Here is a 461373-nt window from a genome sequence, read left to right as displayed (position 1 = left end):
AATAAAAAATAAAAAGATTAATAAAAGGCAAAAAGAGTAAAAGCAAAGAAAGAAGCAAAAAAGCGATGAATTTGACAAAAATTTTAAGCAAATCTTTCATCACTAAAAAATTTGAAACTTCATTTTCAATTATATACCCATAATGTTTAGCGTTGATTTCTTTGACTATAAAAGGTGTTAAGAAAGATACGATAAAAATGGCAAAAAATACCGAAGCAAATACTGTAACAAAACCTGCCAGTAAAAAACTTAAGGCATGGATGATAAATTGCACGATGCTTAAAGCATAAAACCAAGCCAAAAAAGAGTCAGGTTTTACACTAAAAAATGTATTAAAATAATCAAGCAGAATTGAAAAGGCAAAATAACTCAAAACAGTGAAAATGACAAGGCTAACCAGCAACGGTAAAAGTGAGAATTTTAAAAATCTTGCGCTCAATAAATCTCTCAAAGATAGCATTAAAATTTGTATCATTTAACGCCCTTATAAGCAAGTTCAAGTTTTTCATAAATAAGGTCAAATTTAAGTTCGTTTTCTAAAATTTGATTTAAAATTTCATTGTCTTCAACTCCATTCCAAATTTTTTTATAAGTACCTTCTTTGTAGCCGTGATCTTGACGGAATTTATTTAAAACATTTTTTCCTATATAAATTTTATAAAGCTGATGCAAATTCAAACCACACTTCATCGCTAAAATAAAATACGCTGATAAAAGCTCGCCTAAATCAAATCCAAAACCGCTGCATTTATGGATAATAAGCTCAATATCATTTAAAATCCCATAAGTATCACTTTCGCTTGGCTTGCTTTTTTCTTTACAAAAGTCGTTAAAAAGGCTGACTGAGGCAAGATCTTGTGCGATTAAATTTTTGTCTGTGATGTGTTTTGCCTTGTATTCTTCAAGTAAGAGACTTAAGATAAAATGCCAAATATCGACAATTTCTATACAAACATTATCCCAATTTGTAGGTGCGCTGATATTTTTCCAATGTTTCCAAGCAAAAGATTCGATGAGTTCTGCACATTCCATATAAATACAACGACGAAAACTGATCAATTTACCTTCTTTAGTATAGCCATCTTCCCAGCCCACGCCATTGGTTTCATCATTTAATTTTTGCTGAAGGGTAAGCATATTTTCTAGAATTTGAATATTTGTCATTTTTTAGCCTTTGAAGTCTTTTATCAAAAATTATACTTAAAGAGTTATAAAAACTCTTTAAATTAGGCATAAAGATTTAAGGAATTTGAATTTTTATCCTCGTTTTGTTGCTCCATTTGTTTTTCAAGCTGTTTTTTCATTTGCTCTAAAATTTCTTCGATCAATTTTTTGCTATCTTCTAACATAGAGGTATTTGCGTTTGTATCAGGACTTTGGTTTTCTTTAATGAGATTATTAAGTTTATTGGTGAAGTTATTCATAATGGCATTTTTATGATTTTCATCTTTTGGAGTTGGTAAAACATCTGCCATTTGCATTGCTGAAGTGATAAGTTCTTTAGGGTTTAATTCCCCAACCTTAGAATTTGCAAGGAATTCTTGCATCAAAGGCTTGATCTCTTCCATAGCGTTTTTAATTTCATCAAGTTCATTTTGCGTAAGTTTAGAACCTTCAAAGCTAAAGCTAAAACCGTATTGTCTTTTTAAATTTAGGGTTTTGCCTTCTTCGTTGTTATTATAATTAATACTTTGATTATCATACATTGCAAGGCTTAGATGCTTGCCACTTTTTGTGGTATAGTCCATTGAAAAATTTTGATTTTTACTGATATCAACTTGCATAAAAACTCCTTGAAATTTATCATTTTTTGCAAATCGACATTTTTTTATTTTTCTTAAATTTATAAGAGTATAATTTTATCTATGGACGAAAGAATTAAAAAATTTATCGCCTCTTGTAAGCTTTTAAGCTGGGCTATGAGAGATGAAAAAGGTGTTTATATCGCTAATGCTTTTTATGCTTTTGATGAAAGAAATTTGGCTTTAATTATCGCTTCACATGAAGATACAAAGCATATAAAACTGGCTTTTAAAGAGTCAAAAGTTGCGGTAAATATCGCCAAAGAAAGTACAATAGCTTTTTTGCAAGGCGTGCAAATCAAAGCAAATTTTTGTAAAGCCAATGAAATGCAAATTCAAATTTATTATAAAAAATTTCCTTTTGCAAAGCTTTTGGGTGGCACGACATTTGCTTTAGAAATTGAATATGTAAAATTCACAGATAATAGCCTAATGCTTACAAAAAAACTTGAATTTTACCAAGATTTTGTTAAAAAAAATGAGTTATGATTTTAGTTTTAATTTAAACTATAAATTATGGAAGTTGAATGTTTAATGTAATTTATGCACTTTTTTTTAGAGAGCTAAAAACTAGATTTGGCAATAATAGACATTTGGGATATTTTTGGGTTGTGGGCGAGCCTATGAGTGTTGTATTGACAATCACAGCTATCGTAACCGTAATAAGAGAATATCATCATCAAGTAATGCCACAAGGAATTTCTATTTTTATGTTTTTGGTTGTGGGAATTGTGCCTTATTTTATGTTTAGAAGTATTGTTACTCAGCTTATGAATGGTATTGGTGCGAATTTATCTTTATTTGCTTATAAACCTGTAAAGCCTATACATGTATTTATTTCTAGAACTTGTTTGGAATTTTGTATTTATTTTGTGATTTTTGTTTGTGTGTTGTTTTTAGCAGGTTGGTTTTTTAAGATCGATGTTTTTCCAAGACATTTTTTAGATGTGATGTTTTCTTTGTTTTTGCTTATTTGTTCAGGCTTTGTTTTGGGTATGAGTTTTGCAATGATAGCTTTTTTTTTCGAGCCTTTAAAAACACTTTTGAATTATTTTAGTATAGTGTTTTATTGGGGTTCTGGGGTGATTTTCCCCACTTGGCTTATGCCAAGACCCTTGCTTGATGTGTTTTATTATAATCCCTTGCTTCATGTTATGGAGCTATTAAGATATAATTTTTTTGATAATTATCCCTTGCAAGATGAATATAGCTATATTTATCCTATGTATTGCATTACTATATTGCTTTTTATATCTTTAGTGGCGTATTATCACAATAGACAAGCATTAACGGCGGCTAGAAAATCATGATTAAAATTTTAAATTTAAGTAAATCTTATCCGCTATTTAATGGTTCTAGGCATTATGTTTTTAAGGATTTTACTTTTGAATTTCCTGAAAATTGTAGTATTGGCTTAATGGGCGGCAATGGTGCAGGAAAATCAACTCTTATGAAACTTTTAAGCGGTGCTGAACTTCCTGATAAAGGAAAAATTATTACCAACAAAAAACTCTCTTGGCCTTTGGGTTTAAGCGGAGCTTTTCAAGGTTCTTTGAGTGCTAGAGACAATGTAAAATTTGTAGCTAGGGTTTATGGTTATAAGGGCGAGGCTATTAAGGAGAAAGTGGAATTTGTGCAAGATTTTGCTGAGCTTGGTAAATTTTTTGATGAACCTATGAAAAATTATTCTTCAGGAATGAGTGCTAGGATAGCTTTTGGTTTAAGTATGGCTTTTGATTTTGATTATTATCTAATTGATGAAGCAGGAGCAGTCGGCGATCCAAAATTTAGGGCAAAAAGTGTTAAACTTTATAAAGAGAGATTAAGTCGTTCAAAGGTGATTATGGTTTCGCACAATGTGGCCGAAATTAAAGAATGGTGTGATAAAATTATTTTCATGAAAGATGGAAAAGCAACGGTATATGATGATGTCGATGAGGGTATAGCCGTATATCAAGGAAAGAGTAAATGAAAAATAAGTTAAAGAAACTAAACGCATTGCTTTCATTTAAAACAGTTTGGTATGTTATGATTTTAGTGTGTTTGTATTATTTATTTATTGCTGCAGATCGCTATGTAACCACACTTAGCTTGGGTGTAAGATCAACCAGTGGGAATAATCTTCAAACCAGTGGACTCATTTCTTTGCTTTCTAGTACTTCAAGCACTAATGAAGATATTAAATATCTTCAAGCTTATATTGGCTCGATTGATATGTTAAAAATTTTAGATAAAAAAATCAAATTACGACAACTTTACCAAGAACAAAAAATCGATCTTCCTTTTAGAATTTATGACTCTAGTTCTTTGGAAAGTTTTTTAAAATATTATCAAAGCAGGGTTAAAATCAAAGTCGATGATAAAACAGGACTTTTAATCGTTGATGTAGAGGGCTTTACTCCAGAATCTTCTTATTTAATAGCAAAAACTATTATGGAAGAAAGCGAAAAATTCATCAATGAAATTTCTCACAAAGCTGCAAGGGATCAAATGGCTTTTGCGGAAAAAGAACTCAATAATTTTAAAGAAAGATTGCAAAAAGTAAAAGCGGATTTGATTAAATTCCAAAACAAATACGGTGTTTTTGATCCGCTTAAGCAAGCTGAAGCCAAGGCGACATTGGCGACTCAAATTGAAAGCTCTATAGCACAAAAGGAAGCTGAGCTTTCTACAATGTTGAGTTATATGAATGAAAAAGCTCCACAAATCGTAGGTCTTAAAGCTGAAATTTCAGCACTTAAAAAACAACTCGAAAAGGAAAGTGCTAAAATTTCTTCTTCAAATGCCTCTAAAAAGCTTAATAATCTTGCTGCGCAGTATCAAGATTTAATGACTGAAGCTGAATTTGCACAAAATGCTTATACAACAGCTTTGCAAACCTATGAAACTACTAGGATAGAGGCAATGAGAAAGATTAAACAGCTTGTAATTGTGCAAAGTCCTACTAAGCCAGAGAGTGCAGCTTATCCTAATAAATTGTATAATATAGCGACTATTTTTATGATTTTAGTTTTAATTATTGCTATTGCAAGGCTTGCAAAAACCATTATAGAGGAGCATAAATATTAATGAAAAAAGTTATAATTTCACTTATATTTTTAAATCTTTTCGTTAAAGCGGTGGATATTTCACAAATTTCAGCAGTGCAAAGCCAATTATCTATGCAAGATAATAACCTTAGTGCAAATTCTATAACTTTGCCTGATCAAAATATTAGCTCTTCTTTAAAGCCTATTGCACCTGTTTTTGGCGCGCATTTATTCAATGGAAATTTCAAGCAATTTACTCAGCATGTTTATAATCCTGAGTATAAAATTACTGTTGGAGATCAAATCAGCCTTAAAATTTGGGGTGCCGTAGAATTCACTCAAATTCTTATTGTAGATTCGCAAGGTAATATTTTCATACCGCGTGTTGGAGCTATTAAAGTGCTTGGTGTGGCAAATAAAGATTTATTATCGGTTATCCAAACAGGAGTGAGGCAAATTTATAAAAATAATGTTTTTGTTTATGCAGACTTAAATATTTATCAAAATGTCTCCGTTTTTGTAACAGGGAATGTCAATCAGCCAGGGCTTTATCAAGGACTTAGCTCAGATTCTATTATCCAATACATCGACAAAGCAGCGGGTATAAATTTAGATTATGGAAGTTTTAGAGATATTCAAATTTTAAGAGACAATAAAATCATCGAAAGTATTGATTTGTATGAATTTTTACTTCAAGGTAAAATGAACCTTTTCCCTTTTAGAATGGGCGATGTGATTTTAGTTGGCGATGTAAAAAAATATGCTTTTGCTAATGGAGATGTGCAAAGACCGTTTAGATTTGAAATTGCAGATGATGTTAAAACTTTGCAGGATTTAGCAAAAATTTCAGGTGCAAAACCTATTGTTACTAATGCTGTTGTGAGAAGTTATGGTGAAGATCATAAGTTGCATGTGAATTTTTACAGCAAAAAAGATTTTAATACAATTCTTATTAAAACCGGCGATGAGGTGGAATTCAGACCTGATTATGTAGCCGAAAAAATCAGCATTAATATAGAAGGTGAGCATAATGGCTTACATACTTTTGTGGTAAAAAAAGGTACAACTTTAAAAGATGTAGCGGAAATGATTAATCCTAATGAGCAGTCTGATTTAAATTCACTTCAAGTTTTTAGAAGAAGTGTTGCTAGAACCCAAAAAGAACTTATAGCTGCACAGCTTAAAGAACTTGAAACCTTGGCACTTACTAGCTCTTCAGTCAATGCTGAGCAAGCTAGCATTAGAGCACAACAAGCCAAGACTATACTAGAATTTATTGAAAGGGCTAAAAAGGTTGAGCCAAAAGGGCAAATTGTTATTGATAATACTAAAGCTTATGATTCTATTGTTTTAGAAGAAGGCGATGTGATTAATGTCCCTAGCAAAAATAATCTTGTGATAGTTCAAGGCGAGGTCTCGTTACCAGGAGCTTTTGTATTTATGGATAAAGAAAAAATGAGATATTATATTGATTTAGCTGGTGGATATAGTGATAGAGCAGATACTTCAAGGGTGTTATTAATAAGATCAAACGGAAAGGCAGAAAAATACAGTGCTGGATGGGGAGGCGGAAGTGCAACAATGAAACCAGGGGATTCTATCTTGGTTTTACCAAAAGTGGATAGCCAGAATTTACAAGTCTTTAGCATGCTGACTCAAATTCTTTATCAAATTGCCATTGCAACAAATGTTGTGTTGAATTTATAATGAAAACTAGGATAACGAAATGAAAATTGATGCTTTAAAAATCGCCAAAGAAGTTTTTGAAACCGAAGCAAAATCCATACAAGATTTAGCTTCAAATTTAGATGAAAATTTCAGCAAAAGTGTAGAGCTTATTTTAAATTCCAAAGGGCGCCTTGTTATTACTGGTATGGGAAAATCAGGACACATTGGTGCAAAGATAGCTGCAACTTTAGCAAGTACAGGAACACCTAGTTTTTTTATGCATCCCGGAGAAGCTTTGCATGGAGATCTTGGAATGCTTACTCCAGAGGATGTTGTTATTGCTATTTCAAATTCAGGTGAAACTGAAGAGGTTTTAAAGATCATTCCGGCTATAAAACGCCGCCAAATCAAACTTATCGTAATGGCAGGTAATAAAAAATCTACTTTGGCCAAACAGGCTGATTATTTTTTAGACATTTTTGTGAAAAAAGAAGCTTGCCCTTTGCAGCTTGCACCTATGTCTTCGACTACAGCTACTTTAGTGATGGGCGATGCTTTGGCCGCTGCTTTGATGAAAGCAAGAAATTTCAAGCCTGATGATTTTGCACTTTTTCATCCAGGTGGAAGTTTGGGTAGGAAGCTTTTAACTAAAGTTAAAGATTTGATGGTCTCCAAAAAACTTCCTATTGTTAAGCCTGAAACTTGTTTTAATGATCTTGTAGATGTTATGACTAGTGGAAAATTAGGACTTTGTATAGTGCTTGAAAATGAAAAATTAGTAGGCATTATAACAGATGGGGATTTGCGTCGTGCTTTAAAAGCGAGCGATAAACCAAGATTTGATTTTAAAGCTAAGGAAATCATGAGCAAAGATCCGAAAGTCGTTGATGCTGATGCTATGGCAAGCGAGGCAGAAGAAATCATGTTAAAGCATAAAATCAAAGAAATTGTTGTAGGTAAAGATGGAAAAGTTGTAGGTATCATCCAACTTTATGCGATAGGAAATATTTAGTGGTTAAGTTATTTTAAAATTTTTATATACCTTAAAAATTTTTGAAAACAGCGTGAGATTTTAGAATGAAATTTTAATTTTAAAGCATATAACTTATTGGTTTGGAGTTTTTGCTTTTCTTTTTCTAGTATATTAATTAAGACAAGTGGGTGGCAATATTCTAGTGTTTTTGGATGGATATAGCGAGGATAGAGAATATAAGTTGCAACGATGAGTTCTTCTAATGTACGAATTTTAGTGCGTCTAGGACAGGCTTGTTTATCTATGGTAAGTCCCCAACCTGCATAAAAAGGCAAACCATAAGTTATTACCTTTTTGCCATAAATTAAGGCTTCAAAACCGCTTAGCGAGGTGAGTGTATGTACTTCATCTACCGCTTCTATGCAAGAAGCTAGACTAATATCAGTAGCAAGTGCATCGCAAAACTCTTTTGCAATAGGGGTAGGGATATTACCCACGCGATTACCACTTAGCACATCAGGGTGGGGCTTATAGAGGATAAAGGCATTTTTATTTTCTTTTCTTACAAGCTTTAAGAGACTAAGATTAGTTGCTCCTTTGGCTCCATAGCGTACTGATGCATCATCTTCTACTTGTCCTATTACTAATATTTTAGTTTTATTTTTAGGGAGATTTAGGATTTTGTGGTTTGTTGTGTTGTATTTTGAGATTTTGGTTTTTAGGATTTTTTCTTTTAGGATTTTTGCTTCATCAAGTTCTTTTTGGCTAAATTTATGATTGTTTAAAATCTCTTCTAAATTGCTGCTTTGAGTAGGATCAAAATAGATTCCCTTTGTATCAAAGCTTTGTGAATAGGGGCGTGTGAGATCAGAGCCCAAAGAAATGGAACGGATAAAGCCATCTTCAACTCTTGTAAGCTTTAAATGATGCTTTGTAGCATATTCTTCAATCTCTTTAAATTCCTTTCTCCCCCAAATAAAAATTTCACTTTGTAAATCTAGCCCTTTTTTGAAAGCTAATTTTAAGGGTGTAGAAAAAATGGGATTGATAAATTTAAGATTTTCTTTTTTATATTCTTTTAAAAAAGGAGGGATAAAACTATGCTTCCACCTAGAAAATCCAAAAAAGAAGGCTTTATTATTGTTTTTCAGGACTAGGTGTTTATAAGCAATGATGGTTTCTAGTGTGTCTAAAATATCACTTTTTCTTTGGTAAATGGGATTATAATAGGTACTATAAAGAATATAGCTTGCCGCAAAAACTTCTTCTAATGTACGAATTTTAGTGCGTCTAGGACAGGCTTGTTTATCTATGGTAAGTCCCCAACCTGCATAAAAAGGAATCCCAAAACATATACATTCACAGCCTACAAGCAAGGCTTCAAAGCCCATTTGAGAAGTTTTAGTATAGACTTTTTTAAAATGTTTTAGAAGAGAGATAGGGTTAAAGTCTTCTGTAATGAGTTTTATTTGTTTTGGAAGATTTTGTGGATTTACATCTGAAGTTTTTTTGCCACTTAGCACATCAGGGTGGATTTTAAGGTAGATTTCTCTATCTTTGTTTTCATCGATAACACAATTTATCAAATCTTTTGTGCTAAATTTATCTCCAAGTCCATATTTTAGACTTAAATCTCCGCTAGTTTGTGAGATGATTAGAACTTTTTCTTTGGAGCTAGTAAAGTAGGTGGGAGGGACATTTGGGGTGTGATTGTATTTTGAGATATTGTGGGTGATGATGAGCTCTATTGCCTTTTTGGCAGTTTCTAAAAGAGCAGGATTTTTTTTAAAATCATAGTGGTTTAAAATCTCTTCTAATGCACTAGGAGCAGTGGCATCATAATAGATGCCAAGATTATCACTTACAAGTGAAAAACTAGGAGAATTTTCTACTCCAAGTCCTAAAGAACGGATAAAGCCATCTTCTAACAAAATAAAATCTTTTTTGAAAATTTTAGCAAGAAATTTCGCAAACTTTCCTGTTTTTTTATAACCCCAACCTTTAAATTGTCGGTGTGTAAAAATTTGCCAAATATTATAAACATAATAATTTAATTGTTTCATTAAACTGTAATTTTCCTTGGAGGTTTTAATTTTTATGTTATTATATTATATTATATTTTTTCAATAAGTTATGTATTGCATAATATGATTTTAAATAAAATTATAAAAGTTTATCTAGCTAAGGTTACAAGTAATGTTTTTTTTACGAATTGTATATTATTATTATCGTAGAATTGTTAGAAAAGTTTCTAATATTGATGTTTTAACAAGGGATAAATGGATTTTCCTAGACAATTTTTTTAATAAATATTCTGATTTAAATGATAATTTGTGTTTATTTGAATATGCTTTGAAAAAAAAAGAAAATGCTTATTATGTTGTTTGTAGGGAACATTATTTGTATGAAGAATTGAAAAGGAGATATCCAAATAGAATAATAGTTTGCAACAATAGATATCTTTCTTTGAATTTTTTATGGCATTTGATGGGTGCAAAATATATCTTTGATTCTTATCAAATACTGGTTGCTAAGTTTAGATTGGGTGGTATTCTTTGTAATTCTAAAATTCACTATATTTATACTCAACATGGTATTAATTTTTTTAAAAAATACTTTTTGGAAAATACAGATAGTTTATCTGATGAAAATTTTAACGCAATTATTTTTTCAAATTTGCATGAAAAAGCTTATTTTGAAGCAATTTATAATTATCCTAAGGATAGGCAACTATTGCTTGGTTTAGCAAGATGGGATAAAGTTTTACCAATTGAACAATGTGAAAAGAAGATAGTTTTAGTGTATTTTACTTTTAGGAGATATTTGATACAAGATTGTAGAACTATAGAATATAAATTATTTAAAGCATGGTATTATTTATTAAATGATAGTGTTTTGCTAAATTATCTAAAAAAAAATGATATTGAAATTTATTTTGCCTTACACCATGAAATAGAGAAGAAAAACTATGGGCAGTTTGATATTTTAAAACCTATTAATCAAAGTAAATTGAGCGAAGTTAAAAATAAAGCAAGTTTGCTAATTACAGATTATTCTAGCATGGCCTTTGATTTTATGGTTAAAGATAAACCAGTTGTATTTTATAGGGTAGATCAAGATGAATTATGTTTAGATGAAGAGAGTAGAAGAAATTCTGAATGTGCTGAAAAATTAAATGAACAAATTTATAATATTTTTTATAACAAAAAGGATGTAATTGATAAATGTATATATTATTTTAACAATAATTTTACATTAGAGGAAGAATTTAAAGAAAAAAATAGCAATTTTTTCGCTTATAAAGAGAATTTTAGAGAAAATATCTATAATGCTGTTAAATCATTAAAGAAAAATAATTTATTTGCAAAAATTATTACACCCATTAATGTGATACTTCCTATTGCAACAACAAAAGATATTAGATGTATAGGTTTATCTAAAAGGGAAGAACATGGAAGGTGGAGTTTAGGGGATGAGGTTTCTTTTTATTTGAATTTTAAGGATTATAGAAGGGTTCTGATTGATTTTAAAGTTCATAGTATTATGGATTTGGATGCAACTATTTATCTAGATTCAAAGAAGATTTTATCATGCAATGTTTTTAAGAATGTTAGTCAAAATAAAATATCATTTGAAGTTAGTAGAAAAAAGATAGCACAGCAAAAAGGTTGTGTTATGATAAAATTTATTATACATTTTCCTATAAGTCCTAAGATGTTAAAATTAAATCAAGATTCAAGAATGTTAGGAATATTTTTTCATTCTATAAGTATACAAGAAGTAAAAAAAGGTTAGAAATGTTTATTATATATGATTTTACCCGTTTAGATCAAAGAAGAAATTTGCTTACACCTTCTGGTGTGGATAGAGTTGATTTATATTATATACTGTTTTTATTAAAAACCTATAGCAAGATTATTTTCGTTCGAGGATATGGTGGTTATTTAAAGACTTATTCTACGCAAAATGCTTTAGATGTATTGAAAAAAATAGCAAAAAATTGGGCTGAAATTGATGATATTTTTTACAATATTGATAGGAATGATTTTATCAATGTAAAAATGGATGTAGAAAAATTTTTAAAAGATGACATAGATTATACCTATTTTAATCTTACTCATAGTCTTTTAATAGGAAGATATACTATAGCTAAATTTGCCATAAAAGATAATATCAAAATGATTTATTTTTGTCACGATATAATTCCTATTTTATATCCAGAGTATACTGCAGATGGGAAAATTGCTTTTGAGCAGCATAGTTGTGTGATGAAATTAATGCTTTGGAGTGCGGATTTGATTTTTACTACTTCTCAAGCAGTAAAACAAGATGTTTTGAATTATTCAAAAGAAATAGGTGTTAATCCTCCAAAAGTTATCGCAAAAGAAATAGGAGCAGAAGAAAATTTTCTTAAGGCAAGATGGAGTAAACAAGATTATCATAAGCATTTTATTTATGTTGGCACTTTTGAGCCAAGAAAAAATCATATATTATTGTTTTTAGCGTGGAAAAAATTATATTCTATTTTACAAGAACACACACCTATACTTTACATTATAGGAAGAAAAGGGTGGTTGATTGACTGGCTTGATAGATATTTTGAAGTTGAACCTAATGTTTCAAGATTTGTAAAAAGGTTGGAAAATATCCAAGATTCACAATTAGAGAAATTAATGCTTGAATCATATGCTACATTAAATCCATCATATACTGAAGGTTGGGGTATGCCTGTAGCTGAATCTGTATCTATGGGTATACCAACTATATGTTCTGATATACCAGCTTATCATGAGAGTTCTCAAGAATGTGCTATATTTTTATCTCCATTTAATGTAGATATTTGGGTTGATACAATTTTGGATGTTTTAAATGATAGGGCGATTTTTCCTGATTATGCTTATAAAATTCCTACTTGGAAAAACTACTTTATTGAGGTAAATGAGATTTTAAATGAGGATATTATCCTAAGAGACAAAAAACAATATATGCAACATTTTTATGACAACTTAGAAGATTTTCATTTTGCAGCACATAAAATACAATCTAATCAAAAAGTTAAAAAAAGTATAAAAGATAAAATAAAATTGAAGCTATTAAAATCAAAATTTTATTTTATTAGAATGCTTGCTAGATTTATTTGAAAAAAGGGTAGTTAGTATGAAAACAAAATTGATAGCAATATGTGGAATTCCTATTTTTAAGAAGGTGATTTATGCTAAATTAAAAAGATATTATCTATTAGGTATCCCTTTTTTCAAAATTGAACTCTTTAATAAAAGTAAAAAATATTCCTTGTTTGGATTGTCACTTTTAAAAATACATTATAGTGATAAAATTATAGATTTGTTTATAAACGAGCCAAAAAGCAATAATGAATTTGAGGGTATATTGCAGCGACTATTTAAACATGATATAGTAAAAGAAAGTGATATATCTTTTTTAAACATGGAAAAAAGTATAAATAAAGAAAAAAGTGCTGTTTTTGGTGTTTTACCACCAGAAAAAACAGGGATAGCTATTTTTAATCACAATGCTTTTGTTGGTTGTGAGTGTTTCGATATATTTTCCGATATTCGTGATTTAAGTATTGCTAAAGGATTATCTAAAAATGTTTTTGACTTAAAAACTTTTATAAAATTTGATGCAAGTTATTTGTATAAAAAATTTATCTATATTTTAGGAAATTCTAGTCATAATAATCCGTATTTACATATGGCAAAAAGTGGTATTAATAAGCAAAAATCTTGGTTATATATTCATGAGGCTAATTTGAATAATTTGCTATTTTCTCATTGCAATGGTAACTTTTTAATTATGAAAAAATATTTGATTGAGCATTATCCAGAGTTTAGTTCAGAGCTTATCAAGTTAAAAAATTTTCAAGAATTTAGAATTTGGAATGAAGAATTAAAAATTTATAGTTTAAGAGTTATAGTTCGACTAACAAGTATTTTCAATTTCATAGTAAATAATAGTTTGTGTAAGAATTTGATTTTAAAAGAGTTAAAAGATTATAAAGTTAATATTATTGAAGCTTTCTTACCGTTGCCTAAAATTACAAATATTAGCAATTTTTATAAAAAAAATGGTGAGTTTTATATCGGAACTTTTGGTGTTCCTCATGAAATAAAATTTTCTTTAGAAATAGCTCAAGCAATAGAGTACCTTAATGAATATAAAAATATGAATACAAAGTTACTAGTTGTTGGTTATGGGGCTAGTAATTTTTTTAAAAAACATGATTTTAATAAATCTTATTTAGAAATTTATGAAAATGTAAGTGATATCCAGTTTTATAACCTGATCAATCAAGTAGATTTGGTAGTTCAATTAAGAAAAAAACCTCACGGGGAGAGTTCTGGTCCAGTAATGAGTGCTTTGACCTTAGATAAAAAAATAATTATAAGTAAAGATTTCTTAGACAAAAAGATAGAAAAAGAAGTATATATTATTGATAATTTTGAGCTTGATTATAAAAAAATTGCAGAAAAAATACTTGAATGTATAACTGAAAAGAGCATACCAAACTACAAGGAAATTCAAGAGTTATATACATATCAAAATCTTGCAAAATTATTGGATGAATTATGATTAATTATAAAAATAAACTTCATTTAATAATTTTTAAAAAGATATTTTCTAGTAGCTTTTTAGAAAGAAAAGCTATTGTTTTTACAGATATGTTTTATGATGAAAACTGTGAATTAATAGATAATTTTTTATTGTTTAAGTATATGTATGAGCAAGGATATGATGTATATTATTTGATGAATAAAAAACATATTAAATATAAACAAGTAAAGCAAATTTATAAAAAAAATATTATAGGGTGTGTTCCAAATAAAACTTCTTGGAGATTATTAGTTGTAATAGCAAAAGTAAAGGTTTGGGTTGATTCGTGTCAGTTGTTGTTTTTATCAAAATTATATTCTCTTATAGATAAGAGCAAAGTATGTTGTATTCAGGCTCAACATGGAGTAAACTATTTTAAAGAAGGATATAGATTTCATTTATCTGAATTTATTTATGATAAAGTGATTGTGAGTAATGATATAGAAAAGTCAATTTATTGTAAAAATTATTCTTATTGTGAAGATAATTTCATTAAGGCTGGGTTACCAAGATGGACATTGTTAGAAAACCATCAAGAAGAAAATTCAATTTTAATTTACTTTACATATAGACAATATATTAGTCTAATAAAGGATAATTTTAAATCTTCTAGTTATTATAAAAAAATAAAGGATTTTTTAAATAATGAAAAATTGAACAAAATTTGTAGTCAATATAAGACAAAAATTTATTTTGCTATGCATCATGAAATTACAAGATTATTTGGAGAAGATTGTTTTAAAACCGAAAATTCTAATATAATTTTTATAGGTGAGCAAGATATAGGAAAAATAAAAAATAAAGCTTCAATGTTAATTACAGATTTTTCATCTATGTGTTTTGATTTTATGTATATAAATAAACCTGTTGTTTTTTATAACATAGCAAAAGATGATATATTAATGCAAAAAATTCAAGAAGAAAGAGATGTCTATAATCGCTTAGAGGAAAAATATAAATTACTAAGTCATGTCTATATTTTAGAAGATGAAGTTTTGGAACAAATAGAGTATTATTTAGATAAAAAGTTCTTGTTAAGAACAGATGAAGAGAAAAGAAATAAAAAATTTTTTTATTCTTGTAATGTTTTAGAAGAAAGCATAAAAGGCATATTGGAAGAAAAAAGAGAAACGAATATTTTTTTTAATAATTTACATAATCCTTTGAAAAAAAACTGCTATTACACTTTTTTTGAAGATAAAGATTTTAAATTTTATGGATTTTATGCTGATGAGAATCAAAAAGGAAGGTGGACTGCGACCAAAGATTCAATTATATCTTTTACGACCCCATATAGCGACAAAAACATTTTTTTAAATATATCATGTAAAGCTTTTTTATGCAAAAAAAGACCACAAGTTAAAATAGAACTATTTCTTAATGATTGCCAATTAATTGAAAAAAAACTTTGTTTGACTTCTAATAAAATAAATCAATATTTTGCAATTGATAAGCAACTATATGGGAAAACGGTTTTTCTTAAATTTAAAGTAGAAAATACAGCTCAACCAATATTTTATAGTAAGTCTTTTGATGTAAGGCCATTAGGTGTATTTTTAGAAGGTTTATGTTTATATGAATTATAATAAGGATGGATATGAAAAAAAATGATAAAATTTATATAGCTGGTCATAGAGGGTTGGTTGGTTCTGCTATTTTGAGAAAATTAAAAGATAATGGCTATGAGAATTTAATTTACAAAACACATTCTGAATTAGATCTAACTGATCAAAATGCTGTTAAGATTTTTTTTGAAAAAGAAAAGCCGAATTTTGTTTTTTTATGCGCGGCTAGACTTGGTGGCATAGAAGCACATAAGCAATTTAGGGCTGAATTTATTTATGATAATTTACAAATTCAAAATAATGTAATTCATCAATCATATATAAATAATGTAAAAAAACTTTTATTTATCAGCAGTACGAGTGTCTATCCAGAACATGCTTCGTTACCCATAAAAGAAGAATATTTATTAAGTGGAAAGTTGCAATATCTGCATGAACCTTATGCTATAGCTAAAATAGCTGGTATGAAGATGTGCGAGGCTTACTCAGAAAGATATGGAGTTGATTTTATTTCTGTTTGTCCTACTACTTTATATGGCCCAAATGATAATTTTGATATGTTAAGTGCCAATGTAGTTTCAGCATTAATGAGAAGAATATTTTTAACTAAGTTATTGCAAGATAAACGCTATGAAGATATAATGAAAGATTTACAGGTGGATAATGATGAGCAAATGAAGCAAAGGCTAGAGATTTTCGGAATAAAAGAGAATAGGGTGGAAATTTGGGGTAGTGGGAAGCCAAAAAGAGAATTTCTATTTAGTGAAGATTTAGCAGAAGCTTGCATATATATAATGGAAAATACAAGCTTTAAAGAGTTGTGTGATTTAGATAAACAAAATACCCATATTAATATTGCTCCTTATAACAATACCTCTATTAAAGAGTTGGCTGAACTTTTGCAAGAGATTATAGAATTTAAAGGTGAATTATATTATAATTCATTAAAACCTGATGGAACTTATGAGAAGTTAACTTCTAGTGAGAAAATAAAACTATTGGGTTGGCAGTATAGAGGAAATTTAAAAGAGAAACTAATTGCAACATTTCAATGGTATAAAACAAGCAAAGGAATAAAATGAAAAAAATAGCATTAATCACAGGTTTTACTGGACAAGTTGGCTCGCAAATGGCGGATTTTCTATTAGAAAATACTGATTATGAAGTTATTGGCATGATGCGTTGGCAAGAAAGTATGGAAAATATCTATCATTTAAATGATAGAATTAATAAAAAAGATAGAATTAGCATTTTTTATGCGGATTTAAATGATTATTCTAGTATTCAAAAGCTTTTTGAAAGCAAACGCCCTGATGTGATTTTTCATTTAGCGGCACAATCTTACCCAAAAACTTCTTTTGATATACCAATAGAAACTTTACAAACTAATATCATAGGCACGGCAAATATCTTAGAAAACATTAGATTATTAAAAGTCAAAGATAATTATGATCCAGTGGTGCATGTGTGCTCATCTAGTGAAGTTTATGGGCGTGCAAAAGTAGGTATAAAGCTAAACGAAGATACACAATTTCATGGAGCAAGTCCTTATAGTATAAGTAAAATTGGCACAGATTATTTAGGAAGATTTTATGGTGAGGCTTATGGTATCAAAACCTATGTTACTAGAATGGGAACGCATAGTGGCCCAAGACGAAGTGATGTATTTTTTGAAAGCACAGTTGCAAAACAAATCGCACTCATTGAAGCTGGACTTCAAGAGCCTATTATAAAAGTGGGAAATTTATCAAGTGTAAGAACCTTTCAAGATTGTCGTGACGCTATAAGAGCTTATTATCTACTTTCACTTGAAAGTGAAAAAGGCAATGTGCCTTGTGGGGAAGCTTTTAACATAGCAGGAGAAGAGGCCTTTAAACTTCCTGAGGTTATCGATATACTTTTGAGTTTTTCTACAAGAAAAGATATCAAAGTAGAACAAGACGAAGAAAGACTTCGTCCTATTGATGCAGATTATCAAATGTTTGATAACACAAAAATCAAAAGTTTTATCAATTGGAAGCCTGAAATTCCAGCTAGAAAGATGTTTGAAGATTTATTAAATCATTGGAGGGATGAGATCAAAAAAGGCAACATCCCACTAAATAGGTGAAATCATGAAAATAATTCGTTCTCAAACTCCACTTCGTCTTGGTTTAGCAGGTGGAGGGACTGATATTAATCTGTATTGTGATAAATACACAGGCTATGTGCTAAATGCCACAATTTCACTTTATATTCATTGTACTTTAATAGAAAGAAATGATAACAAAATCATTTTTGATTCTCCAGATACTGGAGGTTTTGCTAAATATGAAAGCAAAGAGCATTTAGAAAATGATGGAAAATTAGATATTTTTAAGAGTATTTATAATCGCATTGTAAGAGATTTTACAAAAAAGCCTTTAAGTTTTTCTTTGCATACCTATTCTGATGTGCCAAGTGGTAGTGGTTTAGGTGGTAGTTCAACTTTGGTTGTAGGGGTTATAAAAGCTTTTGTTGAATGGCTTAATTTACCTTTAGGCGAGTATGAAATCGCTAAACTTGCTTATGAAATAGAACGCGAAGATATGGGCATAGTAGGTGGTGCGCAAGATCAGTATGCTGCCACCTTTGGTGGTTTTAATTTTATGGAATTTTATGATCAAAAAAGAGTGGTTGTTAATCCTTTACGTATAAAAAATTGGATAGCAAGTGAATTAGAATCGCGTATTGTGCTTTATTTTACCAATATCACAAGAGAAGCAAAAGATATAGAAGAACATAAAAAAGGAAAACTTGGAGGTGGTAAATCCTTAGAAGCTATGCATGCAATAAAGCAAGATGCAATTGATATGAAAGAGGCTTTATTTAGAGCTAGATTTGATACTTTAGCAGCTATTTTAAATAAATCTTGGCAATCTAAAAAGATTATTTCTGAAATTGTAAGCAATGATGAGCTTGAAAGAATTTATCACTTGGCCATGGAAAATGGAGCTTATAGCGGAAAAACTAGTGGTGCTGGAGCAGGTGGATTTATGTTTTTCATGATAGATCCAACCAAAAAATACAACTTAATCAAGGCCTTAAATAAAGAGCAAGGCTATGTGCAAGATTTTTCATTTACTAAAGAAGGGGCAAAATCATGGAGAATTTAAATTTATATATCAAAGAACACTTTAAAGATAGCATCAGTGTAAAGGAACAAATTTTAAATGATGATAATTTAGTAGAGCTTATCAAAAAAGCTTCACTAGAAGTCATAAAAGCTTATAAAAATGGTAACAAAACTTTACTAGCAGGAAACGGCGGAAGTGCGGCTGATGCACAACATATCGCAGGAGAATTTGTAAGTAGGTTTTATTTTGATAGACCAGGAATTGCTAGTATTGCTTTAAGCACAGACACTAGCATACTTACAGCTATTGGAAATGATTATGGTTATGAAAATTTATTTTCTAGACAAGTGCAAGCACAAGGCGTTAAAGGTGATATTTTTATAGGAATTTCTACGAGCGGAAATAGTAAAAATATCATTAAGGCCTTAGAAGTTTGCAAAGAAAAAGGAATTTTTAGCATAGGTTTTAGTGGAGCTAGTGGTGGGGCTATGAGTGAGCTTTGCGATATTTGCATCAAAGTACCTAGTTCTTGCACTCCTAGAATCCAAGAATCTCATATTGTTATTGGACATATTATTTGTGCTATTGTTGAAGAAGAACTCTTTGGAAAAGGTTTTTCTTGCAAGCTATAGTTTTATGTGGCGGGTTAGGAACAAGGCTTAAAAGTGTGATTAGCGATGTTCCAAAACCTATGGCACCGATAAATGGCAAACCTTTTTTGGAATTTATCTTTGAATATCTTAAAAAACAAGATATAAAGGAAGTAATTTTGGCAGTGTCTTATAAATATGAAATTATACAGGCACATTTTAAAGACGAGTTTTTAGGCATTAAAATAAAATACAGCATAGAAAAAGAGCCTTTAGGAACTGGTGGAGCGATTAAACAAGCCTTAAATTTGGTAGAAAAAGAGACTTTTGTGTTAAATGGCGATACTTTTTTTGATATTGATTTAAAAGAACTTAGCTTAAAGACAAGCAAAATTTGCCTTGCTTTAAAAACTATGAAAGATTTTGATAGATATGGAGCAGTGGAACTTGACAATAATAATTTTATTAAATCTTTTAAAGAAAAGGAATTTATAAAGCAAGGTTTAATCAATGGTGGAATTTATCTTTTAACTAAAGATATTTTCGATGGGTTTAATTTAGAAGCTAAGTTTTCTTTTGAAGATTTTTTGCAAGAAAATTTTAAAGCTTTAAAGGCTAGAGCTGAAATTTTTGAAGATTATTTTATAGATATTGGTGTGCCTGAGGATTATAAGGAATTTTGTGGATGATTTTTCTACATCGCCAAAATAATTTAGAGCAAGTTATTGAAAATTATGGTATAGAAATTGACTTAAGGTTTAATAAAGAATTGACATTAAACCATGATATGTTGATACATAATAAATGTTATCCATTGTTAAAAGATAAGACGCAATTTATGCAAAATATTCCTATTATTTGCAATATAAAAGAATCAGGATTAGAAGAAAAAGTTATAGAATTGCTTGGCGATAGGTTTGATTATTATTTTTTAGACTCTCAAATTCCGGATATTTTAAGATTATCAAAAGATGGGTATCTGGGCAAATTTATTATTAGAATTTCAGATATTGAGTCTTATAACGAGAAGCTTATGACGATTAGTAAGCCTAAATATGTTTGGGTAGATTATTCGCAATTTGATAAATTTGATATTCAGGATTATAAAGAATTTATTCATGGTATTAAACCAAGATTAAAAAAAGTAAAACCCATATTAGTTTCTCCAGAATTATATGATTTATCATATATTGAACTTATAAAGTATATTCAAAGTATTTTGCCAAAAGGATTTTCAGTATGCACCAAAAAACCCGAGTTATGGAGTGAGTATGTTTAATCTTAAAAAATTGACCAAACAATATAAATTAATTATGGTGGATATTGATAATACTCTGTTTAATTACACATACGCTCATAATAATGCTCTAAAAGCAACCATGCAAGCATTTGATTTTTCTTTAGAAGAATATAATCTTGCAAAAATGGAAATTGAAAAAAGAAATTTATCAGCAAATCACCATAAAAAAGAATTATATTTTAAGATTATTTGTGAAAACAAGGGCATTCATTTTTCAAATGCAAAAGAAATGTTTAAAATATACACGAGCACTTTTTTAAAAAATATCAAAGTGGATAAAACTATGTTTAATTTTTTACTTTGTGTAAAACAAATGAATAAAAAAATCATAGCTATTACAAATTTTTATTTCATAGAACAAATTAACAAGTTAGTTTGTGCAAATCTCATAGATATGATTGATTATATGGTTTGTTCTGAAGAATTTGAAATTGAAAAACCAAATAAAGCTTTGATAAATAGAGCTTTAGAATTATTCAAAGAGCCAATCAAGGAAGAAGAAATTGTAATGATTGGCGATTCTACTGCTGATGATTTTCTAGGGGGGGGGTATAGGATAAATTACTATCCTTATAATTGCTCTAAATTACTAATTTCTATTTCTGGAAAAAGTGGCAGCGGAAAAACTACTCTAAGTAGCGCTATTAATGAGATCTATGAAAGTTTTATTATTAGTACAGATGGCTATCATAAATATGAAAGAAATTCTAAAATGTGGGATCGTGTCACTCACTATAATCCAGAAGCTAATAATCTTATTCAATTGGCTATGGATATTAAACATATATATCAAGATATTGGAAATTCATTTTGTATACCATTGTATGATCATAAAAGTGGCACTATAATAAAATCTGATGAAATTAAAAATAAAGATCTAGATGTTGTGATTATAGAAGGGTTACACACATTATATCAAGAAGTAATTGGTGATTTTGTGAAAATAAAGATATATATTGATTCAGATGAAGCAGATAGGCAAAAAATACATCGGGATAGCAAAGAAAGAAATTATGATTATGATAAGATTATTAAAACTATACAAAAAAGAGAAAATGACTACAAAAAATATCTTGAAAAGCAAAAAGATAATGCAAATTTTGTAATTTCGGTTAAAAATGGCTATTTTACAATACAATTAGATGAGATTTTGCAAAACGATTATCTGCAAAAACAATATATTGGTAAATATGAGGATTTAATCAAAACTGTAAAAAATATTTTTATATCAATTTTAAAAAATCGTTGGGTAGGTAATCATGATAAATAGCACAAAAGAACTTGATCGATGCATTAATGAATATCAAAAGCTTTGTAAGATTTTTGGAAATATTTTAGATGCTCCATTTAAGGGTGGAAATATCTCTGTTAAAAGTGAGCATTATTTGGTAATTAAATCATCTGGTGAGGATTTAAAAAAAGAACATAAAGTTTCTATTTTTAAAGATAAAATTAATTCTTTTACTTATTATCAAGAGCAATATTATACAGATATAACAAAGCCGTCTATGGAAATTAAAATGCATACAGTCTTTAAGAATAAATATGTAGCACATTATCATCCGGTTTATATCCTGCCTTATCTTTGTGCAAAAAATTATAGATTTAATGACCATGATTTTATTGATTTTGTTTTACCAGGAGATGATTTATGGAAGACATTAAATGAAAATTATATTTATAAAGAAAAAGGTGTGGTGATGTTAAAAAACCACGGTGTTATTATCTATGCAGAAGAAATTCAAGATGTATTTAACCTATATATTAATTTAAAAGAATATTTTTGTGAGCAAAATAATTCTATATACACTCCAGATGATGCTATTGATACCACTAATGCCGAATTATGGTTATTTAGAAATACTATCGAAAATATAGCAAGAAATAAAAACCTAGATTTAGTCACTTTAAAGCAAAATGAAATTTGCAAACTATTAAATTTGCCTGATGAAAAATATAGAAGAAAAATTATGGAAAGTGAGAATAAAAAATGAATATTATAATACCAGCGACTGGAATAGGAAAAAGATTTAAGGAAGCGGGTTATAAAGAATTAAAACCTTTCATCAAAGTTATGGAAAATAAAGTCATTTTGGATTATGTAATTGAATGTTTTGATGTGCAAAATGATACTTTTTATTTTATTGCACAAGAAAGCGAAAAAAGCAAATTTGAAGATTTCGTTCAAACAAGAAATATAAACGCAAAAGTTATTATCTACAAAGGTGAAAAACTAGGACCTGCTGGAAGTTTGTATGGAGTAATGTCACAACTTCAAAATATATTAGACGAAGAAGTTATTATTAGCTATTGTGATTTTGGACAAAAATGGAATTATAAAGACTTTTTAAATTTTACACAAGAAAATCAAGACGCACAAGGAATAATTCCTTGTTATACGGGCTATCATCCGCATTTAATACCTTTAGAAAATGTATATGCAGCGTGTAAAGTTTATAAAAACACTTATAAGGTATATGAAGTTATAGAAAAATATAATTCTAAAAATAAATTTGAAGAATATTATTCTTCAGGGATTTATTATTTTAGAAGTTTGAAATTAGCCACAGAGGCGATTAAAAAACAAATGGATGTTAAAGATATGATTTCTGGAGAGTATTATATTTCAGCGACCAATAATTACCTAGAAAATGTTTTATGCTACCCTTTTATAGAAAAATTCTACCAATTTGGCACCCCAAAAGATTTTGAATATGTAAAAAACAAATTAAATTCGCAAGATGTTAATAATGAAAAAATAAAAATTCAAAACACTATTATATTGTCAGCTGGGCGAGGTGAAAGATTTTTAAATCTAAATTTTAATCAACCAAAGCCATTTTTACCGCTTAAAAATTCAAGTATTATAGAAAATATAATTGAAACTTTAAGAAATATTGAAACTAGTATCGTATGTGTCGGCGCAAAAGATCATGAAAAATATTGGGAAAACATTAATCAAGAAGTAAGATTTGTTAAACCAAATAAAATCGGTGCAGCATATTCTTATAAAGAATCTTGTAAAGATTTAAAAGGTGATGTTTTAATTCTTCCTTGTGATTTAATTGCCAAACATATCAATGATGCTTTTATAAAATTACGAGAAAAATATGAAATTATTATATTTACAACACCAGCTTCTAAATATAATATTAACAATCCGCATTATTTTACTTGGATAGAAGGAAAAAATAATGAAATACAAAACATTTTCATTAAAAATAGAGACAATAATGCTGATTTGGTGATGATAGGTAGTTTTTATTTTAAAGAAAATTCTCTATTGTTAGAATATATAGATAAGATATTTAAGGAAGATATAAAAACCAATGGTGAATTTTATATTGACAATGTATTTGAACTATTAATTAAATCGTATAAAATAGGCTATATAGTTGTTGATAATTATTTTTCTTTTGGAACTCCAGAAGAATATTTTGAGAATAAATATTGGTTTAGGAAGGTGGATAATGAATAAAAACTTAGAATATAAAATACAGTTGGCTTTGCAGAATTGGGATTTTAATATTTTAGAGCATTATTATGAAATAGCATTTGAAAATAACGATAAGACTAGTATGGACTATATTGTTTATTTGTATGCAACGGGACAGTTAAAGAAGATTGCAAGATTAATGAATATATATGAGAGTAAACCAAATTGGTGGATAGATACAAAAATTAATATTTCTTATGATAATTTTGTGAAAATATTAGAAAAAAATGAAATTGCTTTATTGGATGTTTCTTTGGACTGTTATGTATGTTTTCAGTTAAATAGTGCTATATATACTGAAACATTAGATATTGATTTATTGTGTAAAAAATTTCTTTGGGAATATAGAAATAAAATAAGTAGATTATCAAAAAAATACTATGTTTCAAAAATTATAGATTTGGCTTTATCTGGAGAAAAAATAAGCCAATTTAAAATTTTTAATAATGAGAATCAAATAAAAGATTATTTATTTTTTGCAAATTTGTCAACTGTATTGTTAAATGATTTTGGTCAAGATTATGGTAGTAGGATTTACTATAAAAAACATAATGATATTTTAAAATCATTTTTATTTGAAGATGAAAATATACAAACAGCTAATAGAATTGCCCTTTGTATTTCTGGAGCATCTAGAGGCGATTGGTTAAGCGGTTTACAAGATGTCATAAAAACTTTTTCTCGATCATTTAAGGTTGATTGTTTTGTATTTACTTGGGAAGAGGTAATAGAATGGCCAGCATTATGTGGGGGTGGGCACTGGGTCAAAAGATTATTGGAGCCAGTTTTTGATAAAATAGCTGATGAAGAAATTAGAAAAGATGTTCTATTTAAAAAGTTTTTCCCAAATACTAGTCGAGTTTTAAATAGAGAGTTCTATGCACAAAGTAAAGTTATGGATGTGCAGTTGGGTAGCATAAAAGAAATTAAGTCTTATGCTATAGAAAAACAAAATGATTTTGAAGATAAATATGGAAAAGTTACAAATAATTCTAAATTAAATTATGGTGTTTGTAGAGCTTTTGAATTAATGGAGGAATATGAAAAGAGAAATGATTTTAAATATGATTTTGTTATTAGGCTTAGACCGGATGCAAAATATGTTTCAGAGTTAAGCTTAGATAAATTAAATAATGTAAAAAATAATGAATTGGCTTTAAAGGTTTTTGAATATCAAAATGGTACTCCAAAAGATTTTGTTGTGTATGGCAGAAGAAATACGATGGAAATATATTCTAAAATATGGAATTATGCCTTTTTGAATAAACATTTTGATTTTTTTCAACAAACTCCCAAAGTATTACACAATCATCATGTTGCAAGAAATTGGATTTTGCTAAACAATTTTGAAATTATTCAAACTTATATAGAGGAGAAGTTGACTGGAGAAGCTTTGGTTTCTAATGGCTATATTATGCCTAATATATCACAAGAGTTATATTTGGATTTATTGGCGCTTCAAGGTAAAATTGATGATAAAAAGCTTAATAGGTTTAAATATTTTTTTCAAGAGGTTATAAAAAGGTATTGTAAAGATGAAAATCGAGATAAAAATTATTTTAGAGCCACACAAAGAATCAAAAACCAACTTTCTTATAAACTAGGACAAGCTATGATAAGTAATTCTAAATCTTTACTAGGATGTATAAGAATGCCCTATGTATTATCTTATATAAAAGAAACTCATCAAAAAGAACAAGAACTCTATAAACAAAGTATAACTCAAAACCCAAATCTAAAACTACCTCCACTAGAATCCTATGAAGATTATCAAGAAGCAATAAAAATCAAAAATCATCTAACCTACAAACTAGGAGAAGCACTCATAAAAGCAAATAATATGCGGGGACTGAGGCGAATATTTGCATACATCGGCTTCTTCAAAGAAGTATGTAGGTTGAAGCAAGAATATAGAGAAAAGAAGAAAAATAAATAATGTATTTTTGCTTAAGAGGATACACTTTTATAAAAATACAATTATCTAAGCATCGGTAAATTTTTGTATAATTGTTCTTAGACAAAATAGGAGCAAGATCATGTAAAATTTATAAAATTATATTAAAAATTAATTTCAAGATTCTATTGAAGAATTAAAATCCTAAATGATAACAAAATTTGCTTCGCTTTAAAATTATGAGATACTTTGATAGATATGGAACGGTAGAGCTTGATAATAATAGATTATCAAATCCTTTAAAGAAAAGGAATTTTGCAAAATAAGGCTTTGTTAATGGTGGAATTTATCTTTTAGTTAAAATATTTTTAAAGGTTTTTCGCTAGAATCTAAGTTGTCTTTTGAAAGTTTGTCACAAGAAAATTTTAAAGCTTTAAAGGTTAGAGCTGAAATTTTTGAAGATTATTTTATAGATATTGGAATTCCGCATGATTATCAAGTTTTTGAAGGGAAAAGATGCGTAAATTAGTTGAGGGTATATATAAAAACTTATTGAGAATAAAATTTTTCACTCTTATTTATTTTGCAGTTTTTATTTTGGCATTGTACGATTTGGATAAAAATCGTATTATAACCTTATCTAGTCTTTTTTGGCTATTGTAACGGTTCAATTGAGTGTTATAAGGCAAAAAGATGATGAAAATAGTAAAAGGATTCAGAATATTTTCGAATTGATTTCAAAGTGGGATGATCCACATTTTTTGATTGCTAGAGATAAAACAAGAGAGATTAAGGAAAAATTAAAATACAAAAAGGGTTATGATGAGCAAGAAATAATTAGCGAAATTAAATATAATCAAGATTTAAAAAGATCTGTTATTTTGGTTCTTAATTATTTTCAAACGATAGAATTTATGATTAAAAATAATATGGTGGCAACTTATGAGATTAAATTTCATTTGGGTGGTGTTATTGTAGAGATACTTGAAAGATTTAAATTTATATTCAAGCAGAATTCTCTGACGATAAAAAAGCTTAGAAAATCTTGAAAAGATATTACCCGAAAATTAGTTATTTAGATATTTTTAAATTAAAAACATTAAGAGATTATGAAATTTTACACAAGCTCAAAAAACTTAAAATAAATACTCAAAATTTTTATAACATAAATCTATATTATGCCTTTAAAAATATAAAACAAGAAGATATTTTTATGGGTTGGAAACAAAAATCATGTTTAAAAGCTATAGAGTTAGCTAAAAAGTATAATATACAATTTTTGCTTTTAGAAGATGGCTTTTTGCGTTCTTTAAATTTGGGTGTGGAAAATAGTCCAAGTTTTTCTATTACCAAAGATAATGTGGGAATTTACTATGATGCCACGACTCCATCTAAGCTTGAAAATATTTTGAATACTTATGAGTTTAGCCATGAAGAATTAGAGCAAGCAAAAAAAGCTATAGAGCTTATAAAAAAAGAAAAACTTAGTAAGTATAATAATAACCTTCGTGTGCCAAAAGAGCTTTTTAGCACCAAAGAAGAACGCATTTTGGTTATCACACAAGTGGCAAATGATGCCTCGTTGAAATTCGGTTTAGCTGATAGTTTTTCAACCCAAGATATCATAAATGATGCCATTAAAGAAAATCCAAATGCTAAGATATATATCAAAATTCATCCCGAGATGTATTAAGCGGTAAAAAACAAAGTGATTTTGATGTAAAAGATTTGCCAAAAGAATGTGTAATTTTAAAAGAAAACTATAATCCTATTGAGCTTTTGAGTTATTTTAAAAAGGTTTATACCAAAACTTCTGGTATGGGCTTTGAAGCTTTGCTTATGAATTGCGAGTGTGTTTGTTATGGTATGCCTTTTTATGCGGGTTGGGGGCTTACACAAGATAAATATAAATGCGAGAGAAGAAGTAGAAAATTAAGCCTTGAAGAGCTTGTAGTTGGAGCTTTGATCCTTTATCCAAGGTATATTAACCCAAGAAGCAAAGATTTATGTGAAATTGAACTAAGTTTAGAAATGATGCTAAAAATGCAGCGAGATTATTTCACAAAGTGGCATATAAAAATGGTAAGTGATTGTAAAACTTTTATCATTAGAAAAATCAGAAGAATGATAGAATTTATACTTAAAATTCAGTGAAGATTAAAACAATTTTATGAAAATATTTTTTAAACAAATTTGCTAGGCAATTTGCATTAAAACGCATTTTTTAAGCAAAAGACAAGTGTTTTAGCGCCTAAAATTTAATCAAATAAAAGGCTTATATATGAAAGATCGTTATTTATATATCCTGCTTATCATCGCTATGTTTTTATGGGGATCTTCTTGGCCCACTTCTAAAATTTTAACAACTTATACAAGTCCTGCTGTGATTACTTTTTGGCGTTTTTTATTTGTATTTTTGGGTTCTTTTTCAATGCTTTATTTTTTAAAAATACCACTTAAAATTCCTTTACAAATTTTTAAATGGGTGTTTTGCGCAGGTATTTTAAACGGACTTTATACTTTTGTTTTTTTCATTGCTTTAAGATATGGAGAAGCCGGAAAAGGTGGTGTTTTAGTAACTACGATGATCCCTATTTTTTCTTATATATTTTTTATGTTAAGTATTGTTTTAAGAAAAAATGAAAAATTAATCCAAAGAGTAGGAAAAAGTGAAATTTTAGGACTTATTTTAGGTCTTGCTTCTGGGTTTTGTTTATTAAATCTTGGCTCACTTGATGAAATTTTTGGCAAATTCAATATACTCTTTTTACTTTGTGCTTTGATTTGGGCAAGTATTACGCTTTTCACACACAAGGCAAAAGGTGCACATCCTTTAACGATTAATCTTTATATTAATTTAATTTCTACTTTAATGTTTTCATGGGTTTTATTTTTAGATGAGCCGTTTAAGGTTTTGACAAGTGATGTAAAATTTTGGGTTAATATGTTTGTTGTAGTGGTATTATCTACAATTATTGGCACGAGTATTTATTATTATGCTATACATAGACTTGGCGGAGTAAAGGCAAATTCTTTTGTTTTAATTACCCCTGCAAGTGCGTTAATCTGCAGTTTTTTCATCTTAGATGAAGTACCTACGGTGCTTACTTTGATAGGTTGTATTTTAGCGATTTTTGCTATATATTTTATTAATATTCATAGCAAGAAAAAATCTTAAGATTTTAAAGACGAATTTAAAATATCGCTTATAAACATATGCCCTGGTGCGTGAGTGATTACAAAAGGTAATTTTGCTTTCATTATCACATTTTGCGGCGTTACTCCACAAGCCCAAAATACAGGAATTTCTCCTTCTTTTATGATAGGATCGTCGCCAAAATCCGCTTTTAAAATATCATTTATACCGATTTCTTTAGCATTATCAATTTGCACAGGAGCTCCATGAACTAAAGGATAATTAGCGGTAATTTCACTGGCTTTTTTAGCATCATTAGGAGTAAAAGGACGCATAGAAACAACCATTTCTCCACTAAAAACTCCAGCACTTTTACAAGCAATATTGGTTTTATACATTGGCACATTGCGTTTGTGGCTTATGTGTCTTATTTCTAAACCATTTTCAAGCAAGGCTTCTTCAAAAGAAAAACTACAACCCAGTAAAAAGCCTACCAAATCATCACTATAATACTCGCTTACATCATAAGCTTCTTTAGTTTTTACTCCATTTTCATAAATGAAATATTTTGGAATATCTGTGTAAATATTTGCATTTTTAGCAATTTTTTGAGTGAATTTGCCATGCACTATCTCTAAAAGCGGGCATGGTTTTGGATTAAGCATACAAAAAGTTTCAAAATCTTTAGCATATTCTTTAGGCAAAATGACTAAATTTGCTTGTGCATAGCCTAAGGCCATACCTGAAGTTTGATCTTTTATTTCACCTTTTGCGATTTTTTCTCTTAGCTCTTTTGGGCTCATTTTTACTCCTTAAAATAAATTTTCAAAGTCAAGATTGATTTTTTTATCTAGACTTTTAAAATTTTCTTCCCTTTGTATATAAAGTTTTGTAGCCTCTTGCATACTGATACTTTGAAATTTAAAACTCGTACCTAATTTTGCTTGTGCAAGCAAGGGCAAATCATTTTCTATAACAGAAGCTATTTTTGTATAGCCTCCAGTGCTTTGTCTTCCTGCCATTAAAATGATAGGCAAGCCGCTTTTTGGTACTTGGATACTCCCAAAAACTGCAGGATCTGAAATGATATCTGCTGAGTCTATATGTTCTATTATGGTATCAGCTTCTGCATAAATTGCCATTCTATCGCTTTTTAAACCAATTTTATAAGTGGTATTTAAAAAGGTATTTAAGCCATTTTGTGTAAAAGTATCATCATTTGTGCCTAAAATCACGCGTATTATAGGCTCTTTGTCAAATTCAAAAATAGGATTTTCGCATTCTCTTTTTTCTAAATTAAAAGGGATAAAATTATTATTTAGTTCTAAGACATCATCTTTTTGTAAGGCTCTTCCATCAAAGATTCCTACGCCCATTTTTACATCACTTGATTTTGAATTTAAAAAACTTTTTATTTTAAAACCACCTGCTACACATAAATATCCGCGAAAACCTATTTTTGCTAAACCAAGTTCTAACAAATCTCCTTTTTTTGCTTTATAAACCTTGCAAGTTTGAATTTTTTCATTGTTAAGTTTAGCGTCAAATTCGGCTCCACTTAATGCAAAATAGCTTTCATTTAAAAATTCATATTTTCCACCTTTTAAGCAAAGTTCAAGTCCTGCTTCATCTTGTTTATTTCCAAGTAAAATATTAGCAGTTCTTAAAGAAAGCTCATCCATTGCACCACTTCTTGCTATGCCAAATTTGGCGTAATTTTTGCGTCCAAAGTCTTGTATGGTTGAATTTATAGAAGCTTCAATGATTTTTATACTCATAAATTTCCTTTTGATAGACTTTTTTTACAACTTGTTCTTTAATATCGTAAAATTCATCTTTTGAAATGGCTTTAAATTTTAAAAACATCCCTGCTTGTAAAAGAGTGGGATTTTCTTCATCATCTTTATTAAAAAATTCCAAAGGAGTTCTAGCGATGATTTGCCAACCACCTGGACTTGATATAGGATAAACTCCGGTTTGTTTATCGGCAATGCCTACACTTCCTGCTTCGATTTTAGTTCTAGGACTTGAGAGTCTTGGAGTAAAAAGTCTTTTATCAAGTCCCCCAAGATAAGGAAAACCCGCCATAAAACCTAACATAAAAACAAGGTAATAAGGCTTTGTGTGAAGATGTATGAGTTCTTCTTTTGAAAGATTATTGTGTTTGCATACAAATTCTAAATCAAGTCCAAATTCTTCATCATAACAAAGTGGAATTTCAATACAAAGATTTGCTTTTTGATCGGATATTTTTATATCTTTTTTTATGCTTTCTAAAAAATTAAGCAAAGTATTTAAAGAAAGTATGCAAGGATTAAAATAAATGAGCAAACTGGCGTAAGCACTTACAAGCTCATTAATGCCATAAATTTCATTTGCATCTATACTTTTTTGAATTCTAGCTTCTGTGCTTAAAACCAAAGCATTGATTTTTGGTGAAATTTCTTGTTCAAAACGCAAAAGCACCGCTTTGCTTCCGCTAAAATGCACACTAAACATTTCATACCAACTTTATCATAGAAGTGATAGATAAATAAGACATTAGAATTACTATTAAAAGTCCAAAAATACTCATCCATTTAGGATGTTTATAATCTCCAACTATGCTTTTTTTGTGTGCTGCAATAATCATTACAAGTAAAGTAATGGGCAAAATCCAGCCATTGATTGTACCAACGATGATTAGTATGCTTGTAGGGGATTTTCCAAGCGTATAAAAAACCAAAGTTGAAACAATAATAAAAAAGATAACCACAAAGCGATTGTATTTTTCTATTAATGGGTGAAAAGATCGTATAAAGGATACAGAAGTGTAAGCAGCCCCAATTACCGATGAAATAGCAGCAAAAAATAATACTATACCAAAGACTTTTAAGCCCACATCACCTAAAACATGGTAAAATACAGAACCAGCAGGGTCTTCTTTATCTAATACAAAACCAGAACTAACGACCCCTAAAACCGCTAAAAATAAAATCACGCGCATAATTCCTGTAATAACCACTCCACTAATTGCAGCTCTATTAATATGATTTAAATTTTCTTTACCGCAAAGTTTTGCATCTATGAGTCTATGTGCTCCTGAAAACACTATGTATCCACCAACCGTTCCGCCTACCAAGGTTACTATAGAAATTACATCAATTTGTGCAGGCATGAATGTTCTAAAAAGTGCTTCGCTAATAGGAGGTTTTGAAGCAAAAGCCACATAAGCAGTAAGTATAATCATCACAAAACCCGCTAAAACAATAAATTTATCCATCAATTCCCCAGCTTTTTTAGAGATAAAAATTCCGATAGCAAATATTGCACTAATTACCGCAGCATCTTGGGGACTAATGTTAAAAATTATACTTAATCCAAGTCCAGCTCCTGCTATATTTCCCATATTAAAGAAAAAACCACCTAGAGCCACTAAAGAAGCAACAAAATAACCTAAATTTGGCAAAACCATATTTGCAACTTCAGTTCCCCTTTTTCCACTTATTCCTATAATGCGCCAAACATTAAGTTGTGCTCCTATATCTAAAATAATAGAAACAAGTATCACAAAACCAAAACTTGCAAGCAAACTTCCTGTAAAAGTTGCAGTTTGAGTTAAAAATCCAGGGCCTATGGCAGAAGTTGCCATCAAAAAAGCAGCGCCTAAAAGTGCCGTTTTATTTACCATTTTCATCCTTTTTTTAAAATTTTCAATTTATAAATTCACTTAAAGCTTTCATTTGAATTTGTTCTTTTTCTAAATTCTCTTTGATTTTTTTAACAAATTCTAACGCTTTTATGCCATCTCCATGCACACAAATGCTATCTGCTTTTAAGTCTATTTCTTTGCCATTTATGCTTGTAACTTTACTTTCTTTTATTATTTTTATCACGCGTTTTATCGCTAAATCTTCATCTGTGATTACCGCACCTTCAAGCTTTCTTGAAACTAAAGTTCCATCATCATTATAAGCGCGATCTGCAAAAACTTCATTAGCGTATTTTAGACCTTTTTTCTTTGCAACTTCTTCCATAGCAGAATTACTAAGTCCTAAGAAAATGATACTTTCATCAAAGCTAGCCACCGCTTCGCAAAGTGCTAGAGCCAAATTTTCATCTATTGCAGCCATATTATAAAGTGCTCCATGGGCTTTAAAATGTTGTATTTTCATACCTTTTGCTTTAGCAAAACCAAATAAAGCACCTAGTTGATACAAAGCATAATTTTTAGCTTCTTCAAAGCTTAATTGCATATTTCGTCTTCCAAAACCCAAAAGATCGGGATAAGACGGATGTGCTCCTATACAAACACTATTTTGCTTGGCTAAATTTAAAGTTTTATCCATCACGCAAGGATCGCCTGCATGAAAACCACAGGCTACATTTGCAGAACTTACAAATTTTAAAATTTCTTCATCCATACCCATTTTGTAGGCACCAAAACTTTCTCCTAAATCACTATTTAAATCTACTTTGAACATTATTTTGCCTTATTTTTGATAAATCTTTATTCTATTGTATCTTTTTTTATTAGAGAAGAAATGATATTTGTTTAAATAAAAATATATGAAAATTATTACAGATTGTAACGAGTATTAAGATGAAATAATGTATTATAAAAAATATTTTGAGGAATGAAAAAATGCAAGAAAATACCAAAAAACATATATAAAATATAAAAATATCGGCTCTAAGTAGCATAGGAATAGCTTTTATAGCAGGAATTTTAGCTTTATTCGCTATAACACTAAAGAGTATTGATTTATCTTTTATTAAATTTGATTTTGAAGATCTTATGAAAATAACTGCGTTTTTAAATTTGCTTTCTTTAGGGTGTTTTTTGATTGCGATTTATGGAGTTAAGAAATATTCTAGTGCTAGAAATTTGTTTGTGAATATTTTTATTATCTTTTTTTGTCAATATTGTATCATCCATAGGGCTTTTTTTAAATCTTAATTTCATGGAAAATCATTATTTTTTTAGATCAGAAAAAATTTAGCTAATGCTTTGCTTTTATTAACTTATTTCTATACTTTTATGTATATCATTTTTTTAGCTCTTAAAAATTTTTATTATGAATTAGTGAGAGTGACTAAGCAAAAGTATTTTATCAATGCCTTTTGGTGTTTGTTTATAGGAATTTTATTTACACCCATTATGATAGGCATAGTGTTGCTTATTATTAGTATGATTTTTTATGTTGTAGCTTGGGTGGAATTACAAGAATTATCCAGCGAAATTCCTCAAACTTTAAAATCATATCAAACTTATAAAGGTAATTTAAATCTTGTAAAAACGCTTTTTATGGGTGCGGGAATTTTGACTTTGATATTATATTTAGGAAGCTTTCTTTTGGAATTTTATTTTAAAGATGAAAGTTTTTCTAATATGTATTCTACTATCCAGATTTTAGTGATGACTATTTCGTTGATTTTGGGTTTATAGCTACGATTTTATTTTGCAAGAATACAAAAAAATGGATTTTAACTTTGTATTTTGTGTTAGGACTTTTTTCTATTTATGCGGTTTTTATTTTCGTTTTAATTATGGATTTATTTTCCTTGCATTTTTTGTATTTATCGGTGATGATTTTAGTATTCTTAGGGGTATTATGGCTCCTATAAAATGCATTTTTGTTGTTTTATTTTTATTAAAACTAAGCAAGATAACTCATATTGATCTTTTTAAAATAGTCTCTTTATCTTTTATTGCATCCACATTACCTGAAATTTTTAATATCATTTATTTTTTTGAATTTGATTTTAAATTATATTCTGAAAACATCTTAGCTTTTATGTTTTATGCCGATATACTTTTTATCATCTTTTTCATCGTCGCTGTATTTAAAATGAAAAAAGATAAAATGAGTTTTTAAGCAAGGAATTCCTTGCTTAAATTTGGTATTTATTTAAATTACTAGTGATAAATTCTTTTAAAGCACTTTCAAGTTCAGGTCTTTTTATCGTAATGCTTTGCGTGATTTTACCTTGAAATTCGCATTCTAGTATATAAGTAAGAATTGATTTTGAATACACATAAAATACAAGATTTTCAACGAAAGCAAGATGAAATTTGATCTTTTTGCTAAAATCAATATCGATAATAAGCTCTTGTTTTTCTAATTTGATTTGGGAAATTCTTTTAGCTAAGGCAATCTTTTCAAAATACTGAAACACTTCTCCGCCACTTTGTGGAACTTCTAAAAATTCTACAAAACCTTTCTCATAAGCACTTCCACCTAAATTTAACCATTTTTGATAATACACATTCCAAGAAGGCCAAGCAAGGGCGCAAAGTTTGTTATTCCAAAAACGATTATTTTGTCCCCAAGCATGTAAAATCGAAGCATCTTTACTTTTTATCCAAGAAATATTGCCATAATAATTATCATCTAATTCATAAATTTTTAAGCCTTTTTCCAGTAAATATAAAGAAAACAAAAATTGATCACTAAGTTTTGCTTCATCAAAATAATTCTCATTTGTAGCAATAAATTGATAAATAAAATCATAAAATTCGCAAGGATTTTTAAGATTATCACTAAAAACTAATACCTGTTGAGTAATTTTTAATGTCTTTAAATTTTACAGGAGTGAGCTTGCCCCCCCCCCATACTCATCGTAGCAGAGCCTTTAAAACAAGCAATCTCATAACCTTTACTTTTAACCTCCTTTAACTCATTAATGCCTTTAAGCAAAAGCATATCAAAGTCAAGATAAATAATGCACTCGCATTCTTTTAAAAAATTCAAAGCTTCAAATCTTGCAAAAGCCATATGTGTGTAGCGTTTTAGTGCAGAGCTTTGTATATCTAGTTTAAAATCGGCATTGAAATTTTTGATTTTTGCTTCAAAATCATCTATCGTAAAATCCATAAATTTAATATTTGGCACAAGTTTTTGCATAACTAATTTATCATTTTGGCTAAAACCATCGTTGATAATATAAAATATCGTTTGTGAAATATCCATTTTATCTTTGATATTTATAAGCAAAGTTCCTATGGTAAAAGCACTATCTTTAGTAGCAGCAAGTAAAATTCCGAATTTGTATTTCATAAAGTTTTCCTTAAAATTAATTTTATAGGCTTCATAAAAGGTTTTTTGCTATCCATTATGAAATCTTTTGGGCTAGTGATGAATTTTCTAAAAAGTCTGTAAAATCTAAAATGCGAAAATTTAGATTGTGCAACAAGGATTAAAGTATTATCTTTTAAACTTCCTTTTAATTTTTTCTCTTTAATTTCATAAATATAAGGCTTATAAACAAGAGAATTTAGCTTATAATTTTGCTTTTTTACACTATTAAAATCAAGCAATTTCCTACCAAAAAGCACTAAAGAATAAAATTCTATCCTAAAAACCCTAGTATAAATACGCCCATTTTCTTCACTTTTTTTGTAATAACTTTTCCCAAAGCTGTAAAATTCATATCTTAAATAATGTATAAATCTCAAGGCTTTTTCTTCATCAAAATTAAATTTCCCTTGCGATATGCTTAAAATATGTTCTAAAAGCTCTTTTTCATTTTTTGCTTGCAAGTTAAGATTTTCAAATTGATAAAAGGCATTTGCACAAACTATACAAGGTTTTTTAGCCAAAATCGCATAAACCCCAACGCCAGAATTTAAAGTCAAAACCGCATCGCAAAGCTCTAAAAGATCATTTAAATTTGTGTTATCTGGGGCAAAAACTAAATTATTATAAGCTTTTTTATCCACGCTAAGACTTAAAGGATGTTTTTTTACCACAAAAACAATATTTTCTAAAAATAATTTTGTCGCAAGTTCATTTAAAATATCTAAAAAATTTTCATACAAAAAGGGTTCGTAGGTAAAATTTTTAAGCACAGAATCGCCTTTAACTTGCAAAGGCACAAAGAAAATCTTTTTATGTCTTAAACCTAATTTTCGCCTTAGCTCATCGCTTCCTTTACTTGCTCCTTGCTCTTCTAAAAATTTGTCTCCCTTTAAAACTTCTTCTATGTAGGCAAGCGTTTTAGCAATTTGTTCTTCATTTAAAGCTTTGTTCCAATTTTTTTCATCATAAGAGCTAGAATCGTAGTTAAAGCCCTTATCATCAAAAAACCAAGAATCAGGCAAAGCACCTCTATCATAGACAATAAAAGGTAAATTTTTCTCTCTTGCAAATTTAAAAATTTCAAGTCTTTTTTCATCGGCGTGAGAATTACCAAATAAAATATGTGTAATGTTGTATTTATTAAGATATTCTAAAAAATTTTGAGCATTAAATACTCCATTTTCATCAAAGAAATAATATTCTTTTACATGAAACATTTTATTAAGATAAGGCATGATTGCTCGCAAACTATTATGCATATTTGAATTTTGTGAAAAAAATGTTATTAAATTTTTATCTTTAAATTCATTTTCTACTAAAGCATCGGGACCATCAAAAATATTTTTGTAAGTTTTTAATCTTTGATAAAATTTTTGATGATTAGAATCTCTATTATTAAAATATCCATTTTGATTGGGTTCAATGTGCCAAAGATGATAAAGATAAACTCCATGTAGCATTGCTTCTTGTGCTGCTAGAGAAAACCAAGCTCTAAAACCTTTAAACTCATCAAAATCCCAGTTTTTAGCAAAATAACTTAAATTGTTTGGTAAAGCTTCAAATTCAGCACAATTTCTTAAAAGCCTAGTTAGAAAATCAAAATCTTCACTTCCCCAACCTTTAAAATCTTTATCATAACCACCAAGCTCTAAAAATTTAAAGCGATTAAGAATGATAGAAGAAGAGCCTTTCATAAAGAATTTAATAAATTCTCGTTTTCCACTAATGAGATCATTTTGAAAAAATATATCTTTATTGTAAAAATTTTGATTTAAATAAATTTCAGTGCCAAATTCATTTAAAAACACACAGGGTAAAACCAAAAAAGCATTAGGATTTTTATCTATTTCTTTTATATTTATTAACTCTAAAATATTTTCTAAATTTTTTTCGCTTATCACATAATCAACATCTAAAGGCATTACCACATCGCTTTTTGCATTAATAATGCCTAAATTTCTGCATTGTCCTTGCGAAAAATTTGAGATTTGAGTTTCATCTTTAAAATAACGATGCCCTTTGCTTTCAATCAAATTTTTAAGCTCTGGGTGCTCTAGTGATGAAAAGCCTTCTACGAAAATATATTCCACTAAATCATCACTTTTATATTCATTTGCTTTGTTTATCACTCTTTCTTTGATATAAGGTCGTTCTTTGCTTGTGCCAAAAGGGATGATGATAGATAGTTTTGCCAAATTTGACTCCTAATTTTTATTGAAAAACGATAAAATTATAGATAATCGATACTTAAATTATACTTTTACAATAATAAACTAACTTAGAATTACAGATAAACTATAAATTAAAAGTAGAAAAATGAAAGTTGTCGATAGAATTAATGAAATTTTAAAAGAAAAAAATATCAGCAAAAAAGAACTAGCCAATCGCTTGATAAATTTAGGAATGAGAGCAAACAAAACAGGCGAAATTCCCACGCTTTCAAGCATTTATGCGTATTTAAATGGAAATATAGACATAAAAGCAGATATGATACCTTTTATTGCCGATGCTTTAGGGGTTTTTGAGCAAGAACTTTTTAGTGATAAAAAAGAAGAAAATTTTAAAATTATCCATAAACTTTATAGAAATAAAACTTCCAATCAAAACTATAGTAATCTTTTAGAACTTCTTGAATTTCTTTCGCCAAAGAATTTAGAAATTTTAGAAGAAATTTTGCTTCAAAATAAAGCAAAAAGCTTAGAAATTAGCTCTTTGCTTAGAAAAAATCTTTAATCTTTTCTCGTTTTTGCATCAACAATAAATAAAGGTTTATCAAGAAGTTTAAATTCACTTATGAAATTTAAAGTTTTATCGCTTGTTACCCATTTGATAAATTTGCTAGCTTCTGTGTAATTTACATTTTTACAATGTTTTGGATTTGTAGCGATTATGGAGTAAAAATTTTTAAGACTATCATCACCCTCATTTACAACTACTAAATTTGGATTGCCTTTTTCATTGGCTTCGTATTTGATATAAGTGCCACGATCAGTCAAAATCACACCTTTTTTTTCTTCAGCAATTTTAATACTTGCTAACATTCCCTGTCCGCTTTGTTGATACCAGCTCTCTTTTTCAGGCACACCGCCAAGGTTTTTCCAAAGGCTTTTTTCTTTATTGTCAGTGCCTGATTTATCGCCTCTTGAGATAAAAGTAAGTTTTTCATTTTTGATAAGCTCTAAGCTTTCTTTTAAATTTTTACCTTTAAATTTAGGTGCTAAAGATTTATCCGCGATGATGATAAAATCATTATACATCACAGGCGTTCTATCCACGCCAAAACCTTTATCCATAAATTCTTTTTCAGCCTTTGGAGAATGTACAAAAAGTACATCAGCATTGCAATCTTCGCCCATTTTTAAAGCCGCACCCGTTCCTACTGCAACCCATTTTAAGGTATTGCCACTTTCTTTTTCATAAAGCGGTTTTAAGGCATCTAAAAGCCCCGTGTTATCTGTACTTGTTGTAGTTGCCATTTTAAGTTCTGCTGCACTTGCACTTAGGGCTAAAGCAAGAGCTAGAGAGATAAATTTTTTCATATTGACCTTTCAAAATAAAATTAAACCTTTATTTTAACATAATGTGCTAGAATAACGCATTAAATTTTAGGGGTAAATTTGACTTATTTGATCGAAGCATTAAAACAAGCGTTAAATTTGATAATAGGTGGCGATGAAAGCGTTTATTCTGCTATACAAACAACGGTTTTAAGTTCTAGTATTTCCATAGTTTTAGCCCTGCTTGTGGGTTTTCCTTTGGGTTTTATTTTGGGATTTTTTGAATTTAAATCAAAACGCTTTTTAAAGCTTTTGGTTGATACAAGCCTTTCTTTTCCTACGGTTGCGGTGGGACTTATTTTATATGTTTTGATTTCAAGTCGTGGAATTTTTGGGGATTTTCATTTGCTTTTTACAATTAAAGCTTTGATTTTAGGACAATTTGTTTTAGCTTTGCCTATCATCATCGCCCTTTTTTCGTCTTTGATTGAAAATATGGATAAAACGCATCTTTTACTTATCAAATCTTTTCATCTAAGCAAACTGCGTTTTATTTTGACCATCATTTATGAGCTAAGATTTGAGCTTGTCAGCGTAATTGCTCTAGCTTATGGTAGGATTGTTGCTGAAGTGGGAGTTGCGATGATAATAGGTGGAAATATCAAGTATCACACACGCACGATCACAACGGCCATTTCGCTTGAAACAAATAAAGGCGAATTTGCAACAGGTATTGCCTTGGGGCTTGTTTTAATTATGATAGCTTTTTGTTTGAATTTTCTTATACATACTTTAAAGAAAGCCCCAAAATGATAGAAATTAACAATTTGCAATTTGCCTATAATGACAAGAAAATTCTTAGTATTGAAAAACTAGAAATTGCAAGTGATAAAATCAGTATCTTAATGGGTGAAAATGGAAGTGGTAAAAGCACATTTTTGCGTATTTTATCCTTTTTAGAAGGAAAATTTGATATTAGTTATTGGGGTAAAAAAAACTTAAATTTAGAAGAAAAAAGACAAATTCGTTTGCACTTAGCCCAGCCAATTTTGCTAAATCGCAGCGTGAAAGAAAATTTCATTTTTGCTTTAAAAACATATAAAATCAAAAATACAAAAGAACGCATAGAAGAGGCTTTGGAGTATTTTAAACTTGAAAAAAATTTACTCAAGAAAAACAAAAATGAACTCTCATCAGGACAAATTCAAAAAATTTCTTTAGCACTTGATTTTGCTTTAAGGGCAAAATTTTATCTCTTAGATGAACCGAGTGCGTTTTTGGATAAAGAAAGTATTGTTTTGCTTAAAAATGCGATAATAAAGATGAAAAAAGAGCATAAAAGTGGCTTTTTAATCGCAAGTCATGATAAAATTTTTTTAGACACTTTGGCGGATTTTAAATTTTATTTGCATAGCGGAAATATCTTAGAATTTGAAAATACTAATGTTTTTGCTCTTGAAAATTCTCAAATTGATTTTGGCGATATTTTAAATTTTTATCCTTTTGATGAAGGTAAAATAGCGATTAATCCTTATGAAATTCATCTAAATAACAAGCAGTCATTTGTTATAAATAAAGCAAAAATTATAGCCATAAGAAATAAAAAAAATAATGTTTTTATAAGGGTTTTGGCAAATGAGAAAATCCTGGAATTTGCCTTAGATAAAGGGGAGTATTTGAAGAAAAATTTAAAAATTGATGATATAATTTGCCTTAGTTTTAATAAAAATGCAATCAAATATTTAAATTAAGGACAAATGAATGCTTCAAACTTGTATTTTCCCAGCAGCGGGCTATGGGACAAGATTTTTACCTGCGACAAAAACTTTACCAAAAGAAATGCTACCTATACTCACAAAACCTTTAATCCACTATGGAGTAGATGAGGCTTTAGAAGCAGGTATGGAAACTATGGGTTTTATTACAGGACGGGGAAAAAGGGCTTTGGAAGATTATTTTGATATTTCTTATGAATTAGAGCATCAAATTTCAGGTTCTAAAAAAGAATACCTTTTAAGTGAGATTAGAACTCTTATCAATCGTTGCAAATTTACTTTTACCCGACAAAACGAGATGAAAGGGCTTGGTGATGCGGTTTTGAAGGCTAAGGTTTTAACCGGCGATGAAGCTTTTGGTGTTATTTTAGCCGATGACTTGTGCGTGAATGAAGAAGGTGTAAATGTCATGGCTCAAATGGTAAAAATTTACGAAAAATACCGCTGTACCATCGTTGCAGTAATGGAAGTTCCTAAGGAACAAATTTCAAGTTATGGGGTAATTGCTGGAAATTTTGTAGAAGATAATTTAATCATGGTAAATTCTATGGTTGAAAAGCCAAATCCAGAAGATGCACCAAGTAATCTTGCTATCATAGGAAGATACATTTTAACCCCTGATATTTACGGCATTTTAGAACATACTAAAGCGGGTAAAAATGGAGAAATTCAACTTACCGATGCCTTGCTTTCTCAAGCAACTGATGGCATGGTTTTAGCGTATAAATTTCAAGGTAAAAGATTTGATTGTGGAAGCGTAGAAGGTTTTGTGGAAGCGACAAATTATTTTTATGGAAAAAGCAAATGTTAAAAAATTCTTTATTTTTTAAATCCCAAAATTTGCAAGCCATTAGCGCTTATGCAAGTCGCATTAATGATGAGGTGCAAAGTGGGGAGATTGGCTATTATCATCTTGTGGATACAAGCTTAAATTTGATTGATGAATGTAAAGAATTTGCAAAAAAATTAAGCCATATAAAAAATATTATTTTGGTAGGCATGGGCGGATCAAGTTGTGGGGTAAAGGCTTTAAAAGAGATGCTATTTGATGAGAAAGAAAACGATGTAGAGCTTTTTATCATCGATAATACCTCAGCCCACAGCCTAAGCAATGTGCTTGGTAAAATCAATCCTAAAGAGAGTTTATTTATCATAGCAAGTAAATCAGGCACTACGATAGAAGTGGTTTCGCTTTTTAAGCTTATCGTGCATTATTTTGATTTCAAAAATGAAGATTTAAAACAATCTTTTGTTTTTATCACCGATGAGCTTTCAAAACTTGATGAGCTTGGCAGAAATTTGGGCGTAAAAACCTTTTTTATCCCTTCAAATGTAGGCGGAAGATTTAGTGTGCTATCAGCCATAGGCATCATTCCTTTAACGCTTTGTGGTTATAATACAAGGGCACTTTTAGAAGGTGCAAAAGCTTGCTATATAGATTTTTTTGAACATAAAAAAGATGAGATTTTGCAAAAAGCTTATCATTATTGCACTCATAAAAGTGCGCATATTAATGTTTTATTTAGCTATAGTGATGCTTTTAAGGGTTTTAATGAATGGTATGTGCAATTAATTGCTGAGTCTTTAGGCAAAAAGAAGGGTTATAAAAGAGTGGGCTTAACTCCTGTTGCATTAATTGGCGCTAGAGATCAGCACAGTTTTTTACAGCTTATCATGGATGGACCTAAGGATAAAACAGTTACTTTCATCAAAATTTTAGATAGCCAAAAGTCCCCTATCATCCCAGATATCAGTTTTGAACCGTTAAAATCTTGTGATTTTACAAATAAAGTAAATTTACACGATCTTTTAAATGCTCAATGCGATGCGACTATACACGCTTTAATTGCTGAAAATTTAAGCGTGGATTTAATCGAGCTTGAAAATCTTGATGCGTGGCATGCGGGGTATTTGATGTATTATTACGAGCTTTTCACTTCAGCTTGTGGGGTAATGCTTGGTATTAATACCTACGATCAACCAGGTGTTGAGGTAGGTAAGCTTATATTAAAAAATATGCTTAGCCGTTAAATGCTAAGCTAGCTTGTGAATTTGTAGCATTTTGTTCTAAACTTGTAGAACTTGTTTGTGCGAAGTAAAAAGCCACTGCGATATTAATTACCATAGCGATAAGCAAAAGTGGCATGGTGCGTTTTATGATATCCATAGGATTTACTTTTGCAAAACCTGCCAAAGCTAAAATTCCACCCGAAATCGGACTTGCAGCACGCCCTAAACAAGAAGCAATTTCTATAGGTAAAACAAAGCTTATAGGTGCAACTCCAAGCTTTGTAGCAATATCAGGTGCTAATTTACCAAAAGCATTAAAAGCAGCTATTCCACTACCCATAATTACACTTGCAAAATACACCAAAAAGCTTAAAATCACAATGCAAGCAAGCACTGCCACCCATGCAAAAGAACTATCATTTCCGAAATTTTTCATTGCTTCTACTAAAACACCGATACCACCTAGTGATTCTATGCCTTTAGCAAAAACACTTGCGGCGATTAATATGCTTACCACGCTTACGAAAATTTCAGCCATGCCCTTTAAAATCACAACCACATCTTCACCAAGTTTTTTAGCATCTTTATGTCTTATAAATTCAATGATAAAAACTATAGTAATGCTGATAAAATTCGCACTTACAACATCAAGTTTTATGCCTAAAAAATAAGTTACAAATAAAAATACAACAGGAAGCCATGGAAAGAAAATATAAATCGTAGGGCATTTTGGATCAATGATTTCTGGAATATCCACATCATCATTTAAAACACCTTTTTCTTTGTCTTTTTTATCTATCCAAGCAAAATAAAAAGGAATTAAAATTGCAATAGCTACTACATAAAAAATCACACTATAAAATTGATAATTTAAAAAAAGTCCCACGACATTATCACTTTGTCCCACCATATTTGCCATAGTTATAGAATTTGCATCTTTTGGCCCATAATCAAGCGCGATGAGTGAAAGCACACAAACAGCTGTGATAGGACGAATTTTTAAAGAAATTAAAACAGGATATATACAAGCTAAAAGCAAAAGCAAAAGTCCTGTATAACTTGAAATAACGATTTTTAAAGCCATACCCACAACAAAAGTTCCGCTTAAAATCAAATATTTATTTTTAATTTTTCCTAGTGGTTTGTTAGCCAAAAATGCAAGTTTTGCTGAAGCGTTAATGTGTTTCATATAAGCTGCAAAACCTGCCACACTCATAATGATAAGCCCTGTACCACTAAGCTGCTCTTTAAAAGTAGCTACTATAAAAGCATAACTATCTAACAATACACTTAAAATGCTTGTATGCTCTCTACTAGGAGCCTTTGGTATAGGCACATTTAAAACATAAAAAGCAAAAATAAGCAAAATAAGCCCTGAAAATAAAAATACAAAAATAGGATTGTATTTTTTAAGCACATAATAAGCCACGGCTACAACCGCTAAAAGCGTGGAAAAGATCATAAAAATTGGCATAGTTTTTCCTTTATTTAAAATAGGTTTATTATAGCGTAAAATTTGAATTTTATAATAGCAAAAATTCTTTGAAATTTTTTATATAGAATTTAGTCACTTGCTTTAAAGATGGATTGTTGTATGCGTGAAATTTTTTAAACTTGATGCAAAATCTCCTCTAAAATAATCGTAGCATATGAGCCTTTTTGTAGGAAAAATTCCATACAAAAATGGGCTTTTTCTTTATCATATCGCCATTTAAGTTCTTCTAAATATCCCCACATAAAACGCCTAGAACCTTGCATTTTAGATTTAAATTCTAAAGCATCTTTAAAGATTTCATTTTCTAAATTTAAAGCTAAACCTTGAGTCGTTTCATAAGCTTTATTTCCGATTAAAAGTCCCATGGCACTGATATCTCTTTGATTAAAACGCAATACCTCACTTTCTAAATCTTCGCACAAAAAGCATTTTCCAAAAGGATAGTGTCCCAAAACTTCACCTTTTAAAAGCTTAAAAAACTGCTTTTGATTTTTAATTTGCTTTGCTTCTTCTTTACTGATTTTATAAATTTGAATGAGTTCTGCCACGCTAAAATCTTTTGCAAAATGTGATAATTCCACTCTTTTACTTAAATATCTGTTAAAAAGCTCGCTTTGAAAAGCCGAAATTAAAAATTCTTTCATCTTGACATTTTTCATTTTCTTGCCACGCAAAATTTCAAGCCCTTCTTTGTAATTGTCCCCAAATTTTCCAAAACGCTGATAGCCAAAATAATTCGCAAAGCCTTGCTTGTCTAAATTCATCAAAGCTTGTTCGAGTTTTAAGGCATCACTTGGTAAAACTTTTTTTAAGCGGATGAAAAAAGAATTTCCTTTTAAATGCCCGATTCTTAGCTTATTTTCATGAGTAAAAGTTTCTAAAATTTTAAGCTTAGGATGCGAAAAATTTGTAAGTTCATTTTCAAATTTCTTAGGCATAGAGATATACTGAAAAGTACTTCCTTGCTTGTCTTTAAGCCCCGCATAACCAAAATCACGCATCTTAACCCCACATATTTGGCTTAAAATTCGTAAAGCTTCACTCGTGCTTAAATCTTTTTTGTTAATGTGTAAAATTAAGTGCTCGCCTTTGCCGCTAAATTCATACAAAGACCTTTCGCGTACCACAAAATCATCGCTATTTTTGCTAAAATACGCATTAATAGGACTGTGTTTTAAAGTGTATAAGGGTTTAAAAATGGTGTTCTCTTCCGCTAAATTCATATTTTCCTTTCACTGCTTTACCAAAAATATTTAATTTTACACGATGCTTTTTGGCAATTTGTTCTATAATTTTGCGATTTTTTTCATCAAAACCAAATAAAATTTCATATTCTTCACCGCTATAAAGTATGTAATTATCAAGCTTTCTAAACCATAAAATACCGCATTTATTTTGTGCTAAAAGCCTTGATAAATCTTTACTTAGACCATCTGAAATATCCATAGCGCAACTTATAAAAGGCGCAAGTTCATAAAAAAATTCCGCTCTTAATTTTGGCTTTATAAAACGATGATTTGAACTTAAAATCCCGCCATTTTGCAAAATTTCAAGTCCTTTTAAACTTTGCCCTAATTCTCCCGTGTAAGCTAGCAAATGTCCTTTTTTTAAGCCTTTTCTAAAAACCGCATTTTTTTCTATTTTAGAAATGATGGTGATGCTAATATCTATTTTATCGTTACTTATTGTATCACCACCTATGATTTTTATGTCAAATTTTTTAGCAGTTTTTAAAAAGCCTTTCTGTAAAGCTTTGATTTCATCAAAACTTAAATTTTTAGGCAAAGCAAGTCCTAAAAGTGCGTATTTTGGTCTCGCATTCATCACAATGGCATCTGAAATATTAACAAGCATAGCCTTTGTAGCAATTTGTTCTAAATTTAACCATTTTCTTTTAAAATGCACATTTTCACAAAATAAATCTTTGCTAAAACACCAATTATCGATAATCGCACCATCATCACCATTTTTTTCATTTAAAAAGGCTTTAATTACAAAATCTTCTTTATTCATGGGAAAAATTTTATAAAATTTCCTTTTAAATCTTACTTTTATAGTTTAAAAAAATTTTATATAATTGAAAGAAAAATTCACTTAGGATTTCTTATGAAAAGCTTACAATTACGCCTTTTTAGATTTGATCAAAGCAAGGATTATGAGAGTTATTATAAGCCTTATGTTTATGATGATTATGAAAAATTTAATACACTTTATGATCTATTTTTAGGGGTGCAAGAGGACGATATTTATTTTGATTTTGAGAAAAATCAAAATGCTTATATTTTTGTTAACAAAACTCCAATGCAACTTTGTGCTTCTTTAAAATATATTGTCCAAAAATTTGGCTTAGAACTTGTTTTAGAGCCTTTAAGCACCAAAAGAGCCAAAAAGGATTTTATTTTTGACAAAAGCGATTTTTTGGCTAAATTCGATCATGTAGCTTCTTTGGTAAGTTCTGAAGATAAGCGTTTGTATGAGAATTTGGAGCATTTTTATTATACGAGTGAGATTTTGGCCTTTCATCCTGAATATATGGGTGATGCTTTGTTTTATTTTGTGTTTGAAATGATAGAAAAATATCCAGATAAGAAAATGAAATTTTTAAAAATTATTTCTGATACAGAAAAAGGAATTTTTTATCATATCAAAGGCGATGATATTCAGCTTGAAAGTGCTATTTTAAGTCTTCAAGAAGAAATTTTAAAACTAAATATGTTTGATGAAAAATTATTAAATCCTGATAAGAAAATAAAACACAAAGAAAATAATTGTCAAAAAAAAGAATTTGAAAATATAAAGCATTATTTTGAAAATTTTAATATAGGATGCTATGGTTTTAAGCCTTGTGAAGGCTTAAAAACTCAGCTTTTGGCTAAATTTATCGATTTTGAAAATGCAGACAAAAATAGTGGCTATGAGCTTTTAAATTTAGATAGCGAACTAGCTTATAAAATGGCTGCAAATATTGTTTTGGATGCTTATGATAGCGGATGTGATTTTTTGGTTGTCGATAAAGTGAAAGATTTTTATATGTTTGATACTTGTGCAAAAAAATTAATGCAAGTCAGCGGAAGGAATTTTGAGGATTTTTATATTTTAAATCGTATGGAATTTTTAGGTCTTATACAAGGTATTCAAAATCCAAGCTTAAAAGAGCATTGTCTAAAAGTGAGTTTGGTATGAAAATTTGCATAGAGTGTAAAGATGTATTGACGGAAAGAACCTTGCAATTATTTTTAAAAGAATATTTGGTGATGAAAAAGGATTGTGACTTTATCATCACAGATACTAAGTTAAATTCTTCTATACCGCAATTTATCGTTAATAGTGACTCTTCTTTGCTCCAAAGTCCTTTCAGCAAAAAAGAGCTCATTGCAACTTTAGAGCAGTTTTACAGTGGGTTTTGTTACACAGCTGATAAAATTTATGAGAAAAAAAAGAAGGTTTTAGAAAAAAAAATTGATGAATTAAGCAAACAAATGTATCAAGAATGCGTAGAAGAAGTTGGAAAAATTGCCCTTAAATTCCGCGACAAACTTTTAAAAGCTTTGCAAGATGAGTAATGATTTTAAAAGCGTAAAAGATTTTTTGGCTAAATTTGATAAAAAAGAAGAGAAAAAAAAATCTCAAAAAAATCAAAAAAACACAAAAGATCTAAAACTTTTTTCGTTCATAGAGAGTGGTAAATTTAAAGGCAAAAAACTTCGCTTACCTAGCCTTGAAACTACTAGAAGTACAAAAAGTATTGTCAAAGCTTGTGTTTTTAATGTTTTAAGAACAAATTTAAGGGATAAAATTTTCATTGAAGCTTTTGGTGGCAGCGCTTTGATGGCAGCAGAAGCTTTGAGTAATAATGCTTTAAAAGCTTATGCTATAGAATTTGATAAAAAAGCTTATGAGATCGCTGCGCAAAATGCTAAGATAATTGATGAAAATTTAATCGTTTTGCATGGGGATACTTTTAAAATTTTACCCACATTTGTTGAAAAAATCGAGCAAGAATTTGTGCTTTACTTTGATCCGCCTTTTAGTATCCGTGAGGGTTTTTGTGATATTTATGAAAGAGTTTATGCTTTAATTGAAAATTTAAACACAACGCACCTTGTTCAATTTATTATCGAGCATCATTCTTATATAACAACTCCACAAAATCTTTGTAATTTTACCCGAGTTAAGCTAAAGAAATTTGGCGCGACGAGTTTAAGTTTTTACGAAAAATTAGATAAAACTTTTTAAAAAGTTTGTTTCGCTTTGCTTAATAGAAGCCTTTTTTTGTTATAATTTCAAGTTTTGTAAATTAAATTTAGCTAGGAATACTCATGCCAAAAAGAACTGATATAAAAAATATTTTACTTATAGGAAGTGGGCCTATTGTGATAGGTCAAGCTTGTGAATTTGATTACTCTGGCACTCAGGCGGCTAAGACTTTGAAAGAATTAGGTTATCGTGTTGTACTTATAAACTCAAACCCAGCGACCATTATGACGGATCCTGAATTTGCTGATGCAACTTACATAGAGCCAATAACAAAAGAAAGTATTTTAAGTATCATCAAAAAAGAAAAAATCGATGCTATTTTACCGACTATGGGCGGACAAGTGGCTTTAAATGTGGCTATGGAAGTCTATGAAAGCGGACTTTTGGGTGATGTGAAATTTTTAGGAGCCAATCCAGAAGCCATTAAAAAAGGTGAAGATCGCCAAGTCTTTAAAGAGTGTATGAAAAAAATCGGTATGGATTTGCCAAAATCCATGTATGCGTATGATTATGACGAAGCTTTAAAAGCTACGCAAGAGATCGGTTTTCCTTTGATGATCCGAGCTTCTTATACCTTAGGTGGTGCTGGAAGTGGCGTGGTTTATAATATGGACGAGTTTAAAGAACTAGCAAATACAGCCTTAGCCCTTTCTCCAATACACGAAATTCTCATTGAAGAGAGTTTGTTAGGGTGGAAAGAATATGAAATGGAAGTCATACGCGATAAAAATGATAATTGTATCATCGTGTGTAGTATAGAAAATCTTGATCCTATGGGCGTGCATACAGGAGATAGTATCACAGTTGCGCCCGCGCTTACTTTAACAGATAAAGAGTATCAAGTCATGCGTAATGCTTCTTTTGCTATTTTGCGTGAAATTGGCGTTGATACTGGTGGAAGTAATGTGCAATTTGCTATAAATCCTAGCAATGGTAGAATGATAGTTATAGAAATGAATCCAAGAGTTTCAAGATCAAGTGCTCTAGCTTCTAAGGCAACAGGTTATCCTATAGCCAAAGTTGCTACGCTTTTGGCAGTGGGTTTTAGCTTAGATGAGATTAAAAATGATATTACGGCAACTCCTGCTAGTTTTGAGCCAGTGATTGATTATATTGTTACGAAAATTCCAAGATTTACTTTTGAAAAATTCCCAAGTGCAAATACAACTTTAGGTACGGCGATGAAAAGTGTGGGCGAAGTGATGGCGATTGGTCGCACTTTTAAAGAAAGCATACAAAAGGCACTTTGTTCTTTAGAGAGAAATTTGAGCGGTTTTGATAGGGTAAAATTTGAAGATAAAAACGATCTTATCTTTAAAATTCGCAATGCCAATGAAAAGCGTTTATTATATATCGCGCAAGCTTTTAGAGAAGGTTTTAGTGTTGATGAATTGCATGAGTTTTGTAAAATTGATCCTTGGTTTTTAACGCAAATTAAAGAAATTGTTGATTTTGAAGAACAAATTGATATGGATATTTTAAATAATAAAACTCTTTTAAGAAAAGCAAAAACTATGGGGTATTCTGATAAAATGATTGCTTTGCTTGTAAATTTAAAGGACAATTTAGAATTAAGTCAAAACGATATTTATTATGCAAGAATGAAGCAAAAAATTATCCCAGAATACAGCGAAGTTGATACTTGTGCGGGTGAATTTGAAGCTTTAACCCCTTATCTTTACTCAAGCATAAATGTTAGTGAACTTACTCAAAGCAAAAATGAAGCAAGAGATAAAAAAGAGAAAAAAGTGATGATTATAGGTGGTGGACCAAACCGTATAGGACAGGGAATTGAATTTGACTATGCTTGTGTGCATGCTTCTTTTGCATTAAAAGATATGGGTATAAAAACCATTATGTATAATTGTAATCCTGAAACCGTTTCAACCGATTATGATACGAGTGATATTCTGTATTTTGAACCTATTGATTTTGAGCATTTGCGTGGGGTGATTGAACGCGAAAAGCCTGATGGGCTTATAGTGCATTTTGGCGGACAAACACCGCTTAAATTTGCTAAACGTCTTAGTGCTTTTGGTGCTAAGATTATAGGCACAAGTGCTAGAGTGATTGATATGGCAGAAGATAGAAAGAAATTTGCTGAATTTATCACAAGACTTGGTATTAATCAACCTAAAAATTCTACCGCTACAAGCGTAGAAGAAGCCGTTTTAAAAGCTAGTGAAATTGGCTATCCTGTACTTGTAAGACCAAGCTATGTTTTGGGTGGGCGTGCAATGCGTGTTGTAAGCGATGAGGTTGAGCTTAGACTTTATATGCAAGAAGCGGTTGATGTAAGTGATAAAAGTCCTGTTTTAATCGATCAGTATTTAGATAATGCAACTGAAATTGATGTTGATGCTATAAGTGATGGAAAAGATGTTTATGTGGCTGGGATTATGGAGCATATTGAAGAAGCTGGGATTCACTCAGGCGATAGTGCATGTTCATTGCCACCTTGTAATATCGATGAAAAAATGCAAGAGCAAATTGTGCAAAAAACCGCAGATATTGCTTTAAATTTAGGCGTTGTAGGACTTTTAAATATACAATTTGCCATTTATGAAAACGAACTTTATATGATAGAGGTTAATCCTAGAGCAAGTCGCACCGTGCCTTTTGTAAGTAAAGCTACGGGAGTACCTTTAGCAAAAGTTGCAACGCGTGTGATGTGGCAAGGAAATTTAAAAGAAGCTTTGAAATTTTACGATGCTTTTAGCGTGGTAAATTTTGATGGCAAAATTTTGCGTCCTAAATCTTCAAAATATATTAGCGTTAAAGAAGCGGTATTTCCTTTTGCAAAGCTTAGCGGAAGTGATTTAGAGCTAGGGCCTGAAATGCGTTCAACTGGCGAAGTAATGGGGATAAGCAAAGATTTTGCTAATTCTTTTGCAAAAAGTCAAGTTTCATCTTTTAATCATTTGCCAGAAAATGGCGTGGTTTTTATTTCTTTAAAAGAAAAAGATAAAAAATATGCTAAAAAGTTAGCAAGCGAGTATTCAAAGCTGGGTTTTAAACTTATGGCTACAAGCGGAACTTGCAAAGAAATTTTAGAAAATGGTTTTGAGTGTGAGCTTGTGCATAAAATTTCAGAAGGGCGTCCAAATGTTGAAGATAGATTAAAAAATGGGGAAATTCAGCTAGTGATTAATACAAGTGATAGTCATAGTTTTGCGGGGGATACGAAAAAAATCCGTGAAAATATTATCCGTTTTAAAATCCCTTATTTTACAAATTTACGCTCAGCCTTTGCGGGAGCAAAATCAATCAAAGCAATACAAAGCAAAAGCTATCTAGAAGTGAAAAGCTTGCAGGAGTATTTAAAGGCTTGATTTATCTAGCACAAACCGATACTACAGCGGGATTTTTGAGTAAAGATTTAAAAGAACTTAATGCTTTAAAGGGCAGGGCTAAAGATCAGCCTTGTCTAATCACTTCTGCGAAATTTAGTGAGTTAAAGAATTTAGCAAGAGTCCCAAGTGGGTTTAAAAATTTAGTGCGTCGTGCCAAAAAAACGACTTTTATTTATCCAAATACAAAAGCCATTCGCATAGTAAAAGAATGTGCTCATGCGAAATTTTTAGAAGAAAATGGCTATTTTTACTCATCTTCTGCTAACAAACATGGACAAAAATTTGATGAAATTTGGGCTAGAAGTGTAGCCAATGTGGTGCTTGATGAGGTTTTTTTTGAAAATACTCCATCAAAAATTATAAAACTAAATCGTGGAAAATTAAAAAAAATTCGGTAGTTTTTTATAATTTAAATAATCACAAAAGAAAGCTTTAAAAAGTGGTGTTAAAACAAATTAAAATTTTACAAGAAAATTTACTCCTTTGGTATGAGAAAAACGGACGCAAAAATTTGCCTTGGCGGAATTTAGAGAGTGAAAATTGCGATGAAAGATTAAAGGATATTAGTAGAGCTTATGGGGTTTATATCAGTGAAATTATGCTTCAGCAAACGCAAGTAAAATCTGTTTTGCAAAAGTTTTATTTCCCTTTTTTACAAAAATTTCCTACTTTGCAAAGTTTGGCTGATTGTGATGAAGATGAGCTTTTAAAGGCTTGGCAAGGCCTTGGATATTATAGCCGTGCTAGAAATTTGAAACAAGCGGCTTTGGAATGTGTGAGTAAATTTAATAGTAAACTTCCTAGACAGGTTAGAGATTTAAAAAGTCTTAGCGGTATAGGAGCTTATACTGCAGGGGCGATTGCTTGTTTTGGTTATGATGAAAAAGTGTCTTTTGTTGATGGCAATATCTCGCGTGTGCTCTCACGCCTTTTTGCTTTAAAAAATCCCAGTATGAATGAACTTGAAATCAAAGCTAAAAAACTTTTAAATTTAAATGATGCGTTTAATCACAATCAAGCTTTATTGGATCTTGGAGCTTTGGTTTGTTTACCAAAAAGTGCAAAATGTGGAATTTGTCCAATGTATGACTTTTGTAAAGGTAAATATGAGCCGCAGCTTTATGGAAAAAAGAAAAAAATCATTTATGAAAATCTAAATTTAAAGCTTTTTTTGCTTGAATTTAAACACAAATTTGGTGTGCAAAAAAGTCAAGATAAACTCTATAAAGGAATGTATAATTTTCCTTTTTTCAAAGAAGAGGAAATCGTTTTTGAAAATGCAAAATTCTTAGGCGAATTTAAACACAGCTACACTAAATATAAATTAAATATAAAAATCTATCATCAAATTTTAAAAGATGAAGATAGAAATTATGAATTTAAAAGTTTAGAAGAATTGGAAAGCACCGCACTTTCGGCACTTTCTTTAAAGGCTTTGAAATCAGTTAAGCTCTGATTTTTTAGGCAAACATAAAGTCGCTATAAACATAAATAAAATAAGCACAGCGATATAGACAAAAAAGCCTTTTTCTATCCCTGCATTTTTAAATTGTAAAGCTACCCATGGTGCTGAACCGCCAAAAATTGCATTAGATATTGCATAGCCCAAGCCAGTACCCAAAGCCCTTACATGTTCAGGAAATAGTTTGGCTTTAAAAATTCCTGCAACTGAAGTGTAAAAACTTAAAATGGCAAATAAAACTACAACCAAGATGAAAATTAAAAATGCTGAACTTTGCGCATAAGTATCAATAAACATAAAAATAGGATAAATTCCAAAGAAAGCTAAGATGGTAAAAATGATCAAAGATTGTTTATGTCCTATTTTATCGCCTAAAAGACCAAAAAGAGGTTGAATGATCATTAAAATAAACAAAGCACCTAAGAAAAGATTATTTGTTATCACTTTATCCATACCTGCATTCTCTATGAAGGTTTTAGTATAAGTTGTGATAGTATAAAAGGCCAAAGATCCACCAGCAGTAATGCCAAGAACAAGTAAAAAAGGTTTTAAGGAAGTTCTAAATAAAGCTTTAAAAGTCCCACGATCTTCGTGTTTGTGAATTTGTGTGGCACTTTCATTCATAATTTTTCGCACAAAAAGTGAGCCAAGAGCTAAAACACCACCAATTACAAAGAGAATTCTCCAAGCATATTCTTTCATTTCATCAACGCTAAAAAATAAAAACATAATGCTAATGCTAGCCACTGCTAAAAGTTGTCCGCCAATGAGAGTTACATATTGAAAAGAAGAATAAAATCCTCTTTTGCCTTCTGTAGCAAGTTCTGAGAGATAAGTGGCTGCTATGCCGTATTCTCCACCTACGCTAAGTCCTTGTATGAGTCTTGCAAGTAAAAGTAAAATAATGGCAAAATCCCCCACTATATCTTTACTTGGCAAGGCAGCAATCATAAAAGATCCCAAAGCCATTAAAATCACTGAAATTACCATAGATTTTTTACGGCCCACTTTATCAGCCAAAGAACCAAAAAGCCAAGAACCTATAGGACGCATAAAAAATCCAGCAGCAAAAACTCCAAAAGCGTTGATTTGCTGAATCAAAGGATTATCAGAAGTTGAAAAAGTGTGAGCGAAATAAGTCGCACTAAAAGCATAAATGTAAAAATCAAACCATTCTACTAAATTTCCGCTACTTGCGGCGATGATTGAGCGGATTTTTTGTGATCTGGTGAGTGTTTGCGTGTTTGAGTGTGTCATTTTTCTCCTTTAGTTTTTGATAAAAATTTCAGTATATAGCATTAATTTTCATTTTAATGGGATTAAAAATATTTTCAGATGATTTTTATCTTTAATGTTACAAAATTTAACTTTATTGACTAAAATTTTACAGCCAATAAACTAGGAAAATTTATAAATGAAATTTAAAAAAATTTATGTGGAATTAAGTGATATTTGCGGATTAAAATGCAATTTTTGTCCTTCTAAAAAAGGTGAGCGCGGGATAATGGGTGTGGAAAATTTCGCCAAACTTGCAGCACAAATTTGTGAAAAAAGTGAAATTTTCACCTTTCATCTTTTGGGCGATCCTTTGCTTTTGGGTGATTTGGAAGAGTATTTAAAAATCGCTAAAAATTACAAAATGAAACTAGAAATTACTACAAGTGGCTTTTATCTTAGTCCTAAAAATCGTAAATTGTTGCTAAAATACGACAATATTTGCCAAATAAACATTTCCTTAATGGCATTTTTAAGTCAAAGCAAACTTTCTTTAGAAGAGTATTTTAAGCCAATTATAGATCTTTGCAATGAGCATTTAGGGCAAAAAATCCTTTCTTTTATCAATCTTAGACTTTGGAATTTAAATGAAAATTTCAAAGCTCCAAATGAGAATTTGCAAATTTATGATTTTTTAGAGCAAAATTTTCAAAGCAAAATTAATCAAAACTTAAGTAAAAATCGCCTTGCAAGGCATATCATTTTAAATCAAAATAAACTTTTTAAATGGCCTAGTTTAAAGGATAGGGCGCAATTTTTAGAAGGAAAATGTCACGCCTTAAAAGAACAAATTGGGATTTTAAGCAATGGCACTCTCGTGCCTTGTTGTTTGGATACAAAAGGCGATATTAATTTGGGAAATATTTTTGAAAATTCTTTTGACGAGCTTTTAAAAGGTGCAAGAATAAATTCTATAAAAGAGGCTTTTTATCATAATAAACGCATAGAAGAACTTTGTAAAAGATGCAAATTTCACAAAACAAGATTAATGCCAAATTAATTTTTGGCAAAATCTTTGCGTTTAATCTAAGCCATAAACAGCAACCGAAAAAGTGCACTAAAACATAGGAAGATTTAATGAGATTCTTCACATTCACTCAGAATGATGGAATAATGCGTCATTCTAAATCTTTAGAAAATAGCGTGTCATCCTAAGTGAAACGAAGGATCTCTCTAGTTTTTTAAAATTAAACTTAAATTTAATTAAGATTAAAAATATTTTAGAAAATTTTTAGATTTAAAAAAATAAAAATATAAGTAAAATTTTAAAAATTTTTAGCTAAATTCAGCTTTTTATTTCTATAAAGGTACAAAATGAAAAACTTAATCATAGTAGAGTCCCCAGCAAAAGCCAAAACTATAGGGAATTTTTTAGGAAAAGATTATGAGGTCATTGCTTCAAAAGGACATATAAGAGATTTACCAAAATCAAGTTTTGGGATAAAAATAGACAATGATGAATTTGTACCAGAATATAGAATCACAAGTGATCATAGCACTTTAGTAAAAGAGCTTAAAGAAAAGGCTAAAAAAGCAGATCAAATCTATCTTGCAACCGATGAGGATAGAGAAGGAGAAGCTATAGCTTATCATATCGCAAAAGCTATAGGAAAAGATGAAAATACCTTACCTCGCATCGTTTTTCATGAAATCACAAAAAGTGCTATTGAAAATGCTTTAAAAAACCCAAGAAAACTTGATATGCACTCTGTCAATGCCCAGCAGACTAGGCGTTTGCTAGATCGCATTGTGGGTTATAAATTAAGCCCCTTGCTTGGACAAAAAATTCAAAAAGGTTTAAGCGCAGGAAGGGTGCAAAGTGCTGCTTTAAAAATCATCGTAGATCGTGAAAAAGAAATTAAAGCCTTTGTTCCATTAGAATATTTTAGTATTGATATGATTTTCAAGCAAGATTTAGAAGCAGAACTTGTGGAATTTGAAAAAGCAAAAATCGAAAAACTAACCATTACAAACAAAGATCGTGCTAAGCTTGTTTATGAAGCATGTAAAAATGAAAATTACACCATAAGTGATATAGAAAGCAAAGAAAGAAAAATTACCCCACCACCGCCTTTTATGACTTCTACTTTACAACAAAGCGCGAGCAATCGTTTGGGGTTTAATCCTAAAAAAACTATGATGATAGCGCAAAAACTTTATGAAGGAGTAAATACTCACGAGGGTATAATGGGCGTTATTACCTATATGAGAACAGATAGTTTAAATTTAGCCAAAGAAGCAGTTGAAAATGCAAGGGTGTTTATAAAAGAAAATTTTGGAAAAGAATATTTGCCAAGCAAAGCCAATGTTTATGCCACAAAGACAAAAGGTGCACAAGAAGCGCACGAAGCCATTCGTCCTACAAATTTAAGTTTTACTCCGCAAATTGCGGCTAAATTTTTAGATAAAGATGAGTTAAAACTTTATAGTTTAATTTATAATCGTTTCCTAGCTTGTCAAATGAATCCTGCTATTTCGCAAACTCAAAATGTCTTTGTAAATAACGATAAGGCTGTATTTAAGATAAGCGGTAGAAAAATCCTTTTTGATGGATATTATAAGGTTTATGGCGATATGGATAAGGATAAAATTTTGCCAAATTTTAAAATCGGTGAGAATTTAAAAATACAAAATTTAGAAATAAACTCTCATTTTACAGAACCACCTTCAAGGTATTCTGAAGCTGGACTTGTAAAAAAGCTCGAAAGTTTAGGAATAGGGCGTCCATCAACTTATGCACCGACGATTTCTATCCTTACGAGTCGTGATTATGTGAAAATTGATAAAAAACAACTCATTCCTAGTGAAGTTGCTTTTACGGTTACTGAAGTACTTGAAAAAAATTTCAGCGATATAGTCGATAGTAAATTCACTTCAAATTTAGAAAATACTTTAGATGAAATTGCCGAAGATAAAGCAGATTGGCAAGAAACTTTAAAAGAATTTTACTATCCTTTTATGAGAAAAATTGAAGAAGGAAAAACAAAAATCGCAAGTTTAAAAACGGTGACAAAATTGGGCGAAACTTGCCCTGATTGTGGTGGTGAGCTTGCCATTAGAAAAGGCAGATATGGCGAGTTTATAGCGTGTTTGAATTTTCCAAAATGTAAATATTCAAGGAATTTAAAAAGCGAAAATAAAAGCGAAGAGGCGCCAAAAGCCAAAGCAAATGGCATAGGTATTACTTGCCCAAGCTGCAAAGAAGGCGAGATAGTAGAGCGTTTTTCTAAACGCGGTAAATTTTATGGTTGCAGTGTTTATCCAAAATGTAATTTTATAAGCAAGTACAAACCAAGTGATGAAAAATGCGAAGAATGTGGTGAAAATTTAGTGATAAAAGAACTCAAAAAAGGCACATTTTTAGAATGTTTAAAATGCAAGATTAAAAAAGAAATAAAGGATTAAAATGCAAATAATGCTTTGTGCTATTTCAAACATAGCCAGTGGAAATTGTTCGGAGGATTGTAAATACTGCACTCAAAGTGCCTATGTAAAAACACCTATACAAAAATATCGCCAAAAAGAAATTTCACAAATCGTTTTAGAAGCTAAAATGGCGAAAAAAAACGAAGCTTTAGGCTTTTGTTTAGTTACCGCAGGACTTGGGCTTGATGATGAGAAATTAGAATATGTTTGCAAGGCCGCAAAGGCAGTGCAAAAAGAAGTGTCAAATTTGCTTTTAATTGCTTGTAATGGAATGGCGAATGTGGAACAGCTTAAGGAGCTTAAAAAAGCGGGGATTTTTTCTTATAATCACAACCTTGAAACTTCAAAAGAATATTTTGAAAAAATTTGCACCACTCATACTTGGGAAAGCAGATTTCAAACCAATTTAAATGCCAAAGAAGCAGGGCTTATGCTTTGTTGTGGTGGAATTTATGGCATGGGAGAAAGTGAAGAAGATAGGATAAGTTTTAGAAAATCTTTACAAGAATTACAGCCCTTTTCAACCCCTGTGAATTTTTTCATCGCTAATGAGAATTTAAAACTACAAGTGTCAAAATTAAGTGCCGATGAAGCTTTAAAAATTGTGCGTGATACTAAAGAAGCTTTGCCAAATTCTGTTGTTATGGTAGCAGGTGGGCGTGAATTTGTTTTAAAAGAAAGACAATATGAGATTTTTAACGCAGGAGCAGGAGCTATTGTGATAGGGGATTATCTTACCACTAAGGGTGAAGAGCCAAGTAAGGATTTAATAAAATTGAAAGAAATGGGATTTACTTTTGCATCCGAGTGCCATTGATCCACAAGGCTTAATTGATTTAAAAAATTTAATTGTAATTGCAATTTGCTTATTGCTTTCGCCTTATATGGCAAAGTTTTTTCGTTTGCCTATCTCTGCAATGGAAATTATTTTAGGTGCAGTAGTAGCTTATTTTGGTTTTATTAGTACGAGCGAGAATTTTAAACTTTTAGCAAATGTAGGCTTTTACTATCTGATGTTTATAGCTGGAATGGAAGTGAATTTGCGTCTTTTGTTTAATATGCCAAAGGATTTACTTAAAAAGAGTTTTTATTATATTACTTTATTGTATTTAATTTCTTTGGTTTTGGTTTTTAGTATAGAAAAATTATCTTATATTTTTATCATTATCATTCCTGTGATGAGCGTTGGACTTTTATCGGTTTTGTTTAAGGAATTTGGTAAGGATTGTTATTGGCTTAAAATTTCAATGCTGGTTGCAACTTTGGCTGAAGTAATAAGCATTATATTGCTTACGATTATGGGGGCTTTGCTTAGAAATTCATCGGTATTTGAACTAGGCCAAAGTATTTTTTATTTAACTTTATTTTTAAGTCTTTGTTTGCTAGTTTTTAAACTTCTTGGGGTGCTTTTTTGGTGGTATCCACAACTAAAAATCGTTTTAATGCCATGGGAAGATAAGAATGAAAAAGATATAAGATTTTGTATGGCTATTTTTATTTTAATTATCGCAGCTATGGTGGTTGCAAAATTAGAAATTGCTTTGGGAGCCTTTATTGCTGGATCATTTATCGCAACATTTTTTGACCATAAAAAGGATTTGGAGCATAAACTTTCGAGTTTTGGTTATGGTTTTTTAATCCCTATATTTTTTATTTATATAGGTTCCACTTTTAATGTAAAAATACTAAGCGATTATACTGTGGTTTTAAATGCCGTGATTTTACTCTTTGTAATGATGGCTTTAAGGATTGTAAGCGCTGGAGTGTTTGTTAAAAGTATAGGATTGAAAAATACTGTTTTATTTGGTTTAAGTCATTCTATGCCTTTAACTTTACTAATTGCAACAGCTACCTTATCTTACAATGTAAAACTGATTTCTGAAAATCTTTACTCAGCTTTGATTTTAACAGCATTACTTGAAGCTGTTGTGGTGATGAGTTTGATTAAATTTATTTCAAATTATAAAAAAGTAGTGAGTGAAAATTAAGTTACTTTTTTACTCATAAATCAAACACACTTTTTGAAAAAAATATGCCATTTTGTAAAAAAAAGATGTTTTTTGTTAGAATGTTTTTTGAGTGTAAAAATTAAGGAGAAAAAATGTCAAATTCAGTAACTTTAACAGACAATAGAAATGGCAAGAGTTTCGAGTTTCCAATTTATGATGCAACAATTGGTCCAAGTGTTATTGACATGTCAAGCCTTTATAAACAAACAGGAATGTTTTCTTATGATGAGGGTTTAACTTCAACTGCAACTTGTAAGTCAGATATTACTTATATAGATGGCGAAAATGGGACTTTAATGCACCGTGGTTATCCTATAGAGTGGCTTGCTGAAAATAAGCTTTTCTTGGATGTGGTGCATCTTTTGCTTTATAAAGAACTTCCAAGTAGTCAGAGGCTAGAGTCTTTTAGGTATGAGCTTAAAAAGCGATCTTTTATCCACGAAGGTATGCATAAACTTTTTGATGCTTTCCCTGATAATGCACATCCTATGGCAGTTTTACAAGCCGCGGTAGCTTCACTTTCAACCTTTTATCCTGATCATTTAAATATGGATGTAAGAGAAGAATACATGGAAATGGCAGCAAGAATTGTAGCAAAAATTCCAACCATTGCAGCAACTGCTTATCGTTATAAGCACGGTTTTCCTATGGCGTATCCAAATTTAGATCGTGGTTTTACTGAAAATTTCTTGTATATGCTAAGAACTTATCCATACGATCATGTAGAGCTTAAGCCTATCGAGGTAAAGGCACTTGATACAGTATTTATGCTTCATGCTGATCATGAGCAAAATGCTTCAACTTCAACTGTGCGTGCGGTGGGTTCAACTCATGCGCATCCTTATTCTTGTATTTCTTCGGCTATTGGTGCACTTTGGGGACATGCGCATGGGGGAGCTAATGAGGGCGTGATTAGAATGCTTGAGCAAATTGGTACAGTGGATAGAGTTGATGAATTTATCAAAAAAGCAAAAGATAAAAATGATCCTTTCCGTTTAATGGGCTTTGGACACCGTGTTTATAAGAATTTTGATCCACGCGCAAAAGTGCTTAAAAAACTTCGTGATCAGCTCATTGATGAGATTGGTATTGATACAAATTTAATCAAAGTGGCTTCAAGAATAGAAGAAATTGCTTTGAGTGATGATTATTTTGTGCAAAGAAATTTATATCCAAATGTTGATTTCCATAGTGGTTTAATCTTAAAAGCTTTAGGAATTCCAAATGAAATGTTTGCGGTACTTTTTGTGATTGGCCGTACTCCAGGATGGATCGCACAATGGATAGAGCTTAAAGAGCAAGAGACTTTAAAAATTGTTCGTCCAAGACAGCTTTACACAGGTGAAGTAAAAAAAATGTAATTTAAATTTGCAGGTTTTGCCTGCAAATTATTCACTACGATCTTTTTTAGCAATAAAAATCTTTTTAATGCTCTTTTTATTAGCTTGTAGATAAAATACATTTATTTTGTTTTAAGAGGGGTTTTATGAATTTAGATTATTTACTTGAACTTGCTTTAAAAGCAAGCAATGAAGCCTCTAAAGCCATTTTAAAAGAAAAAGAAAATTTAAAAATTTGGCAAAAAGAAGACGGAAGTCCTATCAGTTCAGCAGATATTATTTCTAATGAAATTTTAAGTGATGCACTTCAAACAAGCGATATTGCTATTTTATCTGAAGAGTGTATTCCAAGCATAGAAGAGCGCAAAAATTTTCAAACTTTTTGGCTCATTGATCCTCTTGATGGCACGAGTGGATTTTTAAAAAATTCTAACGAGTATTGTATTTTAATTGCTTTGATTGATAAAATGCGTCCGGTTTTAGCTTTAATTCAAAGTCCTACAACTATGGATATATACTACGCGCATTGTCATACTAAAGTGTATAAAAATAGCGCAGTTTTGCAAAAAAATCTTGAAATTTTCGAGCAAAATAAAAATACAGCCCTTTTAAGCATTTATCATCGTAAAAAATGTGAGCAAGAATTTATTAACAAACATTATCTTAAGCCTTTAAGTATTAGTTCGGGACTTAAATTTTGTGCTCTTTTGGAAGGCAAGGCTGGGGTTTATAAACGCAATAAGGGTCTTAGTATTTGGGATATAGCAGCGGGGGATTTTTTGATTAACAAAAATGAAGGCATTATGTGCGATTTTAATGGCAAAATGCTAACATACAATGCTTTAAATTTACAATCTCAATCTTTTATCGCACTTAGTCAAAAAGAATATTTGCAAGAATTTATTGATGGAAATTTTTGAAAGGCAAAAATGAAATTTTTCTTGTTTTCTTTAATGTTGCCCATTTTTTTTCAAAATGTTTATGCCAATGATTTTACGCAAAAAAAATTGATAAAAATTTATAGAGAAAATTATGAAATTATTGAACTTAAGGATCAAATTAATGATGAATTAAATAAGCAAATTTGGGATACTAAATTTGAAAATAATCAAGAATTTATTGTTTGGTTACGCGGTAAAAAATTTGTTATTTTGACAACATTTACTCCTTATTATGGATTTGTTTTGAAAGACTTTAAAAAAAGTGCTTATCATTTTTCTAAGGACTTAGTTGAAAGCGTAATCACACAACTTGATGCAAAAAAACATAAAGATTTTCAATATTCTTTGCTTTATGATGCAAGATGGTTTATGAAAAATCAAAAACAAAGCATTAAAAATTTTATAAAACAAGCTGATTACATTATTGTGATTAATTTAGATGATTTTTATATAGAAATTACAAATTATATGCTTTTTGATATAAAAACCGTTAAAACAAAGCTTAATTATAGTATTATAGATGCAAAAAATCAAAAAATAAAGCAAAATAGAAACTTAGGCATAGATTTTAAAATAGGCGAAAGTAGTCAAGAAAAAGATTATCAAAAGACTTTGGAGCTTTTATCAAAGACCATTAGCGAGGAAATTCTTACTCATTCAGATAAAATACTTAAATGATGATAACTTCGTTTTCTAGTTCAATGCCAAATTCTTCAAATACCTTTTTTCTTGCAAGCCCTATAAGGAAAATCGCGTCTTCAAAACTTGCATTTTTTTTGTTGATTAAAAAATTTGCGTGTTTATCACTTAGCATTGCATCTCCTCTACTAAAGCCTTTAAGTCCTACAGCTTCTATAAGTCTTCCTGCAAAATCTCCTTTAGGATTTTTAAAGATAGATCCAAAACTTGCTCCGCTTGGTTGATTACTCCTTGCATTTTTTAAATTCTCATCTTTTGTTTTATCAAAGCCAAAATCAAGCTTAAATTCAGCCCAAAAAAAAGGCATATTTAAAGGACAAAAGCGATAATCAAAACCGATGTTTTCGCGTAAAATTTCACCCTTTGGGGTAGCAATTTTGACTAAATTTTGACTGATACATTCCCCTTTAAGTCCCGCATTCATTTTTAAAAGTCCACCAAGTGTGCCAGGAATTTTGCTAAGATATTCAAAACCACGAAGATTTTTTTCTTTTGCAAAGCGGTATATTTTATTAGATTTTGTTTTGCAACCTATGCGAATATGGATAAAATCTTTGTTTTGATCCAAAATTTCAATAAAATCAAAATTTTCGCCCAAAATGGCTAAATTTTTAGGCTTAGGACTTATAAGTAAATTATTTGCCCCGCCGATTAAAAAACCATCAAAATCACTGATTTTTTCTAAAATTTGCACTTCAAATTTATCGCCTATGTGAACGGAGGAATATTTCTTAAAATCAATAATCATTTGATAAAAGTCGGAATTTGGTTAAAAATATTGGTAGTAAAATCAATCATAGTTGTCGTCATCCAAGGCATTAAAAAAATTATTACAATTACAACTAAAATGATTTTTGGCACAAAAGAAAGAGTCATTTCATTGATTTGCGTTGTAGCTTGAAAAATACTAATAATAAGCCCAGCAATAAGCCCAGCTAAAAGCATAGGTAAAGAAAGCATTAAAGTTACTTTAAAGGTTTGTACGCCAAGAGCCACAAGAGTACTTTCCATGAATTTCCTTTAAGAATTTCTAAATTTTTCATATTCGCTAGGGATTAAATAATCTTTTGCGTGTATGATTTTATCATAAAATTTATAATCATATCCAAGTTTAAAAAGCATATCAACTGCCTTAAGTTGCGTTTCATTCATACAAATTGAGTTTTTATTCGCGTATAAATTTAAATAAGTCTCTAATTTTTCTTCATTAACGCGGATTAAATTCCTTTCCATAAGCATTGGGGCTAGAATGTGGCGATTAGAATCTGCTATTTTTACGGCATTTGTAAGATCTCGTTCTATTTTTATTGCATCACTTATTGGCAAAGAGCGACGCAAGGCCATTCCGCCTAAAGGCAAAGGTAAGCTCTCTTTTGCAAATTCCAACCAAATATCCCAAAGTTCAGCTTCCACGCAAAGCGTGTTATCAAATTCTAAAATGCTTTCATGGATTAAAACCCCCGCATCAACTTCGCCGCTTAAAACTGCATTTTCAATCTCTAAGAAATTTTTATAGACTATTTTAGCTTCAGGATATTTCATACGAAAAATTAAAGCATTTGTAGTATTTGCACCACTTAAAGCAACTTTGAAATTTCTTTTTAAATGAGTGTCCTTTTTCTTTATGAGTTTTGGTCCATAGCCTTCTCCAAAGCTTACCGCAGTACGCAAAAGAGCGTATTCAGAAGTGATTAAAGGATAAAGCGCAAATGAAATCGCTGTAACATCAAATTCATTTTTCAAAGCCAGATCATTTAAGGTTTGTATATCTAAAGCTGTGTTTTTGTAAGTAAAATCATTTCCTATCCAGCCAAATTGGATAGCCATATACATAAAAATATCATCAGCGTCTGGAGAATGCGCGATTGTGATTGTTTTTTTCATTTATTTTCCCAATTTTAATGAAATAATTTTTTTATTCTAACGAAATAAATTATTATTTAATTTTATTTTGTTAGAATTCTAGCTAAAAATTTGTAATTTTTAAGGAAAATAATGGATGATAATAAAAAGAAGTCTTTAGATGCAGCATTAAAGTCGCTCGATAAAGCTTTTGGTAAAGGTACGATTTTAAGGCTTGGAGATAAGGAAGTAGAGCAGATTGATAGTATAGCCACAGGCTCAGTTGGACTTGATCTCGCACTTGGAATTGGTGGAATTCCAAAGGGAAGAATTATTGAAATTTATGGTCCTGAAAGTTCAGGTAAAACGACTTTAACCTTGCATATTATCGCAGAGTGTCAAAAAGCAGGTGGTGTTTGCGCGTTTATTGACGCAGAGCACGCACTAGATGTGAAATATGCTAAAAATTTAGGGGTGGATACAGATAATCTTTATATCTCTCAACCTGATTTTGGCGAGCAAGCTTTAGAAATTGTCGAAACCATAGCAAGAAGTGGTGCGATAGATTTGATCGTAGTTGATAGTGTGGCGGCTCTTACCCCAAAAGCTGAAATTGAAGGTGATATGGGTGATCAACATGTAGGACTTCAAGCAAGATTAATGTCTCAGGCTTTAAGAAAACTAACAGGAATTGTCCATAAAATGAATACAACTGTGATTTTCATCAATCAAATTCGTATGAAAATTGGTGCTATGGGTTATGGCACTCCAGAAACTACTACAGGTGGAAATGCACTTAAATTCTACGCTTCGGTGCGTTTAGATGTGAGAAAAGTAGCAACTTTAAAGCAAAATGAAGAGCCTATTGGGAATCGTGTTAAAGTGAAGGTGGTGAAAAACAAGGTAGCACCTCCATTTAGACAGGCTGAATTTGATGTGATGTTCGGTGAGGGACTTAGTCGCGAGGGTGAGCTCATTGATTATGGTGTAAAACTTGATATTGTAGATAAAAGTGGCGCTTGGTTTTCTTATAAAGACAAAAAATTGGGTCAAGGTAGAGAAAATTCAAAAGCTTTCTTGAAAGAAAATCCGCAAATTGCAGATGAAATTACTAAGGCCATCCAAAATTCTATGGGTATAGAAGGTATGATTAGCGGTGGCGAAGATGATGAAGAAGGAGAGCAAGATTAATGTTAGTGATTGAAGATGTAAGAGCTTATGAGGTGCTTGATAGCAGAGGAAATCCAACCGTAAAAGCAGAAGTTACACTAAGTGATGGAAGTATGGGTGCAGCGATCGTGCCAAGCGGTGCGAGTACAGGATCTAAAGAAGCTTTAGAGCTTCGTGATAATGATGAAAGATTTGGCGGAAAAGGTGTTTTAAAAGCTGTTTCTAATGTAAATGAGACCATAGCTGATGAAATTTTAGGACTTGATGCTTTTAATCAAACCCAGCTTGATGATACTTTACGTGAACTTGATGGGACAAATAATTACTCAAATTTAGGCGCTAATGCAACTTTAGGTGTATCTATGGCAACAGCAAGAGCAGCAGCAAATGCTTTAGGAATGCCTTTATATCGCTATTTAGGTGGTGCCAATGCAAGTATTTTACCTGTGCCAATGTGTAATATCATCAATGGCGGTGCACACGCAAGTAATAATATAGACTTTCAAGAATTTATGATCATGCCTTTTGGTTTTACTAGTTTTAAAGAGGCTTTGCGTTCGGTTTGTGAAATTTATGCTATTTTGAAGAAAGAATTGGCTAATGGTGGGCATTCTACTGCTTTGGGTGATGAAGGTGGGTTTGCTCCAAATTTGGCAAATAATACAGAGCCGATTGATCTTTTGATGACTTGTATTAAAAAAGCAGGTTATGAAAATCGTGTCAAAATTGCACTTGATGTAGCAAGTACTGAATTTTTTAAAGATGGAAAATATCATCTAGAGAATAAAACTTTTTCCAGTGAAGATTTAATTGCTCGTTATGAAGAACTTTGTGCTAAATATCCAATTTGTAGCATTGAAGATGGTTTGGCTGAAAATGATTTTGAAGGTTGGATCAAACTTACGGAAAAATTAGGTAAAAAAATTCAGCTTGTGGGCGATGATTTGTTTGTAACTAATGAGGATATTTTAAGAGAAGGTATCATTAAAAAAATGGCGAATGCAGTGCTTATTAAGCCAAATCAAATAGGAACCATTACGCAAACAATGAGAACTGTTCGCTTAGCACAAAGACACAATTATAAATGTGTGATGAGTCATAGAAGTGGCGAAAGCGAAGATGCTTTTATAGCAGATTTTGCAGTGGCTTTAAATACAGGACAAATTAAAACAGGAGCTTTAGCAAGAGGCGAAAGAACAGCTAAATATAATCGCTTATTGGAAATTGAACTTGAAAATGATGAGTATTTGGGAGAAAAACTCTGAGCGACTTACTCAAGGAGTATGATGAAAGCACCAAAAGAAATAGTCTTAAAAGTTCTATAATAAAGACTTCTCTTTTGGCATTTATAGTTATTATCGGAGCGATTTATTTTGGTAATATGCTTTTTGGGCAGTCATCTTTAGAAACCATGCTTACTTTGCAAGCAGCTAAAAAAGAATTTGATAAGAGAATTCTATATTTAAAAAAACAAAATTCGGCTGCACAGAAAGATTATTTTGAATTAAAAGGACTATATCCAGATGAGAAACATAAATAAACTAGTATTTTTGTTAAGTATTTGCTTTATTGTATTGCAGGCAAGAGATAATCCATTTATGCTTGAGGATAATAATACATCTATGGTTTCTTTACCAAGTTTTCAAAAGGAAGATGTAAAATTTAACTCAGATGCAAGAATCTTAAAAAATATTACAATTACTTATATTGCTTTAGATGGGACAGAAGAGAAAATAAGTCTAGATATTAATAAAAGTATAGATTGGCATAATACTTATACTTTTACTAAAACTAAAACCTTGACACCTACTCCGGTTCTTGATGTTTCAGTAACCATACCAGAACAATCTAAAGTTAAGGCTAATTTAGAGAAAAATTCTTCAGTTAATATAGAAGTGCCAAGTGACACTAAAGAAATTTATGATTTTATTGCTTTTAGTTCTTATAAAAATAAAATTAAATTCAACACCAAAGATGATATGATTACTCATTTTTCTATAGGTAATCCAAGTAAAATTGTGCTTGATTTTAAAAGAGATAATATTTTGCTTCCGACAAAAACTTTTAAATTAAATAATACAAGTTTCATTCATAAAATTACTTTTGGATCTCATAAAGATTATTATCGTATAGTGCTTTATTTGGATGGAAAATATAAATATGAAATTCAAAAAGATGCGATAGGTTATACGCTAAATTTCTTATAAAATGAGAATTGTTTTTTTATTTTGTATTCTTGTAAAATTTTTATTTGCAGATATTTTACTTTTAAATGTTTATAAGGAAGAAGATTTTAAAAACAAAGATTTTACAAAATACCTAATGAGTGAAAAACTCGATGGGATTCGTGGAATTTGGGATGGCAAAGTTTTAAAAACAAGGCAAAATTATGTGATTAAAGTGCCTGAATTTTTTATGAAAGATTTTCCTGATTTCGCACTTGATGGGGAATTGTGGATTAAAAGATCTGATTTTGATAGTATTTCAGCTTTAGTGCGTAAAGATGATATAAAAAATTCACTTTGGCATAGCGTGACTTATAATGTTTTTGATGTACCTAATGCTTGCGAGGATTTTAAAATTAAAAATTGCACCTTGCAAAATCGTTTAAAAATTTTAGAAGATTATTTAGAAAAAAATTCAAATTCCCATATTAAAATCATCACTCAAATTCCTATAAAAAATAAAGAACATTTGGAGGAGTATTATAATAAAGTACTTTTACAAGGTGGTGAGGGTTTGGTGATTAGATTAAATGATGCGCCTTATGAAAAATTTAGAACAGCTAATGCTTTAAAAATGAAACCCTATGAAGATGCAGAGTGTCAAATTATCGCTTATACTAAAGGAAAAGGAAAGTATGAAAATGCTGTTGGTGCTATAGTTTGCGAAGCGAATTTAAAGCAAGGAAAAACAGTGTTTAAAATAGGCAGCGGCTTAAAGGATGATTTTCGTTTTAATCCGCCACCCATCGGAACAATCATCACTTATAAATTTAGTTCTTATACCAAAAAGGGTTTGCCAAGGTTTCCTGTATTTTTACGCATTAGAGAATAAATTCTTAAAAAATTTCATACAAAGACAAAGGAAAAATCCACAACAAGCAATGCCAATGATACTTGGTCCGCTAGAAAGATTAAAACTCACGCTAAAAATTAAACCTAAAACGCAAAAGATCATACTTAAAAAAACACTTAAAATAATCAAACTTCCAAGTCTTTTCGTAAAATGCTCAGCGATAAAGCAAGGTATACTAAGCAAAGCAATAACAAGTATGAGTCCTACAACGCGTATGCTAATGACTATACAAAAAGCTATCATGGCAATTAAAATATAATAAAACAAAGTGGTATTTACCCCACGAAGTTTGGCAAATTCGATATCAAAGCTTAAAACTTCAAATTGCCTGAAAAAAGCTAAAATGATTAAGATAAAAATCATATCCACAAAAGCCATTAAATAAAGATCTTCATTGGAAACTGTGAGAATATTTCCAAATAAATATGCCATTAAATCAGTATTATAACCAGGACTTAAGTCAATCAAAATAAGACCAAATGCCATTCCAAAAGCCCATATAACAGCGATAATACTATCGCTTCTGTTTTGATAATGTCTTGTAAGAAAAGCAACCAAAAAGGCTAAAATTAAAGTAAAAATCCCTGTGCTTAGTAAAACACTCAAGCCAAAATAAAGTGCTATTCCAATACCTCCAAAAGCCCCATGCGTGATGCCTCCAGCCATTGAAAACAAGCGATTTATCATAACAAAAGAACCTATGATCCCACAAGCTATACTAACTAAAATGGCAGCAATGATAGCATTTTGAAAGAAATTATGCTGTAAAATTTCAAACATTTTCTGCCTTTTTTATTTTGAAATTTTTAAAATGAAATTGATCGTGCTGAGTAAAATTATTTTCACAAAGACAAGAATTTAAACTTAATTCAACATCGCAAAAATGCTGATGATGCTCATAAAGATGGGTTAAAAATTCCGATTTTGCTTTATCTTGAATATGATTGTGTAAAGTAAGTTCTTGATTTAAATAAGCGATTTTATTTGCATAAGCTAAAATAATATTGATATCATGACAAATACAAATGATACCAACACCTTGTTTGTGCAAACTTTTTAAAAGCTCGAAAATCCCCACCGCACTTTTGCTATCTACGCTCGCTGTGGGTTCATCAAGGATTAAGAGTTTGCATTCGCCAACCAAGGCTCTTGCTATAAAAACTCTTTGCCTTTGTCCCCCGCTTAATTCATTAATTTTTTTATTCCAAAAATCTTGCATTTGAACCTTTTGTAAGCTTTGCATAGCGATTTTTTTATCTTCTTTAGTATAAAAACCGAAAATTTTTTTATTTACACGTCCCATCATAACGACTTCTAAAACCCTTGCTGGAAAATTTTCATTTGCTAGAGTATTTTGTGGAACATAGCCAATTTGCGAAGAATATAAAGTGTTATCAATACCATTTTTGCTTTTTAAAATACCAAGTATAAGCTTTATCAGTGTAGATTTTCCACCCCCATTAGGTCCAATGATAGCTAGAAAATCTTTATTATCATAGCTAAGATTGATATTTTTTAAAACGGGAGTTTTATCGTAGCTATAGCTTAGATTTGTGATTTTAAAAAATTCCAAATTTTTCTCCTATTTTAAACTATTTTCAAGCGCATTAACACTTTTTAAAAGCTCATTTTGCCAATCTTTTGAAAGGTGATTGATTTGCACTACATTGGCATTTAATTCTTTGGCTAATAAAGCAGAGGCATTTTGTGCAAATCCTGCTTGGACAAAGATGACTTTGATATTCTTTTCTTTTGCGATTTGAATTAAATTCATCAAAGCTTTGGGTTTAGGTTCTTTTCCATCTACTTCAACAGGAATTTGCGTTAAATTATAGCGTTTAGCAAAATACGACCAGCTAGGATGATAAACGATGAAATTATTGTGCTTGATGTCCTGAAGTTTTGTCTTAATTGTCTCATTAATTGAATCAAGCTCTTTTTCAAAAAGAGTCAAATTTTCTTCATACATTTTTTTATTTTGTGGAAATTGCTCTATTAAAGCTTTTGCTATCGTTTTGGCTTGAGATTTTACTAAAATGGGATCAAGCCAAGTGTGAGGATCTTTAGAGTGAAGCTCATGCCCTTCATGAGCATGAGAGTGCTTTTTTTCTATAAGAGGGATATTATCATTTAGGTTAATGATTTTAGTTTGTTTGAATAAACTTTGAAATTTATTAAGCATAGGTCTTTCAAATTCTAAGCCTATGGTAAAGTAAATTTTACTTTTTTCAAGGGTTAATAAGCTTTGTGGTTTTGGTTCAAAGGTGTGTTCATCGGCATTATCAGGAAGTAAGGTGTGAATTTCTACGCTTGTTCCTGCGATTTTTTGTACAAAATATTCTAATGGCAGTATGGAAACACTGATAATGGGTTTGGCAAAAATATAAGTGGTAAAAAAACATAGAAGTATAAATTTTTTCATTAAATTTTCCTAATCAAATGAAATCAAAAGACAAATTATAATTAATGCAACTTAGTTGCAACTTAAAAACACAGTTGCATTAATATCAAAATTTATGAGCTTAATTTTTCATTTTGTGGTAAAATTACTCATTCTTGATTTTTCAAAGGTAAGTTTATGGATGTTAGAGCTTTGCTTAAACAACAAGATATTACTGTTACGGAATTGCGTTTGCAGATGCTAGAAATTTTATCTTGTGCTAATGAGCCTTTAAGTTTTGATCATTTTAAACTCGATGCTAATAAAACGACTTTTTATCGCAATATGGAGCTTTTTGAAAAAAGCGGCATTGTCATTAAAACAGAGCTTAATCGTAAGAGTTTTTATGAGCTTGCCAAGTGTGCCAAAGCACATTTTATTTGTGATGTTTGCCATAAGATGAGTGATGTTAAGATGCCAAAAATTAAAGGAAAAATCAAAAGTGTATTGATAAAAGGAATTTGCGAAAATTGTGAGGATTAAATGAATTTATGGGATAAAAAAGCCAAAAACTATGCAAGATATAATGAATTATTAAACGATATACAAAAGCAAAGTTTTAAAGAAATATCAAATTTAAATATTGATTTTAAAGATAAAAATATTATTGATATTGGTTGTGGCACTGGGGTTTGGACCTTGCATTTAGCTAAAAGTGCTAAAGAAATCATTGCGCTTGATAATGCAAATGCTATGCTAGAAATTTTAAAAGAAGATGCTAAAAATTTAGCCCTAAAAAACATAAAATACGAAAATTTAAGTTTTACGCAGTGGGCGGATAAAAACAAAGATACTAAATTTGATATAGCTTTTTTAAGTATGTCTCCTGCCTTGCAAAATGAAAAAGATTATAAATTTTTTAAAGATTTGGCAAAAGTAAAAATTTATCTTGGTTGGGCTGATTATAGAAAAAGTGATTTTTTAGATCCTATTTTTAAACATTTTAATACCGAATTTAAAGGCTTTTATAAGCAGGATTTAGAAAACTTTTTACTAGAAAATGATGTGAAATTTCATAAATTTGTTTTTGATGAAACACGCATAGTAGAAAGAAAAAAAGATGAAGCCATAGAAAATGCTTTGTGGCATTTGGATATGAATGGTATTAAAGCGAGCAAGCAAGACTTAGAAGCTTTTGTGAAAGACGATATTAAAGAAATAATAAAATCTAAGATAAAATTAATTATTTGCTGATAGATATTTTATGAAATTTAATGTTTCTGATTTTTTAAAATATGTAGGAGAAGAATTAGTCTTAAAATTTAATAGTGCTTCAAATCATAGTCATCCTCATGCAATAGGAAGGGCAAGAGAATGTGGTGTTATAGAAAAACTAGAAGCATTATTACCTTCAGGTGTTGGCGTTGGTAGTGGTTTTGTTATAGATCTTTATGGTGGAGTATCAAAACAAAGTGATATTGTTATTTATGAGAAGAATTTTGCAAGTAGATTTATACCAAATAATGTTGAAGATTATGCGTATTATTCTTGTGAAAATGTATTAGCAGTTGGTGAAGTTAAATCAAATGCCAACTCTAATGATATCAAAGATTCTATAGAAAAATTAAAACTTGTGAAGCAAATACAAAGAGAAAAACCAAAAGAAAAAGGTGTATATAGAAATTTTTTCTCATCGGTTTGTTCTCAGGATATTGATAGTCAAAGTTTTGATCCTGTTACTAAAGATATAGATCATATTTTTACTTTTTTTAATAGCCAAAACTCTTCCATCGATAGAAATAATTCATAAAAATTTAAAAGATGTATGCGGAAATGAAAAACATTTATATCCAAATTGTTTTATTTCTATAGAAGGCAAATCATTGTATTTTGCAAGTAATGAAGGAATTAGGATTAGTGCTATAAATTCTAAGTGTATTTGCGAAGGTAATTTTGAAAATCCCTTTGCGTATTTTATAAATCATTTGACTACTTTTATTCAATGTGCAAGAACTACAAGGTTAAATAATTATAAATATCTTGACTATAGAGAAAATATTCCTATTAATAAACAGATAGAAATCTAGCAAATTATGCTAGATTGATTTTTGAAATTTCATCTTGAATTTTTAAAGTCTCATCTAAAGTTTGTATGATCAAGGTAAAATGCTTATGATCTATGTCTTCTTCCTTGTGGCTTTTTAAGTATTTATCTAGCACAGCATAACCACCTATTTTAAACTCATAAATTTCAGGACTTACTTTGTTAAAATACAAGCTTTCGTTTATAAAAAGTTCTTTTGTGTCTTTGTTGTATTTTACTTTTTGTATTTTGAAATTTTTATTTTTGACGCTTTTAAACAAAGCTTCACCCGCGTTTGAATTTAACTCATCATCTTTTAATAAATGCAAATTTAAAAGCTTTAAGCCTAGTTTGCTTAAATTTTTAAAAGTTTTTTTATTTTCTACAAAAGGAATTTTTGGAAAATCAATTTTTAAAAAATCAAGGTATTTTTCTCTATAAATTTTATGAAAAAGCACAGCATAGATATAGCCTAGTATATCTTCAGGTGAGAATTTTTCTTTGTAAAGATCATCTATGAAAGTTCTAAAGCTTTCTTTGAAATTTTCTATTTTTGAAGTGAAATTTTCTTCATTAAAATTTGGATTTTCTTTTTTTAGGAATTTTTTACTTCTAACTGTAGGGTAAAGATAAAGTGGATAAATATAACTACCACTACCCACTAAATGTAAATCTATGATTTTATCACTAATGAAAATATTGCTAATATTATTTAATTTTGTTCCTCTGTCACAAATTAATCCTATATTTTCATTTTCTAAAAAATGTTCAAAAATATCATAAACAGGACGAGCTATAAGTCCGCAATTTTTACCGGTATAGCAAGTATATTTAAAATCAAAAGGACGATAATTAACTTTATATATAGAATTTTCAAATTTTATGTTTTCAATATCTTTTATAGCCCATTCAAGTTTCCAGCCACCGCTATCTTCCCCAATATCATAAATTTTATACAACTCATTTTTAGTTTTTGTATTAAAATCTTTGAGAAGTTGTATTAAATTTTCTTTTTTATTATGAAAAACTATATTATCTCTTTTTGAGCAAATTCCTACACCTGAAAGCATAAACATATCTTTTACACTTATGCCTTTGTTGTATTCTTCTAATAAATCATTATTTTGTGGCAAGAAAAGATAAAAAGGCTCATTGTTTTTAATCAAAGTCCATTTTATAGAATTTAAGTCATTCTCATATAAAAATTCGTATTTATCTTTTCTTTTGCCGTATAAATCATGATAATAAATCTTTGTATTTTTAGCTTTTGAATTTTGTTTTATAAAGATATTTATACTCACACCTTGCATGATATCAAAGACATTATCATCTTTGCTTCCATCAGGTGCTTTTTCTTTTTTTCTAGTATCTCCGTGTAAATTTAGTATGTAGATTTTATCAAAGCTTTGCATTAAAGAATATCTCATACCTCTAAAGGTAGGGTTATCCAAAAAGCTATTATTTGAGATAAAAGCAAAAATTCCACTTTCTTGAGAGTCGATTTTACTTTGTGCAAAGCGTATGAATTTTACATAATCATCTAAAAGCCATTTTGGATTTTTTTCGTTTTCTAGTTTGTGTTTTTCATATATGGCTTTAAAAGTGCTTATATTTTGTTTAGATTTTTCTTTAAAATACAAATTTATCCATTCTTTTTGCTCTTTGCTAAGATTTGCTTTGCTTGGTTCTAAACCATAGCTTATTTTGATCTCATCTTCATATAAGCCTTTGTTGCTACTTGCTCCACTATAGGGTGGATTGCCTGTGATGATTAGAATTTGTTCTTCTTTTATTTTTTGTGCTTTTTGAGTATAGAGTGTTTGTTAGTGCTATTTTGAGACTTTCATTATCATTTAACGGGGAATTAAATTCTTCTTTGAAACTTTGAGAAAGTTTTAAGTGCGCTATAGTATAAGGTGCTATTAAAAATTCAAAACCGCAAAATTTATCTATCAAAGCTTTTGGATTATAATTAACGCTATTTTTATTTATAGGTTCTAAGGCTTTTCTAAAAGCTTCAAGTAAAAAGGTGCCAGTGCCAGTGGCAAAATCAAGCAAGGTTATATTTTTATCTAAAGCTTCACTTAGTCCTTTTTTATGATTAAAATCTTGCTTTAAGACTTCACCAATAGCATTGATGATGAAAATTACTACAGGTGCAGGAGTATAATACACTCCCCTTACTTCTCTAAGCTTTGGATCATAGCTTGCTAAAAATGTTTCATAAAAATGCAAATAAGGATCTTTGTGGGTAGATAAAATAGTAGGACGATTAAATAAGTCTTTCTCGCCTGTTTTGTTTAATTCTTTAATAATACTTGTAATGTCTATGTGATTTATAATGCTTATGATTTCTTCTAAAAGCCATTTTATACTTTCTAAATTTTCAAAACTATCATCTAAAAATCCACTCATGGAGCGGATTAATGGAAATGATTTTGGTATGAATTTTTTAGCATTGTTTAGATCTATTTCTTTTGCGGTATCGTTATTTAATTTGGCTAAGAATAAGCTATAAGTTAGAGTTTGTGCAAAAGAATCACAAAATTCTTCATAGCTTAACTCTTTATAAAGTGTTTCTTTGAAAGTATTAAATAAACTTATCAATGCTTCATTTTCAATTGATAATAAAAGCTCATCTTTTAAAATTCTTGTTCTTAGACTTAGATGGTTTGCAAAATCTAGGGCTGAATTTATGGGATTTGGGATTTTAGAAAAAAAGATTGCAAAAAGTTCATTTAGTTCTTTTGTTTTTGTTTCTAGTAAAGATTGATTTTTAACAATGCTTTTGATCTCATCAAGAGAGCAAATTTTTACTTCTTTACAAATGATAATCTCGTTTTTCTCACTTAAGCTTAATAATACAAATCTTAAATAATCAGTAAGAATGATATTTGGGCTTAATTTTGTGTATTTTAAAATTTGATCACTTTTTATGATGTTATCAAGATTTGCATTTACTCTTTTATTTTCTATGTAGCCTAGTGTGAGAAAATCTTTTGTAATTAAAAAATCCGGAGCACCTCTACCTTCTTTATCATTGTTTGGTTCTTGTTTGATAGAGATTTTATTTTGCTTGTCTTGATTTTCTTTTATAGCTTGTAATAAATTTTGCAAAGCTGTTCTATGTGTGTGTTCTTTATCGTTGATAGAAATATCTTTTATGTTTTCTAGATAAGCTTTTAGCATTAATTTCCTTTTAATTTGCGACTTTGAAATTTAAAGTTTTTCCTGCCATAAATGGCACCACATCGCCGTATTTTTGCGCTACTTGCCATTCTTGTTTTTCTAAAGTGATGATTTTATCTTTTTCAAATTTAAGATTATGAATTTTACAAGCATTATCTGAAATAAATTTTTGTAAATTTGCTTCATTTGAGTGTTTTTCAAAAAGTTCAGCCAATACAGGTAAAATCACGGGTGCACTAAATACACCAGCCGCACATCCACAGCATTCTTTAGTGTGTAATGGATGAGGTGCGCTATCGCTTCCAAACATAGCCTTTTCATAGCCACTAAAGGCAAGCTCACACAAAGCATCTTTATCTTCATAGCGTTTTGCAATAGGCTTGCAAAATAAATGCGGATCCATCTTGCCACCCACTACATCATCAAGCGTTATCATTAAATGGTGCAAAGTGATAGTTGCGTATAAATTTTCATAATCTTTTAACAAGTCACACAAAACCTTAGTAGTAATATGCTCCATTACAATTTTTAATTTTGGAAAGTTTTTAGCTAATTTTTCATATATTTTAGCAAAATTTGCTTCTCTATCCATTACAAAATCATTTGTTTCTCCATGCACAAGCAAAGGTATGTTTAATTCACTCATAGTATTTAGTGTAGGTTTTAACTTTTCTATATCAAAACTTGAAATTCCATTATCTGAGTTGGTAGTAATACCTGCAGGATAAAGCTTAATGCCAAAAATTTCATCCTTAGCACTTTGAAGAAATTTTTCATCATAGTTTTTAAAAAAAAGTGTCATTAAGGGAGTGAAATTTTCATCCCCACAAGCTTTTACTATACGCATTTTATAAGCTTTTAAACCTTCTAAATCACAAATTGGCGGGACTAAATTTGGCATAATCACGCCTGCACGAAAATCCTTTGCACTAAGAGGTGCAACAAGTTCAAGCATACTCTCATCTCTTAAATGTAAGTGCATATCTAGTGGGTTTTTAAGTGTCATTTTTTCTCCTAAATTGATAGCAAATTTTATCCTATAAAACTAAAATAAAAGCTATAAAAAAGGCTTAAAAATGATGAAAAATTCATTTTATACTATTTAATTTTTCTTCCAATTCTTTTTGATTTATCAAGCAAATATCATATTTTATAACTAAATTTTTTGAGTTTTTATAAATATCTACAATGCCTAGATTTTTACTAAATTCACTAAAATTTAAAGGTGTTTCTAAAGGCAGATAAAGGTTTTTAAATTCAAAAGGGTTTTTTAAATAAAACAAAGCCACTAGCCAAATCACAGCTAAAATCACTAAAATCACAGCTAAAATATTTAATTTATCAAGGTGTAAAAACGCTCCACCCACAATGCCACCCACAAAACTTCCAGCATACCCAAAAGCATTAAAAAGCCCTAATGCAGCTCCTTTTTCATGTACTTTGCAAAATTTAGAAGCACAGCTTTGCATGATAGGTTCATGCAGATTAAAACCTATAAAAAAGATCACAACAGCAATGATGAAAAAACTAATGGAATTTGCAAACACAAAAAGAAGGTAAGAGAGTATGAAAAATCCTATACCTAAAAGTAAAATTTGTTTTGCCAAGCCTCTTTTTTCTCCAAGACTTCCAGCAAAACCCATAGCTAAAAATCCTGCTATCATTGAAGCAGTATAAACAATCCAAAGTTTGTTTTCATCAAAACCTAAATGTTTAACTAAAATAATGGGAATGCTCAAAAACGCGATACTCATAAGCATTTTTTGCATAAAATTTGTAAAATTCATTAAGGCTAAATTTTTTTGTTTAATGAGATGAAAGAAAGGTGTTTTGCTATTTTCATGGGTGATTTTATGCTCTTTTGGAATGACTGTAAAAAGTAAGATGATGCATAAAAGTGATAAAGCTACACTTAAATCAAAAAGACTAGATAGCCCCCATTTAGCACTCATTAAAGGAGAAATCACCATAGAAGCTGCAAAAGAAAGTCCTATAAAAGATCCCATTATTGCCATGGCCTTGCCACGATTTTCTTCGGTAATGAAATCGCTTATCATGGCCGTAGCCACTGCTCCGATAGCTCCTGCACCTTGAAGCATTCTGCCTATTAGCATAGTATAAATATCATCTGCATATGAGCAGATTAAAGAGCCGATTATAAAAATGATTAGTCCTATTAACATGGCTTTTTTGCGTCCAATTTTATCACTTAAAACTCCAAAAGGCATTTGTAAAGCCATTTGAGTTAAGGCATAAACACCCACTAAAAGTCCTACTAAAAATTCATTTGCGTTTTTTAGTTCAAGTGCATAAAGACTAAGTACAGGTAAAACGATAAAAAGCCCAAAAAATCTTGTTCCAACGATAAAAGATAGAGGTAAAACATTATTTAGCATTATTGCAATTTCCTAAAAAATTAAAATCAAAAATAGGATAATTTTACTATGAAATGCTTTAATACATTATTAAGCTTTAAAGGGTTTTTGTGTAAGATTTTTGAAAAAATTTATCAATAAGGAAAGAAATGAGCCAAAATGATAATTCTTTAGAATTTAACACGGATTTTTTTGACCTTGTGGCGGTTTTCACATATGATAAGATCGATTTTAATTTACTTTTTCCCTATAAGTTTCAAATTAATGCTTTATCTAAGGAAAAAATAAATAGACTACTTTTACTTGATTTTAAAACTCCACTTAAGGCTTTTGTGTGGGGCATTGTCCCTGCGTTTTTATTTTTTGGACTTAGTTTGGACCGTTTTTATAAAGGAGATAAGATTTTAGGTGTTGTGAAATTTTTGCTTTGGTTTTGTAGCACTCCTTTGCTTATTGTATGTGGTTTTTTGGCTTGAATTTAGAAATTAACCACGATTTTGCTGGCTTTTATATGATAACTTTATCTTTGCTTTTTGTTTGGAATTTAGTCGATTTTTTCTTGGTTTGGCAAGGTATTAAAAAAGATAATTTAAAAAAATTAGTGAATTTTTTGGAGCAAAATTAAAAATATTTTATGTTTTTTATTTCTTTAAAAGAGTGAAAAAAGTATGATACTCATTTTAATAAAGGAGTAAATATGGTTAGTTTTCAAAATTTATTATTGATTCTTCAAGGTAAAGTTGAAGTTGTATCTTTGATGCCTTATAAAGATAAAATTGAAGCTTTGAGTGATGAAAAAATAACCCAAATTCAGTTTTTAAATTTTAAAAATCCTATTATAGGGCTTCTTCTTGGACTTATCCCTGCTTGGATTTTATGCGGACTTAGTTTGGATCGTTTGTATAAAGGCGATATTTTTCTTGGCATTATGAAAATTGTTTTTTGGATTTTATCTTTTGTGTGGATATTTATAGCTATTGCGATAAAGATTGCCGCATTTGACGAACTTGATTATTCGGATGATATACAAGCGGTGATGACTCTTTTTGTAGCTTTTTTAGGTTTTTTTGTTTTATTTATTTGGAATTTGGTCGATTTTTTCTTGGTTTGGCAAGGTATTAAAAAAGATAATTTAAAAAAAATAGTGAATTTTTTGGAGCAAGATGAAAATTTTATTAGCAACGAGCAATAAACATAAAGTCCTCGAAATAAAAGAGCTTTTAAAAGAATTTGAAGTTTATGCTTTTGATGAAATTTTAAAGCCTTTTGAGATAGAAGAGTATGGCACAAGTTTTAAGCAAAATGCTCTTATAAAAGCAAGAGCGGTTTTTGATGCTTTAAATGAAAGACAAAAAAATGAATTTTTTGTTTTAAGTGATGATAGCGGAATTTGTGTTGATATTTTGGGCGGTAAGCCAGGGATTTATTCTGCTAGATTTAGTGGCAAGGGAGATGATAAAAGCAACCGCGATGAGCTAGTAAAACAAATGAAAGAAAAGGGCTATAAAGAAAGTAAGGCTCATTATATGGCTGCCATTGCTATGGTTGCTTTTGCGGGTGAATTTAGTGTGCATGGCAGTATGCATGGGCGCGTGATTGATGAGGAAAGAGGTGAAAATGGCTTTGGCTATGATAGTCTTTTTATCCCAAAGGGTTTTGATAAAACCTTAGCCGAGCTTAGCAATGATGAAAAAAATCAAATTTCTCATCGTTTTAAAGCCTTACAAAATGCAAAATTTATTCTAAAAAATATCAAAAAAGTTTATAACGAAAAGTGATAAGTAAGCTTGGCAATAAGATTAAAGAGCTTAAAAGCAAAAGCATCATAATAAAAAGTGTTAATAGCCCAAAGTAAATGGTTGGGATAAAATTACTACTTACCATCACACTAAAACCAAGCACTATACTAAAACTTGTGTAATAAAGCGCTGAGCCTATGGAATAATGCGTTTTAAGTATGGCGTTTTCTAGATTATTGTGCCTTAATTCTTTTTTGAAGCGATAAATATAATGAATGGTATCATCAACTCCTATGCCTATACAAATGGCAGCTATGGTAATACTCATAATATCTAAAGGTAAATTAGCAAGTCCCATTAAAGCAAAAATAACGCCCAAAGCAATGATATTGCTAAAAATTGCAATCACAGAAAGCTTAAGACTTCTAAAAATCAAAACAAAAAGCACAAAAATAGCCAAAATCACAAAAGAAAGAGTGTTAAATTGCGATTTAAAAAGACTTTGAAGCATATTATTGTAAAGTAACATAATGCCTGTTATATGCACACTAACTTCGTCTTTAGCCAGTAAAATATTAAGCTCGTTTTCAAGCTCTTTAAGAAAAATTGCTCTTTGAAGCAAAGGATGAGAATCCATAATGCGTAAGCTAAAACGCAATTCATTATGCGTGATATTCACAAAAGGAGACAATAAATCTTGCTTGAAGCGATCGGGTAAATTTTCATTTAAAAAGGCTAGAGCAAAATCGTCTAAATCTTGGTTGTTATTAATGCTTTTACCTAAACTCAAAAGACTATTTAAGCTAAGAACAGAGCCTATAAATTCTTTATTTTCTAAAAATTCATGTACTTTTTTTGCGATACGCGTTTTGTGAGAATTAAACCAGTAGGTATTTTGCTGAGCTAAGAAAGCAAACTCGTTTTCAAAACTATCAAATTCATTTCCTGTGATATTTTGATCTTGATCTTTAAATTTAATGATGATATCCAAAGGCAGAGTTCCACCTAAATTTTTATCAATCACAAGTAAGCCTTCTTTAATTTCACTACCATCTTTAAAATAATTCACAAAAGAATTTTCCACTCTAAGTTGCAAAATACCATAAAGCGATAAGATAAAAATTAAAGCACTAATGATATAAATGGTTTTTCTGTGATGAAAACACGTATGAGTGCAAAATTGAAGTAAGTGTAGTTTGAAATTATTTTTTGGATACGCAATAGGTTTTAAAAGCATAAATAAACTAGCAAAAAAGACAAAAGATAAAACTAAACTCACGCTAATACCTAAACTCATCATAATGCCAAGTTTTATAATGGGTTCAATGCCTGAAAACATTAAACTTAAAAAACCAATAATGGTTGTTAATATAGCATAAAAACTAGGCTTTGATTTAGCGAGCAAGCTTGCTAAGATCAGTCTTTGAATTTTAGAATGTGAAAATTTATGGGTCAGTTGGGTAAAATGAGAAATCAAGTGTATAACCACAGAAAGAGTGATGATAAGCATTAAGGCAACATAATTTGATGAAATAACCGTAATCTTAAAATTCATTAAAGCAAACAATCCACTCACGCTAAATAAAGAAATAAAACACACAAACAAAGGAAAAATCACAAGACGCAATTTCTTAAAAAAGCCCCACAAAGCTAAAGCTAAAAGTGGGGCTAGGCTCGCTCCATAAACAAGCAAATCATTTTTAATATAAGTAATCATATCATCAGCTATCATGCTGACTCCGCCAAGATAGAGTTCATCTTGACTTTTTTTGTATTTTTCTTGTATGAGTTTAATATCGTTTAAAATTTGTTTTGTAATGGCGTTTTGTTTTTCTTGGTGTTTGTTAAGGGCAAGACGGTAGTGATTTTTTTCACTTTCACTTAAAGCCTTATCTCTTAAATCAATGAGTTCTAAATATTTTGCATCTGCTTTTAAATAGATGATTAAGGCTGTGGTTTTGGCATCTTTTGAAATGATATTGTTTTTGTAAAAAGGACTGTTTAAAAACTCTTCTTTAGCTTTTGTGAGATTAATGTCTTTATTTTGTATGGTAGGAATGTTTTTTAAAAGTTCTTTAAGATCTTGTGTACTTGAGCTTTGAAGCAAAGGGGCATTTATCATACTAAAGACGCGCTCAACGCCCTTTACTTGCTCTAATTCTTGATGAAGTTGCGTGAGTTTATCAAGATTTTCTTTGCTAAAAAGTTTTTCATCTTTTGGCTTAAAAGAAAGCATGAGAAAATTATCACTTTTATAATGCTTAGAAAATTCTCTAAAAATTTTTAAGTCTTTATCATCTTCTAGTAAAAGACTTTCTGCGCTTGCATCCACTTCAAGCTTAAAAGCAAAAGAGCTTAAAATAATACATATAAGCAAAGTGCCAAAAAATACGCTTTTTGGGTAGGTGATTAAAAATTTAAAAAATTTGACTAACATTTATTAAATTTTTATATTTTCTAATTTTGTAATCAAAGTTTCAAGCTTTTCATTTTTCAAATGATCTTCAAATTGCGATCTATAAGTTTGCACAATGCTAACACCCAAAACATCAACATCATAAATCAGCCAATCGTTTTGGTTGTTATAAAATTTAAAAATCACAAATTTTTCTTCCCCATCTATCATCATAGAGGTGCTTAAAAAATATCTTTTTTCATTTTTTTGTTCGCCTTTTTTGACTTTAAGAATTTGATCTTTATAAAGTGTGAGTTTGCTTGTAAAGCTATTTTTTAAACTTGTTTCAAAGGCTTTCTCATATTTTTCTTGTTCGTTTTTATCTAATTTTTCATAAAATTTTCCAAGACTCAATCTTGCCATAAGCTTATAATCAAAAATTTCATCAAATAAAGCAAAAATATCTTTTGCAACTAAAGTTTTATCACCTTTGCTTTGACTTAAAATTTGCAAACTTTTATCAATATTAGTTTGCATAGTAGTTGAAATATTTTCAAGTTTTAAAGCAAAGCATGTTAAATTTAAAATGAGTAATAATGCAAAAATTTTCATTTACTAAACCTTTCTTTATTGACTAAGTTTTATGCGTCTTTGCTCATAAGCATCGCGCAAAAATGGATATAAATTTGGAGTATTATGATAAATTTCATCGATTTCATCTGTTCTAAAAGAGAGTTCATTGCCAAAGCCATATGCACTTACTCCAACGCTTAACCAAGTAGGATCAATATAAGCTGTCGGCACCAAAAACCAATCAGCGCTTAAAGCTAAAGTATCTCTTAAATTGCTAGGTCCAAGCACAGGTAAAACGATATGAAAACCATTTCCAACTCCCCAGTGTGCTAAAACACTTCCTATATCAGCAGGATGTTTTTGTATCCCTGTTTTACTTGCCGCATCAATAAAACCAAAAAATCCAAAAACGGTATTAACGCTAAATCTTTTAATTTCTTCCCCAGCATTAGCCAATTTAAACTGCAAGACATTGCCTATAAATCTTAAAGGAAAGATTAAATTATCAAAGAAATTTCTCGTTCCCACTCGCACAAATTCAGGAGTAATGGCATTATAGCCTTTTAAAATAGGCCTAAAACTATAATCATACAAAGTCACATTAAAACTTGTCATTGCTTTGTTATATCCTGATAGTGGATCGTTGACTTGATATTTTTGATATTCTTGTTCAAATTCATCTAAATTTACATTGGCTTGTGCTAAAGTTAAATTAAAAAGCATTAAAAAAATAATTTTTTTAAACATTAAATTTCTCCAAAGCAAAACTTTAATTATACTCAAAATTTACAGATTGTATCAATAAATTTTTATACTTATTTTGTAAAGTATATTTAAGATTTGATTAAAATATATTTGCTTACAATTTATGCAAATTTAAAACTAAGGATAAATATGGAAAAAAAGAAAATTCCTATGTTGTTGCTATGTCTTTTGATTGTAGCAATTTTTTATTTCACTCCAGCTCCTATGGGTTTAGAGGAAAATTCTTGGCACTTTTTAGGGCTTTTTATTGCTGTAATTATGGCAGTAATTTTACAAGTAATGCCTTTGGGCGCAGTGTGTTTAATCGCCATTGCCATTGTTGCAATTACTGGCATTACCACTCCGCAAAGCTCCATTAGGGAAACGCAGATTAAAACCTTGCAAACTATAGTCATGCAAGATCAGTCAAATTCGCATAAAGCGGCTATGGACAAGGCTATACAGGAAGTAAGTTTGGCGGCTTTAGTGGAGGCAAACACACAAAAAGGTTTAAAAGCAGAAGTTGAGGCCATTACTTCATCATCTTTGCATAAAGATTTACAGATTACGGAGCTTTCTAAACTTTACACCAAAAAAACCTCTGCAACGCAAAATAAGAAACTTCTTGCAGAAAGTAAAATCAAAGCTTTAAATGAGTTGGCGCTTAAAATAATGCCTCAAAAACAAATCGATGAAAAAGTAAATAATGCCATCTCAAAACTCAAGTCAAAAACAGGCATTAAAGATGCGTTAAGCGGTTTTTCAAATTCACTCATTTGGCTCATTGTTGTTTCTATTATCGTTGCGCGTGGTGTGATTAAAACGGGGCTTGGCGAAAGGCTTGCTTATTATTTTATTAGTATTTTTGGTAAGAAAACTTTAGGAATTGCTTATTCTATTGTATTTAGTGAAACAGTTTTAGCCCCAGTCACTCCTTCAAACACTGCAAGAGCTGGAGCTATCATAAATCCTATCGTCCAAGCTATTAGTCGTTCGTTTAAATCCACTCCTGAAGATGGAACTCAAGGTAAAATTGGTACTTATCTTTCTTTGGTGAATTTTCAAGCTAATCCTATCTCTTCTACGATGTTTATCACAGCAACTGCGCCAAATCCTTTAGTCGTTGATTTAGTCGCTCAAGCAACGAATATGGATATACATTTAAGCTGGGCGCAATGGGCTTTAGGTATGTTTTTACCGGGTATTGCTGCTATGCTTGTTATGCCTTTGGTGATTTATTTCCTTGCTCCACCAGAAATCAAATCCACTCCAAATGCTTCTGAATTTGCAAAAGGAAAATTAAAAGAACTTGGCTCAATGAAACGCTCCGAAAAGATAATGCTTGGCGTATTTTTGCTTTTACTTGCTTTATGGGCTGGAGCTTTGGGCTTGTTGTTTGGAATTTCTCTTGATGCCACAACGGTAGCTTTATTTGGGCTTTCTTTAGTGCTTTTAAGTGGGGTTTTAACCTTTGGAGAAGTTTTAGCTGAAAAGGCAGCTTGGAATACTTTAATTTGGTTCTCAGCGCTTGTAATGATGGCAACCATGCTTGGAAAACTCGGCGTAACGCAGTTTTTAGCAGAGCAATTAGGAATTCTAGCGTCCATTATGGGCTTAGGTGAAATTTCTATTATGTTTTTCTTAGCCATTGCCTTTTTGTATGCACATTATTTCTTTGCCTCAACTACAGCGCACATTTCAGCGATGTTTTTTGTGTTTTATAGTGCAGGGCTTGCTTTAGGAGCGCCGCCACTTCTTTATGCTTTTATCATGATTACTGCAGGTAATGTTATGATGGCTTTAACACACTATGCTACAGGAACAGCTCCAGTAATTTTTGGGACAAATTATGTGAGTCTTAAAAAATGGTGGGGCGTTGGTTTTGTCATTTCTGTTGTGGATATGATAGTGATGATAAGTGTTGGACTTCTTTGGTGGAAAGTTTTAGGGTTTTATTAAAATTCTGACAAATTATAAAAATTACATATAAATTCCATCAAAATATATTATGCCATATCAAAATACTTAAAAAAGGATGAGATATGGCAAGTATTTTATTACAACTTAGAGTCGATAGCGAGTTAAAAAAGCAAGCTGATGAGCTTTTTAATGATTTGGGACTTGATATACAACAGTCATTAGAATGTTTTCAAGGCGCATTGATTTAAAGCACTGTTTTGGTTTATTATAGTGATGAGAATTGTATTTATATTGTGGGTTGTAGGACACATTATAAAGACAAATGATTGATATATTCCAAATAAAACCAAATTTAAACAATCACTGACGCACTCTTGCAAAAAAATGTATTTTCTATCATTATGAATAATAATACATCTTCTATTATCCTAAGGAAGCAAATTTATCATCACAAAAGAGTGAGATAACTTCGTCATCTTGATGGAATGAAGCGACTGAAGGATCTCTATAATAAAGAAGTTGTATTTTATTAAAGAGAAAACAAGTGTTTTAATAAAGATTCTTCGCATTCATTCAGAATAATGACGGTTGGGGTGAAATGACTAAAAAATAGAGATGTTTCGCTGGGCTCAACATGACGGAGTAATAGTTTAATATAGTGAAAAAATAATTCAGCATAGCAAAAAGCAAATTGAAGCTTGAGTGATTTGGAGTTTATTTGAACTTTTTTTAAAAATAACTTAGGATTAAAATTAAAACAACTATAACAAATATTGATTTTACAACAAAAGAAGTGATTGTACCTAGCAAAGAGTCTAGTTTGGAAATGTCGCCACTAGATCTATAATGCCTAGAGCTTTGAAAAAAATCACTATCAATTATGGAAGTTAAATCAATCCCATGAACAAAGCTAAGAAAAGAAAATAATAAAATTAATTTTTGCATTTGTTTCCTTGATGAAAAGTTACAAAGCTGAAATAATAGCTGAAATAATGCCAAGAATTATCATAATCCCAAAAAATACTTTAAGAATTTCGCCGACACTATCTCTATGTTCGTAAATTAAACCTATTATACCAAGAGCGACGATAATACCAATAATTACAGCCCAAATTTCCCAAAATTTTACCAGCAAAATGATAAAAACCATAATTAAAATTATGCTAAGTAAGCCGATAATATGCATTTTAACTCTTTATTTAGTGTATGTTTGAAAGAAGATTATTTATAGTGTATAAAAAAAAAGATTAATAACAAGATGAATGCAATAACAAATGATAATGAACGCAGAGTTTCATCTTTGATTTTGGATAATAACTTGTACACTACAAATGCAATCAATGCAGTAAATATAAAACTTGGCATTAAATATACAAGAAGTTCTAAAAATCCCATAAAATTAGCTATGCAAGCTAGAGCAACAAGCAATATAAAACTCAGTATAATTTTTTTCATTGTTTTTCCTTTTTTAATAATTTAAATTTAGTTTAATATCCCATTATTCTTAATTGATTTGCTACATTTTCTAATTCCATACGTAGATTTGTGTAGCATTGTTCCAAATTCTCTTGAGCTCGCATAGCGCGATTATATGTATACTCGTCTTGCTCCCACTCAAATTGTCTTAGTGCCATTTCATATTCACTTTGTTCAAAACTGCAATCTCCATTAAAGCCAAAGCTAAAATTTGTCAAAACTAACAACAATAACAAAGTTTTTTTCATTTTTATTCCTTTCTAAATTCAACTTCACCTTTAAAAACTATCATCAAGTTTTCTTGTGTGTCTCTTGTTAAAAACTCATCTACCTTTTCTTTGTTTGTTAAAGAGCAAGTAAATCTAAAATTATTTTGTTTTCCATCTTTTTCGTTAAACAAAACGACTTTAAGTTTGCCATTACTTTCTGAATATTTTGGTTTATTTGTATTATTAGTATCAAAAATCCTTTTTCTACCATGACCAAAAATCGCATTTCCACAAATGATCTTCTTTATCATAATCTCCCTTTCTAAAAATTTATCCTATAGGATATATTAAAAAAAATTATATCTTTGTAAAGTTTAAATTTAAATTAATCCTATAGGATAAAAAATTGAAAGAGAATTTTAGTAATTCCAGCGAAGAAGAAATTTTAAATTTTCACAAAGATATTTCAAGTAAAATTCGAGAAATCAGAGAGAAAAAAGGTATTTCACAGCTTGATTTGGCTTTAGATATTGGTATAAAATCAGTGGCTTTTTATTCAAACTGCGAAAATAACCGCTACGGAAAGCATTTTAATTTAGAGCATTTATACAAAATTTGCAAAAGCTTAAAAATTCAAGTCAAGGATTTGTTTTGAATTTACTCAGTTTTACCAAGCAAATTCAAGTAAGAAAATTTAATAAAATAAATGCAATTTCAAGTTAAATTTAAATTACAAACTCACTCTATAAAGCCACTTGCTATAACTTTATCATCATCATAAAATACCGCCATTTGCCCGCTAGCAAGTCCATAAACGCTTTCTTTTAAAGTGATTTTCGCGCTTTTATCTTCATTTATTATCACTTTACAAGGTGTGGATTTTGAGCGGTAGCGGATTTTTACTTCACATTCAAGTTCTTTTGCATCAATGAAAAGATTGATATTTTTTAGGTTGAATTCGTTGATTTTCAACTCTTCTTTGGTGCCAACGATGATTTGATTTTGCTCAGGATTGATTTTTAAAACAAAATGTGGCTCATGAGCCCCACGCACTTCAAATCCACGCCTTTTGCCTATGGTATAGTGCATATAGCCCTCGTGTTTTCCTACGACTTTACCACTACTATCTAGCACATCGCCTGGGATTTTTGTGTCCATAAATTGATCTAAAACTTGCACATAAGTATCTTCAACAAAGCAAATTTCAGAACTTTCCTTTTGAGTTGCAAAAGATTTTAAAATTTCTATAGTTGAAGCAAATTTCTTTACCTCTTCTTTTTTCATTTCACCAAGTGGAAAAATAAGATATTTTAAAGCTTCTTTGTCTGCACTAGCTAAAAAATAGCTTTGATCTTTGCTTTCATCTACTGCGGTTTTTATTAGATTATTTTCAAGTCTTGCGTAATGTCCTGTGGCAAGTTTTTCACAGCCTAAATTTTTAGCAAATTCTAAAAGTTTTCCAAGCTTGATAAAGCGATTACACAAAGCACAAGGATTAGGTGTTTTGCCTTCTTTATAAGTATCTACAAAAGGCATATAAACTTTATTTTTAAAATCTTCTTGCAAATCCAAAATATGATAAGGAATTTGCAAAAAATTGGCAACTTTTTCTACTTTTTTGATATTTTCTTCGTGATAATTTGGCTTACCATGAAGTTTCATATAACAACCTATAACTTCATGTCCTGCATTTTTAAGTTTATAAGCGGTGACCGTGCTATCAACCCCACCACTCATAGCGACTAAAATTTTCATTAAAGTTCCTTTAAAGTATTAATTACGAAATTAACATCGTCAGTAATTTTATACTTTAACTCATCCCCTTTAGAAATGACTTCAAGTTCAAGTAAGGAATTTCTGACAAACTCATCAAAGCCTTGCCAAAATTCACTCCCAAACAAGATAATAGGAACATTTTTTTTGAATTCAAGTTGTTTTAGTGTGAGAATTTCACACAATTCATCAAGTGTTCCAAAGCCGCCTGGGAAAACCACAAAAGCTAGACTCTTTTCAATAAGAGCCATTTTGCGTATGGCTAAGCTCTCAAAAGTGATGTTGTATTCTACAAAATCGTTTAATTTTTGCTCATGAGGCAATAAAATATTAAGTCCCACAGAAGCGATAAAATCTGTGTTCTTTTTTTCTACCAAAGCACCTTCATTAGCTGCACGCATAATGCCTCCACCCCCACCACTAATGACGCAAAAATTATTTTGGACGCATAAACTGGCTAAATTTTTGGCTTGTTGATAGTAAAAATTATCCTCTTTTAATCTTGCAGAACCAAAAAATGTAACTGCTTTGTTAAAACTAGGTATTTGACAAAATTGCTCTAAATCTTTGAGTATTTGCGTATTCATTTATCACCTTTGCAAAAATAACTGCGTATTTTAGCTAAAAATTCATAATAAGTTCTTTATTTATCATAAATAAAAATATAAAAATTATTTATTGCTTAAAATTTAAGTTTTTTTCGTGCTTTGAATTTTTAGGCTTTAATGTCTAAACCTTGTTTATTTAACATTTCTAAGATTTCTAAAATATCCATTCCGTTTTCTTATTGGACTTTTAAAAAATTTTCCCAAAAATTTGTTTTTACTTCATCTTTGTAAGTTTTGCTTTTACTTTCTGCTTGTATAGATTTGAAAGTTTTTGTTTCTTGTTCCTTTTGGGTATTGTATTGTTCTTGTACGGTTTGTATTTGCCCGATATCTTTTCTGTTTTGTTCGGCAATTTCACCAAATCTAGCGTCGTGTTTGGCTTGAAGTTCTAGCCATTTTTGTTTAAATTCTTCTATACTCATACTTGTATGATAAATTTTTTACATATTCTTTTTGCAAATCTTCATCTATCCAATGCACCGAAGCTTTATTCTTACTTTTAAAATCTTCAAGCGATTTGAAATCTTCCCCGCTTAACTCACCCTTTAGAATTTGATCTTGTATAGAGCCTTTAGTGATAGGAATTTCTTTTGTAAGTTCATCATAATATTCTTTGTAAGATTTTAGAAGTTCATCTAAATTTGCAACATTTGACTTGCTTTTATCGTTTGGAGTTTGAGCGGTATTTTTATTTATAAATTATTTGTAGTTATACCAAAAATAACTAAGTTCGAGTAAGAATTTCTTATTTGCATTTTCTGCCTTTTTAACTTTTATGCTAAATCGGCAGAAATGATTTTTATCTTAATTGTTCCAATCTTTCTTTTTTGGAGCCAATTTCAGTGATTTGCACTCCAAAATTTCCATCTACAATGACTACTTCTCCATAAGCAATTCTCTTATCTCCGATTAAAATTTCAAGTGGATCATTAGCGAGTTGATTTAACTCCACAACCGAGCCTATATCCATGGTTAAAACATCTTTTAAAAGCATTTTTTTATTGCCTATTCTTACGCGTATAGGAAGTCTTACATCCATGATTAAGTTGATATTTCTTAATTCATCAGCTATATTAACGCTTGAATTTTCTTCATCATGGTGCATTTTGTGTTCAATAAAGTCTTGCTCAAAACTTGCTTTTTTATCAAGCAAGCTATAAATTCTTTTATCTAAAATTAAAGCAAGAGTCTCTTTAAGTTCTCCTATTTCTATATCAAAAAAATAAAGTTTATAAAAAGGTTTTAAATCTAAATTTTCGGATACAAAGTCAAATTTATCAAGTTCAAAATCAAGTTTTGGTATGTCTTTTTGTGCTCCTAAAGTCGTAGAGAAAGCCGAAATGATATTTAAAATCGCCTCTTTAGCAGCATCCATTTCATCGGCATTTAATTGATCGTTTTTAGAGATTTCTTCCTCTCCCATCATCCATTCGCCAATAGCACTCATTAATACCGCACTAGCTAAAATTCCTATCTCTCCACCACTACTTACTTCAAAAGTAGCACGCACTAAAGGGAGTTTTACGGTGTCTTGGTTGGTAACATCGTATTCTTGATATTCGCTAAAATTTGGTTTTTTCCCTGTTAAACCTTCTATGGTGTTGGAGCATTCTGCTGTGAAAATTTTTAAAAATTCATTAATCATCGTTTTCTTCCTCTTCTAAGTCTTCTTTATCATCATAGACGCTAGCTTTTGCTTTTCTTTCTTCTTCGTATTTTTCCAAAATTTCTTTAATCTCATCTTTATCGGTGCGTATGAGTTCTATAATTTTAATGGATTTTCTGAAGCGATGCAAGCCAATTTGTGCTAAAAAGACATCTTTTTTATCAATGCTTACAATAGCCTTATCATCAGCTTCTCGATCAAGACGCAAGATATCACCTTGCTTAAGATCTAAAAATTCACTTACGCTAATGAGGGTTTTTCCTAAAATAGCTTCATATACCACTTCAGCACGACCAATTAGAGTTTTAAGCTCTTTATTACGCGATTTTTTAGCCGAAGTTTCACCCATCATAATATCACGATTTGCCAAGCGACTCAAAATACTTTCTAAATGCACCACAGGATAGCAAATATTGACCATACCGCTTGAATTTCCTATGATAATTTCCATTACCACCATAATAACGATTTCATTTTGTGATACGATTTGAACGACATTTGGACTTGATTCTTTTGCTTCAATGCTTGGATAAATTTCAGTTACCGTTGCCCAACTTTCTTTTAATCTTTGCATTACAATACGCAAAATAGAATCCAAAAGATTGATTTCAATATCCGTAAGTTCCCTTAAAGCCTCATAGCCTTCCCCTTGTCCACCTAAAAGTCTATCTATCATAGGAAAGGCGATGCTTGGATTAATCTCTAAAACACAATTTCCATCTAAGGGTTTGATTGAAAAAACATTAAAGCTCGTTGGACTTGGTAGAGACATTAAAAATTCACCATAAGTCATTTGATCAACGGAGTGAAGTTTGATTTCAACAATACTTCTCATCATAGATGAAATTTGAGATGCCAAATTTCTAGCAAGTTTATCATGAATACCTTTAATGGATCTAAGTTGTTCCTTTGAAACTCTATTAGGGCGTTTGAAGTCATATACAACGATATTGCGTTCGTCTTTCTCTTCTTTTGAGCTTGCACTAATGGTTGAATCTGTGCTATCATCAACCACTTCAAGTAAAGCATCAATTTCTTCTTGAGAGAGTATTTCAGCCATTATACGAGCCTTTCTCTGATTTTTTTCAGTAATTTTTTATGAATTTGTGAAATGCGACTTTCGCTGATATCTAAAATTTCGCTGATTTCTTTTAAATTTAATTCTTCATAATAATAAAGCTGAATGATTAATTGATCGCGTTCTTTGAGATTTTCTAAAACAGCATTGATTTTTTCTATCAACTCCTCTTTTTCGATGCGTTCAATTGTGCGATCTTCATTAAAGCATTCTAGCTGTTCATCTAAGGGCAAAACAAGGCTTATCGCATGTGCGGCTCTTGCCTCTTTGATTTTATCTATTTCAAGGTTAAGTTTTTTAGCCAAATATTCATCATCAGGCTCTTTTTCATGCTCTTGATAATATTCATCAATTAAATTATTGATATCCTTGATGATTTTGCGGTTATTTCTACTCATCACATCAAGACTTCTTAGATAATCAAGCATAGCTCCATTCACGCGTTTTTTTACAAAACCCCAAAAATTGTCATTTTGCTCTTTATCATAGCGACGAGAGAGTTTTATCATCTCTTCTACACCTATGCTAATAAGATCGTTGGTATCTATACTTGAAGGCAAACGCTCTTTAAGTCTATATGCCATAGCACGCAAAGCAGGCATATAGGTTAAAACAAGCTCATCTTGCTCTTTTTTTAAGGCTTGTGCATAAGCTTTAGGCGGCTCTTTTAGCATTTTTGCGTCTTTCTTTTATATCGTTTTTCTTTAGTTCTTCTCGTTCTTCGTTAAGTTTTTCTAAAAGATAGTCCATTTTTTTCTCACGCATGGCAAGATCATTGATGATGGCATCGCTTACTTCTTCGTATTGTAATTTATTAAAGACTTTTCCGCTAATTTTATATACATCAATGAAGTTCATAATGGCAATATGAATAATCACATAAAAAATAAAAGTAATCAAAGCTGTAAATAAAACTATATCAAAAGCACTTTCTATACTTATGATACTAAAAGATAAACCGATAAAAAAACCACAGACTGTAAAAAAAGCTACATAATTTTCTGGTTTCATAACAAATCCTTCAAAGCTATGCTAAAATCTTTCAATAATTCTTTTAAAGAAAGTCGAAAAACTTCTACTTGGTTTATCTTCAAGCACTTTTTGTTCCAACCTGTATAAAAGCTTAGAAGCTATTGATTTTAACTCGTCTGCTGATAGGGTATTTTCGTCGCTAAAAAGTGTTCTTTTTTTAATGCTTAAACTTACATCTTTGCTTGCAGCTAAATATCCTAAAAATTCGAGTTTTAAATCATGTTTAATGTTGATATCTGCTACTTTTTTAATATTTTCAAAAACCTTTAGAGCTTCGTTTTCATTTTTGACAATATTTAACACCATCAATAAATTTGGTTTTGTTTTTGAAGTGGTTTTAATGGTTGCATAAGCATCGGTAATTGCGGCAGGATCGGGCACGGTTACTACAATAACCTCATCAGCCATTTCTAAAAAATTCCCTATATTTCCGCCAATACCCGCACCTGTATCAATGATTAAAAAATCCAAATCATCTAAAATGCTTGCTTGATTTAAAAATCTTTCATAAATATTTTTATCATTGTATTTTAAAATTTCATCTCCACTTTCACCTGGTATGAGCCACAAATTTTGTTTCACCTCTATTAAAATATCCTCTAAAGAGCATTCGCCTCTTAAAACATGCAATAAATTTTTATTGATACGCACATTTAAAATTACATCCAAATTCGCCAAACCAATATCTGCATCAAATAAAGCAACTTTATAGCCATTATTTGCTAATACATTGCCTAAATTGGCACTTAAAGTGCTTTTTCCTACTCCACCTTTACCACTAGTAATAGCAATAAAATGCGTACCTTTAGTGTTTTTATTTTTGTTTTCACTCATTAAATTTTGTAATTTATTGGCTTGATTATTCATCATCTCTTCCTTTTGCAAAACCTTCTAAAACGCAATGCACTAAAAAATCACTGCTTGCAACTTGTATGTCATCAGGCACTTCTTGACCTATAGAGAAAAAACTCATTGGAATATTTGTTTCATAAATGAGTGAAAAAATATTACCAAAAACTTTTGTTTCATCAAATTTTGTGACAATAAGAGTGTCGATATTTAAAAAAGAGAAATTTTTATAAATTTCTAATAAATCTTCATATTTGGTATTAGCCGAAATAACTAAATTTACATCAATTTGCGAGTTAGAATGGGATAAAAATTCTTTGGTTTTTGCAAGTTTTGATTCATCATATTGGGAATTTCCTATGGTATCAACTAAAATAACCTCGCAATTACTTAAGCTTTTAATAGCCTCATCTAAGTCTTTTGGTTCTATGCTATCAATGATTGGTAGTTTCATCATTTTTGCGTATTGAAAAAGTTGTTCTACAGCGCCGATTCTATAAGTATCAAGAGTGATAATTCCTGTTTTGTATCGTTTATTACCATAAGCATAGCGAAAAGCGAGTTTGGCTAGAGTTGTGGTTTTTCCAACTCCTGTTGGACCTACCAACATCATAATTTTTTGTTTTTTAATATCGCTTTCAACGCGACAAGGAAGCATATTGCGTAAAAGAGAATAAAAATACCTTTGCACAGCTTCTTTGTTTGTTTTCATTGTCGCTGGCATATTTTCCACTGTAGCCTTCATAATTGCTTCTAGATGCTCTTCTTGCATATGGCTTTTTTTAGCTTGTTTGTAAATACTTGCAAATTCGGGTGGAATGATGAGATTTTTTCTCATTTCGGCTTTATTGTCCCACATCATATCAACAAGCAAATTCATTTTATCATTAAGTTTGTTAATTTGTTTTTCAAAATTTTCAATTTTTTTATCATATTGTTTTGGACTTTGAATTTGACTCGGATCGATATTGGTTACTTTGCTGATTTCAGAACTTACTTCAGAAAGTCTTTCCTTGAAATCATTTAAACTGTTAAGTTCTTGATCTTGTATTTTTTTTGTTTTAGAACTTATTTTATTTTTGGCATTATTAGAAAAATCAAGTATAACATCTTCATTGGGTTTATCTAGGGATAATTCTTCTTCACTAGGAAAATTTTTGACAGGCTTTTGAGTTTTTTTAGGTAAAGTTTTTCCTAATAGATTTTAAATGCTCTTCGTAATCGGCTTCTTCAATGGCGACCATTACCTCATAAATTCCTTTTTGAGTTAAGGTTTTTGCACGAATTTGTTTATTGGTGATGATTAAGGCCTTATCGCCAAATTCTTGTTTAACTTTGGGAATGATCTCATCAGTGCTTTCAACTGTAAAAGTATGAATAAGTTGTCCCATAAATATCCTTTCTATAATAAGCCCAAAGGTAAAATAACACTAAGCCTATCATTTACTCCAGGGTGTGGCACCTGACAATAAGCATCTTGTTTGACTTTTTGCGAAAAATACAAAAGATCAAGATCAAGAGTTCTTGGAGCATTTTTAAAACTTCTTTTTCTTTTAAATTTTAACTCATAATGCAGTAAAATTTTTAAAAGCATTCTTGCATGTAAATTTGTTTTTATTATCATTACTGCATTGGTAAAGTCTTTTTGTAATTTATAGCCAAAAGCTTCATTGATAAGCAAAGGCGAGGTTGCTAAAATTTTTATTCTTTTATCGTCCATTAAAAGCCTAAAAAAATTTCTAAAACGCTTTTTTTCATCAAAAATATTTGCCCCAAGCCCTATAATAGCATAATATTTTGCTACATATTGAGAACGGGATAAAAAAGGATAAAAGCGTATTTTATGTAAAGCTTTTGCACCTTTGAGTTTTAACATTTAGTTTTGTTATCCTTGTGTAGCAGCTTGCATTTGCTGTTGTTGGGCTAAGGCTGCTGCTTTAAGATTATTAACTTGTTCGCAAACTTGAATCACGCCCATTAAAGCCAAATGATAACCAAAAGGTCCAAAGCCAACTATAGATCCAGCACAAACTGGTGCGATAAGACTTTTTTGTCTGAATTCTTCTCTGCGATAAATATTAGTAATATGTACTTCGATTGTAGGTAAATTAACTGCAGCAATAGCATCACGGATTGCAACTGAAGTATGAGTATAACCACCAGCATTGATGATGATACCATCAACTGTTCCCATACATTCTTGAATTTTATCTATGATTTCACCTTCAAAATTGCTTTGAAAAAATTCAAGTTCTACTTTATTTTGTGAAGCTGCTAATTCCATTTGCTTATGAATATCTTCCATTTTCATAAAACCGTAAAGATTGGTTTCTCTATAACCTAACATATTAAGATTTGGACCTTGGATTACCATAATTTTCATTGTTAAACCTTCATTAATAAAATTTAAGTTTTAATTATAACATCATAAATCTAAATTTTTGCTACAATTTTCATTATTAAATTAAGGGCGATTTGATGTTTATTATTAAGGCAAAACGCATGCTTTTGTGTGATGAAGAATTTGGTATTTTAAAAGATAGGGCTTTTGTTTTTAAAGATGAAATTATAGAATTGGGTGAATTTGAAAATTTAAAACAAAAATATCCTCAAGCAAAATGGATTAAAACTCCTGAAAATTCTTTGATTTTGCCCGCATTTATCAATACCCACACGCATTTAGAATTCAGTGCAAATTCAACCACTTTGCATTTTGGTGAATTTCTTGTGTGGCTTAAAAGTGTGATAAAGTCGCGCAGTGTTTTAAGTGAACAGGCTAAAAACGATCTTATCGATACTGTTTTGAAAAAAATGCAAAAAAGCGGCACGGGTACAATAGGTGAAATTTCAAGCTTTGGAAGTGATTTAAGTGCTTGTATTAAGGCAAGTAAAAATGGTATGAGAGTGGTATTTTTTAATGAAATTTTAGGTACAAATGAAGCACAAATTGAAGAAAAAAAAGTTGAATTTTTAAAGCGTTTTGAAAAAGCTATGCAGGTAAAAAGTGAATTTTTCATCCCTGCAATTTCGGTGCATTCTCCTTATTCTACACATCCTAAACTTGCCAATTTTGCTTTAAATTTAGCCAAAAAAAATGATTTACTTGTAAGCACACATTTTTTAGAAAGTAAGGCTGAAAATGCTTGGCTTAGAAAAGGCATAGGGGGATTTAAAAAATGGCTTGGAAAATTTACACCTAACGCTACTCCTTTGTATAATATAGAAGAATTCATAAATTTATTTAAAGGAGTTCGGACACTTTTTACTCATTGTGTGTATTTAAAAGAATGGCAAAAATTAGATCAAAATTTACACTCCATTACACATTGTGCTTTTTCAAACTATCTTTTGAGTCAAAAAAGTTTAAATATCAAAACCCTTTTAAACAAGCCTATAAATGTCCATTTGGGTACTGATGGTTTAAGTTCTAATATTTCTTTGTCAATGCTGGATGAAATGCGTGCAAATTTACTCATTCATAAAGAAATTCCTGCCTTAAAATTTGCTAAAAAGCTTTTGCAGATGGCAACGCTTTATCCAGCTAAGGCTTTAAATTTAAATACAGGAGAGCTTAAAGTGGGTAAAAGTGCTGATTTTAGCGTGTTTGAACTGGACGAATGTGAAGATTCGCAGTTGGCTTTGCAATTTATTTTGAATGCCAAAGAGCTTAATAAATTATTTATGAAAGGAAAAGAATGCAAATTATAAAATCTTTTTTTGGGGCTATAGGTGCTGGGATAAAATTTATCAACAGCTATTTTAAAACTTTTGTTTTTCTTTTGGTGGTGATTTGGATTTTAATGCCAAGTGGTAATGGAACTTCATCGTATGCGAATTTAGAACGCATAGATTTAAAGGGTGAAATTTTTGATAGCTCTAGTGTACTTGAAAAAATCAATTTGGCAAAAAATAATAAAAATATCAAAGGAGTGCTTTTTGTAATTGATTCTCCTGGTGGGGCTTTTGCACCGAGTATGGAGCTTGCTTTGGCGATTAAGGATTTAAAAGCCAAAAAGCCTGTAATTGCTTATGCAAGTGGAACTATGGCGAGTGGAAGTTATTTAGCTGGTGTGGGTGCAAATAAAATTTTGGCAAATCCTGCAAGCTTTATCGGCTCCATCGGTGTGATTATGCAAGGAGCTGATATTAGCGAATTAACGCAAAAATTAGGCATCAAAGAACAAACTATTAAAGCGGGTACTTACAAACAAGCAGGTACTTTTACAAGAGCTTGGAGTGAACAAGAAAAAGAGTATTTGCAAAATCTCATCAATCAAAGCTATGCGTTGTTTACTAATTTTGTGGCTAAAGAAAGAAATTTAGATATAAATACAAAGGATAAATGGGCAGATGCAAAAGTATTTTTGTCTTTGGAGGCAAAAGGATTAGGACTTATTGATGAACTTAGTAATTACGAAAACGCTAAAAATGAGCTTGAAAAGCTTTCTGGTGTACAAATTCCTATCTGGAAAGAAGAAGATAAAATTGATAAATTTTTAGAAAAGTTAAGTGAACAAAGTGTGAGTTTTTTGAGTGAAGTATTTACCCAGAGTTTAATCCGTTTAAATTCATCAAATTCTTTTAAATGATTAAAGGCACCTTAAAGTGCCTTTATTTTATAGATAGCCTGCAGCTAAAGCTAAGAAATATCCAGCAATACAAGAAGTGATAACACCTATAAGCCCTGGTAAAATGAAACTATGATTGATTACAAATTTACCAATGCGAGTAGTGCCTGAGCGGTCAAATTGAATGGTTGCTAAGTCACTTGGGTAAGTTGGTAAAATATAATAACCATAGCAAGCTGCTGCGAATGCCACTATGATTCCAGGTTCAACGCCAATTCCTAGAGCTAAAGGCACAAAAGCTGCGATAGCTGCTGCTTGAGAATTTACAAATTTTGAAATAAGTAAAAGCATAATTGCATAAGTCCAAGGGTGCTCTTTTACTATATCTCCAAGTGCTGCTTTCATCATAGGAGTATGCACTGCAAACATAGTATCTGCCATCCATGAAATTCCAAATACTGCAACAAGTGCTATCATACCAGATTTAAAAATTTCATTTTTTGCAATTTTACTTGCATCAACTTTCGTGAAGATAATAAGTGCCGCTCCAGCTAAAAGCATAAACATTTGGATGGTTGCTACCATATTCATTGGTTTAGTTACGCCTTTTGAATTAGTAAATTCAGGTCTAAGTTCTGGAAAAGCTCCTAAGATCGCAACAATAGCAATAGCTCCCAAGAAAATCCACATAGCAACCCATTCTATCATAGGTAATTTTGCGCCTAGTAGGGTTTTTGATTCCCCATAAACATAATTTTTAAATTCAGGATTTTTAAGTTTTTCTTGAAATTCTGCATCTTTATCCAAGTCTTTCCCTCTAAACCAAGAAAAAATTCCTATACATAAAACCCCAATTAAAGTAGAAGGTATAGTAATAGCAAGTAAATCCACATAACCATCAAAACCCGCTAAAGGATTTTTGTTAATTTCGGGATTTAACAAAAGTGCAGTTAAAGACACAACTGCCACTGAAACAGGTGAAGCGATAATTCCCATTTGAGATGATATAGAAGATGCAGCCATAGGGCGTTCCGGACGAATTCCATTTTTAATTGCAATATCATAAATAATTGGCATCATAGTATAAACTACATGTCCTGTTCCACAAAGTATAGTTAAAAAGCAAGTTACAAAAGGAGCGAGTATGGTTAAGAATTTAGGATTTTTTCTTAATACTCTTTCTGCAATTTGCAACATTACATCTAAGCCACCACTTGCTTGTAAAGTCGCACTTGCAACAACTACGGCTAAAATGGTAAGCATTACATCAATCGAAGGTTTTCCTGGTTCAACTGAAAAACCAAAACTAAGGACTAAAAGTCCGATTCCGCCTAATAAACCAAGAGCGATTCCGCCTTTTTTTGCACCATAAAAAAGACAAATTAGCACGATAATTAACTGAATGGCAAATTGCGTGCCTTCACTAAGATTTGTTAAAAAATCCATAGTTTTCCTTTCAAAATAAGATTTCTGGTAATTTTATCTAAAAAATTAAGCTTTGTAGAAATAAAAATTAACTTTTTGTAGCAAATTTAAATAAAAATTTAAAATTTATGACATATATTGACTAATTATTAATTTTTTATCGATGAGTTAAAACTATAAATTTTTTAGCTTATTAATCTCATCTCTTAAAGCGGTTGCTTTTTCAAATTCAAGTGCCTTAGCAGCTTCAAGCATTTGTTTGCGAAGTTCTTTTATGATCTTAGCCCTTTCGCTTGCTGGCATTTTTTCTAGCTTTTTACCTTTGCGATAGAATTCTGCTAAATCTTCTTCATTTTTCAAGCTTTCTTCAATATGGCGTTTGACTGAAGTTGGTGTGATATTATACTTTTTATTATAAGCTTCTTGAAGTTTTCGGCGTTCATTTGTGGTATCCATAGCTTCTTGCATGGACTTTGTGATTTTTTTGCAAAAAAGTAAAACCTTACCATTTACATTTCTAGCAGCCCTTCCCATGGTTTGGATTAAACTTGTAGTGCTTCTTAAAAAGCCTTCTTTATCTGCGTCCATTATGGCAATTAACGAAACTTCAGGCAAATCAAGCCCTTCTCTAAGTAAATTTATACCTATTAGCATATCAAAATTGCCACTTCTTAAGCCCCTTATAATCTCATTGCGTTCGATTGCATCAATATCTGAATGCATATATTTTACTTTAATGCCAAGTTCTAAATAATATCTTGTAAGTTCTTCTGCTAATTTTTTAGTCAGCACGGTAACCAAAACGCGTTCGTTTCTTTCTATGACTTTTTTAGCTTCATCAAATAAAATTTCAACTTGATTATCGCTATCTTTAAGTTCTATCAAAGGATCAAGCAAGCCTGTTGGCCGCATAATCTGATGAAACACATTTTCTTTACTAAGTTCAAGTTCTAGCGGGGCAGGGGTGGCTGAAACAAAAAGAAATTGACAATCTTTATGGATAAATTCATCAAACATCAAAGGACGATTATCGAGGGCTGATGGAAGACGAAAACCATAATCAACCAAAGTTTGCTTTCTGCTTCTATCTCCTGCAAACATACCGCGAAATTGTGGCAGGGAAACATGGCTTTCATCAACAATTACAAGAAATTTCCTATCTTTAATTGCAAAATAATCAAAAAGTGTATAAGGCGTATCACCCTCATTTAAACCCGTCAAATGCCTTGCATAATTTTCCACGCCTTTGCACATTCCTGTGCTTGTAAGCATTTCAAGATCAAATTCCACGCGTTGTTTTAGGCGTTGGTATTCTACGAGTTTGTTTTCATACTCAAAATAGGCTAATCTTTCGTTTAATTCTTCTTTTATATCTTTTATGGCTTGTTTTAACCTTGTTTCTCCAACGCTAAATTGGCTTGTAGGATATAAAATAAAGCGTTTTAAATCCTTGCCTTTTTTATTTTCTAAGACATTATAATGATACATGGCATCTAATTCATCGCCAAAAAATTCAAGCCTAACCACTTCATCTTCATAATAAGCAGGATATATATCTATAGTATCGCCCTGTACGCGAAAATCTGCACGATCGAAAAAATTATCATTTCTTTTATAGCCCATATCCACAAGTTTTTTTAAAAGTTCTTTTTGTGAAATTTGCATACCTAATTCAAAAATTAAAACCATTCCTATATATTCATTTGGATTTCCAAGTCCATAATTTGCTGAAACACTAGCGATACAAACTACATCTTCATAGCTTAAAAGCGAAGCGGTTGCACTAAGTCTTAATCTTTCTAAATCTTCATTTGTAGAGCTATCTTTTTCTATAAAAACATCAGTGCGTGGTATATAAGCTTCTGGTTGATAATAATCATAATAAGAAATAAAATATTCCACATGATTTTTAGAAAAAAAACCTTTAAATTCACTATAAAGTTGTGCGCAAAGACTTTTGTTGTGACTCATGATAAGGGTTGGCATATTAAGTTCTTTGATCACATTTGCCATGGTAAAAGTTTTTCCACTTCCTGTAACGCCTAGCAAAGTTTGGTATTTGTTGCCTTTTTTTATACTTTTAACTATGCCTTTGATGGCCTCTTTTTGATCAGGGCTTGGTTTAAATTCACTGGTGAGTTCGAGCATTATTTTAACTTTAATTTTATAATTTTTAAAAAGTATTTATTATACAAAAAATTACTTTGAAAAAAATAATATTAAAATAAAACTTAAAATTAAAGGTTTTTTGCTACAATTATAAAATTGTTTGTATTTATTAAAAATTTTTAAAACAAAGGCTAAATCCAATGTATGATGAAAAAATTATCAACACTATGACAGATAGAGTAAATGAACTTTTAGCAAAGTATAACGAAGTTTGTGAAGCAAATGAAAATTTAAGAAATGAACTTGTTAGTGTTAAAGCACAAAGTGAAGCTAAAAGCAATCAAATCATGCGTTTAGAAGAAGAACTTAAGAATAAAAACATCGAAAGTGAAGATATTGTTAAGAAAATTGAGGCTGTTCTTGGAAAATGAGCGAAAAACAAGTCATTATCAATGTATCCGCTAAAGACTTTATTGTAAAATGCAGTGAAGAATTTGCACATTATTTAGAAAATGACATAGCTTTAATATCAAATGGAACCCAAAGGATGGAGCTAAAAACCCTTGTTGATGCTTTTGTAAAAAAAAGTTATGATAGCTATATTTTAGAAAAAGATCTTAAAAAGCTTATTAAAACCATCAATGAGGAAGTTTCTTTTGATAAGCCGGTTAAATAATGGGCTTTAGAAAAGCTTTTTCTATACTTGAACTGATTTTTGTTATTGCGATTATTGCTATCTTGGTTAGTATCAGTATTCCTTATTTTTCTAATTCCAAACAAGAAGCGAAAATTACAAAATTAAAAGCCGATTTTACCACTTTGCAAAGTGCTTTGGTTTTTTACAAAAACCAGAATTTTTTACGATCAAATTCTCAAAATTTATCCGTTTTAGATGAGGCTAAGATAGGGCTTGAAAAAGAGCCTTTATTTTTTTGCACGCAAAGTCAAATTAGTGTTTGCAATGATGGGGCAAATTGTTGTCAAGGTTCTTTATTGTCTAATGCTATTTATTCCAATAAGCAAGCATGGATGAAAACAGGTTTTAATGCCTATCGTTACTATATTACTCCAAAATTTTTCTTTGATTTTATATATGATTTTGAGTCTGGTGAGTTAAAATGTATAGGACAAAGATGTAAAGAATTATTATGAGGTATTACGAGCTTGCTATTAAAGGATTTTATCTTGATATTTTAACTTATGAAAGTACTGAATTTATCAAGCCTTTAACAGAGGTGATTGTTGATTTAGGAGTAAAAAAAAATCTCAAAGCCATTGTATTAAGAGAGTGTTTAAAGCCTAATTTCAAAACAAAAGAGATTAAGGAAATTACGCCCAATTCTTTAAGTTTGTTTCAAAAAGAATTGGCTGATTTTATTTCTTATTATTATACTTGTAAATTTGCTTTTATCCTTAGCTTTTTTGAAACCTCTAAGCCTTATGAATGTAAAAAAATGACTGATTTGGAGGGTCCAAATTTAAGTTTTAATCAAAATAAAGCGCTTGATTTTGCTAAGGAAAATCTTACTTCTTTACTTTTTGCTGACACGGGCAGTGGAAAAACTGAAATTTATATTTCTTTAATCAAAGAATATTTAGAAAAAGGACAGCAAGTTTTGCTTTTAATGCCCGAAATTTCACTCACTCCACAAATGCAAAAACGCTTGGAAAAGTATTTTAAAGATAAATTTTTTCTTTGGCATTCTAAAATTTCAAAGAAAAAAAAAGAAGAATGCTTAAGGCACTTTTGTGAAGGTGAAATTTTACTAGTAGCTGGTGCTAGGTCAGCGCTTTTTTTACCCTTTAGAAATTTAGGACTTATTGTGGTAGATGAAGAACATGATAATTCCTATAAAGCTTCAAATAAGCCTTATTTTAATGCTAGGGATTTAGCACTTTTTCTAGGACAAAAATTAAATATCAAAGTCGTTTTAGGCTCTGCAACCCCTTCAGTTACGAGTTTTTATAAGCAAAAATATTTCAGACTCAAAGGTACTTTTTTTGAAAGTAAAAAAGAATATATTTTTGATGAGAGCGATGAAATTTTAAGTCAAAAATTACTTTTGGAGCTTAGAACAAGCTTAAGAGAAAAAAAACAAATTATTATTTTCTTGCCAAGTCGTGCAAATTTTCGCCAAATTTTGTGTAAAGATTGTGGTGATGCTATAAAATGCCCTTTTTGTTCCATTGCTTTGAGTATGCATAAAAGCAAAAACATACTTAAATGCCATTATTGTAATTTTATCCAAGAAATACCCTTTTCTTGCCCTAAATGCAAAGGCGAAGTTTTAGAGGCTAGGAAAATGGGCACTGCAGAGCTTAAAGAAAGGCTAGAAGGCATTTTTATAGATGCAAAAATTGCTAAATTTGATAGTGATGAGATTACAAGTGAAAAGAAATTAAATGCCATTTTAAAAGATTTTAACGATGAAAAAATCGATATTTTAGTAGGTACTTCCATGCTTGCAAAAGGACATGATTATCATAGTGTGGATTTAAGTGTGATTTTAGGGCTTGATGAGTACTTGTTTCGCCCAAATTTTAGAGCCAGTGAAGAAACTTTGGCTTTAGCGATGCAAGTAGCAGGTAGGGCAGGGCGAAAAGGCGAAGCAAGAGTGCTTTTGCAAACTAAAAATAAGCCTTTTTTTGAAAAATACATACAAAATTACGATGAATTTTTGAAAGATGAACTTGAAATTCGAAAAAATTTATATCCACCTTTTAAAAGACTTATGCGAATTGTGATTGAAGATAAAGAGCAAAAAACTGCCCTTAAAACTTGTGAAAAATTAGTTTTTGAAATAGGTAAAATTAAGCAAGTTGAATTGATTGGCTATGGGGCTTGTGGTATAGAGATTATTAATAATAAATTTAGATTTTATATACTTTTAAGAAGTAATACTTATACTCATCTTGTTAAAATTGCAAATTATGCTTTGGAATTTAAAAATGTGAGTTGCGATATTGATCCTATTGATTTCTCGTAATCCATGATGAAAATTAAGCAAAAAAGAGTTAAAATCTTTTAAATTTTTAAATAAAGAAGTTTAAAAAATGGAATATAAAAGATTTAAAACAAGACAGATTAAAGTAGGTGATGTTTTAATAGGTGGTGATGCACCTATTTCAGTGCAATCTATGCTTTTTACAAAGACAAGGGATATTGAAGGCTCATTAGAGCAACTTAACCGCCTTTATTTTGCGGGGGCAAATATCGTGCGTTTGGCGTGTCTTGATATGACAGATGCAAGGGCTTTAAGAGAAATTAAAGCAAAAAGCCCTTTGCCTTTGATTGTAGATATACATTTTAATCACAATTTAGCTGTATTTTGTGCCGAATTTATCGATGGAGTGCGTATCAATCCTGGTAATATAGGCTCAAAAGAAAATATTAAAGAAGTCGTAAAAGCGTGTAAAGAGCGAGGTATCCCTATACGCATAGGTGTAAATCATGGTTCCATAGAAAAACAATTTAGTGATAAATTTGGCTATGGTGTTGATGCGATGCTTGAAAGTGCGATGTATAATATCAAGCTTTTGGAGGATTTGGACTTTTTTGATATAAAAATTTCCATGAAAACTTCTGATACGCAAAAAACCATAGAAGCTTATGAAAGACTTAGACCACTTTGTGATTATCCTTTTCATTTAGGAGTTACTGAAGCTGGGACAAAGTTTCATAGCACGATAAAAAGCTCCATTGCTTTAGGAAATTTGCTTCTTAAAGGCATAGGTGATACGATGAGAGTTTCGATGACTGGAGAACTTGAAGAAGAGATTAAAGTCGCAAGGGCGATTTTGCAAGATAGTGGAGTGCAGAAAAGTGGTGTAAATATCATCTCTTGTCCTACTTGTGGAAGAATTCAAAGCGATTTAATCAGTGCTATTAAAATAGTAGAAGAAAAAACTAAACATATAAAAGAACCTTTAAATATCAGCGTTATGGGTTGTGTGGTGAATGCTTTAGGAGAGGCTAAAGGTGCTGATGTGGCTATCGCCTTTGGAAAAAATCAAGGGCTTGTGATAAGGCACGGCGAAGTGGTAGCAAAACTTAAAGAAAACGAACTTGTGGATAGATTTTTAGCTGAAGTTGAAGATGAGGTTAAGAGTAGAACTGAAAAATAAAGTTATGTGGAGAGAAAACTCTCCACACGCAAGATAATCAAACTTTTATGTCTTGCAAAATTTCAAAAAGAAAATCTTTTGCTTTATTGTTTAGTCTTTGATTTTCTTCTGGTGTCATATTTGAAGAAGGAACATTAAAATTATTATTTAATGCGGAAATATCCTTATTGATCTCCACTGCAATTTCATTTGGATTATTTGCTTTAAGTCTTTCTTGCTGAACTCTTTTCATTTTTCCAAAAATATTATCTAAAGAACCGCTTTGCTGATAAGCTTCAACCAATGAAGCGGTGAAAGAAGCACACACTAACCTAAAATGAACATCAGGATCTACTTTCCCATTTGCATAATCTTCCCAAGACTGTTCTTCAATATCTTCATAAGTTAATATTTTATCATCTTCTTTTACATTTTCGGTTTTTTTAACACTTTGATCCGCAGAAAAGTTTTTCTGCGGATAGTAAGCATTATTGTAGTTTGAACTAATTTGCATATTAACTCCTTTTAAACTTTTATGTCTTGCAATAATCCACTTAGATAGTCAATAGCTTGATTTTTCCTAGCTTGAAAATGCGCCTCACTTTCAGCTTGTCCCATATAATATCCTTTTTGGATAGAATTAGATTTTAGAATATCAATCATATCTTTGATACTCTTTTTTTGCTCAATAACGCTAGATTTAGCCAATTTATCATTATAATCTTTAATGCGAACATCTCCATTTTTTCTAAAATTTATAATAGACTGACTTTTCCAAACAAACCCAACTGTATTTAAATATTCTTCTGTGGATAATTCTTTCTCCGCTTTATCTAAAGCATTATCAAGAACACTTTTTGTTTCAGCATTTTTATCCACACGAGAATTATTTTGTGCGTAAAAAGTGCTATAAGAATTACCTATTATTCTCATATTTCTACCTAATCTGAATACTTGTGCTCATTGAATTGCCAGGTGCATTAATAGAACGAGAAGTAAATTCAAAATTTCCACTAGAATTAGCAGGTTTAGAAATATCCCAAATATCATACCAACCATCAATAATGTTATCGCCAGTATAATCCATTCCTTCTGAACTTAATTGCACCGCTTGATTTCCAGCAAATGAAGCCTTATCGTAACTTCCACCGCCATATCCCAATACAAGAGTATGAACCACAAATGGATCACCACCGTGATCATTATTAGTAATTGTTTGTCCCTCTTTTAGCTCTTCTCTTCCACCTTGTTGAGATATTACACCTAAAACTGCAACATAATAAACAGGAGGAGCAGGAGCTCTCATTGCCTTATTGTTTTTATTAGCCTCATAAGCTTTTTTCATTGCTTCCAAAGATTTATCAAATTCCCCACTAAGATATTTTTGTTTATTTGGAGAATTTGGCTCTAAATAAATATTAACACCATTGCGAGTAATTTTTTCTTTCCCCTCTATTGACGCATTATCACTAGCATTAGCAATGCCACAACTTAAAACACTAGCAAGTGCAACACTGATTAAATGTTTAACCATACTTACCCCTTTATAAAAAATTTATTTACACTATGATTATAAGCAATAGTTATTCCGAATTAGAATATTTTAAATAATTGCAAAATAAAATCATAGTTTTGTTAAATAAGAGAAATTTATATAAAAATGCTATTGTTTGGGTGTTTTATCTGCCATTTGGTAAATAAAAGCAAAAATTTCAGCTACGGCTTTGTACATATTTGAAGGTATTTCATCGCCAAGATCAAGTTTGCTAAGTATTTCAACCAAATCCTCATCTTCTTTAATTGGCACTCCGTGCTCTTTGGCTAAAGAGATGATTTTTGCAGCACTTTCACCTTTGCCACTTGCTAAAATTTTTGGAGCATTATTTTGTTTTTGGTTATATCCTAGAGCAACGGCTTTTTTTATTTTATTAAAATTTTTTGCCATTTTTAAGCCTTTTTATCAATGCCTATGTCAAGATCGTAATCTTTTAATTTTTGATTCTTAAATTCTGTGCGAATAATGTCTCCAACAAAAAAATGAGAACCAAGTAAACCTATTTTGCTGATACTTCGTTTAAGTTCATGAGCGTTTTGATAAATTATTTTTCTAAACTCTGTATTTTCTACCATAATATTAATATCGATATATTTGTCATTATTTAAAGCTACCAATACATCAAGTTCGCCAAGTTTTGCAAATTCGAGTTTAATTTGGGCAAAAAATTTATCTTTTTTACCTCGTTTAAAAATAATCTTAGAGTCGTTTAAATCCTCCCAAAAAAAGGGCAAGAAAGTATTGATAGAATTGTTGGCTAAAGATAATAATTGATTAATTTCAATTTGAGCTAATAAACGATTAGCTTGATTTAACACTGCATCATTCTCAAGATTTTTTGCTAAATTAGATACCTGAAATAAGGTTGATTTAATATCATTTTGAATTTCATCTGAAATTTCTGCATTATTTCTTATCGTGACTTTACTTAAATCTTTAATGGATAATTCAAGCTTATTATCAATATTTTTAATATCATTTAAATTTATTTTTGCATTTCTTGCATCATTATCTAAAATTTTTAAACCTTCATTGATTTTTCTACTTAAAGCAGACAAATCTTTGTTAAGCTTTTCAAGCTCTCCCATAGAATTTTTTTCATCATTGAAAATTAAATTTTTAATTGAAATTTTAGCATTTGTTGAATTTTGATTTTGAAAATTTGCATTTTCTTTTACAATACCATCTTTGTTTTTACTTTCAAAAAAAGTAGAGTTGCTTTGTGTTGCTTTTTCTGGATTTGGTGTGGATGGATTTTTAATTTCATTTTCTTTTTTTAGAAGTTCTTGTGAAATTTTTTCTGAATTTTCTTTCTTTGAATTTAAAGTTTGATTTTCTTTTTTTAAATCAAGCTTTGTTGCATCTTGTGTTTTTTCATTTATTTTTGTGTCAGAATTTTCTAAATCAAGTTGTTTTTCATCTTCTGGTATTTCATTTTTTTGAGAATTTTCATTATTTCTTTTCTCTTCTTTCAAAATTCCATTTTGTGTTTTATTGCTTTCATTTTCGAGTATTTTTGTGTCAGATGAATTCGAAAGGACTTTTGATTCTTCTTTTAGATTTTCTTGCTTGATGAAATTTGCATCTTGTAAAATTGTGTTTTTGTTGTGTGTATTTTGAATAGGATTTTTTGCATCACTTGGTTTTTCTTGATGAGGTGTAGAAGCATAAGAGTTTTGCGCGTTATCTTGTTTATGATTTAGGATATTTTTTAGTGTGTCTTTTAGGTGTTTGAAATTTTGACTGATTTCTTTAATGATTTTTGTATCACTTAAAATTAAATTTTGTGGTTTATTGAGTTCTTTGTATAAAGTATTTTCGTGTTTTTTTAATTCATTTAAAATTTTATTTCCTAGCAGGTGAATTTTTTTATTTGCCAAACTAGGATTTTTAGTTAGGTATTTTTTAAAATTTTCTATTTTTCCACTTAGGCTTAGTAGGGTTTGAAAGGAGCTATTTTTTAAAATATTAAGATTTTGTTCTTTATTGGTTTGAAGTATAGTTTTTAAATTTTTAAAAGAAGAAGTAAGATCTTGATTTTTACTTGCAAGTTCTGCGATCTGGGAAGCGATTTGATTACTACTTAGTGTTTTAATAGTGTTTAAAAGAGAATGAAAGCTTTTGGGAAAATTTTCTGTATTTAGGGCATTTTTAAGTTTTGCTTCAAAAAATACTCCTGAATTTTTAAACAACAGCTCTACATCGTTTTTTTGTATTTGATTGATAGGTTTTGAAATTTGATTAAGCTTTTCTAGTAAAGGTTTAAAATGTTCGTCTTTTGCAAGTTCTATACTTAAGGATTTAAGTTCTTTGCTAAAATTAGGTGCAAAGTTGAGATTTGGAGCTTGTTTTAAAATATTTGAATCAGGATTTTTATGTGCTTTTAATTGATCTAGAAGTTTATTGATGAGGTTTTGAAGTTTAAGTTGAGTATTATCAATGAGGTTTGGGTTTTGAATGTTGGGTTTGTCAATGAGGGTATTAAGCCCTAAATTTTTTTTGAGTTCATTTGATAAAAGATTATTGGAAGTTTGGGTTTTAGTTTTTTTAGCATCGTTTTTAATATCTTCTTTTTTGTTGTTAAGATTTTGATTTGGATTAAGTAAATTTGTATTAATCATTGTTTAAAATAGCCATACTTCCAGGCTCGCTTTTATAGCGTTTTTTGATAATATTTGGCTTATTGATTGTAAATAAAATTAAAAATCCTAAGCATACAAGATAAAACCAAATAAAACCATTAGAGCTAAAAAATTGCATTAAAGCACCAAGTATTAATGGAGCAAATAAAGAGCCAATGGAGTAACAAAACAAAACTCCTCTTCCAAGCTCAATTGTCTTGCTTTTGTCTTCTAGCATATCATTGGCTCTTGCTAAAGCTAGAGCGTAAAGGCAAAAAACTCCTATGCCTAAAAGGAAAGATAAAATACACTGAAAGATTAAATTTAAATTGAAAAGTAAAAAGACAAGCATGGTTAAAAAACCTATACTTGCACAAATCATAATGGCAAATTTGCGACCTAATTTATCAGAAATTGTGCCAATTAGAATTTGGGCAAAAAAACCGCCCAGCATTGCACAGAATATAAAATAAGCCACAGCTTGGGTATTTAGATTTTGCGAAAGTATGAAGAGCGAAGACATAGAAAAAAAGCCATTAATGCACATTCCCGCGATAAAGCTTGTTACGAGTGCTAGTGGAGCGATATTAAAAATTTTTGGGAAAGAAATTTTATTGGCTTTAGGTAAGGTAGGCTCTTTGATGCGAATAAGATTTAAAGGTATAGAGGAGAACATAATCAAAGCCGCACTTAGAATAAAAATCGTTGTTTTGTCAAGATCAAAAGCAATGAGTAAAATTCCTATGCCAAAAGAAAGATAAAAGACTATCTCATAAAATCCTAACACCCTTGAACGAATGGAATTTTTAGCTTTTTCATTGAGCCATGATTCTATAGTCATCAATAAAGCATAATAACAAGCCCCTAAGAAGAATCTTAGCAAGGCCCATAGGTAAAGATTGTTGCTAATGATATGTAAGATTATTGAAATGGAAAAAATCGCAGCAAATATTCCAAATGCCCTGATGTGACCTACTTTAGAAATGATTTTATGAGCACTCATGGTACTAAACATAGCACCAAGAAAAAAGCAAGAATTTATAAGACCTATAGCAAAATCGCTGATATTTAAATTTTTTAATATTACCCCAATTGAGCTTACAATAAGGGCATTTCCGGCAAATAAAAAAGACATTCCGGCAAAAAGTGCCGTCATTGATTTAATAGTTCTTTTTGGACTCATACTTTAAATAGATCATAAATATAAACACCGCTAAAGGCACTATGCAAATTCCTGCGATGAATTCAAAAATGGCTAGGTATTGATGGTTTTGCAAAATCAAAAATCCCAGCACCAAAAATCCGTATCCAAGTAATTTTAAGCCTGAAAAAAATATTAAAGAATTTTTCAATGCCAAAGTTAAACTAGGTTTAAAATCGTCATTAAACTCTTTAAATTTTACAAATTTAAAATCTTTTTGAATTTTTTTTATAAAAATGTTTAATGGTTTGGTTTTAAAATTATATTTTAACGATTTTTTTAAAATATTTTTTTTATAAGTCATAAAAGAAGTAAAAATAATTAATAATGTAGCAAAAAAGGAAAATTCGTAGCTCAAAAATCCATAAGGTGTTAATCCTCTAAAAATAAAAATGGTAAGTAAAATAAAAAAATTTAAAAGCAATGCGATAGAAAAAAAAACTTTCACACTAACACTCTTTTAATATACGGGCTTAACTTGGAAAGAATTTCATAATCTATAGTGTGAAAAAATTCTGCCCAAATTTTAGCATCTTCAAAAACACAAATTTCATCTCCACAATCCTTACAAGAAAAGCTATCCATCGACATTTTGCCTAAAATTTTTTCTTTATTAGCTAAAAATAAATCCCCTTTTCCATCATAGCGAAATAAGCCATCGGCGTAGCCTAAATCATAAGTGGCAATTTTTATATCCTTTGTTGCTATAAATGCACCTCCATATCCTACGCTTTGTCCAGTTTTTAAAATTCTTGAACTTAAACGATTGGCATATAAAGATAAAACTTTTTGTAAATTTTGACTGAATTCTCCATAGCCAAATTGCACCAAACCCACTCTACATAATTCATCATCGTCAAGTTTTTCGCAACGAAAAAGAGCTGAGGAGTTGTGAGAATGGAAAATGAGTTTTTTTGGGCTGATTTTGTATAATTTTTTCTTAGCACTTTGAAAATTCTGTTTTTGTATAAAATAATTAGCGTCAATTTCATCAGAAGCGTAAAAATGAGTAAAAGCTCCTTGGATGTCAAGATATTCATTGGCTTTTAAAAAAACTTGTTCTAGATCTTGTAAAGCTATGCCGTTTCGGTGCATATTTGTATCAATCACCAAATGAATCTTTGTCTTTTTTTTGAAATTTTGTATCAAAGAAGCATCGTTTAAGGCATAGATGAAATTTTCATTCTCTTTGCCATGCGGTAAATGGGATAAAATGAGAATATTGTCAAATAAATTCTTTAGTTCTAGAGCTTCTCTTTCGTTTTTGACTGCTACAAAATTTACTCCAAGCTGTTTGGCAATAGGAGCAAGCAAGCTAACTCCATGCCCATAAGCATTATTTTTTAAAACACAGATGATTTTTTCAAAGCCACCTGCTTTTTGAGCGATTTGTTTAAGATTGTGCTCATAAGCACTTTTTTTTAGTCTGATGAGAGACATTATTGTTCTGCAAGAATTTTCATTTGCCCTTTTTCATTTAATTTTACATAAAGCAATTTATCGCCTTTAAATTGATAATTTGTTGTGTAATAATCTTCATAAAAGGTTATTCTGAAAATTTTTTCATCTTTGATATTTGGATAAGGACTGATGCTAATATTTGAAAATTTAATGCTTTTTTCTTCTTTTCTTGAAAAAATTGTTGTTTTCATTTCAGCAAATTTTTCAAATTTCATTTTATCAAATCTTCTAAAATCTTTTTCATCGTAAAATTCAAGATAAGTTTTAATATCGCTTTGAGTCCAGCTTTTTTTCCAAGCAAATAAAGAGCTTAGCAAGCTCGCAATTTCATCAGCATTAGTTGTAACCTTATTTTTTTCTTCGGTAAGCGCAAATACCTTTTGATCTTGGATGATTTTAGAAAAGTCTTCCAAAAGATTATTATATAAAGCGATACAGCCTTCGGTTTTTAAATCATCCAACCTTGTTCCATCCAGTGGATAACCGTGTATCCATATCCCTCCGCCTGTTTTTCCTTGAAGTTTATCTAATAAATTTGGATAGGTTGTCGCAAATGCAAAAGGTCCATAATAAGGATCTCCGGGATAAAATTTCTTGCCAAGTTCATAAAATCCTATAGGAGTTTTTAAATCCCCTTCGATTTCTTTATCACCCATAAGTCCGGTTAAAACACCTTTTTGATCAAATTTTTGTGTGACTTTTCCATTATCATAAAAAAATACTTTAAAGGTTTTTTCGCTTTTATTAGTAACCACTATAGCAACATTTTGGTCATAATATCCCAAGCTTACATTTTTATCCCCAATTTCTTTAAGCCAAAAATCTTTTTGTGTAAGTTCTTTTTCTATGGTTTCTCCAACAGCTTCCAAGCCTTGATTAAGATAAATTTGGACCAAATCAGATGCCTTAAGAAAGCCCAATGAGATTAAAAAAATCACTAAAAATCTAAACAATTTTTATCCTTTTATTAGCTTTATTTATAAAAACGAAATTATAATATTTTTTTCTTAAAAATAGAGTATTAAAATTTATAATATTTCGTTATAATCGAAAAATTATGGTTAATACATTTTATATAAAGGAAAGATAATGTTAAAAAAATATTTATTTTTAGGTTTATTTGGTGTCAATTTTGTTTTTGGTGCTAATTATGAAGTGTCAAATGCTTTTGTAAGAGAGAATCTTCCCAATTCTACAACTACAGCTGCATTTTTTACCATTAAAAATAACACAAATGAAGATATTAAAATCGTAAAAGCTACAAGTAATTTAAGCGATGTTGCTGAACTTCATACGCATAAACACGAGCAAGGTAAAATGATGATGGTGCAAATTCCTGAGATCTTAGTAAAGGCAAATTCAAGCACTGAGCTTAAACCAGGGGGTTTACATATTATGATTTTAAATTTAAAAGAAAATGTTACTAAAGATAAAAAAGCTGAACTTGTTTTGTATTTTGATAATAATCAAAGTTTGAAAGTTGATGATATAGAAATTAAAAACATTAAAATGCAATGAAAAAAATATTTTTTTTGCTTCTATTTTTAATAGGGGCTATTTTTTTGGCTTATTATTTAAATTTAAATACAAATAATACCCAAAAAAGGGAATTAATCACTGATTTAACCCCTTTAACTTGTGATTTAAATCACCAAGATTGTCATTTTGCTTTTGGAGATAAAAAAGTTTTTGTAGCTTTAAATCCTAAACCTTTAGCTTCTTTGCAAGATTTAGAATTAAGGCTTGAAAATTTAGGCGATTATACCAATTTAAAAGCTGTTGTTTATGGGTTAAATATGTATATGGGAGATATAAATCCTGTTTTTGTGAAAACTTCGAGTGATTCTTATAAAGCAAAAGTAGTTTTAAGCTCTTGTGCAATTGATGTGATGCGTTACAGAGTTGAATTTTTTGATGGAAATCAAAAGCTTGATTTTTATTTTGATTTTGATGTGAGAAGATGATGAAAAATTTAAGATATATTTTTGTTTTTGGAATTATTATTTCGACTTTTGTAGCGAGTTATTTATATTTTAAAAACACTCGTTTTGATTTTGAATTACAAAGCGAAAAAGGTTTGGTTGGTTTGAAAGATTTTAGAGGGGAAAAATTAATTATATATTTTGGTTATACCTCTTGTCCTGATGTTTGTCCTAGCACTTTAGCCTTAATTTCAAAAGCCTTAGAGCAAATTCCAAATTCCAAAGTAATGGTGCTTTTTATTTCTTTAGATCCTTTGCGCGATAAGGATATCAAAAAAACAAATGAATGGTTAAGGTATTTTTATCCCAATGCTCATGCTTTAATTGCTAAAGATGAAGAAGAAATTGCAAAAATAGCAAAAAATTATGGTGTGGTGTATCAAAAAGTAGAATTAAAAGGTTCTTTCATGAAATACTCTATTGCACATAGTAGCGATTTATTCTTGTTTGATGAAAAGGGAGAAATTTTTAAGGTGTTAAAAGACTTAAGTTATGAAAATTTTTACAAAGAACTTAAGTCTTTTTTGACAAAAACTTAAAGAGCAAACAAATCAGTTGAAAGGTATCTTTCTGCTGTATCATTTAGCATTGTAACTATGGTTTTATCTGGGAATTTTTGCGCAATTAAAGAAGCGGCAAATACATTTGCTCCACTTGAAATTCCTACCATTAAACCATTGTTTTTAGCTAAATCTTTTGCTGTTTGAAGAGCGTCTTCATTGCTAACGCATATGATTTCATCTATAATTTCTTTATTTAAAATTGCCGGTATAAAATTAGCACCTATGCCTTGAATTTTATGAGGGGCAGCATTTCCTTGACTAAGAAGAGGGGAGGCTTGCGGCTCAACGGCAATGATCTTTGCATTGTTGTTTTTTTCCTTTAAAACTTCGCCCACGCCGCTAATAGTTCCGCCTGTACCAAAACCCGCGACAAAAATATCCACCTTGCCATCAAGTGCATCTAAAATTTCTAAAGCTGTCGTATTTTTATGGGCGTTTTTATTGGATAAATTCTCAAACTGCGATGGAACGAAAGAATTAGGCGTTTCTTTTGCAAGCTCTAAAGCTTTGTTATACGCGCCCTTCATTCCTTCGCTAGCAGGAGTTAAAACCAAATTCGCGCCAAAATACGCGATCATTTTGCGTCTTTCTAGGCTCATTGATTCTGGCATCACGATGCTGATTTTTAGTCCTAGACTCGCACAAATCATAGCTAAAGAAATTCCTGTGTTTCCACTTGTTGCTTCAATGATATGTGAATTTGAGCTAATTCTGCCGCTTTTTAAAGCATCATTAATCATCGCGAAAGCCGCACGATCTTTGATAGAGTGACTCGGATTTAAAAATTCACACTTTGCATAAATATTTGCTCCGTAATTTTTAAGAGCAACTATAGGAGTGTTGCCGATAAATTCGGTAATGTTTTCATAAGTTTTCACATTGAATCCTTTATGTTAAATTTGTGTGGATTTTGATTTTATAAGAAAAGGGTAAATTTGTACGAATGGTTTAAGTGAAGAATAGAAATAAAGGCTAGTTGGTAACACTAGCCTAAAAATTATTTTTTCTTTTTGCTTTTAGCAACAGCTTCTTTAAGATTTTTGCCTACTTTAAATTTAGCAACTTTAGTTGCTGGCACATTGATAGTTTTACCGTTGCTTGGAACTCTTGCAGTTCTTGCAGCTCTTTCAGCTGTAGTGAATGTGCCAAAACCAATAAAGCTAATGCTATCGCCTTTTGACAATAATTCAGTAATTGTAGAAATTACCGCATCTGTTGCTGCAGTAGCATCTTTTTTTGTTAGCCCAGCATTTTGAGCAACTTTTGAAATAAAATCTGCTTTAGTCATAAAAGCTCCTTTTTTAATATTAAAGTTCTTAATTTTAGCACATTTTATAATACTTGGCAAGCTTTTTTACATAAATTATTAAATTTTTATAAAATTTTATTCAAATCTTTATCTTATTTTCTATATTTTTTAATCTCATCACTATCATCAATAATATTTGCAAATTGTTCATATAGCTTATAATAATATAATACAAATTCTTTGCATATTGCATTTTTAGGCAAAAAAACTTCATTTTCTAAAATACAAAATTCATTTAAAAATTCCTTTGCATCAAGTTTTAAACTGTAGTGTTTTGCAAGTTTAAGATAAGTGTTTATTGCTTCTTCTTTGAAATTTTCATAAGCGATGGAATTAAAATTAATTTGTAATTTATTATTTTCAAAGCTAAGCACCTTGCTTTGAAATAAAATATGCAAATGGATTAAACCTTCGGTATAGTAAGGTTTTACTTCTTCTACTTTTTGCCAAGCAATCAAACCTATAGCTCTTTTAATGAGTTCATGGAAAACTGGCATTTTCAGTTCTTCTTTTTCGTGCAAGAAAAAATTCACAAGCCCACCCATAGTGGCTTTAAATTCTTCTATGTTTTTAAAATACCCACTTTCATTCATTATTTTTTCGGTATTTTCATCGATAAAAAACATATGTCCAAATTCGTGACCTATGGTTGAAATTTCATAAACTTTTTTCCATAAAGTTTCATTAAAAAATAAAATTTCTCTTCCATAGTCTAAAAATTCTTTTTCAAAAATCATGCTAGAAAGCTTCATGAAAGGTTTGGTTTTTGCATTTTCATATACGAAATTTAAAAATGCAAAGATTTTTTTGCCCGCTTTTTGACTGACAAATTCATCATTTGGAACTACTTGTGCAGAAAATAAGCCATTTAATTCAGCACCATAAAATATCATCGGCGAGCAAATATAAAGTTGTGTTTTGTTGAAGTTTTCGCAAACACTGTCGTATAATTTTTGATTTTTAATACCAAGTTTGTGATAAATTTGATCAAAACTTTCCTTGATTTCTTGATTAAAAACTGCTGCATTAAAATCAGAAGCATCTTCGACTCTAATGTCCCATTCCAAAGCCACTGCATGAGTGTAGCTATCTTCGTAATATTCTAAAGGATGACCAATTTGCAAAGGCGATTTTACTTGCATCCATGCAAGTTCTGCATTTTGCCAAGCTTGTATTACTTTATCGTTGTTTTCTTCGCAAAAAGCGAGTTTGAGCTTTTCAAGATAATCAATATAAGCTTTTTCTTCGGTATTAGAAGCTAGACTTTGAAGTTTATTTAAGGTGCGATCAAAAGCATTTCTTAGTTCTTTTGTGTGCTCTTTAAATGCAAGTGCGTAAGGTAAAAATTGCCATGTTTGATTGTTTTTAAAAATCACGCCATAACTTCGCTCACAAATATCATTGTTACGATCTTTTTGATAAAGCTTATTGTCTTTTAAGAATTTTAACGCTTCGTCTAAATTTTCAAAATGAGAACTTAAAAATTCATTGTTTTCTTCTATGATTTTTTGTTGCCATTCTTCTTGCATGGAATTTAGGACTTTTCCTATAGAGTGAATTCCTTCAATAAGGCAAACATAAAAAACATTTAAGATTTTTGCATCTTTGATTTCTTCGATTAATTTTTCGTGCTCATTTTCATAAAATTTTTTCACTTCATTATAAATTTGTGCTTTGATTTTGGAGATTTGATGTTTGTCAAAATGATTTTGTTCTAGTTCTTGGATCAAATTTTCCTCTTTAAGATCTACAAAACGACGTACCATAGCCAATATAGATGAATTTTTCACTTCAAGTTTTATGTTTTTTAGAAGTTTTTCAAAATATTCTTTCTGTTTTTGAAGTTCTTCGTTCAGTTTGTTTTTATCAAGAATATCATAGATTTTATTGATGTTGTTTTTTCTTCTTTGAGTGATTTGCATTAATTTTTTAAAATTATTCATACTTTTTTACTCCTTTATTGTTAAAAATTAATTATAATTCATTTTTTCAAATAAAGGAGTAATATCGATGAAAAATATGGGTGAACCAAAATTAAAAATTGTGGCTATGCCAAGTGATACAAATCCAGCGGGAAATATTTTTGGTGGATGGATTATGTCTCAAATTGACCTTGCTGGAGGCATTGCAGCAAGAGAATTATCTCCAGAGCGTGTTGTGACTATTTCTATGGATAGAGTAGTATTTAAAGAACCTGTTTTTGTAGGTGATATCATTTCTTGCTATGCCAAGATTGTAAAAGTAGGCACGACTTCAATAGCTGTTGATGTAGAAGTTGCTGTACAAAGAGTAGATGAAATGGGTTCAACGCTATGTTTGCATGTAACTTCTGCAAGTGTTACTTATGTGAGTGTTGATAGATGCGGTAAGAAAAAAGCAATTAGCGAAGAACTTAAAAAACTACATGGCTTTGCATGAGTGTGAGATAAAACCTTTATCCTTTAAGCCATTAACAGCATTTTTTGAAGCCACCGCTATTATATTTTTTTTCTAAATATTCTTTAAAAAATTCCCCGCGACTTTTTACAACTTCGTTGGGGTGATGTTTTTTCATATGTTCTAAATATTTATCGTAGCTTGCTAAACCTATTAAGGGATGAAAAAACCTTTCGGATTTTTCATACCATTGTTTTAATCTTTTAATCATGGCATTCTCGTTGATTGAATTTCTACATAAGGATTTTCACGCAAAGGAATGCGTATAATTTTAAAGCAAATTCCTATACAAGATAAAATTACAAGCAAGGTTGCAATCATAAAAAATACGCAAAGTATCGCATTGACTATATTAGAAATTTTAGCTTGTTTTGCAAGTGAAAGATCTTTTTGCAATTGTGAAATTTGTGTTTCATCTTTGGTATTGTTAATTTGTTCTGTAAGTTTTTGAATTTTTTGATCTTGAATATAAACACTTGCAACATGACTTACAGCATTGGCAATTTTATCCCCTTCTTTGTAAGGCATAATTTTGGCAATTCCACCATAAAGTGTTGCGATTAAAACAAAAATTGCTGGAACTAGCGTAACCCAAGTATATTTTGCTTTCCCCATTTTTACAAGTATAGTTGTTGCAAGTAAAAGTGCCATTCCTGCAAGCATTTGATTGCTCACTCCAAAAAGCGGCCAAAGTGAATAAATACCGCCTTTTTCATCAATAGCACCTTGATAAAGAAAATATCCCCATCCAGCTACACTCAAAGCTGTGGCAAAAATTCCGGCAAAATAATTATTAAGATTTCCCAAAGGTTTATATACATTGCCCAAAATATCTTGCGCCATAAAACGACAAGCCCTTGTTCCAGCATCCACGGCAGTTAAAATAAACAAAGCTTCAAATAATATAGCAAAATGATACCAAAAACCCATCATATTAATATCAAGGAATAACTCATGTAAAATCAAAGCAACGCCAATGGCAAAAGTTGGCGCACCACCCGTTCTTGAAAGTATGGTTTTTTCGCCTATATTTGTTGTTAAGTTTGTAATATCTTCAGGGCTAATGCTAAAACCCCAGCTTGAAATTGTCGTTGCTACGCCTACAACATCACTTCCTATAGTAGCTTCAGGAGAATTTATGGCAAAATAAAGTCCTGGTTCTAAAATACAAGCACAAATTAAAGCCATAATGGCAACCGCACTTTCCATAAGCATAGAGCCATATCCTATAGCCAGAGTGTGAGTTTCATTTTCTACCATTTTTGGAGTAGTTCCACTAGAAATTAAGGCATGAAAACCACTAATAGCACCGCAAGCAATGGTGATAAATAAGAAAGGAAAAATTGATCCTGCAAAAACAGGACCACTGCCATCCAAATATTGAGAGTTGATTTTTGGCATTTGTAAATCAGGAGCAACGATAATAATAGCTAAAGCCATAATTGCAATAACGCCGATTTTAAGAAAAGTAGATAAATAATCTCTTGGGGCAAGTAAAAACCAAACTGGTAAAATCGCAGCAATAAAGCCATAAGCTATCATAATAAGTGCTAAATTTGGAGCACTAAGCGTAAAAATTTGACTCCAGTAAGGATCTGCAGCAATTTGAGCTCCATAATGAATGGCTAAAATTAAAAGCACAAAGCCGATGATTGAAGCTTCTCCAACTTTTCCAGGTCTTAAATATCTCATATAAATTCCCATAAAAACAGCGATTGGTATAGTCATGCTGATAGTAAAAAGCCCCCAAGGTGAATGTGCTAATGCTTTTACAACCACCATTGCTAAAATTGCGATAATGATTAACATAATTCCAAAAATTGCTATCATAGCAACAGCGCCCGTAAAACTTCCCATTTCATCTTTAATCATTTCGCCTAAAGATTTTCCATTACGGCGCATAGAGATAAAAAGAACAACAAAATCATGCACAGCACCTGCTAAAACCCCGCCAATTAAAATCCAAAGCATGGAAGGCAAATATCCCATTTGTGCTGCCAAAATCGGACCTACTAAAGGACCAGCGCCCGCAATGGCAGCAAAATGATGGCCAAATAATACAATTTTATTCGTAGGAACAAAATCACAACCATCATCATTGATGATAGCAGGTGTGGCTCTTTTTTTATTTAATTCTAAAACCTTATAGGCTATGAAATGACCATAAAATCTATATCCTATCATATATATACATAAAGCTGCGATGATAAGGTAAATTGCAGATATGCTTTCTCCATTTTGTAAGGATAAGATACCAAAGCAACATGCACCTACAATGGCTACAAAAAACCATAATATTTTATTTGTAATACTCATTAGCAAACCTTTTACTCAAAATACAAAATGTATCAAAAGTGTAACATACTCTTTAATTTTAATGCTTAATCCTTGCACTTTTCGCAGAAAGAATGTGTCAAAAAAATTACAAAATGAAACATATTTGTATTGATTTTTATGTTATTAATATAACAAAAATTCACATTTTGTTTTTTGTGGAATTTATGCTTAATTTAATAAAGCATTTAAGTTTAACTAAGATAAAATTACCCTTTTGAAATTTTAAAATTTGGAAGTTTATATTATGGAATTTTGGGATTTATCTTATGCTTTAATTGGTATTGTTTCTGGAATCACTTCAGGGCTTTTTGGTATAGGTGGAGGCATGATTATCGTGCCTTTTATGTTAAGTCTTGGTATGAGCTCGCATCATGCAGTTGGGATATCGGTAATTCAGATGATTTTAGCTTCTGTTTTTGGTTCTTATATTAATTATAAAAAAAAGAATTTAAATTTAAAAGACGGCATTGTGATAGGACTTGGTGGGCTTTTGGGGGCTGGTTTTAGCGGTTTTGTCTTGAGTTATCTTTCTGATGTTGAATTAACTGCAATATTTTTATGTGTGAGTTTTGTATTTTTTCTTAAATATGCTTTTGGAGTTAAAAATATTACTCATCATACAAAAAGATCGGTTTTAGCGAAAAATGTGATTTTATTTATAGCAGGGGCTTTTACAGGTGTTTTTGCTATTTCTTTAGGTATTGGTGGCGGACTTTTAATTGCACCAATTTTAGCTTATTTTTTGGGTTATGATAGCAAAAAAGTTGTTCCTATTTCTTTATTTTTTGTGATTTTTGCTTCAATATCTGGAATGTTTTCTTTTGTAGGATCTGGTGTGATTGATGAGGAAGTAATTTATAAAGGAATTTTAGTGGGTTTTGCATCCATGGTGGGAGTTTTTATCGGTATAAAAATTATTGAAAATATGAAAATCACCTCTCATTATAAAATTTTACTTTGTGTGTATGCCTTATCTATTGTGGTGACTGCATTTTCTTTGCTAAGAAAATTAGAAATTGTATCTTTTTAGTTTGACTATGAAATTATGAAATAAGTTAAAAATAATCACTAAAGTATGGATTTATGTTAAAATTATAAATTTTAAATTTAAGTAGGAAAATTTTATGAATGATAGTATAAAAATCATCGGTGCAAGAGAAAATAATCTTAAAAATATTAATCTTGAAATTCCAAAAAACAAACTCATCGTTTTTACAGGGTTAAGTGGTAGTGGAAAATCAACCCTTGCTTTTGGCACACTTTATGCCGAAGGACAACGCCGTTATATAGAAAGCTTAAGTGCTTATGCAAGACAATTTTTAGACAAAGTAGGCAAACCTGATGTTGATAAAATCGAAGGCTTAACTCCTGCTATTGCTATTGATCAAAAAACCACTTCTAAAAACCCACGCTCAACCGTGGGAACGATCACTGAAATTTATGATTATTTAAGACTTTTATACGCTAGGATAGGCATCCAGCACTGCCACCAATGCGGACAAAAAATTTCATCTATGAGTGCGAGTGATATTGTAGGAGAAATTTTAAAATTCCCAAAAGGTGCTAAAATCATCATTTACGCTCCTTTGGTGCGTGAAAAAAAAGGAACTTACGCGGATTTGCTTGAAAATTTGCGAAACAAAGGCTATGTAAGAGCACAAATTGATGGAGTTTTGGTAAGACTTGATGAAGATATAGAACTGGCAAAAACCAAAAAACACACCATAAAATTAGTTATTGATCGCCTTGAAATTAGCGAAGATTTACTTTCGCGTCTTGCAAGTGATATAGAAAAAGGTTTAGAAGAAAGCTTTGGTGAGATCGAGATAGAAGTTTTAAATCCCGATGAAGTAGGGCTTAATAAGCATTATCATTTTAGTGAACACTGCGCTTGTTTTGATTGTAAAATTTCTTTTGTACCACTTGAGCCTTTGAGTTTTTCTTTTAATTCTCCAAAAGGAGCTTGTGAGGCTTGTGATGGACTTGGAATTCGCTACACACTGGATATGAAAAAAATCATCGATGAAAGCCTAAGTCTTGAAAATGGTGCGGTTAAAATAATGTATGGTTTTAACAAAAGCTATTATTATAAGTTTTTAATCGCCTTTTGTGAACAAAATGAAATTCCTATCAAGTTGCCATTTATGGAGCTTAGTGAAGAACAAAAACGCCTTGTATTATACGGAAATGCAAAAACTATTGACTTTTTTTGGAAAAGAAATCGCCTAAAACGCACTTTTGAAGGTGTGGTAAAAATGGCTTATGAAATGCTAAAAGATGAAAAAGATTTAGCAGAATATATGAGTGAAAAAATTTGCAAAGATTGTGGCGGTCATCGCTTAAGACCTGAAAGTTTGGCAGTAAAAGTAGCTTCAAAAGGGCTTGGTGAAATTTTAGATATGAGTATAGAAGATAGCACCGCTTTTTTTGCTAATGAAAAGAATTTTGCATATTTAGGTGAACAAGAAAAAATGATTTCAAAACCTATTTTAAAAGAGATTAATGAAAGACTTTTCTTTTTATATGATGTGGGGCTTGGATATTTATCTTTAGGGCGCGATGCAAGGACGATTAGTGGAGGCGAGGCACAAAGAATTCGTATTGCTTCGCAAATTGGCAGTGGTTTAAGTGGGGTTATGTATGTATTAGATGAGCCTAGCATTGGACTTCATGAAAGAGATACTGCAAAACTCATTAAAACTTTAAGAAATTTACAACAAAAGGGCAATACTTTAATCGTCGTAGAACACGATAAAATGACCATAGAAGAAGCTGATTTTATCGTAGATATTGGGCCAAAAGCAGGGAAATTTGGTGGCGAAGTGGTATTTGCTGGAACTTACAAAGAGCTCTTAAAAAGCAAAAGCGAAACCGCACTTTATATGAGCGGTAAAAAGCAAATTTCGCAACTTAAAAATAGAGAACAAAAGGAGTGGCTAGAGCTTAAAAATGTGAGTATTAACAATATCAAAGATTTAAGTGTTTCTTTTCCTTTACAAAATTTAGTTGCAATTACTGGGGTTTCAGGCTCTGGAAAAAGCTCTTTGATACTTCAAACCTTACTTCCTTTTGCACAAGAAGAATTAAACCGTGCTAAAAAAGTAAAAAAATTAGGTGGAGTAGAAATTCTTGGACTTGAAAAGCTTGATAAAGTAATTTATCTTGATCAAAGCCCAATCGGCAGAACGCCTAGATCAAATCCTGCTACTTATACGGGTGCTATGGATGAAATTCGTAATCTTTTTGCTGCTACAAAAGAAGCTAAAATGCGTGGCTATAAAGCCGGACGATTTTCTTTTAATGTAAAAGGGGGAAGATGTGAAAAATGTAGTGGCGATGGAGAGATTAAAATAGAAATGCATTTTCTGCCTGATGTAATGGTTGTTTGTGATACTTGTGGGGGCAAACGCTATAATGACGCGACTTTAGAGATAAAATATAAAGGAAAAAATATTAGCGAAATTTTAAATATGAGCGTTTTAGAAGCGAGTGAATTTTTTACTGCTGTGCCAAAAATCAAGCAAAAATTAGATACTTTGGTAAAAGTGGGACTTGATTATCTCACTTTAGGACAAAATGCAACGACTTTAAGCGGTGGCGAAGCACAAAGAATAAAACTTGCAAAAGAATTAAGTCGCAGCGATACAGGAAAAACGCTTTATATACTTGATGAGCCAACAACTGGGCTTCATTTTGAAGATGTAAATAAACTCATTTTGGTTTTACAACACTTAGTTGATCTTAAAAATTCCGTTTTTGTGATAGAGCATAATTTAGATGTGATTAAAAACGCAGACTTTATCATCGATATGGGGCCAGAAGGCGGGGTAAAAGGTGGCAAAATAATAAGCACAGGAAGCGTGGAAAAAGTAGCAAAAGAACATAAGAAAACGAAATCTTACACAGGATATTATTTGGATTTAGAGCTCAAAAAGAGTTAAAATGACACAGGCACAAAAAATAGCATTTTTTCAAGATTAAAAGATTAAGTGTTTATATATTTTTTTGTGCTTTATATAATTTTTATTACTTTTTTTTCTTATGAAGGGGTGACAAGTTCATATGAATCTGGGAACGAAATTCTTTATATTGGCGGTATATTTTTATGCTTTTTTTCTTGTATTTATATCATTCTTGCTTTTATTTTTATGGTGGCAAGAATTCATTTTTTATTTTCTTCTAATAAGATTTTAATTTATTTTTTACCCGTTATTATAAGCCTTGGCTCATCTTTTTTTATTTTGGAAAATGAAATTTTATTTTTAGGGCTTTTAGCTTTATTTTTCGTTTTTTATTTTTTATTTTCACTCACTTTTGCTTTGCTTTTTAAAGAAGTGAAAATGTCTTTTTTCTTTACATTTTTTTTGTGTGTTTTTGGCATTTTTATCTTTTATATTTTTTGATAAATTAAGTCTTTTATTCCTTTTTATCGCTTTGCATTTTTTGAGTTTTGCTTATGCTTTTGAAAGGTATAAAATTTTAAAAAAATTACAAAATCTTAATTTTAAATTATAATGTTTTTAAAATTTAAAGCACATTTTTTTGATTGATTTTTTAATGATATAATTTAAAATTTGTTATTTAAATATGTTTTATTTTTTAATAATTTTTGAAAGGGAAAAATGATTAAAAAATTACAAATACAAAGTATTAAATTTTTTAAAGAAATACTAGATTTTATTACTTTTAAACCTTTAAAACCCTTAAGTTGCTTAGAATTTTTGATTTTTTTAATTTTTACTTGTTTGTTGGCGATTATTTTTGTGATTTTTACACTTATAACTCCGGCATCTCTTTTTTTTGTTGCTATTTTATTTTTAGGACTTTTTGTCATAAGGCTTTGTATGCAAAGACTTTTAGATCTCGATTTGAAATTTATCAATCCTTGGGTGTTTGTAATTTTTATTTTTATAAGTATTTTGCTTTTAGGTTTTGTTGATCTTAATGCTGATTTTTTACAAAAATATCATTTGATTTTTATTTTTCTTAAAGGTTTGATTATCCTTTGTTTTATTTTATTTTGCTGTTTTGTTTATCTTTTTTTCGCTACGGATAAAAATTTTAATATCTTTAAAAGCCCTAAAGAAAAATATCCTTTTGCCTTTGCCTTTTTGTTTATAATGGGCACTTTGCTTATTGCTTTAAATTCATATGACTTGCAAAAAGATATTTCTTGGGGTTTAGAAGGCACTCTTAAAGCCTATCATTTTGAATTTTTCATAGGACTTGCAGCATTGGGTTTGGCTGGAATTTTAAGTAGTAATTTTTTGAGTAAATTTTTTAGCATGTTGGCTTTGATTGGAATTTTTATTTTGGCGCTAAGTTATTATGCGTTGTTTGGGGCTAATTTATATAATACGGATGAAATTAATTATGTTCTTATGCTTTTTATTTTTGCCTTTGTTTTTCGCGAGCAGGGTGTGTTTTCTGTATTGATTATTGCGTTGTGGCTTTTAAATTTTCAATTATTTATGAATTCTTTCATCTTTTTGCTCTTTTGTATGCTTTATCTTTCTAGTTTTGTAACTTTAGATAAAAAAACTTGGTATGTATCTGTATTTTGGGCTTTTGGTATAGGACTTTTGTCTGAAATGTTCTTAACGCATTTTCAAAATTTGGACTTTGTATATGCACATCATGAATTTAAATTATTTTGGCTTTTTTTCTTCTTAACTTTAATTTTAGCAACTTTAAATGCTTATTTTCTTCGTTTTCGAAGTCAACTTATGCTGGTATTAGCTTTGTTGTATGGAATTTTTTGTGTAGTGTTTTTTAAGATAGAAGCTTTAAGAATTATATTGGGTGAAATTTTTTTATATTTTTTTCCTTTAGCACAACCTCAAACTGTAACGATCTTTTTTGGTAAAGAAAATTTAATCCTTTTTGCTTTATTTTTTTCTTTAAATTACAGTAATGTTAAATTTAAAACCCTGCTTTGCGTATTGTTTTTTGCCTATATGTGTTTTTCGCAAATTTATCTTTTTGAAGGTGTGCAAAATACTGGCATATCTTTAGTTTGGATTATTTTTATATTTTTTACATTTTTGCTTTCGGTGTTATTACTTAAATTTAAACCTTTAATGGCTTTTATGATTATATTTTATGCCTTTTTGCAATTTTTTGATTATTTTGAATATAAAATAAGTCTAAGCATAACATTAATTTTGACTTTATTTGTGTTTATTGGAGGTCTAAAGAATTTAAAAAAAACTTATGATAAATATCATGTTTTCAAGGGTGCAAAATGTCAAATTTAAACTTTTATGAAATGCTTAAAATTCAAAGACAAAATGATTTTAAAAGTGCTAAAATAGCCGCTTGGGTAGTTTTTGCAAGTTTTTTATTTTGCGTTTGTTTTCAGTTTTTACCCATTATTCTTGATTTTGCCTATGATTTAAAATTGTTGAATTTTGATTCTATCACTAATATTTTAGCTATGGTTTTTAATGCAATTTTTTTAATTTCTTATTTGATTGTGATTTTAAAGCTTTATTTTGCAAGTGAAAGTAAAGTTTTTTTGATCAGTTTTTTTATAGCTGCATTTACTCAATTTATCGCTTTATTAAGCTTAATTTATCTTATTATTAGTCCTTATCCCGTTGATAAGATATTGCGTATTTCTTTATATGGCTTTTCCTTTTTATGTCTTGTGGTAGCCATTTTTTGCACTTTTATATTTTTTAAAATGCTAAAAACCTTATGTGAAAATAAGATTTATTTTACAGCGTGTTTTGTTTTTAAAAGTGTGATTTTGATAATTATTTATATATTTATGTTTGTTTTAATTTATAGTGAGCCTTCTTTTGCTTTAATCATTGCTGGATTTATGGTTTTTTTCTTTGCAGGTTTGTTATTTGCTATTTATTATGCACTATTTGCTTTCGCACTTAGTAAAAACAAAGATATCAAATTCGAACCAAATTTAAGGCTTTTATCCAATGAAAAAGAAAATATTTAATTTCGGTATTTTATTTGCTATTTTTCTAAGTTTAAGCCAAAGTGCCTTGGTTTATGTTTTTAATCATTATTTAATTATTGATTTTAGCGCTTATGAAATACCATCGCAAAGCCTAAATTTAACCAATCAAAATCTTTATCATTTAAAGCATAATTTGCGTCTTTTGCATTCTATTTTAGTTTTTTTGTTAGCTATTGCATTTTTATTCATACATTTATTTTTCTTTTATATTTTTAGAAAAGAAAAATTTATTTTTTATTCCTTTTTTTGTTTTATGCTTTTTATAATCAGTGTTATTGCTTGTTTGTATCTTAAATATATAGGGCAAGAGGAAAGTATTTTTTGGTATTGTATGGCATTTTTTAGTTTTATTATTTATTTGATTTATCTTTTATTTTTGGATAAATTTTTCAAAAGTCATCTTTTTAAAATCTTTTTTGTTTTTGTTTTTTTATGTGGAGTTTTAACAGAGCTTAAATTTATGCTTATGGATTTTATCATGCCTTTTGTTTTGCCTACTTATTTTTTAATTTTATTTATTTTAATGCGTAAAAAAGAGTTTTAATGTTTGATTTCTTATACAATGATATCAGTTATTTGGGGCTTTTTATAGTGTGTTTTCTTTCAAGTACGCTTTTACCCCTTGCAAGCGAAGCCTTTGTTGCGGGTTTTGTAAAGCTTGATTTTAATGTGAATTTGGTTTTATTTGTAGCGACTTTGGGCAATGCTTTAGGGAGTTTAAGCACTTATGCTTTGGCCTATTTGGGTAAAGAAAAAATTTTAGAAAAGTATTTTTCTAAGTCTTTAAAGAAGCTTGATAAATTCAATGCGAATTTCACTAAATTTGGAAGTATTTATGCTTTTTTAACCTTTTTACCTTTAATAGGCGATATTTTTGCCTTAGGGCTTGGCTTTGCCAAGTATCCTATTTTTAAGAGTGCTTTTTTTATATTTTTGGGAAAATTAAGTCGTTATATAGTGATTATTTTTTTGACTAATATATGAAGCTAACTTCATAGGCAGACTAGCCACGACTATAATCATAGAAGATGGTTTATACATGGGTTAAATTAAGAAAGGATAAAAATGAGTGAAACTTATAAAATTTATACACCCAATGGATTAACATTAGATGTGGAAAAAGATACCAATAAAATACTATTTAAAGAAAATATTAAACCCACAGGCGATTATACCCAAGAATATTCCAAAGCGGTTTTTAAATCTTATCATATTATGAAAAACTCCCCCTACAAAGACTATAAACCCAAGTATCTAGATCCTAACTTTTATACAGGAGAGAGATCCACTCTTTTAGAATTTAAAGATTGGCAAAGCATATATTTAAAAGATCCTATAAAAGGAGCTATAGCTCCTTGGACTAAAGCAGAAAAAGCTTATTATAAATCTTTAAAAACTAAAAGAGAAAGATATAAATATTTAATTATAAGAAGTGGACTTAGAAGTACTGTTATAGATATACCTTATGATGCATATTGTAATGTAGATGAAAAAGGAAAATTAATCAATGAAGAATATGCTTATATTTATGATGAAGTAAGGGCTCATCGTGGAACATTAAAATCTTATTCTTTTTTTAATGAATGGGAATTGTCTGCTTTACTTTTAGGAAATATAAAGCTAGTCCCACAGCTGCTGTAGGATTTAAAGCAAGACAACAACAAGCTTTATTTTTACAAGCTCAACTTGGAGATAAAAATGCTTTTAAAAGTTTAGGTTTGGCAGTATTGTGTTCTAATTCTTTTCTTACAGGGCAACATTGGAATAAGCTTAGAGCAAAAATGATTTACGATTTACACGATCATCATTATGAGAGTTTATTAGATGAATTTGGTATGCTACCTTTTATAGATGAGATTATGGGAGTAGATTGGGTGATTGATTTAAATAAATATGATTTTGCCTATGATGAAGAAGGCAGAATCATTTGGGCTTTATATAATGATATTGAAAAAGGTAAATTAAAAGATCCAAGAGATGTAGATTCTACTCCTGAAAGTAGAAATGAATTTGATGATGCTATGGATAGATACGAAAATGGAATGGTAACTAGATTTGATGTAGATACTCCAAATGAATGGAGTGAACAACAAGCTGCTTTGGATAGAGATACCCTAGTATTAAGTGCCAAACTCGCAGCCCTCACTCCTCCTCAAGGCTATCCCAATGCCCCTTATTATTTTACACCTGAAAGACTAGAATGGATTTATAAAAGAGGATATTTAGATAAACTCCTTGATCCAAGAATCCCTGCTATTTATAGATATAATTTCCCAAGGGAACTTAGAGCTAAAATTCTAAAATTTGGTGAAGATATGGGTATTAGAGATGAAATGTAGCAAATCATAGGGTGATTTGTTACAAATTCGCTTTTATTCCTTAGCAATCATTAAAACTTTGCTTGTATTTATGGATTGTAAAAGTTTATAGTCGTTATAATTTATTTTTAAAATTTTTCAAAATTAAAGGAGTTAAATGGAAGATAAAGTTGCTTTAATGGATTCCATAATGACAGCATTTTCAAACTTTATTTCAAGCGCTAGTGATGTTTTATATACTTATATTTTAGTATTTGTATTGATAGCTTGCGGTTTGTATTTTACTTTTAGAACAGGATTTATTCAGCTTAAGTTTTTGCCTCAAGCTTTTATGATTTTGAGAGAAAAGAGTCAAAAAGAGCACATTTCACCTTTTGCCGCTTTGATGATTTCTACTGCCTCAAGAGTGGGTATAGGGAATATTGTTGGTGTAGCACTTGCTATTAGCACAGGAGGCGCAGGGGCGCTTTTTTGGATGTGGATTGTGGCGATATTTGGTGGAGCAAGTGCGTTTGTGGAAAGTACCTTGGCACAAGTTTATAAAAGAAGAGAGGGTGAGCATAACTATAAGGGTGGACCGGCTTATTATATTCATAGTGCATTAAAATCAAAAGCGTTTGGGGTTATATTTGCATTATCTTTGATTTTGTGTTTTACTTATGGTTTTAACGGTTTGCAATCTTACACTCTTACTTCAGCATTTGAATTTTATGTAGGCAAAGAGGCTTTTAATGAAGGTTATATTACGACTTTTGTTGGACTTATTTTAGCTCTTTTAACGGCAGTATTTTTCTTTAGTGGAGGAAAATTGACCGCTTTTATTTCTAAGCTTATTGTGCCTATTATGGCGTTTGGTTATTTGTTGGTAGCCATTGTTGTGATTGCGACAAATCTTGAAGCTCTGCCTAGAATTTTTACAGAAATAGCACAAAAAGCTTTTGACTTTGAAGCTATTTTCGGCGGTTTTGCAGGAAGCGCCATTGTAATAGGTATTAAAAGAGGATTATTTTCCAATGAAGCAGGTATGGGTTCAGCACCTAATGCTGCAGCTGCAGCTCACACAAGCCATCCAGCAAAACAAGGAATGGTGCAAACTCTATCAGTTTTTATCGATACACTCATCATTTGTTCAGCAACTGCTTTTATGGTACTTTGTTCGCAAGAAAATTTAGAGGGACTTCAGGGTATGCCACTAATACAAAAGGTAATGTATGGACATTTTGGAGAATTTGGCTTGCATTTCGTGAGTATTGCAGTTGTGCTTTTTGCTTTTACTTCTCTAATCGGAAATTATTTTTATTCAGAGATGAATTTTAAATTCATAACAGAAAGCAAAAAGGCTTTATATATTTTTCGTTTAAGTGCAGTGGTTATGATATTTATCGGTTCTCAGCTTAATTTGGAACTTGCGTGGAATTTTGCAGATGTGGTTATGGGGATTATGGCTCTTACTAATATCGTGGCGATTTTACTTTTGGGAAATATTGCTATTAAAGTGTTAAAAGATTATGAAAAGCAAAGAAAAGAAGGTAAAAATCCTATATTTAAAGCAAGTGATGTAGGAATTTTTGATACTGAGTGTTGGAAATAATGATTTAAGATCTCGTTTGAGATCTTTCCTAAAATTTTTTAATAAGGAAAATAAAATGCAAAAAATATTAAGAATTGATTTGGAAAAAAGAAAAGCTCTGCAAGATCTAAAAAATTTAGTTTTGTTAGGTTTTGGTAGCACAATGCTTTTAAATTTAAATAAAGAAAGCTTCTTAAGCAAGACAGAAAATTTAAGTGAAGGCAATATCTATCAAAAATATTTCACCATGCCTTTAAATGCTTTTTATGTTCCGGATAATCTTTTGCATTTGCTTGAAATTCCAAGACAGAATAATGAAAATTTTTATATTAATATACTTATCAATAGTGACACAAAATATCAAAATCCTTTAATGCAATACGCAATTGATAGAAAAAAAGAAGAAAATGTGGTTTATTCTTTAGAAAACAAAAAAATGATTAATACAACTTTTGATTCTTTAAATGCATTAAAAAACGCTTTGGCAAAAGAAAAAATTTATTTTAATTTTTTAGATTTAAATAGCAAGAATAGTCTTTTAAATTTTTATCAAATTTTATTACAAGATGAGAATTTAAAATGGTATTTTTATCTTAAGGATAATAAATTTTATATAGATGAAAAAGCGAGCAGTGCATTTAGAATGAATGGGGATTATTTGAGTTTAGAGCTTTATTTGAGGCTTTTAAATGAATTTAAATCTCTCAATAAATTTGAATTAATAAATATTTTAGAATCTCTAAGTGGGCATAATCTTAAATCTTTATATATGCCAAGAGAAAACGAACAAAATTATGCTTTAAGTAATGTAATAATGAATTTAAGAGTTAAATAGCTTAAATTTTAATATCCCAATAAAACTCGACCCATTCTTTTGCTTCTTTGATTTTAAAATCAGGTTGCAAAAGAGCACTTTTTTTATAAAAAATAGTAACAATTTTTAACTCAATATGTGGAAATTTTTCAAGCAAAACCCTTTTAATTTCCACTAAACTTTCTCCACTATCGACAATATCATCAATGAGCAAGATTTTTTTATATTGGCTAAGATCAGGGATATTAAAAATTTCAATAGTATCAAGCTTTTTTGTATCATCATAGTGGATGGAATTTAGAGCAAAAAGCTTGCGTGTGTTTAAAGCAACTGCTAAGGAGTGTCCTAAACTCATTCCACCTCTTGCTATGGCTAAAAGCACATCAGGATCAAAATCTTTTTTAATTTCCCTAGCTAAAGTTTTTACATCTTCTTTAAATTCATTATAAGAATAAAAAATCATTTTTCGTCCTTTCATTGTAAAGCAATGAGTAAAAAATTTCCCAAAGAGATTAAGCTCAAAACAATGATACCAAGATTGATTTTATCCCATTCTTGCTTAAAAATTCGCACACATAAATAAGAAAGAAAACCAAAAGCAAAACCTGTAGTGATTGAATAAGTAAAAGGCATCATAATGATGGTAAAAAAGCTAGCTACCGCAATAGCATTATCTTTAAAATCGATATTTTTTACTTCCATAAACATTAAAATTCCAACCATTACAAGCACTGGATAAATCGCATTTGCAGGAATGGCTTTAAAAAGTGGCAGTAAAAAAAGCGTAAAAGCAAAGCAAATAGCTACGACTAAAGCGGTAAGTCCGGTTCTGCCGCCACTTTCAACTCCTGTGGTGCTTTCAACAAAAGCAGTAACCGTTGAAGTACCAGTTAATGCACCCAAAGCCGAGCTTGTAGCATCTGCCATTAAGGTTTTGCCTAGTTTTTTCTCTCCATTTGTAGGATCATCAAAGATTTTACCTCTTTCGCCCACGCCCGTAATTGTGCCTATGCTATCAAAAAGCTGAGTGATGAAAAAAGTTAGGATAATAGGTATCATTGTGATATCTAAAGCACTTTTGATATCAAGCTGTAAAAAAATCACACCCAAGCCATTTTCTGCACTGAAATTTGGCAAAGAGATGAGCTTATCAGGAAAACTTGCATTATCAATCTCAAAAGTCCAAGCAATAATAGAACTTATCAAAACACCTAAAATAAACGCTCCGCGTAATTTTATAGCCCAAAAAAAGATGATTAAAATTAAGCTAAAAATTCCAAAAAGCACATGAGAACTTTTAAAATTTCCTATACTGACTAAAGTGTCTTTATTTGGTGCGATAATACCCATTTGACTTAAGCCCAAAAAGGCTATAAAGCAACCAATTCCCGCACAAATTGCTAAACGTAAATCTTTAGGGATATTGCGAATCACCCAAAGGCGAAAATGCGTAAAAGAAAGAAGAAGAAAAATCATACTTGAAATAAAAACCGCGCCTAAAGCACTTTGCCAAGCGATTTTTTGTCCTATGCAAACACTAAAGGTAAAATAAGCATTTAAACCCATTCCAACACTCATAGCTACTGGAGTATTGGCAAAAAAAGCATTAAAGGCACTTGCAATAATTGTAATTAAAGCGGTTGCGGTAATTAGTGCTTCTATAGGCATTCCTGTGTTGCTAACTATGCTTGAATTTACAGGAATGATATAAACCATAGCTAAAAAGGTTGTAAGTCCTGCGATGATTTCGGTGCGAAGATTGGTATTATTTTCTTTGAGTTTGAAAAAGTCCATTTTGTACCTTTTTTAGTAGATTTTCAACTCATTATAAAGACTGTCGCGCTCTACTGGGATTAAATTTGCAGTTTTTATCATATCAATGAAAGTTTTTAGGCTTGTGCCTTTAGCGGATTTTGCTCCACCAGCACTTTGTATGCTTTCTTTTTCTATGGTTCCATCTAAGTCATTGGCCCCAAATTCTTGTGCAACCATAGCTAAATTTAAAGTCATTGTCGCCCAATAAGCTTTGATATTTCTGATATTATCAAGTACTAAGCGAGAAATAGCAATGGTTTTTAGAATTTCTTCGCTATCTATAATTTTATCTGTTTGTATAAAGCTATTATCTCTTTGCCAAACTAAAGGAATGAAAGCATTAAAACCGTTTGTTTCATCTTGTAAAGAGCGAAGTCTTAATAAATGATCGATTCTGTGATGTCTTTCCTCAATATGTCCAAAAAGCATAGTAGCATTGCTTTGTCTACCTTTTTGGTGCCAAAGTTTGTGAATTTTTAGCCAATTTTCACTGCTGACTTTTCCATGGCAAATTTTCTTCCTGATTTCTTCATCAAAAATTTCAGCTCCACCACCAGGCATGGAATCTACTCCGTATTCTAGCATTTTTTCTATTACTTCTTCATAGCTCATTGCAAAACGACGATGTAAAAAGTCTATTTCTGCTGCGGTCATAGCTTTTACATGAATTTGTGGATATTTTTCTTTAATCATTTTAAAAATTTCTAAATACCACTGCCAACTTGTGTCTTTATTATGCGCTGAAACGATATGTACTTCTTTTGTACCGCGTGTGATGGTTTCATCAACGATTTTCATAATCTCTTCATGGCTCATCATATAAGGATTTGGATTTTTGCGGTGTGCAGAAAAAGCACAAAATTTACAAGTATCTGCACAAATATTTGTAGGATTGATATGGCGATTGATATTAAAATAGACTTTTTTTCCGTGAAGTTTTGTGCGTTTTTTTTGTGCAAATTTAGCTAAAGTAAAAAGATCTAAATCCCACAAAGCATTTGCTTCATCTTGATTTAATCTTTCTTCATTTTCTAGTTTTTGGAATAAATTTTTCATTGATTTCACTTTGAGTTGAATTTTTTAAACACACATTATAATTTTTGCTTACTGAAAAAGAGTTTATAGAAAAAGCCAAAATAAAAGATAATTTTGTTAAGATGTTTTAAAAATATTGGGTTAATGAAAAATGAAAAAAGACATAGAAAAAGTTAAATTAAAACTTAATGAATACTTTGAGCATAATTCTAAATATTTCACAAGGCAAGGTGCGTTTAGTTTGCATCATTCCAAGCAAATTGATGGTTTTATTAAGAAAATTTTTGAAATTGTGCTCCAAGATTGTTTTGAGGACTTTTTTCCTTCTATAGAAAATATCCCTTTTTGTATGATTGCGACAAGACAATATGCTAGGCATCAACTTTGTGCTTATGAAAGTGTTGATTTGCTTTTTGTTTATAAGGATATTAAAGCTTATGATATTAAGCCTATGATTAAAAATTTAATCGCTTTTTTAAATGATGTAAGACTTCCAATCAATTATCAAATTTGCGAACTTAATGGCTTAAGTAGCATTGCTAAAAATGAACTCAAACAAAAAATTTTACAACACAGATTTCTTTGCGGCTCTAAAAGACTTTTTAAAATAGCCAAACAAAAATTTGAAGAGGTTTTTAAAGAATACGAAGAAGAATTTGCAGAGTTTTTGTTTGCCAAATTTGAAAAAGACAATATACCTTTTATCAAACAAGAATTTGATATCAAAAAAGATTTTGGAGGGCTTTTAGAGTATGGAAATTTAGATCTTTTGCTTACTCTTTTTAAACATTCTTCTAAAAATTATGCTTTGGAATTTATAAGCGAAAAAGAATTAAGCGAATTAAGACTCGCGAGTGATTTTTTATTATCCTTGCAATCTGCGATGAACATTAATGCACAAAAAGATGTTAGTGTTTTAAGTTTAAATGACTTAAATGATATTTCACGACTTTTGCATAAAAAAGATAAAAAATACATTGATGCTAAAACCTCTCTTTTACAAAAAGCAATGCAAAGTATGCACACAACGGGAATTTATGTATATTATTTGCTTGCTTGTATGCAAAGAGATAAAAATTTTTACCAACGCTTTTTAGATAATGGAAGTTTGGTTTTTTATGAAGATAAAATTTATACAACAAAAAATTTTATTAAATTAAAAGATGCATTGAGAAATTTAAATTCTTTAGAAGATAAAGAATTGGAGTTTGATATCAGCGTGGTTTTTGCTTTAAAAAGATTAAAATTTAGCAAAATGGACTTAGAGCAGTCTTTTTTGGATTTTAGATCAATTTTTTATAGAAAGCACAGTTTTGGCATTTTAAAGCTTTTGCTTGATAGTGCTTTGCTTTATGATTTGTTTAAGCCTTTTATGATGATGCGTTTTATTTTAAATGATGAAGGTGTTTATAGTGTTGATGAGCAAGCTTTTTTGGCCTTGTATGAATTTGAAAAATTGCAAGATAATGAAATTTTGCAAAGTTTAAGTGCCGATGAAAAAATGATCTTAAAAATTGTGATTTTAATGAGCGCGCTAAGAGAAGAAAATGAAATTTCTTTAGGGAATATTTATAGGGCGTATTGTGCGAAATTAGAACTTAGCAACGAAATTTTAGAATTTGGTTTGAAGTTTTTAAAAAACTATAATGCCATGAAAGACATCATCGAAAAAGAAGATATTTATAATCCCATCATCGTTTGCACCTTGCTTTCAAAAATTGAAAATTTAAAAAATCTCGATCTGCTTGCCTTGTTGACCTTAAATGCTGCTAAGGCAAGTAATTGTGCGAGCCATTTTTTCATTAAAAGTTTAGATAAATTGGTTCTTAATGCAAAAACCGCATTTGAAGATGAGAATTTAATTGATGAAACCTCAAGGCGAGTAAAAAAAGAGCAAACCCTTAAAAGAAGTAAGATTTTTATGGATTTAAGTCCTAATATGCAAGATAAAATTGCGCATATAAAATCTAATTTATTTTTTATTAAAAATTCTTTTGAGGATATCGTTAAAATTGCCTTAATTGCCAATGAAAATTCAAGTAAATTTTGGTTTAATAATGAGAAAAATCTTATTTTTGAAATGACAGCAAATAAGGGTTTAAATTTAGAAAAGATTTTATCGGCTTTGGCAAATTTAAATTTGGTATTTATGAGTTTTTTTGAGCTTTTTGATGAAAAAATTTATTTAAAATTTGAATATAATAACATTATAAGCGATGAACAAAAGCAAAATTTGGCTTTTTTATTGGAAGCAAATTTGCATAAGAACGATAAAAATAAAGCCCTTGCAAAGCCAATCATTAAAAAAGAAGAGTTAAAATTTGATCTTGAGTATTCAAAAACCTATGCAAAATTAAGCATTAATGCTAAGGATCAGCAAGGCTTAATGGCGTATGTGATGAATGTTTTTAATGAATTTAAGCTCGATTTAAGTGCGGCAAAAATTCAAACTATTAGACAAAGAACGCGCAATATTTATATTTTTAGAAAGGATTCTAATCTAATAGAACAAAGGCAAAATATTTTAAAATCTTTAATAAGCGAGTAAAAAATGTGTGGAATAGTAGGATATATAGGAAAAAACGAAAAAAAACAAACCATTTTAAATGGACTTAAAGAGCTTGAATATCGTGGTTATGATAGCGCGGGATTAGCTGTGATGAAAGATGGAGATTTAAGTTTTTTTAAGGCAGTAGGAAAGCTTGAAAATTTGGCAAACAAATGTGCAAATTTCACAAGCGAAGGTTATGGTTTTGCTATAGGGCACACTAGATGGGCAACCCATGGAAAACCAACAGAAATTAACGCGCATCCGCATTTGGGCGAGTATTCTTGCGTGATTCATAATGGCATTATAGAAAATTATAAAGAGATTAAAGATAAATTAGAAAGTAAAGGCATTGGTTTTTTAAGTCAAACAGATACTGAAGTGATAGTTAGGCTTTTTGAATTTTACGCAGCGCAAATGGAAGTTTTCAAAGCTTGGGAAAATACCATTAAAGAACTTCGTGGAGCTTTTGCTACGCTTTTAATCACAAAAAAAGAGCCAAATCGTGTATTTTTTGCTAAAAATGCAGCCCCTTTAATCATAGGAAAAAATAGTCAAAATGAAGTTTATTTTTCTAGTGGCGATGCGCCTTTAATAGGACTTTGCGAAGAAGTGATTTATCTTGAAGATTTGAGTTTTGGATACGCTAATGAAAACGAGCTTATTATTTATGAAAATGATCAATTAAAACAAAATATTTTTACAAAACTTTCAGGTGATAAGGCTTATGCAAAAAAAGATGGTTTTCGCTTTTTTATGGAAAAAGAAATTTACGAGCAAAGTCGCGTGATGAGTGAAGTTTTAATGGGTAGAATTCAAGGCGAAGAAGTGATTTTTGATGAGCTTGAAAATGAAAATTTAAACAATGTGGATGAGATCACGCTTTGTGCTTGTGGGACAAGTTATCATGCGGCTATGGCAAGTGCTTATTTATTTGAAAGAATTGCAAAAGTTAAGGCTAAAGTAGAAATTGCTAGCGAATTTCGTTATCGAGAAGCCATTGTAAAGCCAAATTCTTTATTTATTGTAATTTCTCAAAGTGGCGAAACAGCTGATACTTTAGAGGCTTTAAAAATCGCAAAAGAACAGGGTGCAAAAACTTTTGCTATTTGTAATGTGGATAATTCTAATATCGTTCGTTTGGCGCACTTAAGTCTTTTAACGCGTGCAGGTATTGAAAAAGGTGTGGCATCAACTAAGGCTTTTGCAACACAGGTTTTAACCCTTTGGATGTTAGCCATTTTTATGGCACAAAAAAGGAATTTAAATGTTGTAAGTGAAATCAAAGCCCTTTTGCATACGCCAAATTGCGTGATTGTGAAACAAAATTTACATGAAAAAATTCATCGTTTATCCAAGCGTTATTTAGATGGACACGGCTTTTTCTTTATAGGAAGAGATGTTTTTTATCCTTTGGCTTTAGAGGGGGCTTTAAAACTTAAGGAATTATCTTACTTACATGCTGAAGGCTATCCGGCTGGAGAAATGAAGCATGGACCTATTGCTTTGGCTGATTCTAAGCTTTATACTATAGCTTTAATGCCAAAAAATATGCTTTATGAAAAAACCAAGTCAAATGTCGAAGAACTTATCGCAAGGGATTCTACTGTGCTTAGCATTTCGCCTTTGGAATTTGATTTGAGTGATGATTTTATCAAAACAAATGAGCAAAGCCACTATATGTGTGAATTTTTTGAAATGATGGTGATCACCCAACTTTTGGCTATGGAAATTTCCATAAGACTTGGCAATGATGTGGATATGCCAAGAAATTTAGCCAAAAGCGTAACGGTTGAATGATTTTCGTGCAGTTTTAGTTGCAAACTGCACAGCTTCTTTTAAATTTTAAATCAATTTTAATTTCTAAGCTAAATTTATGTTATTTTTTGTTTAAATACAAGGATATTTTTAGAAAGGTAAAGATATGGAATACAGAATCGAACACGACACTATGGGTGAGATCAAAGTCCCAAACGACAAGTATTGGGGAGCACAAACTGAGAGAAGTTTTGAAAATTTCAAAATTGGTTGTGAAAAAATGCCTAAGGTTTTAATTTATGCTTTTGCAAATCTCAAAAAATCTCTAGCTTTGGTAAATAACAAGCTTGGCAAACTTGATGATACTAAGAAAAACGCTATTGTGCAAGCTTGCGATGAGATAATCGCGGGTAAATTTGATGATAATTTCCCACTTGCGATTTGGCAAACAGGTTCGGGTACACAAAGTAATATGAATATGAATGAAGTGATTGCAAATCGTGCTACTGAAATTATGGGCGGGGATTTTCGTAAAGAAAAATTAGTGCATCCAAACGATCATGTAAATATGTCTCAAAGCTCAAACGATACTTTCCCAACTGCTATGAGCATAGTTGCGGTAGAGCAAGTAGAGAAAAAACTTATCCCAGCACTTGATGAATTAATCGCTACTTTTGAAAAAAAGGTAAAAGAATTCGAAGGCATTATAAAAATCGGTCGCACGCATTTACAAGATGCAACTCCGCTTACTTTAGCGCAAGAATTTAGCGGATATTTATCTATGCTTTTGCACTCAAAAGAGCAAATCATCGCTTCACTGCCAACTTTAAGAGAATTAGCGATTGGTGGGACAGCAGTAGGAACAGGACTTAATGCACATCCAGAATTAAGCGAGAAAGTAAGTGAAGAGCTTAGTAAACTTATTGGTACAAAATTTGTCTCAAGTCCAAATAAATTCCACGCTTTAACAAGTCATGATGCGATCAATTTTACCCATGGGGCAATGAAAGGCTTGGCTGCAAATTTAATGAAAATAGCAAATGATATCAGATGGCTTGCTTCAGGTCCTAGATGTGGTCTTGGTGAGCTTATTATCCCAGAAAATGAGCCAGGAAGTTCTATTATGCCAGGTAAGGTAAATCCTACTCAATGTGAAGCGATTACTATGGTTGCGGTGCAAGTAATGGGAAATGATGCAGCTATTGGCTTTGCTGCGAGTCAAGGAAATTTCGAGCTTAATGTATTTAAGCCAGTAATTATTTATAATTTCTTGCAAAGTCTTGATTTACTTGCTGATTCTATGCATTCATTTAATATCCATTGTGCCATAGGAATTGAACCAAACCGCGAAAAAATCGATCATAATTTGCACAATTCCTTAATGTTAGTAACTGCATTAAATCCGCATATTGGTTATGAAAATGCAGCAAAAGTAGCTAAAAATGCACATAAAAAAGGCATTTCATTAAAAGAAAGTGCTATGGAATTAGGACTTGTTAGTGAAGAAGACTTTAATAAATTCGTTGATCCTACTAAAATGATAGGTCCAAAAGCTTAATTTTTAATTTATTCTGCCAATCTAGCATAATAATACTAGAAAGGCAGGCAATGATAATTCGAGCTTTTAACAATCCTTTTGTAAATTTTAATATTAATATCAAAAAAGAAAATAACTCTTCTTTAAATTTAAATACTCCAAATACAAAATCATCTAATGTTGCAAATGATACTCAAACCTTGTTAGTGATAAACCGCAAGCAGTAAGCAAAATACTAGGCTATGGCGTAGATAAAGATGGTTTTTTTACAAGTGATTTTAATGAAGTTGCAGGATTACCTAAAGATTATAAGATTATCCTAAAAGTGTAGAAAGTTTTGTGAAATTTCAAGAGAGTGAAGAGCAGTTTTTGGCTATGTATAGCAAAATTGATATAGCACAAACATTTAAAATACTTATAAAGTTTTTTCACAACTTGTTCCACAAAATTCAAATTCTAGCTTTTCTGCACAAGATTTAGCAAATATCCCTTATGCTTTTACTGTGGATAAAAATTTAAATATAAACAAAACCTATACTTTTGAAGAATACAGCAAAAATTTTCTCACGATTAATCATAAAGGTAGTTTGACCTTTAATACTATGAAAAATCTTGGAATTGGCATCGGTGTTAAACTTATGCCGATTGATGCTGGTAGTATTTTTTATAATGATAGTGTCGCTTTTATTGATAAAAATGTGTATAAAAATTTAGATGGTAGTGTAGATAAAGGCGGAGTTTTAATGGCTTTTGTTAATAATACAAATTTTTTCAACCTCGTATGGAACTTTTTTAGTAAAAGGTGAAACGAATTTACTTGGAAAACTCATAAATATAGACGGAAATACAAATGAGGCAAAATTAAAAGAATTTCACAATTTTATAAATGCTAATAAAATTCAAATTGCTTTTAAAAGTGGTTCGGGAGATGATATTTGGGATATTATTAGTGAAAAACTATCAATGAAACTTTTTATAAAAAGAAGTCAAGATATAGGAAATAGTACTTTGACTATACAAGCTATGAATTTAGATAAAGAATATCAAGAAATGATTAACTCTAATATGAGTTTAGAAGAATTTAAAACTAAATATCTTGATTTTAAACAAAGGCACGATGAATTTGTAAAATCACTAAAAGAAGCAGAAAAGGCAAAAGGTATAGATTATGATAAATATCCTACTGGAAAGCCTAATGATGATACAAAAGCAATTGAAGAAGCACAAAAAAAGAGAAAACCTATACAAGCGCAAAGTTCAAGCGAAACTTACAAAGATGATAATAAAATGAATGAGCTTTTAAAAAAGCTACTAGAAACTAAATTTGGCACAAGCGATGAGCTAGAAATTCTTTTTGGCGAAAATTTTAAAAGTAAATTTGGCGATGATGACGCAGGGGAATTTAATAAAATTCTTTCTTTAAATTCTGTACCAAAAAGCATAGATATTAAGGCTTAAATTGTTTTTATAATGATTTGGATATTTTCTTTATGTAAGATTTAGCCTATACAATTTAAAAACAACTAAAATATTTTTAGGTTTCCATTGCTCTTGGTAAGAATAACAATATTTCATTCCTATTTTTTGCATGATTTTCCCGCTGCTTGGATTATTTTCATCGTGTGTTGCTGTGATGTAGGGAATATTTTCGTTTTTTAAAAATTTTAAAAGCATTTGGCTTGCTTGTGTGGCAATGCCTTGATTCCAAAATTTTTCACAGAGTGCGTAGCCAAGTTCATAGCCATCATTTGTATCTATATTGATATAACCTATAGGATAATTATCGCTTTTTAAGCAAATGGCAAAAAAATATTTTTGATTTTTTATTTTTTGTTTGTAAAATCTTTTTGCTTCAGTTATATTTTTTAAGGCAAACCATGGTAAAAAGGTATTTACTTTTTCATCTTTTAGCAAAAAATACAAAGCTTTTATATCATTTTCATTAAAATATCTAAGTATCAATCTTTCATTTTCTAGTTTAAAATCTATTTTTTCTTTCAATCAAAGTCCTAGCTTTGCGAATTTTGCTGATAGGTTTTGGCTATGAAACTTTTAAATTCTTGTTCATTATTTTCTGTGTTATTTTTGGAATTTGTAGAGTCTTTGGAGTTTTCTTTGTCTTTTGTTTCTTCTGTTTTTTCCTTATCTTTTTGTGCTTCCTCAGCCTTTATTTTCATAGCTTCAGCTCTTGCTTCAAATTCCATTTTAACAGCATTTGCAGCGACTTTATAATCTTGTGGACTAGGATCGGCTGGTGCCATTGCGGCGGCTATGATTTGACGTGCGTTGGCTATGGTTTCTTCGGGTGTCCTTCCTTTTTGCATTTTTATAGGCACTTCGCCCGCTACAGCATACATTTGATTATCAGGACCTCTGGTGTATGTAAAACTTGCAGCACCTGCTAAGCCTCCACCTGCAGCTTGGTGTGCTGCTTCGTGGGCTTTTACATTTCTATCAATGCTTTGAAGTTCGCGAAGTTGTTGTAGTTGCTTTGCATCAAGCTCAACTCCATTTACATTTTGGGTTTGTTTGTTTTCTTTATTTTCTTTTTCATCGGTATTAGAAATTGAAGAATTTTGGGTTAGGGAATTTGAATTTTTTATTTCTTTAGAAGAGTTTTTAGAATAATCATAAAAATTACTATTAGCATTAATTTGCATTTTACCCTCCTAAAAATTTTTATTTTTATTCTACTTATTTTGACTAAAGAATGGATAAATTTTGTAAAATATTTAAAAATATTTTCAAGGAAAAAAATGTTTTACGAAAATGATTTAATTTATATGGAAAAAGAAGAGTCGCAAGTGCCTTGGATTAAGATTTTTACTAAAGAAATTTATAAAGAATTTAGTGATTGTCCTAGTAATTTGCAAAAAGAGCTTTTTGATAAAATTTTACTTTGCGAAAAGGCTATGATAGAGTTTTATAAACCTGAAAAAATTAATATAGCTTCTTTTGCAAACTATGTTCCAAGAGTGCATTTTCATATTATGGCACGTTTTAGAGATGATGCGTTTTTTCCTGAGTGTATGTGGGGAAAGCAACAAAGAGAAGTTAAGGATTTAAAATTGCCAAGTTTTGATGATTTTGTTTCTTTTTTGAAAATGAAAATTGATTAATTTAAGAATTATTTTCATTATTATGTTTTTGTTATTTTTTGTTTGTTAAATTTACACTTTCAATTAAAATTTTATAAGGAGAAAAGATGAAAAAAATTCTTTTAAGTTCGCTTGTAGCGGTTTCTTTGCTTAGTTCTGGATTATTGGCTAAAGAATACACTTTAGACAAAACCCACACTGATGTTGGCTTTAAAATTAAACATTTGCAAATTAGCAATGTAAAAGGAAATTTTAAAGATTATGATGCTGTGATTGATTATGATCCTGCGACAAGTGAATTTAAAAAACTTGAAGCAACTATTAAAGTAGCATCTGTTGATACGGATAATAAAACAAGGGATAATCACCTCCAGCAAAATGATTTTTTCAAAGCAAAGCAATATCCTGATATGACTTTTGTGATGAAAAAATATGAAAAAACAAGCAATGATGAAGGTAAAATGAGCGGAACTTTAACCATAGCTGGTGTTTCAAAAGATATAGTTTTAGATACTGAAATCGGTGGCGTAGCTAAAGGTCCAAATGGCAAAGAAAAGGTAGGATTTTCTTTAAGTGGAGAAATCAAAAGATCAGATTTTAAATTCTCTCCAAGTACTCCAACTTTAACTTTAGGCGATGAAATCAAGCTTACTATCGAAGTTGAAGCTAATGAAAAATGATCAAAGCTCCTTTTTTGGAGCTTAATTTTCTTTCAAACTTTCTTCTAAAGACTTTTCGTATTTTGTTACACTAATGTGAATGTTAAAATTTTCACTTTTACTCAGGCTAGAATTTAAAAGCGTGTTTTTGATTTTTTCTAATTTTTCTGAGTCTTTTTCATTTTTTAAGATGCAAATAAATTGATTTTGATGAAAAAAAACTTTTGTTTTTAGTGAGGTTTGGATAAATTTAGCCATTTTTTTCAAAAAAGATGAGGATAAATTTTCAAAATGCAAAATACCTAAAAACATCCCTTCTTTACCCAAACAAAAGCGTTTTAGTGCTTTGTAATTTTTTAGTCCCACGCTAGAATCATAAAAGGCATTTTTATAAGTTTTAAAGCCAAGATAAAATACAAAAATCAAAGATGAAAATTCAAAATACGAAGCTTGTAAGCTTGGAATAAATAAAAATTGAATGTAAGAAGCGATAAAAGCGGCGAGCAAATACCATTCTTTTGTTCTTAAATTTAAAAATAACAAAAATAAAATTTCAGCCAAAAAACATAAAAAACTAATGGTGCTAATAGGATGAAAAATTCCAAGTTCAAAGCTACTTAAAGAGCCATTAAAAACTGTGCTTTTGCTTAGAAAAAATGACAAAAATAAAGTAAAAAGTAAAATGAAAATTTTATTTAAATTGATTTTATCGAAAACTAAAATTCCATTTTGAGTGATGATAAAGAGTAAAAATACAAAAGGCAAAAACAAAGAAACAAACAAATGTGCTTGATAAATACAACTATAAAGATAAACGAGTCTAAAGCTTAGCAAAGCTAGAGCGAGAAAGAAAATTTTTGTATTTTTAAGGTAAAAAGATAAAAAAAGAGCCAAAATTTCAAACACAAAACTAAAAACACTTAAAGATTGCAAAAAAAACATTAAATAAGCCTTTGATAAAGTTATGGTAGAAATTTTATAGAAAAAAGCTTAAAAATGGTTTTATTTGAATTTATTAATTTCGTCTTGTATATTTTGTTTTATTTTAAGCAGTTCTTCATAATTTTGCCTACTATTTTCTAAAAGTTCGTCAAATTTAAAGCCAAGCATAACGATGCGGTATAAATTAGGTTTGTATTTTCTCCAATTATACAAAGTGCTAACATCAATATCTAATTCATATGCCATATCGCGTTTGCTCTTTTTTGCCATTTTTTACCTTAAAAATTTAGCTTTTGGTTGAGATTTTACATTAAAAATTCTTTATTAAAAACACTTGAAATATTCAATTTTTTATTTTAAAAACCTTTAATATTTCAATATTAATTAAGTTATAGTGTGGAATAATCTTATTTTTAAATTTCTATATTTAAGGAGAATTAATGGAAGGTGTAAGTGGCGGTTCTATTTTTGTAACAATGCTACTATTTGTATTGTATATGTTACCCGCTATCATAGGCTTAAGTAGAAAACATTCTAATTGGTTGATAATTTCTTTATTGAATTTATTTTTTGGCTGGACTCTTATTGTGTGGATTGTATGCTTAATATGGTCTTTTACTGGAAGTTTCAAACAAACTATTATTGTTAAAGAAAAAGATGAAAAATAAGGAGAAAAAATGAAAAAATTTTTAAGTGCTTGTAGTTTAATTGCGATTTTATTAAGTGGTTGCGGAAGTGATTTTCCTGGACAACCAAGCGATGTGGTTAGAGTTCAACAAAACAAATATTCAACAACTGGAAATTTGAAGGAAGAAATTCCTTACAATAAAGAGTCAAGGATACATGGAGTAAAAAGAACTTTTTACGATAATGGTCAGCTAAAAACTGAAGAGAATTATAAAAATGGAAAAAAAGATGGTGTGAGTAGAGAATATTCTAAAAATGGGCAACTTATCGCAGAAGCTAATTTTAAAGACAACCATTATTATGGTGATCTGATAGTATATTACGACAATGGAAATATAAGATTTAAGGGGAAAAAGATTAATGATGATGATTTTGAAGGTAACTATAAAGAATATTCCATAAATGGCACTTTAATTGCTGAATATAATTTTGATAATAAGGGTAAAATGGATGGAGTGCAAAAAGAATACAATGAAGATGGTTCATTAGAGACTGAAGAAAATTATAAAAATGGAATTAAAAATGGAATTTTTAGATACTATAAAAATGGTGAAATTATTAAAGAAGAAGAGTTTAAAAATGGTATTTTGGTTTCAAAACCTAAAAGTTAAAGGAGTAAATATGTTAAAAAAAGTAATTTTGTTTTTATTTATGGGATTTATATGTCTTCAAGCTAATCCATTGGAACAATGTAATAATCATGAAGTTATTTCAAATCTTAAAGAAAAAATTCCTAGTGAAATTTTTAAAAATATGTATGAATTATCAGGATTTAAGGCTCAAGGGATTGATTATGAATCTTATGAAAAAAGCATGAAAGAAATGGCTAAACATTATGGAAAAATAAATTACACTGATATGATTGAAATTAACTCCATTTCAAATTTTGATCTTAATTCCGATTCTTGCATGGCTATGGTAAATGCTACTTTAAAAGGAGAAAATAGGAAAGGTCTTTGGAGTGTTGCTTATAAAGTTTCTAGTGCAAATAAAACAGAAATTTCAGATCTAGCTTATGTTAATGGAGATTTTGAATAAGGCTTATAAAATTAAGCAATGAGAAATCATTGCTTAATTAAATTTTTACTACTAAATTAATTTCAAGTCTTTTTTGCTACAATACCTTAAAAAATTTAAGGAAAATTATGGTTGAAGTTAAAAACCTTACTATGCGTTTTGCAAATCAGCTTTTATTTGAAAATGTAAATTTAAAGCTTGTTCGTGGTCAAAGATACGGACTAATTGGCGCTAATGGTGCGGGAAAATCTACTTTTTTAAAAATTCTTTCAGGTGAGTTAGAGTCAAGTAGTGGAGAAGTTGTATTTGATGAGGGTTTAAAAATTGCAGTTTTGGGCCAAGATCAATTCGCTTTTGAAAACTACACCATTAAAGATGCGGTAATGTGTGCGAACAAGCGATTATACGATGCTTTGAAAGAAAAAGAAAAGCTTTATATGAGCGAAGAATTTACTGATGAAATCAACGAGCGCTTAGGCGAACTTGAAATGATAACGGCTGAAGAAGATCCAAATTACGACTGTGAAACGCGTTGCGAGAAAATTTTAAGCTCTTTAAAAATCAAAGATTTTAATGCTTTAATGAGTACCTTACAAAGTGCGGATAAATTTAAAGTTTTACTCGCACAAGTTTTGTTTTTAGGTGCTGATGTGCTTTTTTTAGATGAGCCTACAAATAACCTTGATTTAGAAGCGATTTCTTGGCTTGAAAACGAGCTTTTAAGACATGAGGGAACTTTGGTTGTCATTTCTCACGATAGGCATTTTTTAAACAAAATTTGCACAAGAATTTTAGATGTGGATTTTAAACAAATTCGTGATTTTGCTGGAAATTACGATGATTGGTATATGGCTTCGACACTTTTGGCAAAACAAGCCGAGCTTAAACGCGATAAAACCTTAAAAGAAAGAGAAGAATTAGAAAATTTCATCCGCCGTTTTAGCGCTAATGCTTCTAAGGCAAAGCAAGCTACAAGCCGCGCAAAAGCTTTGGAAAAATTAGAGCTTGAAGAGATTAAAATTTCAAGCCGTAGAGATCCGAGTATTGTTTTTAGGACAAATCGCGAGATAGGCAATGAAGTTCTAGAACTTAAAGGCATTAGTAAAGCTTATGATAAAGAATTGTTTTCAAATTTGGAATTAAAAATCGAAAAAAACGACAAAATCGCCCTAATCGGCGCTAATGGTGTGGGTAAATCAAGCTTAGCTAAGATTATAGCAAGTGCTATTGCTCCAGATAGCGGAGTGTTACATTTAGGAGCAACCATAGAGCTTGGATATTTTCCTCAAGATACGAGTAATTTAATATGTGAAAATTTGAAACTTTATGAATGGCTTATGAGTGAAAAATTCAAAGACTTAGACGAAATACGAAAGTGTTTAGGTAGAATGCTTTTTAGTGGTAGTGATCAAGAAAAAATGGCAGCGAGTTTAAGCGGGGGAGAAAAACATCGTTTGATGTTGTCTAAACTTATGCTGGAACGCCCAAATTTTCTGCTTTTAGATGAGCCTGATAATCATCTAGATCTTGAAAGCATTATCGCACTTGGCGAGGCTTTGTATAATTTTAAAGGTGTAGTACTTTGCATCAGCCATGATAGAGAGCTAGTTTCTGCCTTTGCTAATCGTATTTGGCATTTAGAAAATGGAAAACTCACGGATTTTCGTGGGACTTATCAAGAATTTTTAGGAGAAAATGATGGCTAAATTTAGGGTTCAATACAGTGCAGGCTTTGGGCATTTTACTCAAAATCACAAGGGTTTTGGGCCAACTATTTATATAGAAGAAATTGTTGAATTTGACAATGGAAAAGATTATTTTGACTATATGGATTTTTATAAGGCTTATTCAAAGGAAGATGATACTTATTTTCACATTAGTTTTTTAGAAGATAGGCCTTTGAGTGATAAAGAGATTACTATTCGTAACGAATACCGCAAGCTTAGGGATATTAAATGTAAGCATGCAAAAGAAGAATTTATCCGCAATAACGAACTTGATATGGAGCATTTATCTACCAACGGAGACTAATGCAAAACTAAACTTTTCGGAATGAAATTTGCTTGTTTTTTGAGCATATTTTGAAAAGGAGAGATTTATGCAAGTAACTTACAAAACCATCAGCTCTTATGAATATGATGTGCAAAGTGGGATTTTTAAGAAGGTGGATAAGGAAGTGGAAGATGCTTCTGGTTCTAAACAAAGTTTTATGGATATGGTTTTAGCAAATCAAGAAAATGAAAACGATGTTTTCAAAGAAAGTTTTGTTAGTAGCAATCAAAATTCCTTTAACACAGATAGTGCGTATGCAAGTAAAGCTAATCTTTACGCATATAAATTCAAACAAGATCAAGGCATTCAAAGTGAAGAAGCTAATGCTCAAACTTCAAGTAAGCAGCCATCCGTGCTAAATAGCATTTTGAATGCTTTGTGAGTTTCCCTCCTTTTTGGAGGGTTTTAGTTTAAAATTAGTTTAAAAATTGCAAATTTAGAGGCGAAAAATTTTTACAAAAATCTTGCAGTTTTTTCTTTTCTTCTTCGTTTAGGCTGATATTTAAAATGATTTTATCTTCTTTAAATTCCTTATAAAATTCAAAAGAATTTTTGTTTAAAAAATGTTCTATTTTTCCTAAATTTGCAAAATCCACACAAATTTTTTGCTCACTTTTAAATTCAAAAGTAATTAAATTGGCACAGCTTATAGCAGCATTTGCTGCGTCGCTATAAGCTCTTACAAGTCCGCCTGTGCCAAGTTTTATCCCACCAAAATATCGCACTGTGACTATAGCCACATTAACTAAATCATATCCTCTTAAAACATTTAAAGTCGGCATTCCTGAAGTGCCTTTTGGCTCTCCATCATCACTTTTATCTTCTATGATTTGATTTAAGTCATTCAAAGCGCGGTAAGCATAGACAAAATGCACGGCTTTTGGGTGTTCTTGTTTGAGATTTGTGATTAAAATTTTAAATTCTTTAAAAGGACAAAGGAAGGATAAAAAAGTAGATTTTTTAATTTCGATTTGTGTTTTGTAAATTTTATCAACACTTTGCATTTTTGCCTTTTTGGATATAATTTTCAAAATTATACAAGGTTTTATATGCTAAAACAAATTTTTTCTTATTTTAAAAAACAAAATTATGTTTTTATAGAAGCAAATTCTTTTCAAAAATTTTGTGTATTTGGTGTTTGATACTTGCTTTGATTGCTGGTATAACTTCTATTAATAAATTTCATTGGCAAGATGAAGAAATTCAGGCAAAAATGTTAGCGTATATAAAAAAATTAGGACAAAAAGATGAGTTGAGATATGAAAAATTGCTTCAAAACATGAGCCAAGCAGATGAAAAAGATTTGCTTGAAGGCAAATACAATAGTAAATTTTTAACTTTAAAAGATTAAATAGAGATTATTGCGCATTTTATTGTTGAAATTTGTGGTATTTTTATTTTAGTCTTTATACTTTTTAATACCATTTATTGGCGAAATTTTTTATTTTTATTGATGGTTAATGTTGTCTTTTTCATTCTCATCATTCCTTTTAAAATGTGGCATAATACTAATATTTATTTTTTCTTGTTGTATTTTTGTTTATCTTTGTTGATTTTAAGAATGTTTAAAAATTTCTTGGCATTTTTTAATACTTTGGCTTTTTGTGTTATTTGGCTTGTGCTTTTTAATGTCCATATTAGTTGATATTTTAAGCTTAATTTTGTAAAATCCTTGCTATGGAAAAAATCAAATATTATAAATTTATTATCATTTTACTTAGTCTTGATTTGTTGGCTTTGCTTTATGGAATTTCAACACTTAGCATTAGTTTTGATGAGGCGAAAATTTATTTTTATGAACATTCTTTACTTTCTTATCTTGCACATTTTGGGACTTTTATTTTTGGACAAAATGACTTTGGTTTGCGACTTCCTTTTTTATTTTTTCATGTTTTAAGTTGCATTTTGCTTTATCTTTTGGCCAAAAAATACACCAAAACCGACTTAGATGCTTTTTTATCTTTATTGGTTTTTATTTTATTACCCGGAACAGTTGCTAGTGCTTTATTGGTTAATGAAGCTTCTATTGTGATTTTTTTAAGTTTGGCCATACTTTATTGTTATGAATATAATAAAAAAACCCTTTGTTATATTCTTTTAATTTTGGCTTTATTTATGGATAAATCCTTTAGTATTTTGTTTTTAACTTTTTTCTTTTTCGCTCTTTATAAGAAAGAGCGGACTTTTTTCATTGTAAATTTGGTATTATTTGGTTTATCAATGAGTTTTTACGGTTTTGATACGGGCGGAAAACCTAAGGGATATTTTTTGGATACTTTGGGAATTTTTGCAGCTTGTTTTTCTCCTCTTGTTTTTATTTATTTTTTCTATGTGATTTATAGATCTTTGTTTAAGGGCGAAAAAAGCTTACTTTGGTTTTTAATGAGTGTGACTTTTGTTTTTTGTTCTTTATTATCAATGAGACAGAAGTTATATTTAGAAGATTTTTTACCCTTTTGTGTAATTTGCACGCCTTTACTCATCAAAACTTTAATGGCAAGTTATAGAGTGCGTTTGCCAAAATTCAGACTAAAGTATAAAGTTTTTATAGAATGCAGTATGATTTTTTTACTGTTTTGTTATTTGATTATCATTTTTAATCCTTTGCTTTATTATGTCATAAAGTCTAAAAATTCACATTTTGCAAATAATTATCATGAAGCCAAAGAGCTTGCGCAAAAATTAAAAGAAAAAGGGATTTTTCAAATTTCTACAAATGAAGAATTAGGACTTCGTCTAAAATTTTATGGGATTGAAAAAGGGGCAAAATTTGCTTTAAAGCAAAGCGGTAAAAAAAATACAAATTCTAAAGATCAAATCACCATACAACTTGGAAAATTCACTCAAATTTATAAAATTCAAAGTTTATAATTAATGAAACAAGCTTTTAGTGTATTAGAATTTGTTTTTGTTATGGTGATCGTGGGTTTTATTTTAGCTATAGCAAAATTTTTTTACACCAAAGATGATTTGTTAATGGGTGCAAATGCGATATTAAACGATATTCGTTATACAAGAACTTTGGCTTTAATACAAGAAAGCTTTAGAATTCCTAATACTTCATTAAGTGTTGCAAAAGATGAGTGGTTTAAGAGTCGTTGGCAAATTTATTTCATTCGTTCTAAAAGTGCTACAAATAATGAGCAAACTTATACGATTTTTCTTGATAAAAATGGTGATGGAAATGCCAATATTGGCAAGATAAATGAGAATATAGATAGAGAAATTGGCGTTGATATTTTAAATTCTAAAAAATTAATGAACTCAGGTCAGAGTGGGGTAATTAGCAAGGATGATGAAAGGGCAAGTAAGAGATTTAACATAGAGCAAAGCTATGGTATTGAAAGGGTTGAATTTAAAGGATCTTGCACTGGAAGTACTCGGATAATTTTTGATGAATTTGGAAGGCTTTATTCGCCTTTGCGTAGTGCTAAACGCGCTTATGATAAGACTCTTGCTTTAAAAAGCGATAATTGCATCATTAAACTAAGTAATAAAGCTCAAAAAAGTGTTTGCATAGTGATAGAAAACGCAAGTGGTTATGCTTATATTCCTAAATTTCAAAACACAAACACACAGTTGGTATTGTTAAAAAACAAGCAACAAGCTTGTTCTAAATTATGATTATTCATTAAAATGAAAATTAAATTCTTTTGTGCCATCTACTGAATTTGTAACATCTTCAAAACCTTCTTTAAGCATAATTTGAGATAGCTTATTTCCATCGTTTCCTCTGTAGCAATGAGTAACGATAGGTTTTTTACCATTTTGACTTGCTTTTTTAATATGATCTAAAATTTCAGGCGTCATTTTTGCCTCAGGGACATTGATGGCATTTTTAAAATGAGCTTTGACATAATCTTCTTTTAATCTTGCATCCAAAATGATTACCTCTCCTTTATCTGCTAATGCTTGCAGATCTTTGCCTTTAATATTTTTTTGTTTATATAAGGTATAGTTATATGTGTTAAGATCAGGTGCGACAATGATTTTTTTCTTGATATTTGCTTGGGTTAGAATGTTTGCTGCATTTTTAATATCTTTTATCTCATTGCTAATTAAGATTATATTTTCCTCTCTTGTTGTATTTAAAAAATCAAAATTTTGATTTAAAGAATTTAAAGGGATGTTAATTGCATGTTTTAAATGTCCTTTTTTATATTCTGTTATATCGCGTAAGTCAACAACAAGATAGTTTTCTTTTTCTTCTATACTTTCTTGTAAGCGATTAAGTTCTTCGCCCATTATGCTACCACTAATTTGAGAAAAGCCTAATTCTAAAAATATCAATAGACCTAAAATCACTTTTTTCATTATTAAAACTCCTTAAATTGAAAATTCCAAGCAAAATTTATCAAACAAAACTTTTAATCACTCTTTAAAATTTTATTTCAACTATAAATGCGCAAAAAATAATGTAAAATCAAAATAAAATGTTACCGAAAGTTACCATTCCCCCCCCCTGTATTTTTGGATGAAAGTGCTTCATTTCAAAGTGCTTTTTAAGTTTAAAATTAATAAACTTCAAATTAATTTTTTGTAATTAAAATATTTAAAATTAAAGGTTTGTTAATGAAAAAGAAATCGATAAAAAAGACTTGTTTGATATCTGCTATCACGGCAAGTATTTTAAGTCCTATTTATGCTTTTGAAATTGATGTAACAAGAGTAAATTCATCTGCTCAAGTAATGATGTCACAGGGGGGGGGGATGGAGCACTCATAATCCGCAAGATAATAACATAACCACAACAAATCCTTGCACGATAAATGATTGTATTTTAGATACAAGTAATATTACAGATGGAAAAATAGAGAATATTAATCTTACATACGAAGGAAATGGTGGAAGTATTGCTATTAATACTGACATTGTAGCTAAAATTGATGCTTATCATTATTATTTACAAGATTATAATTCTTTGCTTTGGAATAAAGGGAATTTATCAAAGATTATAGTAAGCAAAGGTGTTACCTATGAACATATTGCGGGTGATGGTAACGCAAATCCTTATACTATAGTAAATGGCACAAAAGAAGGTGGTGATGATAGTGTTAATAAAGCAGTTATTGATTTGATTCAAAATGATGGAACTATAAAATTAAGCTCTCATACTTTTTTAAAAAATCATGATGATGGTGTAATAAATTCATTTGTCAATAATGGAAAAATAGAGCATATAAGCAATGGTCATTCATATGCTTTAGATAATGATGGTGAAATTAAGGAGATAATAAACAATGGCGAAATTATTTATTCTAACAGTTTCAGTAGTGTTTCAATGATTCAAAACCAATATGGTCATATTGGTAAAATAATTAACAATGGCACACTTCAGACGGATGCACCTTTTACAAATTTTGGCAATATTGATTTTATTATCAATAATGGCACAATCAATGCTACGGGCACAAGCAATGAACTTGGATTTTTTTCTACTTTTATAAATGTATCCGGTGAGCCAATTGATAATTTTTTTAATAGCAAAGAAGGAAAGATTAATCTTAAAAATATGAATTTTATTTCATATTCTGGAAAGATGGAATCTTTCGTTAATGAAGGCCAAATTGATATAGATTACTCAGAAATCACATCAATTAATAACGGTTCTTCAACGGCTATATCTTTTAGTGGTGCAAAAGAATTTTACAATAATGGTTCTATTAATGTAGTGACATCTAAAAATATAGATAATGAATTTGGTGTTATTAATATTGATAGCATTGCCACATTTACTAATGATATTAACGGCATCATCTCCATCGACAAAGGTATAGCAGTGTATGCTAGCGACATCACCACCTTCACTAACTCAGGCATTATCTCTACAAATGAAGGCGAAGCAGTAAAAATAAAAAACATTGATACCTTCACCAACACAGGCACCATTAAATCAGACAATGGCTATGCAATCACTGTTGCAGCTGGAGCAAACATTGATAATCAAGGAGTATTGCAAGGCAGTATTGTGGCTTTACACTTACACGGTGATGGATCTTCAAGCACTACACCTTTTACAACAGAATTTAGCAACACAGGAGAATTAAAATTCAGTGCAGATAAAAATACAGGAGAAGGAGCTCATTTAGGTATAGCAAGTTATGGTACCCTAAATGTCAATAAATATAAACTAAGTATCACTCAAAGTGCTGAAGATTTTAATAATGCAAATAACAATAACTATAACATAGATAATAATAAATTAAATGATTTAGATAATACAGATAAACAATCTCACATCATAGTCCTAGGTCCTGATGCTGCAGGCGGACACCCTGATGCAGGCTGGAGTAGCATTAATTTTAAAGAAGGCAGTGTGTTTTTAGATATGGACTCCATGATTAAACAAGAAAGTTCTTTTAGACTTAATACTGTATATGATAGTAATTCTTTAGTCTTAGCCAATCAAAAAGATAACACCACAAATAACTTTGGAAAACTAGAAGCCGTAGGCGGAGAAGTGAATAATGGCAAAGGAATAGGCAGTGTGGATTTTATCTATCTTGATAATAATATCTATAAAGCAGAATATATCAAAGGAGATAATACAGCAAGCGCAGACTTAGAAAGTGATTATAATGCTAAATTTAAAATCACAGCCGATACTTTAAATTCTAAAAGCTATGTTGCAGCTCAAGCTAGCACCTTAAGTCATATCAGAAGAAATTATATGATAGCTAATGTCATAGATGAAGAGATAAAGAATTTCAATCAAGATTATAAAAGTTTCATAAAAACTTATTATGTAGATGATAATTATGATTTAGCAAATAACAATGGCTCTTTAAAGGGTGATGGCTATGGTTTAATCCTTGGTTTAAATAAAAGAATAACAGAAGATAAAATCCTAGGTTTTTATATGGGTTATGAAGATTTGTCTTTGGATAATACAATGAATCGCTTAAATATAAAAGATAAAGCCTTTTATGGTGGAGTGAATTATTATTTATCTTTAATGCAAGGAGAAGATGGAGATTTGTTTGCTAAAACACAAGCAAGACTTTCTTATACAGATTCAAAAATGCAAAGAACTTTAATCAGCTCGCAAGATAATAGCAATTATGACACTTTAAGCTATGGTGTGGCTTTTAGTTTAGGTTATGAGAAAAAAATTAATAATTTTATCCTTACTCCAAAAATGAGTTTAGCTTATGATAGATTAAATATTGATTCTTTCACCCTAGGTAATGAAAGGTATTCTAAAAACAATATCAATCTTTATACACTATCTCCTGCTCTTGAAGCCAGATATGACTTTAATGATAAAATGTATATTGCTGCAAATTTAGGAGTCAATATTAATTTAGATGATACTTATAATTCTGATTTTATGATTGAAAACATAAGATATAGCGATAGCTATGTTTTAGATGATTTTTATTATTTTAACAAGATTGATTTGGGTCTTAGACTTAGCAATAATACCGATATAGCTTTAGGCTATAATGGCATTTATTCAAATAGACTCACCTCTCATTCTGCTATGTTTAATATGAGATGGTGGTTTTAAATAGAAAAATGATAAAACACTCCTTATTTTAAGGAGTGTTTGTAATTCATTTGTGTTTAATGCTTAAATGGTTTTATGGGAAAATATTGTTTTTACTCCACTAAAATTGGATTTTATTTTCAAATATCTTTTTATAATCTTTCTTGCTTTTGCTTTTGAATTTTTCGCTTCAATCTACTGTTTTTCATCATTATTTTCTTTTTTTTAAATAATCAACCTTCTTCAAATCATTGTTTGCATTTTTTTAAATTTTCTTCATTTCAATTTCCATCTTTCAAAAATTCAAATCATTTCTTTATTTAAAACCCTTCCAAATTCTTATTTTATTTTTATATATTTTAATAATAATTTAAGCAAAACTAGCTATACTTTCATTTCCTTTTCTAAAAAAGGACCTAAACAAAGTAATTAAAAGCCTTTTTACTTTTATTTATGTTGAGTTTTTGTATTGTTCTTTAAAATTAATATTGTTGTTTCAAATCTTATAGTCAATCTTTGAAATCTAAATAAGTGATCGATTGAGCCAGAAAGATTTATTTTAAATCTTAATCAATTATAAAACTTTTTCTTTGAAGAAAAAGATTAAACTATCTATAAGAGCGATAAGGTTTATCTCTTTAATAATAATCTAATATCTATTTATTAGGTTTGGCAGGGTAAGCCTTTAGCTTGCTTCTTAGTTAAGGCTTTGCCTTAACGCTAAAGAATGTTTATTATGGAGAGTTTGATCCTGGCTCAGAGTGAACGCTGGCGGCGTGCCTAATACATGCAAGTCGAACGATGAAGCTTTTAGCTTGCTAGAAGTGGATTAGTGGCGCACGGGTGAGTAAGGTATAGTTAATCTGCCCTACACAAGAGGACAACAGTTGGAAACGACTGCTAATACTCTATACTCCTGCTTAACACAAGTTGAGTAGGGAAAGTTTTTTCGGTGTAGGATGAGACTATATAGTATCAGCTAGTTGGTGAGGTAATGGCTCACCAAGGCTATGACGCTTAACTGGTCTGAGAGGATGATCAGTCACACTGGAACTGAGACACGGTCCAGACTCCTACGGGAGGCAGCAGTAGGGAATATTGCGCAATGGGCGAAAGCCTGACGCAGCAACGCCGCGTGGAGGATGACACTTTTCGGAGCGTAAACTCCTTTTCTTAGGGAAGAATTCTGACGGTACCTAAGGAATAAGCACCGGCTAACTCCGTGCCAGCAGCCGCGGTAATACGGAGGGTGCAAGCGTTACTCGGAATCACTGGGCGTAAAGGGCGCGTAGGCGGATTATCAAGTCTCTTGTGAAATCTAATGGCTTAACCATTAAACTGCTTGGGAAACTGATAGTCTAGAGTGAGGGAGAGGCAGATGGAATTGGTGGTGTAGGGGTAAAATCCGTAGATATCACCAAGAATACCCATTGCGAAGGCGATCTGCTGGAACTCAACTGACGCTAAGGCGCGAAAGCGTGGGGAGCAAACAGGATTAGATACCCTGGTAGTCCACGCCCTAAACGATGTACACTAGTTGTTGGGGTGCTAGTCATCTCAGTAATGCAGCTAACGCATTAAGTGTACCGCCTGGGGAGTACGGTCGCAAGATTAAAACTCAAAGGAATAGACGGGGACCCGCACAAGCGGTGGAGCATGTGGTTTAATTCGAAGATACGCGAAGAACCTTACCTGGGCTTGATATCCTAAGAACCTTATAGAGATATGAGGGTGCTAGCTTGCTAGAACTTAGAGACAGGTGCTGCACGGCTGTCGTCAGCTCGTGTCGTGAGATGTTGGGTTAAGTCCCGCAACGAGCGCAACCCACGTATTTAGTTGCTAACGGTTCGGCCGAGCACTCTAAATAGACTGCCTTCGTAAGGAGGAGGAAGGTGTGGACGACGTCAAGTCATCATGGCCCTTATGCCCAGGGCGACACACGTGCTACAATGGCATATACAATGAGACGCAATACCGCGAGGTGGAGCAAATCTATAAAATATGTCCCAGTTCGGATTGTTCTCTGCAACTCGAGAGCATGAAGCCGGAATCGCTAGTAATCGTAGATCAGCCATGCTACGGTGAATACGTTCCCGGGTCTTGTACTCACCGCCCGTCACACCATGGGAGTTGATTTCACTCGAAGCCGGAATACTAAACTAGTTACCGTCCACAGTGGAATCAGCGACTGGGGTGAAGTCGTAACAAGGTAACCGTAGGAGAACCTGCGGTTGGATCACCTCCTTTCTAGAGTACAAAGTAATAAGTCTCACAACTATTACTTCAATATAGACTCAATCATCCTTGTTTAGATTTCAAAGATTGATGAAAAAGCTAATTGTTTATGGGGAATTAGCTCAGCTGGGAGAGCGCCTGCTTTGCACGCAGGAGGTCAGCGGTTCGATCCCGCTATTCTCCACCATAAAAGGGCCTATAGCTCAGCTGGTTAGAGTGCACCCCTGATAAGGGTGAGGTCACAAGTTCAAGTCTTGTTAGGCCCACCATAGTAATCAATCTTAGAAGAATGAATAAGATTTGAAGTAAAGCTTTAAAATCTAAAGTAAGTATATGATTTATTTTATATACTTCCTTTAGGTTTTAAGCCTAAAAGTTCTTTATAATTATTATTGTTAAGAGTCACAAGCAAGTTTTAATAAAAACAATTTTACAGGACTTGTTAAAGGATGAAACTCAACTATCTTTTCTTTAGTAATAAAACTAGAGACAAGTTTCAAACTCACAGCTTATTTAGATATTAATTATATTAGTATTTATAAGTGTTTGAATGCTTTCCGTCTTAAGATAGCAAAGTCTTATCATAAAAACTTTAACAAGGAAGTGATGCGTTTTAGAATCAATAAAAAGGTAAAAAAGGTAAGCTACTAAGAGCGAATGGTGGATGCCTTGACTGGTAAAGGCGATGAAGGACGTACTAGACTGCGATAAGCTACGGGGAGCTGTCAAGAAGCTTTGATCCGTAGATTTCCGAATGGGGCAACCCAATGTATAGAGATATACATTACCTAATAAGGAGCGAACGAGGGGAATTGAAACATCTTAGTACCCTCAGGAAAAGAAATCAATAGAGATTGCGTCAGTAGCGGCGAGCGAAAGCGCAAGAGGGCAAACCCAGTGCTTGCACTGGGGGTTGTAGGACTGCAATGTGCAAGAGGTGAGTTTAGCAGAACATTCTGGAAAGTATAGCCATAGAGGGTGATAGTCCCGTATGCGAAAAACAAACCTTAGCTAGCAGTATCCTGAGTAGGGCGGGACACGAGAAATCCTGTCTGAAGCTGGGTCGACCACGATCCAACCCTAAATACTAATACCAGATCGATAGTGCACAAGTACCGTGAGGGAAAGGTGAAAAGAACTGAGGTGATCAGAGTGAAATAGAACCTGAAACCATTTGCTTACAATCATTCAGAGCCCTATGTAGCAATACAGGGTGATGGACTGCCTTTTGCATAATGAGCCTGCGAGTTGTGGTGTCTGGCGAGGTTAAGCACACGCGAAGCCGTAGCGAAAGCGAGTCTGAATAGGGCGCTTAGTCAGATGCTGCAGACCCGAAACGAAGTGATCTATCCATGAGCAAGTTGAAGCTAGTGTAAGAACTAGTGGAGGACTGAACCCATAGGCGTTGAAAAGCCCCGGGATGACTTGTGGATAGGGGTGAAAGGCCAATCAAACTTCGTGATAGCTGGTTCTCTCCGAAATATATTTAGGTATAGCGTTGTGTCGTAATATAAGGGGGTAGAGCACTGAATGGGCTAGGGCATACACCAATGTACCAAACCCTATCAAACTCCGAATACCTTATATGTAATCACAGCAGTCAGGCGGCGAGTGATAAAATCCGTCGTCAAGAGGGAAACAACCCAGACTACCAGCTAAGGTCCCTAAATCTTACTTAAGTGGAAAACGATGTGAAGTTACTTAAACAACCAGGAGGTTGGCTTAGAAGCAGCCATCCTTTAAAGAAAGCGTAATAGCTCACTGGTCTAGTGATTTTGCGCGGAAAATATAACGGGGCTAAAGTAAGTACCGAAGCTGTAGGCTTGACTTTGTCAAGCGGTAGGAGAGCGTTCTATTTGCGTCGAAGGTATACCGGTAAGGAGTGCTGGAGCGAATAGAAGTGAGCATGCAGGCATGAGTAGCGATAATTAATGTGAGAATCATTAACGCCGTAAACCCAAGGTTTCCTACGCGATGCTCGTCATCGTAGGGTTAGTCGGGTCCTAAGTCGAGTCCGAAAGGGGTAGACGATGGCAAATTGGTTAATATTCCAATACCAACATTAGTGTGCGATGGAAGGACGCTTAGGGCTAAGCATTGCTAGCGGATGGAAGTGCTAGTCGAAAGTTGTAGGTGCTTATACAGGAAAATCCGTGTAAGAATACACCGAGAACCTATAGGCTTTTTGAAGTCTTCGGATGGATAAGAGTAATGCTGATGCCGTCGAGCCAAGAAAAGTTTCTAAGTTTAGCTAATGTTGCCCGTACCGTAAACCGACACAGGTGGGTGGGATGAGTATTCTAAGGCGCGTGGAAGAACTCTCTTTAAGGAACTCTGCAAAATAGCACCGTATCTTCGGTATAAGGTGTGGTTCGCTTCGTATTAGGATTTACTCCGAAAGCGAAGAAACTTACAACAAAGAGTCCCTCCCGACTGTTTACCAAAAACACAGCACTCTGCTAACTCGTAAGAGGATGTATAGGGTGTGACGCCTGCCCGGTGCTCGAAGGTTAATTGATGGGGTTAGCATTAGCGAAGCTCTTGATCGAAGCCCGAGTAAACGGCGGCCGTAACTATAACGGTCCTAAGGTAGCGAAATTCCTTGTCGGTTAAATACCGACCTGCATGAATGGCGTAACGAGATGGGAGCTGTCTCAAAGAGGGATCCAGTGAAATTGTAGTGGAGGTGAAAATTCCTCCTACCCGCGGCAAGACGGAAAGACCCCGTGGACCTTTACTACAGCTTGACACTGCTATCTGGATAAGAATGTGCAGGATAGGTGGGAGGCTTTGAGTATATGACGCCAGTTGTATATGAGCCATTGTTGAGATACCACTCTTTCTTATTTGGGTAGCTAACCAGCTTGAGTTATCCTCAAGTGGGACAATGTCTGGTGGGTAGTTTGACTGGGGCGGTCGCCTCCCAAATAATAACGGAGGCTTACAAAGGTTGGCTCAGAACGGTTGGAAATCGTTCGTAGAGTATAAAGGTATAAGCCAGCTTAACTGCAAGACATACAAGTCAAGCAGAGACGAAAGTCGGTCTTAGTGATCCGGTGGTTCTGTGTGGAAGGGCCATCGCTCAAAGGATAAAAGGTACCCCGGGGATAACAGGCTGATCTCCCCCAAGAGCTCACATCGACGGGGAGGTTTGGCACCTCGATGTCGGCTCATCGCATCCTGGGGCTGGAGCAGGTCCCAAGGGTATGGCTGTTCGCCATTTAAAGCGGTACGCGAGCTGGGTTCAGAACGTCGTGAGACAGTTCGGTCCCTATCTGCCGTGGGCGTAAGAAGATTGAAGAGATTTGACCCTAGTACGAGAGGACCGGGTTGAACAAACCACTGGTGTAGCTGTTGTTCTGCCAAGAGCATCGCAGCGTAGCTAAGTTTGGAAAGGATAAACGCTGAAAGCATCTAAGCGTGAAGCCAACTCTAAGATGAATCTTCTCTAAGCTCTCTAGAAGACTACTAGTTTGATAGGCTGGGTGTGTAATGGATGAAAGTCCTTTAGCTGACCAGTACTAATAGAGCGTTTGGCTTATCTTTAATAAAGCATCACTTCCTTGTTAAGGTTTTTAGTAAAGCTTTGAATAACAATAATCATTCAAAGTGATATGGAAATCTTGCAAGTAGGGTTTATATTAGAACTTGCTCTTAACATTGTTTTTTAAGTATTCTAAGACTAAAGGCTTATCGAGAAGAAAGATAAGATTTAAAAAGTAAAAGAAGAAAGAATAAACAAGATAAATAAAAAAATAAAAGCTTTATTCTTAAGTTAAATCCTTCAAAGAATATTTAAATAACAATGTCCGTGATTATACAGATGTGGAAACGCCTTGCTCCATCCCGAACCAAGAAGCTAAGCACATCGTGGGTGATGATACTACGCCTTACTGGCAGGGGGAAAGTAGCTCATTGCGGACTTGTTAATTCTTGTATAATTTATTTTATACTTCAAAGCTTCTTTTTTATCTGATTTATGTTATATCTTTATACTTATTATAGTTTTATTTAGTTTTTAACCAGTATATTTCTTTATGACTTGTAATATTTTAAACTTCTAATAATATTTTTCAAAACTTATTTTTATTTTATTATTCTTGAGCTTATTTTTTTAAATTTGTTTTTAGCTGCTTTTATTTTATAGTTTATTATTTATGCTGATTATTGTTTAATTAATGGTTTTTTATTATTGGTTATGAGATGCAATAGGTGTTGGCATACCTTTGGATTAGAAAGAGTTATTTTAGTATGATGCAATTGTTTGGATTTTAAAATTAAACAAATGGGGTTAAATTTTAGCATGGGTGTTTTTATTTTATTATCCTTAATGAATAATTCTTATTTGTTTGTTTGGGTTTTTAATTATTTAATTGTTGATTTAATTTTATATCTTTTATATCTTTTATTTTTATAGATTTATTGTTTAGATTATTTTTATTTATTAGAATGATTATTGTTTTTAGGTTTGTTGATTGTAGCATTTTAGATTTATTTGTAACATTGCTTTATTTTTGGGTTTAATGTAGTCTTTAAAATCACTTATTACTTATACTCGTTTATTTTTTTATCAATCAATTACAAAACAATATTTCTTGGTTTTTAGTGTTGTTTGTTTTTAGGTTTATTGGGTGTAAAAAATTTTAGAAAGATTAAATATTTTTTATGATGTTTAAAGTGTTTGGAAGATATGAAGTGAGTTTTTAATAAATTATATTGCAAAATGCTACATTATTAAAATAAAAATGATTAATAAAAATCACCAAAGTCATTATCTTTTGCTTTATTTACTTTCATCTTTTTAAGTGCTTGTTTTTTTTAAAGGAAAAGAAACCAGTGAGTTAGAAAACCTTGCAAGTAATTATGGTAGAATTTATTCTTTGATAAGGCAATAAGAGAAGAGATATTGAAAAAAGAAAAGAGAAGAATTTCATAGTAAATATTTGCGTAGCGAAATCAAAGTAGGAAATGAAACTTATTTTGTGGATTTTACCTACTTAAAAAACAAATTCCCTCAAGTCCTTTCCAATGGTTGTAAATATTATCGTGATGAGTGCATAAATAGCTATAAAATAGGCTAGAAGTTAATTTTAACTTCAAAGATAAACCTAAATTTGCATATTATGAAGATCAATTTAAAGTATATATGAGTGAAGAAACTTATAAAAAATTAAGACCTTATTTAGGTATGACAACTTATTATGTATGTAAAGGTAAAAATATCCTATAGTTTTTATATCATGATAGATTATAAAGTAAAAAATTATGGATTGTTTAGAGATGAAGGAAGAGAATTTAGCTTTACAAATACAAGCTATAGTTCTGCTGCCGACGGATCTTTTCATTGTTTTATTAATGGCAAATTTGTAAAAAGTGATGAAGAGTATAAAGGGGAAAGGTATTAATGAATGCTAAAGAACTTATCACTCAAATCAAAGACTATACTGATATATCCGATGTTAGCACATTTAATTGATGAGAATTTAATTCTTTCATAAAGGAGTAAATTTGCAAATTCCTATTTATTCTAAATTAAAAACAAAGCTAGAAAGTAAAGGAATAGACAATATATCAAGTGGGCAAATTGCTTGGTTTGTATGTAGTTTGATTCTTACTTTTACAATTTTTCTTATTTTCTATTTTAAAGCAATTATTGAAGATGGTGATAATTTATTTTTGACAATATTTAATTTGATTCACCCAAATGTCCTTATTCTCATCATATACTTTTGCATTCCTTTTAATCTATTATATATTTACAATGCTATTCCTTTGGTTTTGTCTAGTGTAATTATGTTTTTAATAGTTATGTATTCTAGTATAGATTTTTTTATTATTAATTGTTGTGGAGTAGGCATATTGTTTTTGTTGGCTATTTTTAAAAGAAAGCTTATGTTTAGCGTTTTATTATTTATAATGGGTTATATTTGTTCATATCTCTTGCTTCATGCAATTGGAACTTATCATTAGGATTTTATAAATGAAACATTATGTAACGATTTATATTGATAAATTATTTTTAATATAAACAACTGAGTACTTATTTTGATTTCACCCACGCCTTTTTAAGACTTACCAAAGGCAAAAGTCCTGATGAGTTAGATACGATGAAATTTGAAAGAGATGTAAAATATTGGGATTACAATCTTGGTAAATTGGTAACTTTTAGAAAAGAAGAACATAAATAGTATGACACAACGACAACCAATGAATTCAATGATGGTTTTTGGGGTTTTGGATCTGGAATAAATTCTATTAATGTTGCAACCAATAAGATATTAAAAAATAATCAATATATAGCAAGGGAATATCTATGAATAATAAATTTATTTTGTTAAATTTATATTAGATTGTTTTATATGTTTTGGTATTGTGATAATCTCTCCATTTATATATTTTATTTTAATAAAAGGTGAAGAATTTAGGTGGCTTTTAGCTCCAATGCAGTGGTTTTTTAATGTTGATATTCATACTATTAACGATATATCAGAATTTATTGTTGTTTTTTGTTTGTTAATTATTATTATAGTATTTATAATTAATATTTTTTATAAAATACATAGGATAAGTTTGAGTTTAATATTTATGGTTTGCTATGTTGCGTTTGTATATTATTTTTTAGCCATATGAGATAAAATGATTTTTTATTATAAAAATTTAAAGCTATAGATTAGAAACAAAAGAGCTATTAATTACATATAAGCTATGAAATTTATTCAAAATAAATTATTAATATATAATTTAATCATCAAATTTTAAAATTAAACAAAACAATAAAAACACAAATAAAATTTGCATGATATGGTTTTTTGGATTTGATAAATTTAAGAGAACTTATCAAAGCAAAGATATATACCAAAAGACCTTAGTTTGCAAATCTTTTGGTATAAGTAAATATTTATTAAAAAATAATGGTTTTATTTTTATAAATGAAAATTCTATCATCAAACACCAGATCTAAAGCTTTAGAAAGCACATTTTTTTCTACATTCCTACCCGCTTGTTGCATACTTTGCCAAGTGTCTTCGTGATTTACAGGGATAACCGCTTGGGTAATGATAGGACCTTCGTCCAGATTATTATTTACAAAATGAGCTGTGGCGCCTATGATTTTAACTCCTCTCTCATAGGCTTGCTTGTAGGGATTTGCACCTATAAATGCAGGCAAGAAAGAATGATGAATATTAATGATTCTTCCTTCAAAATGTTTAACAAAATCGGGCGATAAAATTCTCATATATTTTGCTAGCACAATATAATCAAAATCGTAATTTTGCAAACATTGCAAGATTAAATTTTCATGTTCCTTGCGTTCAAGATTACTTGCTTCAATGCTATGATAGGCAATATTAAATTTATCAACCAAACTTTTTAAAGTATCGTAGTTTGCAATGACGGCTTTTACATTGGCATTTAATTCGCCACTATAATCTCTAATGAGTAAGTCTCCCAAACAATGCGCTTCTTTTGTTGCAAAAATCACAATATCTTTTTTTCTTTTCGTGTTTAATTCCACAAAAGCACCTTTTGGTAGCATTGCTTCAAGAGTACCAATAAATGCTTTTTCGTCAAATTCTCCTTCCAAAACAGAACGGAAGAAAAAACGATCTTCGCCTACAAATTCATCGTTTTTGATGATATTGATATGATATTTAAAAATAACATCAGAAATTCGGTAAATCAAGCCTTTTTCATCATTGCAGGAAATTTTTAATATATAATTTTTCATTTTTCTTCCTTATTTAAATAGTTTTGAATTTGTTCTTTTTTTAGCTCTTTAATTTTAATTGCCAAATCATTTCCTTTTAAACTTTGTTTTGTCAATAAATCAGAATTGATTTGGATTTTGAATTTTTGATCATAAATTTTAAGTCTTTTTGCTTGTTCTATTCTTAAATTGCTCCATAAACCAAGCCAATTCTTCAAAGGCATTTCAAGTGCAATTTCCATCATTTCAAAATCATCAATTTCATCTTGAAAATAAGCTTGCATTGAGCTTCTTAGCAGGTTTTTTTTGAGTTTTGTTTTTAGAAAAAATTCCCTTTGATCTATTTGAAAAAAATTCAGATAAAGATATAAAAATAAAGCTTCATCGTTGATTTTTTCTTGTGCTTTTTTAAGTAAATTTTGAAATTCATCATTTATAAAATGAAAACCAAAAATTTTTTCATCTAAATTTAATTTTTGCAAATATTCATACCCCAAATTTAAATGTTTTGTTTTGAAAAATTTATAAAGCTCTGTATTGATTCTATCAAGACTTAAATCACTTATATCCATTTTTTGCATCAGTTTGAGGCTTTCATCTGCGATGCGAAAATCAAATCTTGAAGCAAAAACGATTGCGCGCAAAATTCTTAAACTATCTTCTTGAAAGCTTTCATCATCAATATGGCGTATGATTTTATGATTTAAATCATAAATTCCATCATAAAAGTCTAAAAATTCATTATTAAATAAATTAATCATACAAGCATTGATGGTAAAATCTCTTCTTTTTGCAGCAATTTTTTCATCATGGCAAAGTTTTACTTCAAATCCCCTATGTCCTAGTGTTGTTTTAGATTCTGTGCGTGCGAGTGCTAAATCATAATTTTTATATTTATACACAAAAAAGCTTTTGCCAAATCCTTGAGCGCAAAGTTTTTGCATAATTTTTTCAAATTTTAAAGGCTCGATATCATAAATTTCTATATCATAATCATGAATATCAAGCCCTAAGAGTAAGTCTCTTACACTTCCACCCACCAAATAAGCTCTTTTTGTATAGGGCTTTAGAAAATCAGCGATAAAGGCTAATTCTATATTATTTTTTAAGTCTATCTTCGATATTTGCAAGCAAAAACTCTAAAAAATGAATGGTTAAATTAAGTCTGGATTCTAAATCTTGTTTTTGAGTATTATTTAGTCCTTCAAATAAGACTAAAATTCTTTCTCTAATATTTTTTAAAAACAATTCATCTGTGCTTAAAACTTCCTTCAAAGAAGTATCTTCAAAATGCTCATGGACACTAAAGCTTTCTTTTTCCACTTCTTCTTGTGTTAAAATTTCATCATTTCTTTCAATATTTATTTCTTCTTTTGAAATTTCGATATTTTGTGCTTGTTCTAGCTGAGCTTGTTTAAATTGTTCTTCTAATTGAATATTAACTTCATCAATTGTTTTTTTTGCTAAATCTTCTAAATTCATATTTTTATTAACCACCTTTTAAATTCATTGATTTCTTTTTCACTTTTCATATGGATAAAAAAGTCAAGCATTTGAGAGTTAAGCTCTTCATGGTAAGATTTAATACCACTAAGTCTTCTTACTGCATTTATGGCGTTTTGGTTATTAGGATCGTTTTTGAGTATGTTTTTATAAATTTCTAAAGCTTCATCTTTAAGCCCTTGTGCTTCATAAATTGATGCTTCAGTAATGGTATTTTTCATTTTTTTTCCTAAAAATTTTTTATAATTTTAACAAAAAGCAATTTAAGTTTATCTTTATTATAGTTCAAATAACAAGCTAAGTCCTAAAATCGCAACACATAAAGCACTAAATTTATTTAATTTTTTGATATGTTCGTTTAGAATTTTTCTTAAAAAACTTCCACCTGCAGCATAAAGACTTAAAACGATGAATTCTATCATTAAAATAATAAGAGTTAAAAGGAATAAATCGGAATAAGATTTTAAAAATGGAGGAAGCAAAGAAAGCATAAAGATCCATGCTTTTGGATTAGAAACTGCAGTGAAGAAGCCTTGTGAGATAAGAGTAAATTTTTCTTTTTGCGTGATTGTAATTTCTTTAAGACTTAAATTTGTCCGTAGCAAAATGAAGGCAATATAAAAAAGATAAAGGGCTGCTAAAATCTTAAATATTTTAAAAGCAAAATCGTATGTAAAACAAAATGTGCCCCAAAGCCACAAATTAACACCACAATACCAAGACCTACAAGTTCTCCCAACATCATCCATAAGGTTTTTTTATAACCAAGACTAACTCCCAAAGAAAAGGCTAAACTCATACATAATCCTGGCAAAAGAGAGACTGAAGCAAAGGTTAGAATAAATAAAAAATAATCCATTTTATAATATCCTTAAGATGAATATATAAAAAATCGTGCCTAAAACTATGCTAATAAGCGCATTTTTAAATTTAAAATGAAGTAAAAATACAAAAATGCAAGCCAAAATCATATTCATTCCATAAGGACTTTGGGTAAAATCAACCTCATAAAAAGTATAGAAAAATAAAACAATGATGATAATTAAAGGCATATTTTTTTGGATGAAATCAAGCCTATGGTTTGAGTTTTGATTTTTGAAAATCAAATACGCCAAAACCCTTGTCAAATAAGTCCCCAAAAACGCTGCAAAAATCAATAATAAAGTCGCGCTAAACATATTTTTTCCCAAAATAAAGCAAGCTTAAAGCGCAGGCTATACAAAAGATTAACATATAAGACTTATCTATAAAAAATAAGGCAAATAAAGATATGAAAGTTGAAAACAATAAAATTTTAATATTTGGATTTTGTTTAAAAAGCTCATAGCTTAAAACTATAAAAAGCGCATTAAGGCTAAATTCAACCCCAGAATAGTCTATTTTAATGCTTTTTTGAAAATAAAACCCAAGCACAGAACCCAAAATCCAATAAAAATGATTTAAAGCGCAAATGTTAAAAATTTTAAAAGATTTTTCTCTTGTATTTAAATTTTCGAGATTTTTTTTAAAGCCACTAATGAGTGCAAAACTTTCATCTGTTAATGCAAACATAATGTAGTGTTTTAAAAAATTTAGCTTTTTAAAATCATCAAGCAAGGATAGAGTATAGAAAAAATGACGGAAATTGAGTAAAAAGGAGACAAAAAATACTTCTAAAAATCCAGCTCCTGCACTTACAAGTCCCACTAAAACAAATTGTCCAGCTCCTGCATAAACTATCACAGAACTAAGCAGGGTTTCTAAAAAAGTAAAATTATTACTAGCAGCTAAAATTCCAAAAGTAGCTCCTAAGGGTATGTAACCCATCAAAACGGGCAGGGTAAGGGTAAAAATATTATTTTTGTGCATTATTATTTTTTAAAATTTGATTTAAATAAGGCGTTTGGTTTATATCGATGCGTCGTTCTTGGTGTTGGTTTTGTTGTTGATGAGTTTTGATTTTGACATTTTCATCGTTAAAGTATAAATAATCAATTCCAAAAAGTAAAATGATAACAATAAGAAAAAAGATTAAAAAAACCATAACAAGTCCTTAAAATAAGTCCAAAATTATATCAAATTTCATAGCTTTTTAACCAAAAAAGTTACATAAAAGCTAGATTGTTGTATTATATTTTTTATTTAAATGAAAAATTTAGGAGTAAAAATGCAAATACGCGTGTATTACGAAGATACTGATGCGGGTGGAGTGGTTTATCATAGTAATTATTTGAAATTTTGCGAGAGAGCTAGAAGTGAAATATTTTTTTCCAAAAATGTGGATATATTTGACGCATCAAAGGGTCATTTTTTACTTGTTAAAGCAAATTGTAATTTTTTAAAACCTGCAAAATTAGGTGATATTTTAGAAATAAAAACAAAACTTTTAGAGCTTAAAAAGGCTTCGCTTGTGATAAGTCAAGAGATTTTTAGAAAAGAGGAAAAATTATTTAGTGCAGATTTTGTTTTGGCTTTCATTAAAAATTCAAAACCTGTCGCAATGGATGAAAAATTAAAGGAAGAATTTAAGCTTTTACTTGCTTAAATTCTTTTGAAAAAAATTAATTTTGATACACACTAACCATCTTTTTACTTGCCACAGAACTTAAACCCACTGCGATAGCAAAGGCGTCCGCATTTCTAACTTCTAGTGTGCCTTGAGTAAAAATTCTCTTTGCAAGTGCTGTTTTATCGGTTGGCACTTCTGATATTTTTGTTGGGATATAAAGTCCGTGTTTCATAAATGAAAAATCCCCAGCGATTAAGCAGTCTGCCAAGTTATTTTCTTTGCTTAGCATTCTATGTAAATGAAAATTTACCACTCCAAAATCTGTCTCAATGCTTGTAATGTGCGATGTTACTCTTTTTTCATTGCCTAGAATTCTTGTAGCGATTCTATTAATTGCTGCTTTTAAATCAGCCCCTACAAATACATCTTTAGCTGTTACGCCCTTATCCCAAATGCTTTGTAAAATTTGATTAAGCTTATCTTCTGTGAGTTCGGTCGCATTACCAGTCCAGTCACCGTTTTCATCAAAGGCTAAAACATTACCCCTTCTTCCATCACTAAAGCTTTTTGCATCTTTTGCGATATAGTAAAACATTCCAGCCATTTCACCTTCAACGCTTTCATTGGCTTGCACATATTCTTTAAAGACTGAAACCTTAGTGTCGCTATCTCTTCCCAAACCAAATAAAGCATACTCAATATCAAGCTTATGTTCTTTAGCTTTTTTACCCATTTGATAAGCCATTTCATTACCACCGTATTGTCTAGCCTTAAGTAATGAATCAGACACCATAGCTTCTGTTTTAAAAATTTGTGTTGCATTGGAAGTTTTTTGCACGGTATTTTTAGTTACTTCAGTTAAACCTGTGATTTCAAGGTTTTTATTTTGTTTTGGTTTTGCCAAAGTATCAGTAAGCTAAGAATGCAAAAGCGGGTTAGTTACGCTCGAAGTGCCAATCTTGGAAAGAATAGGCGTCTCATCAGGTCCTACTTGAATAATCGTTTCATAAACACTAGATCTAAGCTTTACATTTTTAGTCATAGGTGCGGTAAAGCCACTTGAAGTTAATGCCATTTTTGCTCCTTAAAATTAATTTTTAAGGATTTTATAAAAATTTTTTGGACAAAACTAGGGAATTTGTCCAAATTTGAAAAAAATTGAGTTTTTATTATGAGTTTTTCATCGTCATTCTGAGCAAAGCGAAGAATTTTTATTTAATAGACTGTAATTTTAAAAATTGGATTTTAAATTAAGTTAGATATAATTTCAGTGGGTAGAGTGCCAAAGGCGGCTACCTTTGGCATTTAATCACACCCAAAAAGGAGGTGATGAAAGATGTCACAAATCTTATCTTAATAGTTATTATACTACTTTGTATTTTAACTGTCAATGCCTATTAAGGTGATAAGTTAAAGCAAAGTCTCCTTAGCAATAAGGGGATTAAGATTTCCCTTTGGCTTAATTGTAGCATACCGCCTATTTTGCTAATATTATATTGGTTTGCGAATTTATTGTATGACAAGCCTTTAATATTGATAATTTCTTTGTATTATTTATTAAAAGCTTAAGTCATTTTTAATATTTAATTTTGTTGCAAAATTTAAATCTATTTAAATTCTTTAAATTCTTCAAACGAATATCCCAGTCCTCTCATAAATTTAATATCATAGATTAATTGAGAATCTTGCATTTTTTCATCAAAAATTCTCTCAGAATCTTGACTTATAAATGAAGTATAAAAATAGTCAAGTCCTACGCTTGTAGCATAAGCAACCCAGTTATAATTAATATCTTGTCCAAAAATAGAATTAATATAAGCTAAACCTTGATCTTCATTAAAAATTGAATTGGCGATAATAAAGTTTTTTCTATCGTTGGTTTGGGTGATGCTTAAGAAAGTAGGATTGTAGTTAATTTGTGTTGATAAAAGAATATATGGAGAAATTTCATTGACACGCAATTGCGAACTTATAAGCGCGGTTTTGACTAAAGGCGTATTAAGAAAAATTGAAGCGTTGTTTAAATCTCCATTGGATTGGAATAATTGTTTAAAATCTAATTTAGCGCCATCAATTTTATAAAAACGAATAGGATTTTGAATTTGGGTGCTGATTTTTTCATTTAAGTGATTTGAAAGTGCTGAATTATCAGAAAAAACTGCAATATTATCATTGCTTAATTTTAACAAAGCCGCAATTTGCGCATCATAGTCAATGCTGCCAAAATAAATATTTGGATGAGAAATTTGGGTATTGTTTTTATGGACGGTTGGAATGAAAACCTTGATATTTTTAAGATGAGAATTTAAATAATTTACACCTTTTAAAGTGAATCCAGCAATGGCGTATTGGTAATTTTGGCTTTCGATTTCATCGAGCGCATTTTGGATATTTGCTTCCTCTTCGGTTCCTATGCGAAAAACTTTGACTTTAATTTGTGCTCTTTGTTTTAAAAGATAAGAAATACTTGCATTAATAATAGTGTTTGAATAGCTTTTAATGGTTTTTTCAGGCACAATAATAGCAAGCTTGATTAAGGCTTGTTTTTGTAAAATTTTATCAAAATCAGTAATAGAATTTAAAAGTTTTATATAAATATTATTAAGTAAATTATCTGCATTTTGTTGATTGAATTCACTTAAAAAGCTAAGATAAAGTTTTGATTCTAAGAGATCAAATAAACAACCACTGTCGCAATTTTGAGTGGAAAGTTTAGGATAAAAGTCTTTTGCGGGTTCTATTGGAGAGAGTTTTTGATTTTGCGCAAAAAGCAAATTTAAACTTAATAATAATAAAATTATTTTTTTCATAATATTCCTTTCAATTTGTGTAAATCTTGGATAAATACAGCTTCAGAACTAGGATTTTTAACAAGATAGTCCATATCAAAATTTGGCATAAATAAGCTATTATTAAAAGCAAAAATTTCTCCTCTTAATTTCGTAAAATTTTCAAAACCAAAATGGCAAAATGTGTCTTTGCCTAAACACAATACAATTTTTGGTGCAACAAGTGCAAATTCATTAAACCAATACGGTATGCAAGTTTGGAGCGAACTTGTATCTTTATAGGCATTAAAACATTTAAAAATATAAGACATATAAAAATCTTTACGATCTAAATTTAAGTATTTTTTCAGCAAATATTTCAGTTTTTCTCCCCATTTTGAGTCTAAAAGCTCCCCGCTTTCATTTTCGTTTTTGTCTGCAAAATCACTCACTATCATTAAAGCTTTATGTTGAATGTGTTTTTCTATCATTGCGTGTTTTTTTTGTTTAGACAAATGACAAAGTTTGCATTGTAATACTTGATGATACAAGGTTTTTTGATCATTTGTTAAGGTTTGATTGTAAATATCTTGTTCAATAAATTCATAACCAAAAGCTCTTAAATAGTATAAATCTTTAATTTTATTCATTATTTGCTTAAATTATTTAAAATTTCTCCATCAAGTCTATAAGTTCTCCACTCGTGCATATGTTTTGCTTTGAGAGAAGTATAAAAATCAATGCCAATTTGATTGTCATTTAAACACACCCATTCTAGTCTTTTTAAGTTCTTTTCTTTGCAAATTTGTGCTAAATATTTAAAAACAGCCTTTCCAAAACCTTTACCCCTAAAATCCGGTTTAATGTAAATATCTTCAAGATACATTCCACCAAGCCCTAAAAAAGATGAAAAGGTAAAATAATACATTGCATAACCTATCATTTGCCCTTGAAATTCCAAAACTAAAGCTTTGGCATAGTTGTTTGTAAAAAAGGATTCTTCAAGTTCTTTTTCACTGCATTTTACTTCATCTAACATATTTTCATGTATGGCAAGTTCCTTAAGCAAAATGAGAATATTTTTTAAATCTTCTTTTTGTGCTTCTCTGATTCTAAAAGAGTTCATATGTTGATCCTTAAAAGGTTTTAAGTTTATAAATTTAGCAAAATAATCTAAAAATTACTCTTAATTAAAAGCAATTTTAAGTAATATTGAGATAAAATTCAGACTTTATTTTTACAATTTTAAGGAAATAGTGATGAAAAGAACATATCAACCACATAACACTCCAAGAAAACGCACTCATGGATTTCGTGTTCGCATGAAAAGTAAAAACGGTCGTAAAGTGATTAATGCAAGAAGAGCAAAAGGAAGAAAAAGACTAGCAGTGTGAGTAAATTTTTAAAAATCAACACTGAAAGAGAATTTTCTTCTATCTACAAAGAAGGAAAAAGATGGCATTGCGAGGGTGCTATTATTTTTTATTTTCAAGATATAGAAAATAAAATGGCAGTTGTCGCAAGTAAAAAGGTTGGAAAAGCGGTTGTTAGAAATAAATCTAAAAGATGGTTAAGGATGGCTTTTTTAAATTTGTCGCAGAATTTAGAAAAGGGAAAATATATTATCGTAGCCAAAAATGAGATTACACAGCTCTCTTTTTTTCAACTTGAAAAAAATTTAAAATGGGGTTTTAAAAAATTAGGATGTTTAAAAGTATTTGCATGAATATGGTTTTATTTTATCAGAATTTTTTAAGTCCACTAAAACCACGAAGTTGTAGATATTATCCAACTTGTTCTGAGTATGCTTTGTGGCAACTTAATAAAAATAGTCTCATTCAAGCATCATGTTTGATTATTGTGAGAATTTTAAAATGCAACCCTTTTTTTAAAGGCGGATTTGATTATCCTCGCATTCATAAAGATTTTACTATAGCCAATGCTTGCTTTCAACCTTTATTTTTAGCTCAAACAAGACTTAAATTTATTTATATTCCTTGTGATTATAAACATTTTTATCTTATTAAGATTATATTTTAAGGAAAAATTATTATGAATAACAACAACAATAACAATCCTACTCAACAAAAACGCATTTTACTTGCTGTTATTTTGTCTTTTTTGTTTTTTATCGTCTATGATTATTTTTTTATTCCTAAAAATCATATCACAGAACAAAATATTACCACTGTGCAAAATGCAAGTACTACCACGCAAGCAGCGCCGCAAACTCAAGTTACTCAAAGTGATTTAAAGCCTTCAAATACTCAAAATGTAAATAAAAACGATATTATTACAACCGTTAAAAGTAGTCATTTTGAAGCACACATTGATCGCATAGGTCGTATTGTGGCTTTTTATCTTAAAGATGAAAAGTATAAAGATGAAAATAATCAATCGTTAAATTTAATCTCAACTCAGTTTTCCCCTTTGCCTTTAGAACTTCGTTTTTCGGATCAAATTTTAAATAAACAAGCTTTTGAAAACAGTTATAAGGCTGATACTGCTATGCTTGATGTGAATTCTTCAAAAGGAGCAGTATTAAATTTAACTCAAAAATTAAATGATTTAATCGTGTATAAAAAAATCACTTTTTACCCACAAGGGAATTACGACATTGAAGTAAAATTAAGTAAAAATGCTAATTATTTTATAAGTCCAGGCTATAGACCAAATATAGCTGTAGATAGCTATACTGTACATGGAGCCTTGGTACTTGATAGTGAAGAAACTTTGCATACTCTTGAAGATGGCGATGTGGAAAAAGATGAGGTTTTCAATAAGGTTTTAATGACTTCGGCTTTTGATAGATATTATGCAACCTTTTTTTATAATTTTAACCAGCCTTTGCAAGTTACGATTTCTAAAGATCAAAATGATAATCCTATCGTTTTTGCCTTTTCAAATAACGAATTTAAGGCAGGTGGATATATAGGTGCCAAAGAGCACACCATTTTAAGGATGATTGATGAGCGTCTTGAAGCGGTTGTGGAGTATGGCTGGTTTACTTTTATTGCTAAACCTATGTTTGAATTTTTAAATTTTTTGCATAATTATATTGGAAATTGGGGTTGGGCTATTGTAATAATGACTTTGATTGTGCGTTTGATTTTATTCCCACTTACTTATAAATCAATGATTTCTATGAATAAGCTTAAAGATTTAGCACCGAAAATGAAAGAAATTAGAGAGCGTTACAAAGGCGATCCTCAAAAAATGAATATGCATATGATGGAGCTTTATAAAAAGCATGGTGCAAATCCTATGAGCGGATGTCTGCCTATACTTTTACAAATTCCAATTTTCTTTGCAATTTATCGCGTTTTACTTAATGCTATTGAGCTTAAAGCTGCGCCTTGGGCGTTTTGGATACATGATTTATCGGTAATGGATCCTTATTTTATCTTACCTATTTTTATGGGTGCAACAATGTTTGTGCAACAGCTTATCACGCCAATGACTATTCAAGATCCTATGCAGGCTAAGATTATGAAATTTTTACCGGTAATTTTTACTTTCTTCTTTATCACTTTCCCAGCAGGTCTCACGCTTTATTGGTGTGTTAATAATATTTGTTCTCTCATTCAACAATGGGTGATCAATAAAATGTTTGCCAAAGAGCATCATAAAAAACATACGGAGCAAGCAAAATGACTATAGAGGCTAAAGATTTACAAAGTGCGATAACTCAGGCATCCATTCAACTTCAATGCTCAGTAATGGATATAGAATACACTGTTATTCAATATCCAAAGCAAGGTTTTTTAGGTTTTTTTCGAAAAAATGCCATTATAGAAGCACGCAGTGTTAAAAAGGTAAAACCAAAAGTAGAAAAAAAAGATTATAAAATTAAAACCGAGGAAAAAATAAGTAAGAAAAAAGATAGTGTAGAAAAGTTAAGAAATTTTACACAGGAAAAAAACAGCCATGAAGAGGTAAAAAAAGATTTTCTAGCTCAAGAAGAACACAAAGAGCAAGAGTCATTAAAAATCAAAAAGGAAAAATATGTAGTCAAAAGCGATGCAATTTTTGATTCCTTTCATAAAGAGAGCGAAGAAAAAAACACTGATCGTTTGGATGAAATAAAAATACAAGTAAAAACTTTAATTGATTCTTTAGGTTTTGATATTGAACTTGTTGAATTCCGTATGTATGATGATAATAATATTTTAATTAAGCTTGATGGCAAGGATTCTGCGTTGTTAATCGGCAAGGGAGCGTGTAGATATAAGGCTTTATCTTATCTTTTGCATAGTTGGATTAATTCAAAATATAATTTATTTATTAGACTTGAAATTTCTCATTTTTTAGAAAATCAAACTCAAGTAGTACAGCAATATTTACAAGGCGTGATAGAAAAAATCGAAAGCACGGGTAGGGCACAAACAAAGCCTTTAGATGGCGTTTTAGTGAAAATTGCTTTAGAGCTTTTAAGGGAGCGCTTTCCGCACAAGTATGTTGGAATCAGACAGTGTGAAGGCGATCAAAAAATTATCATAGTAAATGATTTTATAAAATAAAATGAATGATACCATCGTCGCGTTAGCAACAGCTCATGGGCTTGGTGCGATTTCTATTATTAGAATCAGTGGAACACAAGCTTATGAGAGTGCTTTAAAATTCCTTAAACAACCCATATTAAAACCACGATATGCACATTTTTGCAAGCTTTATGATAGAAATGATGAATTTATTGATGAAGCAATTGTGATTTATTTTAAAGCTCCTTTTAGTTTTACAGGCGAAGATGTTGTGGAATTTCAAATTCACGGAGGTACTGCATTAGCTCAGGTGGTGCTTGAAGAATTTTTAAACTTAGGTTTAAGGCTCGCAAAAGGTGGAGAATTTAGTAAAAGGGCTTGCTTAAATGGCAAAATGAATGTTTTAAAAGCTTTAAATATTCAAGATTTAATTCTTGCAAAATCAAGTCAAGGCGCAAAAATCATTGCTAGAAATTTAGAAGGAAAATTAGGAGTATTTTTAGATCAAATTCGTATGGATTTGGTTAAAACTTTAGCTTATGTTGAAACGAGTATTGATTATGCTGATGATGATTTGCCGCCAAATTTATTAGAACAAATTCAAAATATGTGCTTAAAAAATTCTAAACTTTTAGAAGATATAGTTGCCATTTCAAGATCCAAAAAAGGATTGATAGATGGTTTTAAAATAGTAATTTTAGGCAAGCCAAATGCCGGAAAAAGTTCTATTTTAAATGCCTTATTAAATTATGATAGGGCTATTGTTTCAGATATTGCGGGCACAACAAGAGATCGTATCGAAGAAAATTTAAAAATCGGTACGCATTTAGTTAAAATTATTGATACTGCGGGCATAAGACAAAGTGAAGATAGCATAGAACAAATAGGCGTGCAATTAAGCTTTAAGGCCATTGAAGATGCTGATATTATTTTAGCGATTTTTGATGCTTCAAGACCTAAAGATTTGGAAGATGAAGAGATTTTAAAGCTTTTGCAAAATTGTGACAAAAAAATCTTTTGGATTTTAAATAAAATGGATTTGCCGTGTCAATTCAACGAAGAAAATTTGAATTTTTTAAACTTAAGTGCTAAAAATGATATTACTTTGCTTGAAAATGCCCTGATAAATTATTTAGATCATCAACAAACATACGATTTGATTGCGACTAATCTTACCCTTATTCAATCTTGCGAAAATGCTAGCAAGGCAATTTTAAGAGCAAAAGATTTATTAAATGAAAATTCCTTAGAACTTTTTGCGTTTGAATTTAATTTAGCTATTGATGAGCTTGCAAAATTTACCAAAGATTTCAATCGAAGTGAAATTTTAGATGAAATGTTTGGTAATTTTTGCTTAGGAAAATGAAAGGTAGAAAAATGGATAAAGAAACGATTAAGGCACATAAAATCAGCGATGATGAATATGCTGAAATTTTAAATATTTTAGGTAGAGAGCCAAATTTACTCGAGCTTGGTGTGATTTCTGCGATGTGGAGCGAGCATTGTTCTTATAAATCAAGTAAAAAATACCTTAATGGCTTTCCAACCAAAGCTTCTTGGGTGATACAAGGTCCAGGAGAAAATGCGGGTGTGATTGATATTGGTAAAGGAATGGCAGCAGTTTTTAAAGTAGAAAGTCACAATCACCCTAGCTTTATCGAGCCTTTTGCGGGTGCTGCTACAGGTGTGGGTGGAATTTTGCGTGATGTTTTTACCATGGGTGCAAGAGTGGTTGCAGGAATGAATTCTTTAAAATTTGGTAATATCCACGATGAAAAATGTGGCAAACATCAAAAATACCTTGTCAAAGGCGTTGTGAGTGGAATTTCTCATTATGGAAATTGTATGGGAGTGCCTACGATTGGAGGAGAATGTGCCTTTGATGAATGCTTTAATGGAAATATTCTAGTCAATGCCTTTGCTTTAGGAATTTGCAAAAGTGAAGATATTTTTTATGCTAAGGCTGAAGGTATAGGAAATCCTGTGATTTATGTGGGTTCAAAAACCGGTAGAGATGGACTTGGTGGAGCTGTGATGGCGAGCGATAGCTTTACAGAAGAAAGTAAGTCTTTGCGTCCAACCGTGCAAATTGGTGATCCTTTCAGCGAAAAGCTTTTAATGGAAGCTTGTTTGGAGCTTTTTAAAACAGATTATATCGTTGGAATTCAAGATATGGGTGCAGCTGGTCTTACTTCAAGTTCTTTTGAAATGGCAGGAAGAAGTGGTAGTGGAATGAAGCTTTTCTTGGATAAAACGCCGATGAGAGAAGAAGGAATGACTCCTTATGAATTAATGCTTAGCGAGTCTCAAGAAAGAATGCTAATTTGTGCTAAAAAAGGCTGCGAAGATAAAGTTATAGAAATCTTTAAAAAATGGGATTTAGACGCTGTGGTAATGGGCGAAGTTACCAATACGGGTAAAATGGAGCTTTTTTGGAATGATGAGCTTGTAGGGCTTATCCCAATAGAACCTTTAAGCGAAAAAGCACCGATTTTAGATCGTCCAACTTCTAAACCAAAATACCTAGATGAAATTAAAAATTATAAATTTGAACTTAAAATGTCTCAACAAGAGCTTTTTGAAAAAATCTTGCAAAATGAAAATGCTAGCGATAAAAATTTTATTTATGATCAGTTTGATTCTAGCGTGCAAACTAATACCATAAAAGCCGATGGAGCTTTGGGTGCAAGCGTGATACGCGTTAAAGAAAATGGTGCAAGCGTAGCAATGGCGATAGAATGCAATTCGCGTTTAAATTATATCAATCCAAAAATTGGTGCTAGCATGACAGTAGCAAGTGCAGGTAGAAAAGTAGCTTGCACAGGTGCAAAACCTTTAGCAATAAGTGATTGTTTGAATTATGGCAATCCGCAAAATCCTGAAGTCATGTGGCAGTTTGCACAGGGTTGCGAAGGTATAAAAGAAGCTTGCAAAGAGTTAAACACTCCAGTTGTAAGCGGAAATGTTTCACTTTATAATGAAAGCGATGGAGTAAGTATTTATCCAAGTCCAACCATAGTTTGCGTGGGTTTGAACGAAGATGCAAGTAAAACTTTGCCAAGTGCTTTTAGTCAAGAAAATATCAGTATTTTTGTTTTGGGTGAAAGCAAAGGGGAATTTGGAGCCTCTTTGGCGGCAAAAATTCAAGATGGCAAAGTAGAAGGAATGCTTTGTGAGTTAGACTATGAAGCAGAAATTAAGCTATGGAATTTACTCATAGAAGCTAATAAACAAAATTTACTTCATTGTGCTAATAGTGTTGGTATAGGTGGTATTGCTTTAACTTTGGCTAAAATGGCGGCTAGATCAAGCGTGGGAATTGAAGCAAAGATGAGTTCAAAACATAATGATATCATTTTTGATGAAAGTCCAAGTCGTGCCATAGTTGGGGTTTTAGATGAAGAAAAATTTTTAGAACTTGCGCAAAATTTTGATGTCAAAGTACAAAAAATCGGTCAAAGTGTGAGTGAAGCTAAGTTTGTTTTAGATGAAATTGGACTAGGAAGCAAAGAGCTAAAAGCTAAGTATTTTAATTCTTTTAAAGAAATGATGGAATAATGATTTATATTTTATTAATCATCGCTATTTTAGCGTTTTATTGGTATTACAAAACTTGGGGAAAACAAGATTTTTTAAACTCAGCTACGCGTGGAGCTAAAGGCTTTGCAAGGGGTTTTGCAAAGGGCGTTATGGAAGAAAGAATAGATGAGTTTAAAAGGCGTATGAATTACTATGTCATCGCACTTTTAGCAAAAATCGCAAAAAGCGATGGCAGAGTAAGCGAAGATGAAGCTGAAATGATCAGTCAAATTTTAGATGCAAATGCCAAAGATGAAAGAGAAAGGGCGTTTTTAAAAGCAAGTTTTAATGAGCATAAAGATAATTTAAGCGATGCTTTTTATGTGGCAAAGGATTTTTTAAAAGAAGTTCCTTTGCCAAAAAACGAGCGTTTTAATGTTTTGCGTGTGCTTGTGTTTATGGCATTAATCGATGCAGATTTTAATAACAAAAAAAGAGAGATTTTAGAACAAATCGCAAAGGCTTTTGATATAGCAAAAAGCGAGCTTGATAATTTTATCGCCAGTCTTTCAAATTTAAAAAGCGGACAAAAAGAGTTAAGTCTTGATGAAGCCTATAGCGTTTTAGAGCTTTCAAGTAATGCAGATTTAAACGCGGTAAAAAAACAATACAGAGCCTTAGCTAAAAAATACCATCCTGATATTTTAAACGCAAATAATGTGAGCGAAGAAGAATTAAAAAAAGGTGTAGAAAAATTTCAAAAAATTAACGAAGCTTATGAAAAAATCAAAAAGCATTTAGAAAAATAAGAGTAAAAATGAAAAAGATAATTTTATTTTTGTTTGTTTTTTAGGAATTTTAAGAGCAGAGCAAGAATGGAAAGCGATAAAGAATGTTTTGATTTAGGGCTTTGGTATTATGAAAAAAAATAAATTTCGAAAGGGCAATGAAATAATGTCTAAGCTTTGCAAAGCTAATGTTTATAAAGCTTGTCGTAATGTAAGTATTTCTTATGAAAATGGATTTGGCGTAAAGCAAGATTATTTTAAAGCAAAAGAACTTTACGAAAAAGCTTGTAAAGGCAATGATTATGTTGCTTGTTTTAATTTAGGTATTATTTATAAATATGGACAAGGTATAAAACAAGATTATCAAAAAACCAATGAATTTTACAAAAAAGCTTGCGATGGTGGTCATAACACTGCTTGTTTTTATTACAATGCACAAGAAGTAAAATAAGATTTACTCACAGCTAAAAATTATTTTTCTAAAGCTTGTGATTTGGGAGAACAAATAGCTTGTGATAATTATTATGATTTAAATGAAGGTAAATTTTAAGAGAAAGGAAAAAATGAGAGCATTATTAAGCGTTAGCGATAAAGAAGGCATAGTAGAATTTGGAAAAGAACTTGAAAATTTAGGCTTTGAGCTACTTTCAACGGGTGGAACTTTTAAGCTTTTAAAGGAAAATGGAGTAAAGGTTGTAGAAGTTAGCGAATTTACAAAAAGTCCTGAGCTTTTTGAAGGGCGTGTAAAAACCTTGCACCCAAAAATTCACGGCGGAATTTTACATAAAAGAAGTGATGAAAATCATATTAAACAAGCAAAAGAGAATGAAATTTTAGGCATTGATTTGGTTTGTGTAAATTTATATCCATTTAAAAAAACCACTATAATGAGCAATGATTTTGATGAGATTATCGAAAACATCGACATTGGTGGACCTGCGATGATAAGAAGTGCGGCGAAAAATTACAAAGATGTTATGGTGCTTTGCGATCCGCTTGATTATGAAAAAACTATCAATGCTTTAAAAAACAATCAAAATGATGAAAAATTTCGCCTAAATTTGATGATAAAAGCTTACGAGCATACAGCAAATTATGATAGCTATATCGCAAATTATATGAATGAAAGGTTTAATGGGGGATTTGGAGCAAGTAAATTCATCGTAGGGCAAAAGGTTTTTGATACAAAATACGGCGAAAATCCTCATCAAAAAGGAGCTTTATATGAATTTGATGCCTTTTTTAGCGTGAATTTTAAAGCCCTAAAAGGCGAAGCAAGCTTTAATAATCTAACTGATATTAACTCCGCGCTGAATTTAGCCAGTAGTTTTGAAAAAGCTCCCGCGGTAGCTATAGTAAAGCATGGAAATCCTTGCGGTTTTGCTATAAAAGAAAATTTGGTACAAAGCTATATACACGCGTTAAAATGTGATAGTGTGAGTGCTTATGGGGGTGTGGTGGCGATCAATGGCACGCTGGATAAGACCTTGGCTGAGAAAATCAATGAAATTTATGTAGAAGTTATCATTGCTGCAAATGTTACAGATGAGGCCTTAGCGGTATTTGAAAACAAAAAACGCATTAAAATTTTTACACAATTTAGCCCTTATTTAATCAGAAGTTTTGACAAATATGATTTTAAGCACATTGATGGAGGCTTTGTTTATCAAAATAGCGATGAAGTAAGTGAAAATGAGCTTAAAAATGCAAAACTTATGAGTCAAAGAAAGGCAAGTGAAGGTGAACTAAAAGATCTTGAAATTGCGATGAAAATTGCTGCATTTACCAAATCAAACAATGTAGTTTATGTAAAAAATGGCGCAATGGTGGCCATTGGAATGGGTATGACAAGCAGAATTGATGCCGCAAAAGCAGCTATTGCCAAAGCTAAAGAAATGGGGCTTGATTTAGAGGGTTGTGTTTTGGCAAGTGAAGCTTTTTTTCCATTTAGAGATAGCATAGACGAAGCAAGTAAAGTGGGTGTTAAAGCCATAGTAGAGCCAGGTGGAAGCATAAGGGATGATGAAGTGATAAAAGCTGCCGATGAATACGGAGTGGCACTTTATTTTACAGGTGTAAGACACTTTTTGCATTAAATTTACAAATTTTTAAACAATCTAAAGGGCTAATTTATTACCATCTAAGCCCTTTTTTCATCATTTTAATTCATCTCCGCGCATCTTGTAAACTCCAACTCTGTAATGTTGAATACAGCGAAATATCTTGCCATTCTGAACGAATGTGAAGAATTTTACAACCCAACTAAAACTACAAGCCTGTTTTCCAAACCTTAAGCGAAGAATCTCTATATTGTAACTATTTTCTTAAATAGAGATCCTTCATCGCAAGGATTCAGGATGAGCAGATAAAGAACCTTTGTTTCACTTGGGATAACAAAATGTTGGTTTAAAGATAACGAAAGGTAAATTCGGGATGACAAGCACTCATCATTCTAAGCAATCTTTTCGTCATGTTGAGCATAGCGAAATATCTCTATCCTTCCCTAAAAAATACTATCTTTAAAACATTTCTATAAAAAATTTCTAAAAAAATATAAATATTTATTTAATTTACTAAAAAGGTTAAAAATACTGTGGCATAATCTTAAATATTTTAAATTCAAGGAGAATGAATGAAAAAAATTTCCATTTTAGCTTTAGGACTTTTGATGAGTGCTTGTGTTAAAAATGCCAGTCTTAGTATTATTGAAATTGAAAATAAAACCTTAAGTTTTGTTTCCATAGAAACCAATGGTAAACTTTATACTCCAAAAGAGGGTGGTGAAATACCGAGCATTACCTTTGAAAGAGATAGATTCTTCGGTTTTGCGGGTTGCAATCGCTTTTTTGGTGGTTTGGGTAATTTAGGTGATGAAGGTATTGAATTTAAAGGTGCTGCTGCGACTAAAATGATGTGTGAGCCTGAATCAATGAAATTTGAAGATAAAATATTAACAAGCCTTACAGGCATCTTTAAAATCAGTAAAAATGGCGATAATGGTTACACGCTCACAAAAGATGACATCGTCATTCGCTTAAAATGATTTTAAACGCTCCATTTTGGAGTGTTTTTTGCGTTTTATTTATAATTATTTTATTTGTTTTTAAATTATTTTTCAATATATCAAATCATTCTCTCCTCGCAACTTATACTTTAAAGCACTTTCGGTGTATTCTTTTATCTTAAATTTCTCATATTTAACTTGCCTATATACTGTCATCTTGAGTGAAATAAAGGATTTTTATTTAAGAAAATAGTTACGATATAGAGATTCTTCATGTTACTCAGAATGACAAGTTTTCAAATAGGGTTTTGCTTTATTTAGTATTCACTTTCTAGAATTTTGTCTTAATTCACTTTTCATTTATTGTCAAGAATTTTTACTAAAGTGAGTATTTTAGTAACGAAATAATTAAAATTATAATAAATATAAATTATATAATTTGAATGTATTTTAAATAAAAAATTTCTAAATAAAATGATATTTATTATTATCTATAATTGTAAATATTTTATATCAAAAACAACTATTTTTCCATAAATAAAGTATAAATTTTTACAATTTTTTTTATCAAATTTATATAATATTTATCAAAAAAATTAAGATAAAATATAGTAAATAATAATATTTATTTTTTAAAATTAATTAGAATAATAAGTAAATATAAAATACAAAAACACTATCAAATTACTATAATATAGTGATTTTTAGAGTTCAAACTCTAATACTTATTGTTTAAATATAATTTAATATTAAATTTATTAAAATCAATTATAAAAATCTGCAAATTTTAAAAAGTAAATAAAAATTATCAAAGGTTGAAATATGGCAAAGAAAATGAGTTTAAGAAAGCACTTGGTTTTGAGCTTTGTGGCAAGCTCTATGCTTTATAATCAAGCGATTGCTTTACCTCAAGGGGGAAATTTCGTTCAAGGTGGTGGAAGCATCACTAGTGGCGGTGGAAATATGAATATCCACGGCAATGGTAACAATGGTAACCATGTCATCAACTGGGGTGGTGGTTTTAACATTGGCAAAGATGAAAGCGTTAATTTTAGTGGACAAGGACACCACAAATTCTTAAATCTTGACTATAGCAAAAACGCATCTCAGATTTATGGTCAATTAAACGGAAATGGTCATGATATTTTCTTAGTTAATCCAAACGGAACAATTATTGGCAACGGTGCAGTGATTAATACGGGGAAATTTGGTATTTCAACTGGAGCGATGAATGAAGCACAAATCAAAGAATTTGCAACAAGTGGTAAATTCTCTCCGGTTTTTTCTCCGGCTCAAAAAGGCACTATCACTATACAAGGTGATGCGATTTTAAATGTTAGTAACCTTCAGCTTGTGGGCAATAAAATCGTACTTAAAGACGGTATTAACATCAATCTTAAGGATAATAACGGTCAGTTAGGTAGTTTTGACGCACAAGCTCAATCCATCGAACTTTTAGGCGGAACTATCAGTGCAAATACTATAAATCTTAACACCACACCAAAGGATCAAGCAGTTACCGGCGAGATTAAAATTGGCAACATCCAAATCAACGATCTTACAAAAATGGATCTAAGCACTAAAATCCTTTATTTTAATAATGCAAATTTAGATTTACAAAATGCTGAATTAAATGCAAATGCTGAGCAAATTAATCTTGATGAAGCCACACTTAATGCAAAAACTATAAATTTCAATGCCACAAATAAAATCAAATCACTAGGATCAACCCTAAGTGCCACCGATATGACTTTACAAGGCACTAATGCCCTAGAATTTTCAAACTCAAATTTCAATGCCACAAATCTTGCCCTTTTACAAAGCAATTATATCAACCTTGATGACACCAGCTTCACAGCTTCAAATTTAAAACTACAAGCAAATGGCGATAAATCTCTTATCGATACCACAAATTCTAAGCTCACAGCAAATTCAAATTTAGATATAGATGGTGATCAGATTAAATTCAGCCAAGGTTCGACACTGACAAGCAAAGGCGAAGTAAACATCAAAGCAAATGATCAAATCGCCTTTGAAGATAGCGAGCTTGACATTACAAAGCTAGATATCGAAGCGACAAATCATATTTTATTCAAAAACTCAAGTATTAATAAAAACGAAGCTCAAAATAAAGGCGAATTAAGCCTTAAGAGCGAAAACGGCACGGTAAGCATTCAAGATAGCGACTTCACTCTTGACAGCTTTACTCTTAATGCTAATCAAGCAGAGTTTAAAAACAGCAATCAAACTCAAAACACTATCAAAGCCAACACTCTTGATTTTGATCTTAAAGATAAAATCATTGCACAAAATTACAATTTCAATGTCTCAAATTTAGATTGGAATGCAGGCAATTACATTCATTTAAACGGTTCAAAATTTGATCTTGGCACAAATGCAATTTTTGCTTCAAATCAAACTAAGATCGAAAATACCACTTTTAATGGAAATGATGCAACAACACTTGAATTTAAAGGATCAAACACAAATTCCATCATCGAAGTGGATGGCGGTAATACAAATATAAATGAAAATATAAACAGTGTTAAATTTAACGCAAATCGCATTAATATCAAAAATGGTAATATTAACGCCGCTTCAAATTTAGAGCTCATCAGTGATTATCTAGACATTACAGGCGGAAAATTAAAATCAAATGACACCCTAAAACTTGAAGGAAAAAATTATCTAGGCGTTACAAACTCAACCATCAACGCTAAAACCTTAACTTTATTGACTCAAAATTTAATTGAGTTAAAATCAGGTGCAAATTTAAACGCAACAAATATTGAATTTAAAAATAGCGAAAACACAACAAAAAATACCCAAGTCAATATCGAAAATGGCGCAACTATCACAGCCGATCAAGGTACACTTAAAATCTTACTTGACCGTATCAATGTTAAAGGCGGCACACTTAGTGCGAAAGATTTAAATTTAGAAGGTAAGCAAATCGCTATTACCGGCGGAGAATTAAAAGGCACGACTATCACTTTAAAAGGCGATGAGCTAATCAGCATTGATGGTGATACTGTAAAAATTGGAACTGATAGTACAACGGACTTAAATTTAGAAAGTGGAAATTTAATAGAAGTTAAAAAAGGCGCACTTACAGCCAGTAAAATTTCTATGAAGGCGGTTGATAACGATCCAAACGATGGTAAAAACCGCGGAACTATTGATTTGCTTGGTGGCACTATCACTGCTAAGACTAGCGATATAATTTTAATAGGTAGAGATATTAATTTTGGCGGTGCAAATATAAGTGCAAGCGGTAAAATCGACGCAGATGCGAGTAATTTAATCAGCGTAAGTGGTAGTGGAAGCATCACAGGTAATATTGATTTAAATGCAGAAAAAGAAATCAAAATTAATGGTAATCTAGGCGATGAAAACTCAAATATTACTCTAAATACACAAGGACAATTCAATGTCATAGGCGGAACGCTTAAAGCTAAAGATTTTGGTGTGAATGCTGGGGCTATTGATTTTAAAAACGCGAATTTAAAGGCTGGAAGCATTAAATTTGAAGCTCAAAATAAAATTTTAATTTCAGGAGATAGCACAAAAATTGAAGGCTCAAGCCTTATCTTAAATAGTGCAAATTTGATTGACATTTCAGGCGGTAGTTTAATCAGTTCTGGCACGATTAAATTCAATGATAATTTTGACAAAGACACAATCCAAGAGATTAAAATCAGCGGTGGCACGATAAAGGCAACTGGCGATTTAAGTGCAAATGCCGATGGTATTCACATTAGTGGGGGTGATATTGATGGGGCAAACATTAGTTTTAAAGCAAGTAATGATATTTCTATCAGTGGCAGCACGACTATTGATGCAGCAAATATCACTCTTGAAGGACTTGGTGCAAATGGTGGCATAAAAATCGACGCAGGTACCATCACAGCTACAGCTATGCTTAAACTCTTAGCAAATAACCGCATTACCATAGAGGGTGGAATCCTAAGTGGAAAAAGCGTTGATATCGCAGCAAATGGCAATGTAGAAAATGATATCCTAAAAGGCGGCCTTGTAGAGCTTAAAGGTGGAACAATTAAAGCAACTGGCAATGGTAAAGATGATATTTTCAGCATCAAAGGTAACGACATCGCCCTAAGTGGTAGCACCCTAGATGCAGCAAAAGATTTAAATCTTGAAGCCAAAAATTTACTTAATATCACAGGCGGCACGCTAAAAGTAGAAAATGGCAAGCTTATTTTAAACGGCGATAAAGAGGTTAAAATCAGCGGTGCAACTTTTACCACTTCAAAAGATAATACCACTTTAGAAGTAAAAAGCAGTGGCAAAGTTACTTATAATCAAACAAATGGCATGCTAAAAATAAATGATTTTACTATCACAAGTGGCGAAATTGATATCCAAGGTGGAACTATCGATGCAAAAGGTAATGTGAAATTCACTGCAAAAACCAATATCACTTTTAAAAACGCAACTCTAACCACACAAGGCGGTATCACATTTAAGGCTGATAAAGGCATTATTGTAGGACAAAAAGATTCTTCTAGAACAACACTTACAGCTAATGGTATCAGTTTTGAATCCAAAAACATACAAATTCAAACAGCAACTCTTAATGCCGGTACTGGCGATTTAAAACTCAAGGCAACAGAGCTTAAAGAGGGTGAAAAATACAAAGAAGGCGGTATCATCGAAATTTCAGATGCTAGTGAGCTAAGCGGTAACAACATTGACATACAAGGTTATGATGTAAAAATACAAGGCACAAATACCAAACTAACAGCAATACAAGATTTAAGCCTTAGTGCAAATAATATTCTTGAACTCAAAGACAGTAAAAACATTAGTGCTAAAAATGCCACTTTAAAAGCCATTGCTAAACTTTATATCGAAGGCGCAACCCTTAGTATGCAAGGAAATTTAAGCCTACTTAGTGCAAATTTGATTGATTTAAATAATGCGAATTTAAGTGCAACTGGCAATGTATCTTTTGCAAAGATTGATCCAGATTCAGGTTTGATTAATGGCAAAGAAGAAAATCAAAAACTTGGCGTCGTGGCAACCATAAGAGGCAATACTAATATCACTACAAACGGCGATAATGGCAATATCAGTTTTGCAGTTGATAAAGTCGATATTCAAAACGGAACACTCACAGCAAGCGGAGCATTTATATCAAATGGCGTGCAGTTTTATATGAGCGGTGGTGAAATTCTTGCTAGCGGTGCAGTGGATATAAGTGCGAATAATCATATTAATTTAACAGGCGGTTCCATCACAGGTAAAACATTAGACTTTTTGGGTAGTAATGTTATTGATATTAGCAATATGAAATTAACAGCTACAGGTGGTGGCATTAATATCACGGGTTTAAATAAAGTTAATATTAGTGGAGATAATAATTATTTTACAACTAAAAAAGGTGGAGATGAAGGGGCGAATACAGATATTGATATCATAGCGCCGGATTTAAAAATTGATGATCCACACACCGACATAGATGGCGATGGACAATTGAATATTGGCGGAAGCGAAAGTCTTGTTTATAATAAGCTTGATGGATCTAATCATATAGGAAATAAAGATATTAATCTAATCGGAACAAATTATTTGGGTATTTTTAACTCAACGATTCAAGGTTTAAATGTTAATTTCATCTCGAATAATTTCATTGAAGTGCAAAATTCAACCATTAGTTCTATAAATGGTGGAAACATTAGCTTTAAGGCTACAAACGGTGAGCATGATACAAAAATCAGCATAGTAAATTCAAATATCACTTCAGCTGGAAACATTAGTTTTGAAACAACTTACTTAATTATCAAAGGAAAAGTAAATTTAGGCGATGGTGTTGCAGGAAGCGGAAATGATACAATTATTAATGCAAGTGGCGATATTATTACTTCGGGTGTAAAAGAAATTTTCATCGAAAATGCAAATTTAAGCGCCGGTGGCAAAATAGGGCTTGATGGCTCTATGCTTTTAAGAATCACTGATTCTATCTTAAATGCAAATTCTTTGGTTTTAAGTTCAGCAAATTGGATCGATATTGCAGGTGGAAAATTCACAGCTAAAACTGGTGACATTTTACTTGGCAATGGAGAGAGTGGCAATGCAAAAGTTATCGATATCACAAATGGTGCGGAGCTTGATGCAAAAACCAATATTACTTTTAACGCCGAGCAAATCAATATCTCAAAAGATGAAGTAAATACAGACGAAGGTGCTAAGGCAGAAAGTAAAGATCCTGTTATTAAAGCTGGGGGTGACATTAACTTTAACGCGACTAATCTTATCCGTATAAGTGGCGGAAAATTTAATGCCAACAATATAATTCTAAAAGGCATTAAAGGTGTAGAAATCAAAGGTGACACTACAAGTATCACAGCAAGCGGAGCTTTGAAATTCTTAAGTGATAATTTGATCAATATCGAAGGTGGCGCTATCGATGCAGGTAGTGTGCAATTTGGCGCGACAAATGGTGACACAAGTAAATTAGCTATCAACTTAATCGGTGGTTCTATCACAAGTGATGGAGTAATCGATCTTGACGCAAATACAGTTAATATCACAAATGCAAATTTAAGTGGTGCAAGTATTGATTTTGCAGTGGCAGCTATGCTTTTAAATGGTAGCGCGACTTTAACTGCTACAGGCGAGCTAAAAATCAACGCAAGCGATAATATCCAAATCAAAGCAGGCTCACTAATCGGTGGAAATTTAAATTTATTATCTGGCAATCTTATCGATATCAGCGGTGGCACACTGACTTCAAATACTGGTGCTATCGTTTTAAATGCGACAAATAATCTAAATATTAAAAATGCGACTTTAAGTTCTCATGATAATATCGATCTTGACTCAAAAGTCATCAGCATAGACAACGCTAAAATCAAAGGCACAAGCCTAGATGCCACAGCGGATAATTTAACTCTTGCAAACCTTACAAACGGCGATGCGAATGCGAATTTTAATATCAGCGGCGCAGTTTCACTCACAGGTAAAAAATACCTTGGCATCACAGGCAGCACGCTAAGCTTTACAAGCCTAACTCTTGCTTCAAATAATTTAATCGAAATTGCAAGCTCAAATTTAAAAACAACAGGCGGAGCCTTTAAAATCACAGCTACGGATGCAAATCCAAGTGATGAATTTGGTGCAAGCATTAAAATCACAGATTCTATTCTTAGCTCAAGTGACACACTAAATTTAAAAGCTGATGCGATCAATTTAAGCGGTGCAACAACCGAGCTTAACGCGCAAAATGCTATAGATTTAACAGCACAACAAATCATCGCAGAAAATATCAAGCAAATCAAATCCACAGCTGGCGATATAAACCTAAACGCTAGCAATCACCTAAAAATCACAGGCGATACAGTTAGAACTCTCATCGAGGGCTTAAATATCAATATCATGGCCAATAACTTGGTTGAAATCACAAAGGTAGATTTAACAGCTAGTGCTGGAAATATCAACATCACAGGCGAAGATAAAAATTCACAAGATCAATTCGGCACAAAAATCGTTTTAAATGACGCGAAATTAGACGCAAATTCAAATAATGCAAACGATGGCAGAACAGGCAATATCAACATACAAGGCTTTGATCAAATCAATGTCGAAAATAAATCCGTATTAGACGCAGCTTACAATGTCTTATTAAATGCAAGCAAAAAAATCGTAATAAGCGGTGGCTCACAGCTTAAAGCCCTAAAAGACTTAACTTTAAGTGCAAAAGAAGCTGGTATTAACATAAAAGATGCAGAAACTTTACTTGACGCTGAAAATGTAAATTTAAAAAGTGGCGCTATTGTTTTAGAAAATGGCAAAATTTATGCGGATAATAGCATTAATTTTGGCAAAGCAGATGGCGCAAGTAATGTTTATGTAAAAATAGACAATGGCGAGCTAAAAACTGGCGTGGCTAATGATGGCAGTGCAGGAAGCATTAAATTTGGCGATAGTGCAAATCAAATTGATAAAATCGAAATCAACGGCGGTACTATCAGCACAGCCGATCTTGATGCATATGCAAGACAAATTGCTATTGCAAATGGCGCAGAAATCAGCGCAAATTTACTTGATCTTAGCGCGAGCGAGCTTTTGAAAATCAGCGGTGGAACCATCACTACTGGCACAGCAAATCTAATCGGTTCAAATATCATCGAAATCAGCGGCGGCACTATCAATGTGGGCAATACCTTAACAATGAAAAATGCAAACGGTGCGGATAATGTTTATATTAACATAAGCGGTGGAACTATCAACGCAGAGAATGCCAACCTAGACTTAGATGCTAAATTTATCGACTTTGCAAACGCAACCTTAAAAGCTAAAAACCTTGATGCTAACGCTTATGTATTAAATGTAAAAAGTGGCACTTTCACTATCAGCGAAGCGCTTAAATTTACAGGAAGTAATTATATCGATATCACAGGTGGAATTTTTAGTGCTAAAAATATCGATTTCATCTCAAATAATGTTATTTCCATAGCTAATGCAAGTTTAACTACTAATGAAGGTAATATCAACATTAGTGCCACTAAGGGCGAAGGACAACAAACAAGCACAAAAGTAGATATTAAAGACAGCACATTAACAGCCTCAGGTTCTGGCGAAAACGGTAAAATAAATATAGGCGCAGATACTATTAATATTAGTGGCGATAAAACTAAACTTGATGGAGCAAATAGTGTTTCTATTGATGCGAATTTCAATCTTGCCTTAAGCAATTTAACCAAAGATGCTCTAAAAGGCAATATCACTCTAAAAGCAGCCGATAGTCTTAAAATTACTGATAGTGTATTAGAGCTTACTTCTTTGACGCTTTTAAGTAACAATTACATCAGTATAAGTGGCTCAAATCTTAAAGCCACAAATGGCGATATTACAATAAAAGGTATTGCCAGTGATGATAGTTTGAAAGCTCTTGATATCTCAAATTCTATCATTAACGCGTCTAAGGCTTTAAATTTCAAAGCAAATAAAATTTATGCAAGCGGTGATAAAACCGAATTTACAAGTGGTGCAACTTTAAGTTTCATCGCAACTTCTTTAATCCTTGATGGCATTAAGTCCATAACAAGTGGTGGTGATGTTAAACTTAGTGGAAGCAATGTGGTGCAAATCAAAGGTGGTAGTACTAAAATGGATTTGAATTTCAATGGAAATTTAGCCGATATTAACTCAAATAATGTGATTGAAATTTCAAATGCTGATATTGATATGACAAAAGGCACTTTGAGAATCACCGCAACAGATACCAATAACGGTGATAATCTTGGAACTAAAATTTCTATAGAAAATTCTGATATTGATATCAAAAAAGTAAATAACGGTGCTTATGGTCACATAGAAATCGGTGCTGATCAAATCAATGTTAAAAACTCAACCCTTAATGCAGATAACAAAGTCCAACTCGTAGCCAACACAAAACTTGTTTTAGACACTATCACAGCAAATGCTGGCTTAAATATGATTTTTAAAGGTTTAAGCGGTGGCATAAGTGTGAATAATTCTACCCTTTCAAGCACTGGAGATATGGAGTTTGCAAGCAATGGCTATACCGAGCTTAAAGGTGGCACAAAATTAAAATCAGATGCAATGATTAAATTCTATGACACAACAGGACAAACTAGTGCTTTAGTCCTTGATGGCGTAACTATATCAGGCAAAAGTGAAGGTAAAAAACCAAGCATAGAATTTGCAAATGATAGCACCAAAATTACAGGTGGAAGCATTGATGCAAAACAAATTGACACTAAATTTACTGCAAGATTTGAACTCTTAAATTCAGCTGCCATCACAGCTGAAATTTTAAATCTTAACGCGAGCAATTACCTAAATATCGCAAATGGCACCACTTTAAGTGCTAGCGGTGCAATAACACTCACAGCGGCAAATATGGCAGTTTTAGCTGGACAAATCACTGGCGCAAACATTAGCGTAAATGGCGGAACAACCGGGACTATTGATATCAGCGGTAAATTAGAAAGCACAAGCGGTGATTTAAATATAGCTGGTGCAGATATATTCATCAAAAATAGTGCGGTTTTAAAAGCAAAAACAAATTTAACACTTGATGCCGAAAATCAAATTCTAATCGGCGAAGAAGCAACCAAAGCAGAAAATCAACCAAGCCTAAGCGCCGAAGGCTCAATGACAATCGATGGCAAAGGTCAGGTTGTAATGTACTCAGGTGCACTAAATGCTACTAGATCTCTAGCTTTCATCAGCCAAAATTTAATCGATTTAAATGCTGGCACTATCACAGCAACTAATGGCGATATTACTTTCACAGCAAGCGGAACTTCAAAAGACGATCCAAATACAAAAACAGGGACAATTAATCTTGATGGTACAACGATAAGTGCAAATGGTGAAAATTCAAAAGTAAAATTTGAAGGCGAGCAACTTAATATCAACGCAGGAAGCGTAAGCGCAAAAAGCATAAGTGCTGATATGGAAAATAAAATCATCGCAAAGGGTGGTAAATTTAATGCTGGTACTATCAGCCTTGATGGTAAAAATGCACTTGAATTAAATGGTGGTGAGAATGGCTTTAAATTTGAAAATGCAAAAGATCTTGATTTAATCAGTGTAGGCAAATTAAGCCTTGTTAATATGAGCTTAAATGCTAATACAATTGATCTTAAATCAAATCAAATTGATATTAATGGTGGTAGCATCACAGCAAACGGCGCGCTAAATATCGATGCAACAGCTGGCAGTGGCAATACAGGCGGTAAAATCACAGTTAATGGCGGCACAACCTTTAGTGGTAGCACTGTGAATTTCAGTGCAAGAAATGATATCAACATAAGCGGCAACAGCACCATTACAAGCAAATCAAGCGTGCAAATGCTAGCAGGAAATTGGATCAGTCTTGATGGAGTGACTATCAGCGGAACAAGCTTTAAAATCGCTGGTTTAGAAGGTAATGATTTAAATTTAGCAGAGCTTAAAAATACAAAAATCAACAGCGAAAACATGCAAAGCATAGATTTAGCCGCTCAAAGTATTAATTTACAAGGCTCAGACCTTAAAGCAAGTGGCGCTATCAAAGCCACAGCCACAGGCGGAACACTTATCATTAAAGATACCAAGCTAGAAAGCACCGCAAGCAATATCGCGCTAAGTGGGGATAAGCATTTACAGGTAGATGGCACAAGTGTGATTAAAGGCATTTCTCTAAGCTTTGCAAGTAAAAATTGGATAGAGCTTAAAGGCGGCGATATCACAGCAACAGCAGGTAATATCACCCTAACAGCAAGCGGTGAAGAAAATGGTCAAAAAACTGGAACTATAGATTTTAGCGGTGCAAATGTCACTGCAAATGGCAAAGCTGGTAGCACTAAAGAGCAAGATACAGGAAGCATTTATGCAAATGGCGAGCAAATCAATATCACAGGCGGAACTATCACAGCAAATGTAGATTTCCTAGTTGATGCTGAAAATATCGCAAAAATGACAGGTGGAATTGTAAATGTGACAAGACAACTCACACTCGATGGTAAAAATAGAGTCGAAGTTACAGGCGGAGAGCTTGGCACAGATATTAATGATCTTGTTTTCCTAACCGAAAGACACATTAAACTTGGCATTGATATTACAACTGATAATCTAACTTTGGAAGGTGAGCAAATCACGCTTACTGGAAATACCATTAACGCAGATAATTTATATCTAAAAGCCTTAAAGCAATCAGGCGAAGCAAATGTAGGTGGTATAGTCGAGCTTTTAAATGCGACACTCAATATCTCTACTTTATTAGATATACAAGCAAGAAATAACATTAAATTTAGTAACTCAAATATTAATGCACAGAATGCAGCTGTAAAACTTTTAGCACAAAATAATAATATCTCTATAACAGGTGGTAGCATTAAGTCAAAAAGCCTTGTAATGCAAGCTAAAAATTTAATTGATCTAAGCAACACTAGTGTAAATGTAAGCGGAAATGACGCACTTTATATCGGTGGCATTAAAGGTGAAGATAATAAAGATACATCAGCACAGCAAGTTAATATCAAAAATTCAGATATTTATGCAAATAATGGCATCACCATCAACGCAAGCAATAAGATTAAAATTACTGGTGAAAATACTAAAGAAGATTATTTAAAAGGAAACTCTGGTAAAATCACTCTTAATGGTGGTGAGCAAATTAGTATTTCAGGCGTTACGGTAGGTGGAACTGGAATTGACTTTAAAGCACAAGGCAGTGTAGGTAGAATTGATCTTAATAATGTAGAGCTTTGGGCGAAAAATCAAACTGTTAGCCTACAAGCAAATGAAGGTATCAATATAAACGGCGGTTTCATTAAAGAAAATGGGGGTATTGATTTTGATGCAAAAGATATCGAGCTTGTAAGTACAAATATAGAAAGCACGGGTAAAATTGATCTAAACGCACAAAATCAACTCATCATTGACGGCACAACTTTAAATGCTGGAACAGCTGATATTGCTTTAAATGGAAATAATCAAATTCTAGTAAAAGGTACTTCAAATATTTTAGGACACGCTTTAACTTTCTTAAGCAAGAATTTGATTGATTTGCAAAGCGGAAATATCACAGCTAATAATGGCGATATCACTTTCACAGCAAGCAACGGCGAGACTGGCGAAGCTGCAAGAGGAACTATTAAATTTGGTGGTGCGGTTATCAAAGCAACAGGCACTGGCGAAGGCAAAGGTGATATCAAAGCTAACGCAGAGCAAGTAAACATCACAGGCGGAAGTGTAACAGCAGAGAATTTCCATGCAAAAGGAAACAATCAAGTAATGATGAATGGCGGAAGCCTTGATATCAGTGGGCAACTTATACTTGAAGGTACTGAAAAAGTCAGCGTTACAGGTGATGCAAAACTTGGAACAAAAATTAACGACCTTGTTTTCTTGTCTAAAAAATACATTGAATTAGGTATTGATATTAGCGTTGCAAATCTTACTTTAAGAGCACAACAAATCAGATTAAATGGTGGAACTTTTAATATCACAAACAATTTCTTCCTTGATGCAGGTGATAAGTATGATTGGACTGATGCGCCGAGTGAGGATCTAAAAGGTACGCAAACTATTGATGGTAATCAAGGTGTAGTTAAAATCACAAATGGAGCCGTTATTAACGCGGGCAATTTTAAGGTTTGGGGTAAAAACTGGGTTTATGTAGATGGTGGATCAACTATCAATGCAAATAGCGTGATGTTTGATAGTGATAATTTAATTGAACTTACAAATGCAAAAATTAATGCTACAAATATAGACTTTGATGCTGGAAAAGCTATAGTTGTGGGCGGTGGTTCTGTAATAAAAGGCAAGGGCGAAAATGAAAAGTCTAATATAGACTTTAAAGCTCAAAGTATTTTACTTGGCTATACTTTAGATAAAGAAAAAGGCGAGGGCGAGGGCGAAAATGAATGGACTAAATTTACAGCAAAACAAGATGGCGAAGGTATAATCACTAAGATCGATGCTATAGATTTTTATTTAAACAATATTAATAAAACTTATGACGGTTTAGTTCAATTTGGTGGAAATTTACAAATCAATGTAAATAGACTTTTTGTGAATCATAAAAGCTCAAATGGTTCAAACACAATACAAAATGCAGGATATGTTAAAGATATTTTAATCGAAGGTAATGCAAATATTACCGCATCAGTGCAAATAGCACTCCAAGCAAGCAATCTCATCAAAATGACAGGTGGAACTTTAGACGCAAAAACCATCAATTTTATGCAAAATAGCGATAAAAATGTAAAACCAGATGTAGAAATCAGCGGTGGTACTATAAAGGCAAGTGAACTATTTAAAGTTAATTCAGATGATATTATAATCAGCGGTGGTACTATAAATACTAAAAATCTAGACTTTGATGCGGCTAATGTGATTGAAATGAGTGGTGGTAAAATCACTGCAAGCGGCACAGCTGCTTTTGATGCGGCAAATCAAATCACCCTAAGTGGTGGAACTATCACAGGTAAAACTTTTACTTTCAATGCTACAAGCGAAAAAGGCAAAGTGGTATTTAAAGGCAATGCAAATATTAATGTAGAAACTCTTAGTGTAAATGCAAAACAAATCGAAGTTAAAGATACTGCAAGTTTAAGTGCAAACATGTTAGAGCTTTTAGCACAAAATCTTATTGATATCACAGGCGGTACTATAGGTGCTGATAGTGACAATGTAAAACTAAAAGCTCAAAAAATCGCAATGAGTGGTGGTACAATTGATGGTGCAAAAGTAGATTTAATTGCAACTAAACTCTTTACAATGTCAGCGGGTAATATTTACTCAAATATTATTAACATTAAAGACAATGATGGCGCTCAAACCAACGCAAGTACAACAGGCACAGTGGTAGAAATCAGTGGTGGAAATCTTGGTAAATATGACAAAACCGCTACGCTTAATATCGATGCGGATAAAATCAGTGTATCAGGTGATGCTAAAACTCAAATTTACTCAAAAAATGGCACGACTTTTGATGCGAAACAAATAGCCATCAGTGGTGGTGTCATCAGTGGTGATAATATCATTCTAAAAGGAAGCGAAAAAGTTGGCATAAGTGGCAATGCTATATTCCTTGCAGGCAACCCAGTTAATGGCACTTTAAAACTTCTCTCTGACAATCTAATCGAAATTTCAGGCGGTGAATTTGAAATAAAAACTGAAATTAATGGTATCACAGGCACAGGCACAACAGCGGATAATAAATCAAGCCTTGCTGAGCTCATCATTACAGGTGGAGCATTTAAAGATCAGATTCACGCTTATGCGAAAAATATCAACTTCGCAGGTGGCACAGTGAGCTTTGAAAATACAAGTGCAAGCTTTAATGCGAGCAATTATCTAAAATTCCTTGATGCGACTATAAACACTACAGGTACTACAGCCCTTGCATTTAACGCAACAAACAGTATTTTAGCAAGTGGTGCAAGCTTTAACGCAGAAGCTGGCAAAGGCACTATCACTTTCCAAACCACAGGTGAAAATGGATATATAGGCTTTGTAAAAAGTGAGACAAAAGGTTCAAGTATTAACGGTTTTGAAAATGTAAGTCTAAATTCAAGCAAAGGCTTAGAGCTTAAAGAAACAACTATCAACACTAAAAACTTGAAACTTACTTCAAAAGATGATATGAGTATTGCTTCAAGCACACTTACAACAGATAGTAGTCTTAAAATCGATGCAGGTCAAGACTTAGCAGTAAAAGATTCAGCTATCAACATAAACGGTGGAATCGGTGAGAATGACAACAGTATCAAAGCAGGTGCTAGCATTTTATTTGATAACTCAAAACTCGCTTTAAACAACGGCTCAAAAGCAAGCATTGTAGCTACAACCACCTTTAAAGCCTTAAATTCACAGCTTAGCGTTTTGGGCACTTCGACTTTAAATGCAAATGCTAAAGATATTATTATCGAAGGTGCAAAAGATGGTCTTTCAGCCCTTTTAGGTGGTGGATCAACTTTAAATCTTGTAGCAAATAATGTAATGGATCTTAAAAATGCTACTTTCAAACATCAAAATTCAACAGGTGCAGGAAATAATCAATTCAACTTCAAAGCTAATAAAATCAATGCAAACACAGTAAGCTTTGCAAAAAATGGTGATGGTGCTTCGGTTGCTGATGTAAGATTTACTGGCGTGAGTGAGGAAGGAAAGAATGCAAATGATGTGATTAATCTTGAAAATATTAATGTTGATGCAAATAGCAACTTTACCGCTAACGCACAAAATATTGATTTAAAAGGTAATAACAGCTTTGCGAAAGCAGCAAGTTTAACAGCACAAAATCTTCTAAGCATTGCAGGCACACTCACAGCAAAAGATTTAAGCCTAAATTCCTATAAAGAACTCACAGCAAATGCAGCGACTTTCAAACTAAGTGGAACAAATAATTTTAAAGCTAATTTCCAACGCTATACTAATTCAAGCTTTACAAGCCAAGATGCAAATTCAAAAGCAAATATTAACTTCGCAAATTTAACTGGCGGAAATACAGAAAGCAAAATCGAGTTTTTAACAGGCACGAATTTTAAAGATTTAAATGCTATTAATGTAGACGCAAAAGGTATTTTAATAAAAACTGGTACCGGTGAAAATCAAGGCTTTATAAGTGGTATTGGCACCATTGATATAGATGCTTCAAATGAGCTTAAAATTGAAGGCTCAAATATCAATGCAAATACGATAAATTTTGATGCGAAGTATCTTCTTATCAATGCTAGTTCTAAACTTGTAGGCAATACAGTTAAACTAAATTCTGACGGCTATGCAAGTGCTTATCTAAAAATTGATAATGCTACCATTACAGCTAGTGATAGTTTAACACTTGGCACAGATAATAAAGCAGGTTCGGTTATTGATATCTTGAATAATTCAAGTATTACTTCAAATAAATCTGCAAATATTTATGCTGATGCAATTAATCTTAAAAATTCACAGCTTGTACTAAGTGGAAGTTCATATATTAAAGCTCTAAGCAAATTCTTAGCAAGCAATGACACCGCTAAAACCTCTATTAAACTAAGTGGTGACTTAACCATTGATGGCGGTAGAGAGATAGAATTTAACAAAGCGAATATTGAAAAATCAGGCGATACGGCTAATATGTGGCTAAGAACTACAAATGCAGCAGGTAGTGGAAATAACGGCAAGATTAAGATTATAGGTTCAAGTTTTGGATCTGATAGTAATGCACTTGATAAGCTCCATATCTATAACGCATCTGGTGACAATGCTGGCGCAAATGATTTGGTCATTGATGGTTCAACCATTAATGCTAAAGATATGATTTTTAAACTTGCTAACCGCATTGATATTAAGGGCGATTCTAATATCGCTGGTGGTAAGTTAGTTGTTACCAATGCAAAAGATATGATAGTAGATAATTCAAATCTTAATATTACCAATATTGATTTAGCTTTAAGTAATTTGATTGAATTTAAAAATACTACAGAAATCATTGCAAATTATCTCAAAGTAAGTGGTAAACAAGCAACATTTGATAATGCAAATCTTAAAGTAAGTGGTGCAACTAAAGATACTGATGTGGGTGGAATTTTCACAGAGCAAATCCTTTTCAAAAACTCTATTTTCACTCTAAACAGTGGCAGATTTGCTTTTGGTAATGCTTCAACTAAATATGTAAAATTTGAAAACAATAAAGATAGTGGCAAAGGTCTTTGGGTAAATGGCACTAATGGTGGCACTTTAACTTTTGAAGGTCAAAAAATTGATTTTATAAATTCGCAGCTTACTACAAATAATAACACTCAAAATATCAACTTTAATTCAACTGGTGATATAAACTTTAATAACGCAAACTTTTACGCTAACGGTGGCACAACAAATTTCTATATCGGAAGTAGAAATAACGCTACGCTAAATATCAACTTCGTAAACACTGTTTTTGAAGAAAAAAATGGTGCGACAACTCTTCTTGATATTATGGCTAAAACAAAAGATAACAAAGGCGGTAAAGTCAATCTTGCAGGACTTAAAATGACAAATGAGTTAGATAATTTTAAAGTTAATGCGAATTGGATTGATATTGCAAATGGTGCAGATATTAAAGCAGGAACTGTAGATCTATCTACCCCAGGTAAAATTGTAATGACAGGCGGAACCATTACAGCAAATACCTTTAAAACTTCTTCGGGTGCAGGAACTGGTATGGTATTTTTACGCGGTGGAAATTTAAATGCAAATACTATTACTTTAGGTGGTAAAGAAGTTCAAATTTTAGCCGAAGATAAGCAAGGCAAAGGCACAACCATACATGCAAAAGATGGTAAAAATAATGTAAGTAAAGTTACTATTGATACAACGGGCTATGTTAATGCTAGCACTGTATTTGCTAATGAAATTTACAATAAATCCGGTTGGACTTCTATGAATATCTCAGAATTAATGAGTGGTGCATGGAGTGGTAAACAGGGTCCGAAAATGACAGGTGGAGCTAAATCTTATCTTAACATTGCAACCAATTCTAACGCTTCAAGTAATGCTAGTGAATGGTATCAATTTGTAAAATGGTTTAATGATGGAACAAGCGGAATTAACTCTTATGATCAATATAACTTGCTTAATGATATTGATTTTGGTGGAGCTAATTTAACTAGCAATAATTCTTTTGGTATCATTAATAAATTTGAAAATCAAACCTTTAATGGTCAAGGACATACGCTTAATAATTTCCGTATAGGTGATACAAATAATAGATATCAATATGGTACTTATGTTGGACTTATTAGAGAAGCTAAAAATTCTACTTTTGAAAATGTTCAAATTACTAATGCTCAAATGTATTTGAGTGGTTCAACTATCACTCATGCGGGGCTTTTGGTAGGTAAAGCAGATTCTAATTCAATGTTTAGAAATATTAAGTTGGACAATTCCATAGTAGATGCTACTCTTAATAATAACAGCAGTGCTTATATAGGAAGCATTGTAGGAGCTGCTTTAGGCGGATCAAATTTCGAATATATTGATGCTAATAATATAACCGTAAAAGGTAAAAATAATAAATATACTTATGTAGGCGGGATTGTAGGGCAAACTTATGGCAATGCTAATATAAATCATATATATATTTCTAATTTTAAAGTTTCTGCAGAATCTACAGATCAGAATAGTCGTGCTTTTGCTGCAGGATTTATTGGACTTATTGGAAGTTTTGATGATGAGAGCCAATTTTTCACAGGAACAATTTCAGATATTGTGATTGATTCTGGCAATGATAGTTATGTTAGTGCAAAGAGTCCATGGTATGGCTCAACTGGAGGAAATCCAAATTATGCTTCTATGTTTGCAAATTTCCCTTCCACATATTCTAGATGGAAAGATTATAGCATTAATTTTAATAATGTATTCATTAACATAAGAGGCAATGATATGCTTTCAGTCTCAGGTGGAAAAGATAGCAGTGTGTCATTTTTTATTGCAGGAGATATTAGAGGTATGGGAGGAAATTGGGATTATAATAATCCTAGAATTAAACTAAACAATACTCACATATATGTTAATTATGGCGGTCAAATGAATAATAACAATGGTGTGGATAATTTGTTGTTAGACTATAATGGACTTGCAAGTAAATTTGAAGGTAGTGTATATAGAAATACTAACAAAGATCAGTTTTTAAATAAGGTAAAATCTCAGTATCCATCATGGAATAATGGTTTTTACAATCCAGATATCAAAGGTCCTGATACTCCAAGTGATATGGTGGTTATTGGTGATGAAAACAGTGGTATCAACTGGAATGATAGCTACACAGCTGGTAATGCAAAAGACGATGTAAATGACGCACCAATTGGTAATGAACTAGGCGATACTACCTATAATGAAGCGGATAAAATCACAAATGATAATACTGCTGGTAATACAGGCGATATTATTATCACTGATGGTGGCAAATACACTGGAGCAAATCCTATAGATGATATCAACCACGACTATAATGCTGGCAATATTGAAGATAGCACAAGTACAGGAAATTCTGGCTTAGGAAGTATTAATGTTGGACCAATTAATGATCTTGATAATAGTGTAAAAGATACCGTAATCGATAGTATCACAGATAATAATACCGAGGTAGGCGATAATAATGGTGAAACAATTGGTGATCTAAATGATGAAATCAAAGATACCATCAAGGGTGATACAAGCACTACTCCAAAAGATGATATAGGCAATGTAGCAGATGCTGGAGATACAACCATTGATAAAATCACTGATGATAATGTGGATAAGATTAAAGGCGATGATGACTTTAGCACAAGCACAGGCGATGATGTAACTACTGGTGATATAGATACAAGCAAACCTGAGTATAAACCAGAAGGTGGTGGCGACACAAGTACAGGTAAAGATGAAAGTGGCAAACCAAGCTGGGATGATAATAACAATATACAAATTCCAGATATAGGAACTGGTGGTGATGTAAACACAGGTGGAACAGATCCTATCATAAATAATCCTGATCATGGAGACAATGGCGGTGGAAATATCAATGTAGATGTGCCTGAGTATAAGCCTATAGATGATGGCGAAAATACCAAAGTTGATCCTATCATCCCTGAAGATAAACTACCTATTGATCCTATTACACCTCCAGGTGGAAGCGATCCTATCTGGGATATAGGAAATAAACCAATCACCGGTGGCGATAAAGGCGATATGAGTGGAAGTACTGGTGCAGGAAGCAATGAAAGTAATGATATTGAAGGTAGTTTTGCAGATGGCGGTAATGTAGGCGGTGCTGAAAATACCGATAAAGACTATAACGAGATCAATAATGGAAACAACGATAGCGATATCGCAATCAGTGGTGATGATACAGTAAATAGCGGTGGCGAATGGACTGATAAAGGCGAGATAGAAGATAGTGAGTATACCTTCAAAGCAAATAGTGTCGATGAAAAAGGCGATGTGATCTTAGGTGAAGGCGACTTTGACTCTTGGGTTTTAAATGGAATTTTAGATGAAGTGAAAAATAAATTTTTAGAACTTGGCATTGAAGATCTTGACACTGCCTTAAAACTCATCGACTCAGGCTCGTATGCAGAGCTTGGAAAGCTTTTGGGGCTAAATGAAGTGCAAACAAATGAATTTGCACAAGGTATAGACTTCTTGAAGGCTTTCTATGGCGAAAATGGTGCTGGAAGCTTGCTTGCTGGCTTCGCAGATGAGAATTTGAAAAAATTCGATGGCGATGTGAAAAATCTTAAAGATGTCGCACAAAACATCAAAAATGATAGCTTCGGCAATAAGGGAGATGATGGTAAGTATAGTGGCGGAATTTTGGGTGATTTTAATGAGTTTTTGAAAAATTTAGAACAATTTAAAAATCTTTCAAATCAGCTTAACGCGCTTATCAAAGATTTACAAAGTGGCAAATATGGCGAGGCTGGAAGTGCTGGATACGAAAATGCGTATAAGAAATATGAGAGCTTAAGAACACAAACTCTTAGTCTTAAAGCACAATTAGAAAGTACATCAAAAGGCATTAGTGATGCAATAGCTAAGGTTTTTGTAGACTCAAATAGTCATTTTAAAATCATCGATAAAAACAATGTGTTAGATACAAGTGGTTTAGATGTGCCAAGCTATGAAAAAGAGCAAGGTAGAGAAGAGCCTGACTCTCCAAATTCTAGACTTTTTGCTGAAGATAAAACAGATGAAAATCAAGAAGTTATTGATACTAATGGTGGTAATATCGATGAAACTGCAGGCAAACAAAAAGCAAGACTTTGCATCGTTAGCGATAATGCTAAAGCGATGAATCCTTGCTTGGCGATGGGAGATTGATCCTCCCCTCCTTTTTTTGTTTCGTTGCGCCCGTCATGCGAAGCGCAGCGAAACATTTCTATTTAAACTATCTATTTTAGAATTCTACCTCGCCCTTTTTTCAAAAAATACCTTAAATTATCTAAACGAATGTGAAAAATCCCTCCCAAAACACACTTTTTTTCTCAAAAAAACACCTAAACCATCGTTCTAAAGCCTTAGTGTGGTGCGTCATTTTGAGTTTTTAGGTGAAGAATCTTTATTTAAAAAATGACTGTAATACACAAAGATCCTTCATTTTGCTTCACTCTACTTGGGATAGTAAAACCCTGCCGTTGCAAGTCTTAGAACTGCTCACACAATAAATTTTAAGAAAATTTTGATAGAATTGCTTTGTTTAAGTGGTTAATTTCTTTTGGTGGGAAAGGTGCTACTAATGATAGAAAAGATTTTAAATGTAATTTTGAAGTTGTTAGAAATAGCAAACGAGTTGATTAAATTCATTAACCAACTCTAAAAAACCCTAAAGAATTATAAGAAAGCCTTGCTTAACCTATACTTAAACAAAATCCACGCCAAGAGAGCAAGGCTCTTGGCTTTGCTAAATATCTCATTTTCTTGTCATTTTGAGCACAGTGCACCCGTCATTCTGAGAGCGCCTCTCGTCCTCCACAAAAAACCGTCATTCTGAAGGAGTAAGACGACTGAAGAATCTCTATTTAAAACACCCTTTTTTTAACCCAGCCATTCTGAGCCTTTAGGCGAAGAATCTCTACTCTATCATGTGAGCGTAGCGAAACATCTCTATGCATTACAGCTTTTTCTCTCGTAAAACAAAAACTTCTTTAAAACAGAGATTCTTCGTTTCACTCAAGATGACGAAAAGCCCAAGATGACAATATCACAAATTTTAAGAAAATTTTGATAGAATTGCTTTGTTTAAGTGGTTAATTTCTCTTGGTGGGAAAGGAATTACTATGATAAATAGGATTTTAGATATTGTTTTAAAATTACTAGAGATAGTAAATGAGCTGATTAAATTACTTAATCAGCTATAACTTTTAACATCAATTAAAATTATAAGAAAGCCTTGCTTAACCTATACTTAAACAAAATCCACGCCAAGAGAGCAAGGCTCTTGGCTTTGCTAAATATCCCATTTTCTTGTCATTTTGAGCACAGTGCACCCGTCATTCTGAGAGTGCCTCTCGTCCTCCACAAAAAACTGTCATTCTGAAGGAGTAAGACAACTGAAGAATCTCTATTTAAAACACCCTTTTTTTAACCCAGTCATTCTAAGCCTTTAGACGAAGAATCTCTACTCTATCATGTGAGCGTAGCGAAACATCTCTATGCATTGCAGCTTTTTCTCTCGTAAAACAAAAACTTCTTTAAAACAGAGATTCTTCGTTTCACTCAAGATGACGAAAAGAGAACTCAAGATAACAGTAGAGAATGCTTTTTATATTAAAGTTATTTGTTTGAATTTTATAAACTCGATAGAAAAAATGTAAGTTTGTGTAGAAAAATGGTGGATTTAGCAGGACTCGAACCTGCGACCAACCGGTTATGAGCCGGTTGCTCTAACCAACTGAGCTATAAATCCGTGCTTAAAAAGTAAGAATTATAGCCAAATTTTCTTAAAATTATTTTATATTAAAACTTAATACGAACAATTTTATTAATATTTAAATACCTAAAAGTGATTAAATGCTGCAAAATGCCAAAAAATACCATAAAAGTGGTAAATGAACTTCCGCCATGACTAAAAAACGGCAAAGGAATTCCCACAACAGGTGCAAAGCCTATAGTCATGGAAATATTAACGCCTGTGTATATAAAGATAAATAATGCAATGCAATTAGCAATCACTTTGGTAAAATAATCATTTTTAAATTTATGATTAATACTTAAAATATGAAAAATGAGCAAAGCATAAAGTAAAACCAAGATAAATCCGCCGATAAATCCATACCTTTCAACCAAATAAGCAAAGATAAAATCACTCGTTGAGATAGGTAAAAATTTAGAATGCGTTTGCGTGGCTTCCTCGTGTGCCTTTCCTGTTAGTCCGCCATTTCCTATAGCGATGATGGACTGCGTGACTTGATAACTTGGCTCTTCTGCTAAAAAATCATGAATTCTTTGCTTTTGATAAGGCTTTAAAAAATGAGTATAGATAATAGGTGATACAATGGCTAAGGCGATGAAAATACTTAGCCAAATTTTATAATTTACCCCTATAATAAAAAGCATTCCAAAACCCACGATAAGCAAAACAGTAGCCGTTCCAAGATCGGGTTCTTGCGATATTAAGACAAAAGGCAAGAGTATGTAAAAGCTGAGTTTGAGAAAAGATTTAAGATTGTATCCTTTCTCAGGCGGTGGATTAGAATGTATAAGATAAGCGAGCATGAGGATAAAAAAGGGTTTAAAAATTTCAGAAGGCTGAATGGTAAAATTGATAATAGGTATCAAAAGCCACCTTTTAGCGCCCAATTTTTCTATACCAAAAATATCCACGCTTAAAAGCAAAGCAATACCTACCCAATAAAAAGTCGGTATGAGCCATTGAAATTTTTTAATCGGCAACAAAAAACACACAGTAAAAGCTAAAAAACCTATACAAATGTAAATGAATTGTTTTTCAGCTAAAGCCACATTGGCTTCTATAACCAAAATAAAAGATAAAAGGATAATGGGTAAAATCAAAATAGGCTGGACAAAATCAAAATGAGTAAAAATTCTTCTATCAAATTTAAGCAAATGAGTAACCTTTGTTAAAAATACTGCATTATTATATGCTAAAATTTTAACTTTACAAAGCAATTAGGGTAGAAAATGCAAAATTTTTCGGTAGATTCTTGTGTGAGATTGGATGTTTTTTTAGCAAAAAAATTAAACCAAAGCCGCAATCAAGTTTCTATGCTCATTAAAGATAATCATATCAAAGTAAATAATCAAATTCAAAACAAGGCTTCCTTTGTGCTTAAAATTGATGATGAAATCAGCGTGCAATTCCCAAAAGCAAAAGAAATTCAAAGCGATTTTGAGCCTAAATTTGATATAGAAATTTTATACGAAGATGAGTATTTGCTTGTTTTAAACAAACCGCCTTTATTAACCGTGCATGGAGCAAGTAGCGTAAAAGAAGCCACGCTGGTGGATTGGCTTATGTCTAAAAATTATGTTTTATCAACGCTAAATGGCATAAATCGCGCAGGACTTGTTCATCGTTTAGATAAAGGCACAAGCGGAGCTATAGTCATTGCAAAGGATAATCATACGCATCAAAAATTAAGCGAGCAACTACAAGATAAAAGTATGGGAAGGTATTATTTGGCTTTGATTGATTTACCTTTAAAAGAAGATAAAATCATCGCTCAAAAGGCTCTTGCAAGATCTTTGCATAATAGAATGAAAAAAATCAGCGTGGAATTTAGCGAGGAAAATTTGAAAAAATTTGGCTCACTTAAAAACGCAAAAACGGCATTTATCAATCTTTTGAGCGCACAAGGAGTGAATTTAATCGCCGCCAAGCTTTTTACAGGGCGCACTCATCAAATCAGAGCCCACCTTGCGGACTTAAATCGCCATATTTTAGGCGATGAGCTTTATGGCTATAAGGGCAAGGAAAAATTTACAAGAGTGATGCTCCATGCGTATTTTGTGTATTTTTTTCATCCAAAAACAAAAGAAAAATTATATATTAAAGCACCTTTGTTTGATGATTTTGATACAATTCTAAAAAAAAATTATAAAGGAGAGGAAAATGAAAAAATTTCACTTGAGTTTATCACTAGGACTTTTGGCACTTTTGTTTAATGCGTGTAGCGTTTCGCAAATGCCAAATTCTTCATCGCAAAGCGAACAAATCAACGCAAGTTTGCCAAAGATTGAAAATTTAAAAAGTATGAGTGATATGAGCAATGTTGCTTTTGAATGGCAACCTTTGTATGATCAAAATATCGACGGTTTTTATCTGTATAGATCAAGCGAACAAGAGCCAGAATTTAAGCTTGTAGCGCAAATTAAAAACAAATTCCAAACCCATTATGTTGATGATGATTTAGAGCCAGGAACGAAATATTACTACACGCTAAAAACTTTTAATAATCAAAAACATATTTCAGAGCAAGGTGCTGTGGTTGAGGTGATGACTGAGCCAAGATTTGATTCTGTGACCTTTGCGCAAGCCATTACAAATTTACCAGGAAAAACCAAGCTTATATGGAGACCGCATACGGATTTAAGGGTTAAATCTTATATCATAGAAAGATCGCGCAGTGCAGAAAATAAATTTGAAAAAATTGCAGAAGTGAGAAACCGCTTAAATGCTGAATACATAGACGAAAATTTAAAACCAAATGAAAGTTTTGATTATAGGATTATTTGTGTAACTTTTGATGGCATTAAAAGCAATCCAAGTCAAATCATTAATTCCACTACAAAAGCCTTACCGCCACAAGTGGAGCATTTAAGTGCTAGTCAAGATGCGGCCAATAAAATCATTTTAACTTGGGATAGTGTGCCTTATGAGGATTTTGACTATTATAAAGTTTATGCGACAAGTAGTAGCTTTTTACCTTATACGACTATAGCAAAAACACAAACTAATAGCTATGAAGACTATATACAAGGCGTTGATGAAACTAAGTATTATAAGGTAACTATGGTGGATAAAGATGGACTTGAAAGCCCTATGCCAAAAGAGGGAGTGCAAGGTAAAACTCTAAGCTCTCCTTTGGCGCCAAGTATTATTTTATCAGCCATACGAGAAGATGGAGTGGAGCTTGAGTGGGCAGATGGGGATAATAGAGCGAGTGAGTATACACTCAAACGCTATGGGGGTAAACAAGATGCGATATTTAAAGGCTTGAAAGATAAAAGATTTAAAGACACTACCATAGAAGCAGGTGTTAGCTACACTTATGAAGTTATCGCTATAGATCAATACGGACTTGAGTCAAAACCTTCAGGACGCATTAGAATAGGAAAATAATGCCAAATTTTAAATGTAAAAAACTCATAAATTTAAATTTTCCACGCCAAAGCGAGGGTGTGGAATTTCTTTGGAAAGCTTGTAATGAGAAAGTAGAGCTTGTTTTAACGCGTTTTGAGAATGAAAATTTTTTCATACAAATCAAACAAGATGAAAAAGGGAATTGGATCATTAAGGGTGATAAGCACAGCAAACCTTCAAAAATAGGGTATTTGCAAAAAGCTTTATTGGAATTTAAAAAGAATTTTTGCGATGAAATACTTAGCGAAGCAGTGGCTTTAAAAAGCACTAGACTTGTTGAGAAATCACCTTTAATTGCTAGCAATTTAAAAGAGCTTTTAAGCAAGCTTGAAACAAAAAGGCAAATTTATATAGAGATAGGTTTTGGATCGGGTAGGCATTTGCTTTTTCAAGCTAAGAAAAATCCTGAAATTTTCATCGTGGGTATAGAAATTTATACTCCTGCTTTAGAGCAAGTAGCAAAGCTTGCAAAAGAGCAAAAGCTTGATAATGTTTTACTCATAAAAAGTGATGCAAGACTGCTTTTAAGTGTTTTAAAATCAAATTTTATTGATAAAATTTTCCTTCATTTTCCAGTGCCTTGGGATAAAAAACCTCATAGGCGTGTTGTGGGAGAAAAATTTGCTAAAGAATGCCAAAGGGTTTTAAAGCAAGATGGATGCTTTGAAGTGAGAACAGATAGTCGTTTGTATTTTGATTTTACTTTGGAAACTTTTTTAAATTTTACGCATTTACAAGCCCAAATTCATAAAAATAAAGACTTGCAAATTTCAAGCAAATATGAAGACAGATGGAAAAAACAGCAAAAGGATATTTACGATCTTATCATTAAGATAAAAGATGAGAGTTTGCAAAAACAAGATTTATCAGATTTTGGCTTAGAAGAATTGCAATTAAATCAAAATGATTTGCAAAAGATAAAAACACAATTTAAAAATGAGACCTTTGCGAAGGAAAATTGCTTTTTGCATTTTGAAAATATTTACCAAAAAGATGAAGAGCTTGTGATAAAAATAGCTTTTGGAGCTTTTAATCAGCCTGAACATTGTTATTTGATTTTAAATGATAGTATGACTTTTCTTTTTGATGAACCTTTTAAAACCGAAGAAAATCTACAGGCTTTGAATTTATTAAAAGAAAAAATTAAAAATTATTTATAAAAATGTCAAATTTTCTTGATTTTTAAGTGAAAATAAAAGAGAATAAAAAATTTAAATTTAGCTAAGGAAATAAAGATTGATTAGAGCGCAAAATCTGTGTTTGGGTTATGATGAACTTGTGATAAAAGATGCAAATTTTACATTCAACCAAGAGGATTTTATTTTTATCACAGGAAAGAGTGGAAGCGGAAAAAGCACACTTTTAAAATCTTTTTATGGAGATTTAGATATTTCATCAGGTAAGCTTGAGGTGTATGAAAATTCCATGAAAAAAATAGGGAATTTGGAGCTTTTAAAATTAAGACAAAAAATAGGCATCATTTTTCAAGACTATAAACTCATTCAAGAATACAGTGTGGAAAAAAACATTATGCTTCCTTTGATGATAAAAGGATACAGTAAAAAAATTTGCAAAGATCAAGCCACTAAGCTTTTAAAGCATGTAAATTTAAGCTTTAAAGCCGATAAAATGCCAAATCAACTTTCAGGTGGCGAGCAGCAACGCGTCGCTATGGCAAGGGCTTTAGCGCATAATCCAAAACTTTTGCTTTGTGATGAACCTACGGGCAATTTAGATGAGTATTCTTCGGATATCATTTGGACTTTGCTTAAATCAGCTAAAGAATTGCTTGGTACTTGCATTGTTGTGGTAACCCATAGAATTCCAAGTAATTTAAGGCTTAATTACCGAAGATTTGAAATAGAAAATGGAAAAATCAATGAAATTCTTTAAAACGCATTTATCTCTTATCATTCCTTTGATATTTATGATGTTTGCCTTTGAATTTATCTTATTTTTAAATGCAACTTTAAGACATTATGAAGAAAAATTAAACAAAGATTATAATATCATACTCATTAGCTCTATAAAACTGGATGAAAATATTTTAAAAACTCAAATTTCAAATATTTCATCTTTGCAAATTTTAAATCCCAAAGATTTAATCGATCGTTTAAAAAGCGATATTTCGGATAAAAATTTAAAGGTTTTGCAAAATTCTTTACCCTTTTTTTATAGTGTGAAACTTGAAAATTTACTCAATCAAAATGAGCTGAATTCTCTAAAAGAAAAATTGCTTAAATTGCCTTCTGTGAGCAGGGTTGAAACCTTTGCTAAAACACACGATAAAATTTATACCTTGCTTGTGCTGATTAATGCTGTTTTTTGGGTATTTTTGTTTATTATTATTTTATTAAGTCTTGCTCTGCTTTTAAAGCAGATGAAAATTTGGCTTTATGAGCACAGTCAAAGGGTGGAAATTATGGTTTTATTTGGTGCGCCTTTTTGGTTTCGCTCTTTAGCGCTTTATAAAATGGTGTTTTTTGATTGTTTGATTTCTTTTATTTTATTGCTTTTACTTTTTACTAAAGGTTATGAATCATCCTTGGTGCAAGAAAGTTTAGCAAACATTGATATCAGTTTGCCTCAGGTGAATTTTTTATTTCAGTTAGGCGGAGTTTTTGTTTTTACGCTTTTTATTTGCTTATTGTGTGTAAATTCTGTGATGCTTAAGGTTAAGAAAAAATGAGAATCATTTTATGCCTTTTGTGCTGTTTTTCTTTGCTTTGTGCTAAAACAAGCATCAACGAACAAACTAAAAATTTAAAAGAAAATGAAAGAATTCAACGCCAACTCAATAAAAAACTTGAAGATTTGGCCGTCGATATTTTAAATAGCGAAAAAAAACTTAAGAAATTGGCAAATGATATTGAAAAGCTTAGCGATGAAACAAAAAAACTTGAAAAAAATGCCAAAATTCAAAGCCAAGAATTAAGCACCCTTAACGCGCAAAATGAAGATTTGGTAAAAAATAGAAATATTATGGAAAATAAACTTGTAGATTTAATTGCTAAAGATTTTGTGTATGATTTGCCTATCCCAAAGGGTTATTTAGAAAGTGAAGAGAGTTTTATGGCTTTTGAAGTTTTAAAAAATCTTGATGCTATTTTAACCAATGAGCTTTACCAACTCTCAAAAGATTATGAAAGTATCAATAAAACCATCAATGAAAAACAAAGTCAAATTAGAACCATTAACATCAGTTTAAAAGAATACAATAAAAGATTAGAGAAGCTTCAAGAACTTAAGCAAAACCAAGAAAATGAAATTAAAAAGCAAAAAATGGATAAAGAAATTTATACTAAAAAACTCAGCACTCTTAAAGATCAGCAAGATGAGTTAAGAAAAACACTGGCCGAGTTAAAAATCATAGAAGAAAAAAAGCTTAAAGCGCAAAATAAGGAAAAAGAAGAGATTAAAAATGCCGATAGCGAAGAAATAAGAAGGCTTGGAAATGGTTATCAAGGTGGTGCGGTTAAAAAATATTCCGGTGCTAAAACTATTGCGCCTTTAGATTCTTTTATTGTAAAGCAAAAATTTGGAAATTATACCGATCCTGTTTATAAGATTAAAATTTTTAATGAAAATGTTGTTTTAAAGAGCAAAACTCCTGATGCGGTTGTAAAAAGCATTTTAAATGGAAAAATAGTTTTTGCCAAAGATACGAATATGCTTCAAAAAGTGGTTATTGTAGAGCATTCTAATGGAATTCATACTATTTATGCCCATTTAGATAAGATAGCGCCAACCATTCAAGTGGGAAAAAATGTAAAAAAAGGCGCGGTATTAGGCAGAGTAAAAGATGAATTAACTTTTGAAGTGACACAAAAAAATTTTCATATCAATCCTTTGGAGTTGATTAGTTTAAATTAGCTAAATTTAAAGCGTTTTAAAATATAATTTCAAGTTTGTTAAGGAGAAATGATGCGAGAGAGAAAAAGGGTATTAGTAAAATTTTCAGGCGAGGCTTTGGCTGGAGAGAGTGGATTTGGTATAGAAAATTCCATTCTTAAATTCATAGCTTCGGAGATTAAAGAATTAGTTCAAAATAATATAGAAGTGGGTATAGTTATAGGTGGAGGAAACATTATCCGCGGTGTTTCAGCTGCTAAGGGTGGATTGATTAAACGCACGAGTGGTGATCATATGGGGATGTTGGCTACAGTGATTAATGCCATTGCAATGCAAGAAGCTTTAGAAAGCGCAGGACTTGATGTTAGGGTTCAAAGTGCAATACAAATGGAAGCTTTTTGTGAAACTTATATAATGCGTCGTGCTCAAAGACATTTAGATAAAGGTCGTGTGGTAATTTTTGCTGCAGGTACTGGAAATCCTTATTTTACAACAGATACTACAGCGATTTTAAGAGCGGTAGAAATTGACGCAGATGCTATTATTAAAGCGACAAAAGTGGATGGAATTTATGATAAAGATCCTAAAAAATTTGATGATGCAGTGTTTTTAAATACTTTAACTTATGATGAAGCAATGCAAGATAATATAAAAGTTATGGATGATACAGCCATTGCTTTAGCTAAGGATAATTCTTTGCCTATTATAGTGTGTAATATGTTTGAAACAGGAAATTTATTAAAAATCATACAAGGAGACACCTCTCTTTGTTCGGTAGTAAAAAATTAAAAGGAGAAAAACAAATGGAAAACAGAATAGAAGAAGTAGCAGCTAAAGCGCTTAAAAAAATGAATGATGACAGATACAAACTTTCTTTAGTGGTGGCTAAAAGAGCTGAAGAATTAGCTAATGGCGCTTTGCCTTTGGTGGATTTGGATAAAAATAAATATAAATTTTCAGATATCGCACTTTATGAAATTGCAGAAGAAAAAATCGTTTTAGAGGGATTCGTTGAAACCAATCGATGAAGAGTTATTGCTTGAAAAACTCATTGAAGATATAAAATTTTGTAAAGATGTAAATTCGGCTAAAGAATTATTATTCAGTCTTTGCAAACCAAGCCCCATTCTTGAAAAAGCGGTGACATTTTGTATTACTCAGCATGAAGGGCAGAAAAGAAAAAGTGGAGAGCCTTACGCGGTTCATCCTATGCTTGTGGCTTGTTTGGTTGCATTTTTAAGTTCAAATGAGGATATGATAGCAGCATCTTTGCTTCATGATGTGGTTGAAGATACTCATTGCGAAGAGAAAGATTTAATCAGAGAATTTGGTGCTGGAATTTCGCGTTTGGTTAATGGTCTTACTAAAATTGTAGAAATTAGAGAAGACAACTTAATCAGTTCAAAGTCCAATCAAAATTTAACAAAATCAGCCCTAACTTTCCGCAATATGCTTCTTGCTAGCATTGAAGATGTAGGTGTTTTGGTTGTAAAGCTTTGCGATAGACTCCATAATATGCTTACTCTTGATGCCTTAAGAGATGATAAGAAAAGACGTATTAGCGAAGAAACTTTAGTTGTTTATGCGCCTATTGCTCATAGACTAGGAATTTCAAGCATTAAAAATTATTTAGAAGATTTAAGTTTTAAGTATTTAATGCCGGATGAATTTACGCAAATCAATAATTATATTAATTCAAATGATCAATATATGCAATTAGGGCTTAATGATTTTATTTCTAAAATCGAGCTTTTATTTCTTAAAAATGGTTTTAGACAAGGAAGTTTTGAAATTCACAAACGTATCAAGCACAATTATTCTGTATATCTTAAAATGCAAAGAAAGGGCATTAGTATAGAAGAAGTTTTAGATTTGCTTGGTGTTAGAATTATGGTAGAAACGGTTTCTGATTGTTATTTGGCTTTGGGAATTTTACATACAAATTTTAATCCTTTAATCTCGCGTTTTAAAGATTATATTGCTTTACCTAAACAAAATGGCTATCAAACCATACACACGACTTTATTTGATGCAAAAAATATTATCGAAGCTCAAATTCGCACTTTTGATATGCATAAAATTGCAGAATTTGGAGTGGCAGCTCATTGGAAATACAAAGAAGGTGGTAATGCCGTAAGTACGCCAAAACTTGATTGGTTGGCTGATATTTCGATGCAAAGCAATATCGAAGGCACGGAAGATTATAGCGCGGTAGAATTATATGAGTATGCAAAAGATAGTTTGTATATAGAAGATATCGCAGTTTATTCGCCTAAAGGTGAAATTTTTACCTTGCCTCGTGGTGCTACTGTGCTTGATTTTGCCTATGAGGTGCATACTAAAATAGGTCTGCATGCTAAAAGCGCTTATGTGAACCGTGTTAAAGTTCCGCTTCTAACAGAGCTTAAAAATGGGGATATAGTGCGTATTGTTACCGCTAGTGAGAGATTTTATCGTTGTTCTTGGATAGATAGTGTCAAAACAGGAAAAGCAAGGGCAAGCATTCGTGCATTTTGTAAGCAAAAATTAAGAGAAATTCATTTACAAACTTCTTTAAATATCCTTTCTTCGGTGTTTAGTGTCAAAAATGATAAAATCCTAAAATGGATAGAAAAAGAAAATTTAAGCAAAAAAATCAGACAAGTTCCTAATGATAGTGTGTATTTTAAAGATGTGGTTAATACGCTGAAAAAATACGCCAAAAAATCTTATTGGTTTGACAAGTATGAGTTAAAAGAGCAAAAAATTGGCAATATCATTGTATATTCAAATCACAAAATAGCCAATGTGGAATTTGATTATTGTTGTCATCCAAAACGAGGTGATGCAATTATGGGTTTTATAGAATCAGGTAATGTTGTCGTTCATCATAAGCTTTGTGATAAGGCTGATAAATTGCTAGAAAAGCAAAAAGATATGGTTTTTATTAAGTGGGATGCCAATGTTCCAAAAAGTTATAAGGTAATATTTTCTTTGGAAAATAAAAAAGGGACTTTAGCAGACTTTTTAACCACGCTATCAAAAATGCAGATTAATATACTCACTATTAATCTTTCAAGAGAGCCTAATTCTGTTGTGGATTATTTTGAAATTAATATAGAAATTCCTGATGATATTGTCGTTGAAAATGTTAAAGATAGACTCAAAACGCGTTATAAAATTTTAGATTTTACATCTTTAAATGATGCGTATAAAACCAATTAGAAAGGTAAATATGGATTTAAAAAATATTATTGCTGATATAAAAAGAGGGGTTGCTGAAATCATAGATGAGGAAAAATTAGAAGCTTTGATTAAAAATTATTACGAAAAAGGTGAAAATTTTTACATTAAAGCAGGATTTGATCCTACGGCTCCTGATTTGCATTTGGGACATAGTGTGGTTTTAAATAAAATGGCTTTACTTCAAAAACATGGCGGACTTGTTTATTTTTTGATTGGAGATTTTACAGGACAAATTGGCGATCCTAGCGGAAAAAATGCAACAAGAAAAAAATTAAGCAAAGAAGAAGTTTTGAAAAACGCAAAAACCTACGAAGAGCAAGTATTTAAAATTCTTGATAAGGAAAAAACTTTTATTAAGTTTAATTCTGAGTGGCTGAATAGCTTGGGCGCTGCTGGTGTAGTTGAATTGACTTCAACTTTTAGCGTGGCAAGAATGCTAGAGCGTGATGATTTTACAAAGCGTTTTAGAGAGCAAAGCCCTATATCAATATGTGAATTTTTATATCCTTTGCTTCAAGGTTATGATAGTGTAGCTTTAAAAAGCGATATAGAAATGGGCGGAACAGATCAAAAATTTAATCTTTTAATGGGAAGAACTTTGCAAAGAATTTATAACACAGGAAAAGAGCAAGCGGTTATGATGATGCCTTTGCTTGAAGGCTTAGACGGTGTTAATAAAATGAGTAAAAGTTTAAATAATTACATAGGTGTTACAGAAAAAGCTAATGATATGTATGCTAAAATATTAAGCATTAGTGATGAGTTGATGCTAAGGTATTACGAGCTTTTAAGTTTTAAAAGCACCAAAGAACTTGAGCAAATCAAGCAAGATTTAAAGCAAGGCACACTTCATCCTAAAAAAGCAAAAGAGAATTTAGCATTAGAAATTACGCAAAGATTTCATTCTGTGGCTTTAGCCAATGAAGCTAAGGCGGAATTTGACAAGGTACATAGTGCTAATGAATTGCCAAGTCAGATGGAAGAATTTAGCGTTAATGGCACTATTTGGCTTGCAAAAGCTTTGGTTGAATGCGGTTTGGAAAACTCTACTTCATCAGCAAGGAGAAGTATAGGTGCAAATGCTGTGAGTGTAAATTCTCAAAAAGTAAAAGATGAACAAATGCAATTAACTCAAGGGGAATATATTCTCCAAGTAGGTAAAAGAAAATTTGCAAAACTAAGGGTGATATAATGGATTTAAAACCTCTACAAATAGGTAAGCATACGATAAAATATCCCATTATCCAAGGTGGAATGGGTTTGGGAATCAGTTGGGATAGGCTTGCTTCTGCTGTATCTTCAAATGGTGGTTTGGGTGTTATTTCTTCGGTAGGAACAGGTTATTATGAAAATTTAAAATATGTCAGCAAGGAATTTAACGCTAAGCCCTATGGAAGCAATAATTTTTACTCACGAGAAGGCTTACACGCTTTAATTAATAACGCAAGAAAAGTATGTGGCGATGCTCCTTTGGGTTGCAATATTTTATGTGCGAGCAATGATTATGCTAGAATTGCCCGTGATGCTTGTGAAGTGGGATTTAATGTCATTATTTCAGGAGCTGGACTTCCGACAAATTTACCAGAATTTACTGCAGATTTTCCTGATGTTGCTTTAGTTCCAATTGTTTCTTCAGCAAAGGCTTTAAAAATCATTTGCAAAAGATGGCAAGGGCGCTATAATCGCTTGCCTGATGCTGTTGTTGTTGAAGGTCCTAAAAGTGGCGGACATCAAGGATTTACTTATGAGCAGTGTTTAGATCCAAATTATCAACTTGAAAATTTAATCACCCCTATAGCTTTAGAAGCTAAAGAATGGGGAAATTTTCCTATTATTGCAGCAGGTGGAGTTTGGGATAAAAATGATATAGAAAAAATGATTTCTTTAGGTGCAAGTGGTGTTCAAATGGGAACGAGATTTATAGGAACTTTTGAATGTGATGCAAGTGATGATTTTAAAAATGTTTTACTTGAATGCAAACAAGATGATATTGAGCTGATTAAATCTCCGGTTGGATATCCTGCAAGGGGCATTAGAACCAATTTGTTAAATTTAGTAGATAAAAGAATGGGACCAAAAATTAATTGTGTTAGCAACTGTGTTTCCCCTTGTCAAAGAGGAAAAGAGGCGACAAAGGTGGGTTATTGCATTGCTGATAGGCTTTTTGATGCTTGGTCTGGAAGAAAAGAAACAGGTTTATTTTTCACAGGTGCAAATGGCTATCGTTTAAATAAACTTATTAGCGTAAAAGAATTAATTCACAAATTAGTCAATGGTGAAGATGCTTAAATTTATTTTTTTATTTTTTATTTTTTTAACTCAGTGTTTTGGAGCTTTTGAGGCTCAACTTCAAAAATTTGATAAAGAGTTTTCAAATTCCAAAACAGAAACACAAATTAAATATCACCATCATTTAAAAAGCTTGTATATCCAAAGTATTATTGATGAGGATGAAAAGAGTAAAAATGAAATTTTAAAACGCTTGGTCATTAGCTCCAAAACCTTAAACTTTGATAGTACGCCTTATATTCAAGAACTAAAAGATTCTGGTGTTGACACTAAAGAATTAGAAAATTCGTTATCTTTGAAAAAAAATGATGATAAAAAGCAAGAGCTTTCTACTTTTAATACTCAAGCTAAAGAAGTAATAAGTGCTGGTCAAAATCAAAAATTATTTATTTTAAAATCATTTCCATTTCAAAATGGGATAGAACTTCTTTTAAGCCAAAAATTAGAAATTAAAGATTTGAAAAATCTTGTTTTAAAAGAGAAAGATAATTTTCGCTATATTATAGACTTTAATGCTGTTTTAGAGGGGAATCGAACGATTTATGAATTTAATAATGGAGTAAAAATCACTCTGTCACAATACGATCCACAAACCGCTCGTATTGTTTTAAATTCTAAAGAAGAATTGGAATGTGCGGTAGGTTTTGAAGATTTAAAAATGCGTTTTGCATTTAAAAAGAATGAAAAACAAGAAAACGTCAAAGTTCAAGAGTCTAAACCAATAAAAGAAAAAAAGGAAAATACTAAAACTCAAGAACCTAAGCAAATTCAAGAAAATAAACCCATAAATAATAAAAAGCAAGAAAAAACAAACACAAGTGTTAAAAAAGAAAATGATGAGAAAAAAACTAAAAATTCGGAAAATACACAACAAAAAGAAAGGAAATTAGAAATACTTAGCGTTAAAAAAACGCAAAATGCTATTATTTTAGAATTTAATGAAAAAATCTCAAAAGAGGATATCTCAAGTTTTACAATGAAGGATAAAAATACTTTTCGTTATGTTTGGGATATCAAGGCTACGCTAAAAGGAAAAAGAAAAAATTTTACTTTAAATAAAAGCGATAGTATAACTGTAGCGCAATTTAATCCAAGCACAGTAAGAGTGGTTTTAAATTCTACTTTAAATCAAAAACCAAAAGAAAAATTAAACGATACAAATTTAGAATTAAGCTATGAGCTTGAAGAACAAAGCAGTAAAAATTTAGAACAAAAAACGACCGTGTCTAAGAATTTTAAAGCAAATAAAATTATAGTAATTGATGCAGGGCATGGCGGTAAGGATAGCGGAGCTTTGGGTAATCGTTTGCAAGAAAAAAATGTAGTATTAAATCTTTCCTTAAAAATTGGAGATGAGCTTAAAAAACGAGGCTATAAAGTTTTTTATACGCGAAATAAGGATAAATTTATTAATTTAAGAGATAGAACTAAATTTGCAAATGATAAAAATGCAGATTTGTTTATTTCAGTGCATGCAAATGCAGTGCCTAAAGAAAAAGCAAAAAGCACTCAAGGTTTTGAAACATTTTTCTTAAGTCCGGCCAGAAGCGAAAGAAGTAAAAAAGCTGCAGAGCTTGAAAATCAATCTGATGTCGAAGAAATGAATTATTTTTCCAAGCAAACTTTTTTAAATTTTTTAAATCGTGAAAAAATTATTGCATCAAATAAGCTTGCTATAGATATCCAAAAAGGGGCTTTAAAATCTATAAGAACAAAATATAAAGTCAGTGATGGCGGAGTGAGAGAAGCACCATTTTGGGTTTTAGTCGGTGCTCAAATGCCTGCTGTGTTGATAGAAATTGGCTATATTACTCATCCTGATGAAGGAAAAAGAATTGCAAATAAAAATTTCCAAAATTCCTTAGCAGATGGTATCGCAGATGGCGTAGAAAATTATTTTCGCAATAACTACTAATGCAAAAAGCTCGTTTGATTTTTAAGGATAATACTCCTTTTTCTTTAGATTTTGATGATTTTTATTTTAATTCCAAAGATGGAGTAAATGAGAGTAAATTTGTATACACGCAAGCCTTTGAATTTACAGAAGATGAAAATTTTATTATCGCTGAACTAGGTTTTGGCATAGGTTTGAATTTTTTTCTAAGCTTAAAACGCTTTTTAAATTCCACTAAACGCCCTAAAAGATTGTTTTATGTAAGTTTGGAAAATTTTTATATTGATAAAGAGCTTTTAAGAGAATGCTATAAAAGATTAAATCTTTATGAAGAATTTAAAGAGCTTTTGGAGCTGTTTTTAGAGTTTTATCCTAAAAATAAAGAAGGATATTATCGTTTTTATTTCAAGGATTGTTTTTTAGATCTTGTATTTAAAGATGCTGTATTTTCTTTAAAAGAGCTTGATTTTAAAGCTGATGTTTGGTTTTTAGACGGTTTTTCTCCAAGCAAGAATAAAACAATGTTTGATGAAGAAATCATTAAAGAAATCGCAAGGCTTTCTAAGATAAATACCCAAATTCTTACCTTTTCTGCATCAAGTTTTTTGCAAAAAAATCTTAAAAAATATAATTTTGAAGTGCAAAAAGTTAAAGGCTTCAAAAAAAGAGAAATGATTAAAGCGTGTTTTAAGGGCTTTGAATTTGAATGCAAAGAAGCTTATTTTTCACGCGTTAAAAAAGATTTTAAAGGTAAAAAACTTGCTATAATTGGTGCTGGAATCAGTGCCGCAAGTCTTGCTTATGAACTTTCGCTAAGGGGTTTTGAGATAGAAATTTTTGAAAAAAACACAAAGCTTTTTGAAAATGCAAGCACAAATGCAAGCGGAATTTTAAGTTCTCTTATTTTAAAGCCTGAGGTTGTTTTGGGGGAATTATCTCAAAATGCTTTTATTGAAGCGAGTAGATTTTATCAGCAAATTTTGGGTTTTAAGCCCCAAGGTGTTTATGAATTTGCTTACAATGAACTGATGCAAACGCGTTTTGATTTACAAAAAGATAATGTTTTGTTTCAAATTTGTGATAATAGAGCTTTTTTGGAAGATGGCGGTGTTATCGAACCAAAAACGATTGTAAGTGAGCTTTTAAGACTTAGTGGTGCTAAAATACACTTTGGTTATGAATTTATGCATTTTACAAAAGATGATAATAAATTTTCCTTGCATTTTAATACGCAAAATAGCAAAAGCGGCTTTGATATACTCATTTATGCTAGCGGTGCGGATACTAAAAAAATACTTTCTTATGAAGCGATGAATTTAAGTAAAGTTCGCGGGCAAGTCACGCTTTTAAAGCCTTTTTTAGATACAAAATTTGCCTTATCTTCAAAAGCTTATATTACGCCTATAAAAAATGATTTGCAATTAATTGGCGCGACTTATGATAGGCTAAATGAGGATATAAATCCTACGCAAAAAGATAATGAGGAAAATATCCAAAATATCAAGGAATTTTTACAAGGCAATGAAAAGCTTGTCGTGCAAGGTGCTAAGGTTGCTTTTAGATCTTATTCAAGCGATAGATTTGCCATTATTGGTCCAGCTTATGATGAGGAGTTTTATAAAAAATCTTATAAGGCTTTATTATGGACTAAAGATAAGCCACAAATTTTGCCACAAAATATTGAGAATTTATATCTTGATTTTGCCCATGGTTCAAGAGGATTTAGCACAGCAATTTTAGGTGCAAGATACATTTGTGCTTTGATTTGTAATGAGCCTTTAGGCTTATTTAAAAGTTTTACTCATGCTATTCATCCTGCTAGATTTTTAATACGAAAGCTTAAAAAGGGTTTGTGAGCTTTTATAAAATATTTTCTATACGGAATAATTTTTGCTTGCGATGGCAATGTAAGTCATTAGCTGTTTTGCAAAATAGGCATTAATAAAAGGTAAATTCCATGAAAATTACAAATCATTCTTATGCAGCTTTATATGCACAAAATAATTTTTATGCAAGTAAAAATGCCGAAACAAAAGTGTTCTTGATAATGCTTTAGATAAGGCGGAGAAAGAATTATCCACAGAAGAATATGTGAATTTAGTTGGCTTTGTTTGGGAAAGTCAGTTTATTATAAATTTTAGAAAAAATGGAGATGTTCGCATTAAAGATTATAATGATAAATTGGTTAATTCTAGCGTTATTGAGCAAAAAAAAGAGTATCAATGATATGATTGATATTCTAAAATCTAATTCTATTCAAAAAGGCTTATTTATGGGACAAGCTGAAAGTGAGGCACATTTTAGGGCGAGGAAAAACAAGGCTATTGATTATTTAAGTGAATTACTAAAAGATATATAAGCTTAGTGTTCTTGTGTCAAGACTTTTCACCTTAAGATATTTGTTGAATTTTGTTTAATCTATTAACTATATGAATGCTTACTAACTCTTTTATATTTATCAAAACAATTCTTTATTTTTAAACTTAAATTAACTTAAAATGTCTTATCATATTGTTTGAGTATTTTAAGTCAAAAAGGAATAATTATGCTAGACTTTCATCATCTACAAACTCGTCTTAATGAGTTGGAAAAACTTCCTTCTTTAAAAAACGATTCTTCCATTACACAAGCCTTAGAAAAATCAGGTTTTACAAGAAGAGATTTTATGAAATGGGCAGGAGCTATGACGGCATTTTTGGCTTTGCCGGCAAGTTTAACTCCTATGGTAGCAAAAGCCGCGGAATTAGCCGATAGACTTCCGGTGGTTTGGCTTCATATGGCTGAATGCACGGGCTGTAGTGAAAGTTTGCTAAGAAGCGATACACCAACGATTGATAGTTTAATTTTTGATTATATTTCTTTAGAATATCATGAAACTATTATGGCTGCTGCGGGTTGGCAAGCTGAAGAAAATTTAGAAAGTGCTATTGAAAAATATAAAAACAAATACATTTTAATGGTTGAAGGCGGTATTCCTATGGGTGATACTGAACATTTTTTAACCATAGGACCACATGGAAAGACAGGCTATGAGCTTTCAAAAATGGCAAGTGAGAATGCTTTGGCTATTTTTGCTATAGGGACCTGTTCTAGTTTTGGTGGAATTCAAGCTGCAAGACCAAATCCAAGCAATGCTCAGCCTTTAAGTAAGGTAACAAGCAAGACTGTGATTAATGTTCCAGGTTGTCCGCCAAGTGAAAAAAATATAGTCGGAAATGTTTTGCATTATCTTCTTTTTGGTGAGTTGCCGGCACTTGATGTTTATAATAGACCAAAATGGGCTTATGGTTTAAGAATTCATGATCTTTGCGAAAGACGCGGACATTTTGATGCGGGTGAATTTGTGCAAAGCTTTGGCGATGAAGGCGCAAAAAATGGTTATTGTCTTTATAAAGTGGGTTGCAAAGGACCTTATACTTTTAACAACTGTTCTAGAGAAAGATTTAATCAGCACACTTCTTGGCCTATCCAAGCAGGACATGGTTGTATAGGTTGCTCTGAGCCAAATTTTTGGGATACTATGGGACCATTTGAAGAACCAATGGCAAGCCATAAATTTGATACGGTTTTTGGACTTGGTGCTGATAGCGTGTCAGATAAAATCGGCATAGGTGTTTTAACACTTACTGGTGTTGCGATTGCAGCACATGCAGTTATTGCTTCTATGAAAAAAAATGAGGAATAAAAATGAGTCAAAGAATAATAGTAGATCCAATTACAAGAATTGAAGGACATCTAAGAGTTGAGGTTGTTGTTGATGAAAACAATGTGGTTAAAGAAGCTTATGCAGGTTCTACTTTGTGGCGTGGAATAGAAACCATTGTAAAAGGTCGTGATCCAAGAGATGCGGGTTTTATGACTCAAAGAATTTGTGGAGTTTGTACTTTTTCACATTATAAAGCAGGTATTGTTGCGGTTGAAAATGCTTTAGGTATCACTCCGCCACTTAATGCGCTTTTAACTAGAACTTTGATGAATGCAGCGCTTTTCTTGCATGATCATATCGTGCATTTTTATCAACTTCACGGACTTGATTGGGCTGATGTTGTGAGCGCTTTGAGTGCCGATGTTAAAAAAGCAAGCGATGAAGCTTTTAAATACACTCCAAATCCTTATGCCACAGGTGCAGACAAATTGCTTGAAGTGCAGCAAAGACTTAAAGCTTTTGTAGATAAAGGAAATTTAGGACCTTTTGCTAATGCTTACTATGGACATCCAACTTATCGTTTAACTCCAGAGCAAAATTTAATTGTTCTTTCGCATTATTTAGAATGTTTAAGAATTCAAAGAATTATTGCACAATGTATGGCAATTTTTGGGGCTAAAAACCCTCATCCTCAAAGCTTAACCGTTGGTGGTGTAACTTGTGTTATGGATCTTTTAAGTCCTTCAAGAATGGGCGAATATATGGAAAAATTTAAAGAAGTGCAAGATTTTGTTAATCGTGCTTATTATCCTGATCTTGTAATGGCTGGAAAAGCTTATGCTAACGAAGCTAGTGTTTTAAATGATATTGGGGTAAATAATCTTTATACTTTCCAAGAGTTTCAGCTCGGCAAAAATGAGTGGTTGTTTGAAAGTGGAATCATTAAAAATGGCGATATAAGCAAAGTTTATGAAGTAGAAGAGGATAAAATCACTGAAGAAGCAACACATTCTTGGTATAAAGATAATGAGGCACTTCATCCATATGATGGCAAGACAAATCCAAATTATACAGGACTTGTAGAGGGCGAGAGTATCGATCATCATGGTAAAAATGTAACTTCAAAAGTGTTTGATACCAAAGGAAAATACAGCTGGATTAAAGCTCCTCGTTATGAAGGAAATCCTATGCAGGTTGGCCCATTAGCAAATATAGTGGTAAATTATGCTAAGGGCAATAAAAATGTTATTCCTGTGGTCGATGAGTTCTTAAAAGAAACGGGTTTGCCATTAAATGCAGTATTTAGTACGCTTGGAAGAACTGCCGCGCGTTGTATAGAGGCAAAAATCGTTGCAAACAATGCTTTAAGAGCGTTTAATAATTTGGTAGAAAATTTGAAAGTCGATGAAAGCACTTGTGCTCCTTATGTGATTGATAATACCAAAGAATACAAAGGTCGTTATATGGGACATGTGCCTCGTGGAACGCTAAGTCATTGGTGTAGAATTAAAAATGGTGTGATTGAAAATTGGCAAGCTGTAGTGCCTTCTACTTGGAATGCAAGCCCAAAAGATGCTAACGGTATAGGTGGAAGTTATGAGCAGTGTTTGATAGGACTTAAGATCGCTGATGTAAAACAACCACTTGAAATCATTAGAAAAATTCACTCTTATGATCCTTGTATTGCTTGCGCGGTACATGTAATGGATACTAAGGGAAATAATCTAAGCGAATACAAAGTAAATGTAAATTTATAAAAGGAGCTTTTATGCAAAACCAAGAAGAAAAATTGCAAAGAAAAGCTGAATATGAATTTAGCATAGGTTTACGTTTAACGCATTGGATAAGAGCGGTTGCTATTGTTATTTTGGTAGGAACTGGTTTTTATTTATCTTATGTTTTTCAAAGTCCTATTAGCAATGGTGAGCCTGTTAATTTTATGCAGGCAAAATACCGTTTAGCCCATCAAGTGGCAGGTTTTGTACTCATTGCTTGTGTTATTTTTAAAATTTATCTTTTCTTTTTTGATAAATTAAGTCATAAAGAGCGTGTAAGCGTGCGAGATATTTTCAGTCCAAAATTATGGATAGAACAAATTAAATTTTATTTATTTTTGGGAAAACATCCACATTTAAAAGGGGTTTATAATCCTTTGCAATTTGTAACTTATTTTTTCTTTTATATCATTATAATGGGCATTATTGTTACGGGGCTTATTTTATACACCCATGTTTATCATGAGGGCTTGGGCGGATTTTTATATGGCATCTTAAGACCTATTGAAGCAATGATGGGTGGTTTGGCTGAAGTTAGGACTTTGCATAGGATATTGATGTGGATTATTATTATTTTTGTATTTGTGCATATTTATATGGCAATTTTTAATGCCATAAAAGGAAGAAATGGTGCACTTGATGCCATTGTTAGTGGATATAAATTCGAGAAAAAAGAAGAGAAAAATTGAAATTTCTTGTATTGGGTATAGGGAATATTATGTTTGCAGATGAAGGCTTAGGTGTTCATCTTTGCAAGCTTTTGGAAAAAAACTATAAATTCACTCACAAAACTCATATTTTAGATTTTGTTGATGGTGGAACTTTAGCTTTGCAATTAAGCTATATTATCGCAGAGTATGATAAGATGATAGTGCTTGATTGTATTGATGCTGACGATGGTAAGATTGGCGATGTATTTTTCTTTCCTTATGATGCGATGCCTAAAAAAATTAATTGGAGCGGAAGTGCTCATGAGGTGGAAATGCTTCAAACCTTGCAATATGTGGAGCTTATGGGAGACTTACCTCAAACACAAATTTTAGCTTGTATTCCAAAACGCATAGAAGCAATGAGTTTTACATTGTCAAAAGAAATTGTTACTGCGAGTAAAATTATGGAGAAAACCTTTCTTGATTATATAAAAAAAGAAGGTTTTGATTATGACAAAATAGCCAACCACTCTTTAGAAGAATTAGCTGAAATTTCGTATAAAAGTTTTTAAAATCACACCATCTACGCCAAGTTCATAAAATTCTTCTAAATTTTTAAAATCATCAACTAAAAATAAAATTTTACTATCAAAAAGATAAAATTCGGCTACTTTAACGGCAAATTTGGCTAGATTTTTATCTTTAAAAATTAGAAATTTGGCACCCAAGGCATTGGCGAGAAAAATTTCATTTTTATTTTCTATAAATATTGCAAATTCTTTGTGATTTGTTTTTAATTTTTGTATTAATTTTTCATTGTATTTTATGCAAAAAATTTCATCAGTATTTTTTGTAAATTCTTTAACAAAAGTAAAATTTTTACTTTCTACGAGCTTGTGTCCTAAAATCAGCATTTTTAACCTTTTTGTGTAATACTTAAAAATATCTAATTGTATCAAAATCAACTTTAAGCAATATCAAAATACACGCTTAAAGAAAAACAAGATGAAAATTTATTTTCAAATATCAAGTTAATATTTCTTTTGGTATAATCTTTGAAGTTTAAAAATATAAGGAGAAAATGATGAAAAGAATCATTTTGTGCACCATCTCTATTTTTATATTAAGCACTTTTGCACATGCTACCCCTTTAGATGATGTGTTTGAAGATGTAGAAGTTTCGGGAACTATTCGTTATCGCTATGAAAATCAAAGAGTTAAGGGAAATTTAAAGCAAAATAATAAGAAATCTAATCGTGCTACTACAAATATCACTATTAAATAAAAGATAGAAATTGTTATCATTTTTTTATATAATTGCGTTTATTTTATAAAAGGTTTTTTATGTTTCGTATATTGTTTATACTCATTATTTGTTTTACTTTTGGTTTTGGGATTAGTTTAAAATCTCTATTTTCTTATACTTTTGATGGTGCTAGTTATGATATGGCTAAGGCAAAGGAATTGTATTTTGAAAAAAAATGCCATATTTGTCATGGCGATAATGGGGAAAAAATTGTTGCTGGTTCAAGAATACTTCGCAATATGGAGCCTGCTGATATTAAATCAGCATTGATTGATTATACGACTAATGCAAGTGGAGAACAGTCTGCTACAAGAATTCAAATGCTACCTTATGCAAATTCTTTAAGTCATGATGAGATGAATTATATTATTGCTTATTTAAAGGGTGGGAATTTTGCTATAGAGATGCAAGCAAAAGACTTGCTTGAAGAAGAGCCTGAGAAAAAAACAAAACACGGAACTTTTATTAAATGATTAATTTTAATTAAGGAGATTTTATGAAAAAAAGAAGTTTGTTATTAGGTGCTTTACTTTTGGCTAATTTAGCTTATGGTAAAGAAGTTAATTTAGGTATTGTATTGCCTTTAACAGGATCTTTAGCGGCTTATGGACAGGATGTTTATACAGGTATTGAGCTTGCCAATAAACTTAATCCTACTTTGGACAATGGAGATAAAGTAAAATTGGTAGTTGTAGATACTAAAGGGGATAAAATTGAAACTTCAACTGCGACTACAAGACTTATTTCTCAAGATAAGGTTGTAGGACTTATTGGAGAGGCTGTTACTCCAAATACCATGCAAGTTATTTCTATTGCTGAAGATAAAAAAGTTCCAGTTATTGCCCCAGTAGCTTCAGGAGATAAGCTTTTAGATAAAAAAACTTATGCAAGTCGTGTGTGTTTTATGGATAGTTTTCAAGGAGATAAATTTGCTACTTATGCCTATAAAGACTTAGGTTTGCAAAGTGTTGTTGTGATTGTAGATCAAAGCAATGTTTATTCTTTAGGACTTGCAAAGGCTTTTGAAAAAGAATTTAAGGCTAAAGGCGGAAAGGTTATTAAAAAGCTTACCATTTCTTCAGGGGATAAAGATTTTAAAGCTATTGCTTCGCAGCTTAAAAGTTTAAATCCTGATTTTGTTTATATGCCAATTTATCATCCAGAAGCTGCTTTGATTGCAAGACAAGCAAGACAAACAGGTTTTGATAAATTATTTTCTGCAGGAGATGGGGTAAATAATCAAACTTTTATCGATCTTGGTGGTGATGCTGTTAATGGTGTGGTTTTTACTGATAGCTTTGATTATAATAACCCAAGCACAAATTTGGGACGCAAATTTATTAGTGCTTATGAAAAAGAAAAAAATAGCAAAGCTTTACCTGCATTTTCAGCAATGGGTGCAGATGCTTATTATGTAATGCTTAATGCTATGAATCAATGCAAAGATAATCTTACTCCAGCTTGTGTCAATGATAAAATTCATCAAACCAATAATTATGAAGGAGTTGGTGGTATCATAAGCATTGATAAAAGCGGAAATGCTTCAAGATCAGTAGTGATAAAAGAAATTAAAAATCAACAACAAGTTTATAAAACAACAATCAATCCTTAAGGAGTTTAAAAGTGAAAAAAATTGGTTTAATTATCCTTTGTGCTTTAACTCTAAGCTTGCAAGCTAAAGAAATTAATATAGGTATAGTAATGCCCTTAACTGGTGCTACAGCAGCTTATGGACAAAGTGCGCTTGATGGGATAAAAATTGCAAATTCTATGCAAAATACTCTTAAAAACGGAGATAAAATCAATCTCGTCGTTGTAGATACTAAAGGGGATAAAATAGAATCTTCTACTGCGGCCACTAGACTTGTTTCTCAAGATAAAGTTATAGGTCTTATTGGCGAAATGGTAACGGCTAATACCTTGCAAGTAATGAGAGTAGCAGAAGAGAATAAAATACCCGTAATTGCTCCGGCTGCAACTGGGGATAAATTACTTAATAAAAAGAATTATTCTAGTCGTGTATGTTTTATGGATAGCTTTCAAGGTTCATCTTTGGCAAAATATGTTTTTTCTAAACTTCATTATAAAAATGCTGTTATTGTAATGGATCAAACGACAGATTATTCTTTAGGACTTGCAAAGGCTTTTGAAAAAGAATTTATAGCCAATGGCGGTAAAATTTTGGCTAAGTTGCGTGTGAGCTCGGGAGATAAAGATTATAAAGCCATTATTTCTCAAATTCAAAAACTAAATCCTGAATTTGTATATTTGCCAATTTATTATAATGAAGCCTCATTGTTTGTGCGCCAAGCTCAAAACGCACGACTTAAATTGCCTATGGGTTCAGCTGATGGCGTAGCAGATGAGACTTTTGTTAAACTTGCACAAGATGCAAGCGAAGGTTATATTTTTACTGATAGTTTTGATTATAACAACCCTCCTACTAAGCTTAGTAAAGAATTTATCGGTGCTTATTCGAAAGTTAAAGGTTCTAAAGAAGTGCCTAATTTTTCAGCAATGGGTGCAGATGCATATTTTGTAATGTTTGATGCAATGAATCGTTGTATTGATAATCTCACTCCAGCTTGTGTCAATGATAAAATTCATCAAACCAATAATTATGAAGGTGTAAGCGGAGTTATAAGCATTGATAAAAGTGGCAATGCGACTAGATCAGTAGTAGTAAAAGAAATTAAAAATCAAAAACAAAGTTATAAAGATTTAATTAACCCTTAGGAAAAAAATGGATTCTACTTTATTAATTCAACAACTTATTAATGGTTTTAGTCTTGGCAGTATGTATGCACTTATTGCCATAGGTTATACAATGGTTTATGGTGTTTTAAGACTTATAAATTTTGCACATGGCGATATTATGATGGTGGGTGCATATGCTGCACTTTTTTGCGTGACTTCTATGGGAGTCCCTTTTTTAGGGGCCTTATCTTTGGCGATGATTTTTGCAGCTTGTGTGGGTATAGCTATTGATAAAATTGCCTATAAACCCTTAAGAAAAGCTCCTCGGATTTCTTTGCTTATTACAGCTATTGGTATTAGTTATTTGATACAAAATCTTTTCAATATGTTTTTTGGTTCTACACCAAGATTTTTTGAAGTTCCTGAATACCTTCAAGAGGTGATAAATTTTGGTAGTATTAGTATGAGCGTGATTAATATAGTAATACCAATTTTAACTTTATTAATTTTACTTATTGTGCTTTTTATACTTTATAAAAGCAAGTATGGTATTGCCATTAGAGCTTTAGCTTTTGATATACATACTGTAAATTTAATGGGAATTGATGCAAATAAAATTATTGCTATTGTATTTGCTTTGGGTTCTGCTTTGGCTGCAGTTGGCGGTGTTTTTTGGGCAAGTAGTTATCCTTCCGTTGATCCTACTATGGGAACTTTAATAGGACTTAAAGCTTTTGCAGCTGCGGTTTTAGGAGGTATTGGGTCGGTTGTAGGTGCGGTTTTAGGCGGATTAATCATTGGTTTTACCGAAGTTGTTTTCGTGGCTTTAATTCCAGAAATGGCAGGATTTAAAGATGCTTTCGCTTTTATTTTCTTGGTATTTATTTTACTCTTTAAACCCACAGGAATTTTGGGTATTAATTTTGAAAAAAGTAGGTTTTAAATATGGATTTCACTAAAATTGAAAACAAGTTTTTTCATTTATTATTTTTAATTATTGCTATCGCTTTTATTATTGTTTCTCCGTATTTTTTTGATGATTATGGAGAAAGAATATTAAGCAATATTGCTATTTTTATTATTTTGGCTATCAGTTACAATCTTATCAACGGAGTTACAGGGCAATTTTCACTCGAGCCCAATGGTTTTGTAGCCATAGGAGCTTATGTAACAGCCTTGTTGCTTTTAAATAGCGAAAGTAAAATCGATCAATTTTCATTAGAGGATCCAAGCACTTTTATTTTAGCTTTTCATTCTCCAAATTTTATTTTAGCTTTATTGGCGGCTGGATTTTTTTCTTGTTTGCTTTCTTTTATTCTTTCTTTTGCTGTTTTTCGCGTAAGAGGGGATTATTTGGCTATTGTAACTTTAGGTTTTGGTATTATCATTAAGCTTTTGGCAATTAATTTTCCTTCAATAACCAATGGTTCTTTGGGGCTTACTTTAAGCTCTAGTGATTTGCCTAAGTCTTCAGATCTTATTTATTGGACAGGTGGTATAGCAATTATTTCTGTTATTCTTATTTTAAATATTACCTATTCAAAATACGGTAGAGCTATGAAAGCCATAAGAGATGATGAGGATGCCGCTAGTGCGATGGGAATTCATACTTTTTGGATTAAAACATTAGCTTTTGGCACTTCGGCGTTTTTAGAAGGCGTAGGTGGCGGACTTTTGGCATACTTTTTAGCTTCTGTTTCTCCGGAACAATTTGACTTTTTGCTAACTTTTCAATTATTGATTATTATTGTTTTGGGCGGACTAGGATCAACAACTGGGGCAATTATTGGAGCTGTTTTGGTAATAGGTGGAAGTGAATGGCTAAGATTTTTAGATGAAAGTATGAATATTTTTGGTTATCAAACTGAAGCAAGACCAGGACTTAGAATGGTTGTTTTTTCATTGGCGCTTATTCTTGTTATGCTTTTTGCACGAAAAGGTTTAATGGGAGATAAAGAGCTTTTAGACTTTTTGAAATTTAAGAAAAACCCTAAAAATGGGAGAAAACAATGATACTTAATTTGGAAAAAATTTCTAAGAGCTTTGGTGGAGTAAAAGCTATAAATGAAACTTCTTTTTGTATCAATGAGGGTGAAATTTTTGGACTTATTGGACCAAATGGTGCTGGAAAAACTACACTTTTTAATATTATTACCGGAAATTATAAACCTACAAGCGGTAAGGTTTTTTTTAAAAATCAAAGGATAGATCATTTAAAACCACATAAAATAGTGCATTTGGGGATAGCGCGAACCTTTCAAAACATACGCCTTTTTTCAAGTATGAATGTGTTAGAAAATGTATTAATAGGTTTTAATCATCAAATGAAGTATAGTATTTTTGAAGCTTTTTTACATTTTGGGCGTTTTAGAAAAGTAGAAAAAGAATTTCAAACTAAGGCTTATGAGCTTTTAGAAGAACTTGGTATTGCGGAGCTTGCACAAGAAAAGGCTACGAGTTTGAGCTATGGACAACAAAGAAAAGTAGAGATTGCAAGAGCTATGGCGACAAGTCCAAGACTCCTTTTGCTTGACGAACCAGCTGCTGGAATGAATGGAGCAGAAAGCGATGAGCTTGCAGAACTTATTTTTAAATTAAGAAAAGATTATAAGATTAGCGTGTTGCTTATAGAACATGATATGAAATTTGTAAACAAGCTTTGCGATAGAGTTTTGGTTTTAGATTATGGTAAAACAATTTTTGAAGGCAAGGTTAGCGATGCAGTAGAAAACAAAGATGTTATAGCGGCTTATTTAGGGGATTTTAATGCTAGTAGTTAAGAATTTGCATGTTTATTATGGTTTGATTGAAGCGGTTAAAGGTATTGATTTTAAAGTAGAAACAGGACATATTGTTTCTTTAATAGGCTCTAATGGTGCTGGAAAAACTTCCACCTTAAATGCAATGCTTAATATCGTTAAAAGAAAAGGGGAGATTAATTTTTTGGGTTATGATACCAAAAGACATCTTACTCATACTTTAGTAGAAAAAGGTATAGCTTTAGTTCCTGAAGGTAGGCGTGTTTTTATTAATCTTAGCATTGATGAGAATTTAAAAATTGGAGCATTTAATAACGCTGAAAATTATGAGCACTTAAGGGAGCAAATGTATAAAATTTTCCCTAGACTTGCAAGCAAAAAGAACGCTTTAGCTGGAACTTTAAGTGGAGGAGAAGCACAAATGCTTGCTATCTCAAGAGCTTTGATGAGCGAACCTAAGCTTTTAATGCTTGACGAACCTTCTTTGGGACTTGCGCCTAAAATTGTTGGAGAAGTTTTTGATACCATAGTGCGTTTAAAAGAAGAGGGTATTACTATACTTTTAGTAGAACAAAATGCTTATTCTGCTTTAAAAATCAGTGATTATGCTTATGTTTTAGAAAATGGAAAAATTCCTATGCACGGTAAAGCTAGTGATATTATAGGTGATGATGAGATTCGCAAAAAATACTTAGGTGTGTGATTTTGTTACTAAAAGTAATTGCTTTATCAAAATCATTGAAGTATATTTATTTTCTTATAAATGTTACAAAGAGTTAAATACTCTGATTTATAATTTGTTTTTTTAAATTATCAAAAAGAAGGTCTAAATGAGAACAATAATCAAAAGTATTGGGAATATTAAAAATTCTATCATACTATTTTTACTTTTTGCTTTTTTTAGCGGTTTAGCAACTTTTATAGAAAGTGCTTATGGAACACCTACTGCTTGGGCTATGATTTATGGTACTTTGTGGTTTGGTTTTTTGCAGCTTTTATTGGGCATAAATTTGCTTTGTGCAATGTTTATTTACAAAATGTTTATGTTGAAAAAATTTCCATTGATGCTCTTTCATCTTTCTTTTTTATTCATTCTTTTAGGTTCTGCAATGACTCGTTATGGAGGTTATGAAGGGATATTAAGTATTAGAGAAAACGAGTCTAATTCTGTTGTCGTAAGCTCCAAATCTTTTATTAAATTTTCAACTTTAAAAGATAATAAAATTTATGGTCAAGCGATGCAAAAAGACATAGCCGTACTTCCTTTTGCAAATAATTTTGAATTAAATCTTAAAGTCGGAGATGGGGATGAGAAGGCAAAATTAAGTTATAAAAATTTAATTTTAGATGCCAAAGAAGTGATGATAGAAGATGAAAATGCTAGTGCTTTACTCAGCTTTATGTTAGCGGATAAAAATGGAAATTCGCAAATCATTAAACTTACTCAAGGAGAAATTAAAACCATTGATGGTGTTAATTTTGGTTTCTTAGTTGATAAGCTTCCTAGTCCTTATGTAAAAATTGATCAAAATTTAAATCTTAGCTCCAGCAATGATTTGGAATTTTTTGCTATGCAAACTGGCGAAAATGGTGTTTTAAAAGCTGGAAAAAATGCAAGCACAGATCAAAAACGCTTATATAATATAAATGGAAATAGCTTTGTAATACAATTTGCCTCTTTGTATGCAAGCACTCAAATTCAAGGAATTAATCGTCCTGAAGATGAGAGTTTTTGGTTATGGTTTGGCACTAGATGGATAGAACTTGCAAGAACTTCATTAATTGCTTTATTTGGTGAGGCAAGTGCGTGGAAAAATGAACCTTTGCTTTCTTTAAAAACTTTTGCTATGGATACCAAATACCAGCCTCATGATCTGAAAATGGCCAGAAATGCTTTAGAATTAGAGGTTGAATATAAGGGTGAAAAAGCAAACATTTTTGTCTTTGAATTTGCTAAACCTAGTGTTGTAGAACTTAGTGGAGAGAAATTTTTCATCGCTTGGAATACTTCTGTTCATGAGCTACCTTTTGAAGTTTATCTGAGAGATTTTCAGCTTGATCGCTATGCGGGTTCAATGTCTCCAAAGTCTTATGCTAGCGAAATCACTGTGACTCACGGAGACAAAAAATTTGATTATAGGATTTTCATGAATAATGTTTTAGACTATGAAGGATATCGTTTTTATCAAAGTTCTTACGATCAGGATGAAAAAGGCACTATACTTTCGGTAAATAAAGATCCTGGTAAAATACCAACTTATATAGGTTATATTTTGCTTTCTTTGGGAATGTTTTTAAATATTTTAAATCCAAATTCAAGGTTTAGAATTCTTGCAAAATTAGTCAATAAGGACGCTTTAAAATATACTTCTGCTATTGCTTTTGCAAGTTTGGTGTTTTTTACCAATGAAGTTAAAGCACAAGAACTACCACAAATTTCAGACGAGCATGCCAAAAGTTTAAGCACTTTAATCGTGCAAAGAAATGGTGGTAGAATGGTTCCTTTTGATACTTTGGCAAGGGAAATTTTAGAAAAAGTTCATAAAAACTCAAGTTATAAGGGACAAAACGCTAATGCGGTGATGCTTTCTATGCTGGTTAATGCAAAAATATGGGCTGATGAAAAAATCATTGCCATGCCACCAAATACTGCTGTAAGAAAAGAGATTGCTAAAATTTTAGGTTTGGATGAAAATATAGATCATAAATATGTTTCATACAATGATTTTTTAAATGCTGATAATACTTATAAAATTCAAAGATATGTAGAAAACGCTAACCGTCAAAATCAAAATGCTAGAGGGGTTTTTAATAAAGAAATACTCAAGCTCGATGAAAGATTTAATATCGTTGCTTTGGTATTTTATGGAGAACTTTTTAAAATTTTCCCTGCTCAAAATGCTATTAATAATGAATGGTATTCTTTTTTTGAAGCAATGAATCAGACTCAAAATAAAGAACAAGCTATTATTTTTACTTTATTTCAAAATTATATTAATTCTGCAATACAAGCGATTCAAACTGGAGATTGGGAAAAAGCAAATCAGAATTTAACATATATAAAAGCTTATCAAAATGAATACGGTGCGTCGATTATACCAAGCGATAGTAAAATAAAAACAGAACTTTTTGTTAATAAAGCACAAATCTTTGTCGAGCTTATTAAAATTTATCTAGTTGCAGGTATTTTGCTTTTGGTTTTGGTTTTCACCAAGATGTTAAAATCTAGTTTAAAAATAAATTTTGTTTTTAAAGCTATTTATATTTTTAATATCATTGCGTTTTTAATCCATACTTTAGGGCTCGGACTTAGATGGTATTTAGCTGAGCGTGCGCCTTGGAGTAATGCTTATGAGAGTATGGTTTATATTGCATGGGCTTTGGCTTTATCAGGTATTTTCTTTTCGCGTAAAAGTCCAATAGCGCTATCTTTAACTTCTATTCTAGCGGGTATAACTTTAATGGTTGCACATCTTAATGAAATGGATCCGCAAATTACAAATATTATGCCGGTTTTAAATTCTTATTGGCTTAGTATCCATGTATCTGTTATTACTGCAAGTTATGGATTTTTAGGACTTTGTGCCTTGCTTGGAATTTTTGTTTTAGTTTTAATGTGTTTTCTTAGAAAAGATGGAAAAGCCAATGGAAATATATTAAGAAATATTACCGAAGCGACAAGAATTAGTGAAATGGCAATGATCTTAGGACTTTGTTTACTTACTGTTGGAAATTTCTTAGGTGCGGTTTGGGCAAATGAAAGCTGGGGAAGATATTGGAGTTGGGATTCCAAGGAAACTTGGGCTTTAGTGAGTATCTTGGTCTATGCTGCCATTTTGCACTTAAGAATGATACCGAACTTTTTAAATCAATATAATTTCGCTCTTATTTCTATGTTTGCTTATTGGAGTATTATTATGACTTATTTTGGGGTGAATTATTTCCTTGTGGGACTTCATTCTTATGCAGCAGGAGAGGCTGCGAAAATTCCAGATTATGTTTATTGGGGATTTTTAGCAATGGTTATTTTAGGGTTTGTGGCGTATTTTAAACGTTCTTATGTTAAAAAAGTATGAATGACAAATCGGTTTTAATATTTATTTTAATTTTAGCCATTGCACTTGTTATTGCTTGTGTGGTGGCTTTGATTTTACTGCATAAAAATCGAGATTTAGTTAAAAAATCTCAAAAAACTCAACAAAAAAATGAAATTTTAAATTTAGAGGCTTTAAAAAGTGCTTTAGAAAATACAAGATTAAATTCCCAGCAACTTCAAGAATTTGCTATTATGTTTATCAACACTCAAAAATTTGATAAAAAAAAATCAAAACAACTTAGTCAAGCCATGAAAGAAAAACTTGATTTTATCGCACTTTTTGCAGCACATCCTAATGCGAGTGCGAAAAATATCTCTTTTCTTAATAGAGAGCTTAATAAGCGTTATAGTATTTATAAATCAGAAATTGATGGTTATGAGCAAATGGGATTAGCCAAGCGAAAAATGCGAGAGAGTGGGAGTTAAATTTAGCAGATTTTTTCTTCATTTTAGGGTTTAGACGCGATATATATAGAGATTCATCATTTCTTTTACTTCATTCAGAATGACTAGAAAGAGTAGGGAGATTCTTCGTATTGCTCATAATGATGTGTAAATTCATTATTACGAAAGAGCATTTTCGCTATCTTATGAGTGTTAGAAAAAAGATTAGGCAGTTAGCCTTATAAAAGAGCAATGTGTTTTTCAGTTGTCTTAAAGAAAATAATTTTTCTTCCCAAGTGAAACGAAGGATTTAAGTAGTCTTAGTCATCTTGAACATGGTGAAGGATCTTTATTTAAATAAAGTTTTTCATTAAAAAAAGTTTTAATACAATAAGAGATTCTTCACATTCGTTCAGAATGACGGAGTGTAGTGTTATCTGGGAGAGTAATACTTTTTGTCATCCTGAGTGAAATAAACAATCTCTGTGGCAAGAAAGTTATAAATTTTTATCCATAATGTTTAAACCAAATAAACTTGAGAATGATTTTCGTATTTTTTAATCTCATCTTGATATTGCAAAGTAAGATCTATCTTATCGAGACCATTTAAAAGGCAATTGCGGTAAAATTCATCAATTTCAAAATCAAATTCTTTCCCAAAAGCATAAACCTTTTTTTCTAAAAGAGAGATTTCTAAGCATTTGTTTTCATTTGTTTGAAGTATTTCTATGAGCCATTGCACTTTACTTTCTTCAAGTGTGATGGTTAATAATCCATTTCCCAAAGCATTATTTTTAAAAATATCAGCAAAGCTTGGAGCAATGATGACTTTAATACCATAATCCATTAAAGCCCATGGTGCGTGTTCTCTTGAAGATCCATTGCCAAAATTATCTCTAGTAACAAGAATGGAAGTATTTTGAAATTCTGTTTTATTTAAATTAAATTCAGGATTCAAAACACTTTCTTTGTCATCTAAATAACGCAAATCGTGAAATAAATGTTTACCAAAACCTTTTTTAGAAACAGAAAGTAAAAATTGCTTAGGTATGATTTGATCTGTATCGATATTAGCAAAGTCTAAAGGACAAGCAATGCCTTTATGAGTGATAAATTTTTCCATTTTAAGCCTTTAAATATTTTCTAGGATCACAAATTTTGCCCTCAATCGCCGCAGCTGCAGCACTTGCAGGAGACATTAAATGAGTGATAGAGTCTTTGCCTTGTCTTCCAACAAAATTGCGATTTGAGGTTGAAGCCACTCTTTGTCCAGCCCCAGCTTTATCATCATTCATGGCAAGACACATAGAACAACCTGGTAATCTCCATTCAAAACCCGCATTGATAAAAATTTGATCTAAGCCTTCTAATTCGGCTTGTTTTTTTACCCACATTGAACCTGGTACAGCTAGAGCTACTACTTTAGGGTTGATTTTTTTGCCTTTTAAAATTTCTGCTGCAGCTCTAAAATCCTCAATACGACCATTGGTGCAAGATCCGATAAAAACTAAGTCAATATCTACTCCATTAATTTTTTGTCCTTCTCGAAGTTTTGTATAGTTTAGAGCGTCCATTAAGGTTTTTTTATCCACTTCGTTTTGGAATGTACTTTGAGTAGGGATATGATCATTTATGCCTATAACTTGTCCAGGATTTGTCCCATAAGTTACTTGAGGCTCTATAAGACTAGCGTCAATTTCTATGACTTGATCGAATTTTGCATCCGCATCGCTTTTAAGCTCTTTCCATTTTTCAACTTGGCTTTCAAATTCTTTATCTTTTGGGGCAAATTCTTTGTTTTTAATGTATTCAAAAGTTACTTCATCAGGAGCGATCATTCCGGTTTTTGCGCCCATTTCTATAGCCATATTCGAAAGAGTCATTCTCCCTTCCATGCTTAATTTCTTTACCGCTTCACCGCAAAATTCAACCGCATAACCTGTGCCACCTGCAGTGCCTAGTTTTCCTATGATATAAAGAATTAAATCTTTTGCATAAACCCCTTCTTTAAGGCGTCCTTTGCATTCTATTTTCATGGTTTTTAATTTTGCTTGTTTTAGGGTTTGTGTTGCCATAACATGTTCAACTTCAGAAGTCCCTATGCCAAAAGCTAAAGCGCCAAATGCGCCATGTGTAGCCGTATGAGAATCCCCACATACCAAAGTAGTCCCAGGTAGAGTAAAACCAAGCTGGGGACCTATGATATGGACTATGCCTTGATTTTCATCTCCTAAACCAAAAAGCCTTACGCCAAATTCTTTTGTGTTTTGCATCAAGGTTGTGATTTGCTCTTGTGCCATAGTGGAACATGCGTTTAAATCACTACTTTTGGTTGAAACATCATGATCTATTGTTGCAAGTGTTAAGTCTGCTCTTGCCATTTTTCGTCCTGCTAGTTTAAGTCCTGAAAAAGCTTGAGGGCTTGTAACTTCGTGAATTAAATGTCTGTCGATATAAAGCGTTGGAATTTCATTTTGTCCCTGAAAAACGATATGGCTTTCATAAACTTTTTCATATAAAGTTTTACCCATTATTACACTCCAAATTTTGTAAAATTGCATCACCCATTTCATCAGTGCTAAGATAATTTTGTGGGTTTAGATCTTTTGTGAATTTTCCTTGTTTTAAGGTTTTACTGATAGCATTTTCGATGGCTTTAGCAGCTTTGGCTTCATTAAGAGAATACTCAAGCATTAAAGCAGCACTTAAAATTTGCGCTATAGGATTAGCAATATTTAAATGTGCAATATCTGGTGCGCTCCCACCGGCTGGCTCATAAAGTCCAAATTTTTTCTCATTAATGCTAGCAGAAGAAAGCATTCCCATAGAGCCTGTGATCATTGCCATTTCATCGCTTAAAATATCACCAAAAAGATTGCTACATAGCACAACATCAAATTGAGATGGATTTTTGATGAGTTGCATGGTTGCATTGTCTATATACATGTGTTCCAATTTTACATCAGGATAATTCCCTGCAACTTCGCTAACAACTTTTCTCCATAAAATAGAGCTTTGCAATACATTTGCTTTATCGATAGAAACAACATTTTTGCGTCTAAGTCTTGCACTTTCAAAGGCAATTTGAGCGATTCTTTCTATCTCTTTGCGTGAGTAAATTTCTGTGTCAAAAGCGGTATTACCGTCATCTTTAGTGCCTTGAGGTTTGCCAAAATAAATTCCTCCTGTTAATTCTCTTACACATAAAATATCTACGCCTTTTGAGACAATTTCATTTTTCAAAGGCGATAAATGCTCTAAATTAGGATAAATTTTTGCAGGACGAAAATTTGCAAAAAGATTAAAATGTTTGCGTAAAGGTAAAAGTGAAGCCCTTTCGGGTCTTTGTTCTATGGGTAAATTATCCCATTTTGGTCCACCTACAGAGCCAAATAAAATAGCGTCTGAATTTTCGCAAAGTTTTAAAGTATCATCACTTAATGCTACCCCATAAGCATCAATACTTGCACCACCTATTTTTGCTTCATTTAAGTGAAGTTTGAAATTAAATTTAGCACCAACAAAATTTAAAATTTTAATCGCTTCCTTCATTACCAAAGGACCGATGCCATCGCCTGCTAAAACTGCTATTTTATATGAATTCATTTTTCACTCCTTTTTGCATTTTCTATTATCAAAGCTCTATAAATTGCATTGCACACACTAATAAAAGCTTGTGCGGAAGATTCTATAACATCGGTTGAAAGGCCTTTTCCATGGAATTTTCTGCCTTTAAATTCCACATCCACATCCACTTGTCCTTGCGCATCCACTCCTGAGCTTTTAGCATTGATGATATAATTTATCAAAACGCAATCAATTTGAGTGAGTCTTGTGATGCAGTTAAAAACCGCTTCTACTGGACCATTTCCGGTGCTTGATTCTGTTTTTAATTCCCCATCAATTAGCATTTGTACAGAAGCAGTTGGAATCACACCTTTTCCGCCGCTAATTACATTTAAATTTTCAAGAACAAATTGTGCCTTATCTTCCATATCTTGGCTTAAAAACATTAAAGCTTCCAAATCATACTCATACACTTGTCCTTTTTTGTCCGCAAGGCGTAAAAATCTTTCATATACATCATCTAAATTATAAGTATTTTCGGCATAACCAAGATTATCAAGACAAGTTTTTATCATAGCTCTTCCGCTTCTTGCTGTCATTAACATTCTGTTTTCATGCAAACCTATACTTTGAGGGGTTATAATTTCGTAAGTTTGTCTATTTTTAAGCACACCATCTTGATGAATTCCAGAACTGTGAGAGAATGCATTTGAGCCCACTATGGCTTTATGTGAAGGCACGGGCTCGTTGCAAATAGCTGCTACAAGTTTTGAAGTTTTGGCGATATTTTTGTGAATGATATTAGTGTAAAGTTCATTCATATAATGAGCCCTTGTTTTAATTGCCATTGCAACCTCTTCTAAAGCACAATTTCCAGCTCTTTCACCAAGTCCATTTATGGTACATTCTATTTGTCTTGCTCCTTGTATGATGGCGCTAAGACTGTTACCTGTTGCCATGCCTAAGTCATTATGACAATGCACTGAAATGATAGCTTTATCTATATTAGGAACTTTATCAAATAAAGTTTTAATGATATGACCAAATTCATAAGGTAGGGTATAGCCAACTGTGTCTGGAATATTAATGGTTGTAGCACCTGCTTCAATGGCTTTTTCTACCATCAAACAAAGATTATCAATAGGCGTCCTTCCTGCATCTTCGCAAGAAAATTCCACATCATTAGTATAGTTTCTTGCCCTTTTAATAGCTTTTTGTGCCATAGTGATGATTTCATCAAAATCTTTTTTTAATTTATCTTTTACATGCAAGGTCGAAGTGGCTATAAAAGTATGAATTCTAAACCTAGAAGCGATTTTTAAAGCCTCATAGCAAGCATCGATATCTTTATCCACGGCACGTGCTAAAGCACAAACGGTAGAATTTTTTACATTTTTTGCTATGGTTTGTACTGAGTTAAAATCTCCTGGAGAAGATACAGGAAAACCCGCTTCTATTACATCAACGCCTAGATTTTCGAGTGCAAGGGCAATTTGCAGTTTTTGATTGATATTAAGAGATTGTTGTAAAGCTTGCTCGCCGTCTCTTAAGGTTGTATCAAAAATGATGATTTGTTTATCGTTTTTCATAGTTTGCCCTTTATTTAAAAAATGTGTAGATATAATTATGTTTGAAATTTGCTTTTTGTTGCATAAAGGATTTAAGAAATTAAAATATTTTTTGCAAATATCTCATTCCTTGTAACTAAATGAAAAATTATTTGAAATTATCTTTTGCTAAAAATAAGAATTTTTCAAATTTGTCTAATAAAGGATTAAAATCATACTCCTTTCTTTTAAGTGTATAAAAATTTCTTTTAAGATCAATGTTTTTTAGTTTTATAGCATAAAGAGTTTTGTTGTAAAGTTCTTTTTCTACGGCTTTTTTTGGAAGCACAGAAAGTGCATTTTTGTTTAAAACTAGTTCTTTTATGGCATTCATTCGATCTAATTCTAAAAAAATAGGCAAAGTAATACCTGCTTTATTTATTTCATCCAAAAACCTAGTTCTAAGACCCGATCCTTGTTCTCTAAGTATCCATTTATAATTTAGCAATTCATCGATATAAACTGCTTTTTGACTTAAAGCTTTATCATTACTAACGATTATAAGCTCATCTTGATGCCATAGTTTGGATTTAATTTGTTCGTTATGTAAAATGATAGGTTCAATCTCGCTTTCTACAATACAAAATTCCACTAAACCTTTCTTTAAAAATTCAAAACATTCTTTGGTATTGCAAGTTTGAAAGTAAATTTTTATTTTAGGGAAGTGTAATTTAAAATCAAATAAAATATCAGCTATAAAATATTCCGCTATACTTTGTGTTGCGGCAATTTTAATTTCGCCTAATAAGGTTTCATTGTTTAAATTTTCTAAACTTGCGTAATATGTTTTAACCAGATCACTCCATATTTGTGCTAAAGACAGCGCTTTTGGAGTTGGTAAAAGTTTTTTGCCTAGCCTTTCAAAAAGAATTTCTCCCAGTTGTTGTTCTAAATTTTTAATGATAATTGAAATATTAGGTTGAGTGGTAGAAAAATTATTTGCAGTTAAGGTGGGACTTTGGGTATTTAAGAGATCTAAAAAAATTTCCATATCTTTGATTTTCATGATTTTAACCTTAAAAAATAATTTAAAATATTTATGATAAAAATTAAAATAATATATTTTTATTATTATATAAAAAAAATTAAAATAACACCAAAAATTAAATTAAAGGATAATGAAAATGTTTTTATCACTTTTTCTCATATTAAAATCAAATTTTAAAGGACTGGTTTTTACGGCTTGTATTGTTGCTTTTTCTTTTTATTTATCTAGTATCCCAAGTATAAAAGAAAATACACATTTAGCTGCCACTGCCTTTGCTATTATTATAGGGGTTTTATTCTCGCCATATTTTTTCAAATACCAGCATCATCTGCGTGTTGGCGTACATTTTAGTGCTAAAAAATTATTGAAATTAGGCATTATTTTATATGGATTTAATATCACCTTAAATGAACTTTTAAATGTTGGAATATGGGGATTTTTATTGTCATTTATTGTCATTTTGATAATATTTTTAATTGCTGTGTTTGTCGGAGTTAAAATTTTAAAACTTGATAAAGAAACTTCTATGCTTGTGGGTGCAGGAAGTGCTATTTGTGGCGCTGCAGCTGTTTTGGCTCTAGAATCAAGCTTGAAAAGCGATGCTTCTAAGGGTGTTTTGGCTGTGGGAAGTGTGGTAGTTTTTGGACTTATTTTTATGTTTTTATATCCCGTGCTTTTTTCTTTAGATTTTTTAAATTTAAATGAAAATGCTATGGGAATTTTTATGGGTGTAACTTTACATGAGGTGGCTAATGTTGTTGGCGCAACTCAAATAGCTAAAGATATGGTAGGATTTTCTCAAAATGCGGCAAATTTAGCTGTGATTATTAAAATGATGCGAGTGATTTTACTTGTGCCTTTTTTGCTTATCGTGGCTTATGTGATCACAAAAACTCAGAAAAAAGAGGGTAAAAATAGTTTTAAAAAAATTACTATACCTTATTTTGCACTTATTTTTTTATTTATTATAATGTTAAATACTTATTTATTTCATCAAGAAAAATTTTTGGGAATTTATACTCAAGATATTATTAATGCAATGAAAATGCTTTGTAATATTTGTATTGTTTTTGCTATGGCTGCTTTGGGGCTTCAGGTTGATTTTAAGAATTTTATTAAAAGTGGATTAAGGGTTTTTGTTTTGGCTTTGATTTTGAGTTTGGTTTTGTTTTTTGGAGGGTATTTTTTAGTGCTTGAATTTCAAGCTGTACTTTGTTAATTAAATAAGATTATAATTCTCTTATTAATTTTAAATTAAGGAGAAAAAATGAAAAAAAGTTTTTTTGCTGTGGCTTTATTGTTACTTGTTTCAGGTTTAAATGCTGTTAGTTTTGATCAAAATACTTTAAAAGTAAATTTTCAAGCCTATAAAACAGAGCAAATGGTAGGAGTTCCTGGGGAATTTAAAAATGTGAAGTATAAATTTTCTAAAAATACTGGAGATTTAGCAAGTTATTTAAAAGGAGCTAAGGCTATTATTAAACCAAGCGATGCTTTTATGGGTGAAGATAACGATATTATTACTGAAAATGTAGTTAAAGTATTTTTCCCTGCTTTACTTGGAAATTCTGATATAAAAGTATCATTTGAAGAAGTTATTATGGGTGAGAATAAGGGTGTAATTTCAGCTAAAATTACCATGGATAGAAAAAGTGTTATGGTTCCATTAACTTATACTATAGAAAATAATAAATTTGAAGCTAAAGGTCAGTTTGATTTGCATACTTTTAAAAATGCAAGTCAAGCTTTAAAAGCTTTAAGTGATGTAGCGCCAGGACATGGTGGAATTTCTTGGCCTTTAGTGGATATTACTTTTAGTGCCAATATCATTCAATAATTTTAAAGCGACTCTTTTGTCGCTTTTAATATACAATATTTTCTAAAACCATTTTCAAAAATTTCATATTCTTCTAAACCCTTTAACTCTTCATAAATTTCACTGCCTTTATATAAAATAAATTTTGTATTTTCATCGCATAAATTTGTGCAAATTTCAAGCAAGGGTTTAACATCCATTAAAGCCCTTGAAGTAATAATATCAGCTTTAAAATCCAGTTTGCAATTTTGCACTTTTTCTTTATAAATACTTAAATTTGATAAAGCGCATTCTATTTTTACCATTCTTAAAAAAGACGCTTTTTTCGGATTTGGTTCAAAAAGATGAAAATGTCCTTTTAGTAAAAGAGTTAAAAAAACCGCAGGAAATCCTGCTCCGCTTCCAATATCAGCAATATTTTTTGCTTTTTGAAAATCAAAAAATTTTAAAATTTCAATACTATCAAGGATATTCTCATCAATATTTTTAAAATTTGTAAGATTATGAATGTGATTAAACTTAGTCAAAAGATCTTTATAGATTTTAATTTTACATTTAAAATCTTCTTTGTTAAAATCATTTAAGTAAGTATATAAAAAATCTAAATTCAAAGCAAGTGTCCCATTTTACTTTGTTTTATTTCTAAGTACGAAGCATTAAATTTGTTTGCATCAATGATGATTGGCACACGAGAAATGATTTTGTCTTTTAAACATTCTATTTTTAAAGGATTATTTGTAAGCAAATTTAGTTTTGAAATCTTATAATGTTTTAGCATAAATTTCACAATTTCATAAGTTCTTTCATCGGCTTTAAAACCTAGCTGGTGATTGGCTTTTATGGTATCAAATCCTTTATCTTGCAAAGCATAAGCATTGACTTTGTTAAAAAGTCCAATTCCTCTTCCTTCTTGTCTTAGATAAATTACCATTCCACTGTTTTTTTCTATGTATTTTAGTGAAAATTCAAGCTGTTCCCCGCAATCACATTTTAAACTTCCCAAAGCATCGCCGGTTAGACATTCTGAGTGGATTCTTAAATTTAATGTATCTTTTGGTTTATTTTTAAAAATACATAAATGCTCTTTTTCCCCTTCTTTAAAGCTTTGTATTTTAAAATTTCCCCATTTGCTAGGCAAATTTGCAATTTCTGAAATTTTTATATCCATTCAATACTTTCTATAATAATTTTTATGTTAAACTTTGAGCTAAATTTTAGCAAAAAAGGCAAAAATTATGTTTAAACGCTTTAGAAGATTAAGATTAAATGAAAATTTAAGAGCTATGGTTAGAGAAAATTCCTTAAACATTGGTGATTTGATTTATCCACTTTTTGTAGTAAATGGCAAAGGAATTAAGAAAGAAATTTCATCAATGCCTGATGTTTTTCAAATGAGTTTAGATGAAATTTTAAAAGAATGTAAAATTATAAGCGAGCTTGGTATAAAAGCCATCATTCTTTTTGGTGTCCTTGAAAATGATAAAAAAGATAGTTGTGGAAGTGATGCATTGGATGATGAAGGGCTTATTGCAAAAAGTATAAGAGAGATAAAAAAAGAATTTCCAGAACTTTTTATTATCAGCGATCTTTGTTTTTGTGAATATACAGATCATGGGCATTGTGGGATTATTAATCCAAAAACTAAAAGCGTAGATAATGATTTGACCTTAGAAATTTCTGCCAAACAAGCCTTAGTTCATGCAAGAGCTGGGGTTGATATGATAGCACCTAGTGGAATGATGGATGGCATTATAGAAACTTTGCGCAAGGCTTTAGATGAAGAAGGCTTTGAGAATTTACCCATCATGAGCTATTCGACTAAATTTGCTTCAAGCTATTATGGGCCGTTTCGCGATGTAGCAGACTCAGCTCCGAGCTATGGTGATAGAAAAAGCTATCAGATGGATTTTGCAAATGGTAAAGAAGCTTTAGAAGAAAGCTTAGAAGATGAAGCGCAAGGAGCAGATATTTTAATGGTAAAACCCGCTCTTGCTTATCTTGATGTAGTAAAAGAAATTTCACTGCATTCAAATTTGCCTTTGTGTGTTTATAATGTAAGCGGCGAATACGCTATGCTAAAAGCGGCAAAAAATGCCGGAGTGATTGATTATGAAAAGGTTCTTTATGAAACAATGATAGCTTTTAAAAGAGCGGGCGCAAAGCTAATCATCACTTATCATGCTAAAGAATTAGCCAAAATGCTAAAAGGAGAAAAATGAGACATTTTTTAACACTCAGAGATTTTTCAAAAGATGAAATTTTAAGTCTTGTAGAACACGCAAGCGAGCTTAAAAAAAATCCTAAAAAGCTTTTACAAGACAAAACTTTAGCGATGATTTTTGAGAAAAATTCTACAAGAACTAGAATGGCTTTTGAACTTGCTATTACAGAGCTTGGTGGAAAGGCTTTGTTTTTAAGCAGTAATGACTTACAACTTAGTCGTGGCGAGCCTATAAAAGATACAGCCAGAGTCATTGGTGCAATGGTTGATTTTGTGATGATGAGGGTAAATAAGCATGAAAGTTTAGTGGAATTTGCTAAGTATTCTAAAGCACCGGTTATCAATGCTTTAAGTGAGCTTTACCATCCAACGCAAGTTTTAGGCGATTTACTCACTATAAAAGAATACAACAAAATGCAAAATAATACCGCAAAAGTAGCTTTTGTAGGCGATAGTAATAATATGTGCAATTCTTGGCTTATTGCATCTTCAATTCTTGGTTTTGAAATTAGCATTGCTTTGCCAAAAAATTATGAAATTAATAGTGAAATTTTAGAATTTGCCAAAGAAAAGGCAAAAACTTCAGGAGCAAAAATTGCCTTAACAAATGATAAATTTGAGGCTATAAAAAATAAAGATGTAGTTATTACTGATACTTGGGTTTCTATGGGCGAAGAAAATGAAAAAGAAAAGAAAATCAAGGATTTTGAAGGCTTTATCATTGATGAAAAGGCAATGAGTGTGGCAAATGAAGATGCGATTTTACTGCATTGCTTACCTGCTTATAGGGGTTATGAAGTAAGCGAAGAGAGTTTTGAAAAGCATTCAAAAGTGATTTTTGAAGAAGCAAGAAATCGCCTTTATGTGGTAAAAGCCTTGCTTTGTTTTTTGGATAAGGAAAAATAAGACTTATGGAGCTAACATTGGGATTATTATTAACAGATGCGTTTTTTCTTATTATAGCTTTATACCTTTATTGGGATTTGTATAAGTATATGCAAGTTTGTCGTTTTGGCAAAAGATTTAAAAATATTTTGAGAAAAAAACATATTCAAATTGATAATCCTTTGTTTAAAAGCAGTAATTTTACAAAACGCATTGTTTTCGTATGGGTATTGATTGTTTTTGCAATTCTATTTGCCTATTTTTTATTAGAAATAAATGGGCTACGCATACGCACAAAAGTAAATTTAGATCAATTGCTTGAGTCTGTTTATTTATTTTTTCCTATCATTTTAGCAGTATTGCCATTTATTATACATTTTTTTTTAACTATTCCAACTTGCATACTTAGCGATAGTATTGTGCAAAATGAAAAAGGTTTTTTGCTTAGAGCTTTTGGCGAAGAGTGTTTTTTAGAAAATGAGAAATTTACTTGTTGTATGGGTGAGCTTATTGCACCATTTGGTATAAGACCTTGTGGAGTTGAACCAGTGGCTTATCAAGTATTATATTTTAAAAGAATAAATCAAAGTAGCAAAGATGAAGAAATACTTTGCCTTTTACCAGCCACTATTAAAAATATAAAATTTATAGGACAAAATTTGATTTTAGAAGCTAAAATATAATATAACAAAAACAAGGAGAAATGTATATGAAAGAGCTTAAAAAATATAGTAATTGTTTAAAACGCATTGATGAATTTAGCCAAATTTTAGGTATGAAAAAAGAAGATAGAGCTATTTTTGAAATGAAGCAAAGCGAGAATGAAAATGAAAAATGTTTGGTGCTTAAAAATGGTAGCTTTGATTCTCCTGAGCCTTGGTTTATTGTAGATGAAAACGATGAAATTCACACCCTTGTTTCTTTATCGAGTCTTAAAGGCATTTTAGAAAATTTAAAACAAAGTCAAAGCGAAAATTTTGAGTTGCGTCTTGAAAAAGCGATTTATCAGCAAATTCCTATTGATTTTAATGATGCTTGGATAGTGGCGATGGACGAGATAAAGCGCAAAGCACAAGATGGCAATGTGGAAGTTAATATTGATCTTGAAAAATTAGTTGCAGACATTAAAAAAGAGCATCCAAATTTATTTGTCGATATGCAAGCTATGATAGAAAGGGCGAAAAATAATGAGAGATTATAAAGCTTTTGTAAAGTATTCTAAGGCAGGACCGCGTTATACTTCTTATCCTACTGCAGTGGAATTTAATAAAGATTTTAAATATGAAGAATATGTGGAAATTTTAAAAAAACAAAATAAAGCTTTATCGCTTTATTTTCATTTGCCATTTTGTAGGAGTGCTTGTTATTTTTGTGGTTGTAATGTAATTTATACTGCTAAAGAAGAAAGCAAAGAAAGGTATTTAAACTATCTTTTTAAAGAGCTTGACATTTTAAGCACTATTTTAGACACTAAAAGAGAAGTGGTGCAAATGCATTTTGGTGGTGGGACTCCTACTTTTTTTAGTGCCAAGCAATTAGAAAGTTTGATTTTAAAAATTAAGTCTGTGTTTGCAAATTTTAGTAAAGATGCAGAAATTAGTTGCGAGATTGATCCTAGATTTTTAAATGAAGAGCAAGCTGATGTTTTAACCAAAAATGGCTTTAATCGCATTAGTTTTGGAGTGCAGGATTTTAACGAAAAAGTGCAAAAAGAAATTCATAGAATTCAACCTTTTGGGGTAACACAAAATGCGGTTAATATGGTAAGAGATAGAGGTATAAAGTCCGTAAATATGGACTTAATTTATGGCCTACCTTTTCAAACCTTGGAAACTTTTAAACAAACTTTAGAACAAGCGCTTTTAATCAATCCTGATCGTTTAGCGATTTTCAACTATGCACATGTACCTTGGCTTAAGAAAAATATGAGAAAATTTGATGAAAATACTTTACCAAGTCCTGATATAAAACTTCAAATTTTAGAGTATTGCGAGACATTTTTAACTAAGAATGGTTACAAAATGATAGGAATGGATCACTTTGCAAAAGAAGAAGATGAACTTTTTAAAGCTTTGGAAAATGGAACCCTGCATAGAAATTTTCAAGGTTATACTACTAAAGGTGGCGCAGATTTAATTGGTGTTGGACTTACAAGTATTGGTGAAGGACAAAATCATTATGCGCAAAATTTTAAAGATATGCCAAGTTATGAAGCCGCAATTGATAAGGGAATTTTACCTTTTGAAAGGGGGATTAAATTAAGCTATGATGATGAGCTTAGAAAAACCGTGATTATGGAATTGATGGCAAATTTTAGACTTGATATTAAAAGAATAGAAAAAGAATTCAAAATTGATTTTAAAGAGTATTTTGAGGAAGAATTAAAAAGCTTAGAAGACTATAAGAGCTTTATTGATTTAGACGAAAATTATATCAGAGTTAATGAAACAGGTGCTTTGCTTATTAGAAATATAGCAATGTGCTTTGATGCTTATATGAAAAATATTAGCGAAGATAAAAAAGTATTTTCTAAAACGGTGTGAGATGAAATTTAGTGAAATTAGTGATGCTTGTGTAAAATGCGGGAAGTGTATTCCAAGTTGCACGATTCATAATGTTAGTGCAGATGAAACAACTAGTCCTAGAGGTTTTTTGGATCTTTTGGGAGCTTATGAGAGAAAAGAGTTGAGGCTAGATAAAAATTTAAAAAAAATATTTGAGTCTTGTTTTTTATGCACAAATTGTGTTGAGGTTTGTCCTAGTCATTTAAAAGTTGATAGTGCTATAGAAAAAGTGCGTCATGATATTGCTAAAGAATTTGGCATAGCGTGGTATAAGAAACTTATATTTTTCTTTTTAAGAAGACGCAAAATTTTAGATGTTGTTGCGAAATTTGGTTATGTGTTTCAAAGTTGTGCGTTTAAAATTCAAGCAAAAGATCAAAATGTAGGTATGAGAGCTAAATTTTCTATGCCTTTTATAAAAAAAGGAAGATTGCTAACAAGTTTTAATAAAAAAAGCTTTTTAAATTCAAACCCTAGCTTTATTGATAATGGCGGAGAAAAAACCATAGGATTTTTTGTGGGTTGCTTGGCGAATTATTTTTATATAGACACTGCAAATTCGGTACTTAAAATTGCTAAAGAGTTAAAAATTAATATAGATTTAATGAAAGATCAAGTTTGCTGCGGTGCACCACAATACTTTACCGGAGATTTTAAAAGTGTTGAAATTTTGGCTAAAAAAAATATAGAATATTTTGAAAAAAAGCTAGAAAATTTAGAGGCCATCATCATTCCTGAAGCAACATGTTCAGCTATGATTAAAGTCGATTATGAACATTTTTTTCATATGCAAAATGAGCTAGAATGGGCAAAACGTGCTAAGGTGGTTTCTTCTAAAATTTATATGGCAAGTGAGTATTTTTATAAATTCACTCCATTACAAGAAATATTAAAAAATAAAAAGAATTTAAATATAAGCGTAACTTATCATGATCCATGCCATGCAAAAAAAATGCAAGGTGTTTTCAAAGAGCCTAGAGAGCTTTTAAAGGCAAATTATCGTTTTGTTGAAATGAGTGATTCTAATGCTTGTTGTGGCTTTGGTGGCGTGAGTATGCAAACAGATTATTACGATAGAGCCTTGGGTGTAGGGATGCAAAAGGCTAGGATGATAGATGAAAGTCAAGCTTGTGTGGTAAGTGCGGAGTGTTCGGCTTGCAGAATGCAAATTTCTAATGCTTTGGAACAAAATAATAGCAAAGTGGTTTTTAAAAATCCCTTGGAATTAATTGCAGCTAATTTATGAAATTTTATCTTGCTGTTGAGAGATTACTTCGATATTAGAGCGATTTTTTTCTATAAGCATACGATTTTTTTCAACAGTATTTTTTAGTTCTTGAACTTCATTTTTGAGAATTTCTATATTTTTGGAAAAAATCTGAAGCTTTTTTTCGTAACGATTTGTGATTAAAAAGACTATTAATAAAAAAATGATAATCATAGTCCAATACATAAATTCCATTATTTTAACTCCTAAATACTTATTATTTCTTTGGTAAAAATAAGAAAATATTTTACATTATTACGCTTATAAGTTTATTAAAACTAAGAAATTATTTCGAGAATTATCTCTTCTTTAAAGCCCTTAATTTGCACTTCTTTTACTTTTAAAGTTTGCGGTAAGCACTCTAATAATTCTTTGTTATTTTGAATTTGATTTTGTGCTAAAATTTTAAGCAAAATTCCTCTATAAGCTTTTGCAAAATGACTGACAATTTTGCCATTTTTTATAAATTTATAGCTGCTAAATTTGCGTTTTGGAGTGTAAAATTTTTCATAAAAACCCGCTCTAAGATCTAACAATTCTTCATCTTTGAGAAATTCATCTAAAGCAGTAGAAAAATAGGTATTGTAGAACTGCTCTATATTAAAATTTGCAATTTTGGCACCTTGTTTAAATTTATAAAAAGGTATAAGATTAGCCGCTAAAATAGGACCAAATAAATTAGAAAATATTATAACATTTTGCAAAATATAATTTTTTGCTTCCAAATTTAAAGTACTGTAGTCTAAGTATTCATAAGAAACCCCACTATATCTTTCAATAGCTTGTGCAGTAGACAAGGTTAAAAGATTTTGTTTGAGTTTTATAATTTCATTTTCTTTTTTAATGCCAAATAAATTTATAAGTTCTTGCTGGCTTGCAAAAGATATATAAGTATTAAAGTGCTTAATTACTTCAAGTCTTTTTTTAAATAGTTCGGGAAAAATAAAAGAATTTTCATCAATGGGAGAAAAATTAGAAGTTTCGTTTTTGCTTTCACTAGGAGAAAAAAGAATTTTCATTACTATTACCTTATTTGATGATTTATGTTTGTGTGATTATATAATAAACTTCAATAAATATTTATAGCAAAAAACAATAAAATTAAAATTAATTGATTAAAATGTCAAAAAAGCCTTGACAAAATATAAAATTTCAGATACAATCCCAATTTATTTTTAAAAGTTTGCTGGTTTAGCTCAGTTGGTAGAGCAGCTGCCTTGTAAGCAGCAGGTCGGGGGTTCAAGTCCCTTAACCAGCTCCATTTTAGCAGTGTTTGACCAGAATAAAAGCACATTTTTCAAGGTGAGTTACTCAAGTGGCCAACGAGGGCAGACTGTAAATCTGCTGGCTTTCGCCTTCCGTGGTTCGAATCCACGACTCACCACCATGCTTTGCGGGAGTAGCTCAGTTGGCTAGAGCATCAGCCTTCCAAGCTGAGGGTCGCGGGTTCGAGTCCCGTTTCCCGCTCCATTATAATTAAGGAAACTGGGAGCTGTATTTATTTATTGACTTACAGTTTTTATTTTCCGAGATTCTAGGTTTTTGTTGTCTATATTTGTATATTTTTCTGAGCGCTCGTATGGCTCAGAGGTAGAGCACTCCCTTGGTAAGGGAGAGGTCGCGGGTTCAATTCCCGCTATGAGCTCCATTGATTCTAAAAAATTATAAATATAGATTTGTTTTTTGTAATTAATTCATCATTAAATAATGGAGGAAATTTAAGATGGCTAAAGAAAAATTTTCACGTAATAAGCCTCACGTAAATATTGGTACTATTGGTCACGTTGACCACGGTAAAACTACTTTAACAGCTGCTATCTCTGCTGTTCTTTCTAGAAAAGGTTTGGCTGAGCTAAAAGATTATGATAATATCGATAATGCTCCTGAAGAAAAAGAGCGTGGTATTACTATTGCTACTTCACATATCGAATATGAAACAGATAATCGTCACTATGCACACGTAGATTGTCCAGGACACGCAGACTATGTTAAAAATATGATTACTGGTGCTGCTCAAATGGATGGTGCTATTCTTGTTGTTTCTGCTGCCGATGGCCCAATGCCACAAACTAGAGAGCACATTCTTCTTTCTCGTCAAGTAGGTGTTCCTTATATCGTTGTTTTCATGAATAAAGCGGATATGGTTGATGATGCTGAGTTATTAGAATTAGTTGAAATGGAAATTAGAGAATTGTTAAGTTCTTATGATTTCCCAGGAGATGACACTCCAATTATTTCTGGTTCTGCATTGAAAGCTCTTGAAGAAGCAAAAGCTGGACAAGATGGTGAATGGTCAGCTAAAATTATGGATCTTATGGCTGCAGTTGATAGCTATATACCAACTCCAACTCGTGACACTGATAAAGATTTCTTAATGCCAATTGAAGATGTTTTCTCAATTTCAGGTCGTGGAACGGTTGTTACAGGTAGAATAGAAAAAGGTGTAGTTAAAGTAGGTGATACAATTGAAATCGTAGGTATTAGAGATACTCAAACTACTACTGTAACTGGCGTTGAAATGTTTAGAAAAGAAATGGATCAAGGTGAGGCTGGCGATAATGTTGGTGTTCTTCTTCGTGGTACTAAAAAAGAAGATGTTATTCGTGGTATGGTTCTTGCTAAACCTAAGTCAATCACTCCACATACTGACTTTGAAGCGGAAGTTTATATTCTAAACAAAGATGAAGGTGGTAGACATACTCCATTCTTTAATAATTATAGACCACAATTCTATGTAAGAACAACTGATGTTACTGGTTCAATTAAATTAGCTGATGGAGTGGAAATGGTTATGCCAGGCGAAAATGTAAGAATCACAGTTAGTCTTATAGCTCCAGTAGCGCTTGAAGAAGGTACTCGTTTTGCTATCCGTGAAGGTGGTAGAACTGTTGGTTCTGGTGTCGTATCTAAAATTATAAAATAATTTACAAAGTCAAGCTTAAAAAGCTTGGCTTTATTTTAAGGAAAATATAAAATGAGAATTAAAGTTGGTTTAAAATGTGAAGAATGTGGTGATATTAATTATAGCACTTATAAAAATAGTAAAAATACAACTGAAAAATTAGAGTTAAAAAAATATTGCCCAAGATTAAAAAAACACACACTTCATAAAGAAGTTAAGTTAAAGAGTTAGAAGCCCTTAGGGCAATAGCTCCAACGGTAGAGCGCCGGATTCCAAATCCGATGGTTGGGGGTTCGAATCCCTCTTGCCCTGCCATAGATTAAGGTTTAAGTATGGAAAAATTAGTAAGTTATTTTAAATTGTCAAAGTTAGAGCTTGGTAAGGTTATTTTTCCTTTAAAAGAGCAGGTAAGAAATGCTTATATTACAGTATTCATAGTTGTAACTGTAATTTCTTTATTTTTGGCATTAGTGGATTGGATCATGTCCTTTGCGCTATCACAAATTTTTTGAGGCAAGGAAGTATTAATGGCTAATCATAAATGGTATGCTATTCAAACCTATGCCGGTAGTGAAATGGCAGTTAAAAGAGCTATTGAGAATTTAGTAAAAGATAATGGTATCGAAGATCAGCTAAAAGAAATTGTTGTGCCAACAGAAGATATTATTGAATTTAAAAATGGGAAAGAAAAAATTAGCGAAAGAAGTCTTTATTCGGGATATGTTTTTGCAAATTTAGATTTAAATACAGAGCTTTGGCATAAAATTCAGTCTTTGCCTAAAGTTGGTCGTTTTATTGGTGAAGCAAAAAAACCAACTCCATTAACAGATAAAGATATAGATCTTATTTTAGAAAAAGCTCAAAATAAAGCAGCACCTAAACCTAAAATATCTTTTGATGAGGGTGAAAATGTTCGTATTATTGAAGGGCCTTTTGCTAATTTTACAGGTATTGTTGAAGAATATGATATGGTGCGTGGTTTATTGAAACTTAATGTATCTATTTTCGGTCGTTCAACTCCTGTTGAAATTTTGTATTCTCAAGTAGAAAAAATAGTTTAATTATATTTAAAGAGAGGAAAATATTATGGCTAAAAAAGTCGTAGGTGAAATTAAGTTGCAAATTGCAGCTACTAAAGCAAATCCATCACCTCCTGTTGGACCAGCTTTGGGTCAGCAAGGTGTTAATATTATGGAATTCTGTAAAGCTTTCAATGAAAGAACTAAAGATATGGCGGGTTTTAATATTCCTGTTGTAATTACGGTTTATGCTGATAAAAGCTTTACCTTTATTACAAAACAACCTCCTGCTACAGACTTAATAAAAAAGGCAGCAGGTATTACTAAAGGCACAGATAATCCATTAAAAAATAAAGTGGGTAAATTAACTCGTGCTCAAGTTATGGAGATTGTTGATAAAAAACTTGCAGATTTGAATACTAAAGACAAAGATCAAGCTGCTAAAATTATTGCAGGATCAGCTCGTTCTATGGGTGTTGAAATTGTAGATTAAGCTCTTATACCGCCGAGCTTTAAAAAGGCGGAAGCACTTTAAAATGCGGAGAAAGAAATGTCTAAAATTACGAAAAGATTGAAAGAATTATCACAAAAAATTGACTCAAGTAAAGAGTATGCTTTAAATGAAGCTGTTGAGACTGTTAAGACTTTGGCTTCTGCTAAATTTGATGAGACAGTTGAAATTGCATTAAAACTTAATGTTGATCCAAGACACGCTGATCAAATGGTTAGGGGTTCTGTTGTTTTGCCTGCCGGTACAGGAAAAAAAGTTCGTGTTGCGGTAATTGCTAAAGATGCAAAAGCTGATGAAGCTAAGAATGCTGGTGCAGATATAGTTGGAAGTGATGATTTGGTGGAAGAAATTCAAAAAGGAAATATGAATTTTGATGTTTTGATTGCAACACCAAATTTAATGGGCTTAGTAGGTAAAGTTGGTCGTATATTAGGACCAAAAGGTTTAATGCCAAATCCAAAAACAGGTACAGTAACTATGGATGTAGCTCAAGCTGTCAATAACGCAAAAAGTGGTCAGGTAAATTTCCGTGTAGATAAACAAGGAAATATCCACGCAGGTCTTGGAAAGGTAAGTTTTTCTAAAGAACAACTTTTGGATAATATTTCTACATTTATAAAAGCTATTAATAAGCATAAACCTGCTGCTGCAAAGGGTAGATATATTAAAAATGCGGCTTTGTCTTTAACAATGAGCCCTTCTGTAAAACTTGAAACTCAAGAATTGCTTGATATGAAATAAAAATTTAAAGAGTTGCTTTCAACTCTTTAAAATAAACATGTGAAAAAATTGTTTTTTAGATGTTTATTTTAGATTGAAGATAGTCGAGGTGTTTGCTTAATTGGATTTTTCCACTCTACTTGAAATCTCAATCGGAAAGGAGAAAATGTGACTAGAAGCGAAAAAGTTGAAATTATTGCTAAGCTTGAAGAGAGTTTTAAAGCTAGTGAAGCTATCGTGGTATGCAACTATAAAGGCCTAACTACTAAAAAACTAGAAGAACTTAGAAATAATGCAAGAGAAAACAATGTAAAAGTTCAAATTATTAAAAACACTTTGGCTAACATTGCTCTGAATAATTCCGGTAAAACAGGTTTGGTTCTTAAGGATACTAATATTTATCTTTGGGGCGAAGATCAACTTAGTGTTTCAAAAGTAGCTGCTAAATTTGAAGAAAATAATGAATTATTTCAAATTAAAACTGCTTTTGTTGATGGTGAAGTTGCGGATGTGGCTAAGGTTAAGGCTCTGGCTAAAATGCCTTCACGCAATGAGTTGCTTGCTATGCTTTTGCAAGTTTGGAATGCGCCGATTACCAATTTCACAATAGGTTTAAATGCGCTTAAAAATAAAAAAGAATCTGAATAAATATTAATAAAAGGATAAAAAATGGCAATTTCTAAAGAAGATGTATTAGAATTTATTTCAAATTTAAGTGTTCTTGAGCTTTCTGAGCTTGTAAAAGAATTTGAAGAAAAATTTGGCGTTTCTGCTGCTCCTGTTATGGTTGCAGGTGGAGCTGTTGCAGGTGGAGCTGCAGCTGCTGCTGAAGAAAAAACAGAATTTGATATCATTTTAACTGATGGTGGTGCTAAGAAAATTGAAGTAATTAAAATTGTTCGTGCTTTAACTGGCTTAGGTCTTAAAGAAGCAAAAGATGCAGTAGAACAAACTCCTTCAACTTTAAAAGAAGGTGTAGCTAAAGCTGATGCTGAAGAAGCTAAAAAACAACTTGAAGAAGCTGGCGCTAAAGTTGAACTTAAGTAATTTTTAGTTTTATCGAGAGCGGTTTAGAACGCTCTCAGTATTTTTTTAATCTATATTTTTATAGATTGCTTTCCTTTAAATTTTTACCAACACGAGGTATACAAATGTTAAATAACCAATTAGGCAATCGTTTAAGAGTTGACTTCTCAAATGTTTCAAAGCAGTTAGATATTCCAAATCTTTTACAATTACAAAAAAAGAGTTTTGATTATTTTTTAAATCTTGATGATACAAATAGCGAAAGCGGAATAGAAAAAGTTTTTAAATCTATTTTTCCTATTCACGATCCGCAAAATAGATTAAGTTTAGAATATGTTAGTAGTGAAATTGGTAAGCCAAAATATACAATTAGAGAATGCATGGAAAGAGGGCTTACTTATTCTGTAAATTTAAAAATGAAAATTCGTTTGACTTTGCATGAAAAAGATGAAAAAACAGGCGAAAAAGTTGGTATAAAAGATATTAAAGAGCAAGAAATTTATATTAGGGAAATTCCATTGATGACAGATAGGGTTTCTTTTATTATCAATGGAGTAGAAAGAGTTGTCGTAAATCAGCTTCACCGAAGTCCAGGAGTAATTTTTAAAGAAGAAGAGAGTTCTACAGTAGCTAATAAACTTGTTTATACTGCTCAAATTATTCCGGATCGTGGTTCTTGGCTTTATTTTGAATACGATGCTAAAGATGTACTTTATGTTAGAATTAATAAAAGAAGAAAAATTCCTATTACCATGCTTTTTAGAGCTTTGGGTTATAAGAAGCAAGATATTATTAAGTTGTTTTATCCAACTCAAACCATTCATATAAAAAAAGATAAATTTGTAACAGAGTTTAATCCTAATGACTTTATGGACAGAATAGAATATGATATTAAAGATGAAAAAGGTAATGTTGTCCATCAAGCTGGAAAAAGAATGACGAAGAAAAAGGCTGAACAACTTTTAAAAGATGGCTTGAAATGGGTTGAATATCCTGTTGAAATTTTGACAAATCGTTATTTGGCAAATCCTATTATTGATAAAGAGACAGGTGAAGTTTTATTTGATTCACTCACTTTACTTGATGAGAGTAAACTTGCCAAAATAAAAGAACAAAAAAGTTTTGATATTGCAAATGACTTAGCAAATGGTGTTGATGCGGCTATTATTAACTCATTTATTCAAGATAATGAAACATTGAAACTTTTAAAACAAAGTGAAAATATTGATGATGAAAATGATTTGGCTGCAATTAGAATTTATAAAGTAATGCGTCCGGGAGAGCCTGTAGTAAAAGATGCTGCTAAAACTTTTGTCAATGATTTATTTTTTAATCCTGAAAGATATGATTTAACAAAAGTTGGTCGTATGAAAATGAATCACAAATTAGGGCTTGAAGTTCCAGAGTATGTCACTGTTTTAACTAATGAAGATATTTTGAAAACAACGAAGTATTTGATTAAGGTTAAAAACGGTAAAGGACATATTGACGATAGAGATCACTTGGGCAATCGTCGTATTCGCTCTATAGGAGAGCTTTTGGCAAATGAATTGCATTTAGGGCTTGCAAAAATGCAAAAAGCCATCAGAGATAAATTTACCTCATTAAATGCAGATATTGATAAAGTTATGCCTTATGATTTGGTAAATCCAAAAATGATCACGACTATTATTATGGAATTTTTTACAGGTGGGCAATTATCTCAGTTCATGGATCAGACTAATCCACTCAGTGAAGTTACTCATAAACGCCGTTTATCTGCACTCGGTGAAGGCGGTTTAGTCAAAGAAAGAGCGGGTTTTGAAGTACGTGATGTTCATGCAACTCATTATGGAAGAATTTGTCCAGTTGAAACCCCAGAAGGTCAAAATATCGGTTTGATTAATACACTTTCAACTTACGCAAAAGTTAATGAACTTGGTTTTGTTGAAGCACCTTATAGAAAAGTTGTTAATGGTAAAGTAAGTGATGAAATTGTTTATCTTACTGCAACTCAAGAAGAAGGTTTGTTTATTGCACCAGCTTCAACAAAAATAGATGCCAAAGGTAATATTATAGAAGAATTTGTTGAAGCTAGACAAGATGGAGAAACTATATTAGCTAAACGCGAAGAAGTACAACTTATTGATCTTTGTTCGGGTATGATAGTGGGTGTTGCTGCTTCATTGATTCCGTTTTTGGAGCACGATGATGCAAATAGAGCTTTAATGGGTTCAAACATGCAGCGTCAAGCTGTACCATTGCTAACTTGTCAAGCTCCTATCGTTGGAACGGGTATGGAGAAAATTATTGCAAGGGATGCTTGGGAAGCGATTAAAGCTAAGAGATCGGGTGTAGTTGAGAAAGTAGATAATAGAAGTATTTTTATTTTAGGTGAAGATGACAAAGGCCCTTTTATTGATCATTATACTATGGAGAAAAATTTAAGAACTAACCAAAATACAAGTTATGTTCAGCATCCTATTGTTAAAAAAGGTGATGTTGTTAAAGCAGGACAAATCATTGCCGATGGCCCAAGTATGGATCAAGGTGAGCTTGCTATTGGTAAAAATGCACTGATTGCTTTTATGCCTTGGAATGGTTACAATTATGAAGATGCTATTGTTGTAAGCGAAAGAATTATTCGTGAAGATACTTTTACTAGCGTTCATATTTATGAAAAAGAAATTGAGGCCAGAGAATTAAAAGACGGTATTGAAGAAATCACCAAAGATATTCCTAATGTTAAGGAAGAAGATTTGGCGCATTTAGATGAGAGTGGTATAGCAAAAATTGGAACACACATTAAACCAGGTATGATCTTAGTGGGCAAAGTTTCTCCAAAGGGAGAGGTTAAACCAACTCCAGAAGAAAGGCTTTTAAGGGCAATTTTTGGGGAAAAAGCAGGGCATGTGGTTAATAAATCTTTATATGCAACCGCATCTTTAGAAGGTGTTGTTGTTGATGTTAAAATTTTTACCAAAAAAGGTTATGAAAAAGATGACAGAGCTTTAAGAGCACATGATGAAGAAAAAATGTCTTTAGAAAAAGAGCATCATGATAGACTTTTAATGATGGATAGAGAAGAGATTTTAAGGGTATGTGCGCTTTTAGCAAAATCTCCTTTAAGTGCAGCACAAAAAATAAACGATAAAGAGTATAAAAAAGGCGATATTGTTGATATAAAAGATCTTGAAAAAATCAATCGTTTTGCCTTAAATAGTTTGATTAAAGCTTATTCTAAAGAAATTCAAAAACAATATGATGATTTGAAAAATCACTTCCAAAATGAAAAGAAAAAGCTTAAAGCCGAACATGATGAAAAGCTTGAAATTTTGGAAAAAGATGATATTTTACCAAGTGGGGTTGTTAAGCTTGTAAAAATTTACATTGCAACTAAACGCAAACTTAAAGTGGGTGATAAAATGGCTGGACGACATGGAAATAAAGGTATTGTTTCAACTATTGTTCCAGAAGTAGATATGCCTTATTTGGCAAATGGCAAGAGTGTTGATATTGCACTAAATCCATTGGGCGTTCCAAGTCGTATGAATATAGGGCAAATTTTAGAAAGTCATTTGGGGCTTGTTGGACTTAGACTTGGCGATCAAATTCAAGAAATTTTCAATAAAAAACAAAAAGATTTTATTAAAGAATTAAGAGCAAAAATGCTTGAAATTTGTTCTATTCCAAGACTTGCAAGTGAAAAAGAATTTGTTAAAAATTTAAGCGATGAAGAGCTTTTAAATTATGCTAGAGATTGGAGCAAAGGGGTAAAATTTGCTACTCCAGTTTTTGAAGGTGTAAATATAGAAGAATTTGCTAAGCTTTTTGAAATGGCAAAAATTGATATGGATGGTAAAACAGAGCTTTACGATGGACGCACAGGTGAAAAAATCGCAGAAAGAGTTCATGTTGGTTGTATGTATATGTTAAAACTACATCACCTAGTCGATGAAAAAGTCCATGCTAGAAGTACAGGACCTTATAGCTTGGTAACTCAGCAACCAGTTGGTGGTAAAGCACTCTTTGGGGGTCAAAGATTTGGTGAGATGGAAGTTTGGGCGTTGGAAGCTTATGGTGCAGCGCATACTTTAAAAGAAATGCTTACTATAAAATCAGATGATGTAGAAGGAAGATTTAGTGCTTATAAGGCTTTAACTAAGGGCGAGAATGTTCCAGCTACAGGAATTCCAGAGACATTTTTCGTTTTAACAAATGAATTAAAATCTCTTGCTTTAGATGTTGAGATTTTTGATAAGGATGAAGAAGATGAGTAAATTTAAAATCATTGAAGTAAAAGAAGAAACAAGACCGAGAGACTTTGAAGCTTTTCAATTAAGACTTGCAAGCCCAGAAAAAATTAAATCATGGTCCTATGGTGAAGTAAAAAAACCAGAAACTATTAATTATAGAACCTTAAAACCTGAAAGAGATGGACTTTTTTGTGCTAAAATCTTTGGCCCTATTCGTGATTATGAATGTCTTTGTGGCAAGTATAAGAAAATGCGTTTTAAAGGCGTTAAATGTGAAAAATGTGGTGTTGAAGTTGCAAATTCGAAAGTACGTCGTTCAAGAATGGGGCATATCGAGCTTGTAACTCCAGTGGCACATATTTGGTATGTAAATTCTCTGCCAAGTCGTATAGGAACGCTTTTGGGCGTTAAAATGAAAGATCTTGAACGCGTGCTTTATTATGAAGCTTATATTGTAGAAAATCCAGGTGATGCTTATTATGATAATGAAAGCAATAAAAAAGTTGAATTTTGTGATGTTTTAAATGAAGAGCAATATCAAAGCTTAATGCAACGCTATGAAAATAGTGGTTTTAAAGCAAGAATGGGTGGTGAAGTTGTCCGTGATTTGCTTGCTAATTTAGATCTTGTGGCGCTTTTGAATCAGCTTAAAGAAGAAATGATGACAACGAATTCAGAGGCAAAGAAAAAAACTATCATTAAGCGTTTAAAAGTTGTGGAAAATTTTTTAAATTCAAATCTTAATGCCAATATAGATGGCGATGAAGCAGTTCCTAATCGTCCAGAGTGGATGATGATTACAAATCTTCCTGTATTACCTCCTGACTTGCGTCCTTTGGTTGCTTTAGATGGTGGTAAATTTGCAGTTTCTGATGTGAACGATTTATATCGCCGTGTGATTAATAGAAATACGCGTTTAAAAAGATTAATGGAGCTTGATGCACCAGAAATCATTATAAGAAATGAAAAAAGAATGCTTCAAGAAGCGGTAGATGCACTTTTTGATAATGGTCGTCGTGCAAATGCTGTTAAGGGAGCAAATAAACGCCCACTTAAATCTTTAAGTGAAATTATCAAAGGTAAGCAAGGTCGTTTCAGACAAAACTTACTTGGTAAAAGGGTGGATTTTTCAGGTCGTAGTGTAATTGTTGTTGGTCCAAAACTTAGAATGGATCAATGTGGCTTGCCTAAAAAAATGGCTTTGGAATTATTTAAGCCGCATTTGTTAGCTAAACTTGAAGAAAAAGGCTATGCAACAACTGTTAAGCAAGCTAAAAAGATGATAGAAAATAAAACTAATGAAGTTTGGGAATGTTTGGAAGAGGTTGTTAAAGGACACCCTGTTATGCTAAATCGTGCACCAACTTTACATAAGCTTTCTATACAAGCTTTCCATCCTGTTTTGGTCGAAGGTAAGGCCATACAACTTCATCCTTTGGTTTGTGCTGCATTTAATGCGGACTTTGATGGGGATCAAATGGCGGTGCATGTACCACTTTCGCAAGAAGCAATTGCAGAATGTAAAGTTTTAATGCTTTCATCAATGAATATTCTTTTACCAGCGAGTGGTAAATCTGTAACCGTTCCTTCTCAAGATATGGTTTTGGGAATTTATTATCTTTCTTTGGAAAAGACAAATGCTAAGGGTGCACATAAAATTTGTTCAGGTATCGATGAGGCTATGATGGCTTTAGAAGCAGGTTGCTTAGATATCCATGCTAATATCCAAACTGTGGTTGATGGAAGAAAAATCACTACAACCGCTGGTCGTTTGATTATTAAATCTATTTTACCTGACTTTGTTCCTGAAAATATGTGGAATAAAATTCTAAAGAAAAAAGATATTGCTGCACTTGTAGATTATGTCTATAAAAAAGGTGGTTTAGAACTTACAGCAAGTTTCTTAGATAGACTTAAAAATTTAGGTTTTGAATATGCGACTAAAGCAGGTGTTTCTATATCAATTGCTGATATTATTGTGCCAGAGCATAAGCAAAAAAATATTGAAAGTGCTAAAAAACAAGTAAGAGAAATTCAAAATTCTTATAATCTTGGTTTAATCACTTCAGGTGAAAGATATAATAAAATTATCGATATTTGGAAAAGCACAAATAATATACTCTCAAAAGAGATGATGGAGCTTGTACAAAAAGACAAAAATGGATTTAATTCCATTTATATGATGGCCGATTCTGGTGCTAGGGGTAGTGCGGCACAAATTTCGCAGCTTGCAGCAATGAGAGGACTTATGGCTAAACCAGATGGCTCGATCATCGAAACGCCAATTATTTCAAATTTCCGCGAAGGGCTTAATGTGCTTGAATATTTTATTTCAACGCATGGAGCTAGAAAGGGTCTTGCAGATACTGCGCTTAAGACCGCAAATGCGGGTTATTTGACAAGAAAATTAATTGATGTGGCACAAAATGTTAAGATTACTATTGAAGATTGTGGAACACATGAGGGTGTAGAGATTAATGAAATTACTGCAGATGGTGCCATTATAGAGACTTTAGAGGAAAGAATTCTTGGTAGAGTTTTGGCTGAAAATGTCATTGATCCAATTACCAATGAGACTCTTTTAGCAGAAGGTGCTTTGATTGATGAAGAAAAAGCTAGAATTTTAACTGAGAGTGGCATTAAAAGTGTGAGTATTCGCACTCCTATTACTTGTAAAGCAAAAAAAGGAATTTGTGCTAAATGTTATGGTATTAATCTTGGTGAAGGTAAACTTGTTAAACCAGGTGAGGCTGTGGGTATCATTTCAGCACAATCTATTGGTGAGCCAGGTACTCAGCTTACACTTAGAACTTTCCACAGCGGGGGAACAGCAAGTACTGATTTGCAAGATAGACAAGTGAGTGCCCAAAAAGAAGGATTTATAAGATTTTATAATCTTAAAACTTATGAAAATAAAGAAGGTAAAAGTATAGTTGCAAATCGCAGAAATGCGGCAATTTTACTTGTTGAACCAAAAATTAAAGCACCATTTAAAGGTATAGTGAATATTGAAAATATTCATGAGGATGTGGTTGTTTCTGTAAAAGATAAGAAGCAAGAAGTAAAATATATCTTAAGAAAATATGATTTGGCTAAGCCTAATGAATTAGCTGGTGTTAGTGGTAGTATAGATGGTAAGCTTTATTTGCCTTATCAAAGTGGAACTGAAGTGGGGCAAGATGAAAGTATAGTTGAAGTTATCAAAGAGGGATGGAATGTGCCAAATCGTATTCCATTTGCGAGTGAAATTTCTGTTAAAGATGGTGATCCTGTGGTGCAAAATATTAAAGCAGGTGAAGTGGGAACTTTAAAATTCTATGTTTTAAAAGGCGATGGCTTAGATAGGATTAGAAATCTAAAAAAAGGTGATGTAGTAAAAGAAAAAGGCTTTTTTGTTGTAATTGCAGATGAAAATGATAGAGAAGCAAAAAGACATTATATCCCTAGACAATCAGTGATTGAATTTGATGATAGTTCGGTTATTACTGATCCTAATGCTATTATTGCAAGTGCGGTCAATAAAGAAAAGGTTGTTATTGCAGAATGGGATGCGTATAATAATACCATTATTGCAGAAATTGATGGAACGATTAGTTTCGAAGATATTGAAGCTGGTTATAGCGCAGATGAGCAAATTGATGAAGCTACCGGAAAACGTTCTTTAGTCATCAATGAATATTTGCCAAGTGGAGTAAGACCTAGCTTGATTATTACAGGAAAAGGTGGAAAGACTTCTCGTTATCAATTAGAACCTAAAACTGTTATTTTTGTACATGATGGTGATAAGGTTTCTCAAGCTGATATTTTGGCAAAAACTCCAAAAGCAGCAGCAAAATCTAAAGATATTACCGGTGGTCTCCCAAGGGTTTCAGAACTTTTTGAAGCAAGAAAACCAAAAAATGCAGCAATTATTGCAGAAATCGATGGTGTAGTGAAATTTGACAAGCCTTTGCGCTCTAAGGAAAGATTGATTATCCAAGCAGAAGATGGTAGCAGTGTTGAATACTTGATTGATAAAAGTAAACATATCCAAGTAAGAGAAGGTGAATTTGTTCATGCTGGAGAGAAGCTTACAGATGGTATCATTTCAAGTCATGATGTGCTTAAAATTTTAGGTGAAAAAGCCTTGCATTACTATTTAATTTCTGAAATTCAGCAAGTTTATCGCGGACAAGGCGTTGTGATTTCTGATAAGCATATAGAAATTATAGTTTCTCAAATGCTAAGACAGGTTAGAGTTATAGATAGCGGAAACACTAAATTTATTGTTGGAGATCTTATTTCAAGAAGAAAATTCAGAGAAGAAAATGAAAAAATCATTAGAATGGGTGGAGAGCCAGCTATTGCTGAACCTGTGCTTTTGGGGGTTACAAGAGCTGCGATTGGAAGCGATAGTGTGATTTCTGCTGCTTCTTTCCAAGAAACAACCAAGGTTTTAACCGAAGCGAGTATAGCAGGTAAAATTGATTATCTTGAAGATCTAAAAGAAAATGTTATTTTAGGTAGAATGATTCCGGTTGGTACTGGTCTTTATGGGGATCATGATCTAAAAATCAAACAACAAGATTAAAAATATTTCGCAATTAGTATTTAATGCTGATTGCGAATTTGATTACGCAATTCTACATTTTTTATTCATTATTTTTTATGCTTATTTGGAAAAATTTTTGCTTTTATTTATGATTAAATATAAAGGGTGGGTATTGTTGATGAAAATTGAAACAAATTTACATAATATTTCTTTTTTTAAAAAAACAGAATTTTCCAACATTAGTGATTATGAGAATTTTAGGAATAAAATTAGTGCAGATATGGAAGCTAAGAATTATACCAAAGAGCAAAAATTAGCAGTTGATACTTTTTTAACAGCTTCTATGGTGGTAGCTAATGCTAGAGAGGGTAATGCAAATGTAAGTTATTGGGACACAAGAAAAAGACAAGAAAATTTTGAAAATGCCTCAAATTCTTTAAAAGCACAAATGCTAGAAGAGCAAATTTCTATCATTAAAGAGCCTTATGCTATCCAAAAAGGCTTGTTTAAGGGACAAGCTGAAAGTGAGGCACATTTTCAAGCTAGTAAAAATCAAGCTATTGATTATCTAAGTGGATTATTAAAAAATATAAAGGTATAAAAATAACAATTTCAAATAACCTATCCTATTTGCAAAAAACTGATTATGTGAGTAAGAATAACCAAAAACAAGATGAAAACAATAAAACCTACGCACAAATGATTGATGATGCAAACTTTGATGGCTCTGTTTTACTTGATATTACTGCTTCAGAATTAGCTGCTGCGTGGCAAGAGGCTATGAGAATTCAAGGCGTTAGTGATCCTTCAAAAGTAGATAGTACTTTATTGGGTAAAATTAAAGATGAGCGTGCTTTTGAAACAGATCCTATGAAAATTAGGCAAAACATTCAAGAACAAATTGCTATTTTGCAAGATGGAAAAACAATGGCGCTAAGGTATCACTGTGATGAAAATGGGCAAATGAAGCAACTTTCAGCTTATGCTTATGAACAAATGAAAGATTGTGTTAGTGATGTTTTGGGAGAAATTTTGCAAGATATAAAAGCATGACGGTAAGATACAATTGTGTTATTTTAAATTAACGATATTTTATTTTTTTATAAGTGAAATTTAGATATTATCCAAAGTTTATTATATTTTTTAAAGAAAGGAATTATTGTGCCTACCATAAATCAATTGGTTAGAAAAGAGCGCAAAAAAGTTTTAGAGAAATCTAAATCTCCAGCGCTTAAAAATTGTCCACAAAGAAGGGGAGTTTGCACTAGGGTTTATACAACAACCCCTAAAAAACCAAACTCAGCGTTAAGAAAAGTTGCCAAAGTAAGACTTACTAGTGGCTTTGAAGTGATTAGCTACATCGGTGGTGAAGGTCACAATCTACAAGAGCACAGCATTGTTTTAGTGCGTGGCGGTAGGGTAAAAGACTTACCAGGTGTGAAGTATCATATCGTGCGTGGTGCGCTTGATACTGCGGGCGTTGCAAAAAGAACAGTTTCTCGTTCTAAATATGGTGCAAAGCGTCCTAAAGCAAGTGCTAAGTAATTTTTTAGACAGGCAAATCCGTTAGATTTGATTTTGTTTGAGTAAAATTTAAAATTTGAAGGAAAAATAATGAGAAGAAGAAAAGCTCCGGTAAGAGAAGTCTTGCCTGATCCGATTTATGGTAATAAAGTAATCACAAAATTCATTAATTCTTTAATGTATGATGGTAAAAAAAGCACAGCTACGACTATCATGTATGGTGCTTTAGAAGCTATCGATAAAAAAGGTGGTGAGAAAAAAGGTATTGAAATTTTTAATGATGCAATTGAGAATATCAAGCCTATTTTAGAGGTAAAATCTCGCCGTGTGGGTGGAGCGACTTATCAAGTTCCAGTAGAAGTTCGTCCTGCTAGACAACAAGCTTTAGCGATTCGTTGGATTATTTCTTTTGCTAGAAAAAGAAGCGAAAGAACAATGATAGATAAATTAGCAGCTGAACTTTTAGATGCAGCAAATAGCAAAGGCGCTTCATTCAAGAAGAAAGAAGATACTTATAAAATGGCTGAAGCAAATAAAGCGTTTGCTCACTATCGTTGGTAAGAAGGAGAATAGATGTCAAGAAGTACTCCTTTAAAAAAGGTTAGAAATATCGGTATTGCTGCGCACATTGATGCAGGAAAAACAACTACAAGTGAGAGAATTCTTTTCTTTACGGGTATGAGTCATAAGATAGGTGAGGTGCATGATGGTGCTGCGACTATGGACTGGATGGAGCAAGAAAAAGAAAGAGGTATTACAATTACTTCTGCTGCGACTACTTGTTTTTGGAAAGATCATCAAATCAACCTTATAGACACTCCAGGTCACGTGGATTTTACGATAGAAGTTGAAAGATCAATGCGTGTTCTTGATGGTGCGGTTTCTGTATTTTGTTCAGTAGGTGGGGTACAACCTCAATCTGAAACTGTTTGGAGACAAGCAAATAAATATGGTGTTCCAAGAATTGTTTTTGTAAATAAAATGGATAGAATTGGCGCGAATTTTTTCAATGTTGAAGAGCAAATTAAAAATCGCTTAAAAGGAAATCCAGTTCCACTTCAAATTCCAATTGGCGCTGAAGATAATTTCAAAGGTGTGATCGATCTTATCACAATGAAAGCGTTGGTTTGGGAAGATGAAAATAAGCCAACTGATTATGTAGAAAAAGAAATTCCAGCAGAGCTTAAAGAAAAAGCAGAAGAATATCGCACTAAAATGATAGAAGCAGTTTCTGAAACAAGCGATGAATTAATGGAAAAATACCTAGGTGGCGAAGAATTAAGTAATGAAGAGATTAGAGCAGGTATTAAAGCAGGATGTTTAAGTCTTTCTATGGTACCTATGCTTTGCGGAACTGCATTTAAAAATAAAGGAATTCAACCTTTGCTTGATGCAGTTGTAGCTTATTTACCAGCTCCTGATGAAGTTGCAAATATCAAAGGTGAATACGAAGATGGCACAGAAGTTTCTGTAAAATCAACAGATGATGGTGAATTTGCAGGGCTTGCGTTTAAAATTATGACTGACCCATTTGTTGGACAATTAACTTTCGTGCGTGTGTATCGTGGTAGTTTAGAAAGCGGTTCTTATGCTTATAACTCTACTAAAGATAAAAAAGAAAGAATCGGTCGTTTATTGAAAATGCACTCTAACAAAAGAGAAGAAATTAAGACTTTATATGCAGGAGAAATCGGTGCGGTTGTAGGTCTTAAAGATACGCTAACAGGGGATACTTTAGCAAGTGAAAAAGATAAAGTAATTCTAGAAAGAATGGATTTTCCTGATCCAGTTATTAGTGTTGCAGTGGAGCCAAAAACAAAAGCGGATCAAGAAAAAATGTCTATTGCTTTAAATAAATTAGCACAAGAAGATCCAAGCTTTAGAGTTTCTACTGATGAAGAAAGCGGTCAAACTATCATTTCGGGTATGGGTGAGTTACACCTTGAGATTATCGTTGATAGAATGCTTCGTGAATTTAAAGTGGAAGCTGAAGTAGGACAACCACAAGTTGCTTACCGTGAAACTATTAGAAAAACAGTTGAACAAGAGTATAAATACGCTAAGCAATCAGGTGGTCGTGGTCAATACGGACATGTATTCTTACGCCTTGAACCGCTTGAGCCTGGTAGTGGATATGAATTTGTTAATGATATCAAAGGTGGGGTAATTCCAAAAGAATATATTCCTGCAGTAGATAAAGGGGTGCAAGAAGCATTGCAAAATGGTGTTTTAGCAGGTTATCCAGTAGAAGATGTTAAAGTAACTGTTTATGATGGAAGTTACCATGAAGTGGATTCTTCTGAAATGGCGTTTAAACTTGCTGCTTCTATGGGCTTTAAAGAAGGTGCTAGAAAAGCAGGTGCGGTAATCTTAGAACCTATGATGAAAGTTGAAGTTGAAACTCCTGAAGAATACATGGGTGATGTAATCGGCGATCTTAACAAACGCCGTGGTCAAGTAAATTCAATGGATGAAAGAGGTGGCAATAAAATCATCACTGCATTTTGTCCTTTGGCTGAAATGTTTGGTTATTCAACCGATCTTAGAAGCCAAACTCAAGGCCGTGCGACTTATTCTATGGAATTTGATCACTATGATGAAGTTCCAAAAAATGTTTCTGAAGAAATTATCAAGAAAAGAAACGGCTAATTACAAGCGGGAGCTTTTCCCGCTTTCTGTCCTCGTAGCTCAGCAGGATAGAGCGCAAAATTCCTAATTTTGAGGCCGTGAGTTCGAATCTCGCCGTGGACACCATTTACTCCTTCATTTGGCTTTAAAATTTATAGTGAAAATATTTTTTATATTAAAAAATTTATATTTATTATTTTTTAGTATTATAAAACTTAACAATATAATTCCGATGTATTTTTTGTGGGTAAATATGAAAAAATTATTATTATGTTTTTTGATTCTTTTTGCTAATGCCAATGATTTAGAAAATGCCTTAAAGTCAAACACTTCTTCTGTTGTGATTCAAAATCAAGAATGGATACAATTTGACAGGAAGTTTATTTTCGAAGCTCCGCAAAATTTACAAGATGAATCAGTTGATTTTAAAAATTATCTCAATGCTCAATTTGCAAAAATTCTTGAAAATGGGGAAAATGGAGAACAAACCGATAGCAATTTGGATTTTGCAAATCAGAGTTTGGAGCTTAAAAATTTAAGTACTTTGTATGAATATGAGAATAATACTTTATTATTTCAAAAAGAAATTTATATTGCTGAACAAAATTATAATTATTCCGGTGGTTTGATTAATCGATATAAGCAAGAAGATTTTTTATTGGGTGTAAATACTTTTGTCGATGGTCAAGAAGATATGCAAAATCACAGCTTTGGCGGAGAATTTGGCTATAGTAAATATTTTAAAACTTATGCAAATTATTATATTCCAGATGATGAAGCAAAACAAAGAGTAGCAGAATTTGGAATGAGTTTTGTATTTCCTTATTATACGCCTTTGGGTATAGACATTAGTAGAGATTTTGAAAAGGTTGATTATAAAATAAGTTATTCTCCATATTCCATTTTTAATTTAAGTTTAGTGCATCATGATTATAATGAATTAGATCCTAATACCTCAGTACATTTTGGTTTTACCATTAGATACGACAAACATTTATTAAAACAATTAACAAAAAATGATAATGCTTTAGAAGAAATTCATCGTTATGATTATTTGAAAAGAAATAAGTATTATTAAATTTATTAGCAAAAATGAATTATAATTTATTTTTACAATTTTGTATGATTAGGAGATTAAATGGATAGTGTTTTTAAAAAAATGGGGTTTTTAATTTTAGCGCTATTGTTGCTAAATTTTAACTTGAGTGCTTTAGAAAAAGGAAAGGAATTTGATATTCTTCAAGAACCTTTTGAAATGCAAAATTCTGTTATTGAAATTTTTTATTATGGTTGTCAGCATTGTTATATACATCATAAAACAGATACCTTGGGTAAGATAAAGATTAAACTGCCTCATGTTAAGTATTATGCTTTGCCATTTACTTTTAATTCAAATGATATTGGACTTAGGGAAATTTATGCTTATGCACAAGTGCAAGATGATGATAATAATATAAGTGTAACAGATGAAAAAAGTTGGGTAAGGAAATTAAATGATAGGTATTTTTCTCTTGTTTTTTCATCTAATAAATCTAATAAAAAAGATGGTTTAAATGATGAGGAGTTGGTTCAAGCTGGACTTCAAATTTTAGGCATAACAAAACAAGAAATTCGAGAATTTGTTCAAAGCGAGAAGGCAAAGAAAGTATTGGCTTTATATGAAAAAGTTCATCAAACGGCTAAAATTTATGGAGGTGTTCCTATTTTTATTATTAATGGTAAATTTAAATTAAATATAGAAGAAATAAATTCTTTAGATGATATGATTAAAATTAGTGATGAATTAATTAATATAAAATAAAGTTTTATTAAGTAATTTTTTATTATAATCTTAGCTTGCTTTTAGCAAAATCCTTGCCCATGGAATTTTTGGGCTTAATATCCACAAGGAGAAAAGATGAAACATTATGAGGTTTTATTTATTTTAAAACCAACACTTACCGAAGAGGAAGTGAATGCTAAGTTGGAATTCGTAAAAGAAGTTCTTACAAAAAATGGTGCAGAAATTGAAACAGTTGTTCCAATGGGAACTAGAAAACTTGCATATACGATTAAAAAGTATGAGCGAGGTACTTATTTTGTGATTTATTTTAAAGCTCCTACAACATTAATTGCAGAACTTGAAAGGGTTTTAAGAATTACAGAAGAAGTTATAAGATTTTTAATTGTTAAATATGAGAATAAAAAAGAAATAGCTGCATGGGAGAAATTAAGCCATGGAGTAAAACAATCTAAAAAAGAAATTAAGCCTTTAGAAGCTCCAGAAATTTAAAACAAGGAAAACTTATGTTTAATAAAGTCGTTTTGCTAGGAAATCTTACAAGAGACATTGAAATGCGTTATGCCCCATCAGGAAGTGCTATAGGTTCTTCGGCAATTGCGGTCACTAGGAGATTTAGTTCTAATAACGGCGAAAAGCGAGAGGAAACTTGTTTTATTGATATCACTTTTTTTGGACGTACTGCTGAAATTGCCAATCAATATCTTTCTAAAGGAAGCAAAATTCTAGTGGAAGGAAGATTGAAATTTGATCAATGGAATGATCAAAATGGACAAAGCAGAAGTAAACATAGTGTTTATGTTGAGAATTTGGAAATGCTTGGTTCTGGAATCAATCAAGGACAAAACAATTTTAATAATATTGGACAGAATACTTATTCTGCTGAACAAAATCAAAGTTTTGATCCTTATACGGCTAATCAAAATTCAAATACTCTAAACAGAAATTCGCAAAGTCAAAGACAACCACAGCAAGAAACAAAGATGAAAGAGATTGATGTGGATAATTATTATGATGACGATAGTGAATTACCATTTTAAATAAGGAAAAAATTATGGCAGAAAAAAGAAAATATTCACGTAAATATTGTAAATATACAGAGGCTAAAGTTGAATTTATCGATTATAAAGATACTTCTATGTTAAAACATGCTTTATCTGAAAGATTTAAAATTATGCCTCGTCGCTTAACAGGAACAAGCAAAAAATATCAAGAAATGGTTGAAATAGCTATTAAGCGAGCAAGACATGTTGCACTTATTCCTTATATTGTAGATCGTAAAGAAGTGGTCAACAACCCTTTTGAAAATTTATAATATTTACAAATTTAATCCGAAGTTCTACTTCGGAAATAATATTAATTTTTTATTTATAAAAATTTCCTCATTAACTTCCTTATCTTTATTTAGATAGATACTAATATTTACATTAATGACATTATCTTTGCTTAAATTTATATCTTGATTAATAGGTGCAAGAGAGTAGTTTTTGCAAGTTGCAACAGAATAAAAATAATCAATTCTTATAATGCTTTGCACGTTTGGATAATTAAATTCAACTCTTTCTAAACATTCCTTGTTTTGCTTTTTTGCAATATATAAAAAGTATTTTGCTAATTCTTTTGCATTTGTCGCTAGAATATTTGCTTGAATATAAAGATATAAATCTTTTATTTGTCTTGGATAATAACTTGACATTTGCAAGCTTAAAGAGATGAAAAAAATAAAAACGATTAATAAAGAAATGCTAGCAAGCAAAGCATAAGCTTTCTTCATAGCAAACTCCATTTTTCAAAGCATGAAATTGGTGTGTTTAGAATACAGATTTTGCTTTTTAAAATATTATTTTGTTGTGTAATTTCAAAATTGGAGATATTTTGCATTAATAAAATATTTTTTCCATTGTTAAATTTTATAAATAAAGAATTATCTTTCATGAAAAATGTAATTTTGCTTTGTATGATAAGATAAAAACGCATAGGAAATTGTATAAAATTATGGGATATTTTATCTTGACTTATGATAGATGTGTTGTAAAATTGTTTTTGCAATAAATCATAAAATAATAATTTGTTATCATTTTTGCCTAATAAATCTCTATGATTTTGCATAATATCTAAAAATTGACTGTTTGGAGAGTAAAATTCTGAATTTTCATCTTGCAGAAAAATGGAGCTCGAGCCTATGGATATTTTATTCGAAATATTTTGTAATAAATTATCATCATCTTTTAGATAACAAGTGTATCCCAAACCTTCTTTTTGGAATTTTATACACCTTTGTAAAAATTTGTCAAGAATGATAAAAGTCGAATTAACATTTGTTACGAGCTCAGCTTGTTTTTGACTCACTAATTGATAAGAATATAAATTTTTTATCGGATTTGCAAGTATAAGAAATAAAATACCTAATAAGCTTATAACAATAATGCTTTCAAATAAACTAAAAGCTGTTTTCATCTTTAAATTCGCTTGTGTAATTTTGATCATTTATGGAGAGCGTTTTGAGAGTAAAAACTGAATCTGAACTACTTTTTTGTATGAATTTAATATCACCTAAATCTTGTATTCTAAGCAAAATGGTTTTTTGTTCAGAATAATCTTTATTGAATATTTTGCGTTCAAGTTCGAAAAGTTTTTGGTTTAAAAAAAGACTTTGATGATTTCTTTGAATTTGTATATATATGGGGATAAATCCAGTAAAAATAATTCCCAAAATAATAATAGAAAAAACAAGCTCTAATAAAGAAAAAGCTTTTTTCATTTATTAGCACTAGCGTGTAAAGCTTTAAAAAAAGTTCCTCTTAAACCTTCTTCTTCAAGAATCTTTACACCTTTAATTGTAATGCCAGCTGGAGAGCAGATATCTTCTTTGATTATAGCAGGATGATTATTTGTAAATAAAGCATTAAAACTTTGAAAAAGTCCCTGGGTAAGTTTTAGGCTTAAATTTTTATCTAGTCCTTCATAAACCCCAGCATTTGCAATACTTTCAGCCACTAAAGCTAGAAAGGCTGGAGCACAACCGCTAATTGCTGTTGCTGCGTTCATTAATTTTTCATCATTTAACTCATAAGAAGTGCCAAAATGATTTAAAATGTCTATAATTTCATCTTTAAATGCAGAGTTTTTTAGAACAAATGGAGTAGAAGAGGCTTTGTATTTAGCAGCTGTATTTGGCATAATTCTTGCATAGTTTTGCGCTTTAATAATTTGCAATTCCTCAATGCTTGTATTGGCTAAAACAGATATAAGCAAACGAGCTTGGTTTTTAAAAAGTGAAGCAAGCTCTTTAAGTGCGTAAGGTTTAAAAGCTAGAATGATATTTTTATCTTGTATATCTAATTTGCTGTAGTGTAGAGTTTGAAAATTTTGCTCTTTTAAGTGTTGGAGTTTTGCTTCATCTCTGCCTACAATGGTAATATTATAACGATCACGCAAACCACAAGCTAAAGCTTTAGCCATGGTTCCGTTACCAAGAATGTAAATGTTTTGCATGATTTTTAGTTTTTAATATAATTAGAAATTTGATCCGCTTGGAAAAAATTTGGATAAGTAACTGTGTCTAAAATAACTTGTGTTAAACTATTATTTTCTAAGTTGATTACAATAGGAGCTAAGAAATTTACAGTGGATTCTTCTATAGTTTTATTAATTGCAACTATGGTATATACTTGCATTTTTGTTTCTGGAGTTAGTTCAAGTAATTCCTGATAATAGGTAGGAATATCAAATTCGTAATCTGGTCTAATTAAATAAGGACTCATCATTACAAAAGAAAAATCTTTACCATCTAAACTTTTAAGTCTAACAAATACTTCATCAATAATTGAAAGTTCCATTGTTTTTGTTTCCTCAAAACCCAAAATAGGACACTTAACAGTTAAGGTCATTTTATCTCCTTAAAATTTTATGAAATTATTTTAACATAAAATAAGCAATAATAATTCCAAAAAATAAAATTATTTAATTTATTAGATTATAATTGCAAAATAAATTTTAATATTAATGGAAGTTTGTGATGAAGATAATCAAAAAATGTATTTTACCTGTTAGTGTTTTGTTAATAATAAGTGCTTGTAGTACAAAAACTACAGATGAACTTTATAATTTAAGCGCTATAGAGTGGTATCAGCAAATCATTAAAGATTTGCAAGATAAGGATTTGGAAAAAGCGGATTTGCATTATAATTCTATGGCTAGTGAGCATATTGCAGATCCTTTATTGGAACAAACTTTACTTATTTTAGCTCAGGCGCATATGGATGAAGAAGAATATCTTTTAGCGGATTTTTACCTTGAAGAGTATAATAAAAAATTTGGTAATTCTAAAAATGTAGATTATATAAGATATCTAAAGATTAAAGCAAAATTTAGTGCTTTTTCGCAACCAAATCGTAATCAAGCTTTAATGCTTGAAAGTTCTAAGGAAATTACTCAATTTTTGGAAAATTATCCTAATACCCAATATAAACTTTTAGTGCAAACTATGCTTACAAAATTTAATTTAGCAAATTATTATCTTGATGAAACCATTGCTGATCTTTATCAAAGAACAGATCGCACCCAAAGTTATGAAATTTATCAGGAAAAACTCAAAAATTCAGACTTTTATGATACTTATATGATAAAACCAGAACTTCCTTGGTATAGAAAAGTATTTGAATAATTTTTAAGGAAAATAATGCAAGTTGAAGAAATGCAAAATTATCCAGCACAGCTTCCTGTGTTGGTTGAAGATGAATTATTTTTATACCCTTTTATGATTACTCCTATTTTTTTGAGCGATGTTCAAAATATTAAGGCTTTGGAATTAGCTCTTAAAAATGACACAATGATTTTTGTTGCTCCATCTAAATTTGAAGGTGCTAGAACTTTTGATGAAATTTATGATTGTGGAGTTGTAGGCAGCATAATGCGTAAAGTTCCTCTTCCTGATGGCAGGATAAAAATTCTTTTTCAAGGTTATTCAAAGGCTAAAATTGTAGAAAGAATTTCACAAAAACCTTTAGTGGCTAGTGTGGATCTTATTGTCCATAATGAATTAAGTGCTGTTAAAAATGAAGCTTTGCTTGGTGTATTAAAAGAAAAAGTTCGTGCTTTGGCTGGAATAAGCCATTATTTTTCGCCAGATCTTTTAAGAACCATTGAAGAAGGCTTAGATGGAGCTCGAATTTGTGATTTGATTTTAAATACTATACATGTTAAGAAACAAGTTGCCTATGAATTCTTTATAGAAAACGATCTTGAGAAAAAATTTCTAAGACTTATTGGTTTAATTAGTGATGAAATAGAAGCCAATAAATTACAAAAAGAAATTAAAAGCAAGGTGCATTCTAAAATCGATCAAGCTAATAAAGAATATTTTTTAAAAGAACAATTAAAGCAAATTCAAAAAGAACTTGGTTCAGATATACAAAAAGACAATGAAACCAAAGAATATTATAAAAAACTTGAAGCTAAGAAAAAGTTTATGCATGAAGATGCCTATAGAGAGATTAAGAAACAAATTGAAAAATTTGAACGGATTCATCAAGATAATTCTGAAGCTTCTATGCTTCAAACTTACATTGAAGTTGCATTGGATGTTCCTTTTGAAAATTTAGCAAAGAAGAAACTAAGCATTAAGGAAGTTTCAAAGCAATTAAATGCTGATCATTATGCGCTTAATAAGCCAAAAGAACGTATTGAAGAATATTTCGCGGTTCGTGAATTATTAGAAAAAAGAAAGGTTGAAGACAAAGAAGGCGCCAAGGTTATTTTGTGCCTTTATGGTCCTCCTGGAGTGGGAAAAACTTCTTTGGCAAATTCTGTAGCAAAAGCTTTAAAGCGAGAACTTATACGCATTGCGCTTGGCGGACTTGAAGATGTTAATGAATTGCGTGGACATCGACGAACTTATATTGGCGCAATGCCTGGACGCATTATTCAAGGACTTATTGAAGCAAAACAAATCAACCCTGTTGTTGTTTTAGATGAGATAGATAAAATTAACCGTAGTTTTAAGGGTGATCCGAGTGCAGTTCTTTTAGAAATTCTTGATCCTGAGCAAAATTCTAAATTCAGAGATTATTATTTAAATTTTAATGTAGATTTAAGTAAGGTAATTTTCATAGCAACGGCTAATGATATTAGCAATATTCCTGCGCCTTTAAGAGATAGGATGGAATTTATAGAATTAAGTTCTTATACTCCTAGTGAGAAATTTCAAATTGCAAAGAATTATCTTATTCCAAGCGAAATGAAAAAACATGGTTTAAAAAATACCGAACTTAGTATTTCTAAGAATGCTATTGAATTAATAATCAGTGATTATACTAGAGAGTCAGGAGTGAGAAATTTAAGAAGAAAATTTGCTGAGCTTTGTAGAAAAAGTGCAAAAGAAATTTTGCTTGATAGTAGTAAAAAAATTACTATCAATACTAAAAATCTTAACCAGTTTTTAGATAAAAAAGTCTATGAAATTCAAAAACAAGATAAAATAGATAGGGTAGGACAAGTTAATGGTTTAGCTTGGACTGCGGTGGGCGGAGATGTTTTAAAAATTGAAATTATCAAAAACAAAGGAAAAGGTGAATTATTATTAACGGGAAGTTTGGGTGATGTGATGAAAGAGTCTGCGCGCATTGCTTTGAGCGTGATTAAGGTTTTAATTGATGGGGGTAAATTACTTATCCCTAAAAAACTCACAAAGGATAGTAAAAGCAGTATTTATGAGCAATATAATTTGCATCTTCATGTTCCAGATGGAGCTACGCCAAAAGATGGCCCAAGTGCAGGTATCACTATGTGTGTTGCTATAGCTTCGATTTTTAGTGAGAAAAAAGTACATTCCAATGTTGCTATGACAGGAGAGGTAGATTTAATAGGTAGAGTTTTACCAATTGGTGGATTGAAAGAAAAATTGATTGCTGCGTATAAAGCAGGGATAGAATGTGCCTTAATTCCAAGAAAAAATTATGAGAGAGATTTAAAAGAAATTCCTGATGAGGTTAAGGATAATATTAAAATTGTACCAGTAGATACTATTGATGAGGTTTTAAAGCACTCTTTAATATAGAGAGTGCTTTTAGATTTTTAATTTTTCTAAAATTTGAGAGCTTTTTTGTTCTAAGGCGCTAATATCTGTTACAATCTCATCATAGATCTTTTGATCGATATGATTTTGAGAGAGTTCTAAAGCCTTATAAGCGTTATTTTTTATAAATTCCTTACTTTCTTCTAATTCTTCGCTATTGACTAGCTCAAGGATAACATTTTTACTTTCTTCATTTATGCTCAGTTTTGAAATAGGATCAAGTTCTTTTATGTGTTCCATTTGTCCGTTATTTAAGCTAAGATAAATATTTGATTTATATAAAATATGATCAATTTTTGTTGCAGAAAGTATGAGTTTTTTTGCAAAAACTAAGAAATTATCCCCTAAAGAAATGCTGTTATTTTCTAAATGCTTGAAAGCTGTGCTGAAATTTGTGATTTTGGCTTCTGAATCGCTTACTATGTTAAGCACCCTTGTGCTTCCTGCTTGAATATTATCAAAGTCTTGCTGCATGGTTTGAATAGCAATAGATATTTCGCTTGTTGATTTTTGGGTTCTTTCTGCTAGTTTGCGCACTTCATCGGCAACCACTGCAAAGCCTCTTCCATATTCTCCTGCACGAGCTGCTTCAATGGCAGCATTTAATGCCAAAAGATTTGTTTGATCGGCAATATCTCTAATAACTTCTACTACAGAAGTAATATTTTGAGAATTTGAAACAAAGGCTTGAATGCTTTCGTTGCTTGAGTTTGTTACTTCCATTAAAGAGCTGATAGATTCTTTAAGTGCATTAACTTCAGAGCCATTTTCTGCGGCTACTTGAGCAATTGAATTAACAACATTATGAACATTTTTCATAAATTTAATATCTTCATTTAAGGAATTAGAAATTTGTTCTAAATCTTTGTTTTGATTATTTAAACTTAAATCCATTAGGGTTTTCGATAAGGCATTTTTAAAGACCGATTTGGTTGTATTTTCTATATTTCCTAAGGCTTCATTAATAAATTTTATATTGCTAGAAAAAATTCCTTTTAAGCCTTTAGATAAAGCTTTGCGGTAAAAATGATGTTTTTGAGAACATTCAATGGAGGTATTAATTTCCCTTAAATAAGCTTCTAGACTATCTATTGTATTATTGAGATTGTCGCAAATTTTTGCCAATTTTTGATTTTTCATTGAGGTATAAACCACGCGTCCATCAAAATTACCATTTTTTAATTCTTGTGAAAGTTCAAGCAGCAAGTTAAGATTTTTTTCATTTTCATCATAGAGAAAATAAATAAAACCTAGCACACAAAGAGAAAATACAAAGAATATTAAAGAGTAATATTCTTTTGCAACAATTCCAATGATAAGAGCTAAAATGTTTAAAAAAATTCCAAAATACAATGTTTTTTTCATTTAATCTCCTTTTATTTTAAACCTTGAAGTTCAAATATAAGCTGATTGTAGCTTATATTATATGAAGCTATAAAGTCTTGAAGTTTTTTATAGCTTGCTTGCAAGCCATCTTTTTGTTCGCATTCAACTAAGTTTTTGTAAAGCTCACTTATAGTTTTTAAAGCGTCTTTATTAGGTGCTCTTCTTACGGAATAGCAATTTATTGCTTCGCCTTTTTCATTCAAAGATACTGTGATATTGGCAAAAACCCAGTAATAATCTCCGCTTTTTGTTTTATTTTTTACAAAGGCAAAAATTTCATTTTTGTTTTTGATATATTCCCACAATAATTTAAAAACCGCTTTTGGCATATCAGGATGACGTACGATATTATGAGGTTTATAAAGAACTTCTTTCATGGAATATCCAGCATATTTTAAGAAGTCATCATTGGCATAGATAATATTGCCTTTCAGATCTGTTTTAGATGTAATAAGTATATCTTCATTAACAATAATTTCTTTCATAGCTTAAATACCTTTTTTGAGTTGTTACTTTTTGGAAATAATAGTATAATTTTCTAAAAGTTTTAATTAAAAATATATTTTGCAAAAAATTATTAATTTTATAGGATAAAAAGTGCAAATAATGCGTTTTAAACAGTTGAAAAATGGTTATCGTTATAATAGTGATTCTATGATTTTGCTTGATTTTGCATCAAAACAAAAGCCCAAGATGGAAGTGTTGGATGTGGGTTGTGGCTGCGGTATTGTGGGTATAGGGCTTAAAAAAAAATATCCAAATATTAATCTTGATTTACTTGATATTCAAGAATGCAATATTACTCTTTGTGAAGAGAATTTAAAATTAAATTCTATAAATGCTAAGATTTTTTTATGTGATTTTAAAGATTTTGATACAGAAAAAAAATATGATTTTATTGTTTCAAATCCACCTTTTTATAGATATGGAGCCCAAAAAGGCGAAAATACTCATCAAAATATTAGTAAATTTGCAGATAATTTAAAATTAGAAGACTTTATTGCCCGTGCAAATTCTTTATTAAAACCCAGAGGAAAATTGTGTTTTTGTTATGAAAGTCTAGCCATTGAAGAAATCGCCTGTTTGTTAAAAAAGTATAAAATCAAGCTTACAGCTTTACAGTTTATTCACACTCGAAAAGATCAAAAGGCAAGATTGCTTATGATTTTGGCTCAGAAAAGTTCAAAAAATTTTTGTGAAATTTTGGAGCCTTTTATTGTGTATGAAGATAATGTGTTTAGCCAGCAAATGCTTCAAGTGTATAATGAATTTAAGGTTGAAAGTGATGATTTATAAACAAGGTTTTGATTTTTCTTTTGATGAGAATGCTTGCGAAAAATGTGGAGGAAAGTGTTGCATTGGTGAAAGTGGCAATATTTTTGCAAATAAAGATGAGCTAGAAGCAATTGCAAAATTTTTAAATTTAAATTTTGAAGATTTTAAGCAAGGATTTTTAAGAAAAATTGGATTAAAATACAGTTTTCAAGAAGTGCGATTTGAAGAAGGCTTTGCTTGTATTTTTTTTGATCAAAATCGAAGGAAATGTAGTATTTATGAGTTAAGGCCTAGTCAATGTCGAACTTTTCCCTTTTGGGAATATTTTAAAAAAAATAAAAAGGAATTACAAAAAGAATGTATCGGGGTTTGTTTTTAGTTTTTTTCGGATTGTTTTTTGCAGCTTGTGGAGTACAAAAAAATGTTGTAGAGTATAAACCGGTTGAGGTGAATAAAAATGCGGATTTAAATTTTCGTGTAATGAAGGCTTTGAATGATGAGTATTTTATGAAATACACACAAGCTAGAGATGAGTATTTAAGACTTTTTGAAGAAAGTAAGCAGAGTGCTTTTTTGGAAAAAGCTTTTTTGCTTACTTTGCTTAATAATCTTGATAATAAAGAGGAAATAAGTGTTTTAGCTAAAGAATATATGAATCAAAATATAGCACTTAAAAAACTTGTTGTGCTCTATAATTTGCAAATCAATGATTTAGAGCAAGCACAAAATTTATTAAAAGAAGTTTTGCAAATCCAAAAAGATGCAAAGAACTATGAACTATTAGGTGATATTTTAATGCAGCAGCAAAAAATCACAGAGGCTTTTGGATTTTATGAAATGGCTTATAAGATCAATATTAGCGAAGAGTTGGTTTTAAAGATGACAAGAGCTAGTATATTATCAAAACAAACAAATCAAGCTAGAATGTGGCTTGAAGATTTTAGAAATAAAAAAGGCTGCACTTTAAAAACTTGTATTTTACTTGTAAAAATTTATAATGATGCTAAAGAATATAATGGGCTTGAAAAAATTTATTTAGATCTGTATGAAATAAGTAAAAATCAAACTTTTTTATATGCGATTTTAGAGCTTTTTGATACGCAAAAACAATACCAAAAAGCTTTGGATTTGGCTTTGAAATTTGATTTAAAGCCTGATATGATTGTGTATTTTTATCAAAATTTAAAGCAATATGATAATGCTTTTAAGTTGTGCTTAAAACTTTATCAAAAAACTCAAAATAAGTCATATTTATTGCAAGCTGCAGTAATGGAATTTGAAGATGCTATGGAGAAAAAACAGGTCAATAAAAATGTTTTAGAATCAGTCAGTAAAAAATTCGAACAAGCTTTAGATGAAAATACTGAAGCTTTATATTTAAATTATTATGGTTATATGCTGATTGATTATAATTTAGATGTAAATAAGGGCATAGAATTAGTTATTAAGGCTTTAAATGCAGAGCCTGATAATTTATATTATCTTGATTCTTTATCGTGGGGATATTATAAGCAAAATAAGTGCTCTAAGGCATGGGATGTAATGACAAAAACTTTACACGATAAAGAATTTTCTGCTTCCAATGAGAGCAAAAGACATATTCGAGCTATACAAAAATGTCTAAAGAGTAAAAAATGATTTTGGATGATATTTTTAAAAAAACAAAAGAAGAGCTTGAAATTCGCAAAAAACTTTTACCTTACGATATGTTGGGTAGATCTTTAGCTTCAAATCCCTTCTTTCCAAAAGATGTAAAAAAGGCTTTGAGGCGAGTTGATAAAGAGATGAAAATTATCGCTGAGGTAAAAAAAGCCAGCCCTAGTAAAGGCGTGATTAGAGAAAATTTTGATCCTTTAAATATAGCTTTAAATTATGAAAAAAACAAAGCTGTTGCTATTTCTGTTTTAACAGAGCCGCATTTTTTTAAAGGTTCATTGGAAAATTTAAGCTTAATACGCCGTTATACTCAAGTTCCTTTGCTTAGAAAGGATTTTATTTTTGATGAATATCAAATTTTAGAGGCTTTGGTATATGGAGCAGATTTTGTGCTTTTAATTGCAAAAATGTTAAGCATGAAAGAACTTAAAAAATTGCTTGAATTTGCAAGACATGTGGGGCTTGAAGCCTTAGTAGAAATTCACGATAAAGAAGATTTAAGTAAGGCTATTTTTGCAGGAGCGGATATTATAGGCATTAATCACCGAAATCTTAATGATTTTTCCATGCATATGGACCTTTGTGAAAAATTAATTCCTCAAATTCCAAATTCTAAAATTATCATTGCAGAAAGTGGTCTAGAGGATAAGGAATTTTTAAAACATTTGCAAGATATAGGAGTGGATGCTTTTTTGATCGGGGAGTATTTTATGCGTCAAGCTGATGAGGGTAAAGCACTTTTAAATTTGATAAAGGATTAAACATGCAGTATTTACACGCGCCGTGGAGAAGTGAATATTTTAAAAGCAAAAACAATGATTTGTGTCCTTTTTGCTCGGTCAGTAAAGAGCTAGATAAAGATGAGGAACGCGGAGTAATTTTTAGAAAAAAATATTGCTTTGGGATAATGAATCTTTATCCTTATAGTCCTGGTCATTTCATGGTTATTCCTTACGAGCATTTGGAAAATATTGAAGATTTAAGCGAGGAAGCTTGGCAAGAAATTTCATCTATGGTAAGGTTTGGGGTAAAGATTTTAAAACAGACTTTGCACGCAAAAGGTGTTAATATTGGTATGAATTTAGGCGAACAAGCAGGAGCAGGGATTGCTCCACATTGCCATTATCATTTAGTACCGCGTTGGGCTGGTGATACAAATTTTATTACAACTATTGCACAGACAAGGGTTTGCGGTAAGGATTTAGGAAAAATTTATTTACAAATCAAACAAGCTTATAAAGAATATTTGTGCTAAGTGATAGTGATTTTTTGGAATTTAAAAAGCATCAATTTGATCTTTTGATCGATGCAAGAAGTCCTAATGAATTTCATCATTCGCATTTGCCTAATGCTTTAAATTTTTATGCCTTAAACAATTTAGAGCATCAAGAGGTAGGAATTTTATATCGAAAAAATCAAGCTTTAGCCAAGTCAAAAGGCGCACAGTATATTTGTGCAAATATGGCAAAACATATTCCGAAATTAACTAAGCATTTTCACATTGGATCTAAGATAGGAATTTACTGCGCTCATGGAGGATTACGTTCTAAGTCTATCGCGGTGATTTTAAGTGAGCTTGGTTATAGGGTAGTCCGTTTAAAAGGAGGATTTAAAGCATATAGAGCTTTTTTAAATGAAAGTTTTGTTCAACCTTTATATTTTGATTTATTTTCTCTTTGCGGCAATACAGGAAGTGGCAAAACCGAGCTTTTAAGGCTTCTACCTAATGCGATTGATTTAGAAAAAATGGCTAATCACTTAGGTTCTTCTTTTGGTGATATTTTAGGAGATCAGCCTACTCAAAAAGCTTTTGAAGCTAGGTTGTTTGAACAAATTTCAAAAATTAAACAATATGCTTTTATAGAAAGCGAGAGTCGTAAAATTGGCAATATTATTTTGCCTTTAAAACTATATGAAAGTATGTGTAATGCCTATAAAATTCATTGTTTTTGTTCTTTGGAAAATCGCATTATGCGCATAGAACATTTTTATAAAGCAAGAATAAATGAGGCTAAATTTCAAGAATGCATAAGACGCATCAGTCCTTATATCAGTATGAATTTTCGCTTAGATTTATTGCAGGCTTATAAAAAAGAACAATGGCAAAAATTAATAGCCATGCTTTTAGAATATTATGATAAGGTTTATAAAAAACCAAGTAGAGTTGATTTTAAACTTGATACCAATGATATTACAAAAGCTAAAAATGAACTTTTGGCTTTTGTTAAAGAAAAGATGAAATTAAAAATTTAACTAGGAAAATTAGATTCCTAGAATAAATTTAAATACCATAAAAACAAAAGCGGCCATCAAGCCAGCAGCTGGCAAGGTAATTACCCATGCTAAACCTATAGGTTTCATCATGCTCCAATTAGCATTTTTGTTATAAAAACCTATGCCTAAAATTGCACCGATTAAAATATGTGTTGAGCTAACAGGAATTCCAAGTTGAGTGGCTAAAAGTATAACTATGCTAGCACCAAGTTCTGCGCTAAAACCTGTTGTTGGCTTGATTTCTGCAAGTTTTGAACCCACTGTTGCAATAACTTCTTTACCTAGAAACCAAAGTCCAATAACCAAAGATACCCCAAACATAATAAGAACAGCTAAAGGAACTGGAGAAGTAGGATTTATGGTTTGATTTTTTAATACATCCAAGATTGCAGCAAAAGGTCCTAAGGCATTTGCAATATCATTAGCGCCGTGAGAAAAAGCAAAGCTCGAAGCGGTAAAAATTTGAAACCAAGAAAAAATTCTGTCTATGGTTTTATTTAATTCTGTTTTTTTAACAATTTTAATAATGGCATAAGTAACAATATAAGTAATAGTGCCTATAATAAAAATTATCCAAGTATTTTGCACTATGTCTAAGGTACTCACCTTATTAAGGCCTTTAAATAAAAACATCGAAGCAATAATCATTGCTCCGACGCATCCTACAACAGGAATGTGTTTTCTTAAAGCTGAAAAGGCATCAATATTTCTTTCTTTTTCTTTAAATTCCTTAAGTTTGTTTTTGTAAAAACTTTGGGTTTCATCCTCGTCTAGAACAATGGCACTTAATTCTTGAATTTGTTCTTCGTATGTTTTTTGTTTAAGATTATTAAAATATTGATCTTTGAAATATTTTTTATTTTTTTTAAAAATTCTTAAAGTGTCATCAATGATTTCTGAAGGCTTAAGTATGTTTTTATGAATGTAAGAATAAATCAAGTAGGCAACTATTCCGCCTAAAAGAGGAGAAATAATCCAGCTTAGAATGATTTTTATAATCTCATTCCAATTGACCATTTGTAAAGTTTGTGCACCGCTGAATTGAAATATTCCCATCATAATACTAGCTCCAACTATACCTCCAACTATACTATGTGTGGTTGAAACAGGTAAGCCTTTTTTTGTAGCAACAAATATCCAAACTCCTGAACTAAGCAACGCTGAAAGCATAATGATGACAAATAGCATTGGGTTTAAGTCATTTGGAAAAACAACAATGCCACTGCGTATAGTTTTAGTAACTTCGCCACCAGCAAATATTGCTCCGCTTAATTCAAAAACCGCTGCGATGATTAGAGCTTGTTTGATAGTAACGGTTTTTGCGCCAACACTTGTGCCAAAAGAATTTGCAACATCGTTACCCCCAATATTAAACGCCATAAAAATCCCAAATACCCCCGCTAAAGCAAAAAGCAATAGGTAATTTCCGCTGATATAATTATAACCCCATATAGAAAAGCAAACTACGCTGATAACAAAAACAAACAATGCAATAAGATTATCTTTTGACAAAATAAAGCCTTTAAATAAATTTCAGTTTTCCATTATATAGTTTTTCTTCTTAAGTTTGGCAAATTTCACAGCTGATTTAACCGCTTGAATGTAACTTTGAATATTTATTTTTTTATTTTTATAAGCGATATCAAAGGCAGTTCCATGATCAACACTTGTGCGAATAATTGGCAAATTTAAGCTAATATTAACACTATTTTCAAAATACAAAGCCTTTAAGGGAGCAAGTGCTAAATCATGATACATGCAAACAAGTCGGTTGCATCTTTTTAGGGAATTTTTTGTAAATGCGGTATCGCTTACCAAAGGATAGGGGATAAAAAATTCTTTTTTTGTAAATTTTTTGCAAAGTTCTTGTCTTAGTTTTTTGTTTTCTAAAAATAATTCAAATTTTGGTTTTAAGTCTATCTTATAGGTTTTTAAAAAATTGCTTTGTTCTTCTTTAGGTGAAAATAAAAAATTCAAATACGCATTGCTAAATTTTATGGCTTTTGTGATGATAATTTCTTCTTTTCCGCCTATGGCACCATAATCTCCAGCATGGGGATTAAAACCCAAAACACCTATTTTTTTAAAACGCGTTTGTAGATAAAAATCACATAAAAAACGGCCAAGTTGTTTAAATTCAATGCAAGAACTAACTTCTTTTAAGGGGATATGTTCGCTAAATAGTCCTACATAAAGTTTTTCACATCCAAGCATCATAATGGCATTTTTTTTATAAAAAGCCCTTAGAGCATCGGTATGGCCTTTGAAATTTAAATCAGCCAATTGCCAAGCTTTTTTATGGATAGGTAGAGTCACTAGACCATGAGCTAAATTAGAATTTACAAAATTACAGGCCGCTTGAAAGCTTAAAAAAGAATACATCCCGCTCTTTGCATCAATTTTGCCTGCTTGGATATTAAAATTACTATTGACTTTAGAAATTAAAGGACTATGAAATGAAAGCAAATATGACTTTTTATCCTTTTTTAAAGAAATATCTTTTGCATTTTCAAAACTTACAAGTCTGAGTTTTTTGGTTTTTAAATTCAGCTTTTTACAGGCTCGATAGTATAAATTTTCATGGATAAAATAATAAGGTGTGCAAAATTTGGAAATTTTTTTATGCGCTCTTAAAAGAATTTCAATGCCAATGCCGTTTAGATCTCCAATGCTAATGGCAATTTTAGTTTTCATTAATTAAGGCTTTCATTTCTAAAATTGCACGCTCTAAGCCTACAAAAATAGATCTTGCTACAATACTTTGCCCAATATTAAGCTCGCAAATTTCAGTAATTTGTGTGATGTATTTTACATTTTTATAATTTAGCCCATGTCCTGCGGCAACTTTAAGCTTCAACTCATGGGCTAATTTAGCACTATTTGCTAGCTTTTCAAGTTCTAATTTGAATTTTTCTTCTAATTGTGTGCGAGGCAAATCAAGCTCTTTTATTGCATAAGGTGTTTTTAAAATATTGCTAAATAAAGCATTATATAAATTGGCAAAATGTCCTGTGTGAAGTTCGATAAAATCAGCACCCAAATAAGATGCTTTTTTTACATCTTCTAAATTTGGATCAATGAAAAGGGAAAGTTCTATTTTTTGTTGTTTTAATTTTTTAATAGCGGTTTTAAGCTTTGCATTTTCAAGGTTTAATCCACCTTCGGTAGTAAGTTCTTCTCTTTTTTCTGGAACTAAAGTAATTCTATGGGGTTTAAATTTGCAGGCAAGCTCTATCATCTTTTCATCACTGGAGCATTCTAAATTAACTATATTTTTGCAAAAATTTAAAATATTTTCTAAATCTTTTTCATTGGTATGGCGTCTGTCTTCTCTAACATGAAGTGTGATTTGATCACATAAATTTGCACAAAGCAAAGCCGCTTCTAATACATTGGGATCATCTACTTTTCTTGCTTCTCTTAAAACTGCAATATGATCTATATTTACCCCTAAAAGCATTTAAACATCCTTGAAATATTTTATGCTATTATACTTAAAAAATTTGCTTTTTAGGGATAATAATGCTTGGAATTGATCTTGGTTCTAATACTTTGCGTGCTGTTTTGATGGATGAAAATTTCAATAAAATCAAAGAAGTTGAATATATTATAGGTGCTGCTAAAGATCTTAACAAAAGTAGTAATATAGGCTCTGAGGCTATTTTAAATTTAAAAAATGCTTTAAAAGATTTGCTTATAAAGGGTTATGATTTAAAAAATGCTAAGGTCTGCGCAACAGCTGCTTTTCGAAAAGCAAAAAATGCCAGTGAAATTTGCAAAGAAATTTGGGAAGAATTTGGGCTAAAAATTAAAATCATTGACGAAAAAACAGAAGCAAAACTTAGTATTTTAGGTATGAAAGAGGGTTTGAGAAAATTAAATATTTCAAGCAAACAAAAGGCTTTTTGTGATTTAGGTGGTGGATCTTGTGAGCTTTCTTTTGATGAGCTATTTAGAAGTTTTGAATTTGGCATCATTACTTTTTATGAAAAAGCTATTAGAAATAAAACAAATTCCTTCTCAAATCATTTAAATTTTTCCAAAAAAATGTTAGAAAAATTCAAAAAAAATACTCTAAATAAAAGTAGGGATAAAAAATTTATTTTACATTTTTTAATTAAAGACAAAATGCTTAAAAAACTTGCATTTTTAGCTTTTGATGAAGTTATGCACGCTCAAAGACATTTAAGTAAGTTTAAAGGAAAAAACATAGTGTTAAATTCTGGACTTCCCACAAGTTTGCTTTCGATGAAAATGAAAATGAGTTACGAAAATTATCAAGCGAGTAGAATTAATGGAAAAAAAATTTTCTTGCAAGATTTTTTAAATTACGGGATAAAACTTTGGCATATGCCAGAACATAAAGCTCAAATTTGGGTTGGAAAAAACCGAAAAAATTATCTTGTTGCGGGGTGTTTTCTTTTTTATGCTCTTTATAATAGGCAAAAATTTATAGTTATTGATGAGGGTTTAAGAGAAGGAATTTGTATCGCAGGACTTAGAAACTTAAGTATTTGATAATATTTTTTTTAATACAATCAATTCTTTATTATAAATATATTTAAGGATGAAAAATGACTTGGAAAAAAGATTCTTGGAAAAATTATAATATCAAACAACAGCCTATTTATCCTAATGCCATAGAACTTCAAAATACTTTAGATAAGTTGGAAAAATTGCCACCTTTGGTTTTTGCAGGTGAGGTAAGAAATTTAAAAGAAGATCTAACTAAGGTTTCGCGCAAACAAGCCTTTTTGCTTCAAGGGGGCGATTGTGCTGAAAGTTTTGCAAATTTTGGAGCAGTTAATATTAGAGATATGTTTAAGGTATTGTTGCAAATGGCTATAGTTTTAACTTTTGCTGGAGGCTGTCCTATAGTCAAAGTTGGTCGTATGGCGGGGCAATTTGCTAAACCAAGAAGTTCTGATTATGAAGAAATTGATGGAAAAAAACTTCCAAGTTATAGAGGCGATATCATCAACGGTTTTGAATTTAGTGAGCAAGCTAGAGTGGCTGATCCTAAAAGAATGTTAGAAGCTTACTATCAAAGTGCAACTACACTGAATTTACTTAGGGGCTTTGCTAATGGAGGTTTAGCGGATTTGCACGAAGTGCATCGTTGGAATTTGGGTTTTTTAAATAAAAAAGAATTGGCCAATAAATACGATGCTTTAAGTGAGCAAATCACTCAAGCATTAGCCTTTATGGAAGCTTGCGGGCTTAGTTCTCATAATATCCCAAGTCTTAGACAAACGGCATTTTATACTTCGCACGAAGCTTTGCTTTTACCTTATGAAGAAGCTTTAACAAGGGTAGATAGCTTGACAAATGAAATTTATGATTGTTCAGCTCATATGCTTTGGATAGGTGAGCGAACTCGTGATGTAGATGAAGCACATGTGCATTTTTTAAGCGGGGTTAAAAATCCTATAGGAGTGAAAATCGGCCCCAATGCAACAGCACAAGACATCATAAAACTTTCGCAGGCTTTAAATCCAAATAATGAAGAAGGCAGACTAAATATCATCATAAGAATGGGTGCAGATAAAATCGCCTCTGGTTTAACTTCGCTTTATAAAGAGCTTAAAAAAGAAGGTTTAAATATCATTTATAGTATAGATCCAATGCATGGAAACACAGTCAAAGCAGGGAAGTTTAAAACACGCGAATTTGAAAAAGTGATGCAAGAAGTAAGAATGTTTTTTGAAATTTCTATGAGCGAGGGCTTTTATCCTGGTGGCGTACATTTGGAAATGACTGGACAAGATGTAACAGAATGTGTTGGCGGAAGTTTTAATATTACTCAAGAAAGCTTAAATGAGCGTTATGAGACCCAGTGTGATCCAAGATTAAATGCAGATCAGGCTTTAGAGCTTGCATTTTTGATTGCAGATTTAGTAAAAAAGGCTAGAGTATGATAAAAATTTATGGTATTAAAAATTGCAATAGCGTCCAAAAAGGACTTGAATTTTTTAAAAATAAAGGTATTGGCTTTGAATTTTTAGATATTAAAAAAATTGATGAGAGTATCTTAAATTCTTGGCTTGAAAAGAGAAGTTTTATAGAGCTTATTAATAGTGCTGGAACAAGTGCTAAAAAACTGGGTTTAAATAAGGAAAAAATTCAAACTTTGGATAAAGAGGAATTAAAAAAAATCGTTATGTCAAATTTAAGCACGATAAAAAGACCAGTTGTTGAAAAAGAGGGAAAAATTTTTATTGGTAAAGAATATGAAAATTTAGATTTTAAAGGATAAGAATGAAGAAAAAATTAATGGAATTGAGAGATAAATACATTACAGGTATTTCGCGCGCTTTAAAGGAATTTAAGCCTTTGATGTAAGAAATTAAGCCCATATCAAAAGAAATGATTTCTTTAAAAGAAGAACAAAGTCAAAATTCGCAAAAATTTCAAGAGTGTTTGGGCGAAAATAAAGAAGAAATAAAGGCTTTAAAAGCCCAAATTGAACTTGTGGATAAAAGAATTCGAGATATCCAAGCAAGTTTAGCAAATATGGAAATGGCAAGAACTTTGGAATTTCTTTCTCAAAGACAAACTCTGCCAAAAACGAGCAATCTTTCTCATTATATACTTTTTGAATATAGCGATCATATCAGAAGTAGCTTTAGAAATTTGGGTGATTATGTTCAAACTTTTGCTGTAAAAAAGGCTCTTGATAAAATAGAGCAAAATTTCACTTATGAATTTTTTGATCGTGATAATTTTTCCTTTTATAATGGGGGGGGGGTATTGCAATTATGCAAGCCTATTTTGCAAGGAAAAAATCTTTCATACCTAACTCAAGTGTTTTAAGCGTTTTTATTGCAACGCATTTTACAGGTGGAACATAAAATTTTTTAAGACAATTTTTAGCTATAAATCCAGAGCATTTTAAAGATAAGGAAATAGGCTGCAGAGATGACTTTACTTTGGATTTTTGTAAAAATTTAGGTTTAAAATCTTATTTGTCGTGCTGCTTAATTCTTACTTTGCCAAAAAGAAAAACTACAAATTTGCAAAATAAAGTTTTTTTGGTCAATGTCCCAGATAGTTATTTGTAATATTTACCTAAGGAATTACTCCAAAATGCTGAGCGGATTAACCAAAAAGGCGTTAGAAGTGCTTTGGCTAACGAAAAAGAATTTTATGAGCAAATAAAGGCTTTGCTGAAAAGATATGAAAATGAAGCAAAATTAGTCATTGCAATTGCTTTGCATTGTGCTAGCCCTTGTACGGCTATGGGTATACCTGTTGTCTTGCTTGCTGATAATTATAATGAGCAAAAAACTCGCTTTGGTGCTTTAAAAGGCATTGAAAAATTCATACCTTACAAGATTTGCAAGAGCAAAAAGTGAATTTTAATATCAAAGCCCTAGATAAGAAGAGCTTAAAAGCAATATGCTTGAAAATTTAAAATTAAGCATAGCAAAGGTTAAAGGCGAGAAAGTTGATGAACAAAAGCTTGAAAAAATAAGAAATGAAATTGAGAATTTTAATGTTTTAGAAAATTAAAAAGGCGATAAAGCCTTTTTAATTAATCCATTTGGCGGCGTAAAAAAGCAGGGGTTTCCAAATGATTAACCACTTCCTCATCAAAACCACCACTAGCTTTTTTAAAGCTATTCAGATAGCTGGTATTTTTTTCAGCATTTTCTTCTTTTAATGAATGTTTTTCTGAATTTTCGCTTTTATCTTCAAAACCTGTAGCAATGATAGTTACTTCAACCCTATCTTCCATGCTATCATCGGTTGTAGAACCAAAAATGATTTTTGCATTTTCATCAACGATTTCTTCTATGCTAGCTGCAGCAGCTGAAATTTCTATTAAAGAACAATTAGAACTTGTTTTAAAATGCAAAATTACCCCTCTTGCGCCTTTAATATCCATACCATCAAGTAAAGGAGAATGAATGGCATTTGATAAAGCTTCTTCGATGGCATTTTCCCCATTTGCGCTTCCTACACCCATAAGAGCAAGTCCGCGATGACTCATGATTGTTCTAACATCAGCAAAGTCAACATTAATATCGCCATTGTCTAAAAGTATAGAAACCATGCCTTTTACAGCACGTGCTAAAATATCATCTACAAGTTTAAAAGCATCCTTAATCCCTGCTTTTTTATCAATAATGCTTAAAAGTTTTTCGTTTTGAATAACAAGGATAGAATCGCTTTCCTTTTTAAGTTCAGCTAAACCATTTTCAGCAAGTTTTTTTCTTTGTTTTCCTTCAAAAGAAAAAGGCATGGTAATCACAGAAACGGTTAGGGCGCCAATTTCTTTCGCTGCTTGAGCTATGATAGGAGTTGCACCTGTTCCAGTGCCACCGCCAAATCCTGAAGCAATAAAGACAATATCGCTTTGACTAAGACTAGCTTTGATTTCTTCAAAACTTTCTCTAGCGCTTTCAGCACCTATTTCAGGAAGCATACCAGCACCTAGTCCTTTTGTTTTCTTTTCTCCTAATTGAATTTTTGTTTTTGCTAAAGAATTTGATATCGCTTGAGCATCGGTATTGGCTGCAATGAGATCAAGATCGTTAAGTCCCATTTTTATCATGTGGTTTATCATATTTCCACCACCACCACCACAGCCTATTACTTTAATTTTTGCACCTTTTGTGTGCTGCATTTCTTCAACTGAAAATTCGCTCATTTGATCTCCTATTTAGAATTGATTTGTTATTTTATTCCACAGCTTTGAAAAGACATTAGGTTGTTTTTCTTTATCGTTGTGGTTGATTTTTAATTGCTCTTTGCTTGTTATTGTATCATTTTCTGGACCAATTTCATCAGAAAATTCAATTTTTGTTTCATCTTGATTAATTTCTGGGGAAATAATTAATTCTTGTTTGATTTGTTTATTGATATTTTCCGGTTCACCTTTGTAGCGCAATTTCTCGTTAGAATCTAGCTCATAAGGAGTAAAAAATCCTGCTCCATAAAGGCATAATCCTATAGCGCAAGTGTTTTCAGGATCACTAAAAATTTCACCAAAACCCATAATCAAATCTTTTCTAGCACTTGCAAGTCTTACTGATTTATTATCGAAAATAGCAGGAGCCAACTCATCCAAACCGGCTAATTTTGTCATTCCACCTGTTAATACTATGCCCGCTCCTATGTTATTAGCGTAGTGATTGTCGCTTAACATTTTTGCAAGTATCATTAAGGTTTCTTCTGTTCTTGCGTAAATTACATTAGAAACAACATCAATAGTAACATCATTAACTCTTTTTTCATCTCCCATTGCAGGAACCTTAATAAGAGAATTTGCTTGTTGGCTTAAATTTGCATAATTAAGCTTGATTTTTTCCGCTTCTTTTAATGGTGTATGCAAGGCTATGGAAAGATCTTGAGTGATATTTATTGAACCTATTGGAAGGCATTCATTATATCTTATAGAATTTCCTGCATGAACTACCATATCGCAGATTGCTCCACCCATATCAATAAGTACAGCGCCCAATTCTTTTTCGCTTTCATCTAAGCACGCAATTGCTGATGCATAGCCAGATAAAACAATATTATCCACTCTTAAGTCTGCAAGTTCAACGGCTTTTCTAAGGTTTTTAATATGTGATTCTTGCGAAATAACAATATGAGTTGAAACTTCTAAACGGTTTCCGCTCATTCCCAAAGGATCATCTACATGTTCAAGATCGTTGACTTTGAAATTATAAGGCAAAACATGGATGATATCATATCCGCTTGGAAGATTGGCTGTATGCTTTGCGGTAATAACAGCACGGTGAATTTCATGTATGCCTATTTCATGATTTGGGATATTTACAACACCAACACTATCAACACTTTTTGCATAAGCTCCTGAGATAGAAACTACAACTCTATCATAGTGGAGTCCTGACATCATTTGAGCATTTTTTACTGCTTCTTCTATGGATTTAGAAGCAAGTTCTATATTGGTAATTGCACCTTTTTTTACACCGTTAGTTTTAGCTTTCCCAAAGCCAACAACTTTTAAACCTTCTTCATCTTTTTGTGCCAAGATTGCACAAGTTTGTGTTGAGCCTAAATCAATTCCTAAGATATTCAAGATTCACTCCCTTTGTAGTAAATTTCAATAGGATATTTTTTTCTTAATTGTATGATTAAGTCTTTTTTAATTTGTTCTTCTTTGACGATTTTTAGTGCATTTTCTAGCATTGTTTTATTTTCTGCGAGTTTGTTTTCATTGAATAATTTTTGGTTATTGATTTTATAAAGTATAGCTTTATTTGGAAGTAAAACATAGCCTTTGTTTTCTTTCGAGTTAAAAACATTCATTAAGAAAATACTAAATTCAGCATCATCCATAATTTCATTGCCAACTCTTCTTGCGTCCCTTTGCGTGTCTCTGCTTACTGTTCCTATATTTTTTCCATTAAAATTTTCTAAAGCTTGTTTAGCTTGTTCTTCTAATTTTAGCATTGCTTGTTCTTGTTTAAATATGGGAACAAGCTCTTCTTTGGCTTCTTCGTAGGTTTTAACTCTTGCGGGATTAATAGTATTAACTCGAACTATCATATAACCTTCTTTGTAAACAAAAGGTTTTAATATATCTTGGTTTTTTGCTTTGTCAAGTTGCTCAATTGGAAATTCTGTATTCTCTTGGGTAATATTAAGATCATTTTGAAAATTAAGCTCATTTTTTCTTAAAGCTACATAATTTTGATTAGCCTTTGTTTTGGTTGCTTCTAATGCATAGTCTTTTTTTACATCTTCTATAGCAAGTTCAAAGCTTAAAATTTTATCATTAAAGTCTTTGTAGTTGTGCTTGTTTTTTTCATAAAATTGTTTCAAGGTTTCTTCATTGTATGATATTTCATCATTTTTTACAAAATAAGTTGAAATTTCATAGCTTTTTTGTGTGGTAAAATTATTTTTATATTTTTCCCAAGTAGGTTTTAATTTTTCTTCATCTAAAGTAATATTGTTGTAATTTGCATTAATAACGTCAATGCTCAAAATATCTTGCATATAAAAACTAGAGGTAATCATTTTAAGCTCTTCATCGCTAGATTTTATATTAAAAATTTGGGCTAATTTTTGAAGTAAAATATCATTTGCTAAATAAGCCTCAAATTCCTTTGCTTTCATTTGATTAAGCTCTAAGAGTTTATAGTATAAATTTTTATCAAATTGTCCTTTTTCGTTTTGAAATTCTTGTTTTGTGCTTAGGGTTTGAATGATTTCTTCTTCGCTAACGCTTAAACCTAAATCCTTAGCAAAAGAAAGTAAAAGTTTGTCTTCAATAAGATTATTTAAGGCGATAAGATCAAGTTTTTCGGCTTTTGCGCGCTCTGGAGTCAAAGCCCCTTCGTAAATAGCATTGCGTGTTCTATATAAATTTTGATATCTATTTTCAAATTCTTTAATTTTAATTGGCTCTTCTCCTACAAGAGCTACAGATGAACTACGGTTTAAGTTAAAATCATAAGCTCCCCAGCTTACGAATCCAGCTCCAACAAAAGCTATTGCACTAATCCAGATAGTTACAACAAGATATTTCTTATGGCGTTGCATCCAAGTAATCATAATTTTCCTTGTATTTTTTATAAACTTAAAATTCTATCTTAAAAAGTGTTAATTGCAGTTTAATTTTAGCTAAGAATTTGCGAAAATATGTAAAATTTAATAGAAATTCTAAAATCCATACTATATAATTTGAATTTCAAAACTTAAACAAGGTTGATTTTTTGCAAAGTCCACATATTCCTGTTTTATTAAATGAAGTTTTAAATATATTTTCCGATCTTAATGAAGGTGTATTTTTAGATTGTACTTTAGGCTATGCAGGACATAGTTATGAGCTTTTAAAGCATTATCCTAAACTCTATTTGTATGCTTGTGATCAAGACGAAATGGCTTTGGAATTTTCTAAGAAAAAGTTAGCAGATTTTTCGCAAAGAGTGCAAATTATAAAAAGTAATTTTTGTGATATTTTGGATAAAATCGATACGAATAATTTAAAGGGTATTTTAGCAGACATTGGTGTTTCTTCCTTGCAGCTAGATTATAATGAACGCGGTTTTGCTCTTGATTCTGATTTTTTGGATATGCGAATGGATAAAAGTACGACATTAGATGCTAAGATGGTTGTAAATTCTTATTCTAAAGAAAAATTACGGCATATTTTTTTAGAATATGGTGAATTGGAAAATGAAGCAGAAATCATAGCACAAAAGATATGTAAAGCGCGTTTAAATAAAGAAATAACGACGGCAAAAGAATTGGTTGAAATTATAGGAAAGGGGTATTTTAAAGGTAGGAAAGTTTTAAAAGCGATTTTGGTTTTTCAGGCCATTCGTATAGAAGTTAATAATGAGCTTGGAGTTTTAAAGCAATTTTTAGAAAAATTAAAAAAAATAAAACCAAAGGGCTGCAAAGTAGCGATTATTAGCTTTCATTCTTTAGAAGATAGAATGATTAAAAATGCATTTAAAGAATGGAGTAAAAATTGCATCTGTCATGAGATGGCGCTTAAATGTGAATGCGGGAATAATCATAGTTTGGGTAAAATTCTAAGTAAAAAAGCTATAATTGCAAGTAAAGAAGAAATATATTATAATTCACGCTCGAGTTGTGCAAAAATGAGAGTATTTCAATTTTTAGGGTAATAATGACTGAGGATGAGTTTTTAAAAGAAAAGCAAAATATACGCAAAAAAATGCTTCAGTATTCAAGAGCGATCAAGGAAGGTAAAAAGCCTAATTACGATAATATAGAAGATGAAGAGTCTTTAAAAAGCGATGACATTTTAAAAAGAAGAATTAAAACTCAAAAGCACAAGTATGAATTTTTGGATTCTTTAAATACGCAAAATACACAAAAAAAAGCAAGTATTTATTTAAAAGAAGATTTAATTAATGTAAAACTCGAAGAAAAACAGGGTTTGATATCAAAAGTTTTTTCAAGAATTCAAATTAAAAATTTAAAATTGATTAAAAAACAAAAAATAGATGTTAAAAATCAAGCAAATAAAGAAAAACAAAATCCGATAAATTTCATTGAAAAAAGGACTTTAAATTTAAAGAATTTTCTTAGTTTAAAATGCAAAAAGAAATTTATATCTGATTTAAAAATTGCAAATACAAAAATAAAATTTCAAGATAAAAGTCAAAAACAAAATAAAGAAAAATCAGATACACGAATCGAAAATTTATCTTTGGAGCAAAATAATCAAGAAAGCAACTTGCAAACAAAAGATATTTTATTAGAGGGTTATAAAATTGCTACAAAAGAGGATGCAAATTTAAATAAAAATCATCTATTGTTTTCTTTTTTGATTTTAATGTTTTCTTTGGTTGTTTTTATACCTCAAATTTATATAAGGAATAATATTTATTATTTAAGCCGCGATATTGCTGTTTTAAGATCGCAAGAAGCAGTATTAAATGAAGAAAATAAAGAACTTAAAAGGCGTTTAGAAAATATGCGGTTTCAAAATCAAATTTTGGATTATTTGGAGTGATTTAAGAATTTTGAACGATTTTTTCCAACACATATTGTTCTAAAGAATTTTTCGGAATTTCTTCCTTTAAGGCTTGCTTATAGATATTTTCAACTAAATTTGAATATTTTTCATATGGAAAACAAGGAAAATGGATCATCCAAGCTTTTTGTATGAGTTTTTTAGAAATAAGTTTGCGTGTGTAAATTTTGAAAAGATCATAGCCTATAAAAATAGTAGAGGTTACAACAATAGCACTGATTATGCTAATGTGAAAATCTAAAAGAGTAAAAAGATAATGTGTAATTGCAAGAAGTGGTGTTAAGACAATAAGACAAATAAAAGCATATAATAAATAAGAATTAAATACTTTTAATTTATAATTCAATTTTGCAGGATCAACTAGCATTCCTTCATTAAATAAAGCATTGGCTTCTAATAAATCTCTTAAAAGCACGGGCTGTGTTGAAATCTTAAAAAGGAAATTCAAAACGAATGATTCGATTTTTTTCATCAAAATAAACTTTCTGAGTTTTTGGTATAATTTTTTGTTTTGAATTTTATCATAAATAATTATAATTTTTGTGAAATTTTTTAAAATAAAATTATTTAAAGAGAGCGAAATGTCTGATTGTCGTTTTGTAATGAATGTTAAAGGTATTGGCGTTGCTTTAATTCCAAGAATTTTCTTTCAAAGAAAATTAAAGGATATTTTTAGCGATATTTTAAAATACGATGCGAAAAATTTAGCTTATATAAGCGAACGAGTAGGGTATTATAATAAAATTAATTCAGATTTCTCTAAGGATTTACAAGCCTGCCATGAAAAAGAAAAAATAGGCAAACTGCCTTTTAAAAAAACTTCTTTAGCTTATGATGGATATAAGATTAGTAAATATTTTAAAGATGATTTATTGTGGGTGAAAAAATACGGAGATATTAATTGCACTTTTTGCCCCCCCCCAGTCATTTGCAAATCAAGACCTCTTAATGAGAAAAATTATAATAATATCATTTTAAAACTTGATAAAAATAGGCATTTTGTTTTTCTTGAAGATAAAATGAATTTTGAAAATAAGCAAAACAAAGCAGTTTTTAGAGGTGCAATCTATCAAAAGCATAGAAAAGAATTTTTTGAAAGATATTTTGGGAGTTCTTTGTGTGATTTGGGTTGTACTAATAATGATTATAAAATGTGGAGAAAAGGTTTTTTAAGTAAGCAAGAACAAATGAAATATAAATTCATTATTTCTTTAGAAGGCAATGATGTTGCAAGTAATTTAAAATGGGCTTTAAGTTCAAATTCTTTGGTTTTATCGCCTAAGATGACTTGTGAAACTTGGTTTATGGAGGGAAAGCTTGTTCCTAATGAGCATTTTATTTTGGTCGATGAAAATAATTTAGAAGAGCAAATTTGTTATTATAACGCACACCCTAAAAAGGCATTACAGATCATACAAAATGCCCATGAGTATATTGAGCAATTTTTAGATGAAAAGAGAGAATTTTATATTGGAATTTTAGTTTTGGCTAAGTATTTTTATTACTCAAATCAGCTAGAATTAGATAAAGATATTTTAGAACTTATAAAAGGATAAAAAATGATGCAAGAAAAGGAAATGATTTTTTTAAATGGTGAGTTTTTAAAGTCTTGCGAGGCAAAAGTGAGTGTTTTTGATAGGGGTTTTATTTTTGGAGACGGAATTTATGAGGTAATACCTGTTATCAAAAGTAAAATGGTTGATAAGGAAGAGTTTTGGGAGAGATTTAAGCGTAGTTTAGAGGCAATACAATTGGTTTTGCCTTATGAAAAAGAAGAATTTGAAAATATTTTAAAAGAGTTAATCAATATAAATTCTCTTAAAGAAGGCGGAATTTATATACAAATAACGCGTGGAGTTGCTTCAAGGGATTTTGCTTTTTTAAAAGGTTTAAAACCCACTGTGATGGCTTTTGTGTTTGAAAGCAAAGTGCTTGATAATGAGTTAAAAGATAAAGGCATTAGTATTGTTAGCGTGAGTGATATAAGATGGAAAAGACGCGATATAAAATCTATTTCGCTTTTAGCACAATGTATGGCAAAAGAAAAGGCTGTTGTGGCAAATGCTGATGAGGCTTTTATGATTGAAAATGGTAAGGTAAATGAGGGTTCGAGTTCTTCAGCTTTTATCATTAAAAACAAAACTTTAATTACCAAGCCTTTTTCAAATGAAATACTGCCTGGAATTCGTCGTAAAAATATTTTAAAATTTGCTAAAGAAGTTGGGCTTATGATTGAAGAAAGAGCCTTTAGTATGGATGAAGTTTATGAGGCTGATGAGGTTTTTATTTCTGCAGCAACCCTTTTGCTAGTGCCTGTGATTAAAGCTGATGGTAAGTTGATTAATGATGGAAAAATTGGCGAATTTGTTCCAAAACTTCGTCAAAAATATGTAGAGAAAATTTTAGCAGAAGCTAATGAGAATTGATATTTTGAAGATAATTTGAAATTTCTTCTTTTTCTTCTTGGCTTAAAGATAAAAAACTTACCGCACTAAGTCTTGAAATAAATAAATCTTTGCTATCGACTTCTTTCTTGTCGCTAGCAATATCAAGTGTTGTAATGGCATTTTTGGCGATTAATAAGCGTCCATCATCTTTTGTTTTAACGCCCCAAGCACTATGCAGGGCTAAAATATCATCATTAATAGTCCCCGCATAAAGCATAATATGACCTTTCATATAAAGTAGAGTTAAATAAGTCTTGGCGTATTTCTTGAGGAAAATTTGTTTTTGTTGATTGCTTAATTTGCTGATATTAAATTGGGTAAAATATTCACTTTGTGCTTTTGAATTTCGTGGCATATATAATCCAAAAGGAGCAAAGACATCTCTTAAAAATAAAGAGCAATCTCTTTCATAGTTATATCCTCCCCATCCATAAGGCAAAGCTAGAAGCTGAGTGAGTTGAGATTTTAAATTATTCTCATTAAATTCCAAAGGAAATTTTACCGCTTTTGATTTTGGAAATTTAAATTTTAAAGAACCAATTTTTCCAAAATAAAAATTTTTATCTTCACTATAATAAGGATATAAAGCTCCAATACGGGTTTGAAATATGAAGTTATCGTCTTTATCATAAATAGGAAATTTGTCCTTCAAAGGAGTGATGAAATTTAAATTTTCATAAATTTTTGCTCTTTTGTCGCTAAAAAATTCTATATTTTGCGCAGGGATAAAACCCCAGCCACTTTCAGTATTAACGAAAACAAAGCGTTTATCTAGAGTATAATGAGATACTAAAATGGCACTTGCGATATTAAGAACAGAATCTTGAGCATAATCAAAAGGTATCCCTTCGCCTTGCTTAAAAGGATCAAGTAAGATAGGAGTATCCACGGGCAAGTTTTTTAGTAAGGAATTTTTAATTACAAGTGCTTTTTTGTTGATTTTTAAAAAATCTTTTGCATTGGCATTTGTGATTTGTTTTTCAAACCAAGTTTTTGGAATTTTTTGTTTATTAAAGAAATAAAATTCTTTTTGAGTATTCATATAGAAATTAAAAGACCAAAAGATTTGCTCTGGATTTTTGTGGGTGATTTTCATATGCCAAGGAGAAAAAAAGTTTTTTTTATAATTATTTAAAGAAAAGGTTTGGTTTTTGTCAAGAGCTGGCAAGATATTAATATCTTGTTGATATTTAAAATCCAAATAATTAGAAGTCAGTTTTTTATTGGAACAAGAAGTCAAAAAAATACAAATAATAAAAAGAAAAAAGTATTTCATTATGCTCGCTTTAGTTTTTAAAATATAAGATATAATTATAACTAAGGAATAAAAACAATGACGGATAAAATTTTAAAATTTTTAGAAAAAGATCATATTTTTTTGAGTGGCGGCGCTGGGGTTGGAAAGTCTTATTTGACTTTAGAAGTTAAAAAAACTTATAAAAATAAGGGTAAAAATGTTGTAGCTTTGGGTTCTAGTGCAATTTCAGCTTTGAATATTTGTGGAGTTACCTTGCATAGTTTTTTTGCCTTAGGCCGTTGTTTGAATTTTGATGAATTAATGGTTTATGATAGAAAACAAAAGGATAAGTTGATTAAACTTAGGAAAATTTTAAAAAAGACGCATTTGATTATCATTGATGAAATCTCTATGGTTAGCGCAAGCGTTTTTGAAATGATTTATTATAGACTTAAAAATTCTGAATTTGATGGAAAATTACTTGTTGTGGGGGATTTTTTTCAATTACCTCCTGTAGTAAAAACTGAAGATAAATCTTTATTTACTCAGGGTTTTTATGCCTTTGATTCTTTTGCGTGGAGAGATTTTGCATTCATAAATCTTGGTTTAAATAATGCAAAACGAACCAATAATATTCAATTTTACTCTCATTTATCCGCTTTGCGAAAGGGATTTTTAGATGAAGAAATTGTGTCTTATTTTCAAAATTTTATTACCCAAGAAATAGGCTTAAATAATGATTATACTTTGCTTTGCGGGATAAATAAAAAGGCGGATTTAATCAATGAGCAAGAGCTTGAAAAACTTCATTCAAAACCCATAATTTTGAAATCAAAATTAATTAAAATTGATGAAAAATTAGATGATTTTATTTTGATTAACTGGGTTAAGAGTCTTAATGTGGCCGAAGAACTGAAGGTGAAAATTGGGGCTAAGATTATTTTTTGTATTAATAATTTTGATGCAGGATATTATAATGGAGAGCAAGGGATTATTAGTGATATTATTGAGCAAGAGGATCAAATTTATTTAAAAATTCGTAAAAGCAATAATCAAGAAATTATCCTTGAACCATATGCTTTTGCTCTTGAAGAATTGAATTTGCAAGAGGATAAAATTGATGAGCAAATTCGTGCTAAAATGATACAATTTCCTATCAAACTTGCTTATGCTATTACCATACACAAATCGCAAGGAATGAGTATAGAAAAATTAATTTGTGATATAGATAATATTTTTGAGAACGGCCAACTTTATGTGGCGCTTTCTAGAGCGATTGATCCAAATTTTTTAAGAATTTTTTATTCAAAAAATATGGATTTTAAATTATATTTTAAACAAATTTTAAAATTTGATATAAAAGTATTAGAGTTTTACAAACAAACGCATTTTTTAAATTTAGAAGAAGGGATAATATGAAGATTTTATTATGTTTATTTATAAGCGTTTTAGCACTAAAGGCTTTGGTGATAGAAAACTTTAGAACAGATTTGTATTCTAAAAGCACAATAAATGCGTTGAAAAAAATTGAAATGACTTTGGAATTTGAAGGGCAAAATTTAGAGCAAAATAGCGCCAAAATTAAAGACAGTATTAATACTGTGATTTCGAGTTTTTTTTATGAAGATATTTTTACAGAACTTGGGAAAAATAAATTTAAAGAAACGCTTATAAAATTTATAAATAAAAAATATAAATTGCAGATTAAAAATATTTATTTCATTTCTTTAAATGGGGTAAAAGAATTTGATTTGGAAGAGTTTAAGCGTTTTTTGCAAAATATTGATGAAAAAAATGAGATAAAAGGCACAAAACCTAAAGAAGAAATTCAGAAAATGCAAAAAAATCAACCCTTTAAAATCAAACAAATTGATACTCTTTTTCAAGATGAAAATGGAAGCGACGATATAAATTTACCTAGTTTAAAAGAAAAATTAAACGAACAAATTTTAAAGCAATTAGAAAATAATCAAAGTGTAGAAAAAAATTCCACAGGCTTTGATATAAAATTTGATCCTACTAATTAATAAATTGTGTCATAGTGTGGCGGGATTTTTGCTTCAAAAATTTGTTTATCAATAATCTCGTCGCGCTTGACATTGTTTAAAACAATAGTAATGATATTTTCTAGCTCGTCTTGATAAGAGATGCTTTTGATTTCATCATTTTCTAGGGTAATTTTATAAGTTATATTTTGATATTTTGCCTCATAAAGATTTGTATCAATTTTTGTGGCTTGTTTGAAAATTTTACTTAAATTAGGTAGGGTTTGAAGTTTGGCGAAAATGACTTGTTCTAGATCGTGTTCAATGATGATAATTTCATTGTTTTGGATATAGATTTGTTTATTGCTAGGATAGGTGTAATTCCAAAAAGCTTGATTTTGCGTTAAAATGAAATTGCCTTTATACTCAATTGAATTTGATTTTGAATCTACTCTTTGTAAAAAATCACTCGAAAAAGTTTTGAATTTAGGATCAAAAGCTAAAATTTTTACACCGATCAAGATAAGAAAAAATAAAATTTTCATTGATTTGCTCCAAAAAATAACAAATTTTAAAGATATTCTAGCTAAGATTAATTAAATAAAAGTTATAATCACAACTTATGAAATTTAAATGAAAAAGGTTAAAGATGTTTTTAAATATTGTAAAAGCAATTTTTGGAACAAAAAACGCTAGAGCTATAAAAAAATACTTTAAAAGAGTAGCGCAAATAAATGCTTTAGAAGAAAAATATCAAAAGCTTAGCGATGAGGATTTAAAAAAAGTTTTTGCGGATTTAAAAGATAAGGTAATCAAAGAAAATATAAGTTTGGATAGTATTTTAAATGATGTTTTTGCTATCGTTAGAGAGGTGGGTAAAAGGACGCTAAATATGCGTCATTTTGATGTGCAATTGATTGGCGGTATGGTTTTGCATGAAGGTAAGATTGCAGAAATGAAAACAGGGGAAGGTAAAACTCTTGTGGCTACTTTACCAGTAGTTTTAAATGCTATGAGTGGCAAGGGTGTGCATGTTGTAACCGTAAATGATTATTTAGCTAAAAGAGATGCAGAGCAGATGAGTGCAATTTATAATTTCTTAGGTTTTAGCGTTGGCGTTATTTTGTCTAATCAGTTTAATGATGAGGCAAATAGGCAAGCTTATAATTGCGATATCACTTATGGGACCAATAATGAATTTGGTTTTGATTATTTGCGCGATAATATGAAATTTTCAAAGGCAGAAAAAGTTCAAAGAGAGCATAATTTTGTAATTGTTGATGAGGTGGATAGTATTTTAATTGACGAGGCAAGAACTCCTTTAATTATTAGTGGTCCAGCAAATAGGACTTTAGATGGCTATATCAAGGCTAATGAAGTAGCTAAGCAAATGAAGCGTGCACAAGCGGTTTTACCTCCTGAAAAACCTGAAGGCGATTTTGTTGTAGATGAAAAAAATAGAACTATACTTATCACTGAAGAGGGCATTTCAAAGGCTGAAAAATTGTTTGGTGTTGAAAATTTATATAGCCTTGATAACGCTATTTTGGCCCATCAACTTGATCAAGCTCTAAAAGCTCATAATCTTTTTGAAAAAGATGTGCATTATGTTTTAAGAAATAATGAAGTTGTAATTGTAGATGAATTTACGGGTCGTTTAAGCGAAGGACGCCGTTTTAGCGATGGACTTCATCAAGCTTTAGAAGCTAAAGAAAATGTAAAAATTCAAGAAGAAAGTCAAACTTTGGCTGATATCACTTTCCAAAATTATTTTAGAATGTATAAGAAATTAGCCGGTATGACAGGGACGGCACAAACTGAAGCGACGGAATTTTCTCAAATTTATAATTTAGATGTTATCTCAATTCCTACAAATATTCCTATTAAAAGACAAGATAAAGATGATTTAATTTATAAAACTCAAGATGAAAAATTTAAGGCTGTTATTGAAGAAATTAAAATAGCTCATAAAAAAGGACAGCCTGTGCTTGTAGGAACTGCAAGCATTGAAAGAAGTGAGGTTTTTCATAATATGCTTGTTAAGGAAAGAATCCCCCACCATGTCTTAAATGCGAAAAATCACGAACAAGAAGCCTTAATCATACAAGATGCGGGTAAAAAAGGCGCAGTAACTATTGCTACAAATATGGCAGGTCGTGGTGTAGATATAAAGATCGATGATGAAATAAGGGCTTTGGGTGGACTTTATATCATAGGTACAGAAAGACACGAGAGTCGTAGAATTGATAATCAGCTCCGTGGTCGTGCGGGAAGACAAGGTGATCCAGGTATTAGTCGTTTTTATTTAAGTGTAGAAGATAATCTTTTAAGAATTTTTGGCGGTGATCGCATTAAAAATATTATGGAGCGTTTAGGGATAAAAGAGGGTGAACATATAGAATCAAGCATAGTTACAAGAGCGGTTGAAAATGCACAAAAAAAGGTTGAGAGTTTACATTTTGAAAGCAGAAAACACTTGCTTGAATATGATGATGTAGCAAATGAGCAAAGAAAAACTATTTATCACTATCGTAACGAACTTTTGGATGAAGAATTTGATATCCGTGCAAAAATCAGTCAAAATATTTCTGAATATAGTGTAAATTTAATAAATGATGCAATGAATGGTGTAAATGAAAATTTTGATTTTGAAAAAATAAAACAGAGGGTTTTGCATGAATGTTCTGTGGAACTTTTAGAACAAGACTTTTTGAATTTAAGCGCAGTGGAAATTGAATCAAAATTAAATGAAAAGCTAGAAAATGCTTATAATGAAAAAATGAAAGATGTCCCAAGTGTAGAACTTAGACGCATTGAAAGAATTTTATATCTTCAAGTTTTAGATAATGCTTGGCGTGAACATTTGTATCAAATGGATGTTTTAAAAACTGGAATTGGACTTCGTGGATATAATCAAAAAGATCCACTTGTTGAATATAAAAAAGAAAGTTATAATCTTTTCTTAGAGCTTGTAGAGCGTATTAAATTTGATAGTATTAAATTGCTTTTTAGTATTGTTTTAACCAGAGAAAATCAAGGTGAAAATTTGGAAAATGAAGAAAATCAAAGTATTTCAAATCAAGATTTTAAAAGAGTTCCAAGAAATGCACTTTGTCCTTGTGGAAGTGGCAAGAAATTTAAAGAATGTCATGGTAAAAGTGGTCCTAAACAAGGAATTTTAGCTTGAAAAAAAGCGTTTTAAGATATCTGCTTTTTAAATATTTGCGCTTTGACAAAGAGCAACCTTTTATCATGCTTTCTATGCTTTTGGCTTTTTTAGGAGTTTGTGTAGGGCTTTGTGTTTTGCTTGTTGCAATGGCTATCATGAATGGTTTTGATAAAGAGTTTGAAAAACGCTTTTTTGTAATGAATTATCCTATTACCATTGTGCCAAAATTTTATGCACAAGTTGATGATGCTTTGGTTGATAAGCTAAAACAACAATTTCCAAATTTGCTTTTTAGTCCATATATTAGCACTCAAGTTATTATTAAAGGGACTAATCGTTTTGAAGGGGGAGTATTATTTGGAGTTAAATTTAAAGATGAAGTTAAAATTAATGAAGTAATACAAAAGGCTATTGGTGACCAAGAATTAACGGATTTTGATATTGTAGTTGGTTCTGCACTTGTGGATAGTTTTTCTTTGTCTAAAAATGATAAATTATCCTTAATATTTTCAAATTTAAACGCCAGTGGTTTTTCTTTAATTCCGCAAACCAAACGTTTCGATGTAAAAGCGAAGTTTCATTCAGGATTGTTGTTCTATGATAAGGCTTATATGTATGCAGATGTGGATGCTTTACGCAAGGTTTTATCTTATAGCAACGGCTATGATGGCATACATGTATATTCACAAAAGCCATTTGATGATGTGAAAAAAATTCAAGATTTTTTAGGAAATAATTATGCAAGTTTTGGTTGGTGGGAAAATAATCAAAATTTCTTTGCTGCATTGGCTTTGGAAAAAAGGGTGTTATTTATTGTTTTAATGCTGATTATTTTAGTTGCTAGTTTGAATATAGTCAGTTCTTTATTGATGTTAGTGATGAATAGACGCTCTGAAATTGCTTTATTATTGGCACTTGGAGCGAGCAAAATTGAAATTAAAAAAAGTTTTTTTATTTTGGGTATTTTTATAGGCGGAAGTGGTATGGTGGTGGGTACTTTACTTGCCTTTATTGTTTTGGGAATTTTAGGAAATTTTAATATTATAGAACTTCCAGCAGATGTTTACGGATCTAGTCAATTGCCTTTAGATTTGTCTGTAGTTGATTTTATTTTAACTCTTTTGGGTTCTGCTGTCATTGTAGCTTTGTCCTCTTATTATCCTGCTAAAAAAGCAACTGAAGTAAGTATTTTAGATACTTTAAGAAACGAGTGATTAAAATTGTAACAGCTAATATTTTTTTGCTAAAACTAAAAAATTTTTTTAGTTTTAAAGAGTTATAATATAAGCATTTTTAAGTTCATATAAAGGTATTTTTATGCAAATGAGTAAGATAACAAATTATGTTTTAAAAAGGTATTGGTGGTATGGTTTAACAACTATTGTGATTTTTGTATTGCCTTTTATTACCATTAATGGCAATCACTTTTTTTTACTCAGTTTTGATCATAAGAAACTTAATTTATTATTTACTGCATTTGATACGCAAGAGTTATATCTCATGCCCTTTGTTCTTATTGGTTTATTTTTAACTATATTTTTTGTTACAACTTTAGCTGGTAGGGTTTGGTGTGCGTGGAGTTGTCCACAAACTATCTTTAGGGTAATTTATAGGGATTTAATTCAAACAAAAATACTCGGTATTCGCAAAAGCATTCAAGATAAACAAAAAGAATATTCGGGCGATTATATAAAAAAAATTATAGCCGTATTGTTGTTTTATTGTATCTCTATCATTGCTGTGAGTAATTTGCTTTGGTATTTTATACCGCCTGAAGATTTTTTTGTATATATACAAAATCCTAGTGAGCATTTGTTGCTTATGGGAATTATCTTTTGCGCTTCTTTATTTTTGACTTTAGATGTAACTTATTTGGCGGAAAAATTTTGTGTTTATGTTTGTCCTTATGCAAGAATTCAATCAGTAATGTTTGATCGGCATACTGTGCAAGTGATTTATGATGATCAAAGAGGCGGAGTAGTGTATGATGGTAAAACTAAGCTTTATAAAAAACCACCAGAAGGCGAATGTATAGGTTGTGAAGCTTGTGTAAGTGTATGTCCTACACATATTGATATTAGACAAGGAATGCAGCTTGATTGTATTAATTGTCTTGAGTGTGCTGATGCATGTTCTAAAATTCAAGCTAAATTTAATCGTCCAAGTTTAATTAATTGGACTAGTTCAGAAGCCATAAAAACAAGACAAAAAGTAAAATATTTTAGATTTAGAACTGTTGCTTACAGTATTGTTTTACTTATAGCATTAATTGCTTTAATTTTAATGAGTCAAACTAAAGAAAATATGCTTTTAAATGTCAATCGTAGTAGCGAACTTTATAGCATAGAAAACAAACAAAATGGCTTAGAAATTACCAATGCATATACCCTTTTATTTCAAAATACTGATAATAAAACTCATGAGTATTATTTTGATGTTCAAATTCAAGGAAGTAATGAGCAAAATATTAAAATTGTGCGTCCAAGTGCTCCATTTAAGTTAGAGGCAAATGCAAAAGCTAAAAAAATAGTTGTTTTAAAGGCTATAAAGGAATTGGCTAGTGATGATAAAAAAGACAGTATTATCCCTATAATTATTACAGCTTATGCCATAGATGATAAAGAACGCATTGTTGTTAAAAGAAATTCTATTTTTGTTTATCCAAAAACAACGGAGTTAGAGCGTGCAAGAGCAAAATAAACCTTTGACAAAGAAAAATCTTGCTCGTAGAGAAAAGATCAAAGCCATTGCCTTGCAGCTTTTTTTACAAAAAGGTTATGATGAAACAAGTTTAAGTGAGATTATTAAGCAGGCAAATGGTTCTTTTTCAAATATTTATGATTTTTTTACAAATAAAGAAGGTTTATTTTTTGAAATTTTAAGTGATTTATGCAAAGAACACGCTGAATTAATATCATTTAAAATGGGAGATATTTACAGTAACGAGTTGGAAGATGTTTTGCGATCTTTTGGAATGGTTTTTGTAGAAATTTTTAATCAAACTCAAGTCATTTCCATAGGAAAGATTATTTTTTCGAGAGTTTATGATAGTAAGCAACGGCTCGCTAAATGGCTAGATGATGACGATAAAATGTTTGCCAGAAATGTTTTGAATGATTATTTTTCCAAAAGTACGAACAATTTTATAGCTAATAATGCAAAAAAACTTTCGGAAATTTTTTGCACTATGCTTATACAGCCCTTTCATAATCTTCATATTTTAACAGATTTAGCTCCTATGAATAAGGCAGAGCAAGAAGAACATGTGGATTTTGTTGTAAGGTTGTTTTTAAATGGAATTCCTACCGGAAATTTTGAAAAATAAAATTCACACAAAATTCACTTTAAAAAGGTAGAGTTTGAAATTAGGAATGCTATTTGCTAACTATTAATCAAATTTAATATAGAATTTGCGTCAATATATTTTTGTAATATTGGTTACGAAATAAAAAATTAATAATAAAAGGTAGAATATGAAATTTTTATCGAAATATACAGTTTTGGTTGTATCAAGTTTATTGTTACTAAGTGGGTGTGATAAACTCAAGTTAATGTTGGATAAAAATGCAACAAAAACTCAACAACAGAAGAAAATGCCACCTCAAGCTGTAAGTGTTTATGTGGCAAAAGCTGAAAATATACCTTTAAGTTTTTCTTATCCGGCAAGACTTGTAACAGATATGGATGTAATTATCAAGCCAAAAGTAAGTGGTGCGATAGTGAAGAAGTATTTTAAAGCTGGTGATAAGGTAAAAAAAGATGATAAGCTTTTTTTGATAGAACCTGATAAGTATAAAGCTAGCGTAGATATGGCTATTGCGGAAGTTGCACTTGCAAAGTCTACTTTAAGTAATGCTAAAAAAGAACATGAAAGAAATAAAGTTCTAATTGAAAAAAAGGCTATTTCTCAAAAAGATTATGATACGACTTTAGCTGCCTTCAATAACGCAGAAGCCACATTAAAGAACGCAGAAGCAAAATTACAAGATGCTAAATTAGATCTTGGATACACTGAAGTAAGTGCTCCATTTGATGGAATTTTAGGTGATTCTTTGGTTGATGTGGGTGATTATGTTAATGCTACCAGTTCTGATTTGGTAAGGATTACAAATTTAGATCCTATTTATGCAGAATTTTATATTTCTGATACAGATAAATTAAATATCAATCGCAATTTAAAAACAGGAAAATGGGAATTGAAAAACATCGATACTCAAATTGTGGTGAGTGGAAAAACCATTACAGGAAAACTTGATTTTATCGACTCTATAATTGATGCCAATAGTGGAAGCGTTAAAGCAAAAGGTAAATTTAAAAATAAAGATGGCAGTTTACTTCCTGGAACTTTTACCACAATTACAACTGAAGGTTTTGTTCAAAAAAACGGTTTTAAAATTCCTCAAATAGCTATTTTGCAAAATCAAAATGAAGTGTATGTTTATACCTTAGTTAATGGTAAAGTTGAAAAAAGTCCTATTAAAATTATTTATCAAAATAACGAATATGCCATAGTAAGCGAAGGTGTAAAAAATGGAGATAAGATTATTATGGATAATTTTAAAAAAATCAGAATAGGCTCAGAAGTTGTTGAAGTTGGGAGCAAATAATGTTTTCTAAATTTTTTATAGAAAGACCAGTATTCGCTTCTGTTGTGGCGATTATTATTTCCATTGCGGGTATAATTAGTTATATGAATTTACCTGTAGAGCAATATCCTTCATTAACACCACCAACTGTTAGCGTGAGTGCAACTTATACAGGAGCAGATGCGCAAACTATTGCCTCGACTGTCGCAACACCTATAGAAGATGCGATTAATGGGGTTGAAAATATGATTTATATGGATTCAACTTCAAGTTCTTCGGGACAAATGAGATTAACTGTTTATTTTAATATAGGAACAGATCCTGATCAAGCTACGGTAGATGTTAATAACAGAATTTCAGCCGCTACCGCAAAATTACCTGAAGCAGTTAAAAAGCTTGGGGTTACAGTTAGAAAATCCTCCTCAAGTATTTTGCAAGCTATTTCCGTGTATTCAACCGATGGCAGTATGAGTGCTGTTGATGTGTATAATTATATTACTTTAAATATTTTAGATGATTTGAAAAGAGTACCTGGTGTGGGTGATGCTTTTGCTATTGGAAATAGAAATTATTCTATGCGTATATGGCTAAAGCCTGATTTATTAAGCAAATATGGTGTTACAGCATCTGAAGTTTTAGCTGCGGTTAATGAGCAAAATGCACAGTATGCTACAGGGAAAATTGGAGAAGAGCCTGTTGTGCAAAAATCTCCAAAAGTGTTTTCTATTACTATGCAAGGAAGGCTTCAAAATCCAGAAGAATTTGGCAATATTATTTTAAAAGTTAATGAAGACCGATCATTTTTGCGACTAAAGGATGTTGCGAATATAGAACTTGGTTCACAACAATATAGCTCACAAGGGCGCTTAAATGGAAATGATGCGGTGCCTATTATTATTAACTTGCAGTCTGGGGCTAATGCGGTTAAAACAGCTGAATTGGTGGCAAAAAAATTAGAAGAATTATCCAAGAGTTTTCCACAAGGTCTGTCTTATAAAGTGCCTTATGATACGACGATTTTTGTTAATGCTTCTATTAAAGAAGTGATGAAAACTTTTGCAGAAGCTTTGGTACTTGTTCTTATAGTAATGTATTTGTTCCTTAAAAATTTCCGTGCGACTATTATCCCAATGATTGCTGTGCCAGTTTCTATTTTGGGGACTTTTGCTGGTTTATATGTTTTAGGATTTAGTGTAAATTTGCTGACTCTTTTTGCTTTAGTTTTAGCTATTGGTATTGTTGTTGATGATGCTATTATTGTGGTTGAAAATATAGATAGAATTATGCACGAAGAACCAGATATTACTATCAAAGAAGCAGCTATTAAGGCGATGCAAGAAGTTGCCTCTCCTGTTGTTTCAATAGTATTGGTTCTTTGTGCTGTGTTTATTCCTGTTGCTTTTACTTCAGGTTTTGTTGGACAAATTCAAAAACAGTTTGCATTAACTTTGGCAATTTCGGTTGCTATTTCGGGTTTTGTGGCTCTAACTTTAACTCCATCTTTGTGTGCTTTATTTTTAAGACGCAATGAGTCTAAGCCTTTTTATTTTGTTCAAAAATTCAATGATTTTTTTGATTGGTCTACCAAAGTTTTTAGCGCAGGGGTTGCTTTTACGCTCCGAAGAATAGCCATATTTTTAATTCTTTTTTGTGTGATGTTGGGTGGAACTTATTATCTTTATAAGCAAGTTCCAAATTCTTTAGTGCCTCTTGAGGATCAAGGAACGGTAATGAGTATTATTAATCTACCAGCGGCTTCATCTTTGTATCGAACTATAGAAGAAGTGGATAATCTTTCTAAAGAAGTAATGCAAACTAATGGAGTGCAAAGTAGTATGGCTATGATAGGTTATGATTTGTTTACAAGTTCTTTGAAAGAAAATGCAGCAGCAATGTTTATTTCTTTGGAAAATTGGAATGATAGAAATGTTAGTTCTTTTGATATCATTGCACATTTAAGTAAAAAATATGCAGGTGATAGAAATGCACAAAGTTTCTTTGTAAATCCACCTCCAATTCCAGGTTTGAGTATCACTGGTGGCTTTGAAATGTATGTGCAAAATAGAAGTGGAAAAAGTTATGATGAAATTCAAAACGATGTAAATAAAATGCTTGAAGTAGCAAGAACAAGACCAGAGCTTGCCAATGTTAGAACAACTTTAGATACAAGTTTTCCGCAGTTTAAATTGGAAATTGATCGTGATAAGTTAAAACTTTACGGACTTAATATGCAAGATGTTTTTGACACTATTAGTTCAACTATTGGGACTTATTATGTTAATGATTTTACAATGTTAGGAAAAAATTTCCAAGTTAATGTTAGGGCTTTAGGGGATTTTAGAAATACCCAAGAAGCACTTAAAAATATTTATGTAAGATCTAATGATGGTTCTACTATAGCTTTAGATTCAATTTTAACTTTAAAAAGAAGTGCTGGACCAGATGATGTGAAGCGTTTTAATCTTTTCCCAGCGGCTCAAATTCAAGGCGATCCTGCTATGGGATATACCTCGGGACAAGCTATTACTGCCATTAGCGAAGTAGCTAAACAGACTTTAGGCGAGGATTATTCTATTGCTTGGTCAGGTTCAGCTTATCAAGAAGTAACAAGTAGTGGTGCGGGCTATATTTCTTTGATTTTTGGTATGGTTTTTGTATTTTTGATCTTGGCGGCACAATATGAAAGATGGCTCATGCCAGTTGCTGTTATTACAGCTGTTCCGTTTGCGGCTTTTGGATCTTTGCTTTTTGTGTGGTTTAGAGAGTTAAACAATGATATATATTTTCAGACAGGACTTTTATTACTTATAGGACTTTCAGCTAAGAATGCGATTTTAATTGTTGAATTTGCAATGGAAGAGCATTTGAAAAAAGGTAAGAGTATTTTTGATGCATCAGTTGCTGCAGCAAAATTGAGATTTAGACCAATTGTAATGACTTCTTTAGCTTTTGGTTTTGGAATTTTACCTTTGGTTTTTGCTTATGGTGCAGGAAGTGCTAGCCGTCACGCTTTAGGAACTGGGCTTTTGGGCGGTATTATCGCAGCTTCTACTCTTGCTCTATTTTTTGTTCCATTGTTTTTCTATATTTTGGAAAGCTTTAATGCTTGGTTAGATAAAAAACGAGGAAAAATTCATGAATAAGTTTTTAGTATTTTTATTGGGTTTTTTGATTGTGGGTTGTAGTTTAAAACCAGAACTTGTAGAGCCAGAAGCAAATTATACACCTGTGGTTGAAAACAATTTTAGCTATGATAAAGAATGGTGGAAACAATTTAACGATGAAACTTTAAATTCCTTAATGCAAAAGGCTTTAGAAAATAATACTGATTTAAGAATCGCTTTTGTAAGACTTGAGCAGGCTGCGGCAACTTTGGGCATAGATCGTAGCAATCTTTTTCCAAAGCTTGATGCAAATGCCGGTGCAAGCAGAGGAAAAACTCAAGCAAATTCTACAAATACACAATCAGGACAAAGTAGAGTGGGTAACAATTTTAACTTGGGTTTGAATTTAAGCTATGAAGTGGATTTGTGGGGAAAATATCGCGACACTTTTAATGCTTCAGAGGCTGCTTATACTGCCAGTGCTTATGATTATGAAGTGGCTTATTTGACACTAACGGCTAATGTCGCAAAGACTTATTTTAATGTTATAAAATATGCCAAACAAGTGCAAATTTTAACCGAAACAGTTCAAGCTTATACTATGACTTATGAGTTAAAACAAGAGCAATTCAATGCTGGCGGGATTAGTGAATATGAGCTTTATCAATCAAAAGCAGAGTTAGATAAAGCTAAAGCTATGCTTGTTAGTACTCAGGTGATTAAAGATTCTAACGAAAAAGCTTTGATGATACTTGTATCAAGCACTATGGATGATATTTTATATAAAAGCATAGAAGCTAAAGAATTAAATGAGTATGCAATTGAAATTCCACAAGGTATTACCAGTGAAGTATTGCTTTTAAGACCTGATGTTAAGGCAGGACTTAAGAGATTGGAAGAGAAAAATTATCTTGTAGGTGTTGCAAGAACAGCTTATTTGCCGAATTTATCTTTAACAAGTTTGCTTGGTTTTGAAAGTAGGGATTTGGATACTTTGGTTGAAGGTGGAAGTAAAACTTGGAATGTAGCAGGGAATTTTTTAATGCCTATTTTTCATTTTGGAGAAATTAGCTCAAGTGTAGATCTTGCAAAACTTACGAAAGATGAAGCTTTTTTAAATTATGAAAATATTTTAAAGATGGCTTTTGGAGAAATCAGAACAGCACTTAATGCAAGAAGCGGTGCCTATGAAAATAATCAAAATTATGCAAATTTACTTGAAGCTCAAAGTAGAATTTATGAATTAGCACAATTTCGTTATGAGAATGGAAATTCTGCTTTGATCGAACTTTTGGATGCGCAAAGAAATTATTTGAGTGCGAGAATTTCTTATTCTGATTCTAATTTTGATTTGATTATTGCTATTGTTGATGTGATTAAGGCATTTGGTGGTGGTTTTAATGCTAGTGAAAATTTGATGCAAGGCGTTGAGGAAAAAAGCAATCAATTAGATATGAAATTTAGAGAGCAATAAACTCTCTAAAAATTTTTATCCAAATCTTCATGTTGAATTTCGTAAGCTTGATATATGCTAGGTAAGAGTTTTCTCATAGCATAGTCAAAATGATAAAAAGTTTCATATAGTTCTTTTGCATCTATGTTTTGTGCTTTTTGAAAGTCAAAAACCTCTGTGTTGTTAATCTTTGGTATGTGTTTATCAAAAAGTTTATAAAATTCTGCTCGACTTTTAAATAATGAATTTAACTTTTCAATTATTTCGCTTTTATTTTTCATTTTTACTCCTTTTTATTTATTATATAAAATTTAAGTATTTTTTTTAAAAAAATTGTTAAAATTAGCCTTTTATAAATACAATTTATGGAAAATTGAATGAATTTTATACAAAATTTAGCTTTAAAATATTCTCATATAATGATGCAGCAATCTTTAAGAAAAGGTTTTAATGTTAAACTTTTAAAACAAGGGCAAGAAAAAATTCCTAATTCTAGCAAAGAGTATATGCTTTATGCTCACATTCCATTTTGCCATACTTTTTGTCCTTATTGTAGTTTTCATAAATATTACTACAAAGAAGATTTGGCAAAATATTATTTTCAAAGTCTAAGGGAGGAAATCAAACAAATTAAAGATAAGGGCTTTGATTTTACTTCTATGTATGTTGGGGGTGGGACAACTTTAATCAATGAAGAGGAATTGATTAAAACTTTAGAGCTTTGTAAAAAGCTTTTTAATATCAAAGAAATTTCTTGCGAGAGCGATCCAAATCACATAGATCCAAAAAAACTTTCTATGTTTAAAGGACTTATAGATCGTTTGAGTTGTGGAGTGCAAAGTTTTGATAATAGAATTTTAAAAAAAGTAGCTAGATATGATAAATTTGGTTCTAGTGAATTTTTGCAAGAAAAAATTTCTAAAGCACTTGGAATTTTGCCTATTTTTAGTATTGATTTGATTTTTAATTTTCCTTCGCAAAGCAAAGAACAACTTTTAAGTGATTTGATAATTGCTAAAAAATTGGCTCCACAGCAAATCACAACTTATCCTTTAATGAAATCAAATCTTACAAAAGAAAATATTGCTAAAGCTTTGGGTGTAAGCATTAAGGATAATGAATTTGAATTTTATCAAATAATACGCGATTTTTTTAAAGACTATCAGTGTAATAATGGCTGGAGTTTTTCTTTAGAAAAAACTAAGTTAAACGATGAATATGTAGGTTCTCATCACGAGTATTTAGGTGTGGGTAGCGGTGCTTTTAGCTTTTTAGATGGGGAGCTCTTAATCAATGCTTTTAATTTAAATGATTATTCTAATTTTGTAAGACAAAAACAAAATGCTAATATCGCAAAGGCAAATTTTAATAAAAAAGAGATTATTAAATACTGTTTTTTAACCGAAATTTTTTCAGGAAAAATCGAAATTAAAAAATTTAATCAAACTTTAGAATGTGATTTAAAAAAAGATTTATACATAGAATTATTAGGTTTAAAATTTGCTAATGCTATTTATGAAAAAGATGGTTGTTTGTATTCAACTTCTTTTGGACAGTATCTTTTTGTCGTTTTGATGAAAGATTTTTACACGGGTATGGATCTTGTTCGTGCTGTATTTAGAGATGATGTAAGACTTAAAAATAAAGATTATATTGATATCATGAAAGAAAAAGTTAATCCGCTAAATTCTGCTAATATGGAATTTAAAGCGGATTAAAATTGATTAGAATGGTGTAAGAATCATCATTGAAATAATACCTATTAGAAGCAAGGTCGGTATTTCATTGTAAGCTCTGAAAAATTTACCACTTTTTTTACAAGTATCATTTTTTAGTTGTTTTAAATAGCGCAAATTATCAAAATGATAAAGCAACAATAAAATAGCAAAAAGTAATTTTGCGTGAATATAGCCATGACTTAGTAAAATTTCTTTATGTACTATGAGCATTAAAATTCCCGTTAAAACAGTAATAATCATAGCTGGATTTTGTATGTAATAATAAAGTTTTTCTTCTTGAATTTTTATCACTTTTACAAAACCCACATTATCTTTATTTTCGCTATGATACACAAAAAGCCTTGGTAAATAAAAAAGCCCAGCCATCCACGAAATAAAAGCCAAATAATGCAACCATTTTACCCATTGATAATATTCATTTATAATTTCCATTTTTTTCCTTTTTATGAAAAATTTCTTTTATTAAAATCAGAATAATGCCAAAGTTGATAAACACATCAGCGACATTAAACACAGCAAATTCAAACCATTTATGCCAAAAAAACATATCTACAACTCCACCGTGTATAAAACGGTCAAATAAATTGGAACTTCCCGCGCCTAGTATGATGCCAAAAGCCACAAGATGGTCCTTTAGAAAATTTTTTTGCCACAAAAGATAAATAAAAAGTACCACAATTAAAGCTAAATGTAAATATTTTAAATAATGCTTCAAAAAACTAAGCATAGAAAAAGCAACGCCTGTATTTAAAGCGTAAGTAAAATCTAAATATTCACTTTGCCATCTCAAGCCTTGCAGAGTTAAGGATTTTACCCACTGATCTAAAACAAAAACTAAAAGAAAGCTTGAAATAAAAATTAAAATAGTTTTTATTTTATCCATTCAATGCTTTCATAAAAAAGCTTTCAACAGCTTTCATTTCTTTTTCTAAAAGCTTAATATCTTTTGCTTCAAGCAATAAGCGTATTAAATTTTCTGTACCTGAATACCTAAACAAACTAGCAATTCCTTTTTTTTCTAAATCTTTTTTCAACTCTTCCAAACCTGCAAGCTTGCTTAAGTCTTTTTTCTCTGAAATTTTAAGATTATGTAAAAGTTGTGGGTAAGGCTTAACTTGATTTAAAATTTCACTTGCACTTTTTGCTTCACTAAGCATTAAAGCACTAAATTGTAAAGCAGCTACCAAACCATCTCCAGTTTTTGCATAGTCACTAAAAATAATATGCCCACTTTGCTCTCCGCCAAAATTTCCACCACATTCTTTGAGTTTTTCAAGTACGTATTTATCGCCTACATTGCAAGTTTCATGTGTGATTTTATGTTTGCTTAAAAACTCTTTTAAAGCACCATTACTCATTATAGTGCTAACTACGCTTGATTTTAGCTTGCCTTGTTTTTTCAAAAATAAAGCTAAAACACCTAAAAGACTATCCCCATGAGCCACTTCACCTTTTTCATCCACAACAACCAAACGATCCGCATCCCCATCAAAAGCAAAGCCCACATCTGCTCTAAATTTTTTTACTTCTAAGGCTAAATTTAAAGGATGCAATGCTCCACAATTTTCATTGATATTTAAACCATTTGGCTTATCATTGATCACAATTACATCTGCACCAAGTTCTTTAAAAACCGTAGGTGCTACCTTATAAGAAGCCCCATGAGCCACATCTAAAACAACGCGCAAAGATTTTAAAGTCAGCTCTTTAGGAAAAGAATTTTTTATAGAAACAATATATCTTCCTATCACATCATCAATTCTTTTTGCTTGACCAATTTGTGATTTTGTTGTTCTTGCTTCTTCTATGAGTTTATCATTAAAATAAATTTCTTCTATTTTTGCTTCTGCTTGCTCATCAAGTTTATTTCCATGTGCATCAAAAAATTTAATGCCATTATCATAGTAAGGATTATGCGAAGCTGATATCATAATCCCTGCATCACAACGCATATCTTCAGTTAAAAACGCAATAGCAGGTGTTGGCATAGGGCCTATTTCTATAACATTATAACCTATAGAAGTAAGTCCTGAAACGATAGCATTTTCTATCATATAACCGCTTCTTCTTGTGTCTTTTCCTACTAAGATATTGTTTGTAAGGGCTTTATCTTTAAAATAAATTCCAGCAGCCATAGCAAGACGCATTGCTAAAAAACTATCTAAAAATTCACCCGCCTTGCCACGAACACCATCTGTCCCAAAAAGTTTCATTTTTCCGCCTTTTTTTAAAAAAATAAGAAGTTATTATAGCAAGTTAATATAAAGAAAATTTAATCATGTTTTAAAATATAGAAGAGTATTTAAAAAGCCCCCAAAAAGGGGAGCTTTTTATAATTCAGGTTTTGGAGTTTTTTCCGTAGAAACTGGAAGTTGTGGGTAAGTAATTACCGGTTTTTCGCCTGTTAAAGTATGTAAGAATTTTTCTATGCTTTTAGCTTCTGTATCAGAAATTTCGATACCAAGTTGAATACTCCCCATTTCTTTAATCGCTTCAGTCAAAGACCAAATTGCACCATTATGGAAATATGGAGCTGTCTCGGCAACATTTCTTAAAGTAGGAGTTTTAACCATACCATTTGCATCACCTTTAAAGTCTCCAAGATTGGCAAATTTATATTTGTTTGCTACTTCAAATGCTTGCATTGTGCCGCCAAGATTTACACCGTTATGACAGGTTGCACAACCTTTATCTAAAAAGGTTTTTAAACCTGCTTGTTCTTCTTTGGTAAGAGCGTTTTTATCGCCTTCTAGGAATTTATCAAATTTTGAAGGAGTGATTAAAGTTCTTTCGAAATTTGCAATAGCATCGGCAATATTATCAAATGTTACACCTTCTTTGCCATAAATTTTTTGGAATTCTTGAACATATTCAGGTAAAGATGAAATTTTTTCTACAGCTAACTTGGCTGGGGTTGCCATTTCAGGTTCTGCTTCAATAGGACCTTTCGCTTGATCAGCTAAAGTGCCTGCACGACCATCCCAAAATTGAGCTGAATTTAAAACAGAATTATAAACTGTTGGGGAATTTAAATGGTGAGGATTTGCTGTCCATTTATGTCCTACAGCTGCTGAAATTCCATCTGCTCCACCTAAACCGAGATTGTGACAGGTGTTACAGGATATTAATCCGCTTTTTGAAAGTCTTGGTTCGAAATATAATTTTTTACCAAGTTCCGCTTTTTGTTCGCTAAATTTACTTGCCTTGATTTGATTTTCTTTCAAAATAAGATCAATTCCTTTTTGATCTTTTGGTAATGGTGCCAAGCCATAATCTTTAGCTTCTTGAATTAAGTCTGCAGCGTTTGCACAGATAACAGAAGCAACTAAAGCCGAAGATAAAGTCGAAAGTAGCTTTATCATTTTTCCCTCCTAATTGATAATTTTTGTCAGAGACAAGGAATTATAAATCTAAATTTTAAATATAAAACAAAATAAACTTTAAATATAATATTTTTTTTATTTAAGTGAGTATATTTGTAAATAAGTATTTTTTTACCTTATTTGAATTATAATTTGAATTTTTAAAATATATTGTTTAAGGTTTATGTGATGGAAAATTTAATACTTTATGCTTTGGCTTATTTGCTCGGTTCTATCCCTTTTGGACTTATTTTGGCAAAAAAATTTGCTAAAATTAAAATCACCGACTTAGGTTCTAAAAGCATAGGTGCGACAAATGTATTAAGAGTGGTAAAAGAGATTGATCCTATTTTGGCTAAAAAGCTTGCTATAGCAACTATTATTTTGGATTTTGCAAAAGCTGCTTTGCCTTTGTTATTAATGAAATATTTAGGATTGAGTGATGGAATTTTATGGACTTTTGGTATTTTGTGTGTTTTTGGTCACTGCTATTCTGTATATTTGCTTTTCGAAGGAGGCAAGGGGGTAGCAACAGGAGCAGGGGTTATGGCTATAATGCTTCCTTTGGAGCTTTTGAGTGCATTTATTGTATGGTTTATTGTAGGGAAAGTGTTTAAAATTTCTTCACTAGCATCTTTGTTTGCACTCGTTGTATTTGTTACAACTTCATTTATATATCATTATAATATGCCGATAATTGATACGCATGCACCTGTTATTATCATTGCTTTTATAGTGCTATATAAACATTCATCTAATATTAAAAGATTGGTGTGCAAAAAAGAATGCAAAGTTATATAAAAATAAAAATAACTTTTAAGTGTATTATTGGGCTTTTAGACTTTGAGCGTAAAAAAAAACAAAAAATTATAGTGAAATTTAGAGCTAAATCTGATGAATTTTTAGATTATGCTGAAATTTCTGAGTGGATAAAAAAAAGCTATAAAAAGTATCAATTTAAAACTATAGAAGAATCTTTAGAATTTATTGTTGTAAATTTTAAAGATAAGTATAAAAAAGCGACTTATGTAAAAATTGTGACTTGCAAACCACGAATTATTAAACATGCTAAAGTAGGGGCAATTTTAGAAAAATTTTTTTAAAATTTTTTTAAAATTTTTTTAAAATTTTTTTAAAGTTTTTTGAATATTTACTTAAATTGTGTTATAATCCGATTTAAAAAGTCTTTTTAAGGATATAAAATATGAGAATTTTAGTTATTGAGGACGATATAGCGCTAAATAAAACTATGATCGAAAATCTTAATGATTCAGGTTATCAAAGTGATTCTTCAGAAAATTTTAAAGATGGAGAATATTTTATAGGGATTAGACATTATGATCTAGTAATTATGAGTTGGACTTTGCCTGATGGAGATGGTGGTGATTTAATTAATATTATTAAGCAAAAATCTCCAAGAACCGCAATTATTGCTATTTCTACAAAAAATGATAAGGATAATGAGATTAAGGCTTTAAGAGCTGGAGCAGATGATTATGTGGCAAAGCCTTTAGATTTTGATATCTTGCTCGCAAGAATTGAAGCAAGACTTCGTATGGGTGGAACTAATGTGATTAAAATAGATGATTTGACAATAGACCCTGATGAAGAGAAGATTACTTATAAAAATCAAGAGATAGAACTTAAAGGAAAACCTTTTGAAGTATTGACTCATTTAGCCAGACATTCCGATCAAATTGTTTCTAAAGAGCAACTTTTAGATGCCATTTGGGAAGAGCCAGAGCTTGTAACTCCAAATGTTATAGAAGTGGCAATTAATCAAATTCGTCAAAAAATGGACAAACCTTTAAATATTTCTACTATTGAAACAGTTCGCCGTAGAGGTTATCGTTTCTGCTTTCCTAAAAAATCATAAGCGATTTTCCCTCTATAAGAGGGAAGATACTATACAAAAAGCCACTTGAAATAAATTAAATCTTACTATTTTTGGAATTTTTATATTATATTTAAGTTTTTTATAGTATAAGTCTAAACATATCTAAAAATTTGAATTGGAGAAAAATTATGTCGCTTTTAATTACAAAAGATTGTACATGCTGTGATTCTTGTAAGGAAGAGTGTCCTGATCAAGCTATTTATGAGGGTGATCCTATTTATATTATCGATCCTGATTTATGCAGCGAGTGTGTCAATGATTTTTCAGAGCCTGCTTGTGTTGTTGCATGTCCGCAAGATTGTATTATTCCTGATCCTGATAATATCGAAACAATAGAAGAACTTCGTTTAAAAAATCAGCATAAAGATGATTAATGGCTAAAAGAACCGCTGTTGTTGATCTTGGCTCGAATTCCATTCGTATGGTGGTTTTTGAAAAAACTTCCAGATATGCTTTTCATGTAATTGGCGAATATAAACAAAAAGTAAGATTAGGTGAAAATGCTTACAACAATGGTAAAATATTGCAAGCCGAGGCAATGTCAAAAGCCGAAGAAGTCCTAGCGTTTTTTAAAGAAAAGGCAATAAAAAATAAATGCAAAAAAATGCTTATAGTTGGAACTTCTGCTTTAAGAGATGCACCAAATTCAAAAGAATTTATTAAAAGAATTTGGAATAACTTGGGATTGCATATTCGTTGCATTGATGGCAAGACAGAATCATATTTGGGCGGTGTAGCAGCCGTAAATTTATTGGGTGGATTTGATAATGCTACAACTTTAGACATTGGTGGTGGTTCTAGCGAGCTTTGTTTAATTAAAAATGGTAAGATTGTTGATGCTTTATCTTTAGATATTGGAACGGTTCGTCTAAAGGAATTATTTTATGATAATAATAAGCAAGAAAAGCTTGAAGAATTTTTAAAACCCATATTGGGACTTATCCCTAGCCACTTTAAAAATGAAAATCTTATCGCTATTGGTGGAAGCTTAAGGGCGATTTCTAGCTCCATTATGCAAAAGAATTCTTATCCTTTAAAAATTTTACATGGCTTTTGTTATCTTTTGAAAGATGAAAAAGCTCATATTAATAAAATCTCAACAGCTTCCCCAGATTTTTTAGCTAATTGTGGTATTAAAAAAGATCGTTTTGATACCATTCAAGAAGGAGCTTTGATTTTTTTAAAAGTGATTGAAAAACTAGGCAGTAAAAGAGTAATTACAAGCGGAGTAGGGGTGCGCGAAGGGGTTTATTTGCAAGATTTATTAAGGCCTTTGCATACTTTTCCTGCGTCATTTAATCCTAGTATTAAATCTCTACAAGATCGTTTTTTTTGGGATAAAAAGTGTGTTATACCTTATTATGCTACGCAAATTTTCGACAGTTTAATTTCTGTTCATAATTTACAATCAAGCTATAAGCAAATTCTTATCTGGGCGGCTAAATTATCTTATATTGGTAGATATTTAAATTTTTATTTTTCCAATGAACATTCTGCTTATATGGCTTTGCATGGTTTAAATTATGGATTTACGCATGAACAAAAAGTGTTAATTTCTGTATTAATTAGATTAAATGGCAAAAAAATTACCCCTTATAATCTTGATCCCTATCAAAGTTTATTGCCTGATACTCAAGTTATTGTGTGGTTAAATTTTATTTTGGCTTTAGCTAAGATTATTGCTGTTTTTTCACATGATTGTAAAAAAATTCATTTTAATTATACGCAAAATGTTTTACATATTTATGTAAATTCTAAGCTTGAAATGATAAGTGATGAAATTAAAAAAATCAATAAGCCCATTTCTGTAAATTTAATTTACAAAGAAAATTTTTAATTTTGTTTTTGCTTTTTGAGTATTAAATCTTGAATTTTTTGTTTGTTGGACTCAAATAGAGAATCAAAACTTTCTTCCTTTTTATCTTCTTCATTATGTTCTTTTTTATCTAATATTATATTATTGTGCCCTAAGATTAGCGTGTAGCGTTGATTTTCATAGTCTAAAATAACAAATCGATTATATTTATCTAATTGTTTTTGAAACACTATATGAAACTGTTTTTCAAAGGATTGGTTTTTCTTAGATAAAGAATGTTTTAGCCACCAAAGCAATAAAGATAGAAAAATAAGAATTGCTATTACAACAATATAGCGAAACATATTAAATTCGTCTTGCGTATTTTGATTTGCTAAATTTAATGTTTGGGTGCTATTAGTTGTGGTCTGATGATTAACTTCTGTTTCTTTAGGAAGGATACGAATTCTAAGACCAAATTTATCATTAATGCTACTTGTATTAATATTAATATCTTGTTTTGTTTCTAACATGATAAGAGTTCTGTTATTTTTTGCACTGATTTGAAGTTGTTTAATTAAATTTGAATTCAATTGTTTTCTTTCTTCTTTGGAGTAACTTAAATCTTCTAAGGCAATCAATGTATAATTTCCATCTTTGCTTTGGCTTACTACTCCATTATAAGCATTGTCAAAGCTTAGCATAAGATCAATTCTGTTATCTCTGTCATAGATATTTATCGTTTGAATTTCTGTGCCAAATATTGAAGAAAAGGATAGTAGGATAAAAATTAGATATTTCATTAGCTTTCTTTTTTGAAATATTGTAAAACACTTTTAGAATCTAAAATTTCATTAATTCTAATTGCAAGGTTTTTTTCATAAACCATCACTTCGCCTTTTCCAAAAATTCTTTTATTGATATAAAGCTCAACACTTTCTCCAGCTGGTTTTTCAAGATCTATAACCGATCCTACTTCTAATTTCAATAGCTCGCTTACTTTCATGTTTGTTGTGCCAAGCTCGCTGACAAAATCAACTGTTATATCTAAAATATCTTCATAAGATTGCAATAAACCTGCATGATTTTCTAATTCTTCTGCCATTTTTTATAACCTATTCTAAAGGAATATCCTTTTAATTCAAAGGTAAGCGCTTCATCTAAAGTGATTTTTGAAAACTCAATCTTTCCAAGATACTCAGGTACTCCAAGCTTAAATTCATCATTGCCTTTAGCATCGTTAAGTAGATTTTTTGCATAACCTACAATTTGATTAGCACATTCTTTGCTAAGATCGCACCAATCATCTTCTTTCATTTTAGCATTATTTAAAAGAACGGTTTTAAATTCATTGAGTGTTTCTTGATGAAAAAATAAATAAAAATTATATTCTCCCTCGCTTTGACTTATGATGGGAATAGATGCACCATATAATTCCCCATCTATGCTCTTAGCTTCTTTGAGTTTAAAATTTAAAATATGTTCACAAAAATGGATAATTGAATATTCAAGAATTTTTAGCATCATTAATCCTTTAAAAATAAATACTTTTATTATAATCAATGAAAAATAAAAAATTAATTTAATTTTTTTATTTTTTAAAAATTTGCTCTATTTCGTCTAATAATTCTTGATCTTTTTTATCTTTAAATAAAGCTACAATACTTGTTCCAACTATCACTCCATCGGAGATTTTGCGAATTTTTTTCACATCTTCATTGTTTTTTATACCAAAGCCTGCGAAAATAGGTAATTTGGTATATTTTCGAATTTTTTCAATTAAAGATTGAAGTCTTTGTTCGGCAAGTTTTTCTCCGCCTGTAATCCCAATGCTTGCTACAGCATAGATAAAACCACTTGTTCTTGTAAGAATTTGCTTGATTCTTTCTTCTGGAGTGGTGATACTAATAAGGGCAATTAGGGCAATACCTTGTTTTTGACATTCAATAAACAATTCTTCATTCTCTTCAAAAGGGAGTTCGGGAACGATTAAACCTTTGATTCCTGCTGATTTTGCTTTTTCTACAAAGGCTTTAATGCCATAAGAAAAAATAAGATTATAATAAACCAAAAAAACCAAAGTTTTAGAAGTGCTTACATTCTCTAAAATTTTAAATACTTCATGGATACTAGTACCTTGATTTAAAGCTTGTAGAGCTGCTTCTGAAATAATGCGCCCATCAGAAATTGGATCAGAATAAGGAATGCCAATTTCTAAAATATCAATAGAACTTTGATCTAAAGAATTTAAAAATTTTTCACTTTCCTCAAGATTAGGATAGCCCATTACCATATAAGCCACATTGGCATTTTCTTGATAAAATTCTTTAAAATTAACCATAAATTTTTCCTTTTTCATAAGTTCTAATCGTATCCATATCTTTATCTCCTCTGCCTGAAAGATTGACGATTATAGTATTTTTATGTTTTAAACGAGGGCATATTTTATCTAAAAATGCTAAGGCGTGCGCGCTTTCTATGGCAGGGATAATGCCTTCTTTAAGACAAAGTAATTTTAAAGCATTGATGCACTCATCGTCATTAATGGCATGATATTCTACTCTTTTGGTTTCAAATAAATGAGCATGCATTGGTCCAACACCAGGATAATCAAGTCCAGCAGAAATACTATGCACAGGCAAGATATTTCCTAAATCATCTTGTAATACTTTGGTTTTCATGCCATGTATAATCCCATCTCGTCCTTTTGTGAGTGTTGCAGCATGATAAGGCGTGTCAATCCCAAGTCCAGCAGCCTCTATACCTATAAGTCTTACTTTTTTATCGTTTAAAAATTCATAAAAAATTCCTGCAGCATTACTACCTCCACCTACTGCTGCTATGATAATATCTGCATTTTTGCCAAGTTTTTTAAGTTGCTCTTTGCATTCTTTTCCTATGATGCTTTGAAAATGAGTGACCATTTTTGGGTAAGGATGAGGACCTACCACACTTCCAATAACATAAAAAAGATTTTCCACATCACTTACCCAAGCTTGAATTGCCGCTGTAGTGGCTTCTTTTAAGGTTTTTAATCCAAAATCAATCGCATTAACTTTAGCACCCAAAAGTTCCATTTTATAAACATTTAAAGCCTGTCTTTGCACATCTAAAGTCCCCATAAAAATTTCGCATTCCAAGCCAAGTAGTGCAGCTGCAGTTGCTGTAGCAAGTCCATGTTGTCCAGCGCCAGTTTCAGCTATTATTTTTTTCTTACCCATTTTTTTAGCTAAAAGTGCCTGTGCTAAGGCGTTGTTTATTTTATGTGCGCCAGTATGATTTAAATCTTCGCGTTTAAGATAAATTTCGTGCCCATAGTGTTTGCTAAGATTTTTTGCATGATAAAGCGGAGTTTTTCTGCCAACATAGTTTTTAAGTAAATTTTTAAGTTCTTTTTTAAAATCTTTACTAAAAGCAATTTTATAATAAGCTTTTTCAAGTTCATTAATCGCATTCATAGCGGTTTCTGGTAAAAATTGTCCGCCAAAATTTCCATAGTAGGATTTTTTATTCATTGTTTTAACCTTATTGATAATTTCTTGAACGAGGGAAATATTTTTAAGAAAATTTTCATCCTCTACTTTTGAATTTATATCCAAAATTTTAGGTTTTAACGCACAAGCCTCTAAAACATTGTGTGTGCCTATACCACCTGCTAGGGCAAAATCTTTACTATACATTTTAAGTAAATTCCAATCAAAACTTACACCATTTCCACCTTTAAATTTACCTTTAGTATCAAAAAGTATCAAATCAGCATAAATATTTTTTGGAATTTCAAGTTTATCTTGCACACTAATAACCTGCCAAATAAATATTTTCTGTGTTTTTAAAATTTTAAATTCATCCTTAGGGATCAGGCGATGAATTTGTACGCCATCAAGTTTAGCATAATGCACGGCTTTAAGGATAAATTCAAGCCCTTCATCTGTAAATACTCCAATGGCTAGTTTGTTTTTTTTATGAATGATTTTAGCAAGGGTTTTTGCTTGTTTTAAATCAACCCTTCTGGGACTTTTGGAAAAAATTAAGCCCAAATAATCTACATCCAAATTCGCTACTTCCATAGCATTTTTTTTATCTTTTATCCCACAAATTTTAAGCTTTGGCATAGTCTTGATACTCCTTAAAATACTCTAAAACCCTACCTGAATAAATGGCTTCCAAAATTATATCTTTGGCTTCTTGTGGAGTTTTAGCTTTATTGGCTGTGTAAAGCGCAAACATTGCGTTTAAAATAACAATATCAAATTTAGCTCCTTTCATTTTTCCGCTTAAAATATCAAGCAAATCTTTTGCATTTTCCTTGGCATTTGATCCGCTAATCTCGCTATGAAAAGCACGACGAAAGCCAAATTGCTCTGGAGAAATGCTATACTCAAAAAGCTCACCGTCTCTAAGTTCGATAATTTTACTTTCATCGCAAATGCTAAGCTCATCCATTCCGTCATTTCCTCTTACAACCAAAGCCTTTTTACGCCCTAAAGTTCTTAAAACTTCGGCTAAAAGCCTATGTACTGGAGCGTGATAATTTCCCATCATTTGATATTTTAATTTAAGATTTGGATTAAGCAGTGGTCCCAAAACATTAAAAACAGTTCTTATGCCTAATTTTTTACGGATCTGACCTAAATGTCCAATTAAGGGATGAAAATAAGGGGCATGAAAAAAGCTTAAATTTTTGTCCCTTAAAAATTTCAAATTTTCTTCCAAACTTGTAGGAAGTTTTAAATTTAAAGCAGTTAAAACATCAGAACTTCCGCTCGTGCTTGAAATGGCTTTGTTTCCGTGTTTGGCAACTTTTACGCCTAAGGCAGCTAAAATAAAAGCGCTTGTTGTTGAAACATTAATGCTTTTAAAACCATCTCCGCCAGTGCCTACAATATCAATCATTTCACTTTCATCACTAAAGGTTTTTGAGTATCTTAAAATTTGGCGCACAAAATGACTTAATGATTTTTCGTTTAATGATTTTTCTGTGATTAAAATAAGCAAAGCTGCCATTTGCAGAGGTTCGTAATTTTGACTCATGATAATTTTACAAATTTCGCTAAAATCATCACTTTCTAAACTAACATCATTGCTTAATTTTTGCAAATAAGGTACAAGTGTGTGAGTTTGTGTTTCTTGTTTGTTTTTTTGCTGCAAAAAATTAGCAAAAATTTTCAAACCATATTCGCTAAAATAGCTTTCTGGATGAAATTGTATGCCAAAGTATGGCAAATTTTTATGCTTCATTGCCATTAAAATTCCATCGTCGCTAAAAGCCAAAGCTTCAAGTTCATCGCTTAAATCATCAACATATAAAGAATGATAACGCATCACGCTAAAATACTCGGGCAGATCTTTAAAAAGCTCATTATCTTTTGCAAATTCAAGCTTTGAATTTTTGGCATGAGTTGGCTTTTGAAGTCTTAGAATTTTAGCATTGAAACTTAAGCCTAGAGCTTGGTGTCCTAGACATATTCCAAGAGTGGGAATATTTAATTTTGCTTTAAAAATTTCAAGACAAATGCCGCTATCTTTTGGATGTTTTGGACCTGGACTTAAGATAATGTGTGTGGGATTTAAATTTTGTATTTCATCAAGGGTAATTTTATCATTGCGAACAACTAAAATTTCATCTTTGCTTAGGACTTCTAGCATATTTTTTATGTTAAAAACGAAAGAATCATAATTATCAATTAAAAGTATCATTGAAAATCCTTTGTAATTTTTTCAAAAGCAACGAGTAAAGCTTTTCTTTTGGCGCAAATTTCGGCATATTCTTTTTTTGAATCACTGTCTAAAACTATACCAGCACCGCTTGCTATATAAGCTTTATCGTCTTTAAAAAACGCAGATCTTATAATGATAGCTAAAACCACATCTTCGTTAAAATTTAAAAACCCTACGGCTCCTCCATAAACCCCACGGTCTAAATTTTCAAGTTCTGCTATGATTTGCAAGGCTCTGATTTTTGGTGCGCCACTTAAGGTTCCTGCAGGAAAAGTAGCTCCTATAACATCAAAAAGACTTGTGCCTTCTTTCATTGTGCTATAAACTTCGCTAACAATATGCATTAAAAAGTCGTTTTTTAGTATACTAAAAAGCTTCTCAACTTTGGTTTTATAGCCAAATTTTGATGCATCATTTCTGGCTAAATCTACAAGCATTTTGTGCTCGCTTAGTTCTTTTTCATCACTTAAAAGATCTTTTTCTAGTGCAGCAATATCGCTATTTTTGTCTAAATTTCTAGTTCCTGCAATGGGTGCTAGAAAAATTTCTTTATTTTTAATTTTGAGTAAAAATTCAGGTGAAGAACCCAAAACTACGCCGTATTTAGTAGGAAAATAAAACATATAAGCACTAGGATTTAGTTCGCTTAGAGTTTCGTAAAAGTCAAATGGCTTGATATTATGCTCAATACAAAGTTGCTTGCTTAAAACAACTTGGAAAATATCTCCACTCAAAAGATAGTTTTTTGCTTTTTCAACCATAGAAATAAAGCTTTTTTCTTCTTCCTTTAAAGAATTTAAAATTTTAAACTGTGTTTTTTCCTTTTGGGTTTGACATTTAAAATCATTTTGTAAAAAATCGAAATATTTTTTCTCGCCAAATTGAAAGAACATTTTGCTATTTTTTTCATACACTAAGTAAGCTTTGGCATTGGCAAATAAAAACAAAGGAAAATCGTAATTTTTATTTTCGCTTTGCTGTAATTCTTCAAAAAGTGTAATGAAATTTGCGCTAAAAATCCCAAACAATCCGGCATAATCGCAAAGCTGATCCTTTGAAGCGCATTCATAAAATCTAGCCTTAAAATCACTAAAAGTTAAGTTATTGCTGTCAAGAAATTCACAATCAATCCCTATAATAACACGGTTTAAATCCTCTGCAAAATAAGAATTTTCACATTTTGCTAAAATTTGTTTATAATAAAAATTTGCCTGTTTATCTAGCATATTAAAACCTTTGTTGATATAAATAAATTTTTAAATAAAATATAGTCAAGAATAAAATTAGAGTTTAGAAGCGCCAAGAACGAAGAGTTTGAGTAAGGGTTAAAATTAAAGAATCATCAAAAAAAACATTTTGTTTCATTCTCTTGCCTTTCTTAAAAAATTTCTAGTAAGTCTAAAATAAAATTGATAAATTTTTGTTTAAATTCTTTTTGCATAAGCTTTAAAATGTTTAAGTAATTTTTTAGTTTTACTGTGTTAATTTGCAAACCAAAAAAGGAGAAATAATGTATGAATATTTATCTCATCAACCTTTGATTAAACAGACTTGCCATTCTCATGAGCATCATTCGCACGAACATCACTCTCATGCTGATGCAAGAGAAGTTGATAAAAAGATTTTAAAAATTTCCCTTCTTATGACCAGCTCTATGATGCTTGTGCAATTTGTTTATTCGTTACTATCAAATTCTTTGGCATTATTAAGTGATACTTTGCATATGTTTTCAGATGTTTTTGCGCTAGGACTTAGCTTTTTAGCCATCTTAGCGGTGCAAAAATTTAACAATGAACAAAAAACTTTTGGATATTTTCGTCTTGAAATTTTAGTAGCTTTTATCAATGCTTTAACCATTATAATATCTGCTATTTTTATCATTTATGAGGCGATAGAAAAGTTTATAAATCCAAGTAGTATTGATGCTAAAACTATGATTATAGTAGCAATTTTAGGCTTTTTGGTGAATGCAATTAATGGTTTTATGATGTTTAAGGGTGCAAATTTAGAAAATATTAATATGAAATCAGCTTTTTTGCATATGATGAGCGATTTGCTTGGATCTTTATTTGTAATTATAGGTGGAGTTTTGGTTTATTTTACAGGCATTGTGTATATTGATACGATTTTGGCTTTGATTTTATCTATTTTGCTTTTAAGATGGGCGGTTATATTGTTAAAACAAAGTGTGAATATTTTACTTGAAAGCTCTCCTATTGAAGTGGAAAAATTAAAACAAGCGATTTTAATTAGCGATGAGATTGAAGAAATTATTGATTTACATGTAACGCAAATTACAAATAAAATGTATGTAGCGACTATGCATATAAAAATTCAAAAAGAAAAAATTGCAGAATTTAGATTTTTATCTCGAAAAATTGCTAAAATTCTGCACGATGAATTTGAAATAGGGCATTGCACTATAGAGCCAGTTTGGGAGGAAAAAAATGAGAAGATTTAAAATTGAAAATGTAAATTGTCAAAATTGTGTGAATTTGATTAAAAATTCTTTAGAAGATGAATTTGGAAATTTTGAATTTGAAGAGGGTTTAAAAATAGTCAGATTGGATTTAAATGATGATAAAATAGCGCTTTTAAGGGAGCAATTACAACAACTTGGTTTTAAACTTTTAGAGGAAATTTAATGCAAGAAATAAGGCTTAAAATCGGGAAAATGACTTGCGTTAATTGTTCTAATGCCATAGAAAAAGTTTGCAAAAAGCTTGATGGAGTTGAGGATGCGAGCGTTTCTTATATCAATTCTAGCGGAGTGTTTTTATTAAAAGATGCTAAGACAAAACAAAAGGTATTGGATAAAATCACTGCGCTTGGCTTTGAAATTTTGGCAGATGATGAAAATTTAGCTCAGTATAAACTGCATTCTTTAAAAAAGCTAAAGTGGAATTTTTTTGCAAGTTTAATTTTAAGCTGTGTGATTATGGCTTTTGAAATGTTGCTTTTTAATACTTTTTCAAGTTTTGTTCAATTATTTTTAGGAGCTTTTGTGATCTTTTTTTGTGGGCGTGAATTTTTTATTCATGCCATCAAAGGGCTTAAAAATAAAGCTTTGGATATGAATACCTTGGTGTCTTTGGGAAGTTTTAGTGCTTTTGTATATTCTCTCTTGGCTTTTTTGGATTTTTTTGAAGAAAAACATTTGTATTTTAGTGGTGGAGCGATGATAATTAGCTTTATTTTGCTAGGGAAATTTTTAGAAGAAAAGGCTAAATTTAAAGCTTATGATTATCAAAGAAAACTTGAAGCTATCGATACGCAAAAAGCCTTGCTTGTTAAAGATGGCGTTGTAAAAGAAATTTTAAGTTCTTTTGTGAAAGAGAATGATGAAATTTTAGTTAAAGAAGGGGAGAGTGTTTGTGTTGATGGCGTAGTTATTAGCGGAAAAGCTGAGGTGGATCTTAGTTTTTTAAATGGAGAATTTATTCCTTTAACTAAACAAAGTGGAGATTTAATCCAAGCTGGGACTTTTTTAATCAATGGAAATTTAAGAATCAAAGCTCAAAAAAAATCTATCGATAGCACTTTAGAAAAACTCAAAGATTTAATTTACAAAGCGGGTAATGCAAAAATGCCTATTGCGCAATTTGCGGATAAAATTTCAGCTTATTTTGTTGCTTTTATTTTAATTTTATCTTGTTTTGTTTTTGCCTTTTGGGCTTTTAAAGAAGGATTAAATTCTGCTTTTTTGCATGCTTGTGCTGTGCTTTTGATTTCTTGTCCTTGTGCTTTGGGTTTAGCAACGCCCATTGCTATAGTGATCGCACTTTCAAATGCTGCTAAAAATGGCATTTTGATTAAAAATCCACCGGTTTTGGAAATTTTGCATAAAATACAATTTAGCATTTTTGATAAAACTGGAACTTTAAGTGAAGATAAGCTTAAAATTTATGCAAGTCTTATGTCTTTGCAAGATTTTGAAAAACTCACACAAATTCAAAAACTTAGTAATCATCCAATTTCTAAGGCTTTTAGTGATGAAATACAAGGCTCAAATTTAAAAGGCACTCTTAAGACTTTACCTACTAAAGGCATTGCTTATGAAGAAGAAAATGTTTTATATCTTGCAGGAAATGAAAAATTACTTCAAGAGTATCAAGTAAGCATTGATGAAAAATTCTTAAATTTTGTCCAAAAAAATCGCGATAAAGCACCTGTTGCTGTGTTTTTTGCAAAAGATAAAATGTGTTTGGGTGTGGTTTGTTTGAGTAATGAGTTAAGAAATGATGCTAGAAATTTATGCGAGTTTTTTACTCAAGAAAAAATCACTAATGTGATTTTAAGTGGGGATAATGAAAATAATGTCAAAACCGTGGCTTCAAAGCTTGGCATTAAAGAATTTTATTTTGCTTTAAAACCTGAAGAAAAACTTCAAATGATAAAACAGTATGAAAGTAAGGGTAAGTGTTTGTTTATGGGAGATGGGATTAATGATGCAGCAGCACTTGCTTTAGCGGATGTTGGCATTGTGGTAAATAATGCAAATAATTTGGCTAAAGAGTCCGGAGATATTGTTTTAAATAAAAATGAATTAATGCTTGCTGCCTATGTTTTCAAGCTTTCAAAAAAAACAATGAGTATTATAAAATTAAATTTACTTTGGGCTTTTGTTTATAATGCGCTTTGTATTCCTATTGCTGCGGGAGCTTTTTCTTTTATTGTCTTAAGCCCACATATCGCAGCTTTAGCGATGTGTTTTAGCTCTTTAAGCGTGGTGTTAAATTCTTTAAGACTGCTTCGAAAAATTGCTTAATTTTTTACGAATTTAGCAATTTGTTCTCCAAATTTAATCTGCTGCATTTCTTGAAGCTTGAAATCTAAAAAGCCTTTTTGCGCAATGATAACTATAGTAGAACCTAGTTCAAAATTTCCTAATTCTTCGCCTTTTTTAAAATAAAGCTTTTCATAATTATGTATAAAATCATGTTTGATTTTCGCATTAGTTTGTATGCTTTCGTCAAAATTAAAACGCATTTTTCCAACATTTTGGGCGCCAACAAAAACAAGCCATACTAAAAATTTATTATCAATCAAACATTTTAAAGAGACTCTCTCATTTTGAGTATAAACGCTTTTGATTTTATTAAGGTGTTTTTCATTGACACTAAAAAGCACCCCTTTAGTGTAAGCAGCGCTTAAAATTTGCATATCACAAGGTGCATGGTAGCGGTGGTAATCTTTTGGCGAAAGATAGATATTAACATATTCAAGTTTTTGTTCTAAATCGTTTTTATCATAATTATTTTTTAATAATTCTTCAAGTGAGTATTCTTTACCTTTGATACTAAAAGCAAAATGTTTAGTTTTAATTTTATGGCTTTTAGAGCATTGTAAAATTTTTCCATCACAAGGACTGATAAAATCATCTTCTATCATTCTTTCTTTTTGCAATTTTCTTGTAAATAGAGCATTTAGATTTTCATATTCGTTTGCATTTTTAAATTCACTCATATTAATGTTAAAAAATTCTATGTATTTTTGGTTGATAAAATTTTGTAAGGGCTTTGGAAAATTGATTTTTGCAATATGTCCAAAAATATTTGAAGTTAAATTTGAAAATGCCATTTATTCTCCTTTTAAATTTAAAAGTACTATTTCGCTTGGTGCTAAAGTCCTAAAACTTGGACCCCAAAATCCAGCACCACTGCTTACATAGAGTTGATTTTGTGTTTTTAGCTTATATAAACCGTGCAAATATCCTTGCTGAAGCAATACCAAAAATGCAAAAGGAAATATTTGTCCCGCATGTGTATGGCCACTTAAAATAAGATCAAAATGGCTTAGATCGAGCACATCGACACTTTTTGGTTGGTGTGAAAGCAAGATGCTAGGTAAATTTGGATCAAGTTTATTTTTGATAGCATCGATATCAGGAATATGAGATTGAAAACTATAGCTAGATAAATCAGCTATACCGGCTATATTAATTGAAGGTAATATTTTGACATCATTAATTAAAATATTAAGTTTAGTATATGTTTTTAAGAGTTTTATAACTTCATCGGCATCGTGATAATACTCATGATTGCCTAGCGCGTAAAAAGTTCCATATTTGGACTTAAATTCATCAAGTTTATGAATATAAGAGCTTAAATTTTGTGGTTTTGTATCAATTAAATCTCCTACAATAACTACCGCATCAATATCCTCATAAACATTGACTTTTTCTATAAGTTTTTGCAAAAAATCTTCATGCAAATTTTTTCCAAGATGAATGTCGCTAAGCAAAATGATTTTTAAATTTTCTTTCAATTTTGGAATGACAATTTCCTTTTCTTTTACGCTAGGTGTTCCAAGGGCATTATTTATGCTGTATTGTATAAAAAAACATCCTAGTAATATGAAGAAAATGTCAAAAAAAGTTTTGGCATATTTGGAATTTATACCCAAAAATAGCCCTTTATTTTGTAAAAAAGAACTTAAAATTTTAAATAAGTCTGCTAACAAGGCAATTAAAAATAAGCAATAACTTACCGCGTAAAAACTTGCTAAAAGTCCATAAATAAAATCACTTAAATAATCATCCCTACGAAAAAGCAAGAAAATAGCTTGTCCTAAAAACAAAAGTATTAAAAGCAGTGCGAATATTTTTTTAAAAGGTTTTAAAAAATGAATTTGCAAAATAAATCTTTTATAAATGTAGATATTTGCAATAGCGAAAAGTAATAATATCCCGAATGAAAAAACTAAAAATAACATAAGCGAAATTGTATCTAAGAAATTGTAAATGAAAGAATGGTTTTATTTTGATTAATATTTTTTTTTTATAATCAGCCAAAAATTCTAAATTTCAAAGGAAGTTATTTAAAATGTATCGTTTTGCTCCATCTCCTACTGGAGATATGCACATAGGAAATTTGCGTGCGGCTATTTTTAATTACATTTGTGCTAGACAAAATAACACGGATTTTATTTTGCGTATAGAAGATACGGATAAAGCTAGAAATATCGCAGGAAAAGAAGAGGAAATTAAGGAAATTTTGAAGCTTTTTGGAATTTCTTGGCAGCATTATTATGTGCAAAGTGAGAATTTGAAATTTCACCGTCAAATGGCTTTAAAACTTGTTAGCGAAAAAAAGGCTTTTGCTTGTTTTTGCACAGAAGAGGAATTGGAAAGCAAAAAAGAACTTGCCAAAAAGCAAGGCAAGGCTTATCGCTATGATGGCACTTGTGAGAATTTGGCTGATATAGATGTTTTAAAATGTGAAAAACCTTTTGTAATCCGCCTTAAAAAGCCTAATCAAACAATGAAATTTAGAGACTTTATTAAAGGTGAGCTAAGTTTTGAGCCTGAAAATATTGACTCTTTTGTGATTATGAGAACAGATAAGACGCCTACTTATAATTTTGCTTGTGCGGTTGATGATATGCTCGAAAATGTTACTTGCATTATCCGCGGCGAAGATCATGTCTCTAATACGCCAAAACAAGAACATATCCGTGCGAGTTTAGGTTATGAAAAAGCTATGACTTATGCACATTTGCCTATCATTTTAAATGAAGAAGGAGTGAAAATGAGCAAAAGAGAGGCGCATTCTTCGGTAAAATGGCTACTTGAAAGCGGAATTTTACCGAGTACTATTGCGAATTATCTTATCATGCTAGGCAATAAAACTCCTTGTGAAATTTTTACTTTAGAAGAGGCTATTACTTGGTTTGATATTTCTAAAGTTTCTAAAGCTCCGGCAAGATTTGATCTTAAAAAGCTTTTACAGATTAATCGCGAACATATAAAAATGATGCCAAATGATGAGCTCAATAAACTTTTAAATTTAGGTAAAGATGTAGCAGCACTAGCCAAATTTTATACTCAAGAAGCAAGTACTATAAAAGAGCTTAAGGAAAAAATTAGTTTGATTTTTGGTGTTAAAAATTATGCTGAATTTGAGGATGAGTGTAAAACTATCAAAGTTGCTTTGCGTGATTTGGCTTTGAGTGAAAATTATGAAGACTTTAAAAATGAGTTAATGAAAAAAACCGAGCTTAAAGGTAAGAAATTTTTTATGCCATTAAGAATCATCTTAACAGGAAGCATCCATGGCCCAGAACTTAATGATTTGTATCCGCATATAAAAGATTTTATTTATGATTTGGTAAGGATATAAAAAATGATTATTGATTCTTTGTTTCAGTCCTTATTACAAATGATTCAAATTCTTATCAGTATTTATACTTGGATTATTGTTATTACGGCTTTTTTGAGCTGGGTAAATCCTGATCCTTATAATCCTATCGTGCAGATTTTATATAAACTTAGCTATCCTGCTTATGCTTTGGTAAGGAAAATTCCAACACGCATTGGAAATATCGATTTGGCGCCATTAATTATTATTTTGGTTTTACAATTTATTAGTGTGTTGATTGCTAATATGTTTTAAGGTTTTTTATGAGATTATTTTTATTTTTATTTTTATTTTTGACTTTTCCTTTTGCTGCTGAATATGATTTAAAAACTTTAAGAATTAAAGAAAATTCTTTAGCAAAAGATTATTATATTCATAGACTTTTAGAAGAGAAAAAAATCAATAAAAAAGAAGCGCAAAATTTAGCAAATCATATTTTTCGTTATGTGGGAAAAATAAAAACCGAATTTGAGAAATTAGTTCCTGTTCAAACCTATATTGATCCAGCTTATGCCCCATGTTTTAATTATAATAAAAAAACCATTTTAGATGCCAATCTTACTTGTAAAAATTACCGTAGCAATTCTTTATATTTTATATCTTCCTTAGACAAAACAACAAGAACAAAGCTTGCTAAAGAATTAAAACAAAACTATCCAAATTCGGCTTTTAAGCTTGAAGCTTTTAATCAAGATAATCCTTTAGCCTATAGTGCTCAAAAACTTAATTCATCAGCTTTTTTGCAATTTTATGATTATTTTAAAAATAATGATCTTGTTTTAAGCGATGAATTTGTCAATGAGCTTGCTAAACATGGGTCTTTTAAAACTTTTGCTCAAAATATCATTATTAAGAAGAAAAATCCAAAAATCCGTGCTTCTTTGGTAAATATCAATCCACAAATAGTTAAGGAAGATACAGCTTTTTATTTAGGAGTAAATGCTTTGTTGCATGATGAAGAAAAACAGGCTTTTGCATTTTTTCAACAAGCTTATTTAAGTTTTAAGATGTCTTATACTAAAGACAATGCGCTTTTTTGGATGTATTTAATCAGTAAAAATGAGCAATATTTGGAAACTTTAGCACAAAGCAATTCTTTAAATATTTATGCATTGTATGCTAAGGAACTTAGAAATAAACCTTTTCCAGAAATTATTGTTTTGACAGCAGACGATAAAAAATCTAATTTTGATTTATTAGATCCTTTTTTGTGGCAAAATTTAAATAAGCAGATTCAAAACGCTGACGAAGCCGAGCTTTTAAAGCTTGCAAAGCAGTTTAATTCTCAACATACCTTAGCTATTTATGCTTATATTATGGAAAGAGTTTCTAAATTCAAGAAAAATTATTTTATTATGCCTTATTTTGAATATTTAAAAGATTATCCTGTTCAAAGACAAGCTTTAATTATGGCTATTGCCAGACAAGAGAGTCGCTTTATTCCTACGGCTATTTCAACCTCTTATGCTTTAGGCGTAATGCAATTTATGCCATTTTTAGCTAATCATATAGGACAAAAAGAGTTGAAAATTCCAAATTTTGATCAAGATGAGGTATTTAAACCTGAAGTAGCTTATTATTTTGCTAATCATCATTTAAATTATTTGGAAACTTATCTTAATTCCCCTGTTTTTGTAGCTTATGCCTATAATGGCGGTATAGGATTTACTAGAAGAATGTTGGAGCGTCCAGATATGTTCAAGGAAGGCAAATACGAACCTTTTTTATCTATGGAGCTTGTGCCTTATCAAGAAAGCAGAATTTATGCTAAAAAAGTTTTGGCTAATTATATTGTGTATCAAGCTCTATTGAACGATAATATAAAGATTTCGAGTATTTTTGAAAATTTAATTCAAAACAAGGCAAATCTTGCAAACAAACTTTAGCTTGCAAAGTGATATTGTTTTGATTGGATATGCTAACTTTATAATAGTTTGAATATTCATTGTTAATGAGATATTTTAAAAGTTCATCGTTGTGTTCTAAAGGCGTGATTTGGGCTTTATTGTTGTTGATAAAAACTTCCATTTTTTTGTGTTCAAATTCTTTTGGTGCCAAGGCTAAGACAAAAATTTCATCTTTGCTTTTATAATCCAAAACAGGATTTAAGTAGCTTAAACTTGCAATGCCACTTAAGTGATCTTTGCTAAGTTTTTGTTTGTGAGTGTGCATTAAAGTTTGTGCTTTTAAGTTGGTATAATTAATGCTTTCGCGCGAACAAGCACTCAGTAAAACTATGCTTAAAATTAAAATATAAAATTTCATAATCTATCCTAAAAAATTTTTCATATTTTAACCTTTTAACTCTATTTTTTGGTTTAAAATATTATAATTTCTTTTTTGTTTTAAGGAAATTAGAATGAAACAATTGGTTATGGCTTTTAGCGGTCCTTCAAATTCAGGCAAAACAACTTTGATTACAAAAATTGCAAATGAATTTATAAATCAAGATTTAAAAGTGCTAATTATCAAACACGATCCTTCTGATAAAGCGCAATTTGATTTTAACGGTAAGGATAGCTTTAAATTTTTTCAAAGTGGCGCCGAAGTGATGGTGCTTAGCCCTACAAGAACAACTTTTTTTTCGCATCAAGAAAGGGATATTTTTAGTGCTTTAAGAATATCGCCTGATTTTGATTTGTGTTTGGTTGAGGGTTTAAAAACACTTGATTTGCCACGCATTAGTGTCTTTTGTAAGGAAATTGATGAAAGCTATTTCGCTTTTTCAAATGCTGTTGCAAGTTATGAAAAAATTTCGCATAAAAGTTTGGTTTGGCTTGATTTAAATGATATACAAGGAATTTGTGAATATATTTTACAAAATGCAAAAAAATTAAAAGGAGAATTATAAAAATGCAAGAACTTATCTCTTACATACAAGAAGCAGTTTTAGAAATTTCTAAAGCTTTGAAATTTCCTGATACAAGTTACAGTCAAAATCAAAATTCCACTGGTGATACCCAGCTTAAATTTGATGTCTTAAGTGATGAAATCATCACAAAAACTTTAAGTAAATGTTCTAGCATTAAAGCTATTATCAGCGAGGAAAAAGATGAAATTTTAACTATCAATGAAAAGGCTAAATTTGTAGTTGCTTATGATCCGCTTGATGGTTCAAGTTTAATGGATGTTAATTTTGCTATAGGTTCGATTTTTGCCATTTATGAAGAAAAAGCAGATGCGAAAAATTTAAAAGCTGCACTTTATAGTATGTATGGAGCGCGTTTGGAACTTGTGATTTGTGAAGATTTACCAAAACTTTACCGCGTTAATGAAAATAATGAATTTATTTTTGTCAAAGAACTTAAAATGCAAGAAAAAGGCAAAATCAACGCTACAGGTGGTACTCAAAAATTTTGGGAAGAAAAGCACGCTAAATTCATTAAAGAATTATTTGATGAAGGCTATCGTTTAAGGTATTCAGGAGCTATGGTAAGCGATATAAATCAAATTTTACTCAAAGGTGGCGGACTTTTTAGCTATCCAGCAACAAAAGACGCTCCTAAAGGAAAATTGCGTGCTTTTTTTGAAGTCTTTCCTTTAGCCTTTATCATAGAAAGAGCAGGCGGTAAAACCACAAATGGCAAAAATAATTCTTTATTGGAGCTTAAATTTGATGAAATCCACGCCACAACGCCTTGCTTTTTTGGATCAAATTATGAAATTTCAAAGCTTTTAAAGGCATATAATGAGTGAGATTAGAGATGAATTTGAGCAAGAAATGGATAAAAAAAAAGAAATTTTAATCTCTTGTCAAAATACCAAAGGCTTAAAGTCTTGTTATAATTGCGATGAAATTTTTAGCTGCGAGACAAGAAAAAATTATGTCGATGCAGTTTATAATAGTATGTCCAAGGGTAAAACTGAGGGCGGATTTGATTTTTAAAGGAAAAGAATGCGTTATATTACTACTCCAATTTATTATGTAAATGATGTGCCTCATTTAGGACACGCTTATACGACTATCATAGCCGATACGCTGGCTAGATTTTATCGTTTACAAGGGCATGAAACGAGATTTTTAACCGGAACTGATGAACATGGACAAAAGATAGAAGAAGCCGCAAAAGTAAGAAATTTTAGCCCAAAAGAATACGCCGATAAAATCAGTTTAGAATTTAAAAAACTTTGGGATGAATTTGAAATCACTTATGATATTTACGCTAGAACGACAGATAATAGACATATTGAATTTGTTAAAGCTATGTTTTTAAAAATGTGGCAAAAAGGCGATATTTATAAAGATGAATACGAAGGGCATTATTGTGTATCTTGTGAGAGTTTTTTTACCAAATCTCAACTTGTGAATGATTGTGCCTGTCCTGATTGTGGCAAAAATACTTCGCTTTTAAAAGAAGAAAGTTATTTTTTCAAACTCTCAAAATACCAAGATAAAATTTTACAATGGTATGAAGAAAAAGATCCTATATTACCAAAAAACAAAAAAAATGAGCTGATTAATTTTATACAAGGCGGTTTGAAAGATTTATCCATCACTAGAACGAGTTTTGATTGGGGGATTAATTTACCAAAAGAAATCAACGATGAAAAGCATATCATTTATGTATGGCTTGATGCGCTTTTTATTTATGTAAGTTCTCTTGATTATGGCACTGAAGGTGAAAATGCAAAATTTTGGCCTGCTCATGTACATTTAGTGGGTAAGGATATTTTGCGTTTTCATGCGATTTATTGGCCTGCTTTTTTAATGAGCGCGGATTTGCCTTTACCTGAAATTATTGGAGCACATGGTTGGTGGACTAGGGATGGTGAGAAAATGAGCAAATCTAAAGGTAATGTTGTAAAGCCTAAGGAAGTTGTGGATGTTTATGGTTTGGAAGCTTTTAGATATTTTTTACTCAGAGAAGTGCCTTTTGGAAATGATGGAGATTTTAGTGAAGCTATGTTAATAAATCGCATCAATGCGGAGCTTAGCAATGAATTTGGAAATTTGTTAAATCGCATCATAGGAATGAGTACTAAATATAGCGGTGGTGAAATTTTGCAAAATGAGGTTTTAAAGCTTTATAAAGATGAATTAGATACTGCAAAAGAATATTTAAACTTAGCGATAGAATTTTTAGAAAATTTGCAATGTAATCGCTATTTAGAAGAGCTTTTTAAGGCTTTAAGTGTGGCAAATTTGGCTATTAGTAAATACGAGCCTTGGAATTTAATCAAAGAAAACAAAAATAATGAGGCAAATGCCCTTGTAGCGCTTTGTGCAAATATTTTGGCCAAAGTCAGTATTTTACTAAGTCCTGCTTTACCAAAATCTTGTCAAAAAGTGGCAAAAGCTTTAAATTTTGAAATTTCAAGTCAAAATTATGAAAAACTCATCATTAAAAACGAGCTTTTAAATTTCAAAGCAAACGCTTGTGAAGCTTTATTTCCAAAAGTAGAAAAAGCCCTTTTAAGCGAGGAAAAACAAGAAATAAAAAAAGAAGAAAGTCCTAAGATAAAGATTGATGATTTTGTAAAAATTGAGATAAAAGTTGCTAAAGTGCTTGATTGTCAAAACATAGAAGGAAGCGAAAAGCTTTTAAAATTCCAGCTTGAGTTGGATAATAAAGAAGTCCGCCAAGTGCTCTCAGGCATAGCTAAATACTATAAAGCAAGTGATTTGATTGGAAAACAAGTTTGCGTGATAAGTAATCTTAAAAAAGCTAAGATTTTCGGGTTTGAGAGCGACGGAATGATACTTTCAGCAAAAAGCGGCGATAAACTTGTATTAATTAGTCCAGAACAACTTGTAGAAAATGGTTCTTTAATCGGATAATGAATATTAGTAATCTTAATGAGCTTTTAAATACACAAATTTTAAATGAAGGTAGCACTTTAAGTGTGGGTGGTTTTGCCTTAAATTCAAGCGAGGTAAAACCAAGTTTTGCTTTTTTTAGCAATGATGAAGAAGAAATTAAAAGAGCTGTAGAAAAAGGTGCTTTTGTCATTGTTTGCGATAAAATAATCGACATTAAAGACAAAGAAGTTTATTTGCTAAAAAGTGAAAATTTAGAAAATGCGATTTTAAGGCTTTTGAGATTTTTATGCGAAGAAAAGGAATGTAAATTTTTATTTTGCTCTAAAAGAGAATTAGAATTTTGCAAGGTTTTTAATTTAAAAATTTTACACGCTAATGCTTTTTTGGATTTTACTTCTTTGATTAGGGCTAAAAAAGGCGAAATTTTTTGCCTTGATAATGAAAACTATCTTTCAAAACTTTGTGCTAATTATGAAATTCTAAAAGCAGCTAAAGTGCAAAAATTTCAAATTTCAAGCCCTTTTTATAGCACTTTAATTTGCAATGATTTGTATTTTAAAAACCTAAAACTCCCTTTTATCTATACTGAAATTTTTGCTAAATTTGTGTTTTTTTTACAAGAAAATAAATTAAAGATTCATTTTGATTTAAATAAATTAAATCTTTTTAAAATTTATTTTGTCAATAAAGCAATGCAAATTGTAGAGTTTGGAACAAGTTCTAAAGCTTTTATTGCAGTGGAAAACGAAGAAGAATTAGAATTTTGGCAAGAAAATTTCAAAGGCTTTCAAGGACTTAAAATTGCTTTAAAAAATTCTTTATTTTGTGATTTTTCTTATTCTAAAATAAGCGATTTAAAGCAAATGCAAGATTTTAAATATATTCTTGTTTTTCTTGAAAATTTTGATGAATTTGAAAATGAATTTGTAAAAAATGCAAATCAAGAGCAAAAGTTGTTTGATTTTTTATAAAATGTTTTCATATCTGATTGTAGAAATGAGTAATATTTTCGCACTTTTGGTTCAAATAAATTTTCTCTCAAGCTCCATTAAAAATTTTTTGATTTTAATTCCACCGTTATATCCGCCTATGCCATTGCTTGCAACAACACGGTGACATGGGATAAAAATAGGAAGTTGATTTTTAGAATTTGCGTTTCCTACTGCACGAAAAGCTTTAGGATGATTGATATTTTGGGCAATTTCTTTATAAGTGGCAGTTTTTCCATAAGGAATTTGCATTAAAGCTTGATAAACTTTTTGTTCAAATTTGCTACCTTGTACTCTTAGAGGAATGCTAAATTTTTTTAATTTTCCTAAAAAATATAAATCAAGTTCCTTGCAAGCTTGTAGCAAAATTTCACAGCTTTTTTCTTCGCCTTTATCATCACAAAAATCAAGCTGTATAAGGGTTTTTCCATCACTTTGTAAAGATAGGTAACAAAAGGGAGTGGAATAATATATTTTAAACATTTTTTATCCTTTCTATCGTTACAATTATACCAAAGACCAAAATAAAACCAAGGAGAAAAAATGTCTTTCAAAGAAAATTATCAAAAATTAGTTGAAGAAAGAGCAGCTTTAGGCGTTCCTCCGCTTCCTTTAAATGCAGAGCAAACTAGAGAACTTTGCGAAATACTCAAAACTCAAAATGATGAAGAATTAGCAAATATTTTACAAAACCGTGTTAATCCAGGCGTTGATGATGCAGCTTTAGTTAAGTGTGAGTTTTTAGATTCTATTTTAAAAGGTGAGATTAAAGCTCCAAGCATAGATAAAGATCGTGCTTTGAAAATGCTTGAAACAATGCTAGGTGGTTACAATGTAAAAGTTTTAATTGATGCTTTGAAAGATGAAAGCATTGCTAGCAAGGCAGCAGATGTGCTTAAAAATATTATTTTTGTGCATGATGATTTCCATACTATTGCAGAACTTAGTAAGGCTAATACCCATGCTAAATCCGTTTTAGAGAGTTGGGCAAATGCAGAATGGTTTAATAAAAAAGAAAAATTACCTGAAGTGATTAAATGTGTAGTGTTTAAAGTGGCCGGCGAAACAAATACCGATGATTTAAGTCCAGCTGGAGATGCTTTTACTAGAAGTGACATTCCTTTACATGCTAATGCTATGCTTAAAGTCAGACAAGCGGGATCTTTAGAAAAGATTAAAGAACTTAAAAAAAGCGGTCGAGAAATTGTGTATGTGGGTGATGTGGTTGGAACAGGTTCGAGCAGAAAATCAGCGATTAACTCTATACAATGGCATTTGGGTAAAGAAATTGATGGTGTTCCAAATAAACATAGTGGCGGCATAGTAATGGGTTCTACCATAGCTCCAATTTTCTTTAATACTGCTCAAGATAGTGGTGCTTTACCTATAATTTGCGATGTAACAAATTTAGAAATGGGTGATGAATTTGAAATTCATCCTTATGAGGGAAAAATTGTGAAAAATGGCTCTGTAATTGCTGAGTTTAAGCTAAGTCCAAATACTATTTTAGATGAAGTCAGAGCAGGCGGAAGAATTCCACTTATCATTGGTCGCGGACTTTGTGCTAAGGCTAGAGAATTTTTGGGAATGGAAAATGAAAATATTTTCACTAAACCTATACAGCCAGAAGCAGCAAGCGGTGGTTATACTTTAGCTCAAAAAATGTTGGGCCGCGCATGTGGAGTTGAAGGCGTGCGTCCTGGTATGTATATAGAACCTATGACTTTAACCGTTGGTTCTCAAGATACCACAGGTCCTATGACAAGAGATGAAATCAAAGAATTGGCTAGTTTAGGATTTAACGCAGATTTTGTAATGCAAAGTTTTTGTCATACTGCTGCTTATCCAAAAGTTAGTGATTCAAATTTACACAAAACTTTACCAAGTTTTATGACAAGCCGTGGTGGAGTGAGTTTAAAACCAGGTGATGGGGTTATTCATTCATGGCTTAATCGCTTTGTGTTGCCTGATACGGTTGGAACAGGTGGGGATTCACACACTCGTTTTCCTATAGGTATCTCATTTCCTGCAGGAAGCGGACTTGTAGCTTTTGCTGCGGTTACTGGATCTATGCCTTTAAATGTGCCTGAAAGTGTTTTAGTACGTTTTAGTGGAGAATTACAACCTGGGGTAACTTTAAGAGACTTAGTCAATGCCATTCCATACTATGCAATTAAACAAGGTCAATTAACTGTTGAAAAGAAAAATAAGAAAAATATTTTTGCAGGTAAAATTTTAGAAATTGAAGGATTACCAAATTTAAAAGTAGAACAAGCTTTTGAATTAAGCGATGCAAGCGCTGAAAGAAGTGCTGCCGCTTGTAGTGTAGATCTTAGCATAGAAAGCGTTAGTGAATATATTAAATCAAATATTTCTTTGATTGAGGCTATGATTGAAGCAGGTTATCAAGATAAAGCCACTCTTGCTAGAAGAGCTGAAAAAATGAGAGAATGGCTTAAAAATCCTAGTCTTTTAAGAGCAGATAAAGATGCAAAATACGCTTATGTGATAGAAATTAATCTTAATGATATCAAAGAGCCGATTTTGGCATGTCCAAATGATCCTGATGATGTGGCAACTTTAAGCGAAATTTTAGCCGATAACAATCGTCCTAAAAATATCGATGAAGTTTTCGTAGGTTCTTGTATGACAAATATAGGACATTACAGAGCCTTAGGTGAAATTTTAAAAGACAAAGGTATGCTAAAGACTAGACTTTGGGTAGTTCCACCAACAAAAATGGATAAAGCACAACTTACTAAAGAAGGATATTATAGTGTTTTTGGAGCTGCAGGAGCTAGGATAGAGGTTCCAGGTTGTTCTTTATGTATGGGAAATCAAGCTAGGGTAAATGATGGAGCCGTGGTTTTCTCAACTTCGACAAGAAATTTTGATAACCGTATGGGTATGGGGGCAAAAGTTTATTTAGGAAGTGCTGAACTTGCAGCTGTTTGTGCAATTTTAGGAAAGATCCCAAGCAAGGAAGAATATTTGCAAATTGTTAGTGATAAGCTAAATGATGCACACAAAGCAAATATTTACAAGTACTTAAATTTCAATGAAATTAATAATTTTAAATTAGACAATTAATTTACATTGAAGCAGTTTTAGATACAATAATAAAAGTTCAAGAAAGGTTAAAAATGCTGCGAAAAATACTGATTTTGTGCTTTTTTATTGTGCTGTTAGAAGCCCAAGATTGTAATGAAATTTTAAAATACGAAAAAAATACAAATCCTGAAAATTTTAATCAGGATTTGTATTATAAAGTATCAACATGCAAAGATTCTTTTAAAAATCAATCCTTTACTCAAAAACTTTATCAAATTTCAAATACCATTCGTGGAAGCAATAGTGCTTGTTCTGGAATTTATTATTTGCCTAATCTTAAAAAATTTGACTTTTTACTTTTAAAAATGGCTTTAAATCCTAGCTTAAATTCAAATTTAAAAGATATGCTAAGATTAAAAAAATACTTTGAATATTGGGCTTATCAAAGTATAGGAAATTATAGGTTATATAAAGAATTTTGGAAAGAGCATGAGAGTGCAAAAAATGCTTTGAAGCTCTTTTATCAAAATAAAAATTTTGATAAAAATACAAGCGAAAAGCTAAGTAACCAAGTCTTGCATGAATTTTTATATTGGGCTGTTGGTGATACAAAAATCAATAAGGAACTCTCAGAATTTGCCAAGCTTATTATCAAACCAGAAAGTAATGTAGAGGCCATTGAGTCTTATATATATCAAAACAATCCTTCTCAAGCCGAGCTTAGTATAGCTTTGCAAATAGCTTTATTGGCACAAAAAGATATTAAAATTTTAACCTTGTTTATTAAATTGGGCGCAAAGCTTAATGAAAGCTATGAAAGTGCTATTTTTTATGCTTTGGAAAATTATGAAAATACTCAGTTTTTAATCACGCAAGGTGCAAATGTCAATCAAACGAATGCTTTTGGAAAATCTCCACTTTTTTATGCGGTTGAATTTAATCGCAAGGATATAGCTCAACTTTTAATTGAAAATGGTGCAAATATCCATCAAAAATACATTAACAACAATGAAAAACTCGCATTAAGTAACAATACAAATTTTGATACGCCTTATTACATTACCTTTTGTGCCCTAGAACATACTTCTAAAAATCTTTTTATGCACGCAGCAAGTTATGGGGATGTTGAAATTTTAAAATTACTTGTAGCTAAAGGTGTGAAAATATTTGAAATTGATGATTTGGGTTTTAATGCTCTTGATTTTGCTTTGATGGCAAATAAAAAAGAGAATGTTAAATATTTAAAATCTTTAGGTTTAAAAGAGAATGAAAATTTATTTTATGGAGGAAGTTTAGAATGAAAACAGCACTTATTACGGGTGCAAGTTCTGGTTTTGGTAAGGAAAGCGCTAGAGCTTTAGCAGCTCTTGGATATAAAATCATTGCTATTGCTAGACGTAAAGATAAATTACAAGAATTAAAAGATGAATTTAAGGATCAAATTTTCATCGCAGAGCTTGATGTAAGAGATAAAAAGGGAGTTTTTGCTTTGCTCGAAAATTTACCAAGTGAATTTAAAAATATTGATTTGCTTTTAAATAATGCAGGACTTGCTTTGGGTTTAAATGAATTTGATGAGTTGGAACTCGAAGACATAGAAACTATGGTAGATACAAATATCAAAGGTTTTTTATATGTGGCTAGAGCGGTTATTCCTATTTTAAGAAAGCAAAAAAATGCTTATATATTTAATCTTGGATCTATTGCAGGAAATACGCCTTATTTTGGTGGCAATGTATATTGTGGCACAAAGGCTTTTGTGGGTCAGTTTTCAAGAGCTTTAAGGAATGATTTAAGAGGAAGCAATATCAAAGTAACAAATATAGCTCCGGGACTTTGCAAAACCGAATTTAGCCAAGTGCGCTTTAAGGGGGATAAGCAAAAGGCGGATTTGGTTTATGAAAACACTAAATTCATTAGCGCAAAAGATATAGCGCAGGTGATTTTAGCTATTATTAATTTACCTGAGCATGTCAATGTTAATGAGATAGAATTAATGCCCGTAACTCAAACTTGGGCAGGAACTTTTACTGAAAAAAATTAAGGAGAGTGATTGAGAATTTTATATTTTTTATTGTTACCTTTGGTTGCATTTGCTGATCCGCAAACAAATGCTGAAATATTTGGTGTTTTTACTTTGCTTCCGCCTTTAGTGGCTATCGTTTTGGCATTTATTACAAAAGATGTGATTTTATCTTTATTTATCGGTGTTTTTACTGGTAGTTTTATGCTCGCATTAGTGGATAATAATATCTATCATGCGATTATTGGAGGCTTTACAGGATTGATTTCTAAGGCTGTTTCATCAATGGCAAATCCTTCTAATGCTGGTATCATTTTGCAAGTATTAACTATAGGCGGTGTTGTAGCACTCATTACAAAAACAGGTGGCACAAAGGCTGTGGCTATTTGGTTGGCTAAGAAAGCAAAACAAGCAAAAAGCTCGCAATTTGCCACTTGGTGTATGGGGTGCTTTGTGTTTTTTGATGATTATGCTAATTCTTTAATTGTTGGTCCTATTATGCGTCCGGTGACTGATAAATTTAAGGTTAGTCGTGAAAAATTGGCTTTTATCATGGATGCTACCGCTGCACCAATTACTGGTCTTGCAATAATTTCTACTTGGATAGGACTTGAAATTTCTTTGATTCGAAGCGGATATGATTTGATTGATCCGGCTATTTTTGCTCATTTAAATATCAAACACGATGAAATCAATGCTTTTGAAATCTTCGTTCAAACCTTACCTTATCGTTTCTATAATCTTTTTATGTTGGTTTTTGTTTTGCTGACTATTTATATGGGAAGAGAATTTGGACCTATGTTAAAGGCTGAACGCAGAGCAAGAGAGGGTTTGTTTTCACAAGGTCATGAAAAAATTGATAATTTAGAAGATAAGTTATTAGAGCCTAAAGAACATATTAAATTAAAAGCTTCAAATGCCATTATTCCTTTGTTGATTTTGATTGTATTTTCTTTTATAGGATTTTATTTTAGCGGATATAATGCCATTGATGATGTAGTTTTAAAAGCGCAAATTGATGCTAATCCTTTGGGGCTTTTTGCATTAAGGGAAACTTTTGGTAAGGCTGATGCTTCTGTGGTGTTGTTTCAAGCAGCGCTTTTGGCAAGTATTGTGGCTATTATGATGGGAGTGGCTAGGAAAATTTTTACTCTTAAAGAAGCAATTGTAACTTGGACTCATGGTTGGAGAACGATGATAATGACGGTTGTGATTTTGCTTTGTGCTTGGTCTTTGTCTGCTGTGATTAAAGATCTTGGAACTTCAAGATATTTAGTGGATTTATTTTCTGATAAAACCCCTATTTATTTGCTTCCAACGGCAATTTTTATTTTTGCCTCTATCATTTCTTTTTCAACTGGAACTAGCTATGGCACAATGGGAATTTTAATGCCTTTAACTATTCCATTAGCCGCTGCAGTTGGAGTACATCATGAATTAAATGATATGAATTTGCATCACTATATTATTATTAATATTTCAGGTGTTTTAACGGGAGCTATATTTGGGGATCATTGCTCGCCAATCTCTGATACTACAATACTTTCATCTATGGGAAGTAAGTGTGATTTGCTAGCTCATGTAAGCACTCAAATGCCTTATGCTCTGAGTGTTTGTGTTATTAGTATTCTTTGTGGATACTTGCCTGTTGCTTTTGGATTTAATGTTTGGCTTAGTTTGATATTTGGGGTTTTAGTGATGGCGACTTTACTTTTTGCTATAGGTAAAAAAGTTGATGCTTGCTGAGAAAAAATTTCAAGACGCTAAAGATTTATTTCAAGCTTATTTTAGTGATTTTGAATGCATAAAAGGTCCTTTGCAAAATTATCGCACAAGGGCTGAATTTTCTTTTTTTCATGATGAAAATGGACTACATTATGCAATGTTTGATCCGTATACTAAGAAAAAGCATATTATTAAGCATTTTCCTATTGCTGTGCAGTGCATACAAGATTTTATGCCTTTGTTGCTTGAAAAATTAAATGCTAATGCGAGTTTAAAACAAAAAATCTTTGGAGTAGAGTTTTTGGCTACAAAAAATGATTTTAGCGCGACCTTGCTTTATCATAAGGATATAGAGCTTATTAAAGATCAATTACAAAATTTAAGCGAAGAGCTGAATTTAAAATTAATCGCTAGAAGTCGTGGTAAAAAACTTGTTTTTAAATCAGAAATTGTAAGACAAAATTTGCAAATTTTTGATAAAGAAGTTTTGTATGAATTTAATAACGATTGCTTTATACAGCCAAATACTTTTATCAATGAAAAGATGATAGAGTGGGTCATTAAGGCTATAGAAAATGACACAAAACAAGATTTGTTAGAATTATACTGTGGTTATGGGAATTTTACTTTACCCTTGGCAACTCATTTCAATCAAGTCTTGGGCACCGAAATTTCAAAAAGTAATATTAATTTTGCATTGAGAAATTGCGAGTTAAATCATATCTTAAATATCCAATTTATAAGGCTTTCTAGCGAAGAATTGAGTAAGGCTTTAAAAAAAGAAAGGAAATTTTTTCGCTTAAAAAATATCCATTTAGACAATTATCATTTTTCGCATGTTTTAGTCGATCCACCAAGAGCAGGTTTGGACGAAAGTGTGATAAGACTTATACGAAATTATGAGAATATTATTTATATCTCGTGCAATCCTATTAGCCTAAAGCAGAATTTGGAGGAATTGCTAAAAACGCACAAAATTCTTAAATTTGCTTTTTTTGATCAATTTGCTAATACGCCACATTTAGAATGCGGGATTTTACTTCGCAAAATTCTTTAGTTTTCGATTTTAGGTTGCCCAAAAAGTTCATCAAGGGCTTTTTTGGCTTCTTCCTCTGGATTAGATTTTCTCGCTTCTTGTTTTAGTTTTTCGAGTTTGAAATTGATATCATTTTTATTTTCTTGAGTAATGCTTTGTAATTTACTCTCATCAATTTGAATTTTTGACTCTTTTTGAGTTTGCATTTCTTTGGTTTGTTTTTGAATTTCAATTTTTGCATTTGTTCCAAAAAGCTTGATTAACAATTCTTGAATGAGTTTAAAGCCACGATTGAGTATCGCTCTATCTTCATCGTTGGCATTAGAACTGATACTTAATTTTTGCCCATTAAAAGAGATAAATTGCGTACATTTTGCAAAACATTGTCCTAGATCATAATCTCTATCATAAATAGCATCCAATAATTGCTCATATTCATTTTTGTTTTGTATTTGAGATTGAGATTTTAAATTGATTTGAGTATGGTTGTTTTGCGCTGTTTTTTGGCTTTGCTGTATTAAAGTGTTTTGTTTTGAAATTTCTTCATCAATTTGCTTTAAATGAATTGCTTCCATCATCATAAAAGCCATTACGCATAAAACAAAACCATTATCATCACAAGTATAAAGCATGGTTTTAGCTCGCGATAAAATTCTAAAAAATCTCTCATAAATCAAAGTTGAAAAATGATTATCTTGATTGAAAAAACTTTCTTTAAGATAAAACATCATTTCATCAATAACACTTGCAGCCTCATAATCTTCTAATTCTTTTAAAAATTCAAGCACGAGTTCTTTATTTTTTTGCAAAATGGCTGTATAAAATTCTTTGATTTTTATCGGATCTAAAAAGCCAAGCAGTTGTGTTACTTTACTTGTTTTTATGTCATTTTGACAAAAAATGATGGCTTGATCAAGTAAAGTAAGGGTGTCTCTTAAAGAGCCACTCCCACTTCTTGCAATGAATTTTAAGGCTTCTAGTTCATAATTTACTTGTTCTTTGTTTAAAATCCATTCTATGTGCTTTAAGATATCATTTTGCGAAATTTGCTTAAAGCGGAAATGCTGAGTTCTTGAAAGCACGGTTGCGGGTAATTTCAAAGGATCTGTGGTTGCAAGTATAAATTTAACATAACTTGGTGGTTCTTCCAAGGTTTTTAAAAGCGCATTGGCAGCTTGCGGAGTAAGCATATGCACTTCATCGATAATAAAAATTTTAAATCTTGCCATAGAAGGAGCGTATTTGGTTTGTTCTATTAAAGCTTGTATATCTTCAAGGCCACGGTTGCTTGCTGCATCCATTTCTATGATATCAATGTGTTTTCCTTCTAATGCAGCAAGACATTGCCTGCAAGTTCCACAAGGCGTATCGCTTGGCCCTTCATCACAAACTAAAGCACGAGAAAAAATTCTAGCACTTGAAGTTTTACCGCTTCCGCGCAAACCTGAAAAAAGATAAGCATGTGCTAAACGGTTGTGGTTTAGTGCATATTTTAAACTTGCACTTATGGTGTCTTGTCCTACAAGTTCATTAAAATTTTTTGGTCTATATTTTATAGCTAGTGCTTCTAACATCTTCAGTCATTCATAATGGATAATAATTCGTCATTGTTTTTAGTTTTAAGCATTTTAGAGTATAAAAATTTAAGCGCTTCAATATCATCCATTTGAGAGATTGCAGAGCGAATTGCCCAAATTTTTTGTAAATTTTGTGGTCCTTGAAGTAATTCTTCTTTTCTTGTGCCCGATCTAATAATATTAATTGCAGGATAAATTCTCCTATCAGAAATACTTCTATCAAGCACAATTTCACTATTTCCTGTGCCTTTAAATTCTTCAAAAATCACTTCATCCATTCTCGAACCTGTTTCAATTAGTGCGGTTGCAATGATGGTTAAAGATCCACCTTTTTCTATATTTCTTGCAGCGCCAAAAAAGCGTTTAGGTTTATGTAGTGCATTTGCATCAACCCCACCACTTAAAACTTTTCCGCTACTTGGAGTGGCAGTATTATAAGCTCTTGCGAGTCTTGTTATACTATCAAGCAAGATAATTACATCTTTGCCAGTTTCTACCATTCTTTTAGCTTTTTCCACAACAAGCTCAGCCACGCGCACATGGTTGTAAGCAGGAAGATCAAAAGTGGAGCTAAAAACCTCTCCTTTTACACATCTTTGCATATCGGTAACCTCTTCGGGTCTTTCATCGACAAGTAAGACAATTAAATGCATTTCAGGATGATTTTTAGCAATCGCAGCTGCTAGTTCTTTCATTAGTTCTGTTTTACCCGTTCTAGGAGGCGCAACGATAAGTCCTCTTTGACCCTTGCCTATAGGCGCGAAAAGATCGAGCATTCTTCCTGTGAGCTTGGTAGACTCATATTCAAGTTTTATTTTTTCGGTTGGAAAAATTGGGGTAAGATTATCAAATAAAGGTCTTTCTCTAGCTTCTTGCAAAGGTAAATAATTAATTGCTTCGATTTTTAAAAGAGCGTAGTATTTTTCTTGATCTTTTGGTTCTCTAACTTGTCCTGTAACTATATCACCTACACGCAGTGCGAATTTGCGAATTTGTGAGTTTGAGACATAAGCATCATTTACACTGTCGCTTAAATTTGAGTCCATTCCTCTTAAAAAGCCATAGCCTTCAGGAGAAATTTCTAAAATTCCTGTAAATAAAATAAAACCACCTTTTTTGGTTTGTGCTTTTAAAATTTCAAAAATTAATTCTTGACGACGAAATTCGCGTGGATTTTCGATCTCGCACTCATTTGCAATATTAACTAAGCCTTCTAAATCAAGCAATTTTAATTCTTCTATTTTATAGCCTTCCACTGGAATGTGGGTTCTTTGATGTTTTTTTTCTTTGGTATTTTCCATAAATCCTCTTATTGTGTAGTAAAACGCAGTAATAAAAATGTGATTTTAATAAAAAATAGCTCTTTTTGTCAAATTTTCTTATAATTATGAAAAAAATAATTTAAGAAAGAAATTTTAATGAAGTGCTCTCATTGTAAATTAGATTTTAAAAAAGAAGAATTATTTGAAAAAAACGGTAATTTTTTTTGTTGTAAGGGTTGCGAAAGTGTTTATGAAATTTTAAATGAGAAAGGTTTAGATGAGTTTTATGAAAAACTTGGAAAACAAACTTTAACTCCGGTAAATTTTACTTCAGAGGAAAAAAATTACAATGAATTTATCAAAACAAATTTGGAAGGTTTTTGTGAAATTTATTTAATGATACACAAAATTCACTGTTCTGCTTGCGTATGGCTTAATGAGAAAATTCTTATAAAAGAAGCTGGGATTATGGAAGTGGATATTAACTTACTTACTCATAAAGCCCGCATTGTTTTTGATAAAGATAAGATTAATTTAGAAAAAATCATTCATTTAATCCAAAGCATAGGCTATGATGCAAGTGCTTTTGATCCTTTGAAAAATGACAAAAAAAGTAATGCTTTAAAGAGAGAATTTTATTCCAAACTCATTGTTGCTATAGCTTGCGTGATGAATATCATGTGGATAGCAGTGGCTAAATATGCGGGATTTTTTAGCGGTATGGATAGGGATATTAAGGATATTTTAAATTTTGCTGAATTTATACTTTGTTCTCCGGTACTTTTTTATACAGGATCAAGTTTTTATCGTAGTGCGTATTATGCAATTAAAAATAAACAACTTAATATGGATACCTTGGTGATTTCTGGCGCAACTTTAGCTTATATTTACTCTATTTGGGCAATGTTTTCAAGGCTTTCTGAGGTGTATTTTGACTCTGTTACAATGATTATTTGCTTTGTATTTGTAGGAAAATATCTTGAGATTTTAACCAAAAAACGCGCAAGCGATACGATTGATGGCTTGAATGATTTTTTAGGTGGGGAAGTTTTGGTTTTTGATGGGGTAAAATTTATTTCTAAAAAACCTCAAGAAGTGATGATAGGTGATATCATCGAGGTTAAAACTGGAGATAAAATTTTAATCGATGGAAGTTGTATTGAGGGAGAAGCAAGTTTTGATAAGTCAAGTTTGAGCGGAGAAAGTGAGCCAGTGCTTATCAAACGAGGCGATGAGGTGGTATCTGCTAGTATCTTGCTTGATGGAATGATAAAATATGTTGCCAAAAAAACTTATGAAGATTCTAAGCTTAATAAAATCATTTCTCTGCTTGAGTTAGCAAGCTCTAAAAAAGCTAAGATCGAAAGTCTTGTAAATTCTATCAGTGCTTATTTTTCACGGACTATTTTGACTTTGTCTTTAATTTGTTTTTTATTTTGGTTTTTTTATCAAAAAGTTGGTTTTGAAAATGCACTTATTAATGCCATTGCGGTTTTAATCATTGCTTGTCCTTGCGCCTTAGCTTTGGCAACTCCAGTTTGTAATCTTATTGCCTTGTTTAAAGCTTTGAAATTTAAAGTTTTATTTAAAAGTGCTAGTGTGATTGAAGATCTTTCAAAATGCGATATGGTAGTATTTGACAAAACAGGTGTTTTAACAAAAAGTCAGTTTGAAATTTCAAAAATTATTTTAGATGAGAATTTAGATAAGAAAGAATTATTGGCTTTTGTGAGACTTTCTAAACATCCTATTTGCCATAGTGTGATGTGTTATTTGGAACAAGAAAAAATTAAAGATAAAAAAATGGATTTTAAAAATATTAAAAATATCCAAGCCAAGGGCTTGAGTGCAAATTGTGAAAATGAGGAATTTTTGGGTGGAAATTTAAAATTCATGAAAGAAAATGGCATAGAATGTGAGGAATTATTGAATTCTCATTTTTATTTTGCTAAAAATAAAAAAATTCTTGCTTTATTTGAATTTAAGGCTATATTAAGAGAAGGTGCGAAGGAAACTATAGAATATTTAAATCATAAAAAAATCAATCTTATGATTTTAAGCGGGGATAATGAATATGCGGTAAAAAAAGTTGCAGATGAGTTAGGAATTCAAAATTATAGAGCGAATTGTTTACCAGAAACTAAAATGCAAGAAGTGGAAAAATTAAGTTTAAATCATAAGGTTTTGTTTGTGGGAGACGGGGTAAATGATGCTTTAGCTTTGAAATTTGCTGCTGTATCGGCAAGCTTGAAAGAGGGTAGTGATTTGGCCATTGAAAGCAGTGATATACTTTTACTTGATAATAACTTAAAGGCTTTGCAAGAAAGCGTGAGATTATCCAAAAAAACTTTTAGAATTATCAAAGAGAATTTGATTTTTTCTTTATTTTATAATGCACTTACCATTCCTTTGGCTTTTTTTGGACTTATAAATCCTCTAATAGCGGCACTTTCTATGTCTTTTAGTAGTATAATAGTGATTTTAAATGCTTTAAGGATTAATAAATGAGTGGTGTTTTAATGATGATGATAGGGGTTTCGATTTTTGTTTTTTTTATTATTTTAATTACTTTGCTTTGGGGTATTAAAAATAAGCAATTTGATGATGATTATAAATTTACAACGCTTAATGATAGCGAAGAAGCTTTAAATGATGCGATAATGCTAGAAAAGCGTAAAAAAGAGAGTTTAAGAAAGAAAAGGCTTTCTTAGAAAGCCTTAAAATTATAAAGATTCAATATAAGCTTCGATAGCTTTGAAATCTTCTTCAGTTAAGCCTTTAAGATTGATTTTCATGATCGCACCTTGTCCATAAGCATTTCTTTTGCCTTCTGAATATTCTTTCATATATTGAAGTCTTTCTTGCATAGTTAGAGTTTTTAGTGCAGGAACTTTATTTAAATAAACTTTATCTGCTTTTGCACCATGGCAAACTGCACATTTTTTAAAAAGTGTTGCACCATCCGCAGCATACGCTGAAACTCCTAAACATGCCAATGCTGAAACTACAAGTAGTTTTTTCATTTATTTGCTCCTTTTTTAAAATCAATGCTTGGTATTATATATTAATTTTGTAATTTTTGTATAAATAAAATTATTATTTTGTTATTGAAATTCAACTTATATTTATTATAATACTCTACATGAAAAGAAAAGCATTATTTTTAGACAGAGATGGCGTTATAAATATTGATAAAAAATATGTCTATAAAATTGAAGATTTTGAATTTTGTGATGGAATTTTTGAGCTTTGTAGGTATTTTTTGCAAAAAGATTATTTGCTTTTTGTAGCAACAAATCAATCAGGCATAGCAAGAGGATATTATACAGAAGATGATTTTTTTAAGCTTTGTGAATTTATGCTTGATGAATTTGCCAAAGAGAATATAAAAATTGAAAAGATTTATCATTGTCCGCATTTAGAAAATTGCCAGTGCCGAAAACCAAAGGCTGGGATGCTTTTAAAAGCAAAGAGTGAATTTGATTTGGATTTAGAAAATTCTATTTTTATAGGTGATAATTTAAGCGATATGCAGGCAGGATTAAATGCAAAAATTGGTACTTTAGTCTTAGTAAATAGTGAAAAAAAAGAAGGGAATTTTTTCAAACAATTTAAAAATTTAAAAGAAATTTTAGATTTTTTCAAAAATAAGGAAAATAAATGAAGATAGTAATTACCGGTGGAGCAGGGTTTATTGGTTCGCAACTTGCCTTAAACTTGCAAAAAGAAAATGAAATTTTAATTATAGATAAAATGAGAAGTGGTGAGCTTTTAGAAAATGGGAATTTGGAAAGTTTTGGGCATTTTAAAAATTTACTTGAATTTGATGGAAGTCTTTTTGTGGGTGATATTAAAGATGAAAAAACTTTTAAAAAAATTAGAGATTTTAAACCAGACATTATTTTTCATGAGGCTGCAATTTCAGATACAACGGCTTATAATCAATTTAAAGTTTTAGATACAAACTTAAATACTTTTGAAGATTTTATAAAACTTAGCATCGAGCTTAATGCGAAGCTTATTTATGCAAGTTCTGCTTCGGTTTATGGTGATATGCCAAGTCCTCAACGCGTAGGCTTTGAAGAGCCTAAAAATCCCTATGCTTTTTCAAAATTTATGATGGATAAAATGGCAAAAAAATACTATGATAAAGCTCATATAGTAGGGCTTAGATATTTTAATGTTTATGGAAAAGGTGAATTTTATAAAAACAAAACTGCTTCTATGGTAGTGCAATTTGCACATCAAATTTTAGCTGGACATAAACCTCGTTTATTTGAAGGAAGTGATAAAATTTTTAGAGATTTTACTTATATTAAAGATGTTATAAGTGCAAATTTAGCAGCACTTGATGCAAAATGTGGGGTTTATAATGTAGGAAGTGGGAAAGCAAGAACTTTTCAAGATATAGTCGATATTTTACAAAGTGAGCTTGGCACGAATTTGCCTTGCGAGTACATTCCAAATCCTTATGTGAAAGCTTATCAATTCCATACAGAAGCCAAGCTTGATGAAAGTTTTGCTTATAGACCACAATTTAGCCTTGAAGAAGGGATAAAAGACTATTTAGATGAGATTAAAAGACTTTTTGAAAAGGAAGTAAATGCTTGAAGCGCTAAGCAAAGAAAAGCCTAAAATTTTGCTTGTGGGCGATTTTATGGTGGATAATTATACTTGGTGTGATTGTTCGCGCGTGAGTCCTGAAGCCCCTGTTTTGGTAGCAAAAACACAAAAAGAAGATAAAAGATTAGGCGGTGCAGCTAATGTTTATGCAAATTTAAAAAGTTTGGGTGCTGATGTTTTTGCACTTGGAGTTTTAGGAGATGATGAAAGCGCTTCATTTTTAAAAGCAAATTTAAAAGGCGAGTTTTTGACGCAAATTGGACGCAAAACCCCTTTTAAAAATCGTATTATGGCGCATAATCAGCAAGTTTTAAGGCTTGATGAAGAAGATATAAATGAGATTTTGCTAGAAGATGAGCTTATTGCTTTATTTGAAGAGAAAGTTAAAGATTTTAAAGCTGTTGTGTTAAGTGATTATGCTAAGGGTGTTTTAACACCAAAAGTATGCAAGGCTTTAATTAAAAAAGCAAGAGAGTTAGAAATTCCTATTTTAATTGATCCAAAAGGAAGTGATTTTAGCAAATATAGTGGTGCAACGCTTCTAACGCCAAATAAAAAAGAAGCCCTAGAAGCTTTAAAATCGACTGCTTTGAAATTTGATAATCTGGAAGGTGAAAATCTTTTAAATGGCATTAAAAAGCTTAAAAATGAGTTTGATTTAAAATATTCTATTATCACACTTTCTGAAGCAGGGATTGCGCTTTTTGATGAGAAATTACAAATCGCACCGGCTAAGGCCTTAGAGGTTTATGATGTAACAGGTGCTGGAGATAGTGTAATTGCGGTTTTGGCCTTTTGTTTATCATGTGGGGTTGAGATTTTTAAAGCTTGTGAGATTGCCAATGAAGCAGCAGCTGTCGTGGTGAGTAAAATAGGTAGCGTGAGTGTGAGTTTTGATGAGATAAAAGGTTATAAAAAAAGCGAATTTGAGAAAAAAATTTTAAGCAAAGAAGAGCTTTTAAAACTTTTAAAAAAAGATAACAAAAAGGTTGTTTTTACCAATGGTTGCTTTGATATAGTGCATTTTGGGCATATAAAATATCTCGAAAAAGCTAAGAAATTAGGTGATATTTTGGTTGTTGGTTTAAATTCGGACAAAAGTGTAAAAAGATTAAAAGGCGAAAGTCGTCCGATAAATTGCGAATTTCAAAGAGCTTGTATGCTTGCAGCTTTTTATTTTGTTGATTTTGTGGTGATTTTTGATGAAGATACGCCTTTTGAATTAATAAGCTTTTTAAAGCCTGATATTTTAGTAAAAGGGGCTGATTATAAAGATAAACTCGTAGTGGGTGCTGATTTAGTTTCAAAAGTTGAATTAATCGAGTTTGAAGAGGGTTTTAGTACTACAAAAATTATAGAAAAGATTAAGGATAGAAAATGATAAATTTAATAGAAAAAGAATGGAATGAGCATAAAAAAACCTTAGAGGCAAGTGAAGTGTTAAAAGGACAGATCGCCAGAGTGGGCGAAATTTTGTGTGAGCGCCTTAAAAATGGGGGTAAAATTTTAATTTGTGGAAATGGCGGGAGTGCTGCGGATTCTCAGCACTTTGCGGCTGAACTTAGTGGGCGTTATAAAAAAGAACGCAAGGCTTTAGCAGGGATTGCACTTACAACTGATACTTCAGCGCTTAGTGCTATAGGAAATGATTATGGTTTTGAGTTTGTCTTTTCAAGACAAGTGGAAGCTTTAGGAAGCGAAAATGATGTATTAATAGGCATTTCAACTAGTGGAAAAAGTCCTAATGTTTTAGAAGCTTTTAAGAAGGCTAAAGAATTAAAAATGCAATGCATAGGACTTAGTGGAAAAGGTGGTGGAGTGATGAATGAAATGTGTGATTTTAATCTTGTCGTGCCAAGCGATGATACGGCTAGAATTCAAGAAATGCACATTTTAATCATCCACGCACTTTGTCAAATTATAGATGAGGGTTTTTGATGAAAGTTTTTATTATAAATTTAGAGCGCTTGCAAGATAGAAAAGAATATATGTAAGAGCAAATTGCCAAACTTTTTGAAAAAAATCCTAATTTAAAAGAAAAATTAGAATTTATATTTTTCAAAGTGATAGATGCTAAGAACAATGAGCATTTAGAGTTTAAAGAACATTTTCCTTGGTGGGGTTCTTGGGTTTTTGGGAAAGAGCTTGATTTGGGAAGTATTGGTTGTTTTATTAGTCATTATAAACTTTGGCAAGAATGCGCAAAACTTAATGAACCTATAATTATTTTAGAAGATGATGTGGAATTTAGCGACGAGTTTTTAAATAATGATGGGGGGGGGTATAGAAGAATTATTGCGGGACAGATATGAATATATAAGACTTTGTTATTTATTTGATAAGAAGCTATATGCTTTAGGCGATGAATATTACTTAAGTTTTGAAAAACTTGCGGGGACGCAAGGTTATATAATAAAACCTAGTGCGGCAAAAAAGTTTATATCAAAAGCTAAATTTATTTATACTCCCATAGATGATTATATGGATAAATTTTACAAACATAAGGTTTTAAATATTGTTAAAATACCTTTATTGTTGAAACATAATTATAAATTAGAAAGTGATATTTCTAATCTTGGACGCATTAATAAAAAACTTAAAGTTTATAGGAAAATCGTAAGAGAAATTTTTAGATTTTATCCAAGTATTTTTAAGATTTTGTATGCTTTTTATATAAAGAAAAAATTTAAACTAAAATAGCTTTTAACTATTTTAGTTTTCTTGTTTTTTGATAAATTCCACAAATGGAGTTAAATCATAGTTTCTAATCTTTTCTTCCATGATTTTAAAATACTCATCCATATTTTCAGGTGTTAAAATATTTGTTTGGTTTTTAATAGCATCAAGTTGCATTGAATTCATATTAGTGTTATAATGTGCCGGATCTTTGTAGTTTCTTATATCATCGGCATAATCTAGATCATCAAAGCCATAAATTTTTACATTGGGATATTTGCTTGTTTCTTTGACAAGCCATTTTAAAACCGCTTGATATTTCGAGAATAATTCACTATCTTTATTATAATAGCCTTCAAAACTACATAATCTATAATTTAATCTAGAATAGCTTGGAATGATGAGATAAAAGCGTGTATTTGGATGTTTATTGATTATTTTTAAAAGTTGTTGTTTTATATAGTTTTTATTTTTTGAAATATCTATATTATAATTTGGATTAAAATCTTGAATATTTAACACAGAATCCTGAAGTTCTTTTGACTGCAAGAGGTTTTTATTCCAATTTTTAAAGTTACCAAATTCATTTTTATTTTCTATACCCCAATTTACTAGAGTATCAAGATTACTTTTTCCTATGCATTTTTCTTTTTTAGAAAAGGTTAGAGCGCAAAGAATAAATTTTTTAGAGAAATATACTTTAAAATTTTTATAAGCATTATCGTTATAAATAAAAGAAAAACTTTTAGTATCTTGTTCTAAGGCATTATTTAGAGTGAAGACATCAAGCGAATATATTATTTTTCGTATTTGCTTATGTTTAAATAAATAGTTTAAAATTATATTTCTTTCATTTAAAGCACTTCCGCTTAAGGATAAATTCACCCATTTATCGCCTAATTTTTCACTCGCTTCTTTTGCGCTTGTATTTTCAAGCATAGAAGTGCCTATTATAACAGAATCAAAGTCTTTGTGTAAGATAATACCCCTAGCTTGCATTCTCATATCTCTCATAAAACTTTCTTCTCTAAAATAAGGCTTATGAAAAAACCAAAAAGGATCGCGAATATAAAGCAGAGCAAAAAGAATTAATATAGAAGGCAAAGGAATCAATAAAGAAAAAAATATGAATTTTTTATAAGATTTAAACATTGTTTTTTCCTTAAAAATTAAAATAAATAAATTCGGTGTATGGGGTAACGCCAATCATAATCAATGCTATGTATAAAAATAGCATTATAATGATGGAATTTTTGATATTTGGTTTAAAATTATCAAGCATTTGTATGCTATTTCTAAAACAAAGGCAAATAATAAAAGAGATTAAAATGAAACCAACCATTTTATCATTTCCGCCTATTTCTCTAAAAAGCCAACTTGCTTTAAACTTATAAGGTAGTTCCACCCAAGTTATGCCAAACATTGCTTTTAAGATATTTATCGCACCACTTAAATTCTCGCTTCTAAAAAACACCCAAGCTATATTTAAAAAATTAAAAGTAAGTAGCCATGCAAATATTTTATAAATTTTTGAGTTTAAAAAGCTTTTTCCGATTGCTAAAAAGCTATAAATTCTATGACTTACCATAGCTATAGCGTGCAAGCTGCCCCATATCACAAAGCCCCATCCGGCTCCATGCCAAACTCCGCTTAAAAATGCTACAATGAAAAGATTTCTTAGATTGATGATTTTGCTTACGCGGTTTCCGCCTAGTGGGATGTATAAATAATCTTTTAAAAACCTTCCTAAAGTTATATGCCATCTTCTCCAAAAATCAGCTATGTTTAAAGCCTTATAAGGAGAGTTAAAATTTATCGGTAAAACGATACCAAAGAAAAGTGCTAAACCTATGGCCATATCACAATACCCGCTAAAGTCAAAATAAAGCTGAAAGGTGTAAGATAGTGAAGTCACCCAAGCTTCAAAGATATTTAAAGTCCCGCCATTTTGTGCTAAAGTAAATCCCGCATTAGCCCACGCAGCAAAGCTATCTGCTATGAAAACCTTTTTAAAAAGCCCTATGGAAAAGATAAATAAACCCTTTGCCATAAATTCCCAATTAATCAAAGCTTTTTCTTTATTTAAAAGCGAGTGAAATTGTGGCATCATTTCTTTATGATGGACAATCGGACCTGCGATGAGCTGTGGAAAAAAGGTGATAAATAAAGAATAATCTAGCAAATCAATTTTATAAGAATTTTTTGCTTTTAAGTCTTCTATATTGCTTTTTTTGTAGCAATCCACCAAAAAGGCAATTTGCTGAAAGGTAAAAAATGAAATCGCTAAAGGTAAAAGTATATGTGGTAAAGGAATGTTAAAATCAAGATGGATTACTTTTGTAAAAGCATTGAAATTTTCTAGTAAAAAATTTGTGTATTTAAAAAAAGCCTAAAAGTAAAAGATTAAAGCTTATGCCTAGGACTAAAAACCAATACCCCCCCCCCATTTTTGTTTTTTAAGTATAAAACTTGCTAAGAAAAAATTTATAAACATTGAAAAAAGTAAGATAAAAACATACTCAATTTTCCAAAAAGCATAGAAAAACAAACTTGTACACACCAAAAAAAGCTTTGCCAAAGAGAAATGATTATAAGCTTTTAGTAAATAAAATATGATTAGCGTAATGGGTAAAAAAGCAAATATAAATTCATATGATGAAAAAACCATAATCTTCCTTTTGAAATTTAAAGAGATGATTTTAGCACAAAAATCAAAAAAAAAAAAAAATGAATTTTTTAAATTTTTAATAAATTTTTAGCTTCATTGATGACGATTTGTGGTTTTAAATCTTTCATACATTTATGGTGTTTTAAAGGACAGACTTTTTGCATACAAGGCATACAAGCTAAATTTAAATGTGCTATTTTAGCATTTTCTTGCCAAGGAGAGGTTTGACTAAATTTAGTAGAGCCAAAAACAGCCACCGTTTTCACCCCATAAGCTGCGCCTATATGCATAGGACCGCTATCGTTTGTGATGAGCAAATCAAGCAAGGATATATTTTTACATAAAGCATAAATACTGGTTTTACCACAAAGATTTTTTGCTTTTATACCTTCTTTTAAAAGAAAATGTTCAATTTCATCACAAATTTCTCTCTCACTTTCTACTCCAAAGATTAAAATTTTATGAGTTGAACTAAATTCTTTTGCTACCCTTGCAAAATAGCTTGCATCCCATCTTTTCGCACTTCCAAAATGTGCACCTGGGTTTATACCTAAAATTTTTTGAGTTGATTTTGCTTTTATAGGGAGTTTTAAAGCATTTGAAGTAGCTTTAAATTTTAAGGCTTTTTCTATGAAATTTAAGTATTTTAAGACTTGATGTTCTTCTTTTAGAATATTTTTATCAAAATAAAATCTTTTTTTTGCTTTGATTAGATTTAAAATGATCTTGCTTGAAAATGCCGAGCGAAACGAAAAAGCTAGATCAAATTTACCAAGGTTTTTTCTAGCTTGTAAAATTTGCCTATATCTTTGCTTTTTATTTTCTACTAAAATTTGAGCATTTTCAAAGCGTTTAAAAAGCTCTGTACTCACAAAAGAACCATAAAAAGTAAATTTAGCTTGGGGGTATTTTTCTTTTATAGTATAAATAGCCGCACTAGCCATCACTGCATCGCCAAGCCAAGTAGGAAGATTGATAAAAATTTTCATGATTTTCCTTAAAAATAAAAGCTATAATTATATCAAAAAATAAAGAGCTAAAATGAGTCAAATTTCCATCATACTACCAACTTATAATGTAGAAAAATATATAGCTAGAGCATTAGAAAGTTGTATTAATCAAACTTTTAAAGATATAGAAATCATTGTAGTAGATGACCTTGGCAATGATAAAAGTATAGATATAGCAAAAGAATATGCTAGTAAAGATGATAGAATAAAAATCATATATAATGAAGAAAATTTAGGAACTTTTGCTAGTAGGAATATAGGTGCTTTTAATGCAAAATCAGATTTTATAATGTTTTTAGATCCTGATGATTATTTAGAGCTTAATGCTTGTGAGCTTGGGTTTGAAAAAATTAAAAATGTAGATATGGTAGTGTTTGATGCATATGTGCATAGGGTGAAATTTAAGAAATTTTATAGATTTAAACAAGATGAATATTATAATAAAGATGATTTTTTAAATTTCTTACTCAATCAAAAGCATTTTTGCTGGAGTGTTTGGGCAAAAGTATATAGGAAAAATTTGATTTTAAAAAGTTTTGAATATGTTGATTTCAAAGAAAAACTTTGTTATGGAGAAGATGTGCTTTTTAACTATATAAATTTTATATTAAGTGAGAGTTTTTTTGTATCACAAGAATGTATATATCGCTATGAATTTAATGAAAATGGTAGATATGAAAACAAAAATAAAGAAATTTTATGGCAAAATTATGAGCATAAAAAAAGAAGCAATGAAATCATACAAAAACTTTCTTTAGGATTGACAAGTAGTAAATTTTGCGAAAATATGCTTGAGATTTTGGGGAAAGAGGAGAGGGGTTTGGAGGGAAGAATGAAAAATTAATGCTTAATAGGTAAAAGATTTTAGATTGTTGGTTTTTTAATTTTTAGAATTCTTAATCCGCAAAAATAATATCTTTTTGCTTTTTCACTTTCTTGCCAACCAAAAAATGGTTTTTTCTTAACGAGTTCTAAATTAATAATCGGAATACTTAAGTAGTTTATCTTATCTTTTTTGTATTCAAACCAAATATTAAACAATCTCTTGCTTAAAAATCCAAAAACTCTAGCTTGATAAATGTCATATTCTTTATAGTCTATCTTGTCTTTTACATAAAACAAGATATCAAATAACCATTCGCAGTATTCAAAAAATAGCTCTTTTTTCATAATGAAAATATTCCAAAATAAAAATGCATAGTCCTTATTGTATATAGTTTTATTTATATAATCTTGCATGTTTGGATGATATAATCTAAGCATATTTGCAAATCCTTCCCATGATGTCTTTTGCTATATTGATCAAACCAATTCTCATAATAAAACCAGTCCTCGCAACACTTTTCTAAAGTAAGTCCTCTTGGTATAATTATGTCATATTTTTGAACCATTTTTTGTATATATAAAATATCCAATTTTAACAAATGTAGTATTCTAAATATAGGATTAATAGCTTTAAAATTAAAAATTCTTCTATAATGAAAAAGTCCATAATAATCAGCTTCTAAATTTTTCTAAGCCCAATACAAAGCAGTCAATTCGCAAAAATACGGATTTAATTCGCTAATATTATCATTTCCTTCATCATCTTTTAATAATTTCATATTTTTTTGTAAGCTTTTGAAAGTTCTTTTATTGTATTTTCATCATTTCTTTTAGCACCTACTAAAATAGGTTGCAAAAAAGGAAGTAATAAAATAGGGCTAATCTTATGATAACAAACTAAAATTTTAATTTTCATTTAAAATCCTTTCAAATAATTTCAAAGCATTGGCAACCACTTCATCCATATTGTAGTATCTATATTCACCCAATCTACCAATAAAAAAGATATTTTCTAGCTTGTTTACTTCACTCAAATATTTGTCGTAAAGTTCATTATTTTTTTGATTTGGTATAGGATAATATCTTTCATCGTTTTCATCTTCCCAAGCCTTTGGATATTCAAAGCTTACAATAGTATGTTTTGCTTTTTGATCTAAAAAGTGCTTGTATTCGCATATTCTTGTAAAGTCATAATTGTTTGGATAATTTATAACAGCATTTTTTTGAAAATACTCTTTTTCAAATTTTATAAAATCAAATTCCAAACCTCTATAAGACAAATTCCCATATTTATAATCAAAAAATTCATCAATGGCACCACAAAAAAATAATCTTTTATAATTTATTTTATTTTTTACTTCTTTAAAAGAAGTATTAAGCTCTAGGGTAATTAAATCATTAGTTATCATTTTTTCGCACATTTTGGTATATTCTTGCATAGGAATACCTTGAAATTTGTCCGTAAAATACCTATCATCTAAACTGATATTTATAGGAACTCGTTTAAAAATACTTTCATCAAGATCTTTTGGTTTACATTGCCATTGTTTTAAAGTATAGTGATAAAAATTTTTTTCATAAATAAATTCACATAAAAATTTTAAATTTTTATTTTTTGCATTTCTAGTATAGAGATTTTTTCACCAAAATTATAAGTTTTCAACAATTCTTTTTCTAAATTTTGTGCTATAGTCGTTGGAAAACATTGTTTAATGGAGTTAAGATTAAAAGGAATTGAGACTAAATTCCCGTCAATTAAACCTTTTACTTTATGTATGTAAGGATAGAATTTGGTAAATTGATTAAGATATTGCCATACTATTTCGTTATTAGTATGAAAAATATGAGAGCCGTATTTATGGACTAATATCCCCCCCCCATCATCATAGTCGTAGATATTGCCACCAATGTGATTTCTCTTGTCTATAATCAATACTTTTTCTTTTTTAATATTAGCTAAGCGTTCGGCTAAAACTAAGCCCGATAAACCAGCACCAACTATTATATTTTGTATCTTTATTTTGTTTTGTTCCTTGTTTTAGTCATTTTATGTAAAAATTAAATTTTGAAAATTATAGCAAAATAAATAATAAATATGCTAGAATTAGGTTTTTTATACAATTTAAAGAAAGCGATACTTTAAGTGATTAAATATTTGTACTATAAAATTATAAGCATTCTTCTAAAAAAATATAAAAAGCAACTTGCTGAGTGCAAAATTTTAAAAAATGCTTGTATAAAACATTCTCAATTACCACTGCCGCAAACTTCTCCTTGGATTCTATTTAAGTATTATTACACTAAAAATATGTTAGATCTTAATCTTGGTGATTATATCCAAACCATAGCAACTCGGAAAATTTTAGAAAAATACGGAATAAAAAAATTCATTTATTGTGATAGAGAAAATTTAATCAATTGCTCCAAAAAAGCTTTTGTTATAATGCAAGGTTGGTTTTCGCATTCAATAAATTTTATACCAAATAAGAATATATGTCCTATCTATATAGGAGCACATTTTAATTATAATATGCAACAATTTTTAAATAAGAATTTATTTCTTTTGAAAAATTTTGAAATTGGGTGTAGAGATTTTTATACACTAAATTATTTGCAATCGAAAAACATTAAATCTTATTTTTCTAGATGTCTTACCTTAACTTTGCCAAAAAGGATTAAAACACAACAACAAAATAAAATTTTCTTAGTAAATTTAAATGAGGAAATTATAAAATATCTTCCTCAAGATATTCGAAAAAATGGTATTTGCGTTAATCAAAAATCAATACAGGGGAATTATCAAACTTTTAAAGATAATTGGTTGCAATACCAAAAGATGGCAGATGATTTATTGGATGTATACTGCAATGAGGCTAAATTAGTAATTACTACTGCTTTGCATTGTGCATCTCCTTGTGTAGCAATGGGAATACCTGTCATTTTAATTTGCGAAGATAGTGATCAAATAAATAGATTTTCTGCGCTTGATGGAATACTTAAAATATACTCTTTACAAGATTTATACATTGATGGTATTGATTTTAATCCAAAGAGTGTTGATATTGAGTTGCTAAAAGAATATATGTTTGAAAATTTGGTGTTATCTATAGAGAAAGCTCAGGGGGGGGTATTGATGAAAATCGCTTGCTATTTATTAGAAAAGAAATTGCTCGGTCTTGGATTTAAAGGATAAGGTTATGCATAAACAAGAAGTTAGTAGTTTTTGGTACACTCCAAAAGGTTATAAAGGTATAGGATTAATGGAGCTTTTATCTATAAAATCTTTTATAGATAATGGTTATAAATTTATTTTATATACTTATAACCTCGATGATAGAATTTTTAAAAAACTAGATGAATTATTTGATGATTTTGAATTAAAAGATGCAAATGAAATTGTTCCTTTTAAAAATTATTTTAGCGATGACAGAGGGGCTGGCGTAGCTGCATTTAGTGATTATTTTAGATTTTATATGCTATATAAGCGGGGGGGGGTATGGGTAGATCTTGATATGGTGTGTTTAAATTGGCTTGATTTGTCTTCAGAATATATTTTTTCACAAGAGGTTGATCAAGATGAAACCAAGCCAAGAATCACAACTTCATTTTTAAAATTTCCTCAATATTCAGATTTTGGAAAAAATCTTATTCAAGAGGCAGAGAGGATTATTGACAGAAGAAAACGAATTCCTTGGGGTATTATAGGTCCTTGGTTTTTAGCAGAACAGGTTAAGAAATGGAACTTGGAACAGTTTAAATGGGATTATAGACAAACTTGTCAGATTTCATGGTGTAATGCGAGAAAATTTTTAGATAACGATACTTTAATAGACACCAATCAACCTTTCTTGCATTTATTTTCAGAAATGTGGAGATTAAACAATATGGAAAAAAATATTTTTTATCAAACGGGATTTTATGGACAACTTTTAAGTAAACATCAATTGGAAATTTTATATACGCAATTTTTTAATCAACCCACATTTGTTTCAAATAGTTTCGCAAATCTTATAAAAGAATATCTAGAAAAATTAAAAAAGAAAATAACATGAGTCAAATTTCAATTATACTTCCAACCTATAATGTTGAAAAATATATTACCAGAGCCCTAGAAAGCTGTATCAATCAAACTTTTAAAGATATTGAAATTATAGTAGTAGATGATTGCGGAGATGATAAAAGCATAGAAATAGCCGAGAATATTGCTAATAAAGACAATAGGATAAAAATCATACATAATGAAGAGAATTTAAAACTTTTAAGAGCAAGATACGAAGGCGTTAAAGTGGCAACTTCACCTTATATTATGTTTTTAGATCCTGATGATTATTTGGAGTTAAATGCTTGTGAAGAATGTGTTAAAATTCTAAATACAATTAAAAATATAGATTTAATATTTTTCAATGCATTTGTGTTAAAAAATAACAATAAAATAGAAAGAAAATTAAATTTTCAAGAAAAATGTTATATAAAAAAAGATTTTTTAAAAAAGTTATTAAAAACTAAAAATCTCTTTTGGACAATGTGGGGAAAAGTTATAAAAAAAGAATTGTATCTCAAAGCTTTTAGTTTAATACCGCTAGAACAAAATACTAAAATTAATATGGCTGAAGATGTTTTGTTATATTATCCTTTAATAAATATCTCAAATACTATATTTCATTTGAGTGAAGTTTTATACAATTATCAAATAAATAATTCCTCTATAACTGGAACGATAGTATCGCAAAATATTAAAACAAATATGCAAGAGCAAGACAATGTTGTAGTCCTTCTAAAAAAAATGCAATGTAGTTATAATTTTAACTCAGCTCTATTATTTTTAATTGATTATTTTTTATTAATTGAACAATGTTTATTATCAGGTAAGCAAAATTTTCTCCATTTTAAATCAATACTTTTTTTTAAAAAAATCAAATTTAAATTTTATCGTTTGCTGAAGATGTAAGTTTTTCATATATCTGTTTTAATGTTTTATATTCTATCATTTCAAAATCTATTTGATCTTTTAATTTTTCTTTGTAATTCTCAATAAATTCATCTAAGCTAATCCAATTTAATTGTTTATAATCATTTTTCCTGCAACTTTTTATGAACGGAAAGTGATAATTATTAAGTTCTGTAGTAAAATAAATTCTATTTCTAGCATTTAAAATTTCATATGATTTTGCATTTTTTATATCATTTTTTACAATATTCCAATTAAATGTATCACCTTCAATAAGTATTTCTTTCCAAAATAAGTTAGTATTTTGTATCAATAGGCAATCTCCAGGAGCTTTTAAAATGATCCCATTCTTATCCTGATAAATATAAAATTTTTCTTCATTAAATATAAAATCTATCCTAGAGTAGCTGACTACATGGTAATTTCTTCTAGGTATATAAAAACTCTTATATAATTTTTTGGCATCATAATAATGATCTACATCTATTTTTATAAGCCATTCTCCTTGGGGAATAAAACTAGCAACATAATTATAATAGCTATAAAGTTTATTTTCTTCGCTTTGTGGGTTTTCAATTTGTACTTCGTAAGGGTATTTTATTGGTATAAAAGAAGGATATTGTTTGCAAAATTCTAAAATAATTTCTTCGCTCCCATCTGTGCAATCGTTATATCCTATAACACCTCTTTGTATAGCAGGTAATATACTTTCTAATGAAGCTCTTAAAGTAATAGCTTCATTTTTTACTCTTATAAATGCCCAAGGGTTTAAAGGAGATTTTGGATCTTTTGATTTTGAATCAAAATCAAAGAAGCCTTTGTGTTTTGAATTATATATGTTTTTATTTAAATTTAAAAAATTGTGATTAGAATTATCATTGATTAATCTTAAGCAATTTTGATTTATATATACTTTAGCTTTTTTGATATTTATCACCCTATGTTTAAAAGCTGTACGAATTTTTCTTCTTAATTTTCTTTTCACTAACAACCCAGATAAAATTTCTACTAAAATTTTTTGAACAAAGTACCTTAGCATAAAACTTTCCTTAAAAATCTTATAAAACTATATCTTATTTTTGATATTTTATAAGGTTTTAATATCTTTAGTTTATCTTTTACATTCAAAGGATCTTTATTAAAATTATTAATTTTAAAGGCATTTTTTATATAAAATCTTAAAATACTATGTTTTAGCAAAAAAGTTAATTTTTTATTTTCATAATTTTTTAAAAACTCAACTAAATTAATAGCTGTTATAACCCAGCTAGAGTATTTAAAATATTCTTTTGTTAGAACAACATCCCCATCAAATGCGTTTAAAATATCTTTAAAATGCGGAGCAATATTATCTTTAGTGATTTTCTTATCTTGATTAGTAAGAGAATTTGCACGGATTCTATAATGATAAAAGACTTTAGGATATATGTATATATAATTAGCCTGCGAAAATAACAAAATTCCAAAAAGATGATCTTCTGCAAATAAATTATCTTTAAATTTATGCCTCATGGCTTTTAAAAAGTTAAAATCAATCATACCGCTACAAGCAAAAGAGAAATCCTTAGCCTTGCTTTTTAAAATTCCAACAGCCCACTCATAAGAAGAAATCTTACTTTCTTGTATAAAATTTCCATCTCTTAATCTACTAGAATCATCTCTTTGTTTTTGTAAAAAATCATCATATTTACACTCATCAAACCACATCACTTCTACCCCATCCATTCTAGGGACACATTCTTCTATGCAGTTAAGTTCCCAATAATCATCAGAATCTAAAAAGATGATATAGTCTATAATAGGATAAGTAAAGTTAGTTAAATCTTGTTCATCATTGAAAGCCTTATAGCTTTTATATACAGTATATATTTCATAAGGATTGTTACCTTCTATATTAAATTCTATTAAAGAATTTTCTTTTATAGTTTGAGTTTTATTTTTAAGTTTATATTCTCCACTAAAATATTCTATACCTACATTTCTAGCACTACTTAATCCACCATTTTTTTTATCAATTAGAGTTATTCTTTTATCTTTTAGAGTATATTCTTTTGCAATATTGAGTGAGTTTTCATCTGTACTGCCATCATTTACTAGTATGATTTCTATATCTTTAAAAGTTTGATTGATTACACTATCTAAACATTCTCTTAAATAATTTTCTACATTGTATATGGGGATGACTATGCCGACTTTTTTCATAAAATTTGAAAACCTTAAATATTTTTAGCTATTATAATAAAATAATTTTAAAAAGGTTTAAAACTATGAATTTATACAATAATACAACGCATAAACTAAGTAAATTAATCCCTATAAGACCTTTAAGAAGAAAATTAAGAACTCATATAGCGTATAAAATGGAGCATCCAAAAGTAAGTAAATATTTAGATGAAAATTACATACAACCCTTTTTAAAGGGCAAAATTCCTCCATATAGTTTTGAAAAAAAACAAGATTTTAAAAGTAATAAAATCATATGGCAATTATGGTTTCAAGGCGAAGAAAATGCAAGTGATATGATAAAACAATGCTTTAAATCTGTCAAAAAACAAATGGGCGATGAATATGAAATTATCATTTTAAATGAAAAAAATATAAAAGATTATTTGGATTTTCCGCCTTTTGTGCTAGAAAAAATCACAAAAAAAACTTTTGGAGAAAAAACCATAGTATTTTTTTCTGATCTTTTAAGAGTATCTTTACTAGCAACTTATGGTGGAATTTGGTGTGATGCGAGCATATTTTTAAGTGATAAAATACCCCAAACTCTAAGAGATAGAGAGTTTTTTGCTTTCGAAAGAGCGCAAAATAAGCCAAACAAAGAAGAATTAAAAAAAATCATTAAAAGTCCTTATTTTTCTTATGGTTATTTTAACTGGAATGAGGATTTTTTGGTTAGAATGTTTAGTAGTTTTGTGATTGCCAAGGTCGATAATATTTCTATTTGTGCCTTAAGAGATATTTTGATGAATTATTGGCAAAAAGAAAAAAATGCAAATAATCATTATTATTTTGTATTGCATATTATCTACGAACTCCTAAAACAAAACAACTATATCAAAAATGAAAGTTATGAAAACAAAAGCGATATAGAATGCCATTTATTACAATTTCATGCTAAAGATAAATTTAATGAGTTACTTTGGCAAGATATCAAAAAACAAAGCTTTTTGCATAAACTCACACATTTTAGAACCATAAAAAAAGACTCTTGCATAGACAAAATTATTATGCAAGATTAGCTGAAAATATTTTTGATTTTTTGTAGAATTTTCCATATATCATAAGGCAAAATACCATTAGTAAAAGGCTTTATTTTATTTAATTCTTTTTTAAGATTTAAAGGGTCAATGCTAACTTTTTTAAATTTCAAAGCCTTTTTTGCATAAAATGGCAAAAAAACTTCTTTTATGGCTTTGCTATTTTCATTTTCCTCTTTGTTTTGAAAAAATTCTATAAGTTTTAAAGCAGTGATTACTCTACTTGCTAGTTTTAAATACTCCTTAGCCGCTTTAGCATCTTCATTAAAAGCTTCATAAATAGCCTTAAAATAATGAGAAATATTAGCTTTGGTTACTTTTTTATCATGATTTGAAATGCTATTTGCTCTAAGCAAACATCTATAAAGTCTTTTTGGTAGGACATAAATTTTACTCGCACTAGCAAAAAGAACCATGCCAAAATGTATGTCTTCATTAATAATATAATTTATAAATTTAAGTCTAATTTGCCTTAAAAAATTAAAATCAATCATCCCACCCCACCCAAAAGAAATATCTCTTGAACCGACCCCTAACGCTCTTTTTGCATAATCTTTTGGACTGATAACACACTCTTTTTTGTAAGAAAAAATTTGCATTCTTGTATTTTGACCCTTATCTTCAATGCCTTTTTCATAGACACATAAATGATCAAACCACAACACATCCACGCCTTGCATTCTAAAAACGCATTCTTTTATACAATCTTTTTCCCAAGAATTATCAGAATCTATAAAAATCAAATAATCAATCTTAGGTGTTTTTAAAATTCTATCATCACAAGCATTTTTGCTTTTATAAATTTTACAAACATTTTGCGGATTTTCATTAGAAATTTTAAAAGTATAAAAACCATCTTCTTCGCCCAAAAACTCAAACTCATATTCTTCATAAAAATACTCAAGTCCTGTGTTTCTAGCCGAGCTAAGCCCTCCATTTTCTTTATCAAAAAGAGTAATTCTTTGATCTTTTAAAGCGTATTCTTTAGCGATTTTAAAAGAGTTTTCATCTGTACTACCATCATTTACCAGTATAATTTCTAAATCACCAAAGCTTTGATTAAGTACACTTTCTAAGCATTCTTTTAAAAAATTTTCTACATTGTATATGGGTATGATTACGCCAACTTTTTTCACTTTTTAACCTTTCCAGGAAATTTTTTGATTTTTGATAGTCTCTAAGTAAATTTGATGATTGCTTTCTAGCATATTTTTGCTATTTTCTTCATGGTATATATGATAAGCTAGGGCATTAAATTTAAGGCGTCTAAATAAGCCATTATTAAATAAAAATCTAGCTACAAACTCACTATCTTCTCTGCCCCAACCAACAAAATTTTCATTAAAACCATCAATTGCCTCGAAGTCACTTTTATAAAAGCTCATATTGCAAGTCTTGCTACCTTTCACAAGCTCTGATTTTTTGAAAAATTTTTTATCGATTTTTGAAAATTTATAGATTAAACTGGCTAAAAAATCATTTTTTTTATTTTTTAAACCTTTTTTATTAAAAGCAAGTTTAAAATCATCTTTTTTTAAAATTTCTTCACTTTCGCTTTTCTCTAAAATAGTCCTAGAGCCTTGTAAAATCACACCTTTTTGGGAGAAATTTAAATGATCTTTTATAAAATCTTTTTCTAAAATCATATCCCCATCGATTAAAATAATATACTCACTTTGTGCGATTTTTATGGCTTCATTGCGACTTTTTGCTGCACGAAAGCCTTTATCTTCGATCCAAGAATGCTTTAAAATACAAGGGAAATTTTTTTGATATTCTTTGATTAAATTCCTTGTTTCTTCCTTGCTTCCATCATCGGCGATGATGACTTCATTTGGTAAAAGGCTTAAATTTTTTACACTATCAAGCACCAAAGCAAGGCGTTTTGGCTCGTTATAAGTAGTGATGATTAAAGCACAAGTTTTTGGCTTTTCGTATTTTAATTCATAAAGTTTCATGTATTTAAAAAAAGCTCCTAAAGCATTACAAACGCTAATTATAAAGCCCTTATAACCATAAAATATCCCTTTTTTAAAGAAATAATTCCTAAAAAAAGTCCAAAAAGCTCTGATATTTGCCTTAAAAATTCCGCTATTTTTGTGTAAATTTTGCTTAGCCCAAAGGCTTGAGTAATACTGCATTTTGCTAATTAAATGAGAAATATCATTAAAAGCATAATGTTTTAGGCCATTTTTAAGATAAATTTTTTGCGTCCCACTTGGCAAAATAAGGCTTTCATGGACTAAATTGTCATTAAATTTAGTGTAATTTTTATTAAACACTCTTAAAACGAAATCCGGCCACCACCCACACCCCTTTATCCACTCGCCTTTGTAAAGATTTTTGCGTGGCAAGGCTAGAATGTTAAATTTATTTAAATCAAGCTTTTTTAATTCTTCTTTTGCCTCATCTTCTAAAATTTCATCTGCGTCTATGCTTAAAATCCACTCGTTTTTTGCATAGCTTAAAGCCAAGTTTTTTAAAGCTCCAAAGCCTATGAATTTACTTTCATAAATGTATAAATTTGAAAATTCTTTGTCAAATTCATGAGCAATTTTTAAAGTATCATCGGTGCTTTCATTGTTTAAAAGCACAATTTCTCCAAAATCTTTTAAAGAATTTAAGCATTCTCTTAAAGTATCTTGTGCATTTTTTACTATGATAATAACGCTGATTTTTTGTAAGTTCATATTAAGCCTTGATATTGATAGCGAAATTATAACTTTTTTGACTTAAGAAATCCAAAATTTTTGTGGGTTTTGAGAGTTTAAAAAAGGTTGTAGCCATAAAGGTATGGCTACAAAATGGGAGAAATTACATCATTCCGCCCATACCACCCATTCCGCCCATAGCACTCATATCAGGCATTGCAGGTTTATCTTCTTTGATTTCGCTAATTGTAGCTTCTGTTGTTAAAAGCATGCTAGCTACTGAAACTGCGTTAAGCAAAGCTACTCTTTCTACTTTAACAGGATCAATAATTCCGCTTTCAAGCATATTAACATACTCGCCTTTTGCAGCGTCAAATCCTACATTTTCATCTTTGCTATTTTCTACAGTATTTACAACCACACCAGCATCAAATCCTGCATTTTCAGCGATTTGTCTTAGAGGTGCTCTTAAAGCTCTTTCAACAATAGCTGCTCCTATTGCTTCATCACCTTGTAAATTAAGCTTGATTTTTGATTTTGCTTTGATTAACGCTGCGCCACCGCCAATGACTATACCTTCTTCGACTGCTGCTTTAGTCGCACTTAAAGCATCATCAACACGATCTTTTTTCTCTTTCATTTCTGTTTCAGTTGCTGCACCTACTTTGATTAGCGCAACACCACCGCTTAATTTTGCAAGTCTTTCTTGTAGTTTTTCTCTATCATAATCTGAAGTGGTTTCAGCAATTTGTGCTTTAATTTGATTGATTCTTGCATCAATACTAGCTTTTTCGCCTGCACCATTTACGATAGTAGTATTATCTTTATCGATAATCACACTTGAAGCTTGTCCAAGATCTTCTATTGTAGCACTTTCAAGCGTTCTACCAAGTTCATCAGAAATTACTTCCCCGCCTGTTAAAATCGCGATATCTTCAAGCATAGCCTTTCTTCTATCACCAAAGCCAGGTGCTTTTACTGCAGAGATATTTAACACACCTCTTAATTTATTTACAACTAAAGTTGCCAACGCCTCACCTTCGATATCTTCAGCAATGATTAAAAGTGGTTTACCTGTTTTTTGAATTTGTTCTAAAACTGGCAATAAATCTTTTAAATTTGATATTTTTTTGTCAAAAAGTAAAATATATGGATTTGAAAGCTCTACTTGCATTTTTTCTGCATTTGTGATGAAATAAGGGCTTAGATAACCTCTATCAAATTGCATACCTTCCACTACATTTAACTCATCATTAATTGATTTTGCTTCTTCAACGGTAATAACGCCGTCTTTGCCTACTTTTTCCATTGCATCAGCGATTAAATTTCCGATTTTTTCATCAGAATTTGCTGAAATTGTTGCAACTTGTGCGATTTCTTTTTTATCTTTTACTTCGCGTGAAAGAATTTTTAATTCACTAATGATAGCTTCGCAAGCCTTATCCATACCGCGTTTTACTTCGATAGGATTTGCTCCTGCTGTGATATTTCTTAAACCTTCTTTAAAAATCGCATGAGCTAAAACAGTAGCTGTGGTTGTGCCATCACCTGCTTGATCGGCAGTTTTGCTTGCTACTTCTCTTACTAAAGAAGCACCCATATTTTCAAGACTGTCTTTAAGCTCTACTTCTTTAGCTACACTTACACCGTCTTTTGTGATAGTTGGAGCGCCAAAGCTTTTTTGGATCAAAACATTGCGTCCGCGTGGTCCCATAGTAACTTTTACTGCGTCATTTAGTTTTTTAACGCCTTCGTAAAGTTTGTTTCTTGCTTCATCTGAAAAAATAATTTCTTTTGCCATTTTGTTTCCTTTTTATAATTAGTTTAAAATTCCTAAAATATCATCAATGTTTAAAACAAGATACTCGTTATTGTCAAGTTTGATTTCAGTTCCGCCGTATTTTGCGAAAACAACTTGATCTCCACTTTTGATATTGTCAAGTTCTTTGCTTACTGCAATAACTTCACCTTTAAGAGGTTTTTCTTTAGCATTATCTGGTATAATAATGCCAGAAGCTGTTGTATTGGTTTCTTCTAAGCGTTTTACCAAAATACGCTTTCCAAGAGGTTGAAAATTCATTTTGCTTTCCTTATTTTAAATTTTTGGTTTTTATAACTAAAATTATCACTCTTTTGTTAAGAGTGATAAAATTATATATAAAAAAATGAATTTTGTCAATACCTTAAGTTAAAATATTAATAAAACTTTAGTCAAAATAACTAAAGTTTATTGATAATTATAAAATAAAGGGATAAAAATGAAGAAGTTTTTTCTTATTGTATTGGGCATTGTTGTGTTCTTACTTTTTGTAGCTTATGTGATGCTATTTACAAGTTTTGGCAATAAAATTGTCAGTGGTTTGATCGAGGATAAAATCAAACAAAGCACCTCTTTAGATGTGAATTTAACGCATTTTGATTTGAGATTTTCTACATTAAATATCGAAGCAGATGTTGCAAATATAGCTACGATCAAGCTCGATGGAAATACAAGTTTATTTACCTTAGGTTTTGATGTGCTTTATGATATTTCATTGAATGAAAATTATGCAAAGAATTTGGGTTTAAATTTAAAGCAAAATTTGAATTTTGGTGGAAAAATTCAAGGAAAAGCCAGTGATTTTATTATTGATGGTAAGGGTTATTTGTTGGGTTCTGATGTGCTTTTGGATGCTAGAATTTTAGATTATAATCCTATAAAATTACAATTAAAGGCTGATGCTCTTAAAATCGAAGAAGCTTTAGATTTGCTTGCTTTGCCAAGATATGCTTTGGGAAATCTTAAAATTAATGCGGATATTAATGCCAAAGATTTAAAACCTGATGGTAATGCACTCATAAATCTTTATACAACTTCTATAAACTATGAGTTGCTAGAAAGAGATTTCAATCTTTCTTTACCGTATTCAAATATCAAATCAACCATTGTGGCTTTGATTAAAAATGATCAAATTTATGCTCAAAGCGATACGGCAACTTCTTATTTAAAGCTTGAAAGTAAAAAAACAAATTATGATTTGAGTAAGGCAGCTTTAAATTCGGATTTTATTTTAAATATTCCTGATTTATCAAAACTTCAAAGGCTTACGCAAAATAAACTCAGTGGAAATGTTAAAGTGGATGGCAATGTGAGTTTAATTAAAAACATTTTAAATGAACTTAATGCTAAGGTGGTTGGTTTGGGCGGAGATATAAATGCAAAGCTGAAAGATGAAAATTTGCAAGTCAATTTAAAAGATGTTAATATAGAAAATTTAACTGCTTTAGCTGGCTATGGTAATTTAGCTAAGGGCTTATTGGACGCAAATTTAAACGCTAAAGGGCTTGATTTTAAAAATTTTGATTTAATCGTCAAAACAAAGCAAGGTTTTTTAAATGGAAGTGGATTAAAAAAGCTTACTAAGCTTGATTTCCCAAGTGCTAATTTTTCACTAGATGTTAAAGCAAATGCGAAGAATGCCAAGATAGATTATAATGGGATTTTGCATTCTGATTTGGTTAATATCACGCAATTAATGGGTTTTTATAATTTAGAAAATAAAGAATTAAATTTGCAAACCAAAGCTGATGTGAAGGATTTATCTAAATTTAAAGCTTTAGCTGGAGTTGATGTTAAAGGTACTGTGAATTTAAATACAAATGCAAATCTTTTGGGTAATGAAATTAAAAAGCTTCAAGTAAATGCCAATATAGCTGGCGGAGAGCTTGTTGCAAATTCTAATGGCAAAACTTTGGATTTAAAAATTTCAAAACTTGATTTGACAAAGGCTTTTATTTTAGCAGCTCAGCCTAATTATAGCAGCGGAATTTTAGATGCTAAAGTTAAACTCAATAGTATGGATTTTAAAAATTTATCAGGAGTTTATGAGCTAAAAACAAATGGAGTTTTAAACGACGCTGTTTTAAGTAAACTTTTAGAGAAAAAATTTCCTAAAAATACCAAATTTAATCTTAGTGCTAAGGGGGATATTAAAAATTCTCTTGTTGATTTTGATGTGAATTTAAAAAGTGATTTGATAAATCTTGATCGCTTCAAAGGAAATTTCAATATCAACACAAGTAAGCTTACTTCAGATTATGTTTTAGATGCTTATGATTTTTCAAAACTAGGATTTTTGCTTGATAGAAAACTTGAAGGAAAAGCGCTTTTTAAAGGAAATTTAAATTATGATAAAAATTTAGACGCTACGATACAAAGTGATGCGCTTTTTGGCGGAAATTTAGATGCGAATTTGAAAAACAATGTTTTAAAAGCAAAACTAAACCAAATGGATTTGCAAAGCTTGGCAAAGGGTGTTGATTTTACTGATCTTTATATGGGAAAAATCAATGCAAATGTTGATTATAATCTGTTAAGCAAGCAAGGTGATGCAAATTTAGATCTTAGCGGAGGTAAGCTTAAAAGAAGCGCAATAACCAATGCTTTATTTTTACTCATTAGAAAAGATATTACAAATGAGGTTTATCATACTGCAAAGATGGATGCTAAGATTAATAAAGATTTAGTTGATTTTAATCTTAACTTACAAGCACAAAATAGCGATATTAAGATTATTAATGCAAATATCAATACTAAAACCAGCGTTTTAAATGTGCCATTTGATGCTACTTTGGATAGGGTGGAATTTAAAGGTGTAATTAGCGGAACGACGCAAAAACCAAATATTAAACTAGATGCTAAAAGTGTGCTTGGGACGGTGAAAAATATTTTAGGAGTTAAAGAAAATAATAAAAATGAAGATAAGGGACAAAATAAGTTAGATAATTTACTGAAGAAGATTTTTTAACTCAAAGGGCTTTTAAGCCCTTTTTTTTAAAACAAACCAAATTTGCCATCTTTTTTCTTAAATAAAACTCTCATTTTAGCTTCTGTATCATTAAAGACTAAAAATATATCATTGCTTGCTTTTAATCTTTCTAAAGCTTCGTCAATTTCAAGTGGCTTATATAAATCAAGCTCAACTGGAACTATTTCATCTTCTTCTACAAAACTTGAAATAGGGGCTTCTTTAATTTCATCTTGGTTTTTGTGGGTTACATTTTTATCATGAGTGCGTCTTAAAATTTTTGATAATCTCTCAATAGCTAAATCAATCGCAGCGTAAAGATCTTTATCTTTTTGTTTTACAACTATGGTATCATGTCCTGCAAGGTTGATATTAAATTCAGCCCAAAAACCCTTTTTACCATGTTTTTCATCTGCGGCCAAAACACATCTAATAGAAATAAGATCGAGATTGTATTTTGTGAGAGCATCAAAGCTTTTTTCTACATATTCTTTAATGGCATCACTAAGATGGAATTGTTTTCCTACTATGCTAGTATTCATTGTATCTCCTTTAAAACTAGATATACAAGCCATTATAACACTAAAATCAAAATTATCAAAGAAAAATTTAGCTTTTTATCAAAAAGCTATAAAACTATCAAATTTTTCTTCTTTAATTGGGGTAAAATTTTCATTTTGAATTTGGTTTTCAACAAAGCTTTCGTATTCTTTAACTGCTTGAACAAAATTTTGCTTTTCTTGCCCTTTTAATTGTTCTTTAGTGATTTTAACAACAGAAAGTGGATTAATGGCTTTATTATTTAAGTATAAGCCAAAATGAAGATGAGGTCCAGTACTCATTCCAGTAGAGCCTACATAGGCGATAACTTGTCCTTTTTTTACACTTTGTCCTGTTTTGATTTTTCCAAAACGACTCAAGTGTGCGTATAAAGTCATATAACCAGAATCATGTTTTACTTGCACTACTTTGCCATAACCTCCTTTTGTACCCACAAAGGTAATTTTTCCATTTCCAGCACTTTTTACAGGAGTTCCTGTTGGTGCCGCATAATCCACGCCTAGATGTGCTCTGTATCGTTTTAAAACAGGGTGAAATCTTGCGGGGCTAAAATGAGAAGAGATTCTTGTGTATTCTACGGGTTTTGCAAGCAAGAAAGATTCAATTTCTTTGCCTAATTCATTATAATAAGTATCATTGTAAAAATATATATTATGCGCTTTTTTATTGATTTGTACGCTTGCCATTTTGATTTTAATATCGCCAAAAATATTTCCCAATCTTCTTTTTTGCTCGTAATACAATATCACTTCATCATCTTTTTGCATATTGATAAAATCCACACTCCCGCGGTAAGCTCTCACCATAGCTCTTGCAAGTGCTGGGCTTGCACTCTGTTTTAATACATCAACATAAGCTGAAGTTTGGACTTTGAGTTTTAAGATTTTGGTTTCACTTTCATAAGAAATGGGTGAGAAATTTAAAGTATATTTATTATCTTTGTCTTTATAAATGTGAATTTGCAAATCATCACTGATAGGAATCAAAACTTGTTCTAGCTCGTTTTTATCATTTTTTAAAATATAAAATTTTGTATCACTTAAAATTTCAGTTACTAATTCTTGATCTTCTCTTTCAAGATTGTAATATAAAGATAATGGGAGTGAATTTTTGTATAAAAAGTTTAAAAAAGTTTCACCATTTGCCCAGTTTAATTCCTCAACGCTTACTGCAGCAAAAATTTTACTTAAGCATAATATTAATAAAACGATAATTTTTTTCATGAATTTTGTCGTAGCCTTTTTTGATTTAATGATATAAAAACAGTATTTTACTTTATTTTTCTAATTTTTCTTACAAAATTATAAGAAAAAATGATTATAATTTTAGATTTAATATATCTTTAATCAAAGAATTTAAGGAGATAAAATTGTTTAGAATTTTAGCATTTAGTATTTTTATTGTCAGTGCGTTATTTGGAGGTAATTTTGATTTAAAAACTTATAAAAGTCAATTACTTAAAGTGGAAGATATTTATGCTTATATTAAAGATGATGAAGCTATAAAAATAGGCTCAAGCGGGGTTGTTTCTCACCAGTTTAAAAGTTCAACTTCTATTATTGCTCGTGCTGTTGTGATTGAAAAAAAAGATGGTTTGGCTAAACTTGAATTTAGAGTATTTGATATGTTAGAGCAAAACGCATTACCTGTGCCTGGGATTATTCCTGAAAAAGGCGATGAGGTGACATTAAATTTTCTTTATAACAGGGCTTTGATTATTGCTCCTGATAAGCAAAGTTATGATTATATTAGTGCACAATTTCCAGAATTATATTTTGTTCATCCCGACATTTTTGGTGCTTATTTGATACAAAATTTTGAATTAGGTCCAAAAAGATCAAGTTTTAGAGGATTTTGTTCTAAAAATGCTGTTGGGATAATTATCTTCACCTTAGATGAAAAAGCACAAATTGTGGATTGTCAAGATTTTAATGTTTTACAAGAGGTGAGTATTCCAAAGGCTAGTGAATTGCAAACTCCTTTTTACTCACGAATTTCTGGCTATAAGACTCATATTTTTGATTTTGAAGCCCAAGAAGTAAAAGATTATTATAAATACTATGATGTTTTAATCAATCTTCCTAAGGTTTTAAAAGATGAAAAATGAGCACCAATTATTTTTTAAAAAGCTTTTAGGCGAAGAAAATGCGTATTTTGATGATATTCATAAAAGAGCATATAGCTATGATGCGACTAGAAGGCATTATTTACCCGATGGAGTACTATTTCCAAGAAATGAAGAAGATATTAGTAAAATTTTAAAATATTGCAACGAAAATAATATCATCATCATCCCTAGAGGTTCAGGCTCTGGTTTTACAGGTGGGGCTTTGGCGGTAAATGGTGGTGTTGTTTTAAGCTTTGAAAAGCACATGAATAAAATTTTAGAAATTGATCTTGAAAATTTAGTTGCCGTAGTCCAGCCTGGTGTGATTAATATGGCTTTGCAAAAAGAAGTGGCCAAATATGGACTTTTTTATCCGCCTGATCCTGCAAGTATGGAGTATTCTAGTTTGGGTGGAAATGTAAGTGAAAATGCAGGTGGAATGAGAGCGGCAAAATACGGCATTACAAAAGATTATGTGATGGCTTTAAGAGCGGTTTTGCCAAATGGAGAGATCATCCGTGCAGGCAAACGCACGATTAAAGATGTGGCAGGATATAATTTAGCAGGGATTTTAATCGCAAGTGAAGGATCTTTGGCAGTGCTTAGTGAAATCACTTTAAAACTTATTGCTTTACCAAAATACAAAAAAACAGCCTTTGGGATCTTTCCAAGTGTCCAAAGTGCGATGAATGCGGTTTATCAAAGCCTTGCTAAAGGTGTAACTCCTGTATCTATGGAATTTTTGGATAATCTTAGTATTAGAGCAGTTGAGAGTAAATTTAATAAAGGTTTGCCAGTTGATGCAGGAGCGATTTTAATCGCTGATGTGGATGGTAATGTAGAAAATGCCTTAGAGCAAGATTTGGAAATTTTAAAAGAGAATTTTTTAAAAGCAGGGGCTAGCGAATTTAAAATAGCAAAAGATGAGCAAGAAGCAGCTGATATTTGGTTTGCTAGAAGAAATTGTTCTCAAAGTATTGCTATGTATGGCACTTTAAAGCTTAATGAAGATATAACAGTACCTAGATCAAAACTCCCAGCTTTACTTGAAGGTATCGATAAGGTTTCTAAAAAATATGGTTTTAAAATCCCTTGTTTTGGCCATACAGGCGATGGAAATGTGCATACAAATGTTATGGTTCCAGATAAAAATGATGAAGAGCAGGTAAAAAAAGGGCATGAGGCTATCACTGAAATTTTTAAACTTACCGTAGAACTTGGTGGGACTTTAAGTGGTGAGCATGGCATAGGCATCTCAAAAGCACCTTTTATGAATTTAGCTTTTAGTGAAGCTGAAATGGAGCTTATGAGAAATATTAAAAAAGCATTTGATCCAAATAATATATTAAATCCTTTTAAAATGGGGCTTTGATGTTAAATTGGCGTAAATTATGGACTTTTTTGCTTGCATTTAGAGATAAAGAAATTCTAAATTATTCGGCGGCTTTAAGTTTTTATACTATTTTGTCTTTAATACCTATTTTATTTGTGTGTTTTTCTGCTTTTACGCAAATTCCAAGTTTTGATGGGTATTATGACAAAGTCAAACAATTGATTTTTACTTTTCTTATTCCTGCGCAGCAAGATATGGTTGCTGGATATTTAGATACTTTTTTAAAAAATAGCGTAAATTTAGGCATAGTAGGTCTTATAGCTATGGCTTTTACTTCTTTAGCCTTTTTTTCGGGTTATGATTTTGTGGTTAATAAAATCACAAAAAGCGAACCGCGCACCCTTTGGCAAAGTGTGAGTTCGTATTGGACCTTGCTAACTCTTGTACCACTTGGCTTAGGACTTAGTTTTTACATTTCTGCCTATATACAAAAAACCTTGGATGATTGGCAGATTGGTTTTAATATTTTTGAATTTTTACCTTATATTATCATTTGGGCTTTGTTTTTTATTTCATATTCGAGTTCTATTGCTAAGGGGGATTTGAAAATTTTGCTTATTAGCACTTTTTTTAGTTCCATGGTTTGGTATATTAGCAAGAATTTATTTGTTTATTATATAGTGTATAATAAAACTTATACCAATGTTTATGGATCTTTTTCGACTATACTTTTCTTTTTTATTTGGATTTATATTTCTTGGGTTATTTATCTTTTCGGTTTAAAAACTTATCATTATTTGAATCAAAATTTAGAACAAAAGCAAAATGAAGGGCAAAAAATTAAGAGAAATAATAAAAAGAGCTAGATATTTATTAAAAATACTAAGAAAACTAAGAAAAATATAGCTATAAAAATATTTGCCATGAAGAAAAAAATTACTTGCATAAAATTTTAAATTCAAAAAGCTTTGCAAATACTCATCAAAAAAACCTCCAAAGCCAATAATATGTAAAAAAAGGCTTAGCGGATAAAATATCACAAATGCAAAGCTTAAAATAATAGCAAGAAGCTGCTGATAAGAAATCAAAGGAAAAAAATATAAAACTGGAATAATCATTGCAAAAAAAGTCCAGATATTTAAAAATATGACATTGAAAAAATTGTTAAAATATTTTGAAAAATGATGTAAATACAAAAAGATAAAAAACACTCCCATAATAGAAAATAAAAATCCTAAACTAAAAAGAAGTTGCGGAAAAAGACAAATGCAAAATATGATACTCATAAAAAGATTGTGAAAACTAAGAATTTTGACATTTTTTGCTATTAAATAAAAACCCCACAAAGCCATTATCAAAGATCTTATAAAAGAGGGCACAAAGCCTATCATAAAACCGTATAAAAATAGCAAAATAAAAATAAATACACTAAGATCCAGTTTTAAATTTCTATAAGGAAAATATCTTTTTTGAAAAAAACCATAAATAGGGCTTAAAAGAAAGAATATTAAACTAAAAATCAAGGCGATGTGATAGCCGCTGATAGCGATTAAATGTGCTATGCCGTAGTGATTTACATCATTTCTTAGTTCTTTTGATACTGGTAGGGCGAAAAATAATGCTCCGAATAATTCTTTAATTTTCTCATTTTGATGTTGGTTTAAAAAATATGCAATGAGTTGATTTCTAGGTGTTGTTTGTGAATTTTCAATGCTAATATCATAACTTGGCATATAAAAATTTTTAGATAAATAATCTTTAAAACTTACATTGGTATTAATTACACGGAGTTTAATTTCTTGGTATTTTTTTAGATCTAAATCTTTTTTGTAGCTTGTGGTGTAAAAAGTAAATTGAGAATTCTGCAATTTAAAAACTTTATATACTTTGTTATTGCGTGTTTTTTCATAGCTTTGCAAAACTTTAACACCACTTAAGGTTTGATGTTTGTTTTGTTTAAAATTTAGGAAATTTTGATACTCATAGAAAAGATTAAAAATAAAAATACAAAGACAGAAGCCAATTAAAATAAGAAAATTTTTAATAAAAGAGAGTTTGAAATTTAAACCCTCTTTGAAAATTTTGTTAAATAAAACCAAAATATTAAAATAAGCAAGATTAAAAATATAGGAGCCAAATAAGGATAATTAGATAATCTTCCAAATATTTTTTCTACAATATGCCCAAAAGCAAAACCTAAATATCCAAAACCTACCGCCCATATAGCACTTGCCAATGCATTAATAATAAAAAATCTTAAAAAACTAAATTTGGCAATTCCTGCAGCCATAGGAATAAAAGTTTTTAAGCCATAAATAAATTTTTGAATGACAATCAGCATGTTTCCGTATTGCCTTATCTTAATCATCGCCAAAGCAATTTTTCGCCGATGATTTTTAAAATAAGGTAGAAGATCTTTTTTATAATATTTTCCCATAATAAAAAGCAAAGTAGAACCTATAATATTTGCTATAAATGCAAGTGCTATACATAAAGAAAGATTAAGATGTCCTTGTGCACTCAATACTCCGGCTGTTAAAATTCCAACCATACCTCCGCCTAAAGAATAAAAAAATAAAGCAATATAGCCATATTTTAACAAAGTATCTAACATCTCTTGCATTAAAAGACCTTATTTTGCATAATCTATAGCTCGAATTTCTCGAATCACATTAACTTTGATTTCACCTGGATATTGCACTTTCTCTTGAATTTCTTCGGCGATTTCTTTAGCCAAAAGCACAGCTTCATCATCATTGACTAGTTTTGCATTTGCAATGACTCTAATTTCTCTTCCTGCATTGATGGCGTAGGCATTTTTGATACCTTCTTTGCTTTTGGCTATTTCTTCAAGTTCGCTGACTCTTTTTAAGAAAGCTTCTAAAACTTCTCGTCTAGCACCTGGTCTTGCAGCACTTAAGGTGTCAGCAGCACAAACAGCGGCTGATTCTATGCTTGTGGCTTCTTCATGACCGTGATGGGCGTAAATGGCATTAATCACCGCAGGGTGTTCTTTATATCTTTTGCAAAGCTCAGCACCTAAATCTACATGAGAACCTTCAAAATCATGTGTTAAAGCCTTACCTATATCGTGTAAAATTCCAGCACGACGCGCCAAATTTTCATCCCCACCGCATTCAGCTGCGATAATTCCTGCTAAATGTGCCACTTCTAAAGAATGCGCTAAAGCGTTTTGTCCATAGCTTGCACGGTATTTTAATTTTCCTATGAGCTTGGTAATTTCAGGATGCATTCTTGAAAGTCCTAAATCCATAATAATTGTTTCACCTTCTTCTAGGATAGCATTGTCAAATTCTTTACAAACTTTTTCATGAATTTCTTCTATGCGTGCGGGTTGAATTCTGCCATCATCAACTAAAAGTTCTATAACTTTTGTAGCAATAGCACGGCGGTATAAATTAAAACAACTCACAATGATAGCACCTGGCGTATCATCAATGATAATATCAACACCTAAAACCATTTCTAAAGTTTTAACATTGCGCCCTTCTTTGCCTATAATGCGCCCTTTTAACTCATCATTTTTGATATTAACTACATTTATAAGTCTTTCGGCAGCGAATTCTCCTGCAAATCTTGAAGTCGCTTGTGCTAAGATATAATTTGCACGGCGTTTTGCTTCGCTTTTTGCTTCTTCTTCATATTTTCTAACGATATGAGCTATCTCATTGCGGGATTTTTCTTCCACTTTTTGAAGGATAATTTCTTTAGCTTCGTTTTGGGTAAGTCCTGCACTGCGTTCGAGAATTTTTAAAGCTTGTGTGATTTTTTCTTCATAGTTTCTTTTTAAGTTTATATTTTCATTGCGTTCATCACAAAGATTTTTTTTAATTTTTTCTATTTCATCTTTGTCGCTTTTTATGCGTTCTTCTTGAGTGAAGAGTTTTTGTTCTCTTTTAACAACTTCGTCAAGTTTTTGATTATATTCTTTTTGAATTTTATTGACTTTGTCGTCAAATTTTTTTCTCGCTTCAAATTCGGCATTCATTACTGAATTTTTTGCATCTTTTAAAACAAGTTCTGCTTCGTACTCGATAGCTTTAGCTTTAGCTTTAGCCTGTTCTATGAAAATGTCTTGATTGACATCATTGAATTTTTTGGCAACTAAATATCCAATCCCACCGCCGATTATAGCGGCTATAAGTACAATAATTGTGCTTAGCATTTTTTATTTTCCTATAATATTTTTTAAAAGGATTAATAAAGAAATCGCCTTGTATATCGTGTTTTTCGCTTAAATTTACCTTGCATAAACCATTAAGGCTTTGCGTAAAGATAATAAGAGGTCTATAATTTAAATTTGCAAAAAACCTATCATAAAAGCCATTTCCGTGCCCAATTCTTCTGAAGTTAGCATCCGCTCCTATTACTGGAACGATAGCAAGATCAATTTTTACATTTACAAAAGAATTATTGGGCTCATAAATCCCAAATTTTTTCCTGCCAAAAGGCAGTCTTAATTTTACAATTTTTAAACTTTCATCTTGCATAAATGGAACAAAAATTGTGCAGTTTTTACAAAATTTGCGTCTAAAAAGTAATAGATTTGGCTCATAAGGAAGCGGGATATAAAGCAAAATTTTTTTACATCTTTGTTTTTTGATGATTTCTTGTATGGATTTGAAAATTTTATAATTTTGTATTGGAGCCTTTTTTATATACTTTTTTAATTCTTTTTTTTGTTTTGAGCGGAAATTTTCTTTACTTATCAATTTTTTATCCTATTAAAAAATTTTATGCTACAATTTTAGCATTTTTATCTAAAATTAATCATTTTTAAAAGGTTGTCAGTGTATAAAAAAATTTTATTTTTATTTTCTATACTTTTGGTGTTTAATGCCTGCGATAATAAGAGCAAAGAACAAGATTTAAATGTTAGCACCGCACTTTTAACTCAAGGCGATAAGGTGAATTTTTCCCTAAAAACTAATGACGGAAAAAATATTTTTATTAAAGCAAATTCTGATGCTATTGAATTTGAAAACGAGGGCAAAGCGACTTTGTTTGTCTTTTTCGCAACTTGGTGCCAACCTTGTTTAGCTGAAATTCCACATTTAAATAAACTTCAAGAAAAATACAAAGAAAGTTTTAAGGTAGTAGGAGTATTGCTTGAGGATATGAATAATGAGAATTTAAGTGCATTTATTAATCAATATAAAATTAACTACAGTATTTCTTTTGGAGAAGGTAATTATTTGCTTGCTAAAAGCATAGGAGGAATTGAAGGAATTCCCACCATGGTGCTTTATGATAATAATAGTAAAATGATTAACCTTTACACAGGACTTATTCCAGAAGAAATGCTGGATATTGATATACAAAGGGCTTTATTGTAATGTTAAATTTTTTAAAACAAGGTTTAAAAAAGACCATTGAAAGTATTTCGCAAATCAAAGCGGATAATAAAAAAATCACAAAAGATTTATTGGAAGAAATGTTATTGGAAGCAGATGTGGCGTATGAGATTGTTGAAGAAATTATTTATTATTTGCCACCCAGTGATGAGGTTAAAAAAGCTGATTTAAAGCGCGTGATGGGTACATATTTTTTATATGATAAAGTGCAATTTTCTTCTGCAAAACCTTTTGTGGAATTAATTTTAGGAGTAAATGGCGCAGGTAAAACGACTAGTATTGCAAAACTTGCAAATTTATACAAAAGTCAAGGTCAAAAAGTGATTTTAGGAGCTTGTGATACTTTTAGAGCAGGAGCTATTGAGCAATTGCGTCTTTGGGCGGAAAAAATCGGAGTAGAAATTGTAATAAGCGCTCAAGGTCATGATCCTTCAGCGGTAGCCTTTGATACCATTTCAAAAGCACTTGCAAAAAATTATGATAAAGTAATTATTGATACAGCTGGAAGATTGCAAAATCAAAAAAATTTAGCCGCTGAGCTTGAAAAGATTGTAAGAATTTCAAATAAAGCTATGCAAGGTGCGCCTCATCTTAAAATTTTAGTGCTTGATGGCACTCAGGGTAATGCTGGAATTTTGCAGGCTAAAGCTTTTAATGAGCTTGTAAAGCTTGATGGGGTGATTATTACAAAGCTTGATGGCACAGCAAAAGGCGGAGCGCTTTTTAGTATAGCAAGAGAATTAGAGCTTCCTATTTTATATATAGGAACGGGCGAGAAAATGCAAGACTTGCATGAATTTAATGCGCAAGATTATTTAGATACTTTATTAGAGCCTATTTTTAGTTAATAATAAATTCGATTTTTTCTTTAGATAATGCTAAAAAACTTTCCAAGGAAGAAATGATTTTCAAAGGGTCTAAATTTTTTGCGATAAAAACAAGTTTATTTTCTTTATCGTAAGTGTTTTTAATGTGTGTAGGAGGATGAATGATATGTCCTACACCATTGATATTAACTAAAAAATCTTCCCCAATATCCAATAAACCTTTTACTCTTAAAATTTGCGTTCCGTATTGATGCAAAAGCATACTAAGCCAAATTCCAAATATACTCCAATCAATAGCTTTTTTAAAGCTTATGCAAATGGATTGTATGTTTTTATTGTGAAAATTTTTGTTGGGTGTTTTGTTAAAAAATATTTCTTGGCGTTTGGTGTTTAGGAGCGTATTAAAGGTAAAATTTTCTTTTTTAATGATGTTAATTCCTTGGTGAATGGAATTGATTTTTTCATTTAAAATTTGAGTGTTTGCATTAAGATCGTTTTTTGTCATTAAAATACAATCAGAACTTGCAATTTGATTATAAGCCTCTTCGTTGTTTTCTATATGGTCTAATCCATTTAAAGCATCGATACAAGTAATGATATTTGAAATTTCAAAATGATGAAACAAAAAAGCATCACTTAAAAAAGTAAAGATAATAGGAGCAGGATTTGCTAGCCCTGTTGTTTCTATAATCACTCTTTGTAAAATTTGTGATTTTTTATCATAATTATCAAGTAAATTTCTAAGTTTTTGGATTAAATCCTCTCTTTTGTTGCAGCACATGCAACCTGAATTTAAAAATAGGGTTTTTTCTTTGATAAAATCTGCATCTAAAATGCTGTGATCAAGTGAAATTTGACCCAGTTCATTAACTATGATAGCGATATTATCTTGCTTTTCTTTACTTAAAAGTTCTTTTAAAAAAGTGGTTTTGCCACTACCTAAAAACCCTGTAATGATATGAATAGGAATTTTAGCCATTGTATGTTCTTAAATGAAATAATAATTTTTCGTCTAAAGCATCAAAGGGTCGTTTTTCAAGTTCATTGGCTTTTATCCATAAATCGCCTAAATCATTAACTATAATGTCTCGTCCTTTTTGGTTACTAAGTATATATTTACTGCCTTGCCATTCTTTGAGTTTTAAACCATAAAAATTCAAGATAATGTTTAAAAATTTAACCTTTTTAAGTCTTAAACGCATTCTTTCTTTTTGATTTTCTCCCAGACTAATGAAGGATTTTTCTTCTTTAAATTGCACATCACTCCAGTGAAATTTAGTAATCATTTCTCCGCATAAAATACACATATTTTAACTCCTTTGCAAGGTTAAAACCTTGCAAATTTTATTTTTTTCTTGGACATCGTTTTAAAAAATCATCCGCCATAGCATTTAAATTTACCCATTTTACACCTTCGTGTTTATTGATATGTTCAATAATTCTTTCATGCATCAACAAAACTTGAGGACGTGCACTAACATCAGGGTGTATAGTCATAGGAAAAATAGCATAATCCATCTCACGATATACCCAATCAAACTGATCAATCCACATTTGTCCTATATCGCGTGGAGAGACAAAGCCAAAGCTATTTGGGGATTTTTTGATAAACATCATAGGAGGTAAATCATCTAAATACCAATTAGCAGGAATTTCAACCAAATCAGTTTCCTCGCCACGCACTAAAGGTTTCATCCAATCTTTTGCCTCAGCACTATAATCAATTTTAGTCCATTTATCGCCTACACGTACATAATACGGCGTAAAATCATTATGCATTAAGGAATGGTCATATTTTATACCATGTTTTAGCAAGAGTTCATTAGTGATATTTGAAAATTCCCACCAAGGTGCAACATAGCCACTTGGTTTTTTACCGCTTATTTTTTCTATTAATTCTATGCTTTTTAATAAGACATCTTCTTCTTGCTTAGCACTCATAGCAATGGGATTTTCATGTGAATACCCATGTGCACCTATTTCATGTCCCGCATCAACTATCATTTTCATTTGATCTGGGAAAGTTTCTATAGAGTGTCCTGGTGCAAACCAAGTTGCGGGAATGTTATACTTTTTAAAAAGTTTTAAAAGTCTAGGAATACCAACTTCTCCAGCAAAAAGTCCTCTTGAAATATCATCAGGAGAGTCTTCTCCGCCATAACTTCCAAGCCAACCAGCTACCGCATCAATATCCACGCCATAGGCAACTAAAATTTCTTTTGCCATTTTTTCTCCTTTGTGTTAAGATGAATTTCTTTTAGATTTTTTTGTGTTAGTTTTAAATTTAAATCTTTTAAATAAGGGATAGTATTTCTTTGAATTTCAACTTCTTTTATATCGATTTCATTAATGATAAAGCCTTCTTCTTTTTCACAAGTTGCTAAAATTTCTCCCTTTGGATTGATTATTCTTGAATGACCTGCAAATTCTAATTTATTTCCATCTATTTTTGATATTTCTTCGCCACTGCGATTACTTGCTAGGACAAAAACTCCATTTTCTAAAGCTCTTGCTTTGCTTGCCAAATCCCAAGCATAAGTTCTAACCTTTCCAAAAGCAGCACTATAGCAGATAATTTGAGCGCCTTGCAAAGCTAAAATTCTAGCCCCTTCGCCAAAACCAACTTCATAACAAATTTGCAAACCAAGCTTGATGCTAAAATTTGGAAATTTTAATTTAAATACAGGATATTTATTACCTTTTTGAAATCTTTTCTTCTCATTTCCCCAAAGATAAATTTTTCTATATTTTCCAATAAGTCCTTTTGTTCCTAGTATATAAGCAGTATCAAAAAGTTTATTTTGATCTTTTTCTATGCTACAAGCTATAATATAAGCTTTATATCTTATGGCTAAGTTATGCAAGGATTTTAGGGTAGGGTGCTTTAAGTCTTTAAAAGAAAGTGCGTATTTTTGATCTTTATCTTCCACACAATATCCACTATCAAAAAGTTCTGGTAAAACTATAATTTTTGCTCCTTGTTCTAAGGCTTGTTTACTCAAAATCAGTGCTTTGCTTATATTATTTTTTACATCATATGATAGGGGCGAAAATTGTATGAGCGCGACTTGAATTTTCTTTTCCATAACATTCTCCTTGTTAGGAATTTGTTTAACTTTTTTTATCATATCCTTTAAATTCTTAAATCTTTTATTTTTGATTCAAGTTAATTTAAAAGAAAGATAAAGTGTGTAAAATTGTTATATTAAATTTTTAAAATGAGAAAACAATGGCAAAGAAGCAAATTTTATTTGAATGTCAAGCTTGTGGAAATCAGCAAGGCAAATGGATTGGAAAATGTCCAGATTGTGGAGCTTGGGATAGTTTTGTAGAATTAAAACAAGAACAAATTAAAGTTTTAAAAGAGCTTTCTAAAATTTCAAATTCACCAAGCGTAGCGGTTTGTATAGAAGAAGTGGTTGCTGAAAAATTTGCAAGAATTTCTACTGATGATAAAGAACTTGATTTGGTTTTAGGTGGTGGTTTGGTTGTTGGGAGTTTGGTTTTGATAGGCGGAAGTCCAGGGGTTGGGAAATCTACTCTTTTGTTAAAAATCGCTTCGAATTTAGCTAAAAGTGGCAAGAAAGTGCTTTATGTAAGTGGCGAAGAAAGTAAATCTCAAATCAAATTAAGAGCCGATCGTTTAGATGCTAATACGCCTAATTTATTTTTATTAACCGAGCTTTGTTTAGAAGATATTTTAGACGAGCTTAATAAAAAGGATTATGAAATTTTAATCATTGATTCCATACAAACTTTATATTCAAACAAAATCGCTTCAGCAGCGGGAAGTATCACGCAGGTTAGAGAAATCACTTTTGAGCTTATGCGTTTTTCAAAAGCCAAAAATATCAGCACTTTTATCATAGGTCACATTACAAAAGATGGTGCTATTGCTGGGCCTAGAATTTTAGAGCATATGGTGGATGTAGTACTCTATTTTGAAGGCGATGCGAACAAAGAAATTAGGCTTTTAAGGGGCTTTAAAAATCGTTTTGGAAATATCAGTGAAGTAGGGATTTTTGAAATGACTTCTAAAGGACTTATTAGTGCTAAAGATATAGCTAATAGATTTTTTTCAAGGGGTAAGGCTATAAGCGGAAGTGCTTTAAGTGTAGTAATGGAAGGAAGCAGGGCTTTGATCTTAGAAATTCAAGCCTTGGTTTGTGAAAGTGCTTACCCAAAACGAAGCGCCACAGGCTATGAAAAAAACCGCTTAGATATGCTAATTGCTTTGCTTGAAAGAAAACTTGAAATTCCTTTAGGGCATTATGATGTTTTTATTAACGTTAGTGGCGGGGTAAAAATTAGCGAAACAGCAGCAGATTTAGCAGTAGTTGCAGCTATCATTTCAAGTTTTAAAAATCGTCCTTTAAGCAAGGATAGTGTTTTTATAGGAGAGCTTAGTTTAAATGGGGAAATTAAAGAAGTTTTTTCACTTGATACGCGCTTAAAAGAAGCCAAAATGCAAAATTTTAAAAATGCTATTATTCCCATTAAACCTATGGAAAATATAGGTATTAAATGTTTTGTGGCTAAGGATTTAAGAGAAGTTTTAGAATGGATGTAAAAAAATTACTTTTCATCAAAATGTAAGCAAATTTAAGTTATAATATCAGTTTTAATACTTTTACTTAAGGTTTATTATGAAAGATTTGTTTTTATTTAGCTCACTCATCAACGAAAGCCATACTTTCGCTTATTTTTTTCATCTTATTTTAGTTGTTGTAATTGCTTTTCTTTTTGCAAAATTTGCAACAAGATCCATGCAACTTGTACCTAGAGGAAGTCAAAATTTAGCAGAGGCTTATTTGGATGGCATTTTAAGCATGGGGCGTGACACTATGGGTAGCGAGGAAGCTGCGAGAAAATATCTCCCTTTGGTTGCAACTATTGGTTTGGTAGTATTTTTCAGTAATATTATAGGTATTATACCTGGCTTTGAGGCACCTACTGCTAGTTTAAATTTAACAGCAGCTTTAGCTTTGATTGTATTTTTTTATTATCATTTTGAAGGCATTAGAACGCAAGGTTTTTTCAAATACTTTGCGCATTTTATGGGACCTGTTAAAATTATTGCTCCTTTAATGTTTCCTATAGAACTTGTTTCTCATTTTTCTCGTATTATTTCTTTGTCTTTTCGTTTGTTTGGTAATATCAAAGGAGACGATTTATTTTTAGCAGTTATTTTAGCACTTGCTCCTTGGGTAGCTCCACTTCCTGCTTATGTGCTTTTAACTTTTATGGCTTTTTTACAAGCTTTTATTTTTATGATTTTAACTTATGTGTATTTAGCAGGTGCGACTGTTATTGAGGAAGGTCATTGATTTATATTTTAGAATTTTTTAAAGGTGCATCATGGGCTTTAGTGCTTTTTGGTGCATTCTTTTTGTTTTTTCATTTTACTTATTTTTATCTTTATCTTTGTACTATAGGCCTTCTTTTAAGTTTAGTTGTTTCTTTATTGTTGCGAAATTATGAATTACATCAAAAGCTGCTAGATTAATTTTTACAAATAAAATAGAATGAAGATTTTATTTGTAAGTTTAAAGACTTTTTGAAAGAAAAAATGTTAAAATAAGTCTAAAAAATTCAAGGAAAATCAATGTTTGAAGTAGTCATAGGACTTGAAGTTCATGCTCAATTAAATACTAAAACGAAAATCTTTTGCTCATGTGCGACTTCTTTTGGAGAAGCCCCAAATACCAATGTTTGTCCTACTTGTTTAGCTTTACCTGGTGCTTTACCTGTTTTAAATGAAGAAGCAGTAAAAAAAGCTATTGCTTTTGGGAAAGCAGTGAATGCAACTATAAATAAAAAAAGTATTTTTAATAGAAAAAATTATTTTTATCCAGATTTGCCAAAGGCTTATCAAATTTCGCAATTTGATATTCCTATAGTAGAAAAGGGTGAGCTTTTCATTAATGTAAATGGTGAGAATAAACGCATAGGTATCACTAGAGCGCATTTGGAAGAAGATGCAGGTAAGAATATCCATGAGAATGATTTTTCTAAGGTGGATTTAAATCGTGCTGGAACACCTTTACTTGAAATTGTAAGCGAGCCAGAACTTAGAAGTAGTGATGAAGCAGTGGCTTATCTTAAAAAATTACATTCCATCATACGCTTTTTAGATATTTCTGATGCAAATATGCAAGAAGGAAGTTTTAGATGTGACGCAAATGTTAGCATAAGACCAAAAGGTGATACTAAACTTTACACTAGAGTAGAAATTAAAAACCTTAATTCTTTCCGCTTTATTCAAAAGGCTATAGAATATGAAGTAAAAAGACAAAGCGAGGCGTGGGAAGATGGAGTTTATGATAAAGAAGTCGTGCAAGAAACAAGGCTTTTTGATACGACAAATTTAGTTACAAGAAGTATGCGTGGTAAGGAAGAAGCAGCGGAATACCGCTATTTTCCTGATCCTGATTTGTTACCTGTTTTATTAAAAGATGAGTTTTTAGAGCTTAAAATTCCAGAACTTCCAGATGAGAAAAAAACGCGTTATATGAGAGAACTTGGCATTAAAGAAAGTGATGCGGAAGTGCTAATAAGCTCACTTGAAATGAGTCGTTTTTTTGAGAGCTTGATTGCTTTAAATTTAAATCCTAAACTTTGTGTAAATTGGTTAAATACTGAACTTATGGGACTTTTAAAAGGAGAACTTACCATAGAAAATTCTCCTGTCAATGCAAATAAACTTGGTGCTTTAATCAAACGCATAGAAGATGGTACTATTAGTGCCAAGGCCGCTAAGGATGTTTTGGCTTTTGTTTTTGAAAATACTGAAGTAGAAATTGATGAAGCTATTGAAAAGCTAGGACTTAAACAAGTGAGTGATGACTCGGCCATTGAAGCGGTAATTGATCAAATTTTAAATGCAAATGCTGATAAAGTTGAAGAATATAAGAGTGGAAAAGATAAACTTTTTGGCTTTTTTGTGGGTCAAACTATGAAAGAAGGCAAGGGTGCTTTTAATCCTGTTAAGGTTAATGAAATTTTAAAAACAAAGCTTAGCTAATGAGCAAGATCGCAGTAATTGGTGCAGGGAAGTGGGGTAGTGCTTTACATAGTGCCTTAAGCATTAAAAATACTTGTGTTATCACTTCTCGCACACAGCGAGCTTTAGTTGATTTTGTAAGCTTGCAACAAGCACTAGATTGTGAATATTTGATTTTTGCTTTAAGTTCTCAAGGAATTCATTCTTGGCTTGAGCAAAATTTTATCAATAAGGGGCAAAAAATTCTTATTGCTTCAAAAGGCATAGAAACTTCAACTTGTAAATTTTTAGATGAAATTTTTAGCGAATTTGTAGATAAAGACAAACTTTGTGTTTTAAGTGGTCCTTCTTTTGCAGCCGAAGTTATGCAAAAACTTCCCTGTGCTTTGATGATTAGTGGTGTAAATCAAATACTTTGCAAAGAATTTGCAAATTTTTTTCCTGATTTTATAAAAGCTTATACAAATGATGATGTGCGTGGGGCTGAAATTTGTGGTGCTTATAAAAATGTCTTAGCAATTGCTAGTGGTATAAGTGATGGTTTAAAGCTTGGTAATAATGCAAGAGCTTCTTTAATCTCTCGTGGCCTTGTTGAAATGCATCGTTTTGGTAAGTTTTTTGGTGCTAAAGAAGAGACTTTTTTGGGGCTTAGTGGGGCAGGAGATTTGTTTTTAACAGCTACGAGCACTCTTTCAAGAAACTACCGAGCCGGATTGATGCTAGCACTTGGAAAAGGGTATCAAGATATAATTAATGAGTTAAAAGAGGTTGTAGAGGGTATACCTACGGCTTTTGCTATAGAAAAAATTTCACAAAAAGAGCAAATTTATACCCCTATAGTTAAAGAGGTTGTGGCCATACTTTACGGTAAGGACGCAAAGGAATCTCTTAAGGATTTATTAAGACAAAATTGATTTTAGGAAGATATCATGATTATTAAAAACGCAAAAATTTACGGAGAAGAGTTAAAGGATATTCAAATTTTAGAAGGCAAAATTACTCAAATTGCCAATGGATTACATGATAATGAAGAAATTATTGATGCACAAGGCCTGAGTGTTTTGCCTTCTTTTGTTGATCTTAATGTAAATTTTAAGAATGATAAATTTAGTTTAGAGCATCTTGATATTTTAGAACAAGAGTGTCTGAAATCTGGAATTTCAAGTATAGTTTTAAGAGATAAGATGGACTTTGAAGAGGAAAATTACACCTTGTTTTTAGATCGCTTAAAGCAAATGAAAATCGATGTTTTTTCTAGTATTCGAGTGCTTGACTCTAATAAAAAATTAAAAAATCTCTCCACCCTAGTAAATAAGGGAGCTTTAGGACTTGAGTTGAAAAGTTCCAGCGAAGCAAATATCGTAAAACTTGCTATGCAGTATGCTTTGATGAAAAATGTGCCTATATTCGTTGAATGTTATAATGAAGGTTTTAATGATGGCGGAGTGATGAATAATTCTGACATTAGTTTTGAATTGGGTCTTGTTGGAATGAATGCAATAAGCGAGTATAGCGAAGTGGCTAAGATGAAGCAAATTGCTAAATTTTATAATGTAGAAATTATCTATGATGGTTTAACTCTAAAAAATTCTTTAGAGTTATTAAGTGAAGATGATTGCATATTGGCTAGCATCCATCATTTAATTAAAAGTGATGAGGCGTGCTTGGGTTTTAATACTGCTGCAAAAATTTTTCCGCCATTGCGTTCTAAAGAAGATAGAGATTTTTTAAAGCAAGCTTTAAAAAAGAATAAAATCAAATTCTTAACTTCTTTACATAATCCAAAATCTATTTCTCTAAAAGATTTGGCTTTTGATGAGGCGGCATTTGGAATTCACGGACTTTGTGACTTTATAAGTCTTTGTTATACCTTCTTTATAAAAAATGGTTTTTTAACTTGGCGGGAACTTTGCAAGTTTACAAGTAAAAATCCTAGTGAATTTTTAGGTTTAAATAGTGGAATCATAGAGATTGGCAAAGAAGCAAATTTGGTTATTTTTGATGAAGATGAAGAAAATTTTACGCCAAAAGGCTCGCTTTATGCTAATGATAAGCTTTTTGGAAAGGTTAAAATGCATATGATTAAGGGTGAAATGTTTTAAAAATGCTAGTAGAAATTCTAGCAATTTATCTAATTATTTTTATTTTTGCACTTATACCCTTGTTTGCTTTGAAATTTCAAAGGGCAAAGTGGCTTTTGCTAGTGTTTTATATTTTAATCATTTGCTTTTGGATGATTATTTTTTTAGATTCTAGTAGGGATTTACTTTTTGTTTTAACGCATTTTTCTTATATTGCTCCTTTGCTTTGTTGCGTGATTGGAATTTTTAGTTTTATTTGGCATAAAAAAGAGTTTTTTACAATTAAGTTTTATCTTTCTGGTTTTTATTTATTTGTATCCTTATGTGCTTTTTTTACTTTTTTTCTTTCAGAACTTCCAAAGAACAAAGGTTTTTATGTGGATGAAAATAATTTATATGAATTTTATATTTTTGGAAGCATTATGATGTTCTTATCTATGTTAGGGCTTTTTGGAATTTATAAAAACAAAAAATATTTGCTCTATTTTACTTATAGTTTTATTATATTTTTGGTTATTCTAAATAGTTTTTATTTTTCAACTTAAATACTTTAAAGTTCAATTAATGGATCAAGCACTATAAAATTAAGTTTTAAAGTAATATCTAAATATTCTTCCTTGCTTTGAATATTTAGCTTTTCTATACTAAAAAAGTGTTTGTCGTTATTTAAATCTTGTAAGAAACTTAAAAGTTGAACAAAAGAGCTTTGAAAATTTATTTTTAAATGATGAATTTGAAATTGCTCCATCTTTGTTGTTTGAGTGTCTAAGTCTTTAAAGTATAAAGAATTTTCATTTGCTTTTTTCTGCAAAGCATTCATATAGTCATTATAGCTTTTTTTGAGTATTAATAAACCTTGTTTTAGATTAAAAAGTTCTTCGCTTTGATTTTGATATTTGGCATTAAGAGAAAGTAGTTTTTGGTTTAATTGCTCGCTTTTACTTTGTGAATTTTGCAAAAGTAATTGCAAGGCTTCGTCATTGTTATCGTTTTCTAAATAGGTTTCACTAAGTTTTAAAGCCAAAAAGACACCAGCAAAAATAATTAAAATAAAATATAAAATTCTTTCTCTGGGATTTAAATTTTCTAAAAAAATATTAATTTTATTCATTGACGAAGTTCCAATTCTATATGATATATTTTATTTTTAATTTCTTTTTTCTTAAGGATAAAATTAGGACTTAGGTGGATTTCGCTTAAGAGTTTTTCTAAAGTACTACTTTGTTCAGCTTGAATGTAAATTTTATGAGAATGGATGTTTAAATTATTTATTTTTACATTATATTCTTGTAAAAGTTTGCTAAGCTGGTAAATATTTTCCAAGGGAGAATTAAAGGAAATATGCTCATTTAAATTTTTAAAAATATCTTTGTAATCATTAAGTAGATTCTCATTTTCTTGCACTTGTTTTTCTTTTTTTACTATAGCAATGCTTAAATTTTGTTCTTGTAAATTTAATTGCGAAAGTGATGTTTGCAAAAGCTCCTTTTCTTGATTAAATTTATATGCATCATAGACTTTGAAAAATGATGGTATAAGAGTTGCCATAAAAGAAATGAGAAAAATAAATATACTTTTTTGCCAAAGATTTAATCTCGAAGGAGAATGTTTGATAAAGTTGGCACTTTTTTGCAATTGAATGTTTTTTAAAAGTTCAGGATAAATGGATTTATCAAGAAGGGAGCAATGTGCGTTAAGCTTTTCTTTGCAAAATTTAGAAAAATTAAATTTATCATTAATAAATACGATATGTTTTATTTTGTATTTTTGAAGCAAAATTTCTAATCTTCCTTGTCCAAAAACCACATTCTCAAAACTATCTTGAATATCTTGATTGGCAATTTTTTTAAGACTAAAATTAGGAATGATTTTGTAGTTTTTAAAAATTTGATTTTGATAAAAGCAAGCGCAAGTAATATTTTCATCAAAATGAACAAAACAAATGTTTTCATCACTTTTATAAGCACTAAAAAGCAGAGCTTGTGCAAATATATCGTCACATTTAAAATCAATATTTTCACTTAAAGTTAAAAAAATATGCGCTAAATTTTCTTCTAAAATATAAGACATTTGATAGTTTAAATTTTCTGTAATATTTAAATCTTCGCAAGATTTTTCAAATAAAATTTCTTCTAAATTTTCACTTTTTTCATAGGGAAGCTGAGTGTATAAGACTTGCTCAAAATTTAGGAATTTTCTTTCTTTATTTTTTAAAATTTTAATCATTTAGTATTGCTTTTTTGATGAAATCTTGGTCTTTTTGCCAATCTTTTTTTACTTGAACGAAAAGTTTTAGCATTACTTTTTTATTAGCTAATTTTTGAATTTTTTCTCTCGCATCTTTACCAAGTCTTTTAATGCTAGCACCATTTTTTCCTATTAGCATTGCTTTATGTGAATTAGTGTTTGTGATAATATTTGCATCGATAAAAAGTATTTGTGCTTCTTCTTTAAAGCGAGTTATGATAACTTCACTACTATAGGGTAACTCATCACTAAAATTTTCATATAAGGATTCTAAAATAAAATCCCTATAAATTTCTTTCTCATTGCTATTTGTAATAAATTCAGGATCAAAGAAATACTCGTGTTCTGGAAGGTATTTGCAAATTTCATCAAGTAAAATTTTTTTATAAGCTTTTTTCTTGCAAGAAAAAGGAATAAGAGCTTGAAACTGTTCTTTAAATAAATTGTATTCATCGAGTTTTTTAAGCAAACTTGCATTATCACACAAATCAACTTTGTTTAAAACGATGATATGCGGTGTTTTGGGATTAAGTTTTAAAAAGTCCTGATAATTTTGCATATCATCATAAATGCTTGCTACAAAAACAATCAGATCGCAATCTGCTATAGATTTAATCGCCGATTGAATCATGAGCTGATTTAATATCGCATCGCTTTTGTGTAACCCTGGCGTATCAATGAAGATAAGTTGATTATCCTTATACATCACGATAGCACTGATTTTGCGTCTTGTGGCATTTTGTTTGTGTGAAACAAGAGTGATTTTCTCATCTAATAAAGAATTTATAATACTACTTTTCCCAGCATTTGTTCTTCCTATAAGAGAGATGAAACCACTTTTCACAAAATATACCTAGCCAAGTCTTTATTTTCGATAATATCTCCAAGTTTTTCTTCTACCATTTTTTTGTCCACTATGAATTTTTTGCCCGCATATTCATCAGCTTCAAAACTTAAATCTTCAAGTAATTTTTCTATCACCGTATGTAAACGCCTTGCGCCAATATCTTGCATTTCTTCATTGGCTTTAGAGGCAATTTTTGCAATTTCTTTTATGGCTTCATCTTCAAATTCAAGCTCTAAATTTTCAGTTTTTAAAAGTTCAGCATATTGTTTTAAAAGTGAATTTTTTGGACGCGTTAAAATCTCATAAAGCGCTTTATCATCAAGGCTATCTAGTTCCACTCTTAAAGGAAAACGCCCTTGAAGTTCAGGGATTAAATCGCTTGGTTTACTAAGATGAAAAGCCCCTGCTGCTATAAAAAGGATATGATCGGTTTTTAAAGTGCCGATTTTTGTTTGCACATTAGATCCTTCGACAATAGGAAGTAAATCTCTTTGTACACCTTCTTTGCTTGGATCTTGGCGGTTTGAATTTCCACTTGAAACGGCGATTTTATCAATCTCATCAATGAAAATAATTCCTTCATTTTCGGCTCTTCTTAAAGCTTCACTTTTGATACTTTCTTGATCTAAAATTTTTTCTCCAGCCTCTGTTTTTAAAGCATTTTTGGCATCTTTGATTTTCATTTCTTTTTTGACTTTTTTGCTGCCTACACCGATAACTTTAACTATATCTTGCATAGCCCCCATTTCAGGCGGTAAATTTGGGTTTGTATCAAACATACTTTGAGAAATTTCTATTTCTATCACGCTTTCATCTAAATCGCCATTTCTAAGTTTTAAACGCATTTTTTCTAAAGAATTTTTATATTCTTCTTGTTTTTCATCACTTACTCCTTTTGGTAAAGGGGGTAAGAGTTTTTCTAAGATTTTATTTTCTATAAATTCATCGATTTTTTCTTTATTTTTTTCTCTTTGTTCATTTTTTACTAAATTTAAAGCCGCATTCGCTAGATCTCTTACCATACTTTCAACATCACGACCCACAAAACCAACTTCAGTGTATTTGCTTGCTTCTATTTTAATAAAAGGAAAACCCATCATTTTTGCTAAACGCCTTGCAATTTCGGTTTTACCTACACCGGTTGATCCTATCATTAAGATATTTTTTGGCATGATATCATCTTGAAGTTCAGGACTAAGCTGCATCCTGCGATAACGATTTCTTAAAGCTATGGCTATGATTTTTTTAGCTTTTTTTTGTCCTATAACATAATCATCTAAAAATTTAACGATTTCTTTTGGGGTTAAATTCATTTCTCATCCTCGATTACATAAGTTTTTATATTAGTATTAGTATAAATGCAAATCTCACCTGCGATCTCAAGGCTTGATTTTACTAATTCTTCTTCATCTAAACTCGCATGCTTTGCTAAAGCTCTTGCAGCCGAAAGTGCGTAGTTTCCTCCGCTTCCAATAGCGACAATTTTTCCATCTTCGGGCTCAACCACATCACCTGTGCCAGAAAGCAAGAAAATATGTTCTCTATCAAGCACTATCATCATGGCTTCAAGTTTTCTTAAATATTTGTCTTTTCTCCATTCTTTAGAAAAATCAATCGCCGCTTTTAAAAGATCGCCTTTAGAGCTTTGGAGTAAATTTTCAAACATATCAAAAAGATTAAAAGCATCTGCAGTAGATCCTGCAAAACCTGCTAAAACTTTGCCATTATTTAGCTTTCTGATTTTTACTGCATTACCTTTTAAGACGGTGTTACCAAAGCTTACTTGACCATCTCCACCGATTACAGATTTGCTTTTACCTTTATAAGCTAAAATCGTTGTTGCATGAAACATTATTCAGCCTTTATGTTGATTTTAAAATTTGCATGGATAGCATGGCCTAATTTTACGCTTACTTCGTGCAAACCAAGATTTTTTAAGGTATCACACTCTAAACTTTTTTTATCAATTTCTATATTTTTTTGCGTTTTTAAGGCATTTGCTATTTCATCTTTAGTTACTCCGCCAAATAAACTTCCATTTGCACCCACAGGCTTTGAAATTTCAAGTGTGATTTTGCTAAGCTCATCTTTTAATTTTTCTAAATTCGCTATTTCAAAACGCAAATTTTCTGCTTCTTTTTTCTTATCACTTTCGTATTTTCTTAAAACTTCAGTTGTAGCAGCCTTAGCAAAACCTTTTCCTATTAGGAAATTTTGCCCATAGCCATCTTTTACTTCTTTGACTTCTCCAGCTTTTCCGAGTCCTTTTACATCTTTGATTAATAATACTTTCATTTCGTCCTTTCGTTACCTTTTGTATAATTAAAATTTTCTTCCATTTTTACCTGCAATGATAAAACGCAAGGCATTGAGTTTAATAAATCCTGCTGCATCCTTTTGATTATACACTTCATCTTCTTCGAAAGTGCAATAAGCTGCATTAAACAAGCTATCATTAGCGCTTTCGCGGCCAATCACCATCACATTACCTTTATAAAGTTCTAATTTTACTTTGCCATTAGTGTGTTTTTGAGACTCATCGATTAAGGCTTGGAGCATATATCTTTCCGGCGAAAACCAATAGCCATTATAAATCAAGCTTGCATATTTTGGCATAAGTTCGTCTTTTAAATGTGCCGCTTCTCTATCAAGCGTAATGCTTTCAATAGCACGATGTGCTTTTAAAAGTATAGTTCCGCCTGGGGTTTCATAGCAACCACGACTTTTCATACCTACATAACGATTTTCTACTATATCAAGGCGTCCTATACCATGTTTACAACCTAATTCATTCAGTTTTGTTAAAAGTCCTGCTGGGCTTAATTTTTCGCCATTTATAGCTACTAAATCACCTTTAACAAATTCAAGTTCTATAATTTCGCTTTCATTAGGAGCTTCTTTTGGGCTTTTGCTCCATCTCCACATATCATCTTCAGGGGCGTGTGCTGGATCTTCTAAAACAAGCCCTTCATAAGAAATGTGAAGCAAATTTGCATCCATAGAATAAGGTGATTTACCTTTTTTCTTAGTAATATCAATACCATGTTTTTGTGCATAGGCTAGAAGTTTTTCGCGGCTATTTAAATCCCATTCTCTCCAAGGAGCAATGATTTTTAAATCAGGATTGAATGCTAAATATCCAAGCTCAAAGCGCACCTGATCGTTTCCTTTACCTGTAGCTCCATGACTTACTGCATCTGCGCCAGTTTGTAAGGCGATTTGCGCTTGGGTTTTTGCGATTAATGGGCGTGCAATGCTTGTGCCTAGCAAGTATTCCCCTTCATAAATTGCATTTGCTCTAAACATAGGAAATACATAATCTTTTACAAATTCATCTCTTAAATCTTTAATAAAAATATTTTCTTCTTTAATACCCAAAGAAAGGGCTTTTTTTCTAGCAGGTTCAAGTTCTTCGCCTTGACCAATATCTGCCGTGAATGTCACTACTTCGCAATTGTATTCATCTTGTAACCATTTTAAAATAATACTTGTATCAAGTCCCCCAGAATAAGCTAAAACAACTTTTTTTACATCATTTTTCATTATTCATCCTTTTTATGTGAAAATTGTTGGAAATTTTAGCTAAAAATAATTACATTATAGCTTTAAATTTGAAAAAAATATTTTTTAAATTTGCATCTGTTTGATTAATGAATCGAAGATAAAACACAAAATTCAATAAATAAGCATTTTTTGTTCCAAAAATTAGTTTTTTTTGATAAAATTACAAGAATGAGAGTAGATAAGTTTTTAAATACGGTAAATATTACAAAGCGTCGAGCGATTTCTGAAGATATGTGTAAAAGTGGTGTAGTAACTATTAATGGTATTGTGGTTAAGCCTAGTAAAGAGGTTAAAATCGGTGATATACTTAGCATACAATTTACTACACATCAAGATAATTATAAAGTTCTTGCTATTCCACAAAATAAAAGTATCCCAAAATCAGCTCAAAATGAATATGTGGTAAAAATATGAAAGAAATGGTTTTAGCTTTAGATGAGCTTGATAAAATTTGTGAAATTTTGCCTAAAAATGGTGTGGTGATTTTGCAAGGAGATTTAGCAAGTGGTAAGACCAGTCTTGTAAAGGCTTTAGCGGCTTTTAGACAAAGTCAAATTATACCAACATCGCCTACTTTTTGTACAATGCAAGAATACCTTAGTCAAGAAGGAAAAATCTATCATTATGATATTTATCAAGAAGGTTTTGAAAAATTGTTGAAAAATGGTTTGATAGAAAATTTTTTTGAACAAGGTTTGCATTTAGTAGAATGGGGTGATGAAAAACTTAAAAAATATTTAGATCGTTTTGAAATTCCAAATTTAATGATAAAAATTACGCCTCAAAATTACAAAAGAAAGTATGAAATTTATGAGTAAGTTAGAAGTTAGCAATTTAGAAAAAACGATTCGAAAAACCAAAATCATTCAAAGTGTATCTTTGGAAGTAAATAGTGGTGAAGTTGTCGGACTTTTGGGTCCAAATGGGGCAGGTAAAACCACGACTTTTTATATGATATGTGGTCTTATACCACCAAGTAGTGGTAGAGTTTTATTGGATGGGAAGGATATTACCAAAGAACCTTTAAATAAAAGAGCTAGACAAGGCATCGGTTATTTGCCACAAGAAAGCAGTATATTTAAAGATTTAAGCGTAGAAGATAATTTGCTTTTAGCAGCTCAAATTTTTTATAAAGATAAGAAAATTTTACATGAAAAAGTAGAGCAAATGCTTGAGTTATTAAGCATAGAGCCTATTCGCTTAAGGAAGGGTTTGAGTTTAAGTGGTGGAGAAAGGCGGCGTTGCGAGATCGCAAGATCCTTGATGTGTAATCCAAAATTTTTACTTCTTGATGAACCTTTTGCTGGAGTTGATCCTATTGCAGTGGCTGAAATTCAGAGTTTGATTAAAGAGTTAAAAGCTCTAAATATAGGTATTTTAATTACTGATCATAATGTTAGAGAAACTTTGGCAATTTGCGATAGAGCTTATGTTATTAAATCAGGAAGTTTGCTTGCTAGCGGTAGCGCGGAAGAAATTGCACGCAATCAAGATGTAAAAAAACATTACTTAGGATCAGAGTTTAGGCTCTTAGAATAATGCTAAAACAAAAAACTTCTATCGCTCAAAAGGCTAAATTATCACAAACCTTGCGTTCTTGGCTTCCTATTTTGCAAGCTAATATTGAAGATTTAAAAGAAAATTTAAGTGAAATTGCTAAGGATAATCCTTTTGTTAGCGTGGAAGAAAATTCGCAAAATTTTAAACTTCCTAAAAAACAGCATTTTGAAAATTTTCATAAAAATTCAATTTCAGATACGCTAGAGGCTTTAAGTGTTGATAAAAAAAGTGTTTATGAGCTTTTAAACGAACAAATTATTCCTCCACTTTTTCCTACTCAAAAATCTCAAGAAATTGCAGAAAAAATTATTTCTTGTTTAAATCATGAAGGATATTTTGAATTTGATGATGAGGTGTTTGTAGGGATCACTCAAGAAGATTTAGAAAAGGTTAGGGTGAGATTTAAGTATCTTGATCCTTTGGGTGTTGGTGCTAAGGATTATAAGGAAGCTTTACTTTTTTGTCTTGATAATGAAGAGCTTGAAGATGAACTTTATGAATTTAGCAAAAAATTAATTTTAAATTTTGAAAATATACACGAATTTATCAAAGAACCTTTATATAAAACAGCTTTGCGTTTAATTAAAAAATTTTCTACTCCACCTTTTTTGGAATATTTTGAAGATAGTAACCATGTAGTGCCTGATATTTTTGTGTATAGAGAAAATGATGAAATTAAAGTGAAAATTAATGATGATTATTATCCAGAAATTTGTTTGCAAACCGATGATTTAAATCATGAATTTTTAAATTCTTACATCAAAGAAGCAAAAAATCTCATTGATGCTTTAGAGATGCGTAAGGCAACTTTATATAAGATAGGGCTTATGATTATTGAACATCAGTATGATTTCTTTTTGGGTGGAGATATTAAGCCAATGCGCCTAAAAGATTTAGCTCAAGATTTAGAACGCAATGCTTCGACGATTTCAAGAGCTATTGCGAATAAATATTTAAGTTGCGATCGTGGTTTAATTCCTTTAAAGCAGTTTTTTGCTACAGCATTGGATGATGGAGAAACTTCAAATGCCAGTGTAAAGGATTATATATGTGCTTTGATTAAAAAAGAAAATCACAAAAAGCCTTTGAGTGATCTTAAACTTCTTGAACTTGCAAGTAAAGAATTTAAGATTGAAATTGGCAGAAGAACTATTACAAAATACCGCAAACAAATGGGGATTGCAAGCTCTAGCCAAAGAAAAAAGCTTTATAGCTTAGAATAATAGGTTGCATATCTTCTAAGCTTCTAACCTTTTCCTAAAACAATTTTTTATATAATTTCCAAGCTTTAAGGATAACCGACTGAAGACTTTGAATAAAGTTGAAAGGAGGTTGAGATGAACGAAGTAATTATCATTTTGATACTTTTAGTAGTCCTTATCGTAGCGATTAAAAGCTAGATAAGAACTGATTTTTAAAAAAAGCTAATTTAATTTTAAAAAAACCCTGCTTAGTTTGTCCTTAAAGTCATAAAGTCTTCATAAATAGCAGGGTGAAGACTTCGAAAGTTCATTGTTTTATGTTTAAATCTTAAAAATTATTTTTTCATCTTTAAATTTTAAAATTCTTTCATCTGTATTTAAAACAAAGTTCTCAAAAATTAAAATTTCCTTTTTTGTATTGGTTCTTTTGGTTATTGCTTTGATTCTAAATAATAACTCATTGAAATTAAAAGGCTTGCAAATATAATCATCACAACCTTCTTTAAAGCCATCTAAAATATCTTTTTGCAAGGTTTTAGTGCTTAAGAAAATCACCCATTAATCGGTGCTTCAGGGTGTGGGAAATCAACATTTTTGCGTTGTTTTAATCGTATGAATGATAAAATCGCAAAAATTGATGGACTGGTAGAAATTGACAATAAAGATGTGAAAAATCAAGATGTAGTGGTTTTGCGTAAAAATGTGGGTATGGTTTTTCAACAACCCAATGTTTTTGTAAAAAGCATTTATGAAAATATTTCCTATGCGCCAAAACTTCATGGAATGATTAAAAATAAAGATGATGAAGAAGCTTTGGTGGTGGATTGTCTTAAAAAAGTAGGGTTATATGAAGAGGTAAAAGATAAATTAAAGCAAAATGCCTTAGCACTTTCGGGCGGACAGCAACAACGCCTTTGCATTGCAAGAGCTTTAGCGATAAAACCTAAACTTTTGCTTTTAGATGAGCCAACTTCTGCACTTGATCCTATAAGTTCAGGCGTTATTGAAGAGCTTTTAAAGGAATTAAGCCATAATCTTTCTATGATCATGGTGACACACAATATGCAACAAGGCAAACGCGTGGCTGATTTTGTAGCATTTTTTCATTTAGGAGAGCTTGTAGAATTTAGTGAAAGCAAGGAATTTTTTGAAAATCCAAAGCAAGAAAAAACCAAAGCATATTTAAGTGGTGCCTTTGGGTGAGATTTTTAATATTAATTTTTTTATTCCATCTATAAACCTTATTTGACAAAGACTTTTTTATAAAATAGGGGAGAGTAAGATAAATTTCTCTTTCCTTATTTTAAAGATAAAATAATATAAATTTAAATCCTTATTTTTTGAAAATTAAAATAAACTTAAAATTTGAAATTTAAAAATTTTTAAATTAAAAATTTATTGTTTTGATGTGTTTATAATAGCATTTGTTTTTATTGTATTAAAATTATTACTTGTAGTATATAATTTTGTTACTTGGAAATTTTTCAAATATTTGGAGAAACAAAATGAGCAAAAAAGAATTACACGAAAAGCTAATATTTGCTATTGAGTGTCAAGATGTTGAAGGTGTCATTGAAGCTATTAGAGAGGGTGCTGAAGTAAATGATAAAGTCATTAATAGAGCTTATGCATTTTTAGAAAGTTTAGAAATGGAATATGCCGATGATAAAGCCCTTTATGCTGGCTGCACTGCTAAAAATTCAGATCAGGATTATATTTATAGAATTGTTTCAAGATATGCTAAGGGGCAAAAGCTTGATACTATTATAAATACCATGTTTAATAGAAAAACTAATGCTCTTAAAAGTAAAGGGGAAATAATTACACCTAAAAATAAAAGAGAACTCATAAAACTAATGAATAAGAAAAGACAGTATTTAGGTGATATTGATATTTCAAATATTAAAGATTTTTCAGAATTATTTACAGATGTAATAAGAACAGATTTTGGTGGCATAGAACTTTGGGATACAAACCATGTGGTAAATATGAACAGAATGTTTGAAAAGTTTAATTTTAGTAAAATTAAAAGCGGCAGTCCTTTATTTGACTGGATAAGCAATATGGATACTTCCAATGTAAGTGATATGGGATATATGTTTGCTAAATCAACTGGTTTTGATATTGATATAAGCAAATGGAACACTTCCAAGGTATTAAATATGAGCTATATGTTTTTAGAAGCGGAAAGTTTTAATCAAGATATTAGTTCATGGGATACTTCTAATGTATTATGTATGGTACATATGTTTGATGGGGCGAAAAGCTTCAAACAAAATATAGATAACTGGGATATTAGTGGCATAAATAAAGATTACAGGAAAACTAATGAGAAAAAATATAATTTCTTAAATAATGAACAATTATGTGACTATAAACTATATGAAAACTGCCCTACTAAGCCTAAATGGCTCATGCCATGTAAAAAAGAAAATGGTAAGTATAAGCCTAATACAAAACTGGCATTAATATTACTTGCAAAAGATAAAAATATAAATCTTGGTGATATTGATATATCTAATATTGATGATTTATCCCTATTATTTATAAACTGTGAAAGAGATTTTAGTGGCATAGAATCATGGAATACAAGCCATGTGGTAAATATGAGCAATATGTTTGCATATAGCAATATGAACCAAGATATTGGTATGTGGGATACATCAAAAGTAACATATATGGACGGTATGTTCCAAAATACACCTTTTAACCAAAATATAAATAACTGGAATATATCTAATGTAAAAGATTTGAGCTCTATGTTTTATTGTGCAGAAGATTTTAATCAGCCTCTTGATAAGTGGGATACAAGCCGTGTAAAAAGTATGCATTATATGTTTTATAGAGCTTTAAAATTTAATCAAGATATTGGCTTATGGAACACATCAAAAGTAAAAGATATGAATCATATGTTTTCTAATGCAGAAAGTTTTAATCAAAATATTAATAACTGGAATGTATCTAATGTGAAAAATATGCATGGTATGTTTTTTTATACAAAAAAATTTAACCAGCCTCTTGATAAATGGGATACAGGCAAAGTTACAAATATGGCGTCAATGTTTCAATCAAGCAAAAGATTTAATCAAAATATCAGTTCATGGAATGTATCACATGTTAAAAATTTTTCATATATGTTTAAAAAAACAGAAGATTTTAACCAGCCTCTTAATGGGTGGGATATAACAGGTACAACATCATTAGCATATATGTTTAGTCACGCTAAATCTTTTAATTCACCACTTAATGAATGGGATACATCTAAAATAAAAGATATGACTGGCATGTTTCAACTAACCGAGAAATTTAACCAACCACTTAGTGACTGGGATGTATCAAATGTAGAAACTATGCATGCTATGTTTTCTGAAAGTAAAAGCTTTAATCAAGATATAAGCAGCTGGAATTTAAAAAGTATAAAAGATTTAAGCTATTTTTTACATAAAGCAGAAGCTTATACATACAGCCTTAAAAGCTGGCGACTTAATAAAAGAGTTGTTGATAAATATTATATAGTAGAAGGTACAAATATAGAAGAACCTACATGGTATTGATTTTAAAATAGATTTGTTGCACATAAATATTAATAAAATAACATAAAATGAAGATTGTATAAAAATTTTTATTACAATCTTTTATTTATTTTAAAACAATGTCAAGATTGTGGTGTTTAAATAAGATAAATATTTGTAAATTTATTTATGGACTATATGCAAAATTTCAAAAATGTTGACACTATTATCATAGCATTTAAAAAAACATTCATAAAATTCTTAAAAAATTATTATAAAATCATCACTATAAAAAATAAATTTTTAAGCTAGAAAAGATACAACAATGCTTTTTTTCTTTTTAAGTTTTTAGCACATCTTTGAGTATAAAATTTGTCTAGATAAGTTTAAATTTGATATAATCTCAGATTTTAGAAAATTTATAAAGAATAATCATGGTAAAAAAACAACTTTCTCTAACAAGACTTAGTCTTCCTATTTTTGGAGATTTACTTTCAAAGTATTTAACTATCATCATCAATACCGCTATGGTTTCGCATTATTCAAATTTTCTAGTTGGTGCTATGGGGGCAGGAAATCAAATTTTAGATCTTTTTATAACGATTTTTAGCTTTTTAAGTGTGGGTTGTAGTGTAGTGATCGCTCAAGCCATTGGTGCAAAAGATTACGCATTAGCAAGAAAAGCTATTCATCAAAGTTTATTTTTAAATGCACTTTTGGGTTTTGTGTGCGGTAGTTTGATTTTATGGCACGGAGAGTATTTGCTTTATCTTTTAAAAATTCCACAAGAACTGCTTAAAGATAGTGAAATTTATTTACATATGCTTGCAATTTGTTTGTTTTTTGATGCGATAGGCATTGTATTAGCAGCTATTGTAAGGGTTTATAATATGGCTTATTGGGTTATGTTTATAGGCTTTTTGATGGATGTAGTTGTGATTGGGGGAAATTATTATGTCTTGCATTTTACAAATTTAGAGCTTTTTGGAGTAGGGCTTAGCAATATCGCAGCAAGAATAGTCGCCATCGTTGCTTTGTTTGTGATACTTTTTTATAAACTAAAAATTCATCTTAAAATCAAAGAAATGATAGCTTTAGAAAAGGCAGTTCTTAAGAAAATTTTAAATATAGGTGGCTTTTCAGCAGGAGAAAATTTACTCTGGATCGTGCAATACACCATAGCTTTTTCTTTTGTGGCAAGTTTAGGCAAAGAGAATTTAAGTGTGCAAACGATTTATTTTCAAATTTCTATGCTTATTATGTTAATAGGTCAGGCCATTAGCATTGCAAATGAAATTATTGTGGGTAAATTAGTTGGTGCAAGATATATAAATATCGCTTATAAACATGCTTGGCGTGCTTTATATTTTAGCGTGATAGCCAGTGCTTTGGTAGCGATAGCTAATTATGCTTTAAAAGATTTTACTATGGATTTTTTAGATCTAAAACAGGTGTTTAGAGAATTAATGCTTCCATTGTTCGCACTTTCTATTTTTCTTGAAATTTCACGCACTTTTAATATAGTAATGGTAAATGCCTTAAGAGCAAGCGGGGATGCTAAATTTCCATTTTTTAGCGGACTGGTTTTTATGATGGGCGTTTCTTTACCAGTGGGTTATGTGCTTTGTTTTTATGCAGGACTTGGAATTTTAGGAGTTTGGATAGGTTTTTGTGCAGATGAGTTTTTGCGTGGGCTTGTGAATGCTTATAGATGGAAAAGTAAGAAATGGCAAGGCAAAGCTCTGGTGTGAAAAGTTTTTATTTTTTAGATAAAGAGTTTTTTTATCAAGTAAAAAATATAAAATCTTTGCGTTTAAAGCTTAACGAAAAGGGTGAATTTCACTTAAGTATCCCTAATTTTTGTTCTTTGGAAAAAGCAAGGGAGTTTTTGAGTCAAAATGAAGCTTGGATACAAAAAACTTGGCAGAATTTTGAGAGCAAACAAAAAAATATAAACGAAAATGAAATTTATTTTTTAGGTAAAAAATATCTTTTAAATTTAAATGAAAATTTCAAAAAAACACAGATTTTAAAAGGTGAAATCAAAAGTGCCTCAAAAGAGGATTTTGAAAAATTTTTGCGTATGAATGCTAAGATTATTTTTTCTTTTTATCTTCAAAAATGGAGTGAAAAAACAGGACTTCATTATACGCATTTAAGCATTAAAAAAATGAAAACGCGTTGGGGGTCTTGTAATCATAAAAAAGGCTATATTAATCTAAATTTAAAACTTTTAGAAAAAAGCTTAAAAGCGATTGAATATGTGATTTTGCATGAACTAGCACATTTAAAATTTCCTAATCACAGCAAAGAATTTTATGGTTTTATTTTTGAATTTATGAGTGATTTTAAAGATAGAGAAAAAATGTTTAAAATAAGTTTTAAATAAATAAAAAATTGTTAAAATAAGCACTCAAAAATTTAGGAAGATAATCATGAAACGAAGAGAATTGTTAAAAATTGGAGCTTTAGGGCTTGGAGCTTTGGCTTTGCAAGGTTTTAGTATAGAAGCACAACGCAATGTTATCGATAGAAGCAAGGTAAATGCTTTATTGCTTTCGAGTTTATCTTATAATGGAATGGCTTATTTTGAGCACGCTAAAGCTTGGCTTATAGATTTTGTTCAAAAAAATCAACTTCAAGGTAAAAAAATTACTTTTATCCCTTATGGTGTTTTGAGTGAAAATTTTTCAGCTTATGAGAAATTTATCCAACAACAACTTGCTTTTTTAAATGTTGAAATTAAAAGCCTTCATCATGAAAATCCTATACAAAGCATTAAAAATGCTGATGCTATTGCTATTGGTGAAGGAAATTTGTTTGTTTTAATGCGTGATTTATATGATAGTGATATTATCCGTTTAATTAGAGAAAAAGTTTTTTCAGGAACTCCTTATATTGGTTGGGGGACGGGTGCTGCAGCAGCTAGTGATACCATTAAAACTGCTACAGATATGCCTATTGTAGAAATCAAGACTTTTAATTGTTTAAAAATGCTTCCTTGTCAAATTACTCCGCATTTTTATTCTAAAACTATGGAATCAAATAGTGGACAAAAAAAACTAGAGGATTATTTAAATCAAAAATTTTCTTACAATATTACTTCTTATGTTTCCAATTCAAACACTCAAAATAACGAGCAAATCGGCACTTTGGATTATGAAGAAAAAATAGGTGAATTTTTAGCTTTAAATCAAGATGGTAAAGTTTATGCATTAAAGGATAGCGCAGGACTTTTAATAGAGGGTCTAAATGCTAAGGCTTTAAGTGCCGAAGATGCGGGTGTATTTAAATTTGAGCATAAAAAAGAAACTCAGGCTTTAGAGAACGAACAAGATTTTGTTTATTAAAATGACTCGAAAAAAGCATAAATTTTTATGCTTTTTCATTTTCACTTAGCTTTTTGTTATCCATAAAAAACCATTCGTATTTAAAAATCCACTCCCCGTTTTGTGAATTTCTTAAATCTTTAAAATTTACCCAGCCAATGATTTGTAAGATAAGTCCCACTATGCCAATAATAACACCAATCAACGCGATAAAAATAAATAAAGATAAAAATGCAATACTTTCATTATTGTATATGTATGTAGCTAAAAATACAAACACAGATATTGTCATCAAACCAAAACCTAAAACGCTTAATATATAACCCAAAAATAAAAATTTTTGATTAGTAATAAAACTTAACTTTTTATAAACAAAATACAAAAAAATAGTAGCCATTAACAGTAAAATTAAAGCAAACATTATATAAAAAATCAGCATCGAAAGATCAAGATTGAAGATGATTCTTTCAAAATCAGTATCAAAACTTTCAGCATCAAAAGTTAAAGTAAAAACAATTCCAAGTAAGCTTAAAAAAGCATTACAAGCAAGAACAACAAGGGCATTTCTAAACAAACTTTTGCTTTGTGAAAGTTTACTTAAATCATAACAAAACATAAATTGTGCCACCATAGCACCTATAGCAAAGATAAAGCCAAGATAAGGCGTGCCCGATAAAACACTTGAGACATAAAAAATTGCAACCTTTTGTTTTACCTTTTTGATGTTTGAATACATTGTTAATTTTTCATCCATTTATACTCCTTTTAAAAATAAAAAGCAAGATTATATCAAAAAATTAAGGTTTTTTAAGCACCGCACTCACTCTTTGAAATTTATCAAATTTGTTTAAGCTAAGTCTTATTATAGAATCTTCTAAAGCACTTAAAGAATGAGGCACATTAGCATTTAGACTTATCATATCTAGTGTATTTAATTCTAGTTTTTGATTCTCTACTTCGAAAATAATTTTTCCGCTTAAAACTTGCACATGGATAGAAAATGGGGCCTTATGCTCTTTCATTATACTTCCTTTGGCAAGTAAAATTTGGATTTCTTTACCACTCTCATTATCGATTAAAACATTGATTTTAACTTCATTTGGACTAAATTCAGCCTTGCTCCAATTTGTAATTTTCATTTCTTCCCTTTAATTTTGATAAAATAGGCTAAATTTTATCAAAATGGAAAAATAAATATATAGACTTGTGTTAATATTTTTTATATTTTTAAATTTAAATGCAAAAGATTTTACTTGCGATAAAGAGTTAAAAGCACATTCGCAAGAAAATATGCAAGAACAATTTGATTTTTATAAAAATTGTTTGAGCAAAAGGCTAAATTTAGATAAACATTATTATAAAGTATTGCTTTGCAAGAGTGATGAAGAGTGCTTGCAAAAAAAGGTAGAGACCCATATCATCATATTGTCTTTAACATTAAAAAAGTTCGTGAAAAACAAATCGATTTTAAGCTTTTAGCTATAAATTTTAAAATCAGCGAAAACACAAAAACCATTAACATTTCCGATTTGATTACTACTAAAGGTGATAAAGAAAGCGTGAAAATATATGTATTTGATAAAAATACCAACAAGCTCTTTATACCGCTTGTTTTTTGATGAAAATTGTTATAATCTAACAGATATAGATAGAAAATTTCGTCTTATTTAAAAGATAAAATCAAATTTAGGAAATTTTGAGTTTGATAGCATAAAACTACCCAAAAAAGCAAAAAAACACTAGCATAGAAGAAATGATAAAAGATATTCCTCTTGGAGAAATTAAAGCCAATCTTAGCTCTTTAACAAAAAATAAAATAAGCAACGCAGATAGAATAAGTATGAAAATAACTTACAAATACTACCGATATTCTATGGATTATACTTACTACATAGAAGCTTTTAATTTAGAAAATCAAATTTATCTTATATATGTGAGCTTTAAGAGTAAAAATCACTCAAGGTATCGCCTGCTCTAATTTTGCGAAAATTCTTTTTAAGTTTTTTGCCTATTTTAACTTCTCCACCAAAAATCTTGCTCAAACTCACTTCCTATTTCATAAGCTTCACCCATTTTTGGCGTGATAAGTGGTAAATTTAGGTTTTCATAAAGAAATTTTACAACTTCATTCCACGCGTGAGTTCCTGCTAGAAATCTCCCCCAATGTATAGGCATTAAAGCTTTTGCATTAAGATCTTTAGCTTCTTTTAAAATTTGCTCAGGAAAAGAATGAGAATATGGCCAAGCAGTATTAAATTGTCCGCTTTCAAGGCAGACTAAATCAAAATCACCAAAAAAGGTGCCAATTTTTTCAAAATGCGTAAAATATCCTCCGTCCCCACTAAAAAATACTTTTTTATTTACGCTTAAAAATTCTATCACAAAAGAAGCCCAAAGGCTTTTGTTTTTGCCATCACCTCTACTTGAGTTGTGCTGTGCGGGTGTTGCGGTGATTTTTATATCATTAAACTCTATCCCACTCCACCAATCAAGCTCGATGATTTTTTTCTCACTCACTCCATAGCTTTTTAGATAATTTCCCACTTTTAAAGGTGTGATGAAAAATTGTGCTTTTTCTTTTAGGGCTTTTACGCTTTTTTCATCTAAATGATCAAAATGCGAATGCGTGATAATTACAGCGAAAATTTCATCAAAATCATTTGCGCAAAAAAGCGGTGCATTTTTAAAAGCCTTGTTGATAAAAGAAAAAGGCGAAGCATGGGTATTAAAGACAGGATCGATTAAAATTTTGTATTTTTTATAACTCACAAAAAGCGATGAGTGTCCAAGCCAAGTGATGTGTGGAGTATGAAAATGACTTAAATTTGGTTTTAAAAAAGGAAGTTTAAAAGTAACAATAGCATCTTTTGGATAAAGATAATAATACTTTAAAACTTCTTTAAAAGACACTTTAAAATTATGAGAAAGCTTGTTTTCATTAAGAAATATTTCGTATTTTTTACCTTGTATTTTTTTGGCTTTTGGGCGTTCATTGCTAGAAAGATCGAATGATTTAAAATTCATTAATAGTCCTAAAAATATAATTTTTATAATAATAGATATATTTTATTAAAAAAATCTTGATTTCTACTTCAAATCATAAATAATAATTTTTATTAAATTAAAATAATAATTTTTAAATAAAATAAATTAAAATTAAAAATTTATTTAAATAGTTAAACTCATTAATTAACTATTTATATTAATTTAATATTTAAAATGATAAAATTATCTTTATATTCTATAAAAATGCTTTAGTATAGGGGCATATAAGCAATACCCCCCCCCCATATTAATGTTAATGTAAATATTTAATTTTTATTTGGAGGATTTTATGCCAAAAAAACTAAATTTAAAAAGACATCTTATACTTAGCTTTGTAGCAAGCTCTATGCTTTACAGTCAAGCACTCGCTTTACCATCAGGTGGAAAATTCGTTCAAGGTGGTGGAAGCATCACTAGTGGCGGTGGAAATATGAATATCCACGGTAACGGCAAGGATCAAAATCATGTCATCAATTGGGGTGGTGGTTTTAACATTGGCAAAGATGAAAGCGTTAATTTTAGTGGACAAGGACACCACAAATTCTTAAATCTTGACTATAGCAAAAACGCATCTCAGATTTATGGTCAATTAAACGGAAATGGTCATGATATTTTCTTAGTTAATCCAAATGGAACAATTATTGGCAATGGTGCAGTGATTAATACGGGGAAATTTGGTATTTCAACTGGAGCGATGAATGAAGCACAAATCAAAGAATTTGCAACAAGTGGTAAATTCTCTCCGGTTTTTTCTCCGGCTCAAAAAGGCACTATCACTATACAAGGTGATGCGATTTTAAATGTTAGTAACCTTCAACTTGTGGGCAATAAAATCGTATTGAAAAGCGAAGAGCAAAAAAGCCCAAATATCACAAGCAAAGAAAAATTTGAACTCTTTGCAAATTCTATAGAATTAAACTCTGGCAATATCAAAGCAAACACAGTAAAATTAAATACCAACTATAATGAAACCTTAAACGGACAGATTCGAATCAATGGTGCAAATTTTGATACCATAAGTATGGATTTAAACTCCAAACTCATCCATCTTGGCAATAGCACAGTTAAAAACGGCGATAATTTTGCAAAAGTAAATGCTAATGCCGAGCAAATCAATCTTAACGGCACATTTAGTGCAGGCGATACAAACTTAAAAGCCACAAATATCATTGGCGATAATAAGGGAAATTTTGATATAAAAGGCACCTTAAGTCTTGATGCAAGTCAAAATATTTCTTTGCTTAGTACTACTTTAAACGCTACAAATTTAAGTCTTTTAAACGCAAATTATATCGAGCTTGAAAATGCAACACTTAAAGCAAGCGCCTTAACATTAAATGCTAGTGGAGATAGTAGTCTAATTCGCGTTATAGGTTCAAATTTAGAAAGCGCAAGTTCTTTGGATTTAAATGCAAATGAAATTAGATTTGGCAAGCATGAAAATCAAAATTCCACCATCAAACTTACAGGCGATGAAACTACGGCAAATATTAAAGCCAGCGATAAACTTGCTTTAGATGATACGCAAATCACAGTTTCAACAAAGGCTACTTTAAACCTTGAAGCAAATAGCCAGCTTTCGTTTTCAAATTCGAGTTTTAGTGGTGGAAATAATAGTGAATTTATGGCTAAAACTGCTGAAAACGGCGTTTTGATTTTAGAAAATTCAAAATTAGACAATCTAGCAAATTTAACTTTAACAGCAAATCAAATCAAAATTTCTAATGACAACACAGCACAAAATACCATAAAAACAAAAAATGCAACCCTTAATGCCACAGATAAAATCATCGCTAATAATGCAAATTTTGATATTTCAAGTGGTTTAAATTTTAGCGCAACAAATTACATTCATTTAAATGGTAGTAATTTTACACTCGGAAGCGATGGATCTTACATTTTTAGCGCAAATCAAACTAAAATTGATAATGCGAGTTTTAGTGCCACGGGGGGGGGCAATCAGAATTTAGAATTTAAATCAAATGCAGAAAATTCGCAAGATTCTGTAATCGAAGTTAATAATATTAATTTTAAAGATGAAAATATCGCAAATGTTAAATTTAATGCCCATTATCTAAACATTAAAAGTGGTAATATCAAAGCCGCTTCAAAGCTTGATTTTATAGGCGATAGAATCGATTTTGGTTCAAATGAAACTCTTAGCCTAAAAGCAAGCGAGTTAAAAGCAGATGCTAAGCAACTTTTTATCAATAATGCGAATTTAAGCGGCACAAGCATTACTTTGGATGCAGAAGAAGTTATAAGCATTGATGGAGAAAAAACCACGATAGGAAGTGATACCACAACGACTTTGCAATTACTTTCTAAAAATCTAATCGAACTTAAAAACAGCACTTTAAAAGGCACAAATATTACTCTAAAAGCCCTTAATGATGATAACACAAGGGGTGTGATTGATCTAAAAAGCGGAAGCATTGCAGCAAATGATAATGGCAAAATCGATCTTGAAGCGATGGATATTAAATTTGAGGGTGCAAATTTATCTGCTAAAGAACTTGATGCGAATGCTTTAAATTTGCTTGCAATTTCAGGGCAAGGCGAGATTAAAGCCGAGACTTTGATCTTAAAAGGCACTAATAAAATTGCCATTAGTGGAAATTTAGGCGATGAAAATTCAAATATCACTTTGGATACTAATGGACTTTTTGCAGTGAGCGGCGGTTTACTAAAAGCGAAGACTTTTGGTGTAAATGCTGGGAAAATCGACTTTAAAAATGCAAATTTAAGTGCAAGTGGCAATATTGACTTTAAAGCGCAAAATAGCATTATCATTTCACAAGATGCGAATAGTCAAACAAGTATCACTAGCACAGGCGGAAGCTTAAATTTAGGTAAAAAAAGCTCAAGTAAAGCAAATGATGAAGCTGAAGTTGGCTTTGTGATCGATCTAAATGGCGGCACTCTAAGTTCTGTGGATACTAAGATAAACGCCGATGAGATCAATATAAATGGCGCGACTATAAATGGCGGTGCTTTAGAGCTTTTAGCTAAAAGAATTCTTGCAAGCAGTGGAAATATCAATGTAAGCGGCGATGCGTATTTGCTAGCTACAAATTTGATAGAACTTGGAAGCGAAGATGCCAAACTAAATTTTGTGGCTAAAAATATCAAGATCAATGACAAAACAGGTGAAGCTTATAATGCGTTTAATGGTGCAACTTCGGCTGTGATTAGTATCAAAAACGCTACTTTAGAAGCCAAAGAAAATAATACTAAAGGCGATATTATCATCAAAGGCGCGGATATTAAAACCACTCACTCAAATTCCATTTTCAAAGCCAAGAATATCACTTTAGATGCAGAAAATAAAATTGAAATTATCAAAGGCGACTTGCAAGCTGATGGGACTTTAAGTTTAGATGGTAAAAAATTGGTCCAAGTGGGCCTAAAAGATGATAGTGGCGTAACTATGCCTGTTTTAAAAGGTGCTAGCATAAGCCTTATAAGTGAAAATTTAATCGATCTTCAAGGTGGAAATTTTACAGCCACAAATAATATTAATTTAACCTCAAAAAATGGTAACAAAGGCACGATTTTATTAAGCGGTGCAAATTTAATAGCAAATGGAGAAAACGACGCAATCGCCATCAGCACTCAAGATTTTCTTATGTCTGGTGGAAGTCTAAAAGCTAAGAGTGGCAATATCAAAGCCGATGCGGATAATATCATAGAAATTACAAAAGGCGCTTTAGAAGCGAAAAAAATCACTCTTGATGGAGCAAATCTTGTAAGCGTAAGCGGTGGGGAAAATGGAGCAAGTATCACTTCAAGTGATATAGAATTCATTACAAATAAATTACTCGAACTTACAGCTTTAAGTTTAAGTGGAGAAAATTTTAAATTTGAAGCCGATCAGATTAATATCAACGGTGGAAGCATTATAGCTACTGGCAAATTAGAACTTTTAGCTACAAAAGGAAGCGAGGCAAATAAAGGCGGAAAGTTAAATTTAAGTGACGGCGTAAATTTAAGCGCCAATGAACTTAACCTAAAAGCCAGAAACGATATCATCTTAAATAATGCAAATCTAAGTGCAACAACAAGTGCAAATTTACTTGCAAATAATTACATAGAAATGACAGGTGGTAAGATTAATTCCGCTAGCATTGTTTTAAAAGGCTTAGATGAGGGTAAAACACTAAAAGAAATTAAAATAAGCGGTGCAAAATTAGCAAAAAACGATAGCGAAAATGCTACCAACATTGATCTTAGCGCAAGTCAAATTACTATAGAAAATAGCAGTGATTTAAAAGCCAATACTATAACTCTTAATGCCAAAGATAGCGACGCAAGCAAAGGCGGCGTAAAGATAGATAATTCAAGCTTGAGTGCAAATGATTTGACTTTAAAAGGCGATAATCACATTGTATTAAGCGGAATAACTTTTACCATTACCAATGCTTTAAAACTTCTTGCGGATAATTATATACAAATGAATTCAGGCAGTATTAATGCAAAAAGTTTAACGATAAAAGATAGCAACGAAGGCGAGAATTTAAAATTTGTCGAGCTTATAAAAGGAGATATTACCTTAACAGGCACAACAGATAGTAAAGGTGCTTTTGATATCATCGCAGATCAAATCAATATCGGACAAGCAAGTGCAAAAGCGCAAGATAAAATTAACTTCACTTTAGAAAATATCACAGCAAATTTAAAAGCAAAAAATCAAATTTTAATTAATAACGCAGATTTTAGCTTACAAACAAGCACTTTTGATTTAAGCGCAGTAAATAAAATCGCCCTAGAAAGCACTAAATTCCAAAATGATACAAAAGATAGCACGCTAAAACTTAACACTACAAGTCAAGAAGATGGTAAAGGTATCATCGTAGTTAAAAATTCGCAAATTAGTGGCTCAAGTCTTGAGGTAGAGGCTAAAATCGTTGATTTGCAAGGTTTAAGCATAAATGCAAACAGTTTGGCTTTAAAAGCGCTTGATAAATTACTTATTCAAGCTTCAAGTAATTTCACTATAGAAAATACCATAGCACTAGAAGCAACAAATAATCTTTTCATCGAAAATTCCAATATCACTTTTAATTCTGCTTTGCAAAATGGTGATAATGATAAGTTTGAAATCAAAGCTGCCCAAGTGCTTTTAAATACAGCAAATCTTACTTCAAAAGGTGGAAAATTTAGCATCACAGCTACAGATACAAGCGGACTTTTTAAAGCTAACAATTCGCTTATTGATGTGCAAGGGGGAAGTTTTGATTTAAGTGGAAAGCAGATAGTTTTTACTGCTGATAAATTTAGTAAATTGCATGAAACATTCAAAACAAGCTCAGGTGTTGTGACAAATATTAGCGCAAGTGATTTTATTGGGCTAACAAATGTTAAATTTACTTTAGCAGGCAATGCAACATTTAAAGCCACAAATGATATCACCACAAATAATGTTTCGCTTATGGCTGATTCTCAAACACTCAGTTTTGATACTAAAATTTTTAATGCAACAAATGGGCTTGCGGTGACTAGTGATACTTTGGAAATCAAGGGCGCTGATGTAAATTTTGATGACTCTATGCATGGAATCACTGTAAATCATTTTAATATCGATGCTTCGAATAAAATTTCTATTAATGGTGGATGGTATGTGATTAATGAGTCTTTAAAATGGCTAGCGACTAATCATATCGAGGTAAAAGGTGGCTCTAAGTATGATAATGTAGAATTTGCCTTTGGTAATACTGGAAATTATATTTTCAGTGCAAAATATCAACAATACCAAAATACAAATTTTAATGGCGGCGTTATGTCGAGCCCAGATAGCAAAAATGCTAATGTAAAATTTGGTGTTTGGAGTGAAAATGGTGGTAGTGGCACTTTAACTCAAGCTGAATACATCAAGCTTGATAGTTCAAATATTTTTGGTGATATGGCAGATCTTAGCATTAAAGCTAAAACCATAGAATTTGGTGCACAAATGGGCGAAAGTTATGATCCAGCTAATATAGGTAATGTTGATTTGGAAGCTGATAGTCTGGCTTTAAATGGCTTTGATTTTAGCGGTATTGATAATTTTACCTTTAAGGGTACAAAAATGCTAAGTCTTAGCAATATCACTTTTACGGACATTACAAGCGGTAAATTTTTAAGTGATAATCTCATTAAATTAGAAAATATCACAGCCACTAACTCAAATATTGTTTTTGATAGTGCGAGAAATTTTGAATTAACGGGATATTTGGATATTAGTGGAGCTTCAACTCTTGATTTAAAAGCGGCAAATCTTTTCAAAGCAAATAATGCTAATATTATTGTAAATAATGGAAGCACCTTAAAAATCGATGGTGGTAAGCAAATTACTTTTAATACCAGTTCTTTAGCCGGAGAAGGCACTATAGAACTTAGCACAAGCAAGGCAAGCACAAGCGATCTTATAAGTGATGGTTTGATAGAATTTGTCAATACTTTTGGAACCATAGGAACGCTTAAAGTTAGCAATGCAAATCAATTTACTATTATAGGTGATAAATTTACTACTTTTGATATCGAGAATGCAGACTGGAATTTAAGAAATAAAATCAGACTTCAAGATATTAAGTTAAGTGTTGGTAATAAATTTATAGCCAATGCCGGAAAAGATTTTATTATTAATAGTTCTAATATTGAGATGAATACCAAACAAGATTCAAATTTAAACGCAACAAATATCTATATGAATGATACGGTTTTTTCTTTACAAAATAGCACAGCTAAATTTACTTTAGGTAGTGATACAACAGAGCTTATTAAGTTAGAAAATGAAAACACTGAAGGCTTTCACGGTTCAAGTGATTTAACTGAGCTTAAGGCAAAATATATCCTTGCAAAAAATATGGATTTTAGTGGCGGTATGAAATTTAATGCTAGTGAAGCCATTAGTATGGAAAATGTTGATTTGTCAAATCCAACCATTAATGGTTCTTATGATTTTTATGCTAAAAATTATATTTCTTTGAAAAATTCTACCATTACGGCGGTGAGTGTAAAATTTGAAACTATGGCGGATGGCAATACAGGTTATGGAGTTATTAATTTTAATAATGTAGGCATAGATATAAATCAAGGTGATTTTACTATGCTTGCAAATGAGATTAATTTCGAAAATACTGATAAGAGTTATTCGGTTGATACTGCTAATATAAACTGGGAAGCTAAAAATAATATGACTTTAAAGGGCTTGGATATTTATGGTAATAGCGACTATACATTAAGCCTTAAGGCAGGCTCAAAACTTAGTGCTACAGATGTAGATTTTGGTAATAGTTTTGGTACATATGGGAAATTTAAATTTGATGCAAATTATTTGGTATTTGATAAAGTGCATATTGAAAATGGTAAGGTTGCAGGCAAAGAGCCTCAGACTGCTTTTAACAATGTCGCACAGCTAGACTTTAAAAATGTAAATTTTGAATTTGCTGGTAGAGTAAGTGGGCTTGATGAAAGTATCACAATTAGTAATAATATGACTACAGCTTGGGGAAATGGCGGAAAAGACACTGATACAAACTATACTTTCAATGAGCCAACTTGGAGTGATGGTACTTGGGATAAAGAGAAAAACGAATGGAGTGGCGGAACAAACGAAGACACTAAACATATCGTTGATGATGGCAATGGCGATATAGGCGATGGTGGTAAATGGGAAAAATCAACAGGCACAGATTCTTCAAAAGGCAGCCCTATAAAAGAAGGCGATAAAACCTATAATGATAATGTAAGCGATAGTGAAAAAGATAATATTGCTAATGACTCTAAAATTTCTATAGATAGTATCGAGAAAAAGGATATAGCAAAAGTGGGCTATGAAACAGCTAAAGACACTGACTTTGGAAAAGATATCATTGCTGGCGAATTTGATGATCCATTTGAAAAAGAAACTGAGTCAGGGTATGAAAAAATAAAAACAATTAGCATTGCTTATAATGATAAAGTTGCGCTTGATAGTAATTTTGGCGCAAAAAGGGCTTTTGATACTATTGATTTTAACAATAATATCAGCGATGAGGTGATTTTAGATGCGAGTGATTTTGATGCTGCGGTGCTTGAAGCTATTTTAGGTGATATATTAAAAGAGCTTTATAAACTTAATATCGCCGATCTTGAAAAAGCTTGGGGCTATATCAATAATAAAGAATACGAAAAACTCGGTGCTTTATTTGGCTTTGATAAGGAAAAAACCGAAAGTTTAAGACAGAGTTTTGATTTCTTAGATGCTTTTTATGGCAAGGGAGCTGGAGATAAACTTGCTGGTTTTGGCGGAGAATTGGCTAAATTTGATAGCAAGTATCAAGAGTTTAAAAAAGCAAGAGAGAGTGTGAAGGATGATACTTTTGGAAACGGTGGCATTATGGGTGAGTATAAAAATTTCGATGAACTATATAGAGCCTTTAGTAAGCAACTCGAGCAATTTAAACAGTATATCCAAGATCTAAAAGATGGTAAATATGGAGAACCTGGAAGTGTTGAGTATGATAATGCCTACGCAAAATATGAAAATATGCATGCTAATTTAGAAAAAATGAAAAATTCTTTAGTAAGTATGTCAGATGAAATTATCAGTAATATCAATAAAGTTTATAGCAATAGTGGCAATAAGTTTTTAATTACTTATGATGGAACTCAGATTGGCAAAGTAGGAGGCGTTGATATCCCAAGTTATGAAAAAGAACAAGGTGGTGGCGATGAAGGTCCAAATTCAAGAATTTTTGCTGAAGATAATATTTATGAAGAAGATGAAAATTCGGCACAAAATAGTAAAAAGGGTGAGATTAATGAGACTGCAGGTAAGCAAAAAGCAAGAATTTGCATAGTAAGTGATAACGCTAAAGCTATGAATCCTTGCTTGGCTCTAGGAGATTAAGGCGAGTTTTTTCGCCTTTGGCTTTTTGCAAAATCAGCGGTATTTTTTTGTCATTTTTATCATACTGAAGCGCTTTTTTGTTATGCTGAGTGAAATTTACTGTCATATTGAGCGAAGCGAAATATCTCTATGTAACAAGAAATCAAATTGATGAAATTGGCAGTAAATTCAATAAAGATTTTTTCATAGAGATTCTTCGCCTATGGCTCAGAATGACAGTTTTAATGAGTTGACTTAGAATGATAGATAAACTAACTATAAAATAAATAAAACTTAAATATTAAATTAAAAATAACAAGATATCATCATTTGAGATGATGGTTAAAAAACCATCATTTTTTAGAAATAATATTTTCTGTGATTTTTGCAATTTGTAATTCTTCATCGGTAGGAATGATAAAGATTTTAACTTTGGAATTTGGTGTGCTAATTAAAGTTTCTCCATTTGCATTGTCATTTTTTTCTGTATCGATTTCAAAGCCAAGATGCTTTAATCTTTCGCAAGTTAATTTTCTCACTATACTAGCATTTTCTCCAATACCTGCAGTGAAAATCAAAGCATCAGTGTGTGGTAAAATCGCAAAATAAGAGCCTATATATTTTGCCAAACGATAGCAATACATATCTAGAGCTAGCCTTGCTAAATCATTGCCGTTTTGAATTTCATCAATAATATCTCTAAAGTCATTAAAACCACAAACCCCATAAAGTCCGCTTTGTTTATTCATCACAGCATCTAATTCATCAGGATTTAAATTTCTAGCTTTAGCGATAAAAGGCATGGTTGCAGGATCAATATCACCGCATCTTGTGCCCATCATCAAACCTTCAAGTGGAGTAAAGCCCATCGAAGTATCAATACTTTTTCCGTTTTCTATGGCACAAACGCTTGCTCCATTACCTAAATGTGCACTAATGGCGTTAAATTCGTTATGATTTTTACCTAAAATTTCAGCAGCTTTAGCACTCACATACGAATGTGAAGTGCCGTGGAAACCGTATTTTCTGATATTATATTCAGCATAATAATCATAAGGCAAGGCATACATATAAGCATAATCAGGTAAGGTTTTATGAAATGCTGTGTCAAAAACCGTTACATTAGGCACTTTTGGTGCCGCTTTTATCATGGTTTTAATGCCTGCTAGGTGTGCTGGGTTATGAAGCGGAGCTATAGCACTTACGCGATCAATTTCTGCTAAAACAAAATCATCTACCAAGCAATGCTCGGTTAAATTTTTACCCCCATGGACTATCCTATGTCCGCATCCATCAATATCGTTTAAATCATGCAAAATACCAGATTCTTGAAATAATTCATTAATTAGCTTTAAGCCTTTTTCATGATCTGCGATATAAGTATCGCGTCTTAATTTTGTTCCTGTTTTGGCATTTTTGAGTTCGATTTTAGATTGGTTATTGCCAATTTTTTCAACCAAGCCACTTGCTATAGCGACTTGATCTTCAAAAAGTTTAAATTTAATAGATGAAGAGCCCGAATTTAAAACTAAAATTTTCATTTTTTCTCCTTTATTCTGCTTGAATTGCGCTTAAAATTACTGTATTTACAACATCATCAATCAAACAACCGCGACTTAAGTCATTAACAGGTTTTTTAAGTCCTTGTAAAACAGGACCCACAGCCAATGCGTTCGCAGTTCTTTGAACGGCTTTGTAGCAAATATTTGCCGCATTTAAATCTGGGAAAATATAAACATTTGCTTTTCCTGCTACTTCTGAATTTGGCATTTTGCTTTTGCCTGTTTTTTCATCATAAGCAGCATCAAATTGTATCGGTGCTTCGATTTTTAAGTCTTTATAGCGTTCCGTTGCGATTTTAAAAGCTTCTTTAATTGCATCTACACTTGGCCCACTTCCGCTATCTCCGCTTGAGTAAGAAAGCAAGGCGACTTTTGGATCTATACCGAAAGATTTGGCGGTATTTGCGCTCACATAGGCAATTTCTGCGATTTGTTCTGGTGTAGGATTTGGTGTTACAGCACAATCTGCAAAAACCAGTACCTTATCTTCTAAACACATAAAAAATACCCCAGAAACTAAGCTTACACCCTGTTTGGTTTTAATCAGTTGCAAAGCAGGACGCACAGTTTCAGCTGTGGTTGTAGAGGCCCCACTTACCATAGCATCAGCTTTTGCAGTATGTACAAGTAAAGTGCCATAATAAGTTCTATCACAGACTAATTTTTTTGCCTCTTCTTCGCTCATACCTTTTGCTTTTCTTGCTTCATAAAGGGTTTTAGCAAATTCATCATTATAGATAGAATTTTTAGGGTTTAGAATTTGCGCTCCTGTGATATTAAGATTTAGCACTTTGCATTTTTCTTTGATTTCATTTTCATCGCCAAGTAAAATGAGATTTACCACTTCGCTTTTAAGTAAAATTTCACTGGCTTTTAAAATTCTTTCATCATCACTTTCAGGTAAAACGATGGTTTTTTTATTTTGTTTCGCTTTGCAAATGAGTTCATAGCGAAACCTTGAAGGGGTTGTAAATTGATAGCTTTTTTCTGGCAAGTTCAAATTCTCATCAACGAAAGCAAAATTTTCATTTTTTAAAGCATTTTTAAGATAATTACTAAGCATTATTTTGTTTAAAATTTCGCAATCAACAACGATAAAAGCGTTAAATTCTTTTGCAAATTTGACATTGAGTTCTAAAGTTCCTAAAACTCCAAATTCATTAAGTCCTAAAACCACGACGCAAGAATTTTCTTTTTTAAATTTTTCAAAATCTTGTAAAATTTTATTAAAAAAAGCATTTTGATCTGTATTGTAAAGTTCAAAAGCTTGGTTTTGTGTTTCAAAACTACAAGAAATTTTATGCTTTGAAGAAAGGGTTTTGAGTAAATCTGAAACTACGACAGAGTAAAAATTTACCGAAGAATATTTCTTTTCAAGATAGTCCAAAAATTTTTGACTGACCGATTTTTCTTTATCTTGGATAAGATAGAATTGCATATTTTCTCCTTTATTTAATTTTGGAACTATAATTGCTTAAATGAAGCAGATTATTTTAAATTATAACCGAAAGAATAAAATATCATATGATAAAGGAGTTGATATGAAAAAAATTATATATTTTGCGTTACCTTTTGTATTTTTTGGTTGTAGTGCGAGTTTAGATCCTGAAATTTCTATGAAGCCGCCTGCTTATGTAGAGGAATTAGCGCCTAAGCAAAGCAATAACACTCAAGTTGCGCCAGGATCGCTTTTTGGTAAAGGTGATAATCCTTTGTTTTCTGATAAAAAGGCGATGAATGTTAATGATTTAGTCACTGTGGTAATACAAGAAAATACAAGCCAAAACACTCAAGCCGCAAGAACAACTGCAAGAACAAATAACGCAGCTTTAGGCGGTGGAACGCTAACTGGTGGTGCGGGGTTTGGCGGTGCTGTGGGAGAAATTAATAAATTTTCAAATTTGGGATTTCAAACTAATAGCACAACAAATTATAATGGTACCGGCACACAAAGTAGAAGTGAGAGTTTTAATACAACTATTTCTACACGCGTGATTAAAATTCTTTCCAATGGAAATTATTTCATAGAAGGCTCAAGAGAACTTTTAATCAATGGAGAGAAGCAAATCATACAATTAAGCGGTGTTATAAGACCTTATGATATAGGACAAGATAATACCATAGATAGTCGCTATATCGCTGATGCAAAAATTCTTTATAAGACTGAAGGCGATGTTGCAAAAAGCACTAAGAAACCTTGGGGAACAAGTTTATTTGAAAGTATTTGGCCTTTCTGATAATTTAAAATGCCTTTTTTAAAGGCATTTTAAATTTTTACTACTAAAAATTGATAATGTATCAAAATCACACAATAAAAGTGAGAAAGAAATGAAAAATATTATTTTACTTGGTGGAAGTACTTTTTTATGTTAAATGGTTTTTTAAAGGCATAAAATAGAAAGCCATATGGGTGGAGGCATTTAGAAGTTTATAATTTTGTTTTAAGGGGGAACTTCAAGCATACAAAATTTGTATGAAATCAAAAGAATATGCAATCAAGATATCATTTCAAACACAGAACTTATCATAACAAATTCAAATGTCAATAATATTCATATTAATCACTGTCAAAAAAGTGAGCTTTCATTAGATATGGTTCATAGGGATGCTTTTTGGCTGTATCAAGAGCTTTATTTTTTAAATAAAAAAGTTTTGGTTATTTTGCTTCCGTGCGAAATAGGGAATTTTAAAATTGTTAATAATATCCACAGAAGTTTTTGTCAAAAATTTGGTTTTAATATAATTGATATGCAAAAATACTATGAAAATAAAGATTTAAATTATTTTGATTTTACTTTTGATGGGGCTCATCAATTTCATTTTATCACTCAAGAATTAGCCAAAAATATCATTCAAAATATTGATAATTTTTATTTACCCAAAAAACTTCATATAAAAAATAATAATCCTAAAATTAAAATTTGTACTCCTAAGGAGATGAAATTTCAAGGACTATTACAGGAAAATCATCTTAAAAATTCAAAATACGATGAATCGTGTTATAAATTTTTATGATGGCACTAAACTTTATTTTAACGAGCAATTTAAGGACTATTATCTTATAGCTTTGCATAATAGCTTTGCATACTTGGAATGATTATGATGTTGATCGGGTTTATTGTAATTTAGAAATTTACAATGCAGGCGTGGTAATTGAGAAAGAATGTGGCTTTCGTAATTTTGTTTTTAGTTTTTTTAATAAAATTAAAATCGATGATAAAACGATGCATAGATACTTATATAAAGACACAAGAATTTAGAAATAAAGGTTTAAGTATCAAAACGAGGCAAGATTACATTAAGGCTTTAAAAAGAACTTACACTCTTATAGAATGGCTAGGAATTGCATTGATATATTCAAAAAGAATATGGTATAAAGGTGGTTTTATTTGGATATGGTTTGAAGCAAAAAGATTGAAAAGAAAATTCAAAAAAAGCTCCAAATAGAGCTTTTTTATTTTTAGCAAGAATAGCAGGTTTTGAATTCATAAGCTGTAGGTCTTGCTTCTACAGGCCAAACTTGGGTTTCAAATTTCATGTGCTGATAATCATCGATGAAAATATCAGTCATTACAGGTTTTAAGTAAGTATTGTGACGGATCAAAGCTTCAAGACTGCCTCTTAGAGTGTGTGGCAATTGTTCTATACCTTTTTCACGAATTTCATCTAAAGTAAGATCAAATAAATTTTCATCCATAGGTCCAACAGGAATGGTTTTGTTTTTAATGCCATCAAGTCCTGCCATTAAAAGAGAAACAAAAGCTAAATAAGGATTTGCAGTGCTATCTGGGAAACGAATTTCAACGCGAGCCGAGTTTTTACCTATGCCATAAGGCACGCGACAACTTGCGCTTCTGTTTTGGCAAGAATAGGTTAAAATACAAGGTGCCTCAAAGCCCGGAACGATTCTTTTGTATGAATTTGAACTAGGATTTGTAAAAGCTGCAACTGAGCGAGCGTTTTTTAAGATCCCACCTATATAATGTATAGCGCTTTGACTAAGTCCGCCATAGCCGTCTTTATCATAAAACAAATTTACTCCATCCTTCCATAAACTCATATGCACATGCATTCCGTTTCCATTATCCCCATAAAGAGGTTTTGGCATAAAGGTTGCGGTTTTGCCGTTTAAATGTGCTACCATTTTTACTACATATTTATAAATTTGCACATTATCAGCCGCTTCTACAAGAGTGCCAAAATTTACTCCAATTTCTGCTTGTCCTTGTGCGACTTCATGATGATGGACGAAAGTTTTAAGTCCTACTTTTTCAAGAGTTTGAACTATTTCGGAGCGAATATCCACTAAAGAATCAATTGGCTGGACTGGAAAATATCCTCCTTTATTCCTAGGACGATGACCGGTATTGTAGCTATCAACAAAGTCTTTATTGTCATTCCACTCACCTTCTTCGGTATCGACTTCATATTTGGAGCAATTAGAACTATCAACAATTTTTACACTATCGAAGATAAAAAATTCATTTTCAGGACCAAAATAAGCAGTATCGGCTATACCACTATTTTTAAGATATTCCATTGCTTTTTTAGCCATACTTCTTGGACATTTTTCATACATTTGTCCTTTATAAATATCATACACATCGCAAAATACTACGATAGTTTGGTCCGCAGTAAAAGGATCTAAAAAGGCACTATTTGCATCCGGTTTTAATATCATATCGGATTTTTCTATAGGTTGCCATCCATGAATTGAACTTCCATCGAACGGAATTCCATTTTCAAAACTCTCTTGATTGATAGCGTGAAGATTATAAGTAATATGATGCCAAGCACCTATCATATCTGTAAAGCGAAAATCTACAAAAAGCACTTCATTGTTTTTACAAAAATCAAAAAAATCATTAATACCATTGACAAATTTTCCCATTTTTTCTCCTTGGTTTAAAATAATTTTATTATTCTATCAAAAAATTATTAATTTAAGTTTTAGTTAATAAAAAAAAGTTAGTCAAATAAAAAATATAATATTTAAGCAAGTTTTATTCTATATTTGGCATTTTTTAAATATAATAAGCGAAGTTTTTACATTATTTAAGGATAAAAAATGACTCAAGAAGAGCTAGATGCATTGATGAGTGGTGATCTTGATTTGGATGATGTCCAAGAAAATGAGCCAAAAACAGAGGAAGTTTCAAAAGATCAAGAGGATAGTCAATATGGAGAAATAGTAGATGGAATAAAGTCAAATGATTACACTCCATCACCAAATATCGCATGGCCACCTCCACCGCCTAATAAAGAGCATAAAGTTGTTCATCAATTAGATGATGTAACAAGAGATAGTGAAGAAAAAGCTACTGAAATGATCGATAAATTAGAGTCTATAGGAGGAAATTTTTTAGATTCTGAAAAGATGATTAAGGAAGTAAATTTAGGTATTGACAGAAATATAGAAATTTTTACTACTTTAAAAGAAAAATTTCCGCATGTAAAGACTTTTGAAGAAATTTTGGAAGCTAATCTTGAAATCAAGAAAAAAAATTCTCAAATTATAGAAAATTTACAAATGGGACAAGATGAAGTGATGATGGCAATGGATGCGATGCAATATCAAGATATCCATCGTCAAAAAATAGAACGCGTTATTAATGTTATGCGTGCTTTAAGTCGTTATATGAATTGTCTATTTGAAGGTAGGATTGATGATAAAAAACGCGTGGGTTCTGCGGTGCATATAGAAGGCGACACCACAACTGATGTGGTGAGTAATGATGATATCGAAGCTTTAATAGCAAGCTTAGGACAAAAATGATTGTTCCTGAAATTGTGGCTCCTGCGGGAAATTTTACAAAATTAAAAATTGCTTTGGCTTATGGGGCTGATGCTGTTTATGCAGGAGTGAATAATTTTTCCTTGCGCTCTCGCACTGCTAGAGAATTTAATTATGAAACTTTTGAAGAAGCGATTAAATACACTCACGATAAGGGTAGGAAAATTTATGTTACCTTAAATGGCTTTCATTTAGGTGGGCAAATTGAAGGCTTAAAAAAACACATTTTAAAACTTAAAGAAATGAAGCCTGATGCTTTTATCGTGGCTTCTGTTGGCGCGATGAGCTTGGTAAGAGAATTGGCTCCTGAAATTGCTTTGCATGTTTCAACCCAAGCTAATGTTTTAAATTATCTTGATGCAAAAGTTTATAAAGATATGGGTGCAAAACGCGTAGTTATAGCTAGAGAATTAGGGCTTAAAGATGCAAAAAATTTAAAAGAAAATTGCGATATAGAATTAGAAGCTTTTGTGCATGGATCAATGTGCTTTGCTTATTCTGGGCGTTGTTTAATAAGTTCTGTTCAAAGCGGTAGAATGAGCAATCGTGGCTCTTGTGCGAATGATTGTAGATTTAATTATGAGCTTTATGCCAAAAATCCTGAAAATGGCACATTATTTCGCTTAGAAGAAGATGAAAATGGCACACATATATTTAATTCCAAAGATTTAAATTTGTGTTCTTATATAGAAAAAATTATGCAAGAAAATTGCATTAATGCTTTTAAAATAGAAGGACGCACAAAAAGTGAGTATTATGTAGCGCTTACAACAAGAACTTATAAAATGGCTATACAAGATGCTTTAGCAGGAAAATTTGATGCTATTAAATATGAAAAAGAGATTGCTACGCTTAAAAATCGTGGTTTTACCGATGGTTATTTGGTTTCTCGCCCTTTAGAAAAAACTAATACACAAAATCACGCTACGAGCATAGAAGAGGGCTCTCATCAAGTGCATGCTATTGTTGAAGATGGTGAGTATTTCAAATGCAAGGGCAAAGTTGTGTTAAATACTGCTTATGAGATTTTAAATCCTCTAGGAGAAGAGATTTTAGAATGTGATAATGAAATAGGTAAAATTTATCGCAAAGACAATAAAAATTTTGTGGAATTTAAAAAAATTATTGCTAAAAATAATAAAGAATTTAGCGAAATTCACAGTGGTAATGAAAATGAGATAAAAATGCCAAGTAAAATTAGTGAATTTAGCTTTTTAAGAAAGGAAATTTAAATGAAATTTGTTTCAATTTTAATGGGAAGTAAAAGTGATTATGATGTGATGAGTGAGTGTGCTAAAACTCTTGAAAAATTTGGTGTTCAATATGAGTTAATTATCACTTCAGCACATCGAAGTCCAAAGCGTACTAAAGATTATATTAAAGAGGCTGAGAAAAAAGGTGCGAGGGTTTTTATTGCAGCAGCGGGTATGGCGGCACATTTAGCAGGTGCGGTAGCAGCTTATACGACTAAGCCTGTTTTAGGAGTGCCTATGGCTGGAAGTAACTTAGCAAGTATGGATTCTTTATTTTCAACCGTACAAATGCCAAGTGGAATTCCTGTAGGAACTTTGGCTATAGGTAAAGCAGGTGCACAAAATGCGGCTTATTTGGCAATGCAAATTTTGGCCTTAGAGGATGAAAAATTATCTTTAGCACTTAAAGAAGATCGTAAAAATAAAGAAGAGAAATTAATCGCTGATTCTAAAAGCGTGGAAGTTTTATTATAAGGCGGAATTATGCAGACTTTTTTAGAGCTTAAGGAATTTTGCAAACTTGTGCATTTAAATGAAGATGTGGTTAAAGGTATGATGGCAAATGGTGCTTTAAATTTTAAAGAAGAAGAAGGTAAAATTTACATTGAAGCTAATCAAGGTACCTTTAGCGTTGTCCCAAGTACTGTTAATTCAAAATCTGCCATGATAAATTCAATGACTTTAGCTGGCGAGAGTTTTATAGAAAAAACCATAGGAACCATTTTAAATTTACATGAAAAAGTTTTAGATGCAAAAGATGAGACTTTAGAAGCTTTAAAAAATGAAAATAAATTTTTAAAAGATGCACTTTATTCGATGCAAGAGCTTTATGAGCAAGATAGAAAAACCATAGAAGTTTTAAATGAGCAATTAAAAAATGCACGCGAAGATGCTGAATTTATGAAAAGAAAATATAAATTAATGTGGAACAAAACCATAGAAACTTTTGGTGATGCACGCAGTCAAAAAATTAATCAAGATAATTCACAAAAAGTAGATTAATAAGGATTTGAAATGACTTTTTCAAAAATGATTTTAACTTTACAAGAGTATTGGCAAAAACAAGGTTGCGCTATTATGCAGCCTTATGATATGCCAGCAGGAGCAGGAACTTTTCATCCGGCAACTTTTTTAAGAAGTTTAGGTAAAAAGCCTTGGGCGACAGCTTATGTAGCGCCAAGTAGAAGACCAACCGATGGAAGATATGGCGAAAATCCTAATCGCTTGGGGGCTTATTATCAATTTCAGGTTTTGATTAAACCAAGTCCTGATAATATCCAAGAGCTTTATTTAAAAAGCCTTGAAAATTTGGGTTTTGATTTAAAAAGCCATGATATCCGTTTTGTTGAAGATAATTGGGAAAGTCCAAGTTTAGGTGCGTGGGGGCTTGGCTGGGAAGTTTGGCTCGATGGTATGGAGGTGACTCAATTTACTTATTTTCAGCAAGTGGGCGGAATTGCAGTGGATTTAGTAAGTGCAGAGATTACTTATGGGCTTGAAAGAATTGCCATGTATCTTCAAAATGTTGATAATGTGTATGATATAGTTTGGAATGAATTTAATGGAGAACAAATTAAATACGCCGATGTTCATAAACAAAGTGAATATGAATTTAGCAAATACAATTTTGAAGTAAGCGATGTGGCGGTATTAAATTCTCAATTCGAAAATGCTTACAAAGAATGCAAAAATATTTTAGAACAAGGTTTAGCTTTGCCAGCATATGATTATTGTATGCTTGCAGCACATACTTTTAATTTGCTTGATGCAAGAGGTGCAATTTCGGTAGCGCAAAGACAAGATTATATGCTAAAAATTCGCGAGCTTTCTAAGACTTGTGCTCAAATTTATAAGAAAAATTTAAATGAAACTGAGTGAAATTTATCATTTTTTAGACAAAATTAGTCCATTTGATACTCAAGAAAGTTGGGATAATAGTGGTCTTTTACTAGGAAATTTAAATGATGAAATCAGCAAAGTTTATGTGAGTTTGGATGTAGATAAGGATTTACTTTTAAACGCAGAGGAAAATTCTTTATTTATCACTCATCATCCACTTATTTTTAAAGGTTTGAAGCATTTAAGCGGAGAGAAATATCCTAACGAATTAATCGCTTTGATGATTAAAAAAAATATAGCTTTAATTTGTATGCATACTAATTACGACTTAAGTCATTTAAATACTTATTTTGTTGAAGAAATTTTGGGTTTTAAAATCACTTATAGGGATAATTTTATTGCTTATGTAGATATGAATATTGATTTTTGGGATTTAGTATCTTGTATTAAACAAAGTTTGAAATTAGATGTCATAAAAACAAGTTTTTGCGGAAAAACACAAATTCAGCGTATAGGAATTTGCACTGGTAGTGGTGGAGATTTAATTTGTAATGTTGATGCTGATTGCTTCATAAGTGGAGATTTTAAATATCATCAAGCTTTTGAATGCTTGCATAATAATTTAAATCTTATTGATGTGGGACATTTTGAAAGTGAGAGATATTTTGTAAATTCTTTAGCAAAAGAGTTGCAAAATTTGTCGTTAAAAGCTATAATATCAGTTTCAAAAAATCCATTTCAATATTTTTAAGGAAATACCCCATGAATAAATATTTAGAACAAGTTGTGCTTTTATCAAAAATTGATCAAGAGATTGATAGTTTTGAACCAAAAATTGAAAATATTACCAAAACTCTCAAAGAAGCAGAAGGTAAAATTGCTAAATTAGAAGAGGAATTACGCCGTTGTGATAATGAAATTTCAGAGCTTCAAACCCAAAGAATGCAAAACAATGCTCATATTGCCGAATTTTCAGCAAAAATTAAAGAATTATCCAAAAAAACAAGTGCAATAAAAACAGAAAAAGAAGCTAATGCATTAAAAATAGAAGAAGATATTGCAAAAGAACAATTAGATTCTGCTAATGATGAAGTGATTAGGCTTGAAAAAATTTTAGATGCCAAAGAAAATTCCAAAAAAGAATTTCTTGAAGAAAAAGAAAAGCAAGAAGAAGCCTTAGTGGAAATTAATACTCAAATCCGTAAAGAAATGGAAGTTTTAGAAAAAGAAAGAATGGGTGTATATGATAAAAAGTCTAAGCTTGTTTCAGAAATGAATCAAAAAGTTTTAACTTTTTATGAAAAAATTCGTAAATGGGCTAAAAATACAGCTGTTGTTCCTGTGAAAAAACAAGCTTGTTATGGTTGCTTTATGAAAATTTATGATAAAACTTATTTAGCCATTGCTCGCGGTGAAGAGATTGTTACTTGTCCGCACTGTGGTAGAATTTTATACAAAGAGTTGCAAGAAGCGCAAAATTGATCATTTTATATTATTGTTTAGCTTGGATGATTTATCTCATTCAAGCTCTTCCTATTTTTATCCTTTCTTTTATTAAAGCAAAATACAAAATATCTTTAAAATCGAGATTTTTTTTATATAAAAATTTCTATCAAAAACCAGCTGATGTGCATTTTCATGCCTGTTCTTTTGGAGAAGTTAGAAGTATTGAAAATTTAGTTTTAGAATTTGATTCTAGAATTTCAGTGATTACTCAAACAGGCTTTGATGAGGCAAAAAAATATGTTTCTAAGGTTAATTTTTTGCCCTTTGAAATATTTTTGCCCTTTTGGTTTTCTCCTTGTAAAGTTTTGGTTATTTGCGAGGCGGAATATTGGCTTATGCTTGTTTTTATGGCAAAATTAAAAGGAGCAAAAGTTTTATTTATTAATGCTAGAATTTCGGATAAATCGTTAAAAAAATACCAGAGATTCGCTTTTTTTTATCGCAAAGTTTTTTCTTATGTTGATGAAGTTTTTGCACAAAGTGAGCAAGATAAGGAGCGTTTGAAAACTTTGGGTGCAAAGAATATACAAGTATGTAAAAGCACAAAAAGTCAGCTTATTGTTAAAGTAAATAAAAATTATTCTAAACCGCAAGGGAAGTTGATTATTTTAGCAAGCACTCATGAAAAAGAAGAAGGGCTTTTATTGTCAAATTTAACACTGAAAGAAGACGAAAGGTTGATAGTTGCACCAAGGCATCCAGAGCGATTTAGCGAAGTTGAAAAAATTATTCATTCTTTTTGTGCGAAAAATCAATGCGATATGCAAAAATTTAGTGCAATGAAAGATAATGTAAATTTTAATGAAGAATTTAAAGCAAAAGTTTTATTGCTAGATGTTTTGGGAGAACTTATAAATTTTTATGCTATTTCTGATATTGTGGTGCTTTGTGGATCTTTTGTTGAAAATATAGGCGGACACAATCCCATTGAACCTGCAAGTTTTTGTAATAAAATTATTTCAGGTGTATTTATCCACAACCAAAAGAGTCTTTATCAAGAAGTAGAAAATATTGAATTTTGCGACGATGTAAGAAAAATTGATGAAAAAATTCATTTAAAAGACAAAATTTCAAAACTTAAAAATAAAAAAGAAAATTATATGATTTTAAATAGCATAAAAAGGGGTATTGATGCAAGAAAAAGCTTATAAACTGCTCGCTTTGCAAGAAAAAATTTCTAATAATCGTGCCAAAGAATTAATTGATCAAGGCTGTGTTTTTGTTTCAGATAAAAAAGTATTGCTTGCCCGTGGTATGTTGGATACTAAAACTAAATTTAATATTATTTTTCCTAGAAAAAGCCATATTTTATTTGAAGACGAGAATCTCATCGCGGTAAATAAATCTTTTGCTACAATAAGTGAGGGTTTGGAAAAACAATTCAACGCAAAGCTTTTAAATCGCTTAGATAAGGGTACGAGTGGAGTATTGCTTTTATGTAAGAATGAGGAATTTCGTTTAAAATGTATTGAGGAATTTAAAAAGCAAAGGGTTTATAAAAGTTATTTGGCCATAGTAAGTGGAATTTTGGCTGAGGAAGTAGAAGTTAATGAGCCTATTTTAACTCTGAAAAACAAGCACGGCGCTGTGAGTAAAATCAGTAAAAATGGTTTAAGTGCAAATACTTTAATTACGCCTTTAATGGTGCAAGGTAAAAAAACCCTAGTTAAAGCCGTTATCAATACAGGTAGAACGCATCAAATTAGATTACATTGTGCCCATATAAAACATGGTATTATAGGAGATGATAAATATGCTAAAATTGCAAGCAATAGAATGTTTTTGCATAGTTATGAAACACAGATTTTTAATTATTCTTTTAAGGCTTCATTAGATGAAAGTTTTAATCAATTTGGTTTTGATATCAAAAATTTAATTTTTTAAAGCCATTTAAAGAAAATATTTTATATAATTAGCGTTTTGAAAATGATTTTGGGAAAGGATTCTAAGTGTTTGAGCTAGTTAGCGAGTCATTTAAAACAGCTGTTAATAAACTCCGTTTTGTTGATGATGAAAAAGCTTTAAAAAATGCTTTAGAAACCTTGAAAAAAACATTATTAAAAGCTGATGTGCATCATAAAGTTACTAAAGATTTACTTCTTGCAATTGAGGAAGAAGTTAAGAATGCAGGTATAGGACAAAAACAGTTTCTAAATGCTATCAAAAATAATTTAGAGAAAATTCTTATTGCACCAGGTAATCAAGGCTTTGTTTTTTCTTCTAAGCCTCCTACAGTTGTTTTAATGGCAGGACTACAAGGTGGTGGTAAAACAACGACTACGATGAAGTTAGCTAATTATCTTAAAGTTCGTAATAAAAAAGTTTTAGTTGCAGCTTGTGATTTGCAGCGTTTAGCTGCTGTGGAGCAATTAAGACAGCTTTGCGAAAGTAATGAAATAGAGCTTTTCTATATAGAAAATGAAACCAATCCTATTAAGGTAGCTACTGCAGCATTACAAAAAGCTAAAGATAGTTTATGTGATGTTTTGCTTGTGGATACTGCAGGGCGTTTAGCAATTGATCAAGCCTTAATGGAAGAGTTAAAAGAAATTAAAAATGTTTTAAATCCCGATGAGATTTTTTATGTTGCCGATGCAATGAGCGGACAAGATGGTGTGAAAACAGCGGCAAGTTTTAATGAAGCTTTGGGAATTACTGGAGTTATTTTATCTAAATTTGATGCTGATACTAAAGGTGGTATTGCTCTTGGCATTGCGAAACAAATTAATATTCCTTTAAGATTTATAGGAGTGGGCGAAAAAATTGCTGACTTGGAAGCTTTCATTCCTGATAGGATAGTAGGTCGTATCATGGGCGAAGGTGACTTGGCAACCTTGGCTGAAAAAACGGCTGCAATCATAGATGAAAAAGAGGCTAAAAAAATAGGACAAAAAATCAAAAAAGGCGAATTTAATTTCAATGATTTTTTATCTCAAATGGAAAGCATTAAAAAACTAGGAAGTATGAAATCCATCATTGGAATGATACCTGGGCTTTCTAATATGGCTTCTGCGGTTAAAGATCTGGATATGGAAAATTCAAAGGAAATTATCCATATTAAGGCCATGATTTCTTCTATGACTCCAAAAGAAAGAGAAAATCCAGATTTATTAAATAATTCAAGAAAACGCCGTATAGCTGAGGGAGCGGGTTTATCGCAAATGGAAGTCAATCGTTTTTTAAAGCAGTTTTCTAACGCTGCAAAATTAGCCAAAAGATTTTCAGGAAAAAAAGGTATGGAAAGTTTGACGCAGATGATGAATCAAGCTAGAAGACAATTTTAAATTTTATTTATGGGTATTAAAGAATATCCATAGCTAAAATTTAATTTTTTACAAGGAGATAAAAATGACAGTAGTGAGACTTACGAGAATGGGTCGTAAAAAAAGACCATTTTATCGCATAGTTGTAACAGATAGTAGAAAACGCCGTGATGGTGGTTGGATCGAAAGTATTGGGTATTATAATCCTATGTCAGAACCAGAGATGATTAAATTTGATGCTGAGCGTTTGGCCTATTGGAAAAGCGTAGGTGCTAAACTTAGCGATAAAGTTGCTTCAATTACTAGTAAATAACAAAAATGGTTGAAAAATTTTTAAAAGAATATGCAAAGTTAATCGCGGAGTATCCTGATAAAATTCAAATTCAAAGAAATAATTTGGGTGAGAATTTTTCTGAAATTATTATTTTTGCAGATAAAATTGACGCAGGAAGATTAATAGGAAAAAATGGAAAAATGATTAGTGCAATTAAAACCGTTATATTGGCTTGCAAGGTCAAAGATTCAACCTCTTATCGTGTGAGTATAAAAACTATTGAATAAAAATGAAACAAGTTTAGTCCAAGTTGCAAAACTTGGAAAAACTTCAGGTTTAAAAGGTTTTGTAAAATTACATAGTGTTAGTGATTTTATAGAGCAGTTTAAAAAAGGAGCCGAGTTTTTTGATCATAGGAGAAATATTTATAAAATTAAAAATACAGATTTGAAGAATTCTTTGGTTTTATTTGAGAATTATGAAAGTATAGAATTGGCTAAAAAACTTACAAATTTAACACTTTTTCAAAGTATTGAAAATACTCGTAAAACTTGTAAATTAAAAAAAGATGAATATTTTTATTTTGATATTTTGGATTGCGATATTATTGAAGATGAAAAAAAATTAGGCAAGGTAATAGATATACTTGAAATTGGAAAAGGATATTTATTTTGTATTCAAACTGATGAAAAATTAGAAAACTTAAGTCATGAATTTTATATTCCTTATAATGATTATTATGTAAAAAACATCGATATTAATTGTAAGTGTATTTATACTCAAAATGCTTTTTTGATTTTAGAAAATTCATGAAAATTAGTTTTGTTACTTTATTTCCAGATCTTGTTAAATTTTATTTTAGTGAGTCTATACTTGCTAGAGCAATCGAGAAGCGATATATCGATATTGCTTTTATTAATCCAAGATTATATTCTACCAATATTTATAAAAAAGTTGATGATTATAAAATAGGTGGTGGAGCAGGACTGTTGATGCAGGCACAGCCTCTTTTTGACGCTTTAAATGAGCTTCAAATTCAAGATAAAGACATTCATTTTGTTTTTTTAACTCCCAGTGCTAAGACTTTTAATCAAATAGATGCTAAAAGATTAAGTAAAAAAAAGCACATTTGTTTTGTATGTGGAAGATATGAGGGGATAGATGAGAGGGTTATTGAAAATTTTGCGAATGAGGTTTTTAGTATAGGAGATTTTGTTTTAACAGGTGGAGAATTACCCGCTTTGGTAATGTGCGATGCCATTGCTCGTAATATAACAGGAGTCTTGGGAAATCCTCAGAGTTTAGAGGAAGAGAGTTTTGAAGAAAATTTACTTGAAGCTCCTTCATTTTCCAAGCCTTACGAATTTATTGCAAAAAATAAAAAAAAATATGCACCTTCAGAGTTTTTAAAGGGTAATCATGCTAAAATCACATCTTTAAAATTTATTTTGGCGTCTTGCAAAACGAAATTTTTTCGTCCTGATCTATATTTAAAGCATGAACGCAAATTGAGGAAAAACAATGAGAAATAAATACATAGAGCAGTTTGAAGCTAAGCAAATGGAAGGTAAAAGTGTTCCTGATTTTCGTGCGGGAGATACCATAAGACTTGCTATCCGCATTAAAGAAGGGGATAAAACGAGAATTCAAAATTTTGAAGGTATTTGTATTGCGCGTAGAGGAACAGGTGTTGGAGAGACTTTTATTGTTCGTAAAATTGGCGCTAATAATGTTGGAGTTGAGAGAATCTTCCCTATTTATAGCGAGAGTTTAGAAAGTATTACTCTTTTAAGAAGAGGTCGCGTTCGTCGTGCAAGATTATTTTATCTTAGAGATAGACGCGGTAAAGCTGCTCGTATCAAAGAACTTAAAAAATAAAATTTTCAAGTTCTTTAACTTAACTACAAAAAACCTTTGTTTTAGCAGAGGTTTTTAATCATCGTATCTTTCTTGAATTATTGTCCCATTATTATCGATGTAAAGTTCCAAGCCATTTGAGAGTTTAATTTTATAATGATTAATTTTTCTTTCAATTTCTATTAAAAAAGCTTGAGGATATCTGTTTGTAATAATTGAGGCAATATGCGTTGGTAGTATTTTGAAACTTAAAGCTTTGTGTTTGCTTTCAATTTCTTTCCATAGTCCATCAATATCAAATTCAAGTTCTGTTCCATCACTTAAATATACTTCATAAGAATTTTTATCCTGCTGAACTATACCTATAGAAACTTGCTTGAAATGTTCTTCGAGGAAAGCCTTAATGGTTGTAGGTAAAGAATCTGGCGATACAATAATATCAGCTTTTAGTAAATTTGCAAGTAAAAGACTTAAGAGTAAAATAGAAAAATTTTTTTTATTCAACGATATTTCCTTGTTTTCTTTAGATTTTATTCTTTTTGTGTGAATTGTATGTGAATTTTATAATCATAAAAAGCTGGGTGCATCATTGGAAAATAATATTAAGTCACCATTTTTGGTATATTTACTCAAGACAGAAACCAATTCAGTTTTATCTTTGATGATGATTTTTTCCAAAACAATATGTCGATCTAATACATTTGTGTTACTTTGGCTTGTGATAATGACAAAATCAAAACATTCATTTATAATATCAGCAAGTTTTTGATTTTCTTCCTCACTTACTTCTAAAATTCCAGGAGTTACTAAAACTTTGCGTCCTTTGTAGTTTTTGCAAAGTCTATAACTTTGGCTCATTCCTTGAAAATTTCCATTGAAACCATCATCAATAATAAATTTTGGCTCCTTGGATATGATTTGCAAGCGATGTTCTACAGCTTTAAGTTGGGATATTCTTTGTTGAATTTTTTCTAAATTTATATTTAAATATAAAGCACATTGGATACATGCAGCTAAATTTTGTGCATTAAAAATTCCCAATAGCGGACTTTTAAAATGCTGCTTAGAATCATTTAATAAAAGTTCAAATTCTATACCCTCAAGGCTTTGTGAGCTTTGCAGTAGTTTTTTATCGTAAATAATTTGACTTTCACTATCTTCTTTAAGTGTGCTACTATGCAAAAAAGCCTTTTGCAATCTGTTTGAATTCAATGCTTCTAGCTTTGTGTTTCTAGTATTTTCTATATTTTTAAAATACTCTAAATGTGCATTCCCTATCTCTCCAATGATACAAATATGAGGATTTAAAAGCTCGGTAATTTGTAAAATGTCTCCTTTTTCTCTAGCACCTGCCTCGGCAATATAAATTTGCGTATCAGCTTGTACATTATCATTAATATCTTGTATGATACCCATAAGAGTATTAACGCTTCTTGGTGTTTTATAGCTTTTATAATCTTCTTTTATGAGCTCATATAAGAAATTTTTAATGCTTGTTTTTCCAAAACTTGCCGTAATAAGAATGATTTTAAGATCTTTCATATTTTGAATTTTATTTTTTGCTTGTTGATAGAAAAGATTATTTCTGTATTTTTCATAAGCAGATAGAATTATCAGACTAAAAAACAAGGCCAGTGGAGATAAATTATATAAATTATACAGAGATAAAATCCCAAAAACAATACTAAGAAAACTTAATATTGCAAAAAATTTTTTAATTTTAGCGGTGAAAACAAGTTTTTTATCTAGCTTTTTATACCATAAATACAAGGCGACAAGATTAAAAATGGCAAAAATTAAAAAATATTTTCCAAGAAACCAAAAAGCAATTAAAGGAATAAGAATAAAATAAATATGCCATAAAGGTTTAGCAAAATGAAACAATACGCGATTAATCTTATAAGAATACCATTGCAATGCACTAATGAGGTAAAATCCTAGACAGAAATTAATCAAAAGAGTGTTGATAAAAAATATTAAATTATTTAGCATGGTTATTCCTTATGATTTGAGTGATTTTTTGGGCATTTTGCAGAAAGAAAAAATGATCTCCTTCAAAAGTAAAAAATTGACTGTGGGGGATAAGTTTGTAAATTTTTTTCCCGCTTTCAAGAGGAGTTGCTTTATCTTCTATGCCCCAAAAAATCAAAGTTGGATTTTGAATTTTAGCAAAATCTAACTCACAATTTTCATCTACAACTTTTTTAAAAGTTTCATACATTAAAGGACTTAGATTTGCCCCGTCTTTACTGGCAAAATATTTATAAAGATGAGCAAAACCTAGTTTTTTAAGTATTTTAAAAAGCTTAATCTTACAACGAGTTTTAAAAGATTTTTTCGCTACTATACCTGCACTGGAAAGTAAAATGAGTAAAGAGCTTGGGTAAATATTTTTATTTAAAAGTAAAGTGCAAATTTTGCCACCAAAAGAATGCCCCATAAAAATATCTGGATGTAGGTTTTTATTTTTTAAAAAAGAAAGGACGATATTTGCATAATCTTTACTGTTTAAAATTTCTTCAATGGTTGAATTTCCAAATCCTGGAAGATCAAGATAAATTTGGTTAAAGTCTTTTAAGACTTTAGAAAAAGTTTGCTTCATTAATTCTTTATTAGCGCCCCAACCATGCAAAACTAAGATGCTTTTTATTTGATTGTTGTTGATGAGCTCATAAGAAATTTGATAATTTTTATTATTATAAGCAAGTGTGGTAAGTGCCATTTTTAAGCCTTTTGATTTTTATAAATGCTTTCTAAAAGCTGCACGGCATTTTGCAAACGCTCAAATTCTTGCATACTAAGCAATACGGCTTCAAATTTATTGTTTTTTAAAATCACTATTTTTCCGCTAGGACTTTTTTTGACTTTTTCAACTATGGGGCTAAAATTACGCACTACTTCAGTAGCAGTATAAATTTCATCTTGACTGAAAGATAACATAAAATTTTGTTTCCTTAAATACGCTAAATTTTATGTAAAATTTAGCGTATTAAGACTTAAAAAAACTTATAATTTCCCTTTTTGTCCATTGATGGAGTGTAAAAAGCTATAATTTATATTAATTTGCTTTTCATGTGGTAGATTTTGTGCAAAATTTTGAATGATTGAAGAAAAATCTTTAAATAAATAATTTGCTAAAGATCCGGGATTTGGATTGATTTCATTAAGGTAAATTTCATCATTATGTATGAAAAAATCACAGCGAATCAATGCGCCTTTAAATAAAGGATTATAAATTTTTTTGAAATTTTCTTTTAATTTTTCCTTTAATTCTTCGCTTAAATCTGCTTCTTGTACTTCTGAATGAGAACTAAAACAAAGATATTTTTGCTCAAAATCTAAAAATTTATTTTTATTTGGCTCTTCAATGATAGAAAAAACAAATTCATCTTTAATCATACAACCTGCTAGATTATACTCTTTGATATTGTCTATAAAAGGTTCTACTAAAAGTTCGTCATCAAATTCGAATGCCACATCCAAAGAATAATCTAATTGACTCGCTTCGCTTAAAATTTGTATGCCTATGCTACTACCCAGTCTTGTGGGCTTAAAAATGCAAGGATAATCTAATGGGCTTAATAAAGAAGTGGCGTCGTAGTTTTTTAATATTTTATATGGTAAGGTTTTAACACCAACTTTTTGTGCGTAAAGTTTTGTAAATTCTTTATTGTATGAAATAACGCTTGCTTCGAGTCTTGGGCCTATGTATTCAATATTAAAAAAATCAAATAAAGCTGCTATTTTCCCATCTTCTCCGTCTTTTCCATGCACGAGATTGATACAGCAATCACATTCTATCTTTTTGTCTGAAAATAAGGTTTTTTCGTAAAATCCACCTTGTTTTAAAATTAACCTTTTTTCTTTTTTATAAGCTAAAGAACTAAAGGTTTTAGCATTCATTTTTGCATTATCAATAAGATAAAAATCTCTATTTTTATCACAAAAAATAAATAAAAGTTTTGCTTTTAAAACTTTTTTTAAAACAATAGCACTCACTATACTGATTTCGTGTTCGTATGAATTTGCTCCAAAAATTATTGCGTAAATCATTTTTATCCTTATGAAAGTTTTTTTAATGCTTCTTTGATTAGCTCGCTTGTCTCATTGCTTTGGCATTGACTTAGAGCTTGCAAAGCTTTATCTTGCTTAAAGCCAAGCGAAATAAGAGCAGCAAGAGCCTGACTTTTACTATCATCTTGAGTATTTTCTAGTAGAATTTTATTATCACTTAATTCCACAATGATGCGTTTTGCACTTTTTGGCCCAATTCCAGGGATTTTTTTAAAGACATTTTCGTCATTAAGTTGCAAAGCTTTGTAAAAAGAATTTACATCAAGACTGGAACAAATTGCCATTGCGGTTGTTGCTCCTATACCGTTGATTTTTAACAATAATTCAAACATTTTTTGCTCATTTTTATCCAAAAAACCATAAAATTTATTTGAATCTTCTTTGATGATTTGAGAAATAAAAAGTTCTATTTTTTCATTTTTTTGCAATTTTGCGCTACAAAATAAGGAAACATAAATTCCATAACTTAAACCCGAATTTGTTTTAATGGTAATAAAAGTAGGTTCTTTTTGTGTAATCATTCCTTCGATTGCAACAATCATTCTAAATCCTTTTCGTTGTATTCATCCAATCTGTCGATTTTTGCGACTTCTTCGTTGTTTTCGACAGTTGTTCTTAAGGTAAAAACCTTAGTGTGTTCATCAAGCAGTGTTGAATGCAAAAGTTCTTGTTTGGGATAAATGAATTTAAATTTAATTTCATTCATATCAGTCCAAACCCCTTTTTTATTGATGATTTTTGCTTTAA

The 461373-nt window shown here is 30.9% G+C and carries 437 protein-coding genes, 9 tRNA genes, 3 rRNA genes and 11 pseudogenes (2 of these 460 cut by a window edge); 285 read left to right on the top strand and 175 right to left on the bottom strand.

What is annotated here, in order from left to right; genetic code table 11:
• The 3 genes from AAH949_RS08105 to ciaI form a co-directional block, all read right to left on the bottom strand.
• On the bottom strand, positions 1–472 hold the 5' portion of the coding sequence (locus AAH949_RS08105) for an EI24 domain-containing protein (protein ID WP_348519152.1). It extends 242 nt beyond the left edge of the window; the window shows 472 of its 714 coding nt (coding positions 1–472); it begins with the start codon at positions 470–472; the stop codon falls past the left edge of the window.
• Positions 472–1164: a dUTP diphosphatase gene (locus AAH949_RS08100; RefSeq protein WP_348518462.1), complete on the bottom strand. Its 693-nt coding sequence runs from the start codon at positions 1162–1164 to the stop codon at positions 472–474. Before AAH949_RS08100 ends, AAH949_RS08105 begins: the two co-directional genes overlap by 1 nt.
• A gap of 62 nt (positions 1165–1226) precedes the next feature.
• Complete coding sequence (gene ciaI / locus AAH949_RS08095) at positions 1227–1784, bottom strand: intracellular survival protein CiaI (protein WP_134237829.1); 558 nt, start codon at positions 1782–1784, stop codon at positions 1227–1229.
• Between the two features lie 81 nt (positions 1785–1865).
• Here ciaI and AAH949_RS08090 point away from each other — a divergent pair, with 81 nt between their 5' ends.
• Genes AAH949_RS08090 through AAH949_RS08065 form a run of 6 tightly spaced genes read left to right on the top strand, consistent with a single transcriptional unit; the run spans position 1866 to position 7511 of the window.
• A complete protein-coding gene (locus AAH949_RS08090; protein WP_348518461.1) occupies positions 1866–2291 on the top strand; it encodes a hypothetical protein in 426 nt (141 codons plus the stop codon).
• A gap of 38 nt (positions 2292–2329) precedes the next feature.
• Positions 2330–3112, top strand: a complete 783-nt coding sequence (locus AAH949_RS08085; protein ID WP_134237831.1) for an ABC transporter permease — start codon at positions 2330–2332, stop codon at positions 3110–3112.
• Positions 3109–3774: an ABC transporter ATP-binding protein gene (locus AAH949_RS08080; protein WP_134237832.1), complete on the top strand. Its 666-nt coding sequence runs from the start codon at positions 3109–3111 to the stop codon at positions 3772–3774. Before AAH949_RS08085 ends, AAH949_RS08080 begins: the two co-directional genes overlap by 4 nt.
• Positions 3771–4871 (top strand): capsule biosynthesis protein, encoded by a 1101-nt coding sequence (locus AAH949_RS08075; RefSeq protein WP_348518460.1) that lies wholly within the window; start codon positions 3771–3773, stop codon positions 4869–4871. Before AAH949_RS08080 ends, AAH949_RS08075 begins: the two co-directional genes overlap by 4 nt.
• Positions 4871–6538, top strand: coding sequence for a polysaccharide biosynthesis/export family protein (locus AAH949_RS08070; protein WP_348518459.1), 1668 nt, complete (start codon positions 4871–4873; stop codon positions 6536–6538). The genes AAH949_RS08075 and AAH949_RS08070 overlap by 1 nt, the downstream gene beginning before the upstream one ends.
• Positions 6539–6563: 25 nt before the next feature.
• The gene (locus AAH949_RS08065) at positions 6564–7511 is read left to right on the top strand and encodes a KpsF/GutQ family sugar-phosphate isomerase (protein WP_348519151.1); all 948 of its coding nucleotides are present in this window, start codon (positions 6564–6566) and stop codon (positions 7509–7511) included.
• A gap of 8 nt (positions 7512–7519) precedes the next feature.
• Here AAH949_RS08065 and AAH949_RS08060 read toward each other — a convergent pair whose 3' ends face one another.
• Positions 7520–9535 (bottom strand): capsular polysaccharide biosynthesis protein, encoded by a 2016-nt coding sequence (locus AAH949_RS08060; protein ID WP_348518458.1) that lies wholly within the window; start codon positions 9533–9535, stop codon positions 7520–7522.
• 133 nt (positions 9536–9668) lie between these two features.
• On the opposite strand from AAH949_RS08060, the gene AAH949_RS08055 reads away from it, so the two are divergent.
• From AAH949_RS08055 to AAH949_RS07970, 18 genes and pseudogenes are all read left to right on the top strand, one after another.
• Positions 9669–11267, top strand: a complete 1599-nt coding sequence (locus AAH949_RS08055; protein WP_348518457.1) for a CDP-glycerol glycerophosphotransferase family protein — start codon at positions 9669–9671, stop codon at positions 11265–11267.
• A gap of 2 nt (positions 11268–11269) precedes the next feature.
• Positions 11270–12613 carry a glycosyltransferase gene (locus AAH949_RS08050; protein WP_348518456.1) on the top strand — a complete coding sequence of 448 codons (1344 nt, stop codon included), beginning with the start codon at positions 11270–11272 and terminating at the stop codon, positions 12611–12613.
• Positions 12614–12629: 16 nt separating this feature from the next.
• A complete protein-coding gene (locus AAH949_RS08045) occupies positions 12630–14063 on the top strand; it encodes a hypothetical protein (protein ID WP_348518455.1) in 1434 nt (477 codons plus the stop codon).
• A complete protein-coding gene (locus tag AAH949_RS08040; protein ID WP_348518454.1) occupies positions 14060–15670 on the top strand; it encodes a CDP-glycerol glycerophosphotransferase family protein in 1611 nt (536 codons plus the stop codon). The genes AAH949_RS08045 and AAH949_RS08040 overlap by 4 nt, the downstream gene beginning before the upstream one ends.
• A gap of 11 nt (positions 15671–15681) precedes the next feature.
• Positions 15682–16731, top strand: a complete 1050-nt coding sequence (locus AAH949_RS08035) for a GDP-L-fucose synthase (RefSeq protein WP_348518453.1) — start codon at positions 15682–15684, stop codon at positions 16729–16731.
• Positions 16728–17759, top strand: coding sequence for a GDP-mannose 4,6-dehydratase (locus AAH949_RS08030; protein ID WP_348518452.1), 1032 nt, complete (start codon positions 16728–16730; stop codon positions 17757–17759). Before AAH949_RS08035 ends, AAH949_RS08030 begins: the two co-directional genes overlap by 4 nt.
• Positions 17760–17763: 4 nt before the next feature.
• On the top strand, positions 17764–18783 hold the full coding sequence (locus AAH949_RS08025; protein WP_348518451.1) for a dehydrogenase: 1020 nt from the start codon (positions 17764–17766) through the stop codon (positions 18781–18783).
• Entirely contained in the window at positions 18771–19376 is a 606-nt protein-coding gene (locus AAH949_RS08020; RefSeq protein WP_348518450.1) for a D-sedoheptulose 7-phosphate isomerase, read from the top strand. The genes AAH949_RS08025 and AAH949_RS08020 overlap by 13 nt, the downstream gene beginning before the upstream one ends.
• A complete protein-coding gene (locus AAH949_RS08015) occupies positions 19364–20023 on the top strand; it encodes a nucleotidyltransferase family protein (RefSeq protein ID WP_348518449.1) in 660 nt (219 codons plus the stop codon). Before AAH949_RS08020 ends, AAH949_RS08015 begins: the two co-directional genes overlap by 13 nt.
• Positions 20020–20613, top strand: coding sequence for a hypothetical protein (locus tag AAH949_RS08010; RefSeq protein ID WP_348518448.1), 594 nt, complete (start codon positions 20020–20022; stop codon positions 20611–20613). Before AAH949_RS08015 ends, AAH949_RS08010 begins: the two co-directional genes overlap by 4 nt.
• Positions 20606–21904 (top strand): HAD-IA family hydrolase, encoded by a 1299-nt coding sequence (locus AAH949_RS08005; RefSeq protein ID WP_348518447.1) that lies wholly within the window; start codon positions 20606–20608, stop codon positions 21902–21904. The genes AAH949_RS08010 and AAH949_RS08005 overlap by 8 nt, the downstream gene beginning before the upstream one ends.
• Complete coding sequence (locus AAH949_RS08000; RefSeq protein ID WP_348518446.1) at positions 21894–22628, top strand: class II aldolase/adducin family protein; 735 nt, start codon at positions 21894–21896, stop codon at positions 22626–22628. Before AAH949_RS08005 ends, AAH949_RS08000 begins: the two co-directional genes overlap by 11 nt.
• Positions 22625–24112 carry a sugar phosphate nucleotidyltransferase gene (locus tag AAH949_RS07995; protein ID WP_348518445.1) on the top strand — a complete coding sequence of 496 codons (1488 nt, stop codon included), beginning with the start codon at positions 22625–22627 and terminating at the stop codon, positions 24110–24112. The genes AAH949_RS08000 and AAH949_RS07995 overlap by 4 nt, the downstream gene beginning before the upstream one ends.
• Entirely contained in the window at positions 24105–26066 is a 1962-nt protein-coding gene (locus tag AAH949_RS07990) for a hypothetical protein (RefSeq protein WP_348518444.1), read from the top strand. Before AAH949_RS07995 ends, AAH949_RS07990 begins: the two co-directional genes overlap by 8 nt.
• Before the next feature lie 352 nt (positions 26067–26418).
• Positions 26419–26553, top strand: a complete 135-nt coding sequence (locus AAH949_RS07985) for a hypothetical protein (RefSeq protein ID WP_348518443.1) — start codon at positions 26419–26421, stop codon at positions 26551–26553.
• A gap of 142 nt (positions 26554–26695) precedes the next feature.
• Positions 26696–27073: a hypothetical protein gene (locus tag AAH949_RS07980; RefSeq protein WP_348518442.1), complete on the top strand. Its 378-nt coding sequence runs from the start codon at positions 26696–26698 to the stop codon at positions 27071–27073.
• A gap of 65 nt (positions 27074–27138) precedes the next feature.
• Positions 27139–27974 (top strand): annotated as a pseudogene (locus AAH949_RS07975) (capsular polysaccharide biosynthesis protein); the annotation flags it as partial.
• A 331-nt stretch (positions 27975–28305) separates the two neighbouring features.
• The gene (locus tag AAH949_RS07970) at positions 28306–29202 is read left to right on the top strand and encodes a DMT family transporter (RefSeq protein ID WP_348518441.1); all 897 of its coding nucleotides are present in this window, start codon (positions 28306–28308) and stop codon (positions 29200–29202) included.
• On the opposite strand, the gene AAH949_RS07965 is transcribed toward AAH949_RS07970, so the two are convergent.
• From AAH949_RS07965 to AAH949_RS07945, 5 genes are read right to left on the bottom strand one after another with little or no spacing between them, the layout of a single operon-like run.
• Positions 29199–29963 carry a putative hydro-lyase gene (locus AAH949_RS07965; protein WP_348518440.1) on the bottom strand — a complete coding sequence of 255 codons (765 nt, stop codon included), beginning with the start codon at positions 29961–29963 and terminating at the stop codon, positions 29199–29201. The two genes, AAH949_RS07970 and AAH949_RS07965, sit on opposite strands and share 4 nt — an antisense overlap.
• A 9-nt stretch (positions 29964–29972) precedes the next feature.
• Positions 29973–30938 carry a biotin-dependent carboxyltransferase family protein gene (locus AAH949_RS07960; RefSeq protein WP_348518439.1) on the bottom strand — a complete coding sequence of 322 codons (966 nt, stop codon included), beginning with the start codon at positions 30936–30938 and terminating at the stop codon, positions 29973–29975.
• Positions 30919–31659: a 5-oxoprolinase subunit PxpB gene (gene pxpB, locus AAH949_RS07955; RefSeq protein ID WP_348518438.1), complete on the bottom strand. Its 741-nt coding sequence runs from the start codon at positions 31657–31659 to the stop codon at positions 30919–30921. The genes AAH949_RS07960 and pxpB overlap by 20 nt, the downstream gene beginning before the upstream one ends.
• Position 31660: 1 nt before the next feature.
• Complete coding sequence (locus tag AAH949_RS07950; protein ID WP_134237856.1) at positions 31661–32830, bottom strand: NRAMP family divalent metal transporter; 1170 nt, start codon at positions 32828–32830, stop codon at positions 31661–31663.
• A 22-nt stretch (positions 32831–32852) separates the two neighbouring features.
• Entirely contained in the window at positions 32853–33623 is a 771-nt protein-coding gene (locus tag AAH949_RS07945) for a 5-oxoprolinase subunit PxpA (RefSeq protein ID WP_348518437.1), read from the bottom strand.
• A 527-nt stretch (positions 33624–34150) separates the two neighbouring features.
• Here AAH949_RS07945 and AAH949_RS07940 point away from each other — a divergent pair.
• Both AAH949_RS07940 and AAH949_RS07935 read left to right on the top strand, forming a co-directional pair.
• Positions 34151–34588, top strand: a complete 438-nt coding sequence (locus AAH949_RS07940; protein WP_348518436.1) for a hypothetical protein — start codon at positions 34151–34153, stop codon at positions 34586–34588.
• A 166-nt stretch (positions 34589–34754) separates the two neighbouring features.
• Positions 34755–35018 (top strand): hypothetical protein, encoded by a 264-nt coding sequence (locus AAH949_RS07935; protein WP_348518435.1) that lies wholly within the window; start codon positions 34755–34757, stop codon positions 35016–35018.
• 16 nt (positions 35019–35034) lie between these two features.
• Here the strand turns inward: AAH949_RS07935 and AAH949_RS07930 are convergent, their stop codons facing one another.
• The 3 genes from AAH949_RS07930 to AAH949_RS07920 form a co-directional block, all read right to left on the bottom strand.
• On the bottom strand, positions 35035–35583 hold the full coding sequence (locus tag AAH949_RS07930; protein WP_348518434.1) for a hypothetical protein: 549 nt from the start codon (positions 35581–35583) through the stop codon (positions 35035–35037).
• Positions 35584–35720: 137 nt separating this feature from the next.
• Positions 35721–36200: a glycosyltransferase gene (locus AAH949_RS07925; RefSeq protein WP_348518433.1), complete on the bottom strand. Its 480-nt coding sequence runs from the start codon at positions 36198–36200 to the stop codon at positions 35721–35723.
• Positions 36197–38416: a galactosyltransferase-related protein gene (locus AAH949_RS07920; RefSeq protein ID WP_348518432.1), complete on the bottom strand. Its 2220-nt coding sequence runs from the start codon at positions 38414–38416 to the stop codon at positions 36197–36199. Before AAH949_RS07920 ends, AAH949_RS07925 begins: the two co-directional genes overlap by 4 nt.
• Positions 38417–38537: 121 nt before the next feature.
• On the opposite strand from AAH949_RS07920, the gene AAH949_RS07915 reads away from it, so the two are divergent.
• Positions 38538–38954 (top strand): helix-turn-helix transcriptional regulator, encoded by a 417-nt coding sequence (locus AAH949_RS07915; protein WP_134237862.1) that lies wholly within the window; start codon positions 38538–38540, stop codon positions 38952–38954.
• On the opposite strand, the gene tupA is transcribed toward AAH949_RS07915, so the two are convergent.
• Positions 38951–39760, bottom strand: coding sequence for a tungstate ABC transporter substrate-binding protein TupA (gene tupA / locus AAH949_RS07910; protein ID WP_348518431.1), 810 nt, complete (start codon positions 39758–39760; stop codon positions 38951–38953). The two genes, AAH949_RS07915 and tupA, sit on opposite strands and share 4 nt — an antisense overlap.
• 78 nt (positions 39761–39838) lie before the next feature.
• On the opposite strand from tupA, the gene tupB reads away from it, so the two are divergent.
• From tupB to AAH949_RS07890, 4 genes are read left to right on the top strand one after another with little or no spacing between them, the layout of a single operon-like run.
• Positions 39839–40531, top strand: a complete 693-nt coding sequence (gene tupB, locus AAH949_RS07905) for a tungstate ABC transporter permease TupB (protein WP_348518430.1) — start codon at positions 39839–39841, stop codon at positions 40529–40531.
• On the top strand, positions 40528–41469 hold the full coding sequence (locus AAH949_RS07900; RefSeq protein ID WP_134237865.1) for an ATP-binding cassette domain-containing protein: 942 nt from the start codon (positions 40528–40530) through the stop codon (positions 41467–41469). Before tupB ends, AAH949_RS07900 begins: the two co-directional genes overlap by 4 nt.
• Positions 41470–41479: 10 nt before the next feature.
• Positions 41480–42304 (top strand): UTP--glucose-1-phosphate uridylyltransferase GalU, encoded by an 825-nt coding sequence (gene galU / locus AAH949_RS07895; protein WP_348518429.1) that lies wholly within the window; start codon positions 41480–41482, stop codon positions 42302–42304.
• A complete protein-coding gene (locus AAH949_RS07890) occupies positions 42298–43524 on the top strand; it encodes a glucose-6-phosphate isomerase (protein ID WP_134237867.1) in 1227 nt (408 codons plus the stop codon). Before galU ends, AAH949_RS07890 begins: the two co-directional genes overlap by 7 nt.
• Here AAH949_RS07890 and dcuC read toward each other — a convergent pair.
• The 3 genes from dcuC to AAH949_RS07875 all read right to left on the bottom strand — a co-directional run bounded on the left by dcuC (position 43514) and on the right by AAH949_RS07875 (position 47011).
• Positions 43514–44977, bottom strand: a complete 1464-nt coding sequence (gene dcuC / locus AAH949_RS07885; RefSeq protein ID WP_348518428.1) for a C4-dicarboxylate transporter DcuC — start codon at positions 44975–44977, stop codon at positions 43514–43516. The genes AAH949_RS07890 and dcuC overlap by 11 nt on opposite strands.
• 134 nt (positions 44978–45111) lie before the next feature.
• Positions 45112–46221, bottom strand: coding sequence for a tRNA pseudouridine(13) synthase TruD (truD, locus tag AAH949_RS07880; RefSeq protein WP_134237869.1), 1110 nt, complete (start codon positions 46219–46221; stop codon positions 45112–45114).
• The gene (locus AAH949_RS07875) at positions 46190–47011 is read right to left on the bottom strand and encodes a thiamine-phosphate kinase (RefSeq protein WP_348518427.1); all 822 of its coding nucleotides are present in this window, start codon (positions 47009–47011) and stop codon (positions 46190–46192) included. Before AAH949_RS07875 ends, truD begins: the two co-directional genes overlap by 32 nt.
• 93 nt (positions 47012–47104) lie before the next feature.
• On the opposite strand from AAH949_RS07875, the gene AAH949_RS07870 reads away from it, so the two are divergent.
• The 6 genes from AAH949_RS07870 (at position 47105) to mutY (ending at position 54064) form a co-directional block, all read left to right on the top strand.
• A complete protein-coding gene (locus AAH949_RS07870; protein ID WP_348518426.1) occupies positions 47105–48181 on the top strand; it encodes a DUF5644 domain-containing protein in 1077 nt (358 codons plus the stop codon).
• A complete protein-coding gene (locus tag AAH949_RS07865) occupies positions 48178–48561 on the top strand; it encodes an ornithine carbamoyltransferase (protein WP_134237872.1) in 384 nt (127 codons plus the stop codon). Before AAH949_RS07870 ends, AAH949_RS07865 begins: the two co-directional genes overlap by 4 nt.
• A complete protein-coding gene (locus AAH949_RS07860; protein ID WP_348518425.1) occupies positions 48554–49234 on the top strand; it encodes an RsmD family RNA methyltransferase in 681 nt (226 codons plus the stop codon). Before AAH949_RS07865 ends, AAH949_RS07860 begins: the two co-directional genes overlap by 8 nt.
• An 83-nt stretch (positions 49235–49317) precedes the next feature.
• Complete coding sequence (gene carB / locus AAH949_RS07855; RefSeq protein ID WP_348518424.1) at positions 49318–52587, top strand: carbamoyl-phosphate synthase large subunit; 3270 nt, start codon at positions 49318–49320, stop codon at positions 52585–52587.
• Positions 52584–53006 (top strand): Sua5 YciO YrdC YwlC family protein, encoded by a 423-nt coding sequence (locus tag AAH949_RS07850; RefSeq protein WP_348518423.1) that lies wholly within the window; start codon positions 52584–52586, stop codon positions 53004–53006. The genes carB and AAH949_RS07850 overlap by 4 nt, the downstream gene beginning before the upstream one ends.
• A gap of 41 nt (positions 53007–53047) precedes the next feature.
• Complete coding sequence (gene mutY, locus AAH949_RS07845) at positions 53048–54064, top strand: A/G-specific adenine glycosylase (protein ID WP_348518422.1); 1017 nt, start codon at positions 53048–53050, stop codon at positions 54062–54064.
• Here mutY and AAH949_RS07840 read toward each other — a convergent pair.
• Positions 54050–55327 carry an MFS transporter gene (locus tag AAH949_RS07840; protein ID WP_134237877.1) on the bottom strand — a complete coding sequence of 426 codons (1278 nt, stop codon included), beginning with the start codon at positions 55325–55327 and terminating at the stop codon, positions 54050–54052. The genes mutY and AAH949_RS07840 overlap by 15 nt on opposite strands.
• A gap of 157 nt (positions 55328–55484) precedes the next feature.
• Between AAH949_RS07840 and AAH949_RS07835 the strand changes: the two genes are divergently transcribed.
• The 7 genes from AAH949_RS07835 to AAH949_RS07805 all read left to right on the top strand — a co-directional run bounded on the left by AAH949_RS07835 (position 55485) and on the right by AAH949_RS07805 (position 63739).
• A complete protein-coding gene (locus AAH949_RS07835; RefSeq protein ID WP_348518421.1) occupies positions 55485–56345 on the top strand; it encodes an SPASM domain-containing protein in 861 nt (286 codons plus the stop codon).
• 314 nt (positions 56346–56659) lie between these two features.
• A complete protein-coding gene (topA, locus tag AAH949_RS07830; RefSeq protein WP_348518420.1) occupies positions 56660–58750 on the top strand; it encodes a type I DNA topoisomerase in 2091 nt (696 codons plus the stop codon).
• A gap of 1 nt (position 58751) precedes the next feature.
• Positions 58752–59588 carry a biotin synthase gene (locus tag AAH949_RS07825; RefSeq protein ID WP_134237880.1) on the top strand — a complete coding sequence of 279 codons (837 nt, stop codon included), beginning with the start codon at positions 58752–58754 and terminating at the stop codon, positions 59586–59588.
• A complete protein-coding gene (locus AAH949_RS07820) occupies positions 59569–60759 on the top strand; it encodes a cation:proton antiporter (protein WP_348518419.1) in 1191 nt (396 codons plus the stop codon). Before AAH949_RS07825 ends, AAH949_RS07820 begins: the two co-directional genes overlap by 20 nt.
• Positions 60760–60872: 113 nt before the next feature.
• On the top strand, positions 60873–62141 hold the full coding sequence (locus AAH949_RS07815; RefSeq protein ID WP_348518418.1) for a citrate synthase: 1269 nt from the start codon (positions 60873–60875) through the stop codon (positions 62139–62141).
• A 125-nt stretch (positions 62142–62266) separates the two neighbouring features.
• The gene (locus tag AAH949_RS07810) at positions 62267–63040 is read left to right on the top strand and encodes an inositol monophosphatase family protein (protein WP_134237883.1); all 774 of its coding nucleotides are present in this window, start codon (positions 62267–62269) and stop codon (positions 63038–63040) included.
• Positions 63041–63049: 9 nt separating this feature from the next.
• On the top strand, positions 63050–63739 hold the full coding sequence (locus AAH949_RS07805) for a hypothetical protein (RefSeq protein WP_348518417.1): 690 nt from the start codon (positions 63050–63052) through the stop codon (positions 63737–63739).
• On the opposite strand, the gene AAH949_RS07800 is transcribed toward AAH949_RS07805, so the two are convergent.
• From AAH949_RS07800 to AAH949_RS07790, 3 genes are read right to left on the bottom strand one after another with little or no spacing between them, the layout of a single operon-like run.
• A complete protein-coding gene (locus AAH949_RS07800; protein ID WP_134237885.1) occupies positions 63732–64508 on the bottom strand; it encodes a UDP-N-acetylmuramate dehydrogenase in 777 nt (258 codons plus the stop codon). The two genes, AAH949_RS07805 and AAH949_RS07800, sit on opposite strands and share 8 nt — an antisense overlap.
• Entirely contained in the window at positions 64505–64771 is a 267-nt protein-coding gene (gene fliQ, locus AAH949_RS07795) for a flagellar biosynthesis protein FliQ (RefSeq protein ID WP_134237886.1), read from the bottom strand. Before fliQ ends, AAH949_RS07800 begins: the two co-directional genes overlap by 4 nt.
• Positions 64772–64780: 9 nt before the next feature.
• Positions 64781–65644, bottom strand: a complete 864-nt coding sequence (locus AAH949_RS07790) for a menaquinone biosynthesis family protein (protein ID WP_348518416.1) — start codon at positions 65642–65644, stop codon at positions 64781–64783.
• A 111-nt stretch (positions 65645–65755) separates the two neighbouring features.
• Between AAH949_RS07790 and recA the strand changes: the two genes are divergently transcribed.
• The 5 genes from recA to AAH949_RS07765 all read left to right on the top strand — a co-directional run bounded on the left by recA (position 65756) and on the right by AAH949_RS07765 (position 69829).
• Complete coding sequence (gene recA, locus AAH949_RS07785) at positions 65756–66793, top strand: recombinase RecA (RefSeq protein WP_134237888.1); 1038 nt, start codon at positions 65756–65758, stop codon at positions 66791–66793.
• The gene (eno, locus tag AAH949_RS07780; protein ID WP_134237889.1) at positions 66793–68037 is read left to right on the top strand and encodes a phosphopyruvate hydratase; all 1245 of its coding nucleotides are present in this window, start codon (positions 66793–66795) and stop codon (positions 68035–68037) included. The genes recA and eno overlap by 1 nt, the downstream gene beginning before the upstream one ends.
• A 116-nt stretch (positions 68038–68153) precedes the next feature.
• A complete protein-coding gene (locus tag AAH949_RS07775; RefSeq protein ID WP_243832572.1) occupies positions 68154–68312 on the top strand; it encodes a hypothetical protein in 159 nt (52 codons plus the stop codon).
• Entirely contained in the window at positions 68296–68979 is a 684-nt protein-coding gene (locus AAH949_RS07770) for an AMIN domain-containing protein (RefSeq protein ID WP_134237891.1), read from the top strand. The genes AAH949_RS07775 and AAH949_RS07770 overlap by 17 nt, the downstream gene beginning before the upstream one ends.
• Position 68980: 1 nt before the next feature.
• The gene (locus AAH949_RS07765; RefSeq protein WP_348518415.1) at positions 68981–69829 is read left to right on the top strand and encodes a DNA ligase; all 849 of its coding nucleotides are present in this window, start codon (positions 68981–68983) and stop codon (positions 69827–69829) included.
• Here AAH949_RS07765 and AAH949_RS07760 read toward each other — a convergent pair.
• Genes AAH949_RS07760 through AAH949_RS07750 form a run of 3 tightly spaced genes read right to left on the bottom strand, consistent with a single transcriptional unit; the run spans position 69812 to position 72272 of the window.
• Positions 69812–70630: a metal ABC transporter permease gene (locus AAH949_RS07760; protein WP_134237893.1), complete on the bottom strand. Its 819-nt coding sequence runs from the start codon at positions 70628–70630 to the stop codon at positions 69812–69814. The genes AAH949_RS07765 and AAH949_RS07760 overlap by 18 nt on opposite strands.
• Positions 70623–71423: an ABC transporter ATP-binding protein gene (locus tag AAH949_RS07755; RefSeq protein WP_348518414.1), complete on the bottom strand. Its 801-nt coding sequence runs from the start codon at positions 71421–71423 to the stop codon at positions 70623–70625. The genes AAH949_RS07760 and AAH949_RS07755 overlap by 8 nt, the downstream gene beginning before the upstream one ends.
• 9 nt (positions 71424–71432) lie before the next feature.
• Positions 71433–72272 carry a zinc ABC transporter substrate-binding protein gene (locus tag AAH949_RS07750; RefSeq protein ID WP_348518413.1) on the bottom strand — a complete coding sequence of 280 codons (840 nt, stop codon included), beginning with the start codon at positions 72270–72272 and terminating at the stop codon, positions 71433–71435.
• A gap of 156 nt (positions 72273–72428) precedes the next feature.
• On the opposite strand from AAH949_RS07750, the gene AAH949_RS07745 reads away from it, so the two are divergent.
• From AAH949_RS07745 to AAH949_RS07730, 4 genes are all read left to right on the top strand, one after another.
• Positions 72429–72773, top strand: a complete 345-nt coding sequence (locus tag AAH949_RS07745; RefSeq protein ID WP_134237896.1) for a transcriptional repressor — start codon at positions 72429–72431, stop codon at positions 72771–72773.
• Positions 72774–73484 (top strand): class I SAM-dependent methyltransferase, encoded by a 711-nt coding sequence (locus AAH949_RS07740; RefSeq protein ID WP_348518412.1) that lies wholly within the window; start codon positions 72774–72776, stop codon positions 73482–73484.
• A 10-nt stretch (positions 73485–73494) separates the two neighbouring features.
• On the top strand, positions 73495–74040 hold the full coding sequence (locus AAH949_RS07735) for a DUF6602 domain-containing protein (RefSeq protein WP_348518411.1): 546 nt from the start codon (positions 73495–73497) through the stop codon (positions 74038–74040).
• A 73-nt stretch (positions 74041–74113) separates the two neighbouring features.
• A complete protein-coding gene (locus AAH949_RS07730; RefSeq protein ID WP_348518410.1) occupies positions 74114–74317 on the top strand; it encodes a hypothetical protein in 204 nt (67 codons plus the stop codon).
• A gap of 4 nt (positions 74318–74321) precedes the next feature.
• Here AAH949_RS07730 and AAH949_RS07725 read toward each other — a convergent pair.
• The 3 genes and pseudogenes from AAH949_RS07725 to AAH949_RS07715 all read right to left on the bottom strand — a co-directional run bounded on the left by AAH949_RS07725 (position 74322) and on the right by AAH949_RS07715 (position 79898).
• Positions 74322–77502, bottom strand: a pseudogene (locus AAH949_RS07725) (type ISP restriction/modification enzyme).
• A 10-nt stretch (positions 77503–77512) separates the two neighbouring features.
• Positions 77513–78508, bottom strand: coding sequence for a dihydroorotase (gene pyrC, locus AAH949_RS07720; protein ID WP_348518409.1), 996 nt, complete (start codon positions 78506–78508; stop codon positions 77513–77515).
• An 82-nt stretch (positions 78509–78590) separates the two neighbouring features.
• The gene (locus AAH949_RS07715) at positions 78591–79898 is read right to left on the bottom strand and encodes an MFS transporter (protein WP_134237901.1); all 1308 of its coding nucleotides are present in this window, start codon (positions 79896–79898) and stop codon (positions 78591–78593) included.
• 128 nt (positions 79899–80026) lie between these two features.
• Here AAH949_RS07715 and AAH949_RS07710 point away from each other — a divergent pair, with 128 nt between their 5' ends.
• From AAH949_RS07710 to rdgB, 4 genes are all read left to right on the top strand, one after another.
• Positions 80027–80353 carry a hypothetical protein gene (locus tag AAH949_RS07710; RefSeq protein WP_348518408.1) on the top strand — a complete coding sequence of 109 codons (327 nt, stop codon included), beginning with the start codon at positions 80027–80029 and terminating at the stop codon, positions 80351–80353.
• The gene (locus AAH949_RS07705) at positions 80350–80502 is read left to right on the top strand and encodes a hypothetical protein (RefSeq protein ID WP_348518407.1); all 153 of its coding nucleotides are present in this window, start codon (positions 80350–80352) and stop codon (positions 80500–80502) included. The genes AAH949_RS07710 and AAH949_RS07705 overlap by 4 nt, the downstream gene beginning before the upstream one ends.
• 72 nt (positions 80503–80574) lie before the next feature.
• On the top strand, positions 80575–81069 hold the full coding sequence (locus tag AAH949_RS07700) for a hypothetical protein (protein ID WP_348518406.1): 495 nt from the start codon (positions 80575–80577) through the stop codon (positions 81067–81069).
• The gene (rdgB, locus tag AAH949_RS07695) at positions 81041–81655 is read left to right on the top strand and encodes an RdgB/HAM1 family non-canonical purine NTP pyrophosphatase (RefSeq protein WP_348518405.1); all 615 of its coding nucleotides are present in this window, start codon (positions 81041–81043) and stop codon (positions 81653–81655) included. Before AAH949_RS07700 ends, rdgB begins: the two co-directional genes overlap by 29 nt.
• Here the strand turns inward: rdgB and AAH949_RS07690 are convergent.
• From AAH949_RS07690 to AAH949_RS07680, 3 genes are read right to left on the bottom strand one after another with little or no spacing between them, the layout of a single operon-like run.
• Positions 81630–84053: an MMPL family transporter gene (locus AAH949_RS07690; protein WP_348518404.1), complete on the bottom strand. Its 2424-nt coding sequence runs from the start codon at positions 84051–84053 to the stop codon at positions 81630–81632. The genes rdgB and AAH949_RS07690 overlap by 26 nt on opposite strands.
• Positions 84054–84056: 3 nt before the next feature.
• Positions 84057–84623, bottom strand: coding sequence for an ABC transporter substrate-binding protein (locus AAH949_RS07685; RefSeq protein WP_348518403.1), 567 nt, complete (start codon positions 84621–84623; stop codon positions 84057–84059).
• A gap of 15 nt (positions 84624–84638) precedes the next feature.
• Entirely contained in the window at positions 84639–85331 is a 693-nt protein-coding gene (locus AAH949_RS07680; protein WP_134237908.1) for an MlaA family lipoprotein, read from the bottom strand.
• 147 nt (positions 85332–85478) lie between these two features.
• Between AAH949_RS07680 and AAH949_RS07675 the strand changes: the two genes are divergently transcribed.
• Both AAH949_RS07675 and AAH949_RS07670 read left to right on the top strand, forming a co-directional pair.
• Positions 85479–87287, top strand: a complete 1809-nt coding sequence (locus tag AAH949_RS07675; protein WP_348518402.1) for a DASS family sodium-coupled anion symporter — start codon at positions 85479–85481, stop codon at positions 87285–87287.
• Between the two features lie 83 nt (positions 87288–87370).
• Positions 87371–87496: a hypothetical protein gene (locus AAH949_RS07670; protein ID WP_348518401.1), complete on the top strand. Its 126-nt coding sequence runs from the start codon at positions 87371–87373 to the stop codon at positions 87494–87496.
• Positions 87497–87977: 481 nt separating this feature from the next.
• Here the strand turns inward: AAH949_RS07670 and AAH949_RS07665 are convergent, their stop codons facing one another.
• Both AAH949_RS07665 and AAH949_RS07660 read right to left on the bottom strand, forming a co-directional pair.
• Positions 87978–88193 (bottom strand): hypothetical protein, encoded by a 216-nt coding sequence (locus AAH949_RS07665; protein ID WP_348518400.1) that lies wholly within the window; start codon positions 88191–88193, stop codon positions 87978–87980.
• A gap of 19 nt (positions 88194–88212) precedes the next feature.
• Positions 88213–88434, bottom strand: coding sequence for a hypothetical protein (locus tag AAH949_RS07660; RefSeq protein ID WP_134237911.1), 222 nt, complete (start codon positions 88432–88434; stop codon positions 88213–88215).
• A 72-nt stretch (positions 88435–88506) separates the two neighbouring features.
• Here AAH949_RS07660 and AAH949_RS07655 point away from each other — a divergent pair, with 72 nt between their 5' ends.
• Positions 88507–88728 carry a hypothetical protein gene (locus AAH949_RS07655; RefSeq protein ID WP_348518399.1) on the top strand — a complete coding sequence of 74 codons (222 nt, stop codon included), beginning with the start codon at positions 88507–88509 and terminating at the stop codon, positions 88726–88728.
• Positions 88729–88735: 7 nt separating this feature from the next.
• On the opposite strand, the gene AAH949_RS07650 is transcribed toward AAH949_RS07655, so the two are convergent.
• Both AAH949_RS07650 and AAH949_RS07645 read right to left on the bottom strand, forming a co-directional pair.
• Positions 88736–88972 carry a hypothetical protein gene (locus AAH949_RS07650; protein WP_348518398.1) on the bottom strand — a complete coding sequence of 79 codons (237 nt, stop codon included), beginning with the start codon at positions 88970–88972 and terminating at the stop codon, positions 88736–88738.
• Between the two features lie 2 nt (positions 88973–88974).
• Complete coding sequence (locus AAH949_RS07645) at positions 88975–89244, bottom strand: hypothetical protein (RefSeq protein ID WP_348518397.1); 270 nt, start codon at positions 89242–89244, stop codon at positions 88975–88977.
• Between the two features lie 95 nt (positions 89245–89339).
• Between AAH949_RS07645 and AAH949_RS07640 the strand changes: the two genes are divergently transcribed.
• Complete coding sequence (locus AAH949_RS07640; protein ID WP_134237914.1) at positions 89340–89588, top strand: helix-turn-helix transcriptional regulator; 249 nt, start codon at positions 89340–89342, stop codon at positions 89586–89588.
• Between the two features lie 83 nt (positions 89589–89671).
• Here the strand turns inward: AAH949_RS07640 and mnmA are convergent, their stop codons facing one another.
• The 11 genes and pseudogenes from mnmA to aroQ form a co-directional block, all read right to left on the bottom strand.
• The gene (mnmA, locus tag AAH949_RS07635; protein ID WP_348518396.1) at positions 89672–90688 is read right to left on the bottom strand and encodes a tRNA 2-thiouridine(34) synthase MnmA; all 1017 of its coding nucleotides are present in this window, start codon (positions 90686–90688) and stop codon (positions 89672–89674) included.
• Complete coding sequence (locus AAH949_RS07630) at positions 90688–91293, bottom strand: TIGR00730 family Rossman fold protein (RefSeq protein WP_348518395.1); 606 nt, start codon at positions 91291–91293, stop codon at positions 90688–90690. The genes mnmA and AAH949_RS07630 overlap by 1 nt, the downstream gene beginning before the upstream one ends.
• Positions 91294–91490: 197 nt before the next feature.
• Positions 91491–91736 carry a hypothetical protein gene (locus tag AAH949_RS07625; RefSeq protein WP_348518394.1) on the bottom strand — a complete coding sequence of 82 codons (246 nt, stop codon included), beginning with the start codon at positions 91734–91736 and terminating at the stop codon, positions 91491–91493.
• 377 nt (positions 91737–92113) lie between these two features.
• Positions 92114–92959 carry a flagellar motor switch protein FliY gene (gene fliY, locus AAH949_RS07620; protein WP_134237919.1) on the bottom strand — a complete coding sequence of 282 codons (846 nt, stop codon included), beginning with the start codon at positions 92957–92959 and terminating at the stop codon, positions 92114–92116.
• Entirely contained in the window at positions 92952–94040 is a 1089-nt protein-coding gene (gene fliM / locus AAH949_RS07615) for a flagellar motor switch protein FliM (protein WP_134237920.1), read from the bottom strand. The genes fliY and fliM overlap by 8 nt, the downstream gene beginning before the upstream one ends.
• Positions 94040–94732 carry an RNA polymerase sigma factor FliA gene (locus AAH949_RS07610; RefSeq protein ID WP_348518393.1) on the bottom strand — a complete coding sequence of 231 codons (693 nt, stop codon included), beginning with the start codon at positions 94730–94732 and terminating at the stop codon, positions 94040–94042. Before AAH949_RS07610 ends, fliM begins: the two co-directional genes overlap by 1 nt.
• The gene (locus AAH949_RS07605) at positions 94713–95069 is read right to left on the bottom strand and encodes a hypothetical protein (protein ID WP_134237922.1); all 357 of its coding nucleotides are present in this window, start codon (positions 95067–95069) and stop codon (positions 94713–94715) included. The genes AAH949_RS07610 and AAH949_RS07605 overlap by 20 nt, the downstream gene beginning before the upstream one ends.
• 21 nt (positions 95070–95090) lie before the next feature.
• Positions 95091–95957 (bottom strand): flagella biosynthesis ATPase FlhG, encoded by an 867-nt coding sequence (gene flhG, locus AAH949_RS07600; RefSeq protein ID WP_134237923.1) that lies wholly within the window; start codon positions 95955–95957, stop codon positions 95091–95093.
• Positions 95950–97330, bottom strand: a pseudogene (gene flhF / locus AAH949_RS07595) (flagellar biosynthesis protein FlhF). The gene flhG and the pseudogene flhF overlap by 8 nt, the downstream one beginning before the upstream one ends.
• Before the next feature lie 11 nt (positions 97331–97341).
• Positions 97342–97815, bottom strand: a complete 474-nt coding sequence (folK, locus tag AAH949_RS07590; protein WP_134237925.1) for a 2-amino-4-hydroxy-6-hydroxymethyldihydropteridine diphosphokinase — start codon at positions 97813–97815, stop codon at positions 97342–97344.
• Between the two features lie 9 nt (positions 97816–97824).
• A complete protein-coding gene (aroQ, locus tag AAH949_RS07585) occupies positions 97825–98322 on the bottom strand; it encodes a type II 3-dehydroquinate dehydratase (RefSeq protein WP_134237926.1) in 498 nt (165 codons plus the stop codon).
• A 95-nt stretch (positions 98323–98417) separates the two neighbouring features.
• Here aroQ and AAH949_RS07580 point away from each other — a divergent pair, with 95 nt between their 5' ends.
• Positions 98418–99647: a metal-dependent hydrolase gene (locus AAH949_RS07580; protein WP_134237927.1), complete on the top strand. Its 1230-nt coding sequence runs from the start codon at positions 98418–98420 to the stop codon at positions 99645–99647.
• Positions 99635–100528 carry a signal peptide peptidase SppA gene (gene sppA, locus AAH949_RS07575; protein WP_134237928.1) on the top strand — a complete coding sequence of 298 codons (894 nt, stop codon included), beginning with the start codon at positions 99635–99637 and terminating at the stop codon, positions 100526–100528. Before AAH949_RS07580 ends, sppA begins: the two co-directional genes overlap by 13 nt.
• A gap of 27 nt (positions 100529–100555) precedes the next feature.
• Here sppA and AAH949_RS07570 read toward each other — a convergent pair whose 3' ends face one another.
• Together AAH949_RS07570 and uvrB are read right to left on the bottom strand one after the other, a co-directional pair.
• A complete protein-coding gene (locus AAH949_RS07570; RefSeq protein ID WP_134237929.1) occupies positions 100556–101953 on the bottom strand; it encodes an anaerobic C4-dicarboxylate transporter in 1398 nt (465 codons plus the stop codon).
• Between the two features lie 153 nt (positions 101954–102106).
• Positions 102107–104080 (bottom strand): excinuclease ABC subunit UvrB, encoded by a 1974-nt coding sequence (gene uvrB, locus AAH949_RS07565; RefSeq protein ID WP_348518392.1) that lies wholly within the window; start codon positions 104078–104080, stop codon positions 102107–102109.
• A gap of 161 nt (positions 104081–104241) precedes the next feature.
• Between uvrB and AAH949_RS07560 the strand changes: the two genes are divergently transcribed.
• From AAH949_RS07560 to ispG, 5 genes are all read left to right on the top strand, one after another.
• Positions 104242–104472, top strand: coding sequence for a hypothetical protein (locus tag AAH949_RS07560; protein WP_134237931.1), 231 nt, complete (start codon positions 104242–104244; stop codon positions 104470–104472).
• The gene (locus AAH949_RS07555) at positions 104469–104717 is read left to right on the top strand and encodes a hypothetical protein (protein ID WP_134237932.1); all 249 of its coding nucleotides are present in this window, start codon (positions 104469–104471) and stop codon (positions 104715–104717) included. The genes AAH949_RS07560 and AAH949_RS07555 overlap by 4 nt, the downstream gene beginning before the upstream one ends.
• Positions 104717–105193: a type II secretion system protein gene (locus AAH949_RS07550; protein ID WP_134237933.1), complete on the top strand. Its 477-nt coding sequence runs from the start codon at positions 104717–104719 to the stop codon at positions 105191–105193. Before AAH949_RS07555 ends, AAH949_RS07550 begins: the two co-directional genes overlap by 1 nt.
• Positions 105190–107028: a primosomal protein N' gene (locus tag AAH949_RS07545; RefSeq protein ID WP_348518391.1), complete on the top strand. Its 1839-nt coding sequence runs from the start codon at positions 105190–105192 to the stop codon at positions 107026–107028. Before AAH949_RS07550 ends, AAH949_RS07545 begins: the two co-directional genes overlap by 4 nt.
• A gap of 67 nt (positions 107029–107095) precedes the next feature.
• Positions 107096–108166 (top strand): flavodoxin-dependent (E)-4-hydroxy-3-methylbut-2-enyl-diphosphate synthase, encoded by a 1071-nt coding sequence (gene ispG, locus AAH949_RS07540; protein WP_348518390.1) that lies wholly within the window; start codon positions 107096–107098, stop codon positions 108164–108166.
• 37 nt (positions 108167–108203) lie between these two features.
• On the opposite strand, the gene AAH949_RS07535 is transcribed toward ispG, so the two are convergent.
• From AAH949_RS07535 to AAH949_RS07495, 9 genes are all read right to left on the bottom strand, one after another.
• Positions 108204–108659 carry a hypothetical protein gene (locus tag AAH949_RS07535; RefSeq protein WP_348518389.1) on the bottom strand — a complete coding sequence of 152 codons (456 nt, stop codon included), beginning with the start codon at positions 108657–108659 and terminating at the stop codon, positions 108204–108206.
• A gap of 11 nt (positions 108660–108670) precedes the next feature.
• Complete coding sequence (locus tag AAH949_RS07530) at positions 108671–109078, bottom strand: hypothetical protein (protein ID WP_348518388.1); 408 nt, start codon at positions 109076–109078, stop codon at positions 108671–108673.
• A gap of 4 nt (positions 109079–109082) precedes the next feature.
• The gene (locus AAH949_RS07525; protein ID WP_134237939.1) at positions 109083–109679 is read right to left on the bottom strand and encodes a DUF4879 domain-containing protein; all 597 of its coding nucleotides are present in this window, start codon (positions 109677–109679) and stop codon (positions 109083–109085) included.
• A gap of 129 nt (positions 109680–109808) precedes the next feature.
• Positions 109809–110090, bottom strand: a complete 282-nt coding sequence (locus tag AAH949_RS07520) for a FlhB-like flagellar biosynthesis protein (protein ID WP_348518387.1) — start codon at positions 110088–110090, stop codon at positions 109809–109811.
• Positions 110091–110092: 2 nt separating this feature from the next.
• Entirely contained in the window at positions 110093–112321 is a 2229-nt protein-coding gene (locus AAH949_RS07515) for a flagellar hook-length control protein FliK (protein ID WP_348518386.1), read from the bottom strand.
• Positions 112314–113504, bottom strand: coding sequence for an MFS transporter (locus AAH949_RS07510; RefSeq protein ID WP_348518385.1), 1191 nt, complete (start codon positions 113502–113504; stop codon positions 112314–112316). Before AAH949_RS07510 ends, AAH949_RS07515 begins: the two co-directional genes overlap by 8 nt.
• On the bottom strand, positions 113482–113970 hold the full coding sequence (locus AAH949_RS07505) for a hypothetical protein (protein WP_134237943.1): 489 nt from the start codon (positions 113968–113970) through the stop codon (positions 113482–113484). Before AAH949_RS07505 ends, AAH949_RS07510 begins: the two co-directional genes overlap by 23 nt.
• Entirely contained in the window at positions 113967–114962 is a 996-nt protein-coding gene (locus tag AAH949_RS07500) for an alanine racemase (protein ID WP_134237944.1), read from the bottom strand. The genes AAH949_RS07505 and AAH949_RS07500 overlap by 4 nt, the downstream gene beginning before the upstream one ends.
• Positions 114962–115936, bottom strand: a complete 975-nt coding sequence (locus AAH949_RS07495) for a murein L,D-transpeptidase family protein (RefSeq protein ID WP_348518384.1) — start codon at positions 115934–115936, stop codon at positions 114962–114964. The genes AAH949_RS07500 and AAH949_RS07495 overlap by 1 nt, the downstream gene beginning before the upstream one ends.
• A gap of 136 nt (positions 115937–116072) precedes the next feature.
• Between AAH949_RS07495 and AAH949_RS07490 the strand changes: the two genes are divergently transcribed.
• From AAH949_RS07490 to AAH949_RS07480, 3 genes are read left to right on the top strand one after another with little or no spacing between them, the layout of a single operon-like run.
• The gene (locus tag AAH949_RS07490; RefSeq protein WP_134237946.1) at positions 116073–116501 is read left to right on the top strand and encodes a copper chaperone PCu(A)C; all 429 of its coding nucleotides are present in this window, start codon (positions 116073–116075) and stop codon (positions 116499–116501) included.
• A 44-nt stretch (positions 116502–116545) separates the two neighbouring features.
• Positions 116546–116947: a hypothetical protein gene (locus AAH949_RS07485; RefSeq protein ID WP_348518383.1), complete on the top strand. Its 402-nt coding sequence runs from the start codon at positions 116546–116548 to the stop codon at positions 116945–116947.
• Complete coding sequence (locus tag AAH949_RS07480; protein WP_348518382.1) at positions 116944–117504, top strand: SCO family protein; 561 nt, start codon at positions 116944–116946, stop codon at positions 117502–117504. The genes AAH949_RS07485 and AAH949_RS07480 overlap by 4 nt, the downstream gene beginning before the upstream one ends.
• Here the strand turns inward: AAH949_RS07480 and cysK are convergent.
• The 3 genes from cysK to ciaB all read right to left on the bottom strand — a co-directional run bounded on the left by cysK (position 117501) and on the right by ciaB (position 120780).
• Positions 117501–118406 (bottom strand): cysteine synthase A, encoded by a 906-nt coding sequence (cysK, locus tag AAH949_RS07475; RefSeq protein WP_134237949.1) that lies wholly within the window; start codon positions 118404–118406, stop codon positions 117501–117503. The genes AAH949_RS07480 and cysK overlap by 4 nt on opposite strands.
• A 119-nt stretch (positions 118407–118525) precedes the next feature.
• The gene (locus AAH949_RS07470; protein ID WP_134237950.1) at positions 118526–118816 is read right to left on the bottom strand and encodes an HU family DNA-binding protein; all 291 of its coding nucleotides are present in this window, start codon (positions 118814–118816) and stop codon (positions 118526–118528) included.
• A gap of 113 nt (positions 118817–118929) precedes the next feature.
• Complete coding sequence (ciaB, locus tag AAH949_RS07465) at positions 118930–120780, bottom strand: invasion protein CiaB (RefSeq protein ID WP_348518381.1); 1851 nt, start codon at positions 120778–120780, stop codon at positions 118930–118932.
• A gap of 67 nt (positions 120781–120847) precedes the next feature.
• Here ciaB and AAH949_RS07460 point away from each other — a divergent pair, with 67 nt between their 5' ends.
• Positions 120848–121255, top strand: a complete 408-nt coding sequence (locus tag AAH949_RS07460; protein WP_134237952.1) for an acyl-CoA thioesterase — start codon at positions 120848–120850, stop codon at positions 121253–121255.
• Positions 121256–121286: 31 nt separating this feature from the next.
• Here the strand turns inward: AAH949_RS07460 and kcuS are convergent, their stop codons facing one another.
• Positions 121287–121484 carry a KCU-star family selenoprotein gene (gene kcuS / locus AAH949_RS07455; RefSeq protein ID WP_134237953.1) on the bottom strand — a complete coding sequence of 66 codons (198 nt, stop codon included), beginning with the start codon at positions 121482–121484 and terminating at the stop codon, positions 121287–121289.
• Positions 121481–123589 (bottom strand): carbon starvation CstA family protein, encoded by a 2109-nt coding sequence (locus tag AAH949_RS07450; protein WP_348518380.1) that lies wholly within the window; start codon positions 123587–123589, stop codon positions 121481–121483. Before AAH949_RS07450 ends, kcuS begins: the two co-directional genes overlap by 4 nt.
• Before the next feature lie 265 nt (positions 123590–123854).
• Here AAH949_RS07450 and AAH949_RS07445 point away from each other — a divergent pair, with 265 nt between their 5' ends.
• The 10 genes and pseudogenes from AAH949_RS07445 (at position 123855) to AAH949_RS07400 (ending at position 135312) form a co-directional block, all read left to right on the top strand.
• Positions 123855–124640, top strand: a complete 786-nt coding sequence (locus AAH949_RS07445) for a sulfite exporter TauE/SafE family protein (RefSeq protein ID WP_348518379.1) — start codon at positions 123855–123857, stop codon at positions 124638–124640.
• A 94-nt stretch (positions 124641–124734) separates the two neighbouring features.
• A complete protein-coding gene (uvrA, locus tag AAH949_RS07440; protein WP_134237956.1) occupies positions 124735–127551 on the top strand; it encodes an excinuclease ABC subunit UvrA in 2817 nt (938 codons plus the stop codon).
• 1 nt (position 127552) lies between these two features.
• Positions 127553–128125 (top strand): annotated as a pseudogene (locus tag AAH949_RS07435) (hypothetical protein).
• 107 nt (positions 128126–128232) lie between these two features.
• The gene (locus AAH949_RS07430) at positions 128233–129867 is read left to right on the top strand and encodes a hypothetical protein (RefSeq protein ID WP_348518378.1); all 1635 of its coding nucleotides are present in this window, start codon (positions 128233–128235) and stop codon (positions 129865–129867) included.
• Positions 129855–130568, top strand: coding sequence for a hypothetical protein (locus tag AAH949_RS07425; protein ID WP_348518377.1), 714 nt, complete (start codon positions 129855–129857; stop codon positions 130566–130568). Before AAH949_RS07430 ends, AAH949_RS07425 begins: the two co-directional genes overlap by 13 nt.
• Positions 130549–131133 carry a hypothetical protein gene (locus AAH949_RS07420; RefSeq protein ID WP_348518376.1) on the top strand — a complete coding sequence of 195 codons (585 nt, stop codon included), beginning with the start codon at positions 130549–130551 and terminating at the stop codon, positions 131131–131133. The genes AAH949_RS07425 and AAH949_RS07420 overlap by 20 nt, the downstream gene beginning before the upstream one ends.
• Positions 131133–131573, top strand: coding sequence for a YqaA family protein (locus AAH949_RS07415; protein WP_348518375.1), 441 nt, complete (start codon positions 131133–131135; stop codon positions 131571–131573). Before AAH949_RS07420 ends, AAH949_RS07415 begins: the two co-directional genes overlap by 1 nt.
• 81 nt (positions 131574–131654) lie before the next feature.
• Positions 131655–132928 (top strand): annotated as a pseudogene (locus tag AAH949_RS07410) (hypothetical protein).
• A gap of 157 nt (positions 132929–133085) precedes the next feature.
• Complete coding sequence (locus tag AAH949_RS07405) at positions 133086–134498, top strand: alanine/glycine:cation symporter family protein (protein ID WP_134239299.1); 1413 nt, start codon at positions 133086–133088, stop codon at positions 134496–134498.
• Between the two features lie 55 nt (positions 134499–134553).
• The gene (locus tag AAH949_RS07400; protein WP_134239297.1) at positions 134554–135312 is read left to right on the top strand and encodes a hypothetical protein; all 759 of its coding nucleotides are present in this window, start codon (positions 134554–134556) and stop codon (positions 135310–135312) included.
• A gap of 1 nt (position 135313) precedes the next feature.
• Here the strand turns inward: AAH949_RS07400 and AAH949_RS07395 are convergent, their stop codons facing one another.
• The 3 genes from AAH949_RS07395 to mqnE are packed head-to-tail and all read right to left on the bottom strand — an operon-like array spanning position 135314 to position 138162.
• Complete coding sequence (locus AAH949_RS07395) at positions 135314–135754, bottom strand: phosphoribosyltransferase family protein (protein ID WP_348518374.1); 441 nt, start codon at positions 135752–135754, stop codon at positions 135314–135316.
• Positions 135755–135765: 11 nt separating this feature from the next.
• The gene (locus AAH949_RS07390; RefSeq protein WP_348518373.1) at positions 135766–137085 is read right to left on the bottom strand and encodes an NCS2 family permease; all 1320 of its coding nucleotides are present in this window, start codon (positions 137083–137085) and stop codon (positions 135766–135768) included.
• 12 nt (positions 137086–137097) lie between these two features.
• The gene (gene mqnE / locus AAH949_RS07385) at positions 137098–138162 is read right to left on the bottom strand and encodes an aminofutalosine synthase MqnE (protein ID WP_348518372.1); all 1065 of its coding nucleotides are present in this window, start codon (positions 138160–138162) and stop codon (positions 137098–137100) included.
• A gap of 130 nt (positions 138163–138292) precedes the next feature.
• Between mqnE and AAH949_RS07380 the strand changes: the two genes are divergently transcribed.
• The 6 genes from AAH949_RS07380 (at position 138293) to AAH949_RS07355 (ending at position 145442) form a co-directional block, all read left to right on the top strand.
• On the top strand, positions 138293–140689 hold the full coding sequence (locus AAH949_RS07380) for a nucleotidyltransferase (protein WP_348518371.1): 2397 nt from the start codon (positions 138293–138295) through the stop codon (positions 140687–140689).
• A gap of 3 nt (positions 140690–140692) precedes the next feature.
• Complete coding sequence (glmS, locus tag AAH949_RS07375) at positions 140693–142489, top strand: glutamine--fructose-6-phosphate transaminase (isomerizing) (RefSeq protein WP_134239289.1); 1797 nt, start codon at positions 140693–140695, stop codon at positions 142487–142489.
• A gap of 124 nt (positions 142490–142613) precedes the next feature.
• Entirely contained in the window at positions 142614–144005 is a 1392-nt protein-coding gene (gene fumC, locus AAH949_RS07370; protein WP_348518370.1) for a class II fumarate hydratase, read from the top strand.
• Positions 144006–144055: 50 nt separating this feature from the next.
• Positions 144056–144211, top strand: a complete 156-nt coding sequence (locus AAH949_RS07365; RefSeq protein ID WP_348518369.1) for a hypothetical protein — start codon at positions 144056–144058, stop codon at positions 144209–144211.
• Between the two features lie 276 nt (positions 144212–144487).
• Positions 144488–144790 carry a hypothetical protein gene (locus tag AAH949_RS07360; RefSeq protein WP_348518368.1) on the top strand — a complete coding sequence of 101 codons (303 nt, stop codon included), beginning with the start codon at positions 144488–144490 and terminating at the stop codon, positions 144788–144790.
• A complete protein-coding gene (locus AAH949_RS07355) occupies positions 144735–145442 on the top strand; it encodes a hypothetical protein (protein WP_348518367.1) in 708 nt (235 codons plus the stop codon). The genes AAH949_RS07360 and AAH949_RS07355 overlap by 56 nt, the downstream gene beginning before the upstream one ends.
• Positions 145443–145472: 30 nt before the next feature.
• Here AAH949_RS07355 and AAH949_RS07350 read toward each other — a convergent pair whose 3' ends face one another.
• On the bottom strand, positions 145473–145985 hold the full coding sequence (locus tag AAH949_RS07350; RefSeq protein WP_348518366.1) for a GNAT family N-acetyltransferase: 513 nt from the start codon (positions 145983–145985) through the stop codon (positions 145473–145475).
• A gap of 8 nt (positions 145986–145993) precedes the next feature.
• On the bottom strand, positions 145994–146644 hold the full coding sequence (locus tag AAH949_RS07345; RefSeq protein WP_134239284.1) for a putative metalloprotease CJM1_0395 family protein: 651 nt from the start codon (positions 146642–146644) through the stop codon (positions 145994–145996).
• 96 nt (positions 146645–146740) lie between these two features.
• Here AAH949_RS07345 and AAH949_RS07340 point away from each other — a divergent pair, with 96 nt between their 5' ends.
• On the top strand, positions 146741–147103 hold the full coding sequence (locus AAH949_RS07340; protein WP_348518365.1) for an HIT family protein: 363 nt from the start codon (positions 146741–146743) through the stop codon (positions 147101–147103).
• 86 nt (positions 147104–147189) lie between these two features.
• Positions 147190–147762, top strand: a complete 573-nt coding sequence (locus AAH949_RS07335; RefSeq protein ID WP_134239280.1) for a YceI family protein — start codon at positions 147190–147192, stop codon at positions 147760–147762.
• A gap of 21 nt (positions 147763–147783) precedes the next feature.
• On the opposite strand, the gene AAH949_RS07330 is transcribed toward AAH949_RS07335, so the two are convergent.
• Together AAH949_RS07330 and AAH949_RS07325 are read right to left on the bottom strand one after the other, a co-directional pair.
• Positions 147784–148683 carry a hypothetical protein gene (locus AAH949_RS07330; protein WP_348518364.1) on the bottom strand — a complete coding sequence of 300 codons (900 nt, stop codon included), beginning with the start codon at positions 148681–148683 and terminating at the stop codon, positions 147784–147786.
• A 60-nt stretch (positions 148684–148743) separates the two neighbouring features.
• Positions 148744–148953, bottom strand: coding sequence for a transcriptional regulator (locus AAH949_RS07325; RefSeq protein ID WP_348518363.1), 210 nt, complete (start codon positions 148951–148953; stop codon positions 148744–148746).
• A 170-nt stretch (positions 148954–149123) separates the two neighbouring features.
• Between AAH949_RS07325 and AAH949_RS07320 the strand changes: the two genes are divergently transcribed.
• From AAH949_RS07320 to AAH949_RS07295, 6 genes are all read left to right on the top strand, one after another.
• On the top strand, positions 149124–149351 hold the full coding sequence (locus AAH949_RS07320; RefSeq protein ID WP_348518362.1) for a superinfection immunity protein: 228 nt from the start codon (positions 149124–149126) through the stop codon (positions 149349–149351).
• Positions 149352–149360: 9 nt separating this feature from the next.
• Positions 149361–149981 carry a toxin-antitoxin system YwqK family antitoxin gene (locus tag AAH949_RS07315; protein WP_348518361.1) on the top strand — a complete coding sequence of 207 codons (621 nt, stop codon included), beginning with the start codon at positions 149361–149363 and terminating at the stop codon, positions 149979–149981.
• A 10-nt stretch (positions 149982–149991) separates the two neighbouring features.
• Positions 149992–150408, top strand: a complete 417-nt coding sequence (locus AAH949_RS07310; protein ID WP_348518360.1) for a hypothetical protein — start codon at positions 149992–149994, stop codon at positions 150406–150408.
• 107 nt (positions 150409–150515) lie between these two features.
• Positions 150516–152093, top strand: coding sequence for an ABC-F family ATP-binding cassette domain-containing protein (locus AAH949_RS07305; protein ID WP_348518359.1), 1578 nt, complete (start codon positions 150516–150518; stop codon positions 152091–152093).
• Complete coding sequence (locus AAH949_RS07300; RefSeq protein WP_134239269.1) at positions 152083–152418, top strand: hypothetical protein; 336 nt, start codon at positions 152083–152085, stop codon at positions 152416–152418. The genes AAH949_RS07305 and AAH949_RS07300 overlap by 11 nt, the downstream gene beginning before the upstream one ends.
• A 67-nt stretch (positions 152419–152485) precedes the next feature.
• The gene (locus tag AAH949_RS07295) at positions 152486–152821 is read left to right on the top strand and encodes a hypothetical protein (protein WP_348518358.1); all 336 of its coding nucleotides are present in this window, start codon (positions 152486–152488) and stop codon (positions 152819–152821) included.
• 34 nt (positions 152822–152855) lie between these two features.
• Here AAH949_RS07295 and AAH949_RS07290 read toward each other — a convergent pair whose 3' ends face one another.
• Positions 152856–153443, bottom strand: a complete 588-nt coding sequence (locus tag AAH949_RS07290; protein WP_134239266.1) for a YigZ family protein — start codon at positions 153441–153443, stop codon at positions 152856–152858.
• Positions 153444–153589: 146 nt separating this feature from the next.
• On the opposite strand from AAH949_RS07290, the gene AAH949_RS07285 reads away from it, so the two are divergent.
• The 3 genes from AAH949_RS07285 (at position 153590) to AAH949_RS07275 (ending at position 156063) form a co-directional block, all read left to right on the top strand.
• On the top strand, positions 153590–153790 hold the full coding sequence (locus AAH949_RS07285; RefSeq protein ID WP_348518357.1) for a hypothetical protein: 201 nt from the start codon (positions 153590–153592) through the stop codon (positions 153788–153790).
• Between the two features lie 326 nt (positions 153791–154116).
• On the top strand, positions 154117–155310 hold the full coding sequence (locus AAH949_RS07280; RefSeq protein WP_134239263.1) for a glycosyltransferase family 39 protein: 1194 nt from the start codon (positions 154117–154119) through the stop codon (positions 155308–155310).
• A 3-nt stretch (positions 155311–155313) separates the two neighbouring features.
• Positions 155314–156063 (top strand): prepilin-type cleavage/methylation domain-containing protein, encoded by a 750-nt coding sequence (locus tag AAH949_RS07275; RefSeq protein ID WP_348518356.1) that lies wholly within the window; start codon positions 155314–155316, stop codon positions 156061–156063.
• Here the strand turns inward: AAH949_RS07275 and AAH949_RS07270 are convergent, their stop codons facing one another.
• Entirely contained in the window at positions 156064–156753 is a 690-nt protein-coding gene (locus AAH949_RS07270; RefSeq protein ID WP_134239259.1) for a rhodanese-like domain-containing protein, read from the bottom strand.
• Between the two features lie 258 nt (positions 156754–157011).
• Between AAH949_RS07270 and AAH949_RS07265 the strand changes: the two genes are divergently transcribed.
• From AAH949_RS07265 to AAH949_RS07225, 9 genes are all read left to right on the top strand, one after another.
• Entirely contained in the window at positions 157012–157164 is a 153-nt protein-coding gene (locus tag AAH949_RS07265; protein WP_166739673.1) for a hypothetical protein, read from the top strand.
• Between the two features lie 196 nt (positions 157165–157360).
• Positions 157361–159949: an autotransporter outer membrane beta-barrel domain-containing protein gene (locus AAH949_RS07260; RefSeq protein ID WP_348518355.1), complete on the top strand. Its 2589-nt coding sequence runs from the start codon at positions 157361–157363 to the stop codon at positions 159947–159949.
• A 712-nt stretch (positions 159950–160661) separates the two neighbouring features.
• Positions 160662–162175, top strand: a 16S ribosomal RNA gene (locus tag AAH949_RS07255).
• Between the two features lie 99 nt (positions 162176–162274).
• Positions 162275–162350: transfer RNA gene (locus tag AAH949_RS07250), tRNA-Ala, on the top strand.
• 5 nt (positions 162351–162355) lie between these two features.
• Positions 162356–162432, top strand: a tRNA-Ile gene (locus tag AAH949_RS07245).
• Between the two features lie 368 nt (positions 162433–162800).
• Positions 162801–165709, top strand: a 23S ribosomal RNA gene (locus AAH949_RS07240).
• Between the two features lie 261 nt (positions 165710–165970).
• Positions 165971–166087 (top strand): 5S ribosomal RNA (rrf, locus tag AAH949_RS07235).
• Together the 16S, 23S and 5S rRNA genes with 2 tRNA genes alongside form the textbook arrangement of a ribosomal RNA operon.
• 1316 nt (positions 166088–167403) lie before the next feature.
• On the top strand, positions 167404–167568 hold the full coding sequence (locus AAH949_RS07230; protein WP_348518354.1) for a hypothetical protein: 165 nt from the start codon (positions 167404–167406) through the stop codon (positions 167566–167568).
• A 103-nt stretch (positions 167569–167671) separates the two neighbouring features.
• Positions 167672–168133 (top strand): hypothetical protein, encoded by a 462-nt coding sequence (locus AAH949_RS07225; RefSeq protein WP_348518353.1) that lies wholly within the window; start codon positions 167672–167674, stop codon positions 168131–168133.
• Positions 168134–169064: 931 nt separating this feature from the next.
• On the opposite strand, the gene purU is transcribed toward AAH949_RS07225, so the two are convergent.
• Genes purU through AAH949_RS07180 form a run of 9 tightly spaced genes read right to left on the bottom strand, consistent with a single transcriptional unit; the run spans position 169065 to position 173397 of the window.
• A complete protein-coding gene (gene purU, locus AAH949_RS07220) occupies positions 169065–169892 on the bottom strand; it encodes a formyltetrahydrofolate deformylase (protein ID WP_348518352.1) in 828 nt (275 codons plus the stop codon).
• Positions 169889–171001 carry a CCA tRNA nucleotidyltransferase gene (locus AAH949_RS07215; RefSeq protein ID WP_348518351.1) on the bottom strand — a complete coding sequence of 371 codons (1113 nt, stop codon included), beginning with the start codon at positions 170999–171001 and terminating at the stop codon, positions 169889–169891. The genes purU and AAH949_RS07215 overlap by 4 nt, the downstream gene beginning before the upstream one ends.
• Complete coding sequence (locus tag AAH949_RS07210; RefSeq protein WP_134239087.1) at positions 170970–171353, bottom strand: 2-oxoglutarate:acceptor oxidoreductase; 384 nt, start codon at positions 171351–171353, stop codon at positions 170970–170972. Before AAH949_RS07210 ends, AAH949_RS07215 begins: the two co-directional genes overlap by 32 nt.
• A complete protein-coding gene (locus AAH949_RS07205; RefSeq protein WP_348518350.1) occupies positions 171350–171595 on the bottom strand; it encodes a hypothetical protein in 246 nt (81 codons plus the stop codon). Before AAH949_RS07205 ends, AAH949_RS07210 begins: the two co-directional genes overlap by 4 nt.
• A gap of 57 nt (positions 171596–171652) precedes the next feature.
• Positions 171653–172075 carry a LysE family transporter gene (locus tag AAH949_RS07200; protein WP_348518349.1) on the bottom strand — a complete coding sequence of 141 codons (423 nt, stop codon included), beginning with the start codon at positions 172073–172075 and terminating at the stop codon, positions 171653–171655.
• Entirely contained in the window at positions 172012–172233 is a 222-nt protein-coding gene (locus AAH949_RS07195; RefSeq protein WP_348518348.1) for a hypothetical protein, read from the bottom strand. Before AAH949_RS07195 ends, AAH949_RS07200 begins: the two co-directional genes overlap by 64 nt.
• Before the next feature lies 1 nt (position 172234).
• Complete coding sequence (locus AAH949_RS07190; RefSeq protein ID WP_134239084.1) at positions 172235–172552, bottom strand: AzlD domain-containing protein; 318 nt, start codon at positions 172550–172552, stop codon at positions 172235–172237.
• A complete protein-coding gene (locus AAH949_RS07185) occupies positions 172545–173222 on the bottom strand; it encodes an AzlC family ABC transporter permease (RefSeq protein WP_134239083.1) in 678 nt (225 codons plus the stop codon). The genes AAH949_RS07190 and AAH949_RS07185 overlap by 8 nt, the downstream gene beginning before the upstream one ends.
• Positions 173209–173397, bottom strand: a complete 189-nt coding sequence (locus tag AAH949_RS07180; protein ID WP_134239082.1) for a hypothetical protein — start codon at positions 173395–173397, stop codon at positions 173209–173211. Before AAH949_RS07180 ends, AAH949_RS07185 begins: the two co-directional genes overlap by 14 nt.
• 123 nt (positions 173398–173520) lie before the next feature.
• Between AAH949_RS07180 and AAH949_RS07175 the strand changes: the two genes are divergently transcribed.
• A complete protein-coding gene (locus AAH949_RS07175; RefSeq protein WP_134239081.1) occupies positions 173521–173898 on the top strand; it encodes a YbgC/FadM family acyl-CoA thioesterase in 378 nt (125 codons plus the stop codon).
• Positions 173899–173914: 16 nt separating this feature from the next.
• On the opposite strand, the gene AAH949_RS07170 is transcribed toward AAH949_RS07175, so the two are convergent.
• From AAH949_RS07170 to AAH949_RS07150, 5 genes are all read right to left on the bottom strand, one after another.
• A complete protein-coding gene (locus AAH949_RS07170) occupies positions 173915–174766 on the bottom strand; it encodes a DUF5309 family protein (protein WP_348518347.1) in 852 nt (283 codons plus the stop codon).
• Positions 174767–174778: 12 nt separating this feature from the next.
• Positions 174779–174937, bottom strand: a complete 159-nt coding sequence (locus tag AAH949_RS07165) for a hypothetical protein (protein WP_348518346.1) — start codon at positions 174935–174937, stop codon at positions 174779–174781.
• 532 nt (positions 174938–175469) lie between these two features.
• The gene (locus AAH949_RS07160; protein WP_348518345.1) at positions 175470–176672 is read right to left on the bottom strand and encodes a hypothetical protein; all 1203 of its coding nucleotides are present in this window, start codon (positions 176670–176672) and stop codon (positions 175470–175472) included.
• Positions 176669–177280: a uracil-DNA glycosylase family protein gene (locus AAH949_RS07155; RefSeq protein WP_348518344.1), complete on the bottom strand. Its 612-nt coding sequence runs from the start codon at positions 177278–177280 to the stop codon at positions 176669–176671. The genes AAH949_RS07160 and AAH949_RS07155 overlap by 4 nt, the downstream gene beginning before the upstream one ends.
• Positions 177280–177756, bottom strand: coding sequence for a GNAT family N-acetyltransferase (locus tag AAH949_RS07150; protein ID WP_134239077.1), 477 nt, complete (start codon positions 177754–177756; stop codon positions 177280–177282). Before AAH949_RS07150 ends, AAH949_RS07155 begins: the two co-directional genes overlap by 1 nt.
• A 133-nt stretch (positions 177757–177889) precedes the next feature.
• On the opposite strand from AAH949_RS07150, the gene rpmH reads away from it, so the two are divergent.
• From rpmH to AAH949_RS07090, 12 genes are all read left to right on the top strand, one after another.
• Positions 177890–178024, top strand: a complete 135-nt coding sequence (rpmH, locus tag AAH949_RS07145; RefSeq protein ID WP_134239091.1) for a 50S ribosomal protein L34 — start codon at positions 177890–177892, stop codon at positions 178022–178024.
• A complete protein-coding gene (gene rnpA, locus AAH949_RS07140) occupies positions 178021–178356 on the top strand; it encodes a ribonuclease P protein component (RefSeq protein ID WP_134239076.1) in 336 nt (111 codons plus the stop codon). Before rpmH ends, rnpA begins: the two co-directional genes overlap by 4 nt.
• Positions 178335–178670 (top strand): membrane protein insertion efficiency factor YidD, encoded by a 336-nt coding sequence (gene yidD / locus AAH949_RS07135; RefSeq protein WP_348518343.1) that lies wholly within the window; start codon positions 178335–178337, stop codon positions 178668–178670. Before rnpA ends, yidD begins: the two co-directional genes overlap by 22 nt.
• A 12-nt stretch (positions 178671–178682) precedes the next feature.
• A complete protein-coding gene (gene yidC, locus AAH949_RS07130) occupies positions 178683–180284 on the top strand; it encodes a membrane protein insertase YidC (RefSeq protein WP_348518342.1) in 1602 nt (533 codons plus the stop codon).
• Positions 180281–181150 (top strand): Jag N-terminal domain-containing protein, encoded by an 870-nt coding sequence (locus tag AAH949_RS07125; protein WP_134239073.1) that lies wholly within the window; start codon positions 180281–180283, stop codon positions 181148–181150. The genes yidC and AAH949_RS07125 overlap by 4 nt, the downstream gene beginning before the upstream one ends.
• Before the next feature lies 1 nt (position 181151).
• Entirely contained in the window at positions 181152–182477 is a 1326-nt protein-coding gene (mnmE, locus tag AAH949_RS07120) for a tRNA uridine-5-carboxymethylaminomethyl(34) synthesis GTPase MnmE (RefSeq protein WP_134239072.1), read from the top strand.
• 11 nt (positions 182478–182488) lie between these two features.
• On the top strand, positions 182489–184669 hold the full coding sequence (purL, locus tag AAH949_RS07115; RefSeq protein ID WP_348518341.1) for a phosphoribosylformylglycinamidine synthase subunit PurL: 2181 nt from the start codon (positions 182489–182491) through the stop codon (positions 184667–184669).
• Positions 184669–185439 carry a DnaJ family molecular chaperone gene (locus tag AAH949_RS07110; RefSeq protein ID WP_134239070.1) on the top strand — a complete coding sequence of 257 codons (771 nt, stop codon included), beginning with the start codon at positions 184669–184671 and terminating at the stop codon, positions 185437–185439. The genes purL and AAH949_RS07110 overlap by 1 nt, the downstream gene beginning before the upstream one ends.
• A 109-nt stretch (positions 185440–185548) precedes the next feature.
• Entirely contained in the window at positions 185549–185869 is a 321-nt protein-coding gene (locus AAH949_RS07105; protein ID WP_134239069.1) for a tetratricopeptide repeat protein, read from the top strand.
• A 112-nt stretch (positions 185870–185981) separates the two neighbouring features.
• Positions 185982–187514 (top strand): bifunctional phosphoribosylaminoimidazolecarboxamide formyltransferase/IMP cyclohydrolase, encoded by a 1533-nt coding sequence (gene purH / locus AAH949_RS07100; protein WP_134239068.1) that lies wholly within the window; start codon positions 185982–185984, stop codon positions 187512–187514.
• A 536-nt stretch (positions 187515–188050) separates the two neighbouring features.
• Complete coding sequence (locus AAH949_RS07095) at positions 188051–188461, top strand: META domain-containing protein (protein WP_134239067.1); 411 nt, start codon at positions 188051–188053, stop codon at positions 188459–188461.
• 783 nt (positions 188462–189244) lie between these two features.
• A complete protein-coding gene (locus AAH949_RS07090; protein ID WP_348518340.1) occupies positions 189245–209731 on the top strand; it encodes a hypothetical protein in 20487 nt (6828 codons plus the stop codon).
• Between the two features lie 1508 nt (positions 209732–211239).
• On the opposite strand, the gene AAH949_RS07085 is transcribed toward AAH949_RS07090, so the two are convergent.
• Both AAH949_RS07085 and AAH949_RS07080 read right to left on the bottom strand, forming a co-directional pair.
• A tRNA-Ile gene (locus AAH949_RS07085) sits at positions 211240–211316 on the bottom strand.
• A 50-nt stretch (positions 211317–211366) separates the two neighbouring features.
• A complete protein-coding gene (locus tag AAH949_RS07080; protein ID WP_134238160.1) occupies positions 211367–212476 on the bottom strand; it encodes an FtsW/RodA/SpoVE family cell cycle protein in 1110 nt (369 codons plus the stop codon).
• 75 nt (positions 212477–212551) lie between these two features.
• Here AAH949_RS07080 and AAH949_RS07075 point away from each other — a divergent pair, with 75 nt between their 5' ends.
• The 18 genes from AAH949_RS07075 to AAH949_RS06990 all read left to right on the top strand — a co-directional run bounded on the left by AAH949_RS07075 (position 212552) and on the right by AAH949_RS06990 (position 232636).
• A complete protein-coding gene (locus tag AAH949_RS07075; protein WP_348518339.1) occupies positions 212552–213535 on the top strand; it encodes an RluA family pseudouridine synthase in 984 nt (327 codons plus the stop codon).
• The gene (locus AAH949_RS07070; RefSeq protein ID WP_134238158.1) at positions 213483–214712 is read left to right on the top strand and encodes a fibronectin type III domain-containing protein; all 1230 of its coding nucleotides are present in this window, start codon (positions 213483–213485) and stop codon (positions 214710–214712) included. The genes AAH949_RS07075 and AAH949_RS07070 overlap by 53 nt, the downstream gene beginning before the upstream one ends.
• Positions 214712–215893 carry a tRNA (guanosine(46)-N7)-methyltransferase TrmB gene (gene trmB, locus AAH949_RS07065; protein ID WP_348518338.1) on the top strand — a complete coding sequence of 394 codons (1182 nt, stop codon included), beginning with the start codon at positions 214712–214714 and terminating at the stop codon, positions 215891–215893. Before AAH949_RS07070 ends, trmB begins: the two co-directional genes overlap by 1 nt.
• A gap of 76 nt (positions 215894–215969) precedes the next feature.
• Positions 215970–216626 (top strand): ABC transporter ATP-binding protein, encoded by a 657-nt coding sequence (locus AAH949_RS07060; RefSeq protein WP_134238156.1) that lies wholly within the window; start codon positions 215970–215972, stop codon positions 216624–216626.
• Entirely contained in the window at positions 216613–217422 is an 810-nt protein-coding gene (locus AAH949_RS07055) for an FtsX-like permease family protein (protein ID WP_134238155.1), read from the top strand. Before AAH949_RS07060 ends, AAH949_RS07055 begins: the two co-directional genes overlap by 14 nt.
• The gene (locus AAH949_RS07050) at positions 217419–218606 is read left to right on the top strand and encodes a peptidoglycan DD-metalloendopeptidase family protein (RefSeq protein ID WP_348518337.1); all 1188 of its coding nucleotides are present in this window, start codon (positions 217419–217421) and stop codon (positions 218604–218606) included. Before AAH949_RS07055 ends, AAH949_RS07050 begins: the two co-directional genes overlap by 4 nt.
• 51 nt (positions 218607–218657) lie before the next feature.
• Positions 218658–219374, top strand: a complete 717-nt coding sequence (pyrH, locus tag AAH949_RS07045) for a UMP kinase (protein ID WP_134238153.1) — start codon at positions 218658–218660, stop codon at positions 219372–219374.
• Positions 219375–219388: 14 nt separating this feature from the next.
• Positions 219389–219613 carry a DNA-directed RNA polymerase subunit omega gene (locus tag AAH949_RS07040; protein ID WP_134238152.1) on the top strand — a complete coding sequence of 75 codons (225 nt, stop codon included), beginning with the start codon at positions 219389–219391 and terminating at the stop codon, positions 219611–219613.
• Complete coding sequence (locus tag AAH949_RS07035) at positions 219597–221789, top strand: bifunctional (p)ppGpp synthetase/guanosine-3',5'-bis(diphosphate) 3'-pyrophosphohydrolase (protein ID WP_134238151.1); 2193 nt, start codon at positions 219597–219599, stop codon at positions 221787–221789. The genes AAH949_RS07040 and AAH949_RS07035 overlap by 17 nt, the downstream gene beginning before the upstream one ends.
• A gap of 10 nt (positions 221790–221799) precedes the next feature.
• Positions 221800–223002, top strand: coding sequence for a tyrosine--tRNA ligase (gene tyrS, locus AAH949_RS07030; protein ID WP_348518336.1), 1203 nt, complete (start codon positions 221800–221802; stop codon positions 223000–223002).
• Positions 223002–224099: a nitronate monooxygenase family protein gene (locus AAH949_RS07025; RefSeq protein ID WP_134238149.1), complete on the top strand. Its 1098-nt coding sequence runs from the start codon at positions 223002–223004 to the stop codon at positions 224097–224099. The genes tyrS and AAH949_RS07025 overlap by 1 nt, the downstream gene beginning before the upstream one ends.
• On the top strand, positions 224083–226014 hold the full coding sequence (locus AAH949_RS07020) for an N-acetylmuramoyl-L-alanine amidase (protein ID WP_348518335.1): 1932 nt from the start codon (positions 224083–224085) through the stop codon (positions 226012–226014). Before AAH949_RS07025 ends, AAH949_RS07020 begins: the two co-directional genes overlap by 17 nt.
• A complete protein-coding gene (gene mnmC / locus AAH949_RS07015) occupies positions 226014–227849 on the top strand; it encodes a bifunctional tRNA (5-methylaminomethyl-2-thiouridine)(34)-methyltransferase MnmD/FAD-dependent 5-carboxymethylaminomethyl-2-thiouridine(34) oxidoreductase MnmC (protein WP_348518334.1) in 1836 nt (611 codons plus the stop codon). The genes AAH949_RS07020 and mnmC overlap by 1 nt, the downstream gene beginning before the upstream one ends.
• 317 nt (positions 227850–228166) lie before the next feature.
• A complete protein-coding gene (locus AAH949_RS07010) occupies positions 228167–228352 on the top strand; it encodes a hypothetical protein (RefSeq protein ID WP_348518333.1) in 186 nt (61 codons plus the stop codon).
• A 186-nt stretch (positions 228353–228538) separates the two neighbouring features.
• Positions 228539–229678, top strand: coding sequence for a hydrogenase small subunit (locus AAH949_RS07005; RefSeq protein ID WP_134238146.1), 1140 nt, complete (start codon positions 228539–228541; stop codon positions 229676–229678).
• Between the two features lie 2 nt (positions 229679–229680).
• Complete coding sequence (locus AAH949_RS07000; RefSeq protein ID WP_348518332.1) at positions 229681–231396, top strand: nickel-dependent hydrogenase large subunit; 1716 nt, start codon at positions 229681–229683, stop codon at positions 231394–231396.
• Between the two features lie 11 nt (positions 231397–231407).
• Complete coding sequence (cybH, locus tag AAH949_RS06995) at positions 231408–232103, top strand: Ni/Fe-hydrogenase, b-type cytochrome subunit (RefSeq protein ID WP_134238144.1); 696 nt, start codon at positions 231408–231410, stop codon at positions 232101–232103.
• Positions 232100–232636 carry a HyaD/HybD family hydrogenase maturation endopeptidase gene (locus AAH949_RS06990; protein WP_134238143.1) on the top strand — a complete coding sequence of 179 codons (537 nt, stop codon included), beginning with the start codon at positions 232100–232102 and terminating at the stop codon, positions 232634–232636. Before cybH ends, AAH949_RS06990 begins: the two co-directional genes overlap by 4 nt.
• On the opposite strand, the gene AAH949_RS06985 is transcribed toward AAH949_RS06990, so the two are convergent.
• Positions 232607–232978 (bottom strand): hypothetical protein, encoded by a 372-nt coding sequence (locus AAH949_RS06985; protein WP_134238142.1) that lies wholly within the window; start codon positions 232976–232978, stop codon positions 232607–232609. The two genes, AAH949_RS06990 and AAH949_RS06985, sit on opposite strands and share 30 nt — an antisense overlap.
• Positions 232979–233148: 170 nt before the next feature.
• Here AAH949_RS06985 and AAH949_RS06980 point away from each other — a divergent pair, with 170 nt between their 5' ends.
• From AAH949_RS06980 to AAH949_RS06935, 10 genes are all read left to right on the top strand, one after another.
• A complete protein-coding gene (locus AAH949_RS06980; RefSeq protein WP_208335055.1) occupies positions 233149–233349 on the top strand; it encodes a major outer membrane protein in 201 nt (66 codons plus the stop codon).
• A gap of 59 nt (positions 233350–233408) precedes the next feature.
• The gene (locus AAH949_RS06975; protein WP_134238140.1) at positions 233409–233843 is read left to right on the top strand and encodes a c-type cytochrome; all 435 of its coding nucleotides are present in this window, start codon (positions 233409–233411) and stop codon (positions 233841–233843) included.
• A gap of 23 nt (positions 233844–233866) precedes the next feature.
• Positions 233867–234982: an ABC transporter substrate-binding protein gene (locus tag AAH949_RS06970; RefSeq protein ID WP_134238139.1), complete on the top strand. Its 1116-nt coding sequence runs from the start codon at positions 233867–233869 to the stop codon at positions 234980–234982.
• Positions 234983–235002: 20 nt separating this feature from the next.
• Complete coding sequence (locus AAH949_RS06965) at positions 235003–236106, top strand: ABC transporter substrate-binding protein (protein ID WP_348519150.1); 1104 nt, start codon at positions 235003–235005, stop codon at positions 236104–236106.
• A gap of 7 nt (positions 236107–236113) precedes the next feature.
• Positions 236114–237010: a branched-chain amino acid ABC transporter permease gene (locus AAH949_RS06960; protein ID WP_134238137.1), complete on the top strand. Its 897-nt coding sequence runs from the start codon at positions 236114–236116 to the stop codon at positions 237008–237010.
• Between the two features lie 2 nt (positions 237011–237012).
• The gene (locus AAH949_RS06955) at positions 237013–238080 is read left to right on the top strand and encodes a branched-chain amino acid ABC transporter permease (protein ID WP_348518331.1); all 1068 of its coding nucleotides are present in this window, start codon (positions 237013–237015) and stop codon (positions 238078–238080) included.
• Positions 238077–238847 carry an ABC transporter ATP-binding protein gene (locus tag AAH949_RS06950; protein WP_134238135.1) on the top strand — a complete coding sequence of 257 codons (771 nt, stop codon included), beginning with the start codon at positions 238077–238079 and terminating at the stop codon, positions 238845–238847. Before AAH949_RS06955 ends, AAH949_RS06950 begins: the two co-directional genes overlap by 4 nt.
• Positions 238834–239529, top strand: a complete 696-nt coding sequence (locus AAH949_RS06945) for an ABC transporter ATP-binding protein (RefSeq protein WP_134238134.1) — start codon at positions 238834–238836, stop codon at positions 239527–239529. The genes AAH949_RS06950 and AAH949_RS06945 overlap by 14 nt, the downstream gene beginning before the upstream one ends.
• Before the next feature lie 127 nt (positions 239530–239656).
• Positions 239657–242902 (top strand): cytochrome c biogenesis protein CcsA, encoded by a 3246-nt coding sequence (gene ccsA, locus AAH949_RS06940; protein WP_348518330.1) that lies wholly within the window; start codon positions 239657–239659, stop codon positions 242900–242902.
• The gene (locus tag AAH949_RS06935) at positions 242899–243348 is read left to right on the top strand and encodes a hypothetical protein (RefSeq protein WP_348518329.1); all 450 of its coding nucleotides are present in this window, start codon (positions 242899–242901) and stop codon (positions 243346–243348) included. Before ccsA ends, AAH949_RS06935 begins: the two co-directional genes overlap by 4 nt.
• 478 nt (positions 243349–243826) lie before the next feature.
• On the opposite strand, the gene leuD is transcribed toward AAH949_RS06935, so the two are convergent.
• The 5 genes from leuD to AAH949_RS06910 form a co-directional block, all read right to left on the bottom strand.
• A complete protein-coding gene (leuD, locus tag AAH949_RS06930; RefSeq protein ID WP_348518328.1) occupies positions 243827–244429 on the bottom strand; it encodes a 3-isopropylmalate dehydratase small subunit in 603 nt (200 codons plus the stop codon).
• Position 244430: 1 nt separating this feature from the next.
• A complete protein-coding gene (leuC, locus tag AAH949_RS06925; protein WP_134238130.1) occupies positions 244431–245837 on the bottom strand; it encodes a 3-isopropylmalate dehydratase large subunit in 1407 nt (468 codons plus the stop codon).
• The gene (leuB, locus tag AAH949_RS06920) at positions 245830–246912 is read right to left on the bottom strand and encodes a 3-isopropylmalate dehydrogenase (RefSeq protein ID WP_348518327.1); all 1083 of its coding nucleotides are present in this window, start codon (positions 246910–246912) and stop codon (positions 245830–245832) included. Before leuB ends, leuC begins: the two co-directional genes overlap by 8 nt.
• A complete protein-coding gene (gene leuA, locus AAH949_RS06915; RefSeq protein WP_348518326.1) occupies positions 246909–248462 on the bottom strand; it encodes a 2-isopropylmalate synthase in 1554 nt (517 codons plus the stop codon). Before leuA ends, leuB begins: the two co-directional genes overlap by 4 nt.
• Before the next feature lie 127 nt (positions 248463–248589).
• Positions 248590–249486 (bottom strand): LysR family transcriptional regulator, encoded by an 897-nt coding sequence (locus tag AAH949_RS06910; RefSeq protein WP_348518325.1) that lies wholly within the window; start codon positions 249484–249486, stop codon positions 248590–248592.
• Positions 249487–249598: 112 nt separating this feature from the next.
• Here AAH949_RS06910 and AAH949_RS06905 point away from each other — a divergent pair, with 112 nt between their 5' ends.
• Positions 249599–250687 (top strand): YeiH family protein, encoded by a 1089-nt coding sequence (locus AAH949_RS06905; RefSeq protein WP_134238126.1) that lies wholly within the window; start codon positions 249599–249601, stop codon positions 250685–250687.
• Positions 250688–250735: 48 nt separating this feature from the next.
• On the top strand, positions 250736–251305 hold the full coding sequence (locus AAH949_RS06900; RefSeq protein WP_348518324.1) for a hypothetical protein: 570 nt from the start codon (positions 250736–250738) through the stop codon (positions 251303–251305).
• Between the two features lie 2 nt (positions 251306–251307).
• Here AAH949_RS06900 and rsmG read toward each other — a convergent pair whose 3' ends face one another.
• Positions 251308–251895, bottom strand: coding sequence for a 16S rRNA (guanine(527)-N(7))-methyltransferase RsmG (gene rsmG / locus AAH949_RS06895; protein WP_134238124.1), 588 nt, complete (start codon positions 251893–251895; stop codon positions 251308–251310).
• Entirely contained in the window at positions 251892–252452 is a 561-nt protein-coding gene (gene ribA, locus AAH949_RS06890; protein WP_348518323.1) for a GTP cyclohydrolase II, read from the bottom strand. The genes rsmG and ribA overlap by 4 nt, the downstream gene beginning before the upstream one ends.
• Before the next feature lie 67 nt (positions 252453–252519).
• Here ribA and hemB point away from each other — a divergent pair, with 67 nt between their 5' ends.
• The 6 genes from hemB to AAH949_RS06860 are packed head-to-tail and all read left to right on the top strand — an operon-like array spanning position 252520 to position 258200.
• Positions 252520–253503, top strand: a complete 984-nt coding sequence (hemB, locus tag AAH949_RS06885; protein WP_134238122.1) for a porphobilinogen synthase — start codon at positions 252520–252522, stop codon at positions 253501–253503.
• On the top strand, positions 253500–254411 hold the full coding sequence (gene argF / locus AAH949_RS06880; RefSeq protein WP_348518322.1) for an ornithine carbamoyltransferase: 912 nt from the start codon (positions 253500–253502) through the stop codon (positions 254409–254411). Before hemB ends, argF begins: the two co-directional genes overlap by 4 nt.
• A gap of 17 nt (positions 254412–254428) precedes the next feature.
• The gene (locus tag AAH949_RS06875) at positions 254429–255073 is read left to right on the top strand and encodes a hypothetical protein (protein ID WP_348518321.1); all 645 of its coding nucleotides are present in this window, start codon (positions 254429–254431) and stop codon (positions 255071–255073) included.
• Between the two features lie 26 nt (positions 255074–255099).
• Positions 255100–255591, top strand: coding sequence for a DUF2603 domain-containing protein (locus AAH949_RS06870; protein ID WP_348518320.1), 492 nt, complete (start codon positions 255100–255102; stop codon positions 255589–255591).
• A complete protein-coding gene (gene hemN, locus AAH949_RS06865; RefSeq protein ID WP_348518319.1) occupies positions 255578–256933 on the top strand; it encodes an oxygen-independent coproporphyrinogen III oxidase in 1356 nt (451 codons plus the stop codon). Before AAH949_RS06870 ends, hemN begins: the two co-directional genes overlap by 14 nt.
• Position 256934: 1 nt before the next feature.
• Positions 256935–258200, top strand: coding sequence for a (Fe-S)-binding protein (locus tag AAH949_RS06860; protein ID WP_348518318.1), 1266 nt, complete (start codon positions 256935–256937; stop codon positions 258198–258200).
• On the opposite strand, the gene AAH949_RS06855 is transcribed toward AAH949_RS06860, so the two are convergent.
• Together AAH949_RS06855 and yaaA are read right to left on the bottom strand one after the other, a co-directional pair.
• Positions 258195–258416, bottom strand: coding sequence for a hypothetical protein (locus AAH949_RS06855; protein WP_134238116.1), 222 nt, complete (start codon positions 258414–258416; stop codon positions 258195–258197). The two genes, AAH949_RS06860 and AAH949_RS06855, sit on opposite strands and share 6 nt — an antisense overlap.
• A gap of 83 nt (positions 258417–258499) precedes the next feature.
• On the bottom strand, positions 258500–259240 hold the full coding sequence (yaaA, locus tag AAH949_RS06850) for a peroxide stress protein YaaA (RefSeq protein WP_134238115.1): 741 nt from the start codon (positions 259238–259240) through the stop codon (positions 258500–258502).
• A 166-nt stretch (positions 259241–259406) separates the two neighbouring features.
• Here yaaA and AAH949_RS06845 point away from each other — a divergent pair.
• The 26 genes from AAH949_RS06845 (at position 259407) to rpsR (ending at position 280412) form a co-directional block, all read left to right on the top strand.
• Positions 259407–259482: transfer RNA gene (locus tag AAH949_RS06845), tRNA-Thr, on the top strand.
• 40 nt (positions 259483–259522) lie between these two features.
• Positions 259523–259608, top strand: a tRNA-Tyr gene (locus AAH949_RS06840).
• A gap of 6 nt (positions 259609–259614) precedes the next feature.
• Positions 259615–259691 (top strand) — tRNA-Gly (locus AAH949_RS06835).
• Between the two features lie 103 nt (positions 259692–259794).
• Positions 259795–259869: transfer RNA gene (locus AAH949_RS06830), tRNA-Thr, on the top strand.
• Positions 259870–259944: 75 nt separating this feature from the next.
• On the top strand, positions 259945–261144 hold the full coding sequence (tuf, locus tag AAH949_RS06825; RefSeq protein ID WP_134238114.1) for an elongation factor Tu: 1200 nt from the start codon (positions 259945–259947) through the stop codon (positions 261142–261144).
• Positions 261145–261195: 51 nt separating this feature from the next.
• Complete coding sequence (gene rpmG / locus AAH949_RS06820; protein WP_002793551.1) at positions 261196–261354, top strand: 50S ribosomal protein L33; 159 nt, start codon at positions 261196–261198, stop codon at positions 261352–261354.
• A gap of 8 nt (positions 261355–261362) precedes the next feature.
• Positions 261363–261438: transfer RNA gene (locus AAH949_RS06815), tRNA-Trp, on the top strand.
• Between the two features lie 17 nt (positions 261439–261455).
• The gene (gene secE / locus AAH949_RS06810) at positions 261456–261635 is read left to right on the top strand and encodes a preprotein translocase subunit SecE (protein ID WP_134238113.1); all 180 of its coding nucleotides are present in this window, start codon (positions 261456–261458) and stop codon (positions 261633–261635) included.
• A gap of 15 nt (positions 261636–261650) precedes the next feature.
• Entirely contained in the window at positions 261651–262184 is a 534-nt protein-coding gene (gene nusG / locus AAH949_RS06805) for a transcription termination/antitermination protein NusG (RefSeq protein ID WP_134238112.1), read from the top strand.
• A gap of 25 nt (positions 262185–262209) precedes the next feature.
• On the top strand, positions 262210–262635 hold the full coding sequence (rplK, locus tag AAH949_RS06800) for a 50S ribosomal protein L11 (RefSeq protein WP_134238111.1): 426 nt from the start codon (positions 262210–262212) through the stop codon (positions 262633–262635).
• A 57-nt stretch (positions 262636–262692) separates the two neighbouring features.
• Positions 262693–263394 (top strand): 50S ribosomal protein L1, encoded by a 702-nt coding sequence (rplA, locus tag AAH949_RS06795; RefSeq protein ID WP_134238110.1) that lies wholly within the window; start codon positions 262693–262695, stop codon positions 263392–263394.
• A gap of 147 nt (positions 263395–263541) precedes the next feature.
• Entirely contained in the window at positions 263542–264021 is a 480-nt protein-coding gene (gene rplJ / locus AAH949_RS06790; protein WP_134238109.1) for a 50S ribosomal protein L10, read from the top strand.
• Between the two features lie 21 nt (positions 264022–264042).
• Positions 264043–264420 (top strand): 50S ribosomal protein L7/L12, encoded by a 378-nt coding sequence (gene rplL / locus AAH949_RS06785; protein ID WP_134238108.1) that lies wholly within the window; start codon positions 264043–264045, stop codon positions 264418–264420.
• A gap of 104 nt (positions 264421–264524) precedes the next feature.
• Positions 264525–268658 carry a DNA-directed RNA polymerase subunit beta gene (gene rpoB, locus AAH949_RS06780; protein ID WP_134238107.1) on the top strand — a complete coding sequence of 1378 codons (4134 nt, stop codon included), beginning with the start codon at positions 264525–264527 and terminating at the stop codon, positions 268656–268658.
• Positions 268651–273204 carry a DNA-directed RNA polymerase subunit beta' gene (gene rpoC / locus AAH949_RS06775; RefSeq protein ID WP_348518317.1) on the top strand — a complete coding sequence of 1518 codons (4554 nt, stop codon included), beginning with the start codon at positions 268651–268653 and terminating at the stop codon, positions 273202–273204. The genes rpoB and rpoC overlap by 8 nt, the downstream gene beginning before the upstream one ends.
• A 139-nt stretch (positions 273205–273343) precedes the next feature.
• Positions 273344–273766: a hypothetical protein gene (locus AAH949_RS06770; RefSeq protein ID WP_348518316.1), complete on the top strand. Its 423-nt coding sequence runs from the start codon at positions 273344–273346 to the stop codon at positions 273764–273766.
• Positions 273767–273813: 47 nt separating this feature from the next.
• Entirely contained in the window at positions 273814–274218 is a 405-nt protein-coding gene (locus AAH949_RS06765) for a hypothetical protein (protein WP_348518315.1), read from the top strand.
• A 108-nt stretch (positions 274219–274326) separates the two neighbouring features.
• The gene (gene rpsL / locus AAH949_RS06760; protein ID WP_002780802.1) at positions 274327–274710 is read left to right on the top strand and encodes a 30S ribosomal protein S12; all 384 of its coding nucleotides are present in this window, start codon (positions 274327–274329) and stop codon (positions 274708–274710) included.
• A gap of 69 nt (positions 274711–274779) precedes the next feature.
• A complete protein-coding gene (rpsG, locus tag AAH949_RS06755; RefSeq protein ID WP_134238103.1) occupies positions 274780–275250 on the top strand; it encodes a 30S ribosomal protein S7 in 471 nt (156 codons plus the stop codon).
• 12 nt (positions 275251–275262) lie between these two features.
• Positions 275263–277338, top strand: coding sequence for an elongation factor G (fusA, locus tag AAH949_RS06750; RefSeq protein WP_134238102.1), 2076 nt, complete (start codon positions 275263–275265; stop codon positions 277336–277338).
• Positions 277339–277366: 28 nt separating this feature from the next.
• Positions 277367–277443, top strand: a tRNA-Arg gene (locus tag AAH949_RS06745).
• Between the two features lie 127 nt (positions 277444–277570).
• On the top strand, positions 277571–278395 hold the full coding sequence (locus tag AAH949_RS06740; RefSeq protein WP_134238101.1) for an inverse autotransporter beta domain-containing protein: 825 nt from the start codon (positions 277571–277573) through the stop codon (positions 278393–278395).
• A 60-nt stretch (positions 278396–278455) separates the two neighbouring features.
• Positions 278456–279118, top strand: coding sequence for a hypothetical protein (locus AAH949_RS06735; RefSeq protein WP_348518314.1), 663 nt, complete (start codon positions 278456–278458; stop codon positions 279116–279118).
• 96 nt (positions 279119–279214) lie between these two features.
• The gene (gene rpsF, locus AAH949_RS06730; protein WP_134238099.1) at positions 279215–279589 is read left to right on the top strand and encodes a 30S ribosomal protein S6; all 375 of its coding nucleotides are present in this window, start codon (positions 279215–279217) and stop codon (positions 279587–279589) included.
• Positions 279590–279603: 14 nt separating this feature from the next.
• The gene (locus AAH949_RS06725; RefSeq protein WP_348518313.1) at positions 279604–280137 is read left to right on the top strand and encodes a single-stranded DNA-binding protein; all 534 of its coding nucleotides are present in this window, start codon (positions 279604–279606) and stop codon (positions 280135–280137) included.
• Between the two features lie 14 nt (positions 280138–280151).
• Positions 280152–280412: a 30S ribosomal protein S18 gene (gene rpsR / locus AAH949_RS06720; protein ID WP_134238097.1), complete on the top strand. Its 261-nt coding sequence runs from the start codon at positions 280152–280154 to the stop codon at positions 280410–280412.
• A 24-nt stretch (positions 280413–280436) separates the two neighbouring features.
• On the opposite strand, the gene AAH949_RS06715 is transcribed toward rpsR, so the two are convergent.
• Genes AAH949_RS06715 through fliW form a run of 5 tightly spaced genes read right to left on the bottom strand, consistent with a single transcriptional unit; the run spans position 280437 to position 282987 of the window.
• On the bottom strand, positions 280437–280871 hold the full coding sequence (locus AAH949_RS06715; RefSeq protein WP_348518312.1) for a hypothetical protein: 435 nt from the start codon (positions 280869–280871) through the stop codon (positions 280437–280439).
• Positions 280868–281554 carry a hypothetical protein gene (locus AAH949_RS06710; RefSeq protein ID WP_348518311.1) on the bottom strand — a complete coding sequence of 229 codons (687 nt, stop codon included), beginning with the start codon at positions 281552–281554 and terminating at the stop codon, positions 280868–280870. Before AAH949_RS06710 ends, AAH949_RS06715 begins: the two co-directional genes overlap by 4 nt.
• Positions 281538–281858 (bottom strand): type II secretion system protein, encoded by a 321-nt coding sequence (locus AAH949_RS06705; protein WP_134238094.1) that lies wholly within the window; start codon positions 281856–281858, stop codon positions 281538–281540. The genes AAH949_RS06710 and AAH949_RS06705 overlap by 17 nt, the downstream gene beginning before the upstream one ends.
• Entirely contained in the window at positions 281855–282595 is a 741-nt protein-coding gene (locus AAH949_RS06700) for a pyrroline-5-carboxylate reductase (protein ID WP_243832579.1), read from the bottom strand. Before AAH949_RS06700 ends, AAH949_RS06705 begins: the two co-directional genes overlap by 4 nt.
• A 2-nt stretch (positions 282596–282597) precedes the next feature.
• Positions 282598–282987, bottom strand: a complete 390-nt coding sequence (gene fliW, locus AAH949_RS06695; RefSeq protein WP_134238092.1) for a flagellar assembly protein FliW — start codon at positions 282985–282987, stop codon at positions 282598–282600.
• Positions 282988–283124: 137 nt separating this feature from the next.
• On the opposite strand from fliW, the gene bamD reads away from it, so the two are divergent.
• Both bamD and lon read left to right on the top strand, forming a co-directional pair.
• Positions 283125–283763: an outer membrane protein assembly factor BamD gene (gene bamD / locus AAH949_RS06690; protein WP_243832578.1), complete on the top strand. Its 639-nt coding sequence runs from the start codon at positions 283125–283127 to the stop codon at positions 283761–283763.
• A gap of 15 nt (positions 283764–283778) precedes the next feature.
• Positions 283779–286154, top strand: a complete 2376-nt coding sequence (gene lon / locus AAH949_RS06685) for an endopeptidase La (protein ID WP_348518310.1) — start codon at positions 283779–283781, stop codon at positions 286152–286154.
• A gap of 9 nt (positions 286155–286163) precedes the next feature.
• Here the strand turns inward: lon and AAH949_RS06680 are convergent, their stop codons facing one another.
• A complete protein-coding gene (locus tag AAH949_RS06680; protein ID WP_348518309.1) occupies positions 286164–287537 on the bottom strand; it encodes a methyl-accepting chemotaxis protein in 1374 nt (457 codons plus the stop codon).
• An 11-nt stretch (positions 287538–287548) separates the two neighbouring features.
• Entirely contained in the window at positions 287549–288043 is a 495-nt protein-coding gene (locus AAH949_RS06675) for a PAS domain-containing protein (protein ID WP_134238088.1), read from the bottom strand.
• Between the two features lie 121 nt (positions 288044–288164).
• Between AAH949_RS06675 and AAH949_RS06670 the strand changes: the two genes are divergently transcribed.
• From AAH949_RS06670 to mnmH, 6 genes are read left to right on the top strand one after another with little or no spacing between them, the layout of a single operon-like run.
• Positions 288165–288854 carry a methyltransferase gene (locus AAH949_RS06670; RefSeq protein WP_348519149.1) on the top strand — a complete coding sequence of 230 codons (690 nt, stop codon included), beginning with the start codon at positions 288165–288167 and terminating at the stop codon, positions 288852–288854.
• Positions 288844–289212 (top strand): YkgJ family cysteine cluster protein, encoded by a 369-nt coding sequence (locus AAH949_RS06665; RefSeq protein ID WP_348518308.1) that lies wholly within the window; start codon positions 288844–288846, stop codon positions 289210–289212. Before AAH949_RS06670 ends, AAH949_RS06665 begins: the two co-directional genes overlap by 11 nt.
• Positions 289191–290471, top strand: a complete 1281-nt coding sequence (locus AAH949_RS06660; RefSeq protein WP_348518307.1) for an ATP-dependent nuclease subunit B — start codon at positions 289191–289193, stop codon at positions 290469–290471. Before AAH949_RS06665 ends, AAH949_RS06660 begins: the two co-directional genes overlap by 22 nt.
• Positions 290468–291250: an indole-3-glycerol phosphate synthase TrpC gene (trpC, locus tag AAH949_RS06655; RefSeq protein ID WP_348518306.1), complete on the top strand. Its 783-nt coding sequence runs from the start codon at positions 290468–290470 to the stop codon at positions 291248–291250. The genes AAH949_RS06660 and trpC overlap by 4 nt, the downstream gene beginning before the upstream one ends.
• Positions 291251–291252: 2 nt before the next feature.
• Positions 291253–291744 carry an HIT domain-containing protein gene (locus tag AAH949_RS06650; protein WP_348518305.1) on the top strand — a complete coding sequence of 164 codons (492 nt, stop codon included), beginning with the start codon at positions 291253–291255 and terminating at the stop codon, positions 291742–291744.
• Positions 291738–292742 (top strand): tRNA 2-selenouridine(34) synthase MnmH, encoded by a 1005-nt coding sequence (mnmH, locus tag AAH949_RS06645; protein WP_348518304.1) that lies wholly within the window; start codon positions 291738–291740, stop codon positions 292740–292742. The genes AAH949_RS06650 and mnmH overlap by 7 nt, the downstream gene beginning before the upstream one ends.
• Positions 292743–292751: 9 nt before the next feature.
• Here mnmH and AAH949_RS06640 read toward each other — a convergent pair whose 3' ends face one another.
• From AAH949_RS06640 to AAH949_RS06630, 3 genes are read right to left on the bottom strand one after another with little or no spacing between them, the layout of a single operon-like run.
• Entirely contained in the window at positions 292752–294275 is a 1524-nt protein-coding gene (locus AAH949_RS06640; RefSeq protein WP_348518303.1) for an inorganic phosphate transporter, read from the bottom strand.
• Positions 294276–294296: 21 nt separating this feature from the next.
• The gene (gene pdxA, locus AAH949_RS06635; protein ID WP_348518302.1) at positions 294297–295457 is read right to left on the bottom strand and encodes a 4-hydroxythreonine-4-phosphate dehydrogenase; all 1161 of its coding nucleotides are present in this window, start codon (positions 295455–295457) and stop codon (positions 294297–294299) included.
• Positions 295447–296223 carry a pyridoxine 5'-phosphate synthase gene (locus tag AAH949_RS06630; RefSeq protein ID WP_348518301.1) on the bottom strand — a complete coding sequence of 259 codons (777 nt, stop codon included), beginning with the start codon at positions 296221–296223 and terminating at the stop codon, positions 295447–295449. Before AAH949_RS06630 ends, pdxA begins: the two co-directional genes overlap by 11 nt.
• Positions 296224–296285: 62 nt before the next feature.
• On the opposite strand from AAH949_RS06630, the gene AAH949_RS06625 reads away from it, so the two are divergent.
• The 5 genes from AAH949_RS06625 (at position 296286) to AAH949_RS06605 (ending at position 300118) form a co-directional block, all read left to right on the top strand.
• Entirely contained in the window at positions 296286–297281 is a 996-nt protein-coding gene (locus tag AAH949_RS06625) for a Ppx/GppA family phosphatase (protein ID WP_348518300.1), read from the top strand.
• 56 nt (positions 297282–297337) lie between these two features.
• On the top strand, positions 297338–298681 hold the full coding sequence (locus tag AAH949_RS06620) for a 3-deoxy-7-phosphoheptulonate synthase class II (protein WP_348518299.1): 1344 nt from the start codon (positions 297338–297340) through the stop codon (positions 298679–298681).
• Positions 298681–299019 (top strand): ArsC/Spx/MgsR family protein, encoded by a 339-nt coding sequence (locus AAH949_RS06615; RefSeq protein ID WP_348519148.1) that lies wholly within the window; start codon positions 298681–298683, stop codon positions 299017–299019. The genes AAH949_RS06620 and AAH949_RS06615 overlap by 1 nt, the downstream gene beginning before the upstream one ends.
• A gap of 110 nt (positions 299020–299129) precedes the next feature.
• Positions 299130–299576: a hypothetical protein gene (locus AAH949_RS06610; RefSeq protein WP_348518298.1), complete on the top strand. Its 447-nt coding sequence runs from the start codon at positions 299130–299132 to the stop codon at positions 299574–299576.
• Between the two features lie 311 nt (positions 299577–299887).
• On the top strand, positions 299888–300118 hold the full coding sequence (locus AAH949_RS06605; RefSeq protein ID WP_348518297.1) for a hypothetical protein: 231 nt from the start codon (positions 299888–299890) through the stop codon (positions 300116–300118).
• Between the two features lie 179 nt (positions 300119–300297).
• Here AAH949_RS06605 and ftsZ read toward each other — a convergent pair whose 3' ends face one another.
• The 3 genes from ftsZ to AAH949_RS06590 are packed head-to-tail and all read right to left on the bottom strand — an operon-like array spanning position 300298 to position 304298.
• A complete protein-coding gene (ftsZ, locus tag AAH949_RS06600; RefSeq protein WP_348518296.1) occupies positions 300298–301416 on the bottom strand; it encodes a cell division protein FtsZ in 1119 nt (372 codons plus the stop codon).
• 12 nt (positions 301417–301428) lie between these two features.
• Complete coding sequence (gene ftsA, locus AAH949_RS06595; protein ID WP_348518295.1) at positions 301429–302817, bottom strand: cell division protein FtsA; 1389 nt, start codon at positions 302815–302817, stop codon at positions 301429–301431.
• Complete coding sequence (locus tag AAH949_RS06590) at positions 302814–304298, bottom strand: peptidylprolyl isomerase (RefSeq protein ID WP_348518294.1); 1485 nt, start codon at positions 304296–304298, stop codon at positions 302814–302816. Before AAH949_RS06590 ends, ftsA begins: the two co-directional genes overlap by 4 nt.
• Positions 304299–304459: 161 nt before the next feature.
• Between AAH949_RS06590 and rsmH the strand changes: the two genes are divergently transcribed.
• Positions 304460–305380, top strand: a complete 921-nt coding sequence (gene rsmH / locus AAH949_RS06585) for a 16S rRNA (cytosine(1402)-N(4))-methyltransferase RsmH (RefSeq protein ID WP_348518293.1) — start codon at positions 304460–304462, stop codon at positions 305378–305380.
• 2 nt (positions 305381–305382) lie between these two features.
• Positions 305383–306234 (top strand): hypothetical protein, encoded by an 852-nt coding sequence (locus AAH949_RS06580; protein ID WP_348518292.1) that lies wholly within the window; start codon positions 305383–305385, stop codon positions 306232–306234.
• Position 306235: 1 nt separating this feature from the next.
• Here AAH949_RS06580 and AAH949_RS06575 read toward each other — a convergent pair whose 3' ends face one another.
• Positions 306236–306727 carry a hypothetical protein gene (locus tag AAH949_RS06575; RefSeq protein WP_348518291.1) on the bottom strand — a complete coding sequence of 164 codons (492 nt, stop codon included), beginning with the start codon at positions 306725–306727 and terminating at the stop codon, positions 306236–306238.
• A gap of 109 nt (positions 306728–306836) precedes the next feature.
• Here AAH949_RS06575 and AAH949_RS06570 point away from each other — a divergent pair, with 109 nt between their 5' ends.
• Positions 306837–307811 carry a glycosyl transferase family 90 gene (locus tag AAH949_RS06570; protein WP_348518290.1) on the top strand — a complete coding sequence of 325 codons (975 nt, stop codon included), beginning with the start codon at positions 306837–306839 and terminating at the stop codon, positions 307809–307811.
• Positions 307812–307817: 6 nt separating this feature from the next.
• Complete coding sequence (locus tag AAH949_RS06565; protein ID WP_348519147.1) at positions 307818–308681, top strand: D-amino acid aminotransferase; 864 nt, start codon at positions 307818–307820, stop codon at positions 308679–308681.
• On the opposite strand, the gene AAH949_RS06560 is transcribed toward AAH949_RS06565, so the two are convergent.
• On the bottom strand, positions 308668–309978 hold the full coding sequence (locus AAH949_RS06560; RefSeq protein WP_348518289.1) for an SH3 domain-containing protein: 1311 nt from the start codon (positions 309976–309978) through the stop codon (positions 308668–308670). The genes AAH949_RS06565 and AAH949_RS06560 overlap by 14 nt on opposite strands.
• 57 nt (positions 309979–310035) lie before the next feature.
• On the opposite strand from AAH949_RS06560, the gene AAH949_RS06555 reads away from it, so the two are divergent.
• Positions 310036–311358, top strand: a complete 1323-nt coding sequence (locus tag AAH949_RS06555) for an AAA family ATPase (protein ID WP_348518288.1) — start codon at positions 310036–310038, stop codon at positions 311356–311358.
• Positions 311355–311966: a flagellar basal body-associated FliL family protein gene (locus tag AAH949_RS06550; protein ID WP_134238067.1), complete on the top strand. Its 612-nt coding sequence runs from the start codon at positions 311355–311357 to the stop codon at positions 311964–311966. The genes AAH949_RS06555 and AAH949_RS06550 overlap by 4 nt, the downstream gene beginning before the upstream one ends.
• On the opposite strand, the gene lolA is transcribed toward AAH949_RS06550, so the two are convergent.
• Positions 311963–312469, bottom strand: coding sequence for a LolA-like outer membrane lipoprotein chaperone (lolA, locus tag AAH949_RS06545; protein ID WP_348518287.1), 507 nt, complete (start codon positions 312467–312469; stop codon positions 311963–311965). The two genes, AAH949_RS06550 and lolA, sit on opposite strands and share 4 nt — an antisense overlap.
• A gap of 104 nt (positions 312470–312573) precedes the next feature.
• Here lolA and secA point away from each other — a divergent pair, with 104 nt between their 5' ends.
• From secA to AAH949_RS06510, 7 genes are all read left to right on the top strand, one after another.
• The gene (gene secA, locus AAH949_RS06540) at positions 312574–315111 is read left to right on the top strand and encodes a preprotein translocase subunit SecA (RefSeq protein WP_348518286.1); all 2538 of its coding nucleotides are present in this window, start codon (positions 312574–312576) and stop codon (positions 315109–315111) included.
• The gene (locus tag AAH949_RS06535; RefSeq protein ID WP_134238064.1) at positions 315108–316307 is read left to right on the top strand and encodes an ABC transporter permease; all 1200 of its coding nucleotides are present in this window, start codon (positions 315108–315110) and stop codon (positions 316305–316307) included. Before secA ends, AAH949_RS06535 begins: the two co-directional genes overlap by 4 nt.
• Before the next feature lie 109 nt (positions 316308–316416).
• Positions 316417–317793: a cytochrome c oxidase accessory protein CcoG gene (ccoG, locus tag AAH949_RS06530; protein ID WP_348519146.1), complete on the top strand. Its 1377-nt coding sequence runs from the start codon at positions 316417–316419 to the stop codon at positions 317791–317793.
• The gene (locus AAH949_RS06525; protein ID WP_134238063.1) at positions 317777–318418 is read left to right on the top strand and encodes a TetR/AcrR family transcriptional regulator; all 642 of its coding nucleotides are present in this window, start codon (positions 317777–317779) and stop codon (positions 318416–318418) included. The genes ccoG and AAH949_RS06525 overlap by 17 nt, the downstream gene beginning before the upstream one ends.
• A gap of 148 nt (positions 318419–318566) precedes the next feature.
• Positions 318567–319700, top strand: coding sequence for an efflux RND transporter periplasmic adaptor subunit (locus tag AAH949_RS06520; RefSeq protein WP_134238062.1), 1134 nt, complete (start codon positions 318567–318569; stop codon positions 319698–319700).
• On the top strand, positions 319700–322822 hold the full coding sequence (locus tag AAH949_RS06515) for a multidrug efflux RND transporter permease subunit (RefSeq protein ID WP_348518285.1): 3123 nt from the start codon (positions 319700–319702) through the stop codon (positions 322820–322822). Before AAH949_RS06520 ends, AAH949_RS06515 begins: the two co-directional genes overlap by 1 nt.
• Positions 322815–324257: a TolC family protein gene (locus AAH949_RS06510; protein WP_348518284.1), complete on the top strand. Its 1443-nt coding sequence runs from the start codon at positions 322815–322817 to the stop codon at positions 324255–324257. The genes AAH949_RS06515 and AAH949_RS06510 overlap by 8 nt, the downstream gene beginning before the upstream one ends.
• Before the next feature lie 5 nt (positions 324258–324262).
• Here the strand turns inward: AAH949_RS06510 and cmeU are convergent, their stop codons facing one another.
• On the bottom strand, positions 324263–324517 hold the full coding sequence (cmeU, locus tag AAH949_RS06505) for a CmeU family protein (protein WP_134238059.1): 255 nt from the start codon (positions 324515–324517) through the stop codon (positions 324263–324265).
• Between the two features lie 96 nt (positions 324518–324613).
• Between cmeU and AAH949_RS06500 the strand changes: the two genes are divergently transcribed.
• On the top strand, positions 324614–325954 hold the full coding sequence (locus AAH949_RS06500) for a coproporphyrinogen III oxidase family protein (RefSeq protein ID WP_348518283.1): 1341 nt from the start codon (positions 324614–324616) through the stop codon (positions 325952–325954).
• A 6-nt stretch (positions 325955–325960) separates the two neighbouring features.
• Here the strand turns inward: AAH949_RS06500 and hemJ are convergent, their stop codons facing one another.
• From hemJ to AAH949_RS06480, 4 genes are all read right to left on the bottom strand, one after another.
• Complete coding sequence (gene hemJ / locus AAH949_RS06495) at positions 325961–326407, bottom strand: protoporphyrinogen oxidase HemJ (RefSeq protein WP_348518282.1); 447 nt, start codon at positions 326405–326407, stop codon at positions 325961–325963.
• Positions 326391–326858, bottom strand: coding sequence for a signal peptidase II (gene lspA / locus AAH949_RS06490; RefSeq protein WP_134238056.1), 468 nt, complete (start codon positions 326856–326858; stop codon positions 326391–326393). Before lspA ends, hemJ begins: the two co-directional genes overlap by 17 nt.
• Positions 326851–328188, bottom strand: a complete 1338-nt coding sequence (gene glmM / locus AAH949_RS06485) for a phosphoglucosamine mutase (RefSeq protein WP_134238055.1) — start codon at positions 328186–328188, stop codon at positions 326851–326853. Before glmM ends, lspA begins: the two co-directional genes overlap by 8 nt.
• 117 nt (positions 328189–328305) lie before the next feature.
• On the bottom strand, positions 328306–329334 hold the full coding sequence (locus AAH949_RS06480; protein ID WP_348519145.1) for a cytochrome-c peroxidase: 1029 nt from the start codon (positions 329332–329334) through the stop codon (positions 328306–328308).
• 192 nt (positions 329335–329526) lie between these two features.
• Between AAH949_RS06480 and plsY the strand changes: the two genes are divergently transcribed.
• The 5 genes from plsY to AAH949_RS06455 all read left to right on the top strand — a co-directional run bounded on the left by plsY (position 329527) and on the right by AAH949_RS06455 (position 333071).
• Complete coding sequence (gene plsY, locus AAH949_RS06475; protein ID WP_348518281.1) at positions 329527–330138, top strand: glycerol-3-phosphate 1-O-acyltransferase PlsY; 612 nt, start codon at positions 329527–329529, stop codon at positions 330136–330138.
• Positions 330123–330440 (top strand): dihydroneopterin aldolase, encoded by a 318-nt coding sequence (locus AAH949_RS06470; RefSeq protein WP_348519144.1) that lies wholly within the window; start codon positions 330123–330125, stop codon positions 330438–330440. The genes plsY and AAH949_RS06470 overlap by 16 nt, the downstream gene beginning before the upstream one ends.
• Before the next feature lie 101 nt (positions 330441–330541).
• A complete protein-coding gene (hsrA, locus tag AAH949_RS06465) occupies positions 330542–331213 on the top strand; it encodes a homeostatic response regulator transcription factor HsrA (RefSeq protein WP_134238053.1) in 672 nt (223 codons plus the stop codon).
• Between the two features lie 149 nt (positions 331214–331362).
• Positions 331363–331608, top strand: coding sequence for a YfhL family 4Fe-4S dicluster ferredoxin (locus AAH949_RS06460; protein ID WP_134238052.1), 246 nt, complete (start codon positions 331363–331365; stop codon positions 331606–331608).
• On the top strand, positions 331608–333071 hold the full coding sequence (locus AAH949_RS06455) for a Ppx/GppA phosphatase family protein (protein WP_348518280.1): 1464 nt from the start codon (positions 331608–331610) through the stop codon (positions 333069–333071). The genes AAH949_RS06460 and AAH949_RS06455 overlap by 1 nt, the downstream gene beginning before the upstream one ends.
• On the opposite strand, the gene AAH949_RS06450 is transcribed toward AAH949_RS06455, so the two are convergent.
• From AAH949_RS06450 to AAH949_RS06415, 8 genes and pseudogenes are all read right to left on the bottom strand, one after another.
• Positions 333068–333832 (bottom strand): hypothetical protein, encoded by a 765-nt coding sequence (locus AAH949_RS06450; RefSeq protein WP_348518279.1) that lies wholly within the window; start codon positions 333830–333832, stop codon positions 333068–333070. The genes AAH949_RS06455 and AAH949_RS06450 overlap by 4 nt on opposite strands.
• Positions 333832–334134 carry a flagellar motor switch protein FliN gene (fliN, locus tag AAH949_RS06445; protein ID WP_134238049.1) on the bottom strand — a complete coding sequence of 101 codons (303 nt, stop codon included), beginning with the start codon at positions 334132–334134 and terminating at the stop codon, positions 333832–333834. Before fliN ends, AAH949_RS06450 begins: the two co-directional genes overlap by 1 nt.
• On the bottom strand, positions 334119–334553 hold the full coding sequence (locus AAH949_RS06440) for a hypothetical protein (RefSeq protein ID WP_134238048.1): 435 nt from the start codon (positions 334551–334553) through the stop codon (positions 334119–334121). The genes fliN and AAH949_RS06440 overlap by 16 nt, the downstream gene beginning before the upstream one ends.
• A 67-nt stretch (positions 334554–334620) precedes the next feature.
• A complete protein-coding gene (gene trpA, locus AAH949_RS06435; RefSeq protein ID WP_348518278.1) occupies positions 334621–335370 on the bottom strand; it encodes a tryptophan synthase subunit alpha in 750 nt (249 codons plus the stop codon).
• A complete protein-coding gene (gene trpB, locus AAH949_RS06430; RefSeq protein WP_348519143.1) occupies positions 335363–336544 on the bottom strand; it encodes a tryptophan synthase subunit beta in 1182 nt (393 codons plus the stop codon). The genes trpA and trpB overlap by 8 nt, the downstream gene beginning before the upstream one ends.
• 72 nt (positions 336545–336616) lie before the next feature.
• Positions 336617–337096 (bottom strand): annotated as a pseudogene (locus AAH949_RS06425) (phosphoribosylanthranilate isomerase); the annotation flags it as partial.
• A gap of 31 nt (positions 337097–337127) precedes the next feature.
• Positions 337128–338726 (bottom strand): anthranilate phosphoribosyltransferase, encoded by a 1599-nt coding sequence (gene trpD / locus AAH949_RS06420; protein WP_134238045.1) that lies wholly within the window; start codon positions 338724–338726, stop codon positions 337128–337130.
• The gene (locus AAH949_RS06415; protein WP_134238044.1) at positions 338723–339973 is read right to left on the bottom strand and encodes an anthranilate synthase component I family protein; all 1251 of its coding nucleotides are present in this window, start codon (positions 339971–339973) and stop codon (positions 338723–338725) included. The genes trpD and AAH949_RS06415 overlap by 4 nt, the downstream gene beginning before the upstream one ends.
• A 284-nt stretch (positions 339974–340257) precedes the next feature.
• Between AAH949_RS06415 and AAH949_RS06410 the strand changes: the two genes are divergently transcribed.
• From AAH949_RS06410 to AAH949_RS06400, 3 genes are read left to right on the top strand one after another with little or no spacing between them, the layout of a single operon-like run.
• Complete coding sequence (locus AAH949_RS06410; RefSeq protein ID WP_348518277.1) at positions 340258–341208, top strand: cation diffusion facilitator family transporter; 951 nt, start codon at positions 340258–340260, stop codon at positions 341206–341208.
• Positions 341195–341392 carry a heavy-metal-associated domain-containing protein gene (locus tag AAH949_RS06405; protein ID WP_348518276.1) on the top strand — a complete coding sequence of 66 codons (198 nt, stop codon included), beginning with the start codon at positions 341195–341197 and terminating at the stop codon, positions 341390–341392. Before AAH949_RS06410 ends, AAH949_RS06405 begins: the two co-directional genes overlap by 14 nt.
• Positions 341392–343515, top strand: coding sequence for a cation-translocating P-type ATPase (locus AAH949_RS06400; RefSeq protein WP_348518275.1), 2124 nt, complete (start codon positions 341392–341394; stop codon positions 343513–343515). Before AAH949_RS06405 ends, AAH949_RS06400 begins: the two co-directional genes overlap by 1 nt.
• Here the strand turns inward: AAH949_RS06400 and AAH949_RS06395 are convergent.
• Together AAH949_RS06395 and AAH949_RS06390 are read right to left on the bottom strand one after the other, a co-directional pair.
• Positions 343512–344327, bottom strand: a complete 816-nt coding sequence (locus tag AAH949_RS06395; protein WP_348518274.1) for a phosphatidylserine decarboxylase — start codon at positions 344325–344327, stop codon at positions 343512–343514. The two genes, AAH949_RS06400 and AAH949_RS06395, sit on opposite strands and share 4 nt — an antisense overlap.
• Entirely contained in the window at positions 344328–345461 is a 1134-nt protein-coding gene (locus AAH949_RS06390) for a metallophosphoesterase (RefSeq protein ID WP_348518273.1), read from the bottom strand.
• Positions 345462–345571: 110 nt separating this feature from the next.
• Here AAH949_RS06390 and gltX point away from each other — a divergent pair, with 110 nt between their 5' ends.
• The 3 genes from gltX to AAH949_RS06375 are packed head-to-tail and all read left to right on the top strand — an operon-like array spanning position 345572 to position 348771.
• Positions 345572–346867: a glutamate--tRNA ligase gene (gltX, locus tag AAH949_RS06385; protein WP_348518272.1), complete on the top strand. Its 1296-nt coding sequence runs from the start codon at positions 345572–345574 to the stop codon at positions 346865–346867.
• A 3-nt stretch (positions 346868–346870) separates the two neighbouring features.
• Positions 346871–347140, top strand: a complete 270-nt coding sequence (locus tag AAH949_RS06380) for a YggT family protein (RefSeq protein WP_134238037.1) — start codon at positions 346871–346873, stop codon at positions 347138–347140.
• Between the two features lie 8 nt (positions 347141–347148).
• Complete coding sequence (locus AAH949_RS06375; protein ID WP_348518271.1) at positions 347149–348771, top strand: lytic transglycosylase domain-containing protein; 1623 nt, start codon at positions 347149–347151, stop codon at positions 348769–348771.
• Here the strand turns inward: AAH949_RS06375 and AAH949_RS06370 are convergent.
• The gene (locus tag AAH949_RS06370) at positions 348668–349150 is read right to left on the bottom strand and encodes a hypothetical protein (protein ID WP_134238035.1); all 483 of its coding nucleotides are present in this window, start codon (positions 349148–349150) and stop codon (positions 348668–348670) included. The two genes, AAH949_RS06375 and AAH949_RS06370, sit on opposite strands and share 104 nt — an antisense overlap.
• Positions 349151–349244: 94 nt before the next feature.
• Here AAH949_RS06370 and mobB point away from each other — a divergent pair, with 94 nt between their 5' ends.
• Genes mobB through AAH949_RS06345 form a run of 5 tightly spaced genes read left to right on the top strand, consistent with a single transcriptional unit; the run spans position 349245 to position 353617 of the window.
• A complete protein-coding gene (gene mobB, locus AAH949_RS06365) occupies positions 349245–349736 on the top strand; it encodes a molybdopterin-guanine dinucleotide biosynthesis protein B (RefSeq protein ID WP_134238034.1) in 492 nt (163 codons plus the stop codon).
• Between the two features lie 2 nt (positions 349737–349738).
• Positions 349739–350581 carry a class 1 fructose-bisphosphatase gene (locus tag AAH949_RS06360; protein WP_348518270.1) on the top strand — a complete coding sequence of 281 codons (843 nt, stop codon included), beginning with the start codon at positions 349739–349741 and terminating at the stop codon, positions 350579–350581.
• Positions 350574–350771 (top strand): hypothetical protein, encoded by a 198-nt coding sequence (locus tag AAH949_RS06355; RefSeq protein WP_348518269.1) that lies wholly within the window; start codon positions 350574–350576, stop codon positions 350769–350771. Before AAH949_RS06360 ends, AAH949_RS06355 begins: the two co-directional genes overlap by 8 nt.
• Before the next feature lie 9 nt (positions 350772–350780).
• Entirely contained in the window at positions 350781–352664 is a 1884-nt protein-coding gene (metG, locus tag AAH949_RS06350; RefSeq protein WP_348518268.1) for a methionine--tRNA ligase, read from the top strand.
• Entirely contained in the window at positions 352664–353617 is a 954-nt protein-coding gene (locus AAH949_RS06345; protein WP_348518267.1) for a hypothetical protein, read from the top strand. The genes metG and AAH949_RS06345 overlap by 1 nt, the downstream gene beginning before the upstream one ends.
• Before the next feature lie 51 nt (positions 353618–353668).
• Here the strand turns inward: AAH949_RS06345 and AAH949_RS06340 are convergent, their stop codons facing one another.
• Positions 353669–354118, bottom strand: a complete 450-nt coding sequence (locus AAH949_RS06340; RefSeq protein WP_134238029.1) for a methylated-DNA--[protein]-cysteine S-methyltransferase — start codon at positions 354116–354118, stop codon at positions 353669–353671.
• A gap of 60 nt (positions 354119–354178) precedes the next feature.
• Between AAH949_RS06340 and AAH949_RS06335 the strand changes: the two genes are divergently transcribed.
• Genes AAH949_RS06335 through trmA form a run of 5 tightly spaced genes read left to right on the top strand, consistent with a single transcriptional unit; the run spans position 354179 to position 361491 of the window.
• Entirely contained in the window at positions 354179–356725 is a 2547-nt protein-coding gene (locus tag AAH949_RS06335; RefSeq protein ID WP_348518266.1) for a bifunctional aconitate hydratase 2/2-methylisocitrate dehydratase, read from the top strand.
• Between the two features lie 53 nt (positions 356726–356778).
• A complete protein-coding gene (locus tag AAH949_RS06330) occupies positions 356779–357987 on the top strand; it encodes an ankyrin repeat domain-containing protein (RefSeq protein ID WP_348518265.1) in 1209 nt (402 codons plus the stop codon).
• Positions 357984–358730 carry an SDR family NAD(P)-dependent oxidoreductase gene (locus AAH949_RS06325; protein ID WP_134238026.1) on the top strand — a complete coding sequence of 249 codons (747 nt, stop codon included), beginning with the start codon at positions 357984–357986 and terminating at the stop codon, positions 358728–358730. The genes AAH949_RS06330 and AAH949_RS06325 overlap by 4 nt, the downstream gene beginning before the upstream one ends.
• Positions 358731–358739: 9 nt before the next feature.
• Positions 358740–360455: a Na+/H+ antiporter NhaC family protein gene (locus tag AAH949_RS06320; RefSeq protein WP_348518264.1), complete on the top strand. Its 1716-nt coding sequence runs from the start codon at positions 358740–358742 to the stop codon at positions 360453–360455.
• Positions 360445–361491, top strand: a complete 1047-nt coding sequence (gene trmA / locus AAH949_RS06315) for a tRNA (uridine(54)-C5)-methyltransferase TrmA (RefSeq protein ID WP_348518263.1) — start codon at positions 360445–360447, stop codon at positions 361489–361491. Before AAH949_RS06320 ends, trmA begins: the two co-directional genes overlap by 11 nt.
• Here the strand turns inward: trmA and AAH949_RS06310 are convergent.
• Both AAH949_RS06310 and rho read right to left on the bottom strand, forming a co-directional pair.
• On the bottom strand, positions 361488–363044 hold the full coding sequence (locus tag AAH949_RS06310; RefSeq protein WP_134238024.1) for a DNA polymerase III subunit gamma/tau: 1557 nt from the start codon (positions 363042–363044) through the stop codon (positions 361488–361490). The two genes, trmA and AAH949_RS06310, sit on opposite strands and share 4 nt — an antisense overlap.
• Before the next feature lie 2 nt (positions 363045–363046).
• Positions 363047–364348 carry a transcription termination factor Rho gene (rho, locus tag AAH949_RS06305; protein WP_134238023.1) on the bottom strand — a complete coding sequence of 434 codons (1302 nt, stop codon included), beginning with the start codon at positions 364346–364348 and terminating at the stop codon, positions 363047–363049.
• Positions 364349–364465: 117 nt separating this feature from the next.
• Between rho and AAH949_RS06300 the strand changes: the two genes are divergently transcribed.
• Positions 364466–366817, top strand: coding sequence for a heavy metal translocating P-type ATPase metal-binding domain-containing protein (locus AAH949_RS06300; protein ID WP_348518262.1), 2352 nt, complete (start codon positions 364466–364468; stop codon positions 366815–366817).
• On the top strand, positions 366814–367020 hold the full coding sequence (gene ccoS / locus AAH949_RS06295; protein ID WP_134238021.1) for a cbb3-type cytochrome oxidase assembly protein CcoS: 207 nt from the start codon (positions 366814–366816) through the stop codon (positions 367018–367020). Before AAH949_RS06300 ends, ccoS begins: the two co-directional genes overlap by 4 nt.
• A 12-nt stretch (positions 367021–367032) precedes the next feature.
• Here the strand turns inward: ccoS and AAH949_RS06290 are convergent, their stop codons facing one another.
• On the bottom strand, positions 367033–367332 hold the full coding sequence (locus AAH949_RS06290) for a c-type cytochrome (RefSeq protein WP_134238020.1): 300 nt from the start codon (positions 367330–367332) through the stop codon (positions 367033–367035).
• Between the two features lie 119 nt (positions 367333–367451).
• Between AAH949_RS06290 and AAH949_RS06285 the strand changes: the two genes are divergently transcribed.
• From AAH949_RS06285 to AAH949_RS06265, 5 genes and pseudogenes are all read left to right on the top strand, one after another.
• Positions 367452–367973: an HAD family hydrolase gene (locus AAH949_RS06285; protein WP_348518261.1), complete on the top strand. Its 522-nt coding sequence runs from the start codon at positions 367452–367454 to the stop codon at positions 367971–367973.
• A complete protein-coding gene (rfaD, locus tag AAH949_RS06280; RefSeq protein ID WP_348518260.1) occupies positions 367970–368920 on the top strand; it encodes an ADP-glyceromanno-heptose 6-epimerase in 951 nt (316 codons plus the stop codon). The genes AAH949_RS06285 and rfaD overlap by 4 nt, the downstream gene beginning before the upstream one ends.
• The gene (gene rfaE1 / locus AAH949_RS06275; protein ID WP_348518259.1) at positions 368913–370313 is read left to right on the top strand and encodes a D-glycero-beta-D-manno-heptose-7-phosphate kinase; all 1401 of its coding nucleotides are present in this window, start codon (positions 368913–368915) and stop codon (positions 370311–370313) included. The genes rfaD and rfaE1 overlap by 8 nt, the downstream gene beginning before the upstream one ends.
• Complete coding sequence (gene gmhA / locus AAH949_RS06270; protein ID WP_348518258.1) at positions 370310–370870, top strand: D-sedoheptulose 7-phosphate isomerase; 561 nt, start codon at positions 370310–370312, stop codon at positions 370868–370870. Before rfaE1 ends, gmhA begins: the two co-directional genes overlap by 4 nt.
• A pseudogene (locus AAH949_RS06265) lies at positions 370870–371632 on the top strand (glycosyltransferase family 25 protein). The gene gmhA and the pseudogene AAH949_RS06265 overlap by 1 nt, the downstream one beginning before the upstream one ends.
• Positions 371633–371644: 12 nt before the next feature.
• On the opposite strand, the gene AAH949_RS06260 reads toward AAH949_RS06265, so the two are convergent.
• The 4 genes from AAH949_RS06260 to waaF form a co-directional block, all read right to left on the bottom strand.
• Entirely contained in the window at positions 371645–372760 is a 1116-nt protein-coding gene (locus AAH949_RS06260; RefSeq protein ID WP_348518257.1) for a hypothetical protein, read from the bottom strand.
• A 10-nt stretch (positions 372761–372770) separates the two neighbouring features.
• Positions 372771–373853, bottom strand: a complete 1083-nt coding sequence (locus AAH949_RS06255) for an MBOAT family O-acyltransferase (protein WP_348518256.1) — start codon at positions 373851–373853, stop codon at positions 372771–372773.
• Positions 373854–374030: 177 nt separating this feature from the next.
• Complete coding sequence (locus tag AAH949_RS06250; protein WP_348518255.1) at positions 374031–374276, bottom strand: hypothetical protein; 246 nt, start codon at positions 374274–374276, stop codon at positions 374031–374033.
• A 68-nt stretch (positions 374277–374344) separates the two neighbouring features.
• Positions 374345–375265, bottom strand: coding sequence for a lipopolysaccharide heptosyltransferase II (waaF, locus tag AAH949_RS06245; protein WP_348518254.1), 921 nt, complete (start codon positions 375263–375265; stop codon positions 374345–374347).
• A gap of 52 nt (positions 375266–375317) precedes the next feature.
• On the opposite strand from waaF, the gene AAH949_RS06240 reads away from it, so the two are divergent.
• Positions 375318–376130, top strand: a complete 813-nt coding sequence (locus AAH949_RS06240) for a glycosyltransferase family 2 protein (RefSeq protein ID WP_348518253.1) — start codon at positions 375318–375320, stop codon at positions 376128–376130.
• A 20-nt stretch (positions 376131–376150) separates the two neighbouring features.
• Here AAH949_RS06240 and AAH949_RS06235 read toward each other — a convergent pair.
• The 3 genes and pseudogenes from AAH949_RS06235 to glf all read right to left on the bottom strand — a co-directional run bounded on the left by AAH949_RS06235 (position 376151) and on the right by glf (position 378131).
• A pseudogene (locus AAH949_RS06235) lies at positions 376151–376890 on the bottom strand (DUF4422 domain-containing protein).
• Complete coding sequence (locus AAH949_RS06230) at positions 376887–377027, bottom strand: hypothetical protein (RefSeq protein ID WP_348518252.1); 141 nt, start codon at positions 377025–377027, stop codon at positions 376887–376889. The pseudogene AAH949_RS06235 and the gene AAH949_RS06230 overlap by 4 nt, the downstream one beginning before the upstream one ends.
• Positions 377017–378131 (bottom strand): annotated as a pseudogene (gene glf, locus AAH949_RS06225) (UDP-galactopyranose mutase). The gene AAH949_RS06230 and the pseudogene glf overlap by 11 nt, the downstream one beginning before the upstream one ends.
• 123 nt (positions 378132–378254) lie before the next feature.
• Between glf and AAH949_RS06220 the strand changes: the two are divergent.
• The 3 genes and pseudogenes from AAH949_RS06220 to AAH949_RS06210 all read left to right on the top strand — a co-directional run bounded on the left by AAH949_RS06220 (position 378255) and on the right by AAH949_RS06210 (position 381059).
• A complete protein-coding gene (locus AAH949_RS06220) occupies positions 378255–379304 on the top strand; it encodes a polysaccharide pyruvyl transferase family protein (protein ID WP_348518251.1) in 1050 nt (349 codons plus the stop codon).
• Between the two features lie 4 nt (positions 379305–379308).
• Positions 379309–380076 (top strand): annotated as a pseudogene (locus tag AAH949_RS06215) (glycosyltransferase); the annotation flags it as partial.
• A gap of 83 nt (positions 380077–380159) precedes the next feature.
• On the top strand, positions 380160–381059 hold the full coding sequence (locus tag AAH949_RS06210) for a glycosyltransferase family 2 protein (protein WP_348518250.1): 900 nt from the start codon (positions 380160–380162) through the stop codon (positions 381057–381059).
• Here the strand turns inward: AAH949_RS06210 and AAH949_RS06205 are convergent.
• Positions 381031–382098, bottom strand: coding sequence for a beta-1,4-N-acetylgalactosaminyltransferase (locus AAH949_RS06205; RefSeq protein WP_348518249.1), 1068 nt, complete (start codon positions 382096–382098; stop codon positions 381031–381033). The two genes, AAH949_RS06210 and AAH949_RS06205, sit on opposite strands and share 29 nt — an antisense overlap.
• Entirely contained in the window at positions 382092–383261 is a 1170-nt protein-coding gene (locus AAH949_RS06200; RefSeq protein WP_348518248.1) for a glycosyltransferase family 2 protein, read from the bottom strand. The genes AAH949_RS06205 and AAH949_RS06200 overlap by 7 nt, the downstream gene beginning before the upstream one ends.
• Positions 383262–383326: 65 nt before the next feature.
• Between AAH949_RS06200 and AAH949_RS06195 the strand changes: the two genes are divergently transcribed.
• Positions 383327–384304: a capsular polysaccharide synthesis protein gene (locus AAH949_RS06195; protein WP_134238010.1), complete on the top strand. Its 978-nt coding sequence runs from the start codon at positions 383327–383329 to the stop codon at positions 384302–384304.
• Here the strand turns inward: AAH949_RS06195 and AAH949_RS06190 are convergent.
• From AAH949_RS06190 to groES, 4 genes are all read right to left on the bottom strand, one after another.
• Positions 384301–385458, bottom strand: coding sequence for a glycosyltransferase (locus AAH949_RS06190; RefSeq protein ID WP_134238009.1), 1158 nt, complete (start codon positions 385456–385458; stop codon positions 384301–384303). The genes AAH949_RS06195 and AAH949_RS06190 overlap by 4 nt on opposite strands.
• 3 nt (positions 385459–385461) lie before the next feature.
• On the bottom strand, positions 385462–387012 hold the full coding sequence (locus tag AAH949_RS06185; RefSeq protein WP_348518247.1) for a glycosyltransferase: 1551 nt from the start codon (positions 387010–387012) through the stop codon (positions 385462–385464).
• 124 nt (positions 387013–387136) lie between these two features.
• Positions 387137–388774 carry a chaperonin GroEL gene (gene groL, locus AAH949_RS06180; RefSeq protein ID WP_134238007.1) on the bottom strand — a complete coding sequence of 546 codons (1638 nt, stop codon included), beginning with the start codon at positions 388772–388774 and terminating at the stop codon, positions 387137–387139.
• Positions 388775–388792: 18 nt separating this feature from the next.
• The gene (groES, locus tag AAH949_RS06175; protein WP_348518246.1) at positions 388793–389053 is read right to left on the bottom strand and encodes a co-chaperone GroES; all 261 of its coding nucleotides are present in this window, start codon (positions 389051–389053) and stop codon (positions 388793–388795) included.
• A 178-nt stretch (positions 389054–389231) separates the two neighbouring features.
• Here groES and AAH949_RS06170 point away from each other — a divergent pair, with 178 nt between their 5' ends.
• Positions 389232–391760, top strand: a complete 2529-nt coding sequence (locus tag AAH949_RS06170; RefSeq protein WP_348518245.1) for a hypothetical protein — start codon at positions 389232–389234, stop codon at positions 391758–391760.
• A gap of 26 nt (positions 391761–391786) precedes the next feature.
• Here the strand turns inward: AAH949_RS06170 and raiA are convergent, their stop codons facing one another.
• Both raiA and AAH949_RS06160 read right to left on the bottom strand, forming a co-directional pair.
• Positions 391787–392302, bottom strand: coding sequence for a ribosome-associated translation inhibitor RaiA (raiA, locus tag AAH949_RS06165; protein ID WP_134238004.1), 516 nt, complete (start codon positions 392300–392302; stop codon positions 391787–391789).
• Positions 392303–392380: 78 nt separating this feature from the next.
• Complete coding sequence (locus tag AAH949_RS06160; RefSeq protein WP_348518244.1) at positions 392381–393544, bottom strand: peptidoglycan DD-metalloendopeptidase family protein; 1164 nt, start codon at positions 393542–393544, stop codon at positions 392381–392383.
• A gap of 146 nt (positions 393545–393690) precedes the next feature.
• Here AAH949_RS06160 and AAH949_RS06155 point away from each other — a divergent pair, with 146 nt between their 5' ends.
• From AAH949_RS06155 to AAH949_RS06145, 3 genes are read left to right on the top strand one after another with little or no spacing between them, the layout of a single operon-like run.
• Entirely contained in the window at positions 393691–394428 is a 738-nt protein-coding gene (locus tag AAH949_RS06155; RefSeq protein WP_348518243.1) for a plasminogen-binding N-terminal domain-containing protein, read from the top strand.
• On the top strand, positions 394418–395800 hold the full coding sequence (locus AAH949_RS06150) for an FAD-linked oxidase C-terminal domain-containing protein (protein ID WP_134238001.1): 1383 nt from the start codon (positions 394418–394420) through the stop codon (positions 395798–395800). The genes AAH949_RS06155 and AAH949_RS06150 overlap by 11 nt, the downstream gene beginning before the upstream one ends.
• Positions 395800–396627 (top strand): YihY/virulence factor BrkB family protein, encoded by an 828-nt coding sequence (locus AAH949_RS06145; protein ID WP_134238000.1) that lies wholly within the window; start codon positions 395800–395802, stop codon positions 396625–396627. Before AAH949_RS06150 ends, AAH949_RS06145 begins: the two co-directional genes overlap by 1 nt.
• On the opposite strand, the gene AAH949_RS06140 is transcribed toward AAH949_RS06145, so the two are convergent.
• Genes AAH949_RS06140 through AAH949_RS06125 form a run of 4 tightly spaced genes read right to left on the bottom strand, consistent with a single transcriptional unit; the run spans position 396571 to position 400491 of the window.
• Positions 396571–397806, bottom strand: a complete 1236-nt coding sequence (locus AAH949_RS06140) for a ComEC/Rec2 family competence protein (protein ID WP_348519142.1) — start codon at positions 397804–397806, stop codon at positions 396571–396573. The genes AAH949_RS06145 and AAH949_RS06140 overlap by 57 nt on opposite strands.
• Before the next feature lie 17 nt (positions 397807–397823).
• Positions 397824–398384, bottom strand: a complete 561-nt coding sequence (locus AAH949_RS06135) for a DedA family protein (protein ID WP_134237999.1) — start codon at positions 398382–398384, stop codon at positions 397824–397826.
• Between the two features lie 9 nt (positions 398385–398393).
• Positions 398394–399947, bottom strand: coding sequence for a ribonuclease Y (gene rny, locus AAH949_RS06130; RefSeq protein WP_348518242.1), 1554 nt, complete (start codon positions 399945–399947; stop codon positions 398394–398396).
• Entirely contained in the window at positions 399868–400491 is a 624-nt protein-coding gene (locus AAH949_RS06125) for a 5-formyltetrahydrofolate cyclo-ligase (RefSeq protein WP_348519141.1), read from the bottom strand. The genes rny and AAH949_RS06125 overlap by 80 nt, the downstream gene beginning before the upstream one ends.
• A gap of 81 nt (positions 400492–400572) precedes the next feature.
• Between AAH949_RS06125 and AAH949_RS06120 the strand changes: the two genes are divergently transcribed.
• Entirely contained in the window at positions 400573–401118 is a 546-nt protein-coding gene (locus AAH949_RS06120; RefSeq protein WP_348518241.1) for a TlpA disulfide reductase family protein, read from the top strand.
• Positions 401118–401984, top strand: coding sequence for a signal recognition particle-docking protein FtsY (gene ftsY, locus AAH949_RS06115; protein ID WP_348518240.1), 867 nt, complete (start codon positions 401118–401120; stop codon positions 401982–401984). The genes AAH949_RS06120 and ftsY overlap by 1 nt, the downstream gene beginning before the upstream one ends.
• On the opposite strand, the gene AAH949_RS06110 is transcribed toward ftsY, so the two are convergent.
• Genes AAH949_RS06110 through AAH949_RS06095 form a run of 4 tightly spaced genes read right to left on the bottom strand, consistent with a single transcriptional unit; the run spans position 401977 to position 405049 of the window.
• The gene (locus AAH949_RS06110) at positions 401977–402942 is read right to left on the bottom strand and encodes a GTP-binding protein (RefSeq protein WP_348518239.1); all 966 of its coding nucleotides are present in this window, start codon (positions 402940–402942) and stop codon (positions 401977–401979) included. The genes ftsY and AAH949_RS06110 overlap by 8 nt on opposite strands.
• Positions 402935–403270: a hypothetical protein gene (locus AAH949_RS06105; protein ID WP_348518238.1), complete on the bottom strand. Its 336-nt coding sequence runs from the start codon at positions 403268–403270 to the stop codon at positions 402935–402937. The genes AAH949_RS06110 and AAH949_RS06105 overlap by 8 nt, the downstream gene beginning before the upstream one ends.
• Positions 403271–403307: 37 nt before the next feature.
• The gene (locus AAH949_RS06100; RefSeq protein ID WP_348518237.1) at positions 403308–404189 is read right to left on the bottom strand and encodes a polysaccharide deacetylase; all 882 of its coding nucleotides are present in this window, start codon (positions 404187–404189) and stop codon (positions 403308–403310) included.
• Positions 404171–405049, bottom strand: a complete 879-nt coding sequence (locus AAH949_RS06095; protein WP_348518236.1) for a carbon-nitrogen hydrolase family protein — start codon at positions 405047–405049, stop codon at positions 404171–404173. Before AAH949_RS06095 ends, AAH949_RS06100 begins: the two co-directional genes overlap by 19 nt.
• A 143-nt stretch (positions 405050–405192) precedes the next feature.
• Between AAH949_RS06095 and radA the strand changes: the two genes are divergently transcribed.
• The 7 genes from radA (at position 405193) to AAH949_RS06060 (ending at position 411592) form a co-directional block, all read left to right on the top strand.
• Complete coding sequence (radA, locus tag AAH949_RS06090) at positions 405193–406533, top strand: DNA repair protein RadA (protein ID WP_348518235.1); 1341 nt, start codon at positions 405193–405195, stop codon at positions 406531–406533.
• Positions 406534–406609: 76 nt separating this feature from the next.
• Positions 406610–407290, top strand: a complete 681-nt coding sequence (locus tag AAH949_RS06085; RefSeq protein ID WP_134237990.1) for a F0F1 ATP synthase subunit A — start codon at positions 406610–406612, stop codon at positions 407288–407290.
• Entirely contained in the window at positions 407287–407469 is a 183-nt protein-coding gene (locus AAH949_RS06080; RefSeq protein WP_134237989.1) for a hypothetical protein, read from the top strand. Before AAH949_RS06085 ends, AAH949_RS06080 begins: the two co-directional genes overlap by 4 nt.
• A gap of 99 nt (positions 407470–407568) precedes the next feature.
• The gene (gene gatB / locus AAH949_RS06075) at positions 407569–408987 is read left to right on the top strand and encodes an Asp-tRNA(Asn)/Glu-tRNA(Gln) amidotransferase subunit GatB (protein ID WP_348518234.1); all 1419 of its coding nucleotides are present in this window, start codon (positions 407569–407571) and stop codon (positions 408985–408987) included.
• On the top strand, positions 408987–409880 hold the full coding sequence (locus AAH949_RS06070) for an NAD(P)H-dependent glycerol-3-phosphate dehydrogenase (RefSeq protein ID WP_134237987.1): 894 nt from the start codon (positions 408987–408989) through the stop codon (positions 409878–409880). Before gatB ends, AAH949_RS06070 begins: the two co-directional genes overlap by 1 nt.
• Positions 409881–409895: 15 nt before the next feature.
• Complete coding sequence (locus AAH949_RS06065; protein WP_348518233.1) at positions 409896–411068, top strand: metal-dependent hydrolase; 1173 nt, start codon at positions 409896–409898, stop codon at positions 411066–411068.
• A 2-nt stretch (positions 411069–411070) separates the two neighbouring features.
• The gene (locus AAH949_RS06060; RefSeq protein WP_348518232.1) at positions 411071–411592 is read left to right on the top strand and encodes a hypothetical protein; all 522 of its coding nucleotides are present in this window, start codon (positions 411071–411073) and stop codon (positions 411590–411592) included.
• Positions 411593–411597: 5 nt separating this feature from the next.
• On the opposite strand, the gene AAH949_RS06055 is transcribed toward AAH949_RS06060, so the two are convergent.
• From AAH949_RS06055 to AAH949_RS06025, 7 genes are read right to left on the bottom strand one after another with little or no spacing between them, the layout of a single operon-like run.
• A complete protein-coding gene (locus AAH949_RS06055) occupies positions 411598–412158 on the bottom strand; it encodes a hypothetical protein (protein ID WP_348518231.1) in 561 nt (186 codons plus the stop codon).
• Positions 412155–413273, bottom strand: coding sequence for a hypothetical protein (locus AAH949_RS06050; protein ID WP_348518230.1), 1119 nt, complete (start codon positions 413271–413273; stop codon positions 412155–412157). Before AAH949_RS06050 ends, AAH949_RS06055 begins: the two co-directional genes overlap by 4 nt.
• Positions 413266–414138: a GTPase Era gene (gene era / locus AAH949_RS06045; protein WP_348518229.1), complete on the bottom strand. Its 873-nt coding sequence runs from the start codon at positions 414136–414138 to the stop codon at positions 413266–413268. Before era ends, AAH949_RS06050 begins: the two co-directional genes overlap by 8 nt.
• On the bottom strand, positions 414135–415454 hold the full coding sequence (gene hslU, locus AAH949_RS06040) for an ATP-dependent protease ATPase subunit HslU (protein ID WP_348518228.1): 1320 nt from the start codon (positions 415452–415454) through the stop codon (positions 414135–414137). Before hslU ends, era begins: the two co-directional genes overlap by 4 nt.
• Positions 415451–415993 (bottom strand): ATP-dependent protease subunit HslV, encoded by a 543-nt coding sequence (gene hslV / locus AAH949_RS06035; RefSeq protein ID WP_134237980.1) that lies wholly within the window; start codon positions 415991–415993, stop codon positions 415451–415453. Before hslV ends, hslU begins: the two co-directional genes overlap by 4 nt.
• The gene (rplI, locus tag AAH949_RS06030; protein ID WP_134237979.1) at positions 415993–416436 is read right to left on the bottom strand and encodes a 50S ribosomal protein L9; all 444 of its coding nucleotides are present in this window, start codon (positions 416434–416436) and stop codon (positions 415993–415995) included. Before rplI ends, hslV begins: the two co-directional genes overlap by 1 nt.
• A gap of 27 nt (positions 416437–416463) precedes the next feature.
• Positions 416464–417684 (bottom strand): argininosuccinate synthase, encoded by a 1221-nt coding sequence (locus AAH949_RS06025; protein WP_348518227.1) that lies wholly within the window; start codon positions 417682–417684, stop codon positions 416464–416466.
• Between the two features lie 189 nt (positions 417685–417873).
• Here AAH949_RS06025 and AAH949_RS06020 point away from each other — a divergent pair, with 189 nt between their 5' ends.
• From AAH949_RS06020 to AAH949_RS06005, 4 genes are read left to right on the top strand one after another with little or no spacing between them, the layout of a single operon-like run.
• Positions 417874–418119, top strand: a complete 246-nt coding sequence (locus tag AAH949_RS06020; protein WP_134237977.1) for an RNA-binding S4 domain-containing protein — start codon at positions 417874–417876, stop codon at positions 418117–418119.
• Positions 418116–418523, top strand: a complete 408-nt coding sequence (gene tsaE, locus AAH949_RS06015) for a tRNA (adenosine(37)-N6)-threonylcarbamoyltransferase complex ATPase subunit type 1 TsaE (RefSeq protein WP_134237976.1) — start codon at positions 418116–418118, stop codon at positions 418521–418523. Before AAH949_RS06020 ends, tsaE begins: the two co-directional genes overlap by 4 nt.
• Positions 418516–419244: an LPS export ABC transporter ATP-binding protein gene (gene lptB / locus AAH949_RS06010; protein ID WP_134237975.1), complete on the top strand. Its 729-nt coding sequence runs from the start codon at positions 418516–418518 to the stop codon at positions 419242–419244. Before tsaE ends, lptB begins: the two co-directional genes overlap by 8 nt.
• Positions 419244–420488: an RNA polymerase factor sigma-54 gene (locus AAH949_RS06005; RefSeq protein ID WP_134237974.1), complete on the top strand. Its 1245-nt coding sequence runs from the start codon at positions 419244–419246 to the stop codon at positions 420486–420488. The genes lptB and AAH949_RS06005 overlap by 1 nt, the downstream gene beginning before the upstream one ends.
• Positions 420489–420842: 354 nt before the next feature.
• Here the strand turns inward: AAH949_RS06005 and AAH949_RS06000 are convergent.
• Positions 420843–421022: pseudogene (locus AAH949_RS06000) on the bottom strand (DNA-binding response regulator); the annotation flags it as partial.
• Positions 421023–421028: 6 nt separating this feature from the next.
• On the opposite strand from AAH949_RS06000, the gene AAH949_RS05995 reads away from it, so the two are divergent.
• The 5 genes from AAH949_RS05995 (at position 421029) to pepE (ending at position 427329) form a co-directional block, all read left to right on the top strand.
• Complete coding sequence (locus tag AAH949_RS05995) at positions 421029–421670, top strand: phosphate ABC transporter ATP-binding protein (protein ID WP_348519140.1); 642 nt, start codon at positions 421029–421031, stop codon at positions 421668–421670.
• 302 nt (positions 421671–421972) lie between these two features.
• Positions 421973–424021, top strand: coding sequence for a BspA family leucine-rich repeat surface protein (locus AAH949_RS05990; RefSeq protein ID WP_348518226.1), 2049 nt, complete (start codon positions 421973–421975; stop codon positions 424019–424021).
• Between the two features lie 392 nt (positions 424022–424413).
• Positions 424414–425730: an MATE family efflux transporter gene (locus AAH949_RS05985; protein ID WP_348518225.1), complete on the top strand. Its 1317-nt coding sequence runs from the start codon at positions 424414–424416 to the stop codon at positions 425728–425730.
• Positions 425706–426368: a SprT family zinc-dependent metalloprotease gene (locus tag AAH949_RS05980; protein ID WP_348518224.1), complete on the top strand. Its 663-nt coding sequence runs from the start codon at positions 425706–425708 to the stop codon at positions 426366–426368. Before AAH949_RS05985 ends, AAH949_RS05980 begins: the two co-directional genes overlap by 25 nt.
• A gap of 46 nt (positions 426369–426414) precedes the next feature.
• Complete coding sequence (gene pepE / locus AAH949_RS05975) at positions 426415–427329, top strand: dipeptidase PepE (RefSeq protein WP_348518223.1); 915 nt, start codon at positions 426415–426417, stop codon at positions 427327–427329.
• A 25-nt stretch (positions 427330–427354) separates the two neighbouring features.
• Here the strand turns inward: pepE and AAH949_RS05970 are convergent, their stop codons facing one another.
• Both AAH949_RS05970 and AAH949_RS05965 read right to left on the bottom strand, forming a co-directional pair.
• Positions 427355–428062 (bottom strand): hypothetical protein, encoded by a 708-nt coding sequence (locus AAH949_RS05970; protein WP_134238855.1) that lies wholly within the window; start codon positions 428060–428062, stop codon positions 427355–427357.
• 43 nt (positions 428063–428105) lie between these two features.
• Positions 428106–428447 (bottom strand): cupin domain-containing protein, encoded by a 342-nt coding sequence (locus AAH949_RS05965; RefSeq protein ID WP_348518222.1) that lies wholly within the window; start codon positions 428445–428447, stop codon positions 428106–428108.
• Between the two features lie 249 nt (positions 428448–428696).
• Between AAH949_RS05965 and AAH949_RS05960 the strand changes: the two genes are divergently transcribed.
• Positions 428697–428927: a hypothetical protein gene (locus tag AAH949_RS05960; RefSeq protein WP_348518221.1), complete on the top strand. Its 231-nt coding sequence runs from the start codon at positions 428697–428699 to the stop codon at positions 428925–428927.
• Positions 428928–429061: 134 nt separating this feature from the next.
• The gene (locus AAH949_RS05955; protein WP_134238858.1) at positions 429062–429286 is read left to right on the top strand and encodes a hypothetical protein; all 225 of its coding nucleotides are present in this window, start codon (positions 429062–429064) and stop codon (positions 429284–429286) included.
• Between the two features lie 35 nt (positions 429287–429321).
• Here the strand turns inward: AAH949_RS05955 and AAH949_RS05950 are convergent, their stop codons facing one another.
• On the bottom strand, positions 429322–430332 hold the full coding sequence (locus AAH949_RS05950) for an MBL fold metallo-hydrolase (RefSeq protein ID WP_348518220.1): 1011 nt from the start codon (positions 430330–430332) through the stop codon (positions 429322–429324).
• A gap of 310 nt (positions 430333–430642) precedes the next feature.
• Between AAH949_RS05950 and AAH949_RS05945 the strand changes: the two genes are divergently transcribed.
• Entirely contained in the window at positions 430643–439225 is an 8583-nt protein-coding gene (locus tag AAH949_RS05945) for a filamentous hemagglutinin N-terminal domain-containing protein (RefSeq protein WP_348518219.1), read from the top strand.
• Positions 439226–439557: 332 nt separating this feature from the next.
• Here the strand turns inward: AAH949_RS05945 and AAH949_RS05940 are convergent, their stop codons facing one another.
• Entirely contained in the window at positions 439558–440745 is a 1188-nt protein-coding gene (locus AAH949_RS05940) for an acetate kinase (RefSeq protein ID WP_348518218.1), read from the bottom strand.
• A 10-nt stretch (positions 440746–440755) separates the two neighbouring features.
• Positions 440756–442204, bottom strand: coding sequence for a phosphate acetyltransferase (gene pta / locus AAH949_RS05935; protein WP_348518217.1), 1449 nt, complete (start codon positions 442202–442204; stop codon positions 440756–440758).
• Positions 442205–442307: 103 nt separating this feature from the next.
• Between pta and flgH the strand changes: the two genes are divergently transcribed.
• Both flgH and AAH949_RS05925 read left to right on the top strand, forming a co-directional pair.
• On the top strand, positions 442308–443003 hold the full coding sequence (flgH, locus tag AAH949_RS05930; protein ID WP_134238863.1) for a flagellar basal body L-ring protein FlgH: 696 nt from the start codon (positions 442308–442310) through the stop codon (positions 443001–443003).
• A gap of 232 nt (positions 443004–443235) precedes the next feature.
• Complete coding sequence (locus AAH949_RS05925) at positions 443236–443781, top strand: hypothetical protein (protein ID WP_134238864.1); 546 nt, start codon at positions 443236–443238, stop codon at positions 443779–443781.
• A gap of 445 nt (positions 443782–444226) precedes the next feature.
• Here AAH949_RS05925 and glnA read toward each other — a convergent pair whose 3' ends face one another.
• On the bottom strand, positions 444227–445657 hold the full coding sequence (gene glnA, locus AAH949_RS05920) for a type I glutamate--ammonia ligase (protein WP_348518216.1): 1431 nt from the start codon (positions 445655–445657) through the stop codon (positions 444227–444229).
• 177 nt (positions 445658–445834) lie between these two features.
• On the opposite strand from glnA, the gene AAH949_RS05915 reads away from it, so the two are divergent.
• The 15 genes from AAH949_RS05915 (at position 445835) to rplS (ending at position 456573) form a co-directional block, all read left to right on the top strand.
• Positions 445835–446542 carry a chemotaxis protein gene (locus tag AAH949_RS05915; RefSeq protein WP_348518215.1) on the top strand — a complete coding sequence of 236 codons (708 nt, stop codon included), beginning with the start codon at positions 445835–445837 and terminating at the stop codon, positions 446540–446542.
• The gene (locus tag AAH949_RS05910; RefSeq protein WP_134238868.1) at positions 446539–447792 is read left to right on the top strand and encodes a peptidase U32 family protein; all 1254 of its coding nucleotides are present in this window, start codon (positions 446539–446541) and stop codon (positions 447790–447792) included. Before AAH949_RS05915 ends, AAH949_RS05910 begins: the two co-directional genes overlap by 4 nt.
• Complete coding sequence (gene purE / locus AAH949_RS05905; protein WP_134238869.1) at positions 447793–448287, top strand: 5-(carboxyamino)imidazole ribonucleotide mutase; 495 nt, start codon at positions 447793–447795, stop codon at positions 448285–448287.
• 9 nt (positions 448288–448296) lie between these two features.
• Positions 448297–448815 carry a DUF3972 domain-containing protein gene (locus AAH949_RS05900; RefSeq protein WP_348518214.1) on the top strand — a complete coding sequence of 173 codons (519 nt, stop codon included), beginning with the start codon at positions 448297–448299 and terminating at the stop codon, positions 448813–448815.
• 12 nt (positions 448816–448827) lie between these two features.
• Positions 448828–449691: a glycine--tRNA ligase subunit alpha gene (gene glyQ / locus AAH949_RS05895; RefSeq protein ID WP_348518213.1), complete on the top strand. Its 864-nt coding sequence runs from the start codon at positions 448828–448830 to the stop codon at positions 449689–449691.
• A complete protein-coding gene (locus AAH949_RS05890; protein ID WP_348518212.1) occupies positions 449678–450403 on the top strand; it encodes a Nif3-like dinuclear metal center hexameric protein in 726 nt (241 codons plus the stop codon). Before glyQ ends, AAH949_RS05890 begins: the two co-directional genes overlap by 14 nt.
• An 11-nt stretch (positions 450404–450414) precedes the next feature.
• Entirely contained in the window at positions 450415–451134 is a 720-nt protein-coding gene (locus AAH949_RS05885) for a zinc ribbon domain-containing protein (protein ID WP_134238873.1), read from the top strand.
• 26 nt (positions 451135–451160) lie between these two features.
• Complete coding sequence (waaA, locus tag AAH949_RS05880; protein WP_348519139.1) at positions 451161–452309, top strand: lipid IV(A) 3-deoxy-D-manno-octulosonic acid transferase; 1149 nt, start codon at positions 451161–451163, stop codon at positions 452307–452309.
• A complete protein-coding gene (locus AAH949_RS05875; RefSeq protein WP_134238875.1) occupies positions 452290–453042 on the top strand; it encodes an RluA family pseudouridine synthase in 753 nt (250 codons plus the stop codon). Before waaA ends, AAH949_RS05875 begins: the two co-directional genes overlap by 20 nt.
• Positions 453043–453107: 65 nt before the next feature.
• The gene (gene ffh, locus AAH949_RS05870; RefSeq protein WP_134238876.1) at positions 453108–454442 is read left to right on the top strand and encodes a signal recognition particle protein; all 1335 of its coding nucleotides are present in this window, start codon (positions 453108–453110) and stop codon (positions 454440–454442) included.
• Between the two features lie 64 nt (positions 454443–454506).
• Positions 454507–454734, top strand: coding sequence for a 30S ribosomal protein S16 (rpsP, locus tag AAH949_RS05865; RefSeq protein ID WP_134238877.1), 228 nt, complete (start codon positions 454507–454509; stop codon positions 454732–454734).
• Positions 454735–454739: 5 nt separating this feature from the next.
• Positions 454740–454982, top strand: a complete 243-nt coding sequence (locus tag AAH949_RS05860) for a KH domain-containing protein (protein WP_348518211.1) — start codon at positions 454740–454742, stop codon at positions 454980–454982.
• On the top strand, positions 454975–455508 hold the full coding sequence (rimM, locus tag AAH949_RS05855; RefSeq protein ID WP_134238879.1) for a ribosome maturation factor RimM: 534 nt from the start codon (positions 454975–454977) through the stop codon (positions 455506–455508). The genes AAH949_RS05860 and rimM overlap by 8 nt, the downstream gene beginning before the upstream one ends.
• A complete protein-coding gene (gene trmD / locus AAH949_RS05850) occupies positions 455505–456227 on the top strand; it encodes a tRNA (guanosine(37)-N1)-methyltransferase TrmD (protein ID WP_134238880.1) in 723 nt (240 codons plus the stop codon). The genes rimM and trmD overlap by 4 nt, the downstream gene beginning before the upstream one ends.
• A complete protein-coding gene (gene rplS, locus AAH949_RS05845; RefSeq protein WP_134238881.1) occupies positions 456217–456573 on the top strand; it encodes a 50S ribosomal protein L19 in 357 nt (118 codons plus the stop codon). Before trmD ends, rplS begins: the two co-directional genes overlap by 11 nt.
• A 54-nt stretch (positions 456574–456627) precedes the next feature.
• Here the strand turns inward: rplS and AAH949_RS05840 are convergent, their stop codons facing one another.
• The 7 genes from AAH949_RS05840 to AAH949_RS05810 all read right to left on the bottom strand — a co-directional run.
• Positions 456628–457056, bottom strand: coding sequence for a PepSY-like domain-containing protein (locus AAH949_RS05840; RefSeq protein ID WP_243832609.1), 429 nt, complete (start codon positions 457054–457056; stop codon positions 456628–456630).
• Between the two features lie 63 nt (positions 457057–457119).
• Positions 457120–458544 (bottom strand): UDP-N-acetylmuramoyl-tripeptide--D-alanyl-D-alanine ligase, encoded by a 1425-nt coding sequence (gene murF, locus AAH949_RS05835; RefSeq protein ID WP_348518210.1) that lies wholly within the window; start codon positions 458542–458544, stop codon positions 457120–457122.
• Positions 458534–459274, bottom strand: coding sequence for an alpha/beta hydrolase (locus tag AAH949_RS05830; protein ID WP_348518209.1), 741 nt, complete (start codon positions 459272–459274; stop codon positions 458534–458536). Before AAH949_RS05830 ends, murF begins: the two co-directional genes overlap by 11 nt.
• 2 nt (positions 459275–459276) lie before the next feature.
• Complete coding sequence (locus tag AAH949_RS05825) at positions 459277–459492, bottom strand: type II toxin-antitoxin system Phd/YefM family antitoxin (protein ID WP_134238884.1); 216 nt, start codon at positions 459490–459492, stop codon at positions 459277–459279.
• Between the two features lie 66 nt (positions 459493–459558).
• Positions 459559–460605: a D-alanine--D-alanine ligase gene (locus tag AAH949_RS05820; protein WP_348518208.1), complete on the bottom strand. Its 1047-nt coding sequence runs from the start codon at positions 460603–460605 to the stop codon at positions 459559–459561.
• A gap of 8 nt (positions 460606–460613) precedes the next feature.
• Complete coding sequence (gene ruvA, locus AAH949_RS05815) at positions 460614–461168, bottom strand: Holliday junction branch migration protein RuvA (protein WP_348518207.1); 555 nt, start codon at positions 461166–461168, stop codon at positions 460614–460616.
• Positions 461165–461373 carry the end of a DUF342 domain-containing protein gene (locus AAH949_RS05810; RefSeq protein WP_348518206.1) on the bottom strand. It continues 1621 nt past the right edge of the window, so 209 of the gene's 1830 nt are visible here — the last part of the coding sequence; the start codon falls outside the window, past its right edge — the gene reads right to left on this strand; it ends in the stop codon at positions 461165–461167. The genes ruvA and AAH949_RS05810 overlap by 4 nt, the downstream gene beginning before the upstream one ends.

This window comes from Campylobacter sp. CCS1377 (genome assembly GCF_040008265.1).
Classification (GTDB): domain Bacteria; phylum Campylobacterota; class Campylobacteria; order Campylobacterales; family Campylobacteraceae; genus Campylobacter_D.
This window is presented reverse-complemented; position numbering and strand designations above follow the sequence as displayed.

Bases quoted from the DNA above. Each gene is read 5' to 3' on its own strand.
- AAH949_RS08100 (WP_348518462.1), bottom strand. From the start codon at position 1,164: ATGACAAATATTCAAATTCTAGAAAATATGCTTACCCTTCAGCAAAAA.
- ciaI (WP_134237829.1), bottom strand. From the start codon at position 1,784: ATGCAAGTTGATATCAGTAAAAATCAAAATTTTTCAATGGACTATACC.
- AAH949_RS08090 (WP_348518461.1), top strand. From the start codon at position 1,866: ATGGACGAAAGAATTAAAAAATTTATCGCCTCTTGTAAGCTTTTAAGC.
- AAH949_RS08085 (WP_134237831.1), top strand. From the start codon at position 2,330: ATGTTTAATGTAATTTATGCACTTTTTTTTAGAGAGCTAAAAACTAGA.
- AAH949_RS08080 (WP_134237832.1), top strand. From the start codon at position 3,109: ATGATTAAAATTTTAAATTTAAGTAAATCTTATCCGCTATTTAATGGT.
- AAH949_RS08075 (WP_348518460.1), top strand. From the start codon at position 3,771: ATGAAAAATAAGTTAAAGAAACTAAACGCATTGCTTTCATTTAAAACA.
- AAH949_RS08070 (WP_348518459.1), top strand. From the start codon at position 4,871: ATGAAAAAAGTTATAATTTCACTTATATTTTTAAATCTTTTCGTTAAA.
- AAH949_RS08060 (WP_348518458.1), bottom strand. From the start codon at position 9,535: ATGAAACAATTAAATTATTATGTTTATAATATTTGGCAAATTTTTACA.
- AAH949_RS08055 (WP_348518457.1), top strand. From the start codon at position 9,669: ATGTTTTTTTTACGAATTGTATATTATTATTATCGTAGAATTGTTAGA.
- AAH949_RS08050 (WP_348518456.1), top strand. From the start codon at position 11,270: ATGTTTATTATATATGATTTTACCCGTTTAGATCAAAGAAGAAATTTG.
- AAH949_RS08045 (WP_348518455.1), top strand. From the start codon at position 12,630: ATGAAAACAAAATTGATAGCAATATGTGGAATTCCTATTTTTAAGAAG.
- AAH949_RS08040 (WP_348518454.1), top strand. From the start codon at position 14,060: ATGATTAATTATAAAAATAAACTTCATTTAATAATTTTTAAAAAGATA.
- AAH949_RS08035 (WP_348518453.1), top strand. From the start codon at position 15,682: ATGAAAAAAAATGATAAAATTTATATAGCTGGTCATAGAGGGTTGGTT.
- AAH949_RS08030 (WP_348518452.1), top strand. From the start codon at position 16,728: ATGAAAAAAATAGCATTAATCACAGGTTTTACTGGACAAGTTGGCTCG.
- AAH949_RS08025 (WP_348518451.1), top strand. From the start codon at position 17,764: ATGAAAATAATTCGTTCTCAAACTCCACTTCGTCTTGGTTTAGCAGGT.
- AAH949_RS08020 (WP_348518450.1), top strand. From the start codon at position 18,771: ATGGAGAATTTAAATTTATATATCAAAGAACACTTTAAAGATAGCATC.
- AAH949_RS08010 (WP_348518448.1), top strand. From the start codon at position 20,020: ATGATTTTTCTACATCGCCAAAATAATTTAGAGCAAGTTATTGAAAAT.
- AAH949_RS08005 (WP_348518447.1), top strand. From the start codon at position 20,606: ATGTTTAATCTTAAAAAATTGACCAAACAATATAAATTAATTATGGTG.
- AAH949_RS08000 (WP_348518446.1), top strand. From the start codon at position 21,894: ATGATAAATAGCACAAAAGAACTTGATCGATGCATTAATGAATATCAA.
- AAH949_RS07995 (WP_348518445.1), top strand. From the start codon at position 22,625: ATGAATATTATAATACCAGCGACTGGAATAGGAAAAAGATTTAAGGAA.
- AAH949_RS07990 (WP_348518444.1), top strand. From the start codon at position 24,105: ATGAATAAAAACTTAGAATATAAAATACAGTTGGCTTTGCAGAATTGG.
- AAH949_RS07970 (WP_348518441.1), top strand. From the start codon at position 28,306: ATGAAAGATCGTTATTTATATATCCTGCTTATCATCGCTATGTTTTTA.
- AAH949_RS07965 (WP_348518440.1), bottom strand. From the start codon at position 29,963: ATGAGCCCAAAAGAGCTAAGAGAAAAAATCGCAAAAGGTGAAATAAAA.
- AAH949_RS07960 (WP_348518439.1), bottom strand. From the start codon at position 30,938: ATGAGTATAAAAATCATTGAAGCTTCTATAAATTCAACCATACAAGAC.
- pxpB (WP_348518438.1), bottom strand. From the start codon at position 31,659: ATGTTTAGTGTGCATTTTAGCGGAAGCAAAGCGGTGCTTTTGCGTTTT.
- AAH949_RS07950 (WP_134237856.1), bottom strand. From the start codon at position 32,830: ATGGTAAATAAAACGGCACTTTTAGGCGCTGCTTTTTTGATGGCAACT.
- AAH949_RS07945 (WP_348518437.1), bottom strand. From the start codon at position 33,623: ATGTTCAAAGTAGATTTAAATAGTGATTTAGGAGAAAGTTTTGGTGCC.
- AAH949_RS07935 (WP_348518435.1), top strand. From the start codon at position 34,755: ATGGCTCCTATAAAATGCATTTTTGTTGTTTTATTTTTATTAAAACTA.
- AAH949_RS07925 (WP_348518433.1), bottom strand. From the start codon at position 36,200: ATGAAATACAAATTCGGAATTTTACTTGCTGCTACTAAAGATAGTGCT.
- AAH949_RS07915 (WP_134237862.1), top strand. From the start codon at position 38,538: ATGAAAGTTGTCGATAGAATTAATGAAATTTTAAAAGAAAAAAATATC.
- tupA (WP_348518431.1), bottom strand. From the start codon at position 39,760: ATGAAAAAATTTATCTCTCTAGCTCTTGCTTTAGCCCTAAGTGCAAGT.
- AAH949_RS07900 (WP_134237865.1), top strand. From the start codon at position 40,528: ATGATAGAAATTAACAATTTGCAATTTGCCTATAATGACAAGAAAATT.
- galU (WP_348518429.1), top strand. From the start codon at position 41,480: ATGCTTCAAACTTGTATTTTCCCAGCAGCGGGCTATGGGACAAGATTT.
- AAH949_RS07890 (WP_134237867.1), top strand. From the start codon at position 42,298: ATGTTAAAAAATTCTTTATTTTTTAAATCCCAAAATTTGCAAGCCATT.
- dcuC (WP_348518428.1), bottom strand. From the start codon at position 44,977: ATGCCAATTTTTATGATCTTTTCCACGCTTTTAGCGGTTGTAGCCGTG.
- truD (WP_134237869.1), bottom strand. From the start codon at position 46,221: ATGAATTTAGCGGAAGAGAACACCATTTTTAAACCCTTATACACTTTA.
- AAH949_RS07875 (WP_348518427.1), bottom strand. From the start codon at position 47,011: ATGAATAAAGAAGATTTTGTAATTAAAGCCTTTTTAAATGAAAAAAAT.
- AAH949_RS07870 (WP_348518426.1), top strand. From the start codon at position 47,105: ATGAAAAGCTTACAATTACGCCTTTTTAGATTTGATCAAAGCAAGGAT.
- AAH949_RS07865 (WP_134237872.1), top strand. From the start codon at position 48,178: ATGAAAATTTGCATAGAGTGTAAAGATGTATTGACGGAAAGAACCTTG.
- AAH949_RS07860 (WP_348518425.1), top strand. From the start codon at position 48,554: ATGAGTAATGATTTTAAAAGCGTAAAAGATTTTTTGGCTAAATTTGAT.
- carB (WP_348518424.1), top strand. From the start codon at position 49,318: ATGCCAAAAAGAACTGATATAAAAAATATTTTACTTATAGGAAGTGGG.
- AAH949_RS07840 (WP_134237877.1), bottom strand. From the start codon at position 55,327: ATGACACACTCAAACACGCAAACACTCACCAGATCACAAAAAATCCGC.
- AAH949_RS07835 (WP_348518421.1), top strand. From the start codon at position 55,485: ATGAAATTTAAAAAAATTTATGTGGAATTAAGTGATATTTGCGGATTA.
- topA (WP_348518420.1), top strand. From the start codon at position 56,660: ATGAAAAACTTAATCATAGTAGAGTCCCCAGCAAAAGCCAAAACTATA.
- AAH949_RS07825 (WP_134237880.1), top strand. From the start codon at position 58,752: ATGCAAATAATGCTTTGTGCTATTTCAAACATAGCCAGTGGAAATTGT.
- AAH949_RS07815 (WP_348518418.1), top strand. From the start codon at position 60,873: ATGTCAAATTCAGTAACTTTAACAGACAATAGAAATGGCAAGAGTTTC.
- AAH949_RS07810 (WP_134237883.1), top strand. From the start codon at position 62,267: ATGAATTTAGATTATTTACTTGAACTTGCTTTAAAAGCAAGCAATGAA.
- AAH949_RS07805 (WP_348518417.1), top strand. From the start codon at position 63,050: ATGAAATTTTTCTTGTTTTCTTTAATGTTGCCCATTTTTTTTCAAAAT.
- AAH949_RS07800 (WP_134237885.1), bottom strand. From the start codon at position 64,508: ATGATTATTGATTTTAAGAAATATTCCTCCGTTCACATAGGCGATAAA.
- fliQ (WP_134237886.1), bottom strand. From the start codon at position 64,771: ATGGAAAGTACTCTTGTGGCTCTTGGCGTACAAACCTTTAAAGTAACT.
- AAH949_RS07790 (WP_348518416.1), bottom strand. From the start codon at position 65,644: ATGAAAAAAACAATCACAATCGCGCATTCTCCAGACGCTGATGATATT.
- recA (WP_134237888.1), top strand. From the start codon at position 65,756: ATGGATGATAATAAAAAGAAGTCTTTAGATGCAGCATTAAAGTCGCTC.
- eno (WP_134237889.1), top strand. From the start codon at position 66,793: ATGTTAGTGATTGAAGATGTAAGAGCTTATGAGGTGCTTGATAGCAGA.
- AAH949_RS07775 (WP_243832572.1), top strand. From the start codon at position 68,154: ATGCTTTTTGGGCAGTCATCTTTAGAAACCATGCTTACTTTGCAAGCA.
- AAH949_RS07770 (WP_134237891.1), top strand. From the start codon at position 68,296: ATGAGAAACATAAATAAACTAGTATTTTTGTTAAGTATTTGCTTTATT.
- AAH949_RS07765 (WP_348518415.1), top strand. From the start codon at position 68,981: ATGAGAATTGTTTTTTTATTTTGTATTCTTGTAAAATTTTTATTTGCA.
- AAH949_RS07760 (WP_134237893.1), bottom strand. From the start codon at position 70,630: ATGTTTGAAATTTTACAGCATAATTTCTTTCAAAATGCTATCATTGCT.
- AAH949_RS07750 (WP_348518413.1), bottom strand. From the start codon at position 72,272: ATGAAAAAATTTATACTTCTATGTTTTTTTACCACTTATATTTTTGCC.
- AAH949_RS07745 (WP_134237896.1), top strand. From the start codon at position 72,429: ATGGATGTTAGAGCTTTGCTTAAACAACAAGATATTACTGTTACGGAA.
- AAH949_RS07740 (WP_348518412.1), top strand. From the start codon at position 72,774: ATGAATTTATGGGATAAAAAAGCCAAAAACTATGCAAGATATAATGAA.
- AAH949_RS07735 (WP_348518411.1), top strand. From the start codon at position 73,495: ATGAAATTTAATGTTTCTGATTTTTTAAAATATGTAGGAGAAGAATTA.
- pyrC (WP_348518409.1), bottom strand. From the start codon at position 78,508: ATGACACTTAAAAACCCACTAGATATGCACTTACATTTAAGAGATGAG.
- AAH949_RS07715 (WP_134237901.1), bottom strand. From the start codon at position 79,898: ATGCTAAATAATGTTTTACCTCTATCTTTTATCGTTGGAACAAGATTT.
- AAH949_RS07710 (WP_348518408.1), top strand. From the start codon at position 80,027: ATGAGCCAAAATGATAATTCTTTAGAATTTAACACGGATTTTTTTGAC.
- AAH949_RS07700 (WP_348518406.1), top strand. From the start codon at position 80,575: ATGGTTAGTTTTCAAAATTTATTATTGATTCTTCAAGGTAAAGTTGAA.
- rdgB (WP_348518405.1), top strand. From the start codon at position 81,041: ATGAAAATTTTATTAGCAACGAGCAATAAACATAAAGTCCTCGAAATA.
- AAH949_RS07690 (WP_348518404.1), bottom strand. From the start codon at position 84,053: ATGTTAGTCAAATTTTTTAAATTTTTAATCACCTACCCAAAAAGCGTA.
- AAH949_RS07685 (WP_348518403.1), bottom strand. From the start codon at position 84,623: ATGAAAATTTTTGCATTATTACTCATTTTAAATTTAACATGCTTTGCT.
- AAH949_RS07680 (WP_134237908.1), bottom strand. From the start codon at position 85,331: ATGTTTAAAAAAATTATTTTTTTAATGCTTTTTAATTTAACTTTAGCA.
- AAH949_RS07675 (WP_348518402.1), top strand. From the start codon at position 85,479: ATGGAAAAAAAGAAAATTCCTATGTTGTTGCTATGTCTTTTGATTGTA.
- AAH949_RS07670 (WP_348518401.1), top strand. From the start codon at position 87,371: ATGGCAAGTATTTTATTACAACTTAGAGTCGATAGCGAGTTAAAAAAG.
- AAH949_RS07665 (WP_348518400.1), bottom strand. From the start codon at position 88,193: ATGCAAAAATTAATTTTATTATTTTCTTTTCTTAGCTTTGTTCATGGG.
- AAH949_RS07660 (WP_134237911.1), bottom strand. From the start codon at position 88,434: ATGCATATTATCGGCTTACTTAGCATAATTTTAATTATGGTTTTTATC.
- AAH949_RS07655 (WP_348518399.1), top strand. From the start codon at position 88,507: ATGAATGCAATAACAAATGATAATGAACGCAGAGTTTCATCTTTGATT.
- AAH949_RS07650 (WP_348518398.1), bottom strand. From the start codon at position 88,972: ATGAAAAAAACTTTGTTATTGTTGTTAGTTTTGACAAATTTTAGCTTT.
- AAH949_RS07645 (WP_348518397.1), bottom strand. From the start codon at position 89,244: ATGATAAAGAAGATCATTTGTGGAAATGCGATTTTTGGTCATGGTAGA.
- mnmA (WP_348518396.1), bottom strand. From the start codon at position 90,688: ATGAAAATTTTAGTCGCTATGAGTGGTGGGGTTGATAGCACGGTCACC.
- AAH949_RS07630 (WP_348518395.1), bottom strand. From the start codon at position 91,293: ATGAATACGCAAATACTCAAAGATTTAGAGCAATTTTGTCAAATACCT.
- AAH949_RS07625 (WP_348518394.1), bottom strand. From the start codon at position 91,736: ATGAGTATAGAAGAATTTAAACAAAAATGGCTAGAACTTCAAGCCAAA.
- fliY (WP_134237919.1), bottom strand. From the start codon at position 92,959: ATGATTAATGAATTTTTAAAAATTTTCACAGCAGAATGCTCCAACACC.
- fliM (WP_134237920.1), bottom strand. From the start codon at position 94,040: ATGGCTGAAATACTCTCTCAAGAAGAAATTGATGCTTTACTTGAAGTG.
- AAH949_RS07610 (WP_348518393.1), bottom strand. From the start codon at position 94,732: ATGCTAAAAGAGCCGCCTAAAGCTTATGCACAAGCCTTAAAAAAAGAG.
- AAH949_RS07605 (WP_134237922.1), bottom strand. From the start codon at position 95,069: ATGAAACCAGAAAATTATGTAGCTTTTTTTACAGTCTGTGGTTTTTTT.
- flhG (WP_134237923.1), bottom strand. From the start codon at position 95,957: ATGAATAATCAAGCCAATAAATTACAAAATTTAATGAGTGAAAACAAA.
- folK (WP_134237925.1), bottom strand. From the start codon at position 97,815: ATGTTAAAACTCAAAGGTGCAAAAGCTTTACATAAAATACGCTTTTAT.
- aroQ (WP_134237926.1), bottom strand. From the start codon at position 98,322: ATGAAAATTATGGTAATCCAAGGTCCAAATCTTAATATGTTAGGTTAT.
- AAH949_RS07580 (WP_134237927.1), top strand. From the start codon at position 98,418: ATGTTTATTATTAAGGCAAAACGCATGCTTTTGTGTGATGAAGAATTT.
- sppA (WP_134237928.1), top strand. From the start codon at position 99,635: ATGCAAATTATAAAATCTTTTTTTGGGGCTATAGGTGCTGGGATAAAA.
- AAH949_RS07570 (WP_134237929.1), bottom strand. From the start codon at position 101,953: ATGGATTTTTTAACAAATCTTAGTGAAGGCACGCAATTTGCCATTCAG.
- uvrB (WP_348518392.1), bottom strand. From the start codon at position 104,080: ATGCTCGAACTCACCAGTGAATTTAAACCAAGCCCTGATCAAAAAGAG.
- AAH949_RS07560 (WP_134237931.1), top strand. From the start codon at position 104,242: ATGTATGATGAAAAAATTATCAACACTATGACAGATAGAGTAAATGAA.
- AAH949_RS07555 (WP_134237932.1), top strand. From the start codon at position 104,469: ATGAGCGAAAAACAAGTCATTATCAATGTATCCGCTAAAGACTTTATT.
- AAH949_RS07550 (WP_134237933.1), top strand. From the start codon at position 104,717: ATGGGCTTTAGAAAAGCTTTTTCTATACTTGAACTGATTTTTGTTATT.
- AAH949_RS07545 (WP_348518391.1), top strand. From the start codon at position 105,190: ATGAGGTATTACGAGCTTGCTATTAAAGGATTTTATCTTGATATTTTA.
- ispG (WP_348518390.1), top strand. From the start codon at position 107,096: ATGGAATATAAAAGATTTAAAACAAGACAGATTAAAGTAGGTGATGTT.
- AAH949_RS07535 (WP_348518389.1), bottom strand. From the start codon at position 108,659: ATGCAAATTAGTTCAAACTACAATAATGCTTACTATCCGCAGAAAAAC.
- AAH949_RS07530 (WP_348518388.1), bottom strand. From the start codon at position 109,078: ATGAGAATAATAGGTAATTCTTATAGCACTTTTTACGCACAAAATAAT.
- AAH949_RS07525 (WP_134237939.1), bottom strand. From the start codon at position 109,679: ATGGTTAAACATTTAATCAGTGTTGCACTTGCTAGTGTTTTAAGTTGT.
- AAH949_RS07520 (WP_348518387.1), bottom strand. From the start codon at position 110,090: ATGGCAAAAAATTTTAATAAAATAAAAAAAGCCGTTGCTCTAGGATAT.
- AAH949_RS07515 (WP_348518386.1), bottom strand. From the start codon at position 112,321: ATGATTAATACAAATTTACTTAATCCAAATCAAAATCTTAACAACAAA.
- AAH949_RS07510 (WP_348518385.1), bottom strand. From the start codon at position 113,504: ATGAGTCCAAAAAGAACTATTAAATCAATGACGGCACTTTTTGCCGGA.
- AAH949_RS07500 (WP_134237944.1), bottom strand. From the start codon at position 114,962: ATGTCTCTCATCAGACTAAAAAAAAGTGCTTATGAGCACAATCTTAAA.
- AAH949_RS07490 (WP_134237946.1), top strand. From the start codon at position 116,073: ATGTTAAAAAAATATTTATTTTTAGGTTTATTTGGTGTCAATTTTGTT.
- AAH949_RS07480 (WP_348518382.1), top strand. From the start codon at position 116,944: ATGATGAAAAATTTAAGATATATTTTTGTTTTTGGAATTATTATTTCG.
- AAH949_RS07470 (WP_134237950.1), bottom strand. From the start codon at position 118,816: ATGACTAAAGCAGATTTTATTTCAAAAGTTGCTCAAAATGCTGGGCTA.
- ciaB (WP_348518381.1), bottom strand. From the start codon at position 120,780: ATGAATAATTTTAAAAAATTAATGCAAATCACTCAAAGAAGAAAAAAC.
- AAH949_RS07460 (WP_134237952.1), top strand. From the start codon at position 120,848: ATGAAAAATATGGGTGAACCAAAATTAAAAATTGTGGCTATGCCAAGT.
- kcuS (WP_134237953.1), bottom strand. From the start codon at position 121,484: ATGATTAAAAGATTAAAACAATGGTATGAAAAATCCGAAAGGTTTTTT.
- AAH949_RS07450 (WP_348518380.1), bottom strand. From the start codon at position 123,589: ATGAGTATTACAAATAAAATATTATGGTTTTTTGTAGCCATTGTAGGT.
- AAH949_RS07445 (WP_348518379.1), top strand. From the start codon at position 123,855: ATGGAATTTTGGGATTTATCTTATGCTTTAATTGGTATTGTTTCTGGA.
- uvrA (WP_134237956.1), top strand. From the start codon at position 124,735: ATGAATGATAGTATAAAAATCATCGGTGCAAGAGAAAATAATCTTAAA.
- AAH949_RS07430 (WP_348518378.1), top strand. From the start codon at position 128,233: ATGATTAAAAAATTACAAATACAAAGTATTAAATTTTTTAAAGAAATA.
- AAH949_RS07425 (WP_348518377.1), top strand. From the start codon at position 129,855: ATGTCAAATTTAAACTTTTATGAAATGCTTAAAATTCAAAGACAAAAT.
- AAH949_RS07420 (WP_348518376.1), top strand. From the start codon at position 130,549: ATGAAAAAGAAAATATTTAATTTCGGTATTTTATTTGCTATTTTTCTA.
- AAH949_RS07415 (WP_348518375.1), top strand. From the start codon at position 131,133: ATGTTTGATTTCTTATACAATGATATCAGTTATTTGGGGCTTTTTATA.
- AAH949_RS07405 (WP_134239299.1), top strand. From the start codon at position 133,086: ATGGATTCCATAATGACAGCATTTTCAAACTTTATTTCAAGCGCTAGT.
- AAH949_RS07400 (WP_134239297.1), top strand. From the start codon at position 134,554: ATGCAAAAAATATTAAGAATTGATTTGGAAAAAAGAAAAGCTCTGCAA.
- AAH949_RS07395 (WP_348518374.1), bottom strand. From the start codon at position 135,754: ATGATTTTTTATTCTTATAATGAATTTAAAGAAGATGTAAAAACTTTA.
- AAH949_RS07390 (WP_348518373.1), bottom strand. From the start codon at position 137,085: ATGGACTTTTTCAAACTCAAAGAAAATAATACCAATCTTCGCACCGAA.
- mqnE (WP_348518372.1), bottom strand. From the start codon at position 138,162: ATGAAAAATTTATTCCAAAAACTAGAAAATGAAGAAAGATTAAATCAA.
- AAH949_RS07380 (WP_348518371.1), top strand. From the start codon at position 138,293: ATGAAAAAAGACATAGAAAAAGTTAAATTAAAACTTAATGAATACTTT.
- glmS (WP_134239289.1), top strand. From the start codon at position 140,693: ATGTGTGGAATAGTAGGATATATAGGAAAAAACGAAAAAAAACAAACC.
- fumC (WP_348518370.1), top strand. From the start codon at position 142,614: ATGGAATACAGAATCGAACACGACACTATGGGTGAGATCAAAGTCCCA.
- AAH949_RS07365 (WP_348518369.1), top strand. From the start codon at position 144,056: ATGATAATTCGAGCTTTTAACAATCCTTTTGTAAATTTTAATATTAAT.
- AAH949_RS07345 (WP_134239284.1), bottom strand. From the start codon at position 146,644: ATGCAAATTAATGCTAATAGTAATTTTTATGATTATTCTAAAAACTCT.
- AAH949_RS07340 (WP_348518365.1), top strand. From the start codon at position 146,741: ATGTTTTACGAAAATGATTTAATTTATATGGAAAAAGAAGAGTCGCAA.
- AAH949_RS07335 (WP_134239280.1), top strand. From the start codon at position 147,190: ATGAAAAAAATTCTTTTAAGTTCGCTTGTAGCGGTTTCTTTGCTTAGT.
- AAH949_RS07330 (WP_348518364.1), bottom strand. From the start codon at position 148,683: ATGTTTTTTTTGCAATCTTTAAGTGTTTTTAGTTTTGTGTTTGAAATT.
- AAH949_RS07325 (WP_348518363.1), bottom strand. From the start codon at position 148,953: ATGGCAAAAAAGAGCAAACGCGATATGGCATATGAATTAGATATTGAT.
- AAH949_RS07320 (WP_348518362.1), top strand. From the start codon at position 149,124: ATGGAAGGTGTAAGTGGCGGTTCTATTTTTGTAACAATGCTACTATTT.
- AAH949_RS07315 (WP_348518361.1), top strand. From the start codon at position 149,361: ATGAAAAAATTTTTAAGTGCTTGTAGTTTAATTGCGATTTTATTAAGT.
- AAH949_RS07310 (WP_348518360.1), top strand. From the start codon at position 149,992: ATGTTAAAAAAAGTAATTTTGTTTTTATTTATGGGATTTATATGTCTT.
- AAH949_RS07305 (WP_348518359.1), top strand. From the start codon at position 150,516: ATGGTTGAAGTTAAAAACCTTACTATGCGTTTTGCAAATCAGCTTTTA.
- AAH949_RS07300 (WP_134239269.1), top strand. From the start codon at position 152,083: ATGATGGCTAAATTTAGGGTTCAATACAGTGCAGGCTTTGGGCATTTT.
- AAH949_RS07295 (WP_348518358.1), top strand. From the start codon at position 152,486: ATGCAAGTAACTTACAAAACCATCAGCTCTTATGAATATGATGTGCAA.
- AAH949_RS07290 (WP_134239266.1), bottom strand. From the start codon at position 153,443: ATGCAAAGTGTTGATAAAATTTACAAAACACAAATCGAAATTAAAAAA.
- AAH949_RS07280 (WP_134239263.1), top strand. From the start codon at position 154,117: ATGGAAAAAATCAAATATTATAAATTTATTATCATTTTACTTAGTCTT.
- AAH949_RS07275 (WP_348518356.1), top strand. From the start codon at position 155,314: ATGAAACAAGCTTTTAGTGTATTAGAATTTGTTTTTGTTATGGTGATC.
- AAH949_RS07270 (WP_134239259.1), bottom strand. From the start codon at position 156,753: ATGAAAAAAGTGATTTTAGGTCTATTGATATTTTTAGAATTAGGCTTT.
- AAH949_RS07265 (WP_166739673.1), top strand. From the start codon at position 157,012: ATGAAAAAGAAATCGATAAAAAAGACTTGTTTGATATCTGCTATCACG.
- AAH949_RS07230 (WP_348518354.1), top strand. From the start codon at position 167,404: ATGATAGATTATAAAGTAAAAAATTATGGATTGTTTAGAGATGAAGGA.
- purU (WP_348518352.1), bottom strand. From the start codon at position 169,892: ATGAAAAATTATATATTAAAAATTTCCTGCAATGATGAAAAAGGCTTG.
- AAH949_RS07210 (WP_134239087.1), bottom strand. From the start codon at position 171,353: ATGAATTTAGAAGATTTAGCAAAAAAAACAATTGATGAAGTTAATATT.
- AAH949_RS07205 (WP_348518350.1), bottom strand. From the start codon at position 171,595: ATGAAAAATACCATTACTGAAGCATCAATTTATGAAGCACAAGGGCTT.
- AAH949_RS07195 (WP_348518348.1), bottom strand. From the start codon at position 172,233: ATGGATTATTTTTTATTTATTCTAACCTTTGCTTCAGTCTCTCTTTTG.
- AAH949_RS07190 (WP_134239084.1), bottom strand. From the start codon at position 172,552: ATGTTTAGCGCGACTTTATTATTGATTTTTGCAGCGTTTTTGGGGACT.
- AAH949_RS07185 (WP_134239083.1), bottom strand. From the start codon at position 173,222: ATGCACAAAAATAATATTTTTACCCTTACCCTGCCCGTTTTGATGGGT.
- AAH949_RS07180 (WP_134239082.1), bottom strand. From the start codon at position 173,397: ATGGTTTTTTTAATCTTTTTTCTTATTGTTATCATTTTACTTTTTGGA.
- AAH949_RS07175 (WP_134239081.1), top strand. From the start codon at position 173,521: ATGCAAATACGCGTGTATTACGAAGATACTGATGCGGGTGGAGTGGTT.
- AAH949_RS07165 (WP_348518346.1), bottom strand. From the start codon at position 174,937: ATGGCATTAACTTCAAGTGGCTTTACCGCACCTATGACTAAAAATGTA.
- AAH949_RS07160 (WP_348518345.1), bottom strand. From the start codon at position 176,672: ATGAAAAAAATAATTTTATTATTATTAAGTTTAAATTTGCTTTTTGCG.
- AAH949_RS07155 (WP_348518344.1), bottom strand. From the start codon at position 177,280: ATGAATAAAATTAAAGATTTATACTATTTAAGAGCTTTTGGTTATGAA.
- AAH949_RS07150 (WP_134239077.1), bottom strand. From the start codon at position 177,756: ATGAACTCTTTTAGAATCAGAGAAGCACAAAAAGAAGATTTAAAAAAT.
- rpmH (WP_134239091.1), top strand. From the start codon at position 177,890: ATGAAAAGAACATATCAACCACATAACACTCCAAGAAAACGCACTCAT.
- yidD (WP_348518343.1), top strand. From the start codon at position 178,335: ATGTTTAAAAGTATTTGCATGAATATGGTTTTATTTTATCAGAATTTT.
- yidC (WP_348518342.1), top strand. From the start codon at position 178,683: ATGAATAACAACAACAATAACAATCCTACTCAACAAAAACGCATTTTA.
- AAH949_RS07125 (WP_134239073.1), top strand. From the start codon at position 180,281: ATGACTATAGAGGCTAAAGATTTACAAAGTGCGATAACTCAGGCATCC.
- mnmE (WP_134239072.1), top strand. From the start codon at position 181,152: ATGAATGATACCATCGTCGCGTTAGCAACAGCTCATGGGCTTGGTGCG.
- purL (WP_348518341.1), top strand. From the start codon at position 182,489: ATGGATAAAGAAACGATTAAGGCACATAAAATCAGCGATGATGAATAT.
- AAH949_RS07110 (WP_134239070.1), top strand. From the start codon at position 184,669: ATGATTTATATTTTATTAATCATCGCTATTTTAGCGTTTTATTGGTAT.
- AAH949_RS07105 (WP_134239069.1), top strand. From the start codon at position 185,549: ATGAAAAAAAATAAATTTCGAAAGGGCAATGAAATAATGTCTAAGCTT.
- purH (WP_134239068.1), top strand. From the start codon at position 185,982: ATGAGAGCATTATTAAGCGTTAGCGATAAAGAAGGCATAGTAGAATTT.
- AAH949_RS07095 (WP_134239067.1), top strand. From the start codon at position 188,051: ATGAAAAAAATTTCCATTTTAGCTTTAGGACTTTTGATGAGTGCTTGT.
- AAH949_RS07090 (WP_348518340.1), top strand. From the start codon at position 189,245: ATGGCAAAGAAAATGAGTTTAAGAAAGCACTTGGTTTTGAGCTTTGTG.
- AAH949_RS07075 (WP_348518339.1), top strand. From the start codon at position 212,552: ATGCAAAATTTTTCGGTAGATTCTTGTGTGAGATTGGATGTTTTTTTA.
- AAH949_RS07070 (WP_134238158.1), top strand. From the start codon at position 213,483: ATGAAAAAATTTCACTTGAGTTTATCACTAGGACTTTTGGCACTTTTG.
- trmB (WP_348518338.1), top strand. From the start codon at position 214,712: ATGCCAAATTTTAAATGTAAAAAACTCATAAATTTAAATTTTCCACGC.
- AAH949_RS07055 (WP_134238155.1), top strand. From the start codon at position 216,613: ATGAAATTCTTTAAAACGCATTTATCTCTTATCATTCCTTTGATATTT.
- AAH949_RS07050 (WP_348518337.1), top strand. From the start codon at position 217,419: ATGAGAATCATTTTATGCCTTTTGTGCTGTTTTTCTTTGCTTTGTGCT.
- pyrH (WP_134238153.1), top strand. From the start codon at position 218,658: ATGCGAGAGAGAAAAAGGGTATTAGTAAAATTTTCAGGCGAGGCTTTG.
- AAH949_RS07040 (WP_134238152.1), top strand. From the start codon at position 219,389: ATGGAAAACAGAATAGAAGAAGTAGCAGCTAAAGCGCTTAAAAAAATG.
- tyrS (WP_348518336.1), top strand. From the start codon at position 221,800: ATGGATTTAAAAAATATTATTGCTGATATAAAAAGAGGGGTTGCTGAA.
- AAH949_RS07025 (WP_134238149.1), top strand. From the start codon at position 223,002: ATGGATTTAAAACCTCTACAAATAGGTAAGCATACGATAAAATATCCC.
- AAH949_RS07020 (WP_348518335.1), top strand. From the start codon at position 224,083: ATGGTGAAGATGCTTAAATTTATTTTTTTATTTTTTATTTTTTTAACT.
- mnmC (WP_348518334.1), top strand. From the start codon at position 226,014: ATGCAAAAAGCTCGTTTGATTTTTAAGGATAATACTCCTTTTTCTTTA.
- AAH949_RS07010 (WP_348518333.1), top strand. From the start codon at position 228,167: ATGATAAATTGGTTAATTCTAGCGTTATTGAGCAAAAAAAAGAGTATC.
- AAH949_RS07005 (WP_134238146.1), top strand. From the start codon at position 228,539: ATGCTAGACTTTCATCATCTACAAACTCGTCTTAATGAGTTGGAAAAA.
- AAH949_RS07000 (WP_348518332.1), top strand. From the start codon at position 229,681: ATGAGTCAAAGAATAATAGTAGATCCAATTACAAGAATTGAAGGACAT.
- cybH (WP_134238144.1), top strand. From the start codon at position 231,408: ATGCAAAACCAAGAAGAAAAATTGCAAAGAAAAGCTGAATATGAATTT.
- AAH949_RS06985 (WP_134238142.1), bottom strand. From the start codon at position 232,978: ATGCTGATTTTAGGACACAAGCTCGTAGAAAGTAAAAATTTTACTTTT.
- AAH949_RS06980 (WP_208335055.1), top strand. From the start codon at position 233,149: ATGAAAAGAATCATTTTGTGCACCATCTCTATTTTTATATTAAGCACT.
- AAH949_RS06975 (WP_134238140.1), top strand. From the start codon at position 233,409: ATGTTTCGTATATTGTTTATACTCATTATTTGTTTTACTTTTGGTTTT.
- AAH949_RS06970 (WP_134238139.1), top strand. From the start codon at position 233,867: ATGAAAAAAAGAAGTTTGTTATTAGGTGCTTTACTTTTGGCTAATTTA.
- AAH949_RS06960 (WP_134238137.1), top strand. From the start codon at position 236,114: ATGGATTCTACTTTATTAATTCAACAACTTATTAATGGTTTTAGTCTT.
- AAH949_RS06955 (WP_348518331.1), top strand. From the start codon at position 237,013: ATGGATTTCACTAAAATTGAAAACAAGTTTTTTCATTTATTATTTTTA.
- AAH949_RS06950 (WP_134238135.1), top strand. From the start codon at position 238,077: ATGATACTTAATTTGGAAAAAATTTCTAAGAGCTTTGGTGGAGTAAAA.
- AAH949_RS06945 (WP_134238134.1), top strand. From the start codon at position 238,834: ATGCTAGTAGTTAAGAATTTGCATGTTTATTATGGTTTGATTGAAGCG.
- ccsA (WP_348518330.1), top strand. From the start codon at position 239,657: ATGAGAACAATAATCAAAAGTATTGGGAATATTAAAAATTCTATCATA.
- AAH949_RS06935 (WP_348518329.1), top strand. From the start codon at position 242,899: ATGAATGACAAATCGGTTTTAATATTTATTTTAATTTTAGCCATTGCA.
- leuD (WP_348518328.1), bottom strand. From the start codon at position 244,429: ATGGAAAAATTTATCACTCATAAAGGCATTGCTTGTCCTTTAGACTTT.
- leuC (WP_134238130.1), bottom strand. From the start codon at position 245,837: ATGGGTAAAACTTTATATGAAAAAGTTTATGAAAGCCATATCGTTTTT.
- leuB (WP_348518327.1), bottom strand. From the start codon at position 246,912: ATGAATTCATATAAAATAGCAGTTTTAGCAGGCGATGGCATCGGTCCT.
- leuA (WP_348518326.1), bottom strand. From the start codon at position 248,462: ATGAAAAACGATAAACAAATCATCATTTTTGATACAACCTTAAGAGAC.
- AAH949_RS06910 (WP_348518325.1), bottom strand. From the start codon at position 249,486: ATGAAAATCAAAGATATGGAAATTTTTTTAGATCTCTTAAATACCCAA.
- AAH949_RS06905 (WP_134238126.1), top strand. From the start codon at position 249,599: ATGAAAATGTTTTTATCACTTTTTCTCATATTAAAATCAAATTTTAAA.
- AAH949_RS06900 (WP_348518324.1), top strand. From the start codon at position 250,736: ATGAAAAAAAGTTTTTTTGCTGTGGCTTTATTGTTACTTGTTTCAGGT.
- ribA (WP_348518323.1), bottom strand. From the start codon at position 252,452: ATGGATATAAAAATTTCAGAAATTGCAAATTTGCCTAGCAAATGGGGA.
- hemB (WP_134238122.1), top strand. From the start codon at position 252,520: ATGTTTAAACGCTTTAGAAGATTAAGATTAAATGAAAATTTAAGAGCT.
- argF (WP_348518322.1), top strand. From the start codon at position 253,500: ATGAGACATTTTTTAACACTCAGAGATTTTTCAAAAGATGAAATTTTA.
- AAH949_RS06870 (WP_348518320.1), top strand. From the start codon at position 255,100: ATGAAAGAGCTTAAAAAATATAGTAATTGTTTAAAACGCATTGATGAA.
- hemN (WP_348518319.1), top strand. From the start codon at position 255,578: ATGAGAGATTATAAAGCTTTTGTAAAGTATTCTAAGGCAGGACCGCGT.
- AAH949_RS06860 (WP_348518318.1), top strand. From the start codon at position 256,935: ATGAAATTTAGTGAAATTAGTGATGCTTGTGTAAAATGCGGGAAGTGT.
- AAH949_RS06855 (WP_134238116.1), bottom strand. From the start codon at position 258,416: ATGGAATTTATGTATTGGACTATGATTATCATTTTTTTATTAATAGTC.
- yaaA (WP_134238115.1), bottom strand. From the start codon at position 259,240: ATGAAAATTCTTTTTTCTCCTAGTGAAAGCAAAAACGAAACTTCTAAT.
- tuf (WP_134238114.1), top strand. From the start codon at position 259,945: ATGGCTAAAGAAAAATTTTCACGTAATAAGCCTCACGTAAATATTGGT.
- rpmG (WP_002793551.1), top strand. From the start codon at position 261,196: ATGAGAATTAAAGTTGGTTTAAAATGTGAAGAATGTGGTGATATTAAT.
- secE (WP_134238113.1), top strand. From the start codon at position 261,456: ATGGAAAAATTAGTAAGTTATTTTAAATTGTCAAAGTTAGAGCTTGGT.
- nusG (WP_134238112.1), top strand. From the start codon at position 261,651: ATGGCTAATCATAAATGGTATGCTATTCAAACCTATGCCGGTAGTGAA.
- rplK (WP_134238111.1), top strand. From the start codon at position 262,210: ATGGCTAAAAAAGTCGTAGGTGAAATTAAGTTGCAAATTGCAGCTACT.
- rplA (WP_134238110.1), top strand. From the start codon at position 262,693: ATGTCTAAAATTACGAAAAGATTGAAAGAATTATCACAAAAAATTGAC.
- rplL (WP_134238108.1), top strand. From the start codon at position 264,043: ATGGCAATTTCTAAAGAAGATGTATTAGAATTTATTTCAAATTTAAGT.
- rpoB (WP_134238107.1), top strand. From the start codon at position 264,525: ATGTTAAATAACCAATTAGGCAATCGTTTAAGAGTTGACTTCTCAAAT.
- rpoC (WP_348518317.1), top strand. From the start codon at position 268,651: ATGAGTAAATTTAAAATCATTGAAGTAAAAGAAGAAACAAGACCGAGA.
- AAH949_RS06770 (WP_348518316.1), top strand. From the start codon at position 273,344: ATGAAAATTGAAACAAATTTACATAATATTTCTTTTTTTAAAAAAACA.
- rpsG (WP_134238103.1), top strand. From the start codon at position 274,780: ATGAGAAGAAGAAAAGCTCCGGTAAGAGAAGTCTTGCCTGATCCGATT.
- fusA (WP_134238102.1), top strand. From the start codon at position 275,263: ATGTCAAGAAGTACTCCTTTAAAAAAGGTTAGAAATATCGGTATTGCT.
- AAH949_RS06740 (WP_134238101.1), top strand. From the start codon at position 277,571: ATGAAAAAATTATTATTATGTTTTTTGATTCTTTTTGCTAATGCCAAT.
- AAH949_RS06735 (WP_348518314.1), top strand. From the start codon at position 278,456: ATGGATAGTGTTTTTAAAAAAATGGGGTTTTTAATTTTAGCGCTATTG.
- rpsF (WP_134238099.1), top strand. From the start codon at position 279,215: ATGAAACATTATGAGGTTTTATTTATTTTAAAACCAACACTTACCGAA.
- AAH949_RS06725 (WP_348518313.1), top strand. From the start codon at position 279,604: ATGTTTAATAAAGTCGTTTTGCTAGGAAATCTTACAAGAGACATTGAA.
- rpsR (WP_134238097.1), top strand. From the start codon at position 280,152: ATGGCAGAAAAAAGAAAATATTCACGTAAATATTGTAAATATACAGAG.
- AAH949_RS06715 (WP_348518312.1), bottom strand. From the start codon at position 280,871: ATGAAGAAAGCTTATGCTTTGCTTGCTAGCATTTCTTTATTAATCGTT.
- AAH949_RS06710 (WP_348518311.1), bottom strand. From the start codon at position 281,554: ATGAAAACAGCTTTTAGTTTATTTGAAAGCATTATTGTTATAAGCTTA.
- AAH949_RS06705 (WP_134238094.1), bottom strand. From the start codon at position 281,858: ATGAAAAAAGCTTTTTCTTTATTAGAGCTTGTTTTTTCTATTATTATT.
- fliW (WP_134238092.1), bottom strand. From the start codon at position 282,987: ATGACCTTAACTGTTAAGTGTCCTATTTTGGGTTTTGAGGAAACAAAA.
- lon (WP_348518310.1), top strand. From the start codon at position 283,779: ATGCAAGTTGAAGAAATGCAAAATTATCCAGCACAGCTTCCTGTGTTG.
- AAH949_RS06680 (WP_348518309.1), bottom strand. From the start codon at position 287,537: ATGAAAAAAACATTGTATTTTGGAATTTTTTTAAACATTTTAGCTCTT.
- AAH949_RS06675 (WP_134238088.1), bottom strand. From the start codon at position 288,043: ATGAAAGAAATTATTGTTAATGAAGATATACTTATTACATCTAAAACA.
- AAH949_RS06670 (WP_348519149.1), top strand. From the start codon at position 288,165: ATGCGTTTTAAACAGTTGAAAAATGGTTATCGTTATAATAGTGATTCT.
- AAH949_RS06665 (WP_348518308.1), top strand. From the start codon at position 288,844: ATGATTTATAAACAAGGTTTTGATTTTTCTTTTGATGAGAATGCTTGC.
- AAH949_RS06660 (WP_348518307.1), top strand. From the start codon at position 289,191: ATGTATCGGGGTTTGTTTTTAGTTTTTTTCGGATTGTTTTTTGCAGCT.
- trpC (WP_348518306.1), top strand. From the start codon at position 290,468: ATGATTTTGGATGATATTTTTAAAAAAACAAAAGAAGAGCTTGAAATT.
- AAH949_RS06650 (WP_348518305.1), top strand. From the start codon at position 291,253: ATGCAGTATTTACACGCGCCGTGGAGAAGTGAATATTTTAAAAGCAAA.
- pdxA (WP_348518302.1), bottom strand. From the start codon at position 295,457: ATGAAAACTAAAATTGCCATTAGCATTGGAGATCTAAACGGCATTGGC.
- AAH949_RS06630 (WP_348518301.1), bottom strand. From the start codon at position 296,223: ATGCTTTTAGGGGTAAATATAGATCATATTGCAGTTTTAAGAGAAGCA.
- AAH949_RS06625 (WP_348518300.1), top strand. From the start codon at position 296,286: ATGCTTGGAATTGATCTTGGTTCTAATACTTTGCGTGCTGTTTTGATG.
- AAH949_RS06620 (WP_348518299.1), top strand. From the start codon at position 297,338: ATGACTTGGAAAAAAGATTCTTGGAAAAATTATAATATCAAACAACAG.
- AAH949_RS06610 (WP_348518298.1), top strand. From the start codon at position 299,130: ATGATTTCTTTAAAAGAAGAACAAAGTCAAAATTCGCAAAAATTTCAA.
- ftsZ (WP_348518296.1), bottom strand. From the start codon at position 301,416: ATGAGCGAATTTTCAGTTGAAGAAATGCAGCACACAAAAGGTGCAAAA.
- AAH949_RS06590 (WP_348518294.1), bottom strand. From the start codon at position 304,298: ATGATTACTTGGATGCAACGCCATAAGAAATATCTTGTTGTAACTATC.
- AAH949_RS06580 (WP_348518292.1), top strand. From the start codon at position 305,383: ATGACTGAGGATGAGTTTTTAAAAGAAAAGCAAAATATACGCAAAAAA.
- AAH949_RS06575 (WP_348518291.1), bottom strand. From the start codon at position 306,727: ATGAAAAAAATCGAATCATTCGTTTTGAATTTCCTTTTTAAGATTTCA.
- AAH949_RS06570 (WP_348518290.1), top strand. From the start codon at position 306,837: ATGTCTGATTGTCGTTTTGTAATGAATGTTAAAGGTATTGGCGTTGCT.
- AAH949_RS06565 (WP_348519147.1), top strand. From the start codon at position 307,818: ATGCAAGAAAAGGAAATGATTTTTTTAAATGGTGAGTTTTTAAAGTCT.
- AAH949_RS06560 (WP_348518289.1), bottom strand. From the start codon at position 309,978: ATGAAATACTTTTTTCTTTTTATTATTTGTATTTTTTTGACTTCTTGT.
- AAH949_RS06555 (WP_348518288.1), top strand. From the start codon at position 310,036: ATGACGGATAAAATTTTAAAATTTTTAGAAAAAGATCATATTTTTTTG.
- AAH949_RS06550 (WP_134238067.1), top strand. From the start codon at position 311,355: ATGAAGATTTTATTATGTTTATTTATAAGCGTTTTAGCACTAAAGGCT.
- lolA (WP_348518287.1), bottom strand. From the start codon at position 312,469: ATGAAAATTTTATTTTTTCTTATCTTGATCGGTGTAAAAATTTTAGCT.
- secA (WP_348518286.1), top strand. From the start codon at position 312,574: ATGTTTTTAAATATTGTAAAAGCAATTTTTGGAACAAAAAACGCTAGA.
- ccoG (WP_348519146.1), top strand. From the start codon at position 316,417: ATGAGTAAGATAACAAATTATGTTTTAAAAAGGTATTGGTGGTATGGT.
- AAH949_RS06520 (WP_134238062.1), top strand. From the start codon at position 318,567: ATGAAATTTTTATCGAAATATACAGTTTTGGTTGTATCAAGTTTATTG.
- AAH949_RS06515 (WP_348518285.1), top strand. From the start codon at position 319,700: ATGTTTTCTAAATTTTTTATAGAAAGACCAGTATTCGCTTCTGTTGTG.
- AAH949_RS06510 (WP_348518284.1), top strand. From the start codon at position 322,815: ATGAATAAGTTTTTAGTATTTTTATTGGGTTTTTTGATTGTGGGTTGT.
- cmeU (WP_134238059.1), bottom strand. From the start codon at position 324,517: ATGAAAAATAAAAGCGAAATAATTGAAAAGTTAAATTCATTATTTAAA.
- AAH949_RS06500 (WP_348518283.1), top strand. From the start codon at position 324,614: ATGAATTTTATACAAAATTTAGCTTTAAAATATTCTCATATAATGATG.
- hemJ (WP_348518282.1), bottom strand. From the start codon at position 326,407: ATGGAAATTATAAATGAATATTATCAATGGGTAAAATGGTTGCATTAT.
- lspA (WP_134238056.1), bottom strand. From the start codon at position 326,858: ATGGATAAAATAAAAACTATTTTAATTTTTATTTCAAGCTTTCTTTTA.
- glmM (WP_134238055.1), bottom strand. From the start codon at position 328,188: ATGAAACTTTTTGGGACAGATGGTGTTCGTGGCAAGGCGGGTGAATTT.
- plsY (WP_348518281.1), top strand. From the start codon at position 329,527: ATGGAAAATTTAATACTTTATGCTTTGGCTTATTTGCTCGGTTCTATC.
- AAH949_RS06470 (WP_348519144.1), top strand. From the start codon at position 330,123: ATGCAAAGTTATATAAAAATAAAAATAACTTTTAAGTGTATTATTGGG.
- hsrA (WP_134238053.1), top strand. From the start codon at position 330,542: ATGAGAATTTTAGTTATTGAGGACGATATAGCGCTAAATAAAACTATG.
- AAH949_RS06460 (WP_134238052.1), top strand. From the start codon at position 331,363: ATGTCGCTTTTAATTACAAAAGATTGTACATGCTGTGATTCTTGTAAG.
- AAH949_RS06455 (WP_348518280.1), top strand. From the start codon at position 331,608: ATGGCTAAAAGAACCGCTGTTGTTGATCTTGGCTCGAATTCCATTCGT.
- AAH949_RS06450 (WP_348518279.1), bottom strand. From the start codon at position 333,832: ATGAAATATCTAATTTTTATCCTACTATCCTTTTCTTCAATATTTGGC.
- fliN (WP_134238049.1), bottom strand. From the start codon at position 334,134: ATGGCAGAAGAATTAGAAAATCATGCAGGTTTATTGCAATCTTATGAA.
- AAH949_RS06440 (WP_134238048.1), bottom strand. From the start codon at position 334,553: ATGCTAAAAATTCTTGAATATTCAATTATCCATTTTTGTGAACATATT.
- trpA (WP_348518278.1), bottom strand. From the start codon at position 335,370: ATGGTTAATTTTAAAGAATTTTATCAAGAAAATGCCAATGTGGCTTAT.
- trpB (WP_348519143.1), bottom strand. From the start codon at position 336,544: ATGAATAAAAAATCCTACTATGGAAATTTTGGCGGACAATTTTTACCA.
- trpD (WP_134238045.1), bottom strand. From the start codon at position 338,726: ATGATACTTTTAATTGATAATTATGATTCTTTCGTTTTTAACATAAAA.
- AAH949_RS06415 (WP_134238044.1), bottom strand. From the start codon at position 339,973: ATGCTAGATAAACAGGCAAATTTTTATTATAAACAAATTTTAGCAAAA.
- AAH949_RS06410 (WP_348518277.1), top strand. From the start codon at position 340,258: ATGTATGAATATTTATCTCATCAACCTTTGATTAAACAGACTTGCCAT.
- AAH949_RS06405 (WP_348518276.1), top strand. From the start codon at position 341,195: ATGAGAAGATTTAAAATTGAAAATGTAAATTGTCAAAATTGTGTGAAT.
- AAH949_RS06400 (WP_348518275.1), top strand. From the start codon at position 341,392: ATGCAAGAAATAAGGCTTAAAATCGGGAAAATGACTTGCGTTAATTGT.
- AAH949_RS06395 (WP_348518274.1), bottom strand. From the start codon at position 344,327: ATGGCATTTTCAAATTTAACTTCAAATATTTTTGGACATATTGCAAAA.
- AAH949_RS06390 (WP_348518273.1), bottom strand. From the start codon at position 345,461: ATGTTATTTTTAGTTTTTTCATTCGGGATATTATTACTTTTCGCTATT.
- gltX (WP_348518272.1), top strand. From the start codon at position 345,572: ATGTATCGTTTTGCTCCATCTCCTACTGGAGATATGCACATAGGAAAT.
- AAH949_RS06380 (WP_134238037.1), top strand. From the start codon at position 346,871: ATGATTATTGATTCTTTGTTTCAGTCCTTATTACAAATGATTCAAATT.
- AAH949_RS06375 (WP_348518271.1), top strand. From the start codon at position 347,149: ATGAGATTATTTTTATTTTTATTTTTATTTTTGACTTTTCCTTTTGCT.
- AAH949_RS06370 (WP_134238035.1), bottom strand. From the start codon at position 349,150: ATGAAATTTTATATTTTAATTTTAAGCATAGTTTTACTGAGTGCTTGT.
- mobB (WP_134238034.1), top strand. From the start codon at position 349,245: ATGAAACAATTGGTTATGGCTTTTAGCGGTCCTTCAAATTCAGGCAAA.
- AAH949_RS06360 (WP_348518270.1), top strand. From the start codon at position 349,739: ATGCAAGAACTTATCTCTTACATACAAGAAGCAGTTTTAGAAATTTCT.
- AAH949_RS06355 (WP_348518269.1), top strand. From the start codon at position 350,574: ATGAGTGAGATTAGAGATGAATTTGAGCAAGAAATGGATAAAAAAAAA.
- metG (WP_348518268.1), top strand. From the start codon at position 350,781: ATGCGTTATATTACTACTCCAATTTATTATGTAAATGATGTGCCTCAT.
- AAH949_RS06345 (WP_348518267.1), top strand. From the start codon at position 352,664: ATGAATATTAGTAATCTTAATGAGCTTTTAAATACACAAATTTTAAAT.
- AAH949_RS06340 (WP_134238029.1), bottom strand. From the start codon at position 354,118: ATGTTTAAAATATATTATTCCACTCCCTTTTGTTACCTATCTTTACAA.
- AAH949_RS06335 (WP_348518266.1), top strand. From the start codon at position 354,179: ATGTCTTTCAAAGAAAATTATCAAAAATTAGTTGAAGAAAGAGCAGCT.
- AAH949_RS06330 (WP_348518265.1), top strand. From the start codon at position 356,779: ATGCTGCGAAAAATACTGATTTTGTGCTTTTTTATTGTGCTGTTAGAA.
- AAH949_RS06325 (WP_134238026.1), top strand. From the start codon at position 357,984: ATGAAAACAGCACTTATTACGGGTGCAAGTTCTGGTTTTGGTAAGGAA.
- trmA (WP_348518263.1), top strand. From the start codon at position 360,445: ATGCTTGCTGAGAAAAAATTTCAAGACGCTAAAGATTTATTTCAAGCT.
- AAH949_RS06310 (WP_134238024.1), bottom strand. From the start codon at position 363,044: ATGTTAGAAGCACTAGCTATAAAATATAGACCAAAAAATTTTAATGAA.
- rho (WP_134238023.1), bottom strand. From the start codon at position 364,348: ATGGAAAATACCAAAGAAAAAAAACATCAAAGAACCCACATTCCAGTG.
- AAH949_RS06300 (WP_348518262.1), top strand. From the start codon at position 364,466: ATGAAGTGCTCTCATTGTAAATTAGATTTTAAAAAAGAAGAATTATTT.
- ccoS (WP_134238021.1), top strand. From the start codon at position 366,814: ATGAGTGGTGTTTTAATGATGATGATAGGGGTTTCGATTTTTGTTTTT.
- AAH949_RS06290 (WP_134238020.1), bottom strand. From the start codon at position 367,332: ATGAAAAAACTACTTGTAGTTTCAGCATTGGCATGTTTAGGAGTTTCA.
- AAH949_RS06285 (WP_348518261.1), top strand. From the start codon at position 367,452: ATGAAAAGAAAAGCATTATTTTTAGACAGAGATGGCGTTATAAATATT.
- rfaD (WP_348518260.1), top strand. From the start codon at position 367,970: ATGAAGATAGTAATTACCGGTGGAGCAGGGTTTATTGGTTCGCAACTT.
- rfaE1 (WP_348518259.1), top strand. From the start codon at position 368,913: ATGCTTGAAGCGCTAAGCAAAGAAAAGCCTAAAATTTTGCTTGTGGGC.
- gmhA (WP_348518258.1), top strand. From the start codon at position 370,310: ATGATAAATTTAATAGAAAAAGAATGGAATGAGCATAAAAAAACCTTA.
- AAH949_RS06260 (WP_348518257.1), bottom strand. From the start codon at position 372,760: ATGTTTAAATCTTATAAAAAATTCATATTTTTTTCTTTATTGATTCCT.
- AAH949_RS06250 (WP_348518255.1), bottom strand. From the start codon at position 374,276: ATGGTTTTTTCATCATATGAATTTATATTTGCTTTTTTACCCATTACG.
- waaF (WP_348518254.1), bottom strand. From the start codon at position 375,265: ATGAAAATTTTTATCAATCTTCCTACTTGGCTTGGCGATGCAGTGATG.
- AAH949_RS06240 (WP_348518253.1), top strand. From the start codon at position 375,318: ATGAGTCAAATTTCCATCATACTACCAACTTATAATGTAGAAAAATAT.
- AAH949_RS06230 (WP_348518252.1), bottom strand. From the start codon at position 377,027: ATGAAAATTAAAATTTTAGTTTGTTATCATAAGATTAGCCCTATTTTA.
- AAH949_RS06210 (WP_348518250.1), top strand. From the start codon at position 380,160: ATGAGTCAAATTTCAATTATACTTCCAACCTATAATGTTGAAAAATAT.
- AAH949_RS06205 (WP_348518249.1), bottom strand. From the start codon at position 382,098: ATGCTAAGGTACTTTGTTCAAAAAATTTTAGTAGAAATTTTATCTGGG.
- AAH949_RS06200 (WP_348518248.1), bottom strand. From the start codon at position 383,261: ATGAAAAAAGTCGGCATAGTCATCCCCATATACAATGTAGAAAATTAT.
- AAH949_RS06195 (WP_134238010.1), top strand. From the start codon at position 383,327: ATGAATTTATACAATAATACAACGCATAAACTAAGTAAATTAATCCCT.
- AAH949_RS06185 (WP_348518247.1), bottom strand. From the start codon at position 387,012: ATGAACTTACAAAAAATCAGCGTTATTATCATAGTAAAAAATGCACAA.
- groL (WP_134238007.1), bottom strand. From the start codon at position 388,774: ATGGCAAAAGAAATTATTTTTTCAGATGAAGCAAGAAACAAACTTTAC.
- groES (WP_348518246.1), bottom strand. From the start codon at position 389,053: ATGAATTTTCAACCTCTTGGAAAGCGTATTTTGGTAAAACGCTTAGAA.
- AAH949_RS06170 (WP_348518245.1), top strand. From the start codon at position 389,232: ATGAAGAAGTTTTTTCTTATTGTATTGGGCATTGTTGTGTTCTTACTT.
- raiA (WP_134238004.1), bottom strand. From the start codon at position 392,302: ATGAATACTAGCATAGTAGGAAAACAATTCCATCTTAGTGATGCCATT.
- AAH949_RS06160 (WP_348518244.1), bottom strand. From the start codon at position 393,544: ATGAAAAAAATTATCGTTTTATTAATATTATGCTTAAGTAAAATTTTT.
- AAH949_RS06150 (WP_134238001.1), top strand. From the start codon at position 394,418: ATGAAAAATGAGCACCAATTATTTTTTAAAAAGCTTTTAGGCGAAGAA.
- AAH949_RS06145 (WP_134238000.1), top strand. From the start codon at position 395,800: ATGTTAAATTGGCGTAAATTATGGACTTTTTTGCTTGCATTTAGAGAT.
- AAH949_RS06135 (WP_134237999.1), bottom strand. From the start codon at position 398,384: ATGCAAGAGATGTTAGATACTTTGTTAAAATATGGCTATATTGCTTTA.
- rny (WP_348518242.1), bottom strand. From the start codon at position 399,947: ATGCTAAGCACAATTATTGTACTTATAGCCGCTATAATCGGCGGTGGG.
- ftsY (WP_348518240.1), top strand. From the start codon at position 401,118: ATGTTAAATTTTTTAAAACAAGGTTTAAAAAAGACCATTGAAAGTATT.
- AAH949_RS06110 (WP_348518239.1), bottom strand. From the start codon at position 402,942: ATGGCTAAAATTCCTATTCATATCATTACAGGGTTTTTAGGTAGTGGC.
- AAH949_RS06105 (WP_348518238.1), bottom strand. From the start codon at position 403,270: ATGTGTATTTTATGCGGAGAAATGATTACTAAATTTCACTGGAGTGAT.
- AAH949_RS06100 (WP_348518237.1), bottom strand. From the start codon at position 404,189: ATGGCAAAAGAAATTTTAGTTGCCTATGGCGTGGATATTGATGCGGTA.
- AAH949_RS06095 (WP_348518236.1), bottom strand. From the start codon at position 405,049: ATGGAAAAGAAAATTCAAGTCGCGCTCATACAATTTTCGCCCCTATCA.
- radA (WP_348518235.1), top strand. From the start codon at position 405,193: ATGGCAAAGAAGCAAATTTTATTTGAATGTCAAGCTTGTGGAAATCAG.
- AAH949_RS06085 (WP_134237990.1), top strand. From the start codon at position 406,610: ATGAAAGATTTGTTTTTATTTAGCTCACTCATCAACGAAAGCCATACT.
- gatB (WP_348518234.1), top strand. From the start codon at position 407,569: ATGTTTGAAGTAGTCATAGGACTTGAAGTTCATGCTCAATTAAATACT.
- AAH949_RS06070 (WP_134237987.1), top strand. From the start codon at position 408,987: ATGAGCAAGATCGCAGTAATTGGTGCAGGGAAGTGGGGTAGTGCTTTA.
- AAH949_RS06065 (WP_348518233.1), top strand. From the start codon at position 409,896: ATGATTATTAAAAACGCAAAAATTTACGGAGAAGAGTTAAAGGATATT.
- AAH949_RS06060 (WP_348518232.1), top strand. From the start codon at position 411,071: ATGCTAGTAGAAATTCTAGCAATTTATCTAATTATTTTTATTTTTGCA.
- AAH949_RS06055 (WP_348518231.1), bottom strand. From the start codon at position 412,158: ATGAATAAAATTAATATTTTTTTAGAAAATTTAAATCCCAGAGAAAGA.
- AAH949_RS06050 (WP_348518230.1), bottom strand. From the start codon at position 413,273: ATGATTAAAATTTTAAAAAATAAAGAAAGAAAATTCCTAAATTTTGAG.
- hslU (WP_348518228.1), bottom strand. From the start codon at position 415,454: ATGAATTTAACCCCAAAAGAAATCGTTAAATTTTTAGATGATTATGTT.
- hslV (WP_134237980.1), bottom strand. From the start codon at position 415,993: ATGTTTCATGCAACAACGATTTTAGCTTATAAAGGTAAAAGCAAATCT.
- rplI (WP_134237979.1), bottom strand. From the start codon at position 416,436: ATGAAAGTATTATTAATCAAAGATGTAAAAGGACTCGGAAAAGCTGGA.
- AAH949_RS06025 (WP_348518227.1), bottom strand. From the start codon at position 417,684: ATGAAAAATGATGTAAAAAAAGTTGTTTTAGCTTATTCTGGGGGACTT.
- AAH949_RS06020 (WP_134237977.1), top strand. From the start codon at position 417,874: ATGAGAGTAGATAAGTTTTTAAATACGGTAAATATTACAAAGCGTCGA.
- tsaE (WP_134237976.1), top strand. From the start codon at position 418,116: ATGAAAGAAATGGTTTTAGCTTTAGATGAGCTTGATAAAATTTGTGAA.
- lptB (WP_134237975.1), top strand. From the start codon at position 418,516: ATGAGTAAGTTAGAAGTTAGCAATTTAGAAAAAACGATTCGAAAAACC.
- AAH949_RS06005 (WP_134237974.1), top strand. From the start codon at position 419,244: ATGCTAAAACAAAAAACTTCTATCGCTCAAAAGGCTAAATTATCACAA.
- AAH949_RS05990 (WP_348518226.1), top strand. From the start codon at position 421,973: ATGAGCAAAAAAGAATTACACGAAAAGCTAATATTTGCTATTGAGTGT.
- AAH949_RS05985 (WP_348518225.1), top strand. From the start codon at position 424,414: ATGGTAAAAAAACAACTTTCTCTAACAAGACTTAGTCTTCCTATTTTT.
- AAH949_RS05980 (WP_348518224.1), top strand. From the start codon at position 425,706: ATGGCAAGGCAAAGCTCTGGTGTGAAAAGTTTTTATTTTTTAGATAAA.
- pepE (WP_348518223.1), top strand. From the start codon at position 426,415: ATGAAACGAAGAGAATTGTTAAAAATTGGAGCTTTAGGGCTTGGAGCT.
- AAH949_RS05970 (WP_134238855.1), bottom strand. From the start codon at position 428,062: ATGGATGAAAAATTAACAATGTATTCAAACATCAAAAAGGTAAAACAA.
- AAH949_RS05965 (WP_348518222.1), bottom strand. From the start codon at position 428,447: ATGAAAATTACAAATTGGAGCAAGGCTGAATTTAGTCCAAATGAAGTT.
- AAH949_RS05955 (WP_134238858.1), top strand. From the start codon at position 429,062: ATGATAAAAGATATTCCTCTTGGAGAAATTAAAGCCAATCTTAGCTCT.
- AAH949_RS05950 (WP_348518220.1), bottom strand. From the start codon at position 430,332: ATGAATTTTAAATCATTCGATCTTTCTAGCAATGAACGCCCAAAAGCC.
- AAH949_RS05945 (WP_348518219.1), top strand. From the start codon at position 430,643: ATGCCAAAAAAACTAAATTTAAAAAGACATCTTATACTTAGCTTTGTA.
- AAH949_RS05940 (WP_348518218.1), bottom strand. From the start codon at position 440,745: ATGAAAATTTTAGTTTTAAATTCGGGCTCTTCATCTATTAAATTTAAA.
- pta (WP_348518217.1), bottom strand. From the start codon at position 442,204: ATGCAATTCTATCTTATCCAAGATAAAGAAAAATCGGTCAGTCAAAAA.
- flgH (WP_134238863.1), top strand. From the start codon at position 442,308: ATGAAAAAAATTATATATTTTGCGTTACCTTTTGTATTTTTTGGTTGT.
- glnA (WP_348518216.1), bottom strand. From the start codon at position 445,657: ATGGGAAAATTTGTCAATGGTATTAATGATTTTTTTGATTTTTGTAAA.
- AAH949_RS05915 (WP_348518215.1), top strand. From the start codon at position 445,835: ATGACTCAAGAAGAGCTAGATGCATTGATGAGTGGTGATCTTGATTTG.
- AAH949_RS05910 (WP_134238868.1), top strand. From the start codon at position 446,539: ATGATTGTTCCTGAAATTGTGGCTCCTGCGGGAAATTTTACAAAATTA.
- purE (WP_134238869.1), top strand. From the start codon at position 447,793: ATGAAATTTGTTTCAATTTTAATGGGAAGTAAAAGTGATTATGATGTG.
- AAH949_RS05900 (WP_348518214.1), top strand. From the start codon at position 448,297: ATGCAGACTTTTTTAGAGCTTAAGGAATTTTGCAAACTTGTGCATTTA.
- glyQ (WP_348518213.1), top strand. From the start codon at position 448,828: ATGACTTTTTCAAAAATGATTTTAACTTTACAAGAGTATTGGCAAAAA.
- AAH949_RS05890 (WP_348518212.1), top strand. From the start codon at position 449,678: ATGAAACTGAGTGAAATTTATCATTTTTTAGACAAAATTAGTCCATTT.
- AAH949_RS05885 (WP_134238873.1), top strand. From the start codon at position 450,415: ATGAATAAATATTTAGAACAAGTTGTGCTTTTATCAAAAATTGATCAA.
- waaA (WP_348519139.1), top strand. From the start codon at position 451,161: ATGATTTATCTCATTCAAGCTCTTCCTATTTTTATCCTTTCTTTTATT.
- AAH949_RS05875 (WP_134238875.1), top strand. From the start codon at position 452,290: ATGCAAGAAAAAGCTTATAAACTGCTCGCTTTGCAAGAAAAAATTTCT.
- rpsP (WP_134238877.1), top strand. From the start codon at position 454,507: ATGACAGTAGTGAGACTTACGAGAATGGGTCGTAAAAAAAGACCATTT.
- AAH949_RS05860 (WP_348518211.1), top strand. From the start codon at position 454,740: ATGGTTGAAAAATTTTTAAAAGAATATGCAAAGTTAATCGCGGAGTAT.
- trmD (WP_134238880.1), top strand. From the start codon at position 455,505: ATGAAAATTAGTTTTGTTACTTTATTTCCAGATCTTGTTAAATTTTAT.
- rplS (WP_134238881.1), top strand. From the start codon at position 456,217: ATGAGAAATAAATACATAGAGCAGTTTGAAGCTAAGCAAATGGAAGGT.
- murF (WP_348518210.1), bottom strand. From the start codon at position 458,544: ATGCTAAATAATTTAATATTTTTTATCAACACTCTTTTGATTAATTTC.
- AAH949_RS05830 (WP_348518209.1), bottom strand. From the start codon at position 459,274: ATGGCACTTACCACACTTGCTTATAATAATAAAAATTATCAAATTTCT.
- AAH949_RS05825 (WP_134238884.1), bottom strand. From the start codon at position 459,492: ATGTTATCTTTCAGTCAAGATGAAATTTATACTGCTACTGAAGTAGTG.
- AAH949_RS05820 (WP_348518208.1), bottom strand. From the start codon at position 460,605: ATGATTTACGCAATAATTTTTGGAGCAAATTCATACGAACACGAAATC.
- ruvA (WP_348518207.1), bottom strand. From the start codon at position 461,168: ATGATTGTTGCAATCGAAGGAATGATTACACAAAAAGAACCTACTTTT.